Below are 461,373 nucleotides of genomic sequence, written 5' to 3'. Positions count from 1 at the left end.
TTGATTTTCACTGCTTGAATTCTCGCAAGCGGAATGGTCATTTGATGCCTTTCGATGAGTCCTCTTGTGATGATGATGTCTTTCCCTTTTCGTTTTGCGTTAAAATTCGCATATTGAAGGGCTGTTACCCCAACACTAAGAATCCACGCAATCAATACGGCAATAAATATGAGAATCGCATAAATCTCAACACTCGCATGACTTAAAAAAGAAAACCGTTTGAAGAATCCGTCCAAAGGCAGAATTTCATCTATTTGTGTGTAAATGGCGAGACACCCAGAAATAATGACGCCGATTCCGCTTGAAGTGGTCGCAGCCAAAAGCAGCTCTGGTATACCCATTCGGTAGGAAACACTGATTTCTTTTTCTACAGGCTGTTGCGCTGTCAGAGGATCAGGGAGATCTAAATTTTCATCATTCATTTCTTCTTGTTGCAAGCTTTTCTTCCGGTTGAAAATCGATTGCTTTAATTGCTCAGCTTCTGCTTTTGTAATGGCCGTCAGGCTCACTTCAGGTCCATCCGTCCCGCCTGCCGTTTCGATTTGCACCCGAACCAAACCGAAAATCCGCTGGAAGATGCCTTCACTTGTATTCACCGTTTGAATTCGTTCTAACGAGATATACTTTTTCTTTTTGGTGATGACACCTGATTCTACTCGAAATTCATCGTCTTCCATTCGATAGGTGAATCTTCTCCATGCTAAAACGGTTGAAACAGCTTTCCATAAAAGAAGCACACCAAGAATGATAAACGCATAAAAACGAATACTTGAATTCGAGTTCACAAAAATAAGCACGAAAAAAGGGATAATGAAGTTTTTGATCATGGATACGGCATCTGATATAAAATCAATGAACATCGAGATTGGATGTACACGTTTTGGTTCAGACATCATCTTCCGTCACCCTTGCTAATCGAGATATGTAATCGCGAAGCTCATCTGCCTCTTCTAATTCCAGTGCCGGAATATCATGCACTGTCGCAGCAGTAGAAATTTGAACAGATGCCAACCGGTAGCGCCTTAAAAGCGGCCCTTGGGATGTATCCACATGCTGAACACGTACCATTGGCACAATGACACGTGTGACACGTATCAGTCCGTGCTGTATTTCAATTTCGTTCTCAAATACTTCGTAGCGCCAGATGTGATGGCGGATTTTCGGTATGAGCCAGATTCCGAAGATGACCTGTAAAATCCACAAACCGATGAGGATGGCTCCAATCCAATATGGCCATTGAAAATAATAACTAGCTACAAATACCCCAATGATGATGAATAAGAAAATCAATGAGATAATTCCATTTTGAAGACGCCATACTTTTAATCCATTTAAGCTGATTTGACGTTGCGGCTGTTTTCTCACATTCTTCCCCCATTCTCTTACTTTTCTATCAATATATTACGAAAGAAAGCCTAAAAAGTTTCATTAGGCCTGTTAAAAAAAGCGAACCCTGCAAAGGATTCGCTTTTGAATTAGTTGTTATAAGATTTCTTTTGACGACGATCGTTAGAAGAACGATTGCGGTCATTTGAAGAACGCTTTTTATCACCGTAAGATGAACGGCTTTTTCCGCGATAGCCGCCTCCGCCGCCACCGTCTCTACGTTTTGAAGAGCTGCGGTTGTTACGATTGCGTTTTGAAACCATTGGTGCTTCATCTGTCAAACGAACAGGCGTTGCATCTGGCTCTTTTGTCATCATTTTGATGGCAGCCGCAACCACTGTAACAGAATCATGATCTTCTAATAATTCAGCAGCTGCTGTCATGTAGAAGTTTAAGTTGTTTTCACTGATGATTGTGCGCAGACGATCAATGGTTACTTGTTGTTGTCCTTCGATTGCCTCATCTAGTGTTGGTTCTTTCATACGATCCATTTTACGCTTAGTCGTTTGCTCGATCGCACGAAGCATATCTTTTTCACGTGGTGTGATGAATGTCATCGCCATACCTGTACGTCCAGCACGTCCAGTACGACCAATACGGTGTACATAGCTTTCTGGATCTTGTGGCACGTCAAAGTTATACACGTGTGTTACGCCTGAAATATCAAGTCCACGTGCTGCAACGTCTGTTGCTACAAGCACATCGATTGAACCTTCTTTGAATTTACGAAGCGCAACCATACGTTTCGCTTGAGTCAAGTCACCATGAATTCCTTCAGCTGTATAACCTCTAAGGTTCAGTGCTTCAGTCAATTCGTCAACACGGCGCTTTGTACGGCCGAAGACAATTGAAAGCTCAGGTGATTGAATGTCAAGAAGACGAGTCAATGTATCAAACTTTTTACGTTCATGGATATCCAAGTAGAACTGCTGGATGTTAGATACAGTCATTTCTTTCGCTTTTACTTTTACGTGTTCTGGGTTTGTCATGAAACGTTCTGCAATACGCTTAATTGGTGCAGGCATTGTCGCAGAGAATAAAAGTGTTTGGTGTTCACTTGGTACATTTGAAAGGATCGATTCAATGTCTTCGATGAAACCCATGTTTAGCATTTCGTCTGCTTCATCAAGCACGACTGTTTCAACATTTTGAAGACGCATTGTACGACGGTTAATGTGATCGAGTAAACGTCCTGGAGTCCCTACGATGATATGAGGATTTTTCTTGAGCGAACGGATTTGGCGACCGATATCTTGTCCACCGTAAATCGGAAGTACGCGCGCACGCTTGTCTTGGCCAATTTTGTATAGCTCTTCAGATACTTGAATCGCTAATTCTCTTGTTGGCGCAATAATAATCGCTTGGATATTTGGAGACGCTGGGTCGATTTTTTCTACAAGAGGAATACCAAACGCTGCAGTTTTTCCTGTTCCTGTTTGTGCTTGTCCAATGACATCTTTATTCTGAAGACCGAGAGGAATTGTTTCCGCTTGAATCGGTGTTGCTTCTTCAAATCCCATGCGGTTAATAGCTTTCATGAGACTTTCGCTTAATTGAAAATCTTGAAACGTTATAGTCAAATTATTCAAACTCCTTCTAATTGCTGTTTCAGTAATCTCGTGAATGATCATTAAAAACTGCCCTTTGTATGAAAGGACAGGTCCATTATATACAAAGCCCGAATTACCCTACATTATATCTTACCATTACACTATTTGTTTTTCAACAAGACAGAAATGGATATATCTACTGCTCGACAATGACCGATTCACCTTCACTTTGATCTCCGTCCATCCATTTCCACTTTTCAAACAGTTGAATTTTTCCGTTATCCAGCTGCTTAGGAGTGGAATGACATGAACCGCTTCTCATGCTGCCATCCTTACTTACATGGTGATATCTAAAATGAAGTGCTCCGTCTTTATTCACAGTTCCTACAAGCACGCCAGATTGAATACTGCCGCCTTGATATGTGCCCGTTAAAATATTCCCGTCCTGACGATATTGAAATATGGTTCCTTCCGATACTTCCCCATTGCTCGAATTAGACTGCGGGATAAAGGTTTTTCCGTCATATTGAAACAACCGAATCGACCACCTTTTCTTACCTATTGTAACATAGGCCTGTCACTCATTCGACAAAAATGATGCAAATTTTAACAAGTGGGATTCAATTTATATTAGTTTAGCCACATTTTAGCTTTTCTATAGATTAAATTGTTTTTTTTTAGAAATTGTTCGACTTTCTCAAACAATTGCTGTGCACAAGGCTCATGACAAACGTGATGTTTACAATCAGGTAAATAGAACATTTCTTTCTGACGGGACGGGATTTTATGATAAATGAATTCTGCACTAGAAGCGGGGACGATCCCATCACTTTCACCTTGAACGATCAAGACAGGTAGATGAAGCTTTTCAAGAGAACCTTTCGTTTGCTTCACCAATTTCATAAATTCTACAGCAGCTGATAGCGGTGTACTCGTCAGCTTATGACGATATCGATCATACAATGGGTTCGTATCAATCAAACCAGACAAGGATTCCTTCACCATCTGCCTTGTGTCTTGAATCATTTGTTTTGGGTTTACATATTTAGCAGCAGCACTTAACAGAACAAGACGGGCCACTGGATACTTCGCTGCTAAATATGAGGCAATCATCCCGCCCATAGAAAAGCCGATTAAATAAATGGTGTCACATGTTCGGTAAAGGGATAAGAGTTCTAATTCAGCGGTGGCAATCCACTCCTGATAGAGAATGCCTTTGAGCTGAAGTTCCTCCCCATGCCCCGGAAGCGTGACAGATTGCACCGTCCAATCTGTCGTCTGCTTTAAATATTCCGCAAGCGGCTCTACTTCATACGGGGCACCAGTAAAACCGTGTATACATAGACAGCCAATCACCCTGTCACCTTCTTTGCCGATCTGATTTATAGTGCAGTAATAACGTCTTCCAATCTCATGCCACGGGAAGCTTTGACCAGAACGACATCGTCAGGTCCTGCCACATCCGCTAGTTTTTTCTTCAGTTCTTCTTTGTCCATATAAGAAGACACGCGATCGTCTCCAAATGCTTTCTTTGCTCCTTCAGCAATGAATGCGCCAAGACGGCCAAACGTTAAAACATGATCAATAAACTCAGGCTTGATGTACTCCCCTACTTCAAAATGATAGGTCTCTTCTTCACTGCCCATCTCCAGCATATCTCCGAGAACGAGTATGCGGTTAGCAAAGCCATCCATATCTCCTACAAGATCAATCGCTGCTTTCATCGACGTAGGACTCGCATTATACGCATCGTTGATAACCGTGATGCCCTTATCTGTTTTAAACAGTTCTAAACGCATGCCTGTCAATTTCGTTTGCATCAGCCCTTGGGCAATTTGTCTTTCATTCAGACCGAAATGCTGGCCGATTGCAATAGCTGCAAGAGCATTCTTTACATTGTGTTTCCCTAATACAGGAATGAGAAACCCTTGAGCATATCCCTCCACTTGAAATTCAGTGCCTTCAGCGAGTTGGTGAATGTGAATCACCTTGATATCACAGTCCTCTGATTCTCCAAACGTTTTTACGCTGCGTGCCAGGGCATTTGCTCTTTGGCGGAGTAAAGGCTCGTCTCCTAAATAATAAAAAGTCCCATCCTCTTTTAACCCTTTTGTGATCTCACATTTTGCATCTGCAATGGCTTCTCTTGATCCTAAATCCTGCATATGAGATTCTCCAATATTGGTGATGACAGCTGCATCAGGTTCAGCGAGTTTAGATAAAAATTCGATTTCCCCTTTTGCACTCATGCCCATCTCTAGTACAGCAATCTCGGTTCCTTCTGGCATCGCAAGGATGGTCAGTGGAAGTCCAATGTGATTATTAAAGTTGCCATCTGTTTTGTGGACTCTGTATGTCGTTTGTAGGACAGAATGGATCATATCTTTCGTCGTTGTTTTGCCATTACTTCCAGTAATACCGACAACTCGAGGGTTTTCCTCTTTTAAGTATGATTTTGCAAGCTGTTGGAGTGCTGTCAAAGTATCCTCTACAAGTATGACAGGTACACCGAACGGTGGATTCGCTTCTGTTTGATTCCAAAGAACCGCTGCCGCTCCAAGCTCCACTGCTTTTGAAGCAAAAGTGTGACCGTTAAAATGTTCCCCAATAAGCGGGATAAATAGTGCGCCTTTTGATACTTTTCGTGTATCTGTTGTCACTCCGTGTATCTGTTCTTCGCCAAAAGCTTCATTCGATAATGTGCCACCAGCCATTTGAGCGACTTGTTTCACTGTACGTTTGATCATGTTTTTTCGCCTCTCTTTCTCATTTCACGTTTGAAGGAAAAGAGACACTACCTGTAGGATAGTGTCTGCTTGCTTCTTACATTAAAAAGTGGTTTTAATGGTTTGTTTTTCTTGATGGCGTTCAATTGCAAGTGACACCAGCTTCTCAATCAGCTCAGGATACTCTACACCAGTATGTTTCCAAAGCAGCGGGAACATACTAAAAGGTGTGAACCCTGGCATTGTATTCACTTCATTGATCAGCACTTCGCCTTCTTCTGTTAGGAAGAAATCTGCACGTACGAGGCCAGATCCATCAATGGCTTTAAATGCCTTAATCGCCATATCGTGAATCGTCTTGTACTCTTCCTCTGTCACACTCGCAGGAATGATCAAATCTGTATCGCCATCTTCATATTTTGCTTTGTAGTCATAAAAATCTGTTTTAGGTGCAATTTCACCAACAACTGAGCATTTCGGCTCGTCATTTCCTAATACACCAATTTCAATTTCTCGTCCTACAACGCCTTCTTCCACAACAACACGACGATCATATTGGAAAGCCAAATCAAATGCTGTTTGCAGCTCTTCTTTGCTACGGCATTTACTAATTCCGACACTTGATCCCATGTTGGCAGGTTTCACAAAACAAGGATAACCGAGAACTGCTTCTACCTGTTCTAGACTGTCTGATATGGCTTTCTCATAATCCTTTTTATTGAAGGAAAGATGCTTTGCCTGCGCAAGCCCAGCTTGAGCAAACACATCTTTCATCATGACTTTATCCATACCCGCAGCAGACGCGAGAACGCCGTTACCGACATACGGGATATTCAATAGTTCAAGTAACCCTTGCATGGTCCCATCTTCACCATTTGGCCCATGTAGCAATGGAAAGACAACATCAATCTTTTCATCAGCAGATGCAGGTTGTGGAAACATGCTTTCATTTAAAGAAGTTGGTAAAAACGTCTTTGCATTTTGTTCAAATTGAAGCATTTTGACGTTTGATACTGGTTCAGTGAGTTTTTCTCCTCTTAGCCATTCGCCCTCTTCTGTAATATAAATTGGATGTATATCGAACTTCTCAGTATTAAGTGCTTTCGTAACTGCAAGGGCTGTTTGCAGTGATACATTATGTTCGGCTGACTTTCCGCCGTAAACCAATCCTAAACTTATTTTCAATGGATACTCCCCCCACTAAAATTCATCTTTACTATCTTATCACTTTCAAGCAAAAATGCTCTAATTAATTTTTGTTGTTACGGAATTGAAATGATTTGTAAAGGTTGTAAGCGCCCCCCGAGCATTTGTATGTCATTCGCCTTTATTTTATATTAAAATGACATTGAAAAGGAGTTGTGACAAATTGAAAAAAATTACAAGCACTGAACAATTCAACGAAATCATTCAATCAGACAAAGAGGTCATCGTTAAATTTTTTGCGACATGGTGCCCTGATTGCACTAGAATGGACATGTTCATTCCAGACATCTTAGAGGCTTATGCTCAGAATGAATGGTTTGAAATAAACAAAGACGACTTTCCTGAGTTAGCGGAAACGTATCAGGTCATGGGAATTCCTAGTCTGTTAATTTTCAAAAATGGCGAAAAAACAGGTCATTTACACAGTGCCAACGCTAAATCACCTGAAGAAGTAACAGAGTTTCTTCAAGAACACGTTTCATAACTCATTTGAATGGAGACATCAGCCAACTTATGCTGGTGTCTTTTTTTATATCCTTTTAAATCAAATCTCTTCATAAGACGAGATGTGCGGCTAAAATGTTTCAACATCGACAGGAATGTTTGATCTGATTTCATGACAAGGTTTGACAGCGGATTATTTCCTGAGAAAGAATTCATCGTCGATATGGATGGGAATATGTCGGTTACGTGAATTTTCTGAATTGAATCTTTACTTATGACATTCTGCTTTGTATAATGGAGATGCTAATTGAAAATGATTATCAATTTCATCTGTGTGAAATCTTATAGAGTCCATTCTACCAAAGGAGCGTTGAGTTACATGTCTAAGAAGAAAATCAAAACGTATCAGCAATTGATCGAAGAAAACAAGGAAGCAATCATGCAAGACCCTAAAATGATGGAAAGTATATACGAAACCATCGACAAAAAGCACCAGAAGCAGCTTGCCGCTGCTGGACGTGAATCATAAACACAAGAAGAGCAGTCAAACAGATGGCTGCTTTTTTATTTGCCTGAAGAAAAGAAAAAGCCGATAAAATCTATTCTCGGATTTTATCGGCTTTTGTTTTAATGTGATTTCGCTACACGGTCTTGTTTCATTCCTAAATAGATGAGCATATATGTTAGATAACCCATTGTCATCGTTAAACCACCGAAGAAGAATTGTGAAAACACGGGTTCTTCAAATGTCGTAACGGCAGCAAGAACGATCCAGCTCGCATATAAATAGACCATGAACCATTTCATGTTTCTTTTAAGTGTATACAGAAAGAAAAGACCCGCTAATGAAAAGATCCCTAGCGCTAGTCTGAAATAAACAAGATGATCAAACTGGAAGGCAAAAGACACAAACGAAAACGACAACAGCAGCAAAATAGGTAAAGCCGTAATAAAATTTTTCACGATAGTGCCACCTCCATGACTCTGTCTTATTATAAGACAAAACCAGCCGGTTATCGTGAAATACAGACTCGTTTTCACAAAGATGTCACGAATTTTTCTTGTTATTTGACACAATTTTTACACATTTACATCACGCTTCCAAAAAAGGAGCCAAGCAGCACCAACAAAGAAAACGAAATGCGCCCCTACAATGAATAGCGAAAACAGAGGGCTCATGCCCTGAAAGAGCGGCGGACCTTGAAAACTGTATTGTGTGAAGTCCGTATTAGCGAAAAGTAGAATCTTCCCCCACTGATTTTCTAACAGAGACATGATCGACACTAGTGATTTCGCCGCGTATAAGACGAAAAATGAAGTCACAAGTGCAATCAGACTGTTTCTAAACAAACTTGAGCACAGAAAAGCAAAGCTTGCCATCATGACCACTTCCACCCACTGTGATCCAATCACAGCAAATGTGTGCAGAAATAACCGTCCAGTGCTTTCATCAAAATCAGTACCAAAGAAAATAAGGCCAAAAAGAAAAGCGAACACATAATAAAAAACAAACAGGTAAAGGACCATCAGCACAAGAGTGATATATTTTGACAAGAAAATATGAAGCCTTGTCTTCGGCCTGATCAACAAGAACTTGATGGTTCTTTTTTGAAACTCTGTTGAGATCAATGTGGCGCCAATCACGACAGCGAACACTTGTAAAATAAACACAACATTCGTGGAATAAGCAAAATAGTTCGCGACTGTATCTTGCCCGCCAAGCCCGGAAATGACTCGTTTCAATGCTAGAGCCATCGTCAATTGAAAGACAACAATCAGTCCAAGTGCAATGAATGTGATCTTTTGTCTCGTGATTTTTTTATGTTCATTCTTGATGAGTTGAAGCATCTGCCGTCCCGCCTTCCGTCCATTTCATAAAGGCCTCTTCAATTGATTGTTTTTGAGGCGTCATTTCAAGTACATCAAATTCTGCTAAGACAAGCTGTTTATTCAGCTCCGGCACACGGTCTTTATTCAGTTGAACCAGTACATGCTGATCCCTTTGTTCATATGTATATCCTTGCGTATCTAGCCATGAAACTGCCTTTTCTACTGGCTGAATATTCATCAGCACCTGCTCTTTTCCTTCCATGTCGCGAAGGTTTGTATTGGCTTTGATCTGTCCTTTTTGGATGATGATCATGCGGCCACAAAGCTCTTCTACTTCATGCAAAAGATGTGTAGCAAATAACACAGAGACACCTTCTTCTTGTACAAGCATTTGCAAGTGCTCTCGAAACTCCTTCATTCCTGCGGGATCAAGCCCATTTGTTGGTTCATCTAAAATGAGCAGATTGGGCTTATGCAAAATGGCTTGTGCAATCCCGAGCCTTTGTTTCATCCCTAGTGAATACGTTTTGACCTTCTGGTGAATGGCGTGCTCCAGACGAACTCTTTTTACCACTTCAAAAATGCGCTCTTCTGAAACTCCATCATGCATAGACGCATACAGCTCAAGGTTTTCAAAACCTGTTAAATATGAATAAAATTCCGGATTTTCTATGATCGCCCCAACAGATGACATCGCCTTTAGATGATCATCATCTTGAGAATATCCATTAATGATGATCCGGCCGTTGTTTTTTTTCATCAAGCCAACAATCAATCGAATCAAGGTCGTTTTTCCAGACCCATTTGGTCCAAGTAAACCGACAATTTCCCCTTGCCTAATGTCCATCGAAATATGTTGTAAAATTTGATGCCGGCCAATTTGTTTATCGACGTTCTCTATGTGTAGAACAGCAGACTGCAAAGTGGTTCCTCCTTCTGATGTAAAACCTATGGCGGCAGTTACGGCCGCTCATCCTGTAAAAAGTATATCACGCTAGACAAGCCGTTCCACGAAAAAAAGGGCTGATCCAGTCAGCCCTTTTTGTTGTTACAGTGATAAATTAGGTGTTGGTGCTTCCTTCTCATGTTTCTTCTCGGTTTCAGAAACAATCACCGCACATGCTACGTCACCTGTAATATTGACCACGGTTCTTGCCATGTCTAATAAGCGGTCTATGCCAAGGATCAGCGCAATGCCCTCAACAGGAAGATTCACGGAATTTAAAACCATGGCTAGCATGATGAGCCCTACCCCTGGGACACCTGCTGTGCCAATACTTGCTAGTACTGCCGTTAAGACAACTGTCAGCATTTGAACAAGGGTTAATTCAACTCCATACACTTGTGCGATAAAAATAGTCGCAACCCCTTGCATGATCGCTGTACCATCCATATTAATGGTCGCACCTAGCGGCTGCACAAAGCTTGAAATAGGTTCTGGCACCTTCAAACGCTTTTGAGCTGTTTCCATTGATACTGGCAGTACTGCGTTACTGCTTGATGTACTAAATGCCACAACCATCGCTGGAGAAAATCCTTTGAAGAATGCCATTGGATTTCGTTTAGCTAATAGGGCAACGGTTGACCCATAGGTCAGGAAGAAATGCAAGATCAGCGCAATTAAGACGACTGAGAAGTAAAGTCCCATCGCTTTCATGGCATCGAGCCCCTGACTGCCAATTGCCGTTGCGATCAAACCGAATGTCCCGTACGGTGCGAATTTCATCACAACACCGACAAGATACATCATTAATTCATTTCCTTGTTCAAACAGCTTCAGCAAACCTTCTGTTTTTTTACCGAGCAAGGCAATGCCAAGACCTAAAAATACACAGAAGACGATAATTTGAAGCATATTTCCTTCAACTAGAGATTGGACTGGATTGGTTGGAATAATATTGAGTAGTGTATCTGCCATTGATGGGGCTTCCTCAGCGGAATATTCTGCCGCTTTCGTATCAAAATTGCCAAATGCGCCTGGCTTAATAAGTAAGGCCAATGAAATGCCAATAATGATGGCAAAAGTTGTAGTGAGTAGAAAGTAAGTAATGGTTTTTACGCCGATTCTGCCAAGTTTTTTCGGATCTCCAAGGCCTGCTACACCAAGTGTGATCGAAAAGAAGACAATCGGTACAACTAACATTTTAATCAGGTTTAAGAAGATTTGACCTAGAGGTGTAAATAGATAAGGGTCTAACACTTTGAATACATTTGGAGCAAAAATGTTGAGCAGTAGTCCTGTGATTGCACCTACAATTAAAGCAATAATAATTTTCGTCGCAAGCTTCAATAAAATCTCCCCTTCCTCGTCAAAAAGGCCCACGAGAGAGTCTTCTCGTGGGCCTGCGTGTCCATACGTGTACCACTGTCTACTCTCTTCACGCTGATGAGGTTAGCTGACGGGTTAGGACGAAGAGATGTCCTTTTTTCTTAAAATAAGAAAAATTCACCCCAAAAACTTGGGTCCCCCATTCCTTTAGAAGGATTAAGCGTGTGGTAATATGATATTTTCATACTATTTATACCTTATTTTTAGAAAATTGTAAACAGGTTCATATGAACTTTTTAATTACTTTCTTCCTTATTCGTGACCTCCAAGATATCTAAGATAAACACAAAGATTGGGATGCCGATAATCAGTCCCCAAATGCCAATATAGTGTTCAGAAAAGATCAGGACAATAAACGTGAAGAAAATAGGGAGCTCTGTTTTAGCTGACATGAGCTTCGGATTTAAGAAGTAGGCTTCAATGGCATGGATGATCACGATCACCAGCACAATATATAGGACGTACATTCCGCCTCCAAGTGTATACGCAATGATGCTGAGTGGAACGAGGGAGATGACCACACCCGCTACAGGAATTAAACCTAACAAGAAGACCATGACCGCTAATCCAAATAATTGCGGGAAGCCCATAATGCCAAGCGCAATTGTCGTTAGGACACAGTTAACTGTTGCAATGATGAACTGTGCTTCAAGTACCTTACCAAATGTTCTGGAAAACTTACGTCCAAAGAAGGCAATTTCATGATAGAACACGGAGATTTTACTCGTTTTGAACTTATTCATGAATTGAATGAGGCGTTCCTTTTCGAACAGGAAGAACATGCTTAATATTAAGGACATAATGACCTGGATACTGAACGTGCTGAAATCTGTTAAGTATGTATAGAGGAAATTAAACCCTTTCTCGAAGAAAGAAGATATTTTGAAATCTCCGAACACATTGGTGACGACGTCAAAGAAGGGTAAATCTTGTGGATGATCTGCAATCTTTTTCCCTAAATGAAATAACTGTTCCACCTGTTTAGCAATGATGGGCACAAACACAAAGCCGCCAAACGTCAATCCACCAGCCAGAAGGATGTACAAAATGGTGATGACTGATTTCTGTCCTATTTTCAGGAAGCGATTTAAAAAGCCTCTTATGACCTCTTCTAACCGGTTCATTAAAAAAGTGAAAATGAAGGTCAGGAGGATTAAATTCATCATTCCTCTTAATAGATATAATGCTGTGGCTAATACTACAAATACTGAAAACCTCTTGACACCAGGTTTTTCGAACAATTTAAAAAATGCCGCCATACGTTACACACCTGCCAGGACTAAAGTCTATTTTTCGTTGGATCTCATATTCATTATATCGGATCTTTCTGTAAATTATATAACAAAAGGTCAATGAGGTCTTACGATTCGTCCTAAATTAATCAAGCTTTTATGTTTTTTCTTTTTTTACACAAGAAAAAACCGAACCCCATGTAGACATAAGGTTTCGGTTTTTGGTTGTTTTTATACTAAACAGCCTGCTTGATATTTCGCATTTCCTGAAGCGCTGTTTTACTCTTCGCTTCGTCAAATTCCCCTTCACTTTTCGCTACAACAATTGTAGCAATTCCATTTCCAATCAGGTTCGTAATCGCTCTTCCTTCACTCATGAAACGGTCGACCCCTAATAGCAGTGCAAGACCTTCTAGCGGGATAACCTGAAGTGCAGCAAGTGTAGAAGCTAGCACGATAAATCCGCTTCCTGTGACTCCAGCTGCTCCCTTTGATGTGAGCATCAGAACAAGGATAATCGTGATCTGCTGTCCGATGGATAGATCCACCCCAAACACTTGCGCTAAGAAGACCACGGCCATGGACAAGTAGATTGAGGTTCCATCTAAGTTAAAAGAATAGCCTGTCGGAATGACAAGTCCAACAACCGACTTAGAGCACCCGTAGCGTTCCATTTTATCCATCATTCTTGGCAAGACAGATTCTGAAGAACTTGTGCCAAGAACAATTAAAATTTCATCTTTGATAAAACGGAGATAACCGAACAGGCTGAAGCCATACATTTTACAAATGATGTTCAGCACGACGAAAATAAACAGGAACATCGTCATATAAACGGAAAGCATCAGACTAGCCAGTGGTTTAATTGAAGCTAAACCGAAGTGTCCGATTGTATAAGCCATTGCTCCAAATGCCCCTAATGGCGCGGCACGCATGATGTAACCAATGATTTTAAAGAAGACAAGCGACAGTTTATCAAGCCATTCGATGATGCCTTTCCCCTTCTCGCCAAGTGCAGCGAGCGCAACACCGAATAAAATAGAGAAGAATAAGACCTGTAAAATATCTCCCTTTGCAAAGGCATCTACCATGTTAGATGGCACAATGTGTGTGACAAATTCCATCCAGTCGATACCCTGTCCCCCATTTTGGGTATATTGCGAGACATCCCCTTTTTCAAGCTTACTATAGTCAAGACCCGCTCCCGGCTTCATGATATTGACCACAAACAGTCCGATGACAAGCGCAAGCGTCGTCACAACTTCAAAATAGATAAAAGCTTTTCCCCCAACTTTTCCAACCTTTTTCATATCCCCCATCTTGGCAATCCCAAGTACGATGGTTAAGAAAATAATGGGTGCAATGACCATTTTCACTGCATTAATAAATGTGTCACCAAGCGGTTTCATTTCTTTCCCGACGTTTGGCCAAACCATCCCAACAATGATCCCGATAATGACAGCTGCAATGACCTGAAATGTCAGGTTCTTCAATAGCCTCTTCATAAAAAATCAACTCCCTCACCCTTTGATGTAAACGCTTAACTGTTATCTGTAGGTAAATGATAGCGATTTCATCAAAGGCTGTGAAGCTTATGGACATATCGTACATTTTGGTCTTTTTGGTCTCTTAGTCAGAATGTACGATATATTTATTCACAGGGCGTCCGACCCCGCCATATTGCATATCTAATTTCAGCTCGCCTTCTTTTACAAGGAAGTCTAAATAACGGCGTGCCGTGACACGTGCAATCCCAAGTGCATTGGCGACTTCCTCTGCAGACTGCGCTCCTTCTTGCAGACGCATATAGGCTTTAATTTCATTCATCGTATGCACATTCAGCCCCTTAGGAAGCCATGTCTCTTCCTGCTTAACCGCAGGCTTTCGTATGATATCATCGAGCATCTCTTGAGAAAATTCTGCTGCGGTACGAATTTTTGATTTGAACGCTTTATAGCTTTCAAGAGATTCTTTCATCCGTTCAAACTTAAATGGCTTAATGATATAATCTCGGGCACCATTTTGAAGCATGGTGCCGATCGTCTCTTTGTCCTTTGCTGCCGAAATAACAATCACATCCACCTGCATCTTTTGCTTTCTGATGTCTTGCAGTGTTTTGACGCCATCTTTTTTAGGCATATACACATCGAGCACCACAAGATCTGGGCGAATGTCTTTGATCATCTGGATGCCCTGCTCGCCATTTCCTGCTACAGCCGCAACTTGAAAGCCAGGGACACTCTTAATGAACTCTCTATTGACTTCTTGCACCATCGGGTCATCTTCAATTAATAGCACCTTAATCTGAGTCATCTGTCTCTCTCCTCTATTGTCATTGGGAATTCGATTGAGAAGGTGGTACCAATGCCGATGCTTGATGTGACTTCTACATTTCCCATCCCTTTGTCGATAATCGTTTTTACAATATATAGTCCGTAGCCTGTTCCGCCTTCTTTACCGTGAGTAAAGCCTTTGTCGAAAATATGAGGAATCATGTCCTCTTCTATTCCAGATCCATAATCTTCAATTAAGATCGCAAGGACATCCTCTGTTTGATCAATACTAATAGAAATGAGTTTTGTGTCTCTTTCTACAGTATCATACGCGGCAAAGGCGTTCTCGATCAGGTTGCCAAGTAGCTTCGTCATATCATGCTGATCCAGCCGCTCTGGGAAATCGCGCAGACTGCTATTTTCATCTACTTCAACCTTGATTCCAAGCTCCTTGCCCCTTCTTATCTTGCTCATCAATAAACCTGCCACTGCGTCATGCTGTATCACACGGTGGAGAAAGTCCGTCACATGCTCCTGCTCTTCGGTCGTTTGGAACGCTAAATCGAGTGCTTGATCGGCTTTCCCCAGCTGAATTAATCCCGCAATTGTATGGAGCTTATTCATATGTTCATGATTTTGCACCCGCAGACCATCAACGAAGTTCTTCACCCCGGTTAATTCCTCCGCCAATTTGGCCGCCTCTGTCCGGTCCTGAAAAATCGCAACCGCTCCGATGATTTTCTTTTTCATCACAATCGGAATTCGGCTGCTCATGATCCGCTTTCCGCTCATATGAATTTCTTCATTGTAGACGGGTTCTGCGCGGTCAATGATTTCTGGAAGCCTTGTATCTGATAGCACATCCCAAATATTTCGGCCCACTACATCACCTGTCACGCTGAAAATTTGCTTTGCTTTTTCATTAAAAATGGTGATCATGTGCTGGTTATCAATGGCAATGACCCCTTCATTAATGGAGTGAAAGGTAGCGGTGCGCTCCTCTAGCATTCTGACAATCTCATGCGGCTCCAGCTTAAACATTTGCTGTTTAATATGACGGGCGAGCAAAAATGAACCGACAAGCCCGAAGCTGAGCGTCAGCAAAAGGATCATGAGGATATCCTGCTTCATTTCTCCTAATATATCTGCCATACTCGGCAATGTTCTTCCGACTAGTACAACCCCTGTTTGGTTAAATTTTTCATCTTTTACTGGATAAAAGGCTCTAATGGCTGTGCCAAGCTCTCCCTGTGCTTCTGAGAAATAGATATGCTCTGCAAAGGCAGGTTCTTCATCTGTCCCCTCAGAGCGCTGGCCAATCCTTGTTTTCACTGGATGTGTCAATCGCACGTGATCCATATCCATGACAACAATGTAGTCAGCATCTTGGATAATCCGAATCTCTTCAATGGCATGCTGCAACCGAGCACGCTCCTTTGTCTGATCATCCAATGCCTGCTTTACCTCATTCATCTCAGCTACTGTTCTTGCCGTGTTCATGAGCCTTTTTCGAAGTTCTCGTTCCTCTGTTTGCTGAATTCCCCCGACTAGAACAATTCCTCCGATTAAAAGGGCAAAAATGACAACGAAATATGTGAGGATGGTGAGCTTCCATCTAATAGATAATTGTTGTAATTTCAGTCGATTTCTCATCATTTTTTCACCTGTATCTTTACGAATTCTTCCTCTGTCAAGTATCCTTGACATAAGGGGGATCTGACGCATGAAGAATTTACTCGCCTATACGCTATTGCTCATCATCGGTTTTGTAACCGCTTTATACTTTGGCTTTTATCATATGATGCCTAAATCAGCGACGATCTTCGACGATGAACAGACAGGGCTGAAGGATCAGCTTGTGTTCAAATTCAGCCATGTTGTCGCAGATAATACCCCAAAAGGGCTGGCTGTAAAGAAATTTGCTGAACTTGTTCACGAAAAATCCGACGGCAGGATCAGCATTCAAATCTTTTCAAACGGGAGTCTTTATTCTGATATCGAAGAAATTAATGCACTAAAAGAGAATCAAGTTCAATTTATTGCTCCGTCTACGTCAAAGCTCGGCATGCTGTCCCCTGAATGGCTGGCACTTGATCTGCCCTTTGCCTTTTCTAACTACGATGCTGTCCAAGAAGGGTTACATGGTGCGATTGGACAGAGACTGTTCGGCACACTGCAAAAAGACGGTCTAAAGGGAATGGCCTACTGGACAAATGGCTTTAAGCAAATCACTTCGAATAAAGGCCCAATCAAGCAGCCTAGTGATTTAAAAAAGCAATCTCTCCGTATTATGCAAAGTGACATGATTGAAAAGCAATTCAAGCTTCTTGGCGCAAAACCCTATCAGGAATCGTTTAATTCAACATTTCAGCTGTTAGAAACAAAAAAAGTAGACGGTGAAGAAAATACAATTTCAAATATTTATTCAAAAAAATTCTATCATATACAAGACTATATGACGATCAGTAATCACGGGTATTTAGGGTATGTCGTCTTAACAGATCAATCCTTTTTTGATCGTCAAACACCTGAGACGAAGCGAATTTTACTCGAAGCGATGGAAGAAACAACGGCATGGAACGAAAAACATGCCGAACAAATGAACAAGGATCAGCTGGAGGATATTAAACGCGAATCTCCAATTGCCATACACGAATTAACACCAGCAGAGCGGCAAAAATGGATGAAGGCGCTCGATCCTTTGTATGATGAAGCAGAAAGGATCATCGGTTCCACCTTGATTAAACAAATCCGCGAGCTCCGGGCACGCTATGAATATTCTCCGATTCAAGCGTTTGAAGAAGATGCTGAGACCAAATAAAAAATCCCTTTAGAGAGGGATTTTTTTATGCGCCGGAGTCACGCTGTTCTTGCTGAGCGAGCTCCTCTAATCTTGTTAATATTCTGCGCTTTCGATATTGCATAATGCCTGTTTCGGCAATTCCTTTTAACTGTGAGCGGTTGGACGCTGCACCAAACAAAATCCCCGCAATTGGGACAAGTTGAAACAGCTTCTTCCAGCCAAACGAATCACGGTAGTTATATACGACCTCACGCCATCCTTGAATTTGAGAGATCATGTTTTCGTGCTTCCCTTCTGATGCATGATAGCTCTTCAGCTCTTTTAATATTGATTTTTTCCCAACAACGTCAGCAGAATTCAACTGTAAACATTTAATGATAAAGACTCGTTCTTCTTTATTTTTCGGATCATAGCCATAGGTGACGGCAATATCCTGTAATGTTTTTAAAGAGAGACCGAGGACAGCCGGGATATCTGCCGCTAATGTAAACATACCTCCGACACCTGTTGTCGCACCTTGTACAGTGGCGAGGTTTGTTCGGTTTTTCCCCATCTGATCACTAATGGCATCCATGACCTCGATCGGAGCCGCCTCAATATCTTCAATACGCTGAATCGATTCATCGGCACATTTCTTTTGAAATTGATGAATAATGCCTTTCTCTGACGTCAAATAGACACCGCCTGATTGAATGTAGTGCCCCATCTCATCTAATAACACACCGATTTTCTTTTGAATAAAGGCAGGGGTCAGCTTGTCCAGCATTTGAAATGGAAGCCGGCTGAGTTTCTCCCAAAACCATACCTTTTGCTGGTCTTTCTCCCATTTTTCAATCTCTTTTAATTGTGCTTTTAGCCACTCTCTTTCCTCCATGCCATTTGCCTCCTTAGATGCCGTTCAAGTATATGTCTGTTATTATACACAATCCTTGTCCATCATACGTATCGAACATTGAAGCGGTTCCGAAAGGTTTTAATCTCTTTTAAAACGGTTATTGCTTAGTAAACAAACAAAAGAGGAGTGATCAACATGTTAGGATTTCTGATTTCATTAGTTGTGGCGATTGTCATTGGTCTCATTGGGAGTGCACTCGCTGGAGGCAGTGTACCAGGAGGCTGGATCGGTTCAATGATTGCTGGGCTTGCAGGTGCTTGGATTGGTCATGGATTACTTGGAACGTGGGGTCCTAGTCTGGCAGGATTTGCGATCATTCCAGCGATCTTAGGAGCAGCCATTTTTGTCATTATTTTAAGCTTGATCTTCCGCAGCGTTGGATCAAGGGTTTCTTAAAAAACGATACAAAAGAAGAGGAAGCAGAGGATGCACCGCCTAAGATAAGAGGCGGTGTTTTTTATGTGTTGATTGACAAGGTATCTATTTTTTTCACTTACATATGATAAACAAACCTATTAGTTCAGATAGTTGACTTTTCATGAAGATGGGCATATGATGATTAAAAATTGCATCGAGGAAACTTTTTGTGCCAAAGCAAAACTTTGTAGAATCTAGGTGATGACATATGACAAACAAATACATCGAGGCACAGGCCCACATGTCAGTGGCAGCGGAGCGTGCACTTGAAGGAAAGGTGAAGGGATTTAGAAGGCTCCTTCCTTTTCTCGGGCCTGCTTTTATCGCCGCCATTGCCTATATTGATCCAGGAAACTTTGCGACCAACATTGCAGCTGGCTCGAAATATGGCTACCTTCTGTTATGGGTCATTCTCATATCCAATCTCATGGCCTTACTCATCCAGTCTTTGTCTGCAAAGCTTGGAATCGCAACAGGGAAAAATTTACCTGAAATTGCTCGAGAAGAGTTTCCAAAACCAGTCTCGATTGGTTTATGGATTCAGGGCGAACTCGTCATTATCGCCACAGATTTAGCCGAATTTATCGGGGCTGCCCTTGGTTTATACTTACTCTTTCGTATCCCGCTGCTTGAAGCATCGATTATTGCAGCGATCGGTTCTTTTGCCATTTTAGAGCTCCAAAGACGAGGTTATCGAGCGTTAGAAGCAGGAATTACCGGCATGCTGTTTGTTGTCGTGATTGCTTTCGCTGTACAAACCTTTGTGGCTAAACCTGATTTTGCAAGTGTCGCCGGTGGACTGTTCATTCCAAGGTTTGAAGGGACAGACAGCGTACTGCTTGCCGCTGGTATTTTAGGCGCTACGGTGATGCCGCATGCGATCTATCTCCATTCAGCCTTAACGCAAAGAAGAGTCGTCGGCAGAACGGAAAAAGAGAAAAAGCTGATTTTTCGTTTTGAGTTTTTAGACATCCTCATTGCGATGGTAGTTGCTGGCGCCATCAATGCCAGCATGTTGATTGTAGCAGCTGCTTTATTTTTTAAAAATGGTCTTTTTGTTGAGGATTTAGATGTAGCATTTCAGCATTTTGGAACTCTCGCAGGTCCTGTATCAGCGATCTTATTTGGTGTAGGTCTGCTTGTAGCCGGGCTTTCCAGTTCTTCTGTCGGTACACTGTCAGGCGATATTATTATGCAGGGTTTTATTCAGTACCGAATCCCGCTGTATGTCCGCCGGCTGATTACCATCATTCCACCTATTGCGATCATTGCATCTGGAGTCAATCCGACATCTGCGCTTGTGATGAGTCAAGTGGTCTTATCCTTTGGAATTGCGTTTGCTTTAATTCCGCTCATTTTGTTTACAAGTAAAAAACGAATTATGGGCGATTTGACGAATGCTCGCTGGGTGACCGGAATATCTTGGGTGATAGCAGCTCTTGTTGTCGCACTTAATCTGTTTTTAATTGTGGATACGTTTATGTAAAAGACAGTGATCAGGCTGTCTTTTATATCGGGTTGTGGTAGAATTTCCCTTGAGAGGATGTGATCACATGTTTTTTTATCAGGATCAAGATCTATCCATGCGGCTGCTTGAACCAAGAGACGCGAGAAGTCTGTATCTGCTCATCCAACGCTCAAGAGAGCACTTACGTGAATGGATGCTATGGGTCGATTCGACGCAGACAGAAGAAGACAGCATGGCGTTTATTCAAGGTGCCATGCAGCAAGCTTTGCAAAACAATGGTTTTCAGGCTGGAATCTGGTCACATGGTGAACTCGTTGGTATCATTGGCACCCACCAAATTCATTGGATTAATCGGACGGTTTCCATTGGCTATTGGCTCGGGGAAGGCTATCAAGGAAAAGGCATCATGACAAAAGCATGCAAAGCGGTCATTCACTATTTATTTGAAGAGTGCGGTCTGCATCGCATTGAAATAAGGGCCGCTGTTGATAATCAAAAAAGCAGACGCATCGCAGAGCGTTTATCTTTTTCACTTGAAGGCATATTAAGACAATGTGAATGGCTGGGCGACCACTTTGCCGATCACTGTGTGTACGCACTTTTACAGCCTGAATATATGAAACAAAAAACGAATTCGATCAATCAGCCCACTTAATTGTGTCGATTGCATGAACTATTTTACAAAGTGAAGCTTTGTAGTATCCGTTGTGATTGGCATCTGATAAAATAGAAGGAAAAATCGAGGTATGATGTATGTCTCTTATTATTTTATTTTACTTATGGATTGTCCCTTTATTATTTGGCATTTTCTTCTCATTCCTAACAAAGAAAGCCACATACAAACGCCGCTTTGTCCCATCATATAGCATGGCAGGACTCAGCATCGTGTTTCTCATTCTGGCACTCGTCTTTTCAGCCAGTCATTTTCTATTCATTTGCGGTATGTTCCTATTCGCCACTACACTTGTCGGCACAGGCATCCCGTTATTTTTAGCCTTTACCAAAACACCTTCATAAACAAAACCACCTTTTCGCGATGGAAAGGTGGTTTCTTTTTTTACTGCTGAGGCATTCGATAGATCATCGTACCATTTGGGTTTTTTTCAATTACTTTCACAATGTCTTGAAGGATCTCTGATGCTCGATCGCTTGAGTCATACTTGCCGAGCGTCTTGACCCAAGAATCACTGCCTGCGATAAACCCTTCAATCTTTTTACCGGTTACTGTGACTTCATGAACATTGACGAAACTTTGTTCGTTTTGTGTGAAAATCCATAGCATTGGTTGATTCCCCTTTTTTGTGGTGATTGGGTTAGTTTAACATATGATTCCCAATTATGTGTGGGGTGATTTGGTATGAAAGTGAATTTACAGTTTAAAAAACCTTGATTTTATCAGAAAAATCAAGGTGAAATTTTCCATCTATGATAATCGTAATTCCTTCTACGAGTTCACCCATATTTTTATTTTCAAATTTCTCGGATATGATACTTATTTTATTGTCAATCTATGTTTTCACCGTTTCTTTCAAAATTTTATAAAATGATCCTATATATAACATTCCACGTAGAATTCAATCACCAAAGGACTTCTACAATTGCATGAAAATCCCTATGCTCAAGAGAAAGATCATTAGACAAACAATCTTATGTACGAAAAAACGATGGCTTATTTATCCATCGTTTTCTTTAAGTTCTCTACTTATTTAAAATCAATTGTTTTTCATTTTCTAAAAACTCTTCTACAAGTTCTTTCATTGTTTTTTGTGAATCATGGGGATAATAAAATGCGTCTGATACTTCTCTAAAAAAATCATACATATTTTCGGGCGTGTGAAAGACTGAGAAAATATGTTCAATTTCTTCAAAGATGGTATCATCAGTTGAGTGAGTATATGCTTCTTTCATAATACTATATAGCCACTTATGATATTCTCTCGTCATGTCTTCCGAAGAATTATCAGAGATTATGCTTTCAAGTATATCATCTACCTTTACTTCTTCTTGTTCCCACGCTAATTCAAGAATGAGCTCGTTATCATCATGAGGGTTATTTTCTAGATATTCCACTGCATAGTTTGTTACTTCTAAGGCAGGAATTAAATTATACTGTCTACCAACAAACAACGTAGCCCAATTACATTCAAATCCACTTTTCTTGATTATTTCAATTTTATACAATTTTTTATTTCCCCCATTGATTTATTTTTCCTGTAACTTTGCCGTCAGGTATAAAAGTTCTATGGGTTACTTTGTTAGTTGTTGGATCTACAACCCATTCAAACACGCCATTTCTTATCTCTTTCGACTGTATCATTTCAGGTGCATTATTCTTAATTTTTACAAACTTTGTCTCATACTTAACCATTGATCCCTCAATTTGATACAACGAATCCATATGTCCTCTTCTATTCGGCAAATCAAATCTTTTAGAATGAACTGCATAGTTGTCAATAATATCATTAAATCTATGATAAAAATCATCTTTTAATGCACTACCTACTCTTGGATTATCTAAAACCGGATGCTTAAGTTCACTCGTACTCTTAATCCCCATCTTCCCACGAAAACCTTTCGATCCAAACGGTAAAAGCATTGTAAGCGCCGCATTCATACTCGCTTCCTGTTGTTCTTTCGAGACTTTATTCCCAAACATATCTCGACCCGTAATCGCTTCGCTGAAGCCGTTTGTCGCAGTAAGACCGTATAAGCCTTTTTGTGATGTTTTCAACGCATCGAAAGACTTCTGTGATGTCTTGTAAATGTCGACTGCTCTGACTGCGGCTGACGTGGCTTGAGTCGTTTTATAGACGGCTTTTCCGCCTTTGAAAATACGTCCTGCCCAGCCGACGATCGGGATGTATCCTGCTGCTGCCATGCCGCCTGCGGCGACTCGCTGGCCTGCGGTGAGTTCTTCTCCTGTGATCGGATCGACACCTGTTGCGGCACGTTTTGCATCGTTCACGCCTGTCAGCTCATTGACGATATTCCCACCGTAATCAAGGGCTTTTTCATACCACGGACGGTTGGCTAGTGCTTCTTGTTCCTTTGCAATCTTGCGGGCTTCTTCTTGATCTTTTTTGATTTTTAGATATTCAGAAGTTTGCTTCTCAATATCGCTTTTTGCCTTGTAGATTTCGCTATTTTGATACACTTTCTTGTCAAAATTCATAGGCGAAATGGATTTTCCGTCATTTGTGGCATTCATCATTTCTGCGTACAATGCCATTGTAGCCTTCTCCTCAGTCTCTGACAAAGCATATTCATCTTTTAGATTTTGATCAAGTTCTATTAAATCTTTAACCGTTTTCTTCCGTTCATCTTCCGCATCTGCAATCTTTTCGTCAAAGGTTTTACTATCAAATACCTCCAGAGAAATGAGGTCATCAATATCTTGAAAAATCGTTGTGAGCGCCTTTTTTTGATCCTTCACGATGCTTTTGGCATTCTTGATTCCCATATGTACAGCGTTGTCTAAAAAGTGTTCTTCTACAAAGGTGTCGCCGCCAAAGTTTGTATCATCAAGTGTCCCAGAAACACCTTCATGAAAGGCTTTTTGTTTATCAATGAAGCTAATAAACATGTCCACATTTCCGGCGAGTTCTTTGTAGAAGCTTTTAATGTTATCGGCACCTTTTCCAGTGAAGTCGTCACCGAGGTTGGCAACACCTTGTAATGCCTTTTTTAAATCTATCATTTGTTCGCGGAGTTCCTGATAGTGTTTTGCCCTTGTATCCATGGAACTGGTTAGTGCTTTTGCATCAAGTATCTTGCCCAGATTAAGCCACTCCCTCCATTATTGATCGTAAAGTCTATTTTACCTTTCTCACCGAATTGGAAAAATAGGCTTTAAGTTGCAAAAAATCCAGTCTGTATATTTTTATACAGAAGAAAACAAGTGACAATTGAAATGATTTTACCTATTCAACAAAAAAAGTCAGTCTTCTAATTAGAAGACCGACTACCTGCTGTTTAGAAAAAGCGTTTAAGGCTTTTCTTGAGTGGAGGGATATCCAGCTCACCTTTTTCAAAGAATTTTTTCAATAAATATTTACTAAAGCCCGCTGCTTGTGTGTAAGTGATTTTACCAGGTAACGGTGGTTCATTGGTCACCGCAACATCAATGATCACAGGTTTCTCAGCTTGAAGTGCTTGATCAAAGGCTGGTGCCAGTTCTTCATGTGATGACACCGAGATTCCTTTACCACCGCATGCTTCTGCAAATTTTGCAAAATCAATATCTTCCAGCTCTATACCATAGTTGATGTTGCCTTTTACCTGTTGTTCATATTCAATCATACCAAGGTTGTTGTTGTTTAAGATCACAACGACAATTGGCAGTTTATATTTTACCGCCGTCACAAAATCTTGCATCACCATTGTGAAGCCTCCGTCACCACAGACAGCAATGGCTTGGCGGTTTGGTTCGTTTAATTTAGCTGATATTGCGCCAGGTAAACCACAGCCCATTGTGGCAAGCCAGCTGGAAATAATGAAATCCTGCTGTTTCATTTCGAAATGACGTGCCATCCATACCGTCACATTACCGACATCAACTGAAAGAATGGCATCATCATCTACCGCTTCTTCTAATCTAGCGATGACTTGCTGCGGTTTAAGCGGTGATGTGGCAATAGATTTTTCCTTATCCATTTCTTCTCGCCACTTCATCATATGCTCTGTACAAGCTTCAAGGAAACCGCGCTGCTCTTTATATTCAATATAAGAGGTTAGTTCATGAAGACCATTTTTACTGTCACTTACAATCCCCATTTCTACTGGATACCTTTTACCGATCTGATCCGATTTGATATCCAATTGAATGGCAGGTGTGTCTTCCGGTAAGTAATCCCTATATGGGAAGGAGGTTCCAAGCATGATTAATAAATCGCACTCTTCCATCGCTTCATATGCAGGCTTCGTCCCGATCTGACCTAGGTTCCCTAAAAAGTATGGATGCCTGTCTGGAACAACACCTTTTGCAGGAAGTGTAATGACGATCGGTGCAGCTGCCTTTTCTGCAAACGAAAGAAGCTCTTCTTTTGCATTTCTTAATCCTTTTCCTGCTAAGATGACTGGCTTCTTCGCATTGTTAATGAGTTGAGCAGCCTTTAGCAGTTGATCTTTCTTGGGCCGCACGTCTCCCTCTACGTAAAGAGGAGATGTATAAACGGGACTCCGCTTAATTTTTTGAGAAAATAAATCATCTGAGACAGTGAGAACCGCCACCCCTTTATGGGTATAAGCAGCTTTGATGGCTTGATTCAATAAGTCAGGCAGAGCTTCTGCTGTTTGTACTTGCTGATTAAAGACAGCAACATCGTCAAACATCCGCTCTAATTTGATTTCTTGAAATGCATCTCTGCCTACTTCAGTTGAGGCAACCTGCCCTGCTATCGCTAATACAGGTGCACCGTCCGCTTTTGCATCGTATAGTCCATTTAATAAGTGGACAGCACCTGGCCCTGCAATTGATAAACAAACACCGAGTTTACCTGTTAGTTTCGCATCAGCTGCAGCTGAAAGTGCTGCCACTTCTTCATGTCTTGTTTGTATAAATTGAATTTTGCTTGATTCATGCCTTAGTTCTTCGATCAATTCGTTAATACTGTCGCCGGGCATTCCATAAATATGTTTCACGCCCCACTCTTCCAGTAGCGCTGTTACTTCTTTTCCTGCGGTTCTTTGCGGCATGTGAGAAAACTCCTTTTTTCTTACTCCATACCACCGCACCCTTTTGATCAAACGTTTCAACTTGCTCTTGTTACTTTTTAAAGTGATATGGAAGAGTGGCGACAACAATATCCCGTTTCCATAATAAACGGAATCTTAATAAGAAAGCAGATTGATTATGCAAAATGGTGTGCCATCTTTTTTTCGGAATAAATTGAGGGACGAGCACCATCACTCTATATTGATGTGCATTTGCTTTCGCTTCAATCGTTTCAAGAAATTTATCAAGCGGGTGAATGAGACTTCGATAAGACGAATGTAAAATCACAAGACGCACATCACTATTCAGCTTTTCCCAATCAGCTTCAATTTTCTTGTCTTTCTCTTTATCAAACGATACATGAACCGCTATGACCTGGTCTGATAAGGATTTTGCATATTGCACAGATTGTTCGACGACACGTGTGACACCTGCTATTGGGACGATGACCACATTTCCTTTGATTTCGACAGGCTCGGTTTCATTCAATAAACGTAATTGTTCTCCAACAGACAGATAATGTTTCTTAATAGAATAAAAAATAAATAGAACAATTGGCATGAAAACAAATACCGGCCATACAAGATGGAACTTGGTCAAAATGAGAATCATGAAAACCGTAAATGAAATAAGTGCTCCTACGATATTGATAGGCATTTTCACTTTCCATCCCTGTGGTTTTTCACGAATCCACTTTACACACATACCTGTCTGAGACAAGGTAAATGGAATAAACACACCGACAGCATAAAGTGGAATGAGATGTTCCGTTTTCCCATCAAATAACCAAATAAGCAGCATAGAAGCTACACCTAAAAAGATAATACCATTGGAATAACCGAGCCGATCTCCTCTCACTGTAAACATGCGCGGCATATATTTATCCTTTGCTAAGTTGACAGCCAATAATGGAAAAGCTGAAAAACCTGTGTTTGCCGCTAATATTAAAATTAAAGCTGTGACAGCTTGAATGACATAGTAGAAAAATGTCCGTCCAAATGTGTCTGATGCAATCTGTGACACAACCGTTTCTTCTGGCTTTGGCGAGATGCCAAAACCAAACGCAAGCAATGTCACTCCTACAAATAGAACGGCCAGTAATCCCCCCATCATCAATAAAGTTCTCGCTGCATTTTGTGCAGCTGGTTTTTTAAAGGATGGAATTGTATTAGAAATCGCTTCAACACCCGTTAAAGCAGAACAGCCAGACGAAAATGCCTTTAATAAAAGAAATAACGTGATGCCTGATACATGTGTGCCAAATGCTGTATGTTCAGGTGCTGGCGGCACTTGCCCTGTTAATAGTTTAAAACAGCCCACCCCAATTAAAATGAGCAATGAAAAGACAAATAGGTACACAGGATAAGCCAAAATAGATGCCGACTCTGTCAGTCCACGAAGGTTTAACACCATAATCACTAGGACTAATACGATTGAGATCATGACATGATATGGATATAGAGCTGGAAAAGCCGATGTGATTGCATCGGTCCCAGCAGAAATACTCACTGCTACGGTTAAAATGTAATCGACGAGTAATGATCCACCAGCAACCAGCCCTGGTTTTTCACCTAAGTTTCTGCTGGAGACGACATACGCCCCGCCGCCTTCTGGATAAGCATAAATAATCTGGCGGTAAGATAGAATTAACGCCATTAAAAGAATTAATACACAACCTGCAATCGGGAGTGAGTACCAAAACGCTGCCGCACTGACAACTGATAGAACAATTAAGATTTGTTCTGTACCGTATGCGACTGACGACAATGCGTCTGATGACAATAATGCCAAAGCTTTGATTTTTGATAGTTTTTGTTCTCCTGCTGCCTGTGATTTTAATGGTTTACCAATTAAAATACGCTTCATCAAACTGTACATGTGATGCCCGCTCCTTTAGTGTCAAACGATTTGAGTTACAAAATTTGGATCGCCAAAAAGACACAGAGGCAATAGAATGCCCCTGTGCCTATTGTTTAGATCACAGGTTGGTCTTTGCTCTCTTTAACGCTTACGAGGTTAGCTGACGGATTCGGGCGCATGAGATTTTGCCCTACCTTAAAAGGATTCACCCCACGTGGTGTTTTATACCACCACAATTGGTTCCCCCGCTCATCGAAATGATTCAGCGATTGGTCTTTTATAAAAGAGATCATACTCCCGTTTGACACCAAAGTAAAGAGATTTTTTCAAGGTCTTTTGATCGTTTAGAACTCAGTCTTTTTACGGTTTTTTCGTACGAAATAGACAATCATCACAAGCACAAAAAGGATGAGTGCAGCGATACACACAAAGTAAATCCAAGACTCGCTACTGCTTTGTTTTTCACTTGTTTTCAGACTGCTCGATGTGCTACTGACGGATTGATGATTAGTAAACACGCCTTTGTTTTTACTCTCTATTGCAACTGTTGCTTTTTCTGTATTTGTTTGAAGAAATTGCATTACTTCATTTGACACGTTAGCTTCAGCTGCAGTCATTCCTGAAAAGACTGTCATTGTCTGTTCTTTATTCCAAACAGATGGCTGCGTCCATACAATTCGAGCCGTTGTTTCGTTGATCATGCCGAAAGAAGATACATCATACTGATCCTTTTTCACCGGAACAACGAGATCGGCTGCTTTTTCTTTCAGAAGAGAGAATGTTTGAATGCCTCCGATGAAAATGAGAGGGTGATTTTTCAATTGTTCATTTGTCACTTGAGAAGCTTTTATTAAATGATATTGAGCTACTTCTGGCTGACTAAAAGATTCCGTCAACATGGCCATTTGATTGATTGTTTCACGTTTGATTTGATCTGGTATGATGATCAATGTATTTTTCGAAGTGAACGGGAGCGGCCATGCGGCTAAATCTGTCTTTTCACTCGTTGTTCCTTCTGGTATTTGTAAAGAGCTATTTTTGTCAATGAATATCCAGCCTTCTTCATCCGTATGTCTGCAGGATTCCATGTTTTTAAAACCACTTGTGACAAATTGCAAATCAATATATTCATTTTTTTGAAGTATCTTTGAATCGACTGGAATCGAGACATGATAGAATCCATTCGCATCTTTACTGCCTAGTTTTGTTAATGGTACGTCGTGCGGTTCGTCATTGATCATAACAGTTAAACGTTCTGTTTTGCTTGCCGCTGTATCAGATTTTTTGAATGAAAGATTGAGCTTTGCACCTGATTTTTGGTTAGCCAGTAGCGCTTTCGGATAATAGTAGTGGTCGGATGCCGTCTTGTTGGTCCCAACCGTGACATCATCTCCGCCAAAATCTTTCAAACGAATCTTGTGAGATGGTTTAGACGTTTGAGCTACAGCCTTTTGAAGCACTAGGTCTGTTCCAGTCAGTTGATCCGTTAATTCTGACTGAGTTAGAACATTGATTTTTCCAGCGATTGTCACAGGCTTTTCCGCTGTCACAAATAGAATGGGCTGTTCTGTTTTCTTTGCTGTCAAAGTTCTCATCGCTAACGTAAGATGACTGCTTTTCGTTTTAATTCCTGCAGCTTGTTCAATCGTTTTCATCCGTCCATCCCAGCTTCCTTTAGCTCCCACAGCAATCGTTGGGTGCGCCACTTGCTTGATGTCCTTTTCTTGGATAAGTTTGATCTCTTTTTGGCGATCTTTGTTTTTCAACGTACGGTATACTTTGATGGCCGCTTCTAATTCAGCTGCATCCGGTGAATTAGGAATTACAATATCTGTCTGTTCTTTCTGATCACCTGTTTGAATAAAAGGTGATGGAAAGCTATCTAATGTGAAATCTTTTGTCTGGATTCCTTTGAATGTAAGTTCACTTTCAGGATACACTTTTAGCCAATTAGCAGGTGTCTCTTGGTTGATACACACGCCTTCTTTTAAAACACCATAAAATGTGACCTGAATGCGGTGAGTACCTTTTTTCAATTGTGCTTTGTTCAACTTGATTTGAATCGACTTCTTCTGGTTTTTCCCTGATACAGGGATGGTCTTTTCGATCTCTCCATCAATCATAACAGTGAATGAGGAAGGTGAAATCAATAATGGTGAAGCCTCTATATTGAACGTCAATGTGCTTGACTTTGTTTTTTCCTGATCCACTTGATAGGTAAATTCAGTGCGGTCTTCTTGCCCATATAAGGTCACTACGTCTTCTGATAGATGCTGCGTTTTTGTTTTGCTTTCTTTTGAAGATTGAACCCAATCATCTTTGACTTGAACTCGGTTGGATTGCGCCATTGCTTGACCTGCCATGAAAAAAGGCTGGATCGCTAAGGATAATCCTAATATATAAATCAACCATTTTAACGATTTCAATATGTCACCCGCTTTTCTTTTGTTGTTGATTGTAACGCTCGGTTTTGTACCATTTCACTTCTTGTTTCAATAATCGGCTTTTCACCTCTACACATAAGGAGTACACAACAAGCGCAATCCATACTTGGGAATAGGTAAAGTACATGAGAACGACAATGAGAATGTTTTGTTTGGTCAGCTCTGTTTTCTCTATGCTTAACGTAATCATCACTTCTGTTAAAAAGAGGAAGAAGGCTAACCCCCATAGGATGAGTGCCACAGCTCCCACAGATAAGTGAAGATCAACGAATAAGTTTACGATAAAAATGCCGTTGGAGAGCAGTACACCAAAGAAAAATAAGAAATACGTAAAGAAAAAATAAAATAAATCGAAAATCATTCGTTTTCGTTTTAATTTCATAAACTGCCTTAAAAATTTGAGCACAACATATTGGTTGCCTCTAGCCCAGCGTGTTCGTTGCCGCCACCAGACTTTCCATGTTTCAGGCTCTTGTTCCCATGTAATCGCAGCAGGAAAGAACCGAATCACATAGCCCAGATTATACACACGAATTGTTAATTCAGTGTCTTCAGCTAGTGCATGGACATCCCAGCCGCCAAGCTCTTCTAAAATGTGCCGGCGGATCGCAAAGTTGGTGCCTGGTATCGTCGCAATGCCAAACCATTTCCATCTCCCGCCTTGCGCCATCCACTGGAAGCAGATCGTTTCTATGTTAATGAATTTTGTCAGGAGGTTTTTGGCTGCATTGATGACCCTGAATTTCCCGACAACAGCACCTGCTTTAGGATCATTCAATAATCCAAGAACCAAATGGTAGACGGCTTTCTTTTCAGGCATATTATCTGCATCGTATACACAAATAACGTCTCCTGTCGAAGCCTTCAAGCCTTCATTCAGTGCAGTAGATTTCCCCTTCCCTGCAAATGGCGGCTTTGTTTCAATCATATGAACATGATCGTATTGCTCACTAAATGATTGCACAATCTCCCCTGTACGATCAGAGGAATTGTCATTAATCACAATGATTTCAAGAAGGTGTTCGGGATAGGATAACTGGACCATGGCTTTTAGCGTCTGCCGAATGACCACTTCTTCATTATGTGCTGGAATGAGAATGCTGACGGTCGGCAGATCTTTCCCTTGTTTCGTCCATTTAGGCAGCACTTTTTCGTAAGTTAAATAGTGCTGAAAGCCTCCCTGCATCAGAAACATATGATATAGGAGCATGATCCAAATCAGTATTAATGATAGGTAAAATAAGATATCAGCCACCTGATTTTCTCTCCTTAAAGATCCGTTTTTTCATCGTCAGCCTTAAATACAATGTGTAAAAAGCAAATGCCACAATAAAGAGCAACACCACCATTGTGAGTATTCGAAGCATATTTTCCATCCCGCTTCGTTTGTTTGTTTTTGGTTCAGCTATATTGGATTGCTTTATTTGAATCTGTCCATTTCCTGCTGTTTTGATCTGGACATTCTGAGTTTGAACAGTCTGTTTTGTTTTCTTTAAATCTAGCCATTCACTAGAAGGGATCGCATCCATTTGTGTGATTACATCTTGCAGCCCATCTATCCCCGCTTCCACATCATAGGACAGCCCAATGGCGGCGGATTGGATATGCTGCATGGATTGAATTGTCTGCTCAGTCAGTATGTTTGCACCTTCTTGGTCAGATGCTATATCTATAGACTGTTCAGGATATAAAGTCATGCCATGAAGCATGACGGGTGTCGACAAAAATGGTGATGCACTTCTTGTTTTCCATGTACGGTCTGAGAGCTGCACCTGTCCAAATAGACTGGACACATGGCGGGAAATCACTTCATAACCTTGCAGGGAAATGGCGTCATTTGGTACTTCAAATGCAAGCGGATATAACCCCTGCTGCGCGAGCAGTTCAATGCCTTTTGTCAGCTTTTCTTCTGTATAGATGGCTTCTTGATGTTGATTGGATGTGATATACGCATTAAAATCTTTTTCATTCGGAAAAAAGCTTTTGTTCAGCTGCTGATCAGCTTTCTCTGGTTCATTTGACGTAACGGGCTGATCGTACTTTACATCCCAGAATTCAAAGCCTTTACCCGACTCCTCCGTTCGATACGTACGGCTAAACCCGTGAAGAACGACACTAGCTCCATTGCTTTGCAATTGTTTTAACACGTGGACAAGTTTAGGCCGGTCACTGAGCGTCACTTCATCTCCTGTTGCTGGATCAATCCATATAGGGGTCACCGCCAGTAGAAAAGGGATATGGCGAGCTGTTACGTATCGTCCAAGTTTAAGTAACTTCTTCTCATCCGTGACAGGGTTAATCTTCCCAATCTGTAAGTACTTTGTCGTCGTTTGATTAGAAGCCGGCAGGAGACTTTCCAGCACCTCTGCAAGCAGCTTGTCGTGCTGAAGGATATTTAGCATTCCGATATATGCCGCACCTTCTTTTGTTTGAATCACAAATGGCTGTTCAGCTTGATTTTTCTTCAATAAGAATTTACGTTGCAGATCTGCACCTTGAACCGTCTGAGCTGTGATTCCTCTCTCTAGCTGACGGTATTCTTGATCATCAGTATCTTTGATTTGACTGATGTGATCTTGTTTGTGAAGAGTAAGCTTGGAGAATGGACGAAGCTGTTCCGCATTGTATCCTATTGCGATTAAGCGTTTTGATTCGTTTATGAGACGAATGGTTTGTGCTTTCAACGTTCTCTTTTCTTCACCTATATAGATAACTAGCTGAGAGTCATTGAGGTTCTTTTCAGTGATTTGTTCATCAGATAAAATGGTCGTTCGTGTGGAAAAATGCCCCACAAGTACATCAAGCATATGAACAGTTGGCGTTGTCTCACCTGATTGTGTGGAATAGACGATGAGGGTCCTTGACTCTTTCTCAAGTGCACCGGCTGATGTACTGTCTTTGATCGAAAGCATAGAGAAAAGAACGATTAACAAACAACATTTCGTCAAAACATTAAAGTTCATTCATCATCATCTCGTTTTCTAGTTCTTCTAAAAATTGCTCTGGTGTCCGATAGTCCGAGCTGCTTGTTAAATGACAGACATGAAAAGTTAAGGTCACTTCACGACCATTTAGCAGGACATGCGTTTGCAGTTTATCCTTTAGCTTTTCAAGAACGATCGAGACGTTTTCTGCAGGTGTGTGAGTGAGCAGCAGCCCGATTCGTTCCTCGGATAATCGAAATTTCTTATCGGTTTCTCTCACACTTTCGCGAATCTTCATACTGAGTTGCTGGAAAAGATGCTGCATTTCTTTTTCTCCATATAATGTTTTGAATTCCGCTGAGTAGTGCATATGAAGAAGGATAAAGACGAATGGCTGTTTGTATCGTTCTGCTCGTTTCATTTCCTCAGACAATTCGAGCCTCATCCGCTCTGCATTGTCAAAGCCTGTGGTTGAGTCAATCGCTACAAATTGTTTGATGGCCCTCTTTTGTTGGTCAATGGTGTGACGCATCGTTTTTATTCGCTCATGCACATTTCCAGCAGAAATAGCAAAAAAGAGAAGCGCCACGCCCCATATCACGACATCTTGCAACGTTTGATGAGAAAAGAGTGAATTTGTGTGACCAAGCTCTGTAAAGAACATCCCGCTTCCTATAAAGAACAAAATCAACAAAGTAAAAACCAATGCTGGCAAAATACCAAATAAAATGCCGCATCCTATCACGACAAATGTGAGTGTGATGATCATGGCACTCTCCGCATCACGTCCATTCAAGTAGCCCATAAATAAAATGAGTCCCGCAAACGTGAGGAGCACCGTATAATACGTGCGATAGGTGTTACTGAATAACCTTTTCATTTAGAAGCTCCCTTTCTGCAATTAGAGGCAATAAATTATCAAATGAGTGTGTATCTTTTTCGTTCATGTAGCCTCCGTAATAAGGCTTGAGAGGATCTTGGATTTGCAGCTCTTTCATTCGGTGATAGACGTCTTTTGCAAAATCATCTTCTCCTTGTTTGAGTGCATATAAGATCACCAGTGCATAGACTGAAGGTGATTCATACGTCACTGCTGGCTGTAATGTGCTCAGTTTATATCGTCCATACAGTTTTCCTTCCTTTTGGAAGTTGGTTTTCAGCCATTTCATGATGACTGTTGTATCAACCTGTGCACGTTCGGCATAAAGAGCCGTATAAAGCTGGTCGATCAAGTTGATTTCCTGATCAAACGAGTAGACTTTCTTCGCTATGTCATAGGATTTTGGAAAAAATCCTTTTTGTCTCGGTGCATTTTTTAGAATGGCCAATTGGTTGTTCATCATTTGTTCTGTGAATAGGTGGAGGGATACTAGTTCTTTGATTGCTTTTGGGTCAAGATATGAAAGTGTGATTGTATGTGAAGTTTGCTTTGTCGATGCATCATAATAGTCGGTCAACATACCCTTGAACATGTTTTTGTCTTTTAACGCTTTTGCGATTTTTTTGGCTGTGGTTTGATACACTGACTTCTGCCACAATTGATCTGCTTTTTGAAGCGCTGTTACTACACGTAAGTCATCAACTAAAGCATTGACTTTGCTTTTTTGATGAGATTCGATTTGCCAGCTAAGAAGATCATGTTCCAGTAAGAATTGAGTGCGCAGGACATCTACCTGTTGATCAAAAGATGTTTGATCTTTTTTTCTAACAAGATAATCCATCCAAAGTCCGAGCGATTCTGATAAGTAAGTAGGCTGCTCCGCAAGCGAGGTGCGAATCATGCCTTGATCTGTCATTAAGTGGTGAGTCATAAAGTACTCTCCTGACAATACTGGCTTTGCAGGTTCTGGTTGAGCTGAATGTTGCTGCTGTTTCCAGGTACATCCGCCTAGTAGAATGACAATGAGTATAGCGATAGCTGTACGATATATGGGTGTATCCATTCGTGTCCCCTTTCAATCCTTGTTCTCTCTAAGCATCTAACGATTTATTATAGAGCGTTTCTGTTTAAATGAAAATAAATATTTTATACCAAATTACGAGTCTTTTCGCTTACATATTCCCATTTACAGAAAAACAACATGTCAAAATACTCGAACAAACAAAAAACCCATGCGAATTCACATGGGTTTTTACAAGACTATTGATCTAATTTTAGTTTCTTCAATTGTTCTGCAAGTGCGTTATTGATTGGTTCTTCCACTTTCTTTTGTTTCTTCATATATTTAGACACATCGTGCTTACTGGCTCGTTTTTGATTGGATTGTGATTTGCGTTTTTCGAAAACAGACAGTTTCTCTCTATGACCACAAACACAGGCAAATATTTTGCCATCGCCTTCCCCGCGCAGCTCAAGCTTTTTATGACAGTTCGGGCAGCGTGCATTTGTTTTCTTTGCCACATTTTTTCGATGTCCGCATTCTCTATCCTGACAAACAAGCATGGTGCCGTTTTTCCCGTTCACTTTTAACATGAGTTTTCCGCAGTCAGGACAATGTGTGCCTGTCATGTTGTCATGCTTAAAGGTTTGGTTCGTTTGTTTGATTTCAGATACGGCTTGTTTTGCATATGACTTCATTTCACTCATGAATTGAGAAGCTTTCAATTGGCCTTTCGCAATTTTAGACAGCTTTTGTTCCCATTCCGCTGTTAACGCAGGTGACTTTAAATCTTCAGGTACTAAAGAAAGAAGCTGCTTCCCTTTCGATGTGATGAAGATGTCTTTGCCTTTTTTTTCAATTAAGAAGCTGTTAAACAGTTTCTCAATGATATCAGCTCTAGTTGCCACTGTCCCCAATCCACCTGTTTCACCAAGGGTTTTCACTAAGTCTTTTTCCTTGTTCTGCATAAATGCAGACGGGTTCTCCATGGCAGATAAAAGGGTCGCTTCGTTAAAACGAGCAGGAGGTTTCGTTTCGCCTTTTGTCTCTTTTAATTGGCGTACGTCAAGTGACTGCCCCTCTGTTAATGCCGGCAAGTGCTGATCTGCTTCGGCTGATTCCTCGTCTTCATAGGAATCATCGTACACGGCTTTCCAGCCGGCTGATTGCACAATTTTTCCTTTCGCTGTGAATGTCTCACTGCCGATCTTGGCGATCACTGTTGTTTCCTCATATTCAAAAGGGGTCATCAGTACAGCGAGGAATCGCTTGGCAATCAGGTCATATAATTTACGCTCTTTATCGCTTAATGCACCTGGATACAGCTCTTCCTCGGTTGGAATGATCGCATGGTGATCTGACACTTTGGCGTCGTTGACAAAACCTTTATGTGCTTTAATGCCTGATTGTAAAATGCGATTCACATGCTGTGCGTAAGGTCTAACGTTCATTCCTTTGAGTCGATCTTTTAATGTAGGCACGATATCTGCTGAAATGAAACGTGAATCCGTACGCGGGTATGTGACGAGCTTATGCTGCTCATACAGACGCTGAAGTGTAGACAGTGTTTCTTTTGCTGAAAAACCGTAGCGTTTATGGGCATCACGCTGCAATTCTGTCAGGTCATACAACCCTGGAGCAAAGGATTTTTTCGCTGTTTTTTTCAGTGCATCAATCACCGCAGGTTTTCCTTTACAGGCTGCCAAGCGCTCCTTCACTACATCCTCTTGGAATGTACGGTTTTGTTTTGTCTTTGCATCCTGCCAAGTCAGCGTCAGTCCGTCTACTTGTGCAGTCAGCCCAAAGAACGGCTTCGGCTGGAATTGCTGAATGTCTTCCTCTCGCTTGGCGATCATAGCAATCGTTGGCGTTTGCACACGTCCACAGGATAACTGCGCATTGAACTTCGTTGTCAGCGCTCTTGTTGCGTTGATCCCTACAATCCAGTCTGCCTCTGCACGCGCCACCGCAGAGCGGTACAAGTTGTCATACTCTCTGCCGTCTTTTAATCGTTTGAACCCTTCTTGAATGGCTTTGTCTGTAACAGACGAAATCCATAAACGTTTTAGAGGCTTTTTCACATGTGCTTTTTCAAGAATCCACCTTGCCACAAGCTCCCCTTCACGTCCAGCATCTGTTGCGATGACAATGTCTTTTACATCCTTTCTCGCCAGCTGCGCTTTGACCGCTTGGAACTGCTTCCCTGTCTTTTTCATCACGACAAGCTTGAGTGGTTCTGGAATAATTGGTAAATCCTCTAGGCGCCAGGATTGAAATTCTTTCCCGTAGCCTTCTGGATCAGCCAGTGTCACCAAGTGGCCCAGCGCCCACGTGACAATGTATTGATCTCCTTCTAAGAAACCATTTCCTTTTTTATGACACTTCAGCACACGTGCAAGGTCACGTCCTACCGAAGGTTTCTCTGCTAATACAACTGTTTTTGACACGAAATTTCACATCTCTTTCTTCTATTCCATCCTTTTATTATAGCAGACGTGGAGATGCGGTTCTAATGACTGAACATAAATGAGAAATAGAGCTGAAATACTAGTGTAAAGACAACACACTTGAAATAGAGACATATCTACACTGAAACGTATTCAGAAAGTACCACGAAATTAGAGCTTGTAGTGCCGCATAGGCACCAACCCGCCAAATTTTCGTTCATCATATGTTTTCCAGTCATACAAAAAAACCCTCTGTATTCAAAAGGCGTTAGAAAAAAGAATTTAGCATTTATGCCCTAGCTCGTTTCATTGATATCGATTAATCTTTAAAATCCATCACAGCTGCAATTCTCCCATTTTTTAAAAATAACATGAACATATTTTGAATTTTTCGTAGATTATCGCATGTCCAGACGATCTTTCGTTTATATTAGAAGATGAGAAACTAGCTTTTATACAGGAGGATTTGTATATGCATACAAGTATTAGCCGTCTTCGACAGGCGGGTTTTATTGAGGGTATGTCTCTTTTAACCCTTCTTTTAATTGCCATGCCTCTAAAATATTTTGCGGATATTCCGATGGCAGTCACTATTGTAGGCTCTCTTCATGGCGCATTGTTTGTGATCTATATGCTCGTTTTGGCATATGTGACCTTTAAAGTTCGCTGGCATTTGAAATGGTCCATCGCTGGTTTTTTTGCGGCTTTCATTCCTTTCGGTAACTTCGCCTATGATAAGGTGCTTCGCCAGTATGATACAAAAGCTTAATCAAAAGGGCTAAAACGAAATTCGTTTTAGCCCTTTTTCTACATGCTGACGTATTTTTTAAATCGATGCATATTTCACAATGGCTGCTTGACGTGTCATTTCGTGATATGCCACCCATAATTCATCACCTGGCAGTACGCTAGTGATCGGATCGATTGGCTGTTTCACTTCATACATCACGCCATCTCTCTCAATCTGAATGATCGCTAACGGCTGGTTGCCGATGACACCGGAAAATGTGACATGGGTCACTTTTGCACTTCCTTGTTTCTCTTGCATAAGACTGATTTCTTTATCCAGCTCTTCTTGTTTTGTCTGCATCGTGATTTGAGTTCCTGGCGCGACCTCCATATGGTCAGGGATGAATTGACTGACCGTTTTTGTGATGGATTGACCTCCGCTAGAAACCGTCACATCCAGCATAATAGGCTTCTGATCATGAATTGTGACTGGATATTGCTTCACCCGCTGGATCGTTCCTGTTAATGTCACGTCTTTCCCCGCACGATTCCGCACTTCATGCCCATAGGCTGCCATTTTCAACTGACCGCTGATGTCAACGAGATCGGCTTTTTCTCCTGTTCTAAACTCAAAACCAGCGGCTTGAATCATCGGAATGGTATACCTTTTCTGATCTGCTTCAAATGTAAGTGATAAGACGGTGCCTCGTCCTACGGTTCCATATGATTCTATGTTTCTTAAAATAGCGCCTTTGATGAACTTTGGCTCGCTCGGCTGCGAGAAGTCACCCTCTTTTAAGAGCATCGCTTTTTTCTTTTTCGGATTGTAGAGAATGGCGATACGCTGACCCGGCTGCGGTATCTGAGTATAGGATACAACCGTTTTAACCGCCTTCTCGATATTTTCCCCATCATATTGAAATTGAAGCTGCATGTTGACCAGCGGCTGTTCATTGATGTAGGTACCCGTTTCTTTGACAGATACAATATTGGCTTCTAATGTGACACTGTCTTTTATCTTGTTCTTTCTCACCAGTCTCAAAATCGGCGGCAGGAAGATCGCTAGCACAAATAACAGCAGTGGGATAAAGAGCCATATCGCCCAGTTGAGAATGAGTGGTCCGCCCTTCATGACATATTGCATAAAGGTGTCAACAGACGTTTGGTGGGCTGGACTGGCATTTTCGATTGAGATGACCTTTTGCAAAGGGAATTCCTTTAGCTGTTTGCTTTTCGCCTCAAATGCCCCCGTTAATTGGTTGCCAAGTGAATAATAGAGCCAATCGCTCTTCACATTTTTATGAAAAGAGAGATCTTCTTTTTGTAAAGATTCATATGACAACGACTGAAAAAGCTTGCTGGCAGACGTCGCCTTATTTGTGCGATGATTATAAATATAACCAGTCAGCTTGCCTTTTGCTTCGTCCTTTGCTGTAGAGCCTGCAAGAAGAACTTCTTCTTCATTCAGCTGGTAGATAAAGGTTTGGTAAATCGGTTTTGGGGTTGGGACGACTTCCCCAAGCCTTCCCTCTGCATCCACTTTCCTTGGTCTTTTTGGATAGTTGGATTCGACAGCGACAGCAACGTTTTGTGATGATCCGATCGTTTTTTGCAGCTGCTGCACGACTTTATCTTCAATGAGGCTAAACGGTTCAGCACTTTTGGAGACATAGACCCCAAGCTGATGTTTCTCGTTTGAGATTCCGCTGACATACGCCTTCTGGTCATTTTTCAAAGTCAATTCAAACATAGGGAATGGGGTCTGCCCTCTAAAAGAATTCATGACGACATCGATGGAAACAGGTCTTGCTGGCAGCTTCAGCTCGTTGAGATTGTGGACATGAAACTGACCATTCTTTAGCTCACCGAGGACCGCAGCAGCGCCTTCCTTTTCTCCTGTAAACAAGAGTCGTCCATTCCATTGATATGTATTCGTTTTTAAAAACGAGGGTATCTGTAGATTTTGCTTAACGAGCTCTTTCTTTTCCCCGCTCGGCGTTAGTTTCTCGATCAACAGCTGCCCCTCTTTATTTTTTAAAGCAAGTAAGAGGTTGTTCCCTTGAGTGGTTGGCAACATTTCATTAAACGTATCGCTTTCCGTGGTCCATTCACTGATTCTTTTTCCTGATTGGGGATCATACATTGCAAAATGGAGCTGCTGGTTTTTTGATACAGCACTCACCACTCGTTTTCCTTCATCAAATGTAAATATTTGTTTGACGTCATATTGCGTCGCTTTCCCTGCGGACAAATCATCTTGGTAATGGTTCCACACCAAGACACTAAGAATGATTGCTGGAATAAAGAAGACAATATACCTGAGGAAAATCACTGGTATTCTTTTCACTTGATCGCTTCCTTTCATGGAGTTCCTTTTTCTTATACGTCAGTGCAGCGAGAATGTTTCATGCTAGCAGAATACCATTCCAACTTTCTAAATCCATATTTTACATATTTGATTATTTACGATAAAATCCAATCAGATTCAAAAAAAGGATGTTATCTCAATGGATAAGCTATCATCGATCATTCTAGCGGCTTGGCTGCGTGTTCCCCGTTGGTTCAAGCAAGGGGTGCTCGTATCTATTACCATTTTCTTTTTTTATATGTGCTTTGTAAAGGGGCTGACTAGCTGGCACACCTTGCCGCCTGTCACTTTGCTCGCATGCGCCATTTGTTCCTTCTTCATCTGGTTTGTGTGGCTAAACAGTCAAAAAAATAAGTAAAAAGGAGAATTTCATGAAAGAATCCATCTTTTATTTTGCTATCTCTTTTGTTCTTCAATGGGTTTGGTTTGGGGTTGTGCATTCAGATAGAGGCGTGACACTGCTGGACATGTTGATCTTCTCTATTTTGTTTACGGTGATGTTCTTTTTTATTGGCCGGATTTGGAGGTATCAGAAGAAAGGGCGAAGGGAGTGATGATGAAGCATTTCCTCTTTCTGTCGATGAGTGTTCGTTGTTCTATTGTTAGCGGCGAATCTATTTGAAGGGGATGTCATGCGGATGGTGTCCGCTTTTTTTCTTCCTTTTTCCTATTTTATTGTTTAAAACGTAAAAAGGCTGCCAAATAGATGGCAGCCCGTTTCTTACTCTTTTCATGCAAATAAATAATCAATGTTTAATCTCCGTCACGGAGTGTATGAATTAAGATTCGATCATATCAGTGTGTCATATGTGTTCCGAGTGAACCTACGTTTGAAAGTAAACGCCATGGAAGTTCTGGATAACAAGACAACGAAAGCCCTACCTCTCATTCGTCCTTACGGCTCCGAAGCCGTGCCAGTGTGAATTGTAAATCAAAACGTCTTTTTTCCATTCTTCCGCTTTTATAGGGGGCGGTTGCAGAAGGAAAAGAATAAGTTTGTTCGCTTTGACAGCGTCTCGTTCTTATCAAGTAGAAGCTCTATTGCTTCTCATTATGTCATAGAAAAAAGAAAGTTTACTTTCTTTATTTATTTGCTATTTCAACACTTAATATAAAACTATAACACATTCCCCCAACTTACGCAAGTGTTAAAGTGATAATTCTGCTGGTGTCCGGTTTCCTTCGTTCATATAACGAATGGAGGTTGGGTCAATCTTAAGGATCACTAGGTTTGGATCATCTTTTCCTTTAAACCATTTCTCCATCTCATCAGACCAAAGGCGGTCGATCAGTTCTGGATCATCCGTTAATGTGGCTTTACCTGCGATTTCTGCATATGTGTCCCCAAATCCTTCACCTGAATAACCAATGAAAATATGAACATTCGGATTTTTTTCAATCTCATCAGCTTTATGTGTTTCTTTGCTTGTTGGTGTATATAATGTCAGCCCTTCATGAAAAAAAGTCATATAGCGGGTATGCGGCTTATCTTGTTCAACAGTCGCCAATGTTCCCACTTTTTGTTCGTCTAATAAGTTCATTACCTTTTGCTTTAACTCTTCTTGTGACATGTATCTTCACTCCTTCAAAATGTCATCCGTACTCTTAGGTTTCCACGACAATCCATTCATTAAACAAAGAAATGTGTTTTTCATAAAAAGACATCTTCTAGCTGATGCTATAAAAAACGGATACATTGAAAGGGGAAGTTGAATATGCATCATGAAACGATGTTCCATTTGAGTTCACTTGTTATTGCAGCGGTTGTTGTGGGCATTATCATATGGTCTGTCTCATCTGTACAGAAGAATCGGAAGAAATACTAAATACACCGCCCAATTAAATCTGGGCGGCGTACTATTGATCATGTATTCATAAAGGAACCGCCGTTGACGTGAAGTGTCTGTCCTGTCATATAAGACGATTCGTCCGAAGCAAGCAGTACATAGCAGCCTACATGCTCCACAGGCTGTCCTGGTCTTCCCATTGGCGTCTCGGCACCGAAGCTTTCGACACTGTCTTCATCAAATGTAGATGGAATGAGCGGCGTCCAAATTGGACCGGGTGCTACACCGTTTACCCGAATTCCATCTTTCACAAGCGACTGTGCCATAGAACGAGTAAAGCCGTTGATGGCCCCTTTTGTCGCTGTATAATCAATGAGCACTTTGTTGCCTCGATACGGGTTAATAGATGTTGTATTAATAATGGAACTTCCCGGTTTTAAGTAATCGAGTGCCTTCTTCGTAAAATAAAAATAGGAATAGAAATTGGTTCTAAAGGTTTGGTGAAGCTGTTCACTAGAAATATCTTGAATACGTTCTTTCGGATGCTGTTCGGCCGCATTATTGACTAAGATGTCCAGCTGTCCAAAGGCTTCAACTGTCTTTTCTACCGCTTTCTCACAAAAGGCTTCGTCCCCGACATCCCCTGCAATCGTTAAACATTTGACGCCTTCCTGTTCTACACGTTTTTGCGTATCCTCTGCATCCTCATGTTCATTTAAGTATACGATCGCGACATGAGCTCCTTCTTTGGCATACGCGACAGAAACGGCACGTCCAATTCCGCTATCTCCACCTGTAATCAGCGCTACTTTTCCTTTTAGCTTACCAGACCCTTTATACGATTCATCCTCATAGATCGGCGCAGGATTCATTTCTCTTTCACTGCCTGGCTGCTGATCCTGCGTTTGGCGCGGAATGCCATTTGTTAAGTATTCACGTAAATCCATGTGTAAGCTCCTCCTTGATTTGTTGATGTATCCTTTCATTACCACTTCATTTTTTCACTCAAACATCCCTATGCGTCATCGATGCGTTTTGAAAACTGACAGGTTTCAGGATGGGAAAAATCGGTTACATAAACATAAAAAAGGAGCGTTCTCACATGCTGTCAACCATTTCCAAAACCTTTAGCAGACCAAAAGGCTGGCTCGGAAGCATCGCAGGTTTTATTATGGCAAATGAAAATAAGGCACTGAATCAATGGGCGATCCAGCATTTAGATTTATCAGATGGTGAAAACATATTGGAAATAGGCTATGGCCCCGGCTATAGCATCAAACATATGCTCAAGCATTATGACGATCTTCACATTGATGGACTAGATGCTTCTTCAACTATGAAGGAACAGGCGCATTCGCGTATAAAGAAACGATCCAAAGAGAAGCAGGTCCGGCTATATGTCGGGAAAATTGAAAAAACACGCCTGCCGGCAGATCAGTATGACAAAGTACTTTCTGTTAACAATTATACGATTTGGGATGACCCAAAGGCTGGCGCACTCAACCTTTATCACACCTTGAAACCGGGCGGAACACTCGTCATTGTGATGCAACCAAGAGAAAAAGGAGCGGACGCCAATCGAACAAAAGAAATGAGCGAAAGCATCCTCAATGATTTAGAATTTGCTGGATTTGATCAGTTTTCTGTTGAATATGAGGAGATTCGTCCCACCCTCGCTGTCTGTGTCACAGCAAAAAAGCCGAGAAGCGAATAAGCTCTCGGCTTTTTTCTTACCATTTTGCCTCTTTGACAAATTGATAAAAAAGTTGATGTAATTTCTGTTCAATCTCTTCCTTTGTTCCTTGTCCATAAAGTGCCATGCTTTCTTCGCTTTCAATGATGGATGAACTGATCAGGCTAAACATTTCAGACCCTTCTTTGCCAAGCTCTAGCGGCGCCAGCATGAGGAGCATTCTGGACATAAGCTGCTGCCCGCCATCCATGCTTTTGATCTCGTATGCCTCATCAAGATCATAGATATGAAAGACCGGTTTCTTAATGAGATCATGCTTTAAGTGAAAAAGAGCAAACTCGGTTCCTGGAATGCCTAAACCACCTTGCTGCTCACGCTCAAGTAAACCGGCTGTCACTTCGTCTGCACGTTCTAAATAGCCTTGACTTTCAACCTGACGCATCAGCTCTCTCATTGTTGACTCATGCTGCTCCGTCGTCTTCTTTTTTTCGATTGTAAAATGGGACAAGATGCTGCGAATCACTGACATATAATTCGTGATTTGCTCTGCCATCCCTATCATATCAACCGTTTCCTCCACCGATTCTTTTGCAGATTCCTGCGCTCTTTTTTTCTCAATCAGATAAGGAATTTTTCGTTTAATATGAGACTTGACCCGCACCGCGTCATCCTCGTTTAAGAGCGGGCTGACCATAATGTAATCAATATGCTCATAGGGGATCGGCACGGTTGATACAATCATGTCATAGCTTGCAGCGTCGATTTCCTTTAGCTCCATTAAGGAAGATAGATCGAATTTGGCGATCTCAGGCAATTCTTTTTTTAATCGTGATGCGAGCATTTTTGACGAACCGATACCGCTTGAGCAAACGACCAATGCATGAATCTTGGTTTCTTCTTTTTTAATTTCAAGCACCGAACCAAAATGAAGCACGATAAAGGCAATTTCATCCTCTGGAAATTCGATCTCAGGAAAGAAGCGCTCCACACCTTCTTCAATCGCCATGAACAGCAAGAAGTAGTCTTTTTTTATTTGTTGTGTGAGCGGATTATAAATCCGCATCTTTTCTTTTAATCGGTTCATAGCTGGTTCAAGATGAGACACGAGTCCCTCATACAATGAATCGTTTTCATTTAAATGATAGCCTGTTTTATGAGAAATAAAGTCAATGAGTTTCTTCGTTCTCAGCGCGATATCTAACTCAATCTCATCAATGCGGTATTCTGCCGTAAAGCTTCGATTTGCACTGCGCAAATGGATGGTCATGTATCCAACTTCAGCTTCAGGAATCTCTACATTAAACATGCGTTCTAATGCTCGTGCGATTCTGAGTGAAGATTCAAATTCCTTCGTCCGCTTTAATTCAAGCAATTCTTCCTCTTCCATCCGAATGGTTTCACCGATTTGAATGCGTTCAATGGCATAGGTTAAGTGAACGACAAGTGCAATATAGGCACTATCTGACAACGAGAGAGAGAGTCTGTTTTTCAAATGAAAGAGCAGCCTTTCTACCTTGAGCAGCTGTCCTCGACTGACTACCCCAAACACCTTTTCAGTCGCTTTCGTTCGATGTTTAATATTCATCTCAATCGTTTCGAGAAATAATTGAATGTCGAGACGGTCAACAATCAGGTTCCCGACAATTTTTCGTTTGGCTTCCTCCGGTCCTTTTAATTCAATGCCGTACCCACGCTTGCGGATAAGCAGTAAACCGTAAGGAGCGATCCAGTCCGTCAGTTCATCTAAGTCGTAGCTGATGGTCGCATTTGTGACCTGCAAGTCGGCTGCAAGTGTATATAATTTCACCGGTTCTTTTGCTTCAAGCAGGGCACACAGGATTAAGAGCTTCCGTTCATCAGAACTATATTCAATTTGATCTTCATTTGAAATATGAGACAGAAGCCGCTGTTTGTCTTTCTGTTCACCGACCGCCTTCAAGCCCTTCCCCGGCTGTTTATCAAGTGATAGGTTGTAATTCTTTAAAATAGGTTTAATGGATTTAAGTTCTCTATGAATGGTTCTTGTACTTACCTGAACAGAATCGGCGATCTCACGAATGGTGACATAACGATTTTGCTGAATCATATATTTGATCACTTTCTGTTCTCGTGCCGTTATGTACATGAAATGCCTCCTTCTGCTTAAATAGGTCTATTGTCACACTTTAATATAAAACGCTTTCACTGATCGATGCAACCTGAAGTTGATCTAAATTTGGCACACAGGCTGTGACAAAATGAAAGACTCACACGTTTCTCCAAAAGGAAGGTCCATAATCCTTTTGATGAAATTGAATCGTTTGTTCATGAAATGGCAGTGTGCCCCCGACCTTTAATGAATAGGTAGGATTATAGACGGGAGAGCCAAAGCAATACTCCATCGTCCCTTCCTCCGGCCGAAACATGACGGTTCGCATCGTCCCAAACAGCTCTTCATAATTGTGCACAGTCAGACCAGCAGGGTATTCTGTCTGAAATAGTTCCGTAAGAGACTCGCTTGACGGCTGTTCTTCTAAAGCTTGAATTAACATGTCGTACCTGACAACAGAATGATGTTTCGTCAACCCTTTTGCCGTGTGATCAGCGAGCGGATGGTTCGTAGCCGCAATAAATCCACGCTCCGGCCTTCTCACCTTTTTTTGCCCATCAATCATTTCAATCACAGCCGCCTCTCCCTTCCGGTCAGCAAGCATGAGGTGAACATTAGACGCGACAGGCATTTCCTGTACCAAACGGACGGCATCCTCCACCGTTTTACAGGACTCTAGCACAGCACGAATGACATGATATACTTGCAAGCCAGCAACAGCAGGCGGCTTTAAGCCTGGTTCGTTGCCAACAGGCGGACCGCATGCAGAAAATGTCACCGATAGACCATGTTCATTCATCCCATCCGATCGACCAAATAAGATTAATGATGAGCCTGCATGGACTGCTGAGCCCTTCACATGTGTAGATACAAGACGCATATCATCAAACAGCGGAGAAAAATCATAGTTGCGCAGCATCACCGTCTGTTGATTGGCAGCCTCATTCCCTTGCATCACACAATGGGAACAGCCTGGCTGAAGATGCGAAGAATAGAAAAAGGTCAAATCGCTTTCATCTATTTGCATAGCATCACAAAATCCCGAGAGCTCTTCTTCTAACTGAGGAAGAAACGGTCGAACCAGCTGCTTTGTTTCCTTCACAGCCTCTTTTGATAACGGTTCTGATTGAATGTATTGTTTCTTAAGCAAAGGGCGTTCCTTCAGCCAAATAGCCTGCTGCTTTCCTACCTCATAAGCTGTTCCTTTCAATTCATGAAAATACGCACTCATCTCCTGCATGCATCCACCTCTTTTGTCTTAGTTTCTTTTATCATATCGAAACAGCCCTTCATTTAAAAGAATGAAAAAAACTGTAATCCCGCGGGATCACAGTTGCTTAGCGGATTGTTGAAACAGCGCTTCTGCCATTGCTTCATATCCTTTGTGGTTCGGATGAAATTGATCAATCGATAAGTATGCGCTTTGATGACCTTCAAATACACCGTAAATATCCACCACTTCTACATGTGGATTCGTAGCAAGCTGGCGAAGGTGATGGTTGTATTGCTTCAGCCATCTCTCGGCGATCGGAATCTCAGGAAAAGGATTATATAAATTCAATAAATATACGCAGTATGGTTGATGCTGCCCTCTTTTTATCAGAGCGATTTCTTGAACCATTTTGCTAAAATTCGCCTGACAATGCATAGACGCTTGCAGCAGTGTCTTTTCATCTTCACCTTTTTCATACTGCAGAACAGCTTGAACAAGATCATTCCCGCAGCCTGTGATGGTGATGACGTCAGCATGAGCAATCGCCCGTCTTACATCAGACCGCTGAAAAAGCTGCAAGATCTCTTCCGTTGTTAACCCTGATTTCGCAAATACGGACAGTTTCACCGGTATATGTAGCTTCTTTTCAAGCTTCGCCGCATATCGCTCCGTAAAACCGCCGCCAAATAAACGTGCCCCCACCCCAACCGTTAAGGAATCTCCAATCGCAACATAGGATCGTCCCACTCTTATCCCTCACTCTCTCCTACCTTCTCTTATATATACGAAAAAGAAGAGCAAATGCTTGTAGCAGATGGCTTAAAGGCATCCACCTTTTTTTCAAAAACGCAGGATGAGCGCATTTACAAACACTTTACTTGCGATATCGATCCATTTTTTGTTCAATGGAAGTAGGGTTTTTTGCTTAAATCGCGGACTTGAAGCGTTTCAGAAAAATTTACAAACTTTTTATCTTGATTTCAAGACTTTATACCTTGACTTCAAACTATATAGTGATTACAATGAAAATATCAGTTTTTATGTAACTGTGCTTGTTACATCTTTTTCATAGCATTCCAATATGATTAAAGATGCCACATATTCAGTGTATCTTTGGGATACGCTAAAAAAATCATTGAAACAGGAAGGATTGAATGAACATGGCAAAAGTTTTATACATCACTGCACATCCGCATGATGAAACAGTTTCTTACAGTATGGCTACTGCTAAAGCATTTATCGAATCTTATAAGGAAGCAAATCCAAGTGACGAGGTTGTACATATCGATTTGTACAAAGAAAACATTCCTCACATTGATGCAGATGTATTCGCTGGATGGGGCAAGCTTCAATCTGGTGCTGGCTTCGATACACTTTCAGCTGAAGAGCAAGCGAAAGTTGCTCGCCTAAACGAATTAAGCGATCAATTCGTTTCTGCTGACAAATACGTATTTGTTTCACCACTTTGGAACTTCTCATTCCCACCAGTTCTTAAAGCATACATCGACTCTGTTGCTGTAGCTGGTAAAACATTCAAATACACTGAGCAAGGTCCTGTTGGATTACTAACAGACAAAAAAGCGCTACACATCCAAGCACGTGGCGGATACTACACTGAAGGTCCTGCTGCTGAACTTGAAGCAGGTCACCGTTACCTTGGAACAATTGCAAACTTCTTCGGTATCCCTTCTTTCGAAGGTCTTATTGTTGAAGGTCACAATGCTGAGCCTGCAAAAGCAGAACAAATTAAAGCAGATGCGATCGAACGTGCAAAAGCTTTAGGTAAAACTTTCTAATCATGAACACGCAAAAAGCCAATGATCTTAACGGTCATTGGCTTTTTATTTGTTCAGATGCAAAACCTAATTCTTTTGAAATGCCGCTGGCCGCTTTTTTGACCTGCTCAATTAAATAAGGAAGCCGTTCCTTTTGATAGCCAGCTTCAAACCCTGCAATACTAATGCCTGCTGCCACTTCTCCGTGATGATTGAAAATGGGCGCTCCAATAGCCGCAGTATAGTTTTCAAGCTCTGAATAGCTTAACGTATATCCACGCCTGTTTGATTCTTCGATCATGTTTCGCAGGACATCTTTATCGGTAATGGTTCCGATCCCGATTTTCCCGAGCTCTACCGAATCAATATAGGCAAGTCTCTCTTCCTCTGGCAAAAAGGAAAGAATACTTCTCGCACAAGCTCCCGCATATAATGGGGATCTTCTTCCGACAGCGGTATAGAGCCGGACAGGCTGCGTTCCTTCCATTTTCTCCACATAAATGGCTTCATCTCCTTCACGAATAATGAGCTGAACAGCCTCACCTACCTCATCACGCAAGTTTTCCATAAAGGGCCTTGCAATTCTACGGATATCGAGGCGGTCTGCGACAAGCTGACCGTATTCAAGGAACATCAATCCTAATCGGTAAACACCTGAAGGATGCTTTTCTAATAACCCCATATCGGCTAACGAGTTGGCCATTCGGTGTACAGATGTTTTGGGCATGCTCGAGAGCTCAATCATGTCATTTAACGTTAATTGTTCGTGTGTGATAAAAAGCCGTAATATTTCCATTGATTTCACAACAGTTTTATTTGTGTTCTGCATGTTTCTCACCTTTTCTAAAATGAAAATGCTTCGAGTTTTAATCTTGCCGTCAGGTCCTTCATCTCTGCTTCTTGTGTGAATAAGGCTTGCTCTGCTTCTTGGCGGCCAATTTGTTGAAACGTGAGATTCGCTCCAGGCATCGCCTGCGCAATGAGCGGCAAATCGACTGTTGCCACCTCACCAATACGGGGATATCCACCTGTCGTTTGACGATCTGCGAGCAGAATAATCGGCTGGCCGTCAGGAGGAATTTGAATAGAGCCAAAAGCAACCGCTTCTGAAATCAATTCAAGTTTTTGCTTTAAACGAATCGGTTCCCCTTTCAATCTGCATCCCATACGATCAGATTGGGGAGTGACCTGATAAGACCGTTCGAAAAAAGCTTGTTGCGATTCTTCCTGAAAATGAGATAGATGTCTGCCTGCCAGCACCCGAATGACTGGTGATTTCCCGAGAGGCAAAAAATGCGCATGATTGACTGTCCAGTCTGGCGCACGTTCCCCTTTGCTTTTTAACATGTGAACGAGGCTCTCCGCCAGTGGTGACGGTTCTCCCATTGGCAGGACGTCTCCTTTTTCTAGCGGACGCCCTTCTATCCCGCCTATCTTCGCTCTGACATACGTACTTTTACTTTTCATCACCGGCTCAACATCAAATCCACCGGCTACAGCGAGGTAGGAGCGGCATCCCCTCTTACAAGGGCCAAAGGTGATCGTGCTTCCTGCTCGAATGAAGAGTGGTTTCCATAGAGGCGCTTGTTCGCCGTCAATCTCAATCTCCACATCAGCACCGGTCAAGGCAATCAGCTGATCCTTCTGACATGTCAACACTGGGCCGGGCCCCATTAAAGTGATTTCCAGCACCGCTTCGTTTTCTTGATTCCCGGTGAGGATGTTGGCGATTCGGAGCGAGAGCGGGTCCATGCCGCCGCTCGTTAACACACCGTACTTCTGATAACCTATTCTCCCTTTATCTTGAATGGTGGTGAACATTCCTGGCTTGATGACATGCATACTCAACGATCTTCCTCCTTCATGCTGAAAAATTCCTTTTCAGACAGTTGAACAAATCGAACCTCGTCCCCTGCCTTTAGTAGACTAGGTCTCTCAGCATTCGGCCGAAATAAGGACAAAGGGGTTTGTCCAATGAGCTGCCAGCCTCCGGGTGTAGATATCGGATAAACCCCTGTCTGCTTCCCTGCAATACCCACAGATCCTTTTGGAATCGACATTCTTGGTGTTTGTCTGCGCGGAGCTGCAATTTTTTCAGAAAGTCCGCCTAAAAACGGGAACCCAGGAGCAAACCCAATCATATAGACAAGATACGTCCCGGATGTGTGAATGCGTACAACTTCTTCAGGCGTCAAATCATTGATATGGGCGACTTCTTCTAAGTCAGGACCGAGCTCTCCTCCATAACATACAGGAATGTCGACGATCCGGCGCTTTGCCTGATTCCCCTCCTGCCAGTTGTCTTCAAGGAGGTTTTCAATATAGTCTTTGACCCATTCATACGGAGAGATCGCACGTTGCTTAAGCTGAGCAGATTGATACACCTTATAGGGCTCATAAAAGACGGTCACGTTTGTAAAAGCTTGAACAGCTTCCACATATCCTTCAAATGGATGCTGTTCAATACATGAAAACAGCTGCTTCACACGCTCATGAATGTCTTCACTTATGTCAGTCCCGGCTTGGATGACAATGGCTGCGTCTCCTAGCGGGTGGAACGTGATCGTATCTTTTATCGTTGAAAATGCCACTCTTATGACACCTCTCTTTCTACAGGACACCGAGCTTTTGATCTCTTACATCTGTAATAAACATATGACCGGGTGCATGGGTGATCGCAATGTCTGGCTTAGTGTGCATGACGATGGCTTGCGGCGTCACACCACATGCCCAAAACACCGGAACTTCCTCTTCTTTGATCACAGATGGTTCTCCAAAGTCTGGTTGATCTACATGTTCAATGCCAATCACAGCTGGATCACCTATATGGATAGGACCGCCATGTACCGATGGGAATCTAGACGTCACCTGAACACTTCTTGTGACTTGATGCGCTGGGATCGGCCTCATGCTGACAACCATCGGACCATGGAATACACCTGCCCTTTCACATGAAATGTTCGTTTGATACATTGGGACATTATGTCCATTTTCAATATGACGGATAGGAATGTCATTCAGCATGAGTGCATGCTCAAACGTAAAGCTGCATCCGATGAGAAAGCCCACCATATCATCCTCCCAATAGGAAGAAATATCTGTTATCTCTTCTTGAAGAACCCCTTTTTTGTAAACACGGTATTTAGGGAAATCCGTTCGAATATCGGCATCAGGTGCTGAACGCCTTGGCACTGGATCACCTGGGTCGAGCACATCAAGCAAAGGACACGAAGCCGGATTCCGCTGACAAAATAAAAGAAAATCGAAGGCCAGCTCTTTTTTGACGATCATTAAGTTGGCTTGCGCAAATCCCTCAGCAAAGCCAGCCGTTGGTCCTGTGATCTTCTGCTTACGAATCAATTCCCTTATTTGTGACGGCTTATAGGTTTGATATGCTTTCATGTGATCAGCTCCATAGTTTTGGAATTTCATTCATGATGGTATATCCGCCCATGATTGCCATGATGACAACAACAAACGCACCTGTTGCGGTCAAAAAGAATGGATGGCGATAATCACCGACAATTTCTTTTTTATAGGCAGCAATCAGCAATGTTCCGAGTGCAAGCGGCAAGATCAATGCATTGATGGCTCCAACCAAAATCAATATGTTCACAGGTCTTCCAATCGTTATAAAACAAATGGTCGAGAGCGCAATGAATCCAACGATAATGCCTCGTTGATTTTTCTCGATTTTTGGTGAGAAGGTTTTAAAGAAGGAAACGGAGGTGTATGCTGCTCCAATGACTGAGGTAATGGCAGCAGCCCACATAATAATCCCGAACATTTTATATCCAACATTTCCAGATGCTAATTGAAAAACAGACGCAGGCGGGTTCGACGGATCAATCTGTAAGCCTTTTGAGACAACTCCTAGAACGGCTAAAAATAAAGCCACACGCATCACGGATGTGATCAAAATACCGAAAATGGAACTTTTCGTCACTTGCGGCAATGCTTCCTTCCCCTTAATGCCAGCATCCAGCAGACGATGACCACCAGCAAAAACGATATAGCCTCCGACCGTTCCGCCGACAAGTGTGACAATCGATAACATGTCAATTTTCTCTGGCACGAAAGTTCTCATGACCGCTTCTCCAACTGGAGGTGCTGTGGAAATAGCCACATACAGCATCAGACCAATCATGACAAAACCAGCGATTTGTGTGAATCGGTCCATCGCTTTTCCTGCCTCTTTAATGACAAAAATGAGAATGGCAATGACTGCACTGACCCCAGCCCCTATGCGGGGATCGACGCCGAATATGACCTGAAAACCGAGACCCGCACCAGCGATATTTCCAATATTAAAGGCAAGACCCCCAATGACAATCAAACAGGCTAACACATATCCGAGCCCCGGCAGAACCATATTGGCAATGTCCTGTCCTCTTTTTTCCGAGACGGCAATGATACGCCATACATTTGTTTGCGCAAAAATGTCTAGCAAAATGGAAATCAAAATGACAAACCCAAAGCTAGCTGCGAGCTGCTGTGTGAACACCGTTGTTTGTGTTAAAAATCCCGGTCCAATGGCGGACGTTGCCATTAAAAAGGCTGCGCCCATCAGCATAGAACGGTTCCCTTTTGGAGCTTTCATCTGTTTGGCTTTCTCTCTTTTCATGCTGTTTCCCCCTTTGATGACGATTTATCGAAAGGCCTTGAGTTGAATAGTGGCTTCTTTTAGCTTCGCTGTAATGGTTTTTGCAAATTGAAGCGCGTGACTGCCATCCCCGTGGATGCACACCGTATCTGCTTTGAGCTGAACATCTTCCCCTTGCACTGTCCGCACTTTTCCCTCTCTTACCATACGGATGACCTGCTGAACCGCCCTTTCATCCTCTTCAATAAGTGCATGAGGTTCACGGCGGGATGTCAGTGTCCCGTCTGGTTGATACGTGCGATCAGAAAAAACTTCATGTGCCACTTGAAGACCGATTCTTTCCCCTGCTGACGCAAGTTCACTGCCTGACAGCGCAAATAACACAAGGTTAGGATCAATATCATACACAGCCTTCGCAATGGATTCAGATAATTCAGTATTTTTAGCCGCCATGTTGTAAAGGGCGCCATGTGGTTTGACGTGCTGCATCATGCCGCCTTCTGCTTTCAGAAAAGCTGATAGTGCACCAATTTGATAGATCACAAGATCATAGGCTTCCTCTGCTGAGATAGCGATTGGACGTCTGCCAAAACCGACTAAATCTTGCAGACCTGGATGTGCACCAATTTGAACCCCTTTATCCAGTGCCATTTTCACCGTCTTTCTCATCACAGTTGGATCTCCCGCATGAAAACCGCATGCAATATTGGCTGAGGTAACATATTCAAGAATTTGTTCATCTGAACCGATGGTGTATTGACCAAAACTTTCTCCCAAATCACAGTTAATATCCACTTGATACATAGGACCCCTCCTTGTCGTTCCGAATTGCGGAATAGAAAGTCCGAATATTCGAATTTATATTGATTATACCAACTTTGGATAGACTGCACATGAAATTGTCAGAAAATATAACAATAGAACTAGTAGATTGTGTCTCTTGCATACTTTCGATCTCATTCTCAAAAAGGTTATTCTATCAACCTTTTTTGAACATTAAAAAAGAACAAACGTTTGCAAATAAATGCAGACAAAAGCATTCATTTGGGGGAGTATTGGGGGAGTTTTTTAATAATTGACAGACGTAAAAGGAGCGTAAAATGAACATAAACAATATAAGATCATTCTTTTATAAGACATCAAAATACCTGGGTGACGTCAATGCCGTTCAAAAGGGTACTATCGGAAAACGTATCATGCGACGTGCTGCGGGGTAAAACAACCGGCAAGCTAATGAAAAAGATATTCAAATAAAATAGTTCACGGTAGTGATTTCATGAATGATCTTGAGAGGGAGCTATACAGGATCATATATAATATGATCAGGAAAAGACGAACAGTCCATTAGAAAAGCCGTTAGAAACCTTATGTCTAGATATGAACTGGCGTGGGATAAGGAGAAGCAGGAATGGAGATTCAAATAAAAAAAGAAGCCCCGAAAAGGGCTTTTTTAATTAAGCAAAATAACCGATACTTGTTGTATGTCCCCGTTGGGCTTCATTATGGATATCGTTAGATGAAACATAACTAAAAGCACCTAACACACTGACAATAATTAATACGGCTGCTACTGACTTAAATTTCATAAAGACAATCCCCTCTCTTAATTTGGAGTTGGAAATAAAGAATCTTCTCATAAAATTCGTTTGCACGCTCTTTATCTCCTGCCTTATTATAATGCTTCGCCGCATCTTTCGATAAATCTTCAAGATTCGCATAAAGAAATTTTGACTCCAAATAAGCCATTGCTTCTTTTAAACGACTAACATTGTTTTCTAAATACAATGATCTCAATAGAGTGAATGTATTTAAAAATATGTCGTCTTTCAATTTTCCAGCCAATTCTATTCCCTCGTTTAAAGCGTATAACCCTAAATCATTTTGATCAGTTTTAAAGTATGACTTTGTCAACATAACCATCGGATCAAGAATTTTATTTAAATGTTCGTATCCTTGTTCTTTAAATGAATGGATTGATTCGTTAAAGTATTTGATAGCCATTAGTAGTTCATCATTGTGGAAATAACTTAATCCTATATTATAAAGCGCCGATCCTTGTAATCTTTTTGTTGAGTTGTCAGAAGCTTTTTTTAGTGCGTATTCAAAATGAGGCATTGCTTTTTCGGGGCAACCCATATCAATATAATTTAATCCAATAACAAAAGAACACTGTATCTGCCTAACAGTATAAGTGTTTTTTTCTTTGTAACAATCTATTGCTTGGGCTATATGGTGCATAGACATGTGGTTTTGTTTCATGTGGTAATAGATTTCCGCTATCTTGAAATTAAACTCGGCACGTTCAATATCATCACTTACAAGAGATAGCTTTTTTTCTGCTCGTTTGTAGAAGGTAATAGCGTTGAGGTATTCATAGTTTTCAAATTCGTACATGCCGTAGAAAAAGTTAAAATAATAATCTAGCAAGCCTGTTAATTTCTCTTGATCCTTTTTTATTTTCATTGCTAACTCTCTAAAGTTGGCGCGCTCTTTCCCATTTTCCAATGGGTTCAAATAATCCAACATTAATTTATGTCGGAACTCCATGAGTGAGAAATACAATAATAAATCTTGATTTTCTTCCATATCATCGAGCAAAGATTTTATTTCTTCTTTATATGCTTCGGCGTCCGGTACGTTAAATCTTTGAATATGATAATACCATTCATTGATTTTCATACCGACATGAGAAGATAGAACTATCTCCATAAGACCCTACCCCTTCCTTGCTATTCCCTATAATGACATATATTATCATTTTCCGAATAATTCCACACCGAAAACAAACCGCAATTTATGTCTACATATGAATATGAAAAAAAGTGGAATCATGGTTAACTTGAAGGGGAATTGTCTAAATTAAGGGAATTTCAAGGTAACTCACCTTGTTTTGAATTCCTTTTATATGTACATTTGTAATTAAATATAATGGAATTAGATGGTAAACGAGCAGCTCTATGACCACTTTTCGGGCATTTCCTCTAAAAAATTTAGCAGCTTGGGCTCATGAATTTCTGATATTGCAAATTGAATAAAATCTATATCATCAGTGCCGGGGAAATTAAATAACTGGATACTATAATTTGATGTGTTTTCACCAAGTAAACTGGCTATTTTTAAAGCAATATCGACATTTTTATAATCAACTCGGAAAATAATTTTCCCCCCGGAAGTGTGGAAGTCTTGAATTGCATTTTCAGTTTTTTCAGGGTTTACCATTAAGTCTAGAAAAGTCTTCAATTTATTCGCATGTTTAATCATCTTTGTTTATTACCTCCTAGATTTTCTATGAATTATAACTCAAAAATAATTTGTAAGGAAGTGTAAATAGTGGTTAAAAAAATGATTAGCCTTGCTTTAGTTTCTGTTCTAGCTTTAACTGTTTTTTCGAGTTCCGTTTCAGCAAGTGAGTCAGAAGTCGTTTTTGGTGGGAAATATGATTCTGTTATAAAAACATTGCCTAACACCTCAATAAGCGAACTTGCTTTACAAAAGAAAGCCGGGGAAGTTTCCACTAACACAACACAATGGGGACCGGGTGGAACGGCTTCATTAAGTGTAACTGGCGATCGTAGGCATATTTATTGGAGTGTTAAGCCAGCCGCAAAAGGTCCGTGGGTTTTTCATGGAAAATTAAAGTTAAGATATAAAAATGGTTTTAAAAGAGATGTTCCTATTAGAGGCTTTGGCGTTTCCGGGGTTGGTTTTTCAAGTGTTGTAGATATTAATAAAAACAAAGGCGGAAAGGTTTTTCTAACAGGAAGTGCAGAAGATTCCTTTGGGGATAGATTCCCTGTATTACCTGGTTTCTTTGTAAGTTTTTAATAAGGTTTTCTATCACGTAAAAGAAGACAAAGGGCTAAAATCAAGTTCATTTTAGCCCTTTGTCAACAATCTGTTTTTCTACTCGTTTATTTAGACAGCACCCAATGTTGGATGGCTTTTGCTACCCCGTGCTCTGTATTAGGAGCTGTAATCCAATCAGCCGCTTCTTTCACAACTTCTTGTGCATTGCCCATTGCAATGCCTAATCCGGCTTCTTGAATCATCGCCATATCATTCAGACTGTCGCCAAGTGACATGACGTTGTCCATTGTGCAGCCAATGCGTTCTGCTACTTTTGCAAGAGCTGCCGCTTTGTTAATTCCTGCTGCATTGACTTCGATATTGGTTGGACTGGAATTCGTGATTTCTAGCTGTCCATTTGTTTTCAATGTATGGAGGACTTCCTCACGAACAGCATCGTCATGAATATCAAAACCAAATTTCAACCATTCGTGGTCATGAATGCGTTCTGGGAATTCTCCTCTCCACACTTTATCCACAGTAGATGCCCAGTAATCGGTTTCGTATCTGTTTTTTAGATCCCACATCATCTGAACGTGATCGGGATGCAGCAGTTCCCGTTCGATCAACTGGAAGTTTGAATCCCAAATTTCACTTCCGTTCGCTGTGACAAGATAAGAAGAGAGTTTCAGCGGCTCGACCAGCTCTCGGCATGTCATCAGCGTACGTCCTGTGCTAATCACCACATGGACCCCTTTGGCTTCTGCTTCTTTAATGGCTTGTTTATTTTCCTCAGGAATGACGTGCTCACTGTTTAACAGCGTGCCATCCATATCAATGGCAATCAATCGGATGTCTTTCTTATCAGCTTGTGTTGACAAATTGAGTACCCCACTTTGTATCATTTTTTGAATCTATCTTTATTTTAATATAAAGATGAAGATGGCACAAAGGGACGAGTTTGATCCCAAAGAAAAAAGACCTTGTGACAGGTCTTTTTTCTTCTTCTTAACGTTCACACGCAATGCCGTCTTTATCACGGTCAAGGTGTGTATTTTTTAAGTAAAGTGCTTTTGATACATAAGGCTTGTACTTCGTTTTTCCACCTTTGTTTTTCGTATTTTTGCTTTTTGCCACGCCGCCTTTATACACTTTGTTGAGTGCTTTGCAGTTTTTGTACTTGACTGTCTTTGCATCCGCTGTGTGAGTGTCAACTTGTGTAAAGCTAAGTAAAAGACCGAAAGATATGACAGCCACCATGATTTTTTTCAACATGTAAGTTCCCCCCTATTTTTTCTCATTTTACATTTTTATCATATGTCACCACATTTTGTTTTTCAAGACGATTGAGGTAGGAATATTGTTTTTTTTGGAATTAAATGAATCTTATTGCCTATGTGGTAAAATGAGTGGGAAACCTTTCCGGTTTTGACACGTATATGAAGAGAGGAGCTTTCCACATGAAAATGAAATATACCATTCTATATGTAAACGATGTTGAAGCAAGTATTCAGTTCTACCATCATATCCTCGGTTTCCCGATTAAATTGAGAGTTGAATCCTATGTTGAGTTTGATACAGGAGAAGTGACCTTATCGATTAATTCACGCCAAGATGTGAAAGAGACACTTGGTCTGCCTGTTCCAGAGGCAGTTAGCTCGTCACAAACGTTTGAGATTGGCTTTGTTGTGGATGATGTGAATGAAACAATTGCATCCTTGAAGGAAAAAGGAGTACCTGTCATCAAGGAACCTGCCAAGAAGCCGTGGGGACAAACGGTCAGTTATGTGTCTGATCCTGATGGACATTTCATTGAAATATGTGATGCGGTCTCCTAATAGCTGTCTGAAGGAGTGAAGCATAATGAGAAAGAAACATGCTTTTTTTGCTGGTGTTTGCTCCATGCTGTTGATTTGCAGTGCGGCGCTCATATTACAGCACCATGAATGGATTGGATTCGTCAGTGGTGGAATCTCTATTATTGCGTTCGTTGCATCTGGATTTCTTATGGGTGCATGGACCAACGGGGAAGAGGCACGAGCGGCCTATCACTCTGAAACAAAAGAACACCGGATGTTTCGTCTTGATACGGCTTTTCTTTTCATCATCTTTGCCCTTCCGCATATGGGTGCAGCACTGTTATATGTTTTTATGTAAATAGTTGATTTGGTTCAAAGGAGTAATTAACATGGCTGTTTTTGTCTTATTCGTTGTATTTGGTTTCCCTATGATCTCTGTGCTGATTGGTATTTTCGGCACATTGTTTTTAAAGAACATTTGGTTTCCTACCTTGATTGTGCTGGTTGCGAGTGTGATTCTGATGTTCACCTCTATTGGTGGAAATAAAACCTTTCTCATTTGGGTCATCATCTACACAGTCTGTGCATTTCTCGGTGCATTCATTACAAAGCGATTCCAAGCTGTTTCATAAATACTCATCAAAAAAGAACAGTTTGCACTGTTCTTTTTTTGATTAAATATCGGCACACCATAGCTCTATTTCGATTTTCAGCTCTGGCCACCCTAATGCAGTCACATAGGCAACGGTCATTGATGGATACGCCGTTTTGAAGATTGCATCCCACTGTGGATATAGATGATCCCAATCAATTTCTTCTGTTGCCCAAATATTGACTTTGATGACGTGTTCTTCATTCAACCCTTCTGATGCAAGGATTCTCTTTATATTTTCAAACGTATTGCGTATTGGTGACTTGGTCGTTTAAGCTTGATGGGATCTGTCCATCCGCTCCTGTCCCTACTTGACCTGATGTCACAAATAAACCCGCACCCTTTGGTACCCTTGTGATATGACTGTAGTTGCCAACGGGTTTCGGCATACTTTCTGGATTTTTTCTCGTGATTTTCTCCATGTAAATCCCTCACTCACTATGATTTTTCTGCGTGTTTTTCTTCCTGTAGACAGACTTCACCAATTTTTGTCTATCCTAAAAGAAAACAGCAGTGGAGTATCCGTAGCCACAAGGTAAGAACATCAATATTTTCTTTTTCATGGACGAAACACTCCTTTTTGATTGCGTGAGCAAGGTTTAGATTCATTTCATCCTACCTGATAAATGAACCACAGTCAAAAACAAATGATAAACGATAACGTGCAATATCTTGATTCTTATTGCCTATTATCTAAAATCGTTCTTTTCTTGTTCATGATTTGTTCAAATTTCTTCTATATAGTAGATCGTAATAGGAGGTAGGATACATCATGGCAAAAATAAATAAGAAAATGATTAGTCTTTGCACCGCAGCTATCAGCAGCTTATACATCACTGGTTATGCAACTACCCATCATGCGCAAGCCGTTCAGACAGCACAATCAAATACACAAACAGACGCTTCTTCAAATCATACATCTCTCACATCAGATACTACCGCCACTCAAACAGAAGATACCACTTCAGAAACTGAACTCACGGATGGTACTTTCTCTGGTACTGGATCAAATGAGATTGGCTCTATTAGTGTATCTGTTACCATCAAACAAGGAAATATCACTTCTGTCGAGATTACGAGTGATAACACTAGATACGGACAAAGCTCCATTTCCTCATTACCCAATGAAGTGGTCATCAGACAAAGTGCTGATGTAGATACGGTGAGCGGCGCAACATTAAGTACTCAGGATTTTGAAACAGCCGTTGCTCAGGCTTTAGAGCAGGCAAAGGCATAGAGAGGAGACACCATGATGAAATGGTTAGGACAACAAAAACTCATTACTTTTCAAAAATCCATGCTGGCTATGGGAACTGTTATCAATATTCAAGTGGTTGCCTATGAAGAAGATCGACGGGCTGTTTTAGAGGACATCAACCGTGCCTTTTCCATTTTTTACGATATCGAGCATCGTTTTAGCCGTTTCCGCTCTGATTCTGAAGTCATGAAGTTAGCCAATCGTTCAAAGCAAGAGGTATTAGTCAGTGAAATGCTTTTCGATTTAACAGCCTATGCGCTAGAGTTAGCCGAGTTAACAAATGGCAAGTATGATCCAACCATCGGGAAAGTCATGGAACAAAAAGGATTCGATCGTTTATATACGACAGGACAAACTTTTTCATCACATGACGTACCACATACAGCTGTTCATTACCGTGACGTCCAGTTAAACGAGAAGAATCGGACGATTTATTTGAACAAACCGCTGATTTTGGATTTCGGTTCTATTGCAAAGGGATTTGCGTGCGATCTTGCCGCAAAAGAACTTGAAGCATGGGAAGGCTTTATGATGAATGCTGGTGGGGATGTGTTGGTATCTGGATTTAACGAACAACAAGAAGAGTGGACAATTGGGATTCGGCATCCCATCCACAAACAGACCAACATCTCGGTCATTCAAACGACTAATTGTGCGATTTGTACATCTGGAAGCTATGAACGGATCAGTCGTTATGATCCTCATACGCACCATTTGATACACCCTCAAACGAAACAGTCTGAACAAAGTTTGTTAAGCTGTACCGTCATTGCACCACTCGGTATGCTCGCAGATAGTCTCTCTACAGCTGCTTTTTTATTAGGTAGAGAAGGAGGTTATTCTTTTTTAGCCGAACATGAAATACCTGCCGTGATGGTAGATCATACCGCTGATATGATCGTAACACCGGAGATGAAGGAGGTTCACTCATGGAATCACAACCAGCACCTATCACAAACCAAACATTTTTGAAACCATCACCCTCACTAAAAGCCTACATTCGGACACCAAAACGGTATGTCACCACCATTCTTTTGGTCCTTTTAGCCGCCGGGAGTCTGCACGCTGGTTTTCTTAGTGGTCTCGCTACAGTTGCTACCAGCATCGGGACAGCACTAATTCTTGACTCTTTCATCTCAAGAGTGATTTGGAAAAACAATAAACACACATTCCCTGATGGAGCTCTGCTCACAGGGCTGATTATTGGCATTGTTCTAAGTCCAGCCACTTCTTTTGCTGTTTCTGTTTTCACAGCCGCAGCAGCCATTTTATCTAAGCATGTCATCACTTATCAAAAGAAACCGATTTTGAATCCAGCTGCGTTTGGTTTATGGCTCTCAGTCATTTTATTTTCTTCCAATCAAAGCTGGTGGGGCGGTATGTCTCTTCTACCTTGGTAGACCCTATTCCTTGTGGTGGTCGGCGGTTATTTGGTGACCAGCCGCGTACAAAAATTCCCGCAAGTTTTCGCCTTTCTAGCAGCATACGGCCTGATCCACCTCATATTGGGATTAATTGGCTTAACGGATGCTTCATCTGCTTTTATTACGCCCTACTTGAATGCTGTCTTGTTTCTTGCGTTCTTTATGTTGACTGATCCACCTACTTCACCAGCAAAGAATCGTGATCAAATCATCTTTGGTATCCTCTGTGCTGTCGTTTCGTGTGTGGACTTCTATTTATTTAATAGCTTATCTTACTTACTCACAGGGCTTTTATGTGCCAATGCTTGGAAAGCCTATCGAACGTACCAAACAAATCAAAAGCGACGGGCAACACGGACGAAAATCGTCTAAATAAAAAAACGGACATCGACTTCTCGACGTCCGTTTGACCATACCTTATAAACGATAACGTGCAATATCTTGATTCAATCGCATGCTTAGCTCATTGAGCCTTTCTGCTGCCTTCGCCACATTGGAGATGGCGGTGACTTGTTCGTCTGTAGATGCAGTGATTTCTTCAATCGCTGCGGCATTTTCTTGAGAAATATGGGCTGCACCATGCATCGCTTTTGTGATGAGGTCGTTTTGTTCCAGTAATGTATTCAGCTCTTTTGCCATCGCATTTGTTTCAACGATGGTTTGTGAAATCGATGTAGAGATGGAATTGAATTCTTGTTCTGTTGCGTGAACCGCTTCATCAAGCTCGGCAAAACGATCCATTGTTTTGGACATCATGCCAGCTGTAGCCGTCGTTTCTTCTTTAATGCCTTGAATCATCTGCTGGATTTGAACGGCTGATTGCTTTGTCTGTTCAGCTAAATTCCGCACTTCACTCGCCACAACCGAGAATCCTTTGCCATGCTCTCCTGCACGAGCTGCTTCAATGCTCGCATTCAGGGCCAGTAAGTTCGTTTCATTTGAAATGCTTTCAATGGTATCTGTGATTTGAGAAATATCTTGTACTTTTGTACTTAACTGCTCAATCCCTGATCGAATACCTTGAGATGCCTGAATGGATTGCTCATTTGATTGTTTTAATTGCTGGACAATTTGCTGACCCTGCTGGGAAGATTGGTTCGACTGGTCTGAAATTCGTTTGATCTGGTCACTTTGTTCTTTGACGTTTTCAATGGATTGATTGAACTGAGTCATTTGTTGATTGGCTACCTCAAGGTCTGATGCTTGATGAAGGGTCCCTGTTGAGATATCTCCAATCGCTCGGCCAATTTCTTCACTGCTAGCGGATGTTTCTTCAGAGATGGCGGATAGATCTGTCGCAGATTCGACGAGCTGGCTGCTCGTTTCCTGCAAACCGCTCACAAGTGCTCTAAGCTCTCCTGACATATGATTAAAGCCTTTTGCCAACTGCCCAATTTCATCCGAGGTTTCTTTTAAGCTGGTGCGTTCAATATTGCCCGCCGCAATTTCTTTTGAAGCAGCCGTAACTTGCTTGAGCAGTCTCACTTTTCCTCGGGCTGCCAAATAAAAGACACCCATACTTAAAAGAGCGACACCTGCTGTAATGAGAATAATATAGAGCTTCATCTGCTCTAGTTCTTTATAAAATTCATCCTGAAATACGGCGATTCCTATACTCCAATTCCACGGTGTAAACTGGTTCATATAAGCGAGTTTTTGCTTTTCTTCCCCCGTGGCATCATCTTTATCCATATAGGTGATATAGTGTGCATCCTCGCCTTTTGCTGTAGCGCCAGCGACCATTTTTTGACGATTTGTCGTGTTATCTGGGATGACGCCGATGTCGTTAACCGGATGAACCTGTGATGAATAATCGGCTCCATATGCGACAAGGTAGCCTTTATTTTTATAGATGAAATCTGATTTTTGAAATTGGTATCCTTTGCCGTTGTCATTTTTAGGCCCACTCAAGTAAATACGGGCTTGTTCCTGCGCCTGTTCAAGCGTCAGTTCTTTGTTCTCCACACGGTCGTTCAATTGTTCAAGAGTGGCCATCGCTCCATTTACGATGTGTTTTAAATCTGCTTTCCCTGCATCAATTAAGACATTTTTCGCTAAAAAATACCCCGTTGTTCCTACAAGTCCGCCTGTTAAAATTGTAATAACGATAATGGCTGACATCAATTGAAAAAAGACACTTCTTGAAGCAAACGCTTTCTTTTTCATGTTCTAATTCCCCCTTACTACATATATCGTCATGCAGGGGAAAGTATTAAAAAAGTCATAGAAAAAATCCCTTTCACGTTAGAAAGGGATCTCAGATTGTTGACAAAGGGCTAAAATGAACTTGATTTTAGCCCTTTGTCTTCTTTTCATGTTAGAAAGGGATTTTTTGATTATCGCTCGGTTTCTTTGAGGATGGCTTGATAGAGATCGTCTTCAGGTTTGAGTCCACATACCTCTTGAAGCACACCTTCAATGCCTTTTTCTTTCCTTAATGCCTGCAAGCGAACCGCTTCTTCGTCTTCTGCAAAGTCGTAAGCCAAAGCAGCAGCGATCCCTTTGATTAAGTACACTGGCTGCTTGATCTTTTTCGCTGGACCGATTAAACGGTCATCTGCTCCCAGCTTTCTAAGAGGAGAGCGTGCGACACGAGTCACTTCATCGGAAATAAACGCATTTTCAAATCGTTTGATGATTTTTTGAATGTACGCATCATGTTCTTCTTTTCGGAAGCCATACGCGTCAATTAAATAACTGCCCGTTTCATGAAGGGCACCTTCGACAACTTGACGAATGTCTGGTGTATCAACAGCTTCTTTAATGGTTTTTACGCCTTGCTGATACCCGACATAAGCCGCTAGTGCATGTCCTGTATTGACGGTGAAAAGCTTCCGTTCAATATACGGCGTCAAATCTTGGACAAAGGTCGCTCCGTCAATTTGCGGAACATCTCCAATAAAGCCCGTCTCATCAATGACCCACTCGAAAAATGGTTCAACCGACACTTTGAGAATGTCCTCATGGTGCTGAATCGGAACAATGCGGTCAACCGCAGCGTTTGGAAAGCCAACGGTTTGTGATATCGCTGCTTGCTCATCTACTGTTAAATGAGAGAACACCGCTTCTTTTAAATGAGCACTTCCCCCAATCATATTTTCACATGCCACGATGTTGATGATATGGCCAGGCTTTTTTTGTTTTAATCCTTCAGCAATTGATGAGGCAATGATCTTCAATACGGCTGGTCCAACAGCTGTTGTAATCAAATTGGCTGTGGCAACCGCCTCTGTTAATGCTGCTGGATTTTGCGAAGAATTGATCGCTGATACGGGCCCGACTACTTCTTGCTTCTGCCCTGGTGCTGCGAGTTCAACCGTGTATTCTCCTCTTTCATTCAGCTCATTGATGACCGCTTCATTCACATCGGTAAAGACAAGCTCAAAGCCTGATGTCTTTAACAAAGATCCGATAAACCCTCTGCCGATATTCCCTGCTCCAAAATGAAGTGCCTTCATATTAGTTCACCTCGTTAAAGATGGCGATCAGTTCATCCTGATCCTTTGCATGAATGATCCGTTCTACATTTTCTTCTTCTGAACAGACAATCGCAATTTGAGACAGAATATCAAGATGCTCGTTGTTTTTCCCAGCGATCCCAAAGACGACTTTCGCCACATTTCCTTCACCATATTCAACACCATCTGGAATTTGGATAATCGAAATCCCTGAATGAAGGACTGCCGCTTTCGCATCCTCTGTTCCATGAGGGATTGCAATGCCGTTACCCATAAATGTAGAAGAAATCTCTTCTCTTTCAAACATTTTGTCGACATAATCACTTGTGACATAGCCGTTTGCTACGAGGACTTCGCCTGCTTTTTTGATGGCTTCTTCTTTAGAACCTGCTTGTTCGTTTAGAAAAATATTGTCTTTAGAAAGTACTTGTTTCATACATGATCACACACCTTTTTTAGAATAAAAATCAGAAAAACAACCAAAACGGGGAGTTCAATTAGGAAAAATTGGACTCAACCCGTTTCGTCATGTTATTTTTTCAATTTCTCAATCAGCTCATCATATTTCGGGCTGTTTAAGAAATTATCCACTGAGATATGCACAGCGCCTGGCAGCTTTGCCTTGGCTCTGTCTGTTAAATCTTTATGAGTAAAGACCACATCCGCATCGTCTGGGATGTTGCTGATAGAAGTGTTTGTCACATCGATATCAAGCTCTGCCTTTTTCACTTTGTTTTTCAGAATGGACGCACCCATTGCACTTGAACCCATCCCTGCATCGCAGGCAAAGATGATTTTGTTCACGTCATCTGGATTGACATCACTTGGAGATGCTGCTTGCTCGTTTGCTTGAGCGTCTTCTTTTTGTGCCGTAAGAGCAGCGGCTGCTGCACTTTTCTTGCCTTTCATGTCCTGCATCTTTTCTGTTGCTGCTGTTAAATCTTCGTCAACTTCTTTAGATGCTTTCAAAATGACCGATGCGACAAGGAACGATACGATAGCTGCTACGACAACACCTGCTAAAACGGCAAGGTGACCGCCTTTTGGAGACATCAGCATAAGCGCAATAATACTTCCTGGTGACGGCACAGCTTTTAATCCTGCATTTAATAATGTGAACGTCAGGACACCACTTGCTCCCCCTGCAATGACAGCCAAAATAAGTTTTGGTTTCATTAAGATGTACGGGAAGTAAATTTCATGGATTCCTCCTAAGAACTGAATGACAATGGCACCTGGTGCAGACTGTTTCGCATTTCCTTTTCCAAAGAACATATACGCAAGAAGAACCCCTAAGCCTGGCCCTGGGTTTGTTTCAAGCAAGAACAAAACAGATTGCCCTGTCTTCGCTGCTTGCTCGACCCCTAACGGACCTAAAATACCTTGGTTAATCGCGTTATTTAAGAATAATACTTTTGCAGGTTCAATGAAGATACTTGCTAGTGGCAGTAAATGAGCATTGACAATGATATCTACACCTGCCGCAAGGGCTTTATTCAGACCTAGTACCACTGGGCCGATGGCATAGAATGCAATGGCAACAAGAATGGCACCGAGGATACCTGCCGTAAAGTTATTCACAAGCATTTCAAAACCTGATCTGATTCGATCTTTAAACAGCTGGTCGATTTTCTTAATAAGATAACCGCCCAGCGGCCCCATGATCATGGCACCTAAAAACATTGGAATGTCTGAGCCAACAATGACCCCAATCGTAGCCGTAGCACCGAGCACTCCGCCTCGATGGTCATAGACGAGTTTACCGCCTGTGTAACCAATTAAGAGCGGCAGTAAGTAGTTAATCATCGGTCCAACGAGTGTAGCTAATTGCTCATTCGGAAGATAACCACTTGGAATGAACAAGGCTGTAATCAGTCCCCATGCAATAAATGCACCAATATTCGGCATAATCATGCCGCTTAAATAGCTTCCAAAGCGCTGTACTTTCACGCGGAATCCGCTTTTTTCCTGCATCTGTGAAAACCCCTTTCTTCTCTCCCTTTATTTCGGGCTTTATAGGTCAAAAGATATAAGAACAAGAGTCAGTGAAGCCCTTATACCTATCGTAAAACGCTTTCACTTTCCCTTCAATTGAAACTAAATGTCACTTTGTCACTTAGTGTGTGACAAAATTGAAAAATAATGTGACACCTCTCGGCATACCATAGATGATAGCGGGGTAAAAGTTGAATCTACTGTTGTTTTGGCGCAAAATTCATTGGAATTTCACAACTTTCAAATGGTCACTTCTTGTTTCCTCTACTTAAATCGAATAGGCTTATATTGATCAAACATTCAAGAAACGTCTGCGCAGACAAGACATGACACAGAAAAAGTGAACCATCTTGCTATTTGTTTCGTTTACCTTTTAGAGTGGGCGGTACAATAGAAAGAGCGGTTTTTCTGTGACTCACAGTTTACTGCCGCTTTCTTTCTGATACATGAGACATTTTCATAGGTAGAAAGGCGGTTATTCACATTGTTGAAATATAGTAAGTGGCTTTTGCTGCTCATCTTCATGTTCTCCTTCTTCATGCCAAAAGAGGCATTTGCTCATGCATATGTAGTGAGCTCAAATCCAGTGGCAAATGAAGAGCTGGATCAGCAGCCTCCTGCAGTCTCGATCACCTTTAGTGAAGGAATCGAAAGTGGATTTCATGCCATTAAGGTGTTCAATGCAAAAGGGGATCGTGTAGATCGAGGAGATACGGTCATCAAAGAGCAAAAGATCATGGAAGCAGCTTTAAAAAAGAATTTACCTAAAGGAATTTACACCATTCAATGGAATGCGGTATCAGCCGATGGACACTCTGTGTCTGGCATGATTCCGTTTAGTATCGGAAAAGCGGATGGAGGATTTGATCAATTAGATCAAGGACAGTCGAGTGAATCCATCGATATGGCTTCAACCATTGACAAAGCCTTTCTGTATACGTCATTTAGCTTATTTCTTGGAACCATTTTATTTGGGCTTCTATGGTTTAAAGCGGCCATAACCGACGTTTTAGCCCGGCGAATGAAGCGACTCTTAACTGTTTCATTGATCATGATGGGCGGAGCACTCTTGTTCCAGCTGCCGATTCAAACTAAATCAGCGGCAGACGTGTCCTTTTTAGGGGCATTTCAACCATCTCTTTTACAAGAAACCATTGCGTCGACTTCGGGCGGGAGTCTGTGGATGATGCTAATGGCGTCATTTGTTCTACTGACGATCTGGACGATTGTGGCGATGAAAAAAGGAAACTTCACTTCCTTCCGGGTATGGCTGTTTCCACTGCTCATTTTCATCGTACTCCTTTGGCTGAAAGCACAAATCGGTCATCCAGCCGCAACAGATAATAAAATACTGACAACGTCACTTGACTTCATTCATCTCGTTTCTGCATCCATTTGGGTCGGCGGCTTAACAGCCATTGTCCTTCTTTTGATGAAGAAACTGCCGAATGAAGATCAGCCGCTCATACGCAGCACCCTGACAGCTTTTCATCCGTGGGCACTGCTCTCGGTTGGACTGATTGTGTTTTCTGGGTTTGTGAATGCGATTTTTATTCTGCAATCATTTGATGCCCTTTTCCAATCAGCTTATGGACGCACCTTCTTAATCAAACTTGGTTTATTTATCATCATGGGTCTTCTTGGGCTCGTCCATTATTTGATGCTGAGATGGGAAAAGAAGCAGAAACGAAACGTATCTTTACGAGCAGAGTGGATCATTGGGATCGCTATTTTACTATTAACAGCCGTATTCACCAATATCCCAAGTCCTCCACCGCCTGCACCAGAGCCATTCTTTGCAGCCAATCAGGTGGAGCATCGTGACCTTGTGTCTTTGAGCATTACCCCGAATGCTCCTGGTAAAAACACGTTCGAGGTGGCATTTACGAAGAAGGATGGACAAACGATCACAGACATTCAATCTGTGACAGCTAAGATCCACAAAGTCTCCTTGTTCGGTGATGAAACGCCTAACGAATTTCAGCTGAAACGATTAAAGAATGGACACTTCTCGGCTGAAAACCTCTTACTAAATGAAAAAGGCACTTGGAAAATTAACATTCATGCGTTAACTGGTTCTTTTGACAACATCGATACGACATTCATTAGAAGAAACTAAAAGGAGTTTATATGATATGAAAAAATACGTTAAAGCTTTATTACCAATGCTTCTCGCTTCATTTTTACTGGCGATTCCTGTAAGTGCACACGTGACAGTCAAACCTGATACATCTGCAACTAATGCTTGGGAAACCTATACGTTAAAAGTACCTTCTGAAAGCGACAGTCCGACAACAAAGGTTGTCATCACGATGCCTAAAGGCGTAGAATTCCAGCAATACGAGCCAGTGCCTGGCTGGAAAACAGCAACTGAAGAGAAAAACGGAAAAGTCACAAGAGTCACTTGGGAAGCAACTGGCGATGGTGTCCTTGCTGGGCAGTTCCAGCAATTCGTGTTTGTCGCAAAAAACCCTGAAAAAGCCGGCGAAGCGGCATGGGATGCGTATCAATATTATAAGGATGGAACAGTAGTTGAATGGACTGGCGACAAGGACGCTGATAAGCCTCATTCGATCACAAACATTGTTGCGTCTAATACCGTAACGGATTCACATGGTCAAGAAAAACCAAAAGAAGAAAAGGCATCTGAAACAGCCTCTGCTTCTTCTTCACCACTTGTTCTTGGTCTGTCCATTGCAGCCTTAGTTGTGGCATTGATTGCACTTGGGCTTGCTTTTAGAAAGAAATAAACCTTACATGAGCGATCGTTTTTTCAAGCGGTCGCTTTTTATTTTCCCAACCTATCATTTCCAATATAGGATTGAATAGGATACTCGTGCATGCCATAATGAGACACATGACCACCTAGGAGGCTATGAGATGAACCATCTAATCATATTTGCTCATCCCCAGCAAAGCTTAAATCAAACCCTATTAGATCTTGTTGTAAGCACTCTTTTGAACAATGGTCATGATGTGACAGTTCGTGATGTGTATGCCATTGGCTTTCCGCCAGAGCTGACAACAGCAGAAAAGGCTGCCATGAAAAATGGGCATGTGCCGGTACCGGTTCAAAGAGAGCAGAAGCTGATTCAGCAAGCCGATGTCCTCACATTTATCTTTCCAATATGGTGGACAGGCTTGCCAGCGATGCTAAAGGGTTATGTGGAGCGCGTTTTTTCAGAGGGGTTTGCATATGAGATCAATGAAAACGGAGTGGTGAAAAATCTGCTTCGAGACAAAAAAGGGGTCATTATTAATACGCATGATGCACCGAGGACCTTTCTTGATTCAAATATGATCATCACCCCCAGCCATCACATGACGACAGATACAGCCGCCTTCAATCTGATCGGCGTTGAGCCAGTCGAACGGCTCTTGTTCAGCAGCATGGAACAAGCATCTGCAGACGACATCCACGAGATTCTCAAAGAAACAAAAGAAACGGTGGATCAACTTTTCCCACCGGCTGTTTAACATAAAAAAGACTGCCGAGGCTTCTCGGACAGTCACAGATTGTTGACAAAGGGCTAAAATGAACTTGATTTTAGCCCTTTGTCTTCTTTTCAGCGTGATAGAAAACCTTTGCAGTCTAGGAAGGACGAGTACTGGCGCGGAGCGAATTTCACATTCGTGAGCACCAGCACGCAGGACTGACAAAGAATGCGAGGGTTTGTCTACACGCTGAGACTGCCGAGACTTCTCGGACAGTCTTTTTCACATGTTATTCGTCTAAACCAATTGACACATACTTCGTTTCTAAATAAGGTTCGATGCCTTCGATGCCGCCTTCACGGCCAATACCGCTCTCTTTCATACCGCCGAAAGGTGCCTGCACAGCGGATGGTCCCCCGTCATTCCAGCCAATAATCCCGTAATCTAGATTCTCAGATATATAGAGGCCATTGCGGTAATTCTCTGTAAAGAAATAAGCCGCAAGTCCAAAAGGTGTATCGTTCGCTAATTCAATGGCTTCATCTAAAGTGCTAAATGTCGTAATTGGTGCAACTGGACCAAACGTCTCTTCATGCATAATGTTCATTGAAGGGTCGACATGAGTTAGCACCGTCGGCTGAACAAAATAATACGACTTCTCCTCGTCAAAATGGGTATCGCCGCCGACAAGAACTTTCGCCCCTTTATCCACGGCATCTTGAATTTGGTCGACAATTTTATCGAAGCCTCGCTTATTGATAATCGGTCCGATGGACGTGCCTTCTTCAAAACCATTTCCTACTTTCAGCTTTTCCACTTCTTTGCTGAAGCTTTGCGCAAATGCTTCATGAATTTCTTCATGGACGATTAAGCGATTGGCACAAACACACGTCTGGCCTGCATTACGGAATTTAGATGCCACTGCTTGTTTCACAGCCAATTCAAGGTTGGCGTCCTTATCTACGATCAGCGGGGCATGACCGCCAAGTTCCATAGAAACGTGCTTCACTGTGCTCGCACTGTTTTTGATGAGATGTTTTCCAACTGGTGTTGAGCCAGTAAACGTGATCTTGCGGATCAATGGACTATCTGTGAAGATTTCCCCCACTTCTTTTCCATCTCCAATCACCCATTGCAAGGCATCCTCTGGAATTCCGGCTTCATGGCCTAATTTCACAAGCTCAATGGCCGTAAGCGGCGTGTCTTCAGCAGGTTTCACGATAAACGTACAGCCCGCCGCAAGCGCTGGTGCCGCCTTCCTTGTAATCATCGCCGCAGGGAAATTCCATGGTGTAATGGCGGCAACAGGACCGACTGGCTGTTTTGTGACAAATAGGCGTTTGTTTGTCGTATGAGACGGGATCGTTCTGCCGTAAATCCGCTTTGCTTCCTCTGCGTACCATTCAATATATCCAGCGGCATAGACGATTTCCCCTAATGCTTCTTGATACGGCTTCCCGTTTTCTTCTGTGATGATTTTTGCAAGCCTTTCTTTATGCTCAATCATGAGATCAAACCATTTGCGAATGATATTTGCACGTTCATGGGCTGACGTTTTTGCCCATGTTTTGAATGCTTTGTGTGAGCGAGTGATCGCATCTTCAATCTGTTCTTTTGTATGCTGAGCAACTGAGGCAATTTCTTCTCCGGTTGCAGGATTATACACTTTGAGTTCGTTTGTCATGCTCTATCTTCTCCTTCGTTCTTGGATTCATTACATATAGTATATACCCAATGAGTGCCCAACCTAAAAGCAAAATCCATTCAGCTGGCCATGATAAGGAAGCCGGCATCCCTGGAAAATAAAATGAAAGAAAAAGGAGACTGAGTCCAATGGCAAAAACGCCGGTCGTCCGCCAATATTTAATGCGGTATGGACGCTCAAGCTCAGGTTCTGTCTTGCGAAGTCTCATAAAGGCAATGGACACAATCAAATACCCAACGATGATGCCCACACCCCCTGCATTGACAATCCACACGAGGGCAGGTCGGCCTAGTAATGGTGCAAAAAAGGCCAATGCACCTAAGAACAAAATGGCATTTGTCGGAGTTTTATACTTCGGATGAATATACGCAAACCATTTGGAAATCATGCCTCTTTCCGCCATTGCGTAGAGGATACGGCTTGCACCAATGATAAATGCATTCCAGCTCGTCACAATGCCTGCTACACCGCCAATGACAAGCACAGTCCCAAACGCCTGATGACCAAGAAGCTGTACCATGGCATCTGCTGTTGCTAGTGATGAAGCCTCAAGTTGACCTTTTGACAATCCTGCCGCTACTCCAAAGACAATGAGTAGATAAAATACAACCGCACTCACAATGGAGATAATCAAAATTCTCCCGATGATTTTCTTCGGTGCGTTAATCTCCGCCGCTACCTGCGGGATGACATCAAACCCAACGAATAAAAAGGGAATCATCACTAACACAGCCATCAGACCGCCAACCCCGCCTTGAAACATCGGCTCAAGGTTTGCAAAATCTCCATTAAATGTAGCTCCGCCTAATAGAAGAAAACCTGTCAGGATAATGGCCACTGTGAACACCGATTGAAAAATAGCAGCAGGTTTTGCGCCAATGTAGTTCAGAGCTGTTAAAAACAGCGCACCGCCAGATCCAATCAATACCCATGTAAAGTAAACATCCCATCCTCCTATATTCCATAGGAAACCAACATGCTGTGTTGGAATGACATAGTCAATGACTGTCGGAAGTGCGACAGCTTCAAACATAATCACGGACACATAACCGAACAATACGCCCCATGCGGAGACAAACGCTGATTTGATCCCAAATGCCCGCTGGACAAAGACAAGTCCTCCGCCTGTTTCTGGAATCGCAGAGGAAAGCTCTGCATACGTTAGTCCAATAAAGATGACGAGAATGCCCCCTATGACAAAGGCAATCACACTTCCTAAAAATCCAGCTGTTAAAATCCAATCTCCCGAAAGTACAACCCAGCCCCAGCCAAGCATTGCACCAATGGATAAAAACAGTACGTCTGACTGCGACATGGTTTTAGCCATTTGTTGTTTTTGCATACAACCATCCCCCTTTGTTGTTTAGCGTGCTGTGAAGGCGTCTTCGATAATCCCTAGTCCTTCTTGCAGCAGCTCATCTGTGATGACAAGTGGTGTTAAAAAGCGAATAATATTCCCATTGATCCCTGCCGTTAATAAGAGTAGTCCGTGCTTGTTTGCATAGGCTGCAATCGCTGCGGCTGTCTTCTTATCTGGTGTACGCGTTTTTTGATTTTCCACAATTTCAATGGCCGCCATTGCCCCTAATCGCCGGACTTCCCCGATGAATGAATACTGACTTCTCCACTCATTCGCTTTGTCCTCAATGACTTGTCCAATGTGTTCAGATCGTTCATTCAGTTGTTCTGTTTCAATAATATCAAGTACAGCCAAAGCCGCCACACAGCCTAATGGACTGCCAGCATACGTCCCCCCTAGCTCCCCTGGGTCCGCTGCATCAAGTAATTCTTTTCTGCCAACGACCCCGCTCAGCGGCAGGCCAGCTGCAAGTGATTTTGACACAGTGATTAAGTCTGGCACCACATCGTAGTGTTCAATCGCAAAGTATTTCCCTGTTCTTGCGAATCCTGTTTGGATCTCATCTGCCACGAATACGATGCCATGCTGCTGACAGAATGAAGCGACGTGCTGGACAAAACGCTTCGATGGTACAATGAATCCGCCCTCCCCTTGGACTGGCTCCATCACCACACAAGCGACGGTTTCTGGTGCAACGGTTGCGACAAAGAATTGATTGAACTGATCAATGATGTATTCGTCGTAGGCTGCATCGCTTAATCCTTCAGGTTTTTGATAGTAATAAGGATACGGCGCTTGATACACCTCTGACGCAAATGGTCCGAATCCAAATTTATAAGGCTTGACCTTGCTTGTCATGCTCATCGTCATATTCGTTCTTCCGTGGAACCCTCTTGTAAAAGAGACAACCGCTTGTCTTTTTGTATATTTACGGGCAATTTTCACTGCGTTTTCAACTGCTTCTGCACCTGAATTTAAGAAAATGGCTTTTTTGTCGTGGTCGCCTGGTGTGAGGTGGCATAGTTTTTCTGCCAATTCGATATAGGATTCGTACATCATGACATTAAATCCTGGGTGAATCAGGCTGTCTGCCTGTGCTTTGACTGCTTCCACAACCTTTGGATGGGAGTGTCCTACATTTAATGTACCGATGGCGCCTGCAAAATCGATAAAACGATTGCCATCAATATCGAAAAGCTCGGCTCCCTTCCCTTTTGCTGCAAGATGACGGTTGCCATTACTTACGCCTCTTGCGACGTATTGATCTCTTTTCCCCTGCCATTCCTCTGTTGAAAAACGGTTTGTTGTCGTTTGACTCATTGTCATCCATCCCCTTTATGTCTTTTTTATTATTCTGAATATTTTTTGGTATGATAGAAAGTACCAATATCATTTTTTTCATGGTACCAGAGAGGATGGAATGACGAGATGCTGACAATTCAACTAGATCAAACAGGGGAAAACGGGTTTATTTATCATCAAATTTACACGAAAATTAAAGAGGAAATTTTAAACCGCAACCTGCAACCACACGATCAATTACCATCTAAACGAGAGTTAGCAGATACTTTAAACGTCAGCGTCAATTCAGTGAATGGCGCCTATCAGCAGCTGCTTGCCGAGGGATATTTATATTCAGTTGAACGGAAAGGCTTTTTTGTGGAATCACTGGAAACATTTCATGAATCAGGTCAACTGAAACCCTCTTCCCTTCCAGCTGATTTAAAAGAGAATCCGATTGAGCGAGATGACTGGTATTCCTTTTCACATATTTCTGTTGATACAGCCAATTTTCCTTTTAAAAGCTGGCTGAAAAGTGAGCAAAAAGCGATTCATCTCCACCAAGAAGCCTTTGGTGAGCTTCCGCACCCACAAGGCGTCTATGAGCTGAGGGAAACGATTGCCCGGCTGATTGGACTTGCACGAGGGGTCAAATGCTACCCTGAACAGCTCATTTTAAGTGCGGGTACACAGTCACTCATTCATTCATTATCTAGCATCCTTCCAGCTGATCAAATATATGGATTAGAAAACCCCGGCTATCGCAGACTGTATCAAATGCTGAAAAACAATCATCACCGGATTGAAACGATTGGCATTGATCGAAAAGGGGTGCGGATGAGCGATATTCAGAAGAAAGAGCCAAATGTGTTGATCATTACGCCTTCTCATCAGTTCCCAACAGGGGTGATCATGCCGATTTCCCGGCGGATACAGCTGTTAAACTGGGCGGCTGATCAGCCAGACCGCTATATCATTGAGGACGATTATGACAGTGAATTTAAGTATGGCACAGACAGCATACCGGCGCTGCAGAGCCTTGACCGCTATGACAAAGTCATTTATATGGGGACCTTTTCGAAATCATTGCTGCCCGGCTTGAGGATCAGCTACATGGTGCTGCCGCAGCATTTATTAAGACGCTATAAGGAAGAACAGCACTTTTTTATTCAAACGGCCAATCTTTTTACACAATACACCCTTCTTTATTTTATAAAAGATGGCGCCTATCAGCGGCATATTAAAAGAATGAATGGGCTATATGAGGAAAAACGAAAACAGCTTATTGGAGAGCTCGATACTGTCTTTCGTGACAACGTACGGATTATCGGGGAAAATGCAGGGCTGCATTTTATCGCAGAATTCCGCTCAGATCGTACGCAACATGAGATTTTACAACGTGCCAAAGACCGAAAGCTGAAAATGTACGGGATGGACCGTTTTACCCTTGATGAGCATGTGCCTGGTCACAAAGAAGGCTTTGTCCCGCTCGTCCTCGGCTTTTCGCACATGCGGCCAGAGGATATTAAGCCAGCGGTGAAACGCCTGTATGACTCGATTTATGGGAAATAAAACAGCCAGCTGCTTTTCTAGACAGCTGGCTTACCACCGCTCTTTATCTACGGCTAAAATGGATGACACGAGTTCAGGAAAAGCGGTCTCAATGTCTTCTTTTCTTAAAGAATAATAGCGGTGTTTTCCGTCAATTCTCACTTTCACGATGCCTGCCTCCCTCAACACTTTGAAGTGATGTGACAGCGTGGATTTGGCAATATTCATCTCATACGTGCCGCATGTCCTCTCGCCCGCTTCTGCTAAGCAGCGAACAATTTCTAACCGGATGGGATCGGCCAATGCGTGCAACACCGAAATCAGTCTCATGTCTTCTTGGGTTGGATGGATTGGATTATTCATACGATAAATGTACCGTATTTCGTGCCAACATACAATCTCCTTACTCGCCTCACAAAGTAACGATACATCCTTCGGAAACGACTATGACTATATAATAGCTTTCTTGTGAAGGGGAGGATCTCATTTGACACGAAAATTATGGACTTACTTATGTTTAATGTTACTCACCATTTGCTTATGTGGATGCCAATCCGTCCGGTATGCCGAATCTAAACCACCTAGTGCAGAAGAGGTATTAGCTCTCGATGAACAGGCAGATTTATTTCAATGGGAAGAAACGGTCTATGAAGCAAATGTAGATTGGGCCCATCAACTAACCGTCACTAAAGATCAGCAAGTAGGTGTGATTCAGAAAACAGCTGCCGAACATTTTAATCACGGCACAGCTTCCAAGTTGAAAAAAGGGACAGCGATTTACTCTGTAAAGGAGCGAGAAGACCTTTTAATCGCCGAACTTAACGGACAGATCATCATATATGCCGCACATGCGGAAGGATAAAATACCTGTCATCAGATAGGTATTTTTTTAAGTTCATTTTCTTGTCATGTGCCATTGGTTTTGTTATCATAGCAAAAGTGACCACTCGGTTTCCATTGTGACCATATGGTTTTGCCGATTCGGAAAGGACTTATGAAGATGAACGAAAAGCAAGAAGAGATTTTGCGGGTATCGAAGAAATTATTTTCTCAAAAAGGCTATATGAGTGTCTCCATGCAGTCAATTGCTGATGCCTGTAAAATGTCAAAAGCGTCTATTTATAAACTGTTTGATTCAAAGGAAGCTCTTCTATTGGAACTGATTAAATACAATCAGCGCAAAATGAGAGAGATTTCTCAGATCATTCATTCCGAAACGACGCTGTCCAAAAAGGAAAAATTCACAAAAAAGATTAAGCTTGAGCTTGAAGAGTTTAAAGAGAATCATAAATTTTTGAATATGCTGTCCTTTGAAGCTTTTTCACAGCATTCGCCCATCGTCATTAAGCATTTACGTGAGACACGCTCCATTATCATGCAGCGACACAGAGACATCATTTTAAGCACATATGGCGAATCTGTTGCGCCTTATGTGTGGGATCTTGTGATTGTCCTCAACGGATTAATGAGAGAATTCATCTTGATGTTGGCGATTGAGCACAAGAACATCCAATTAGAAAATGCCGCCGAAATGATCATCGGTGTGATGGACCGTGTATCAATAAAGCCTTGCTCCATTGAGCCTGTGTTAACAGATCAGCTGATGGACTCTTATTTGCTTTCCACACAGGAAGAATATGATGAAGAAAAGCTTGTCATCTCGTACTTAACAAAGATGAAACAAGAGCTTCACACACTCTCAAATGGAGAAGAAAAGGACGATCTCCTCTCTGCGTTTGAACTGCTGAGTCAAGAACTGTCAAAGGACCAACCGAGAACCTTTTTAATCAGCTCATTGCTTGATTATTTAGGCAAACACAGCGTTTTATCTCAAAATGTGTCACAGCTGAAAAGCATTATTTTATAGATAAAGAAGGGATAATATGAACCAATCAACAACATCGTATAACCGGTCTGTGATTGTTGGGATTTTCCTCGTTGGGGCGTTCGTTGCGATCTTAAACCAAACGCTTCTCATTCCAGCGATCCCGCATATCATGGAAGAGTTCAATATTGATGTCAGTAAAGGCCAATGGCTGACCACAGCCTTTATGCTGACAAACGGGATTCTCATCCCAATTACGGCCTTTTTAATTGAGAAATTTTCAAGCCGTTCCTTAGTCTTAACGGCTCTTAGCATTTTTACAGCAGGTACCATTCTTGCTTCGTTCGCCACGAATTTCCCGGTGCTACTTGCAGCACGTATCGTCCAGGCAGCTGGCGCAGGGATTTTGATGCCGCTCATGCAAACGATCTTTTTAACCATTTTCCCAAAAGAAAAACGCGGGCAAGCCATGGGTATGGTCGGACTAGTGATTTCATTCGCACCGGCGCTTGGACCAACACTTGGCGGCTGGATTGTCGATTCCTTTAGCTGGAAGTTCTTATTCTATATTGTTCTTCCAATCGGTATTATTGATCTCATTCTTGCTTTCTTCTTAATGAAAAATGTCACACAGCAAAGAGACACTCGTATCGATGTCTTATCGGTGATCCTGTCTTCCTTCGGATTTGGCGGACTGCTGTACGGATTTTCAAGTGTCGGAACGTATGGTTGGACGAGTGCGACCGTTCTGATTTCACTCATTGTCGGTGCTGTGAGCTTGTTCTTCTTTATCCTGCGTCAGTCGAATTTGAAAAGACCGATGCTTGAGTTTGGCGTCTTTAAGTTTGCGATCTTTAGCTTAACGACCTTCCTCGGTATGCTCGTCTTTGCCTTACTGATTGGAACAGAGACGATTCTGCCGCTCTATACGCAGAATGTCAGAGGGTTATCTGCCCTTGATACAGGGCTGATCTTATTGCCAGGGGCTCTCTTTATGGGATTCCTATCACCGATTATCGGACGAATTTTTGACAAAGTAGGCGGTAAAGGGCTGGCTCTAGGCGGGTTTACGATATTAGCTGTCACTTCCCTGCCATTTATGATGCTGAACCTTGATTCATCGATTGCCCTCATTACAGTGGCCTACACACTTCGCTTAATCGGGGTTGGGATGATCATGATGCCGCTGACAACAGCCGGTATTAACTCGTTACCACCGCATTTGATTCCGCACGGGACAGCAATGAATAATACGATGAGACAAATGGGCGGCTCTATCGGGACGGCTGTGCTTGTCTCCATTATGAGCAGCTCTGCTGCCAATGCAGCATTATCCGATCCAATGAAGTCAGCCGTTCATGGTATGAATACGTCATTTATCGTGTCTGGTGCTATTGCGGTCATTGGACTCGTCCTTTCATTCTTCTTAAAAGAAAAACGTAAAAACAAAGTGATGAAGCAGGAGCTATCTTCTTCGTCCTCTTCTTCATAAAGACAAAGAGCTCGGCATATCGCCGGCTCTTTTTTCATCTATTCACACATAACGTCCTCTCCAAAAATACATTTGTTCATTCAGAGAAGAAAAACCTTGATAATTTGAAGAAAAGAGTTGATAATAGAAACTATTCAATTTGTGAGAAAATTTTTACTATAGGAGATGTATGCATTGAAGGTCGTTAAATTTGGTGGCAGTTCTCTTGCTTCTGACAAGCAGCTGCAAAAGGTATTTGACATTGTCACAGCAGATCCAGCTCGAAAAGCAGTCGTTGTTTCCGCACCAGGAAAACGGCATTCAACGGATACGAAGGTCACCGATCTATTAATTAGCTGCGGTGAACAATATTTACGTTTAGGTGAAGCACACGATTTACAAGAAGCTGTCATCGAGCGATATGCCTCGATTGCGGATGAGCTGGGATTAGGTCAAGACATTATTGACACCATCCGGCAAGATGTAAACACGTTATTACAGGCTGATTCTTCTCATCCTGAGCGGTATCTTGATGCGATTAAAGCAAGCGGTGAAGATAATAACGCAAAGCTGATTGCAGCCTACTTTCAGCATCAAGGCGTCGAAGCGCACTATGTGAATCCAAAAGAAGCCGGTCTATTTGTCAGCGACGAGCCTGGTCAAGCGCAAGTCCTTCCAGAATCGTATGATCATTTGTACAAATTAAGAGAACGCTCTGGCATTATTGTGTTTCCTGGCTTTTTCGGTTTTAGTCTAGCGGGTGATATCGTCACTTTTTCCCGTAGTGGATCAGACATTACCGGTTCCATTTTGGCAAATGGACTAAAGGCAGATGTGTATGAAAACTTTACGGATGTGGATGCAGTCTACGCCGTCAATCCAACGATCGTTCATGAGCCAAAGGAAATCACAGAGCTGACGTATCGAGAAATGCGTGAATTGTCCTATGCGGGTTTTTCTGTATTTCATGATGAGGCACTTATTCCAGCCTTTCGGGCAGGCATTCCTGTTCAGATTAAGAACACCAATAATCCAACTGCAAAAGGCACAAAAATTGTAAATCAACGGGATCATACGAATGGCCCTGTTGTGGGAATCGCATCAGACAATGGATTTTGCAGTATTTATATCAGTAAGTATTTGATGAACCGAGAAGTGGGCTTTGGACGTAAGGTGTTGCAAACGTTAGAGGAATATGGACTTACGTATGAACACGTGCCTTCTGGCATTGATGATATGACCATTATTTTAAGGCAGGATCAGCTGGAGGAGCAGCAGATTGAACAAGAGCTTTTAGACCGATTAAAGCTTGTGCTTGATGCAGATGAAGTGGTTTTAGAGCGGAACCTCTCGCTTATTATGGTCGTAGGAGAAGCGATGCGTCATAATGTTGGTACAACAGCAAGAGCGGCAAAAGCACTGTCAAAAGCCAAAGTGAATATTGAAATGATCAACCAAGGCTCTTCAGAGGTGAGCATGATGTTTGGCGTCAAAGCGGCTCAAGAAAAAGAAGCCGTTCAAGCCTTATATGAGGAATTTTTCTCTATGTCCACGGTGCCTGTCACCATTTAATCAGCAGACTGTCAGATCTCCGGATCGGCAGTCTTTTTGATCTCGCACGATTTGCGCATTAAAGTATATCTATTTCTCGTTTGATTTTGTATGATAGAGACAAATCAACTATTGTTCCGGCCATTGATCGGAGCTACAAGGAGTCCTAATCCATGCCTCGTCAACAACTATTAAAACAGTTTCGCAATTTTCATGATGCTTCTACAAGTATTTTAAACATGATGAGTCAATTCATTCATATGAATACACTGTTTATTGCTAAAAATGATCAAAACACCAATCAGATTGTGAAGGTGCTAAATCATGACGAGCAGCTTCTTGAAGAAGGAGAAGAAAATCCTTACGAGAAGACATTTTGCAAGCTGGCGGTCGATCATCGCGATACGCTGTTGATCCCTGATATCCGCTTGGACGAGCGTTCAAAAAACTTAGACGTCACGAAACAGCTGCAAGGCGGCTCATTTATTGGGGTTCCCATCGATTTTACTGATGGTACGAACTATGGAACAATTTGTGGACTTGACCTAAGGCCGCAGCAATTTACAGAAGAGCATGTTCATATGTTTGAAACGATGGCATCTTTGTTGAGTTACGTCTTAGAACTCGACCAGGCCAATCGGCAGATTCAGCAATTATCTGTACCGATCGTACCTGTTGTTGACGGTGTCGCCGTGCTCCCTCTTCTTGGTGATATCGAAGAGACACGTGCGCAGCATATTTTAGAAACCATTTTACAGGAAAGCTACAGGCTGTCGCTCTCTCATTTGGTCATTGATGTTTCAGGGACAAAACGACTCAATGAACAAAGCATTCAATACTTGGTCAGCTATGCGCAAACGTTAAGACTGTTAGGCATTTCAGCTGTTTTAACAGGAATTAAGCAAGACCTTGCGCTGAGTGCGATTCAATCGAATATTTCATTTAAAGACATCACCATTCGTAAGGATTTACCGCAGGCACTTGCCCATATCGGCCTAACGTTCTCCAAAACAGAATAAGTGATGATACACCAAAAAGGGCTAAACCGAGTTTAGTCCTTTTTCTTCTTTTCAGCGTGATAGAAAACCTTTGCAGTCTAGGAAAGACGAGTACCGGCGCGGAGCGAATTTCACATTCGTGAGCACCGGCACGCAGGACTGACACCGAATGCGAGGGTTTGTCTACACGCTGAGGCTAAACAGAGTTTAGCCCTTTTTCTGTGGTAGCGGCAATCGAATGATAAATGTTGTCCCCTTATGTTTTTCGCTTTTTAAATCGATATGTCCGTCGTGCAAGTCCACAAGCTGCTTGACAATCGACAGGCCAAGTCCGTATTCTCCATATGGTGTATTCGTTCTCGAAATATCCGCTTTATAAAAACGTTCCCAAATGTGTTTGACTTCTTCAGGTGCAATGCCGATTCCCGTATCTTCTACTTCAATGATCGTTTCCCCATTCTCTTCTTTCCCTGTCAAAGAAATACGGCCGCCTTCTGTAAATTGAATGGCGTTCTTTGTGATGTTGACGAGGATTTGAATGAGCCGGTCATAATCTGCGTATACCTTTTGTTCAGGGTGAACCTCTACCATGAGCTGATTGTTTTTCTCTTCAGCCATTCGGCTCAGCTGCTCCTTAATCACTTCAAACGTATCAATGAGTGGATAGTGAAATTTTTGAAGGGTAATTTGATTCGACCTGATTTTCTCATAATCCATATTTTCATTGACGAGACGCAACATTCGTTTTGTCTCATCAGTGATGAGCGCATAGCATTTCTCTTTCTCTTCTGTCGGCACATCCGCAGTATTCAGCCATTCGACCAATCCTCGAATGGTCGTCAGCGGTGTTTTCAATTCGTGAGACACATCCGCAATGAATTGGCGTCTCCGTTTTTCAAGCCGGTCAATTTCCTCTCTTGACCGTTGAAGACGGTTGGCCATCATATTAAAATCCTCACCTAGTGTGCCAATTTCATCAAGGTGTTTGTTTTCAAGATGAATGTTGTAGTCACCATGCGCAATTTTCTCAGTTGCCTCTCTCAGTTTTTTGATACGATTCACATGGAACTTCGACAGAAACAGACTGAGAATAAAGGTAATCGTCAATGCCACAAACACGATGATATATAAATACCGGTTCATTTGAGCAATCAGCTCTTCTGCTCCTTGAATAGGAGCTATGAGCACCACCCCGCCCTTCAGCTTTCCGTCTTCCATGACAGGAAGTGCCACAAGTGATGCTTCTTGATCAAGCCGGCGCGAATCACTTCGCTTGACTATGATTTCTTCTCCTTTTGCAAGCTTGGCCCACAAATCTTTTGTGAGTAACGCTTCATGCGGTGGCATCTCTTGCTGCTGAGACAGCACAGTCCCTTTTTCATCAAAGACGAAAAAACGGATTTGTCTTGTCGAAAGAATGTCTTCAAATGGACGCAAACGGAAGTTCATCTCGGCTTTCGACAGTTGTTTAAAATTCTCCAAAATTTCATTCCCATACGAACTCATTTCGTCTACCCTATTTTGATAGGCAATATCTTTTACAAAATGAGACATGAGGGTGCTGATAATAATGATGGCAATGAGCAATAACCCAAGGTGACTAATCAGCAACTGGTAAAAATATTTAATCTTCATCGAACTTATACCCTACGCCCCATACCGTATATAGAAAGGGCTTAGGTCCGTCTCCGATTTTTTGGCGCAACCGTTTAATATGAACATCAACTGTTCGTTCATCACCATAAAATTGGTATCCCCAAATTTGCTCAAGCAATTGTTCTCGTGAAAATACTTGCCGAGGATGCTGTATAAAAAAGCACAGCAGATCGTATTCCTTTGGCGTTAAATTTTCGATCCTTTTCCCCTCTAGAAACACTTCTCTCGTTTTTTTATCTAACTGAAAATGTTCGGTCTCTAGCCGTTCGTCCTCTTTCGCTCCTTCTTGAGTAGATGTTGTTTGAGCAAAACGTCGTTTCACTGCTTTGATTCTTGCCATTAAGGTGAGCGGACTAAAGGGTTTTGTCACATAATCATCTGCCCCAAGATCGAAGCCCAGCACCTGATCAGATTCCGTTTCCTTTGCTGTCAGCATAATAATCGGAACATCACTGATCTGGCGTACTTTTTGACAAATGGTCAGACCATCCATTGAAGGAAGCATGACATCTAAGATGAGCAGATCCCAATCCTCCTCTTGCTTAAATCGATTCAATCCTTCTAATCCATCATGGACGAATTCCGCTTGAAACCCTTCTCGTTGAAAAAACATATCCGTCATTGTACAAACACTCTGGTTATCTTCAATCATTAATATTTTCATCATCAGCCTCCGCTGTTGCCTTTGTTTTTCTTTATGTAGCTTTATTTTACATGTTCCTTCTCAAATCTCAATTGGATTGATACGATTTCATGAACTTATCATGCTTTGGTCATCTTTTATTCATACTTTTTGATGGAGCTGACATTTTGGGGAATCACATTGTTCTTTTTTAATATAGTAGAATGGAAAAATGAAGGAATTGTAGAGGATAGTCTAAGATGAGGACAGTGTCATTTACGTTCTTTGAGAAGAAGAAGTCTCCCATGAAGTAAAAGAATGAAATGACACGCTTCCTGATCGTTATAAATGGTCTATATAAAACAGTTTGGAACTGGACATGCATATCGAGGGCGGGTGTGCCCTAACGAAGCTAATTGTGATTTTCTATAAGGCACCCCATTTCGATGCGAATTTCCTTTTTCTTCATATCTTCATTTGAATAAGAGTTGACATTTAATCCAATCAGTTGAAAGCCATTTTTCAAATAAAACTGGATAGCTGGAAAATTGGATGATTGGGTTTCTAATACAATCATTCTAACTCTCAATTCACGAGCGCGTTTTTTTGCCATTTTAATGAAAGTGCTGCCAATACCTTTTCTTTTAAATTGTTTATCCACATATAAATCATGAATGAGTAATGTATTATTCCATTTCATGTGTTGAATGACTATAATTCCAGTTTCTTCACCATTCATCTCTGACACGTAAACCTCTGAACCCTCTTTATATGGATCGAAAATCTCCTCTTTTAGATTTTTTTTAACTGGCGCTTCAAATTCTTCTTCTGTAAGGGAGATGTTCCAACCATTGTGACTGGTTTCCATATGAATATCATAGTATTTTTCAGATGTATATTGATAATATACTTGTTTTCCTTTAGGATAATTTTTTTGATAGATACGACGAATCGTTAACATTTCATACTCCCTTCGTTTCAATGATTTAAATCTTTAAACGTACTACTAAATTCGTCGATTTGCGATTTAATACCTTTAAAAATACACCTAAAAGATAAAACTCGTTTTGCCTCTGTCATAGAATAGGGTCGTTTTTAAATGTGATTGTTGTAGATCAAGATCAATTGTTACCTGACGAAGAGAATATCTTCTTTGACGTCATAGGTGTATTCACTCATATAAGAATAAGGACATTTAAAAAGCTCATCTCCAAAGATGAGCTTTCAGCGTGTAGACAAAGTCTACACGCTTCAGATTGTAGAGAAACTCATGTTTTTCTACAATCTTTTTTATTTTCATCGTAATGATGATGGATGAGATTGAATGAAAAAGGCCTCCCACACACCTAACCTAGCTTCGCTAGATGTGTGGCAATCTTCTTCATGTTCTGACAGGCAGCTGTGAGAAGAACTTGCTCACTCACATTTTGTTTTCCCCTCAACCGGCAGTAGCGAAGCCCGTGCAGTTGTTTTGAATCTGCAAAGCTTCGCTCTATTTTTTCTTTTCTTTTTTTATATAGCTCTTTTCCAGAGACAGATAGACGATTTTGTCTGATCTTTTCTTTATGTTCTTCCCATATGTGTCTTGAGATGACTTTTTGATGATTTTTCGACCTTGTGCATCTTTCAAGGAAAGAACACGATGCACATTTTTTAGGATCTGATTTGTAGAATCGATAACCCTTTCGATCAGTTGTTGTATATAATAGCTTCTCACCATTTGGGCATATGTAATGATCATGTTCAGAGTCATACTTGAATTTCCACTTCTCAAATAAACCTCTTGTTGGATGAAAGCGTCTATGTGCGATGACACCAAAAATACGGCGATCTGATAAACCTTTACAGATTGGGGTCGTCAAATAACCAGAATCAAGGGCAACAGCTTCTACTTGAAAACCAAATCGTGCGATTTGGTGATCCAACCGATCAAGATACGGAACAGAATCATGGACATTACCGGGCGTGATGTGGGCATCCGTGATGATATTGTACTTCATATCCGTTGTACGGTGGTCTAGGTAGAAAAAGCCTTCCGGTTTGTTTTCACGATAAAGATAGCCACTTTCAGGATCAGTCGTACTTTGACGAATGTCTTTTTCCGTTTTCACCTCCTCTTTTACCTTTAAGGGCTTTTTTCCGTGTGCCACCCGATCTTCTTGGATCGCTTCTTCTAAATCATTTATATAGTTCTGGGTATCTTGTTCAATCGTTTTTCTCATATATTTATGTTTATTGGCATTGGCTTTAAGATGAGTTGAATCAGTAAAAAGAACGCGGCCTCCTACCATATCATGATTGATAGCTTGAAGCACAATCTCGTCGAAAATGTCTTGAAAAATCGTTGTATCTTTGAATCGAGTACGACGATTCCAGCTAATGGTCGAGTGATGAGGAACGGGGTCATTGATGTTCAAACCTAAAAACCATCTATACGCCATGTTATAGTAAATTTCTTTTTCAAGTTGTCTTTCAGAACGGATACCGTACAGGTATCCGATAAACATCATTTTGAACAAAATAAGTGGATCAAGAGAAGGACGACCTTTATTCTCGCTATAATACGGTCTTACTTTATCTACGATAAATGAAAAATCAATGTACTGATCAATTTTACGAAGCAGGTGATCCTCTTCGACCAGTTGATCTAGCAATACAAATTCGGCTTCGTGCTGAGAAGAATTTCTAGTGTGGAACATGAGAAAAACACCTTCCTTTAGTATGCTTTTCTCTATTATAAAATGGGGTAGTGGAAAATTTAAGGGAAAAAATAAAGCTGTCGAGATTTTCTCGACAGCCTGCAGCGTGTAGACAAAGTCTACACGCTTTTTTGTATAATAAGGTCAATAACACATTTCTGTGGGGGATGAACATGTTATCGAAACGTGAAGAAGAAAGAAGAAATCAATTAGAAGTCGTGGCCTTAGATGAATTAGTGCCTGAAGATCATCTTGTACGAAAAATTGATCAAGCGATCGATTTTGATTTTGTTTATGATCTTGTCAAAGATCATTATAGTTCTGATAACGGTAGACCAAGTGTGGATCCCGTTGTTCTTATTAAAATGGTTTTGATCCAATATCTATTTGGCATTCGTTCTATGCGTCAAACCATTAAAGAAATTGAAACCAATGTTGCTTATCGTTGGTTTATTGGGTATGGGTTTTCAGAGAAAATTCCGCACTTTTCTACCTTCGGTAAGAACTACGTGAGACGCTTTCATGATACAGATTTATTCGAACAAATTTTTTATCGAATCTTAAGAGAAGCGATGAAAAAAGGTCTCGTTGATCCATCTATCGCTTTCATTGACTCAACTCATGTAAAAGCGAACGCCAATAAGAAAAAACTTGAAAAGAAAATTGTTCGAGTAGAAACGAGAAGTTATCAAAATCAGCTTCATGAGGAGATCAATGTTGATCGTGAGGAACATGGAAAAAAGCCGTTACCCCTACAGAATAAAGAAGAGAAAAAAGAAATCAAGGTCAGTACAACTGACCCAGAGAGTGGCTACTATGTAAAGGATGAACGTGAAAAGTTATTTGCTTATTCATTTCATACGGCTTGTGATTCAAAAGGATTTATTTTAGGAACACTGGTCACTGGTGGAAATGTTCATGATAGTCGTATGTTAGATTCACTCGTATCAAAGGTGACAAAGAAAGTCGGAAAACCCAATGTAGTCGCAGTGGATGCTGGATATAAAACACCTTATATCGCCAAGTTTTTAATGGATCAAGAGATAAGACCTGTCATGCCTTACACTCGCCCGAAAACAAAAGCTGGTTACTTGAAAAAGAATGAATACGTATATGACGCACATGTTGATTGTTACATTTGCCCAAACGGGCAAATTCTTTCTTATCGTACAACGACTAGAGAGGGATATAAGCAATATGCGTCCGATTCAGAGGTATGTAAATCCTGCTCGTTTCTAGATAACTGTACACAAAGTCAAAATCACACCAAACAGATTCACCGACATATTTGGCAGGACTACCTAGACGAAGCAGACCATCTGAGACTCACTGAAATGAATAAGAACATCTATGCAAAACGGAAAGAAACGATTGAACGCGTTTTTGCGGATGCAAAAGAAAAGCATGGAATGCGATGGACGAAACTTCGAGGATTGAAAAAAGTTTCGATGCAGGCGATGCTTACTTTCGCTGCCATGAATCTTAAGAAATTAGCAAACTGGACATGGAAAGAGCCATGTCCAGCGTAAAGCGACTGATCAATTTTATCAAAATAAGTGAAAACCCCACTTTTACTTGAAGTAAAGGTGGGGTTTGTCTACGGTCTGAAAGCTCATCTCCAAAGATGAGCTTTTTAAATATCACACGAGCAACTTCAGATAGACAGCGTCATTCCCCTCTTCAACCGCCTGTAAAAGCTGCTTTGCCTGTGATGTGCTGGTGACGCTGCTTAACTTTTGTATGATGTCTTCTGTCGATAACGCACAGCCTGGTGCTCCCCGAGGGATATCGACCCGTTTGCTGATGGTGGTGCCGTCAGATAAGGTGAGCTTTACAATCGTAAATCGTCCTTTTGGCACTGCGTCTGGATGGGGTTCTATCGTTTGATCATATACTCTATTTACCCGCTTCATCCATGTCCGCAGCTCTGGTGAAATGGCTTTTTTCGTAAAAGCATCCAGTGATAAAGGTTGTCCAAACACCGCTAGTGCGATGACATACTCGACACTAAATCGTCCCTCTTCTCCCGTCAAAGGTGTCCGCTCCGTGAGTGCGGCATCTCCGCCAGGCGGAAACATGACGTCGACCTGTTCGATCTTCCCCTGTAAGGAAGAGTGTTCTTGTACCAATGACTCGATCGCATCGGCTGCATGATGCGCCGCTGAACAGAACGGATACACTTTAAACCATAGACCCGGCGACACAATACGCCACGCAGTGCCATAGTCCTCTAGCAGACGTGTTTCCGCTAGTTTCTGATCCCCATAGAGAGAAAAGAAGCCCAGCTCTCCATCCAGAAGCGATTCACTCCCGCCAAAACCTGAACAAGCTAAATCCATGGACCATACGGCGGTTTTAGCGGCGAGGCCAGCTTGTAATGGTTTCATATCAGCCCCAAACTGCTTTCGCATTCCAGCTGATTGCGCACCTGCAAAGCCGATCGCTTTCGCCAGCTCTTTCTGTGAAACTTGTTTCAAATAACCAATCGCACAGACTGCTGCAATGGCTCCGAGAGTTCCGGTATTATGCCAGCCCCGCTCATAGTGCGACTTGCCGATGGATTCACCTAGCCTTGCCATTACTTCGACGCCAGTAATGTAGGCTGATAGAAATCGATCACCGTACGCCTCCCCGTTGGTCAGCTGGGAAAGCAAGGCCGGGATGATGACCGCACTTGGGTGTCCTCTCACATCAGAATGCACATCATCATAATCAAGGGCGTGAATCAGATAGCCATTTAGCATGGCTGCGGATTGACGGCTGACCTTCTTCCCTTGTCCAATGACAGGAATTTGAGCCGCGCCGCCTTCTTGTTCCACCAGCGCCATGAGTTTCAGAATCCCTTCATCCTCTTTTGCAGCAAGCGCTGCTGCCGCAGCGTCTAACAGACCGTTTCGAGCCATTTGAACGGCCTGTTGATCTTGCAGCGGATCAGCAGATAGCACTGCCTCTGCGAGCTGTTTCGTTAGTTCCATGATCTTGACTCCAACGCCCGAACCGCAAGCTCGGCAAAGAAGGCAGCGGCAACAGGGAGTGCGTCTTCATTTAACGTAAAGGCAGGGTGATGCCATTCCTCGGTACCGCTTGTCCCCATCCAGACGAAAAAGCCTGGAATGCGTTCTTGGTAAAGGGCAAAGTCTTCTCCGCCTGGTGACTGTTCTGCCTCTACTACTGCGAGATCAAGTGCTCCTGCCGTTTCTTCTACAACCTTTGTCAAACGCTCGTCATTCATCACAGAAGGCAAATACGGATGCCATTTCACTTCTGCCTTTGCGCCAAATCCTTCTGCGATACCGCTCACGATCTGTTTCATGAGATCTGGAATCATCGCTCTCACTTCAGGTTCAAACGTCCGAACGGTCCCTTCCATCTCGACGCGATCAGGTATCACATTCCATGATGTGCCGCCTTGAATACGTGTGATGCTGACAACCGCATGATGTAAAGAACTAATGCGGCGGCTGACAATTTGCTGTAGGGCGCTTGTGATCTGACCGCTGATGGCAATCGGATCAATTGTGTGATTTGGAATTCCAGCATGACCACCCGTTCCTTTAATGTCAATTTCAAAGCGATCGACACTCGCCATTAATGCTTTTTCTCTTATCCCGATGGTGCCAACTGGCAGGTTAGGTTTATTGTGCATACCAAATATCGCATCGACTCCATTTAAGACGCCTGCCTCTATGACGTGTTTCGCTCCTTGCGCCACTTCCTCAGCCGGCTGGAACAAAATGCGGACTGTTCCCTTGAGCTCATGTTTCCGTTCGTTTAATAGGACGGCCGCACCAAAAATCGAAGCGGTATGGAAATCATGGCCGCATGCATGCATTTTTCCCTGTATCTTTGAAGAAAATGGTTCACCAGATGCTTCTTCGATCGGAAGTGCGTCAATATCGGCTCTCAGAGCAATCGTTGGTCCCTCTTGTTCTCCTTTGATTTCACAAACGACCCCTGTTTGAAGATCTGGGAAATCGAGCACTGTGATCCCTTCCTCTTGTAACCAGCCTCGTAGTTTTTTTGTCGTTTCATACTCTTCAAATGCTAGCTCTGGATGCTCATGAAGCGCTCGGCGCATGTTAATTAAACGTTTGTTTAAAGCTTCATTTCCTAATGATTTCACTGATACTCACCCCTCTAAAGAGTAAAAAGCAGCTTATGCTTCTTCAGCCGCTGCTTCTTTTTGGATAAATCGTTTTGTTCGTTCATTCTGCGTTTCGTCAAATAGTTCGGTTGGCGTTCCCTGCTCAATGATATGACCATCTGCCATAAAAATCACATGATCTGCTACTTCTCTTGCAAACGCCATTTCATGTGTCACGATGATCATCGTTGTTTCTTGAATGGCAATGGATTTAATGACTTGAAGCACACCTGAGACAAGTTCTGGATCGAGTGCTGACGTTGGTTCATCCAGCAAAATCGCATGTGGATCAACCGCTAACGCACGGGCAATCCCGATTCGCTGCTGCTGACCGCCGGATAGTGTAACCGGGTAGCTGTCAGCTTTTTGTTCTAGCCCTACTTGTTTCAATAGTTTCATACCGATTTCATTTGCCTGCTGTTTTGTCATTTTTTTCGTCACAAGCAGTGACTCTGTAATGTTTTGCAAGGCTGTTTTGTTTTTGAATAAATTATAGTTTTGAAACACCATGGCCGTTTGCTGACGCAGGTGATGGGCTTCTTTACGTGTATATTTAGACGCATTCAGCTTCGCATCGCCAATTTCAATCGTACCTTCGTCTGGCGTTTCTAATAGATTTAGACAGCGTAGCAATGTTGATTTACCGGAGCCAGAAGGTCCGATAATGGCCACAACCTGCCCTTTTTGCACGTCAAGATTAATTCCGTCTAAGACGACAAGGTCGCCGAATGATTTTTTCAAATTGGTGAGCTTGATCATGTCCACACCTCCTTAATTCCGGTAAGGTTTGCTGATTTTTCGTTCAAATAGGTCTTGTAGGAAACTATAAATGATGGTGAGCACCCAATACACAATGCCAACCGCTAAATACGTTTCAAAGTACTTATAGTTGGCCGATGCAATCATTTTCCCTTGCGCAAACATTTCTGCCACCCCAATGGTAAAGGCAAGCGATGTTTCTTTTAAAAGTCCAATAAAGGTATTCCCCGTCGCTGGAATGGCATTTCTGACGGCCTGCGGGAAAATAATTCTGACGTAAGACTGCCATCTTGTCATGCCGACAGATAAACAGGCCTCAAGCTGCCCTTCATCCACTGAATTAAGAGCCGCTCTAAAAATTTCTGCTAAGTACGCTGAGTTTTTAATACTTAAACCGATAATGACCGCTGTTAAGGCATCCATTGAGGTCATCGCAGGAAATAGCTGCGGAAGACCAAAATAAATGAGAAAGAGCTGAACCAAAGTTGGAACCGCTCTGAAAAAAGAAATATACAGCTTGGCAAATTGGTATAAGACAGGTATCCGGTTTTTCGTTATAAGCGCGAATACCACACCAATGATAATGGCAAATACCATGGAGACAATCGCCATGAAGATCGTTATCGGCAAGTATTGAATCAAGGTTGGAAAAACCGTCACCATATACTGCCAATCAATGTGATTCATGTCTGCTTTTCACCGCCGCTGTTGTTATTTTTTAATTGGAACTGTGACATCATCTTTGAAATATTTCTCAGACAATTTCTTCAGTGTTCCGTCTTCTCTTAATTCTTTGATCGCTTTATTGAATTCTTCTCTTAGCTTGTCGTGCTTTTCATCTTTGGCAAATGGGTAGCCGACTTCTTCATATACGATTGGGTTGCCGACGATTTTGAGTGGAAGTCCTGTTTTTTCAATTTGAGCTAACAAGACACTGCGTCCGTTGACGTAAGCATCTACACGGCCATTTGCGACTTCATTTAAGACACCGTCTTGTGTTTCATATGTTTTGATGTTGATTTTCTTGTCTGGGTCTTTGCTCTCTAGGTTTTTGGCATGGTTTGAGCCAAGAACAGCCGCCACCGTTTTTCCTTTTAAGTCGTCAAGTCCTTTAATGTCCTTGTTGTCCTTCTTGACAATGATTTGTGTTCCTGCGTATGCATACGTATCTGTAAAGTTGAACGTTTGTTTACGCTCATCTGTAATCGCAACTTGGTTTGATACGGTATCCAGCTTACCAGATGTCAGCTGGCCCATCAGTCCGCTGAATTCACTCAGCTGCCAGTCTAGTTTGTAGCCTAGCTTTTTCGCAATGGCTTCTGTGACTTCGACATCAAATCCTACTAGTTTGCCGTTTTCTTTATAAGCAAATGGATAGCTTTGGCCTGTAGCGCCCACTTTAAGCACTTTCTCGTCTTTGCCTTCACTCTGATTGCCTCCGCCGCATGCCGCTAACACCGCAAGCATTGCCGCAAATAAAACAACTAGCCACTTTTTGTTTTTCATGTTCGTACACCCTTCTTTCCTCTTATGGTTGTGTAATATCTGATCGTAATTGTTTTTTAAAATAAATGGTGATATGGCCTTTGCCTAGATCCTTTTCACCTGCTCTGACATAGCCTTTACGCTCATACATGTCCATGAGCCACGGATGCTTATCAGCTGTCCCAAGAGAGACAAACGGTACCTTTAGTGTGTCCCTTAGCACTTCCGTTTCAACCCACTCAAGCAAGGCTGAGCCTGTGCCTTTTTTTGCCGCTGGTTCTGAAGCAAACCACCATATATGCGGAACGCCGAATGGTCCTGGCTGTTCTCCCCACGGCATACGGAGTGATAAGGTGGAGAGAAGCTCTCCGTTTTCTTCCATTACATAGCAAAGGTTCTTTTGTACATTTTTCTGAACGAGGGCGACATCTGCATGTGCTGCTTGGAACTGAATGCCGAGCTCACGAATCGGCTCGTAGGCTCTTGTTGTCAGTTCAAGCAGCGCTTCTATATCATCCTCAGTTGCCAGACGAAACGTATATCCCAACGTTAGTCACCTCACCTTTATGTCGTGTAGCGATTTTTTGGCTGTTTTAATCCGAGATTTTCTCGTAAAGTTTGTCCTGTGTATTCTGTTTTGAACAGGCCTCTTTCCTGAAGGATCGGAACGACGCGGTCTACGAAGGCATCAAGTCCTTCTGGCAATAATGGCGGCATCACGTTAAAACCGTCAGCTGCTTCCTCAACGAGCCATGTCTCCATCACATCTGCTAGCTGCTCTGGTGTTCCAATGAAGATATGGTGCCCACGGGACCCTGCAACAGATTGGTAGAGCTGGCGAATGGTCAGGTTGTCCTTTCTCGCCATATTCATCACAAGGTCAAAGCGGCTTTTCACGGCATTTGACGCGCTTGGATCAATCTCTGGAAGCGGTCCGTCTAGTGGATACTGCGAAAGATCAATACCCCCTAAGTAGTTTTGTAAAATGCTAAGGCCGATTTCTGGAACAATCAGCTCTTGTAATTCTTCATACTTCGCTTTTGCCTCTTCTACTGTATCGGCAATGATTGGGAAGATGCCCGGCATGATGCTGACATCCTCTCTAGCTCGTCCAGCAGCCTCTACTTTTCCCTTCAAGCTTTGGTAAAATTCCTTCGCTTTGTCGAGATCGTTTTGTGCCGTAAAAATAAGCTCAGCCGTTTTAGCCGCAAGCTTTTGACCATCTTCAGAAGACCCTGCTTGAATGATCACTGGCTGTCCTTGAGGGGTGCGTGATACATTAAGCGGACCCCGTACGGAGAAGAATTCACCTTTGTGCTGCAGCTCATGAAGCTTACTAGGCTCAAAGAATTCTCCTGTTTCTTGGTTTCTGATAAGTGCGTCCTCTTCCCAAGAATCCCACAAACCTTTGACGACATCGACGAATTCTTCAGCTCGTTCGTATCGTTTGTGGTGTGCTAAATGCTCTTCTCCGCTAAAATTTTTCGCTGTTTCTTCAATAGAAGATGTGACCACATTCCATGCTGCTCGTCCGCCTGATAAATGATCGAGTGAGGCAAACTGTCTTGCAATATGGAATGGCTCACTGTATGTAGTTGATGCTGTTGCTGCTAAACCAATTGTTGAGGTAGACTCTGCAATCGAAGAAAGCAGGGTGAGCGGTTCAAATCTCGTTAATACATTTGGATGAGATGTATGATTAATTGATAAGCTGTCGGCTAAAAAGAGCAAATCCAGCTTCCCTTCCTCGGCCTTTTTCGCTAATTGTTTAAAGTAATCAAGATTCATGGCTGCGTCTGGTACTGCTTTCGGATGTCTCCAAGAGGCGACATGATGTCCAGTTCCCGCGATGAATACGCCTAGCTTGAGCTTCCGTTTCGGCTGTGACACTTGTTCTTCATCCTTTCTATATCTTCCTTGTATCAAGTTATTATTTTACAAGATACATTTTTCTGATTGAATTAATCGGTTTTATCCATAAAAAAAGGGCAAATGTTGCGAAAAATGAAAAATAATTATTACTATATGCCCTTTTTACATGATTGTCAACCGCCTTCTAAACCTCCAAAAAAAGGGATTTACAGGCGGTTACGGTGGATCAATTTCAATATTTCCGATGAGCCGGTCCGTGGAGTGCGTCATCAATTGACTGCGCTCTAGTACGTTATGGGCAATCACCGAATGAGTGGAAGATGTGGTGCGGACGGCAATCGCTTTTTGAGGAGAGAGATTAATGATGTTATTCCGCAGCACACGTGCTGAGACAACCTCATCAAGAAAAACGGCTGTCGGCTGTCCGATCGAACGATTTAAATAAAAGCGGTTATCTCCAATTTGAGGTGAGCCATTTTTAATGTACATCACCACATATAAGGACGTTTCTTCAAAGGAATTGTCTTTAATCTCTAAAGGAGCGGTCGTATTGCTGTAGACGGCATAGTTTTGATAGTGCTTAAAACGATTCTGCCATATGAAAGCCTTTGCATTTCCTGTCACGCTGATTGTATACGAAGATGCGAGCTGTGAATGTCCTTCTTGAATAAAGTGATTGCCGTTGATCCCCGCTTCTCCCTCCTGCACCCATATCCCTCGGCTGAATTCCTTGAATTGATTATGCTGAATTAAGATATTCGTTCCTCTGACCATCGCCGCATCGATGACAGAGTAGACGGTATTGTTTGAAAAAACAATGCTGTCTGATTGATAAATACGCAGCGATGTACTTCTAAGCCGTGTGTTTGTCCCTGACTCAATATGGTTCCCTTCTATTAAAATACGATTGGCCATATAGACAGACACAGCCGCATCTTCAAAAAGACTGATTTTATTACCTGTGATGTGCACGCTGTCTCCCCTCACATCAATACCCTTTTCAAATCCTTCAATCATATTGCCAATAATGATCACATTGTTTTCCGATTGATCAAGCGGCACACCTAAGCTCGTAATCCCTGCTTTTGTCACGCCCCCTCCCACTGCACGAATCAAATTATTCGCAATGATCATTTCAGTGGCGAAGCCATAGGAGATACTGCTGTCCGTTTGATTGCCTTCAATGATCACACCATAGCCGTTGAAATTATAGATAGAGCTGGCTGCGCCGCCTCTGACTATGTTGTTTCGAATTTGAATATTCAGCGGTTCCTCCAAGTTGGTCGCATTTTCTCCGTATCCTTCAATATCAATGCCCATTTTTGGCTCGACCCCGTTTACCCCTGCCCTTTCAAGCAAACAGTCTTCCACAATGACACCATCACAGCCTGTAATAGAAATATTGTTTCGCCTTGAGTCAGTGATGGTGCAGCCAGAAATATGAATTGACGAAGCAGGCGAGTACGATTCGATATGGGTCAATAAACCGTGCGGACTGACAATGATGCCGTCTCCCGTACAATTGTTGATTTGAACACGATCGATATTCACATGGGAAGCACCTTCAATACACACCCCGAAGCCCCATTCATGTGTTTTTCTTTCTGGCGGGAGTGCCTTGTACACATGCTCATCACGGTCGCCTTCGATCCGCCCGCCCCGAATGGTCACATGCTCTACCTCTCCTATATAAAAGGCTGCATATCCCCACGAATCATTTGGTTTCACTTTGATAACGGCATCTGATGCCATCTCAATACAAATATGACTTGGCACTCGTATGCCGGCATGACGAAAAGGAAAAAATTGATCCCCCCTGTACACCGCATCTATTAGATACGTTCCACTCGGCAGCCAGACGTGGGAGTAGCCCTGTGCTTTTGTCCATTCCAGGCATTCGTTCAGTTTCGCTGTACAGTCCGTTTTCCCGTCAGCAATCACGCCAAAGTCTAATACATTGACAATGGGTTTCTTCAGATCAGATTCATTTACATCCCCCAATGAAAACTCCTCCTTTTTACACATGTCCTCTTGTCATCCTATGCATGTGGGAAAGGTTTGCTTGTACGATATTTCAAATTTTATATAAATTCTTCCGGAATAACTTTCCGATGATTTTCACTTGAGCGAATTTTTCATCTTTTTGAGTCTTTACGCCTATTGAACTAACATTTTCCTGTTTTAGAATAGTTTTATATTGACACAAGAACTATACAAGAATATCATTTTTCTCATATCTCTTTTTTTAAGAAAGGATCTATGCCATGTCTACAATTGACCACGATAAAATTGTTAAAAGTGTTCCTCAAAAAGGGTTTTTTGGACATCCTAAAGGACTTTACACACTGTTTTTTACTGAATTTTGGGAGCGTTTTTCTTATTATGGCATGCGTGCACTACTTATTTATTATATGTACACAGAGGTGACAAAAGGCGGTCTTGGCTTCGACCAGACAACCGCTAATTCGATCATGTCTGTCTATGGTGCGCTTGTCTATATGTCAGGCATTATTGGCGGATGGCTTGCCGACCGGGTATTTGGTTCATCCAGTACAGTCTTTTATGGCGGGGTATTCATTATGCTTGGTCATGTCATTTTGGCACTACCTAGCGGTGCAACAGCGCTCTTTATTAGTATGGGGCTGATTATTATTGGGACAGGTCTCCTAAAGCCGAACGTCTCAAACATAGTCGGTGACCTATATACAAAAACAGACCCTCGAAGGGATTCTGGATTCAGTATTTTCTATATGGGGATCAACATGGGTGGTTTTATCGCCCCATTAATTGTCGGAACACTCGGTCAAAAAGTGAATTTCCACCTTGGTTTCTCACTCGCTGCCGTTGGTATGCTTGTTGGACTTATTACGTTTGTCATCACGAAAAAGCCGAATCTTGGACTTGCCGGCACTTATGTCACAAATCCACTATCAGCTACTGAACGCAAGAACTTCAAAATTTTCGGTACATTGATCGTGATTGTACTTGCTGTTTTTGCTGTCATCGGTATTCAAACAGGAGCGCTCACGATTAATCTATTCACTTGGTTTGTCAGTGTCCTTGGTGTGCTGATTCCAATTGTTTATTTTATTGTGATGTATTTTAGTAAAAAAACGAGTGCAGTGGAGCAGTCGAGGGTACTCGCTTATATTCCATTGTTCCTAGCTGCGGTGATGTTCTGGGCCATTCAAGAACAAGGCTCAAATATTTTAGCCACATATGCAGATCAGCGAACAAACTTGAATTTCCTTGGCATGACATTAGCCTCTTCTTGGTTCCAATCATTGAACCCAATCTTTATTGTGCTCCTGTCACCAGTATTTGCTTGGTTATGGGTCAGACTCGGTAAGAAACAGCCGTCTACCCCGATTAAATTCTCACTTGGCCTTCTGTTCGCAGGATTATCCTTTATCATCATGATCATTCCTGCCTACATGTCTGGACCACATACACTTGTAAGCCCACTATGGCTCGTTCTAAGCTTCTTCCTTGTCGTCATCGGAGAGCTTTGCTTATCACCAGTTGGGCTGTCAGCGACAACAAAACTGGCACCTGCTGCCTTCTCAGCGCAAACGATGAGCCTTTGGTTCCTTTCCAATGCAATGGCACAGGCGATCAATGCGCAAGTGGTCAAGCTGTTTGATAAAGTGCCAGAAACCGTCTATTTCGGGATCATCGGCATGCTCGCCATCATTTTATGTGGTGTCATGCTCCTGCTTACACCGGTGATTAAGAAAGCGATGAAAGGCGTGCATTAAATTGAAAAAGAAGCCTCCCGAATGGGAAGGCTTCTTTTTTTGAATTAAAACCGAATTTCATCATCTCCGTGGATTTGCAACTGGAGCGGTTCACTTTTCACCTGATGTTTTTTCACATAGCGGTGATAGACAACATATCCAATGATCATGAGCGGTACGCCGACATACAGCCCAATCCGCTGCTCCGCATCAAAGGCAAGACTGATTAGCACAATCGAGTTAAGCGTGATCGCAATGATCGGCAGTGCCGGATAAAGAGGGGTTTTAAATTTTAGGTTTTCCAGCTTTCCGCCTGCTTTCAAATATCTTCTGCGGAAAAGCAGCTGTGATAATGTAATCGTAATCCAGCCGGTTTGGGCACTCATGCCCGCAATTGACACGATCCAAGCAAAAACGGTTTTCTCTGCAAAGAATCCTGATAATAACGAAATACCTGTAAACAGGAAAGTGAGCAGTAAGGCATTCATCGGGATGCCCCGCTGATTGACTCGTCTAAACGCCTTCCCTGCCATTCCTTCCTTCGACAAAGAGTACAGCATTCTCGTGGAGGCATATAGGCCAGAGTTCGCCACAGATAATAAAGCAATGATAATGACAAAGTTCATGATATCTGCCGCATAAGGAATGCCCGTTCTCTCAAACACAGTGACAAATGGGCTTTGCAGCACACTCGCTTCTTTCCAAGGCACCATACCCGCTAAGACAAAAATAGATAAAACGAAAAAGACAAGGGTGCGCCAAACCGTCTGATGAATCGAGCGAGGTACGGTTTTCTCCGGATTTTCACTTTCTCCTGCCGCAATCCCGATCAGCTCCGTCCCTTGAAACGAAAAATTCACCGTAATCATCGTGACGACAACGGCCAGCAAGCCATTCGGAAACAGACCGTCACTCACAAAATGATTAAAGTAAGGAGCTGGTTCCCCGCTCGTCGTTTGAATAAAACCAAACATCGCCGCTCCGCCTACACCAATAAATAGTAAGATGGCAACAATCTTAATGGTTGAAAAGAAAAACTCCGACTCCCCGAACGCTTTCGCTGACCTGGCATTTAATAAGAACAAACACAGCCCAAATATGAGACACCAAATCCACACATCCACTTGTGGAAGCCAGCGTCTCATCAGCTGCCCTGCTGATAAAAATTCCAGCGCCACGGTGGCTGCCCAGCCAAGCCAATAAATCCAGCCAACAGCAAATCCTGCTGCAGGACTCACAAATTTCGTCGCATACGTATGAAACGACCCCGACACAGGAAGCGCGACTGACAGCTCTCCAAGACACAGCATGGTTAAATACATAATCAATCCGCCCACTATATAGGAAAGAACAGCTCCAACTGGCCCTGCTTGTCCAATCGTATAGCCTGTTCCAAGGAAAAAGCCTGTCCCAATGACACCGCCAAGAGAAATCATAAATAAATGGCGGGAGGTCATCGCCCTTTTCAATTGTTCGGGCTGATTTTGTCCAACATCCACAATGATGCCCTCCTTCTTCTAAGATGTTCTGTTATCAAAACATGTCTCCATGTGATTATTCCATTTTCAAAACAACCTACTAATTATACATCTTTTATAATAAATATGCTTCCTTCTATCGTCACTGTTACAAAGTCTTTATTTTAGTAATGTTCGCACAACTAAGAGCAAATAGACATTGTAGAGAATGGAGGTTTGAAAGAATTGGGTTCAAGGCATAAAGTTGGTGAGATTCGCTCAAGCTAGTTTCAAATGCTTTACTTTTAGGTTGCTTCTCTGTAAGATCATATGTTGTAAATACCAACAAGAAAAGTGGGGAATAAAATGAAAAAAATGTTCTTTGCCATTATTTTAGGCGCTTGTGTTGCATTGATCACAGCATGTGGATCAGCTGCAAACGACAGCGCAAATAAACAATCTGGGTCTAAGGAATCAGGTGACCTTTGGAAGTCCATTCAGGATAAAGGCGTATTAACCATCGGTACAGAAGGTACATATGCTCCTTTCACCTTCCATGACAAAAAGACAGATAAATTAACTGGCTATGATGTCGAGGTCATCACAGAAGTCGCAAAACGTCTTGACTTAAAACCAGAATTCAAAGAAACACAATGGGACAGCATGTTTGCTGGTCTGAATTCTAAACGTTTTGATGTGGTAGCGAACCAAGTTGGTAAAACTGGACGTGAAAATCAATATGATTTCTCTGATAAATACACAACATCTCAAGCCATTGTTGTGACAAAATCAGATAACAATGACATCAAGAAACTTTCTGATGTGAAAGGCAAAAAAGCAGCACAATCATTAACAAGTAACTACAACAAATTAGCTACAGATGCTGGCGCTAAAATTGAAGGGGTTGAAGGTCTTGCACAATCCATTCAATTGATTCAGCAAGGACGTGCTGATTTGACGTTCAATGACAAATTGGCTGTCTTGAATTACTTGAAAACAAGCGGTAACAAAAACCTAAAAGTTGCATTTGAAACAGGAGATCCACAAGAAACGTATTTTGCCTTCAGAAAAGGCAGCGGCGAAGTCGTTGACAAAGTGAATGGCGCACTAAAAGAAATGAAGAAAGATGGTACACTCGCTAAGATTTCTAAGAAATGGTTTGGTGAAGATGTTACAAAATAATATCCTCGGAGTCGTCATTCCGTGGGATCTTCTTCAGCAATCTTTTTGGCCAATGGTGATGCAGGGAATTTATTATACAATTCCCCTCGCCATCATTGCTTTTATCATTGGTCTTTTTATCGCGCTTGTGACAGCTCTTGCTAGAATGTCTAAAATCAAAGCGCTCAGATGGATTTTTTCTATCTATGTGTCGGCTGTTCGCGGAACGCCGCTTTTTGTGCAATTGTTTATTATTTTCTATTTCTTTCCGACATTTAATATCACACTTGATCCATATCCAAGTGCTATCATCGCTTTTTCTTTAAACGTAGGTGCGTATGCTTCGGAAATTATTCGTGCATCCGTCCTATCTGTTCCAAAAGGACAATGGGAAGCGGGGTATTCGATTGGGATGACCCATCGCAAAACGCTCGTCCGCGTGATTTTACCGCAGGCAGTGCGTGTATCGATTCCGCCGCTGTCTAATTCATTCATTAGTTTGGTGAAAGATACATCGCTTGCCTCCCAAATCCTCGTGGCAGAGATGTTCCGTAAATCACAGGAAATTGCTGCGGCGAACTTGGATCAAATTTTATTTATTTATATGGAAGCAGCCCTGATCTATTGGGTATTCTGCTTCATTCTATCGCTCGTTCAACACCAAATTGAAAAACGACTTGATCGATATGTCGCAAGGTAAGGAGGGAACGACATGCTAACAGTCAAAGGCTTAAACAAATCCTTTGGTGAAAATGAGATTTTAAAGTCGATTGATTTTACGATCAACAAAGGGCAGGTTGTGGCGATTCTTGGTCCATCAGGTTCAGGAAAAACAACGATGCTTCGCTGTTTAAATGCACTTGAAATTCCAAATGCCGGCTCCTTTACCTTCGATGATTTCTCGATTGATTTTTCTAAAAAAAATAAACAAGCTGATTTGCTCAAGCTTCGCCGGAAGTCAGGCATGGTGTTTCAAGATTATCATCTGTTCCCACATCGCACTGTTCTTGAGAATGTGATGGAAGGTCCAGTCCAAGTCCAGCGCCGTCCGAAAGAAGCGGTGCGAAAAGAAGCGATTCAGCTCCTGCAAAAGGTAGGACTTGAGGATAAAAAAGATTTGTATCCCTTCCAGCTGTCAGGCGGTCAAAAGCAGCGTGTCGGCATTGCCCGTGCACTTGCCATTCAGCCAGAGCTTATGCTTTTTGATGAACCAACCTCTGCGCTTGATCCTGAGCTTGTCGGAGAAGTCTTAAAGGTCATGAAAGATTTAGCGAAAGAAGGCTGGACGATGGCGGTTGTCACACATGAAATCAAGTTTGCCCAAGAAGTGGCGGACGAAGTGATTTTTATTGATGGCGGCGTCATCGTCGAACAAGGTCCTCCTGAAGAAATCTTCAAACGACCAAAGGAAGAACGAACAAAACAATTCTTAAATCGGATTTTGAATCCAGTATGATGAAAAAAGGCTGTTCTCATCATGTGAGAACAGCCTTTTTTTATATCTCTTTTTGCAGCCGCAGCGCTAGTAAATCTTGCAGGAGCAGTCTCGCTCCCTCTGGGCTGACAACTACACCGCCTGACAGCGCCTTATTGGAACAGGTGACTTGCCCTGTAACGATACAAGGTTTATCCCGCCAATAAGGCTTTATCACAATGTGACTTTCTTCTTGATAGATTTCTACAAAATCTTGCGATCGAATTTTCAATCGTTTTCGAACATCTGTCGGGAGAACAACTCTCCCGAATTTATCTATAAACCTTACATAGTCTTCATTTAACAAAATGACCCCCTCCTGCATCTATAGATACTATATGAACGATCACCTCCTTATCAGGCGATCTGCTCGATCGGCGTGAAAGTGAAGGAGGAGCCGCAGGCTGGATCAGTGACTACACACGCTTCCCATATATAATATATCTGTTTGGCGCAGGACCAATGAAAGAAAAAGGATAACATGTGGTGAGGACAAGTTCTTCCTTTTCCTGTTGTAGTGTAATAATACTTTGATCATCTTTTTTCACAATCTTTGTTTTCTCAATTTCATAGGTGAATCGTCCGTATGAAAGCTCTATGACAAGTTGATCCCCTTTCACAAGTTCTCCTGTTCGTCTAAACACAGTATCACGATGCCCAGATAAAACGATTTGTCCCTGTTCGTTAGGAAAATAGCTCTCGTGATAATGACCCACTCCCTTTGCCAAATCCTCCGCCGCTGTTCCTTCTACAATTGGTAACTCAGCGTTTAACTTTGGAATGTGCAAGAGCCCAATGGTTTCACCAGCCTCCGGCACAAAAGAGGAATCCATTTTCCCCTTTTGCTGGATGGCTGCTTGCGCAGACTGGAATGATTGATCTACTTGTCTTTGTCCATCAACGATTTTCATATATCCTACAATCACAAGACAAATACCTGCTGTAATCAATAGAGCTGAGATGATTTTTTGAAACATGGACGATTATCCGTTTCTTTTTCTTCTTTTCCATACAATAAGGGATGCACCTATTAGTACAAGTGCAAATCCTGCTAGTAAAAGGTTGTACATCTCTGTTGCAGTGTTCGGAAGATGATGACCAGGTGTATCCGGTTCTGAATGAGAAGGCTGCTCTGGATTTGCTGGCACCTCTGGCACATGCGGCAGTACTACCGTTGTTGAGTTTTCAGGTTTGTCTGGTTCGTCCACATTATCACCCTTCACAACTGCGATATTTTGAATGGTTTTACCTTCAGATCCTTTTGCGACCTTCGCTTCAAAAGTCACCGTATGCCAGTCCGTGTCTTTGATATCACCAAATTGTCCGGTGACTGTGCCTTTTGTGTAGTCTCCGTTGTCGTCATCTTTTGCATCTGTGACAGCTTGTCCATCTACTTTTAATGATCCTTCGACGTATTCAAGACCTTTTGGCAGTTGATCTGTGATGACTAGATCTTTGATGATACTGTCTTCTACACTATTTTTTGTTTTGATGGTGTAAAGAAGGGTGTCGCCTACTTGTACTTCTTTTTCATTTGTATTGCCTTCTGCTTTTTGAGAGATCTCAGATGTTTTTTCTGATTCAAGCTTTGGATCTCTTGGATCAATGTTTGTTTCGGTTGTCGGCTCATCTGGCGGCGTGTTTTCGCCTGTTACTTTTGCTGTATTTTGAATGGTTTTACCTGCTTGTCCTTTGGCTACTTTCGCCTCAAACGTCACTGTATGCCAGTCCGTGTCTTTGATATCGCCAAATTGACCGGTCACTGTGCCTTTTGTGTAGTCTCCGTTGTCGTCATCTTTAGCATCTGTGACGGCTTGGTCATCTACTTTTAATGACCCTTCGACATATTCAAGACCTTCTGGCAGTTGATCTGAAATCACGAGATTTTCGACGATGCTGTCCTCTTCAAGGTTCTTTGTTTTGATCGTATACAGAAGGGTATCGCCTACCTGTGGTGTTTTTTCATCTGTGTTCCCTTCTGCTTTTTTCTGAATGCTCGCTGTCTTTTCTGATGCTAGTTTTGGTTCACGAGGATAAATTTCTGTTTTCGTTGTTGGATCATCTGGCGGTGTGTTTTCACCTGTTACTTCGGCAGTGTTTTGAATGTCTTGACCAGCCTGTCCCTTTTCAACTGTCACTTCAAACGTCACGGTATGCCAGTCTGTGTCCTTCACATTACCAAAATAACCGGTGACCTTTCCATCTGTGTAGTCTCCGCTATCGTCGTCTTTCACATCTGTGACAGATTCTCCATCAATTTCAAGAGACCCAGCGACATACGTCAGCCCTTTTGGTAATTGATCTGAGATCACTAGATTTTCCACAAGGCTGTCTTCTATCGTGTTCTTTGTTTTAATTGTATAAAGCAGGGTATCTCCTACTTCTGGATGCTTCTCATCTTTATTACCTTCTGCTTTTTTCTGTAAAACAGCTGTTTTTTCTGAATCGAGCTTAGGATCACGAGGATAGATTTCTGTTTTTGTTGTCGGATCGTCTGGTGGTGTGTTTTCACCTGTGACACTCGCTGTATTTTGAATGTCTTTGCCAGATTGTCCTTTTTCAACCGTCACTTCAAATGTCACAGTATGCCAATCTGTATCTTGAATGTCACCAAATTGTCCTGATATGGTACCATCTGTGAAGTCTCCGTTATCGTCATCCTTTGCGTCAGTGACTGCCTCTCCATCCACTTCAAGTGAATCCGGCACATACGCTAATCCTTCCGGCAGTTCGTCTGAGATCACTAAATTTTCAACGAGACTGTCTTCTATCGTATTCTTTGTTTTAATCGTATAAAGAAGTGTATCACCGACCTCTGGATGCTTCTCATCTGTATTGCCATCTGCTTTTTTCTGCAAGACCGCTGATTTTTCTGATTCCAGCTTTGGGTCACGAGGATAGATCTCTACATTCGTTGTCGGCTCGTCTGGCGGTGTGTTGCCGGTTGTGACATTCGCTGTATTTTGAATATCTTTGCCTGCCTGGCCTTTTCCAACTGTGACTTCAAACGTCACGGTATGCCATTTCGTATCTTTCACTTCACCGAACGTTCCAGTGACAGTTCCGTCTGTCATATCACCGTTGTCGTCATCTTTTACATCTGTGACTGGATTTCCATCTACCTGAAGTGAATTTGGTACATAAGATAATCCTTGAGGTAACTTGTCAGAAATCACAAGGTCTTCTATTACACTATCTTCAACAGCGTTACGGGCTTGAATGGTATACAGCAATGTGTCCCCTACTTCTGGGTGCTTCTCATCTGTATTCCCATCTGCTTTTTTCTGTAAGGCCGCTGATTTTTCTGATTCCAGCTTCGGATCACGAGGATAAATTTCTATGTTTGTTGTTGGATTGTCTGGCGGTGTGTTTTCCCCTTTGACATTCGCTGTATTTTGAATATCTTTACCCGCTTGCCCTTTTGCTACTTTTGCTTCAAATGTCACGGTGTGCCAATCGGTGTCTTTCACATCACCTATTTGACCTGTCACAGTGCCGTTTGTATAGTCACCTTTGTCTTGGTCTTTGGCATCTGTCATGCTTGCGCCATCCACCTTAAGAGAGCCTGAAACATAGGTTAAGCTGCTCGGAAGGTTATCTGATATAGTCAGATTTTTGACAATACCATATTGTACGGTGTTTCTTGCTTTAATTGTATAAAGCAGCGTGTCGCCTACCTCTGGATGTTTCTCATCTGTGTTACCCTCTGCTTTTTTCTGTAAGACAACAGATTTTTCTGATTCAAGCTCTGGAGGATATGGGTCAAATTCTGGCTTTACCCGCGAAGCTAAATCGTAAGATAATGAATCACCAGCCGTGCCCATATAAGTCGTACTTAATGTTTTTGCATCAAGTGTATAAAGAGTAGAATGGCCAATAGATGCATTTAATCCTGACTGCAACAGCATTTGCCCATTTGGCAAAAAGCTGATTCCCCGAACGCCTCCATCAATGCTTTTACCATCCGCATTTTTAATTGGAATAACACGAATGACTTCAGCCGTATCTGGATTCATTTGGGCAATGGCTCCACTCCCATTTGATGCGAACCAAAGATAGCCGTCTTTATCAACAACAAGGTCCCCACCAACGCCAGACCCGATGTCATATCCGACAATTTTTTTAGACGATTTTTGACCCGTAGCTAAATCGTATGTTCCAAGGAAGTATTCTCCATTCGAAGCGTAAGAATGTATATATTTGCCATTATGGACAACAGCATTAGACGCACCTCCAGCTAAAACGCCTACACGCTCAGCTTGTCCTGTCGTCGCATTTATTTTATAAAGAACAGGCTCTCCACTTGCTGTCGTCGTTGCATACACAACGTTTTCTTGATCATTGACAGCAACACCATTCACTGAAGTCGAATTCATTCCTTTCACTTGAACACTAGCCTTTACCCTAGTTGGGTTATTCCCATCAAGCTGATAAAGAATTAATGGGCTACTGCCAATCATATAGGAATCTGTGTTGTTCACTTCCACCGTTCCTGCGGCCTTAGTGATAGATGGAGAGACCGTTAATAGATTTCCAACGATCAGCACCAATATAAGAAATAATTGACTCGTTCTTTTTAATAAATTCATTCTTTGACCTCCCTTTTTTCTTGCTTCATTTAACAAAGGTATGTACCAGTTCACCTCCCACACTTTGGTAAAGAATATCAGTAACATTTCAGAACCCTCAACATGACTAAAAGACTATTTTCGACAAAAATAGCCCTTTTGTCATATACAGCTTTCGACATCTGATCCATCTATGTTTTTTCCAATAAAACAAGTTTTTTTATCGTGTATTAAATATTTTATCTATCAATAAAAACAGGCCTAACGGCGCAATTTACATACAATCTATTCTAATTTATCTTGAATATTCTTTAATTGGATAAAGGTTGTTTTTTTGTCATTTTATATTGAATTTTTTTCTTGTTTTCATAAAAATTGTTAATTATTGGTTCACTTTGTTAAAAAAAACAAGGCAAAAGTCTTGCTCCAAAATTTGATGTTTTCTGCTCTTTTTATGGAAAAAATTCTTTTTATCGAGTAAGCGATTACAATTGAGCAAAGCCATTTAAAGGGGCGTGCGAGTATGTTACGATTGAAATCGAGTGTTTAAGAAAGAAGGGAAAGCTTTTGAAGCGGGAACATCTTTTACGTTGGTTTTTTTATTTTGTTGGATTGATTGTACTTGCTTTTGGACTATCGCTGACAGTGAAAGGAAAGATCCTTGGCATTGGTCCGTGGGACGCTTTTCATTATGGACTGTTTCAGCATTTTGGTTTAACCATTGGACAATGGTCGATCATTATTGGTGCACTCATTGTGACACTGACATCTGTTTTCACGAAATCTTTTCCAAAGATCGGCGCCCTGCTCAATATGGTGCTGATTGGCGTGTTTATTGATTTCTTTAATGCAGTATTACCTGCACCACATGGGTATTTACCTGCTTTATATGTATTTATTACGGGCGTGATTGTGTCTGGGTATGGCGTTGGCATTTATGTCTCAGCTAATCTTGGCGCTGGGCCAAGAGATTCATTAATGCTGCTCATCTCAGCAAAAACAGGGCTGAACGTACAGTGGGTTCGAAATGGTATTGAGTTAACCGTGCTTCTATTTGCATGGATGCTCGGCGGCCCGATTGGCATTGGAACGATTCTGACGGCCATCTTTACTGGACTCGTCCTTCGCTTTTCATTGCCACAATCGACACGGCTCTTGCAGCTGCTCATTACAAAAACAGCGGAGAAACCTGTCCAAACCCTTATCCGATAAGAACAAGCCATTCTACTAAAAGAATGGCTTGTTTTGTGCTAAACTAAATAGACGCAATATTCTTAAAACAGGAGATGATCCTCTGATGCAGCTTTTCCATTATCATTACTGGACACCATTTGTTGAGGAGACGGAGCAGGCGTACACTTCATTAGGCTTTGAAGTAAAGGGTCGTTTCGCAAAGGAAGGTTCCTTTCCCCCTCCGCAGACATGGGATGATTTTAGAGAGAAGAAGCCCTCTTTCCGAATCATTGAGATGAGAAAGGGACAGATCAATATCACATTTGGCTATAGTAAGAAAGTCCTTTTTGATCACATCGGCTTTCTAGTGACTGATGATGAATATGATCAGCTTCTGGTACAAGCGCAAAAGAGAAACTGGGCAATCCAGACCGGGGAGCGAAGAACGTTTCTTTCTACACCAATGCGCTTAAGGCTTGAATTGCAGCGGCGGACAGATGTGATTGAAACTGGTGAAGAAGCAATTGCCGAGATGACGATCGCAGTACCTGATTTGACTCATACACCTGCGGTCGATCAGTTGCTGGACGGTTTGACACAACCTATTCATTGGAAAAAGGGAGAACGTCTCTCTTTACTTGAAGTGAAGATGATGGATTCTCATGGGATGAATACGACCGATCCAAACGGTGTTCACGTCCTCAAACAAGGATAAAAAGCAGCGAGATACGCTGCCTTTTTTATGATTGTTTACGGATTGGAATCCAAATCAATGTCACATGATCTGGAGAATCATCCTTTCCCACTAAATCGAGAACCGCCCGCACCTTCCTGTCATTTTGTGCTTTCATTAAACAGGATGTCTGTTTCTCTTTTGCATGGGTTCATCCAATGGTACAATAAATGTAAAAAATTGAGGTCCGTTATGAAGATTTTCGCTATTCAATTACAACCTTTAGATGATAGAAATGCACGAAAACAAATAGAACAGCTGAAGCCTTTTGTATCACTTGAAAAACGCGCCGCCGCTGAGCGCTTTCGTTTTTTGATCGATGCAAGAAGAACGCTTTTAGGTGAGGTACTGATTCGTCACATCATTCATGAGATGTACGCACTGCCTATGGAACAGATCATTTTTGAAACAGAAGGGAATGGAAAGCCTGTTGTCCGGCAAATTCCTTCTTTTCATTTTAATCTTTCTCACTCTGGTGATTGGGTCGTGGGCGCAGTACATGATGCGCCTGTTGGCATTGATATTGAAGAGATTAAACCGATTGATTTCGCCATTGCCAAACGATTTTTTTCAGCTGACGAATATCAAGATTTACTCTCACAGCCGGCAGAACGGCAGGAAGCCTATTTCTTTCATTTATGGTCCATGAAGGAGGCTTTTATCAAGCTGACAGGGAAGGGAATATCCTATGGTCTTTCATCCTTTACCGCTCGCTTGTCAGAGGATGGACAGGCTACTTTGAGATTACCTGATCACGAAGCCCCTTGCGTTGTCCAAACATATTCGCTTGATCCTGCCTACCAAATGGCCGTTTGTACAAGAAAACCCGCTGCGGCTGAGCACGTCGAGATACTCACTTGTGAGAACATGCTATCTCGCCTTAATAACGTGTGATTTGTTGAAGTGATGACTTTAGCAAATCGACGCCTCGTGCGATTTCCTCTTCTTTTACATGCCAAATGTTCAGTTGAAGTATAGGCTCCTTTTGATAAGTAGAAATGAAATGGCGGTCGATCGGCTGAACCATCACAGAAGCCTTTTTTAGCTGCTGAATGAGCTGATTCATCGGAAGGGACCGGTCGACACGAACGTGGGTATGGGTAGCTGGCTCCTCTTCTCCCAACTCATAAGCGCCTTGATCATTTTTCAAACAGGCCACAAGTTGTTTGGATCGAGCTCTATAGGTCGCCTGCATCCTTTCTCTATGACGCTCAAACATCCCGCTTTTCAAATAAATTTCTAAAGCAGCCTGCGAGAGCATCGAGCTGTCGATATCAATAAGCCGTTTATGTTCACTAAAGGGGCCAATCAGCTCGTTTGGTAAGACGACAGCACCTGTTCTAAGCCCCGGAAAAATGATTTTTGAGAAGCTTTTTAAATAAATGACCTTCCCCGCCTGATCATATGAATAGATCGGGTCTCTTTTTGTATCGAATTCTAAATCAGCCAAATAATCGTCTTCAACGATGTAGACATCATATGCTTCGGCAAGGGCTGCAATCGCTATTTTTTCTTGTTTCGACAGACTCGTTCCAAGCGGGTTTTGAAACCTTGGCATCGTATAGAAAAAGCGAATATCCTCCTCTCGGAAGATACGCTCCAATTCCTGAAGATCGAGTCCTTTTTCCGTCCGCTGAATCCCCCGGACAGGCAGCTGGTTTTTCTCTAAGTATTGGAGGAATAGGTGATAGCCTGGCTGTTCGACCAATATGGTCTGTTTTCCATTTGGAAACGGGATGGTGCTTAAAATCGATAAAGCCAGCTGAATACCAGAAGTCATGACGATCTGTTCTGGAGAGGCAAACACTTGATAATCCGTTAAACGCTTTGAAATGATTGGCAGTAAAGATGGTAATCCATTGGTGGTGCCATAGATAAATAAATCATTTTGATACAGATCAATCGCTTGATTGATGCAGTGCTGAAAATCGACATATGGAAATACAATGGGATCAGGCGCAGAGGAAGCAAAATCAATCCATGTGCTGCCCTTCTTAACGGATGACTGATTGGTTTTCACGACAAAATAGCCACTTCTTTCTACAGAGTACAGCAAGTGTTCACGCTCTAATGTGTCTAGTGCTTTTATGACAGTGCTTTTGCTCACAGCATATTGAGCCGCTAAGTGACGAATGGATGGAATTTTCATTCCAGCATTGTATTCACCGCTCTCGATTTTGTTTTTTATATTCAACACAAGCTGATCATATTTCCTCACAGTACTACCCTCCTTGTACCGGTACAGATATCAATAACTCTTATTGTACACTTTACTTGATCCGTTTACGATAAAAAGACAGAACCGGTCAATTCAACTGAAGCATGCATGCTCGTGTAAGGAGAATTATGATGGATATGTCAAAACAAAAAGCGTATGCTGCTTCGATCGCATACGCTTGTATTATTGGTTTTTCATTCTTGTTTGTCAAAGTAGCCTTAGCATCAGCGAATCCAATTGATGTATTGGCACACCGATTTACCGTTTCTTTCGCAGCCGCTCTTTTGTTATTTCCATTTTTACGAAAAAAGTACCGTTTTTCCATTCAATGGCGTGATCTCATTTACATTGTGCCATTTTCCTTGCTTTATCCTGTGTTGTTTTTTGCATTTCAAGTGTGGGGGTTGATGTTCACCTCTTCATCAGAGGCCGGCATTATTCAGGCGACCATCCCTATTTTGACAATGGTGCTTGCAGCATGGTGTTTAAAGGAACGTCCTACCTCGATTCAGGTGCTGTTTACCATTCTTTCTGTGTCCGGGGTGATGCTCCTCTTTGTGGTGAAGGGAATTGATGTGAAACATTCTCATCTCATTGGTTATGTGCTGATCTTACTTTCAGCCTTATCATCCAGTGCCTATAGCGTATTTGCCAGAGTGATGACACGGCGATTCCATGTCATTGAACTGACTTTCGTGATGACATTCTTTGGATTTGTCTTCTTTAATGCTGCTGCTCTCATTCGGCACTCGGTAAATGCTACACTACCGCAGTTTTTTAGTCCGTTTACGCAGCCATCCTTTGTATGGTCTATGCTCTTTTTAGGCATTCTCTCTTCACTGCTCACAGCGTATTTATCAAACTATGCTCTTTCCCACCTTGAAGCAGCAAAAGTGAGTATCTTTAACAATCTTTCTGCTTTCATTACCATTGCCGCTGGCGTGCTTATTTTACATGAAACGATTGATATGGTTCACCTCATCGGGGCTGTGCTCGTTATTGGCGGAGTGATTGGCGGGAATGTGGTGAGGAAGGGGAATTCAACACAGAAGAACTAGACAAAACTAACAACAAAACCATTTATTGTCTTGTATTTTTTTGTATAATAAGGAGAGAGAACCTTTCCTTATTATACAAACTAAAATGGACGTGTTATGAGTGCATATATTTATAGTATATACAAAGATATTGATCCTCAACGAGTTAAGAGGCTATCAACGTAACAGACCTTATTTATATGTGTTATTTGTGATGAACTACATACTAGCACCACTCTTCCTAGGTGGACTGCTTGCGTTTTTTGTCAAAAACGTATCAATCATCTACATCTCATTTTTCATTTTTTTAACAACGATTCACCTTGATAAAAGTCTTATGCGCATCTTATTTTCTTCAGATAAAAAACAGATGGCCATCCTGAAATTGAATATGGATCAATATATTTTTGGGAAAGATATGAGTAAATTTTTCGGTGTCATGATTGGTTTTATATGCTTTTTTTTAGGTTCTTTCTGCATGATTTTAAACAAACATGCTTTGTATCATTCTTTTATTCTTGGAGCCTTAGGCATTAGCTCGTTATTATTCGGATATTTACTTAGATTGAACTTATTATTACTTCTTACTAGACCTAGATTCTTTTCAATCACACCCATGATTCAATACATCACCACTGGGATCATTGCTTCTTGGATGTTTTTTGTTTTTAAATTCGAATTATTTTCTATTCCTTTTTCTAACCAATTGGTGCTTACGCTTGCTGCTTTGATCTTTCTTACTAGTCTTATTTTGTTAATCAATTGGAAAAAGAACCTTAGATATACGTCTATCTTCCATTCAGATGAGAAGGATAGACATCATCAAAACACAACATCAAGATCTTTCGATCATATTTTATTTTTTGAAATCACCCTTCTTTTGAGAAACCCTCCAATACAATGGTCGGTTTCACTATTTATATTAACAATATCTGGTGGTCTATTTACTCTCATTCTGTATGGTGTTCATACAAACCAAATCGAAACACTGAATATAGAAAATGATTTTTTGTTTATCTTTAGTGTGATATTCCCTATGATTTTTATTTCTAACGCCCTTCAATCTTATGTCTCTTTTGATGTTGATGGTCCCATTATTCCTTTAAAACACAGGTTACCTCACTTTATAAAGAACAAAATAAACTCTAAGTTGATATTATCCGTTTTATTACATATGTTTTTTTGTATTGTATATGCTATCTTTTCTACTTTTACAATAAATGTAGATCACCCCTTTTATGTGATATTTACTTTGTTAGTTAGTAGCGTTTTAATAGGCGTATGCACAGTTGGTTCTACTGTTCTATTTCCTTATTTTAAATGGGAGTATGTGTATCAAGTTCCTAGCACACTGAGCAAATTAACATTAAACCTTTGCTTCAGTTTCATTTTAGGCTTATCCGTTATGTCCTCATATAACCTAGCCTCTTTTATTGCGGCAAATACGATCATGATTGCTTGTACAGTGATCATCATCGTCATCATGTTTTTATTTTGGGATAAAACGATTAACAAAAACTGCAAATCAGTTAAAACATTATTCGAGTGAGGGATTGTATGCTTTCAATTCATGATCTAATCAAGGAATATACAGAGTCCAACTTCAAAATATCAATTCATGAATTACATTTTCATAAAGGCTCAATTGTTGGATTATTAGGCAAAAATGGTGCTGGAAAAACAACCATTCTTGAAATAATCGCGGGGTTGATCACACCAGATAAAGGTGAATTGATCATACCAAAAGATATAGCAAATGGTTTTTCAACTGTCGGTTACATGGAAGATGATCCAACACTTTTTGAAAACTTAACATGCTTCGAATTGATTAAATATCAATCCATGTTAGTTGAACAACCGTTAAATAAAAAACAGATTCAACATTTATTAGAAAAATATGGGCTTGAAAAACAAGCCCATATTCGCTCTTCTTCTCTATCCCGAGGGATGAGGCAGAGAATTTCTTTTATATTAACCACCTTACACAATCCATCTATTATCTTATTAGATGAACCATTTACCGGTCTAGACCCAGCAAATATGACACTTATGAAAAGACAGCTAAGAGAATTTAAGGCTCAAAATAAAACGATCATTCTTTCTACACACATCCTGCAATTTGCCGCTAACTTATGTGACGAGATCCTTTTTATAAATGAAGGACAAATCGTTCATTCAGAAAAAAAACCTTCCGAAGAAATATTTGATGAAGGTCAGCTTGAAAAAAGATTCTTTGAAACGTTATCCTAAATAGCAGTTTCTCTGCGTTTAAAATGATATTCAGCTATAGAAAACAACGGCCCTCGTTTGACGGGGCCGTTGTTTTCTTTTATTGGCTGATGAATTGCCTTTTTGTTGTCTGCTCAATGACATGCCTCATATGTTCTGCGAACTGCTCGAGGTGTGTGTTGATATACATGTGGCCTCCTTCGAAATCAGTGCGTTCGATGGCGTTTGCCCATGTTAGCCAGCCGTCTGCGTCTTCCATACATTTCTTATCTTGCTTTCCGTTCAATAAATAAACGGGTGATTCAATGATTGTTTTGTCTGTATGCTGGAAGGATTCTAATGCTTGATAGTCGGCACGTAAGGATGGTGTAAAGTAATCCATCATTGGCTTGTTCTCTAACAATTCCTTTGGAATCCCGCCCATTTCAGCGATATGCTGAACAAATGCTTCATTCGATAAATGGGTCAATATTTGTCTTTTTGTTTGCGGCGGCTGAATGGCAGAAATGACAACTGCTGCCGGATCGATGCCTTCCTTTTCTAGCAGCTGAGTCAGCCTGTACACCACAAGTCCGCCCATGGAATGTCCGAACAAAATAAATGGACGGTTTAATTTGCCTGTCAGTCCTTCTTTATACAATTCAGCCAGCCGATCAATGCTTGTTTCAAGCGGCATGAGGTTCGTTCCATGACCCGGAGGTTCTGCTGCTGTCACTTCGGCCGTGTCCTTCAGCTGTTCAAAGAGCGGACGGTAAGAGGCGGAATATCCGCCTGCAAAAGGAAAACAAATAAGCTGAATGAGATCTGATTTTTTTTCAAAGGTTTTAAATAATTGGTTCATACGTCCTTACCCCTTTACGATCGTTTCAAGAATCTGCGCAAGTTGATCTGCCTGCGGTCTTTTCATCATGGTCACATGGTCGCCTTTTATTTGATAATACGAGCACGTTTCTCTCGTGTAAGCTTCCCAATCGGCAAATTTCTTCTGGAAATCTGTGGCGTGTTCGCTGCTTTGTATAATATAAAACGGCACAGAGAATGGGTCTTTTTCTAATTCAATGGCTTGTGACATGATGGTATTATGAGTCTGCATTTGCAAGTATTTATCTAAATAGTGATCATTCATAAATTGATGAACGACTTCATCCTTTTCTGCTTCTTTGAGGATTTTCTGCTTCACTTCTTGGAAGCTGAGCCCTTGTAATGCTTCTGGTTTGATGCCGACGAGGTTCCCCATACCTAGGACGAGGGCGAGCATTTTCACTTCTTCTTCGTTCATATCGGCATGAAGCGCTTGATCTGCCTCATCTCTTAATACCGGAACCGTATCTAAAATGATCAATCCTTTTGGCGCTTTTCCTGCATGACAGAGTCTCTGATTCATTCCGTAAGCAAGATGTCCGCCCATGGAATGCCCTGCCAAATAATCAATGCCTGGTCGATAGAATGTCTCAATGGCTTCAATAAAAATGGTGACAAGCTCTGTATAATGAAGGAATTGTGGTTCTTCATCCTCATACAAGCCTGGAGACTGCAAGGCGTAAACAGCTCCTTCATGTGTCATGAGCTTGGCCACATCGATATACCCCATCACCGTTCCACCAGCAGGCGGTGCAAAGAAAATTCTCGGTTCAGCCGGATCCCCTTTTTTCAACTCGATCACATAGTCTTTCGGCGCTCTTTCGACATGCTCGCCTGTTTCTGGCACTGTGTCCAAATATGCCGCTAACTGCGCTGGCGCTGGGTGCATGAAAATCCACTTCGGATCAACACGGACACCTTTTTCTTTTAATTTGGCAACGGCTTGAATACTCATAATGGAATCTCCACCTAAATCAAAGAATGAATCATGAATTCCTACTCGTTTGACACCAAGCACTTCACTGAAAGCTGTCACAATTAGCTGCTGTGTTTCTGTTGCCGGTTGATCGTCTTCATGTGAGGAAGAGACTGCGTCTGTCGGCTCCGGCAATGCTTTTTGATCAACCTTCCCATTTGTTGTGACAGGAATTGCGTCAAGTACGATAAAGTAACTTGGAATCATATAGCCTGGCAGGCTTTCCTGTAAAAATGCTTTCCATCCGGGAACAGGCTCTCCCCCATCTGTGACAAGGTAGGCTGCCAGCCGTTTTGAGCTGCCGTACGTTTTAGCAATGACGGTACATTCTTTTACTTGTGGGTGTTTGAGCAGGGCTGTCTCAATTTCTCCACATTCAATTCGGTAGCCTCTAATTTTGACCAAGTTGTCTTTTCGGCCAAGGTATTCAATACTGCCATCAGACCGCCATTTCCCTAGGTCACCGGAACGATAAAGTTTGTCCCCTTTTAATGCCGGGAATGGATTGTCAATAAACCGCTCCTGCGTGCGCTCTGGGTCATGCAGATATCCTTTTGCCACCCCTGTTCCGCCGATATAGATTTCTCCTTTGACGCCTGTAGGTACTGGATTGAGATGATCATCTAGTATGACAACCGTTGAGTTGGCGACTGGCACACCGATTGGCACTGATCTTGCATCCTCGGGTACGTGTGTGACTTGATAAGTGGTCGCTAATGTTGTGTTTTCTGTTGGACCGTAAGCATTGATCAGCACACCCTTCATATGCGGCAATGCCTTTCGTGCATGCTCACTAGACATGGCTTCTCCGCCAACAAGTAATGTACGGTATCCAGCTACACTTTTTGGATCATGCTCAATCAGCCGGTTGAATAATGCAGTTGGCAAACAGTTGGCTGTGACTTGATGCATTTTGATTAAACGAGTTAATTCGTCCATATTCAGAGCAGCATATTTCGGGATCAGAACCAGCTGACCGCCATTGAGCAGCATTCCCCATAATTCAAAGGTAAAGGCATCAAATGCATAGTTAGACAGCTGAAGCATTTTATCTTCTGAACCAAGCTCAATATAGTTTGTTTCTTTCACTAAGCGGACCACTCCTGCATGAGGAAGCATCACGCCTTTTGGTGTGCCTGTTGAGCCTGAAGTGTAGTTAACATAGGCAAGCTGGTCTTCTCCTACAATCGATTTTTCCCTTTGATACACTGCGCCTGTTTCTGGTAACGGCTTGTCCATTTCAATCTTTGTGCCGCTCAGATCGTCTAAACGATTGATCAGATGCGACTGGGTTAAGATGATATCGCTTTGTGTATCGCGAACGATCAGACCGATGCGGGCATCTGGATACTCAGGTGACATCGGTACATAAGCAGCACCCGACTTGACGATCCCTAGAACTGAGACCATCATGTCAAACGAACGATCAAACAGCATCGGGACAAGTGAACCTGGTCCAACGCCCTTTGACTGTAAATAGGCAGCCAGTTTTGTCGCCTTCTCGTCTAAATCTTGATACGTCATATGCTCTTCCATATAAGATACAGCAATCCGGTGCGGGTCACGCTGCACTTGTTCTTCAAATAATTCTTGCAGCGTACGCTTTGGATAAGGCGTGTCAGTTTGATTTTTCCCTATGATCATGGCATCCTGTTCTGTTTTGTCCATGACGCAAAAGTCAGCAAATGTCCGTTCAGGCTGAGCCGTCATGCCATCTAACAGATTGAGATAATAATTCATCATACGGTGGATCGTTTCTTGCTCAAATAAATCCGTATTATATTCCACATGGATAGACAGCTTGTCCTCCTGCTCAAATACATGCAAGGTGAGATCAAATTTAGAGACGGTATGATGGACCATCACTTGTTCCGATGTCAGTCCTTTTAGGTTGATATCCAGCGAATCAGTGACATACCCCATGGCGACTTGGAAGATTGGTGAACGACTTAGGTCTCTATCCATTGAAAGGTCATCCACAAGCTTGTCGAATGGATAATGCTGATGCTCAAAGGCTTTTAACGTCATTTCTTTCACCTTTGCCAGTAAATCGGCAAAGGTATCGGCTTTTGAAACGTCCTGTCTCAGCGCCAACGTATTGACAAACATGCCGACGAGCTTCTCTGATTGTTCGACATCACGGCCAGCGATCGGCGATCCAACAATGACATCTGTTTGTCCAGACAACTTGTGAAGCAGGACATAATAGGCTGACAACATCGTCATAAATAGTGTTGTCCCCTGCTGCCTCGACAAGTCATGTAAACGCCGAACAAGCGGTTCATCTATCACGATTTTCTCTGTAGCTCCATTAAATGTTTGAATCGGCGGACGAGGACGGTCAAACGGGAGCTCTAATACCGGCAACTCTCCTTGTAACGTTTCTAGCCAATAGCTCTGAGCCTCATGGTGGTTCTTTAATTGCTCATTCTCCCAATGAACATAATCGGTCCATTCAATCTCAAGTGCTGGTAGCTCAGGCGTTTTCTCTAATAATAGCGCACCATACACGACTTCTAATTCTTGAATAAGCAGGCTGAGCGACCATGCATCGGAAATGATATGATGCTGCGCACAAAGCAAGTAATATTCCTCTTTCCCCATATCAACAATTGTCCATTGTGCAAGCGGTCCCCGTTCTAAGTCATAGATGCGGTTCGCCTCTTGCTGGATCAGCTGTTCCAATCTTCTCGCTCTTGTTTTTTCATTAAATAATGAGAAGTTCGCAACGGTTACTGATGGCGGAAGATCTTCACGGATGACTTGAACCGGCTTGCCGCCAATGGTTTGAAATGTTGCGCGCAGTGCTTCATGACGTTTTGTTAAGAGACCGATCGCCTTTGTTAACGTTTGGATGTGTAATTGGCCCATCAGCTTCCAAGCACCTAATATATTGTAATGATGGCTCTTTTCTAATGTAGATAAGAACCAAATTCGCTTTTGAGCGTGTGACAGTTCATAGCTTGTTCGTTTTTCCAGCTTTGGAATGCTGGCTTCCTGAATAGCTGGTGCTCCATTGATGTCATCGACCATTTGTGCCAAGTGTGCCAGATTCTTGCTTTCAAATAATATTTTTAGCGGTGCCTTTATTGAAAACTCATGATTAATACGAGAAATCGTTTGAGTGGCCTTTAATGAATGTCCACCAAGGTCAAAGAACTGATCCTCTTTGTACACACGATCGACTTCTAAAATATCCTCCCAGATGGCCGCAAGCACCTGCTCTGTCTTCGTTTCTGGCAATTGCTTTTCAAACGGCTGTGCGTGTTTGTGATGGAACTGTTTGAGGGCTTCGTGATCAATAGAGCCATCTTGTTTTTTCGGTATATCTTCCACTTGCCTGATGTCCCATTTCCCCTCTATGATGTCTGTGATCTTGTCAGCATCCACTTCTTTGCCTGATTGCACCGTATAGTACAGTTTCTTTTCAAAATGTGGTATTGGTGCTGGTTGAAGATGTTCAGCGATTTCTTGATTCGCCCCATCTAGGCCAATAAATAGATGCGCTTCATTCAGCCGAACACCTAGACATAATGAATGGATTCCTTGTTTTTTTCCAATCAATTGAAAGCCCTTGCGAACGGTTAGCGCGGCCCCAGTATGTCCCTTAGACAAACCAAGATTATCCCACATGCTGAAATTCAGCGAAATCGCTCTTCTTCCCTCATGATAGGTAAGGGCATGTGCGAGTCCATCTAAAAAGCTGTTCGCCGCAGAATATGCGCCAAATGTGGTGCCGCCAAAAAAGCCATTTACTGATCCAAAAAAGACGAGTGGAACTGACGGGTCATGCTTGAAAGCTTCCTGCAGCACCCAAGCACCATCTGCCTTCCCTGAAAGTTCTTTGACGAAATCTTCTTCTGTTGTATGAGCTAGTGTGTACGTATCCACATGCTGAAAGTGCTCAGATACATTGCCAGCACCGGCTAAATGAAGCGCTCCTCGGATCGACTGTCCGAAATGCTTTTCTGCTTCATAAATCGCCCGCTCGACGTCACATAAATTCGTCACATCGGCTTGTACATAAAGAACGTCTCCCTGATCTTTAAGTTGTGAGAATGACGCCTCTTTTTCTCTGTCTTCTTCAAGAGATGTCCGTCCAATTAACACGAGCTTCAAGCCAAATTGGAGCATTTGCTTAGACAGTTCAAATCCAATACCGCCAAGCCCGCCAGTCAGCAAGTACAAGCCTTCATATTCTAAAAACCCTTCTGTCTGAGGTGCCGTCATCATATTCACTTTTTCCAACTTTGGTACGAGGCGCTGGCCATGCCGGTAAGACACTTCTGCTTTCAAATGAATCGCACCTAGTTCGTCCGCAATATGTTTGGCATCCTGTTCCACATTCTCCGCTTCAATATCAAGGTGAGACACTTCTGCCCCTTCCCATTCTTGCGGGATGGTTTTTAATAATCCGGCAAGAGACGTTTTCTCCACATGAAGCTCATCTTGCGGTTTTACCAATTGACCACCTTTTGTGACAACAACGAGACGCATCGGCTCTTTATTTTCTTGTCTCAATGCTTGATACAAATACAAAATGGATTGGCTAGTGCTTGCATTCAGTTCTTTGAACTGCGCAGGGCTCGCAATCATCTCCGTGTCTGATACATTCCACAAGTGGAGCATACGGTCAATTTTTAATTCATCGGCTTCAAGCGCCGCCACAAGCCTGACGTAATCCCCCTTGATTCGAGGGTTCATCTGATACATCCCTTTTGACAGGCGTAAAAATTCATAACCCTTTTTTACAGAAACATAAGGCAGGTTCATTTGTTCAAATTGTGTATAAAGCGATTGATAAAGCCCTTTTTCATCCTCAAATACGAGTACATGATCAGTGGATACTGGCTGAGATGGACCGATATTCTCTTTTACCCAAATACGTTTAAAGAACCAATCTGGGAGGGTTTGTTCATTTTCTGAAGCAAGATCAAGTGCACGTTCAATGTCATGAAATACCCCATCTTTCAGTGCCGCACCTAGTTGGGCACGTTGGATTTTTCCGCTTTCTGTTTTCGGAAATTGGTCTTTTTTCACCGGAATGATATGGTCAGGTTCGATTCCCATTTTGCGAATGATGCTCTCTCTAATCTGCTGAATCATTGTGATTTGATCCTCTATCGAATCCTTCTGTGTGACAAAAAAGACGGCGAGTGTGTCATTACTTGATTCGGGATTGTAAATACCGTACGCAGCGGCAAAGGTGACTTCAACCCCCTCAACTTCTTCCACAACGGCTTCAATTTCGTAATTCAAATAGTTCGCTCCGTTGATGACGATGATATCCTTTTCCCGTCCTGTGAGGACTAGGCGCCCTTCATGAATAAATCCTAAATCTCCTGTATGAAACCAGCCGTTTTCCGCAAATACTTCTTCATTGGCTTCCTCATTTTGATAGTAGCCCATCATAATCGTTGGACTCTTCACCTGCAAGCGGCCGACTTGATCTTCTGGCAACACTTGGTGATGCTCGTCTACAATCCGAATCCATACAGAAGGGATTGGTGCACCGACTTCTGTAAAAGTCATCTTGTGCGGATGATCGTGCGTCACATATTGAATCTCACTTGTTAATGTGGTCTGATCAATGGTCAGTTGTCCACCCTGATCATCATGACGCATGAATTCTTTTGACTGGACAATGGCTGATGATGTTTCTGACATGCCATAAGCCGGCACCATCGCATGGCGGCTTAATCCGTGCTCACCCATGATGTGCATGAAACGCTGCGTCACTTTAGGAACAACTGCTTCGGCGGCGTTCATGATATAGGTCAAGGTGGAGAGATCCCATCTCCCTTTGCGAATGTCGTCTTCATATTCATTCATCATCGCAAAGGCAAAGTTTGGCGCCCACGTCCTTGTGACACCGTATCTTTCTACCCAATCCAGCCACACCATCGGCCGTTCGATAAATTGATCAATGGATGGACTAATTTGCTGGCAGCCGAGGTAGACATCATGGACATGAAACATGACAATGCCCCCTACATGATCAAGCGGCATCCAGTTCATTGATACATCCTCATGCGTGAAACCATTTGCCTGCTCAAAGGAAATGATTCTAGATAAAATGCTTTGATGGTTGTGCCGGATACACTTTGGCACACCCGTACTGCCTGAGGACAGCAGCTGAAGCACAGGCTCATCTGGCTCTGGCTCATAATGCTGTTCATCTGGGTCACAGGCAAGTAATGTTTCAATTGTTAAAATCGGAATCGCTTTTGATTCAAACGTTTTACGTAGCCCTGCAATGTCCTCAGCACTCGCTTCGTTTGTAATAATGAATGGCTCATTTTGAAGCTGAAATACGCCCTTGAGCTTGTTCACACCTTGATTCATTTCATCATACACAGGTGGTACAGAGACTGGGGTTGGAATGATTCCACCGAGAATACAGCCCCAGAATACTGTGATAAAATCTTGATGGTCTTTCAATTGAAGCAGCACTTGATCGCCGTTTGAAAGTCCGGCTGCCCTTAATCCAGATAGGACACGTTCCGCTCCTGTGAGTAATTCCGGGTAAGTCCGGATCACCTCATGACCGCCTTCTTTGAGATACGTGACTCCGCGATTTGGTGACATAAAGGCGGCTCGGATCAATACCTCTGTCAATGTGACTGGTGTACCTGGTTTTCTGATCACATCACCTCCATAAACAAGAGCTGGTGGTTTTTCTTGTACGGAGGATTGTATGGTTTGGCTGACTTCATCTTTTGAAAACGATTCGTTTCCATTTGTACGCTGTCTATCTGGGAAGAGGTCATCTAAATGATAGGGTGTTTGTTTTTCTGTCTGACTCTCTATCAAAACGGCTGCTTCCTCTACTCCATCTATGGCTTTCGTGCGTTCTTCTATCTTTCTTCGTTCCTCTTCATCTAGTACATCAATGGCAAGCAGCGCCTCGGTATCGACCGCTCCACTTTCTTTTCGCGGCAAGGAAGGGACGAGGACGAGTGCGGCTGGCACTTCATCAGGATGAAGCGGGCCTTTCATCATATCCTCTCTTGTCAACGAAGGGTCCTTCGCCTGTGCAAACAGCACAAGCGATAGGCCTCCTTCTTGATTTTTCTTCGGGATGAGCGCACATTCCTTTAGTGGAAAGTGAAGCATGAAGACTTTCTCTAATGCTTTGAGATCGATTCGTTTTCCATTGATCCTGACAATATGATTTGCTGCATTTCCTTTTCGTCTACTAACTAGCATTCTTCTTCTCCTCCTACATCCAATCCAAAATCTGAATCTTGCTTTCTTCCGTCCAAACGCCGACATCCCCTGTCGGATAAAGATATTCGCCTGTTTGATGTTTGAATGGATGCGGAATTTTATGCGCCTCCATCCAATCGGCTAGCTCTCCAAAAAGTGCTTTGATCTCTTTGGCGCCGATAAAAATATCTCCAGGAAATCCAATCGGCATGAGCTGATGTTCTTCATTCAAGACATATATTTCCGTTTCATAGGCAGGATCATGTACGCCTGCATAAACTTCTTCTTGGTCTGGGTATAGCACGCTGACATGTGCGTTTTTCGCCCAATCACTGATCATCCGCTCTTTTTCCTCATTTGTCACAATGGTGAAGGAAGATAGCGGCGTATCCACTTGTTCTGTCATGGCTTCAAGGGTGTGAATCAGCTGCTGCATCAGCGTTTGTATTTGCTTTTCTGTATATTGATTTAAGTTGTATGTGATCCGAAGCTCCAGCGTATCTCCCGGCACTGCGACAAGGGTTAAGTCATAATTTGTTTCTTCATGACTGGCGATGTCTAAAATGCGTACGCCATACGGCTCAATGGACTCAATCGGATAGTTTTCAAACACGACAATGCTGTGAAACAATGCCTCTCCATTTGGAATTTCCGTCATCTGCTGAATATCTGGCAGTACGGTATACTCGTATTCTCTCATCTGAAAAACGGTTTCCTGTGTATGGGCAAGCAATCGCGCAATCGTCCAGTCCGAATGGATCGGTAGACGAAGCGGCAATGTGTTAATAAAGAGCCCTGTCATGCTTTCCACTTCTGGTAAGTCGGCTGGCCGGCCAGATACGGTCACCCCAAATATGACATCCTCTGCGCCCGAATGAAGGTGCAAGAGCAATCCCCACGCTGATTGAATCAGTGTGCTCATCGTGACCTTCTGCTTGCCAGTCAACTTCTCCAGCTTCTGCTGCGTCTCTGGCGTCAGTTTGACGCTGGACTGCGCCATGCTTGCTTCTTGGTCTGAAGCATGTTCTTCGCCGTCTCCTGGAAGCGGTGTTGCTTCCTCTACGCCTGACATATAACGCTGCCAGAATTCTTGCGCCTTCTCTTGATCCTGCTTTTGCAGCCATTCGATAAAATCTTTATATGGACGGACTGTAGAAAGACTGATCTCTCGTTCGTCCACAAGAGAGCGATACAGCGCAAAAGATTCCTGAATAAAACTGAACAAACTCCAGCCATCGATTAAAATGTGATGAAAACTAAAGACAAACGTGCATCTTTCCTCATCACAACGGAATAAAGCAATCCGAATCAGCGGTTCATCTATATGGTCTAAATTGAAATCCTTTGAACGATCAGATACTAAAAATTGTTCGATTGTCTCTTCTTGCTCCGCATCACTCAGGTGGCGCACATCGTGCTGAGTGAGGTGGATGCTTCCTTCTGATTGAATGAACTGAACAGGCTCCTTCAGCCCTTCCCAAGCGAATTTTGTTCTCAAAATCGAATGACGTTCTACAAGAAGGTTCCAAGCTTGTTCATAGGCATCACCGTTTGTTAAGCCTTGGAGCGTCATATGCACCTGACCAAAATAAGCTTGTGTGGCTTGATCTAGCAGTGCATGAAACAGCATTCCTTGCTGCATTGGAGACAGCGGATACACATCGACTACATTGTCTGGAAGTTCATCTATTTGCTTTTGCGTGAGCTGAACCATTGGAAAATCAGATGGTGTAAAGCCGCCGCTCGTTTCAACACAATGCGTCAAGATGATCTCCATTTTTTCTTTAAAACGTTCAGGTAACAACCGCACCTCTTGATCTTGCAGCAGTTCCCGATTGATTATAAAGTTCATCTGCAACTGACCATCTGTCACATATCCATACACATCGATCAAATGCTGTCTTTCTGCTTTCGGATCGTGAACATGTCCATTTCGTTCGTCTGCGATATAAAGCTTGGCTTCGCCATCTGCCTGATCTAACTGACCGAGGTAATTGAAACTCATCTGCGGCGTTACCGTTTTGAGTAAACGAGATTCTGTCATGTATTGAAGCAAACCATAGCCGATTCCCTTTTGCGGCACAGCTCGTAAGGTTTCTTTGACGTCTTTGATTTGTCTTGCAACATCGGTTTGTATAAAAGGAATAAAAATAGGATAAGAGCTTGTAAACCAGCCGACTGTCCGTGACAAATCCATCTGTTCAAATAAATCCTCGCGTCCATGCCCTTCTAACGTGATGAGCATTGGCTTTCCAATGGCTTGCGTGAGTCCTGATAACAGTAAATCGTTAATCTCTGTTCGGTATGCTTGTGAGGCCTGTCTAAGTAACATATCTGTTTGTTCCTTTGTGAGCTGAACCGACAGGATCTCTGCATGTTCTTCTATATTAGAAAGCGCAGGCAGTTGGAAAGGAGAACCTTCTTCCTCTTGATCCTTGATTTTTTGCCAAAAAGAGGCCTGCGCTTGTAATTGATCTGTTTGTGCATATTCATATAAGGCATCTGCCCACTGCTTATAGGAGGCGGTTTTTTTCGCAAATATGATGTCCTGCCCCGTAGCAAGCTGTTTCAATCCATTTAGTATATCTTCTTGTATCATGCGCCATGATATGCCATCCATGACGAGATGGTGTGCGGCAATAAAGAGCTCAGACGTGTCTTCACCTGTATGAAAAAGAATGGCTTTGATCACTTCTCCGCGTTCTAATGACAATGTTCCTTGACAGGCACTTGTCTCCAAGCGGATTTGTTCCCGTGCTTCCTCCTGAGATACATCCGTCACATCAAAGAATGTGACACATGGTGTGACACCAGGCTCACGAATGGTTTGAATCCATGTGCCATCTGCCTCTTTTGTATAGATAGCTCTCAGCATATCGTGATGATCGACCAGTTTTGAAAGAACCTGTGTTAACTGTTCATGTGGAACAGATCGCTTCATTTCAATATGCGCCGATAGATTCCAATAATCTTGATTGGTCATCGATTGCTCAAAGAACCAAGATTGAATCGGGAGAAGACGAACCTCTCCTGTCACAGGTGATTGATCATAGACAGTAGAGACCTCTGCCTTTCTCATCGCTTGTGCGAGTTGTGAGATGGTCTGTTTTTCAAATACATCTCTCGGCTGGATGACGTAGCCTTCCTGTGCTAAGCGTGCCACCATTTGTATGACAATAATGGAATCTCCGCCAAGCTCAAAGTAGTTATCATGGACGCCAATAGAAGGAACGCCTAGCAGCTGAGACCACACTTTTTCTAACACACGTTCTTCCTCAGTAGCTGCTTTGTCAATGGCTGTTTCTACTTCTTCTTGTCTCCACTCTGGCGGCGGAAGACGCTTTTGGTCTACCTTGCCATTTGGCGTGAGCGGTAATTCATTCAGCTCTATTAATAGGCTTGGCACCATATAATCTGGCAGAATGTCTTTTAAGTTATGGCGAATGTCTTGCGTGGTCATGCCGCCTTTTTGGACAAAATAACCGATCAATCGCTTATGACCACTCTCATGCTGATGCGGGATAACAGCACATTCTGTGATGTCATCAAATGTCAGCATAGCGGCTTCAATTTCTCCGCATTCCACGCGGTGTCCACGAATTTTCACTTGATGATCGATTCTTCCAAGACAGTCAATGATGCCATTTGACAGCCAACGGCCCATATCGCCAGTTTTATATAAACGCGCTCCTTCTTGGAAAGGATGCGGGATAAATGATGATGCTGTTTTTTCTTCATCTCCAAGGTAACCAAGTGCTAGCCCTGTGCCGCCAACATAAATTTCGCCGATGACGCCTTGCGGAACTGGCTGCATTTGGTCATCTAATACATAAGCTTGTGAATAAGCAATAGGCTGTCCAATCGGGACCGTCGCCTGATCTTCTTCCAGTGCCCGAATATGATGCACACAGGAGAATGTTGTATTCTCTGTTGGTCCATAACCATTTAAAAGCCCTTCAGGCAAATACGGTAGTGCTTTTCGGATATGAGCGGCTGATAAGGCATCTCCGCCGACCAATAATGCATGAAGTCCAGATAAAGCTTCTGGATGTTCTTCTGTTAAACGGTTGAACAGCGGCACAGTCAAGAACCCTGTTGTAATCTGATGAGTTTTTAGTGCTTCCGCTAATGTATCCATTGATAAAATGGTATTTCGATCCGTCAGTATGAGCCTTCCCCCGTTTAAAAGGGCACCCCATATTTCATACGTAAAAGCATCAAAAGAGAAGCTGGCGATTTGTAAAATGCGCGTTTGTTCATTAAGGGTGACATAGTCTGTTTCACACACAAGCCGGACGACCGCTTGATGCGGGATCAGTACTCCTTTTGGATGTCCAGTTGACCCCGATGTGTAATTGATATAAGCAAGTCCATCAGGTCTTAGTGCAGCGGGCATGACCTCTGCTTCTGGTAAAAATTCTTCATACCCTTGATCAAGACAAATGAGTTCGGTTTGATGGATGGATACTTTTTTCAGCCATTCATTTTTTGTCAGTAAAAGCTGAATCCCTGTATCTCTCAGCATATAATCAATGCGGGCATCTGGATATTCAGGATCAATTGGCACATAAGCCCCGCCTGCTTTCACAATGGCCAGCACCCCAAGAATCATTTCAGGCGATCTGTCGATGAGCAGTCCAACTGGTTCATGCGGCGTCACGCCTCGCTGCTGCAAATAGGCTGCTAGTCGATCGACTTTTTCATGTAACTCTTGGTACGTCCACTCATCTCCTTGGAATTCGAGCGCCACTGCATGAGGTGTCTTTTTCACTTGCGCTTCAAATCGTTCCGTCATAAGCAGCGGACCTTTTGGTTGATCAGTCTTGCCGCTCCATTCATAGAGCAATTGATGCTTTTCTTTCTCTGGCAGGAAATTCACTTGTCTGATCGGCTGCGCTGGATTTTCACAAATGCTTTCAAGCAGGTGCTCGTAGTATGCGAGGAATCGCTCCATCGTGTCATCAGAAAATAAATCCGCATGATACTCAAGTTTTAACTGAAGGCCTTCAGCTCCTTCAAACACAAACAGGGAGAGATCAAATTTCGCTGTATCATTATCTTCAATGGCTAAAACCGACGTCGCCTCTCCCATTGGAGAAGCTTCAAGCGGTAGGTTTTGCAGAACAAACATGACCTGAAACAGCGGCTGCTTACTGGCATCACGCACAATATTCAATTCATCGACCACCATCTCAAACGGCACATCCTGATGTGCATAAGCACCGACGGTTGTCTCCTTCACTCGCTCTAATAATTCCGTAAAGGCTGGATTCCCGCTATGGTCGATCCGAAGCGCCAATGTATTCACGAAAAATCCGATTAAATGCTCCATTTCCGTTCGATTTCTCCCAGCAATGACCGAGCCAATGACAAACTCATCCTGTGAAGACAATCGATGTAAAAGCGTAGAGAAAGCCGACAGCAAGGTCATATACAGTGTGCTGTCTGTTTTCTTGGATAGCGCCGCAATCTTTTTAGACAGTGACTTCGACAGCTGATATGTTTTCGTCTTCCCTTTGTAGGATTGAACGGCCGGCCGCGGATGATCATACGGCAATACCAAATCTTCAACAGGTGCCGCAAATTGCTCCTTCCAATAGGCAAGCTGCTTACGCAATGGCTCTCCTGTCAAATACTCCTTCTGCCACAGTGCGTAATCCGCATATTGAATAGGCAATGCCGGCAAGTGAGGCTCCCGCCCTTCGATCGCCGCTGTATACCACTCAGATAATTCTCTTGCAACAATGCCAATCGACCAGCCATCTGACACGATGTGGTGAATGGACATAAGCAAGATATGCTCTGCGGGTGAAAGTCGAATCAGCTTCACTCGAAAGAGCGCTTCGTGTTCTAATTGAAAAGGTGTGGATGCCTCTTCTTTCGCCCATTCAGCCGCTTTTTGTTCTTTCTCTTCCTGTGACGCTATGCCTGAAAGGTCCATCACCTCAAGCTCTGGCAGGGCCATCTGTTCATGAATGACCTGTACCGGTTCATCCCCGCTCATCGTAAAGGACGTTCTGAGCGATTCATGCCTTTCCACCATATGATGCAGACTTTCCTGAAGCACCTTGATATCTAAAGGCCCATTCATCCGAAACGAAATCGTATTATTGTAAAATGGCAGATCCGGCTCTAATTGATAGAGGAACCACTGTCTTTGCTGGGCATAAGACATCGGAATGTCCTGACCCTTCTCCATTTTTCTCATCGGAATCACTTCATCTGCTTTGGCATTTGAATCGATCCAGTCTGCTAATTCTCCGAGTCTCGTATGTTCAAACAACACAGCAAGCGGCACGTCAAACCCTGTTTTTTGCCTAACCGCAGACAGCATTTGCGTCGCCTTCAGCGAATGACCTCCTAGTAAAAAGAAATGATCGCCGCAGTTGACATCTGAGACACCGAGCAGCTCTGACCAAATGTGTGCGAGCAGTTTCTCCGTTTCTGTGTGAGGTGCTCTGTTGTCTGCATCCATTCCGCTTTCCTCTATTAATTCATGAAAATATGCCTCGTCTGGCGATCCATCTTCTGTTTCTTTCCAATATTCCTCAGGAAACAAATGTACGGCATATTCACCAGATAGACAGGACTGTAAACATGTATGAATCGATTGATAAAGCCGCTCTTCCACCGCCTTTGTTTGATCCGTTTTGAAAAAGACGTAAAAGGTCTGCTCTGTTTGCATCTCCGCATCCGCATGGATCATCTCGTGAATCTCTTTCTTCGATCGATCCAATCCCGCATAAATGAGCGGAGCATCTGTCATCAGACATGCGAGCATCGTTTGGAAGCCTGCCTGCTTTGAAATTGGAAGATAACCTCTTTCTTTTAAAATGCCTTTTATCATGGAGCCTTCACTCATGCCAATCTCGTCCCACATGCTGAAACTAAAGCAATATGGCTTCACTGTAGATGTCAGCTTCTGATAATGAGCAAATTGTTCCACGAACTCATTGGCAGCGCAATAGGCGCCGACAGTCATACCGCCCTTTAGCGTTCGGGCTGACGAGCTGGAAAGAAATAAAACATTCCTGCGTTTGGAGGCAGCTTCATGAAGCGCAATCGTTCCATATACCTTCGCTTCGTACATGTCATTCAGAGACACAGATGTCATATCAGCAAGTAGTTCTTCTTGAATGATACCTGCGAAATGAATGATGCCATCCAGCCTTTGATTTCCAGCGACCTCATGTCTAGAGATGATCGCTTCCACCTCTTTTTCAGCCGTGATGTCTGCTTTCTCATACAGAACCTTGCCGCCATGCACTTTTGCCTTTTTTTCTAGCAAAGACAATGTCTCTTGCTGGTCACTAGAAAGTGCCTTTCTCTCTTTCCTTCCAAGCAACACGAGATGTGCTTGATAAGATGTCAGTAGGTGTTCACTGACTAAACGTCCAATTCCGCCTAGCCCGCCTGTTATGACATAAAGCCCAGATGATTCAAATGGCGGCTCTTTCCTTTTCTGTTCCTTTTCCAAATGAAGAGGTGCTAAAAAGGGAATATAACGAACACCTTGACGATAAGCAGCGACATGACGGTCTTGGTCATGTGTGAGTTCTGCCATAATCTCCATTGCATGGGAATGACTAGATACCGATTCTGCTAGTGAAAAATCAAGACATTGCACCTTGATAAACGGCCATTCATGCTGAATTGCTGTCATCAGTCCTAAAGTCGTTGCTTTTTCTACATCGTGGATTTGATCCTCCGGCACATTCATCGCATGGGTTGAGACAAAAGTGATGGCCACCTGCTCCTCATAGACGGAAATGGCTTTTGTTAAAAATAATGCACTCATGCTGCCCGTTTTCTGCGCTTGTTTCGCCTTGGCCACATAAAGCTTGTCTTCTTGGTTTGTATAGTTCCAAAGGTGAATGATGTGTTTCACCGAAACGCCATACGAACGGAGCGTCTCAAAGAGTTGTTCGTAGTCAGACGGCCGATTCGGGTGGATGATGAAGTGAGTGTGTGTGAGTTGTTTGAACGCTTGACCCGGTTCAACCGTAATGTATGTTTGTTCACTGTTTGCAAAAGATTTCAATTGATCTGCCAGTCCTAATGGATCTGCGAAGATCACAACGTCCCCTACGATCTGCTTGTCAGCTGCATCAAGTGGAGCAGGTATCCACTTCTTTTGATAACTCGAATCAGGCAAGGTATGTTCATTTTCAAGTCTCATATCCATTTCCATGATCATTTCATCAAATTCGCCTTCTTGCCATCTTGTCTTGAGCTGTGCCCTTTCTATTTTTCCAGAGCTTGTTTTGGGAAATGCATGCTTCTGGACAGGAATGATGCGAGATGCAGACAAGCCCATTTTTGTTGCAATATGGGATTTAATGTGCTGACTTGCCCTCATAATATAAGTCGGCTCATACAGCTTCGGTGTAAAAAAGAGAATCAGTTCATCGGATGCAGAAGCCTCCATTCGGACGGAACAAGCAGCCACAAAGCTCGTTTCTACTCCCGGTACTTCCTCTGCTATGGCTTCAATTTCATAGTTGTGATAGTTTTTCCCGTTGATGATAATCATGTCTTTTTCTCTACCGGTTAGTGTCAGCCTTCCTTCGTGCAGGAAACCTAAATCACCTGTGTGAAACCAGCCATCCGCTTGAAATACTTCTTGATTCGCTTCGTCATTCCGGTAATAGCCCTTCATGGTGGTTGGGCCTTTTATTTGTACACGGCCAATATGATCTTCTGGAAGAAGCTCATGCTGATGATTGACGATGCGTATCGTGATACCTGGAATCGGTTTGCCCAACTCAGTAAAGCTGACAGTTCCTGTCTCACGTGCTTCTGCTGGTCTTAGCTGCTCTGTCAGCGATGTTTCTTCAAAGGTCAGAACCCCGCTGTTTTCATCTCCACGCTCAATCGCAAAGGAAAACACAACCGCTGATGAGATTTCAGACATGCCGAAAGCCGGTCTAATCACATCTCCCTTTAAGCCGTGCGGAGCAAGCAGGTGTAGAAATCGGTGGATGGTTTTTGGAACGACCGCCTCTGCCCCATTGATCATGCAGGTCATCGCCGACAGATCCCAAGACCCTGATGAAATCTCTTTCTCATAATCATTGATCATCGCAAATGCAAAGTTAGGTGCCCATGTCTTCGTTGCACGGTAGCGGTCCATCCAGTCAAGCCACCGCAGCGGCTGAGCGATAAAGTCATCTGTTCTTGCCCGAATCTGCTCGCAGCCTGTGTACACATTGACAAGGTGGAACATCACGATGCCACCAATATGATCTAAAGGCATCCAGTCTAACGAGACATCCTCTTGTGTAAATTGATTCGCTGCCACTGTTCCTTTGACGTTCGCCAGCACACTTCTATGGGAATGCTCTACACACTTTGGCATCCCTGTACTTCCAGACGTTAAGATAAAGAAGACGGAATCATCCGGCGCGGCAGGGTGAGCGGCTGTATCCCTTTCTAATGTCAGCATCGGCTCAACTGCTACGACACGTAATTGGTCTGTATGCCACAGTAAGGCTAACCCTTGCACCTCCTCGATCAGTGAGTCATCTGTTAGGATGAGCGGATGCTCGAGCAGCTTCCAAGCATGATGAAGCTTCTTCACTGCAGCATTCATCTCCCGATAGGTTGGGGCAGCCGACACAAGCGTTGGAACAAATCCGCCTAATACACATGCCCAAAAGGCAGTGACCATGGCATGATTCGATGAGAATTGAAAGAAAACAGGATCGCCTGCCTTCAGCCCCAGTGCCCTTAAACCAGTCAGAACCCTCTCGGCGTCTCCTTGTAACTGTGCATAAGATTGTGTGAGTTCGTTCTTGCTATTCACGATATACGTAAGCCCATTTGTCGTTTTTGCAGCCTCTGTTAAGACTTCCTGTAAGGTCTGTGCGCCTTGTGTGACGTCGAGATCCCCTCCATAGGAAAGAGCGGGCGGCATGTCGGCCAAAGCAGGTACAGCCGTTTGCGTCTGTATCGCTTCCGCTGCGGCCTCCTGCTCAATGTGCTTGTCGAGAAATAAATGAGAGAGGTGATACGGCCGCGGTCGAATGGTTTTTTCACGTGAAAAAACAGCGAAGCGTTCGATTTCGTTGGTTTGTAAAATGGTTGTCTTTACATCTTGTAAAATCGCATCCATTGATTCATGTCTACTCGTTTGGTTAATGGTTGATGGTTTCATATGAGTTCCTTTCCTTTTTTGTTAGGCAGGACTGCAAGGCTGCATCCTGCCTAATCTAAAGTTTACAAGACTCGTTCTCTATTTGTTTGATTGACAATATGTTTGATCAGCTTTGCATTTTGAGCTGCATATTCTTTATGTTTGAACATATCAGCATGCCGGCCATAGCCTTGGTATTGGGTAAAAGATCCGGCCGTTGCCTGTGTCCACTCTTCCATCCAGTCCGGGATCGCTATTTGTTCTTCAGATTGGATGAACGTAATATCTGCCTGTATTTTGCCTTGATTCACCCCCTTAACAAACGTTTCATAGTAGGCGCGCGTCTTTTGGGCAAGCGCTTCTTGAACGATCTCCCCTTGAGCAAGTTCGCTTTGTTTCGTTTGATGAACAATCGCTTCAATATCGTCATCAATGGATCGCCCTTCTAAATCACTTTCTCCAATTTTCTTATAGGAATCGATCATGATGACCTTCTCGACTGTCCGTCCTCCTTGTTCAAGCGCTTGAACAAGCTCAAAGGCGAGGTAACATCCGCCTGAGTACCCCATCAACGTCAGCGGCCCTTTTGGCTGAAGGTGCTGAATATGCTGAACGTACTGCGCCATTCGGTTATTCGTTTCAATAAAATCAAAGGCGATCAACCGGACATCATCAAGCGTTTTTGCTGCTTCCTGATAGATAAAGCCGTAGCCTGGTAATGGCGGAAGAGCAAAGACTGTTGATGTTTGAGATTCATTGAATACAAGATAGCCAGCGGTTTCCCCGTCCTGATGCTGAATATAATGACTAAGCGCTTCAATCGTCGGGGTCTCAAACAACAAATGGATCGGCACCTGAACCTCAAACTCTTTTGATACTTTGGACAAAAGAGACATCGCTTTTAAAGAATGTCCGCCAAGCTCAAAGAAATGGTCATCTGTGCTAATATCCTCTCGTTCAAGTACTTCCCGCCACATCACCAACAGCTTTTGTTCCACTTCATTTGCGGGCAGTTTCACACGGCGGTTTCCTTGCGGTGCCTCTGGTTTTGGTAGCTGGCGTTTATCAACCTTCCCGTTTGGCGTAAGTGGGAGGTTCTCCAGTTCAATCAGCTCATGAGGCAGCATATAAGCTGGAAGACGCTCTTTCAGCCTTGATTTGATGTCATCGAGTTTGCCTTTCCATGCATCATCACACGTGATGTAGGCAAGCAGCCTTGTATGATTGGTTTCATCATGATCCGCTAGGAGTACAGCTTGTTTTACACCTGGGTGCATGAGTAGATTGGCTTCAATTTCTGTCAGTTCAATTCGGTGTCCTCGAATTTTTACCTGATCATCAACTCTGCCTGCATACTCAATCAGACCGTCTTCTCGAAAGTAAGCTAAATCCCCTGTGCGATACAGACGCTCACCCGAAGCGAAAGGATGAGGAATAAACACTTGTTTTGTCAGATCAGGACGATTCAAATATCCTTTTGCCAGTCCTTTGCCGCTCAGACAAAGCTCTCCAACCATTCCAATCGGCTGAAGCTGCCTGTGCTCACTTAATATATAAGCGCCCGTCTGGTTGAGCGGCTTCCCAATTGGAATAGAATGTGCCTCTAAAGGAATCGCTTCATCTATCGGATAATATGTGGCAAAAACCGTTGATTCGGTTGGTCCGTATACATTCAACAATCTGCCTTTTCCCATCACATCAAAGGCTTTTCTCACATGCTGAACCGATGCCCTCTCTCCCCCAAACAGTACCTTACGCACACCGCGCATCCAGTCTGTTCCTTCATCAACGAGAAGATGGAATAAAGCGGTTGGAACAAACATGACAGAAATATGCTCTCCTTTTATCAGCTCAGTGAGCTTCCCCATATCTAAAATGGTTTCTTTTTGCGGCAGGACAAGCTTTGCTCCGTTTAAAAGCGCACCATATACATCAAATGTAAAGCCATCAAATACGCTATTTGATAACGACAGCAATGTATCTGTTTCTAAAATGGTTAAATAATTCGTATTTTTGACCACCCGGGCAATATTGGAATGGGTCGTCATGATGCCTTTTGGCTGTCCGGTTGTTCCTGATGTATACATGATGTATGCCGTATCATCTAAACCTGCTTCAAGTGGCAGATTCTCTGAGCTCATCAGTAAAATTTCTTGATCATCTGCAAAAAGATACGTGCCATCAAATGCGAGTGACCTCGTCTGACTGATAAAGGATGAATGAGTCAGAAGATGCGTCGCTCCGCTGTCTTTCAGCATATATTGGATACGGCTTTCTGGATAATCTGGATCAATCGACACATAGGTGGCACCTGCTTTTAAGACAGCGAGTAAGCTGACAATGAGTTCAGGTGTCCGCTCTGCTAAAATGGCGGTCACCGTTTGATGATTGACCCCATTTTTTTGCAAATGCCTTGCCAGTCGATTGGCTTGTTCGTTCAGCTCCGCATATGTCATCGTGTGATCACCTGCTGATAATGCCACTGCATTCGGCTGTTTTCGAACATTATGTTCAAACCACTTTGTCAAATAAAGCTGATCATGCTCCAGCTCAGGTGCATTCCATTCCTCTAACATTCGCTGCTTTTCCTGCTTAGTCACAAGTGTCAGTGTATGAACTGACTGATCTGGATGTTTGATGGTCCCTCTGATCAAAAGGGTCAGCTGATCCTTTAATTTATGGACAAATGCAGGATCAAATGCACGCTGATTAAAGGCCAGCTTCAGCTGCAATTGTTCCCCAGGTGATGCAAGTAAATTGAGATCATAGTTCGATTTTTCATAGACATTCATGTCTTCTACTGTAAAGCCAAGCAGTGACTCCTGCTCGTCTTTCTTTGCAGCAGGGACATTCTCAAACACCACAATATGATCAATGAGCTGCTGCTGACCTGCTTTAGCCTGAATATCATAAATCGGGATATATTGGTGCGGTTCAGCCGCTAAAGACTGCTGCTGCGTCTCTGATAATAGAGAACGGAACGTCATTTGGTCTGTCAGCTGAATTCGTCTTGGAATGACATTGATGAACAATCCCACCATTCGGTCCACACCAGCCAAATCTGCCGGACGTCCTGACACAACCGTTCCAAACAACACATCGTTTGAGCGCTGATACCTGCTTAGTAAGATAGACCAAACCGATTGAAGCGCACTGCTTAACGTGGCATTCTGCTGCAAGGCTAACTCTGATAAAGCAGCTGTTTCTTCTTTACTCATAGCCCATTCGATTTCGCCTAATTCATGCTCATTTGTTTGCTTTCGCTGTTCTTTAAAAGTCGATTGCCCCTCAAAGCCCGCCAAAGATTGCGTCCAATATTCAAGTGAGGCTTGTTTATCTTGTTTTTCCAGCCATTGAATATATTTTTTATATGGCTTGACTGGCTCCAGCCTGTAAGGGATGTCATGCAAAAGTGCATGATAAATCGCAAACAATTCCTTTACAACTAGGCCAAAACACCAGCCATCTAGAAGGATATGGTGATAGCTCCATATCCAGCGATAGCTTGAAGGACCCGTTTGAAAAACAGAGGCCCGCATGAGCAGATCCTTCGAGAGATCAAATCCTCTTAGCTGATCCTTTTGTTTAAAACGATCGATACGTTCAATCTGTTCACTTTCAGAAAGATCTTGTATGTCCACAATATCAAGCTGGAAAGGTCGATTCTTTAATACAACTTGGACAGGACGCTTCACTTTTTCGTGGAGGAACACGGTACGAAAAATATCGTACCGTTCCACGATGATATTCATGCTTTTCTCAAGCAGATCAGACCGAAGTGTCCCCTTCACGTTCATATCCATTTGTTCTACATAAAAGCCTTTTTCTTGATGATGGAGGGTATGAAACAGCATTCCTTCTTGCATCGGTGACAGATAGTACATATCTTGAACTTGATCCCTTTTAAATTGACTCATCTATTTCATTCCTCCTTTCCTTCTTCATGACTGATCTAGTGGTGTTAGGTCAATTTCTCCTCTAGCATGTCAAAGATATCGTCCATTTCATCCATTTCAAGGTCTGTAGCCGAGAAGTCACTTGGCGTAAATTCTCGCTCTTGATGCGCTAAGCAATGAGTGATGATGGATCTGATTTTCTCCTTCAACAATGCGATGAACTGCTGTATCGTTTGTTCTTCATATTCACTTGCACAATATGAGCACGACAGAATGAATTGATTGTGCTGAACAAGACCGCTGAGGTTCAGCTTATAAACAGCTTCTGATTCAGGGCTTGCTTGACGGCCCATATCATAGGTTGAGGGCCCAAAGAGTTCTGTCGTCACTTCCTGATCAATCTGCCCGAGATAGTTCAAGCTGATTTCAGGCTGCACGTGTTTGACTGACGGTTCGGATGGTGTCATGTATCTTAAAATACCGTAACCAATCCCTTTATTCGGTACACGTCGCAGCATCTCTTTCGTTCCTTTGATAGCGTCTGCAATGGTCTGATTCGGCTTCGCTTCAAGAACGACTGGATACATGCTCGTAAACCAGCCAACTGTGCGGGATATATCTAATCCTGATAAAATGTCCTCTCTTCCATGACCTTCAAGCTGTACATGTACATGAGATTGACCTGTCCATTCCTGAACGGCCAGCCCGAGCGCACATAGAAGAATATCATTCATTTCTGTTGTGTACGGAAGATGGATATTCGTTAACAGATGCTCGGTTTCTGCTTCTGTCAACTGCATTTTGACCGCTTTCGTATCCGCGACTTTTCTTTCTTTTACTTCATGGTCAACAGGTAAAGTCGTAAACGGTCTATTTTCAATCGCTGCCCAATACTCCTTCTGGTTTTTTAGCAGCTGTGACTGCGCGTATCGTTCAACCGCTTCTGCCCATTCTTTGAAAGAGTGCGTTTTTGGCGGCAGAACCATCGTTTCTCCTTTTTCTGCCTGATGATAAAGAGACATAAAGTCTTCTAGTAAAATCCGGCAAGAAACGCCGTCAATCACAAGATGATGGGTGATGATGAGTAAGTGATCACCGTTTTCTGTATGGAAACAAATCACTTTCATCAATGGACCTTTTTCAAGATTCAGTTGACGCTGATACTCATTGGCGTATGTGGAAATCGCCTGTTTCACATCTTGCGCTTTTGAAACATCACAAGAAATAATTGAAAATGGTTCTGTCAGCTCCCGCTGGTTGTATTGCAGAATGTCACGCTCCTGTCTGAACACCATGCGCAGTGCATCATGATGTGAGAGCAGTCTTTGCAGAACTTGTTCTGTGACAGCCAAGTCAAACCCTTTTGGCGCATGAAGCATCATTGAGAGATTCCAGTGGTGCTGGTGATCAAAGTTACGCTCAAAGAACCAGCGCTGTATCGGTGTTAAAATGACCTCTCCTTCCACAGGTGATTGATCAGCTGTGAGAAGGTCCGCTTCTTCGATATATGGGCGAAGCTCCGCAATCGTTGGATATTGGAAAAGCAGTTTCATATCGAGCTTCCAGCCCTCTTGCGTGAGTCTGCTTGCCATTTGGATGCCTTTAATCGAATCTCCGCCAAGGAAGAAGAAGTGGTCGTGAATACCAACTTGGCTGACGCCAAGCACATCTTCCCAAATGCCGCAAAGCAGTGCTTCCACCTCATCTCTTGGGGCTTCGTATGCTGTTTGATTCGCTTCCATATCAGGTGCTGGCAGTGCTTTGAGATCCACTTTGCCATTTGCCGTCATCGGCAGTTGGTCTAGCTTGATGATCCATGATGGCACCATATATTCAGGCAAGGTGCGCTTTAAGCCTTCTTTCAAAGTGGCCGCTTCTTTATCTGTGATGACGTAAGCGACAAGAGCGTCTTGATCACTTGCGTCTTTGACCGTTGTCACGACGGCTTCTTTCACTTCATTTAGCGCAAGGAGCTGCGCTTCAATTTCTGATAGCTCAATCCGGAATCCGCGGATGTTCACTTGATGGTCTTTTCTACCGAGGTAGATCAGCTCGCCATCCTCTGTCCATTTCACCAAGTCGCCTGTACGGTACATACGCTCTCCAGGATAAAACGGATCCGGGACAAACCGTTTGTCCGTTTCCTCTGGGAGATTCCAGTAGCCTCTTGCCAGTCCTTTCCCCGCAATCACGAGCTCACCCGGTACGCCTTGCGGCGAGAGGTCATATAACGAACCCATAATGTAAAAACGAGTATTGGCAATCGCTGTTCCGATAGGAAGCGTGCCTTGATCTGGATCAATGATCCCGCTTGTCGCCACGACCGTATTTTCTGTTGGGCCGTAGTTATTGACGAGTTTGTATGGAACGGGCTTCACCTGTTTCAGCTTGTCCCCGCCTGTCAGTAAGTAACGGAGAGAATGATTGTCCATCGACATAAACTGCTCACATAGCTGTGTTGGCAGGAACGCAATGGTAATGCCTTCGTCATTGAAATACGTATTGAGCTTGATCATATCGAGGCGAATCGCTTCGTCGATGATATGGAGCTCTGCGCCGGCGATCCACGTCGGGAACATCTCCCAAATGGAGGCATCAAAGCCAAAGCCGGCATATTTGGCGGTTCGGTCTTGTTTCGTCACCTGGAAAGCATCATTGTGCCAAAAAGCAAGATTGACAAGAGACTGATGCTCGACCATGACACCCTTCGGCTGTCCAGTCGTTCCAGATGTGTAAATCATATAAGCGAGATCCGTTGGTTTGATAGGAACATGAATCTCGTGTGCTTCTCCTTCTACTGCCTCTTCTATGAAGAGGGTATGACCTGTGAAAGAAGGTGGTGGAGTGAGCTCTTTCTGAATCAGAAGGACCTTTGCCCCGCCATCTTCCAGCATGTAGGCAATGCGCTGCGCTGGATAATCGGCATCAATAGGCACAAATGCCGCACCTGCCTTGAGAACTCCGAGAACAGCGGCTGTCATCTCAAGCGATGGACGCGTGAGAATGCCGATGCGGTCTCCCGGTTTTGTGCCGCTGGAAATGAGTCTTGCGGCGACTGTATTCGCCCGGTTGTTCAGTTCTTCATACGTCCAGCTTGTGCCGCAGAAAGTTGCGGCTTTTTGATGAGGTACTTCCTGTGACTTCGCCTCAATCAATGCATGAACCGTTTGATCTGTCGGGACATTTAGGACAGGTCCTGACCAATCATCAAGCAGATGTCGCTCTTCTTCTTTTGTTAAGATGGAGATGGTCGAGATCGACTGATTCAATTTCGCAAGCATTTCGTCTATGATTCGCTCAAAATATTGACTCCATCGCTGAATGGTACTCTTTTTAAATAATGCCGCTGCATATTCAAAGCGCAAGCCCACTTGATCTTGTTCCTCAAAGACACCGAGCGTTAAATCAAATTTTGCCTGAACGGCTTCTTGCTGTTTGTGCGAAAGCGTAAGTCCATTCAATTCCGGTAACGTCAGATCACGCTCATCCGTTGTCATCATGACACTAAACAACGGGTTGCGGCTCGTGTCTTTCGGAAGGTCTAACTGCGCGACCAAATCCTCAAATGGGAATCCTTGATGTTCATAAGCTGATAGATTGTGATCTCTTATTTTTTCTAGCAGATGCTCTGCAGTTTCTTCTAACTGAATGTCATGTCGAAGGGCCAGTGTATTCACAAACATGCCCGGAATCCGTTCGATTGACGCATGTGTACGTCCAGCCGTTACAGCCCCTATGACGATGTCATGCTGCCCAGTCAATTTATGAAGGAGAATGGCAAAGGCCGTTTGCATCACCATGTTCAAGCTCACATTTTTTTCAGCCATGAGCGCTTTGATATGCTGCGCCTTTTCAGCAGACAGCCATCTATCAACCCGGTCTCCTGCAAATGACTGCACGCTAGGCCGCGGGAAATCAAGCGGAAGTGCCAAGTCTTCTGGCGGCTGTGCATATTGCTCCAGCCAATACTGCCACTGTTTTTCAAGTGCTGCTTGCTGCTCTTCCTCTTGCTGCCATACCGCATAATCCTTGTAGTGCAACTGAACTGGCGGTAACGTCTTATGCTCATACAACTCCGCTAATTCTTGAATAAGTAGCCTGCGTGTCACTCCGTCTGCGATGATATGGTGCATATCCATCATGAACACATATTTGTCATCAGACAGCTTTGCCACTTTCGCCCTCATTAGAGGTGCTTGATGTAATGAGAATGGTGTCATGAAGTTGTCTACGACGGATTGTACCTGATCGCTTTCTACTTCAACCATCTGTAACGTAAACGGCACACGGCGATAGATTTTTTGGACGGGACTGCCATCAATTTCAACAAAGGCTGTCCGCAATGACTCATGTCTATCAATTAAAGCTTGAATCGCTCCTTCTAGCTGCTTCAGATCAAGGTTTCCTTCCATCATGAAAACGGCTGGCATATGGTAGGTGACGGATTCTGGATGCAACTGCTGTAATACGTACATTCGCTTTTGTGCGGAAGAGACTGGATAGAAATCTTGCTTTTCCGCTGGCTGAATGGATGTGACGAGCGAAGCATCAGCTTCTTCCAAATAGGCAGCTATCGCCCGTATCGTTGGCTTTTCAAAAAGAACCTTGAGTGGAACATGCTGATTCAGTTTGGCTTGCATTTTCGAAATGAGCACCATGCCTTTCAGAGAATGCCCGCCTAATTCAAAGAAATGGTCATCAATGCCGACTTTTTCAATTTCAAGAACATCTGACCACATATCACAAAGCGTCTGCTCAAGCGCCGTTTCTGGTGCTGCATGTGCCGTGCGGTTCATATGTGCCTCATGAGGAAGCGGCAGAGATTTTGCATCTACTTTTCCGTTTTGTGTCAGCGGCATATGATCCACTTTGACAAAATAAGTAGGAATCATGTAATCCGGTAGTGTCTCTGAAAGCTTTTCTCTAAATGTCAGCGTTCCAATGTGATCAGGTGCTGTATAATATAACGCCAGCTCCGGTAAACGAGTTGTAGTGATCACTTTGACATATACTTTTTGAATGGAAGAAAGGGCACGTGCGGCATGCTCAATTTCTTGTTTCTCAATTCGATAGCCGCGAATTTTCACTTGATCGTCTACTCTTCCAAGGAATTCAATCTCCCCATTTACATGCTGTCTGACCAAATCTCCCGTTCGATACATCCGCTCTTGAGGGAAATAAGGATTTTCAAGAAAACGCTCCGCTGTTAATTCAGGCTGATTCAAATAACCTTTTGAAACACCATCACCTGAAATGTAGAGCTCACCCGGTGCACCATAAGGAACAAGGCGCTGCTCGCGATTGCATACGAGCGCTCTTGTATGAGCAATAGGCTTTCCGATGATAGAACGCTCCTTTAAAGCGTCCAGTTCATGCGGTGTCATTAGCTTGCTCACTGTACCAATCGTTGTTTCTGTCGGACCGTAATGGTTCATCACTGCCACGCATGGATGCTGCTTCATAAATGTCTCAACATCTTCAGAGACAATCGGTTCTCCTCCCAATACCACAAGCCGTAAAGCGTCAAATGTATGACCCTTCGAATCTGCCATCATATGAAATAAGGATGGTGTCATTTTGATATAAGTCAGCTCTTGTTCATCAATAAAACGCATGAGACGTACAGGGTCTGTATACACGTCTTCACGAGGAATATAGAGTGTCCCGCCTGCTTTTAGAACCGGGAAAATGCTTGTGTAACCAAGGTCGTATGCATAAGAAGACAGGAGTGCCGTTCGATCGCATTCTTGTAAAGTCACTTCATGTGTCAACCAATTGACGTAGTGTGATAGATTACGATGCGTGAGCTGTACACCCTTTGGCTTCCCTGTTGTTCCAGATGTGTAAATCACATAAGCCAGTTGATCAACCGATACGTCTGGCAGGTCTAGAGAATCGTTTCGTTGGACGGCTTTCTCCACATGTACGACCTGAATCGACTTGAGATGCTGATACGAATCGCCAAGAGACTCATTTGCCACGATGACTTTTGCCCCTGAATCTTTTAATGTGTAACGAATACGTTCCGCAGGAAAAGCTGGATCAATTGGTACAAATGCACCGCCTGCTTTCATTACACCTAGCATGGAGACAATGACATAGACAGAGCGATCAAGAATAAGTGCGACTGTGCTTTCTTTCTCTACGCCTTGCATCTTCAGCTCACTGCAAAGAGCATTGGACATGTGATCTAGTTCACGGTAGGTCAGCTTCCTTTCACCATCCATCACCGCAATGGCATCAGGCGTTTCCATGGCTTGACGTGAAAATTGCACATGGTACGGCTCATGTTGACCTGTTTGTTCTCCATCCCTTTTCTCCAGCCGCTCCATTTGCTCATGCTGATCCAAGAGGTTGAAGAAGCCAATTTGTTCATTCGGATGCTGGACCGCCTCACGAATAATCGCAAGAAGATGTGTTCCGAATCGGCGGATGGTTTCCTCTTTAAATAATGCCGTTGCATAGTCTAGGCTTAGTTTTATTTCTCCCTCACGTTCAAATGCTTCTAGAGACAGATCAAATTTGACGGATCGGTGCTGCATTGCATAAGGCGAAATGGTCAGATCGCCGAGCTTTAGTGCAGGAACATCCATGTTCTGCATATTAAACGAAACACTAAAGAGCGGGCTTCGGGTTGTATCACGATCAAGCGGTAGACGCGCGATTAACTCTTCGAGCGGATAGCTTTGATGTGCAAAAGCATCTACACTCGTTTCTTTTATTTCTTCAAGCAGCTGTAAAAATGACTTTGTTTGTTCCGGTTTCCCGCGCATCGCAATGGTATTGATGAACATCCCTGGCATGTCCTGAATACCTGGATGTGTTCGCCCCGCAACAGGAGATCCGACAATGATATCTTCCTGTCCGCTGTAGGATGCGAGCAGCACTTGAAATGCAGATAACAAGAACATGTACAGTGTCGTATCTGTTTTCTTGAGCAGTTCATGAATACGCTGAGTTGTCGCTTGATCACAGCCAAACATCACCCGTTCTCCAGAAAAATCACGTTCCACTGGACGCGGAAAGTCTGTCGGCAAATCTAAAACCGGTACATCTCCTTCGTATTGCTTCAGCCAATACGCTTCATGTGCACGCTGTTTCTCTGTTTCTTCTTCACTTAACTGCCAGACAGCGTAATCTTTATAATGAATGGCTCTTTCTGCAAGTGCCTCTCCATTATAGGCTTTCGCCAAATCCTGAATGAACGTCTTCATGGAACTGCCATCTGTAATCAGGTGATGTGCTTCCAGAACTAATAGATGACGATCATGACTCACTTTGAGCAGCTGTGCCCGTAGGAGGGGAGCGGCTGTCAAATCAAACGGCGCCTGACGTTCAGCAAGAAATGCCTCGGCCTCTTCTTCCTTTACATTATGGACAGGGAGGTCAAATGCCGCTCGTTCATGTACCCTTTGGACGATGTTCTCGCCTTTCATATGAAAACTCGTTCTTAAAATTTCATGCGTTTGAATCAACTCATCAAATGCTGAGGTGAGCCGCTGATGATCGAGCGTACCTTCAAGCGTTAAGACGATCGGAATATGATAGTTCGTACTCTTAGGTTCAAGTGTTTGTAAAATGTATAAGCGCCGCTGAGCTGGTGACACTGGATAGTTCTCCGCCTTCGCTGCGGGTAAGATCGGATGTCCTTGTTCTTCTTGACCGTCCTGGTCAATGTATGACGCAAGCGATCGAACCGTTGGCTTTTCGAATATCACTTGAATCGGAACTTCCTTTTGGAACACTTCTTGGATTTTGGCTGACATCATCATTGCTTTGAGTGAATGTCCGCCAGTCATGAAGAAATGCTCATCTATTCCCACCGCTTTCCCAAGCAGTTCCTCCCAAATTTGAGCAAGCGCCTTTTCCGTCTCGGTTTCAGGTGGAATGATCCTGATTTCTTCACGATCAGCTTCGTCAGGCGTTGGTAAAGCTTTCCGATCGACCTTTCCGTTTGCGGTAAGCGGAAAAGCATCTAGCTTCATGACGTGATGGGGTACCATATATGCTGGCAGTGCTTGATTGAATAGAGCCCGCACCTCTTCTTCTCTGATCGTTCCCGTATAGTAAGCGGTCATTTCTTTTTCTTCTGAAGGAGACTCATGGATGAGCACAACCGCATCATCGATCCCCGTCTCTTGTTGAAGAATCGTTTCAATTTCACCGAGCTCAATACGGAAACCACGGATTTTCACTTGATCATCTGTCCGTCCGAGGAATTCGATTTGACCATTTGAACCGTACCTAGCCAAATCTCCTGTTCGATACAAACGCCCTTCTGCCTTGAAAGGATCAGCGATAAATGCTTGCTTTGTTAATTCTGGACGATGGAGATATCCTCTTGAGACACCGTCTCCGCCAACATACAGCTCTCCTGGCGCGCCAATTGGCTGAAGTCTTTGATTGTCATCTAAAATGTAAGCGGACGAATGATTGATCGGCTGACCAATTGGAATCGTGCCCGTTTCATCCCCTCTCACCTCATAAATGGTCGAGATGGTGGTGTTTTCTGTTGGGCCGTACGCATTCAGTAAAACAAGTGATGGATGATTTTTCTTCACAAGCTCTGCACTTTTCACATTGATCACATCACCGCCTGTGATCAATTTGGACAATCCTTTAAACATATGCGGTCGCTGCTGAGCAAGTTGATTAAACAAACCTGTCGTTAAAAAGAGCGCCGAGATTTGATTCGTTTGGATAAAGCGTTCAAACCGGTTGATGTCCAATAACGTGTCACGGTCAACAGGATAAAGCGTTGCACCGTTCAGCAGTGTGGTGAAAATTTCAAAAGTAATGGCATCAAAGCTGACTGCTCCTGTATGTGCCATACGATCCGACTTGTTCAAGCCCAGTGTCTCCTGAGAACATGCCAATCTGACAATATGCTGATGCTCAATTTGAACCCCTTTTGGCTGGCCGGTTGACCCCGACGTGTACATGATATACGCCAATTGCGAAGGAGAGGTCTCGACTTCAAATGGTCCGTTTGACTGATTGGATATGTCCGACACACGAACGGCTTGGATACTTTCATGAACTGGCGGCTGGCTGTCCGCATAGAGCAAAACGGATGCGCCGCTGTCTTCAAGCATAAAGCGGATTCTCTCCTCTGGCTGGGCTGGATCAATTGGTACATAAGCAGCCCCTGCTTGAAGAATCGCTAAAATGGCGATCACTGCTTCAGCAGATCGATTCATATACACTGCGACGGCATCTTCTTGTTTCACTCCGCTATCAATCAAATATCCCGCAACACGATGGATTTCTTGGCCGAGTTCTTCATAGGTGAATGCCCGCTCTCCTTCGACTAGCGCCAGATGGTCTGGCTGCGTTTGAATGCGTTCTTTAAGAAGCTCAGGAATAGACAGATGCTTTGGATAATCTCGTTCTGTCTTGTTCCATGCTTCAATCTGCTGTTTTTCTTCTTCGGTGATACACGTCACGTCATGAAGGCGAACTTCCGGATTCTCGATGATCTGCTTCATGAGATTAGTGAGGTGTTTCGATATTTTTTCAATGACCTCTTCTTCAAAAGCCACCGCATTGTATTTGATTTTCAATGTCCATGTTTCACCTGGATATACGAGGACATTTAGATCGAAATTCGTTTGTTCAAATCCGTCTTTTACATCAATGGAAAACCCTAGACGTTCCGACATGGTGTCACCAGATAGCTCTTGATCTAAAGGATAGTTCTCAAACCCGACCAAGTGATCGAAGAGTTGTCCTCCTGCAGCTGTCTGTTGCTGAATATCATAAAGCGGCATAAAATCATAGTTTTCCGCTTCCAGCGCATGCTGCTGAACTTTTTGAAACAGCTGTTTGAAGGTGTCTTCCTGATCCATTTCTACCCTGACCGGTATTGTATTGATAAAAAGCCCTGCCATCTGTTCTATCCCAGCCACACTTGGTGGCCTGCCAGATACGACTGTTCCGAAAGTGACATCATGTGCCGCATGGTAAGTGCCTAAAAGAACCGACCAAACAGCCTGGAATAGATTTGGTGCTGTCACTTGGCAATTCCTTGCGATCTCTTGAATGGTGCTGACCATTTCAGCATCCCATGTGAACGTCCATTCCTGATGGTCATATTGTCCGTTCGTTTCTTTTTGTTGCAAAAGCCCTTGATGCTGAACCGCACCGTCTAAGCGATCCTTCCAATAGCCTTCCGCTGCTTGTTGATTTTGCTTGCCAAGCCACTGAATATAATCTGCATAAGGTTTTCCTTGTGAGCGATCCGGCGTTTTGCCGTTCCGATAAGATTCGTAGTAATGAAACAATTTTTTCATCAAAACTCCCATGGACCAACCATCCATGATGATGTGATGGTTGCTCCAAATGAGATGCCAGTTTGTTTCATTCAGTTGAAAAACAGCGACCTTCAATAACAAATCATTCGTTAAATGGAAGCCTTGCTTTCTCACTTGCTTTTTATATTGATCTAGTACCTTTTGCTGTTCCTGATGGTTCAGGTGAGATAGATTCTCTCTATACACATCTAGATTGCGCTCTGCCAGTACAACCTGTCGCGGCTTCTGTAATTGCTGATAGACAAAGGCTGTACGGAGAATGTCATATGTGCCGATGAGCTCATTGAGACTTTTTTCAAAAAGATCGAGATCAAACTCCCCTCTTATTCCAAGCTCCAGCTGTGTGAAATAAGAGGACGAATTAGGGTCTAGCATGGCATGATATAACATGCCTTCTTGCATTGGTGTTAAAGGATATACCTTTTGAATCTTCTGTTTGCTCATAGTCCACCTCTTCGTTTGCTTAAAATATATCCATTAGCTTTTCAAGTTCATCCATGGTCAGGTCATCGTCTCCTACATCACTAGGCGTAATTTGCGCTTCATCTTGTGATACACAATGTGAGATGAGTGCCTTCACGTTCTTTTCTAAAAGGTCCTTGAACTGTTCCATCGTCTGCTCTTCAAATTCAAGCTGGTGATAGGACATCGTCATATGGAACATGCCCTGTTCTACGAAACCAACAATATCTAATGCATGAGGTTTCTCTGATTCTGGACTTAATGATTGACCTGCCTGCCAAGTGGATCGACTTAGTTCACCCCCGCCAATCTGTTCATCAAACTGACCAAGATAGTTAAAGCTGATATCTGGCGTGACATCAAATGCGAGACCGTCCTTCATTTTGTCAGGCGTTAAGTATTTTAAAACGCCATAGCCGATTCCCTTGTTCGGAATGTGTCTGAGCTCTTCTTTCAAAAGCTTGATTTGATACGAAAGATCCTCCGCATGCGACAAATCAAGCAGCACAGGATACATGCTCGTAAACCAGCCGATGGTCCGCGACACATTGACCGCCGGAAGGATGTCTTCCCTTCCATGTCCTTCAAGGTGAATAAAGTGTCTGTCTTCTCCTGTCCACTCTTTCAGGGTCAATCCTAAAGCGGTTAGCAAAATGTCGTTGATTTCCGTGTGGTACGCCTCATGTACTTCTGTCAGTAGGCTGCGTGTTTCTTCCTCAGACAGCGTAAAGCGAATGGTTTTTGTATGCAGCATTCTTTGATCCTCTGTGACACGATCCTTTTGCAGAGGTGCAGTTAAATGCCCAAGTACCTTTTTCCAATAGTCCCTTTCTGCCAGCAGCTCATCTGACACTGCGTATTCCGTCAACTTCTGGGCATATGCTTGGAATGAATGTGTTTTTTCAGGAAGTGTCAGCTCCTCCCCGCGCTTCGCCTGCTCATAAAGAGCCATGAAGTCTTCAAGGAAAATACGCCATGACACACCATCAATGACAAGGTGATGTACAACGAGCAATAAGTGATCTCCATGATCCGTACGGAAAATCGCAGGTTTGACTAATGGTCCCTCTGTTAAAGAAATACTCACCTGCACTTCATTTGCCAGCTTTTCTACCTGCTCGATTTGCTGTGATCGTTCTCCTTGAACTTCTACCACGTCTACCGCTACATCGTTTTCGTCTACTCCACGATGACGCTGGATGATGCGTCCTTCTTCTATCGGATAAACCAATCGCAAAGCATCATGATGGGTCATCATCTGCTCGAGCACTTGTTTGACAAGCACTTCATCCAAACCATTTGCCGCATGGAGCATAACAGACTGATTCCAATGATGTTGGCTGCTGAAGTTCCGTTCAAAGAACCAGCGCTGAATTGGTGTTAAAATGACCTCTCCTTCGACAGCTGACTGATCGGCTGTGAGAAGGTCCGCTTCTTCGATATATGGGCGAAGCTCCGCAATCGTTGGATATTGGAAAAGCAGTTTCATATCGAGCTTCCAGCCCTCTTGCGTGAGTCTGCTTGCCATTTGGATGCCTTTAATCGAATCTCCGCCAAGGAAGAAGAAGTGGTCGTGAATACCAACTTGGCTGACGCCAAGCACATCTTCCCAAATGCCGCAAAGCAGTGCTTCCACTTCATCTCTTGGGGCTTCGTATGCTGTTTGATTCGCTTCCATATCAGGTGCTGGCAGTGCTTTGAGATCCACTTTGCCATTTGCCGTCATCGGCAGTTGGTCTAGCTTGATGATCCATGATGGCACCATATATTCAGGCAAGGTGCGCTTTAAGCTATCTTTCAACGTATCCGTTTCTTTATCTGTGATGGCGTAAGCGACAAGAGCGTCTTGATCACTTGCGTCTTTGACCGTTGTCACGACGGCTTCTTGGACTGAATCCAGCGCAAGGAGCTGCACTTCAATTTCTGACAGCTCAATACGGAATCCGCGGATGTTCACTTGATGGTCTTTTCTACCGAGGTAGATCAGCTCGCCATCCTCTGTCCATTTCACCAAGTCGCCTGTACGGTACATACGCTCTCCAGGATAAAACGGATCCGGGACAAACCGTTTGTCCGTTTCCTCTGGGAGATTCCAGTAGCCTCTTGCCAGTCCTTTCCCCGCAATCACGAGCTCACCCGGTACGCCTTGCGGCGAGAGGTCATATAACGAACCCATAATGTAAAAACGAGTATTGGCAATCGCTGTTCCGATAGGAAGCGTGCCTTGATCTGGATCAATGATCCCGCTTGTCGCCACGACCGTATTTTCTGTTGGGCCGTAGTTATTGACGAGTTTGTATGGAACGGGCTTCACCTGTTTCAGCTTGTCCCCGCCTGTCAGTAAGTAACGGAGAGAATGATTGTCCATCGACATAAACTGCTCACATAGCTGTGTTGGCAGGAACGCAATGGTAATGCCTTCGTCATTGAAATACGTATTGAGCTTGATCATATCGAGGCGAATCGCTTCGTCGATGATATGGAGCTCTGCGCCGGCGATCCACGTCGGGAACATCTCCCAAATGGAGGCATCAAAGCCAAAGCCGGCATATTTGGCGGTTCGGTCTTGTTTCGTCACCTGGAAAGCATCATTGTGCCAAAAAGCAAGATTGACAAGAGACTGATGCTCGACCATGACACCCTTCGGCTGTCCAGTCGTTCCAGATGTGTAAATCATATAAGCGAGATCCGTTGGTTTGATAGGAACATGAATCTCGTGTGCTTCTCCTTCTACCGCCTCTTCTATGAAGAGGGTATGACCTGTGAAAGAAGGTGGTGCAGTGAGCCCTTTCTGAATCAGAAGGACCTCTGCCCCGCAATCTTCCAACATGTAGGCAATGCGCTGCGCTGGATAATCGGCATCAATTGGCACGAATGCCGCACCTGCTTTGAGAACTCCGAGAACAGCGGCTGTCATCTCGAGCGATGGACGCGTGAGAATGCCGATGCGGTCTCCCGGTTTTGTGCCGCTGGAAATAAGTCTTGCGGCGACTGTATTCGCCCGGTTGTTCAGTTCTTCATACGTCCAGCTTGTGCCGCAGAAAGTTGCGGCTTTTTGATGAGGTACTTCTTGTGACTTCACCTCAATCAATGCATGAACCGTTTGATCTGTCGGGACATCTAGGATAGGTCCTGACCATTCATTAAGCAGTTTTTGCTGCTGCGCTGGTGATAATAATTGCATCTGATCTAATAGTTGATCTGGTGCTGACACCATTTGTTCGATCAAGTAAAGGAAATACTCCTTCCACTTCTCAATCGACGAACGTTCAAAGATAGAAGAATTAAAATCAAACACAAGCTCGATTTGATCGTCAGATTCGTTTCCAGTTAAGGTCAAGTCAAATTTTGCTATGTTCTCATTGAACGGCTGTGGAATAATATCAAGTCCATCCATCGACAGGTTACGAATATCTGCATTTTCCATCGAGAACACCACATCAAAGATTGGATGACGGCTTGTGTCGCGAACCGTTTGTACTTGGTCCACCAATTCTTCAAATGGGTAAAGTTGATGTTCATTTGCCTCTAACACAAGCTCATGAACTGTTGACGCAAATTGAGAAAATGTCTGATGTCCTTCTGGTTTTGTTCTGAGTGCCAGCGTATTCACAAACATGCCGATGACTGATTGAATATCAGGATGGGTTCTGCCCACCACTGGAGAACCGATCATGATGTCTTCTTGTCTCGAAAGCTTGCTTAAAAGCGTACTGTAGCAAGCAAGCAGCACTGTATACGTTGTACTGTTGAGTGATCTAACCAACTCATCCAATTGCGCTTTAAGCGCACCGTCTATAGAGAATTCGACGCAGCCCCCTTCAAACGTCTGAACCTTTGGTCTCGGAAGATCCTCAGGCAGCGCCAAAACAGGCAGTTCTCCTTGTAATTGTTCCAACCAAAACGCCGCTTCTTCCGCTTTTTTCACAAGAGATTCTTCACTGTTTGACCAAACCGCATAGTCCTTATATTGAATAGGCAATTCATCAAGTTCGTCTCCTCGATACAAGATCGAAAGCTCATCAATTAAAATACCGACAGACGCACCATCTGAAATGATGTGGTGCATATCAATCAACAGATAATGAACACTCTCCGATTCAGACACAAGCCCCACTCTGAGCAGCGGCGCTCTTCCTAAATCAAATGGACGGATAAAATCATTCATTAATTGCTGAATGTCTCGGCCATCCCCTTCGATGTTTTCAATGTTCACAGAAACATTCGTTTCAATTCGCTGAACAGGTTCACCCTGAACGAAGTCAAAGCTCGTACGGAATGCTTCATGACGATAAACAAGCTGGTCAATGGCTTTTTTAAATCGTTTTTCATCAAATACACCTTCAAGCTTTAAAGCAGCTGGCATATGATAGCTCTGCTCGGCATCTGTCATTTTTTGCAGAACAAACAATCTTTTCTGAGCAGATGTCACTGGATAAAAAGCCGCTTCTTCCGCTTTCTCCACTCGCCTGATTTCAGTTCGATCTGTTTGATCCACCGCAAGGGCAAACGCCTCTAAAGTGGGTGATTCAAATAATGTTTTCAACGTACATTCCACATGCATCTCTTCATAAAGCCTGTTCAGCATTTTCATGCCGCGCAGTGAATGACCTCCGCATTCAAAGAAATGATCATGTCTGCCGATTTTCGGCACTTCAAGAACTTCCTGCCAAATGTTTGCCAATATACGCTCTGTATCTGATTGAGGAGGGACGTATTCATTTGCCGCCTGTTCACTTACATCAGGTACCGGTAATGCCCGTCTGTCTACCTTGCCATTCCCCGTTAGTGGCAGCTCGTCTAATTGCATGAAGAAAGCTGGCATCATATAAACAGGGAGTTCTCGTCCTGCTTGCTCACGTAAATCCGACAGCGGAACAGCACCTTCTGCTGTGAAATATGCACACAATGTATCATTTGATATCGCAATGACAACGGCTTCCTTCACCTGCGGATGCTGCAATAGCTGGTGTTCAATTTCGCCAAGCTCGATACGCTGACCTCGAATCTTGACTTGGTGATCTATTCGTCCAATAAATTCAATATCTCCATTTGACAGCCATCGTGCGAGATCGCCCGTTTTGTACATGACTTCACCAGATCGGAAAGGATTTTCAACAAACTTTTCGCTCGTTAACTCTGGTTGGTGATAATACCCCATGACCAGTCCATCACCTGCAACACAAAGCTCTCCAGCAACTCCCGGCGGCTGCACTTGTCCAAACTCATCGACAATATAAACAGCCGTTTGACTCACCGGCTTTCCGATCGGAATCGATAGTGCTTGTTCTTCAATGTGATTCACCGGATAATACGTTGTGAAAATCGTGCTTTCAGAAGGTCCATACATATGAATAAGTTTGTCTTCTCCAACCGTTTCAAGCGCTGCCACAACATGCGGCACAGAAGCACGTTCCCCGCCAAACAGCACTTTTCTGACGTTTTTCAGGCTGCCTTTTTTCATATCAATCAGTAAGTGAAATAGAGCGGTCGTGATCATTAAAATACTGACTTTTTCCTTCTCAATCGCGCCAGAAAGCTCATTCATATTTAAGATGTTATCCTTTGGCATAACAATGAGTTTCGCTCCGTTCAATAAAGCGCCAAACACATCAAACATAAATGCATCAAATACATAGTTTGAAAGGCTCATCACCGTGTCATCATGATGAATGGTGAGATAATTCGACTGCTTCACTGTTCTCAAAATGTTCCGGTGCGTCACCATGTTCCCTTTAGGTTTGCCTGTCGTACCAGATGTGTAGGTCAAATTCGCCAAGTCCAAAGGCGAAACACATACAACTGGATTGCTCTCTGACTGCTGATCAACGGCTTGATCTTCTGTTTCTATGATTTTCCCTTCAAACGCAGTAAGCACAGAACGATGACGCAGCACCTGATGGGTCAGGACAAACTGTGCACCACTATCTGTCAAAAAGTGCTTGATACGTTCATCAGGGAAGTCAGGATCAATTGGCACATAGACACCGCCAGCCTTTAGCACAGCTAAAACCGACAACACCATCTCATTGGAACGTTCAAAGAATAAAGCCGCTTTCATCCCTTTTTCAAAACCATGTTCGTGTAAATAATGAGCCAGCTGGTTCACTCTGCGATTCAGCTCTTGATAAGAAAGAACCTCATCTTTACATTGCAAAGCAGGCTGATGACCATGCTGATGTACTTGTGATTCAAATTGGGTCACAATGGTTTCTTCCGCAGGATATGGCGTAGGTAACGGGTTCCACATCTTCAATTGAGCCGCTGCCTCTTGTTCAGACAGTAAGCGGTATGATTGAATCGCTTGCTCCGGCACTTCGACCATCTGCTCCAGAAGATAAACATAATGCTTGAGCATCTGCTCGGCTGTACTTCGTTTAAATAACGCCGTACTATAATCGAGAACAAAGGAAAGACCATGACTTGACTCCATCGCTTGAAGTGTGAGATCAAACTTTGCAATATGGAAATTGGTTTCCTCGACTTCGACTTTCATCTCTCCAATATGCTGGGTTGTTGAATGATCTGGCGTCAGAGTAAAGACCGTATCAAACAATGGATGGCGGCTAAAATCTCTTTGCACATTTAGCTTTTCAAGCAGCCGCTCAAATGGATATTGCTGATGCTCAAACGCCCTCATCGTCTTTTCCTTTACTTGCTCAATCAACTGTGTCATTGAACCGTTCGGATCTACCTCTGAACGTAAAGCAAGTGTTTGGACAAACATGCCGATCATGTCATTCAAATCTGCATGCACCCGGCCTGCTGTTGGCGTCCCCACCACAAACTCCTTTTGACCTGTGTATTTCGCAAGCAATGTATAGTAAGCAGAAAGCAACACGGTATACAGCGTCGTATGATGATTCGCTGCAAGCTCCTGCAAACGGCCTGTTAACGTCTCATCGATGTTCCTGAGAACGCGATCCCCAGCGAAAGACTGGACAGCCGGACGCTGATAATCCGTTAGCAGCTGCAAAGCAGGGATATCTCCTGAAAATTCTTTCAGCCAGAATGCTTCATCTATTTGACCGCCTTGCTCTGCCTGTTGTTCTTGCCAAACAGCATAATCTTGATATTGAAGCTTCAATGGCGCTTTCACTGATCCCTCATAAGCGTTAGACAGCTCACGCAGCATCAAATCAATTGAAAGACCATCTGAAATCAGATGATGCATATCGAAATAGAGAAGATGCTCCTGATCATGTAAAGACTGTAGCCCAACACGCAAAAGCGGAGCCTGCTCAAGATAAAAAGGTCGGACAAATTGACGCATGTTCTCTTCCATCGTGCTGCCTGTCACCTGTTCTATTTGAAATGGAACGGATGAAGCTACCCGCTGACGAGGGACTCCTTTGACTGTATGAAAAGAAGTGCGTAGCATATCATGACGTGCGATCAGTTTTTCAAAAGCTCCCTCCAATTTCTCTCGTTGCAGCGTTCCTCTTAATTTCACAACGGCAGGCATATGATAGGCGATGCTCTGCTCCAACTGAGTCACCATATAAACACGCTGCTGCGCTGGTGACAGTGGATAATCGGCGGCAGTCGGTGCTTTCGGTATGACCACTTGTGAAGACTTTTCCGCTTGTTCAATATAACCAGCAAGTGCTGCAATCGTTTGCTGTTCAAATAAAACAGATAAAGGGACCTCCACTTGAAAAGCCCGCTGAACGAGTGTAAGAACTTTCATCGCTTTGAGTGAATGCCCGCCTAGGTCAAAGAATGAGTCGTACACACCTATGTTCTCTTGATGAAGAACGTCTTCCCACAAACGAACAAGCTTCGTTTCTACATCGTTTCTAGGCGCTACATAAACAGCACTGACGGCCTTGTCTCCTTTTAATGCAGCAAGCGCACGCCGGTCGACTTTCCCGCTAACTGTCAGTGGAAATGCCTCAAGCTGCTTGAAATAAAGCGGCATCATATAAGCTGGCAGCTGATGTTTGATAGCGGCTTGCAGGGTGTCCACAGAAAGAAATTCTTGTCGTGCTTGATAGTAAGCACTTAAAGCCTTTCCACCGTCCGGTTCATCCACGACAAGCACGACAGCCTGATCGACTCCGTCTACCTGCTCCATGACTGCCTCAATTTCACCTGTTTCGATGCGGTAACCTCTTATTTTTACTTGGTCATCTATTCTTCCAAGGTAATCAATAGTGCCATCTGGAAGCCATCTCACTACATCACCTGTGCGATACATCCGGTCTTCAGGAAAAAATGGATCTGGTCTGAATGCCTTCTCCGTCAATTCAGGCTGATTCACATAGCCCCGTCCAACTCCTATTCCCGCAATGCATAGTTCTCCCACAGCTCCCTGCACCTGTAGTTGTTCATGTTCATTTAAAATATAAATCCGATGATGGCCCAATGGCTTTCCAATTGACACATAGCGCTGTTCTGGTGACTTCTGCATCTCACTGAGATCTAGACGGTGAACCGCCGCATCCACACACGTTTCCGTCGGACCATACACATTCCACAAGGCAAAATCGGGCTGGCTGACACGCACAGCTTCAATCAGCGCCTGCGCTGCTTTCGCAGGGAGTGCTTCTCCCCCAATCAGCATGTGAGTCAGTGCAAGCCCATCCAAATCCGCTGCAAGTAAAAGCTGCACATGTGCTGGCGTTCCATCTGTTGCTTCAATTTGTTGTTCTTTGTAATAAGCCGCTAGCTGTACACCGTTTCGTGTCGTTTCTCTTGGCACAATATGAAGCGTATGTCCAAATAAAAGAGCAGCAAAGATTTGTTTAACAGATGCATCGAAATGGAATGGTGCAAGAAGCGCCACTTGAAGCTGATTTGCCCCCTCATACACTTCGTGATGCAGGGCATGAACCAAATGATGCAGCTGAAGATGCTCGATCATCACTCCCTTCGGCTTTCCAGTCGTACCCGATGTATAAATGAGATAAGCCAAATCCTGTGATATCGTCTGATCGATCAGCTCAGGCAGCGGACGATCTTCTAATTCCATATGCTGCTGGACAACCATTTTTTCGGCAATGGATGAATATCGCTGAACAAACGATTCTTCTGTTAAAACGATAGAAGCACCAGAATCTTCTACAATAAATTGAATGCGTTCCTCAGGTAATGCCGGATCGATCGGTACATATGCACCGCCAGCTTTTAATATCCCCAAAATGGCAACCATCGCATCTGCCGTCCGTTCCATTAAAACGGCAACTGGTACATCACACGAGACACCTTTCATCTGTAAAAACCGTGCCAGTTTGTCCGCTTTTTGATACAGCTCTCCATAAGTGAACGTTCCATTTTCCGCTACCACAGCTGCTCGATCTGAATACTTTTTAGCTACCTCATCAAATAAGTGGTGAACTGGTTTCGCTCCTGGTAAATCAAATGCTTCTCCCTTAGATAATTGAAGCAGCTGCTTTTGTTCATCTGCTGGCAGTAAAGAGAGAGCCCCAATCAGCTGATCTGGCTGAGAGACTGCCGCCTCCAGCAAAATCATCAATCGATCAAACAGCTTACTCATATCGTCTTCACTAAATAGATCTGTACGGTAATCCAAATCAATGGTCAATGTATCTGTATCCCAGCGGTCTTTCACATGAATCGATATATCATTCATTCCGCTTCCACTAAAAATCGGCTCCGTAATGAACGAAAGATTCTCTTTTTTCTGCCACTGCATGACCTGATACTCTAAAGAAATATCAAACAGGCGTCCTGTAAATCCATCTCTTTCCCTTAAATCATTCATGAGCACATTGTAAGGATATTTTTGATGACGCAAGATCTTCATCTGATCCGCCATGACCTGCTTCACGAAATCAAGAAACGTGAGGGATCCTTGCACAGATGCGCGCATCGGAATGGTCGACACAAACATCCCAATCATCTTTTTTTCCTTTGCATTTGTCCGATTGCCCATAAAAGTGCCAAGGACCACATCCTCCATGCCGCTAAATCGGTGCAAGTAAATATAGACAGCGGACATAAACATAGAAAGCATACTGACTTTCTCTTCTTCACAAAAAACGCGAAGCTTCTCCTTTAAAGCATCTGGAATATCCCCTGAAAATCTCTCCGCATGTAAACTCATCTCGTAACCTTTATGCGGTGTTAAAGAAGCGAAATCTGGAATATTGGCAAATTGCTCGTTCCAAAAAGCTTGGTCTTTCTGAAAACGTTTAGAAGATTCATACGTTTGCTCACTCATGATGTGATCAACGAAGGAAATGTCTTCAATTGGGGAGATGTCTGTCCCCTCAAGCATGTCATGATATAGATCAATGATTCGGTTTCCCATCAAGATAATTGAAATACCATCAGCCACAATATGATGCGCTTTACAGAACAGCCAGCACTCTTGATCACTGATTTGAAAGACCGTAAATTCGATTAAGGAACGGTCAATCAGTTCCATCGGCTCACGAATCTCCTCGTTCGCCCACGCCCTGATTTCCTTTTCACTCCATCCTTTCACCAAACGAATCGGCTGTTTTTCATATGGCTTGATATATTGAACGGGCTCCTCCTGCTCATGTTGATACACCAGCCTTAAACGAAGAGAATCAGTTTCACGAATGTACGCTTGAAGCACATCAACGATCAAAGAAGGATTTAGACCTGATACCGATCTTAACTTGGCAAACCCACCCAAATTAGAAATACTTGTGCCTGGATAAAATCTTTCCGTGTAGAATACTCGCTTTTGCGCATGTGTTAAGGGGTAATAAACTGTACTCATTCTTATCCTCCGCTCTTCTATGTTTTCTCCACCAAATGTGATACCCTGCACCCTCTATATCAAAAGAACCAAGTCTATTTCATTAAAATAGACGGAATAACAGAAAAGGAGCCCACCCCGAATAAAACGGAGGGACTCCCATTTTGATTCGGTAACCTGCCGACCATAGTAAAAAAAGAAACTTTTACCTTAGGACATGGCTTTGCGTCTCTATGTTTCCATAGATTTGCCTTTTTCTTCTTTTCTTTTAGATATTTTCTATTTACGTCCACTTTATATGAAATTATTGTTTTTTTCACCGAAAAATGGGTGTAAAGATTCATGCGTTATGCCGAAGGGATCACATCATAATTTACGATATTTACCGAAAATAACTAATAATAGTTGCGTTCCACCGAAAATAAATGACCAATTACCGCAAAAATTTCATGTTTTTCCTTAAATTTTGCAAATATGACCGAAAATGTAGGAGAGAGGTCTCCTATCACGCCTCGCATTTTCTTAAATCTTAAGAACTATATTCCCTAAAACTTTGAATATTTTTACCATAAAAAACAATACAAAAAGAGCTGTCATTTCAAATGACAGCTCCTTGTTTCTTCATTATATTTACATCACCTTAGACAGACCAATCGTTTTCTCAATAATGAGCAACGCAATGATAGAAATGATAATAAATATGACAGATATCGCATTGACACTCGGATCAAAAGTTTGCTCAATGTAATTAAACGTCCTCACGGGAATCGTAATGGTTTGAGGTGAAGAAACGAACAAACTAATCGAGATTTCACCAAATGATGTCACTGCAGAAAACACGCCACCTGCGATAATGCCCGGCTTGATCAAGGGCAGTGTCACACGAAAGAAAGTACGTATGGGCCCTGCACCAAGATTCATGGAAGCTAGCTCAAGACGTGGATCAAGATTTGAAACACTGACACCCACGGTTCGTACCACATAAGGAAAACCAATGATGACATGCCCAATGACTAATGCCCACAAAGACCCTGTAAAACCCATAGCCGTAAACAAATACAGCATCGCAATCCCTAATACCACCTGAGGAATCATAAGAGGTGACAAAATAAAGGCTTGAACAGCTTCCTTTCCCTTAAAAGAAAGCCTTGCTAAAGCATAAGAAGCCATCGTTCCTAAAAGAACAGTAAGCGGCGTCACAATCAATAACAGAATCACGCTGATACGCAAAGATTCCATCCATTCTGGATTCGACACGACCTCATGAAACCAACGAACGGAAAATGAAGTCGGCGGGAATTCAGGAAAGGCATTCGGGCTAAAAGCAGAAAGAACAATGACAAGAACAGGTACGGTTAAAAAGAGATAAACGAGTGAGCCTGCGGTCCATATCAGAACCGAAAGCAAACGGTCACTTATTGATTTTTTACGCATGCATCCTCGCCTCCCAACGCTTCAATAGATAGCTTAATAGACTGACAACCGCTAGCACACAAATCAATAAAGTAAAAGACATCGCAGCGGCAAGAGGCAAATTATACACCTGCATGACCTGCTGATAAATGGACAGTGGCAAGAGCGGCTGCATCCGTCCGCCGACTAGCAGAGGAGTAATATAACTTCCTGCTGCAAGTGAGAAGACAATAATTGCTCCGGTGATCATGCCTGGAATCGTAAGCGGCAAGGTCACATGAAAAAATGTCCGTATACGCCCAGCACCAAGACTCATAGAAGCCGGTCTTAAGTGACGGTCCATATCAGTTAAGCTCGTTGCAATAGGCAGCACTGCAAAAGGCAGCATCACTTGAACATAAGCAATAATGACCGCATTCATATTCCACAGCATCGATAGCGGTTTCTCAATCAGTTGTAAATCGATCAGCATGCCATTGATCAAGCCATTTTGCGAAAGAAGAACGATCCATGCAAATGTCCGAATGACGACACTCGTCAAAAGCGGCGATACAAGTAAGATATAGAAAAAAGCCCGCAATCTTGGATGAGGTGCTTTCACTAGCACATAAGCTGCAGGATATGCCATCAATAAACAAATCACCGTTGTCTGTAAGGCCACCCACACAGTACTTCCAATTGCTTTCACATATGCATCTGTCGTAAATACATGTAAATATTGAGACAAACTATAGGATTGTAACGTATTCATCATCGAATCCACATCACGAAAACTGAGGACAAACATCATCACAAGCGGAGCAAGAAGGAATACAACTAGAAACAAACAAGCTGGCAGCAGCATAAACCAATGAAAGCGCTGATTCTTTTTTTTGATTCGCATCACGCATGCACCTTCGAATCTAAGAAAACAATATCTTCAGGCTGCCAATGAATATGCACAGTTTCTCCAACTCGAGGCAGCTCGGGAAATGCTGCGTCTGATGCATGGACAATGATTTCACCTTGATCAAGCCCAACGACCAAACGTAAAGAGTGCCCAATATAACTGACATCTGCCAACATTCCTGTGACATGATTTGGCTGAACTTCCTCCCCGCCAGAAGATAACTTGATTCTCTCAGGACGCAGCATGAGTAAATGCTTCTCGCTCTTCTCTTTAAATGCGGCAGCTTTTAGCTGAACTTGCTTCCCATTTGATTGAGTGAAATGTGGAACAGTGTATGTGGAAGTAACTTCATCATACTCCGCTTCAAATAGATTGACCTGTCCGATAAATTCAGCAACAAAACGATTATTTGGCTGACGATATACTTCTAAAGGTGTCCCAATCTGCTGAATTTTCCCCTCACCTAATATCCCAATTCGGTCGGAAAGGCTTAAGGCTTCCTCCTGATCATGCGTCACAAGAATAGTCGTAATTCCGACATTCCGTTGAATATTTCGCAGCTCCGTCTGCATATTTTTTCTTAGCTTTGCATCTAGGTTACTGAGTGGTTCATCCAGAAGGAGAACAGCCGGCTGGATAGCAAGTGCCCGTGCAATTGCGACCCGTTGCTGCTGACCACCACTTAATTGGTGCGGCATACGTTTGGCAAATGACTCTAATTGAACAAGAGACAAGCTCTCCATCACCTTTTGCTTGATTTCCGCCTTCTTTTTCTTTTGAACCTTCAACCCATATGCAACATTATCAAATACGGTGAGATGTGGGAAAAGTGCATAGCTTTGAAAGACCATCCCCGTTTTCCTTTGATAAGGAGGTAAAGTCGTCACATCCTGATCACCAATATAGACGACTCCTTTTGTCGGTTCTAAAAAACCGCCAATGATATTGAGTAAAGTTGATTTTCCGCAGCCACTAGGGCCAAGAAGGGAGAAAAACTCTCCCTCTTTTACCGTAAGACTGACATCATCAAGAGCAATCTGCTCGCCAAAATGCTGGCTGATATGTTCTAAATTGATTCCACTCATGCGATCACCTATTTTCCTCCGCCTAATACTTCATTCCATCGATTCGTCCATTGACCGAGCTCTGAAGTCGCTGTTTCGTAATCTACCCAAGTCAGCTTGCTATAATAATTTTCGCCAACTTTCACTTTCCCTTTAATTTTGTCTCCGTATTTCACATCAGAATTTGACATGCCATAGTAAGATTTTTCTGAGAAGGCTTCTTGAGCTTCTTTCCCACTAAGGTAGTTTAATAGCTTATAAGCCGCTTCCTCATGCTGACTTCCCTTTGTTAACGCCCAGCTCGCAACTGCCGCCACAGCGCCTTCTTTCGGATATGAGAATCCAATATCCATCCCTTCTTCTTCAAGTGCAAATGCTCGGCCATCCCAATATGGAACTGCCGTCACGTCACCACGTTCTAACAGCGTTTGAATAGACCCTGGGTTATCAGGAAAAGCAGCTACACGCCCTTTTAATTGTGCGAGGCTTTTAAATGCTTTATCAATATCCTTAGGATTTGATTCTGTCCCTCCTTGAGCATGGACAAGTGCAGAGAAAAATTGTAAGCCCGCTGAATAAGTTGGGGAAGAAATCGCCACTTTCCCTTTCAGCTGATCGCTCCATAAATCTGTCCAGCTGTTTGGCTCCTGTTTGACAAGATCTTTTCTATAAGCAATTCCAAGCTGTCCCATACTAAAGCCTGCTGCATATTGTTTTCCATCAACAGTAAGTTTCTTTTGAACAGAACGATAAAGCTTTTTCACATTTGGCGCTTGATCTTCATCAATAGGCGCAAGAACGTTTGCCGCAATACCTCTTTGAATCGTATCAGGCTGTAAAATAAGCAAATCATACGGTGGATTTTTACCATTAGATGCTTTTAATTTTGTAAACCATTCAGAATCTGCCCCAGAGACCGTTTGTACTTTAATGCCTGTATCCTTTTCAAACTTTTCGAGGATTGGCTTAATATTCTTTTCCCAATCCCCTCCGTAGACACCAACGATCACAGTCTGCTGCTGTTTACTTTGGTCCTGCCCATTTCCACCGCATGCAGACAGCAGTAACATGACGGATAGGACACCTGCAAACATGGCGATTACTCTTCTTTTCATGATTCATTTCCCCCTTTTTGTTGATTCAAGTGATGAAGTGCTTGAATAATATCCATCTTTCTTAACGGTTCCTGTCTATGACCAAAATGAGAATGAACCGCATGTTTATAGTGCGTACGCTCATTTGCTGGGTATGAACGAAGCTGCACAGCAAGCTCACTGCTGGCTTCGTCCGTCCACACTTTCTCATAAGCTACTCTTTGCTCTCCAAAATCCCAAGCGACAGCATCAGCATCATTCATCTTTTCACGAAGCCTGCTCGTCTGTTCGTCATCAATTTTCCATTCATTATGGTCTCGATAGACTTTGACGCCATATTGCTGAAGTGCTCTTTCTTCACTTAATAGCCCTGCTTCCACTTCATGAAGGACTTTTTCTTTCGTTCTAGCAAATGGATTCCCCCATCCTCCTCCACTTGGTGAAATCAATTGAACAATATCGCCTTTTTCAAGACGCATAACATCAATTTTCGGCTGGTTTTGTGTCTCCCCATTTGGTTTGGTCAATTTCACCTCACCAATTGCTCCTGCTCGGCCGCCCATTAACCCCCAAGGTTGAAACTTCATTCGTTCCATTCCTCGTGCCGTCACCATCGATTCTGGCTTGATCATTTCAAATTCCAAGCCAATCGCATGTCCCCCTCTATGTTCCCCTGCTCCACCTGTGTTCGGCAGCAGTTCATATCGGTGTACATGAATATCAATATGCTGTTCCAAGCTCTCAATGGGTGTATTTTTTAAAAATCCTGACGAATGATCAATTCCATCTACTCCATCAGTCCCTTTTTGAGCACCGCCGCCTCCGCCTAACGGTTCAACCACAGACATTTTTCTGCCTCCTGTTTGATCATCAGGAACAGAGAGAACGACGATAGCGGATTGACCTGCACCTGCCGCCGGCACTGCTTCAGGCAACAGCTTACCAATAGCACCTAGCACGACATTATACAGTCTCATTGTAATGGAATGCCGAATACCGACAGAAGCCGGATATTCTGGATGGACAAGCGTTCCTTTAGGTGAAATCACGTCTATCGGATACGTAATCCCACCATTAATCGGAATAAAAGGATCTTTACTAATGATGTAATTAATCAATCCTTGATATAAGAAGGAGTGCTTTTGACCATTGGTGACAAGATTAAAAGCTGTCTTAACTTGCGGATCACACTCAGAGAAGTCCAGTGTCAGCTGTTTCCCTTTGACCGTCAGCTTGACCTTTAATCGGATCGGCACGTCCGAAATCATATCATCATCCAAGTAATCAGCGAATTCACTCGTTCCATCAGGAATGGCTTCAATTACTTTTCCTGCGCGATCCTCTGCTTGCTTCAGCAGATCAATCATTCCTTGCTTCACTTCGTTTTTTCCAAATTTCTCGATCATTTCTTTTAGTCTGATTTCTGCTGTATTAACAGCGGCAATCATCGCATTAATATCGCCATCATTTAAATGACTCGCCCGGCTATTAGCTCTTAAAAAGGTACGAACAACCTGATTCTCTTTTCCACCTTCATAGATTTTCACTGGCGGAATTCTTAATCCCTCCTGATGAACATCTGTTGCAGTTGGAGAAATGCTTGAAGGGACAAGACCTCCCACATCACTTACATGAACAAAAGACCAGGCATAGCTGACAATTTCATCTTCTATAAAAATGGGTTTGATGATATGGACATCTGGCAAATGAGTCGCTAAACCGTCTGTCGTATAAGGATCATTTGTGATGATAATGTCACCCGGCTGCATCGGTCCGCTTTCTTCAATCGCTTTTCTGAGACTCAGCCCTAAAAAGATCGTGACACCGACTGTTTTTGGGTAAACAAAGAAATCTCCAGAAGGCGTGGCTAATGCTGTGGCAAAATCCGCCGATTCTTTTACGAATGTTGTAAAGGATGTCCGCTCAATGACATGTCCCATACCTGATGCAATCGCATTAAAATAACTCCTCATCATCTCAAGCTTTGCTGGATCAGTTCCCATGTAAAGACGCCTCCCTTGAAATCACCAAGTTTCCTGAATGGTCTATGCTGCCTGCCCAGTTTGGCAAAATCAATGTTGTCGTATCATCTTGCTCAATGATGGCAGGTCCATTCACAACAGCACCTAACGACAAAGTACTCCGATTGTAAACAGATGCTTCGTACTCTTTTTCTTCTATAAAGATTCGTCTGTATGATTGTGGTATTAAAGGCTGTCCGCTGCTCTCATCAACAGGAGAGAAAGGCAGTGGAGGCGTTTCACCTATAACCCGAACTCGCAAATGAGTAAATTCAATGTTCGCCTGATCATCTCTATGGCCATATTGACGCTCATGCAGGCTGTGGAAAGCTTCAATCAGATGATAGACGTCTTGTTCCTGCTTTAGCCAATCCACCGATAATGGCAATTCAATCTCAAATGCCTGTCCTTGATAGCGGGCATCTGCTAATAACAAAATGGACGTTTGTTTGATATGTTGAATGTTTTGCTGGCTGAACCAATCCGTTGCTTTGCGAGAAAGCATTTCATAATCTTGTTTTAATTCGTCCATCGTATAGTCTTGTAAGCAGATTTTCTTAGACAACACAGCATCATGGATAAAATCGGCTGTAAGTGCACCTAGCGCACATAATGTCCCTGGACTTGGAGGGACGACCACATTTTTCGCATGAATTTCTCTCGCAAGGAAATTCGCGACAACAGGCCCTGCCCCGCCAAATGCTAGCAAACTAAAATCTCTAGGATCAAACCCTTGCTGCTCCATGACATTGCTTAGTTCTGTGTACATATTGGCAACAGCCACTTGAATCAACTGGTCAGCCGCCTGTTCGACCGTTTTATGAAGCTGATCAGCAATTGGCTGAAAGGCTATTTCCGCTGCAGACCGCTGCAATTGTAAATGTCCTCCGGCAAACCGATCTTGATTGAGGTAACCGCATATGAGAAATGCATCGGTTAAAGCAGCTTTTTTCCCCTTTCCATACGAAGCAGGTCCAGGCTGCGAGCCAACTGATTCCGGTCCTGCTTTAAGGAGCCCGCCTTGATCAAGCCATGCGACAGAACCTCCGCCAGCCCCTATCGAATACATTGCAACAGATGGAAGAATGATCGGAAATCCTGAAAGCTGATTCGATTGAGCCATTGTAGGCTGCCCATTTTGAATGATCGAGATATCTGCACTTGTGCCACCAACATCAAACGTAATTAAATTGGGTTCATTTGCAGATGTTGCAATTCTTGCCGCACCAATTACTCCAGCTGCCGGGCCAGAAAAAAGTGTTTTAACGGGTGAAGTGGCTGCGCTTTCTGCATCCATTAAACCACCATTTGATTGGGTAATGTATGGAGAAATTGGTACACCTTCTTCTTTCAAGCGGTTTTTCAACGTTTGTAAATATTGTTTCACCTTTGGTTGAATGTACAAATTGACAACAGACATCACTGTCCGCTCATATTCTCTCATTTGTGGCCATAATTCTGATGATGTCAGGACTTCTAACTGTGGGTAATGATGATGAATATAGGCTTTTGCCTGTAATTCATGAACTGGATTTTGATAGCTATGTAAAAAAGAAATGACAATGCCTGCTAGTTTTTTAGAGATGACCTGCTGGACAGCATCATCTAATTGCTGCAGTTGGAGAGGTTTTTTGATCGAACCATCGTGTATGAGCCTTTCAGAGATTGGATATACATGTTTTCGTGGTATCAATGGTTCTGGCAATTGAGAATTGAAGTCATAAGGGATGGGTAGACGTAAACGCTGTAATGACAAAATGTCTTGAAAACCTTCCGTTACAAAAAGGGCTAAATCTGCTCCCTTTCTCTGCAATAATGTATTAAGACCGATTGTCATGCCGTGTACGAGATATTGGATTTTGGATAAATCGACACCTCTTTCTTTTAGAAGTTTTAGCCCATTGATAATTCCTTGAGCTGGGTCATCTGTCACTGTAGGTGTCTTGAGTTCAGTCAGCTCCCCTGTTGCTTCATTCATCAGCGATAAATCAGTAAATGTTCCACCTATGTCTATTCCGAGCCGATAAGAGACATCCGCCATTTGTACTTCCCTCCTGTCATGTAAATGGAATCATATTTTGATAAATTACGACATTTTTTGATATTTGACTCCATATTATTAAAGCATATCGGTCTAGTCAATTTTATTTTTTTGAAATTTCTGTGTGTTAAAATCTTGAAATTAGCCTAAAAACCTGTGATAAAGCCATTTTACATAAGCAGAATTGTAATATGAGCAGCAAAATTAAAATTTTTGTGATTTTTGTTCAAATAGGAAAAGAGCATAAACAGGTAAAAAACGTTTTTCGAACTTTAAAAGACGTTTTTTCAAAACGAGGAGAAATTGGTAAGTAATTCTGCTATACTTCTGTTTACAAAATACGCTAAAGAGAAAGAGAGCTAGCATCTATGAAACTTCTTAAAACCATTCTCTTGCTTTTATTGATTGTCATTGGTATAGCGACAGGCTATGTCCAACTAGGGCAACATAAACAAGAGACGACAAACTCTTCTTATGACAAAACCATTCACTTTCCATCAGATCGTTATCCAGAAACTGCGAAGCACATAGAAGAAGCTATTGACGAAGGTCATTCTTCCATTTGCACCATTGATCGAAAAAATAGTGATGAGCAAAGAGACAAATCACTTCATGGCATTCCAACAAAGCGTGGTTATGATCGTGATGAATGGCCAATGGCGATGTGTAAAGAAGGTGGAGCAGGAGCTTCTGTCAAATATGTACGTCCTTCGGATAATAGGGGGGCAGGCTCTTGGGTAAGTCATCAATTATCAGATGATCCTGATGGCACAAGAATCCAATTTATTATCGAGTAGCACGATCTTTCCTTTTTTCACAACAAAAATTTCTGTGTAAGTGCACTCACGTATATCAAACATTTTTTTCATGCCGATAATCCTTAAGGAGGGATACCCTACCTTATACCTAAAGGAGTAAAAAGCATGAAGAAAAAAGGAAAACTGAGGCTTGGCGCCAAAATAATGCTGATCTTTTTAAGTGTCCTCATCGTATTTTCAGCAGTGGTTGGTTATGTAGTGAACCGCGAAATGACAGAGAACATTAAGCAAATGGCCACCGAAAAAGCAAAAGGCGATCTAAAGCTAGGATACGCTTACCTAACTGAAAAGGTTGCTGGCTCGTGGCAGATAAAAGATGGCAAGCTTTACAAAGGAAAGACTCAAATCAATAACCATGACACATTGGTTGATCAATTAGCCGAATATACTGGTGATACAATCACGATTTTCCAAGGAAATACCCGTGTTGCCACAAATGTCATGTTAAACGGGAAACGAGCTGTAGGAACCGAAGTCTCACCTGAAGTAAAGGCCGCTGTTTTGGATAAAGGCGAGAATTATTACGGAACAGCCAATGTTGCCGGGAAAGACTACCAAACGGCTTATATGCCCATCAAAAATGATACAGGGGAAACGATTGGTATTTTCTATACCGGTGCAAATCAAAGCATGATTTCACAAATGCTTCAGTCTTTCTTTATTCAATTTGTCACGGTTCTACTGCTAAGTTTAATTGTTTCTGTTATCATTATTTCTATTTTCACAAAGCGGATTCAGACACGTCTCAAACATATGGCATCTGCTATTAAGAGTGCAGGCGAAGGAAATTTAACCATCAACGTGACAGATCACACAGGCGATGAACTTTCTGAGCTGGCAGGTCACTTTAATAAGATGCGTGAGAAATTAAATCACACCATTTTAAATGTGATCAAAACATCTGAATTAGTAGCCACCTCTTCTGAGGAGCTGTCAGCTAGCGCAGAAGAAACGAGTGCAGCATCAGAAAAAATTACCCATACCATTCAAGAAGTCGCTCAATCGTCTGAACAGCAATCGTCCCAAATGACAGCTAGTGAGCACACGATGAGACAAGTATCTAACGAGCTGGTAAACATCACTGAAAATGCGGGACAAATGGCAACAAGAAGCCAGTCCGCACAAGAAATGGCCCAAAAAGGTGTACAAAATATCGGTGAAGTCAATTCACAAATGACATCTATTGCAAAATCAATTGAAGAGAACGGCACAGCAATTCAAGCGCTAGAAACACGTTCAGCCGAGATTGATCAAATTTCCAAAGTGATTACAGATATCGCTAACCAAACAAATCTACTTGCTCTTAATGCGGCCATTGAGGCAGCACGCGCAGGTGAACATGGAAAAGGTTTTGCCGTTGTGGCAGACGAAGTGAGGAAGCTCGCAGAAGAATCGCAAACATCATCCAACATGATTTCACATCTCATTTCCGAAATACAAAAAGAGATGAATCATTCGACGAGTGCCATTAAACGAGTACGAGAGGAAGCGGCTCAAGGGGCTGTTCTTATTTCTCATACAGAGGATTCATTTATTGACATTCAGCAGTCAATGAAGGAAATGGCAGAAGGCATTAAACATTTATCAGATGCATCCCAAAAAATCGCAGCTTATACAAATGATGCGAAGCAAACCTTTGCCTCTATCACAGAAGGCGTTAAACTGACGAGTGAACATTCACAACAAGTAGCAGGTTTAACAGAAGAACAATTTGCAGCAATGGAAGAAGTAACAGCTTCATCAGAGGCTCTCGCCCATTTAGCAGGAGACCTAAAAGAAATGGTTTCGCAATTTCACATCTAGATCCCTCATACAGTAGCGCAAGACGGCGACAATCGTCTTGCTGCCTAACATTCTCTTCAATTATCTTACTTTCAAACATTCACTTTTCAACATGATTCCAAGCTGGACAAATTTTATGAATAAAGGAGTTATCTATTATGAATGATTTAAATCAAACGTATCCCCTATCTATCTCCTATCACCAAATCACCGTATACACTGGAAGCACAACGCCACCTGTGATTGATTGGACAGATGACGATATTCTTCAAGGATTCGCAACCGGGGATCGAGGTATTTCTTTTGAAGGCATCAATAACGGAAAGGCTTCTATTATCGTGACATTAAACAGCCATGAGCCTCCATCATCCGTTGATAGAGTCATCACAGTGCCATTTACTCATTCAAGTGATCATGTTTATCTGACAAGCGTCATGGCACAGGTACTGTCTTTCTCCATTCAAAAAGGAGACTATCAGCTCACCTGCTATATATCTGAGCACCCTGATCAAGATCTCTATTATTTTGATTTTCAGACTGCTTAGATCACGCCTGGTCGTACTGCTTAAGCCATTTTTCCGCAAAATCGACCGATTCTCTCATCGGCAATAAATACGAATTGGCTAGCCCGATTTGACTGTGGTTATAACTACATCCTGATTGTAAAAAGTCACGACCAATCTGTTCAAATAGTTCTTCTCTTGTGATGATATCTTGATACTCTTTCCACACCCTCCAACCATTCTCTAAAATGGGGGCCCCTCGTGTCATGAGGTCTTGCTGTGAGATTCGATATTCAGCTAAGTGAAAAGCTGTCACACTCTCGAATGACGTGCCAATTAGCAGCACTTTTGCATCAAGATCGTACATACGTCCAAGAGGTGAATTTTCTCCTAAACCATAAGGAAGCGCATGGTGTTTCAACACTTCATCTTTCCTTTTCCCCCAGGCGGTGAATGAGAAATGAGGATGATTGCTTCTTTCTACGCCTGGGTATTTCCAAAAGGTCTCCGCTACCTTTCCCATTGCTGTTGGAGCTGTGTAAGCCGGATCAAATGCAGGCATCGTGTCTTTGATCGGTTTCCACCAAGAATAAGGAACAGGCGGATTGATCCAATCAGCAGGATCCGACAGCTCTAATGTTTGTGCCGGCATAATCAGTGTTCCTTCATCTGTTAAAATATCCATCATAGCTTGTATAACTGCTATAGCTCCTCCATTCACCCAGCCAATAGATGACAAGGATGAGTGAACACATAAGATCATGCCCTTCCTTACACCAAGTTGAACCAAATCCGCTTTGATTCTTTCCTTTGTGATCGGTTCAGCCTGATGTTCAATTAATCTTTTCATCGGTTATTTCCTCCTGCGTCTCATCTATTCTTGATGAGTGAGACGTTTCACAGCGATAGACAATTTATAATTTGCATGCTTTGTTAGCTCCGTTAAAAATTGATCAAGCTCATCATGACTGGAGAAATGTCCTTCAGCCATATAACAGCCCTCTCCACTTATTTTAAACAGGTTTTTGATTTCTTCCTTATGATGGAGAAACGATAAAAGCGGTTCATGATCATGACTTCGGGTAAAGAGCTGTAAAAATGTTTGGATGTTCTGCTGTGTCCGCCAGTTAATTGAAATGGTATAGGCTTCAATAACCCCCTCTTCTTCAAGCTTTAAAACTCTATTTTTAGCAGCTTGACCAGTTAAATGGACTTTTTCACCAAGTGTTTTCATCGTCAATCGGCTATTCTTTGAGAGTTCTTTTAATATATCCATATCTGTTTTGTCTAGCATTGGCTCACCTCTTTCAAAAATCAAGTCGTTCCGCTGAAAGACTTTCATGATCCTCTGTCACATGAAGCTCTTTTAATATACTGTAAACTTAATGAGAAAAAAAGGAGGCCTTCTAATGAAAATAACACTCATTCGCAATGCTACTTTATACCTTCAATATGGTCCGTCAACATTTTTAATCGATCCCTTTTTAGCAGCAAAAGGAACCTATCCACCGTTCCCGCATACTGCCAATCAACATGTAAACAATCCAATTGTGGATCTGCCTGCAAACATTGATTTGGACAAGATATTACAGCCGGATGCTGTCCTGCTCACTCATTTACATGTAGATCACTTTGACGACGAGGCAAAAAAGAGATTAGCTCAAACTTTGCCGATCTATACTCAATCAGAGAAAGATCGCATGGAAGTAAAAGAAGCTGGATTTCAGCATGTCACATGCATTGAAGATGAAATGAATGTTTGCGGTGTTCATATCAAACGAACTGGCGGGCAGCACGGGACAGGAGAAACCGCTAAACGGATGGGACAAGTGAGCGGTTTTGTTTTCTCTCATCCTGATGAGCCTACTCTTTATATTGCAGGAGATACCATTTGGTGTGATGAGCCGAAAGAGGTTGTGAATACATGCCAGCCAGATATTATTGTGGTCAATAGTGGGGCTGCCCAATTTTTAGAGGGAGACCCAATTACGATGACAAAGGAAGAGATTGTAGACATTCACCATACTCAACCACAAGCTCAAATCATCGCCTGTCACCTTGAAGCCGTGAATCATTGTTTATTAACAAGAGCCGCATTAACATCTTACATTCAAGAGAATCATGCAGATCAGGCCATTTTTGTCCCTCAAGATGGTGAGACGCTGACCTTTTAACACATAAACAATAAAAACCGGCCCCTTGCTGCCGGTTTTCTTAAACTTATGGTCGATGGTGCTGTGGTTTTTTTAGTAATGGAACAAACCCGTTATTTTTTAAGTGATTGTAATGTTCATCCATTCGTTTTGTGATGTGCGTGCCTTGTTCCTTCGTTAACACACCATACTGAACGTATTTTTCGATCACTTCTTTTCGTTTAGACAAAATTTGCTGTTCAAGTACTTCAATTTGTTTTTGTTGCTCTGTCGTTAATTTTACTTGATGCGTGACGGGGCGCTTTTCCATTTGGGGTGTTTCTCCATGAGCCGTATTCACCTGAAAACCAAATAATAGCACCATCGTTAGTAAGATCAAACCACTTGTTTTTTTCATCTCTGTCGTTCCCTCCTTTATTCGATTTTAATTTGCACACTCTTTCCTTTTTTATACATTATTCACAGCATCAAATTGCACATAATATTCTTACTTTTTCGCTTTTCATCTGAAAACGTTGTCCTAACTGAAAAAGCGTGCTATGTTTTGTTTTGTATAAAAAATAGAGGAGGATTCTTAAATGAGTCGTTTTTATCATAGAAAACCTATATGGGTTCTGCTTGTTGTGTCTGCTCTCATGCTTGTCATGTCTGCTTGCAATCAATCAGGCTCATCTCAGTCTGGAGAATCAAAGTGGGATCAGATTCAAAAGAAAGGGAAAATCGTGGTCGCTACTTCAGGCACCTTGTATCCTACGTCTTACCATGATACATCGAACGGCAAGGATCAATTGACTGGCTATGAAGTGGAAGTCGTCAAAGAAGCATTTAAGCGCCTTGACGTAAAAGTAGAATTTAAAGAAATGGGTTATGACGGTATGCTCAGTGCCATTAATTCAGGTCAGGTGGATGCCGCTGCAAACGATATCGACATCACAGATGACAGGAAAGATAAGTTCGCCTTTTCAACACCTTATAAATACTCCTATGGAACCGCTATCGTCAGAAAAGATGATCTGTCAGGTATTAAAACGCTAAAGGATTTAAAAGGAAAGAAAGCAGCAGGTGCTGCAACGACCATTTATATGGATGTTGCCCGTAAGTATGGTGCAAAAGAAGTCATTTATGATAATGCCACAAACGAGCAATATTTAAAGGATGTCGCAAATGGCCGTACAGATGTCATTTTAAATGACTACTACTTACAAACACTGGCGCTTGCTGCATTCCCTAAGCTAAATATTACGATCCATCCAGACTTAAAATACATGCCGAATGAACAAGGGTTTGTGATGAAAAAAGACAATACAGAGCTTCAAAAAGAATTAAATCGTGTATTAAAAGAGATGAAAAAAGACGGAACCATGAAAAAGATTTCAGAGAAATTCTTTAATCATGCTGACGTCTCAAAGAAAATTGATGTTGATGTCGAAGATGTCGACATTTCTAAATAAGGAGCCGCAGACGTGGGAGATATTCATTTAGAATATATCTTTAATCCTGCACTGGCAAAAGCGTCATTTCCATTTGTCATGAAAGGCATCTGGCTGACGCTGCTCATTTCTTTTGTGAGCATGTTTTTTGGTACGATTCTAGGCTTTTTTATTGCCCTTGCTAGAATGGCAAATACGTGGTTCCTTCGGCTGCCTGCACGGCTGTATATTTCATTCATGCGAGGGGTTCCCATTCTGGTCATTTTGTTTATCCTTTATTTCGGATTCCCTTACATCGGCATTGAATTTACAGCTGTCACTGCTGCTATTATTGGATTCAGCTTCAATAGTGCTGCATACATTGCCGAAATTAACCGGGCGGCTCTCTCCTCTGTTCCAAGTGGTCAAGTGGAAGCCGCCAAATCACTTGGTCTCAGCTATTGGCAAACGATGCGTGGAGTCATTTTGCCTCAATCCGTGCGCATTGCACTGCCGCCCCTGACCAACGTCATGCTTGATTTAATCAAAGCTTCCTCACTAGCGGCAATGATTACTGTGCCCGAACTCTTCCAGCAAGCAAAAATTGTGGGTGGACGAGAATTCGATTATATGACCATGTATATATTGGTTGCCTTGATTTACTGGGGCATATGCAGTGTGGTCTCATTGCTCCAAGACTTTTTGGAAAAACGCTATGCAAAATATCTATAACAACAAAAAGCAGATCCGTTGGATCTGCTCAGATTGTAGAGAAACTCATGTTTTTCTACAATCTTTTTTATTTTCATCGTAATAATGATGGATGAGATTGAATGAAAAAGGCCTCCCACACACCTAACCTAGCTTCGCTAGATGTGTGGCAATCTTCTTCATGTTCTGACAGGCAGCTGTGAGAAGAACTTGCTCACTCACATTTTGTTTTCCCCTCAACCGGCAGTAGCGAAGCCCGTGCAGTTGTTTTGAATCTGCAAAGCTTCGCTCTATTTTTTCTTTTCTTTTTTTATATAGCTCTTTTCCAGAGACAGATAGACGATTTTGTCTGATCTTTTCTTTATGTTCTTCCCATATGTGTCTTGAGATGACTTTTTGATGATTTTTCGACCTTGTGCATCTTTCAAGGAAAGAACACGATGCACATTTTTTAGGATCTGATTTGTAGAATCGATAACCCTTTCGATCAGTTGTTGTATATAATAGCTTCTCACCATTTGGGCATATGTAATGATCATGTTCAGAATCATACTTGAATTTCCACTTCTCAAATAAACCTCTTGTTGGATGAAAGCGTCTATGTGCGATGACACCAAAAATACGGCGATCTGATAAACCTTTACAGATTGGGGTCGTCAAATAACCAGAATCAAGGGCAACAGCTTCTACTTGAAAACCAAATCGTGCGATTTGGTGATCCAACCGATCAAGATACGGAACAGAATCATGGACATTACCGGGCGTGATGTGGGCATCCGTGATGATATTGTACTTCATATCTGTTGTACGATGGTCCAGGTAGAAAAAGCCTTCCGGTTTGTTTTCACGATAAAGATAGCCACTTTCAGGGTCTGTCATACTTTGCCGAATGTCTTTTTCCGTTTTCACCTCCTCTTTTACCTTTAAGGGCTTTTTTCCGTGTGCCACCCGATCTTCTTGGATCGCTTCTTCTAAATCATTTATATAGTTCTGGGTATCTTGTTCAATCGTTTTTCTCGTATATTTATGTTTATTGGCATTGGCTTTAAGATGAGTTGAATCAGTAAAAAGAACGCGGCCTCCTACCATATCATGATTGATAGCTTGAAGCACAATCTCGTCGAAAATGTCTTGAAAAATCGTTGTATCTTTGAATCGAGTACGACGATTCCAGCTAATGGTCGAGTGATGAGGAACGGGGTCATTGATGTTCAAACCTAAAAACCATCTATACGCCATGTTATAGTAAATTTCTTTTTCAAGTTGTCTTTCAGAACGGATACCGTACAGGTATCCGATAAACATCATTTTGAACAAAATCAGTGGATCAAGAGAAGGACGACCTTTATTCTCGCTATAATACGGTCTTACTTTATCTACGATAAATGAAAAATCAATGTACTGATCAATTTTACGAAGCAGGTGATCCTCTTCGACCAGTTGATCTAGCAATACAAATTCAGCTTCGTGCTGAGAAGAATTTCTAGTGTGGAACATGAGAAAAACACCTTCCTTTAGTGGGCTTTTCTCTATTATAAAATGAGGAGATGTAAATTTTAAGGAAAAAAATAAAGCTGTCGAGATTTTCTCGACAGCCTGAGCAGATCCGTTGGATCTGCTTTTTGTTGACAAAGGGCTAAAATGAACTTGATTTTAGCCCTTTGTCTTCTTTTCAGCGTGATAGAAAACCTTTGCAGTCTAGGAAAGACGAGTACTGGCGCGGAGCGAATTTGATATTCGTGAGCACCAGCACGCAGGACTGACAAAGAATGCGAAGGTTTGCCTACGCGCTAAGATCCATTGGATCTGCTTTTTAATGTATCAACCATAACCACACATACAACCCCAATAACGTGATGATCAGCGTCGGTATGGTTAGAATGATTCCAGCTTTCATGTATGCTCCCCAAGAAATATGCACACCTTTTTTCTTCAAGACATGAAGCCACAGCAGTGTCGCCAATGAACCGATTGGGGTCATTTTTGGACCAAGGTTTGAGCCGATGACGTTGGCATAAATCAGTGCATCTCTCATCACACCTGCTGTATCTGTGTGACCGATGGCAATCGCATCAATTAAAACGGTTGGGAGGTTGTTCATGACAGAAGATAGCACTGCTGCCAGAACCCCCATAAACATCGTTCCCGCAAGTAAACCGTGTGACGCCCCCTGTTCAATCCACGCCGCTAAAATTTCTGTCAGGCCGACATTTTTCAGCCCATACACCACGACATACATGCCGATAGAGAAAAACACAATCGACCACGGTGCTTCTTTGACGACTCGTTTTGTCGCTACTTGTGGACTCCGTTTCGCCAGCCATAAGAAAGCAATGGCAATGCCTCCTACAATGATTGACACCGGAATGCCTGCCAATTCCCCAGCAAAATATCCAACAAGCAAGCACCCTAACACATACCAAGATAACCGGAACATGCGCAGATCACGAATGGCCGAAGCTGGTTCCTTCGCCTGCGAAACATCGTACGTTTTCGGGATGAGTTTCCGATAAAACACATACAGCACAAGCATACTAGCGCCAAGCGATACAAGGTTTGGGACGAACATGTTTGCAGTATATTCAAGAAAGCCAATATGAAAATAATCGGCTGATACGATATTGACCAAGTTACTAATGACAAATGGCAAAGACGTCGTATCTGCAATAAAGCCGCTTGCCATGACAAATGGCAGGATCATACGTTCATCCAACTTCAGCGCTCTGACCACAGATAAAACGATCGGGGTTAAGATAAGTGCTGCTCCATCGTTGGCAAAAAAAGCTGCTACCACAGCGCCGAGCAATGTTAAATAAATAAACATGCGGACCCCGTTCCCTCTTGCGGCTTTTGCCATATGAAGTGCCGCCCATTCAAAAAAACCAATCTCATCTAAAATCAATGAAATGATGATAATTCCAATAAATGCAAAGGTGGCGTTCCAGACAATTTGGGTAACTTCCCATACATCGCCCAAATGAACGACCCCAAAAGCAAGAGCAAGAATCGCTCCCCCGCACGCTGACCATCCAATGGTTAAACGTCCTGGCTGCCAAATGACAAGGACGAGGGTCATGATGAAAATTAAAATGGCCAAGGTGACTGATCCCAAAGGTGGCCCTCCTTTCACTTTCCTCATAAAATCTTTATCTATCATACAACGAAATAAGGCAATTGTATGCCATTTTATGATCTCGCATAAAAATCCGCAGGTCATCCTTTGCACCTGCGGAGTCCACGTCTATTGATCTTTTTTCATCAGCATCAATTCAATAAATAACTCACATCGCTGGCTAAAATGACTTAAATCTATAGACGTCATTTCAAAAATTTGTTTCATTCGATAGTTTAGTGTATTTTGATGAATAAATAACTGCTCTGCAGCTGGTTTTAGCTTGCAATTATTCAATAAGTAGACCTCTAAGGTTTTTAAAAATGAAGTTTGGCTGTCACGGTCTTTTTCCTTTAGGCGCAACAAATCTGGATTAAAGTCGTTTTTCTTTTTTTGGTGACTGTAAATCGAGTCTAAGAACCGGAAGACCCCCAAATGCTCGTAATCGTATGGAATCAATTCCTGTCCGCCGACAATCTTCACTGCTTTCACAACTTCTATCGCTTCAAATCGACTTGTGCTCATTTTCATGACATCTCGATATTCTCTTCCCATCCCAATATATAAAGGAGATGGGTGTGTATGCGTTTTCGATTGAAGATGGGCGACGACATCCGCAGCGGTCGCTTTTGGTGAGTGGCGATCTGACAAACTGCCTAATATCACGACGATGTCTGCTTGCACAGAGTAGACATGATTGACCTTGTCTTCTAGCTGTAAATAGGTTCTAATCACATCCTTCACATCTTCTGCCGTCTCACTTTTGTTATCGGCGGCATGAACAACCATCACAGTAAAGACAACTGGCAGTGGAATGCTTAAATTCTCAGCTTCCCATTTCAGCTCTTCTTCTGTATAAAAATGATCATCCATGACCTTTTTGAAGAACTCTTCAATCTTGCCTTCCTTTTTCTCCAACTGTTTCTTATTTTTATAAATAACTTTTCCAACTTGAAACGATGCCTCGTGTAAAAATTGCAGCTCCTCTTGAGAGAGAGAATCTTCAATGTCCTGCACCCAAATAAAGCCGACAACCTCTTGTTTGTGTTTGGCGCTCACAGCCACTCGTCGATTAAACCCGAGCTCCTCATGACCATTCACATAAAAAGGATTTGAATCTGTATATAGCTGCTCAATGACCCCTGTTTTTTTTAACCAATCCACCACAGCTCCCGGACATTCCTTTGAGAAAATGGTTTGCTGATTGACTGGGTCGAACTGCTGGATGCTGTAAGAATTATAAGCAAGCAGCTGACATTCAGTACTTTCTAAAATGACTGGTTTTTTTAAATACCCACTAATAAATGCAATTAATTTATCAACATCAAAAAATGTATGAAGCTTTTCTAATATCTCTTCCATCCCGATTGCTCCCTGAATAAGTGATACATTTATCATACTTCTTTCCAGTCATATTTGTATAGAAACAAGTCGTAGACAGGTAAAAAAAGCATGAACTCGCCTGCACGAGTTCATGCTTTTCCATATTAAAACATTTCGCTAATCGTTTTGGCCTGCATGTGCAGAGCAAGATAATCTGGTCCGCCTGCTTTTGAATCAGTTCCTGACATTTTAAAGCCGCCAAATGGGTGGTATCCCACAATCGCTCCCGTACAGTTACGGTTAAAGTAAAGGTTCCCGACATGGAACTCCTGCTTCGCACGGTTGATGTGATCACGATTATTTGTAATGACCGCACCGGTTAACCCGTATTCTGTGTTGTTGGCTACTTCAAGCGCCTCATCAAAGCTTGAGACTTTTGAGAAAGCTAGGACAGGTCCAAAGATTTCTTCTTGCATTAAACGAGATGTTGGCTCTAGATCTGCAAACACGGTTGGATGAATGAAGTACCCTTCTGAATCATCACTTGTTCCGCCAGTGACTAGACGACCTTCTTGCTTGCCAATCTCGATATATTCCGTGATCTTGTCAAAGGAAGCTTGATCAATGACAGGTCCCATGTACACATCAGCTGATAACGGATTCGCTGTTGTTTTCGTTTCTGTGATTTCCTTCACTCGCTCAACGACTTGGTCATACAGCTTCTCGTGGACGACAGCACGAGATCCAGCTGAACATTTTTGACCTGAGAACCCGAAGGCTGATGTGAAAATGGCGTTAGCGGCTAATTCAACATCTGCATCCTCATCTACAACGACTGTATCCTTACCGCCCATTTCAGCAATGACACGCTTTAAATGCTGTTGTCCTGGCTGTACTTTTGCCGCACGTTCAAAAATACGTGTGCCCACTTCTCTTGATCCAGTGAATGTAATAAGGCTTGTTTTCGGATGATCTACTAAGTAATCTCCAACTTCTGCTCCGCTACCTGGTACGAAGTTGACAACACCTTTCGGAAGACCTGCTTGCTCCAGTTCTTCTACAAAGCGGGCAGCAATGACAGGCGTCGCACTTGCTGGCTTTAATACAACTGTATTCCCTGTGACGATTGGTGCAACGGTTGTTCCTGCCATGATCGCAAACAAGAAGTTCCATGGTGGAATGACAAGCGTCACGCCAGTTGGTGTGTACACATATTGATTGCGTTCCCCTTCGCGACTGTTCACCGGTTTGCCTTTCGCAAGCTCTAGCATTTGACGGGCATAATACTCTAGGAAATCAATGGCTTCTGCTGTATCTGCATCTGCTTCATTCCAAGGCTTCCCTGCTTCTTTTACGAGAAGGGCTGAATACTCATGCTTTTTACGGCGAATGCTTGCCGCAGCGCGGAATAAGACGCCGGCTCTTTCTTCTGGAGATGTGTAGCGCCATGTTTCAAACGCTTTTGCCGCAGCTTGAATCGCTTGCTCTGCCTCTTCTTTCCCAGCTTTTGATACGGTACCCACGACTTCTTCCTTCTTCGCCGGATTGATCGAGACAATCTTGTCTGTTGTTTCGATTCTTTCTCCATTAATCACAAGCGGATAGGTTTGCCCAAGTGATTCTGTTACTTTGGCTAATGCTTGTTCAAACGCTTGGCGATTTTCTTCCTGGCTAAAATCCGTGAATGGTTCATGCTTGTAAGGTGTTGTCATCTTTGTCACGCTCCCGTTTCAAATTATTTTCTCGTCATCCCTTTTAAAGCAAATGCAATGTTTGCTGGTCGTTCTGCAAGACGTCTCATGTAGTAGCCATACCACTCTCGTCCATACGGGGTGTAGACCCTCATTTGATAGCCTTCCTTCACGAGTGCTTGCTGCGTTTCTGATCTCATGCCATACAGCATTTGAAATTCGAACTGACTTGTCTGTATATTGTGTTTTTTCACAATATATTTCGTAAATTCGATCATTTGATCGTCATGTGTCGCAATGGCTGTATAGTTCCCTGAGAGTAATTGCTTTTCGATCAGCTTCTTGTAATTCTGATCGACGTCTTTTTTGTTTGGATACGCCACTTCGGCGGATTCCTTATAGGCACCCTTTACAAGTCTTAAAAATGGTTGCAACTCATTTAGGTCATCAAGATCTTGTTCTGTTCTGTACAAATACGCCTGCAAAACCGTACTGACATACTCATATTGAGATTTCATTTCTTTAAAAATGTCCAGCGTTTTTTGACAGCGCTGTTCATCCTCCATATCAATTGTCACCATAATACGGTGTTTCTCTGCCGTATCTAAAATGCTTTTCATATTGCGATACACGAGATCATCGTCAATATCTAAGCCAAGCGATGTCATTTTAAGTGACACGTGGGAATTGAGTCCCGCCTCTGCAATTCGCTGAATGGTTTGAATACACTCATTCGTCCGCTCATTTGCAATCTCTGCCTTTGTGACAAACTCACCGAGGTGATCAACCGTTACGGCCATACCTTGATCGTTTAACCGTTTGATGACAGGGATAGCGCTCTCAAAATCCTTCCCACCGATGATTTTCTTTGATGCAACAGCACTTCCCCAATTACGAGCAATATGGTTCAAGAGACTGCTCTTTGACAAAAACAAGAAGAAATTTCTTGTGACCGACTCCATAAAGGGCACCTCCCACTCTTTGTAAGCTATGTCTTTATTGTAAGGCTCATGAGCTGTCCGCTACAATATTTGAAGATGACAAAAATTCTGACTTTTTTTGTGGTTTTATCACAATAGGAGATAAAAAAAGAGTCTGCCGCTATCCGGCTGACTCTCCCCTCCTACGCCCACACCTCATCAAGGGTAGACTGCAAAAGCTCATTTAATTCTTGCATCAGATTGTCTTTCGGCTGATTGTAGCTTTTCACCAATTCATAAAAACGCGCCAGCTCTTGATCAATAAATGGATGGACATGAGCGAGACGGTTCTCTACATCCATTTCTTCTCCGTCCATTTTACGTTTGAGCAGTTCGTGAATTTCTGCTAACAGCGGGCCTTCCTCCACTAGCTCCTTGAGTAATTCATGAAAGTCCATTGGTGGAACTGTTCGGTAACGTTCAATCCACTGGCAGGCAAGCAGCGGACGAAGTACATAGAAATACTTCTTGATTCGCACCTGCTCTCCTCGTAAATGCCGGCTTTCATTCCGCTTCGCCATATTGAGGTAATGATACATCAAAGCCGCAGGGTAAAACGCTCGATCCTTTAATTCTCTTAGCTCCTTTGCCAAAGAGAAAGATTCAGCATAGATGATATCAGAAGACAGCCATTCCATAATGGACGGATTTGATTTATTGAATAGGCGCAGTGCCTTTCTAAGCTCCCAGCCGCTGATATCAAGCATGTCATCAATCGGTCGTTCTATGACATCACGATGCTCTTCCATCGCCCAATACCATTCTTTCCGGGGAACATATAAAAAGCGAACATCATAATCACTATCGGTCGAGGGAAAACCCCATGCCCTGCTGCCCGATTCAACGGCAAGACAAATCTTGACGTCATGCGTTTCTTCGATGATTTTCAGCTCTTTCTTAATTCTCTCTCTCAAGTGTCCATCAACTCTTTCTATAGAATTCTGCATGACTTCTTCACCTTTTGGGAAAATACGAATAAGACATATATGAAAAAGGAGTTGGATCTGATGTCTATATCTCGCATTATGAAATGGATCACTGGGATTTTTGAAGCTTGCCTTGCTATCCCTGTGATCGGAGGTCTATTCGTTATCAGCAATGGCTATTCACCGCTCATGGTCATGCTTATTCTGCATATTATCACACTCGTCTTATCGAAGCGAGACCAGGGACCAATGATTGGAAGTATCATTGGAATTGTCACATCCTGCCTTGCATGGATTCCGATTCTCGGATTCATCCTTCACATCATCACAGCCCTTGCCCTGATCGTTACAGCATTAGTGCCTGATGAAAAAACAAGACAGAACACCAGTTATTAAGCTGATCGCTCCAATAGCTGAAAAAGACAAAGAGCTAAAATGAATGTCATTTTAGCTCTTTGTCATGCTCTTATGTTGATAGAAGCAAATGCTTTTGTAAAAAGGACAGCTTCTCTGTTTGAAAAGCAGGAATAAACTCGTGCCCAAAATATCGGTACACTTTCAGCTCTTTATCTGTTTCTAAATGATTGTATGCCGCAAACACGGTGGATGGCGGTGTCACTTGATCAATCAGACCGATCGCCATCAATGTTGGCTGTTTCACCCAGCCGGCTAAATTGATTAAATCAAAGTAACTTAATGTCTCAAATACCTTTTCTTCAGCTTCTGGATCACTGTTTCTGCGAAAGTAAGAATTGATTTCTAAATAAGGCTGCTCCAAGGCAACATCAACTGCACGCTCAAAATTTGATAAGTAAGGATAGTCTGCCACAACGACTTTTGGAATGTCTGAAAGGGCTGCGGCCGCAATCGCTAACGCCCCCCCCTGACTTCCACCGATCACGCCGATACGATGTTCATCTACTTCGGGGAAAGACTGAATGACTTCAAGTGCACGAACAGCATCTAGATAAACGCCTCGATAATAGTACGTATCCTTCGATAAAATGCCTTTTGTCATCCATCCTAATGCATGCCCGCCTGGCGTCACTGATGTGTCTTCACTGCCACCTTGACCGCGGACGAGCATACCAAATGTTGCATAGCCGTGCAGCGCCCAGTTGACGATGTCATGAATGCCGTCGTCATAGCTGGCATTATAGCCATGAAAACGAACGAGCGCTGGATGCGGACCAGTTTGATCAGGCACAGCATAAAAGCCTTCAATTTTAGAATGTCCAAAGCTTTGATACGTCAGGCGGTACACCTTGACGCCTTTCACTGGATAGTCATAAGATTCAAGTGTTGGCTCTGCCTCCACTTGGCGCAGTTCTTCGAGCGATTTCTTCCAAAAGTCTGAGAAATCAGGACGTGCTGTTTTCTTTGGTTTATATTTTTTTAGCTCTTCTAGTGATAAATCGAACAATTGCATATCATACTATTCCCCTTTGTTTTGTTAGTTATGAGTATCATACCACTCATTTCTTGATTGAGAAAGTCATTTAACAAAACCTTCTGACATTTCTATTGGCAAAGATGGCGGAAAGCTTTATGATAAAGAAACTGGCTTAAAGACTAGATGCTTCAGGCAATATCACCCGAACCATTCATTGCATGAAACGAATAAAGGAGGCAGACCGACATGAACATCGCCCTGATTCAAATGGACGTACAAATAGGAGAACCTGATGTAAACTTTCAGAAAGCAGAAGCGTTTTTAGAAGAAGCCATCCGCCAACAGCCTGATTTGATTATTCTACCTGAAATGTGGAATACCGGATATGCGTTAGAGCAAGCGGATGAGCTTGCCGATGCAGATGGCGAGCGAACAAAACAACTCTTCTCTTCCTTTGCCCGCAAGCACCAAGTGTATCTCATCGCAGGCAGTGTTTTAAATAAGAGGACAGAAGATGAAAACATCACCAATACAATGTATGTCTTTAACCGCCAAGGTGAGCTTTTGTTAGATTATGATAAAATTCATTTATTCCGCTTAATGGATGAGCATAACTATTTAACCGCTGGTGATCAGCTTGGTTTATTTGACTATGGTGAAGATGTCAAGATTGGTGCGATGATCTGCTATGACCTCCGCTTCCCTCAGCTTTCTAGGACGCTCGTGAACAAAGGGGCGAAGGTGCTTGTTAATACCGCTCAATGGCCGTCAGCAAGAGTGGACCATTGGCGCAGTCTGCTCATCGCAAGAGCCATTGAGAATCAGTCATTTGTGATTGCGGTGAACCGGACGGGCACAAGCAGAGACACTGAATTCCCTGGTCACTCCATGGTGATTGACCCGCTCGGACGCATTCTACTTGAGACAAATGATGAAGAAGACATTTATTATGCAAACATTGATCTTCAGCTCGTAGATGAAGTGAGACAACAAATCCCCGTCATGACAGATCAGCGGCTGGATTTATATTAGAAAGCAGGGGCCCCCTGCTTTCAGCGTGTAGACAAACCCTCGCATTCGGTGTCAGTCCTGCGTGCCGGTGCTCACGAATGTCAAATTCGCTCCGCGCCGGTACTCGTCCTTCCTAGGGCTGCAAAGGTTTTCTATCACGCTGAAAAAAGGTAATAGCAGGGGACTCCCCTGCTTTTTACGTTTAATTAAACGTTTGTTTAAGCTTTTCCTTGATTCTGTTGAAGGTCCATGAAGGCTTGAGCGGCTTTCGTTAAATATCTTTCTTCCACATATGCAAACACAAGAGTACGGGTTGGGCATGAATCAATGTGTAAATAAGTGACTGCTTTCCTTTCCTCTTGTGCCACCATTTTCGGCACCACCGTCACACCTAGCTCATTTTCAACCAATGCCTGAGCTGTTTGAATATGACTTGTTTCAAATGCAATCCTCGGCCGAAAGCCATGATGACGGCACAGTTCCGTGACCACTTGCCGAAAGCCATATCCCTCTTTCAGCATAATAAATGGGGCATCTTCCAGAAGATGAAACGGGACAGACCCTTCTTGTTCCGCTTGATTGATGATTTCATTCAGTTCATCCGTCAACCACGGTTGAGCCGTTTGCGGAATGGCGAGGAGAAGCGGCTCTGTCAGCATTTGTTTTGTTTTCAATGATTCATGCTCGACAGGCAGAGAAAGAATCGCCAGATCCAGTTTCCCAGCGAGTAAACGTCTTTCTAGCTCACGAGGCGATTCTTCTATCAAATGAACGTGAACGTGCGGATACGTTTGACAATAGGTTTTTAATAAACTTGGCAGGACATATCCCCCTGTGACTGCTGGCGCACCAATCATCAGTTCTTTCCCTACCTCATAAGCAGCTTCCCCCATCTCACGCAATAAATCATCTCGTTCCTTCAAAATGATCTCTGCTCTTTTGATCAATCGGTTTCCTTGAGGTGTAGGAGTGACTTGTCCATACTTCCGAATAAACAGAGGAGTATCTAATTCCTCCTCAAGTTTTTTAATTTGCTGACTTAACGAGGGCTGTGCAATGTGAAGTTTTTCCGCTGCTTTTGTAAAGCTTTGCTGCCGGTACACTTCCATGACATATTCCATCATTCGTATATCCACTTCTCTCACCTCATAGGTTTTAACTATTCATATCATATCTTTTATGTCTTAGACAAATCACGGGAAGAACCCTACGATAAAGAAACAACAAAAAGGGGGTAAAGGAATGAATCCATATTCAAAAGCCGAGAAACAATTCTCACAAAATGCAGAGAACTACCGAGATTCACCCATCTTTGCAGCTGGAAAAGAACTTGAATGGATGAAAACGGCGGCGAAGGCAAAGGGCGATGAGCATCTACTTGATATCGGCTGCGCGGCAGGTCATACCGTTTTTTCCTTTTCAGACGTCATCTCTAAAGGAATCGGGATTGATGTCACACCCAAAATGATCGAGGTTGCTACAGCACTTGCGGAAGAGCGACAGCTGAACCACATTACGTTTGAGCAGGCATCCGCAGACGCATTGCCCTTTTCTGATGCATCATTTGATCTGGTCACATGCCGATTTGCTGCCCATCACTTCCCACATCTCCCGGCAGCCATGTCTGAAATCAGCCGAGTCTTAAAGAAAGGCGGCAAATTTCTACTTGTCGATCATTATGCACCTGAAAACCAAGCACAGGATGACTTTATTAATCATTTAAATAGACTGAGAGATCCCTCCCATGTGCGAGAAAGCTCGTTATCAGAATGGAAAGAGCTTTTCGCTGACAACCATCTGACGAAAGAAGATATCCGTTACTGGGATCTGCATATTGATTATCAGGACTGGATCATACGAGGACGTACACCAGAAAATGTTCAAAAGGAAATCGTTGCCCACTTTCATGCTGCAGACGATGAAACGAAACAGCTGTTTCAACTGCAATTCGACGAACATCGTCAGCCAACATCCTTTTGCCTAAAAGCTGCACTGCTTCAAGGGATCAAACATTAAACTGATCGAAAAAGTCTACCCTAGCCGGTAGACTTTTATATTATGAATATACATTTCCACTATCTGATAGATATTACTTTTCATGTTCGTGACAAGGAGTGCTGCATGATGTTTCTATTATAAGATAATTGAACTGAGGTAGGTTAGGCTTTTTCAAAAGTGTACGTAAATCCTCTGAATAAAAAAAGAACCTACCCTCTTTAGAATAAGTTCTTCACTGCATGCATCACTTACGGTGCAATATCCTCTAATACTTTCTCTCTCGTTTCGATCATTTTAAAAGCAAGAATTGCTCCCACTACAGTCACACTTGCAAAAAGAATAAAAATAGTTGAAACACCGCTCACCTCTAAAATAAAACCTATCATAATAGGAGCAATCGCTGAGGCCAGCCTAAGCCACGCTGTAGCAAATGCCGTACCAATTACCCTCATACGGGTTGGATAGATTTCAGGTGTATATAAATAGAGAAGAACTGTAATTGTCCCCATCATTCCGTAGGCAGCGGACCCTAAATAAATAACGCTTTCTGGAGAATTTGCTCCGCTGATCCATAAAGCCGTTAATAAAGCACCTGTTACGATAAATGCAATGGTTGCCCAACGCTTCCGTCCTACTTTATCGATTAAAAATGCACAAGCGAATACCCCTATGGTCTGTAAAATATTTGTGAGAGAGGCTGCCCTTAATGAATCTCCAACTGGCAAATTGTAAACCGTATTATAAAGACTCGGTAACCAGTTATTTAATCCATTCGATACAAAGTAGGCAGAAAACCATAGTCCCCATACGATCAATGTTCTTTTACGATAAAAAGTAGAAAAGAGCTCTTTCCAGTCGCCTTTTTCAGTGCTGCTGGACACTTGCTTTGCAACAGGCATTCGTTTGTCTGTACTAGCTTCAATCTCTTCAATGATTCTTTCGGCTTCATCTAACCTGCCTTTTGAAATAAGCCATCTTGGAGACTCGCGTAACATGAAAAAGAAGACAAAGACGATTAAACCGCCAATTCCACCAATCAAGAACATCCATTTCCACCCAAAGCTAGGTACAACAAATGCACCAATTTGAGCTGAGATCATTAATCCTAATGGAAAAATCATCTCATAAAGCATAAAAAATCTCCCTCTCCCTTGGGCCCGGGACAACTCATTGATATATGAGGCCGCTACCGGCACTTCTCCTCCTACTCCAATCCCCTGTATAAACCGAAAAATAAAAAGGGCCATAAAGTTACCTGAAAATACACATGCGATACTCATAATAGACATGAGAAATACAGTCCACTTTGCACTAAATACACGGCCACGTCTTTCTGCTAACCATCCAAAGAAAATAGCACCAATCGCTTGTCCGATATAACCAGACCCAATAAGAAGACCAATTTGAGCAGGTGATAAATTCCACATGCCGATGAGAACTGGGAGAACAAACGCTAAAGATAGTGCATCAAAAGCATCAAAAAAGGTAGCAGATCCCATAATGATACGAGGTTTTAAATGCCATCTCGAAAAAGGTACACTTTCCATCCTAGTCAATAGTTGTGAAGCTCTATCAACAACTTGCTCATCATGAGAATTTGAATTTCCGCTGAGTTCTAACGTCATGATATCTCCTCCTTAATAGAGGAAATGATGCAAAAGTACATGCTGATGAGCACAAAAGAAATCGCTTACATTTTAAATGAAGAGACATTCTAAAGCGATCATATGAGTTTTCAGCATCTATCATTTCTTTTTTGGCGTTCCCGTGGTGCCACGATCTACATAGTACATCGGGAAGATGTGTTCCATCTTCTCTAACTGTTCTCCTTCTACTAACTGCGTTAGTAAAGAAACCGCTTTTCTTCCCATTCCAACTAAATCAACATGAACAGAAGATAAAGAAGGGGTTAGAAAACTTGCAATGGGCACATCATCAGCACCAACGACAGACAAATCATGAGGTATTGACACATTTGCGATATCTGCCGCTTTCATGACCCCTATCGCCAAAAAATCTGAAGAGCAAACAACTCCAGTCATGTGCTGGTTTCCTTGGAGAAATTGAGAAACCACTTCTACTACTTTTCCCCCATCAAATTCATCTAACTCAAACACAAGCTCTTTGTTCTTTGTTAATCCTAAACTTTTCAGTGTACGCTCATACCCCTTGTAATACCTCACACTATGCATCGAACTCATTGGACCATTGACCAGTCCAATGGTTCGATGACCTTTATCAAATAAGGCCGTGACAGATTGACACACACCTTCCTCATCATCTGGCCTGACACATGGAAATGGAGAATCCTCTAAGTAACTTCCGACAACGATAATGGGAATAGCTAAACTTTTTAACCAATCCATGCTCAATTCTTCATTTCTTGGAGAAAATAAAATGGCACCATCTACAGCCTGCGTTTCAAGTAATCGCTGCTGCTGTACAGATGTAAATGACATCAACATATTGAATTCAGTCTCATCTAATTCCTTCGCTATCCCATCTAAAATCGTCGAAAAAAATGGATTATTCAAAATATATGAACCACGAGGAACCACGACAGCAATATTGCCAGTCTTTCTTTTAACGAGCCCTCTAGCTCCTAAATTAGGACGATAGCCTAATTCATCAATCACTTGTTTAATTCTTTCAGCCGTTTGAGCACCTACTCCTGGTTTGCCACTTAATACTCGGGAAACAGAAGCGATAGACACTCCAGCTTTCAATGCGACATCTTTAATACTTACTGACACATTTCATACCTCCGGGAGTCTGTTGTTTTATACTCTATTATAACCTGACTCACTTTCATCATGAAATCAATGGTCTGTTATTTACTAACGTTTTCCTTAAGTAAACCAACACTTTGAAGGCCCTGACGAATCTCTTCTTTTTCCTTTTGAGTTAAAGGTAATACTGGCTTCCTCGCAAGCGAACTGCTGATCAAACCTCGCTGGAACATCGCTTCCTTCATTCGCAGATGAGAGGTAGATGAAGGTTCATCCATTTTATACACAGCATGCTTTAATTCAAAGATTCTATCGTACACTTTATTAGCCGCTACAAGGTCTTGTTCTTCCACACATTTCACAAGCTCAGCAATCAAATCTGGGACAAAACAGCCGAAACCTACAAGCGCCCCATCAATTCCTTGAACTAATGTTGGCAATAAATATTCATCGTGACATGTGAGCAATGATACATCTGGTGCATGCTTTTTCAGTGCGCGCACATCGACTTCATATTGCGCCATGTCTCTTTGACCGATTTTAAATGAGACAACGTTTGGAATCTCCGACATTTCTAATAATTGACTGGTTGTATAAGAGGTTTTTGTCCATGTTGGATATTGATGGACGATGATTGAAATTTCAATTGCTTCTGCAACATCTTGAAAGAATTGGACAGGTGACTCAGGCTGCATACCGAATCTCAGCCATGAATGTGGCGGCATAAGAAGAATACCTTCTCCACCAGCTTCCTCCACTGCTTTTGCATGCTGGATCGCTTCAATTGTCCCTTCAGCAGAAACCCCAGAAATGACAGGAATTTCTCCCTTTAATTCGTCGGCTGCAATACGCACAGCTTCAGCTCGTTCATGTGGCAGCAAAGTCATAATCTCGCCAGTATGTCCATTGACAACGATCCCATTAATCCCTTCGTGCTCCGCCACCCAGCGAACAAGCTTACGAAAAGCAGGTTCATCAATTGAATAGTCATCTTTAAAAGGAATTAAGACTGCCGGGAATACACCGCTCCATTTTTCTTTATTTTTCATCAACAAATTCCTCCCCATCCGTTATAGTAAACGTTTACGGTAAGCGTTTACGTTAATAATCATAGAATGATCTAACCGAAGGTGTCAACAATATTTTTAAAAATTATAATAATTCAAAAAATGATTATTAGAATTTAGATACTATTTTATTTTTTCAAAAAAAGAAAATGAGAGATATATTTCGTTTCCCACATCAATCAAAAAAACCTCATCATCTTGAACTCGTTGTAGTCTAATCACCACTTTTTTCAAACGGCTAGACACACCACATAAAGGATGCATACATTTTGATATAATGACGAAGGAAAAAACATCTTTTCTTCTTTTTTCATCCATCATCCAACTTAGACTGTGATTTCTTTGACTACTCCTGATCTAATAGAAAAAGTCTACCCCCTTAGGATAGACTTTTTTATTTCGAATATAGATCCCAGCCAAGCTTGAGTGTATCGACAATATAATTGGCGACTTCTTCAGCTTCTAGATGATCTGTTTCCACTCTTGAGTTATGAAGGGAATAAATTTCCCGGCGCTCTTCAAACAGCTCTTTCATCTCGTCAAGCGTGCGGTTATGAAGAACAGGACGGTTTTCAATTAAAATATCCAGCCGCTGTTTCCAATTCTCCCAAGATAGGTCAAGGAAAAGAACCGTACAATGCTTTAAGCAAGATCGTTTGATTTCTTCCTGTTTAAACGCACCGCCTCCAAGAGACACGATCTTTAGCTGAGTATGTTCACATAAATCGACGATATAGTCCTTTTCAGCCTGCCTGAAGAATGCTTCTCCTTTTTGCTGAAACATTTCTGGAATCGTCATGTTGTACTTTTTCTCAATCTCCTGATCAACATCAATAAAATCTCTATATAACTTTTTGGCAACCAGCTGCCCAATGGTTGTTTTCCCAACGCCCATAAAGCCAATGAGGACAATATTTCGCTGTCTCACAGGAATCTCTCTATTGTTTTTCATGTTCGTGACACGTCCTCCTTACGACAAGGAATGCTACATAATGTTTCTATTATATGATAAATGGACTGAGAAAAGATAGGCATTCTTAAAAATTGTGTTTGACGACGTAACCGAGCTGTTCGGAGAGCTTCTCGGCATGCTCTTTCACTTTTTGCTGCAATTGAGGGATGACATCTTCAGTAAATCGTTGGGTCGGTCCAGATATGGATAAACATGCCTGCACCTCCCCATGAATGTTAAAGATTGGTGCCGCCACTGCCGCCGATCCGACTTCCCGTTCATCAATACTGCAAGCGGTATGCGTTTCAAGAATATGACGACATTCTTTTTGCCATTCCTCCATCGTCATGTGATCAGCCTCAGACGCGAAAACTTGCTGTTGAAACTCTTCGCTTTGGAAAGCAAGCAACACCTTTCCACCAGCACCAGCGTATAACGGCAGCTTCTCACCGATTTTCACAAGATGCCGAATCGATTGCAGCCCTTCGGCTTGTTCAATACATACCCTGCTTTTGTGATCGAGCACATACAGGTTGACAGTTTCCTTTGTTTCATCACGAAGTGTGTACATGAGCGGTTTTGCCAGTTCCCTCAATTTGATGGACTTCCCAGCAATATAACCGAGAAGATAAAGTCTTTGACCGAGCCGGTACTTCATTGTCTCTTGGTTCTTTTCCACAAAATGATTCATTTCAAGTGCCTTGAGCAGTCTCGTTGTGGTAGACATTGCTAAGTTCATCTCTTTTGATATGTCCGTTAGCGTCAACTCTTGACGTTCTTCGCTAAAGCAAGAAAGAATATCCAAAGCGCGCTGAACGGTACGCAATCCTGATTCTTCTTTTGACTTTTTATCAGCCATGTTCACTTTCTCCTTTTCCCCTTTGATTTCTTATCGACATGATTAACCAATTTTGCTATAATCCATTTTAAATGTTCCATTAAAAGAAAACAAATTCCACTGTACGGAATAAAACCGATAGATGTTTTGATGGAGGAGATATCATGATCTACCTGCTCATTTTCACACTTCTTATTAGCTTATACATCGTTCATCAACTATTCCCTGCTCCCATTCTCTCCTATTTGGTTGGTCTGCTGGCGGCTGCTTCGCTCACCATTTCCTTTAAGAAGGCCAATGGGCTTTATTTGAAAACGGGTGCTATGTTTCTCTTGATTGGATTGGTGTTATTTTTCTGGTCAGAACAGCCTTTGCATACGCTTTTTCTTCATTTTCATTCCATGCTAGGCTTACTCTCTTTATTTTTCATGTTGCCATTTATTCATTCTCTCATACATGTTGGACATTTCGATACTCAATTAAATAAACTGCTTACCTTACATACAACAAGTACAAATCAGCTTTATCGCAAGAGTTCATTTGTCACTCATGTTCTTGGCATGTTTTTAAATATCGCAACGATTCCCTTATTATATACATCCTTGAAACCGTCGCTGAACGCCCTTCAGGAACAAGTCAAACAGCACCTTTATACGCGCAATCTTTTAAGGTCATATGCGCTATGTCTTAGCTGGAGTCCTGTCGAAGTACTGGTGAGTGTTACCATTGATGCAACCAAATTGAAATATTATCAGATTGCACCCGTTACCTTTTGTTTAATGGTGCTTGTGCTGTTGACGGATTGGTTGCTGTTTTCTCGTCAAAGCAAACGATTGCCGCATATCATCCAGCCGGCAGAAGCTCACTCCAACCCTCATCGCATCAAGAGAAAAACCCTTCAGCTTGCTTTCATGCTGCTCAGTTTTATGACAGTCGTTTCGCTTGTTGACGCCTGGATTGGGAAAGGTTATCTGTTCGCTGTTGTGCTGACGATTATTCCTTTCGCTCTATTATTCTCGTCTATCATCAAAAAACGAAAACAATATGTAGCCGTCTCTATTCCCCATTGGAAAGAACGGACCCGCCAGCTCTCCAATTATATGTGTCTATTTTTAAGCGCGGGCTTCTTTGTCGATATGCTGCTTGTCACAAACAGCCTGCAGCCGATTCAAGCATTTATCGTCAGTATATCAGATCATGCCATTTGGGTTTATGGGGTCATCGGGCTGTATTTTCTCATCACCGCTCTTTGCGGTTTTCACCCGCTCGTTTCGCTTGCTCTCTTAGTGAGCTTGATGGCACCTGTCATTCATGAACTGCCTGCCCTTCCCATCGCAATCATGCTCATTATCGCTGGAACCTCAACGGTCATGTTTAGCCCATATAATGTATCTGTCTCCCTATTAGCCGATTTGATGAAGGTCAACCCTTACCGAATCACTCGATGGAATATCTGGTTTGCTGGTTTTTATATCAGCATGGGTATCGCATGTGCAACGATCATCACCGTCATCTTTTATTCATAGAAAAAGAGAACCCAATGAGTTCTCAGATTGTAGAGAAACTCATGTTTTTCTACAATCTTTTTTATTTTCATCGTAATGATGATGGATGAGATTGAATGAAAAAGGCCTCCCACACACCTAACCTAGCTTCGCTAGATGTGTGGCAATCTTCTTCATGTTCTGACAGGCAGCTGTGAGAAGAACTTGCTCACTCACATTTTGTTTTCCCCTCAACCGGCAGTAGCGAAGCCCGTGCAGTTGTTTTGAATCTGCAAAGCTTCGCTCTATTTTTTCTTTTCTTTTTTTATATAGCTCTTTTCCAGAGACAGATAGACGATTTTGTCTGATCTTTTCTTTATGTTCTTCCCATATGTGTCTTGAGATGACTTTTTGATGATTTTTCGACCTTGTGCATCTTTCAAGGAAAGAACACGATGCACATTTTTTAGGATCTGATTTGTAGAATCGATAACCCTTTCGATCAGTTGTTGTATATAATAGCTTCTCACCATTTGGGCATATGTAATGATCATGTTCAGAGTCATACTTGAATTTCCACTTCTCAAATAAACCTCTTGTTGGATGAAAGCGTCTATGTGCGATGACACCAAAAATACGGCGATCTGATAAACCTTTACAGATTGGGGTCGTCAAATAACCAGAATCAAGGGCAACAGCTTCTACTTGAAAACCAAATCGTGCGATTTGGTGATCCAACCGATCAAGATACGGAACAGAATCATGGACATTACCGGGCGTGATGTGGGCATCCGTGATGATATTGTACTTCATATCCGTTGTACGGTGGTCTAGGTAGAAAAAGCCTTCCGGTTTGTTTTCACGATAAAGATAGCCACTTTCAGGATCAGTCGTACTTTGACGAATGTCTTTTTCCGTTTTCACCTCCTCTTTTACCTTTAAGGGCTTTTTTCCGTGTGCCACCCGATCTTCTTGGATCGCTTCTTCTAAATCATTTATATAGTTCTGGGTATCTTGTTCAATCGTTTTTCTCATATATTTATGTTTATTGGCATTGGCTTTAAGATGAGTTGAAACAGTAAAAAGAACGCGGCCTCCTACCATATCATGATTGATAGCTTGAAGCACAATCTCGTCGAAAATGTCTTGAAAAATCGTTGTATCTTTGAATCGAGTACGACGATTCCAGCTAATGGTCGAGTGATGAGGAACGGGGTCATTGATGTTCAAACCTAAAAACCATCTATACGCCATGTTATAGTAAATTTCTTTTTCAAGTTGTCTTTCAGAACGGATACCGTACAGGTATCCGATAAACATCATTTTGAACAAAATAAGTGGATCAAGAGAAGGACGACCTTTATTCTCGCTATAATACGGTCTTACTTTATCTACGATAAATGAAAAATCAATGTACTGATCAATTTTACGAAGCAGGTGATCCTCTTCGACCAGTTGATCTAGTAATACAAATTCGGCTTCGTGCTGAGAAGAATTTCTAGTGTGGAACATGAGAAAAACACCTTCCTTTAGTATGCTTTTCTCTATTATAAAATGGGGTAGTGGAAAATTTAAGGGAAAAAATAAAGCTGTCGAGATTTTCTCGACAGCCTGAGAACCCAATGAGTTCTCTTTTTCTGCTCTCTATTATTTTAATTGAATCCGTTCAATCTTACCCACAATAAAGATATACGACAACGCTCCGCCTAATGCCACTAGGCTGACGAATAAAATACCGCCGTTGTAAGAGCCTGTCGCCGATACAATGAATCCGATAATCAGCGGGGTGATGATGCCGGATAAGTTAGCAAAAAAGTTGAATACGCCGCCAGCCAGCCCTACCATTTCTCTTGGTGCCACCTCAGACAGCATGGTCCAGGAGATATTAGACAGCCCTTGTGCAAAGGACGCAATGGATAAAATAGTCAGCACAAGCGGGATATTCGTTGTAAAATTCGCTAAAACAATGGTACTTGTCAGAAGCAGACCGACCACAACCGGTAGCTTTCTCGCTACATTGACCGATACACCCTTTTTAAGCAACCAGTCAGACACATAGCCTCCAAACAGCACTCCAAAGAATGCAGCGATGTATGGCAGGGATGCCGCAAAACCCACTTTGAGAAAGGCCATATTTTTCGCCTCTGCTAAATAGGTCGGAAACCATGTTAAAAAGAAAAAGAGGGTAGACGCAACAGAAAATTGACCAATATAGAGTCCAATCAATTTACGATATTTTAAAAGTGCGGCAAAGTCTGCCCATTTCAGTTTCTCCTGTGATGCCACAGTCAGTCCTTCGCCTTGACGGATCAATTCTAATTCATCTTCATTGATCTTCGGATGCTCTTTCGGCTCGTGATAATACTTGTACCAAAAGAAAGCAAATATAATACCGAGCGCACCAGCAGTGATAAAGACGGTTCTCCAATCGAAAGTTGTCATGATCCAAAAAAGAAGAGGTGTCGCAAATGCAAGCCCCACGTACTCTCCAGCGGTATAAACCCCTGTTGCAAATGCGCGTTCCCGCCTTGGAAACCATGTGGTCACAATGCGATTATTCGCAGGAAATGCGGGAGATTCTGTAATTCCGATAAACAAACGGCAGCCAAATAAGAAGGCAAAGCTGTTCGCAAACGCCTGTAAACCGGTGAAAATAGACCAAGTAATGAGTGATATTCCATACGTTACCTTTGATCCAAACTTATCAAGAATAAAGCCGCCAGGGATCTGCATGGCTGTATAGGTCCAGCTAAATGCTGAAAAGATGAGGCCTAATAAGGCAGGGTTCAATTGCAATGAAGACTGAATCGCAGGTGCAACAATGGATACACTGGCTCGATCAATATAGTTAATAGCGGTAATAAAAAACAACAGAATCAAGATGCCGAAACGAGCTTTTGTTGGTTTCGCATAAGCAGGTCGCAAGTCGTTCCCCTTCAGTTCTGAATGCACTTTCATAACCATCCTCCTTTGTTTCCGCAGCGTGCGGATCGGTTGAGTGTCTTAAATGACCCCTTTTTCTTCTAACTGTTTACACTCTTCTTCTGTGAAGCCAAGCATTTTCGTTAAAATGTCATAATTATGTTCACCTAAATCAGGCGCAATATGGCGAATACGACCGGGGGTTTTTTCAAACTTCGGAATGATTCCAGGCACCTTCACTTTTCCAAGACGCGGATGATGCACCTCGACAATATTTTCTCGTGCTTTAAATTGCGGATGCTCAAAGATATCCCGAATGCTTAGAATCGGACTCACAGGCACACCATGTGTATCTAGAATGTCTAAGACGTCATCTCTTGTTTTGGACGCAATCCACTGCGAGACGATCGCATCCATTTCATCGTTATGCTTCAGCCTGGCTGCATTCACAGAGAATTTCTCGTTCTCTAGTAAATCTAAGCGATTCATCGCCTCTGCCAATCGATTAAAGGTCGAATCTGTACTCGTCACAAGAACCAAATAATGCCCATCCTTTGTCTCATAGGTGCCGGCAGGGCTTGAATGACCGCTTAACCCTGGTGAACGCTCACGCACCTTCCCTAGCTTGTCATATTCAGCAACCAAAAATTCTAACATGCGGAACACAGATTCATAGAGAGCCAAATCCACCATTTGCCCTGTTCCTTCTGGATGTGTGTCACGGTAATACATCGCTGTCACAGTGGCAAACGCCACATAGATTCCTGCGATATAATCCGTAAGGGAAAAGGACGGGCTGACTGGATGCCGATCTGGAAACCCTTGAATATATGTAAAGCCGCTAAATGCCGTCGCAGGTGTACCAAATCCCGCCTTGTCCTTAAATGGACCGGTTTGCCCATAACCCGAAACACGAATCATAATTAAACGAGGGTTGATTTCTTTTAATACATCGTACCCAACGTCCCATTTTTCAAGTGTGCCCGGACGAAAATTTTCAATGATCACATCAACCTGCGCTGCAAGCTTTTTAAAAATGTCTTTTGCTTCTTCTTTGTGTAAATCGAGTGTAAGAGATTTCTTATTCCTTGAAAGCCCTGACCATCTCAAAGGTTCACCATCTGCAAAAGGGCCAACATGCCGCAGTGTATCCCCTTTTCCAGGAATCTCGACTTTAATGACCTCTGCACCGAAATCTCCTAGAAGCACCGCGCCGTATGGTGCAGCAATCATCGTAGAAACATCTAATATTTTGATTCCTTCAAGTGGTGTATTCTTATTCATTGCTTGACTCCCTTTCGTTCAATTGATAAAGGGCTAAAATGCTTTCTATTTTAGCCCCTTTTCTTCTTTCTCTCGTGCAAGGTTTCTTTAGTCCTTCGGAAGCTGCCCTTGCGGTGTATAGAGCCAAATCAGCCATAAAGGTTCGTCCCCTGTGTTCACATGCTGATGCGGGACACCGTCTGGAATAAACATAAAGTCATTTTGTTTAAATGATTGTCTTTCTCCATCGCAAATGACTTCGCCAGACCCTTTAATCACATAATCAAATTCCTCTGAACCCGGGTGATTGTGTACTGAGCTTGCTTCTCCCGGCTCAAAAATAGTGAGACCTGCCATCATATGCTCTGATCCAACGGTATCTGGTGTGATCGTTTGAAACACCTTCCGAATCATGTTGTCTTCTGGATGATCTAAACCTAACCATAATGGATGACCGTCTTGAAATGGATTTAATACTTTAATTTTCATTGTTGATTCCTCCCTAGTCATGTTTAGTTCACACTGACATGTGAACGTTTTGTATTTGGTGAATAAATATCATTAATGTTCCAATGTCCATCAGTAGGCACAGGATCATTTTTCATCGCTACATCAATGACACATGGTTCCTGAGAAGCGATCGCTTCAGCCAAAGCTTCTTTGAATTCAGAAGCCGCCGTAATTTTGATCCCCTTCATCCCATAACCTCTTGCAATGGCTGCAAAATCAGGCGAATAGCTTTCTCCATCTTTTCTAAAAACAGTACCGTAAGTCGTTTCATAGTGTGCCATTTGCAAGCCGGCGATCGTCCCAAACGCACTGTTGTTCATCACAATCCACACGACAGGAATGTTTTCTTCCATAGCTGTTGCGAGAACAGATGGATTTTGACCGAATCCGCCGTCCCCGACAAGTGATACAACGACACGGTCAGGCTGGGCAATCTTTGCTCCAAGTGCAGCAGGAGCGCCAAATCCCATCGTCGCAAAACCACCTGGGGTTAAAATAGTGCCTGGGGTGAATACAGGAAATTGCTGTCCGACCCCATTTTTATTCCAGCCAACATCGGTTGTAATGAAGGCATCAGGCGGCAATACTTCCCGCACTTCCTGCAAAATACGTTGTGGTTTCATTGGGAAAGACTCGTCTTGAATATTCGTCAAATTGCTCTTCTGAAATTCCTCACGATATACCGCAATGTCCTTTTTCAATTGAGGGCGATCCAGACCTTCTGGCAGCCTTTCTTTCGCCACACGATTGAGTACGGTCAGTGCCTGTTTGAGATCTGCTACCGCTCCAATTTCCACAGGATAATTTCGGCCAATTTCATTCGGATCAATGTCAATATGAATGAGCTTGGTTGATTGGAAATTGAACGTATACTCCGATTCCCACGAACTCGCATCTGCTTCAGCAAAACGGGTGCCTAAAGCCAATATATAGTCCGCTGCTTTACACTGATCATTGATAAATTTCGTCCCCCAAAACCCTGTCATCCCAAGGGTCATTGGATGATCATCTGGCATCGCCCCTTTCCCCATCAAAGAATGGGCAACAGGGATACTCAAATGGTCAGAAAATGCCTTTAACTCTTCTGCTGCATCGGCTAGTAAAATGCCTCCCCCTACATATAAGAGCGGTTTGTCTGCCTGCAGCAATCGATCTAATATCCGATTCGCTGTTTGATCATCAATAGATGGTTTTTCAACGGTGTGTGTATGATGAGCGATTTGTTCAAATAACGACACATCTAAGTCTTTTGAGAACACATCCATCGGAACTGAAATCAGGACTGGCCCAGGGCGGCCGCTTTCAGCTAACTGAAACGCTTTTGATAGAATTTCTGGAAATAATTCTGGAATGTCGACTCGCCATGCTCTTTTCACAAACGGGCGATAAATTTCGTATTGAGAAGCATCGGAATGAAGATTGATTTCTTGGTGTGGGTGCTTTCCGTAGTAATGACTTGGAACATCTCCTGCAATAACAACCATTGGAATGGAATCGAGTGCAGCATTCGCTACGCCTGTTGCCGCATTGGTGAGTCCAGGACCTAAGTGACTGAGCACAACAGCCGTCTGTTTTTTCGCTCGTGCATAACCGTCTGCTGCATGCGCAGCTATCTGTTCATGTCTGACATTCACAAATTGAATACGGCTTTTTTCTAGCGCTGATAAAAAAGCAATATTCGTATGACCGCACAGACCGAAGATATGCTCAACTCCTCGATTTTCTAAATACTGAATGACCTGTGTAGATATATTCTTCTTCATGTTTCTCTCCTCTCACGGTGCAGCTATGAATCTGCTACTCACTGATTCTTTGAAAACACAATCGATAGAACGGTATTCAAATCCTGTATCGCAACTTGTCCAGGTGCTGAGCTTTCTTTCCCTACAGCAAAGGTCATGATAGACCCAAAGAGTCCACCTACCATTCTTGTGAAGGCGCCATATTCCCCCATCGCCATCGAAATAACGGGGATGGACAGATGCTTGTTCGCCTTGCCCGTCGCAGAGAGCAGTGTCAGTGCATCCTCATAGGAATGCGGCATGACGGCGATCTTTGCGATATCGGCGCCAACCGATTCTGCATTGGTGAATAGCTCCACAAGCCGATCTGCCTCCGGGGTACGATGGAAATCGTGGTACGACACAATCAAGATGACCCCGTTTCTCTTAGCCGCCTGACTGACTTGCTGGATATGCGAGACATCATGCATTAATTCAAAATCAACGGCAGCCACAAGCTGAGTGGCACAAAGCTCAACAAGCAGGGAAACCTTTTCACCCTCTGAGAGTGAGATGCGTTCGCCGCCCTCTTTTTCAGAACGAATGGTGAATAAAAATGGGATGTTATCTGCCTTTTCGATTATCCCTTTTAGGGTGTCGATGACTTGTTCCTTGTCATTGAGGTGATTGAAAAAATCCGCTCGCCACTCTATCACATCAGGCTTCTTCTCAGCTAACACCTCAACTTCAAGAAACAATTCTTCCTTTGTTTGTCCAATGAGCGGCGTACAAATCATCGGCTGACCGCCTGTCTGCGCACTCTTTACCTTTTGCTGAAAGACATTCACATCCATCTGCCCCCTTTATAGCCCATTTGGCAGCACAACCATTTTGGTTTCGGTCATCTCCTCGATGGCGAAACGTGGGCCTTCCCTTCCAATACCGCTTCGTTTAATCCCGCCATATGGCCAGTGATCTAGTCTGAAATTCGATGTCCCATTGATGACTACGCCGCCAGTTTCAAGCTCTTTTGCTGCGTGTAACGCAACATCCAGCTGATTCGTAAAGACACCTGCCTGCAGACCATATCGACTATCGTTTGCTTCTTGAATGGCCTCATTCAGCTCCTCATAAGGGAGAATGCTGACAACTGGGCCGAACACTTCTTCACAGACGACCTTGGCTTGTTTTGGCGGGTTTAGCAAAATAGCCGGTGTGATGCTTGCGCCATTTCGTTGTCCTCCAGATAGAAGCTCGGCACCCATTTTCTCTGCCTCTTGTATCCATGCTTCCACACGTTTTGCTGCCTGTTCATCAACCATACAGCCGATATCACTTTCACTAGACAGCGGATCTCCAACGACAAGCTGCTCTACTTTTTGTTTAAGTGTCTCAGTAAATGTCGACAAAATTTGCTTGTGAACATAAATTCTTTGAACAGAAATACAGCTTTGACCAGAGTTGCTAAAGCCCGTTTTGGCACAAAGAGATGCGGCTTGCTCGATATCTGCATCATGATGAACCATCGTCGCTCCATTTCCTCCGAGTTCCAGTAGTACCTTTTTTAATCCAGCAGAGTTTGAAATATGTTCTCCGCCCACCGCACCGCCAGTAAAAGAAACAAGATTGGTTCTTTCATCAGTGACTAACTGTCTGCCGGCGTCTACTCCTCCAATCACAAGCTGCAGGCTCTTTTCAGGAAACCCTGCTTCAAGCAGGAGCTTAACAAACGCTGTGGCAACAGCTGATGTTTGCGGTGCTGGTTTTAAAATAATGGCATTCCCTGCCGCAAAAGCTGGACCGATTTTGTGACAAATTAAGTTGAGAGGCGCATTAAAAGGCGTAATCGCCAGCACAACCCCAACCGGTACTTTAAATGTCATCGCCATTGCTCTCTGTCCACGGGAAGATACATTGCCAGGAATGGTCTCACCGATTAGTCGATTGGCTTCTTCGGCTGACTGCGCCAGCGTTTCAATTGATCGTGAGACTTCATCTCTTGTATTTTTAAGCGGTTTGCCTAATTCTAAAGAAATGAGTTTTGCAAAATGCTCTTTTTGTTCTTCCAATAAGGCAGCTGCCTTTGTTAGAAGCGTTGAGCGTTCTAATGCTGATATTGCCGCTAATTGCTTTTTAGCTTGCTGCGCAATAGAAAGCGCCTGTTCTATATCTTCTGAGGATGCAAGATAGGATGTACCGATCATTTCCCCAGAGTATGGATTGATAATGTCTTCTTTGACATGGTTTGCATCCAGCCATTCGCCGTTTATATATGACAACGCTTTCAATTCACTCAAATTCTCTCACCCTCCTTCAAGTGACGCGTCCCGACCCCCGCATAACGAACAAGTCTTTCTTCATTCGGGCAAGGACCTTTCACTAGGGCACCTTTTGTCAGCTCTTCATATGCATGCGCCACGATGCCCATTCCTCTGGATAAGGAAAAGATGCCTTTTGCCGCTTCAGCTGGAATGTTTAATTCACATTGGATCGCAGCAGATACACCATCTATGTTCATCGTGATTTTTTTCCCTTTTAATTGTTCAAGTTCATGTCTAATCGCCTCAGCTAACCGTAAGTACGTTCCGCTGATATCACCTTGCTGCACATATGTTTGACTCAGCTCATACAGCCGTCTCACTCTCGGATCATCATCATGCAGCTGATGACCGATTCCCGGAATTTTTTCCTTGCGAGCTAACCATGTCTGACATACTTGCTTTGCAGCAGACTTCATATCTTTTTGTACATCATAAACCGCTTTGGCTTCGTACAACATACGCATCGCCTTTTCTCCGGCTCCGCCATGAATATCACCTAATAGATTCACTCCTGTTGCAACAGAAGAATTAAACGAAATGCCGCACGTAACCGCCATTCTTGCCGCTGCAATAGACGGTGCTCTTGGCCCATGATCCGCACCTGCGACAAGAACACTTTCAAAAAGAGCTGCCTTCGAATCATCTAGTAATTCACCAACAAGCAGTAGATAAAGCATCTGCGGATACGATAATTGACCAATAAGCTCTTCAATTGGATAGCCCCGAAGTTCAATTGAATTTTTTTGAATATGACTAATCTCAGTCTCCCACCAAGCGCCTCCTTCTTTGTATATTTCCAGTGCACTTCGATTTTTCATTGTGTGAATCATTCCTTTAGCCACTTATTTGGAGATGAACGACTCCTTTTATTCCGTCTAGTGGAATTCAATTTCACTTTTTGGAATGTGTTTTCATTGTAAGCGCATTCGTTTTTATCGTCAATCATTTTTTCTGAAAATACTGTCTTTTGATGAGAAATTAAGTGAATCGAACTAATTATTTCACCAATTATTCTTCTATTTACCCTTTATTTAGTCAAACAGACTTATGTAGATCGTTCTACTAATTAATGAACCATTTTCGATTCATTCTGTCAAATTCAGCTGAAATTTGATATAAAAAAACCTCTCCATCTTCTGGAGAGGTCACTTATTTTATTTCCACCAGTCATCGAACATGGAAGCGGGTACTTGGCGTTTATGCTCTGATTGAACATAGCGCTTTTCAATCGCTTCTGCTGCTTGATCTGAAACTGGTTTTCCTTCTAAGTAATCATCAATTTCATTGTACGTAATACCAAGTTCTGTTTCATCCGTTTGCTGAGGTTTATCATCAAGCAGATCGGCTGTTGGTTTCTTTAAGTATAGACGCTCTGGTGCTTGCAGCGCTTCTAGTAGCGTCCGTCCTTGGCGTTTCGTAAGACCTGTGAGCGGAAGAACATCTGCACCGCCATCACCATACTTCGTGAAGAACCCAGTCACAGCTTCAGCTGCATGATCCGTTCCAATGACAAGTAAGCCTTCCTGTCCACCGACGGCATACTGTGCGATCATTCTCATACGTGCTTTGACGTTCCCTTTATTAAAATCAGACAGCGCACCGCCTGTTTCCTTTTGATATTGTTCACTGAATGCCGTCACGACAGGTGCGATGTCATATTTCCAAGACTTGTCCGGCTGAATAAATGATAGAGCCAGCTGCGCATCGTCTTCATCTTGCTGCGTGCCATGCGGAAGGCGGACTGCAATAAAGACAGCATCCTCTTTTCCTTCTTGACGAAGCTCACTTACAGCGAGCTGAGCGAGACGGCCGGCAAGCGTTGAATCCTGTCCGCCGCTAATACCGAGAACGAATCCTTTTGCACCGGTCTTTTTCAAGTAAGCCTTTAGAAATCCAACCCGTTTTTCGATCTCCTGCTTTGGGTCAATTGAGGGCTGCACATGCAACTCTTGGCTGATTTTTTTCTGCAAACTCATACACTTTTCCTCCTAAGCATCCTCTACATGAAGAGAACAGGTTTTACTTCCATTTCAATTGATTTACCTACGATTTTAGCCACTTTATTATATCATGTTTTGAAAAAAGATATTTTTTAGACGTTCCCCTTTTTCATAAATGATCAAACATTCACAAACGAAATAGACCAAGCCTCTTTGACTGGTCTTTCCTTTTCAATCAATCTCCACCCGGATGGATGTACAGCTTGAGCCATTGCATTTTCCAATGTCGGCAGGACATGCAGACACCGCGACGATAAGGTCCATTTCTGCACGCAGACGAATGTAATCACCAGGGAGCGATTTTGGCAGCTCGACAGACAGCTTTCCTTTTTCATCAATGACTGTATTCATAAACGCATTAAAAGGATAATACATATCCTCCTTCGGAATACCGAATGGCTCAAAGGCTGTTCTGAGATTATCGTAGCATGTATGCATGACCTCTAGGTGCGTCCTGCCATATAAGAGCTGATACATTTCTTGCCGGCACGCAGGCATATATAAATCATGACATTCGACTGTATCTTCAATGACCGTAAACATTGGCTTATATAAATTAGAATAAAGCTGATCTCCCTTTTTCACCTTGGAAGAGAACAGGCTGTCCATTGTAGCGCCTTGATCAAATTTTTCATAAAAATCCTTTTCATGATAGGCCATCACATCTGCTACTTGCTGCCCTTCGACATCAACCACTCGCATACATTGTCCTTTTCCTAACCGAAAGCCAAATCCATCCTTTGGTAAAATCACGTATTCTCCGTTCATCACATGCACTCCTTTCCATGTTGACAGTATGCCCAAAACGTCCTCTTGATCATGTATAAAAAAAAGAGGCGGTCACAAGCTAATGCTATTGAATCGGAAAGGTGTTGCACATGCATTGAAAGAAGAACAATCTTTATCTTGGTGGCAGCTTTCTCTTATCGGAGTCGGCTGTACAATCGGCACTGGTTTCTTCCTTGGTTCCAGCATCGCTATTACAAAATCCGGTTATTCCGTCTGCATTTCATTTTTGCTTGCGGCAGTCGGCACATATCTCGTCTTTAAACACCTGGCTGCGATGACAGCCGAGAACCCAGATAAGGGATCATTTTGTTCCTATGCCCGAAAAGCCTATGGGCGCTGGGCGGGTTTTAGTAATGGCTGGGTGTATTGGTTTTCAGAAATGCTGATCACAGGGAGTCAGCTGACGGCGATTTCTCTTTTTACTCGTCACTGGTTTCCATCCATTCCACTATGGGTGTTTTCAGCGATTTATTCCGCTCTTGCCCTGCTTGTGATTATCATTGGGCTTTCTTCTTTTCAAAAGACGGAAAATGTCCTTGCCGTGCTGAAAACCGGGGCGATCCTATTGTTTGTCGTCCTTGCCGTTCTTGTTTTATGCGGCATTCTCACAGAGCATAGGCCCACCCTCCACCTGCCAAATAAAGACCATGAATGGATGCCGCTCGGCCCGCTCGGTCTATGGAATGGGCTGATTTATGCGTTTTATGCTTTCGGGGGAATTGAAGTCATGGGGCTGATGGCGGTTCATTTAAAAGACCCGAAAGACGCCGCAAAATCTGGACGTGTGATGCTGATCATTCTTGCTGTCATTTATATCGTCTCCATCGGACTTGCGCTTTTGCTTGTTCCAGTGACAGCCTTTAACGAGAATAGCAGTCCATTTATTACATCACTGGAACCATTTCATTTATCCATTTTCCTTCATATCTTTAATGGCATTTTCATTATTGCCGGGTTTTCTACATTGGTTGCCTCGCTCTATGCGGTCACGACGCTGCTTGGCACGATGTCGGAGCATCAGGATGCACCTGCTTGTTTTAAACAAAAAGAACCATCTCATGTTAGATGGTCTTCAATTCTTTTAACTGCTGCAGGGTTGATTGTCTCCATTTTGCTAGCACTCTTTTTGTCCAAACACATTTACGAGCATCTCACTACAGCAGCCGGTTTAACCCTTTTGTACACATGGGTGTTTATTCTGCTTTCGAGCAAAAAGCTGTCAAAGCCATCCACTCGCCAAACGTGCGAAATGATTCTTGCCCTGCTCTTAATTGGTGCAGCTGTTTCAGGCACTTTGACAGAGGCAAGCGGACGACCCGGCTTTTTTATAAGCCTTGGGATCATCGCCGTCATTGCCATCATGGTACTCTTTATGAGGAAGAAATGGAAACAGGATCAGGCCGCATCATAATTTCATCATGTTTTTTAAAGCAGTAAATGGACATTTGGCGGAGGCTGGTTTCTCCGCCTCATCATCTGAGAGAAAATATTGTTTCCATTCATGATTTGTTGGATCACCGTACCATTTTAATGATGGATGGACGTCAACTTGATCATATGCTTTGAGCCGCTTGCGAACGAGCTGGCTCATTTTTTGTCCAAACTTGGTCGATCCATTCAATTTTTCGAACACCCATCTAGGCTGAAATGCCATCATGGCATATGGAAAGTGGCGGCTCTTTCTGAGCTTATGAGCTGGTGTCGAACACAGAATAAAATAAGCCTCGCCATGAAAACAGTACTCCCATTCATGGTGATGAGGGTCCAGTGGAACCTCTTCAGGCCATGGCACTGCATCTTTTTGATGTAACCGTTGAAGCAATGACCAGAACTGCTGCTCAAATTCTTCAATTGAGCTTTCCTTTAAATCCTGCGGAGTTTCAAAAAAGCAGATAAATGAAGCGTATTGACCAGTTTGTTTAGCGCAGCCTTGATATTCTTTTAGCAGCTCTGCTAACTCATTCACTGCCCCGTCTCCCCGCAGATCACCGACAAATCCATAGCGTAAATGATCGAGAAAAAATCCTTGTCTGCCTGGTACACACGGAAATGTATCTGCCTCATCCCCTACCATCTCTCCAAACTGTGTGAAGGCATCCTGCTTCCATTCTTCGAGTGATCGTAGATTTTGATCAAGGCAACTTTTTGCATACAGCTGGGCCATTTTTTTCCACCTCGTTTTAGCGTCTTCTCCATAGCCTATGAGGAGGAAAAAGCTGTGGTGACTGTCCTTCAACGACTTTCACTGGACATTCACAAGGTGGTTGATTTGCCGGATGAAGCAGGAATTCACTTCCATTTATCTAATCATGTATGAGTATGCTTCTGCATATCATCATTTAGCCGCCTCTATCTAATAGAGTTGGTCATTATAAAAGAAATGGGTGAATGACATGCGTCTTCTTTTTCTCCATCCGATGTATCTGATCTTATTTACACTACCAGTGATGGCTTTCCTTTGGGGATTTGTTGGTTATCTGCTATTTAAACGGATATGGCCTGTCCTCATATTAACGTCCGTGATTTCGATGATTTTCATCTTCGCTTATACTGGATTTGACCTTAGCAATCTATATTGGGTCCTTCTGATGACGGCTCTTGCTTTTGTATCAAGCGGACTCTCGAAGGTCATACACGTTCATGTTCAAGAGAAAAAACGGGAAAAGCCTTTATGATTGTTTCTTCTTTAAAAAGACGGAATCAAGCAGCCAATAAATAAAGGCCGCGCAAAAGCTAAATAGATAAACTTTGTAGCTAATAAAGACGACAACACCATAATCAATCCATAATGCGAGCGCCGTACAAACCACCCACGCCCCGATAAAATAAACCAATAAATCACGGCGTCGAAACTTCTCAGGATGACGGTGTAAAACCATTTGGATAGGTGCAGCAAATAGGACATAAGCGATCAAAATGAAAAGACTGGTGACCTCCACATAACTGAATCTCGTATCAGGTGGGGCAAACAACATGGTATAAACAAATGTCGCTGTGATCACAGACAAAATCAGCATACACACATAGTTGAATGCTGGCAGGAACATACGCATGGCAAAAACTCCTTCAATTTTATGTATCTTCCATCATTATTGAAGAGTGTCCTATTTCTGTCAAATATGAAAAAGGGCTAAAATGATTTAGATTTTAGCCCTTTTTCTTATCAACCATTCTATCCAATGAGCGCCATGATTCCTTGATATCCAAAATAGGCACCGAAGCCAAGTAAAGAGAGACCTGCCAGAACGGATAAGCCGTGCAAAATTCGTTCATTTAAATACCGTCTAAACGTACTGGCGAGCAGCGCCATACAGAAATCCCATAAGAGCATGCCGATAAAAATAGCCACGCTGTACATCAGCATTTGAGATGCTCCATACTTTTCGATCGTATTGGCCAAAATACTGCCATAGATCCCAAGCCAAAATAAAATACTAAGCGGGTTGGAAAGAGAAATAAAAAATCCCGTCATGAACGAATGCCCGATCGACGTGTTTCCTCCGTCCTTCTTTGGACTTTCCTGCAAGTTGATTTTACGAAGGCTTTCAATACCGGTATAGGTCAGAACGAAAAAGCCGAACAGCCACAAAAAGGTTTTCACAAGAGGTGCAGTCAAAAGCTGGGCGACACCAAAATAGATGAGGAGCATATAGACAATATCCGCAGCCATAGCCCCCACACCAAAAATCCAAGCGTGCCAAAATCCACTTTTAATCCCTCTGTCGATTTGGGCTGCATTGACTGGCCCAACAGGCGCTGAAAGTGACAACCCTAAAAAGATATAACCAAAAAACACCGCCACATAGACGTCCTCCTTTTGATGCTGACTTGTACATGTTATTCACGCTTTCGTTGTTTTAGTACAAGTCCTTCGTCACCTTTTCTGAAGATAAGCTATACAAAAGGAGGAGCCACCAGATCAGCTGCTTATCGATCGGCTTTCATCGCCGGCGGCTGTGTGGGTATGGTTTCTTTTTTCCGAGATCGATTCATTTGAATGGCAGCCGCAAAAAGGAGAACAGCTAAAAAGGCGAAAACAAAGACGGCGCTTGCCGCACCTGCCCACTCAAGGCTAAACCCAATCAAAAAGGACAAACAAGCTCCACCTAAACTAGCGGCGGCAATAAAATAACTCGTGGCCTCGTCGATGGCATTTTCAATCATTAATGCAGAAGCCGTCAAGGCAATGGGGAACATGCCAGCTGCGCACAGACCGATGAAAAAGATAAGAATTAGCTGCGCGGCGATGTGGGTGGCTAGAGCAAATACGGCGAGTAGCACAATCATCAGCGCTGCGCTTAACTTTAAAAAACGAAGCGGATGCAGCTGATCGGCTTTTCTCGCAATGACAGTTCTGCCAATGACGATCGCTGTCCAAAAAGTAGAGACCGCAAAAAGACCCCAGTTGTCTCCCCCTTTTTCTAGCATGATCGACGGTAAAAAGTTCGCAAAGTTCGTTTCAATTCCTGCGTAGAAAAACGCAAAACAGATCATCAGCACCACAATCATTCGATTCCCTCGATCAAACAGCAAGGATGATTTCTTCATGTCTTGAGAAGGAGCCGCCATCTGCCCACGAGGGAGCTTATTCATAAAAGTAAGCCACAGCATAAGGAAAAAAGTCAGTGCACCGACTTGAAATAAAAACACATAATGCCACGTTTCCTCTGTCACAGTCAGCAGAATCAATAGAGGAAATAATAATGCACCTAATCCAAAAAAGACTTCCATGATGCTGATTCGCTTTGCACTGTTTGCCATTGAAATGACATACGCCCCGGCCGTTGTCTCAAGACTGCCAGCACCGCTCCCAAGGAAAAAACCTGCCACCACAAGAATCGTCCAACCTGGCACCAAAAGGCCAAGAAGAAGCGCTCCGATCATCAGCAGCAACCCCATTGTCAGGACAGCCCCATAACCTTTTTTCCTCACAAGAATGGGCGACAAAAGAACGCCTGTCAAAAAGCCAATAAACTGAAAGAAGATTAAAGAAGATAATTCCCCAGGACCCTTATCATAACTAGACAGCAAATAAGGCGTTAAACTGCCAAAAAACACATGAATGGTCCCAATAAAAAAATAAAAGATACAGCCAAAATAAAACACCTTTTTCATCTTTTCACTTCCTCTAAAAAGGAGCGGAGTCATGATATCCTCCGCTCCACCTCTTCATTAATATGCGCGGGCAGAGACGACAGCCTCTTCCCTCTCGAAGCACGTATTCAGCGCAGCCTGCGCGCGATAACCATCTTCAAAATCAGCTACCTTCATATGAGATGGATATGAGTTTGTATTTACCCAATGCATCAGCTGATCACGGAATGTATCAGACCATCCATAAAATTCATTTGGTGGATCTGTCAGCAATGTTTGCGGCATTTGATGACGCTCTACACACAAGCCATCACTGATCTCATATTCGTTTTTCATGTTTGTATGGTATTTAAAAACCTTGTCATGCCCCACCACTTCTACACTAAATCCACATTCCTCCGGCTGCGTACTTTTGGACGTCACCAAATGAAAGAACACTTGATTCTCCATTTGCCCAAAAATTTCGGTATGGTCATCGACCTGTACCTTTTTCTCTTCCTTTTCCTTTACATGAGTCAGCATCTTCGTATTAAGGGATTCTTTTTTCATTTCACTGCCAAATAAGTACCACAGCATATCAATCAAATGAATCCCTAAATCTCCTAATGCACCGCTTGTACGCAGACTTTCGCCGCTGTCTCTCCACGAAAATGTCTTTCTTCTAAGGGCACTATTTTTCTTAAAATGTGTCCGTACTGTCAAAACGCGTCCTAATTCACCATTGGCGATCAAGTTCTTCAAAATATTCACAAAGGATAAATAGCGATAGTTAAAGCCCATACTGGCTTGAACCTGGAACTGTTTGGCTGTCTCCACCATTTCCTTCGCTTCTTTTAACGATACAGCCATCGGTTTTTCACATAAAATCGGCTGTCCTGCTCTAAGCGCCTGAAGGGCATGGTCCTTGTGACAGAAGTTAGGGGAAGCAATGATCAATCCATCTGATGCATCCGCTAGTGTTTCGATACTGGCATACACCCGTCCGCCGTACTGTTTAATAAATCCTTGTGCGACGGATTCGTGCAAGTCATAGACCCCAGATAATTCTGCACCTTTGATCGTTGATAATGCTCTAGCATGTGCTTTTGCAATATTCCCTGCTCCAACAATTCCAATTTTCTTCATGAATGTGCCTCCTCATGTTTATACATCACTGTTTTCAATGTTTCAAAGATTCCTTTTGCATACCCATGATGACAAATTTGATGATGGTGCCGTTTGGCTTCAGCTGTTGCATTTTGAACAAGAAAGCCGTGCGTGACGGATTGAAGCATCCGCAGATCATTCCCACTATCACCAAAAGCAAAACCCTTATCTTTTGACAGGTTATATTGATTCAGCATAAACCGAACGATTTCATCCTTCCCTGTTCCCACTGGTAAAAAATCAACGTCATAGCAATCCGCAGGGTCACCCGCAAGTGGGTTGCATTTGTTGATGTTCACCGCCACACCCCGCTCCTTCGCAAGTGTTTGGATGAACGATAGATGATGGAAATCTGTTCGTTCATCCTGCTCCTGATAATAGAAATTCTTTTTATACCCAGAGCTGCCTAGCTGCGTTTGCGGCCTAAGGGTGATCCCCTTTTCACGTACGGCTTGCAGAATATCTTCAATTTTTTCGTCTGAAAAGCCCTGTGCATCAAGCCGTTTCATCCATTCTGCATCCGGCTGTCCAAATTTCCCATCTGATGTATACACGATTTCAGTTCCTAAATTCGACGCAATGAAATGCGGGAATTGATAGAAACCGCCTTTCTCCATTTTGCTCGTAACAGAATCGAGGCTGCTTCCCGTCACCCAGCCTAGCATGAGCTGTCCGGCTTCGCTCTTTTCTGCCACAAAAGCTTCCAGCCGTTTTACATCCTCTCTCTGCTCCTCGGTCATTCCGTGAGAATAATAGGTCTCATCGAAATCACAGAAGACGATCCACTGCGGATGTTGCGGTTGATGCACAAGCTTTTTATTGAATGGAAGATTTGATAACATGATGGACCCCCTCGATGACTTTCTCCTGATCTTGCAGCGGCATACCTGGGTAAAGCGGCAAATGGAGTAATTGCTGTACGGCTTTTTCCGTATGTGGAAGTGCCGTTTGTTTATACTTTTGAGAAACAAGATTCGTTTGATGCTGATGCGATAAAATCGGGTAATAGACATCTGTTTCTATGCCCATTTCCAGTAATTTCTCTGCCAGCTCATCTCGGCTTCCCTTCACCACTCTGATCGGGAATAGATGCCATACATGATCCTCTGTCAGCTTCGGAAGCTTTATATAGCCCTCGTCCTCCAGCGTTTGCAGCTGATCTATGTATCTCTTTGCCAAGTAAAAGCGTTTAAAGTTTTGTAAACCTAAATATTTCATTCGTTCTAGCCCGATTGCGGCCTGTAAGTTATCAATCTTAGAATTAAAGCCATAGTCACTGCGCTTCACGTTTTTCTTTCCTGGTTCAAAACCGTGATAGCTGATTTCCATGCATTTTTCTGCTAGGGCTTCATCATTTGTTGCGATGGCTCCTGCCTTCCCGCAAACTCCAAGGTTTTTGTAAGGATTAAAGCTGAGAACAAGTCCATCTCCAAATGCCCCAAGCCCGCTGCTGCCAATCGCCTGACAGCCATCCTCAATGATCGATAGACCATGCCGTTTCGCAATCGTCGAAATGGCCTTCATATCCGCTTGCTTTCCATACAAATGAACCGGGAGAATACATACTGTCTTATCTGTGATATGCTTTTCTATTTCATTCGGCGCTAGGCAGTAGGTGTCTGGATCAATATCGGCATAGACTGGAACCGCACCAATCGCAAGCACTGCATTTTCTGTTGCAGCAAAGCTGTTGGCAGGTAGGATGACCTCATCTCCAGGATGGACGCCTGCTGATATTAAACTGATCATCAAGGCATCTGTTCCACTTGATGTGGCAATCACATATTTTTTCCCTAAGTACGCTGCGAGCGTCTTTTCAAACTTTGGAATATAAGGGCCTGATGTAAAACGGCCTGAACTTAATACTTCTTTCAGCACCTGCATAATATCATCGATCTCATCCTCTGAAATCAGTTTATCGACCGGCAGGAACGGTATCTTTTTTTCCTTATTTTGTTTATAATGGAAGAGAATTTTTTCCAAACCTGTACGCGCAATATCTTGCTCAAGGAACGCAGCAAGCTTATCATTCGCTAGATTCTTTTCAACTGAATCAGCCTTTACTTGAACACCTTGATTGATCATATCCAGCAACGGTAGATAATCCTTGCTTTTACCTGATATCTTCGTCAATATTTGCATTCCATTCCCTCCAATTAATCAATTCCATTTGTTAATATTTAACTTGTTTCACATTGTAAATGATGTTATCGATTTCAGAACAATAACTTTGTGTAAAGGATTTGTTAATATGTGTACAATTTATGAAATTGCCAAACGCTGCGGGGTTTCAACGACCACTGTTTCTCGGGTGCTGAACAACCATCCATATGTATCCGAAGAAAAGCGCCAGCACATTTTACAGGTGATGAAGGAAATGGAGTATACACCAAGCTCAGCAGCCCGCACCCTTCGGTCACATCAGACCAAAACCATTGCTGTGTCTGTTCCAGCTGTGGACCATCCTTTTTTTGCACAATTGATTAAAGGCATTTCAAAGGAAGCACTGGATCAAGGGTATAAAGCCATCGTGCTCCAGACGTTTTATCAAGAATCAGTAGAACTTGAAGGGCTTCAATTATTAAAAAGAAAAGAAGTAGATGGTGTCATATTGGGGGCGTTAGAAAATAAGTGGGCAACAATCGAGCCATTTTTAGCAAACGGCCCGATCGTCATGGCAAATGAATTTCATCAAACAGCAGACATTCCGATTATCGGATATGATGAGCGGGAAGCTGCTTATAAAGCGGTTGACTACTTGATTCAATCAGGGCGTACATCCATTGGATTTTGCTTTGATACAGAAAGCAGTGAAGCGCAAAAACAAAGAAAGCAAGGCTATCTTGATGCGCTTTCTGATCACGGTTTGCCGCTTAAAGAAGATTGGCTGTTCGGCGAGGCTTTTACCATTGAAGACGGCTTTCGTTTAATGGACTTAATCCACCGGATGCCGGATGCGCCGGATGCGATTTTCACCGGCAATGATCAAGTGGCAGCAGGCCTCATTAAACAAGCCATTTCATATGGATATCACATTCCTAAGGATTTAGCGGTGATCGGTTATGACAATCAAGACATTTGCGAGGTGACAGCTCCAACGATCACGACCATCGACATCCCCATCGTCGAGCTTGGCCAGCAGTCTGTAAAACAAATGATTCAGCTGCTCCAAGATCAAAAACCATTACAACGTGAACATATTCAGCTACCTACTCGGCTTGTCACACGAGAATCCACATAAAAAAAGACTGAGAAATCTCTCAGTCTTCCATTTTTCAATCAATCGATCAACCTATACAAATTGAGCAAGAATAAATGTCCATACACATACGATGCCGAGCAAAATGAAGCTGTACTTCACTGTTTTTTGGAAGAGCTCAGATTCTTTACCTGTTTCTCCAACAGCTGCTGTTGCAATGGCAATGGATTGTGGAGAAATTAATTTCGCCATCACACCACCGGTCGTATTTGCCCCGATTAACAAACCTGCCTGAGAGCCGATTTGAGAAGCGGTGACTGCTTGAAGGTTACCGAATAAGGCATTGTTACTCACAACAGATCCCGTAATAAACACGCCGATCCAGCCAAGCACTGGGCTGACAAGCGGGAATAAATCGCCTGTTTTAGCAAGCGCTAGTCCGATAGCAGAACTTAGACCTGCAAAATTCGCCAAATTGGCAAAGCCCATAACAAAACAAATTGTAAGAACAGGGACCCAAAGCTCTTTGACCGCTGCATTTAAGCAGGTAGCCCCTTCTTTTAATGTAATATGTCTGCTGAACAATCCTGTCAGCATCACTGCAATTAGAATGGCGGTACCTGTTGCACTAATAACATCAATTTTAAAGATCGCATCAATCGGTGTTTCTGTTTGGGCAATAGGTGGTAATTTCACAATTTGCTGATGCAGAAACGGCATTTTCACTAAAATGGTTGTCCAGTTAAGCGGTCCTCCTTCAGCAAATAATGCTTTAAAAGCTGGTAGGCTCCATACAGTAATGACGGCAGTTAAAATATAAAACGGAGACCATGCTTTCAGCACCTCAACCCCGCTATACGTTTGTTTCTTCTCAATGGCTGGTGCCCCTTCTTCACGATAAATATGTTTCGGCTGCCATTTTCGAAGAAATAAAGCCAAAATTCCCATACTCGCTAAAGCTGAAATAATATTGGCAAGCTCAGGGCCCATCGTGACCATTGTAACAGCCTGCAGAATCGCATAGCTTCCACTTACAACAAGCAAGGCTGGAAGGGTTTCTTTGATCCCTTTAAAGCCGTCTACAATGAGAATAAGCAGAAACGGAATACAGAAAGAAATAAACGGAATGGTGTACACAAGGGTTTGAGACAGCTCAAGCGGCGTCATATTTCCCATTTGCGCCCCTGTAATAACCGGAATACCTACTGCACCAAAAGCGCCAGACGCAGCATTTGCAATCAAGCAGAGCATGGCGGCTTTCAGTGGTTTAAACCCAAGCTCTGTTAAAAGAGCGGCACTAATCGCAATCGGTACACCGAATCCAGCGGCTCCCTCTAAAAATGCGTTAAAACTAAAACCAATTAATAAGAGCTGTAACCGTTGATCTTGAGAGATTCCTGCAATACTAGAGCGAATGACATCGAACTTTCCAGATTTCACAGCAATTTTATAGAGCCATACGGCCATGATGACGATATATCCAATCGGCCACAGCCCATTAGATACACCGAGCACCACAGCAGATAATGCTTTTTCAATTGGCATATGAAAGAAGAAAACAGCTGTTACAAAACTGACGATCAAGGTAAAACAAGCGGCTAATACCCCTTTTAACTTAAATACAGTTAATGCTAGTAGGAAAAACAAGATTGGAAGCATGGCCACCAATGCACTGACGAACTCATTACCAAACGGATCATATATTTGCTGCCACATAGTGATTCATCCTTTTCTGCTCAGATAGGTTGCCTTTGATTGATTAAAAATGAGGAGCTAAAATTTCTTTTAACACATTCACACTGTGTGCGAATTTTTCTTTTTCTGTGTCATTTAGTGCGAGCTCCATCACTTCTGTTGCACCATTTCGGTTCACGAGGGCAGGTACACCAATGTAGACATCTTCTGCTCCGTATTCTCCATCTAAATAAGTGCTGACAGTCAAAATGCTGTTTTCATTGTGTAAAATAGCTCTAGTAATACGGGCTAAACTCATCGCTACGCCGTAATAAGTCGCGCCTTTTTTCTCAATGATTTGGTAAGCGGCATGACGGACATTTTCCATGATATCGTCTAAATCTTCTTGTTTGTATTGGTCATTTCTCTTCATTAATTCTGTGATCGGTACACTTCCGATATTCGCATGGCTCCAAACAGCAAGCTCTGTATCCCCATGCTCTCCAATGATGTACGCATGCACATTGTGCGCCGCTGCTTCAAAGTACTCACTAAGCATGTATCTGAATCTTGCCGTATCAAGCGTTGTTCCACTACCAATCACTCGTTCTTTTGGCAGTCCGCTGAATTTCCAAGTCGCATATGTCAAAATATCAACTGGGTTCGTAGCAACTAAGAAAATACCATCGAATCCACTTTTCATCACATTGTCTACAATGCCTTTAAATATATTTAAATTTTTCTCAACAAGATCAAGTCTCGTTTCACCTGGCTTTTGGTTTGCACCAGCGCAGATACATACAATGTCAGCATCCTGACAATCCTCATAATCTCCATACCAAGTATTCACAGGATGCGGGGCGAATGCTTTCCCGTGGTTTAAATCCATGACATCACCCATTGCTTTGTCTTGATTCAAATCGATGACTACCAATTCATCTGTGATCGCTTGATTTATTAATGTAAAGGCATAACTGCTGCCGACAAAACCTGCTCCAATAAGTGCTACTTTGTTTACTTTTTCGTTTGTCATTTATCTCATCCTCCTGATTAAAACTAGGTTGTTTTTCTTATGTGAAGTATTTCACATTCTTATTGTGCAATACTTCACAAACTTTTGCAAGGGGATTGCTCAAAAAAATAATGTAGCCATTTTGTGAACACTCTTATTGTGGTTTTAAACCGCTGTCCCCATACATTTTCTCATAAGAAAAAAGCCGCCAAACACTCTTTGGCAGCTTCTCTCTTATTTAATAAGGTCCCCAATTGATCATGACACCGATACAAATAAAGACAAGGCCGATGACGAACCAAATGAGCGCAAGCGGTACCATAAAACGCAGCCATTTCACATAAGGAATCCCACTTGCAGCCAAGACAGCCATCAACACACCTGAAGTCGGATTCACGCAGTTGACCACCCCTTCACCGAGCATCACTGCTTCTACCGCTACTTGTCTTGTGATACCCATTAAATCAGCAAGCGGCGCAAGAATCGGTATAAAGACAACCGCTTCTCCTGATCCTGATGAAATCAAAAAGTGAAGGAGCGCACTGGCGATATACATGCCGATCGCACCAGCGATTGGACTAAACCCTGTCAGCATACTCGCAAGCCCATTCACCACAGTATCAAGCAGCTTGCCGTTTTCCAAAATGACTGAAATGCAGCGTGCCATGCCGACAATGAGTGCGCCGTATACAAGGCTTTGACAGCCGACAATAAACGTTTTTGCAATATCATTGGCAGCTAATCCCCCAAGCAGGCCAGCAGCAATTGCCATGAAAATGAACACACCAGCCATTTCCTTATCGGTCCAGCCAAGCTGAAGCGCACCATATAAGAACCCCCCAAGCGACAAACCGCACACCGCTAAAATCAGCTTATGTCTACCGGTGAATTCAGGCTTGTCCACAGATTCCGCATCAGCTCCTCCTAGCCCTTTAGCTGGAAACCACTCGTCACCAAGCAGGCTTCCCTTTTCTTTATTTTTCAAGCGTTTTGTATATAAATAGATGTACACAATACTAGATAGGAGAAAACAAAGATAAATGATGACACGCAGCCCAATACCAGAAAAAATCGGCAGTTCTGCAATCGTTTGTGATAAACCTAATGGAGATGGAGACAAAATAGTTGCGTTAAAACCTGCATAACAGCCGATGTAAATAACCGCCGCTCCAGCCACTGCATCCCACTTTAAAGAACGTGCCACAATGATCCCAATAGGAATAAAGCCAATGACCGAGTTCACCACAATTCCGGTCGTCCCAAGTACAGAAAACAATCCGCCAACAATACAAATAAACAATAGCTGTTTCGTTTGGAACCGGCTGATGACATTGTGAATCATCCCGTTAATGGCACCTGTCTTTTCCAAAATTGCAATGGTTCCGCCAGTAAAAAGAATCAGAAAAATAATAGAGGATGAACCAACCATCCCTTCTTGAATCGCTGTAAAAAAACCAACCGGACTAACTGGTGATTGATCAATACGGTGATAACTGCCAGGAACAGCTGTTGTGATCTCTCCTGACGTTTTCCGATCAAATTCACCGGCTGGTACAAAATACGTTGCGATCGTACAAATTAAAGCAATCATAAATAAGAGTACATACGCATCCGGCATCTGAAGTTTTCTTTTTTGTTTCTCAGGTGCTGATACTGTTGCTGTTTTCATCTGTCAAAACCCCTTTGTCCCGATCGGAATTTCACTTAATTTTCTGAATAATCAAATGATGTGTTATATTATAAACACTGATGATATTTAAGATCAATATTATTTCACTAAAAGAATGTTTTGGCAGATTATCTGTCAGCAAGGAGGCTTCTCATGACAACTTTGACAAACGAGATGAAACAAACCGTGACAGACATCTTTGAACATCTGCACGCCCATCCAGAAATCAGCTGGGAAGAGACAAATACGACAGCTTATATTGAAGCTCTATTAAAGAAATTAGGCTGTAAAACGAGAACATTTGAAGACTGTACAGGGGTAATCGGTGAAATTGGGGAAGGCGCACCAGTGGTTGCTGTGAGAGCCGATATTGACGCATTGTGGCAGGAAGTAGATGGCGTATTTCAAGCCAACCATTCATGCGGACACGATGCACATATGACGATGGCACTTGGGACATTCATGGCATTGAAAGAAAAAGAACTTCCAAGTGGCACGATCCGATTCATTTTTCAACCTGCCGAAGAAAGAGGAGGCGGCGCTTTAAAGATGATCGAAAAAGGTGTGTTAGCTGACGTCGATTATTTATACGGGGTGCATGTGCGCCCAATTCAAGAAACCTTAAACGGACGCTGCGCTCCTGCCATTTTGCACGGATCAAGTAATCATTACGTCGGAACCATTCTAGGGGAGGAAGCACACGGTGCACGCCCGCACCTTGGGGTCAACGTCATCGAAGTTGCATCTACGCTTGTGCAGAGACTGGCGCATATCCATGTCGATCCACGAGTCGCCCATTCTGTGAAAATGACCAATTTAAATGCAGGCGGCGGCAGCTCCAACATCATACCTGGCAAGGCCTCTTTTACACTCGACGTTCGGGCACAGACAAACGAAGTGATGGATGAATTAGAAAAGGAAATTGAAAGAGCATGCCATTCTGTAGCGGATGCTTTTGGCGCCTCTATCACACTTTCAACTGATCATCGTCTTCCAGCTGCGACATTAAATGAAGAAGCTGTGGAGATCATGTCACATGCTATAGAGCAAGTGCTAGGCAAAGAACAGCTCGATCCACCGATCGTGACGACAGGCGGAGAGGACTTTCATTTTTATGCAGCAAAGCTTCCTCATATTAAATCGACGATGCTCGGTTTAGGCTGTGATTTAAAACCTGGGCTTCATCACCCTTATATGACATTCGATCGCTCTGCGATTTTGACCGGCATTGAGATTTTGACGGAAGCTGTATACGAAACACTTCAGCAGCATTCATCGTAAAATAAAAAAACCACCCGTCTTTTCTTTAAGCGGGTGGTCTCCTTTATTTTACGCATTCACATCTGTCATTGCCGGTACATTGATTTCTTTCACACAGGACACCCTGGATAGATGAATGACACATCTCGCCAGCTCGACAATATCTTGTACAGGTATTCTCGTTTCATCATACAGAGCAATGGCTTTGTCGGCGCCATCTTCGTACGGAACTTCTGCCGCCAACTCTCCTGGATTGATACAGGTAACGGATATTTTATCTTTCCTTACGTGCTCTCTTAGTGCGTTCACAATACCACGAAGCCCAAATTTAGAAGCAACAAAAGAAACCTGAGACAAATTCGTATGGTCAAGTCCCGCAGTAGAACCAATGACGATGATCTTTCCATTCTCAGATGTCCTGACGTGCGGAAGCAGAGCTTGGATGTAGGTAATCGTTGAGGTAACGTTCACATTGATTAAATGAGCGATATCCTCCGGTTGATCAAGATCGAAAGAATAATCATCTTCAAAGCCGCGTTTCTCCCATAAACCGACGTTATAAATGAGTACATCAATTGTCTGATCCTTCAATGCTTCGAGCATAAAAGGGATATGAGTTTGGCTTGATAAATCGATCTTCAGCCAAATTCTACGCACTCCATCGTCTATGTTCAAACTGCTTGGTTCACTTCGTGACACAATCCATACTGTATCTCCACTTGAAGGAAGACCTTTTACAAAGGCATCCCCTAATCCTTGACTCGCACCAAATATGATATAGTTTTTACTCATGCTTCCTCCTTCATGGCTCACTTACAAGCTTCCATCCATATACCCATTCATCTGTAAGCGTTTTATACCTATATCATACAATGTCTTATACATGCCTGCCCCTTTTATGCTCATCTTCACTTTCTAAATGGCCTAGCTTCCTTATTTCCTTTAATTCCGCTGGTAACGCACGCTCTTCTATAAAGCTTTTGATCATGTCGACAAAAAGTTCTTTCTTTTCAAAAGTAAACGTATGTCCAATGTCAGGAACGATGAACCCGGCTGCATTCGGGTGTGCATTCGTGATTTTTTCTGCTGACCTAGTCATAATGCTCTTTTCCTTTTCTCCCACTGTCACAAGAATCCGTGCCTTCGCTTGTTGAAACGTCTCAGGGAGCTTGTAATGAAGATTTTCTTGAAACATCGTAAGCAACGTCTTCTTCTGCAATTGTTTGGAATCCGCTGCATAATGATCCAGTACATCGTTTGGAAGTCCCATCTTTTCTGCTTGCAGCTGGATGAACCAATCTTTCTTTAATAACGGATATGTAAGAGGTAAAATGGGCCTTACCATCAAATAGAGCCATGGTAATGGCAACACAAGGGCGCTATTGATAATGGCGATGTCTGCGATGTCTGGCTCTCTCGATAACACATCAACGGCTACCTGTGCACCTAGAGAGAAGCCAATTAGAATGACTGTACGACCATGTGCATGCTCCTTTATCCATGAAATGATTTCAAAAGCACTTTCTCGCATGGAAAACGACGTTTCATTTGCTCTTGTCCCGTGACCAATAAAATCAGGGGTATAGCATTCATACGTTTCCTTGAATATTTCCATATGCTCCTGCCACATCCAGCTGCTTACGCCTCCACCGTGCAGGAAAATCATCATTGGTTTTTCCACCATCGACAACTCATCCACCATCCTTATATATAAGAAAAAGCAGTCGCTTTTTGAGCAGACTGCTTTTTCCATATGCTCCCTTCTATTATAAGGGAACTGTTATACAATTGGCTATTTTTTCAAATCTTCGATCGAGTTGACGTTTTTCATATAAGTCGGAACAACGAGACCCATGCGAAGACCCTTCATACTTGTACCGAGGTCATCATATTTTCCTTTAAACTTCGCTGCATACGTTTTATGCGTATTTGGAAGCCATGCAGATAATGATGCATCAGCACTTCCGGTTGCAATTGCTGTCCACATTGGGCCTGCTTCAACCTGAGTCAAGGTCACTTTAAAACCAAGCTCACGCAATACCTCTGCGGCCACATTGGTACTTGCAATCTCACTATCCCACGCAACGTAGGCAAGATTGATTTTGTCACCGTTTGACTTTTTCACGCCTTTTGTCCATTTCGCTACTTGATCTTTATGCTTTTTCACATATTTAACAGCAGCATCCGTTGGTTTGACGCCATCTTGAATATCAAGCATCACTTCGCCCATATCATCTTGAGACCATTTAAATTGACTGAGCATTTTGGCTGCTTCCGGTTGATCCTTCGCAAATCCTTTACGTGAAATGGTGTGAATTTCTTCTTCTTCACCATATGATTTTTTCGGATCATCTAAATATTTTAAATCGTAGCGGGAAAACATCCAGTGAGGATTCCAGCCAGTGATGATAATCGGTTTTTTACGGTCATACGATTTCTTCAATGTCGCTGTCATCGCTGCACTTGAGGCAGACACAACCGTCCAATCCTCTAAACCGTAGTCCTTTTTCGCTTGATCCGTCAGCGCCATAATACCTGAACCCGGATCAATACCGATAATGGTTTTATTCACTTGCTGTGCTGCACTCGCATTTGAGTCCGACTTTGCACCACAAGCAGCTAGTAAAAAGACAAGCAGGGCGGTCATCCCAATGTAGAGAGACTTTTTCCACATTAAGCATTCCCCCTGGTTTTTTTCGTTTTAATGTTTTGTGTAATACGATCCAGTGTAATCGCCACGATAACAATGGCAATACCTGCTTCAAAACCAATCCCTGTTTTCAGCTGTGTTACCGCACTATATACTTCCGAACCAAGTCCTGGTGCACCAACCATTGCCGCAATGACGACCATGGATAGAGCAAGCATAATACTTTGGTTAATCCCAGCTAAGATGGTTTTTGTAGCAAGTGGAAGCTGAACTTTGAACAAACGCTGGAATGTCGTTGAACCAAAAGCTTCTGTTGCTTCAATTAAATCAGATGGTACTTGTTTAATACCGAGAATGGTCATACGAATCGTTGGCGGCATAGAGAAAATAACCGATGCCACAACGCCAGGTACTACTCCGATGTTAAAGAAGAAGATTGCTGGTAAAAGATAAACGAATGCAGGCATTGTCTGCATTAAGTCTAAAATAGGTGTGACAATTTTACGCACCGTTTCCTTCTGTGATGCCCAAATACCGATCGGAACCCCGATCACGATAGAAATGACCACAGCTGTCAGAACGAGCGCAAGTGTTTGCAGCATTGGCTGCCAGTAGCCTAAATAGTCAATCAGTAAGAATCCAATAAGTGTGAAAAGAGCAACTCCTCTTGTACTGATCCACCAAGCAATTCCGGCAAAGATAAGCGTTAAGATAATGGATGGAATGACGCCAAGTGCAGCCACAATTCCATTTACTGTTCCAGCTAATCCATTTGTGATGCCATCAAAGAAACCACCAAAGGTTAATGTTAACCAGTCAACAAATTGATCGATATAATCCGCGAACGGAATTCTAGGTAAATCACTCATACTAAACATCTTATTCTACCTCCTGTGCAGAAGGCTCTTGTGCTTTAATTTCCTCTAGCTTGTTAGAAGACATGTTGATATATTCATCATTTCCTGATAATGCACCAATCAATGCACCTCTGACCACAATACCCTTCATTCTGTTTTTCTCATCTACAACGGCAATTGGAATATTTGCCGCATCAGATACTGCATCAAAGATCTCTGTTAAATACGTTGATTCCAATACTGTCGTAAATTCTTTATCAAGAACAGTTTCTAGCGACGCACCCGTTTCTGCCGCTTTTTTCGCTGCTTGTGCAGAAATAACACCTAATAAATGCTTTTTCTTATCTACTGCATAGATAGACGAAATACCAAGGTTCTTCATGAGCGTGAGCGCAACACGTGCCCCTTTATCAATCTGAACTGTTTCTGCACGTTTCATAATATGACCAGCGGTTAATACTTTAGAAAGGTCTACATCTTCAACGAAACGTTCAACATACTCGTTCGATGGGTTCATCAGAATTTCTTCTGGTGTTCCGATTTGAACGATATTCCCGTCTTTCATGAGGACAATGCGGTCGCCAATACGAAGCGCTTCATCTAAATCATGCGTGATGAAAATAATTGTTTTTCCTACAGACGTATGAAGCTCAAGCAATTCATCCTGCATGTCTTTACGAATTAATGGATCTAGTGCGCTGAATGCTTCATCCATTAACAAAATATCAGGGTCATTAGCTAGTGCACGTGCCAATCCAACACGCTGCTGCATACCGCCACTTAATTGATTTGGGTACTGCTCTTCAAAACCTTCAAGTCCAACAAGCTTTAAAGATTCAAGCGCTTTAGAGCGGCGCTGTTCTTTCTCTACACCTTGCAATTCAAGCCCGTATTCTGTATTCTCCAGAATGGTACGATGCGGGAACAATGCGAAGTTTTGGAAGACCATGCTGATCTTTTTCCGTCTGACTTCACGCAATTGATCCTTTGACATATTTGTTATCATATCCCCATCAATATAAATTTCGCCGGAGGTTGGTTCGATTAACCTATTCAGCAGCCGCACAAGTGTGGACTTTCCGCTCCCTGATAGCCCCATGATGACAAATATCTCACCGTCATACACATCAAAATTTGCTCGATTGACACCAACTGTTGCGCCGGTCTCTTTTAGGATTTCTCTCTTTGTCTTCCCTTTTTCAAGCATTTGAGATGCTTTTTTAGCATTTTTACCGAAAATTTTAGATACATTATTTATCTTGATTTTGATCTTTCTCTCTTCAGAATTCATTTTTTCCCTCCAAATTAGCATCTTTATAACCGTAACATAAGCGTTATGATGCGAACAATCTTTAGAATTCGCTTATTTCCGTACAATATGTATGAATTCCATATAGAGGTCTGGTGATTACAGTTTATACGCCGTATTACTCGTAAATCCTATAGAATGCTTCATAAACTACATATTTTACGGGGTATTTTCTCTCGCCAGACAATATTTTACTGGAAATTCCTTATTGTGCTAAAAAATAAGTCGAATCCTTGTGGTAACGGGCTTTTTCTTTCATGGGTGAACCATGCCCCTGAACAGGATTTACCCGAAAAAGGTCACATAAAAACCTTTTTTCTCAAATTTTAATCAAATTCATGAAAAAACTGCCTGCAACTTTCGTTACAGACAGCCTGTTTTTTTAGGACTCTAGGGCAGCTCTCTTAATATTATCTTGAAGTTCAAGCATACGTTTTGTTCCGTCCTCACGTAATCGTTTGTTTTCTTCTTCAATCTGCTTCGTCTCTTTCATCCCTTGTACAATCGTATTAAAGGATGATTCGATCGTTTCAATGTCGATGCTTGGACGACCTGATAATTTAGCAATCTCAACACTTTGACTTGAGATATTTTCAGCATTTCGTTTCAGCATTTCATTCGTTCTTCTATCCAGCTCACTCATGGAATCAGCCACAAGCTTTTGTCTCTTCGCTGTTACCGCTTGAATGATTCCATTTTTGAAAATTGGAATCGTAATGATGAAGGCAGAGTTAATTTTCCCGATTAATTTCGTATTACCACGCTGCAGCAAACGGATTTGTGGTGCCGTTTGAAGTGCCACCATCCGTGCCATATCAAGATCATATACACGCTCTTCAAGCGCTTGAATCCCATTACGAAGCGTATCTAGCTCCATTTGTGCCAGCTGGTTTCCCCCCGCCGCTTTTTCTTCATAAGAAGGAACCAATTGTTTTAATTCTTCGATCTTCATTTGCCCTGCGACGACATACTTTTCAAGCTCCATATAGTATTGAATGTTATGCTCATACATTTCTTCAAGCGTAACCGTCGATTTGGTCATTTCATCTTTGTATTTACTGATTTCCACATTGATTTTTTCAATTTCTGCACCGAGCGTTTGATATTTGCTGAAAATCTTCTCGATCATGCTGCCACCGCGTTTAAAGATTTTTGATAACAAACCGCCCTTAGGCTCGTCAAAATCATTTTTATCAAAACGATCCATAATCTTTCCAAGCTGTGTAAGCATCGTTCCTGAGTCTGTGACACTTGTTGAACGCATCATAGAGAGGATACGGTCAGAAAACTTAGAGATTTCGACAGCCGGCTGTTTTCCGTATTCAAGCAGTTCAAGCTGATTTTTGGCATCAATCTGTCTCGCAATGTTTTGGACTTCTGGTTCATTGCGCAGCTGAACGCGAATATCGTCTGCCTTTTCAATCGTGATTTCCTCTTTATCAATTGAAATGATGTCATTTCCGTTTGTATTTGTCATAAGCTTTGATCTCCTTATCGGTTTTTAATGGATTGAAATAACTTTCTCACAATGGACGGCTCTTTAAACTCTTGGTTCATGACCATTTCATCAAGCCAATGTGTATCAAATAATTGATCGTCTATATACCGCTCTATACACTGATAGCCGGCGGGATGATAGACGAAGAGATCCACACCCATTTCATTTAGGAAAATCAGGGCAGCCGCATCAGAACGAGTCAGCTCACCATTATATTCCGTATGGTATAAAATCACTTTCGGTACAGTCTGGGCATAATCAAAGGTTTGAATGAGTTCAATTACATCTTGGTTCATATGCAAAAGCTGCTTGAATAAATAAATACGCACATCTAATTCGGTCTCATGACCTTCTTTTAACAGCTTCGGATGCTGACAAATTCGAGAAATGGCCTCTGCGATCGCACGCTGCGTGCCCTCATACAAATGCGAGAACTGCCACACATTGCTTTTCATTAACAAATCAGGGTCAACCTCTCCTGCTTTAGAAAGTGCATGCTGATAATGAAATTGATAATTCGAAGACACTTCTTGTGTGAAAGGGAAATGACGGATCGTTTTCGTTTCTTTCCCCTCCATTAGCGTGTGGATACGGTCCCAATATTCTCGCTTGTCTCTCGTCACCCCCATCATCTTCGCAAAAAGATTCGGAATCTGTATGGTGTCACGGTCTGCTTTGAAATTCGGGCGGATAAACGACCGTTCCTTTGCAATTAAAAACAGCTCATCATACGTTGTCTTTAGCGTAATAGAATGAGGGGTATGATCTCTGAATTGCCATGGCTTATACAGCATGGAATCTTCTGTGTGAAGTACCTCTTCAAGCTCTCTTGTCGAACGGTACGCCACTGTTGATTTCCTCTCAGGCTTTTCAGTAGGGAACGGTTCAAGCTTTGACGTCCCTGGATACTGATCAATAAAAGTCAGCTTTTCTTCTGGATCTAATTCACGAAATTGATCCTTGCCTTCTGGATGAAACAGCACCACATCACAGCCAATCAGCATGACATAGTAAAGAAAATAAAGCTGACTTTTATTCGCCTCTCCATACCAAATGACAGCTGGCATTTTTTCTTCCATATTGCCTTCCTTCAGCCATGGTCCTAGATGATTATTTGAAAACTTCACCACATCTAGCAACACACGGCGAAAATCAGGATGCTGGAATCCCCCTTCATGCAACTGCTTGAAATGTTCAAACACCTGGATTAACGAAAGGCGAATATGCCGGTTCATCACTGGGTTTGGATGACGGACAATGAGCTGTTCACCGTCTAAGAAAGCCACAAATCGATTCACGGACAATCCCTTTTCTTCCTGATTGATCATATGAATCCGCTGGAGCGCTTGAAAGTGCTCCGGCTCAATATGCCGGTTGAGGGTTTCACTTAAAATATGCATGCCGTCAGTTTCGTATAATTCATGTAAATAAATAAAATAATCGGTTGCATCATGCGGAGTTCCAAGGACACGGGCGGCGAGACGCGGCAAGGATAAGGTGTGCTCGTCCTTGACGTAGCCGTCTCGTTCAGGGAGCGGCTTTTTCAGCAGGTTTTTCCAGGCTTCCTGTTTCGCCCGTGTCTGGGTTACGTTGATTTCTTTATAGCTCACGCCGCTCCTTCCTTTCTCCTATATTTTCTCGAAAGCTACTACTATCATATCATTCAGCCTTCTACTTCTGCTATCGAATCGAAGGCTTTTTTGCTGTGTTCATCCTCTTTGCGACAGAAGCGGCGATTTCGTCTGCCGCCGCCATGCCAGAGGCTGTCGTCGGTTCAAGCGATAGATCAACATCTAAGACTTCCCCATGACTCGGAGCGAAGCCTTTATCCGCTTGACGTATGAGATCAGCATCTAACAAGGAGTCGCCCGCACCATATACATATTCAAGGTGTAGCCTTTCTTTTAGAAAAGCAACAGCAGCCCACTTATTGAGCGGCTTTGGAATAAAATACAGCTTTCGGCCCTGAAGAGAAACCTGCCAGCCTCTCTCCTCACCCCACATCCTTAATTCAGCGAGCGGAATATGAGAAAGAAACTCGTCTTTCATAATTAAATAAAGAAATCTTCCCTCAGCTGTTCGAGTACGTTTCACCCAAGCGGCAACCGGAAGTTCAGAGATCGCCCGCAGCATATCTCTCACCGGCATACACTCTTGCAGTCTCTCATCTACAATCGCCTGCCACTCCTCAAGCGGCTTACCGTGATGAAGGATACAGCCGCCGTTTGTCGTGACGGCATACTCTGGTTTGATCTCTTGCTGAAAGAGAGTGATTCGTTCAAATTGTGCTGTCGTTCTTGTCGTCACTGGGATAAACCAGCCTGCTTGATGAATTGCCTGTAAGGATGCTTTCGTTTCAATCGACATGTAGGAAAGCGGCCGGTCGTCCAGCACCTCAATTAATTCGTATGCTCCCTTGTATGCATACTGCTCAAGCATTCGATGTGAGTATATCAGTGTCCGGTCTAAATCACTGGCAAATGCGATATTCTTCATGACGATTGCTCCAACGGGCGGATGAGCCCGCAGCATGTGTAGGACATGTTGGCATATTCAATGACGGGCACGCCTCTGTCCTCTGCGAGTAGTAAAATGTGCTTGAGCTTCTCCCGAGATCCAGGCTGAATGAGTATTTTCCAAGGGACTCTTCTGAGCAGCACACGGGTCGTCTCACCGACGCCCGGCTTAATCAAATGTGTATTGTCTATTTTGAACTCCTGACCAATTGCTTCAATGGATGTCATCCCCCGCCAGTCAGGAGGCGTTCCTTGTGCGAGCAGGGTCTCTGCTTTCTCTTGTACATTTGCATTAAGTTCAGAAAATGCTTCTTCAATTGTATTCACGTACAGATTAGAGACATCCTCATCAATGAGCTCTTCATAATACTTGGCCCCATGGAAATCATCGGCATGGATCCAGCGGTTGTTTAGCACCGTTCGACTAACTAGACCAGAGACCGTTGAATTCAAGCAGGCACTTGGAATGAGGAAATCCTCTCTCGTTCCGTAAACACTCGTACAATAACCAGGATCAGCAAGCACAGCTAGCTCACTCGAAAGACGAATTCCATATTTCTGTTCAAAATCAAGCACCGCTTTTTGAAGCTCTTTGGAAATAGCACCCTTTCCGGTCCAGCCGTCAATAAAGGCAATCTCAAAACCTGGATGTTCTTTGAGGATATAATGTAGCGCATTTTCATCTATTCCACGGTCACGAATAATAGAGATGCTATAATGCGTCAAATCGAGACCATACGTCTTTCTGATATACCGTTTAATGAGTACCCCGATTGGTGTCCCAGCCCGTGCCAAGCTGCACAGAACGGTTTGAAAGCCTCGCTTTTTCACAATTTGTTCTGCGACAACCGCTACGGCTTCCGCTACCTTTTGCTTACTTTCTTCAAGAGATTGATAGAATAAGTCCATATAAGATGCCGTCGGCTTATATTCAATTGGCAGCATTTCTGAGTAATGGGCACCACTTTGAATAGAGCGCTCCCGCTCTTCTGTACTTTTCTCCATCTCAATCGACGATAAATCCTTGAGTAAGAAGGTTACGTCCTGCTCTGGATAGCTTCCCATCTTTGTATACACGTTAGCCATTCACCTTCACCTCATCTGATAAAGTCACAATATGCACATGCTTCACATGCCGCTCAGCAAATAAGTGGATCAGCGGCATCAAAGCTTCTTGAGACACCTTTTTCTCAAAAAACAAAAAGACATCATCGTACTGATCTTTAGGGATATTGTACACGTAGTGCTGAATGCGGGCATCCTCTGGACTCAAAAATGCGAATCCGTTTTGAACAGCGTACCCTTCCTTTTCAACCGGATGAATCGGACTTCTTGTCGTCGAATGAAAAAGGACACCTTCGCCCATATGAGCTGCAAGTCTCATCGGCACATACATCAATTCTCCTGTTCCTAAGCAGAGTGTCTGTTTTCCTTTTCGTTCTCGCTGAAGCTTCAGCCCAGCCTCAGCAGTTGCTTGATCAATGGCGTCCGTGTCCGCTGCGTTTAAACCGAAACGACCTGTTTCATGGATATACGGCGAATGCCCCGCCGGATTGACTGCATGGGAAAGTGAATATGGCACTTGCTTAAAGAAGGATTGAAGAGAATGAAAAGAGAGTTCAGGTCTTTTCTCTTGCGTAGCAATTTCATACGAATAAGCAGGCTCATCCAGCGTTGTCCCCCGAAACATCATCTGCCCTTTTAATAAAGATAATGATGTGATATTTACACCTAGCTCCTCTTGAAGCTGAAGCATCGCTTCCTCGTGCTCCTCTGTTCTCCAATCTAAAATGGATAGAATCGTATAAGAGGATCTAGGGTGCTTTGCGTGCAGATCCCGAATGATGTTCATATTTGTCCGGCCTGTCGTGACCTCATCATCTACTAGCACAATCGGGCGATCCGTCCGAAGTAAGGCGTCGTCTGCGTAGCAAAGCTGATCTGTCGCATGAGAATGTTCCTCTTCAAATACGAGTGAAGGATCAAGATCCAACAACTGTTCACGTGTCGTATGAATATAAGATGCTCCTTCTATGACGTCATACACACCATGACCAAGCGCAGTTGCCGTTTCAGCAAAGCCGATCACAATCGGCTCGTTTACCGCCGAAAGCTTCTCTTTTTTGAGCGCAGCATAGGCTTCGGTTAACTTAACATGATCATTCGTTTTTAGTGCTTCTACTATATCGTCTTGATGCGGGGGCGTCTTGCCTGTTTGTTCTTTTGCATAAGCCATTGCCAAAAGACCTGAGACGAGGAGTGGTTTCAACGGGTGAACAGGCATATGTTTCCCGAGCACCTTACTAACAAATAAAAAGGCTCTCTTTTTGTTCACCCGTGCCGCCATGTCAAAAAGATGTTCTTTTTCAAGCTGAAGCGTACCCCCTTTGAGGTTAAGCTCCACCTCCATATGTTCCAAGATGTTCAGCGTATGCGGCTTCTGATTCTGTGAGTATGTCGATATAGCTTCTATTTTCATGAAACACCCCGTAAATGTCTGACTTCATTAAAATGTTTTCCGCCCAGCGATAGTGCGGCTTCGTTTCGTTCATTTTATTAGAGTAGGTACTCTTCATCACGCCGACTGTACCATCTGCATGCTCTAAAATACTTAATGCATCCATGTACTCTTCCTTTGTGACAACGTACATGCTTTGAACTGGCTTGAGATGCGTTGGATGGATGACTGTCTTGCCATGAATACCGTTTACCACATCCAGCCTTGTCTCTTTGAGCAGACCTTGCATATGATCGAGTTCAGATGAGGAAGACTCACCGCTCTTAGAAATTGCACGGATGAATGGATTTTGTTCTTTTCGTGCCGGTCCAAAATGCTCCCATACAGCTCCTGATATCACAAAAGAACGACCAAAATAATTGATGATATCTGTGATCAACTCAGCAATGACTCTGATCTCATAAATAGTGGTCTCACGATCACGGCGAATGCCGTATAATCCACACAGATCCGTTGCCCCAATGCGAATATTCAAAATATATTCCTCATCATTCAGCATGATCTGCTTTAATTCAGACAACACCTGATATCTCGTTTCTTTTTCTAATAAATCTGGTGTTTCTAAAATGGGCATTCCGTATAGTGTTTTCTGAGTTTGTGCTGAAGCCTGTTTCAAACTGTCCACATATTCCTTTGCATTGTGAACGGAGCACTTTGGAAACACAAAACCAGTCAGTAAATGAAGAGAGGGACCGAGCAAATCTGCCATTTTGAGCAGCTGTTTGGGCGAACGAACCCGAATAAATAAAAGCGGCAAATGCTCAGCCATTTCTGGAGAGTGATGAATTGTCTCAGAAAGGCAGGTCAATTGTGCCACTATATTCTGTTCAGCCATGTCCACTTCCTGATCACCAATGGCGTCCTCCAAGCAAAACACAACAGAGCAAAGCGCTTCATATTTCTGCGAAAGCAGCATGTCTGCTACATCCTGTCTTGTCGCAGGCATATACAAAGTAGCACCTAATGCATGCGCAAGTACATGCCTTGGCGTCAATGAATGAACTGCCGCCGGCCGCTTTAAAAAAATATCGTGCTGCCTCGTCTCTGATAAAAAACGAAAATATCGCATGCAGTGCCACCTCCTGTTGTAATGACTTGATGATTCAAAAAAGGATGGAGCCGCTAGTCAACTCCATTCCTTTTTGATCGTCCTATTCTTCTTTTGAAGCCGCAGCTTCGTTTGTTACACCTTGATGCTTCTTCTTATTGATTTTATGAACAATAAACGTTCCGATAAACGCTAGGATAATAATCGCAAAGAATGCAAGATGCGGGATTTCAATATGAGCAGCACTTAAGCCCATTTTGATGGCAATAATTCCAATGAGAATAAATGCCGTATTCTCAAGCTCTGGTATACGGTCGATAAGCACAAGGAATAATTGTGCCACTGTACGCATCATCAGAATTCCAAGCATTCCACCTAAAAGAAGAATCCATACTTCCTCAGATACAGCGAATGCAGCAAGAATACTATCTACCGAGAAGGCAAGGTCCATAATTTCTACAGAAATAACAGTTGCCCAGAAGACGCCAAATACGCGAATCATCCAGCCTTCTTTTTTCAATTCCTTCGCTTCGTCATCTCCGTCACCTAACCAGAAGTGCTTAATGACCAGCCAAGCTAAGTATGCAGCGCCTAGAACCTTGATCCACCAAAACTTAATAAGCAACATCCCTACGCCAATAAATAGAAAACGGAAGAAATAAGCGCCAATTAATCCGTAGGTTAATGCCTTTTTACGCTGCTTTTCAGGTAAATGTTTCACCATAACAGCTAATACAAGTGCGTTATCCGCTGACAACAAACCTTCAAGCACGACAAGGGTCCCGATAAGCCCCCAAGAGACAGGGTCTGTTAATACCTCTGCCCACATATGCCAATCAAAAAACGAGGCATACGTGTCCAACATATGTTTCAAAATGTCCAACTGGTTTTCCTCCTATAAGTGTAGAAGCATCAGCAGGCTTTCGCCTGCTGTTATTCTTGATCGCTGTTTCTTTCTCACTTTGGAAAATACCCTCATATGAGTCATTGGCAGCGCCTCTTGAATGAAGTTGTTTCTTCTCTTTACACTTCTAACCCATAATTTTGACAAAGAGCTGCAAGTCCGCCAGAGAATCCGCTTCCGATTGCGTTAAACTTCCAATCGCTGCCGTGTCTATATAGTTCGCATACGACGACAGCTGTTTCAATTGAGAAGTCCTCCCCTAAATCAAAACGAATCAATTCTTCCCCGCCCTCTTCATTTACAACACGAACAAATGCATTAGAGACTTGTCCAAAATTCTGGCTGCGTGCCTCTGCATCATGAATCGTAACTGTAATTCCGATACGATCAATGTTAGCAGGAATTTTCGAGAAATCAACGAGAATTTGCTCGTCATCTCCATCTCCTTCACCCGTACGGTTATCACCGGTATGAGTAACACTAACGCTTGGATGCTGCAGATTATTATAGAACACGAAGTCTGTGTCTTGCTGACAACGATTGTTTGCATCTACTAAGAAAGCCGAAGCGTCCAAATCAAATTCGGCTCCGCCTGAATATTTATTCGTATCCCAGCCAAGTCCGATCATCACTTTTGTCAGCCCTGGGTTGGTTTTCGTTAAATCGACACGGTGTCCTTTTGAAAGCTGAATCGCCATATTCGTATCTCTCCTATCTTCTGAAAATATGAAAACGGGCGTTACCCGATATCTAAGCCGAAGTCTGTTGCAATGCGGGCAAGTCCGCCTTGATAGCCTGATCCAACAGCTGAAAATTTCCACTCTCCGCCATGACGGTATAATTCACCTACAATAATCGCTGTTTCAATTGAAAAGTCTTCTGCCAAATCATAGCGAATGAGCTCTTCATTTGATGCCGCATTTAAAATACGGACGTAAGCGTTAGACACCTGTCCAAAGTTTTGGCTGCGTGCTTCTGCATCATGGATTGTAATGACGAAGGAGATTTTCTCAATACTTGCTGGTACAGTTGAAAGATCAACATTGACCTGCTCGTCATCTCCGTCTCCTTCACCTGTACGGTTATCGCCTGTATGTACGATGCTTCCGCCACCGCCAGTTGTTTGATTGTAGAAGACAAAGTCAGATGGAGAGTTTGCTTTCCCTGCTGCATCTAAAAGGAATACGCTTGCGTCTAGATCAAAGTCATGTCCGCCATCATACTTGTTTACATCCCAGCCAAGACCTACGACTACTTTTGTTAAACCTGGATTCGTTTTTGTTAAATCAATTTTTTGACCTTTCGCTAAAGAAATTCCCACTAGGAACCTCTCCCTTCTAATTAAATGTAGTTTCTCGTAATATCGGCAAGCTTCGCATCGTTTGTACCATTTCCTACAGCTGCAAACTTCCACTCATTCTCGTGGCGATAAAGCTCTCCAACGATTAATGATGTTTTACCTGCATATTCATCTTTCAAATTATATTTCACTAATTCTTGATTGTTTGAACGGTCAACAATTCGGATGTAAGCATTTTGAATCATACCAAAGTGTTGGTTTCTTCTAAGTGCATCATAAATGTTCACAACGAACACCAATTTATTCACATTGCCTGGTACCTTGCTTAAGTTGACGAGGACTTGTTCATCATCTCCGTCTCCTTCACCTGTCAGGTTGTCACCTGTATGCTCAACACTGCCGCATTTGCTTTTCAAGTTACCAAAGTAAATCAAATCTTTATTTTCAACAAACTTATCATTTTTCAGCATCAGCACTGAAGCGTCACAATCAATATCAGCGCCGCCTCCGCCGCCAAACAGCTTTCCAAGAAAACCGCCGCCTTGTGACACAGGGTCCCAGCCAAGTCCAACTAGAATATTGGTTAGTCCTGCTTTTCCTTTTGTTAAATCAATACGTTGACCTTTTTCTAATGTAATCGCCAAATCAATCACTCCTCCAGCATAATAAAAATCTATTTATTAAGCGATGGACCCTATTAAAATCATCATACATGAAAATTCGACAAAATTCATGAAATGACATTGGAGCCTCTTACTCTTTTTTCTATTTACTAGTATATACGATCTATGTATAAAAGAGGTTTCAATATGATGATATTTTTTTAAAGAAAGATCCATGACAAAAATGATTCATGTCGTAAAAGAAGTGTTTCATGTGAAACATTGTCGAATGTTCCCGTTACACAGCCTCTCGCTTAAAAACAGGGCGCGCATCCACTTCATATGTTGATATAGAAAATTCATGTACATAGCTGTGATAAACCCTTTCATTTCCTTCCGTTCATGACTTTCTTTATACTTATGGATAGAATTCAACGTATTGATGAAAGGGTGTTGATGATGCCATCACTTCATATATTAGATCAAGTCGCCATCCCTAAAGGCCAGTCCGCACAAGAAACATTGGTTCATACGACAGAGCTGGCCAAGCTTGCGGAAACACTGGGGTATGAGCGATATTGGTTTGCTGAACACCACAGCACGAGAGGACTCGCGAGTACAGCGCCTGAAATATTAATGGCACATATTGCTTCACACACATCGACTTTGCGCACAGGCTCTGGGGGTATTTTACTCCCGCAGTACAGCCCTTTTAAAGTAGCAGAAGTCACCCGCCAGCTTGAAGCCCTTTACCCTGGGCGGATTGAGATCGGGGTTGGTAAATCCCCAGGCGGAATTGAAAGGACGAGACTCGCTTTGACAGACGGCGTCAAGAAAGAACTGTCTCAATTTGACCGCCAACTGGAGGACCTTCTTTTTTACTTATCTGACAGCCTGCCTTCTGGTCATCGGCATGCAGGAGTGAAAGCGGCTCCGCTCGTTGATTCTTATCCGCCAGTCTGGTTGCTTGGACTCGGGGAAAACAGTGCCATCCAGGCGGCATCACTTGGAATCAACTATATTTTCGGACATTTTATTCATCCTGCACGAGGCCGGCAAGCTTTTGAAGCGTATCGGTCACACTTTTCTCCATCCGTTTTCTCACGTCAGCCTCAGTCTATGTTTGCTGTCTTTGTGATCTGCGCAGACACAGGCGAGGAAGCAAGCCGCATTGCCACCAGTACAGATTTATGGCTACTTCGGGTTGAAAAAGGGCTGGACAGTCGCGTTCCTTCTATAGAAGAAGCAGAGAACTATCATTACACTGAGCAAGAAAAGAAAAAAGTGTTACAAAACCGCCAGCGAATGATTGTTGGCTCAAAGCAAACAGTGAAAGAACAGCTACAAATCTTAATGGACCGCTATCAAACGGACGAGATCATGATATTAAACAATTCATTTGATCCAATGGAAAAACAGCGTTCCTTTGAACGAATCGCAGAACTATTTTGAAGCCAATCTTTCATTGGCTTCTTTTTTTACATTGTCATAAAAAATGGGAAATGTAACATCGAGATGTCAAAAAGCTTCCTTCTGTCATCTGATCGCAAATGTGTCTTCTAATCGTTAGCGAACTGTAAACGCATGGTAGGTGTACCTTTTATATAGTAGAGGTACATATGAAGTAACGGTTTACAATGCTGAGAAGGAAGGAGATGACTGGCCTTGAATAAGCGACTCGACTGGGTGGATGCGGCTAAAGGAATCGGCATTCTGCTCGTCGTTATGGCACATGTACCCATTCCTGATTCATTCAAGCAATTTATATACTCTTTTCATATGCCACTCTTCTTTTTACTATCAGGTATGATGTTTCGATCATCCTCACAACCTGCTATGTCATTTATACAGAAAAAAGCGAAAAGCTTGCTCTTACCTTATCTCTATTTCTCCATTATTACGTACGTTTTCTGGTTCACGGTGACCCGATTTTTCGCCTTTAAGGGGCAAACAGATATTGATCCCTTCGTTCCTTTTACAGGAATTTTCATTTCAAATGCCGATGAAGCAAGACTGACGCATAACCCAGCCATCTGGTTTTTAACGACGCTCTTTTTAGTGGAAATGTTGTTTTTCTTGATGCATCGTCTGACAAAAGGAAAACCAGCTGTATTGATTTTACTGACCGTCCTTTGCGGCGGAGCCGGATATGCTTCCACGCTATTGTTAAACCAGAGTCTCCCTTGGAATGCCAACGTTGCGTTAACGGCTGTTGTGTTTTATTCAATCGGATTTTTAGCAAAACAATGGTTTGTGGAATTAAAAACAGATCCTACCCTTCTGTTATGTACAGGTCTGCTTGTACTGACTGCATATATGCAAAGCTTTAATTCACGAATTGATATGCGGGTCAATGACTATGGGGATCTATTCATTTTTTATGCTTGTGCACTGCTCGGTTCAGCTGCTGTTATTTATTTAAGCTTCAAATTGAAAACGTCCACGATATTGACGTATCTCGGACGTCATTCCATTGTGATTCTCGTCCTGCAATTTGCCGGTATCGATATCATGAAGGCATTTGTTTATTACGGACTAGGCATCAATATCTCTGATACAGCGCAGCTTTCTTGGACGCTCTTTTATACGATCGGTACATTGCTGCTCATGGTGCCATGTATCTCTTTCTTGAGCAAGTATCCTATGCTGCTCGGCAAACCAGCAAAGTCAGCACACCGCTACAAAGAAAAAACATCCGCCGGTTAATGGGGCGGATGTTTTTCTATTATTCATCATTTAATTGAGAAGGATAAAGCGTCATTCCTCCATCAACAAATAATGTAGTACCTGTAATATAGGCAGCTTCTTTCGATACGAGAAATGCAGCGGCGGACCCAATCTCCTTTGGCTCGCCAAACGTTCTCATTGGAATTTTCTCAAGCTGCTTTTGTTTTTTCTGTTCATCTTGAAGGTCGTCATTTGATTCCGTTGCCATCGTACCTGGTGCAATCGCATTGACCCGAATACCCGCTTCGGCATAATCAAGAGCCAGCGTCTTCGTCATCATATTCATTCCTCCTTTAGAAGTAGAGTAATGAACATTGAACGGACGCGGGATCTCTTGATGGACACTGGATATATTCAAGATTGATCCTTTCACATCATGCTCCATCATATAGGCGATTGCTGCCTTTGCTCCTAAAAATGAGCCTGTGATATTCACATCAATGACCTTTTGCCATTGTTCCAACGTCATTTCATGCGGCATTGCTTCTTCACCATTAAATCCCGAATTATTGACGAACACGTCTAGTGCGTTAAAATTCTCCAGCGCGGCATCCATTAACGCCTGAATCCCTTCCTCTTTGGAGACATCTGCGTGTACTTTCACCGCTTGACCTCCTTGCTGTTGAATGGCTTGTACTGTTTCTTCAGCACCCTCTTCATCACCTTTATAATTCACAACCACGTTCATTTGTTCTTGTCCAAACCTCAAGGCGATGGCTTGTCCAATCCCTTTAGAAGAACCTGTCACAATGGCTGTTTTCCCTTTTAAATCTTGATACATCTTCATTTCCTCCAATCACGTGCTTCATCTTGTTGATACACAATGGTTACCCATTTTGAAAAAAAGAAAAACACAATCCTCTTGAATACAAAGGATTGTGCTGTTCATCAAGCTAAAAGGTGTTATAAACATTCTCGCAAGTTTCAGCTGTGGGCTGGTAAAAGCAATGTGACTTATACCTTGCCACAAACGGCTGATTGTACCAAGTGGATGGACAATTTCCAGGCGGTTTGAAATACCAAAGACTGAATTTCGCAGGCCAAAATCGTTCACCATTAATGTTCCTCCGTGCAAGTGTCTTTTCACTTTCTCGTGCTCGCTGATAAAAATAGCCATGCGTGACTGCCTCAAACGCATGCTCCTGATAAATCATTTGTGGAATCGTACGCAGCCCTTTAAAGTCAGAACAGTTGGCACGCAAACGATTGATGCCTACATTTCCTACAAGCAGCATCCCTTGTTTCCCTTCACCTTCCGCTTCGGCTCTCAGCAGTCTGGCCATTAAATCAATATCAGAGCTTGTCGCTCTTACCACTGCCATACATCCACCTCCCATTCATTTCTCTTTTATTTTATGTAGGGTTTCTGTGTAGATGACTGCCATTTTGAAGGGAAAAGACACATTCCGTGTCGAGAGCCTGTCTAAATACCTCAACATTTCGCTGGACAAGTGTCTCTGTGTCAACAACACACAAACCTAGTGATCATACACATCACAGGAAAAAATATTCATTACTAACGACTCATTTACAAGTCATAAAAATCCTTCTATTTGCTACATCTTCTTCAAAAACAGTCATTTGAACCTATTCAATAATCCGACTCAAAACCTTAAAATATAAAATGTTGAGTTTTTACAGGAGATTTCAAACAATAAAATACACATTTCTCCTCTCAACATAGTGTCATTTTTACTACTTGAAGTGGATGAACCTTTCGAACGCACTGAGGTATTGACAGTACTTTCGCTTCATTCTACAGTAAAAAACATACAGTATTTTCTTTTTGTGCAAAAAGAACGATATGAACTAAAGCTTTCCAATGAAATTCACCATAAAACCCGAGGAGGAAAACATCTCATGTTTAAAAAGAAATTATCCCTGTTTCTTCTGATTTTGTGTGTAACTGTTGTCGCTGCTGCTTGTAGTGGTGGAAAAGACAAAACTGCTGCGAAAGAAAGCGATACAAAAAAATCCCTTGATGCAGCTGAAGTAAAAGTAGAAAGTGCTGAGTACACTTTACCACCTCAATACGATACATCTGTTCAGGATGATCAATATGTCCTAAAAGTGAATGTATCTGTAAAAAACATCAGCAAAGAACCATTGAATGTGGATAAAAGCAACTTTACGCTTTACCAAGATGACGCTCAGGTGTCTACCATCTCTCCTGATGACTACAACGAAGTATTATCTTCAAGCTCTCTAAATGCAGGTAAAGTATCAAAAGGTGGTCTTTTCTTTGTGGTTGATAAAGAAAAAGACTATCAATTGGTTTACACAGAGCCTGGTACTGGATCGAAAAAAGATGACAAAACACTAGAATTCGATATTAAAGGAAAAGACTTGATGAAAAAGGCAGATACACTTCAAGCGTCTGCAAAAGCCCTTTCTTCTTATATTGATGTCATGATCTTTGGTAAGAAAAATGACGATTTCGAAAAACTAACAGGTGATAACAAATCAACTGTCGTAAACGAATTTGATAAATCATTCAAACAAGGCTACATTTCTTCTTCTGGTATTTCATCTAGCTCAGCAAAAGACGAAAACCTTGATAAGCTTCTAAAAGCTGTGAAAGAAACATTAGCTGAAAAATCAAAAGTATCAACGAAAACAAAATCAATCAGCGGTGATAAAGCTGTCGTGACTGTGACACTTACACCAATTGATGCAAGCCCGCTTGTCGATCGTTTAAAAGAAAAAGCAACTGAATTCTACAGCAAAAACCGTACAGCATCTTATGATGATGCACAGAAATATCTACTTTCTATCTATCCAGATGAATTTAAAAAATTAGGACCATCATCTTCTGAAGAAACAGTAGAAGTGAACATGAAGAAAAACGATATCGACCAATGGAAACTTGATTTGAACGACTACAAAACAAGCTCGTTGGTTGAAAAGTTCATCAAGAACTAAAGAAAAACCCCCGGTTCCCGGGGGTTTTTTGTTATAATTTATCATCTGGTTTGGCGAACGTTCCCCCCCTCTATCATAAAAAAACAAGAATATAGTCAAGTTATCTTACCCTTGACAACATTTCTTTCTATAAGATCCATTTCTTTAGCTTGTTCACTATGAGGTATTCAATCCTGATTGTTCTTTTTTGTACTTAAGATTTTTTCTGCTTATCTGTGTTAAAGATGAAATGTAAACTCGAAGGAAAAAAATGTACTCCTCATACTTTATTTCTATTGAACTATATTATAGACCTAGCTTCTTTCCTAACTCATTATAAAAGTAAACCATCATTTTCATTCACCAACTCTTTTTTCTATTTAAGTTATTCTTTAATATAACTCTTCTAAATATAAATAATTCCATTTTTATAAAATATTCAAAAAAAAGGTTCTTTATGCTTATTTTAAGGTAATTTTAAACTTTTTATCATTGATATTATGCTAGAATTAGTAACTACTTCAAAGAGAAAATTTACCATGAAATTAATCCTTTTTTAAGGTAGTTTCAGCTCAATCGTTACTCTTAGTTCTTTATCATCTTTAACTAGTTTTACTAATTCTAAAAAGCTTAATGATCTTGTCTAATAAAATGCCTTAGCTTCTGAAACCTTCGAATGTATAGATACTAATGTGAACTAAATAATATTGTTCATCCAACAATTCAAATTTCGTAGATGAAATATTAAAAGACCTACTATAAGCAAGTTGACAAAAGAGGAAAAAAGTTATGCTATCAAATACTCGATTAACAAAAAGAGTGATTTGATGTTGTCGAAAAGATCTTATTTAGAGAAACATTAGTGATATTTTTCATAAGAATTCAGAAACATACCAAGACTTATTGGGGGGAACGATCGATTATTATTAAAAAAGAATCAAAATCTAAATAAAATAGGGTAGGAGGAAATGATTATTGAAAGAGTGAGAAAATATGACTGATAAAATTCTAAAGTTAAAGAAATGGTTCATTTTATTTGTTTTTATAATGGTGGTTTTATACTTTGGAGTGTTTAGTTTTTTGCTAAAAGGTGATTTAAAAAATGAAAGTACGAGAGAATTAAATGAAAAAATTAAAGTCGCGGTTTTAGATAGTGGAATTAATAAGAATCATAAAGATTTAAAAGGTAAGATTGTAAAAGAATTTAATCCGATAGATTCGTCCATTGAGTCTAAAAATAAATTAAGTCATGGTACATCAATCGCAGGAATAATTACAGCAAACAATACAAACAGTGAAGTTACTGGGGTTACACAAAATGTCGAACTATATTCTGTTAAAGTGATCAAAAATGATGGAAAGATTGAAAGACAGGGTTTTATAGATGGATTTAAGTGGGCTATATCCCAAAATGCGGATATAATTAATTTAAGTTTAGGTTTTCAAAAGGATTTTCCCGAATTAAGGGAGCTAGTGGACGATGCCGTAAATAAAGGGATTATTATTGTTGCTGCTAGCGGTAATACTTATGGTTTAAATAGTCAATTTCCAGCTCGATACGATAATGTTATTTCTGTCGGGGCAATTGATTCAAAGAATAAAGTACCACAATTCTCTGCTATAGGAAAAGTTGATTTTTTTGCACCCGGTGTTAATGTTTTATCGTTAAATAATAAAGGAGGTAATTCTGTTTATACAGGGACTTCTTATTCGGTAGCTTACATAACGGGCGTAATTGCCAATTTTCTTTATAAAGAGAAAATTAATAAAGATGAAAAGAGCTTTTCACAGGTCTATACCTATCTGGAGAGTTCATCTACGGAAATGCTGGATAATAAAAGTAAAATTATTCAGGGTTTCAATAAATAACGGAGGGATTTTATATGTGGTTAAAAGTTAAAAGTAAAATTATAATATTACTGGTGTTTTTATTAGTTGCTAGTCTATTTCCTACCAATCATACCAAGGCAGAAGAAATCGATAATAATATGATTGTTGATGAAGAAGTAGTTTCAGAGATGTTAGAAGATCGTTTATCTGAAGAAAATATTTCTGTTGATAATTTTGAAGTATCAAGTGATGAATTGGTTTTAGATACTTCAATGAACGACGCGGAAGGAAATAAGGTTGAAGCTACTCTCAGTTTAGAACCTGGTGCAGATAGTTTTAATTTAACTACAAGAGAATTCAATGAAGTCGGTGAAGAAATCTCAAAGGAATATGAAATAAAAGTTAATCAATTTAAAGACGATGAGTTTGAAGCGACTTTTGAAGATGTTGAAACAGAGGAAATTTCCACCTATAATTCAGAGGAAGGTACAGCTTCATTCGCCTTTTTAATTCCGGTGGGAATAGCAATAACACCTGCAGTTATGACTGCTTTATTTCATACTGGTGCGGTGATTATTGTTGGAGGAGCTGGTTATGTAATTGCTACAGAAGCCATCAAGCATAGGTCTAAAAGCAAAAAAAAATATAATCATTATGAAGCTGCTATTAAAGGCGGAGTATATGTTGGAAAAGGACTAAGTAAATCGCAAGCAATCGCTAGAATGAAGTCAAAAAAGGATATTTGGTCTATTTCTTCTAGTCAGGCAGAAGTTGTTGCAGCTGGAGCTAATACAAAAGGTAAACCATTTAAAGAAGTAGATAGATACAAAGGTAAGCCGAAGAAAGGTTATTATTATCACTGGCATCCATATAAAAGAACTCCAAAAGCTCATTCATTCTACGGAGGTCCTGTTAAATAATTAATAGAGGTGAATCATGTATAATTACGAAAAGCTATATAAACAGTATTTATATAAAAAAGATCAATTGACTTTTACTAAAGAACAAGTCGTTGAGATGATAACGTCTAAATTTAAAGCTAGAGAATTTTCAAAAACAAAGATTTTAGATTTAGTAAATGATGATCACTTTGAATATACTAAGATATATAAATGTTTTGTCATTGATGATCCGAGTATATTGATTCAATTGTTTTCGAATGAGGAAAAAAAGGATCATCGTGAACAAGTACTTCACAACCGTCTCCATCCTTTGAATCCCAAAAAAGTAAAAGAATGGGAATATAATCACTTATTGCTTGATGAACAAGAAGGTAGAAGAATTGATATTATTTTAGAAAGTAAAGATGGAGTATATGTTTCAGAATTTACCGTAAGAGCTAGTTGCGAAAAGCTTGATAGGTATATAAATGCTTTAATTGTAGGTGCACTTATTGAAAATGAGTTAGAAGAATATCCAGTTGATATTCATGACGAGTATTTTCAATTTTATTTAGAGAACTTGGATCAATTCGGTTTCTTAGACTAAAACATACGGTGATCGGCATTCACCTGAAAACGCCCTCTATCATAGAGGGCGTTTATTTATTTCGCAAGCATCCATTTCTCTTTCATAAACAAACTTCTCACGATGACAAACAAGATCATCACTGTCAACGCCGAGGAGCCGAGCGTCAGGGCAATCGACATCGGGTCAACGATGCCAAACATCAATTGCTTGCATAGTGCGTGAATATTAAGGAATGGGATCGCAAAGTAATACGTATCTAGCTGCGTAGCGCCTGCTCTCATGGTGAAAAACATCGGAATCACACCTAGTGTAATGATCATGGACATGTACGATTGTGCTTCTTTCACTGAGCTTGAAACGACACTGAGCAGCAGTTCAATCATGGATACCATGAATGAGAAAATAATTAATGCCGCAAACATAACACCGATGATGCTCCACACTTGATCTCCGAAGTTCAGCGCTTGTTTCAGTTTTTCTGTAAAGAGCAATGTAGAGAGCAGCAGCATGCCAATCGCCACAATGCCACTTAATATACCAAACATAGAAACAGCTAGCCATTTTCCAATTAAAAGCTGAAGTCTGCTGGCCGGTGTCAGGAATAAAGCTTCAATTGACTTTCTATCCTTTTCACCTGCTACGATATCAAGCGCAGCTGGCAAAGCACCTGAGATCACAGAGGTCACTAAAATCATTGGAAGAAGAATCGACAGCAGCATGGCGGTCATCCCGTTTTCTCCATCCCCGTCCTCTCCTTCTTGCACATCAACCGATTGCACCTCAAACGGATGAATCACTGACGATTTGATCTGATCCTGTGCCAAACGCTTTTCTACGACTTGATTTTGATATTGTTCAAGCAATGATTGCAGCATTTGAACCGCAATCACTGAATCATCATCTGTTGGATACCCATGGACTTTAATGGCAAACGATGTTTGATGCTGAAGCATATCGCCTGCATCTTTTGGCATTTCTAGATAAGCATTTGCCTCACCGTCTTTAACGGCTTGCTGCGGGTCATCAAATGTTTCAAGTTTCAGGTTTTTCACTTCTTTGATCATGTCATTCATATCGGACGGAAGCTTTTCATTGATTGCGACTGTATACGTTTTATCGCCTGGATCAGCGATCATGCTTTCGTAGAAAAACACGAGTCCGAGCATCGTCAAAAGAGGGATCAAAACTGTTAAGAACAACGTTTTCCTGTCTCTGAGCGAATCTGTCATTTCTTTTAAAAAGACGGTTTTCCACATTATGCATTCCCCCTTGCGAGCTTCGACATAAAGATGTAATTCAAGTCTTCACTTTGTTCCTGTGCATATAATTCTGGAAGCGTTCCTTTGTACACGAGCTCCCCTTGATGTATCATCATGACACTGTCACAAAGCAGGCTGACTTCTTCCATGATGTGGCTTGAAAATAGAATCGTTTTATTTTGCTGTTTCAACTGATGAATAAACTCTCTGAAAATATTACTCGATGTGATATCTAAACCTGTTGTCGGTTCGTCAAACAAAATAATGTCAGGGTCATGAATCAATGTTCTGGCAATCGCCACCTTTTGCTTCATCCCTCTTGAAAATCCTTTTACCTTGCGATCCATGTACTGCCTCATCCCGAATCGCTTTGCTAAATCCTCAATTCTTGCTTTGATCTCATGCTGATCCAAGCCATATAATTTCCCAAAGTATTCAAGGTTTTCACGAGCCGTCAAACGGTCATAAAGTCCCGTCTCACCGCCAAACAAGACCCCAATTCGCTTCTTCACTTCAGTTGCTTCTTTGACTGTATCAAAGCCTGCGACAGTGACTGATCCGTGCGTAGGTTCTAATAATGTGGCAACGGCGCGTAATAATGTGGTTTTCCCCGCTCCATTTTCTCCTAAGATGCCGACGACTTCTCCTTCCTTCACGGAGAATGTCATATGTTTCATCGCCTTTACGACTTTTTTCTTATCTGTAAACCAGCAACTACAATCGCTGAGAGTAATCATTTGGTTCGCCCCTTTCGACTATCTACGTCTATGATAGAAAAAATACCGCCTGTCTGACATAAAAATGTCGCGAAACGTCCTTTTTCTGTCTTGAAATGATCCATTTTAAAAAACAAATGGTAAAATAGACAAATAATAAGAAGAGTCATAGGTGATTTTTATGATAAAAGTAGGTCTTGTCGATGATTACCGAGTGGATTTAGAAAAGCTGCATGCCATTGTCGGCAGAATGGATGCCGTTGACATCGTTTTTGTGACGCAGTCAGCGGAGGATGCATATGAGAAGGTCAAACAGGGCGACATTGATCTATTGTTTGCAGATATTGAGATGCCTGGCATGTCAGGCTATGAATTAGCAGACCTTATTCACTCTCACGCACTGAATGTGGATGTTGTATTTGTGACGGGAAACAGTGGGTATGCTGTCCATGCCTTTGATTTGAATGTCCATGATTATATTATGAAGCCTTATCAAGCTGATCGAATCGCCAAATCCTTAGAGCGCTACATGTCCACCAAGCAGGAGAAAAGCATTCACGGACGGCTTCTCATCAAGCAGCAATCAGATATCCATGTACTGCAAAAAAAGGATGTCATCTTTGTTGAACGTACTGGCAGGTCGACGACCATTGTCACAACAACAGGAGATATTCAAACATACCAAACTCTCAACGAGTTAAAAGGTGATTTAGCTGAGAAAGACTTTATCCGCTCCCACCGCTCGTTTATCATCAATATTCATTACATTAAGAACTTTTCGGCGTATGCCAAAAATTCATTTATCGTGTCTTTTGAAGGGACTGATAAAAAAGCCATGATGACGAAGCAGCAATTAGAATACTTTAAGAAATACTACTTTTAAGGAGAACGAACGTGAACGCTTTCTATCTTGGATTTCGCATATATACGCTCATCTGGCTCGGTCTTGTAGTTCAAGCTGCTGCTAAAGCTGTTCTGCCTTTGTCATCAAGCATGGTGTGGCTTCTGACCTTTTGCATCTTGTGCCTTTACACCTTTTTCATTTACAAAAGGTTTTGGCTAGGTATGAATGGTTACATGATATTAGGCGCTTTTGTGCTCATCACCTGTTCAGGCATTTCACTTTTTCTCACGCACGGAAATGGACTAAGCCATCTTTTAACTGTCATCATCATTTTGACAGCCGATCTCCTTTCCTTCAAGGTGATGCAAACGGAGCAACGATTAAATGGACGGCTTCAAGAGCTGATCCATGCTGAGTCGAGAACCAATGACTTGCTGCTTGAGCTGCGAAGTAAACACCATGAAACAGCTAGACATTTAAATGCCTTTTCCGCATCGAATGACGAGCATGAGATTAAAGATTTGATTCAGCAATACGTGAAACATTTCCCTTGGATCAAAGGGGAAAATGCCTATTTGGCTTCCACCCTTCATTCCTTTTTCCAGCGGGCTGAAAAAGAGGAGATTGCCCTTTCACTAGATCTTCAAGCACCCTTTTCTTCTCTTCCTTTTTCTAAAGCGGATCAGGTGAGTTTTACTGGCAACCTGCTTGATAACGCATTAGATGCCGCCATTGAAGCGAAGCAAGCTGGTAACGAGGGAAGCATCTCGATCACGACTTCCATCCGGAGCGGGCTCTTTTTGATTCATTGTGAAAACAGTACTAAGGGCATGGAAAAACACGTATTAGATCATCTGTTCAAGACGTTTGGCCGTTCGACAAAAGGCGGTGATCATCAAGGTATGGGTACTTATATCATTCATCAGCTTGTTGAAAAGGCAGACGGCACGCTTGATTTTACGTATCGTTCTCCAAATCTGCGGCTCGTGATCAAGATTCCTCTCACAATGGCATAAAAAAATAAGGTGCTGCTTGGCACCTTATTTTTTATATTATGAAAAGATCTGATCGATTTCGTTGATTTCTTCTTTTGTTAACTGAACATCGTTTGTTTTCAAGTTTTGTAAGACTTGCTCGGCTCGTTTTGCCCCCGGAATAATGGCATCAATGCCATCCTGCGCCAACAGCCACGCCAGCGCTACATGGGCTGTTTCGGCATGTTTTGATTGCGCAATGGCCTTCAGCTTGTCTACTTTTTCGAGGTTTTGAAGGAAAGCATCGCCTTGGAAAAGCGGGTCCTTTGCTCGAATATCATCAAATGTCGCATCCTTTGTAAACTTCCCAGTCAACAGACCTGACGCCAATGGAAAATAAGGGATAAAGGAAATCCCATGCTCTACGCAGTATGGGAGAAGGTCTTGCTCGGCCTGACGTTTTAGCAGAGAATACTCTGATTGAAGCACGTCTAAGTATCCATCTCGATTAAAGGTTTGAAGCTGTTCAAAATCAAGGTTTGATGCCCCAATTGCCCGGATTTTCCCCTCATCCTTCAATTCCTTTAAAGTACCGGCCACTTCATCCAGCGGCGTGCGGCCGTCTGGGAAATGCATATAGTACAAATCAATATAATCGGTTTGGAGCCTCTTCAGGCTGTCTTCGACCTGCTGTCTTAAGAAATCACGGCTATTGTCCAGTTCGATTTGTCCGTTCACTTCTTTATGAGCCCCTTTTGTCGCAAGAACCAGTTCGTCTCTGCCGCCTCTTTTGGCAATGATCTCACCAATCAATTCTTCTGAACGGCCCAGCCCATAAATAAAAGCAGAATCTAAGAAATTGACACCATGATCAAGAGCAGTTTCTACTAGCTCCCGCCCTGCATCTTCACTCAGATTCGGGAATAAATTATGGCCACCCACTGCATTTGTTCCAAGCCCTATCGGATTCACCTGTAAATCAGTTCGTCCTAGCGTTACTTTTTTCAAAAGCTCATCTCCCTTATCTGCTTAATCATCCTTATTTTCCCATGAATCATTTTCAACATTCAAGTATTCTGCTCTCTGAAAATCAATCTGCAGGTGGACGCTTTGAAATAAAAAGATTCGTATGATGAAGATATACTTAAACGAAAAGTTTTGCGATGTGAATCCTAACACATCTTTTGAAATGAAAACTACCTCCGTTTCAAGATTTTTACACACAAAACATTTAAAACTCATGATAAATAGATAAATTAATTCTTATTAACTAGTATATTCTACTTATTAAATTCCGTTTTTTATAGGTATTTGTGTAAAAATCTATCAAAGATAGGGAATACAACCTATTCCTCATCACGAATGAAATTCGATAGAATGAATAGTGCAAATCGTCATTAGGAGATTTTCCCCTTTAACACCCGAATATACCATTCTATCTGTTTCTTTTTTCTCAGTCAGATAGCGGGAAGAAAATGACGAAAGAAAAGCAAAGGAGCATCAACTGTGAATCTTAAAAAAATAAGTGCACTCCTCATGATTGCATTCGTGATGATCATCTCTGCAGCCTGCCAGAGCTCAGCAAAATCAACAAAGGCTGACCAAAAATCAACAAAAACAGCAGAGGTAAAAGTGAATAGCTACGAATATACGTTACCAGAAGACTCAACAACTACCTTGCGAGACAATGAATTGGTGTTAAAAGTCAACCTGACGATCACCAACAAAGGTGACAAAGCCCTTTCACTATATAACTCTGATTTCACCCTTTATCAGGACGATGCCAAAGTCTCTGATTTAAAATTCTACGGCAGTAAAGACCGCCTTGATCTTGGGTCCTTGAACAAAGGGAAATCACTATCAGGAGCGCTTTATTTCCTAGTAGATAAAGGCAAAAAATATCAGTTCGTGTACCAAGATAGCATCAAGAAAAACAGCGATTCGATCGAAATGGAACTAGATGGCGAAAAGATACTGGATTCAGCGAAAAAGCTAGATAACCCAGCAAAAGCACTATCTGCTTATACAGATCTCATTGTTTTTGACAAAAAGAATGATCAATTCTCAGAATTAACAGGTGACAATCAATCAGATGTCGTTAATAAATATCACGAAATGTTTGTGAAAGACTTTAAGAGAAGTGCAGGCATATATGGAAACGAAGTCAGTGACCGCGATATTTTATCCATGTACAAACGCATGCAAAATACAATGAAGGATAAAGCGAAAGTGGAAACAAGTGTGAAAACCATCTCAGATGACGAAGCGAAGGTTGTCGCTCAAGTAACCGGTATTGATGCTTCTAACTTAAAAGACAAACTAGACAAACAAAGAGATGAGTTTTACAACGGCAAAATCCGTTCGAAAGAAGAATTGTATAAGAAAAGCTTGAATATGTACGCATCTGAGTTTGAAAAGCTTCCTCCAGTCTCAAGCCCTGCTGAGTATGAAGTGAAAATGAAACGTAACGGAGATGGTCAGTGGAAAATTGACCTCAATGATTATAATACAGAGCAATACATGAGTGGTTTTATTAAAACAAGATGATGAAAAAAAGACGCTGGCTCCTTGAAAGGTGCCGCGTCTTTTTTCATGCTATGATACAGTCGTCTCTTGCTCTTCTTTGACCGCTTTTTCAATATCTTTAAATCGGCTCGATACAGTAGACGCACTAATGCCATACTTTTTAGCAACTTGTGCTTGAGAAAGCGGGGCATCGCTTGCAAGTGAATGAATATAATATTCGATTCCAGCAGCAAATGACGCCGCTTTACGGATCACAGGTGCTTTCTGATCACAGTAAGCTTTCCAAACTGTTAAAGCGCCATCTGTCAGGCTTTGGTCACCGTGCTCTTTCATCCCGTCTTCAATCAGCTTGGCTGTTTCCAACTGAACGTCACTAGCCCAGTCCATCCGATCTGCTGATAGTCCTACTGTACTTCCTTCTGTTTGAGCAGGCGCTTCTGTTTCTTCAACTTCTTGCTTCGCAAACATACACTTCAGCACTTCAGGGAAGGCTTCTCTCATAAATGTACTACGTGCTCCTCCGTTTGCCTCATGTGCTTCAACGAGCTGGCGAACCTGAAGAATAAGCGTATCAGTAAACTCTTTCGCGAACATCGTATATTGAATGAAAAACTCTGCTTTTTCTTCAAACTGAACAGGGAAACCTAGAACAAGACTACCTTTCTCTGGCAGCACGGTTTGATCCGGCTTCACATCAACTTCAACCTTCTCAGCTGTCACCATATTCTCAAAGTAAAGAGACTCGTCCGTTTTTTCATTTAATAAAAGCAAAGATGGCTCCATGTCTGTCCAAGATTCAACCACTTGTCTTGTTTTAGGACGGGTAATATCTTCTGCTTTTTTTGTCAGGAATTCTTGGAAGATAGTCTCTTTCTTATCTGTTAATGGGCGGAAGAAAATGCCCCATACACTCAAATGAAAGACTGAGATTTGTTGCGTTTCTTTATCCATATCTGCTAGGAAAGAAAACTCATTAATGAATTGATTGATCGCTCTCTGATGCTTAGAGAACGCATAATTCATTAAATCCTTTTGAACTTGTACAGCTTCCTTAAACACAAGCTCAGACGTTTGTTCTCCGCCTGACTTTTGACCACAGCAATGTTTATATTTTTTTCCGCTTCCGCATGGGCAGAGCGCATTTCGTTTAATTTTTCCCAAAATAAAACCTCCGACATTCTAGTCTAACCTCACTATTTTAACAAACGATTGCACAGGAGAGTTTTATTTTCAAGAAAAAAGAAAAATCAGAATGATCAGATAAATAACAAAGACGTCTAAAAGAGCAAGGCGGCTCATAGTCAAAAGCACTCTGTCTCTGTTTATTTTCTCCAATCATTCCAATAGATTTCCCTCAGCTCATCCCTTCGAATAGCTGCTTTGCTTCAAAATAAAAGATTTGCACGAACTTTTTCGTATTGACTCTGCCTGTTGACCCTGCAGAAGAAGAAGTCTTCTGCATTTCTTTCATCCTTTGGCTGACATCAGTGAAATCAAAAAACTTCGACGCATAGTGCTCAAATTTAGGATTTGAAAAATCTGTGAGCCCAAGTGATGCGAAATGATTTAAGGAATGATGGATGGCTCGTCTAATTCGCTGCTCTGCTGCTTTCACTTCCCGCATCACTTCCACATCCGCCGCACCACGACCAAGCTTTCGTTCCGCCGTTTTGATAAATAGCTGCTTTAATGGCGGAAAATTCACCTCATGAGAATTGGCTGTCTGCGTTTCATGTAAGTAGATCAATATCTCTAGTAAATCCTTAGAGCCACTCTCTCCGACAATTCCTAATTCAGATAGGAGGAATTCCCCTGCCTCTTTCATCGTTCTTCGCTTTGATCCAGTACCTATCTCATGAGAAATCACTGGCTCTAATGGCAGCACATGCCGAAGAGAAGCTTGAATATCGTAAATTGATTTTTCGAGCTTGATCCGCTCCATGACCTTTCGAATGACACTGACAATCTCAATTCGATTGACGGGTTTATGAATATAATATTCAATTCCAAGTTCATAGGCTTCTGCCATCATCTCTTTTGCTTCTACTTGAGATATCATGATGACCTTTCCTTTGAATTCAGGGTGAATATGGCGTATGGTTTGAATGCCGTCTCTAGCTGGCATTAAAAGATCAATCAGAAGGATGTCTACTTTTTTCAGGTTCAATGAATGCGCTTCTAATCCAATGCCGTCATCAGCTTCATCCACGACCTCTCCTAGATCCTCATCCTCAATGATCTGACCTAAAATCGAGCGTATTGCACGATCATCATCTGCAATGAAAAATCGCATACACTCACCCTCTCTGTATTAAATTTTTTATCGGAAGAACAAGCTGAAAAGCTGTTCCTTTCGTTTCTTTCTGCTCAATCTGGATTTGACCGTCCAGCTCTTGAACCAGCTCTCTCACATAGGATAAGCCAATCCCAGTTGACGGTGTTCCATATGCATCAAATTTTGAGGTATATCCAGGATCAAATACAATCTCTCTCAATTTCTCAGGGATACCCGGTCCATCATCCTCGACCCGAATCTCTATTTTATCATGACTCCCTTTTAATACGAGTGAGATGGCTCCATCATCCTTGATTGCTTCAACTGCATTTGCCATTAAATTATTAATCAGCGATAAGAAAATGAACACATGATACTCATGCAAGTGAATGCCTTTTATATCAGATGTAAAGGAAATGTTCTTCCCGAGAGATAGCGCATATTTCTCTTGAATGCGAATCACGATTTGAACAAGATCCTCTGCCCTCATATAATCTTGCATGTTTTCCTTTGAAATCAGCTTTGAAAGCCCAGCGTATATACGCTGATTGTCCTTTTTAACTTCATGTATTTCCCCTGCAAGCTTCAGCAGCTCCTGACTCACTTTCTTTCCTGCCTCATGTTCATTCAGCAGACGATAGAGCCGATAGGATTCTTGCGTTATGTGCTCTGTATGATTTAACGTTTTCTTTAAATGAACTGTTTCCTCATATAAATTTGAAATGACCATCATCATATGCTCATTTTGCTTCATGATTTGTTTCTCTCTTGATTGTGCCTCATACAGCCTCATCATATTAAAAAAGCTGATGACCACGAAGCTGTGAGCAAATGCAATGAGGATCATATCACTCAGCTTTGAGAAAGTCATGGTTGTATCAAACACTAAAAATTGTACAAACAGCTCAGCAAAATCAGCCAGCAGTTCAATCATCAGTCCGATCAGCCCAATAAAAATGGAACGCTGCTTGAAACGGCCTGTACGGACAACAAAGAAAAGAAAAGCATAAGTAAAGTAAAAAAAGAAGCTCGGAAACTGCTGATAAAATGACAGAGCCAGATCAGCTTTTTGCTGAATAAGATCTAAACCTACTCGAAATAGGACAATGGCTGCGCCTGTTAAAAACCCTGGCAGCAATGGTCTTGATTTTCTTAAAAGTAATAAGCAAAAGAAAAACGCAGGTGCCCCAAAACTAATACGAAATGTTTCATTCACAGGATAAAACTTCAGCTCTCCCGCAAGCGGCACAATGACGATCATAAAAATCAAAATAAATGCGTCTTTTTTGACAAGCTGGTTTAAACTCAAATGACTGACATCCCTTCCCCTGTTTACATAGCCACAGTATACAAGGAGACTCTTTGCTTCACAATGAGCAAAAAAATTATTTTCACGGCTACTTCTCTCTTCAAAATCATTTTTTATGACTATTCTCCGAGAAGGCATGGTGACCTTTCAGCTATTCTACGATTTGGAGATTGTCTACAATAATGGGAATTGTTTAGACAATTGCATGCAGACTGATTTTTATTTGTAAGTTTTTCTGTAGATTTTCGTCAGATTGTGTAGTTTCCAAGATAAATTGAATGAACAATTTTAGTGAAACTATATGTAAGCGTTTTCTGAATTTTCACTAAAAACCCTTTTTGTTGTTTCGCCGCCAAAGCCTTCATTTGAACATATATTTAGGTGTAAAGGAGTGGTACAAGCAGCGCATGACAAGTTCTTTGAAGATGTGTAACATGTTTTCGTGCCTATTTGATCGCATTTTTTGTCATCCGCCAATTCAATAGGGTACTTTTTGATTTTTGATTGGAGGAATCGTATGAAAACAGCAATTTCTAATAATACACAACACGCATGCCAGTCTTCTGTTGATCAATGGGCAGAAGAAATACGTCCGTATTACAAAAACGGGCAGAACGCTGGCTACATTCCAGCACTCGGAAAAGTAAATTCCTCTCAACTTGGTATCAGCGTGATAGGCCCAGATGGATCATCTGTACGTTATGGTGATTGGGACGTTCCCTTTACCCTGCAAAGTATCTCAAAAGTCATCAGCTTTATAGCTGCCTGTTTAGGAAGAGGCGTTCCGTACGTCTTGGATCGGGTAGATGTAGAGCCAACTGGTGATGCATTTAATTCCATCTACCGCCTTGAGATGCATAAACCAGGGAAGCCCTTTAATCCAATGATTAATGCTGGAGCTATTACCGTATCCTCCATCCTTCCTGGAAAGACTTCTACAGAAAAGCTAGCATATATTTTCGATTTAATCGAAAACTTAATAGGGAAGCGTCCTTCTGTTAATGAAGAGGTTTATCAATCAGAATGGGCAACTGCACACCGAAACCGGGCACTTGCTTATTATTTAAAAGAAACCAATTACTTAGAATCAGATGTCGAGGACACGTTAGAAGTGTATTTAAAGCAATGTTCCATCGAGGTCACAACAGAGGACATCGCCTTGATTGGACTGATTATTTCAAGTGATGGCTACCATCCCTTTAAACAAGTCCAAGTCATCCCAAAAGATATCGCAAGACTAACAAAGGCATTGATGCTGACATGCGGCATGTACAATGCGTCTGGTAATTTCGCCGCTTTCGTAGGCGTTCCAGCCAAAAGTGGTGTGTCTGGAGGAATCATGGCTTGCGTTCCGCCAAGCGCAAGAAGAGAATTCCCATTTCAGACAGGCTGCGGTATCGGCATTTATGGTCCTGCCATTGACGATTGTGGAAATAGTATTACCGGTGTCATGATGCTGAAGAAACTCGCCAAAGAGTGGGATCTCAGTATTTTTTAAAAAGAACAGTGATGAATTCGAAGAGGTGATGTTATGAACGAAAAAGCTTTGCTATCTTATTTAACAACTACAAATGATTTTATTTGGACTTATCTAATCATTGCTCTGTTACTTGGAGTAGGGGTCTACTTCACATATAGATCACGCTTCCTGCAAGTCAGAATGCTCAAAGAAATGCTGCGTGTTCTAAAAGAAGGAAGAAAAGAAAAAGAGGGGATCTCACCGTTCCAAGCTTTTGCCATCAGTATGGCAGCACGTGTAGGAACAGGGAATATCACAGGGATTGCCATCGCTATTGCGATCGGTGGACCTGGCGCAATCTTCTGGATGTGGATCGTCGCAATTATCGGTTCTGCTTCAAGCTTTGTTGAAAGTACACTAGCTCAGGTGTATAAAGTAAAAGATAAAACAGGATTCCGCGGTGGACCTGCTTATTACATGGAAAAAGGGTTAAATAAGCGCTGGATGGGGATTTTATTTGCCATCCTGATCACGATCTCTTTTGGGATTGTCTTTAACGCAGTGCAATCAAATACAATCACCGTCGCTTTTAAAAACTCTTTTGGCCTAGATCGTTTAACTGTCGGAATCGTTATGGCTGTTATTTTTGCGTTCATTATTTTCAAAGGGATCAAAGCGATTGCAAAAGCATCTGAATATATTGTCGTTTTTCTTGCCGTTGCTTACATCGGGATTGCTTTCTTTGTCATTATCACAAATATCACTGAACTACCAGGTGTCATCAGTACGATTGTGAAGCATGCTTTCGGATTTGAACAGTTTGCCGGCGGTACATTAGGTGGAGCATTGTTACAAGGGATTAAACGCGGTCTCTTCTCAAACGAAGCCGGTATGGGTAGTGCCCCTAACGCAGCAGCAACTGCTGTCACGAGCCACCCAGTCAAACAAGGATTAATCCAAGCATTTGGTGTGTTAACAGATACGTTAATTATTTGTACAAGTACAGCCTTTCTTGTTCTGTTCTCTGATGCGTATAAAACAACCAATCTGGAAGGAATTGAGCTAACTCAGGCTTCATTAAGCCAGCACATTGGGCCTTGGGCTTCTGGATTCCTGGCGATCATGATTTTCTTATTCGCTTTTAGTACGTTAATTGGTAATTATTACTATGGTGAAACGAACATTGAGTTCTTGGGAGCGAATAAAATTTGGCTCAACATCTATCGTGTTGCTGTCATTGGCATGGTTCTTTTCGGAGCTGTTGCCACTGTTCCTCTCGTTTGGGGTCTAGCCGACTTATTCATGGGTCTCATGGTCATCGTCAACCTCATTGCCATTACCATGTTGTCCAAAGTCGCCTTTGCAGCACTGAAGGATTACATGCGACAGAAAAAAGAAGGCAAAGATCCTGTTTTCTATAAAAATGCCGTTCCAAACAATGAAGAGATTGAATGCTGGGACGACGAACCTGTTTCCTTGAAAAAGAATCAAATCGGATAAAACAAATAAGCTCTGGTCATATGATCAGAGCTTTTTCCTTTATGCTAAAAATTCGAGAATGAGCTTGTTCACGACATCTGGTTTTTCATGATTGATCCAATGAGTCGCATCATCGACAAAAATCAGCTGTCCATTTGGGCAAATCTTGATCGTTTCTTTTGCGAGCTTTCTGCTTAGAAACTTGTCCTCCATTCCCCAGATCATGCGGACAGGCACGAGAATTCGTTTGGAAATCGGTTTTTCAAAGCCGCCTTTTTTAATCGCTCGATACCAATTCAACATGGACGTAATGGCTCCCGGCTGCGTCCATGCCAGCTTATAGCTTGAGACATCTTCCTTCGTGAACAGATGAGGTCTAGCAGACAGTCCAATGGCTTCATCCAGTCTTTGAAAGTGATTTTCTTGAAGCGCTGCCTCCGGTACATTTGGAAGCTGAAAGAACGCGATATAAGAGCTCTTCTTCCACTGCGGCGGATAAAACGGAAGGACCTTCATCATCACACGAGGATGCGGCATGTTGACGATGATTAATTTCTCTACATATTGAGAACGGGTTGAAGCAAGGTGCCAAGCAACCGCTCCGCCCCAATCATGTCCGCCGACAATAGCCTTTTGATTTGGGCTCAGCGCCTTAATTAATCCCACGATATCATCTCTTAATTTGTCTAAGACGTATGATTCGACTCCTTCTGGTTTGTCACTCAGATGGTATCCCCTTTGATCAGGAACAACGACACGATACCCCGCCTCAGCCAGGGAGAGGATTTGATTTTTCCAACCATACCAAAACTCAGGAAATCCATGCAGCAGAACCAGCAGTGGGCCATCTTCAGGACCAGCCATTGCCGTATGGAGCTTTATGCCGTTTGTTTGAATATATTGAAACTCAACTTGATCCATTCCTTTTCCACCCTTTCCCCATGTCTTATCATTCTTCCAACATAGCATATTTTCCATTTTTCAGAAAATAAAAACACTCACAAAAAAACCTTCACAAGGGTGAAGGTCTTTATTTATTTCATATAATTCAGCACCCATATCAGACCATTCTTCCGATCTTGTACTTGTCCATGAAGTGCGCCAAAAAACGTATCCTGTAATTCCACAAGGACATCTCCGTCAGCTTCAAGCGCCTCGTATACAGCCTTTAACTCTTCCTCATTGTCAAACTGCATGATCAATCGAAGATTCTCTGGTTTTGGTGTGCGGCCAAATGTATCTGAAAAGTGGAGCAGTGATTCTCCAAGGTGCAGCTCAGCATGCAATACACGATCTTCATGTTCATTTAAGATACGAATATCTCCGCCAAAAATTCCTTGATAATATTGAAGAGATTCTTTGACGTCTTCTACGACAATATAAGGACTAACGCTGATCATTTCCCTCATCCTCCTCTTGTTCCGTTCATTATCTCTTATATAGCTTATCCCAAATCGTATGAAAAAAGGCACAAATCGTCAACGGATTTGCACCTTTTTCTCAAGCAGATTTCGCTAATTCACTGTGTTTGTTAGAATATGCTGCGTACATGACGACACCGATCATCAGCCAAACCCCGAAGTACAGCCATGTCCGGCCTGGTAAATTGAGCATCAGAAACACACAACAGCCCATCGAGATAATTGGCAAAACCGGTACAAACGGAACCCGGAATCCCCTTTCCAGCTGTTTATGTGTCTTTCTCAAAATGAGTACGGATAAACTCACCATCGCAAACGTTAATAATGCACCAATATTGGCTAGGTTGGACAGATCCTTCAAATCAATAAACCCTGAAATAACAGCTGTCATCCCGCCAATCACCCATATACTCGCAACAGGTGTATCACTTTTGTTTGTTTTTGAAAACACTTTAGGCAAGAGCCCGTCCCGCCCCATCGCAAAAGCAATTCGAGTTGCCGCATAATTATTGGCGAAAATCACAGCCATCAATCCAATCACAGCACCGACAGAAATAATACCAGCCACGCTATGTTGATGGACACTTTGCAATACATAAGACATTGCCTCTGTCACATTCAACTTCGTATAGTGCACCATGCCTGTCATGACCAAACAAACGACAATATAAATGATCGTACAAATGAGCAATGAACCAATGATACCAATTGGCAGGTTCCGCTGTGGATTTTTCACCTCTTCTGCAGAAGCTGAAATGGCATCGAATCCTAAAAAGGCAAAAAACACAGCAGCGGCTCCAGCAATAATCCCTTCCGTACCAAACGGCATGAACGGCTGCCAATTGGCTGGCTCTACATAAAAACCACCTACTACAATGAAAAGAACAATAATGCCAAGTTTCACAAACACCATGATATTATTGAATTTTTTACTTTCTTTCGTTCCTCTAGATAGGATCCACGCAATGAGTAAAGCAATGATAATTGCTGGCAAATTCATATATCCGCCTTGTTCTGGACCAGCTAAAAATTGATGTGGAATTGAGATTCCAAACCCCTCCAGCAGGCTGTTAAAATAACTCGACCAGCCACTCGCTACAGCTGAAGCAGTCAGCATATAAACAGATAATAACGTCCATCCCATGAGATGACCTACGAGTTCACCCATTGTGGTATATGAATAAATGTACGCACTGCCGAACACAGGCAGCGCGGAAGCCATTTCTGCATAACAAAGTGCTGCTAGACTGCACACAATCGCTGCGATCGCAAAGGAGAAAATAACAGCCGGTCCTGCATCCTTAGCTGCTGTAATTCCGGTTAACACCATGACCCCCGTCCCAATCACAGCCCCTATGCCAAGGAGTGTGAGATCGAGCCCGCCCAGTGTTTTCTTTACCTTTTGCTGTCTGCTCTGTTCTAACAAATCGTGAATGTGTTTCTTACGAAGTATATGTCGCAAACCCTTTCCCTCCAAAACGTTAGAAAAACAAAAAAATCATTCAAATTTCATTATAGCAGAATAGGTCCTACGCATTCACAACCAATTCACGTAAATCTTTCTTCATGATTTTACCAAGTTTATTTTTTGGTAGATCCTGTGTGAAATGAATGGATGGCACTTTGTAATCTGCTAAACGTTCCTTGCAGTAATTCACCACATCTTCTTCGCAGAAATCGACAGATTCGTCTTTTACGATATACGCACTTGGTACTTCACCATATAAGTCATCTGGTACCCCAATGACAGCAGATTCAATTACACCTGGAATTTGATCAATGACCTCTTCCACTTGGTCAGGATAAATATTATCCCCACCGTATAGAATCACATCTTTGTATCTCCCCGTGATGTAAAGAAAACCGTCTTCATCCAGATAGCCTGCATCCCCCATATGGAACCAGCCATCTTTGAGCACTTTCTCTGTCGCTTCAAGTTGATGATAGTAGCCTAAGAAATAAAATGGGCTTCTCATGACGACCTCGCCAATTTCTCCAGCTGGCAGCGCCTCCTCTGTCTCAGGATGCACGATTTTGACTTCTACATCCGGATCCACTTTACCAGCAGAGCCCATCTTATCCTCGCCCATCGCTGGATGCCACGCACTCACAACCCACGCTTCTGTACTTCCATAGCCATGCATCATCTGAATGCCTACTTCTTTGTAATCTTTAATTAAGCGTACCGGTACCTTCGTACCACCAGAAATCGCAATTTCAAAAGATGAGAGATCGTACGAACCACGCTTCATTTCTTCTAGCATGTACGTATAAGCTGATGGGAAAGCCATCATAAACGTAATTCTTTCTTTCTCAATCGTTTCTAAAATGCGTTTCGGTGTTGCATCATGTAAGAAGACTAACGTATACCCTTCAATTGCAGCTGCAATCAGGTGATTAATTGAACTCATATGATACAGCGGATGACTTGCCAAGTACCGTTTTCCTTTCAGATCAAATCCTCGATTCCCACGTCGTGTTAAAAATTGATAGATTCGTCCATGTCCGACCATACAGCCTTTTGGATTACCTGTTGTACCTGAGGTGAATAAAATCATGGCCAAATCTTCTTCTGATACCTGTTCAGCAAGATCACTTCCATCATTAGACGCCAATATGTCTTCAAACAGCTGTGTTGTTTTCGCATTGACACCAGATTCCACCATGAGACAATCTTCTAAAGACACATTCACTGCCGCAATGATGTCACGGAATTCGCGGTCAAAAAATAAAGCCTTTGGCTCTGCTTTTTTCAAGATACCTTCTAGCTCAAAAGAGGTAAGCTGCCAGCTAAGCGGTACGGCGACTGCACCTGCTTTAATGGCTGCCAGCATAATCGTAGAAAAGTGATGATGGTTTTGACAAATAAAGCACACCCGGTCACCTTTTCGAATTCCTTTACGATGTAAGTAATGCGCTAGCTGATCAATGCGTTTTGCATATTCTTCAAATGTATAAGACACACCTCCGCCAGTTACCGCTTCAATTTGTGAAGAGCGTTCCATTCTGTCGTTTAGTAATGCCTGTAAAGTATTCAATATCTTCATCTCCAAACGTTTGATGTCCAATAGCCAATTTCCAGTGAATTGGATTGGCAGATTTTATCTCATTCACATTCTAAAATAAAAAGAGGTGAAAGTAAAATCATTTCATTTTGGAATTGTTCCTTTTATTAATTGATAATATAGGTAATTTTATAGCCGTCTTCCATTTTGGTTTAAATGATGATGCTTATTATGATAAGATAGACCTAGTAATTGATCGGAAAATGCGAATGCAATAGGAAAAGAGGTATGGAGAATGCAACATTTCGAGCTAGAGGCAAGTTTGTTAGACCATGCACTGACAAAGTATTTAAAGGCGACGAAACGAATAGATGAAGAGAATATCCCGAAAAACGTCACGAATGTAAAAGGGTTTATTTTACGCATCATCTACCGCCATCAATCATGTACTGTGAAAAATATTCTGCAGGAAGTTTCATTATCTCCCTCCGCAACAACAACCGCTCTCAATCACTTAGAAGATGAAGGGCTGATTATCCGCTCTAGAAATAACAATGACCGCCGTACGGTATGGATTACACTCTCTGAATCAGGTGAACAAATCGCCAGACAAATGATCGACAATCGTCAGCTGCTTGTCAATCAACTGTTCAATCACCTATCAGAAGAAGATAAAAAAACATTTTTTGAATTAATCGAAAAAATGATGGACGAGCGCACATTAAAGGCTTAGGAAATATCCTAAGCCTTCTTTTTATGGCTTTAAGATGACTTTTATACAATCATCTTGTTTTTCATTGAATATGTGATACGCATGAGCTGCGTCATCTAGTGGCAGTTGATGTGTGATGATCGCTCTAGGATCAATTTCCCCGGTTGTCACTTTTTGATAAAGCTTTGACATGTACCCTCTCGCCGGTGCCTGTCCCATTTTCAGCGTAACGTTTCTTGCGAAAAAAGCCCCTAATGGGAACATATTGTAAAGACCTCCATACACACCCGTCAGCTGAACAGTCCCGCATTTCCTCACGGCTTTTGTGGCAATTTGAATGGGTCCTATCGTTCCGCCTTGCAGCTTGAGCTTCTGCTCAATCTTTTCAAGCGGTGACTTTTTCCCATCCATCCCCACACAATCAATGACAACATCCGCCCCGCCTTTTGTGAGCTCCTTTAGGGTTTCTCCCATATCAGGATCTTCTGTAAAATCAAATACTTCTACGCCGCTCATTCGTTTTGCATGGCGAAGGCGATAGTCTATGTAATCAACAGCAATTACCCGCTCTGCACCCTTTTGCCAAGCAAATTGCTGTGCCATTAACCCAACAGGTCCACATCCCAGCACAATGACCGTATCCCCCTTTTTTACACCTGCGTGTTCTACACTCCAATAAGCAGTTGGCAAAACATCTGATAAAAACAGCAATTGTTCATCCTCTAACTCACAATCATCCGGTACTTTAAACGGAGTATAGTTTCCAAAGGGCACACGTAAATATTCAGCCTGTCCTCCGGGGTAATTCCCATATTTCTCACTGTATCCAAAAAGTCCACCCGAATCATAATGTGGGTTTGAGTGATCGCATTGACTTTCTAAATGGTGATGGCAATACTGGCATTGACCACACGCCACGGTAAATGGAATGACGACACGATCTCCCTTTTTCACCGCAGTGACATCCGGCCCGACTTCCTCTACCACCCCCATCGGTTCATGCCCAATCACATAGCCGATAGGAAGCGGGAAATTCCCTTGATATAAATGTAAATCTGACCCACAAATAGCTGTAGATGTAATTCGAACGATGACATCTTCACGATCTTGAATAGATGGTGTAGCTACTTCCTTCACCGCAATGCGGCTTTTCCCTTGATAGGTGACAGCTCTCATCTGCATTTCCTCCTTTAGCTAAGGTCATCATGTCTATAGCTTCACCTTGAATGGATGGTTCATACATATGAATAGGGATGCTGTTCCACAAGGGAAAACAAAATAACCCGCCGATTGATTCAGCAGGTTGTTTACTTCAATATGTGTAACGCGTTACACAGCTATTTTTCTTCGACAAACACCAAATCATACTGAGCAGAGGTCTCCCCATCCTCCATCATGTTCCCTTCCTGTATAAAATAAGGGCACATACCTGGACTTTGTGCTTCTTCAAATTGTTCAAACACTTGCTCAATATAGCCAGGCAGCAGCAAAACCAACATTTTATTTGAATGAGATACGAATTCATACGAGTGAACGGTATTCGGAGGAATATAGGCAAAATCCCCCGGCATCAAGCAAATATTTTCTCCGTTTAACTGAAGATTTATTCTGCCTTCAACACAATAAAGTGCTTCTGTATGCATTTCATGATAATGCGAACGTAACCCTTTTCCCTTTGTCCCTTCAATCACAAAATAACTAAATCCGTCTCCTGTTGTTTCCGTTGTCGCAATCAGCTCATGAAGCTGACCTTCGACCATGTATTGCTTTCCTTCACCAGCCTCCAGCACATATGGCTGCACTGCGCGCGGGAGCTGACTATGAAACAAAACAGCTGGCTTGGTTGTATTGGATAGCTCCCTAATGCCGTGCATCAACATGATATCGCTTTCTTTTTCAGCCTGATGAAAGCTGTCTGCATCAAATGGGTGATCAGTCATCGGCCATTCATTCTGCAACAGCCTCTTTCCGATTTGCAGATAGACATCTGTCATTTGCCCGCCCAGTGTATAAGAAATAAACCTTGTTTTGTGACTATGCATTCTATAGCCATGAATTGTTTTGGGCGGAATATGAATATAATCACAGGCCGTCACCATATACTTTTTACCGTCCAGTATCACTTCCAGCTTCCCTTCCAGCACAAAGATGGTTTCAAATAGCGTCTCATGACAATGCAGCGGAAAGTAAGCACCTTTCCCACCTGTGATTAAGACAAGCTCAAACAGTTGATTTGTTTGATTTGCTTCTGCCAGCACATGTACAAGCTGATTTTCCAAACCATACAGCTCCCCCGAACCGGACACGGTATAAAAAGAGGTATCTTCGGATTGCTTGATCGATTGTGGTTGCTCCGACATCCCATCACTCCTCATGACTAATTGACTATCTTTATTATATAGACCAATTGATATAATAGATAGGCAATATGCGAGAGATTTTACTCTTCTCGCATAAATAAGTGTCTAAGGTAACATTTTACGTGCTCTAAAGGTGTCGTTTGCTTTAATGCAGTAGTCATTGATAATCCGCCGATGACCATTGAATGAAGGAGAGATGCCCGCTCATCCGCTTTTGTTTCATCATATCCGCTATTCATCAGCTTTTCTTTGACAAGCTCTTGCCAGCGAATCATTTCTTGTTTACATGCAGCATGAAGTTTTGTATGTTCAGGTTTTGACTCTGCCGCCAGTAAGACAATCGGTATCCCTCTTTCACTTTCTTGCTCCATAAAACCCCGAATGATATTTGTCATAAAATGATCGACGGCGACATATGGGTCATCAGCATAGGCAAAGCTTTCTTCAATTTGATCGATGACCCTTTGACTAATATATTCAACGGCTGCTATGGCTAGCTCTTCTTTTCCATTTGGAAAATAATAATAAAGAGATCCTTTCGGCGTGCCGCTCTCTCTAATGATTTGATTCAACCCTGTCGCATGATATCCCTGTTTACGTAAAAGAAGTGCGGCCGTTTGAATGATTTTGTCCTTCGTACTCACGTGTGACACTCCTTTCCTCCATAGACCAACGTCGATGCCATTGTTATTGATTCAGTAATGGATGCGTTCCTTTCCATAATGAGGATGATTCTATTTCTGACGCCAGTCTGAGCAGCCAGTCCTCTTTTCCTTTCGGTGCTGTCACCTGAACGCCTAAAGGCATGCCTGCTTCTGTGAGATGAACTGGCACACTCATAGATGGCTGGCCGGTTAGGTTAGCCAGCTGTGTAAATGGTGTGTAGGTCAAACTCTTGAGGAACATTTCATAAATTAGATCCTGCTGTGCTTGCATTGAAAGGGATGACACACGTAACAATGCAGACATTTCTTGATCGTTATGCATCAGCTCGCCAACCTTTGGAGCCGAATAGGCAGTAGCTGGGGTCACATATAGATCGTAGGTTTGATGAAATGCGGCCATTTTTGCAGCGGCCATATCCCATGCATCAAGACTTTCTGTATAAGCAGCAGCCGTCACATTTTTTCCTGCTTCCGCCAGTACCCATGCCACAATATCTGTCTCCTCCGGCTTCACCGGACGCCCGAATGAACGAGCCAGAGAGGTAAATAAGGCAGACATTTCACCGCTGTTCATGACATAATATTGCTGCATCAGATGGACACCATCAATACCCGGCTTCGCTTCCTCTATTTGATGCCCTTGTTCACTCAGCCATTTCACAGTGTTCAAAACTGCCTGCTTTGCTTCCGCACTCACCTTCGTGCCTACTGGAGAGTCTACACTGTAAGCAATTCGCATAGAAGAGGTTCGTTTCACCAAATCCTCCTGATAGCTGCCGTCATATAATGGCGTTTGGAACGCAGCCTCTGGCTGAATGACTTGAAGCAAGTCAAGCAGGGCTGCACTGTCTCGAACTGTTTTTGTGAGCGTAAAGTCAATGGAAGCTCCTTGCCACTGCCTTCCTGCACCCGGGCCGACCGGTGTTCTCCCCCTTGTTGGCTTGAGTCCAAATAAACCAGTAAAGGATGCCGGAATCCGAATAGACCCTCCGCCATCACTCGCTCCACCCGCAGGTACGATGCCGCTTGCCACAGCTGCTGCCGTCCCGCCGCTTGAACCGCCCGGAGAATAGTCAGCATTCCAAGGGTTTCTCGTCGGACCATATAAAAAGGGTTCTGTCACATTTCTCAATCCGAATTCAGGTGTATTCGTATGACCGATCATGAGGAGCCCAGCCTGCTTCAATCGACGGACAAAGTGGGAATCTGTTTGTGCCTTTACATCCTTTAACAGCAACGCACCCGCCGTCAAAGGTTCATGCTCCAGCCCCTGCGATATATTTTTCAACACAAACGGAACACCAGCAAACGGCTGATCCGCATCTAGTGACTTCATGTCTTTGAACACTTGATCTCGTCTTGTCTGAATCACCGCATTTAGTACTGGATTCACTTCTTCCAATCTAGTAAATGCAGCTTGTACAAGCTCTTCGGGCGTGACCTGCTTTTTCTGCACAAGTGACGCCAGTCCTGTCGCATCATACGTCATATACTCTTTTACATTCATCGGCATGTCCTTCTTTCTCATATTATGATCTCTCTATTGTCTACTAGAATTCTATGAAATTCAATTTCGGGATACGTGTGAAAAAAACTTTCTTTCTAGACTATGATTCTTCTAACCATCTATCTTATTTCTCCGATATAATAAAGAAAAAAAGACGGAGGTCACCTCATATGCAAGGAGCCATTGCCTTGAAAAAGAAAATCGTCGTGGTCATCGCGTTTCTTCTTGCTTTGACAACTGCTTTGCCCTTCCATTCGCAGGCAGCTGCACCACCAAAAGAAACAGATGTCATCATCGTCTATAAAAATCAAAAAGGAAAACAGACGGCTATTCAAGAAAGTGAAAAAGTGAACGCTCAATACATACATCTTCCAGCTGTAGCAGTGACAGCAGATGAGCAAGCTGTCACCTCACTTAAAAAAGACCCAAACATCGCTTATGTTTCAAAAAACGTTAGGGTCAAACTCGCTGCTGCTACCGTAAAAAAAACGGCTGCTACTACTGGCCAGGATGCTTTGGTACAAAAATCTTATAACTTGCAGAAGCTCAATGTAAAGCAAGCAATCAAAGAAGGCGTGACAGGGAAAAATGTGAAAGTAGCCGTTCTAGATACTGGTATTTTCCCACATGAAGATTTAAAGGTAGCCGGCGGTAAATCATTCGTCGATTACACGTCTTCTTACAAAGATGATGAAGGACATGGAACACATGTCGCCGGTACAATTGGGGCGCTCAATAATGATTACGGTACGGTCGGCGTCGCTTCTGGTGTGAAGCTGTATGCTGTAAAAGTATTAGATAAAAAAGGAGAAGGCGACTTATACAGTCTGCTCCGAGGCATTGATTGGGCGATTAGCAATAAGATGGATATCATCAACCTAAGTCTAGCTTTTGAAGATAACATTCCGATTTTACGTTCAGCAGTTGATGAAGCATACAAAAAAGGACTGCTGGTCGTTGCTGCAAGTGGAAATGATGGAAAGAAGAATGGGATTAGTTATCCTGCCGCATACAATAGCGTCATTGCTGTTTCCGCAACGACTGACAAAGACAAACTCGCCTCCATCTCTAATACGGGGAAAGGAATTGAATTTTCCGCTCCCGGCGAGAACGTCATCAGTACCTATTTGAAAAATGAATATTGGTATGCCACGGGTACATCACAAGCGGCACCACATGTCACAGGAATGCTTGCGCTGTTAAAACAGCTACATCCTAAGAAAACAAATGTTCAGCTCCGTACTTTATTGCGCAGCTATACAGTGGATCTTGGCGCAAAAGGAAAAGATCCACAATTCGGCTATGGCCGCGTGCAATATGTGCCGCAGTCAACCTTTTTAAAGGCTGCAACAAGCGCAGTCAAGACAGCCGAAACATCTAAAAAACAGACAGATGTTGATCAAGCCAAAACGAAAATTGGCAGACTGACTGCTAGTAAACAAAAAACTGCACTCACTGACCGAGTCAAAAAAGTCCAAACAGCCATTGATATTCGTGACGCACGAGCGAAGGTCAAATCAGCTGAAAAAAGTAAAACCCAAGGCTCGATTAAAAGTGCCCAAACGGCCATTAAAAAGCTATCCAAAGGCAAAGAAAAAACAAGCCTACAAAACCGGCTCGACAAAGTCAAAAAACAAGTCGCCTATCAAAAGAAAGTGACAGATGCCAAACAAAAAGTCAAAAAAGCCGAAGCCAAACGAACAAAGAAAACAAAAGCAACCGCTCAAAGTGCGGTCAAACAACTAAAAGCATCTAAAACAAAAACTGATTTACAAAAACGACTAAACCGGATCAAGGTTTGATAAAAAACGATTCCTTTCAGCAAGGAATCGTTTTTTCTATTTCAACATCTTCTGAAACAGAGTGTGATGATATTTCCCTTTCGCATCCAGCCTCACTTGATCGAGGATGTGCGCTAACGAATGGATGACATCACGGAGTGCTCGATGAACCGAGCCCTGCTCAAAGGAAGCTAAACTCTCCGGCAGTTCATCTTCATCTAAAACAAAGAAATCACCATTCGGCAGAACGAGTAGATCAATCAATAAATCTTCAAAAACAACCGCCCGTTCTTCAAACCATGTATGTCTGACGATATTCACATAAGAGCCAAGTTCATTGCCTTGATCATCCCGCCAAAAATAGACATTGTAAGGCCGGTCCGTCCAATAATAAGCGGTCGTATAACTCCCTTTTGGAATCGTGACAGTGCCATCACCAGCAACCATTGTAAATGGTTCTTGAATTTTATGAAACAACACGACTTGCTGCTCCTGTGCGTCTAACAGCTGACACGTATGTTCCACAACCTGATCATCGTATTTGATTTTTCTCTCAATGACGTCATCCCAAGAATTTGCATATAGCGGAAACAATCGGTCACAACCCCTTCTGCATCTACTTCTTATTCTAGTATACACTGCTTTCTTTTGAAGAAATAAAGGTTCACTGCTGCTGCCTATGGAAGACATATGGTGAGGTGAAAACAAATGAACGGAATCACAATCATCGAAACCGTAGCAGAACTCGGACAAATCATCTTGGTTTTTTGTGGCTATGCCCTTTACTGGCGGCTTGTGAAAACGAAAAGAGATCGAAAGCTGACCCCTTATGAACATGTGTTGAAATTCTTTGTCATGTTCGGATTAATCTCATGGTGCTTTTCATATATGGCACTGAACGTATGGGTATCATGAGAAAGAGGAAGAGCCCCGTCCATGCAGGACATGCTCTTCCTCTTCTTATACAGCGTGTTATGAGCCAGCCGGCTGTTCTTTTTTGATCACATACTGATAGCTCTTCACATGCGTCCCATTTTGATTCACAAATTCTTTATCAAGTGCCCGTTCAAAGCCCATTCTTTCATATAAACGAATGGCGGCCTGCATTTTATCCGACGTATGAAGGTACAGGACGTTCTCGCCCCACGATTGCGTCAGTTCTATACTTTTACGCAACAATGACTCTGCAATACCTTTTCCTCTCACATCAGGATCTACCCCTAAAAACCGGACAATCGCTGAAGTAATGCCCATCTCCGGCTTGTCATATGCCTGTTCTGATGATCGGAACATTTGAAGGGTCCCCACGACCTTGCCCTCAAGCTCGGCCACAAGCATCAACTCCATGTTTGGGTTATCTACAGCCGCTCGCAGGGCTGCAGAATAATTTTGCCAGCCTTCCTCTGTAAATTGAGGCTCATACTGTGCGTATGATTTGATCAGCACATGTGTGATCGCCTCATGATCTTCACTCACTGCTTGACGAATGATCAACTCTTGCTGCTCCATGCCAGCACCTCCTGTTTGTCTATGAATGGATATACGTATCATGCAATCACTGCATGCCGATGACCTGATTCTTTTCTCTACTCATTCAATGTAAAGAGTCTTCTTTTAAAGATCAATTATTTTGCACGAAATTTTCTTTGAAAATTTTGATTGAAATGGAAAGCTTGATTCATTATGCTGATTTGAGGACGTATACGAGGAGTGGCATCATATGAATTCTTTATCTTATCCCCAAGAATCGAAAAAAAATCGATTCCTCCTTGCCGCGCTTCTTGGCTCTTTAACAGCCCTTGCACCGCTGGCAATGGATATGTATTTACCTGCTTTACCTAATATCGCCCGTGACTTTGAAGCAAGCACGGCGCTGTCTCAGTTAAGTCTCATGGCTTGTTTGATTGGACTTGCGCTTGGACAGCTGATTGCAGGTCCAATCAGTGATACAGTCGGCAGAAGAAAGCCGCTGATGGTTGGATTAATCATTTTTATTGCGGCCTCTCTTTTATGTACAGTGGTCACATCAATTTGGACATTCATTCTTTTAAGACTGATTCAAGGACTTGCTGGATCAGCAGGCATTGTCATTGCACGAGCCATCGTACGAGATCATTATGAAGGCTCAGAAATGACGAAATTCTTTGCTTTGCTCATGTTAGTCAACGGAGTGGCTCCAGCAGCGGCACCGATCGTGGGCGGACAAATGTTACGGTTCACGACGTGGCAGGGTGTGTTTGTTCTGCTAGGAATCCTCGGGGCACTCATGCTCCTAAGATCGATGTTTTCATTGAAAGAAAGCTTACCTGTGGAACGTAGACAGACTGGAGGCTTCAAACAGATCCTAGGTGCGATGAAAATTCTAGCGAGCGATCGACTCTTTGTCGGATATGCTCTCTCACAAGGACTTGTCTTCGCTGCCATGTTTGCGTATATCTCTGGATCACCGTTTGTATTGCAGGAGATTTTCAACCTTTCTCCGCAGGGCTTCAGCGCTGCCTTTGCGGTGAATAGTCTTGGCATCATCACAGCCGGACAAGTATTTGCCCGCGTTGCTGCGAAAATTGGTGAGGAGAAAGTCCTTCGCATTGGGCTGCTGACAGCTGCTTTAGGGGGCGTCACCTTGTGTGTGATGATCTCTATTGATGCAGGATTATATGGCATCCTCATCCCGCTCTTTTTTGTGGTCTCTAGCGTTGGGATTGTCGGCACGTCTGCTCCTTCTCTTGCGATGCAACATCACGGTGCGCATGCTGGAAGTGCCGCTGCCCTCATCGGCGTGGCACAAATGCTTCTTGGCGCATGCATGACACCCCTTGTCGGCTTAGCTGGAAGCCAGACTGCCTTTCCCATGGGGCTGATTATTATGCTCTGTGACCTTGGCGCACTCTGCTGTTATTTTTTCTTTGTTGCCAGAGCGAAAAAAAGACCCGCATAAGCGGGTCTCAGACCGTAGACAAACCCCACCTTTACTTCAAGTAAAAGTGGGGTTTTCACTTATTTTGATAAAATTGATCAGTCGCTTTACGCTGGACATGGCTCTTTCCATGTCCAGTTTGCTAATTTCTTAAGATTCATGGCAACGAAAGTAAGCATCGCCTGCATCGAAACTTTTTTCAATCCTCGAAGTTTCGTCCATCGCATTCCATGCTTTTCTTTTGCATCCGCAAAAACGCGTTCAATCGTTTCTTTCCGTTTTGCATAGATGTTCTTATTCATTTCAGTGAGTCTCAGATGGTCTGCTTCGTCTAGGTAGTCCTGCCAAATATGTCGGTGAATCTGTTTGGTGTGATTTTGACTTTGTGTACAGTTATCTAGAAACGAGCAGGATTTACATACCTCTGAATCGGACGCATATTGCTTATATCCCTCTCTAGTCGTTGTACGATAAGAAAGAATTTGCCCGTTTGAGCAAATGTAACAATCAAAATGTGCGTCATATACGTATTCATTCTTTTTCAAGTAACCAGCTTTTGTTTTCGGGCGAGTGTAAGGCATGACAGGTCTTATCTCTTGATCCATTAAAAACTTGGCGATATAAGGTGTTTTATATCCAGCATCCACTGCGACTACATTGGGTTTTCCGACTTTCTTTGTCACCTTTGATACGAGTGAATCTAACATACGACTATCATGAACATTTCCACCAGTGACCAGTGTTCCTAAAATAAATCCTTTTGAATCACAAGCCGTATGAAATGAATAAGCAAATAACTTTTCACGTTCATCCTTTACATAGTAGCCACTCTCTGGGTCAGTTGTACTGACCTTGATTTCTTTTTTCTCTTCTTTATTCTCTTCTTTATTCTGTAGGGGTAACGGCTTTTTTCCATGTTCCTCACGATCAACATTGATCTCCTCATGAAGCTGATTTTGATAACTTCTCGTTTCTACTCGAACAATTTTCTTTTCAAGTTTTTTCTTATTGGCGTTCGCTTTTACATGAGTTGAGTCAATGAAAGCGATAGATGGATCAACGAGACCTTTTTTCATCGCTTCTCTTAAGATTCGATAAAAAATTTGTTCGAATAAATCTGTATCATGAAAGCGTCTCACGTAGTTCTTACCGAAGGTAGAAAAGTGCGGAATTTTCTCTGAAAACCCATACCCAATAAACCAACGATAAGCAACATTGGTTTCAATTTCTTTAATGGTTTGACGCATAGAACGAATGCCAAATAGATATTGGATCAAAACCATTTTAATAAGAACAACGGGATCCACACTTGGTCTACCGTTATCAGAACTATAATGATCTTTGACAAGATCATAAACAAAATCAAAATCGATCGCTTGATCAATTTTTCGTACAAGATGATCTTCAGGCACTAATTCATCTAAGGCCACGACTTCTAATTGATTTCTTCTTTCTTCTTCACGTTTCGATAACATGTTCATCCCCCACAGAAATGTGTTATTGCCCTTATTATACAAAAAAGCGTGTAGACTTTGTCTACACGCTGAGACACCCCCACTTTATAGTGGAGGTGTCTTTTTTTACTTTTTATATATTCACAAATCCTTCTCCAAACACATCACGCACATCATGGACAACAACGAATGCGTCTCGATCAATTTTCTTAATGATTTTCTTTAAACGCATCAGCTCCTGTTTTTGAATGACTGCATAGAGAATTTCCTTCGATTCCTTCGAATAATGACCGCGACCGTTTAAAATGGTCACGCCTCGATCCAAGGTATGATTGATTTCTTCGGCAATATCATCTTTGCATGAAGAAATAATCGTGACCGCTTTTTTCGTGTTAAGCCCTTCTATGACGAAGTCCATCACCTTAGTCGCCACATACAGCATCACAATCGTAAACATTAATTTTTCCGCACCAATAATAAAGTAAGAAGCAAAAACAACGATCAGATCAAAGAACAAGATGGCGTAGCTCACGTTCCAGTCTAGATACTTATTCGCAATTCGCCCAAGAATGGCAGATCCCGCTGTTGTACCGCCCGCTCTTAAAACAAGACCAATGCCAATACCAATGATGATCCCTGCGAAAATAGAACCAATGATCAATTCATGGACATTCACCACCCATGTAGTGGTCAAATGTAAAAATAGAGAGTTACTTGCGACAGCTACCACTGTGTAGATCGTGGTCTTCTTGTCCAAGTATTTATACCCCACAAGTAATAAAATCGCATTCAACACAAGGTTTGTCAGCCACGGCGCAATCTCAAACATATAGTAGAAAATGATGGACAGCCCCGTTACGCCGCCTTCACCAAACTCAAGTGGAATGACAAACATGTTCACAGCTGTAGCAAATAAAAAAGAACCAACTAGAATCATTGCAATATCTTTTACACATTTTTTCAATTTCTTCTTTCCTCCTTTTCTAAGCATATAAAAAAACCCTCTTTCTGCACGAAAGAAGACAGTCGTTGGACAAAATAAAAATCAAAAGACGGCGCCTTTTGATGAAGCTTTCTGAAATGAACCTTTCCATAATATATATCTCTTTTTAGAGGCTGTCAATGACTTGGTTTTCTATTATTTCAACTGTATGTTTATGCACTCAAACCCGCATGTTTTCAGGGTTTTTCCGTCATGTGATGCTTATTCCTCTCCTTGACAAAAACACTTTAGTCATTTAAACTACTGCCTCATATCATATCCATTATTTCCGATCGACAAAGGAGGCTGTTTGATTTATATGAATCCTATTCAAAGCCGTTTACAGGCTCACACACCTTTGATTTTAGATGGTGCACTTGCAACGGAGCTTGAACGAAAGGGCTGTGATTTAAACGACAGTTTATGGTCAGCCAAAATCCTCATTGAACAGCCAGAATTGATTCAGCAAGTACACTTGGACTACTTCCAAGCAGGTGCTGACTGTGCAACAACAGCCAGCTACCAAACGACAATTGATGGCTTTGCTGAAAAAGGCTACAAAAAAGAAGATGCCATCGAATTAATGAAACGATCTGTCACGTTAGCAAAAGAAGCATGCGAGCAGTTTTGGCAGGATGAGACACATCGTAGGGAGCGAACAAAACCATTTGTTGCTGGATCTGTGGGGCCTTTCGGCGCTTATTTGTCTGACGGTTCAGAATATAAGGGAAATTACGGACTCACAGAGCAGGCGCTCATTGATTTTCACAGACCAAGAATTCAAGCATTGGTAGAGGCTGGTGCAGATATTCTCGCTTGTGAAACCATCCCTTGTCTCATTGAAGCAATAGCCATCGCTAAACTGCTGGAGGATGAATTCAGCGGTGTGTATGCGTGGATCACGTTTAGCGCAAAGGATGGCAAGCATATTAGTGAAGGGGATCTGCTGAGAGACTGTGTACAAGCACTCGAGCCATATGAGCAGATCGCTGCTGTTGGCGTAAACTGTACACCGCCGCAATATATGTCTTCTCTCATTCAGGAGATGAAAAAAGGGACAAGCAAACCGATTGTCGTGTATCCGAACTCAGGGGAATTATATGATCCTGAAGAAAAGGTTTGGAGCGGCGATACGTCTCACCATACATTTGGTGAATGTGCGCAGCAATGGTATAAAGACGGCGCACAAATCATCGGCGGCTGCTGCCGGACGACACCAGAGGATATTACCGATATCTTAAAACAGGCAACATCGTAGCATCATGACTCAACACACATACTTCTAAGCAAAAGGGCGGGAAGACATGGAACAAGCAAAAGATCAGTCACAACAATATCAACGAAAAATGACAAGCCGTCACCTGTTCATGCTTTCTTTAGGTGGCGTGATTGGCACAGGACTCTTTTTAAGCTCAGGATATACGATCAATCAGGCCGGACCTGCGGGAACGATTTTGGCTTATCTGGTTGGGGCATTAATTGTGTACCTCGTGATGCTCTGTTTAGGTGAACTGTCTGTCGCAATGCCGGTTACAGGCGCTTTTCACACATATGCAACAAAATACATTGGGCCCGGCACTGGCTATACAGTGGCTTGGCTTTATTGGTTGACATGGACCGTGGCACTTGGTTCAGAATTTACAGCGGCAGGTCTTTTAATGCAGCGCTGGTTCCCGGACACATCGGTTTGGATGTGGAGCGGTGTTTTTGCGCTTCTCATCTTTTTACTCAATGCTTTTACAGTTAAGTTTTTTGCAGAATCGGAATTTTGGTTTTCTAGCATTAAAGTCATGGCTATTATTCTCTTTATTATCCTTGGCGGAGCGGCGATGTTTGGATTGATTCCACTAAAAGGCGGTGAGGCCGCTCCGTTCTTCTCTAACTTCACTGGAGATGGGGGTCTCTTCCCAAACGGCTTTTTACCGATATTAATGACCATGCTGGCTGTTAATTTTGCTTTTTCGGGTACTGAGCTGATTGGGATTGCTGCGGGCGAAAGCGTCAATCCAGATGAGACCATTCCCCGGGCGATTCGCACGACTGTGCTGCGCCTTGTCCTGTTTTTCGTCGGAACGATCGTGGTCTTAGCCGGCTTAATTCCAGTAGAAGAAGCCGGGGTGATCAAAAGTCCTTTCGTTGTGGTATTTGACCGCATCGGTATTCCTTATGCGGCAGATTTCATGAATTTTGTCATTCTGACAGCGATTTTATCTGCTGCAAACTCAGGGCTATACGCCTCATCTCGCATGCTATGGTCCCTTTCTGAAGAACGAACATTACCTAAAAAGCTGGCAAAATTGACGTCAAAGGGAATTCCTTTGAATGCACTCATTTTGAGTATGATTGGAGGCATTCTCTCTTTGCTATCGAGTGTCATCGCACCTGAAACGGTGTATCTGGTTCTTGTGTCAATCTCTGGACTCGCCGTTGTTGTTGTATGGATGGGAATTGCAGCTTCACAGTTCATGTTTCGCAAAAAATTCTTACAGGATGGCGGACAGCTTCATGATTTATCTTTCCGAACCCCGCTCTATCCGGTGGTTCCGATTGCTGCCTTCCTCCTATGCCTTGCATCTGTGATCGGCATCGCCTTCGATCCAAATCAGCGTATTGCTCTTATCTGCGGTATCCCTTTTATCGCACTCTGCTATGCTGCCTATTACGTGACAACATGGATTCAGAAAAAGCGAGAAAAACCTGGTGTATAGCACCAGGTTCAGGCTGTCGAGAAAATCTCGACAGCTTTATTTTTTTCCTTAAAATTTACATCTCCTCATTTTATAATAGAGAAAAGCCCACTAAAGGAAGGTGTTTTTCTCATGTTCCACACTAGAAATTCTTCTCAGCACGAAGCTGAATTTGTATTGCTAGATCAACTGGTCGAAGAGGATCACCTGCTTCGTAAAATTGATCAGTACATTGATTTTTCATTTATCGTAGATAAAGTAAGACCGTATTATAGCGAGAATAAAGGTCGTCCTTCTCTTGATCCACTTATTTTGTTCAAAATGATGTTTATCGGATACCTGTACGGTATCCGTTCTGAAAGACAACTTGAAAAAGAAATTTACTATAACATGGCGTATAGATGGTTTTTAGGTTTGAACATCAATGACCCCGTTCCTCATCACTCGACCATTAGCTGGAATCGTCGTACTCGATTCAAAGATACAACGATTTTTCAAGACATTTTCGACGAGATTGTGCTTCAAGCTATCAATCATGATATGGTAGGAGGCCGCGTTCTTTTTACTGATTCAACTCATCTTAAAGCCAATGCCAATAAACATAAATATATGAGAAAAACGATTGAACAAGATACCCAGAACTATATAAATGATTTAGAAGAAGCGATCCAAGAAGATCGGGTGGCACACGGAAAAAAGCCCTTAAAGGTAAAAGAGGAGGTGAAAACGGAAAAAGACATTCGTCAAAGTACGACTGATCCTGAAAGTGGCTATCTTTATCGTGAAAACAAACCGGAAGGCTTTTTCTACCTAGACCACCGTACAACGGATATGAAGTACAATATCATCACGGATGCCCACATCACGCCCGGTAATGTCCATGATTCTGTTCCGTATCTTGATCGGTTGGATCACCAAATCGCACGATTTGGTTTTCAAGTAGAAGCTGTTGCCCTTGATTCTGGTTATTTGACGACCCCAATCTGTAAAGGTTTATCAGATCGCCGTATTTTTGGTGTCATCGCACATAGACGCTTTCATCCAACAAGAGGTTTATTTGAGAAGTGGAAATTCAAGTATGACTCTGAACATGATCATTACATATGCCCAAATGGTGAGAAGCTATTATATACAACAACTGATCGAAAGGGTTATCGATTCTACAAATCAGATCCTAAAAAATGTGCATCGTGTTCTTTCCTTGAAAGATGCACAAGGTCGAAAAATCATCAAAAAGTCATCTCAAGACACATATGGGAAGAACATAAAGAAAAGATCAGACAAAATCGTCTATCTGTCTCTGGAAAAGAGCTATATAAAAAAAGAAAAGAAAAAATAGAGCGAAGCTTTGCAGATTCAAAACAACTGCACGGGCTTCGCTACTGCCGGTTGAGGGGAAAACAAAATGTGAGTGAGCAAGTTCTTCTCACAGCTGCCTGTCAGAACATGAAGAAGATTGCCACACATCTAGCGAAGCTAGGTTAGGTGTGTGGGAGGCCTTTTTCATTCAATCTCATCCATCATCATTACGATGAAAATAAAAAAGATTGTAGAAAAACATGAGTTTCTCTACAATCTGAGGATGTCACTAGCTGACATCCTTTTTTTCTATGAAAACGACAGGGCTTGCGCCAAGTCGCATCTTCTAGCAGATTAGTAACGTGATGTATATGCCAAATGGTACACACTTGTCACATTTGAAGATAGCGTGATGTCGTTTGAAGTGAAAGTCACTGGAACGATATCGTAGTAATGTGTAGACCAGCCTGCATTATTGTATGTACGGTAGCCTGCACCTGCAGGAACTTGAATCGTTAGTGAAAATTGTCCATTCTCGTCTGTTGTACCTGTCGCTGTTTGAGCATATGATTTGATTGCTGCTTCAAAATAAAGCTGAATTGGCTGATTCGCCATGAGTTGACCACTTGTGTCCTTTAATGTTCCTTTAAAAGTAGCTGGATAATATGAACCTACACGATATTTACTGCCAGAACCGTAATTGACCATACCACCGTCTGCTGCTGTGACGCCTGTTACTTGTACGGATGCTGGTACTGCTCCTGTTTCCTCTGCATGTGCAAAGCTTGGGAAAACGAGAAGCAATGATAGAAAGAAAGCAAACATGATTTTTTTCATCGATAAATCCTCCTTTTTTTTCCTACTATATTACTATCGACAGTTATTGTCATTTTTCCAGTAAAAAACAAAAAACTCCCCTTTTTATTCAAAAGGGAAGCTACAAGACTATTTTTTCACAACAACTTTCACTGCTTTACTTTCTCTTTTTCTCACATCTGAAGCCGTCACATACAAGACAGTTTTGGCTTTTTGCGGCTTGATTTTAGCCGTAAATGCGCCTTTGCTATTGGTTTTGACCGTTTGAATGACTTTCTTTGATTTGTTCTTCACCTTGATCGTCAAGCCTGCACCCGCAGTTCCTTTGACCGTTTTACTTTTCACTGTTACTCGATTCACCTTTGGCTTAGCTGGCGCTTTGCCCTTTTTCACGACCGTTTTGAGCGAAGTCGCAGCCTTTCCTTTTGATATCTTGATGTGAAGCACTTTATTTTTGTTTTGATGCTTGATCTTCACACTAAAGGTTCCCTTTTTGCTTGCCGTGCCTTTTCCAAGCAGGGTTTTGCCGCTATACACAGAAATAGCAGCGCCGGCCTTCGCCTTTCCTGTCACCTTTTGATGCTGATCTTCTACTTTGTTAACTGATGCGTTTAATTCAACAGCACTTAACGCGGCAAAAGCATTGAGTCTGCCATGTCCTGTCATCCAATCGATACCCGGAATTTTCGGATCAACAACAGGCTCGTCATTTTCATCATAGAAAACGTCATCTGTTCCATCAACAGCTTTAAATGAAATATCATCCGCTGTATTTTGTAAAATATTTCTCACTTGATTTGGTTTCAGGGTTGGATTTTTAGAAAGCAGTAATCCTGCTGCTGCTGCAACATACGGTGTAGCCATTGATGTCCCGCTCAGGTATGAAACATTCCCATCAGGCATTAAGCTTGGGATATCAGACCCTGGTGCGGACATGCTTAATCCTTTCCCATAGCTTGAGAATTCAGCGGCAATATCCATGCGATTGCTTGCACCAACTGCCATGGCGTACTTGGAAGTCGCAGGATAACCCATTTCTGGAATGCCATCGTTTCCGCTCGCCACTACCACTAATACATTTTTTTGTGCAGCATAGTTCATCGCATATTCAATGACCTTGCTGTAGTAGCCGCCAAGGCTCATGTTTATGACCTTTGCACCTTTGTCCACTGCATGTTTAATGCCAAGAGCAATATGCTCTGTATCTCCATTTCCATACGCATCCAGTACTTTGACTGGGATGATACCTGTATGTTGGTTCAGCCCCGCCATGGAGTAATGATTATCGGCTTTTGCTGCAATGATACCTGCCACATGGGTGCCGTGGCCATTGTCATCAATTGCATCTTTATTTCGGCCGATCAGATTGGCACCTAAGTCTGTACGAACCGTTCCGCTTAAATCGGACAAACGGCTGTCGACACCTGTATCCACAACAGCAATTAACGTTTGCTTCATTTTGCTTGTGCCAATCAATGTATTCATTTGTTCAAACTTCACATCAGCGCCTTTTTTCCCACTGTTCTGCGCACTGTTTTTCAAAGGCCACTGGTAACCATACTGCGCGTCATTGCTGAGCGCACGATACGTTTGTACAGGCTCTGCAAATTCAACATTCGGTATACTAGAAAGCTTTCTCGCCGTGCTTTTGATCACAGCTTTGCCTGCTTTAAGCGTTTTGCCAGCTGATTCTTTCCCTGCCGGTACATCGTAAACATACATTCCTTTAAATAAAGGATTTACTGACTGAGATGTCACACGGTTTTCTTGAATTCCGTAGCCTTTCATCTTCTTTTTTGCGGATTGAAGCGTTTGACCATCCTTTAATTTAAAGATGATTTTGTTTGTGTTGACCTTTTCTTCTGGAACAAGCTTTTGTTTCTCTAATACATAACCGATCGATTTTCCTTCAAGCTGATCGATTCCTAGTTTTTGCCCCACTGCTTCTAATTCCTTTTTTAAATAGGCTGGACTTGCCTCTTTGAGCATATCAAAAAGGGAACGGATCGCCTGTTGCTCTTTCTCTGTGACGATATGACCGCTGAATGCACCATTTTTCTCTACGTCATTCAGCAATGATTTTAATGTCAGCAAATGATTGTACACCGTTTGCTGCTTTTTTTGATTGTTGATGAGTTTAGATTTGAGAAACGGCTTTGTTTTTTGTAGCAGACGTGTCAGCTTCTGACCATCGGCTGTTTCATTGAATCGTTTGTCTTCGATCGTACGAATGGATTGAAGAATTTCACGTCCATGCTTTTTCTCAATAATGATGATCGTTGGCTCTTCTTCTTCAGGGAAAATCGGTTCAGATGGCGGAAGATTCGCACCTTTATACCCGATTGTATATGCTGCATCCTCTTCCTCATCACGGCTGTCTTCCTCTGAACCTAAATACAGCACTTTGACATAGTAAGGACCTGACCATGCATGCGGGAAGTTGATTTCTGTCTCTCCACTTGCTGTATCCACACGATATCTCGAATAAGTGTCATCCTTTATCGCTCTATCCTTACTTGGGTAGACCGATACAGATAACACTTGTTTGCTTTTGACAGAAATTTGCATATGTGTATGTTTTGCCACATCATCTGCAGATGGCGTAATTTGGTACCATGACTCTTCTTTTTCATTCTGTAATGTACCTGAGATGACTTCACCATCTTTCAACCCAATGGCTTCATTGACACTTGTGCCTTTACTAACTGCTGATGCTTCGTACCCAGGTAATGCAGCCATACATAGAATGATGGCCATGAGTACAACTACACAGGATTTGACCTGCTTTTTAAACATGAAAAGACCCCCTTATCTTTTACAATACCTTGGAAGAATATCACAGAATCCCTTTTAGTAGAATCTATTTTTGACATAATTAAACTCGTTTTAAGCTAGGATTTGAGATATTCAGATGGCTAGTCTGATCGCTTCATAAACTTTTTGCCATTTCAAACGGAAAATGATGCTATTTAACCATGTCGAAAAGTACATTACAATCAAATTGTAAGCGCTTAACAAACAAGAGAGAAGGGATCAGCTTGTTCCAAAAAGATCATGTTTTTACACAAGTAAACGGTCGATCAAAGAATGAGATTTTACAATACATTTCCGAGAAAGCTGAAGACCTTCACATTACAAACGATCAGTCAGGGTTATTAACAGATTTGTTGAAACGCGAAGACGAAGTCTCAACAGGACTTCAGCAAGGTTTTGCGATTCCTCATACAAAAAGCTCTGCTGTTCAAACGGCTTCACTTCTCTTTTTAGAACTTGAACAACCCATTGAATGGGGAAGCTTCGACGATTTGCCAACAAGCTATTTATTTACACTGCTCGTTCCACTTGAAGAGGCCAATGTCACACACCTCAAATTACTGTCTGGCATTGCCACAAGTTTAATGGAGCCTGCTTTCATCGAAAAGATTCAACCCGGTCAAACAGCAGACTATTATTACGAAGTCATTGAACAACAATTGAAAGAGGGGATTACACAATGAAAATTGTCGGTGTCACTTCATGCCCAGCAGGGTTAGCTCATACACCAATGGCAGCAAAAGCATTAGAGAATGCGGGTAAACAGCTTGGACACGAGATTAAAATCGAACAACAAGGAATTATGGGACAGGTGAATGGCATTACAGCAGAGGAAGCCAAGCAGGCAGACCTTTGCATTATCGCCTCCAATCAGCATATTAACGACGCTGAACGCTTCTCAGGTATTCCTACTGTTCGTGTCGAAATCGGACGCGCCCTAAAAAATGCCGAGCAAATCATCACAAAAGCCGTTGCGCTGGTTGAAAAGAAAAAATCTGAATCCCAATAAACAAGAGCAATGCCATATAGAAAGGAGCAAAGCAGAATGAAAGCAAAATTAAAAGTCATTGAAGGCCACCTCATGACCGGTATTTCTTATATTCTTCCGGTGATCATCGGAGCTTCACTTATCGTTGGTTTAGCCAAACTAGTCGGGTTAGGTTTTGGTGTGTCAGATTTAAACGCCTATAAAGATGCAGGCGGCATTTTACATGGTGCCTATTTGATGGAACAGGTTGGCTGGACAGGCATTGGCTTAATGAACGTACTGCTCGCTGGCTTTATTGCCTATTCGATTGCGGATAAATCTGGTCTTGCGGCCGGCTTTATCGGCGGAGCTCTTGCCAGCTCAACAAATACTGGTTTTATCGGCGCCGTCATTGCAGGTTTCTTTGCCGGATATGTCGCTCTCTTTGTGAAAAGAAAAATTCAAATTCAAGGCTCTGCAGCTGGACTCGTCCCTCTGCTCATCTTACCGCTCATTACTGTTGGCTTAACCGGACTTCTCATGTCCGTTCTGCTAGGCGGGCCATTAGGGGCTTTGAACACCGCATTAATTGAATGGATCAAAGGCATGGTCGCAGATGGAACGAGCACACTCGCACTTGCTCTCATTCTAGGTGCAATGATTGGCTTTGATCTTGGCGGCCCAGTGAATAAATCAGCTTGGATGGCTGGTAACGCACTCTTCCTATCAGGTGTCTATCTTCCTGCCATTCTCGTCAATATCGCGATTGTCATTCCGCCGCTTGGATACGGGCTTGCGACATTGATTCGAAAACGCAACTTCTCTCCTACCTTCAGAGAAGCCGGACGAGGCGGCCTTGTGATGGGGATTATCGGGATTACAGAAGGAGCCATTCCCTTTACACTCGTCAATCCTTTGAAATTGATTCCGCTGAATGTCGTCGCTTGTGCTGCAGGAAGCGGGGTTGCTGCCTTATTAGGTGTCCATGACATCATGCCGCCAATTGGCGGACTATACGGATTCTTCTCAGTAGGAAACTGGTGGGCGTATTTAATCGGCGCACTAACTGGCGCACTTGTTATTGGAATTGGCGCCAACCTACTTGTGAACTTCTCTGAGAAAAAAGAACCCCAAAAGCCAGAACATGATCAGAAGCAGAAAGAAGAAGATGATTTTGACCTTGTGCTAGAAGGATAATTTGAACAAAGAAAGGTGTCGTTACACAATGACTGTCAATGTACATGTGATTCCACATACTCACTGGGACCGGGAATGGTATTTTACCACCTCCCGCTCCCGTATCTACTTAATGAAAAGCGTAATGGACATATTGGACACCCTCGAAACAGATGAACGGTTCCATTACTTCATGCTCGATGCACAAGCATCCTTGCTAGATGATTACTTGAAATGGCGCCCAGAGGATGAAAATCGAATCAAACAGCTCGTCACAGCAAAACGCCTCATCATCGGTCCGTGGTATACACAAACGGATCAGCTCGTTATTTCTGGGGAATCGATTGTACGGAATCTGCAATATGGGATTGAGCGCTGTCAGCAGTTTGGACATGTCATGAAGGTCGGTTATGTCCCTGATTCCTTCGGTCAATCTGCACAAATGCCTCAAATTTACCAAGGCTTTGGTATTGTCGATACAGCCTTTTGGCGCGGCGTTTCTGATCATATGACGAATCACACAGAATTTAATTGGCGCGGGGCGGATGGCAGTGAAGTGTTTGCAGTGAATCTGCCATTTGGCTACTACTACGGAGGAAATATTCCTGAGAAGGATGAAGACCTGCAAGCCTTTCTTTCTGAAAAAATCGGGGCGCTGCAAGCAAAAGCCACGACAAAGAATGTCTATTTCCCAAATGGCTTTGACCAAGCGCCTATTCGTAAAAACCTGCCTGACTTATTAGAAAAAGCCAATGAAATAGACGAGCATAACTATCAAATCAGCAGTTTAGAAGACTACATTGCAGCAGTGAAAAAAGAGCGGACTTCTTTTGAGACATTAGAAGGAGAACTCATTCATGCCAAGCATATGCGAATTCATAAGTCCATTTTTTCAACAAGAGCAGATTTGAAAATCTTAAACAACCAAATTGAAAACTATCTTGTCAATGTGATGGAGCCGATCCTTACAATCAGCTATTCACTCGGACATGACTATCCGCATGACACGGTACGTGATATTTGGTACCTCATGTTTGAAAATGCAGCGCATGACAGCATTGGCGGCTGTAACAGTGATACGACGAATCAAGATGTCTTCTTCCGCTATAAACAGGCAAAAGAAATTGCCGAGAATCTGGTGGACTTACACATGCGTCTCATCGCCATCCGGCTTCAAACTGAGCAAGAAATCACGTTCACTTTATTTAATACACTGCCTTCAAAGCGCTCTGAAGTCATTGAAGTCGAAACCTTTATCACAGAACGTCCATTTACACTAAAAGACGCTGATGGACGAACTCTTCACTACACAGTCAAAAGCAAAACCGATGTGACAGATTATGTCTTAGCACAGCAGATTTCACTTAACCCAAGCAAAGAAGTGTACATGCCAAAGCAAGTATGGAAAGCTGTTTTACTCATTGAAGCAGTCGACTTGCCATCCGTTGGTTATACACAAGTCAGCATGGTTTTCGATGAATCTAGTGAATCCATTTTGGAAAAAACAGAAGGCCGTGTCATTGAAAATACGTTTTACCGCATTACAGCAAATGACAATGGGTCATTAGAAATTACGGATAAACAGACTGGACGAACGTTCTCTGAGCAAATGATCTTTGAAGACAACGGAGATGATGGGGATTCCTACAACTATTCCCCGCCGCGCGAGGATCTTTATGTATCATCTAAAGATATCTCATCAGCAGACATTACCGTATCTAAAAGCAGTTTACAGGAAGAGCTCACCATCAAGCTTCAATTGACTGTCCCGTATGATTTAGAGGAACGTTCGGAGCAAAAGGGGACGACTTCCCTCCCGATCACAGCGAAGGTGGCTTTAAATAAAGATGAAGCGGTCATCCGTTTTCATGTGAATGTTGACAACCATGCACTAGACCACCGTCTACGGGTACTCTTTGATACTGGTATTGCATCAAACGTATCACTCAGCGATCAACAGTTTGGCACCATCGAACGTCCAACGGAGCTGACGCAAGAGCTTGAATGGTGGAACAATGAACATTGGGAAGAAAAACCGATTACCATTGAACCCATGCAATCATTTGTTGCACTTCGCGATGAAGCATATGGTGTCTCTCTTTTGACGGACTGCGTCAGAGAATACCAAATCACAGGCGCGGGCTACACAACCATTGCTTACACACTCTTCCGCTGTTTCGGAAAAATGGGGAAAGAAAACCTTCTTTACCGTCCCGGCCGGGCTTCTGGAGAAAAAATCGTGGAAACACCTGACGCCCAGCTTCAAGGATCGCTATCTTTCTCCTTTGGCATGCACTATAGCCAAGAAGCGGTAAGTGAAGGACACTTGGCTCAGCTTGCTAAACGTTACACCACCCCGGTTCAGTGCTACGAGCGGGCAGACTTTTTAAACGGTCGTTTAATTTTCTCTTTCCGAGATGAAAAAGAAGACTTACAATCTACTTATAGCCTGCTTGACATTGAGACAGACGGGGCCGTTCTAAGCGCTTTGAAAAAAGAAGAGCATGGGACAGGCATTGTCATTCGTCTCTTCAATCCATATTTAACACGTCAAACAGCCGCTTCAATCAATAGTTCATCTCTACAACATGGAGAAACAGCGAATTTAGGCGAAACACCTGAAGGACATATACTGAAAGCACAACATGGATCATTACACATTGAACCGCTCACACCTTGTCAGGTACAAACCTACATTGTAAAGAAAAAATGAACATGTAGGGGCGGGATCCATTTGGATTCCGCCTCTCTTTAATGGAGGGCATTGATCATGCGAATTGGAGGCATCGAAGCAGGCGGTACAAAATTTGTCTGCGGCTACGGAACAACAGACGGAACGATTGAACATATGACTTCCTTTGCAACAGGGAACCCAGAAGAAACATGCCGGCATGTGATCGAATACTTTACAGAGCATCCAGTTGATGCGATTGGCATAGGCGCATTCGGACCTGTCGATGTAAAAGAACACAGCCCCAGCTATGGAACGATTCTCGAAACACCCAAAACAGCTTGGCGCCAATTTCCATTACTCTCAACCTTAAAACAAGCACTCGGTCTCCCTATGAAGCTTGATACGGATGTGAACTGTGCGGCGCTCGGTGAAGCTCGTTTTTCAATGGAAACAGACAGACCAAATTCCTTGATCTATATCACGGTTGGGACGGGAATCGGTGGCGGTGCCTATATTGAAAACCGCCTCATTCACGGACTGCTTCATCCAGAAATGGGACATATCACCGTTCAGCGCCACCCTCATGACACCTATGGGGGCTGCTGCCCGATCCATCATGATTGTTTAGAGGGACTAGCATCTGGACCTGCCATAGAAGGCCGTTATCATACATTGGCACAAATGCTGCCAGAGGAACACCCTGCCTGGTCACTTCAAGCTTATTATCTCGGGCAAATGACCGCAAATTTATTACTCACCCTGTCACCAGAACGCATTATTTTTGGTGGAGGTGTCATGAAACAGCCGGCCTTGCTGCCGCTCATCCTTGAAGAAACAGACAAGCGCCTTCATGGTTACTTACAATTACCAAAGCCATTAAATGAAATCGTCACAAAGCCTTCCTTTGACGGATTATCTGGTTTAATGGGAGCCATCGCCCTTGGAGCTGATGCCTTAAAGGAACAAGGAGCGGCGCAATGATGATGACGGCAGATACTCGAACCTACCAGCTCATTCAGCGGCTATTTGAAACGAAAGGGTTCGTGAAGCTGGAGGAGCTCACTGCCTCTTTTCGCTTATCTGACCGCTCCATCCGCAATTTAATCAAAGAAGCAAATGAGCTGTTAACGCAAGCTGGAGCCATGATCAAGACCATCCGCGGGAAAGGGTATACGCTCTTAACAAGTGACCAAGACGCTTTCCTGCTTTGGCTCCATCAGCAAAAGCTTCCTGCTCGCTCTCTCGTTCCCGTCATGCCAGAAGAGCGCATACGATTTATGATGAGAAAACTATTGCTTCAATCAGACTACTTAAAAATTGATCAATTAGCAGAAGAATTGTTCATCAGCCGTATGACGGTCAGCAGTGATTTAAAAAAAGGACGGGAGCTGTTAGCCCGTTACGGTATGACCCTTGTCTCAAAGCCTGGATTTGGCTTAAAAGTAGACGGAGACGAATTGCAAAAAAGGACGTGCTACGCAGACTTACTGCTTGAAGAAGAACCCGCCCTATCTCATATAACTGAGCGGGAACAGCTTCATTTCCCTGACATTTCACTTGAAACCATTCGATCCATTGTGCTGACAAATCTATATCAAGAATCACTGCTCATTAAAGATATTGCCCTAAAGAATTTAGTGATTCACTTAGCGATTGCCATTCAACAAACGCAAAAAAAACAGCGGATACCCGCCAGTATCACTCACACACAAAGACCGCCAGTGTTAACAAGAATCGCTCAAAAGATCACTCATCAAATAAGCGACACGTTTCATGTCACCTTATCAGAGGATGAAACAGATTACTTGGTGATGCATCTCTTAGCGAATCAAACGTGGAAAGAAATTGATGAGCACCAAACGACAGAAGAAGTACGTCAGGCGGTGACACGATTTCTCCAGCACATTGAAAAAACAAGCGGTCATCGTTTTGTAGATGACGATATCCTGCGTCAAGATTTGATGCTGCATATGAAGCCATTATTAAATCGAATTCAATACGGCGTGTCTTTACAAAATCCGCTTTTGCATGAGATCAAAACATCTTACCCTTATCCGTTTGATTTGGCCGTCAGCGGACTCAATGCCTTACAGCTGGTGCGGACGCCAAATGAAGATGAAGCGGCATATGTTGCCTTACATATTGCTGCTTCATTTGAAAGAAGTCATCTTGACACCTCGCAAAAAAAGATTACCATTATTGTATGCGGATCTGGACTAGGAACGGCACGGCTACTTGAAATTAAATTGAAGGCGGCCTTTCAACATGAGCTTGAGATTGTTGAGCTTTATTCTTATCAGGATTACGCTTTTAGCACGACTTTGCCATGTGATGTGATTATTACAACCGTACCTCTCGCACCAAAGGGGAAACCAATCATTCAAGTGAATGCTTTTTTTGAACATCATGATGTCCAGCGTGTGAGTGAGGTCATTCACCTGTTAAACGGACACGGTGCCCCTTCGCAGGAACTGATGGCTTTTTTCCAAGAACGATTGACCTTGTTGGATGTGAACCTTTCAAGCAAGGAAGAGGTATTAGATACGCTTTGCAGCCGGTTGGAGGCGCATCAGCTTGTTTCATCTTCTTTTCGTTCCTCCGTGCTGGAGCGGGAGCAAATGTCATCGACCTATCTTGGCTGCATTTAATGTTCCGGTGAAATAGATGTGGTTCGATTGTTTATCCTGATAATTGGATAAATGCAACGGTTCAAGCAGGTCCCCAATCTTCAATTCCGCTTTCGTCCCATGAAAAAACGGCCCAGGATCTAAAACATCTTTCTTGTCATTCATACAGCCACATCCCTTATCGTTTTTGACTTGCGTATAACAGTATACGGGCTGATGCGGGCGGAAAACAGTCTATAAATGAGATGAAATTCGGGGTATAATGATAGTAGAGAGTACGATGTGATTTATAAACTCCAGTAAGTTAAAATAACAGCAAGAATACATACAAAGCAGTCTTCTTGAAAGAGATAAAGAAACTAAAAAATTAATTGCGGCAACGGAGCAGGAGGAAAAGGAAGGAAAAAATTTTGGTGGCAGTTTTGGAAATAGCGTATTGAAGGATATCTGATCAGGATTGAAGAAGATGAGGATAAAGTAGCCAAAGAGACGTTTTGATGCTTTATCTGGTTGGCGTGTTGGTACATAATCAATTAAATTCTTCAGGAAAGGTGTAATGAGATAATGAAAGATAGGGATAAGATTTGTCATATATATGCTCAAAAAAGTTGGCATATGGATTCTTATATTATTGGTAATCGTGAGGGTTTAATAGAATTAAAGAGTGCTATTGACCAAGCATTGAAAAGTAATGTTGGTCAAGCTGAATTATTTCCATCAGATTTAGAGGATTATACAACTTACGTTGCTTTAGTTGATGATAAAGAAGAGTTGGATTCTCTTATTATGCCTTACACTGATGAGGATAATGATGATGAAAACTTGATACATCCAGTTGATATAGTTACAAGTCATGAAGAGAAAAAAACCCCTAAAAATTAGGGGTTTTTTAGTGTAATATTGTTTCTCCTGGACTTGCTTTGTATTTCTTTGGTACTGATGCTCTGAGAGCATGGTGTATTTTATCTTTTGGAGCTACATGGAAATGCCAATACCAAGTTGAGGTTTTTGGTATTAAAGGGATTTTTCCATTGTCTACAGCAAATACTCTTGTTGTTCTTTTCTTTCCTTTGTGTAGGACGACAACTAAACTTCTAAGTTGTCCTTTATCATTTCTTACATCCCATTTAATTTTGTAATTTTTACCAAAACCTTTTATCCGATTTTTTAGATATTTAAGTGCAGTTCTTGCGCCTTTTGATCTGATAGCCATTAAAGCAACTCTTCCTACGGTCATTGCGATTGGTACGAAAAATATTGGTAGTGCTTGTGTTGTGATTTCACTCTGACTACTTTTGGAGTCAAGTTGTTTCATTCGGTTTTCTAAAGCTAAAAATTCTTCATTGTTGAAATATTGATCGATCACTTTATTTTGTTCTGACTCTGTCATGTTTTCAAATTCTTTTTCTGTAAATGGAAGGTTTTCTATGTATTCCCCCATTTTCTTTTCAAGTTCGTCTAATTCTTTGTTAGCTTGTTCATTTTGTAGAACCGTCGGTGTTACTAACGCTTTTAATTCTTGTGAATTGATAGAGTGTGTTTCTGCTGATGCTTCTGATGAAAATGGAGTCCATATTGATATGACAAGAGCTAGGGTAATTAGGGTTAAAAGTGTTTTTTTGAACATTTTGTTTATATTCCTCCTTTTGTAATAAATTCCAAAATCAAGGTTATCAAATCAAAATGAGTGTATCAATGGATTTAAGATAGATTTAAGGAAACTTCTATGATAGACAAATGACACAAGCCGATAAAGTGAACGAACAAAAAAGCCAGCCACCCGCTAATAAGGTGACTGGCTTTTTTCTGTTACTTCCCGATGTTCTCTCCATTTTGCTCGATTAATGTTTCATACCAATAAGAGCTCTTTTTCCGAATTCTCTTCAGGTCTTTCAGGTCAAATTCATCACGGTTGACGTAGATAAAACCGTAGCGTTTTGAGCAGCCTTGGTGTGTACTGATTAAGTCGATGGCTGACCACGGGCAGTACCCGAATACCTCAACACCGTCAGTGATCGCCCATTTGATTTGTTCAATATGTTTTTCTAAATAATCAATTCGGTAATCATCCTGAATCGATCCATCCTCTTCTAACTTGTCAAAAGCGCCCAGCCCGTTTTCCGTAATAATAAGAGGTAGCTGATAGCGGTCGTAAATCTCACGCATCGTTGATCGGAAACCGGTAGGGTCAATCTCCCAGCCAAATGCATTTTTACTTAAGAACGGGTTGTTGCCGCCTTTGTAGACGCCATCTTCACCAGATTTTAAATGCTGATCTCCGCCGCGGGCAAATTCATCATTGCCATCTCCTTTACTCGCTTCAACCGTTTGAGATGTGTAGTAGTTAAAGGCTATGAAGTCTGGTTTTGCACTTTTCAAAATATCCATATCTCCCTCTTCAATCACAGGAAGAATGTCTTTTTCCTTCATGTATGCCCATGCAAGGTTGTTATAACGACCGAATACCGCCATATCAAGATATAGCCAGTTGCGGATCGCATTGTAATTAGCCGCAGCAATGACATCCTCAGGTTTTGGAGATGCCGGGTAAATAAGGGCAATGTTTGGCGCTGGTCCGATTTTTGCCTCAGGCAGCAAACGATGACAAAGCGTCATGGCTTTCGCCTGTGCCACAAGCATATGGTGGTTCTGCTGATATAGTTCTTTTTTCGGATTTTCTAAATTTGGATCCAGTGTACCTAGAGCTGATCCATGTAAGATCATCATGTTTTGTTCATTAATCGTCAGCCAATATTTTACCTTCTCGCCATACTCCTGGAACAAAACCTCCGCATAACGTTCAAACGCATCGACTGTCGAACGATTTGACCAACCGCCTTTCACTTGAAGCGCATGAGGTAAATCAAAGTGATACATCGTCACAATTGGTTCAATGTCATAGCGGCGCAATTCATCAATGAGAGAATGGTAGAAGTCAATTCCCTTTTGATTGATCTCCCCATCTCCATTTGGAATGATCCGTGTCCATGCAATAGAGAAACGATAAGCCTTCAAACCCATTTCTGCAAACATCTTCACATCCTCTTTATATCGATGATAGTGATCGCTGGCTACCTTAAAATCAGTTGTTCCTTCAGGATAGCTTTCTCTCATATCAATGACTGAAGGCCCCTTGCCATCCTCGTTCCATGCACCTTCTACTTGATAGGCGGAAGTCGATCCGCCCCAGAAAAAGTCTTTTGGAAATGGTGCTAGTGTTGAATATCTCATGATTATATCCTCCCTTTCTTAAACTAAGTGTAAAAATGATTGTCCTGGTGTCACTTGTTTTTCTTCTGTCTCAATGATATCGCTAAATTCACCGGAATTGGTAATAATCACAGGTGTTGTGACAGAAAGACCTGCTGCTTGAATGGCCTCAATATCAAACTCCGCAAGCAGTTCACCTTCTGTAATGGTTTGGCCCTGCTCAACCTTCGGCGTAAAATGACGGCCCCCAAGTTGTACAGTATCCAGTCCAATATGAATGAGTACTTCTGCTCCGCTTTCAGAGGTGAGACCGTATGCATGTCCTGTTGGGAATACCGTTGTCACGACTCCAGTTACTGGTGCAAACAACTTGCCTTCTGATGGAATAATGGCTGCGCCCTTACCTAATGCGCCAGATGAGAAGGCTTTATCTTGCACCTCTTCTAGCTTGATGACTTCGCCAGATAAAGGACTTTTCACATGAGCTGCTTTGACACCATGTTCATTTTCAGATGCTGGTGCAGAACTAGCTGCAGGAGCATCTTCTTCATCCACAGGGTCTTTGAATCCAATCAAATAGGTTAAGACGATTGAAAGGACAAATGAAACGGAAATTCCGATTAAGAATCCTGTAAATCCTTGACCATAGAAGATCGGAAGTGTCAGTAAACTCGGAAGACCTGACGCGATCGCAATACTTTGTGAATAACCGATAATGGCACCACCGACACCGGCAGAGATCACCGCTGCAATAAATGGTTTTTTCAAACGAAGTGTGACGCCGTATACAGCAGGTTCTGTAATTCCAAATACAGCAGAAACCGCTGTCGATCCAGCTAATGATTTCAGCTTTTTGTTCTTTGTTTTCAGCATAACACCGATTGAAGCACCGGCTTGTGAAAATACAGCTGGCGCAGTAGCCGGCTTAATATGATCTTTTCCATGAACCGCAATATTATTTAAAATGACTGGCACAAGCCCCCAATGGATACCGAAGATGACAAGAACCTGCCATGCCATCGCAATTAAAGCACCGGCAAGTGTAGGGCTAAAGGAGAATACTTTCAGCAGGACGGCTGCAATTCCGTTCCCTGCATACACACCAAATGGTCCAAATACGATCAGTGTCAGTGGAACGACCGTGACCAGTAAAATCAGTGGTGTAATAAAGTTTTTCACACTTTCATGAATGACTTTGTTAAAGAAACGTTCGATATATCCCATCACAAACACTGCCAAAATAATCGGGATAACCGTTGATGTATAAGACATTAAGACAACCGGAATGCCGAAGAACGACACATCTCCGCCGCCTTTTGTGAGCTCTTGAATAGTCGGGTAGATCAGTGCACCTGCAATCGTCACAGCGACAAATGGATTCGCTTTAAACTTCCTAGCAGAAGTGAATGCGAGCAGCAGCGGCAGGAAGTAGAATAAGCTGTCTGATGCGGCAAATAAAATTTGATACGACGTATCTTCAGGAGATAACCATTTTGCATTGATACAGATGCCTAGAAGTCCTTTTAAAATACCGGCACCCGCCATGACACCTAGAAGCGGTGTGAAAATTCCAGAAACAATGTCGACGAATTTTCCGAAAAGACTTGTACTTTCTTCACTTGATCTTGCAGATGAAGAAGTGGAATCCTCTAATAGATTCGTAAACTCCCCAATCTCTCGATATATCTCTGGTACGGTGTTGCCAATGACCACCTGAAACTGGCCGCCGCTTTCCATGACAGTCACCACACCATTTAATTTTTCAATGGCCGCTTTATCTGCTTTTGATCTGTCATTTAATGTGAAGCGAAGTCTTGTGGCACAGTGAACCAATGAATGAACATTTTTCTCTGTCCCGATATGTTTGATAATGTCTTCTGCTAATTGACGATGACTCATACAAAAACCCCCTTTTTTTCAAAAAAAATACGTTTTTAGGCAAAATAAAAACCTAAACGGGCACCAAAAATAGTCGCAACTTGCTATTGCGCTTTTTCAGTGAACGTTTAGGTTTTGCCTGCCGAACAGTCACAATCCTCTAAGACGATCATTGTGAAACCGTATTCTTTTATGTTTATGAGCAAATAGTACCACTCACTTTTTATGATGTCAACGCTTTCTTTTAAAATTCTATCTTTATTTTTCTCGTTTGATGAGTCGATTCAAATGAATCGATAGATAGAGCATCTCCTCTGATGTTAGATCGCGATGATATGTTTGATACACATATTCCGCGATTTTCTTTGCGCATTCGTACGCCTTCGGATATTTCACTTTAATCAGCTGATATAAATCTTGATCTTCACTGACGAGTAACGTTTCGTTGATGAGACGCTGTACGAAAAAGCGTAAATGTGTGAGAAAACGATAAAAGTTGAGCGAGTCTTCATCAAATTCCATGTTCAGATGGTATTTCACAATGGTCAGTATGGCATTCACTTCTTTTGTGATATTGACCGTTGTATTCATGTCTTCATTGAGCTCTGCATTAATGATATGCATGGCAATAAAGCCCGCTTCATCTTCAGGCAGTTCAATATGAAGACGATCTTCAATCATCTCAAGGCATTCCTTCGCCACGAGAAACTCATCTTTGTATAAACGTTTAATCTCCCAAATCAGCGAATTCTCAATCAAGTGGTTTTTCTTTAATCGTTCGATTGCGTAATGAATATGGTCTGCCAGCGATACATGCAGACTTTCGTTTAATCTTCGGTTCAGCTTTGTATGTGCGTATTGGATCATTTCCTCGGTCACCTTGACGACATCATATGGAACCTCTTGAAGCAACATTTTCATCCGCTCATGTACGGAATGATCTTCTAGGCGGAACACTTTATCAATTAACGCCTCGTCCACCGGGTCGCCGGGACGTCTTTGAAAAGCGATGCCTCTGCCCATGACGACGATTTCTTTTCCTTGTTCATCTATCACACTAATGACATTATTGTTTAGAACCTTTTGAATCTGCATCTCCAAACACCTCCGTCTATAACCAGCCATCTACACTCAAAATATGCTCTCATCTTAACACAACTGTCAAATCACTTGGCGTTTTTATCTGACTTTTGAAATAGATTTAACGATATTTTCACTTCTTTCTTGCTGGTCTGATCCTCCCTCGGCCTGCATACAATACCCCGAGGAGGTGACCTTCGATGAAGGCTTTTTTCTGGTCAGCATCTTTTTTATTCATGTTCATTCTGACTCTCTTTATTCTAGGTATTGTTTTTTGGCTTAGTGGACAAGGCTTAGATCAGCTATGGAGATATGCGCTTATCTGTCTTGTGACAGCCACCGTTCTACACGGCGTTACCACTTGGCTAAAGCAGCATGTCATGCATCATCTATCCAAATAAAAAGGCTGCCCTCCGTATTCAGGCAGCCCTTCCGTTATTCCTTAGATGAGGCGGCTTCTTTCTGAGAAGCACGCAGTTCATCATTAATTTTTTTCGCATCTTCTAAAAACTCTGTTTCAAATCCACTTTTGAGTGCCCACATATAAAATAACAACGCCACAACTGCAATGAGCGCCATATCCCAACCATAATGAATGACGTTATACCCGCCAAATTTATCACTGCCGAGACAAGAAATCGTCATCATCACAAGCAAATACACAACCATCCAAGCACCTGCTTTAAAGTGACGGCCAAAGCCCTTCCACTTCGCTTTTGCTTGATAGTAAAAATAGATTGGCAGACCGATGAGAATAATGAAGAGCACCTGACCCGTCAGCGGCCATCTCGCCCAGTACAGTGTCAATGATGCAAAGACAAAACCGAGCGGGGCAATGATGCTGAGTCCTTTAATTCGCAATGGACGATATAAATCTGTGCCCGTCTTTCTCAGCGTCATCACTGTCACAGGTCCTGTCAAATAGGAAATCAGGGTCGCCACAGAGATAATTTCAGCGAGAACCCCCCATCCTCTAAACAAAAACAGAAAGATAAACGATACGCCTAAGTTAAAAAACATCGCTGGACGAGGCACACCATAAATTGGGTGCAGACGACCAAGTACACTCGGCATGTACTTGTTTTTTTCCATCCCATAAATCATACGAGACGTCGTCGCCGTATACGTAATCCCTGTTCCAGAAGGAGAAACGAACGCATCTGCATATAAAATAAGGACAAGCCAGTTGATCCCTAGCGCAATGGCAAGGTCAGCAAATGGCGAGTTGAAATTCAAATGCCCCCAGCCATTCACTATCATTGATGGATCGACAGCCCCAATAAAAGCGATTTGCAGCAGCACATAAATGACCGTTGCAATCAAAATCGATCCAACAATGGCGATTGGAATCGAACGCCCTGGATTTTTCGCTTCTCCTGCCATATTAATCGGGCTTTGGAAGCCATTAAAAGCAAACACAATCCCTGATGTTGCGACAGCTGTGAGCACACTCGCCCAGCCGTTCGGCGCAATACTTGTTCCAGAAGTAAAATTCTCACTATGAAAACCTAGGAATAAGAGCGCACCAATTGTTAATCCTGGAATGACGATTTTAAAAACCGTAATGAATGTATTCGCCTTTGAAAACAACCCAACTGTCCAATAATTGAGCAGAAAATAAATCACCAGCAGCACACTTGCCACCATGAGCCCCTCGGTCGTCAAAACCCCTTTTGTGACCAAATGGCTTGTCCACTTTGCCCACTCCCAAGGCCATGAGCTCATGTATTGAACGGAGGCCACTGCCTCAACAGGAATCACAGAGACAATCGCAATCCAGTTTGCCCAAGCGGCGATAAATCCAATAAAAGAGCCGTGTGAATATTGCGTATATTTGACCATTCCGCCTGCCTCTGGAAACATCGACCCGAGTTCACTATAAGACAATGCGATAAATAAAATAACAACCATCCCGATCAACCATGACAAAATAGCAGCAGGGCCGGCGATTTGAGCAGCCCGCCACGCACCAAAGAGCCATCCTGAACCAATGATTGAGCCAAGACCTACCATCATTAAAGCGAAAGTTCCCATCCTACGATGCAAATGATTCATGTTCATAACACCTTTCGATTAAAATACAGAGCATGTGTCGAGCAAGCGCCTTTCTTTTATAGCAGCTCACCTTTCATTCCATTGGCAAATACTTTCTGATCTGAACTTTTATCTTTGTTCATTTTTTTGCCTGTTATATTATCTCTCAATTCTCCATTTTCTGAAATAGTCGAACATGCTTATTTCAAAAGAAAGCGCTTTTTCAACTGTTCAATCTATTAGACTGATTAACTACCTTTACCCTTATTTTGAAAAAAACAAAACAAAAAAGAAAGAGGAAATGACTTCCTCTTCCCTCTGAACACGTATCATTCAAAGAAAAAAGGATAAAAGGGAAACCCTCTTATCCTTGTGAGATTGCTTGTTCTTTTTCAATGACAGCTAGTCTTTCTTGAACTTCTTCTTCAGATAAATTGTGCTGTTTCACATAAAGGTTACGTTCGCTTGTGCGGCATTCATGGCTGCAGCTGCGCATATATTTATGCTCGCTTTCTTCTGTTGCAATCATTTTGCGGTTACATGCAGGATTCGCACAGTTCACATAACGCTCGCAAGGTTCGCCAGTGAAGAAATCTTTTCCTACCACGACGTGCTCTGTTTGATTGACCGGAACCGTTAGGCGGTTATCAAACACATAACATTGACCGTCCCATAGCTTTCCTTGAACTTCTGGGTCTTTTCCGTACGTGACAATTCCACCGTCAAGCTGGGATACATCTTCAAAGCCTTCACGCTTTAACCACCCTGAGAATTTCTCACAGCGTACGCCGCCTGTGCAATACGTCAGAATTTTTTTCCCTTCAAGAATCTCTTTGTTGTCACGAATCCACTCAGGTAATTCACGGAATGTCTCAATGTCAGGGCGCACAGCACCTCTGAAGTGACCGACATCAAACTCATAATCATTACGTGCATCAATCACGACCGTATCAGGTGATTGCATTTGCTCGTAAAATTCAACTGGGCTGAGATGTTTCCCCGTTAATTCTAACGGATTCACATCATCTTCAAGACTTAAATTCACCAATTCATTTCGGTGGCGGACGTGCATTTTCTTAAACGCATGACCATCTGCTTCGTCAATTTTAATTGGCATGGACGCAAAGCGTGGATCTTCTTTCAATGCTTGCATGTACTTGTCCGTCTGCTCAATCGTACCAGAAACGGTTCCGTTTATGCCTTCAGATGAAACAAGAATACGACCTAACAAACCAAGTTCCTTACAGAATGCTAGATGCTCTGCTGTAAACGTTTCTGGATCCTCAATGGGGACATATTGATAGTAAAGTAATACACGATATTGTTTTTCCATATATATAAACACCTCTTAAATTTAATCAAAACATACCATTTTATATCATACAGGAAATACATACCTTAAGGCAATGTCAGCAGTTCAATTCCATAAAACGGAAGAGTCTATGGTCTCATATTGTCCGTTTATTTGACAGAACTTTCTGTAAAATGAGATGATTTAAGTACTATATGATTTCGTAAAGGAGCATAAGTCAATGATCCAGCCAGAAGAGATCGTCAGAAGCGGTCCTAACCAGTTTATTTCTCAAAAGGGGATTTATCATGAAATCGAGTCATTTGTTACTCCCTTTCAGTCACCAGCTATAGTGACAGGATATGACTCATATCAAGCCTTTTCACAGTACACAAAGCTTCCATCCGAGTGGCCTGTTGTTCAGCATAAAGGTTACAGTTCACCAAATGCGATCACACGAATTGCGGAAGAACTCAAGAGTTCAGACGTGATCATCGGGATCGGTGGCGGCACGATTTTAGATACAGCGAAGTCTGTTGCCGACGCTCTCCAAATTGAAGTGATCATGGTGCCGACGATTCCTGGGACATGTGCGGCTTCTACACCGCTCAGCGTCATTTATGATGACAAGGGGAATTTCATGAGGGTCGACTATCATAAGCGGTCCAGCTATCTCACGTTAATTGATCATACTTTTTTGCTTTCATCTCCTTTTTCCTATCTCCAAAGCGGAATTGGGGATACGCTCGCAAAATGGTATGAAGCGGAAGCCATTATTCGCAACACAAAAGGCACCTTGCCGCTCATGGTACATGCTGCATTAAAGCAGGCAGTGTACGTTCGTGACATTCTTCTGACTCATAGTGAAGAAGCCGTTAGCAGTTTAAAAACAGGTCAGCTTTCTCAAGCCTTTGCAGATGTAACAGATACGATCATTACGTTAGCCGGAACAGTCGGCGGCTACGGAGGACGTTATGGCAGAATGGCAGGAGCCCATGCCGTTCATAATGGATTAACATTTATTGATGAAACACATCATGTGTTACATGGACAAAAAGTGGCCTATGGCATTCTCGTTCAACTTGCTGCAGAAAACCGTATGACGGAAGTAGAAGAATTACTTGAGCTTTATCAAACACTCGGATTACCTAGAACGATGCGTGAGCTTGGCATCACAGCTCAGCTAGAGGAAGCAGCACATACAGTGGCAAACCATGCTGCACGTAAAGATGAAACCTTTTGTTTGATTGGAGACTATACGAAAGAGCAAATTGTCGACGCCATTCAAATCATTGAGACCTATCAGCCTCAAAAAACGGTCTGAACATACCGGCAAATAAAAAAGCACAGGCATCGGGACGGGACTGACCCCCTAAGATGAGACAAATAAAAAACACCTTCAAGTTTGAAAACAGATCGTTGTGATCCGAAATAAAACATGGAGGTGTTTTTTCTATGGGGACAAGAGTGAGTTATCCGGTTGAAGTCAAACAGAAGGCTGTGGAAATGAGATTGGCAGGCGTACCTATGAAAGAGATCATGCAGGAATTGAATATCAAGAATAAGACGCAGGTTCAGACATGGGTGAGATGGCATAAAGCTGGGGATACACACCGGTTCGAACAACCTGTTGGAAAACAATATTCCTATGGAAAGGGCCCCGAGTACTCTTCCGAATTAGAGAGACTGCGGGCAGAAAATCGCTATTTGAGTCAACAGAATGAAGTTTTAAAAAAGTACAACGAATTGGAAAGGAAGTTGATAAGGAAACGTCAATCAAACTGGTAGAAGAATTGTGCAAAACGATGACGGTACAGGACATCTGTGTCCATTTAGGCATCTTACGTACTTCGTATTATAGATGGAAAAAGGATTTGACTCAGACTCATTCTAAAAGACAACTAGAGAAACAGGTCGGCACGTTGTGCCGAAAGCACAAATATCGATATGGTTATCGGAAAATCACAGCCATACTAAAAATGAGAATGCGTATTAACCATAAAACTGTTCAACGTATCATGCAGAAAAACCAGTGGCAATGCCGGGTTAAAATGAAAAAGCGTAAGAAGAGTGGGCAGCCTTATGCCGTAGCCGGTAATATACTGGATCGGAATTTTCAGTCTGATCGCCCTCTTGAAAAACTAGTCACGGACATCACGTATTTGCCTTATGGACAGAAACAATTGTACCTTTCCAGTATATTGGATTTATATAATGGAGAAGTGATTGCTTTTACGATTGGTGATAAGCAGGACACAGACTTTATCTTAAACACACTTAATCAGCTCCCAGCACTGCCTGAGAATTGCGTGTTACATAGCGATCAAGGTTCTGTGTATACATCTTACGAGTATCAGAAAGCTGTTCATATAAAAGGCATTACCATGAGCATGTCCCGTAAAGGGACACCCGCTGATAATGCCTCCATCGAATCGTTTCATTCCTCACTAAAGTCTGAAACGTTCTATCTTAACAGGATTGATCGCACTACGACCACCATCGTAGAACGCACTGTCAAAGAATACATTTATTATTATAACAACATTCGTATTCAAACGAAACTAAACAACCAATCACCGATAAACTATCGGCAATTGGCTGTATAAAGGTGTTTTGATCCCTGTCTCAAAAACGGGGGTCAGTCCCATCTCGCCCGTGCTTTTCTTATATTAAAAATCGAAGTTATCTGGGTCTGGACCCGTGCGCTCATCTTCATTGAGCTGATCAATGACACTCATTTCATGGGCGGATAACTCGAAATCAAATACGTTTGTGTTTTCGATGATTCGGCTCTTCGTCACAGATTTCGGAATGGTGATAATGCCATGCTGCAAGTCCCAGCGAAGAATGACTTGCGCCACTGACTTCTCATGTTTTTTCGCAATATCTTGAAGCACCGGATGGTTAAGAAGTTTCCCGCTACCTAATGGCGACCATGCTTCTATATGAATGCCTTTTGCCTTGCAGTAGTCACGTAAAGGCTCCTGCGTCAGCTTCGGATGCAGCTCAATTTGATTGACCATTGGTACCACTTCTGCCTCTTCTAATAAATCTTCTAAATGGTGCTGATGGAAGTTACACACGCCAATTGCCTTAACACGCCCATCCTTATACAGCTTCTCTAGCGCTTTCCACGTTTCTTTATATTTGCCTTCAACCGGCCAATGGATTAAATAAAGATCCAATACATCCAAACCAAGTTTGTTCATACTCGTTTCAAAGGCTTCAAGCGTTGACTCATATCCTTGATCACTATTCCACACTTTTGTCGTAATGAACAGATCATCGCGAGAGATGCCTGATTGCTGAATGGCTTTGCCAACACCTTCTTCATTTTGATAGGCCGCTGCTGTATCTATACTGCGATAGCCCGCTTCTAATGCGTCTTTGACTGCATTTACAGCCTCATCCCCATCTTTTACTTGCCATACACCAAAGCCTAGCTTCGGCATTTTTACTCCGTTTGCTAATGTGACTGTATCTGTTAATCCACTCATCAAACAAACCTCCGCTTCATTTTTGCTTACCATGCACTATACCCGAATGTGCGAAAGATCATGCATGAAGATAAACCATTCATAGACAGAATGATCTCAGATAGTTGACAAAGGGCTAAAATGAACTTGATTTTAGCCCTTTGTCTTCTTTTCAGCGTGATAGAAAACCTTTGCAGTCTAGGAAGGACGAGTACCGGCGCGGAGCGAATTTCACATTCGTGAGCACCGACACGCAGGACTGACAAAGAATGCGAGGGTTTGTCTACACGCTGAAACCATTCATAGACTGAATGATCTTATTTGATGTATTGTCCTATATCGACTTGATTTGCATCAACGATTTGGTATTCACTGATTCGATTTTTTGTTTTAGAACCATCATACGTCTCTAAAAAGCTTTGGTCATAAAAAGTCAGACCATACATTTGCTTTTCGTTCTCGTACACTCTGATCCAATAAGATTCTTTTGAGGCTTTTTTAACTTCGTTTATTTTCTTTAATTGAATACCCGAAAATTTCTTCAGCAGCTTTTGAATATCCTCTTTCTTGTCCACCACAACGCGCTCATCATCATGCTCAATTTGAATGGAAGTCACTTTATCTTTATCAATCGAGACCACATCATCAAAAGCATATGTTTTGGCATTGATCATAAAATAAAGACCTATTCCGATGAAAATAACGACTACTAAACCAATGATCCACTTCTTCAACCTAACTCCTCCTTCAATTCACGCCATCCCTATACAAACAGCGAGGTCCAATCATCCTCCTCAGAGAATACTTGAATCCCATGCTGTTTCAGCAAGGCAGACGTCACACCGTCCCCAGCCTTTGTCTTCCCGTTAAACTCTCCCCGATAGATCATCCGGCTTCCGCAAGAAGGGCTGTACTCTTTTAACACGACGGATGTTGCGCCAAGAGTCTGAGCCTGCTTAAGCGTGGCTTGTGCACCATTTACATACATCTCTGTCACATCTGTTCCATGAACATCAACAACAGAAGCCTGCCCCCGTAAGACATCATGACCATCTCCACCAATAATTTCTGCGGGAGGTCTTGGTGTAGAGAAGCCGCCAAGCAGCTCAGGACAAACTGTTACCGCCTTTCCTTCCTGCACAAGCTCCTCGATACGTTGATCTAATCGATGGCTGCCATTATAACGGACCTTTAATCCCGCAAGACAAGCGCTAACAACGATCATGTATGTTCCTCATTTCTATGTATTGAACGTTTTTTGCTGACTTTAAAATAAATCCATAAAGGCAAACAGAGTATCGTGTACATCAAAAAGGGGAGAGCACAATACAAAACAGCCGCCCACATGGACCCTTCAACTCCTGTGATCCCAAAAAAATAAACAAATAATAGCAAGCTGACAAACAATCCGACGAACGGCATGATAAATACATATTTTTTGAAATTTTCCATCATCTCTTCCACCAATACGGTTCCCTCCCTCAATCATCATCACGAATAACGTCAATATATGTTAATTTTACCATAAAAAAACCGAAAGCATCTAGTTTATAGAAAGCTTTCGGCCCGTTATTTATATCTTTTCCTTCCAAGCCTTTAAGAAGCGCTCAATAACCTGTAGTTCGTCTTCATTAAATTCATGGAGGAATTCTAAGTAGGAGGAGACTGCCTGTTCATGAAGCTCATCATGCAGTGCCGCCAGCTGTGTGCCTTCCTCTGTCAGTGAATAATAGACGGATTTCTTGTCACCTTGCCGGTGGCAATAGTCGACCATGCCTTTTTCGATGAGCTTTTTCACAGCCTTTGTAATAGCTGGTTTTGATAGTTTTAGTTGTTGTGAAAGAAATGTATTATTGGATTCATTAGGGTTTGCTTGAATCATAGATAAAATATGAAGCTGTGTAAGTGTCCAATCTTGCTTGAGTGTATCAGTCGTGGTAATCAGTGGATCTGTTGGATCGTTCCGTTTCTTTTCCCTATGCATAATCAAATCTTGAATCGCTTTTAAGACAATCTGCTCGTTTGTTTCCATCTGAACCTCCACTCTTAACTGGTTAATAAAATGGTACTAATAATCAATAAAGGAGTCAAAAGAAATGTGGGGATGAGGAAAAGAATGGGTCATCAGACCTGATAAATAAGAGAACTTTTTTACTAAATTACAAGAGACCGCACAATTTCCTTTTCTTTGCTATTATTTATGATAGGTAACCCTCAATCAAAAAAAGAAGGTGAGAGAATGAAAACAGAGCAGCAAATGGCCATTCGCCAGTTAGAAGAAAAAATAAATTTGTTTTCTTCTGTTGTCAACGGATCGTTCCTATCAACAGAAGATTTCGTTTTATCAAACACGCATATATCAACTGACACGTTCAATTTGTTATTACCCATTTCAGCGCACATACAAGATCAACAAAAAGTGGAAGCTGCCATCGAACAAATGCAGCAACAGCAGCTAGCATTCAGCACATGGATCACTCAAAGCCTGCTCCACCCCGATTGGTCGAATATCATGCAGAAATATGGGCTTCAAGAAGTGGAACGCAATACCATCATGATGCTTGAACATACAAACGACATCGATCAAAGGACCTCTCAATCGCTTACGATCAAGGAAGTGACTGACGATCAAACCTTTCTCGATTATCAACATTTATTTATCGAACTTTTCGAAGGATCACCTGAGGCAATCTCTTTAAACAGCTATTTCCAGCGCTTTTCGATTGAACGATTACACCCGAGTACCCGCATGTTCGTTGGATATGAACACAACAAACCGGTCACAACGGGCTTATTGATTGAAACAGCAGACAGCTACGGTATTTATGATGTCATCACAAAGGCAGAACACCGCGGAAGAGGACTTGGCAGTGACATGTTTCATTACCTTCTGACCCAGACAGATAACAAACAAAAGTGTGTGATGTTACAAGCCTCAAATGACGGCAAACATATCTATCAGCGTGCCGGATTTCACCCAATTGGAGAAATGGTAGTTTTTGAATAGAAGATGACATTTTTCCTGACTTATCAAGGGCAAAGAAAGGCATCCTGTCTCTTCTTTGCTTCCAACATCTCACCACAAAAATGAATGTACATTCATTCACTCCTTTGGTACATTTAAAAAAAGGAGCTGAAAAAACAGATGGTTCGACCAGGCGATCAATTTCAAACAAGCAAAACCTATACGCATGAAGATGTCATTCAATTTGGAAACATGACAGGTGATCTTGGCAAACATCATACCGAGCTAGATGATCAAGGAAGGCTCATGGTACACGGTTTTCTCACAGCAAGTCTAGCCACGAAACTTGGCGGTCAGTTTCATTTTATCGGTCAAGAGATGACATGTACCTTCATACGCCCTGTTTATACAGGTGACACCATTACCTGTCAGATGGCCGTCACCAAGGTAGAACCCCTTGAAAAATACCATCGTGTCCACCTTTTTTCCCGTTATATCAATCAGCATGGAGAAGAAGTCATTACTGGTAAAAGCGAAGGTGTGGTTTTCAAAAAATAAAAAGCTGCCTATGATGAGGCAGCTAACTAACACGAAAACGTTCTTATTCTCTTCTATTCAGCCTGATGCTGACGATCCATATAAAGCGGCGGTCTCTTTAATGAAATCACTGCACAGCTAAAGGCAATCAGCACAAAAATAGCGCCGAATTTAGCCAAGTCAACGGATGAACCAGTCATTGTAAACATGACGCCGCCCACTGCTGATCCAATGGAAATCCCAATTTGCAAAGCGGATGTATTCAAACTCTGCTGAATATCAGACGTCACAGGGTCTGTTTGAATCAAATAGCTCTGCAAAGCAGGTGTCAGTGCCCAGCTAAGAGCACCCCATAGGACAACCATCACCATAAAGAGCATAAACACTCCCGCTGTATAAGGAAGGATAAACATCACAATGGCAAACGCCATGGTCACAAGCAAAATGGCTTTTCCTGATCCTAGTTTGTCACTCAGCCAGCCGCCAAACCCATTCCCGCCAATCGACGCAAGCCCGAAGACCAAATAACAAATACTAATCCAAAACGGAGTCATATGAAGAACTTCCATCAGAAATGGCGTGAAATAAGAATACAGCATATAATGACCAGCAAGCATGAACAAACTAATCAAATGTGCACTGAAAATTTTCGGATGCCCTAAAGAACGAATTTGTTCTTTAAGCGGTGTGACTTTTTCAACAGGCATTTTCTCCAATAGAAAATAAATGAGCACCATCGATATCGCTGACAGAATACTGATTCCTAAAAACATCACTCTCCAGCCAAAGCTCTCTGTAATAAAAATACCGATCGGTACACCGAGAACCAGTGATGAGCTAATCCCAATAAAAATCAGACCTAATGCTTTCGCTCGATGCGCCGGTTCCACCAGCTTGGCGGTAATCGTCAATGATAGCACCACAACAAGCGCTGTACTCATGGCAATCAAGACCCTAGAGATCATGACAAGGGCAAAGGTGGAACTAAAATATGTGAATACATTGCCTAATGTAAAGACCAATAATGCGATTAAATAAAGACGCTTTCGTTCGATTTTGGCTGTGACGGTCAGTAGCACCGGTGCTGAAATAGCATACACAATCGCAAATACCGTGATCAGCTGCCCAGCTGTCGCAAGAGACACATTGAGATCCTCTGCTAAACTTGGCAAAATGCCCCCGACCACAAGCTCAACTAATCCAACCGCAAAAGTAGAAACAGCTAATAAATAAACTCTCCAGTTCATGTCTAACATCCCTTCTCTATATCATGGCTTTCACTTTTGATACAGGGTGCAGACAAACAAAAAAACCCTGATTACAAAAAAGGAAAGCGCGCTTTTGTAATCAGGATTTATCGGATCCTGGTAGAAACCCTCAAACCATATTATTGAGGTTATACAAGTCTATTTTTTTCTTCAAATATATTAGCATAGCCTTCCATAACGTGCAAGCTGCAAAAATAGAAAATGTTTGCCAATGGCTCTTCGACATAAACGACCTCAGAAAGGCATGAAATGAACTTGCGGACCAACTTGCTTTCTCCCCCATTTACAGGTAAACTGATGAAAAATCAACGAACAAGAATCAACGTAGATCTGGAATAGTAGCTTGAATCGATCTTTACCAGAGAGGGAACGGTGCTGAGAAGTTCCTACTGACATCTTCAAGTGAACCTGCCGATTTAGTTCTGTTTCATACAGCGGTTCATACCGTTATCATGATCGAGTGTAAAGCTGTGCTTTAAATTAGGGTGGTACCACCAGGAATGGTCCCTAACTTAAAGTACAGCTTTTTTGTTTTTAAAAAGGAGGAACCTGCAATGTCAAAGAAACAATTTGTTGAGAAAATTACAAGCATGGAAGACGACTTTGCCCAGTGGTATACAGATGTTGTCACAAAGGCGCGTCTCGTCGATTATTCAAGCGTTAGAGGCAGTATGATTATTCAGCCATACGGTTTTAAAATTTGGGAGAATATTCGCGACGAACTTGATCGTCAAATCAAAGAAACGGGTCACGAGAATGTCTATATGCCGCTCTTTATCCCAGAAAGCCTTCTCCAGCAAGAAAAGGATCATATCGAAGGCTTTGCTCCTGAAGTGGCGTGAGTGACACATGGCGGTGATTCGGAATTACAAGAAAGACTCTGCGTCAGACCAACCTCTGAAGTGCTGTTCGCCGAGCATTATAAAAACATCATTCACTCCTATCGTGATTTACCGAAGCTATATAACCAATGGGCCAATGTCGTCCGCTGGGAAAAGACAACACGTCCATTCCTTAGAACCCTTGAATTCCTCTGGCAGGAAGGGCACACTTGTCACGAGACTGAGCAAGAAGCGATTGAAGAAACAGAAAAAATGCTCCATGTCTATGCGTCTATTTGTGAAGAGCTTCTAGCGATCCCTGTCATTAAAGGAAGAAAAACAGAGAAAGAAAAATTCGCTGGCGCTCGCTTCACCTATACGGTTGAAAGCTTGATGCATGACGGAAAAGCCCTGCAAACCGCCACTTCTCACTTCTTTGGCAACGGATTTGCCAAGGCGTTTGGCATTGAATTTTTAAATCGATAAGGAAAATTAGAGCATGTCCAGCAAACATCATGGGGCTTCACCACAAGAATCATTGGCGCTATGATCATGGTGCATGGCGATGACAGAGGGCTTGTCCTGCCGCCAAACATTGCGCCAACCCAAGTACGTGTTGTGCCAATTGCTTCCCATAAAGAAGGTGTCCTCGATCATGCCTATGAATTAAAGGATCGACTCGCCCGCATCGCACGCGCTGACATCGATGCAAGTGATAAACAGCCTGGCTGGAAATTCAACGAATGCGAAATGCAGGGCATCCCATTACGCATAGAAGTAGGACCAAAGGATATGGAAAAAGGCCAAGTGATGCTCGCAAGACGAGACACTGGTGAAAAGCAAGCCGTCACATTAGATGCACTTGAACAAACCATCACGTCCACGCTTGAAGACATTCAGCAGACGATGTACGAAAAAGCAAAAGAACGATTACATGAAAAAACATCAAACGCCCACACAATCGAAGACATCGAGCAGCTTCTTGCCGAAGAAAACAGGTTGATCAAAGCCATGTGGTGCGGTGATGAAGACTGCGAAAACGACATCAAAGAGAGAACAGGAGCAACATCACGCTGTATCCCGTTTGAACAAGAATCCGTTTCTGACACATGTGTCTGCTGCGGGAAACCTGCTTCTGATATGGTGTTCTGGGCAAAAGCCTACTAATCATGCTTCAAATTGTTGACAAGGGCTAAAATGAACTTTATTTTAGCCCTTTGTCTTCTTTTCAGCGTGACGGAAAGCCTTCGGACTCTTGCGAAGCGAAATTAAAAATCATGAGCGCCAGCATGCAGGGCTGACAAAGAATGCGAGGATTTGTCTACACGCTGAAGCATCTTATACGATGCTTCTTTTTTGTTAAAAAGAGCCAAATATCCATTGACCTCCTTCACACAATCCCCTATAATTCATATTAATATAATCGGTTTTTAAGACTTTAACTGGAGTGGTGATCTATGAAGCGCTGGCTCTCAATTTTTAACGAACGTTGTCCAAAATGTAAAACAGCATTAGATGTCTCGAAGTCCAATGCCTTGCAAGGCAAAGTCGTGAAAACATGCCCCAATCTTCATTATCAAAAAGAGTACCACCCTGCACTTGAAACGTATATCGAGCACGATGACATGAAATAAAAAAGACCAACACATGGAAAAGAGCCCTTGCTCTCAATTGTTGGTCTTTTTCTTATAATAAATCCACCCAGATTTTGATCGCTGTGGCTGTAATCATCACGGCAAGCGCCCATTGCAAATAAACGGCATTGATTTTCTGGCCAATTTTCGCCCCAATCGGCGCGGCCATCAAACTGGCCGCCATTAAGACAAGAGCAGGCATGAACATGACTTGACCAGTCAGCACTTTCCCAGCCGATGCGCCGATCGCAGAGAGAAACGTAATCGCCAGAGACGAGGCAATCGTCATCCGCACAGGGATTTTGAGAATCGATAGCATCACCGGCACTAAAATAAAGGCACCGCCTGCACCTAATACACCGGATACACTTCCGATCACAAAGGCAATACCAGCCGCCAGTCCTTTATGAAAGGTCACCTCTCCATCCGCTTCTGCCTGCTGACCTTTTTTCGGAACAAGCATTAAAATGACAGCGACAATGGCAAGCAGGCCATAGACTACATTGATGCCTTTCTCTGGAAGGAAATGTGATAAATAGCTGCCTAATAAACTCCCTGCCAATATACTGCTCCCCATATATAAAATCAATGGTCGATGTAAAAATCCGCTTTTTCGATACGCCAGCACACCGCCGAGTGTCGAAAATAGGACTTGAATGGCACCAATCCCTGAAACCTCGTGTGCCGATAATGCCATCACTCCGACTAGAGGCGGGATATAAAGCAGCATGGGATAGTTGATCACCGATCCTCCTATTCCGACCATTCCTGATAAGAAGGAACCAATAAATCCGATGATAAATAAAGTAATGAAAAATGCAAAATCCACGCTGGTCTCCTCCTTTGCAAAAGGAAAAGGGGCTCCCTCATAGATACCCCTCTCCCCTTTAGGACCCTTTTCTCACCCAGAACTTCAGCACATGCCCTTCATCTGTCTGCGTGATCAATTCATGTCCGCTTGACTTAGCCCATGCAGCCAAATCAGCCCCTTTATCTGTTGCATGTATTTCTAATACTTGGCCTTCTGCCAAGTCGTTCATTTTTTTCTTCGTCCGAATAATCGGCATTGGGCATGCAAGCCCGGTTACGTCTAAAATGTGATCTGATGTCATCTGATCATCCCTCGCTTCTTTATTTTATTGAACATTATCGAATCGCACAACGGTTTGGACCAATTTCCATGTCTCGCTGCGCTTCCTCGTCTGGATGCAGCTTCCCCATATTGGTAGACCGAATGTCTTGATAAGCGTTTGGCTGTGCAGGTAGATGCTGCGTAACCATTTGTCTAAATACGTCTTCATCTTCAATGTTCAGCCCGTGATTTTCTTCAAACAAAGCGCCTAGCTCCTTCCAAACGCTTCCGTCTTCATTCAGCTCATCCACGATCATAAAATGTGCAGGCAGCACAATCAATTCTGCCGAAAGCGCCGTATATCGTGTATAAAGGGTTTCCCTCAAATCACCTACCCAGTCCTCCGCCATACCGGCTAGATCAGGTCGTCCGATCGAATCAATGAACAAAATATCACCTGAAAGGAGGTAACGGCCGTCTACGATAAAAGAGGTTGAACCAATCGTATGGCCCGGTGAATAAAGGGCATGAATCTCAATCTCCGTCGCTCCAATCGTCACACGCTGTCCTTCTTCAAGGTGATTGTAATCAAATGTCACCTCTTCGGCGTCTTTTGGCGGTAGCCAATAGATAGCACCAGTCTGTTCAGACAGCTTTTTCCCGCCAGATATATGGTCCGCATGAAGGTGCGTATCAAACACATGCGTCACCGTGACTTGATGTTTTTTAGCAAATTGCGTATAGACCTCCGTCATTCTAGCCGCATCAATAATCGCAGCTTCCCCATTCGACATGATCATATACGACAAGCACCCCTTGCCCATTCGCACAAATTGGTACAACTCTCCACCGCCAGTTAAATCACCGATCTTCACTGGCTTTAAATGCTCACTCCATGCCTTCATGCCGCCTTGCAAATAATGGACCGTTCTGCCTGCCTCTGACAGCATCTCTGCCACCATAATAGAAGAGCCCTCTTTCGCACAAACGACCAGTACATCTAGGTCATCCGGTATGTTCTCCACCATATCCTCTACGCCATCAAGAAGCTCAAAGTAAGGCACATTTAAATATTCAACGGCTTTCCCTTCAATTTTCCAGTCCTGCACATCTGATTCGTTTCGTACATCCAACAAAAAGATCGGCTCTTTGTTGATAATCTTTTTTGTTAACTGTTCTGTTGTCATTGCTTTTACAGTCATTGGTTCATTCAGCTCCTATTTTTCAATCTCTCCTGTCCAGCTGTTCATGCCTGGCACTACATTGATCAATTGATGAAATCCTTTTTCTTTTAACTTTTGTGCGGCTAATTCACTTCTTCTGCCTGAATGACAGATGAGGTAAATGAGCGTTTCTCGGTTCAATTCATCAGCACGTTGTTCCACCTCGCCAAGAGGGATGTGAACAGCTCCTGGAATATGGCCCGCTTCATATTCATCCGGCTCTCGTACATCTAAAATAAACAATGACTGATCTTCTTTTACCTTCTGTTGAAACATGTTCAACGACATTTCCGAAATCATTGACTGCTCCTCCTGTTTCGCTCCACCTTTACGAATCAAATGATGAAGCACCTGTCCTTCTACTTTTGTTCCTAAAAATTCATGACCGGCGCTTTTTGACCAAGCTGCTAAATCCGCTGTAGACCCTTTATCGGTTGCTTGCACTTCAAGCACATCTCCTGGCAAGAGCTCATTCATTTGTTTTTTCGTTTTGACAATGGGCATTGGGCATGCCAATCCTTTTGCATCTAGAATTGCTGTTGGTTGCTGCATTGTTTTTCCTCCTTTTATAGGGGTGGGGGTATATTTTAAAGCCTATTTATACCTATAATCGCCAAGCATTCATGCCACCCTTGATATTCGTAATGTGGGTAAATCCCTGTTTTTTTAACAATTTAGCCGCCTGCATACTTCTCATCCCGCTCTGGCAGATCACATACACTTCTTTGTCTTTCTCAAGCTCATGCGCTCGTTCCTTTAACTGGAATAAGGGGATATTTTGAAATCCTTTTATATGATTTGTTTGAAACTCTAAAGGTGATCGCACGTCTATCAGCTGTTGATGCCGACTATGCAATTTAGGTTTCAGATGAGCTGCGTCCATTTGTTTCACACCCCGTACGGGAAGAAAACGGCTCACAAGCAAAGCGATCACAATGATGAGCAAAAGCATTTGAATCATGTATGGACACCCCCCTAGATAAATAAGTTCACATTCCCGATTTCTGCCTCTGCTAAATACGCTGCCACACCGGCATATTGAATGTCTGCTAGTAATTCATTCTCCTGCAGCCCTAAAAGATCCATCGTCATCGTACATGCCACGAGATTGATCTCCTGTTCCTTTGCCATATCAATAAGCTGCGGCAGGGTCATGGCATTGTGTTTATTGATCACATGCTTGATCATCTTCGGTCCCATTCCTGCAAAATTCATCTTTGACAGCCCCATTCGATCAGCGCCACGCGGCATCATTTTGCCAAACATTTTTTCTAAAAATCCCTTCTTCAGTGGCACCATCTCTTCCTTACGCAAGGCATTCAGCCCCCAAAAAGTATGAAAAATAGTCACCTCGTGATCATAAGCTGCTGCGCCATTTGCAATAATATAAGCGGCCATCGCTTTATCATAATCTCCACTAAATAAAACAATCGTCGTTCGTTTCTTTTGTTCTTCCATCATGCTCCTCCTTATATCAATTACCCATGGGGGTATACAAAAAGCAAAAAATATATACACATACCGGTAAGGGTATATTATAACAAGTAAAAAAATTCGTCAACCTCCAAAGGCTGAGGAATTTCTTACCGGCTTTTCACCAAGAGCTCAACCGCTTCTTTGACAAGCCCCTCTGTATCCTTGCCCTGCTCAAGACTTTCACGGACACATTGCTCAAGATTTGTACTCACAATCACACCCATGGCACGATCAATGGCATTGCGTGATGCAGATAGCTGTGTTACCACCTCGCGGCAATCCTTTCCCTGCTCCATCATCGCAAGAACCCCTTTAATCTGTCCCTCAATCCGGCGAAGACGATTCTTCATCTGCTGATTATACTCCACGTTTAACACTCCTTTCTCTTTTCCCTATGATCAGATAGTATACCCTGATAGGTATTTAGTCAAACTTGATGAATCAGTATAAAAGAGCTGCTGAGAGCAAATGCCGCAGCAGCACGTTCTCTTTAAGCACTCGCTTCCTCTCGAGAGCGCTTATTTCCTTTGTAAATAAAATAAAGAGCGATCAGCATAAAGAACAATGCCAATATGCGTTTGAGATCAAGTGAAATCACCAGACTATGGAACCAGCCAAAATGATCAATGACCATTCCAATGACAAGCTGCCCAGCAATCCCCGCAATATTCGCAGCAATGACACCGATTTTCGGAACAGCGATCACTGTCAGGATTAAATAAGCCGTTCCAAGAAAAGCCGCACTCAACTGCCACTTTGGTGCATGCAAGAGATTCAACAGATGGCCGCTCCCAAAGAATAAAATCAGAATGATTAAAAACATCGTACCCGTTAAAAAGGTCAAAAAGGTCGTTTCAATCGTACCCGCTCTCCTGCTAAACGTACCGTTTATGGAAGATTGCGCACTTAACGTAATGCCTCCGATTAAAGTAAATATAATTAACAATAATGCCATATCGACTTTCCTCCTAATGAATAAGAATAAGGGCAATGATCATCGAAATGACCGCAAATACCTTCTCTTTGTTTACTCTCGTTCTCTGACTCCCAAGCCAGCCAAAATGCTCAATCACCATACTCATCAACAGCTGACCAATAATGACAGCGACCATCGTTACCCCCACACCAACGAATGGAACACTCACCACAATAGACGTTAAATACACAACCCCCATCGCTCCGCCAAGTAGCGACCATTTTGGTGCCTTCAACGTATAGGAAAGGTCACCTTTGCCAAAAAAGAGCCACAATAGCCCCATAATAATTGAACCGACAAAAAAGTTATAAAAACTCGTTTCTAACTGTCCGATCGACTTCCCAAGCTCCGCATAGATGGCTCCTTCAAAACTAAGTGCCGCACCCGCTAATAGTGCAAGCACATAAAAAATTAAACGCATCATTAAATCTCCTTTGATTCATATATTTATATATCTAGATAAACAGATATATAGAATAGAAAAAAACAGAAATCACACATCCTTTAGATCTCTGTTTTCATATATTGTCCGATCTGTTGGATAAATTCTTCATTTCGTCTATAGTATGTCCATTGTCCATGCCGTACCGATTCAAGCAGACCAGCCTTTTGCATCAAATGTAAGTAGCTAGAGACCGTTGATTGAGAAATTTGCGCCTTTTCTTGAATATCCCCAACACAAACGCCCCCCTTATAACTAACCTCCTTCGGTAAATGAGCGCCTTTCTTAGGAAAATGCTTCTCAGGTTCCTTAAGCCACTTTAAAATATTCAACCTTGTTTCATTCGATAATGCCTTAAACACATCAATAGGTTCCATGGCAGACATTGTATATCTAGAAATACCGATATGTCAAGCCATTGCATATTCACCTCTAAATTGGTAAAAAGGAAATAATCAACGCTATAAGGAATATTTCAAGGAAAGAGGGCAACCCATGACTTTACAGCATTATATTGGATCAAACAAAGAACTGCCACTTGGTACCATTGGTCAAAATCCTACCTATAAACCATTCTCTGAACTCAATATCAGCATGTTTGATAAAAAACAAAAAAAGCCCAAAATCTATCAAAAAGATGATCTTTTGATAGAAGTATTTGAGACAGAAGAGGATTTCGAAGGCCTTCACATTGATTATCTAGATCCCGTCAATGAAGCGGTAAGAAACAAATTCACGCACCCTTTTGTTTATGAATTAGACATCATTCATTCTCTTCGTGCACTTTTTAAATTCATTGAAAAAGAGCTGTCAAAAGGAGAAACCATCGAAATCTATTCTTGTCTAAATGAACTCGAAATGAAAGAAAAGGACGATCAATTGGATGTAGAAATTGACCTAAGCACAAAACGGTTTGGAAAACATATCGATTTTAAAGGGATCGATGAACTGATTGATATGTTTGAATTAGAAAACTTACAATATGTGTTGGTGAAGAAATAGATTTCATAAATCCCCAGAATAGAAGGACATTATAGAAGATAAAATGAAAAAAGCAGGTGACCCATGCCAAACAACCAAACACCCAACCCACTCATCACGGAAAAATCACCCTACCTCCTTCAACACGCCCACAACCCAGTTCACTGGTATCCGTGGGGGCAAGAAGCATTCGACAAAGCGAAACGTGAAAATAAACCGGTGCTTGTCAGCATCGGCTATGCCACTTGTCACTGGTCACATGTTTATTCAGCTACCTTATGATATTATAATATCATTATATCAGTTTAATGTGAGGTTAAAAAATGAGCCTAGACAAAATTCAAAGAGTAGCAATTTATTTAAGGAAATCAAGAAACAAAGATGGTGAAGAGTCTGAAGAAACTCTAGCAAACCACAAAAAGAGATTATTAGATATTGCTCAGAAAAACAACTGGCGATATGAAGTTTTTGCAGAGGTAGGCAATTCAATGGACAAGAATCGTCCAATGTATCAAGAAATGCTTTCAAAACTTCAAGAAAACCTCTTTGACGCTGTTTTATCAATAAATCTAGCTAGGGTGACTAGGGATGATGCTGAAACACCCAGATTTATGAGTTTATTAAGACAAGAAGATATTCTTTTCATCACAGACAGTGAACGGATTTATAATCTTGAAGTCCAAGAAGATTGGCAAGCCTTGAAGTTTACCGGTTTTGTTAATAATTGGGAATATGAAAATATAAAAGCACAACTAAGAAAAGGGAAAATAGATAGTGCCAAACAAGGAAAATGGTCAAATGGAACACCCAACTATGGTTATAATTACAATCGTCTTGATAGAACACTTGAGATTGATGAAGAAAAGGCGAAAGCTGTTAAACTAGCATTTCAACTTGTAATAGACGGGGTTGGTGTTGACGAAATTGCAATCACATTAAATAAACTTGGTTATAGAACAAACAAAAACAATACCTTCTATGGTGCTGCAATAACTAGAATGATAAGGTCATCCATTTATAAAGGAACAATAGAGTCTAATAAAACGAAAGGAAGAAATATTTATCAAGGTAAATTAAGACCAAAGGAAGAATGGATAATTATAAATAATGCTCACCCTTCAATAGTCGATGAGAAAACTTGGTCACTAGCTAATGAAGCATTGGACGAAAGGCAGGCACTATCACCGGTTCTAAAAAAACGAATGCATGGATTGAGTGGGTTACTTAGATGTGCATTTTGCGGACGAACTCACACTATCGCACTAAAAGACGCTGAAAGGAATTATAGAGTCTTTCAACCATGCAGAACAAAAGACCCTTTTGGAGTTAAATGTGTAAACAAAGGTATTAAATATGATACAGTAATGGGTATTCTAATTGAAAGCATTGAACAAAAGAAGAATGAGATAATCAAGGAGTTAAACAATTTAAAAAGCAATACTAGCCCACTTCTAAAAACTAAAGAAATAAAACAAAAAAACCTAGAATCTCAAATAAAAAAATGTAGGAAAGCTTTAGACATTCTACAACTACAGCTTGAAGAAGAATTAATTGATCTGATCTCTTTTAAAGAAAGAAGAAAACAAAGACTGTTAGAACTTGAATCATTCGAAAAAGAATTAAAGTCAATTTCCGTAAAAAAAGAAAAAGATGCAATTAATGAAAAAACTTCATATGCTGCCCTTTTAGATTATTTCCTTAAAAATTGGCAAGACCTCAATGATAGTGATCTTAATATTGCTTTTAGAAAAATAATCACACAATTAACATGGGAACGCCATATTAACAAAAAAGAACCCGGCAAAATTGAAATCATATGGAAAACCTAATTATAAAAGGTGAGGACTTTTTTTAATGAATCCTCACCTTTTATTTAATTTAATTACTCCCTTTCACTTGAACGTTATCAACAATCCATCCACCTTTTTCTTTTTTCAATTCTGTTTGAACAATTAAGGTCTGCTGAGTGGTAACAGCATTCACCGTAAGCGCGATTTTTGCTTCATTAAGGTATAATTCATGCTTTTCATCAACTTTTTTTGAATAGCTTTCTAAAGAAAGTAAATCCCCCTGCATGGTTACACTATGTTTCTTTGGAGCCTTCGAGGGGAACGCATAACTCATTGCTTTATCGGTCGCCAACTTTCGAACAGCCTTCTCACGATCGTCAGCATCTTCATATTGAAAGAACGCTTCAAAAAATTTCTGATTCACTTTAGCAGCTTCTGATTCTTTCAACTGGCTCATTTGATTCTCTACTCTTTGGCGGTCTTTAATAGCTTGATTTTTTTCAGCACTTAACTTGTTGTATGTCATGTAATAACTCGAAATCCCTAAAATCAAGACCACACCACCCAATACCCAAAATACTTTCTTCATGAAATACCCCCTATTTTTTTATACGACCAAATGAAACCAAGTGGTCTCGCCAATATCCCTTTTTAAGATCAGAGTATTGGACGCCACTATCGTTACTATTATACATTCTTCCATCTCCTACATAAATTCCCACATGTGTGATGAATTTACCTTGATACGTCCCAGTGAAAAACACTAAATCCCCCGCAACCGCTTCACTTTCAGCAATCTTTTTTGTGACTCCGTATTGTTCTTGAGCTGTTCTGGGTAAAGAAATACCCGCTTTTCTATAAGCCCACTGCACAAGACCCGAGCAATCAAAACCCGTTTTAGGAGTTGAACCAGCCCATTGATATGGATTCCCTTCGTATTTAAGAGCTTCATTCATAATGACTTCATACCCTTCAATAGCTCCATTCACTGGTTTAACGCTGACACCGCCTTTTAGATAACGAAAGACGTGATCAACATAATTGGGATCACCATAGCTTCGCCAACCTAATTTCAAGGCTTGAAATTTGCTAAATTCTAGCGCAAGAGCTTTTGTATACTTCCCTCCACGTTTTTTCACGAAGTCAATAAATCCTCCTCCGTAGTTATAAGACTGCAATGTTAATCGAACGTCTCCCCCTGCCTTTTCAAAAACAGCCGCAAAGTGTTTTATACCAACTTGTATCGAATATTCTGGATTGGTTATCGTATTAGGCGGCAAACCTATTGATTCACTTGACTGCATGATGTCAAGATAGCGTCCTCCACTCTCCTGCATCGTGAGAGCCATGATGATATTCAATTGATCGTAAACCCCTTCTTTGCGAGCATATTTTTCAAAAATGTGACGAAGCCTTTCGATCTCTGGCGCAATGCCATTTGTAACGTACTCATCATCACCACCGCCAATTTCTTCTTTTTGGTTACTGCCCCCAAATATCAACACAACCACAATCAACATCCCCCCCAAAAATGCGATTGGAAGAACAGTAAAAAAAGCCGTCAATAGCTTTTTCATGATCCATTCCCTCCTCGATCATTTTTGCTTTGACGGCTCTCTATGTGATCTAACTCAATTTTTACATGTTTTGGTTGCTGCTTTTTAGTTTTTGGTTGTGTATTTGACGTTGCATTTGACGTCTTAACTGTTTCAGTATCAATTTTTGGAACAGTAGTTGAAGTTTTTGGTGTACTTCTATTTCTGTCTGGTTGAATTTGTTCACTAGACACTTGATCATTTCTTTCTACACCAACATTAGCAACAGTGTTCAAAGGCTTTTGATTAATCACATTTCCTTCTGCTAACGCTTTTTCATTAAAACCTTGATCGCTTCTTTCAACATCAATTTTAGGAACTGACGTTGAAGCCTTCGAGTTATTGGTCTTTTCTTTGGCAATATGTTCTTTAATTTGATCACTTCTTTCAACATCCATTCTAGGAATAGATGATACTGGTTTTGTGTTTTTCCCTTTGCTTTCTGCTTCTAGATTTTCTTTAGTCAACTGGTCATTCCTGTCTATATCAACTTTCGGTAAATAATTTGATGATGTTGGACTACTTTTTCTTCCTTCGGATTCCAAATCAGCTTTTGTTTGTTCACTTCTATTCACATCAACTTTCGGCAACTTAGAAGCGCTTGTACCTGTTTCCTTTTGATCCGTTCTTTCCACATCTTCTCCGTCTACTGTATACATTGGTGGATTATAATCATCAGCTTTTGTATCTACATTTGAACCATCAAGCTGCCGTCCTCTTTCAACTTCTTTTCTCGGAGAAGCATCACTCTTAAGAGAATTATTCTGTGAAGTTCGATCAAATTTAGATTTAGAATTTCCGTCAGTTGATTGATTTGGCGCACTTCGTTTATTTACTAACTGTTGTTCTTCTTCCGCTTTTTTCTTTTCTTCAGCAGCTTTTTTAGCATCACGCTTCTTTTTCCATTCACTAAAACCATTACCAACCTTCTTCATCCCATCAAATGAGGGCTGTACAACCTGTTTTCTAGTATTTTCAAGTAGATTAGCATCCACCGATTGAACTTTACCAGCCGTAACAAAATTGATGATCTTGTCACGTTTTAAAAATGAAATGATGAGAATAGCCGACATTACAACCACATTTAGAAAATACATCCCTAAATTTGTTGGAGGGATAGTTTTAGTTGTAATGACACATATTACATAAACAAATATAAGCACAAGAGTAAGTAAAGCTTTCATGACAAACAATGCGAACATCCGCCCCAACGAGACAAAACCACTATATGCAAATTGTGGAACGTAAGACAGGATAAAGGCAAAAGGAAGAAAGAAAGCAATCGCAAGTACAATAATTTGAATTAAGAAATTCAGAAAGGCAATTAAAAAGAATGGTATCCCTAGAGAAATGGCAGCCAACATACCTATAAACGAATAACCTAACTGCGCGAAAATATTACCTTCTGCAATACTCTGATTTTTATATTCCTTTATTTCTTTTTTATTAATAAATTCTTTCTTCGCACTTTGACCATCACTGGTCAACCTAAAAGATAGCAAAGTGTCTATACGATTTAAACCACCTTCTCCATCACCTTTTTTCAAAATTGTCTTTTCATTTGGTGTACCATAATTGGTCACCAAGTATGGATTTTTCATCGCTGCATCAAAATAAAAATTTCTTAATACAGCCGTTGTTCCTTCAAGTTCTTTTCCTTTTTTTACGTCCTCCACACTCAAGGAAGAGTCACTTTTATTAGAAAATGTTTTGACTATTTTATTGCCCACTGTAATTAATTTACCTTGACCTTCAATGGATAAAGCATTAAGAGACTCTACCCAATACCCCGCTTTACTGACCCATAGGCCTGCCACAATCATCACCACAAAGAATAAAACGAAACGTCTCATACCTTCCTTAAAACTTCCCCGAACCAAAAACAGATAGACTACAAAGCCTATCATGAACACAAAGATTATTTCCCCGAAACTTTTTTTCAGGACGTTGTACGTTTCTTTCGATACACTCGTAATAGCATCACTAAAATTATCAATTAGCTCGGCGCTCATAAATAAATCCAGAGCCTGGTCAACAATCATCACTATAGCTTGTGTGAAACTTAACATCACGTTTGATAATGCAAGAATATTGCCTTTTATGATTCCTGTTTCCGCTTCATTTTGAGCTTGATAATGCTGCAATGGAAACCGACTTATTTCAAGCTCGACTCCTCCAACTTTTTCAACTTTTGGTTTTACAGTTTTATCACCTTCTTTATCGTCAGCTAAAGCAAATGAAAAAGCAGAAGTTAATAGAATAACCACGATTGAGAAAATCAATAATATTTTCCGTTTTATTTGAATCGCCCCCGATCTGCAAACAAAAAAAGCCATGCTGCTTCACATGACTTCCTACAAGTATTGTTCTTCTGCATACGCAACATCACTTTTATTAATGGTCTCAAAAGCACCCATCCACTCATCAAACAAGCATTCAATGGAGATTTTAGCAGTACGCCCATAAATGTCCTTAAATAAGCATTGACCTTGAAACATAGATTCAAGCATTTTTTTGTTTTCCTCACTCGGTTCAAGATTCATCCATTTCAAGACTTCTTCACGTTCGTTTGGCTCATCGAAAGCAAAAGCGACACCGAAATTCCCTGTGTCATCCTCATGTAAAGCATCCTTTGTTGATTGTGAGATGAAGAACTCAGCATTGTTGTAAGAACGCCCAATACGTCTCATTTGACGCTCTACTTTTTTCCCCTGTGGTGAAGCAGTAAATATCCATGCTTCATCAATAAATTCCGTTGTTTTTTCTTCTGCATTCATTCCAAAAAGCTCACAAAACTTACCAAGCGCAAACATGACCGCACTTGACTTTAATTGTGACTTCGTGAAATTTTCTATACGTTCCCCAAAGTCTGGTAAGTCCATGTTCTCAACTTCTAAAATCGTCATTCTCTCTGTTAATGACAAGGAAGGATTCGAACCGTCATGAATAAGTAACTTCATGATTGAGTCTTTAACAGACTCAAAAAGATTGTCTCCTGCATCCCTCACAATCTCATTTTTATGCTGCTGCATTTCATAAATAATGTGGAGTGATCCAACTTGATCACCACGTTCTTTTCTTTCAAGAACATTTGAGATCGCCCTTAAAAAAGCAGTACTTACAGTATCCTTGTCTTTGAAGTTATAAATTTGTTCAAAGATGACCTCTATTAAATCCTTGGCTTTACTTGCTGGCATAAAAGACACAGGGTCCAATGCACCCCAGTTTTCTTTTTTCTCGTGATCAAGCGTTATAAAGTGATATTTCTCTAAATGCTTAATATACAAAGGGAAATCTTTACGAGTTTGTGGGTTGCTGATAACTTTTCTAATCCATTTCCTCATTTCCTTTTTCGGGTCGATGTACAGCGATTTAATATCCATAAAGGATATATATGTGTACAACAACTTTGCGAGGAAAGACTTACCATTACCTGTATCGCCTGTAATTAAACAATGCGGCGATCTGGTTTTAGAACCTTTGATTTGTTGGTTTGCTAAGAATGGATGAAAAAGAACAAAATCACGACTTGATCGAATAGCGCTTTCTAAGTCAGTGTGTTTGTCAAACCGATCACCCCATCCTAAAAAGAAGCCAATCTTTGAACCAACAAAAGAATCAACGCCTAGCAAACATTCTGCTAATCCATTTTGGGTTGTCTTCTGAATCCAATTTTTATCCATCAAATCCAACTTTTCAGCAGGTAGCATTTTATAAAAAAGTGAAAGTTGATCAGCAATAGGAATCCTGCATTTAATTCCTGCCCCTTTTAGGTGTCTCACGACTAATCGAGCCTTTTCAGCGCATTCTTTTTTCGTGCGTCCGTCAACAATCACAACCGCAAGCCAGTTGATCAAAGACACTTCCTCTTTTTTGATTTTATTTTGAAGGTCTTTGACGAGAAACGCACTTGTCATGGTTGACTGGTCGCTTTCGTCTCCAACACTATACTTTTCATTTTGTTCTTCTCGAAGCTGCTGATGTTTTATATTCAAAGCCGTCTTTGTCATCGACTTACTTTCAACTTTTGCTTTTATCTCGACCTCTACAGGGAACGGTAAAGACTGTACTTCATAAAAAAGGTTACTGTTTGCCATGTTGTCTAAAAATTCGTCAACAACAATCATTGAAACATAACCCTCATCTTGATCACTAACGAGCTTTAACGCCCCTGGAGTCGTTGGATCAATGACTGTATTCGTGATGGATTGAATGTCTCCACTTTCACTTTCTTCCGCAACATCATGATACAGCCCCCTCACAAAATGATAACGATTGATATATTTCAGCTCACTCTCTTTCAATCGCTGACCAAAAACCGAAGTGACTGTACTTGCCAAGTCATCTTCAATTTCTTTATACTGCTTAAAAAATTCGGCTGAAACATCTTGCTCCCACCCAAGCATATTTACAACGGTGTCTGTGACAGTGTTAAACATAGATACAACGTTATCTTTAATATCAGCATCCAAACTAAGTAATGTCTTATTTAGCTTAATTCCAATGATGAAGTCGGGTCTTGTCAATCTTCCCAAGCGCTGCTTCATCACACTCACAGTTTCCCCCATATAGTATGAAGCCACTTCTAAAGCATCCTCATGTATATCCTTTTTCAATACATTCAAACGCCCTTCGAGATCAAAGCGACTCGGATACATCATCAAATGGAAATCTTCATACTCTGTTATTTCCTCGTAAAATGATGTCCAACTGTCTTTATAATTATCTATTTCACTTTGGTTTCTGCTTGGAATCGAGCTACTTTTGATCCGATAGTACGCCCAAACATCACCGGATCTGGTCAAGATCATGTTGTTTAATATGCTCTTCATTGGCGTTCTCAGATTCACCACCATTTTTTCGCACCACCTTTACTAAAGATTTGAATTTTATTTCTTGATCATTCGCAAAGTCTATTACTTTGTCGTTACAATATTTTTTCTTTGGCAATTTGATTAGTACAATGTACTTTATCAAACCTAAAAAATATAGATAGATATTTTTCCCTTCCGGTTTGATCTTTGAGACTAGAATTGTCAGACCAAGAGGAATACCAAAGATCACGATCACAAAAGTATTTTCAAAGGCACTAGGAAATATCTTCCTAACACCTAAGAAAAAACCGAAACTAATTGCGACAAAAATAAAGTAGTTGATCATGGGGATCAACTCTATCGCAAACGGTAAACTATAATTTTCAGTTATTCTTTGAATTTTCTTTGGTTCCCTCATCGCTTTGCGATAGTTAAATACAAACCTCGACACACTATCACCTCTTACATCGTTTTAAGTAATGCACCAACCCAACCTGTGACAGTAGACCAGTTTTGAATGCACCATACACCAGCACTTGTAAACACTATTGCACCCACCATTTTACCGATACTTACTTTCGCAAGATGCTTTGTAATTAAGTACATAGCTATAATTGCTATAATCTGCGCAACAATTTGCTTCCCCCAACTTTGTACACCGCCTATTGTTGGTAAGTCTGCTTTGGCTCCTAAGATCAGATAATCTAAAAACTCCATTTTTTCCACTCCTTATTGATGTTTTAATTGATTTACATAATACTGACCACTGTTTTTGGTTACGAACAAAGTAAATCGTTCTTTTACAGGTATGCTCGTTTCTTTTTCTTTGAAAATGACAACAGAAGATATTTCAAAGCCATCATCATTTTTGAAAATGCTGAAGTTTTCAACATCACCAAATACCAAATGACCGTTTAATGTCTCTGGTTTCTTCATGATATATGACATGTCATCTTTTGATTCTTCCGCATATTTTCGGAAGAATTTATTTAGAAATTCTTTTATACTTGCTGACTGATCCCCGTCATATTCCTCACGTTCCTCTGAAGAACTAGGAATATCAGCTTTAAGATCGTATATTTCTGAAAGATAAGGCGTACCACTCACAGCAAACTCGTCACCTTTATGTTTCACAGGGATATTTAATAATGCTGATTTATCAACCTTGTGTTCTTTCTTTTTGATCTTTACTACATTCGCATAATTCACCTTATATTGAAAAAGTGAATCCCCATCCCCTTTTTTGACATTGTAGAGGACATAATCATTTAACACTCGATCTCCCTGCGCACCAGATGTATCAAACCATGTTTCTTGGTCTGTCTCATCATCAATAACAAGATATTTCATCAAGGTATTTTGACGCTGTTCAGCAGCAGCCCTTTCATTTTTTACGTTGATATATTCAGTTACGAAGCCCGACAAAAAACGTTCCCCTGCCACAATAGAAACTTCCTCTTTCTGCTTACTGTTTTGTTCTTGTTGTCTCGCAAGATCGTTCAAAGCTGACCTATTGCTAATAGACAACAAGACTGCCATGAAAGCGAAAAAGACAAGCGCCCCAATTATTGACCATACTCCGACCGCAATCATTTTTGAACGATCTTTTGGAATAGATTTTGGCTTTTTCTCCGGTTTTTTAACACTTTTCAGCTTCTTCTTAAAAGCTAAAAACAATGGATTTTTTTCAATGGCCACCTTACTGCCATGTGTCTTTTCCTTTTTCATTTTCCCCCTCCTTTTCGTTAATAAATGACCACTTGAGCAAACGGATGCAGCAACAAACCTTCCTTCAAGATTCTTCGTCATCACCATGTCGCATAAGAATGATAGTAATGACAATAGAAATAGAAAGTATCTGCAAAAATTGTGTCAGCATTTTAGATGTAGAAGTCACACCTAGAAAATAAAGCAATAATGCGTTAACTAGAATGCAAGAAGCAGAAGCAATAAAGCAAAAGAAAAACGTCTTTAGCATAGATAAAGCAACCTCACTTTTTAATAAAAAAGAGCAAGCCCCGAAAGACTCGCCCTAGAAAATTACTTCTTAAAAATTCCGAGAAGTTGTGATTTCATTCCGTTTAAAATTTCTGGAATCAAATCTGGAAAGAATCCATTTACTGCTACTCCCATAACTACAATTACTCCTGCTGCAACCATTCCCCAACCAATTTCCGTGATATTTTGACCTGTCATTTTTTCATTCTCCTTTAGTTATCTTTTTTAATACATACCTTCTGTGATGCTTTCAACAAACACTTGAATCCCTGTCATAAAATCAGGGTAATGACTTTTAAAAATATAAACACACATTCCAAAGACCACAGCCCAACAGGATAGCATTCCAATCCTAATGATATGACCGCTCATTTACCTCCCCCCTTACCTAATTAAAGAAAGCGCCCCTCCTTTTACCTCGATCACTTCTTTATGACCACCAAGCTGAAAGTTATACGTTGTGGTAATTTTATAAGTGACCTCGCTACCATATGGCAAAGTCTTGTTTAAAGAGTCGCTGTGAACTTGAAAACTGCCCCCATACGCTTCTTTGTTCTTCTTCTCAATTTCTGATAGAGCATTTGAATTTAACCCCCCATTCCTCTCTATTTGATAGTTAACTTGTTGCTTAAAATCATTAGTCTGATTCAATCGAATACAATATCCTGTCACATCAACAATTAAGGAGATTGACAGAAGAACAATATAGATTTTTAAAAACGTTATTTGAATGCCGTCTAACATTTAACCGCCCCCAAATTGAATAGCTTTTAGACTATCCACTAGAAGAGAAATGAAAAAGACAAGCACGACAGCAACTACAGGCATTGTTATTTTCATTGGAAAATTCAAAAACTTTCCATGTTTGTATTCAATAATGTCATCCACCACTAAGAATAATTGTTCGCTAGTCATCTTCCCAAGCTGATAGATAATCGAATCATCCTTTGAATTTTGATAATGCTCAAAGAGCGTTATCATAAAGAGCTTTGACCTATCGCTGCCACTCGTTCTATTGGCAAAATCTATAAACGGCTTAACATCATCGGGACGTTCATGTAAGTCTATTAGCAAATCCTGCAAAGCATCTTTTAGAACACCATCTTTCTCCCTTTCTTTCATTTTTTGAAATGCAGAATAGATTGTTGTCTTGTTTTCCAATAAATAAATATAAATTTCTTTGGAAAACTCCAAGAATACTAGCTCCTTTTGAAAGCGAGCAGCATTGAATTTTGACTTAACTCGCAAATACTCATAGAAATAAAAAGCAACCGCAAGTCCTAAAAACACTAATGAAATCATGGGTTTCAGAAAGAATATGGGAATACCCATCAGTAAAAACAAACCAGCCTTAAACAAACGTTGCTTTTGAAAACTGTTCACATTAGTTTCATTTAAGTAATCGATCATTTTTTCCAAGTCACTTTCGGCGATCTTCTCCAAAAAAGAAAAGACCGTCATAGATTGACCGTCTAAATCTGTTTTCTTTTTATTTTTCACGACTTAAATCTTCACCTCCGTTACGGTGTCATCGAAGAACTTTTTATTAAAAGAGTGGTACAGCCCAAATATAATAAGCAGGTACAAGGAACTCGTAATCATTCCCACCATAGTATGTGCATAGATGTTGATGAATTTTGGAATGGTGAACGAAAACATCAAAGCCCCAATAAATGCTACTGAATAAAAAATCATCGTATTAAAGTCACGTCTACGAGCTTTTTTCATTTGAATAAATTTTTCCTGCTTCACTAGAATTTGATTGTGAAAATTTTTAGTGTCTCGTAATGAATCAATAGATGTGTGCCCTTCGATTAACATAATCGCCAGTTGTTCCATGAACTGATCAAATTGCACATCACTTTTATAAAAATCTCTCAACACACGAAACGCTTCAATTACTTCTTTTTCAGTTCCATCAACCAAGACAGCTCTTAAATCAATGAGTTTTTCTTTCAATTCCCCTTCTGCATAACCAGTACAGGTAGAGAAGGTTTCCAATAAAGTCATATTCTCATTGGTCAGCATCTGCGTCATATTGTTCAAGAACCTGTGTCTTTCTTCAAGGGCTGCTCTTTCATAGTCGTTCTTGACCTGTCTTTGCATTAGAAAGAACCACCCGTATAAGCTCCCTATAAATCCACCAACCAAAGCTATCCACCAGTAATGAAAAAGGAGATATGAAAACCCACCAAAGCAAAGAAAAGGGACTACAGCGAATTTAACATATGCCTTCTTTTTTAATGGTTGCCCAAATGCTTGAGCCATCGCATGAATTTCATTTAACCTATAGAGTTTCCTCTTACGTATTAACTTCATGCATAGTCAACCTTTCAGCAAGTTTTTCTTGCAACTCAATCGGAACTAATTTTTCCATCATTCTTTTGACAAAGTTGCTGCTTATCTTTCCACCATCATGATATCTGAAACCATCATTTGTTAGATCACACCTAAAAACCGTCAAGACTTCACCACCTGGCAAAAACTCCACGATCTCTTTGAGATACCTAATTACTTTTCCATCTTTCCCAGTAATCTTTTCAAGATGCACTCCGAAATCTAAATATCGGTGAAGGTCTTCTTTCATTGATTCCTCATCAATTGCATCCCCCATCTTCATCATATTAATAAGTCTCGATACGATAGCTCGTGCACTTTCTGAATGAAGTCCAGCAATTAATCTATGACCAGTCAAGGCAGCCTGTATCATTTCACTGGCTTCTTTACCTCTAACTTCCGCAGGAATCATCCAAACTGGATTATTTCTTAGTCCAGCTTTCACCAAATCTCCAATGCTTGTAGAAGCATTTGTTACCCATGATTTGATATCCTTATCGGGAAATAAAGTTTTTACATGGCTCTCTGGTGTATCCTCGATCATGATAATATGATCTTTGTAGTCAATCATGGAAATCAATAGTTTTTGTAATTCTGTTTTGCCAGTGCCAGTTTCTCCACTGATAATGACATTTGATTTTGACGCTATAATTGCTTCAAAAATTGCATAGACATATTCTGGCGCAAAAGCAGCAAAATTGTCTTTAGTAAGCGCCAATCTCGGTCGTACAATTCGCAATGCCATTGTAGTTCCATATTGAGCTATATTTTTGTGAACAGCATTTAAGCGCAAATTTCCATAGGTTGCATCTATAATTGGAGAATTGGGTGTAAACTCTTTTTTGCATGCATTTCCAAATTTTTTAATGATCTTCACAATATACTCTTCGTCAATTTTCCCATATCGTATTTTCCCTGTGTTTGTTACAACATCAAGGTGTGTACCATTGAAGGAAATATCAGTAACGTCTTTATATTGCTCCATGATTTCTTCAATTACTCCGAACCCTACAATCTCCCTCATGGAATATTCCAATTCATCATCACTCAAATGGGGAAAATCTTTTTTGAGTGTTTCTTTCATCTTCTGTCTCTCTTGTGAATCAACGTAAGCATTCAACAAGTCAGAAGGATAGTGTCGTTTCAAATGCGCCCGAACCTTCTCTATCAATTGCTTTCGTTCATCAACCGCAATATTCGCAGCATTATTCATTTACGTTCCCCTTTCGGCTTATCGACGACTAATGTCGTCCGATAGGTTTTCTTTTTTTCGTCAGTCAAAGCAATTTTGACAGCTTTCATTTTCCCATCTGTGTCTTTTAAATAATGATATTTGAAAGATGCTTTCCCAAGATTTACGTTGGATTTTTCCTTAAAAGAGCTTTCGAAATTCAATTCAAAAGCCCTTTCGGATAATTCAACCTTTCCTTCTTCTGTGCGGATGCTGTTGTCCACGTTTCTCATACTGGCTATACGAGCCGATTCATTCATAGTGTTGATAATGCTATGTTGCTTGTAATCAGTCGTATAGTAATAGACAAGTATACTGACAACCAATATCGCAAACGCCAGTAAGATCATTTTTAAGGGTAATTCTTTCAAATCCCCTCCCTCCTTTCAAAAATAGTTAATTATAGAGCCAGTATCTGTCTCATTCTCTTTTTTCTAAGGTCAAATGATCAAATAACCATGATCGCCAAAGATGATCTCCTTTTCCTTCATTTCTCACAAAAGTCACCGCCAGCCTATGGCGAACTCCTTCGATTTTGACAAATTCCACAACGATGGCTTTTTCATCTACTGGAAAATAATCAAGTTCCATCATTATGTTGTGAAAGACCCCTAAACATCCGACTCTTTCTAACTCATTTATCAAGTCATTTTGATTCTTTAAGTCGTAACTCAATTTCCAATACCTCCTTATTCACCTTTAATTTTCATTCGTTTTTTTCCAGCCACAAACAATCAAAGCGACACACAGGTAAAGCAGCTATAGGCGTTTCAGCATTTTCATTCGAGCCATCAATTGTAAAGAAGACTCGCAAAATATAAGAGTCTTCTCCTTCCTCCAAATTGCCCTCAACCTCAAACGACTCTGCCCCACTTGCAACATTCTTCCTTAAAGCTCTCAGAAAAGAGCCGCTAGGAGATTGAGAACCAACCCTTTGCAGCTCTTTTTGGAAAGTAGATATGTTTTCAAAAACAAATGACATTATTTACAACCTCCTTTCGTTAATTTTGCAGTTCAAACCCCTGATAAAAAACATCAACATATGTTTCTCCGTCTCTCTCTTCTGGAAACTGGGCTTCAAAATCCACTTTCAAAATAGATTCCTTTCCATCCATTTCAATTTTCTTGCGAACGGTAATCGTTCCAAGAAATTCTTCAATAGTCCTAGCAGACCCAATTTGATCTGTCGCTTCTAACCAGATACTTTCCCATGCAATTCTAGCCTTTTTTTCAATCTCTCTTAGCTCACTAGCAAATTGCAAACCGTTAGCAAAATTTAAAATCATTGTTTTTTTCCTCCTATATTTTAGAAAAGATTTCATTTTAAAAATATGCTGTACCCCATATAGCACAATTCTATTAATTCCGAATGATTTTCTGGTGGGATCACCCTAAACTCTAATCGTATTAATTTTCCTTCTAGAAATTCATCGTCTATTATCTCTTCTCTACACACATAAACTTCTGTCCTATCTATTTCTCCAAATGAATTAAGAGATTCTTCAAGGGCTTCCGAGTATATTGATTCTTCATCATCTAATAGACCATTATCCTCTAAATCAAGAATATATTGATCTCTGTTAGTAAGATAAAAAGCTTTAGTTTTTACAGTTTTTTGATCCTCACACATGGCATTACATTCACCTCCTTTTGAGACAAAAAAAGGACAGTCTTTTGACTATCCTTTAATAATCTTTTTTTACATATCTCTCTTTATTTCAAACATTAAAAGTAAAATTGGTGTTATTCCGCCAAAGATGCACAGCAGCATTTCCAAAAACACCACCCCCTCAACATTAAGAACTCATCCCCCTATTCCCCCACTCATGGGGGACTCCCTCGCCGGTAGGCAGCTCAAAAGGTGTGGTGACCTTTTGAGACATTAAAAGGGTTTGGGGGCGCTGATTGTTTCAACTCCTTAATGCTCCCTGCGGTGCGCTTACCGTTGACACAAGCCGCATTCGCATCACCTGTGTTTATTAGTGGTCAGAGTTTAACGAGACATAACCCAATCTAAATCTTTTTTCGTCCAACCGTCTGGTAGACCATTCGGAAATGGATTGTCCGCATACACAGGTTTCAGCAGCACTTCATCTTGATCTATCGTCTTTGAATCCATATGAGCATACATAGAAGCGTAAAGTTCTAATTGTTCGGTGACTTCTGCTTTTATTAAATTGACACCCATTGGCTTTGACTTGATTTTCGTTTCATAATTCCCCAATTCTGTCCAAATAGGAGAATAGAATTTACGTCCACCATCTACAAGATCATACGAAATTCTTTTGTCTTTATCATTCACCTGTTGATCGCTGAATAGGTTGCCTGTGTGTCGCTCAACGTTTATATGCGGAAGCTCATACACAAGGTCATAGACTGACGTTTCGCCCTGTTTTTTGTTAGTCGCTTTCGTTTGTTCCATGATGATCAATGAGCGATCACCGTTTTTTTTGTACGTCAAATAACTATCGACTAAACGTGTGGGAACTTCAAAGTCAAATGATGGCTTAATGCTGCCGCCAATTTCATTTTCATAGTGAAGATCAATTTCCCTCATGAATCCATAGCCTGTTTTCTTTTTTGGAATTTCCATCAATGGAAAGGCCAGTCTTTCATAAAAGACTTTTTCTGTTGTGGGTGTTTTTTCAGTCATCACAACGCCTTTGTATGAAAATTCCTTTTGCTTTTCAGAAGTTGCTTTGATAGTTTTTTCGCTTGCTGCATATCCATCCGTACTTAATTCGGATGCAGCAGCATCAATTTTGAAATCACTTTTGTCGAAGCCTGTGAATTTCACAGTGTAAAGAGCCTTGTCATTAACCTTCAAATACTTCGCAGGGATTTTCATATCAATCTTCTTAGGTAACTCTTTTGCTGTATACGTTTTTGATGTGACCTTTGTTGAGCCACGATATAGCCCTACTGTGATTTTTTTGTCAGCCATATCTTTCAAGCTAGACTTGTAATTCAATTCCTTTGATAAATACACTTTGACAGGAAGACCCTTTTCCCATTGCGCTGTATATATTTGCAGTTTTTCAAAGCCTAATTTTGCAAGTGGCTTATCATAATAATAATTAATCCTGATGTTTTTTGCCCCCACTGTTCCGCTTTCTTTGTCTCCGTCAGTCCTTACATAACGATAGGTGTATTCTCCACTTTTGATAGAAGGGTGCTTTTCTGCATACTTTTCTCCACGCACCTTTTTGTAATTCTTTGTTTCCTTGATCTTATCGCCTGTACGGTTGTCATAATAATTAACCGTCACAGATCGCTCCAAATTGTAATAAAACTTAATGGTCACATCTTTGTTGCCTAATGTGCCTGTTTTCTTTTTCAGATCAAAAGGGATAAATTTTTCTTTTCCTTTAGTGATAGACGCTTTAGGCGCAAATGAATACGAGGAACCTATGTTTCTTGTGTAGCTTTCTTCCTCAAGAAGCTTACCCGAATACTTATCAATGTGCTGCACATTGATTTTCTTCTGGCGCACTTCAAATTTTGCGGTAAAAGACGTCTTATCATCTGGGTCTCTATATACGTCCATCATTCCCAAAACTTGTGTATTTCCACCCACAGGCTTTGTAATCAAAGGCTGATACCTTTCTCTCTTACTTCCATAAAGGTCACCAGTAGAATAATTCAATCCGACCCCCATACCAGCTTCTAATCGTATCCGTTCATTTCCATGAACAATCATTTTTCCACCAGTAATCTTTTTCCCTGTACTTTCATTAATAATTGTCACATTGTTAGGAACTTTTATGTTTACACTATTTGATTTATGCGATTTAAACGTTGTGGATTCTGTAACTTGCTTGTTTCCTTTTACAGAAACAGCAAGTTTTCTTTTGGAGAAAGTCGTTCTATTATCAGGCACTTCGCCATTAATCACTTTATCCCACAGCTCATCATACTTCTTTAAATTCTTACCACTGCCGCCATTTGAATAAATTCGATCTAAGACTAACGAGGTAACAACTATACCCAAATCTTCCTCACTGCTTTTAAAGATGTTTTCTTGACCACCCCAACCATAATAAAGCGCCCTTTGCACCTTTTCATTATTATATGGAACAGATTCATCATATTTTGCCCCAGTACCAGGGGTAGGTTTAGAGTGCTGAAAACAAAAAGCAATCTTACCATCAACCTTAAATTTCCCAACAACCGAACCACCATAATTTATCTTTCCTAAATAAGTTATTTTCGGTGGTGCTGCATCTGCCTTTTTTAATGAAATAAAATAAAAGGCCAATGAAAGCAATCCTTTCTTCTTTTTCTCAATCTCATTTTTTGTTAGAAGAGTTTGACCAATATCACCATCATTTAATAATTTATCGAATTTTGCTTTTTCATAATCGCCACTAACTTTCATATAAAGCGATTGACCACCCACGACTAGAAAACCATCTTCATTTATAGAGAATCCTAGCGTTTGGTCGCTTTCTATTGGTCTGTCATCCCTTTGAATAGTAAAGAGTAGAAAGAAAAGAGTAAGTGATAAAAATATCAACAGAGCCTTTTTCAATAACACTAACAACTCCTTCTTTTCAAAAAGAAAAGGATATTCCGAAGAATACCCTTAACTTTTATTTATTCAATTCATCCCAAGGAACATCCAAATCTTTTTCACTGTAAGTGTGTTTGTCATATGAATAAGTACTTTCTCCACTTCCAGCATGATTTTCAATCTTTCCTTGTCCTGTTTTCTTTCCGTTACTTGTAGAATTATTTGCAGGCGTTTTTTTAGGTACAGCAGTTGATTTTTTTGGCTGAACATTTTTTGAAGGACTGGAAGAACCAGCAGTATTTCTATATACTTGCGTTTGTTGTTTTTTCACAGGAGCTTCACTAACACTATTATTGTTGTTCTTTTTCGGTTCATTGGAAGCAACGATTCTTTCTTTTTGTTTAGGCTGCTCACTAATAACCTGCTTTTGTTTCTTTTCTACTTTCTTTACTTTCTTAGGTTTAGATTTCTTAACTTCTTTTACTTCCTTCTTCTTTACTTTTTTCGCTTCCTTTGTTTCTTTTACAACAGCAGCCGTTTTGGTTTCCTGTTTATCTTGTGTTTCCTGCTTCGCTTCATTTTTAGCATTAGCAGATAACCCCCAAATAGAAACACCGATCAATGCGCCCGCCAACCCTAGACTAATTACAACTTTTTTCGCTTTCATAGTCTCCCCAACCTTTCTCTTTTGCTTTTATTCTTAATACAATTATACCATTTTTTGTTCTTTTTTTACATCAAAATTTTGTGTTTTTTCCAAATAATTGATGTAATTTACTACCTTGCTATATACTTGCCGAACACTGCTTTTATCAAGAAATATCTTGGTACTGGTCATTCGTCCGTCATCCATAAATTTCGTTTTATAAAATGAATAACGATATTCTGAATAGCCTTTTATTCGCTCTCCCTCAACCACTAAAAACCATTCTCTACTTATCTGCCTTACATAAACCTTAGAAGGAACACCTATCATAAAACCCAAATTAAATAGTCTATGATCTAACCCTTTCCATTGGCTCATGATGACTCACCTATTCCACCAATCAACAACAAAAGCAATTCCATTATGCAGGAGTAAAAAAACTAATAGAAACATGCCAACGATATAGAAGAAAGACATGTCTAAATCGCACATTTTCCTAATTAATCTTTTAAGCAAACTATCTTTTTTCACATAATGATATATATGCGTAAAGATCACACATAAAGGACCAAACACAAAAATAGTTATTCCTAATGCATTCATCAAATCACTTTGTTGAACATAAAGAAAAGACGCTAAAACAGCCATTAAAAGATAAAAATTCAACAACAAAGAAAGTATCGGAACTAATACTGAAAAGCAAATAAAAGCGAATTTTTGATAACCTTCATACTTCATACGGCTTCATCCTTATCAACAGAAAGATCAATGTCCTTCGTTAATACTAAAACTGCTTCGGCAATGTTTTTATAGTTAGGCTCATTGGACTCAACAACAAGGATTTTTGTGTTTAATTTATTCGCCAAAGTCATCCCCCCATATTTACACAGCTTCATCCAGTCGAAGCCTTTTAAAATTCAAAACAACATAGTCATCTTGCTGCTGATAATCCGTAATGAAGCTAATTCTTCCTAATACGCACCTCCCTGTATAACTCCCATCTTTATACTCACGTAACTGGATCAAATCCCCTACTTTAAAATCTCTATCATTTTTTCGTATTTCAAAGCATTTGTGACCTGTTTTACAAGCCCAAAAGTATTGAGGTAGTATTTTTAATTCATGAAATCCTTCCTTCAAGAAAACCTCCCCTTTCTTATCCAAAGAAAAAAGGACAGTCATTTGACTATCCTTTTAAATCTTTATTCAAATACCTCTCTTCGATTGGAACAACAAAAGTAAAATTGCTGTAATTCCGCCAAGCATGAACAGCAGCACTTCCAAAAACAGCACCCCCTCAACATTAAAAACTCACCCCCCTATTCCCCCAATCATGGGGGACTCCCTCGCCGGTAGGCAGCTCAAAAGGTGTGGTGACCTTTTGAGACATTAAAAGGGTATTGGGGGCGCTGATTGTTTCAACTCCTTAATGCTCCCTGCGGTGCGCTTACCGTTGACACAAGCCATATACGCATCACCTGTGTTTAATAGCATTAGCAATATGTTTTAAACCACCATGTCAGCAATATTAGCCAAATAAACATCAAGCATAGTTTCATGCTTTTTATCCATTTCAGCATTAATAACCATATCTGAAAGATCGTTTGACCCCGTAGCTTTATCAACCTCTAACACCATTCGCATAGTTGGCGCACAGCTATTCTTTAGCCAATTTCTAGACTTCTCATAAAAGTCAGTTTGAGGTTTCGTATAAAGTTGCAACTTCTCAACATCACCTATAAATTTCTCCCAAAATTTACTTGTTTTCCAACTTTCTCGATCAACCATTTCATCTGGATTAACAAAACGGACATAATTTGAAATTACAGCTAACGCTATATAAGTCATGTTTCTATCTTTAATCAAAGCATTAACAGCACTTTTTGCCCTTTCGTTCTTTAATCGAATTTCATACCTGTTCCAATTCTCAACTTCATCATCTGGAATATTATATTTAGCCGCTTGCTCAAATCCTTTCTGATAAAAACACATATAAGCATCGGACTTTTTAGAACCAAAATAGATTGTAGTACCACGATCACTACCATCACTCAAAGCAAAAGAGCCATTATAATCTGAATTTCTGAATCTCGAAACACAATAACCTCTTCGAGCCCTTCCTAAAAGACGAGGAATAGAAAAATATGTTTTTCTATCATCTAATGCAATATCTAGTCTCGTGAAATTACCATTTCGTTCAAGGCATTCTTGAAAGAAGTCAAACCATGTCTTTTTTCGACATTCCAAGAAGGACTCGAACTGTCTACATCCTTTACCAGACAGTTCTATTAAAGTCCCTCTATCATCACCTTCGGCGCTGTAAAAGACTTTAATCATATCCATTTCCCAAGTACCAACGTAACCATAGAAGCCGGTTTGTTTCTCCGTCATAAAATCCCTGTTAATGTGCAGGATATTCTCGATTATGTCATCAACATCATGTGTTTTAAAACTAACCCTTACGTAGTCAACCATTGACACTAAAGGATTTTCAACGTTGTTTGTTTTCATTTTAGTCGATTACTCCCCCCCTGTTAGCGTGGGGGGGTTTTACTTGCCCCTCGGTCATTCGCTTCGCTCACTCCTCCTCAGTCGTCACTTGGGCGCTTTCGCTGCCGCTTGCGGCTGTCGCCGCCTGCGCGCCCTGCGTTCCTTCCTTAGCAAGTCGGATTTCCTCTATGAAATCATATCCATTCGGTATCAAAGGGCTATAAAATTCCATTATGTTTCCTGTACCTGCATAGGCGTACCCTCTACCTTTAATATCTTTATTTACAAATGCTTTATCGGTATCTCCAAAAAGCATTCCGTATCCTGTTTCACTCATTTGACCCAATGAGACCCTAAAATTAAACTGATCTCGTATTCCATCTGCAAAATATTTTGCGTCTGGTCTTTGAGCACCAGCAACGAGAAAAAAGCCTGCCTGTCTTCCAAGCATGACTATTTGCTTAATATCTTGAATCGCTTTATCACGTTCCTTGAAATCTAGCATATCCATAAACGCTACGTACTCATCAAATATGATAAAAACAGGTTTATATCCCAAATAGGCATAGTTCTCCCCTGTCCTATAATTTGGATGATTCTTCATTTCATCCATCCTACTCATCATATCTTCCACCGATTTACGCAGCGTCATCATGATGCCATTTTTTCGTGAAAATACTTTCCCCTTCAATACTCCTTCCAAGTCTGCCAAATCTGCATTTTTAGGGTCTAATATACGCACATCTGCCCCAGATGCAACAAGGGACTTTACCAGAGTCAGTATAAAATATGTTTTTCCTCCACCTGTACCACCAGAGATCAGCATGTGGGGTAACTTATCAAATGTCCAATCAATATGCTTCATTAGCTTCATAGAGCCTTTATTTACAACAGCGTCATCAATAGATATACGATTTTTCCCTGCATCATATAGTAGCTTATAGGTAAAAAAGCCATCTTCCATATCTGTAGACACTAAATCACAAAAGAACCCATTTTCGAATTCCTTCCCTAATTCCAGAAATCGAGACTGGAACCTGCTCATATCCATAGCAACCTTAATAATGATATGACCATCCTTAACCCTATAATAAAATCTAGGGAAATATGTGATTTTTTGAACCATTCTATCGGTTATACGGCTCTTCACGCTTTTACTATCATAAAATTTGTTCGACAAAATCATTCGTGCAATTTTTTGACGATGATAAATTTTCTTTAATTTTGAATACTTACGGAATATGTAGCGCCAACCAAATAAAATAGCTGCTGGAACTACAATTGACACAGTTAAACTTGTAACAATTAACGGAACATTAAAAGTTAAGTTTTGAAATATATGTTCTATACCTTTTTCATATAGACTCCATAGATGATCTTTCCAGAAAAGGATCATAAGCAATAAAAAAACAGGTGCAAAGATAAGTGCACCTGCTAATTTCACATTGTCTTTCATATATAGGCGAATTCGCTTTCCTTTATACTTTGAAATCATTGATTTAAATTCAGAACACCCCTAACGTTTGTTTTTCTTATTCTCACGCCACAAGCTGATTATATCCATGATTAAAAATTGACCACCAAACATAACAAATATACAGATTGACACAAAAACAGTGATGAAAATATCAAAAGGTAACAATCCTATTGGCTTACGATACCAAGCGAAAAATGAAAAGAATACAACCCATACAACAACACAGATAATTACTGAGCGTATCTTTTTCGTTTTAAATATTTCTAACCACTTTTTAATCTTAAAAACCTCTCTTAATTTACTTTAAATGATTATATTATTTCTACATTTACCACCAATCCATAAAATGATAAAATATGCATAATTAGTATCTAGGAAGGGAATTATATGTTTGATAAAATCATAGGCATTTATTTTAAATTTTCAATTTACCTAACTTATCTTCTTTTATTTAGCATTATTTTAGCATCATTTCACCCCCATGTTTTCAATCATTTTTTTAATGCAATCGGAAAATTAATTCCAACATCATTAGTTAACTATTTTACTGAAAAGAAAATAAGCCAAACTGATTTATTTTACATCTTCACCTTTATTTCAGCTATTTCAGGTATAGGGATAATTTAGGGCTTGATTTTCCCCAGAAATCTCCGCAAAAGGATGAGAGAAATTGGCATAGCTAAAGAAGATTATCCTTCATTTCATATGATTTCAATTCGTAATAATAGTTCTGAGTTAACTACCCTATTTCTACTCAGTATTATATTGTTTATAGAGACAAATGTTACTTCACTTTCACCACTTAAAAGCTTAGTATTAAATCTTTTACAGAATGCCCCTGTTGTTTTTCTTTTTTCTTGCATTGGTATAGCAGGAGCTATATTAGACTGCGTAGGTTTAATTATGTCAGGTTTTAGCACTACTATAGAGAAGAAAGATAATTCTTAAAAAGAGCGTGCCCATACTACAAGCACGCTCTTCTCAATTATCGCTCCAACCAATTGCCGTAGGTTTCATACAATAACTGCCTATTAAATCAATATCATTAATCTCTAGGACGAATCTTTGCCGCTTACTTCCATAAGAAATGGACATACACTTCCTAACACTACTTTTTCTCATTTGTTGCCGGTGCTGCTGGCGTTACTTTTGAAGCATTAACATTTGAACCTTTAAGAATAATATCATCCGCAACAACAGTCCACGATACATTAGCAAAGTTTCCATTAGCACGTGCTTGCGCTTGAATAATTGGATTTACTAATTCAACGTCACTCATGAAATCAAACTCTTTAAGTTCGACTGCTGCGGGCAAGGTAACTTCAATTTGACCGCCTTGACAGCTAGAACCTAAGTTATATGTTCTTGATTCCAATTGATCCGTTCTTTTATTAGCAACTCGATCAAAAACGAATCGATCACGATTTAAGCCCATAAATTTAATTTCGCCAAAAGTTTCTGCAATATTAGGTACAATAAATTTTAATTCCATTATATAAGTCTCCTCATTTTACGTGTTCATCACGATATTTTATTTTTTAAAAAAAGAATCGCTCCGACACTGTCATCATGGCGCTTATCAGTCGCTCACAGCATAGCCAGTCATGGCAACCTAGTAGACCATTTATGATCATCAAGCTGCTTACAGCTATTTCGCACGCTTCTTCTAGCCTGCTTCGGCATTATTAAACATGATTGCCGCCAATCGTCAAATACTCACGCATGACATTTCATTCAAGAAGCCTTATAATAAAATTGTCTAGGTTTTATCTAAGGCGTTCTTGATGAATATCAAGGCGCTTTTTTTGTCTATATGTATTTTTCAAAGATCGTCATTCCCTTCTAGCAGTCCCCAACAATATAAGGACCATTCAACAACAGAACTCTAGGCTTCGCCCCATAAATTAAAGGCGATTCATCAACCATTGGCATTCTAAAATAGAACAATGGATTTCCTTTTACATCGTAATAATTTTTTCTAAACCACTCGTGAAATTCCTCAAATTCTTCGTTCAATCCGTCATCAATTTTCTTTTGAATGACAACGGCTAAAGAAAGTGTAATAGGTTCTTTTTCATCTTCAAATCTCTTTAGAGATTGATCGAAAAGTTCCAAAAGACTCATTCCACTTCACTACCTTTCATTTCTCTACCTCTCATATAGTGGTGTAAACTCACACTATTCATTTTGCGAGAAGAGAAGAAATTTCATCCATGCCAACTTTATAATGCTTTTTAATCCTACGGAATGACATCCCTTTTAATAGAAGTTTTTCAACAATTTCTCGTGTCATTGGCTGCGATAAATAATGATCTATGTACACATTATTTAGTGCCATCTTCATTCTTGCAGACCAGTCACCTTCAAGATGTTTGGCTAAAGATACAGCCTTTTTCATTATGTCTTTTGTTTCAGATAGGCTCATCAATATTCTCCACCTCCTTTGTTGCATAGTAACAACTTTCAAAATAACTCTTGTTTACTTTCCCTTTCATTACTTTGAATCCGTTGTCTTTTAATTGAGAATTTAATTCTCTAATCATCTTGTATGCTTTGTTTTGTGAAACATCCATTATCTTCATAATGTCAGTCACATCTAAAAATTCTTTCATTTTAGCCTCCTTTGTTTATTTTTACTCCTTTTTGTTGTTAATTATATTTTATTACTCCTTTTAGGAGAAGTCAATGTTTTTTTATCGAAAAGAGGTTAAAATTCAAATATGTACAACTTTTCGTTGTAAACTTTATTTTACAGAGGAATGATATTATGTCATTAGCAGAAAGGTTAAAGAAGGCGAGAATAAATGCAGGTTTTAAAACTCAAAAAGATGCTGCACAAAAACTAAACATTAGACAACAGGTCTTATCTAATTACGAAAACGGAAGAAATAGCCCCGACACTGAAATGCTGAGGGAATTAGCCGATCTATATAATGTGTCAACAGATTATTTATTAGAATCTAAACGAAAGCCTTCAAAAGTAGAAGAAACAATAAATGATGCATTAGCAGAATTAGAAAAAGAAGATACATTGTTATTAATGAAAAACGCAGACATTGATGAAGAAACAGCCAAATTAATCAAACAAGCTCTTATTAACGGCATTCGTTATGTTGATGAAATGACCAAAAAAAAGAAAGAGTGAAAAGGGTTGTATACAGATAAAAGAATTAAACATATTGCACAACATGTTATTAATGATCATCAATCAAACGATCCACAAGTTCTATCAAAAAAGTTAGACATAATAATTCTCCCTTCTAATTTAGGAAGTAAAATTAATGGTTTTTTACAATATCATGAGGGTGCAAATAAGTATCTCATTCACCTCAACAACAACTTAGATTTTCATGATCAACAAGCGACACTTGCCCACGAACTAGGACATTTCTTCTTACACAAGGAATTTAATACTTTCAAGATAAAGAAAACTTCAATTGTCCTTGAAAGTAAATTGGAATCCCAAGCAAATACTTTCGCAGCAGAACTATTGCTTCCAGATAGTTTATTAAAAGGGTCAAACCTTTGTATAAGAAATTTATCTGCTGAAACAATTGCAACACGTTATAATGTTCCATTAGCAATAGCCAAGATCAAATATAAACAAAATAAAAAACTCTCTATTTACAACAGAAGAGAAAACTTCCATGAAAACCACGTTGTAATAATTTAAAAAAATCTCGTGTTATTGTTCAATAGAAGAACTAACACGAGATTTTTTTATTAAGCTACTATTCTTTCTGCAACATCATGTTTAGCTTGTTGTACATCACTCACATAAGCAAATGTTAAAAAACTAATGAACAGTGTAGACATAATCAATAACATCTTTTTCTTTTTCATTATTTTTTCTCACTTCCTTCCTAATATGGTATCTTGACTCGATATTCATTTTATAATAAAAAGTAGATAATTCAAAATCACCCTTCTTTTCATAATATTGACCTACATCATTTGAAAGGTATTCAATATCAGCGTATAACCTCTTCTTCGTTAAATACTCAAAGCACTCTTCAATCAGATTTTCATCGCCTTCAAAGTATAAAACAGTCAGCACCTTAAATTTTTGTTGATATTCTTCATCATTCATAATTTCGGAATATTTGGTTCCCTTAAAATAAAAATATTTTGCTTGTTCTTTATTTCCAACTTTACAATGAATCCTTGTCAGCATAAATAGAATTTTCGTCAAATATATACGTTTATGATTCTCTAATATATCTAAAGCTTTATCTAAATGAAAAGTAGCATTCTCATAATCCTCTAGCTCATCATAACACACACCAATATTTATATGAGCCATCCCTTTTATAAGAAAATCGTTTTTCTTCTCAGCAGTTTCCAATACACTAAGAAATATCTCTAAAGCTTCATCATACCTCAAATCATCAATTAAGTTACCACCAACAATGAAACGGCACCTAAGAGAATGTTCAAGGTATTCTTCATTCTTATTATAAATTTTAAGAGCTCTTTCAGCATAATTTAAACTAAAATAAGTTTGTTTTTTGGCATAATAAACGTGCGCCATTTTGTAATAAAAATCTGCTTTTTCTATTATGTCATCAACTGCATCAAGTTTGCTTTCAGCCTTCCTATAAGCACTAATAGCTGTACTCAATTCATTTCTACGGAACTCATACATCCCCATGAAGAAATAAAAATAAAATTCCAACATTCCTGTTAGGTTTTCTTGTCTCTCGACTTTCCTCAGAGACAAGTAATCATCATCTAGCATTTTGATATCATGAACATTAATTTCATTAATCATCATGTAGTGTCTAAATTCAAGCAATTGATAATATAGAAACACGTCTGGATTTTCTTCCATATTGTCTAGCTCTTCAACGACTTCTTCCTTTATAGATTCAGCCTGTTCTATTCGGTTATTTTTTATTGCTGTATACCAGTAATTGAGTTTTGTTGCAACTAAATCATAAGGTATTACGTTTTCCATTCCCATCCCTCCTTACAAAATATGTTCTTTGCAATATTTATAACATTATTTCAAAATCACCTATCCACCGAAAGGTTATTTAGGCATAATAAAATTGCTAATCACTCACAAAAATGTAACTATATAACCATAATATAACAAGTATATTTTCCTATTTAAAACTTTTCAATAGTTTAATTAATTCAGCTCCTTTTTTTGAACAAAACATTTTTGTGTTAAACTAAGTTAAAAATTATAAAGGCAGGTGATCCCATGAAGAAAAAATCAATACCCAACCGATTAATCGCTGAAAAATCACCATACCTTATCCAACATGCCTATAATCCTGTCAATTGGTACACATGGTCAGATGAAGCATTTGAGAAAGCGAAACGTGAAAACAAACCCGTTTTCGTATCGATTGGGTATGGGTAGCTAAACGAACATGTCACTGGTGCCACGTCATGGCACACGAAAGCTTTGAAGATCAACAAGTCGCTGACATCCTAAACGAGCATTTCATTTCAATCAAAGTCGATCGTGAGGAGCGTCCAGATATTGACTCGATGTATATGTCCGTTTGTCAGATGATGACGGGGCAAGGCGGCTGGCCGCTCAACGTGTTTGTCACGCCTGATCAAAAGCCGTTTTATGCGGGGACTTATTTTCCAAAAAGAAGTGCTTACGGCCGTCCTGGCTTCATTGAAGCACTGACGCAATTGCTGGATGCGTATCACAACGACCGAGATCATATTGAATCATTGGCAGAAAAGGCAACAAATAATTTGCGGATCAAGGCAGCAGGGCAGACAGAAAATACGCTCACTCAGGAGTCGATTCACAAAGCCTATTATCAGCTCATGAGCAGCTTTGATACGCTGTATGGCGGCTTCGGTTCTGCGCCTAAATTTCCTGCGCCTCATATGCTCACGTTTCTCATGCGCTATTTTGAATGGACAGGGCAAGAAAATGCGTTATATGCTGTCACAAAAACGTTAAACGGTATGGCAAACGGCGGTATTTATGATCATATTGGTTCTGGATTTACTCGATATTCAACAGATGAAAAATGGCTTGTGCCGCATTTTGAAAAGATGCTGTATGATAACGCCTTGCTGATAGATGCCTACACCGAAGCCTATCAAATCACTCAACACCCTGAGTACGAAAAGCTTGTCCAGGACCTCATTCAATTTATCAAACGAGACATGATGAATCGTGACGGCTCTTTTTATTCGGCAATCGATGCAGATTCTGAAGGAAAGGAAGGTCAATATTACGTTTGGACAAAAAAGGAGATCATGACCCATTTAGGCGATGACCTCGGCACTTTATTTTGTGCGGTCTACCACATCACAGAGGAAGGAAATTTTGAAGGACAGAACATCCCTCATACCATTTCCACCTCATTTGATGACATCAAGGCAGCATATTCAATCGACGACAAAACCCTTCATTCCAAACTGCAATCCGCTCGACACATCTTACTCACTGTAAGACAGCAGCGACCTGCACCGCTAATCGATGACAAGGTACTCACCTCGTGGAATGCGCTGATGATTTCCGCACTTGCCAAAGCAGGGAGTGTCTTTCATGAAGAAGAAGCCATACGCATGGCAAAACAGGCAATGTCTTTTCTCGAAACACACCTCATCCAACAGGGACGCCTCATGGTCCGCTTCAGAGAAGGGGACGTGAAGCATCTAGGCTTTATCGAAGATTATGCTCACATGCTCACAGCGTATATGTCTTTATACGAAGCGACCTTTGACCTAGATTGGCTGACAAAAGCCAGAGCCGTTGCTGAAAATATGTTTGAACTGTTCTGGGATGAGCAAATCGGGGGCTTTTTCTTCTCAGGCTCAGATGCAGAAGCGCTTATTGTTCGTGAAAAAGAAGTATACGACGGGGCCATGCCGTCTGGTAACAGTACTGCACTCCACCAGCTTCTGAAACTAAGCAGAATGATCGGACGTCAAGACTGGATCGAAACACTAGAGAAGATGTTCAGCGCCTTTTACGTCGATGTCTCTTCCTATCCAAGCGGACATACCGCCTTTTTACAAGGACTATTAAGCCAATATGCCGTAAAACGAGAAATCATTATTCTCGGGAAAAAGGGCGATCCGCAAAAAGAACAGCTTCTACAAGCATTGCAAAAACGATTCATGCCATTTGATCTCATTTTAACTGCCGAAACAGGGCAAGAATTAGCAAGGCTCGCACCTTTTACAAAAGATTACAAAACGATCAACGACAGCACGACGGTCTATATTTGTGAAAACTACAGCTGCCGCCAGCCGATCACCAATCTCGACGAAGCGATGGAACAATCATTCCAAACTTGAGCTGTCATATGATGACTATGAGAAGACAAAATGAGGACAAACAGATAAAAAACATGTCAATCCGCTAACAATTCGTCTATACGGTTTTATTTTTCCTCTAAAACGGTTAGAATGCGCACTAGATGTTCTCATACCGAAGGGAGAGAAAATAATTGAAAAAAGTATCATATACACTCATTGCTTGTCTGTTATCAGTGGGGCTTGCAGCCTGCTCATCAAACGATGCGAAACAGGATAAGCAAAACGATTCAGCCAAAAGCAAGGAAACAACACAGGCTGACCAAAAAGAGCAGCAAAAGCAAATGGAAGAGATGCAAAAGAAATTAGACGCACAAAAAATTGATGATCAAAAGGTCGTTGCGACCGTCAACAAAGATAAAATCACAGGAAGTGAATACAATAGCGCCTTATCGACCATTCAAGGTCAACTTCAGCAGTCAGGACAAGACCCAACATCTAAAGAAGGCGCAAAAGCTGTCAAGAAGCAAACCATTGATGCGCTAGTAGGTCAAGAACTCATCCTGCAAGATGCTGAGAAGAAGGGCTATAAAGCCTCTGACAAGCAAGTCGATAAGCAGCTAAAAGAAGAAAAGAAACAATTTAAAGACAATGCTCAATTTGAAGAAGCACTCAAAAAGAGCGGACTGACAATGGATCAGCTAAAAAGTGATATTGCCGACAGCATCAAATACAGCCAATATGTCGACAAAGAAATTAAATCAGCCTCTGTGTCTGAAAAAGACGTCAAAGCGTACTATGACCAATACGCCGAACAAATGAAAAAACAAAAACAAAAAGCACCTGATTTCAAAGACGTCAAATCACAAATCAAGAAGCAGTTAGAATCTCAAGAAAAACAAAAAGAAGTACAAAAAGAAATTGATCAACTAAAGAAATCTGCAAAAATTGATGTATCAATTTAACCACTATTAAAAATCCGCCATTGTGCGGATTTTTTTCATCACTTCATGAACTGTTTTTCCAAAATAATGACAAAAGCCTCATCATAAACATCTTCTCCATCCGATATGATGGGAGTACAAAAGAAAGCGTTATCAATTCTTTTGTCTCTGAAAAAGTACAAGATCAAAGACAGACCTCGTACTTTTGTTTCAGTCATATCTACAAGAGGAGGATGTTTATGTTCAAATGGTTTAAACCGGCTCCACATATCGACAGGCTCGATGATGCCAAAACAGACGAAACCTATAAACGGCTGCGGCTGCAAGTCTTTTTGGGGATCTTTATCGGATATGCGGGCTACTATTTGTTGCGCAAAAATTTCGCATTTGCCATCCCTTATTTACAGGAAGAGGGGTTCACAAAAAGTGAATTAGGCTTTGTACTGGCGGCTGTTTCAATCGCTTATGGATTTAGTAAATTCATTATGGGGATGATCTCAGACCGGTGTAACCCAAGATACTTTTTAGCCGCTGGACTCTTTCTATCAGCTCTTATCAATATTCTATTTGTCTCATTTCCATGGGTGACATCCAGTGTATGGATCATGTTTTTATTCATGTTCTTAAACGGCTGGTTTCAAGGAATGGGGTGGCCGCCATGCGGACGAACGATGGCGCATTGGTTTTCGGTGAGTGAACGTGGTACGAAAATGTCCATTTGGAACGTCGCTCACAATATCGGCGGGGGGATTCTTGCACCGCTTATTACATTAGGAATTGTTTTGTTTGCGACGTGGAAAAGTATCTTTTTCTTCCCTGCCATCATCGCCATTATCGTCTCCTTCGTCATCATTCTTCTCGTACGGGACACCCCGCAATCCGCTGGTCTTCCGCCAATTGAAGAATACCGAAATGACTATCCGGCACAACAATATGAAGATCAAGAAAAAGAATTAACCGTAAAAGAGATTTTGTTTAAATATGTACTCAACAATAAATTCCTTTGGTATATCGCCATTGCCAACGTCTTTGTGTACTTTGTCCGTTACGGGGTCGTAGACTGGGCACCTACCTATTTAACAGAAGCAAAAGGATTCTCACCAGAGCATTCACGCTGGTCTTATTTCCTTTATGAATATGCAGGCATCCCTGGTACATTATTGTGCGGGTGGATTAGTGACCGCTTCTTTAGAAGCCGCCGCGCACCTGCTGGCGTCCTCTTTATGATCGGCGTATTAATTGCGGTTCTTGTGTACTGGTTAAACCCTGCTGGCAATCCAATGGTTGATAACATTGCCCTCATCAGCATCGGGTTTTTAATTTACGGACCCGTCATGCTCATTGGACTGCAAGCCATTGATCTCGCTCCGAAAAAAGCCGCTGGCACTGCTGCCGGGTTGACAGGATTCTTTGGATATATTGGTGGCTCTGCTTTTGCTAATGCCATGATGGGCGTCGTCGTCGATCACTATGACTGGACAGGAGGTTTCATTTTACTAGTTGGTTCTTGTATCCTTGCGATTGTGTTCCTCGCCATGACATGGAATACAGGAAAGCGCGTAGAGCAAGTTTAATGAAAATCACATAAAAGATTCATCTCCGCCCAACATGCCCTTTACATCTATTTCTTATGATGGAGGCAGTTACCGTAAAAGGAGGATAAAATATGAAGAAAAGTAGATTACTTGCTTTCGTGTTACTCTCTTTTGCTTTACTGTCTTTTGGTTGGGTGCCGACCACCATATCGGCACATGAACATCTTTTATCTCCAGATCGCATTTTAACCGTTGCACACCGCGGAGCATCAGGGTATGCCCCAGAGCATACCCTAGCTTCCTACAAGCTCGCCACAAAGATGAATGCAGATTACCTCGAACTCGACCTTCAAATGACAAAGGATGGACACCTCATCGTCATGCACGATGAAACGGTTGACCGGACGACAAACGGAACAGGCTGGGTCAAAGACCTCACACTTGCCGAAATCAAACAGCTCGATGCCGGTGCATGGTTTAACGAAGCCAACCCCGACAAACAAAATACCCACTATATTGGACAGCAAGTCCTCACATTAGATGAGGTATTACGCTACTTCGGTAAACGAGAAAATTATTATATTGAAACCAAAAAACCAGACATCTATCCACAAATGGAAGAAAAGCTATTGGCCGTCTTAAAGAAACATCACCTTCTTGGAAAACATACGAGAAAAGGGCAGGTCATCATCCAATCTTTCAGCCAAGAAAGTCTATTAAAATTGCAGAAACTCGCCCCTCGGCTTCCAAAAGTACAGCTTTTAGACAGGGCGCAAATGACGTCTATTACAGATGATCAGCTCGATTTCATCAAAACGTATGCAGTGGGGGTCGGACCGAATTTTAGAGCATTGACACTTGAAAATGTACAGCAGGTCAGAAGCCATGGACTCCTCCTTCACCCATATACAGTCAATAGCGAGGCAGATATGACACGGCTTTTGCAGTACGGCGTCACCGGTCTTTTCACCAACTTTCCAGATGTCTTTCAGCGTGTCAAAGCTTCTCTGTAAACGACAAAAGCCTTGCGGGTCCACTCCGCAAGGCTTTTGATTATTTCACCGTTTGATCAGAAGAAGCTGTTTCAATCGGTTTTCGTTTACCAATTCCAAATACAAAAAAGCTAAGCGCCACTAAAATCAAGAACCCAATTGCTACAATAAGAGAAATTCGTGTATCCTGATTAATCAGCATAAACACAAGCACCATCAGCAAGAATCCGATTGTCAAATAGTTAGAAAATGGCGCAAGCGGCAGCTTAAACGGATGCTGATCAAGCGCTGCCCCCTTCGCTTTTCTGAAGCCAATGTGACTAATTAAAATCACAAACCAAGGCACCATACCAGGAAGGACACTCGCACTATACACATAAACGAAAATGTTTGGCGGAGAAACGTAATTTAAGACCACCCCAACCGCTAAACCAATCAGCACAGCAAATGTCCCAAAATACGGTACACCATTCTTCGAAATTTTTGTGAAGAAAGCAGGTGCCTGTCCATTCACACCTAATGTATAAAGCATACGTCCCGCACTGAAGATTCCACTATTACAGCCGGACATCGCTGCTGTAATGACAACAAAGTTAATAATACCTGCTGCTGCCGTAATTCCAATTTTCGCAAACGTCGCCACAAAAGGACTACCGAGCGTATTCAGCTGATCCCAAGGATACACAGTCACGATGACAAAGATCGCACCGATATAGAAAAGCAAAATACGCCAGATGATACTTTTGATGGCATTGGTCAGCGTCTTTTGCGGATTTTGCGCCTCACCTGCAGTAATTCCTATGAGCTCTACCCCTTGATAAGCAGCAATCACTAGAGACAATGCAAACAAGAAACCGGTAAATCCACCTGTAAAGAATCCGCCATGCGCCCAAAGGTTAGACAAACCAATCGCTGTTCCACCATTGCCAAACCCAAAGAAAATAATGCCTAAACCTGCAATGATCATTAAAATAATCGTCACAATCTTGATCATCGCAAACCAGAATTCAAACTCACCGAATGACTTAACCGAAATTAAGTTGGCCGCACCTAAAATGATCATGGCGATTAATCCGGGAATCCACGCCGGTAACTCCGGGAACCAATATTTCATATAAGCACCTACGGCGATAATCTCAGACATTCCAACAATGACCCACTGGAACCAGTTACTCCAAGCTGTCATATACCCCGCAAGCGGATGAATATATTGATGCCCAAATGTAGCAAACGATCCCGTACTCGGTTCAAGATACAACATTTCTCCCATCGCACGCATAATAAAAAAGATAAAAATACCACACACTGCGTACGCGAGAAGAACCGATGGACCTGTCCATTGAATGGCTTTAGCTGACCCCATAAATAAGCCAACACCAATTGTGCCGCCAAGCGCAATCATTTGAATATGACGAGCACTTAACCCTCTCTTTAATTCCTTTTGAGCCACTTCTATTCCCCCTCATCAACAAACAACATAAAAAATAAAAAATCAGAATTTTCATTCTGATTCAAAATCTTCAATCTTTCGATGTATATTATCATAATAAATCTACCCTTAAAAAACAATTGTTTTTTTGAGGAAAACAATATTAGCAAAATATTCTGACATAAGAAGATATTCAAATTATTTTATATTGATATATTGAATCAGAGGATCAACATCGCTTCAATGACCATCACTTAATAGAAAAGAACCTCCCCTTATATCGACCTCAAAGCTTTTCCCTCCATTTTTATAAACCATTCTCTCCTGATCATCAACACAAGGAAAGTCATTGTGAAAAGTTCCTGATCTTTTCTTCACATAACAAATAAATCCATCATTTTCCGGAATTGCCACTTTGACAGATGATCCAGTTGACGTCGATTTGAGCGAATGCAGCATGGCCTTTGAATGTATCTGTACCCTTCTGCCTATTAAATTCAGATCAATATCTGAAAAAGCACCTACCATCTCCACTTTTGACGAAGTAGTACGCAGGCTCAATGTCTGCGTGTTGAGCTGTTGACTAGAGATAAGTCCACCCACTGTCTGCAAGCGCAGATGCTTGATTTCTCCCGTGAACATGGACTTTCCAGAAATCAATTGGCAGTTAGCCTCCTTCACCTTCAATCCATCCAAGAATAGATTTGCTCCTTTACAATGAATAGACAAGGACTGTAACTGTGCCTGAGGGAGGTAAATCTCCAAATTCGTTTGATGAAGATGAAGCCCCAAGCTGATCGCTCGTTTTCTTTTATCTTGAATGACTAGCCTGCCTTCCTGCACTTGATGATGCAGTAAATACCGATGGGGGAATACGTGATTGGTGGTCTGCTTCATCAATAAATAAGGATGATCATGGTGATAAAGGCGAACATCTCCCACCAGCCAGTTTAACGAAAGTTCCGTTATTGCTTCTTCAATTTGAACCGTATGCTTCACATGTCTCCATCCTTTTCCCATCATGAATTACCTCGTTTGCAGCCGGCCGATGCGGCTCCACAATTCCAAGATCACAATGAGGACTGCTGCAATCATCACTCCTGACAGGATGAGATTCATTTGATCATTGCCATAAATGGCGAGCGATACATTTCCTAAAACAGCACATAAAACAATGGCAGTCAGGACGGTCATCAAAACAGATTTCTTGCTCAACCCTATTCTCATCGCCATCATGCCAATCGCTTGAACACAAACAATCAACATAAAGAATGTTTTCATCAATTGAAACAGAGAACCTGCCGTCAGCGTATCGTGAACAATAGGGAAAAACAATTCAGTCACACTAAACACAACAAACGAAGGAATGATACTGCACATCATCGCAAACGTTGAAAGGCACACCATCCATATCATATGAGAAAGGAATCTCACTGAATTGGATGTGCGTTCCTGATAAACAGTCTTGCCTACACGCCAATACAGCATAGCTGTGATGATAGAAAAAAAGATCATCCATACTGTACTCGTTAACAAATAAATATTCGTATATTGCTGAAAACCCGGTTCGCGTTCAATTTTTGCAGCAAACGCAATAAAATAGATGAATACTAGCAGCACAATACTCGCGATGAAACTAGCTTGAATATACTGCTTCATGTGACCTTTTCTTAGCTCAACCTTCATAAAATGAATCATACGTCATCCTCCTATCAGTTGGCATTCTTTATCTTTCGGGCAGATCATACCCGCCAATTTCAGCATAGTGCGCTGTCACCTTTTGAATAAATAGATCACTCACAATATCCACGCCAAGCCCCTTCATCATCTGCTTTAAAAAACACAAACGCTGGACCGTTTCTTCATGATTGCGGACAAACAATGTGGGATTCAACCATATATTCACAAGAAGCAAAAATACTTCTGCCACTTCACCAGGAAACGCAGTTTCCATCGAACCATCCTCAATCCCTTCAATGATTAACTGTTTGATTCTCACAGCGTCCTGATTGACACCTGTCTTCATGCCTTCAATCACAAATTGCGGATTTTTCATCTGATCAACCAAGATCCCATCAATCGAATGAGACTGCGGGTCTGCCACAAGCTGCTCCAGGATAAGCTGCAGCTTCTCTTTCGCATGAGCTGCCTCCGTATGCTCAATTAACTCCTCAAGCTTCTCGGTTGCATAACGAAACTGCCGATTCATCACGCCGCGTAATATATCATCCTTCGATTTAAAATGATGATATATAGCCCCTTTAGACATATTCAATTCATGGATAATATCTTGCAAACTTGTCTTTTCAAATCCCTTTTCCTGAAACAACTTTGTCGACACGTCCAAAATTTGCTGCATCGTCTTTTCTGGATACTTATTTCGCGCCAGTTCAAACGCCTCCTTTTACATACCGACCGTCGGTATGTTTAATTATATTTTTCATTATAAACGGTTCATGCAGATTTGTATACAACAAAAAAAAGACCGCTCACACGGTCTTCTCAAGCTCAAAATGCAAATTCATCGGCACATCTGGCAGAGCCGAAGCCTCCACCATATTCGTTGTAGGTGTTTTCTCATCCACTTCCTCAAATCGAAAACCGTCAGCCCAGATTGTTCCATGACCGCTGAGTAGCACTCCAAAATGAATGGATTCACTGCGCATAGGAACATCTAATACGATCGCATATTGATTCCATTCCGTAGAATCTGTCACAGGTCGATTCTGCATATTATCAAACTGCACCGTATCACCCTTTCCGTCATCTACCCGCATCCAAATTCCTGCTGAAGATACATTCTCTGTTTTCAAGAAAGCAGAGAGCTTCAATCGCTTGCCTACATACTCTTTTGCTTGAAACCCCTGCATCATCGTCGCAAACTGTCCTTCTTGTACGCCTTCTTTAGATGATAAAACACCTGATTGCTTTCCCGTATGAAACTCTGCTGTATCAACACCCATCTCATACATATGCGGATGTGAACCACTCAAACCCCAGCCAGGTACTGCTTCATGTAATGTCATCGAATCTTCCTCCTTTTTCATTTGCATATCTCTCATCATGGACCTGTACATTCCGGGAGGTAAAGAATAAAGATGCTTAAAAGCACGCGTAAAGGCTTCCTGCGATTGGAATTGTAACGAAAAAGCGATGTCTAAAATCCCCTGATCCGTATACAAAAGAAGCTGTGCAGCCGTAGCTAATCTTCGTTTCCGCACATATTCCCCCATCGACAGCCCGGTTTCTCGTTTAAACACACGCAGCAAATGAAAATGTGAATATCCTACTTTCTCATGCACCTGTCTCAGCGACAGCTCATCCATCAAATGCGACTCCAAATAAGAAATCACCTCTTGCGTCACCCGACTATACATCATCTCCCTCACCTCTTCTTGATCATAAAACAAATCAGTTCACTCGTTTTGATCAAAATTGCGATGTTTCATCTGTCCAGCTGAGGAGGAAAAACGCTAACGTGAGCGCTCGTTGTTCGATAGAAACTTCCTCACATCATCTGCGATTTCTTTTGATTTCGTATGATGCAAATAATGGCCGCCTTTGAAAGTAACGACTTTTCCGTGGTCTACATTTTTCAGCAGCTCTTCATGCATTGGTTTCCAGTTTGGTGTTTCTTTCTCCGTTTGATCCGCTAGATAGAAAGCCACAGGGAGCTTCTTAGGGAAATGTAGGCGTTGAGCGTTTTTAAAATTGTTTCTAAAGTTTTCTGCCTCACTAGCTTGGCTTTCATCCAAGAAATTTCGGAAAGTCAGCATTTTAATCTGAGCTTTCGTTTGATCATCTACTTTAGGCATCACTAGTTGATCTGGATTCATTTTCACTATCAATCTGTAAAATCCGGATTGATGAAGCAGCTGTAAGCTGGAGACTGGTAATTCATCTGCATCCTCCTGCTTAGGAAAACTACTATCAATTCCAACAAAGGCTTGGACTTCTTTTTCGTATTGATTCACATATTCTAATCCATAAATGCCAGAAATCGAATGACCCATTAGCGTATATTTTTTAATGTTGAGTTTCTGCAAACATTCATGAATCTCATCCACAATGTTTTGACTTGTCCTTACTTTATCTGTGTCGTCACTTAAACCATAACCAAACGGTTCAATCACTACGACTCTATGATCTTGCGATAACTCCTTGACTAACGGTTCAAAATCCAGCACGGGTGAAGCAGTTCCATAGCCTGGTAGAAGGACAATCGTTTCTTTCCCATCGCCTTGAATGAGCACATTCATCTGCTTCCCATCCACCAAGACCTTTTGCCCATAAGCTTCTATTTTCCCTTTCTCCCGTTCATTACTAATGAGGTTTACAAAATAAACAGTAGCTAGAAAAACAACCATGACCGTGATAATGGTGCCTATGGAGATCAACATGATTCTCAATATTTTTTTCATTGGTTTTCTCTTCCCTTCATGATGAAGAACTCTAGCTTACATCCATCGATGAAAATTAATATTTTCTTTCACAATAGATGATGCCGATTGTATTTGCGCAAACACTTGATACATACATAAACGTAATTGCTATATAAAACCACTCTGTTGGAGATGAGAATTGATGGACCAAAGATTGAACGACAGCAACCAATATATAGGCTAAAGCCACACCTATAATGGAAAAACTTCCGGCTTTCGCTAAAATAAATTGACCTCGTTCATCATGTTTATATTCACGGCTTTTCTTAAATTGAAAGGCCGTGCTTAAAATAGAAAGGGTAATGAGAGAATAAAGTATGATCGTCGTTATCATTGTTGTTCCTCCTTGTCGACCTCTTGAAAAACGTCATATAAATCAACTTCAAATGTTCTCGCAATTTGAAATGCTAATTTTAAAGACAAAGAATATTTACCATTTTCAATCGCTGCCACAGTTTGACGAGTCACACCTAACTTCTCTGCCAAATCCTTTTGTGTCCAGTCTCTTTCTGCCCGTAATACCTTAATTCTATTTTTAATCTCCATTTCAAATTCCTTTCTTAAAGGATGATTTATTTAACAATATGTTAAAAATAATTAACATTATGTTAATTAACAATAACCTCTTTTCTTCTGTATGTCAATTTCACCGGATGCAAAAAAGAATCATCCATTTTGAAAGGCCTACCTCAAAATGAATGGTTCTCTATAAATGATGTGATCATCTGATTTAAAACACTTTCCTCTGGTAAATCGCAGTAGAAAGTCCCCAAGACAGCAAGTAGATGAGCATAATCAGTACAGTTGACCCCGTATATACAATAGGGATCGATAAATTCATGATAAAATCAGTGATCCCACTGAATTGCTCTGCTAAATAGAAAACAACAGGCGGTCCCATAGCAGATAATACGATAAAGCCAATGATCACTGCCGTTGTGATATAACCAGGCTTTAAGATATAAAACAATGGAAACGTACATGCTGCGAACAATAAAAACAACCCGCTGCCAATCGCAATATCTGACAGCGAAAACAGCTTCCCAAACACAAATAATGCAGCACTTGTCAGCACGATCGCAATACTCATATAGAAAATGGCGCCAAGATAACGTGATGCGATAATTTCTTTACGTGTATAGGGCAAGGAATTTAATAGAATATTCGTTTCTGCCTTCTCATCATAAGCATATGTGTTAAATGGAATAAAGACACTAGCGACTAGAAACGTTAAAACTGGGTGGACATCCATGAAAATGAAAAATAAGATAAACGGAATAAAAATAAGTAACTGCTTCTTTTGCAAAATCACATCACGCTTAATTAAATGAAACATGCGCAACCCCGCCTTTCAAATAAAACATGATATCCTCAAGCGACGCCGGTTCAATCACAACAGCATCCCCAAAAATAAGTTTCACCTCATCAATCCGATCTGTTAATGCTTCAAATCCGGCTGCCGTACGCTGAATATGGATAAACGCCTTTTCTGTGTCTCGATCCAGCAAATCCAGGCTCCCCTTCACCAGCGCATAATTCTCCGCCACCTCATGAATCGACTGTTGAAAGACCAATCTTCCATTTTGTATAAACGCAATATAATCCGCGATGCGATCTAAATCAGTCGTCATATGCGTTGAGAAAAAAATCGTTCGATTTCCATCAATCATCAATTCTTGTAACGTGCCGAGCAGCTCTCTTCTAAAGACCGGATCTAAACCAGCAGTTGGTTCATCCATGATAATCAGCTCTGCATGGTGCGACAGCGCAATCGCAAGCGATGCCTTCATCTGCATCCCTTTTGAAAATGTTTTAATCGCTTTATTCAGCGGCAGACCAAACTGTTCAATATATTGATAAAATAGTCTATCATCCCAGCGTTTATAGGCAGGTGCCACAATTCGTTTGATGTCTTTTAAATTCAATCCTGGGAAAAAAACGTTAGCATCGTAAACAAAGCCAATTCGTTCCTTAATCTCTTTTTCATGGGTGCGATAATCTAATCCAAAAATTTTAACCTCACCAGAATCTGGTTTTAACAAATTCATGATCATTTTAATCGTGGTCGACTTACCAGCTCCATTTTCTCCAATAAACCCAGTAACAAAGCCCTTTTTGACCTGTAAATCGAGATTCTGCACAGAAAAGTCTTTGAACCGTTTTGATACTCCTTTGAATTCAATCACGTGCTCCACTCATCTCACTCCTCATACAAGAACTTTAATAACTGCTGCAATTCATCAAAAGATAAGCCTAATTCCTTGCCGTTTGTAACAACCGCTCCAAGCTGTTCCTCAATCACCTTCAATTTTTTCTCTCTCATGACCTCTAGGTTTTGCTCGGCAACAAATGATCCCTTACCGACAATCGAATAAATAAATCCTGCCTTCTCTAACTCTTCATATGCACGTTTTGTTGTGATGACGCTGATTTGTAAATCCTTCGCCAGCTTTCGGATAGACGGCAGTCCCGCACCTTCTGCAAGCTCACCCGTTAAGATCAACGATTTGATTTGCGTCGTGATTTGCTCATAGATAGGCTCCTTAGAATGGTTAGAAATCGTAATTTGCATATAAAAAACCTCTTTTTTCTGTACTGGTATTCGCAATGAAATATTGTATATACACTATATATACATTATATACACACTAAAAAAATATTCAACTCCTTTTATGAACTTTTTTGAATGCGATCCAACTAAAAAACCGCACAGCTCTTCAGCCATGCGGTTCCTCAACAAATCAATTTATCTCCAATATACCCATTTTCCCATAAGCCATTCCACAGGCCCTCTTCTCCACTTTTTCAAATAGAGATAGCTGATGAACAGCTGAGCTGTGTAAAGTCCAACAGCAAGTACCAGTCCAAACATTGAGCCCATTTGTCCGAATAACCCAAGTCCGTAAGAATAGAAAATCGTTGTACAAATAATAGATTGAGCCAAATAGTTTGATAAAGACAATCGGCCCAGTCCTGCAAGCAAACGTTTCAACCCTTGTGCAGCATTTGAATAGTAGAAGACAATAAAAGCTTGAATATAACCGATCGTCAGGACATAGGCTCCTAACGTCAACACCATTTCGCTCCAAGGAGCATCACTGAACGTCGCACATTTTAAAGCGAGCCCGATGATAATCATCCAAACCCAGCCTTTACGATAAGCCATGCCTCGATCTTCTTCTGTCAAATGACCTTTTTTCCCGATCGCCATGCCAAGCAGTGCAAATGGCCCCACCATGATCGTACCGAATAGAAAACCCAAGATCGGCATCATCGTAATGGTCACGATCGCCATAATAATGGTCACAATCATCATATCGTCTTCAATCGTCACCCGGCTCAATAAAATATCACCGTATGCACCCTTCGCATACACATCAGTTAATAAATCATCATTTCCATAAACAAAGGTCATCAGAAATGGTAAAACCACTAATGACAAAGCACCTAACACACCTGACCAAATCAGCATTGTTTTGATCCGGCTGCTTAAAAACATCATCAAGAAAAACGTACATGCTCCATAATATAAGAGAATATCACCATTCCAAATGAATATGTAATGCAACATCCCAAGCACAATAAGACCAAAGCCGCGGCGGACGACAATGGCATTCGTATTCAGCCCCTTTGCCTTTGTGGATTCAATCAACTTGATAAAAGAATACCCAAACAAAAAGGAGAAAATCGGATAAAATGATCCCTGGAACAAGATCTCCGTCACATATACCCCAAACTCCTGTCCCCATATGCTCGGATCAAACATCTTCTCAAAATCATAATCATATTGAAAATTAAGCATATTCACAATCAAAATACCTAATAAACTAAAACCACGTAAACTATCAATAAACTCAACCCTAGATCCCTTCAACACGACAGCTCCTTAAACAATATATAACAAATTTAAGATATACCTGTATATTTTACCAAATATTTTTCGAAATAGTATATATATTTCTAATAAAAAAGTGATCTTTCATCCTATCAGTGAATCCAGCCTATCTTATGATTCAATTTCCCCCTATTTTCATCTCCTCTTGATCATCAAAACGCTCATTCAAGGAAAAAGCCGAGGGTCCCATACATTTTATCTCTAAATAGGACAATATATCTTCATATTATTTCAATTATTATATAAATTTTACATTTCATTGTTAATATGACCTTCATTGACAATGAATATTTCTTCATATACACTTTGGGTGGATTTAGGAATAACATTCCTAATCTATCAAATTCTAGAGGGGGAATATCATCATGAATGATCAAAATTTATGTGATATCATGAGACACCACGCCACTCACACGCCGCATCATCCAGCTTTAGCGTGCAACCATCAGAACATCACATATGCTGAACTTGAGAAACAAAGTAACCAGTTCGCCAATTACCTTATCAAAATGGGCGTAACGAAAGCTTCTCATATTGGCCTAGCCTTAGAAAGATCACCACAATTGATTGTCTCTATTCTCGCTATCATCAAAATAGGAGCCGTTTATGTGCCTATAGATATAAATTACCCTAGTGAACGTATTCAATTTATGATTGAAGATGCCGAACTATCGTTTTTACTCACAACATCCCATGTCACTCAAAGCCTAACCTCCTTGCCTATTCCTACTATCTACTTAGATAAAGAAAAACATCTCATCCTTACACAATCAACGTCAAACCCGTCTTTTGATGTCAAACCTTCTGATGCCGCTTATATCATGTATACCTCTGGCACAACAGGAAAACCAAAAGGTGTTGTCATTACACATAGATGTATCATGCACCTAACGCATAACCCTTCCTTTCTGCCCGTTAATTCTTCTGATACCTTAGCATTATTATCTACCATCTCTTTTGATTCCTCTACATTTGAAATATGGTCCGCTTTATTAAATGGAGCGATACTCGCTATTCCTCCTTCTGGAAAACTGACTCCTGAACTCGTCAGTCAAACCATTAAAGACTATGATGTATCGATTCTTTTTTTAACTACTGGATTGTTCAACTTGATGATGGAGTCACACCTGAACGATATCAAATCAGTTAAATACATCGTCTCTGGCGGAGATGTCATGTCTCCTCAAGTCGTTCATCAAGCATTAAAGGAGCTCCCACATACGACCATCATTAATGGCTATGGCCCGACAGAAAATACAATCTTCACAACAACTTTTCAACTGCCAGACACCTGGGATGATCTCGTCAGTATACCAATTGGCAGACCTGTAGCAGGAACCATCATTGACATCACAAATGAACAAGGTGAATCTGTCTCTCAAGGACAAATAGGGGAACTCATCACTTCAGGAGATGGACTAGCATTAGGCTACTGGCGAAGAGCAAACCTAACAAAGGAACGTTTCATCGAACGGGATGGAAGAACCTATTACAAAACAGGGGATCTTGTTCGACAACAACCTGATGGGCTGATTGAATATATTGGTAGAAAGGATGACCAAGTCAAAATTAGAGGCTTTCGTATTGAGCTTAGCGAGATTGAGCATGTATTGATCCAGCACCCAAGTGTTAAATCCTGTTTGGTGACAGCCACAGAAGTGATACCTGGGGATAAACGCATCATTGCATACATCATTCCGTCCAACAAAAAGACATGGGATCTATATACCATTCAAACTTATGCAAAGAAAACATTCCCTGATTTCATGCGCCCTGCACATTATGTTCTATTGACAAACTTCCCTACGACCACAAATGGAAAAGTCGATCGAAAAGCACTACCAAGACATCATTTCGACAGACCCAAACTGCAAACTGAATATGTCGCACCAACTAATCAAACCGAAGAAGCACTCTGTGAAATATGGACAGACCTATTAAAGGTAGAGCCCATTGGCACAAACGATCACTTCTTCGACTTAGGAGGAAACTCCATCCTTGCCGCCAAAACCTTAATGCGTATGCAGGAAACATTACACGTTGAACTACCTGCCAGCACCCTTTATGAACATCCTACGATTCAACAAGTTCATCTTATGCTACAAAATCAAACACCTGAGCCGAAACAACAGCTCACATCAGAGGGATTTTTAGATGAAAAGATTCAGCCAAAGCACCTATTCGATTCTAAATCCTTTAAGCAGAATGCCGTGTTATTAACAGGAGCAACCGGCTTTCTAGGCGCTTATCTCATTAAAGAGCTTGTTCGAATGAATCCCTCCATCCAAATCTATTGTGTCATCAGAGCAAGGGACAAACAGCACGCAAGACAGAGAATACAAGTAAATATGGAGAAATATCACCTATGGGACGAACATTATCTGAAACAACTAAAACCGATTGTAGGTTACTTGGACAAGCCTCAACTAGGACTCTCAACAGAGGAATTTCAACAACTCGCCCAAACCATTGATGCCATCTATCATAATGGAGCAAAAGTCAATTACGTTCAGCCCTATCACATGCACAAGGATACAAATGTCACCGGCACAGAAAATATCATCAAACTCGCCTGCACAGAACAGGTAAAGCCTGTTCATTTCTTATCGACCATTGCCATATTCGGACCTGCCGGGTATCTAGATGGCACGACCGTTCTTTTTGAAGATACATCCATCGATGCTTATCTTCCTATTGTAGAAAAGGACATTGGGTACTCTCAAAGTAAATGGGTGGCAGAAAAAATCATGTGGGAAGCAAAAAAACGTGGCGTGCCGATCACAGTCCTTCGCCCCGGCTTCATCATGGGCGACAGTCAAACAGGCGTTCATAATACAGAGGATTACATGGCGAGACTAATCAAAGGATGCATCCAATTAAAGGCTTACGGTGAGCTACCGAATCAACGAAAAGAATTCGTACCCGTCGACTTTGTTTCAAAAGCCATTACAACCATATGCAAGGATCCAGCCAACTTCGGCAAAGCCTATCACCTCGTTCCACCTCAAGAAGAAAGCATGGAATTAGGTGAATTTTTTCAAAAAATCACAGAAGAAATAGGCTATCCATTAGAAAAGAAAGCATATAACGATTGGGTAGAAGCTCTCATTCAAGCAAGCGACCAACACGCAGACAACGCCCTTACGCCATTTCTTCCAATGCTCACTGAAAAGGTAGAACGAGACAAAACAGTCTGGGAACTATACGAAAACATGGCGCACTTTGACTCAACAAATACTCAAACGGTTCTCCAAGCACATGGAATGACCTATCCCCCTATGGATGATCATTTAATCAAACGCTATTTCAAATACATGGAGGACATTGGATTTTTAAAATTTGATTCAAACACTGCCCTGAGAATATAAAAGCATTCCCTTGTTTTTAAACTCAATACAGGAAGTAATAAAAGGTTGGATTCAACATCCAACCTTTTATTACTTACCTTTCATCAACTGTACCTTTCAAAATCACCTCGGTAGAAAACTTATGCCTTATGATCGTTTTCTTCTTTAAAAAGCACACGCTTCACATAAAACAAAATCCCCAATCCAAACAAAATCAACGGCAACTCCCAGTCTGCAGAAACCGGCAGCCATTTCAACATCATGAGAATCAGCAAAACAGCTCCCACACCTGCATAAAAGACCACCGTTTTTTTCAATTCTTGGTTTGATTGAAACAAAAAACCACCTCTTTATTAACACTTTTTATACCATTTTTAGCATATTTAACTGATATAAACAATCATTTCATCAATCCATATCCCGACAAGCCCATGCATCCACCTCGACCTTTAAAGCAGGTGAAGCCAAAGCCACCACATAAATCATCGTCATACAAGGCAGGTGATCCCCTAAAAACTGACCCATGATTCGTTTTCTACTCTCAGCATCAAACTCACCTACCAAATAAAACACAAGCTTCGTTATATCTTCTACTCTCATATCTGCCGCTTCTACATTGCGTTTTACATTCTCTAACGCTAGCTCGAGCTGTTCTATCGGGCTCGCCGGGATGGTCCCATCGACTTCCATCCCCACTTGTCCTGATAAGGTTAACCAACGCTGCGGCCCTGTTGTCTCTATTTGATGGATGTACGGTGCAACTGGCGCGTGAATGGTCTCAGGATTACGTGATGTTTTCATTGATCAAACCCCTTTTCTGAAAATACAATCAATTTACACCTATCATACCAAACTTTCTTCCCATCCTATCTGCGTATGCTCCGAACGAAGCCAAAAAAAAGACCTTTCTTCAAAAGAAAGACCTCCCTAAAATGATGCTCCGCTCCGATGCTCAATTTGATGAATCCAATTCAAATCCGCCTCTAAATGAAGCAGCGTGCCAGAAATCAATAAGTACCGACTCTCATCACCTTGCACAAGACATTCCGTTTTCAGCTTCGTGAGTTCCATCACATCTTTCATGATGACGGCTTTCTGCTGCTGAAGCATTTCTTTTTCTTGATGAAATCTGATTTTCCGTGCACAGCCCCATTTAAAGTGAAAATCATCCTTTGCAGCATGATACGGAACAGGCGCCAACAGCCATGATTCCAGCTCTTGTCTGCCTTCTTCCGTCACGTCGTACAGCTTTCGATCTTGGTCATCTATTCCCACTGCTGTCACCAATTTATCACGAATTAACCGATCAAGCGTCGTATAGATTTGACCCGGGTTGATTTTTCCTTTTATTCCGAGCAATGACTCCAGCTCTAGCTTTAATTCATATCCATGATGTTGCTGCTGACAGAGCGATGTTAAAATTCCGTATTTCACTGACATATGATTTAACCTTCTTTGAGAGATGATATCATCTCTATTTTACTCGCTGTCGCACTAGAAATCCACGAAGCCGCTAAACTGAGTGCAATTCCGGCGATCACTGCCAGCAGTAGATGCAAAAATGGCAGCTGAAATGAAACAAATCCACCGAGCCAATCCGATTGGCTTGAGACATATAGAAGAATCACACCAAATAAAATGCCGCCAATCACACCTGATAACCCAATGAGCACACCTTCTCCGACGATCATTTTTCTCACCTGTTGCTTTGTCAGCCCAAGCGCCCGCATGGTGCCAATCTCAGATGTACGTTCAAGCGTATTCATCAGCAGTGTATTGGCTGTTCCAATGCTCGCGAGCCCAATAATGAAAATGAGCATCATAGAAATTAACTCGTTCATACCAGTTAAAGCCGATGTCGTTGATTCAATCTCATCCTCTACTGTTTTCACCTTTGAAAGCCGCTGCCCAAAGTCTTCCCATAGCTGATCTCGTAAAGACTCACCGGCACCTTTGTCTTTTAACGTAAGGAGGATATCAAGGGGCTGCGTCCAGCCTAAATTCTCTTGTAAAAATGTCTGATCGACAAATGCCACATAACCCGAATGATGAGAAGTCTTGACCACATCAATGACTTGTAACTGCTGCCGGCCAGAAGGTGCATTGAGATACACACTCTCTCCAATACGCCCACCCCATTCATCAAACGCACGCTCTCCTAACACGATAGAGGGCTTTTCTGCTAAATGTTGATACAAATCGCCTTTATTGTCATCTTCTATAAAAGACGGTCCCTTTTCCTCTACGCCGATCAGAGAAAATTGTCTTTTCTCTCCATCAGCCGTTTCCCATGTCAAAGGAGCCGCTTCCATCATCGGTTCCACCCGCTCAACAGCCTCATAGGATGACAGCTTTTCTTGATCCGCTTTCGTCCATGGGGCTTCAGAAGTAACCCTGAGATCGCCTCCATACGTTTGACGAATCTCTTTTTCGTAGCCATCTGGAGCCGATTCAATGACTGCACTTAAAAGCAAGATCACAGCAATCCCAACAGCTAGAATCGCCGCCGTATTAGCATTTCGATTCAGTTGCTGCGTGACATGCTGCGCTGATAGATGACCTGGATAGCCAAAAACAAGCTTCAAAAGAGGCGCCAACAACCGGTTCAAAAAGAGCAGGAAAAATGGGAATAACAGAACCATGCTGGCTAAAATGGCAAGATAAGCAGCCGGATGATCCACCCATACAAATGAAAGCAAGCCTATCCCTATCGCCGCTCTAATGACCGATTGTTTCTTCGGTGCAGAAGTTTGGGTGGTGGATTTTAAAGTCAGCAGCACAGACGTTTTCCCTGCATGATAAATCGGAAATAACGAAAACAGCACAGGGAACACAATACCAATGATCACTGCTATTACAACAGGCACTTGCCAATCTAACGAATACACCATATCAAAAGCAAACACACCAAGCAGTGTTTGCATGAACACATCCCCAAGCCAAACGCCAATCGGTACCCCAATGACGGTTCCAATACAAGCCAAGATCAAAACCTCAATCAACATCAGCTTAGAAACAGAACCCTGTGTATAACCGAAGCTCTTCATAATCGCAAATTCTTTTTTTCGTTCCATCACACTCGTATAGATCATATTAAACACGATAAAGCCGCTCATAAACATCGACAGCCCTGCGATGAGATAAAAGAACGTGTACAACCCGCCAATGTCATTACTTTGCCGGTCATCCGCCACCACAGGCTGGACAAAAACATCGGCATCCTTGAACTCTTTCTGTAAAGATTGAAAGAGCTGTTCCCCGCCTTCATTTGTCTGAAATCTCATATAAGAAAGCTGATGATCGAGTCCCGTCCAGTCTCTCAATAAATCAAGCGGCGCCATCACACGAAAGCTCGATGATTCTGCACCCTCCCAGTCACTTGGACTTGAAAGCAGCTGTGTATATTCCACAATGGCAGATACCTTCGCTTCGCCCAAATCAGAAAAACGAATGGTATCTCCCACTTTTTTATTCAGCAGCTTCGCCACAACATCTGGTATGACCAACCCCTGATTATCCAAACGCCCTTCAATCACAGGCAGCTTCAGTAAAGAGCTCGTTTGATCTTGTACTCCGGTAATGCGCACCGCCCGTTGGTTAAGAGAGTGATCACCTTCTACCTCAAAAAACGTCTGTTTATCCAGCGCTAATAATGATCCTGTCACATCAGGATGCTTTAAAATGGAGGAGATCTGTTCCTCATCATACGTATGATCATCACTCAACACCCAATAATCTGCATCAGCGACATACATTTGCTCATAGTAATGAAACACATCATTTGTCGTTCGATCGGCAATGAGCATCGACGTGACAAAAGCGATCCCCACCATGATGCCTAAGACAGAAATGGCGAACCGCTTTTTATGCTGAAGCATGTTACGCCATGAAATTCGCCACATACTGAGCATAATCATCATCCTTTCTAGAAATCACTTGATCAATAACACCGTCTTTAAAAAGGATGATTCGATCCGCAAACCCCGCTGCGAAAATATCATGCGTCACCATAATAATCGTCTGCTTGCTTTCTCGATTGAACTTGCACATTAACGCCAAAATATCCTCCGCTCTATGTCGGTCCAAGTTCCCCGTCGGCTCATCTGCTAACAGCACTGATGGCTGATTGACTAGAGCTCTTGCAATCGCTACACGCTGCTGCTGCCCGCCGCTCAGCAAACTAGCCCGTTTCCGTCCAAGTCCATTCAAGCCAACAGCCTCTAACAGCTCTACAACCGTCTGTTGATTCTCCTTTGTTAAACGTCCATCTGCATGCAGCGGAAACGCCACATTTTCTTCGACAGTTAATGTAGGCAGCAGCTGATAATTTTGAAACACAAACCCAATCTGTTTTCTGCGAAAAATCGTTCTCTCTTTCTCATTCATCTCACTTAACTGATGCTCATCTATCAAAATCTCTCCATCAGTAGGCAGATCAAGCCCGCCTAACAGCTGAAGTAATGTACTTTTTCCAGAACCACTCGGTCCCATCACCGCTACAAACTCCCCTTCTTCTACCGTCAAATCAACGCCCCTCAGCACCTCAGTCCGCTCCTGGCCTTGACAGAATTCCTTCTTCACATTCTTGATCTGAATCATCTGCAAACTCCTCCCATCCCTTTACGGAGTAATTATATACTAAGTATATATTATTTCAACATTTAAATCATGATAATATGTATTTACATCTTATTTATTACTTACTAAATATATAAAAAACCCTTTAGATTTTCATATCCAAAGGGTACATCATGCTATAATTCTTGTTTTCTAAAAAGAAACCATCCGATGAGAAAAAAGAAACCAATCAATGCCGATACACCTAGAAAGCTTGTAAGTGCCTGATCCGAATAAGTCCCTCTATGAATCATCTCCTCAGCCGCACTTGTGACACCTTTAGGTGCAAACTTCCCTAATGTATCCTCATAAAACGAAGGAACGGTAAACAGGATGAGGTTGATCAAAAGGGAAACGCCGCCCGCAGTCACTGAACGCTTAAAGAACGCCGATGCACAAATGGTCGACACCACAATGAGCAGTAGGTTTGGATAATACAAAAGCGTTCCTTTTAACACATCGCCCCAAGCCACATGCCCAAATTGAATGTCCACATAATATACGGAAGCAAGCACCGACACTATCAAACTAAACAAAGTTAAACAGGCATAGGCACATATTTTTGAGGCATAATAACTCATTCGACTGATCGGTTTCACCATAATCATCGCCGTCACCCCAGAGGCACGCTCTCCAGCAATCGTCCCCATCACGATCATAATCAGGATAAACACGCCGAGCGAGTCAAATTTACTCAATGCACTGGCTAAAGCTTCTCCAGCACTAGGCTCTGGTATATAAAATGTAGACCCTTCAGGTAAATTCGCTGATTTCGACAAAAGATCTGGCAGCATTTTGAGCGTAATAGGCTGCGTAATCATTAAAATCGTGAAAATGACCGGCACAAATAAGATTTTATAACTAGTGAATAACTCCCTAAATTCCTTTTTCAACATCATCATGCCGTCACAACCTTCATGAAAATATCTTCAAGCGTTAGCTTAGATAGTCGATATTGGAGAAGAACACCGCCAGCTTCAGTGATGAGACCCGGCAGCTCCTTCAATGCCGTTTGTTGATTGTTGACTCGCACCTGATAAGCGTCTCCTGTCTCCATGCAATCCTCCACCCAATCCCGTTCTTTTAACAAAGCCACTAGTCTCGGATTCTGTTGTTCTAATTGAAACTCAATCACCGGCTGGATATAGTCTTCTTTGATCTGTTCCATCGAAGAGGACATCTCAATTTCGCCGCTGTTGATCATGATAATATGATCCGCCACTCGTTCAATGTCATCTAAAATATGGGTCGACATAAAGATCAGCATCTCATGCTTTAGACGCTCAATCAAAGTCAGGACGTCTTTTCTCCCCATAGGATCAAGTGCCGACACTGGTTCATCTAGTATGAGGACCTTCGGGCTGTTGATGAGTGCCTGCGCAATAGCAAGTCTCTGCTTCATCCCTCCGCTGTAGCTGCCAATGGCACGATCCTTCGCCTCATACACCCGGCAAAGCTTCAACAGCTCCTCTGTTTTGGAACGAATGGTGTGTTTCTCTAAATGAAATAACCCGCCAACCCAATGCATCCATTCCTGCCCCGTCATATCCTGATAAAATGCAGGATGCTGCGGACAGTACCCAATCACCTGACTGATTTGATCCATGTCCTTTGTGACATCAAAACCTGCCACCTTCACAACGCCAGACGTAGGACGAGCAAGCCCCGTCAAAATCCGGATCGCCGTTGTCTTCCCCGCTCCATTGGCTCCTAAAAAGCCAACACATCCAACCTCCCCTACAGAAAACGAAACATCTTTTAACACTTCATGCCGTCCATACGATTTCGTCAGGCCGTGACACTCCAACATATTCAAGCGAATCCCCCCTACTAAGATTGTTTACGACCAAAAATGAAATACGCACTAGGACCGGCACTCGCCACAAACACAATCACCAAAGCCCAAACCCACTTCACTTCCCCTCTAATCCTCGATGGCTCTCTTTTCAACAAATCAAACAAACCAATCACCATTAAAATGGCTTGCAGCAAAATAAGAGGTAAAATCAGCTTCATATCCATCCACGCCACTCCTTTTTCAAACGTCAATTTGTTTTGCTATTACTTCTTTTGACGACATGGAGAGGAGGTTCGTTCAAATGGATTTTATTTTTATTGGTCGAATAATCTATAAATATAAAAAAGCCCAGTGAAGGTTATTCACTGGGCTTGCTTGTGATGTTAATGTTTGATTAAACAAATGAGCATCGATTTTCAATTTCTTCTAAACTGAATTCAAACTCTACGAGATCAGACTCTCAACACCTTCTCTCCTAGGCAATAATGACCCCTAATTTTTGAATGGCTATAATTATATCTAATAATTCTTGGCTTGTATTATTGATTGTGAAGTGTATCATGAAATTTAATGTCACACTCTTTTCACTAATTCTCTTTTGTTCATCTTTATCAATAATTATAACTTATATCCTTACCCACGCCCCCCGTTAAAGCCATATCTAAACCTATTCGCAATCCTTTTTTAGCTAGTTTAAATTTATCCACGCTTTTATATAAAATTGCTAAGCTTTTCTCTGCCTTATCAGTTAAAGTCTGATTATCTTGAATAGTATCCAATATACTTCCCATTAATGCTGTTTTTGCATCTTCATATCCTTCAAATAGCCATCCATTGAAAATTAAGCATGCAGTACCTTTACGTTGCTCAGCCCTTTTCATACTCATCCTAATCAAACTGGACTTTCCACTGCCCCAATCTCCATATACTCCAATACTTGAGGGAAGTAATGATTCATCTTTAATCAACTCGTCAAGTATTCCTATTAAATAATCAAAATCTAAAAAATCTAGGTCTGTTTCACTATCTTTCCACATTTTCCAAACCCTCTTTATAATTATTATTTTTCCAATTCTATTCCTATTATTTAATCCTTTAAATAAAAAATCCGTTAGCTTATTTTAATTATAAGCTAACGGATTTTAAACATCCATATTTAAACAGATTTATTATTCGATTACAGTATAAAAAATTTTAATTTAAACCTACTCCACCGTCACACTCTTCGCAAGGTTACGTGGTTTATCCACATCACACCCGCGGTGAAGTGCTGCGTAGTAAGCGATTAGCTGTAATGGCACAACAGATGCAAGTGGTGCAAGTGCTGGGTGTACAGCTGGAAGGACGAAACGGTCGCCTTCGTCTTCTAGGCCTTTTAGTGAGATGACACATGGGTTTGCACCACGTGCAACGACTTCTTTGACGTTACCGCGAATGCTGAGGTTCACGTGCTCTTGCGTGGCAAGGGCAATGACTGGTGTGCCTTCTTCAATTAAAGCAATCGTGCCGTGTTTGAGTTCTCCGCCAGCAAATCCTTCTGCTTGGATGTAAGAGATCTCTTTTAGTTTGAGTGAACCTTCAAGGCACACATAGTAGTCAAGTCCTCTTCCGATAAAGAATGCGTTACGTGTCACTGTGAAGAAGTCACGAGCGATTTGTTCCATTTCATCCTTTTGATCGACTAGGGCTTCCATTGCGTTTGCTACAATCCCAAGCTCTTTCACAAGGTCAAAGTCAAGAGATTGACCATTTAATTCAGCTGCAACAGATGCAAGGATCGCAAGAACAGCGATTTGTGCTGTGTAGGCTTTTGTTGAAGCCACTGCGATTTCTGGTCCTGCATGAAGAAGCAATGTGAAGTCTGCTTCACGAGAAAGCGTAGATCCTGGTACGTTTGTGATTGTTAATGCTTTATGACCAAGCTCTTTGACTTGAACCAGTACAGCACGGCTGTCCGCAGTCTCTCCAGATTGAGAAAGGAAGATGAACAACGGTTTTTTCGATAGAAGCGGCATGTTGTAAGAGAATTCACTTGCTACATGGACTTCTACAGGTACTTTTGCCCAGTCTTCAATGTATTGTTTACCAACAAGTCCAGCATGGTAGCTCGTTCCGCAAGCCACAATGTAAATGCGGTCTGCTTCTGCTACTGCGCTTGCGATATCGCCAGCGACTGACAACTTGCCGTTTTCGTCTTGATATTCTTGGATGATTTTGCGCATAACAAGCGGCTGCTCATCCGTTTCTTTTAACATGTAGTGAGGATATGTGCCTTTCTCAATGTCGCTTGCATCCAGCTCAGCGATATAAGAAGGACGTGTCATGATATCACCGTCAAGGTTTTTGATGATAACCTCGTCTTTTGTGACAATGACCATTTCTTTATCCATTAATTCCGCATATTCGTTTGTTACTTGAAGCATCGCCATTGCGTCAGAAGCCACAACGTTGAAATCTTCGCCGAAACCAACCAATAATGGGCTTTTGTTTTTCGCCACATAGATTGTTTCTTTGTTTTCGTTATCGAAAAGGGCAATTGCGTAAGAGCCTTTTAGTTGAAGAAGCGTTTGACGGAAAGCTTCCTCTGTATCAAGACCTCTATTCACAAATTGTTCGATGACTTGAACAACAACCTCTGTATCTGTGTCGCTTTTTAGTGTGACGTCTTGTAAATATTCGCGTGTCAATTGTACATAGTTCTCGATGACACCGTTATGAACAAGCGTAAAACGGCCAGAAGCACTTTGATGCGGATGCGCATTTAGATGGCTTGGTACACCGTGTGTTGCCCAGCGTGTATGTCCAATTCCTGCTGAAGATGCCACGTTTGCATCAACGACTTCACGAAGCTCAGCGATACGTCCTTTTTCTTTGAACACATGCACGCCATCTTCGTTTGCCACAGCGATACCTGCTGAGTCATACCCACGGTACTCAAGCTTCTCTAAACCTTTTAATAAGATTTCCTTCGCATCATTCTGACCAATATAACCTACGATTCCACACATAAATATTCTTCCTCCCGATCATGTGAAAGGGACAAAGAAAGCCTACTAAAATAGAAGGGACATTTCTTCGTCCCTCTCTACATGTTTAATTTGGGAGATCATGTGTATTCCCTTTGTACAAAGAGTCACCTCTTTGCTTTAAAGAAACACTTACGGCTGTGATCTCTATATTTGATCAGCCGGGAGGCATCCGCCGAAAAATTCGATAACCTCCATCCTCGTCAACTAAGCATCTGTCGTTCGATCGCTTAGTTCGGGCGCTATAATTATAAGAGTGGCTGAACATCTACCCTGCCTTTCCTGCTAGAATAAAAATCCAGTAACACAAGGATGATTGTACTATAAGGTCTGACCTCCGTCAATCACAATTTAGCGGGTGATCCCTTTCATGTTAGAAAGTAAGACCTCCCTACACTATATGCGATGAGGCTTGTCACGTTCTACCTTTGATGTGCTCTCTTATGTATGAAAGCAAGCAGCAAATTGCCCTCGCTTATATCATTCGTATAGAACTTTCCTCTTATGACGTTTATTCGAAAAAAAGCAAACCGCTGCTTAGCGATTTGCTTTACATCAATTACTCAATACCCATTTCTTCTTTGACAACAGCCGTAATGCGAGCCACGTATTCATCACACAGCTCTTTTGTTTTCGCCTCTGCCATGACACGTACAAGCGGCTCTGTTCCTGATGGACGCACAAGGATACGTCCGTCACCGTTCATCTCTTTTTCAACCTCTTGGATCACAGCTTTTACTTTTTCATTTTCTTCCACTTTATACTTATCGGATACCTTCACATTCACTAGAAGTTGCGGGAATTTCTCCATTTCAGCTGCAAGCTCTGATAATGTTTTTCCTGTTGCTTTTAGTGTATTCACCAGCATGATCGCTGAAAGCATGCCGTCACCTGTCGTATTATAATCAAGGAAGATCAAGTGGCCTGACTGCTCGCCTCCGACATTATAGCCATCCTTTTTCATCGCTTCGACCACATAGCGGTCACCAACAGCGGTTTGAATGCTCTTAATGCCTTGCTTCTCAAGCGCTTTATAGAAACCAAGGTTACTCATGACCGTTGACACGACCGTGTCATCCTTCAATCGGCCTTCACCCTTTAGATAACGTGCACATATGTACATAATTTGATCGCCGTCTACAATATCACCTTTTTCATCGACTGCAATTAAGCGGTCGCCGTCGCCATCAAACGCAAGACCAATATCCGCTCCTTTTTCTTTCACAAAAGCAGAAAGTGCCTCTGGATGAGTAGAACCTACGCCATCGTTGATATTCAATCCGTTTGGTGATGTTCCCATTGTTGACACATCTGCATCTAAATCTGCAAATAAATGTGTTGCAAGAGAAGATGTTGCACCATGTGCACAGTCAAGCGCTACGTGAATACCTGTGAAATCCTCGTCTGCTGTCTGCTTCAAGAATTGCAAGTATTTCTGACCGCCTTCAAAGTAGTCATTTACTGTTCCAAGATCCGCGCCAACTGGGCGTGGCAATTGATCGACCGGCTGATCCATCAGCTGCTCGATTTCATTCTCCTGTTCATCTGACAGTTTAAAACCGTCACCGCCGAAAAATTTAATTCCGTTGTCTTGAACTGGGTTATGCGAAGCTGAAATCATGACACCTGCTTCTGCATCCATTGCCTTCGTTAAATAAGACACACCAGGTGTTGAGATCACACCTAAACGCATGACTTCAGCCCCAATTGAAAGTAAGCCTGCTACGAGTGCTCCTTCTAACATATGACCAGATACACGCGTGTCTCGTCCAACGAGTACCTTTGGACGTTCTTTATCCTTCGTGAGCACATAGCCGCCAAATCTCCCAATTTTAAATGCGAGCTCTGGCGTTAATTCGCTATTAGCCACACCCCTTACACCATCAGTTCCAAAGTACTTGCCCATGTTTCAATCGCTCCTTTTTTACCATTCAAGAGGACGCTGCGTCCTCTTTATTATCTTCTTTGACCCGCTGTCTTTGACTCGATTCTTTTTTTGCTTTATCTTGTGTTGATTCCTTTTGACTCTTCTCTTCCTGTTCATCATCGGATGATTGATCTTTCCGATCATTCGTAGAAGCCGGCTGATCTTCTGTATCAGTAGAAGTCAGTTTCACTTTGACCTTCGATCTAGATAATGTCCACGTCACATTTTGAGGGCCATTCACTTGTACTTTGACCTCATGTGTTCCTTCGTTTAAGTCCCCGACATTGATATAGGCTTCAATATCTGAAGCCTTTAGTTTATCAATTGCACTCTTTGAACCTTTTGCTGTTAGTGTGAGACGCCCAGAAGACGGACTCACAAATGCAGAGCTAAGATCCTTGCTCAGACCAACGACAGAAATTGGAACATTATCGATCTTTTTTTCTTCAGCTGTTGCAACCTTCACTTTGATCTTAATGGTTTCAGGCGATACCTTTTTCACACCATCTGGCAGTGGAATGTCGGCATCAATCTCTGTATCATCTTTAATCTTGCTTAGGTCGAGCTTAACGCCGTCAATAAAATCAAGTGCATCCAGCACCTTTTGAGAACCGTAGACTGTAACCTCACTTGGGCTTGTCTCGATGCTTGAGATACTGATCCCATCTGGCAAGCTGCCCGTCCGCTCAATCTTAAACGGAACTTTCTTGCTTGGACTCGTAATCGGGACCGTAATATCTACCACAGACGGACTCACTTCGACTGGTAGCTCATTCCCACTGCTATCATACACAGTGAGCTTCGCTTCTTTCTCAATTTGCTGATCAACATCCTCTAAGTTCACAAATGCTTTAATGACAGAAATTTTGTCGATCACGTCTTTTGAGCCAGTAACCGTGACATTTTTCGGATTCACAATAGGCTGCTCTGGTGAATAGCCGTCTTTGATTTTATTTTGATTATAAAATTCAGTTTCAACAGGGAATTCAGCTGTCGTTTTTTCTTGTATCGTCACAGTCGTCACAGACGGATTAATCGTTAATGTGATTCCTTTCGATACATCTCTTGCCTTCAATTCGACTTTATGTGTACCTGTCGTCAGGTTTTGCATATCTGCGTAAATTTCAAAATTTTTCGTTTGTCTTGCTGTTTTCACAGCACTAGTTGATCCTTTAATCGTGACATTGACTGTCTGCGGCACACCAGTGACTACATACTTTTCGTCGTCATAATATGCTTTAACAGGAATGTCCGTTAAGGTTGCTTCGTCTGTTGTCGATGTTGGGAAAAAGGATTCACCGATTTTTTTCGGCGTGGGCGCTTGCGCTGAATTGACTGCACCATACAGCAATAAAGCGAAGACCAATGCAAGAAACTTAACGGCCCAGCGATTATTCAAAATCTTATCCATTTTTCTTGCCCCTCCAATACCATTTGGTCGAGGAAGCATCTTTGCTGTTCTTACTAAACTCAGCAATCAGCATTTCTTCAAGCGCTTCTTCTGTCAATTCTCGATGGAGATCACCATTTCTTGCGACACTAATGCCGCCTGTCTCCTCGGAGACAATGACGGTTAAACTGTCCGTTACTTCACTAATACCAACTGCCGCGCGGTGACGTGTACCGAGCTCCTTAGAGATAAAAGGACTTTCAGACAGCGGTAAATAACACGCCGCAGCTGCAATCTCATCACGCTTCATAATCACAGCGCCGTCATGAAGCGGTGTATTCGGAATGAAGATATTAATCAGCAGCTCAGAACTGACCTTTGCATTTAAAGGAATTCCGGTCTCTATGTAATCATTCATTCCAGTATCGCGCTCAATCGTTAACAGCGCGCCTATTCTTCTTTTTGCCATATAGTTAATTGCTTTTGTAATTGCCTCGATCGTTTTCTGCTGCTGTTCCTCTACAGGTGTTCCGCTTCTAGAGAAGAAACGGCCGCGCCCAAGCTGCTCAAGCGCTCTCCTTAGCTCTGGCTGAAAAATAATAATGATCGCAAGGAACCCCCACGTAATCGCTTGATCCATCAGCCATTGAAGTGTGTTAAGACCGAGATACGCACTTCCCATCCTGACGAGAACAATGACGACAATTCCCTTTAAAAGCTGAACCGCTTTTGTTCCGCGGATGACCATCATTAATTTATATATCACATACCAAACAACGAGAATATCAACAGCATTACCGAGGTACTGCAAAAAAGGAATATCCCCTAAAGCCATTTCCTCGTCCTCCAGAATTTTCAGTTATTCTTCGTTCGATTTATTTTTTATAAAAAAAGAGCCTATGTGTAAGTACATAGCGTGGCTATTATACCACATTTTGTTTCAGCAAGGAAAATAGTTGCCATATCTGGCTGGCATTCAAGTCTGTCAATCAATAGAAAAAGAGCAGTCCCTTAGAGACTGCTCTCAGGCTGTCGAGAAAATCTCGACAGCTTTATTTTTCCCCTTAAATTTTCCACTACCCCATTTTATAATAGAGAAAAGCCCACTAAAGGAAGGTGTTTTTCTCATGTTCCACACTAGAAATTCTTCTCAGCACGAAGCTGAATTTGTATTGCTAGATCAACTGGTCGAAGAGGATCACCTGCTTCGTAAAATTGATCAGTACATTGATTTTTCATTTATCGTAGATAAAGTAAGACCGTATTATAGCGAGAATAAAGGTCGTCCTTCTCTTGATCCACTTATTTTGTTCAAAATGATGTTTATCGGATACCTGTACGGTATCCGTTCTGAAAGACAACTTGAAAAAGAAATTTACTATAACATGGCGTATAGATGGTTTTTAGGTTTGAACATCAATGACCCCGTTCCTCATCACTCGACCATTAGCTGGAATCGTCGTACTCGATTCAAAGATACAACGATTTTTCAAGACATTTTCGACGAGATTGTGCTTCAAGCTATCAATCATGATATGGTAGGAGGCCGCGTTCTTTTTACTGATTCAACTCATCTTAAAGCCAATGCCAATAAACATAAATATATGAGAAAAACGATTGAACAAGATACCCAGAACTATATAAATGATTTAGAAGAAGCGATCCAAGAAGATCGGGTGGCACACGGAAAAAAGCCCTTAAAGGTAAAAGAGGAGGTGAAAACGGAAAAAGACATTCGTCAAAGTACGACTGATCCTGAAAGTGGCTATCTTTATCGTGAAAACAAACCGGAAGGCTTTTTCTACCTAGACCACCGTACAACGGATATGAAGTACAATATCATCACGGATGCCCACATCACGCCCGGTAATGTCCATGATTCTGTTCCGTATCTTGATCGGTTGGATCACCAAATCGCACGATTTGGTTTTCAAGTAGAAGCTGTTGCCCTTGATTCTGGTTATTTGACGACCCCAATCTGTAAAGGTTTATCAGATCGCCGTATTTTTGGTGTCATCGCACATAGACGCTTTCATCCAACAAGAGGTTTATTTGAGAAGTGGAAATTCAAGTATGACTCTGAACATGATCATTACATATGCCCAAATGGTGAGAAGCTATTATATACAACAACTGATCGAAAGGGTTATCGATTCTACAAATCAGATCCTAAAAAATGTGCATCGTGTTCTTTCCTTGAAAGATGCACAAGGTCGAAAAATCATCAAAAAGTCATCTCAAGACACATATGGGAAGAACATAAAGAAAAGATCAGACAAAATCGTCTATCTGTCTCTGGAAAAGAGCTATATAAAAAAAGAAAAGAAAAAATAGAGCGAAGCTTTGCAGATTCAAAACAACTGCACGGGCTTCGCTACTGCCGGTTGAGGGGAAAACAAAATGTGAGTGAGCAAGTTCTTCTCACAGCTGCCTGTCAGAACATGAAGAAGATTGCCACACATCTAGCGAAGCTAGGTTAGGTGTGTGGGAGGCCTTTTTCATTCAATCTCATCCATCATCATTACGATGAAAATAAAAAAGATTGTAGAAAAACATGAGTTTCTCTACAATCTGAGAGCAGTCCCTTAGAGACTGCTCTCAAACTGTTTGATTTACTTTTGCTCCTCTGGTCCAATGACCCGCATCACGTCTTGTGCTGTAGACTTCATTTTGTACCAAACCCAATCAAACACTTCATTAATTTCATTGATTTGACCAGTGACTTGTCCGGCAGAAGCAGTCAGCTGTTCTCCATTGACGACTGTTACGTTTCCATCAACCTTGCCTTCTACAATCAGCTTGCCATTTTTCACAGTGACGTCACCTTTGACGGTTTCCCCTTTAGGTACCGTCACTGTATCATTTTCAACCACGAGATTCGGCTGCTTTGACACACTGAAATTATGATCCGTATTCCAGCTAGTAAACAGACTGCCTCCCATCAATATGACAAAGAGGGCAGCGGCGACCATTAGCGGATGAGCTTTGATCCATCTTTGAATCGACACACGCTTTTTCTCCTTTGGAAGACCTGCCATCACCTTTGCAGTGAAATCAGATGGTGCTTCTATATGAGATGTACTCTGCACGAGCGCGATGGATTTCTCAATTTGTTGAAAATGAGTACGGCATTCCTCACACGATTGCAGATGGCTCTTTAATTCTTTTTCATCTTCGGGCTCTATGTCCCCGTCTAAATACTGATGCATAAGCAGGACGATTTTTTCCTGACAGCTCATCAAAATCACCTCACTCAAAGGTCTCTCAACTGTTTCCGGAGAGCCTCTCTACCCCTGTGTATTCTCGTTTTCACCGTACCAACTGGTATATTCAGAATCTCACTAATTTCTTTTAACGAGAGTTCATCAATATACTTTAATACGATGACCGAGCGATATTTATCGGGTAATCTTAAAATTTTTTGCTGAATGGTGCTCGATAATTCAAGCGACACCACCTCGTCCTCTGGCAAAATGCCGTCAGCCGCAATTTGAGAATACATATTCAGTCCTTCTGTCCCTGCCACCTCTGCATCTAAATAATAATCCGGCTTTTTTTTACGAATACGGTCGATGGTCAGGTTGGTTGCAATGCGGTACAGCCACGTGGAAAACTTACGATTCACATCAAAGCTCTCAATATTCACATAGGCACGAATAAACGCCTCCTGCGCAATATCTTCTGCTTCATGTGCATTCCCAAGCATACGATAGCACAGCTGATAAATTTTGTCTTTATACAGGTCTACGATGTCTGCAAATGCGTTCTGGTCGCCTTTTTTCACTTGCTTAATTCTCTTTTTAATCATTGTTTCCATAGTATATTCAACCTCTGCCTTCACCGGTCTTTATGTATACGAACCTCGTTCCAAAAGGTTTCATTCTCCTCTAAAAAATAGTGTAACAAATTTTTGACAGCATGTTACGCTTATCAGCCGGTAAAAACCTTAACATATCCTTAAATTTCCCCAAAATTTAAAAAAAGCGGGAACAAGTCCCGCTCTATAATAGCTTTTCACCCATTAAAGAACCAATTAATGCAACTGCCGCTTCTGCTGTTTTATTTTTCTCATCTAATACCGGATTCACCTCAACAAACTCAGCAGATGTCAAAATCCCTGCTTCCTCTAAAAGCTCCATTGCAAGATGACTCTCTCTATAACTGATGCCGCCAGCAACCGGCGTTCCCACGCCAGGGCACTCTGCAGGATCTAGCCCATCTAAATCAAGCGACAAATGAACACCATCTGTTCTTTCTTTTAAATACGCAATGGCTTCCTCCATTACTCTCGTCATCCCTAATCGATCGATTTCATGCATCGTATACACTTTAATGCCTTTTTCTCTAATCAATGCCCGCTCTCCTTCATCTAAAGAACGAGCACCAATCAAGATCACATTCTCAGGCTTTACTTTAGGTGTATAACCGCCAATATTGATTAAATCAGCATGCCCAAAGCCGAGACTGACAGCGAGCGGCATCCCATGAATATTTCCAGAAGGAGAAGTTTCCTCTGTATTTAAATCACCGTGCGCATCATACCAAATGACACCCAAACTTTTATAATGCTTAGCTACACCGGCTAGTGTACCAATTGCAATGCTATGATCCCCGCCTAAAATCAGCGGAAACGAACCTGACTGCACAATACTGCTAACCTTTTCAGCAAGAAGCTGGTTTGCGCCAGCATTCTCCGTTAAGTTTTTCAGTTTTTCACTTGTATAGAGACCTTTCTCATCATCCCTTTGCTCAACGGGAATATCCCCTAGATCTTCGACATCAAATGAAAGCGATTCCAATTTTTCTTTTACACCAGCACAGCGAATGGCACTCGGCCCCATATCGACGCCCCTTCTCATTTGACCGAGATCCATCGGCACCCCAACAATTGTGACCTTCTTTTGATCTCCCATATGTACATCCCCTTTCCGTTCATGCTTATATTTTACTTTCTCGGTGCCTTCTGACTCAACTCAACAATATTTTGAATAGTTATACATTCCAATCGTCAAAATAAAAAAAAGACACCTTTTTAAAAAAGGTGTCTTAACTGGGCTAGCTGGATTCGAACCAACGCATGACGGAGTCAAAGTCCGTTGCCTTACCGCTTGGCTATAGCCCAAAAATGGTGGAGGGGGGCGGATTCGAACCGCCGAACCCGGAGGGAGCGGATTTACAGTCCGCCGCGTTTAGCCACTTCGCTACCCCTCCACATATGGAATTGATAAAAGAAAAACAGTGCCGGCAAGAGGACTTGAACCCCCAACCTACTGATTACAAGTCAGTTGCTCTACCAGTTGAGCTACACCGGCATATGGTGGAGGATGACGGGCTCGAACCGCCGACCCTCTGCTTGTAAGGCAGATGCTCTCCCAGCTGAGCTAATCCTCCACATGATGGTGACCCGTACGGGATTCGAACCCGTGTTACCGCCGTGAAAGGGCGGTGTCTTAACCGCTTGACCAACGGGCCAGTTTGTCAAGTTTACTGTTTCCGTGAAGCTGACAAAAGTTATTATATACAGGTTGTCCCCCTTTTGTAAAGGGGATTTTTATTTTTTTTATTTTCTAACTATTAAACCCTCATCAGCACAACATTTCGACTGAAATATAATTTCAGTATTTAAATATAATATTGAAATTTCATGTCATACTCAATATACTGAAAATGAAGAAATAAGGAGGTATGTCACATGCAGCCATCTCAACTGCGTTCTTTGACAACAGAATCAAGAAACCCTAACACCATGAGAATTTCACAAGCAAGCCCGCTAGAAATACTCCAAATGATAAATGCGGAAGATATGAAGGTCGCTGAAGCCGTCAACCGTGTCCTTCCAGACGTAAAGACAGCAAGTGACTTTGCCTTTGAATCCATCTCGAATGGGGGCAGACTCATTTATCTAGGCGCTGGAACAAGCGGCAGAATTGGGGTAATGGATGCGGTCGAATGTCCACCTACCTATAGCATTTCACCTGATGTCATCGTAGGCATCATGGCCGGTGGCGACTCTGCCTTTTCACATGCAGCAGAAGATGTGGAAGACAGTGAAGAAGCTGGTCAAAAAGATTTAGAACACATCCACCTGACATCAAAAGATACAGTTGTCGGCATCGCGGCGAGCGGTAGAACACCCTATATCATTGGCGCTTTAAACTATGCTAGAACCATTGGAGCAAAAACAGTAGCCCTCAGCTGCAATGAACAAGCAGAGATTAGCGAACTAGCAGACTGCGCCATTGAAGTCGTCGTAGGAGCAGAAGCCATCACTGGGTCAACACGAATGAAAGCCGCATCCGCTCATAAAATGATTTTAAATATGCTTTCCACCTCTGTCATGATCAGACAAGGCAAAGTATATGAAAACCTGATGGTAGATGTAAAAGTAAGCAATCATAAACTGAAAGAACGCGCCATCACCATCATTCAGCATGTGACCAATGCTTCCTACGAACAAGCCGTAAAAGCCCTTGAAGCAGCCGATTTAGAAGTTAAAACAGCCATCGTCATGCTCCAAACCAAAACAGATAAAAAGACAGCCAAAGACCTGCTCAACAAAGCAGATGGTCACATCGACAAAGCCATCTTACGTCATCAATCTTAAAGGAGGAAACTCATGTCAGCAGGCGGACTCACCCTACTACACACAATGAAATCAAAGCTTCCCCAATCTGAAAAAATCATTGCAGACTATATCCTTGCCCATCCTGACAAAGTCATTAAAAGCACAGTGCATGAAATCAGTCAGGCTGCCGGCGCAAGCAGCTCTGCCGTCATCCGCCTCTGTAAGTCTCTCGGGCTGGATGGCTATCACGATTTGAAAATGCGGATCGCTGGAGACTTAATGCACACTGATAAACAAGGCTACCGGGATATCGAACAAGATGAACCACTTCAATCCATTATTCAAAAGACAGCAGGAAACACCATTCAATCGATCAAAGATACAGCCTCTATTTTAAATGTAGAAGCTTTAGAAAAAGCTGTTCAACTGCTACTGAATGCAAACCAAATCCATTTTATCGGTGTGGGTGCATCTGGCATCGTCGCAGCTGATGCCCAGCAGAAATTTCTCAGAATCAATTATGCAGCTACAGCCTTTACTGACATGCACATCGCATCTACGGTCATCGCAAATGCTGGAAAGAATGACATTGTGTTCGGTATATCCTTTTCTGGAGAAACGTTAGACATCATCCAAGCCCTTCAGCTCGCCAAAGAAAATGAAGTGAAAACCATTGCTTTAACGCATCCAGGGCATACAAGCGTTTCTGCATTGTGTGATGTTCATCTATCAACGTCCGGTTCCAATGAAGCACCTTTTCGCAGTGCTGCCACTTCCTCTAGAATGGCACAGCTCTATTTAATCGATGTCTTGTTCCTCAGTTTAGCCTCTCGTCAATATGAACAGACAGCACAATATATTGACAAAACAAGGCATGCCATCCGCTCCATGAAACGAAAAACAAAGGGGGATTCAACATGAGTCATCAAAAAAAATATCAGCAGTTGGCGAAAGACATCCTTTCACTCTGTGGTGGTTCTGAAAACATCTCTTCCCACACACATTGTATGACACGTCTCCGAATTACACCCATTGATCGTGAAAAAGTGCAAACCACCGCGATCAAAGAACTCGATGGCGTCATTGGTGTCGTCGAAGCGGAAACACTGCAAATCATTTTAGGCACAGGTGTTGTCAACCAAGTATCAAGTGCGTTTGAACAGCTGCTCAATGCCTCAGGTTCATATGACTTAAACAACGAAGCACAGAAAAACAAACAAGCCATTTCACAAAAGAACCGCACACCATTCAAGCTGTTCTTACGGCGGATCGCCAGCATTTTCATTCCCATTATTCCAGCACTCGTTGCATCGGGTCTTATAACGGGTATTACAAAAGCGGTCGTGCAAGCAGGCTGGCTCGATGAAAAATCTCAAGCTGCGATTATTCTAACCGTTATAGGCTCAGGCTTGTTTGCTTATCTCGGTATATTAGTAGGAACAAACGCCGCAAAAGAATTTGGTGGCTCTCCTGCATTAGGCGCATTAGCAGGTATTCTCATCATTAACCCAGCTGCCGCTGATATTATGTTATTTGGCACTAATATTCTACCAGGTAGAGGCGGACTTATCGGTGTTCTTCTTGCAGCTATTTTTATGGCACTTGTTGAGACCCGGATCAGACGCTTCGTCCCGCAATCACTCGATATCATCGTCACACCAACCATCACACTACTCATTACAGGCATTTTCACGTACGTTATCTTCATGCCAGTCGGCGGATTTATATCTGATGCCATCACCTCTGGACTTACTTATCTATTAAACATTGGCGGTATTTTTGCCGGATTTGTTCTTGGTGCGACCTTCCTTCCTCTTGTTGTAACTGGACTTCACCAAGGCCTAACACCTATTCATATGGAACTGATTAATTCAATTGGAGCTGACCCGCTTCTGCCAATCCTCGCTATGGGAGGCGCAGGACAGGTCGGTGCTGCTTTTGCCATTTATATGAAAACAAAAAAGAAAAAGCTGAAAAGAGCCATTGCAGGCGGACTTCCTTCAGGAATGCTTGGAATTGGAGAACCGCTCATTTTCGGTGTCACACTCCCGCTCGGAAGACCCTTCCTCACTGCTTGTCTCGGCGCTGGAATCGGCGGAGCATTTCAAGCCTATTTCCAAATCGCCACTAAAGCAATCGGGGTATCAGGTCTCCCATTAACCTTTATCGTTCACACACATCAAATGCTGCTTTACTTAATAGGTCTCTTCATTGCATATGTCGCTGGATTTATCTTCACATACTTATTCGGATTTCATGATGATATGGCTGTTGAATTCGAGGAAAATAAGCAATAGGAGGTCTAGCTCTTGAAGAAATATTTTCTCATCATCACAAGTTTGTTCATGCTCCTAGGGTTACCAGTACAAACATTTGCAACTAGCTCCCATCCTGTATCGTCTTTGTCTAAAACAGCACCTGAAGAATATCCCGTCTTAAAAAAAGCAAAACGACCGGAACAAGTAGGTTTTTCTTCTAGGCAGCTTAGGAAGGTTGATCACATGATTCAAAACGATATCAAAGCAGGGTTTCCAGGGGCAGCACTCATCATTATCAAGGATGGTCAGATCGTCCATCAAAAAGCCTATGGCTACAGACAAAAATATAAAGGGACAACAGAACTCAAATTCTATAAGAAAATGAAAAAGAACACACTGTTCGATTTGGCATCCAATACAAAAATGTATGCCACCAACTATGCCCTGCAAAAGCTAGTATATGAACAAAAACTAGATGTAAATGAAAAAATACAAACCATCCTGCCTGACTTTCAAGATGAACCAGATGCAAAGGTAACCGGCAAAGATCAGCTTCGAGTCAAGGATCTTCTCACCCATTCTGCCGGACTGCCTTCCAGTGTTTTATTTTATAGCAAAGAGCAAGCGGGCTCTTTTTTCTCTCAAGATAGACAAACAACCATGAAATGGCTACCAAAGGTGCCTCTGCAATACAAGCCAGGCACTCAGCATATTTATAGTGATATTGATTACATGCTGTTAGGCATGATCATTGAGAAAAAAACCGGTATGCCACTTGATCAATATGTAGAGTCGACGATTTATCGACCGCTTGGTCTAAAACATACCATGTTCAATCCGCTGAAAAAGGGATTCAAGCCAAAGCATTTTGCAGCAACCGAGCGTCTAGGCAATACACGCGATGGTGTCATTGATTTTGAAAACATTCGCAGGTACTCCCTGCTAGGTGAAGTCCACGATGAGAAAGCCTATTACTCAATGGCAGGTGTCTCCGGACATGCTGGACTTTTCTCTAATACATCAGATATGGCCGTACTGCTTCAGCTGATGCTCAATAAAGGAGGCTATGGGAAAACAACCATCTTTGACCAAGCTTCTATCGATCTCTTTACGGAATCATCAGACACGAACCCAACTTACGGGCTAGGCTGGCGGAAAAACGGCAATACTGACATGGAATGGATGTTTGGGAAGTACGCAAGTAAAGAAGCGTATGGACACACAGGCTGGACCGGAACGATGACTTTGATTGATCCAAAACACAATCTAGGCGTCGTCTTGCTGACAAATAAAAAGCATTCACCCGTCGTTTCACCTGAAGTCAACCCAAATCAATTTGAAGGTGACCTTTTCCCAACTGGTACTTATGGAAGCATCATGACTGCAATCTACGAATCTTTTAAGTAAAAGGAGGAATTCGATGTTAAAAGCTCTGTTCCCCGCTGCACTCGTTTTGGGCCTGCTCACCTCTTCCATTCCAACGGAAAAGGTGAGCTCCGCCTCTCTCCCAACTGCCAAACAAATGGTTCAGGACATGTCCTTGGATGAAAAAATTGGCCAAATGCTCATGCCAGACTTTCGCAATTGGCAAGCAGAAGGTGAATCCGCTCCTACAGGCTTCACAAAAATGAATAAAGAAGTTTCTCACCTTGTAGAGAAATATCATTTAGGCGGTGTCATCTTATTTGCAGAAAATGTCGTTGATACGAAACAAACCGTCAAACTCACACATGAATTTCAACAAGCATCACCTAACATTCCTTTACTCATTTCCATTGATCAAGAAGGCGGAATCGTCACAAGACTACAAAAGGGAACACATTTCCCAGGAAATATGTCGATTGGTGCCTCTCGAAGTAAGAAAAATGCTTATGACACTGGAAAAATCATCGGCAAAGAATTAAACGCTCTAGGTATCAATACAAATTTCTCTCCTGTTCTTGATGTAAATAATAACCCGAATAACCCTGTCATCGGTGTCCGTTCCTTTAGCTCTGACCCTGAACTTGTCACGAGACTTGGTCTGCAAACCATGAAAGGCCTTCAAAAGGAAAAGACCATTTCCACATTAAAGCATTTCCCGGGACATGGTGATACAGCTGTTGATAGTCACTACGGTCTTCCGCTTGTCGAACATGATCTAGATCGTCTTAAAAAGGTGGAGCTGTATCCATTTCAACAAGCAATCAACGCAGGGGCAGATATGGTCATGACCGCTCATGTTCAATTCCCAGCCATTGATGACACAACGTATAAAAGCAAAAAAGATGGCGAGGACATTATGGTTCCAGCAACCTTATCAAAAAAAGTCATCACAAACTTATTAAAAGAAGACATGGGCTTTCAAGGAGTGGTTGTAACAGACGCCCTCAATATGAAAGCGATTGCAGATAACTTCGGACAGGAAGAAGCTGTGGTAATGGCTATTAAAGCAGGCGTCGACATTGCCCTCATGCCAGCACCTGTCACGTCCTTAAAGACAGAAAAAAAACTAGAGAATGTGTTCAATGCTTTAAAAAGAGCAGTTCTCACAAACGAAATTCCGATATCTCAGATCAATCAATCTGTCGAAAAAATCCTTCAATTAAAGATCAAACGCGGCATCATTTCTGCCAATAAATCAGTAAGCCTTGAGAAGAAAATCAAAAAAGCCACACAGCTCGTTGGTCAAAAGTCGCACCGAAAAGCAGAACAAAAAATGGCACGTGAAGGAATCACTCTCCTTAAAAACAACGACAAAACCTTGCCTTTTAAGCCTAAAAAGAATGACAAAATCGTACTCATGGCACCATACGAAGATCAAACAAAAGCAATGTCCGTCACAATTGAATCTCTGATCAAACAGAAAAAGATTAAACCTGTGCAAATCCAATCATACGCATTTGCAGATAAGAGCTTCTCCAAAGAAACAGCCAAACTCATTCAAGATGCTGACTATGTCATTACCGGCTCTTACGTTGTCCAAAATGACCCGGCTGTGAATGATGGCGTCATTGATGACGGTGTACAGGATCCGAAAAAATGGGCAACGGCCTTCCCTCGTGCTGTCATGAAAGAAGCAGCAGCACAAAACAAAAAATTGGTCATCATGAGTCTTAGAAACCCTTATGATGCGGCAAATTTTGAAGAAGCCGATGCCTTACTAGCTGTGTACGGTTTTAAAGGGTACTCAAACGGACAATTCAATCAACCGAATATTCCTGCGGGACTAGAAGTGATTTTTGGAGCGGCCTCACCTAAAGGGAAATTACCCGTCGCTATCCCATCAGTCACTCATCCTAATCAAACCCTTTACCCATTTGGCTATGGACTCAATTTAAAAGGAAAACAGATCAAATAGGAGGGATTCTCTTGAAAAAGACAGCAAGCTTGATACTCGCTAGCATTCTCATGATCAGCACATTGACCGCCGCCTCCCCCGCAGATTCAGAACGAACAGATACAAAAGGAAAAAAAGCAACAGTCAAAACAGGTATCGAAACATTACTCTCAAGTAACCTCTCTTGGCTTAAAGGGAAAAAAGTAGGGCTTATTACGAATCCTACAGGCATTGATGCAAACATGAAAAGCAGTGTCGATCTGCTATTTGAACACCCCGATATTAAACTGACTGCCTTGTATGGGCCTGAACATGGCGTGCGCGGTGATGCACAAGCAGGAGAAGGCGTCGAATCGTATACTGACGAAAAAACAGGCCTGCCTGTTTACTCTCTTTATGGAAAAACAAGAAAGCCAACTCCTGAAATGCTCAAAAATGTAGATGTCCTGCTATTTGATATTCAAGACGTTGGTACTCGTTATTACACCTATATTTACACGATGGCGTATGCAATGGAAGCAGCTAAGGAAAACAACATTCCATTTGTTGTCTTAGATCGTCCAAACCCAATAGGTGGGGTAAAAGTAGAAGGACCCGTATTAGAGCCAGAACACGCCTCTTTTGTAGGTCTCTATCCCATCCCATTAAGACATGGGATGACAACTGGAGAACTTGCATACATGTTTAACAAAGAGTTTCATATCAACGCTGATGTAAAAGTGATCAAAATGAAACATTGGAAACGATCCATGACGTTCGATGACACGAAGCTACCGTTCGTCCTCCCTTCACCTAATATGCCGACCGTTGATAGTACCTTTGTTTACCCAGCAACAGGATTAATCGAAGGCACAAACGTTTCTGAAGGCAGAGGAACGACAAAACCGTTCGAACTCATTGGCGCTCCATATATCAATAGCAACGAGCTAGCAGATCATTTAAATGGGTTAAAACTAAAAGGCGTTCAATTTAGACCTGTTTCATTTACCCCTACCTTTTCAAAACATGCCGGGACTTTGTCTCACGGGGTACAGCTTTATGTCACAGACCGAAAATCATTCGAAGCAGTCAAAACAGGTCTATCCATCATCAAAGCAATACATGACTTGTATCCTAATGACTTTCAATTCCTACAAACAGGTAGCTTTGATAAACTCATCGGGAATAGCTGGATCAAAGAAGAAATCAATAAAGGCACTTCCATCAAACACATCATGAAACAATACCACCATGACCTAAAGACATTCGAAAAGAAACGGAAGAAATACCTCATCTATTAATCGCAAAAAAGCCTCCACCTTAAAGGATGGAGGTTTTTTCATGATAAAGACTTAGTCACAGCAGGTACTTTCAGCTCGAAACGATGAAGTAAAAAGCCAAACAAGGCTGCAAGCACTTGCTGAAACAGCATGCCAATCACTACAGGAACAGCAACAGCAGGCGGGAAAAAGCTAATGGCAAGCACAGCACCCGCGCTAATGTTCCGCATACCGCCCGTATACACAATCGCCACAATTTCTCCTTGGGTACATTTCATCGCCTTTCCAATCAACCACGCAAACGCATACCCACTCATCGCAATGAAAAAGACAGTCGCTGCTTTGCTAAAAAATGCAACATCCAGTTCACGCAAATATGGGGCGACAACAGAACTGTTAATCGATACGACAACAAACAAGCCTAATTTTGAAAAAGGAGCCAAGGTCTGACTCATTGCTTTTGTCACCGATGGCTTTGCATACTGCCGAACGAGCATCCCTAATATAGATGGAAGCACCACCATACCAAACAGCCCCTTCATGATCGCCGCCAGGTCCATATGGACCTGTGTACCAACGAAGATTGACAAGCTTACTGGCACAATCAATGGCGAAAGCAATGTATCAATTAATATGATAGATAACGTTAACCCCACATTCCCTTTATACATTGCCGCCCATATTAAACTAGACACACCTGTCGGAATCACCATCGCAAGCGTCAAACCGGTGATCGTCATAGAATCGCCCGCAAATATCAAATGCCCCGCCGACCATGCATAAAGGGGCATCAGCACATGCAAAATCATAAACGATAAAATCAAAGGCAATGGATGCATCACCGTATGCTTTAAAGCTGAAAAAGTAGATGACAAGCTCCCTGAAAATGTCATCACAGCAAACACCCAAGGCACCAAAAAGGTGAAATCTTTTAAATACGCCGCCAATAATACACCAAGTAGCACGCTGACAGGCGTAATGAGCGGCATCATCCGGCCGAGCACCTGATTCAAACGGACAAGCATGCCGGCCACCTCCATCCTTCACTTTCTTCCTTGTTCTATTGTAACAAACAGAAAAGTCTCTTTAAGATCCGATCACTTGTTTCATAAGTTTTTGACTAGACGTATCCATTCCAACTACGTCCACCTCTACACCAGCTGTACGATATTTTTCCTTCACACGTTCAATCGCGGCCACACCTGATTCGTCCCATATACGCGCTTCAGACAAATCAATCACAACCGTTTTCAGGTCGTTTCCATAATGGAAGGCTTGAATCAATTCAGTCACGGAAGCAAAGAAAATTTGTCCCTTAATTCGATAAATCCATGTACCAGCTTGGCTTTCTGTAGAGGTGATATGAAGTTTTGATATTTTAGCCACAAAGAATACGGCACTAAGCAGCACTCCTGCAAAAACACCCTTGGATAAATCATGAGTGAACACCACCGTCACGACCGTGACAAGCATCACAAGAGAATCTGTTTTTGGGTTCTTTTTTAGCTGCTGGAATGAACTCCAATCAAAAGTACCAATAGAAACCATGATCATGACGGCCACAAGAGCAGCCATTGGAATTTGAACGACTACATCACCGAGCACAAAAATCAATACCATTAAAAATGCACCAGCCACAAAGGTAGAAAGCCTGCCTCGTCCCCCTGCCTTTGTATTAATCACAGATTGACCAATCATCGCACAGCCAGCCATACCGCCAAAAAATCCTGCCACCACATTGGCAATTCCTTGGCCTCTCGCTTCCTTATTTTTACGACTAGACGTTTCCGTCATATCATCTACAATCTGCGCTGTTAATAAAGATTCAAGTAAACCAACCATCGCAAGTGCTAAGGAATAAGGAAAAATGATAGCAAGTGTTTCCCAGCTAAACGGTACATTGGGAATAAGAAAAGTTGGTAAAGAGCTAGGAAGCTCTCCCATGTCCCCAACCGTTCTGACATCAATATGCCCAAATACAGCAATCATCGTCATCACAATAATTGCAACAAGTGGAGAGGGAATAACTTTTGTGACCATCGGCAATACATAAATGATCAACAATGCTCCACCTGTCATGACATACATAGCCATGGATTCCCCAACGAAATGCGGCAGCTGTGCCATGAAGATCATAATTGCCAATGCATTAACAAAACCAACCATCACAGACCTCGGAATAAATTTCATCAGACGAGAAACACGGCACAATCCAAACACAATTTGAATCAAGCCTGTTAAAATCGTAGCTGCGAACAAATACTGCAATCCATGATCTGCAATCAAATTGACCATGACCAGCGCCATAGCACCAGTAGCGGCAGAGATCATACCTGGCCGTCCACCAACAAACGAAATCACAATCGCGATACAAAACGAAGCATACAAACCGACCTTAGGATCAATGCCCGCAATAATCGAAAACGCAATCGCCTCAGGAATCAAAGCCAAGGCCACTAAAATACCCGCCAGCACATCCTGACGCACATGTCCAAACCATTCTTGCTTTACAAATAAATCTTTCAAACCATCTACTCCTTTTTATATACATACCGTACAAGGAAAAAGAAGGCGAATAAAACCCGGAGATACAGAAAGGGAAAAACAATAACCATTCAATTTCGGGGAAAAAGAGGAACGTACAGAGTCTTTTGTAAGAGAGGTAGTCATCACTTTAGTAAGGATAAAAGAAATACGCCGAAGAATCAAGAACAAATAGAAGGAGTATATAGAAAGCTAAGGCAAAGCTTCCATCAAAATCGCTCGAGTCATTTTCTATTTTCATGAGCCTAACTAAGATCAATAAACGTCAACTTATTTTAAAACAAACAAAAAAAGCCTTCTCATCAACGAGAAACCTTAACATTTACCATTATCATATAGAGGAAAGCTTCCAAGCGGGCTCGAACCGCTGACCTCTTCCTTACCATGGAAGTGCTCTACCTACTGAGCTATGGAAGCATGGCTCCGCAGGTAGGACTCGAACCTACGACCGATCGGTTAACAGCCGATAGCTCTACCACTGAGCTACTGCGGAATGGATAAAGTAACTTCTTCCATTGGAAGGATATAAACAAAAAGCTTGGCGGCGTCCTACTCTCACAGGGGGAAACCCCCAACTACCATCGGCGCTGAAGAGCTTAACTTCCGTGTTCGGTATGGGAACGGGTGTGACCTCTTCGCTATCGCCACCAAACCTGATGGAGAGAATGTTCTCTCAAAACTAGATAACAATGTTCATTTTTCACATTAGAATATAGGTTAAGTCCTCGATCTATTAGTATCTGTCAGCTCCACGTGTCACCACGCTTCCACCTCAGACCTATCAACCTGATCATCTTTCAGGGATCTTACTTCCTTGCGGAATGGGAAATCTCATCTTGAGGGGGGCTTCATGCTTAGATGCTTTCAGCACTTATCCCGTCCGCACATAGCTACCCAGCGATGCCCTTGGCAGAACAACTGGTACACCAGCGGTGCGTCCATCCCGGTCCTCTCGTACTAAGGACAGCTCCTCTCAAATTTCCTGCGCCCGCGACGGATAGGGACCGAACTGTCTCACGACGTTCTGAACCCAGCTCGCGTACCGCTTTAATGGGCGAACAGCCCAACCCTTGGGACCGACTACAGCCCCAGGATGCGATGAGCCGACATCGAGGTGCCAAACCTCCCCGTCGATGTGGACTCTTGGGGGAGATAAGCCTGTTATCCCCGGGGTAGCTTTTATCCGTTGAGCGATGGCCCTTCCATGCGGAACCACCGGATCACTAAGCCCGACTTTCGTCCCTGCTCGACTTGTAGGTCTCGCAGTCAAGCTCCCTTGTGCCTTTACACTCTGCGAATGATTTCCAACCATTCTGAGGGAACCTTTGGGCGCCTCCGTTACATTTTAGGAGGCGACCGCCCCAGTCAAACTGCCCACCTGACACTGTCTCCCTGCCCGATAAGGGCAGCGGGTTAGAAGGTCAATACAGCCAGGGTAGTATCCCACCGATGCCTCCACCGAAGCTAGCGCTCCGGTTTCCAAGGCTCCTACCTATCCTGTACAAGCTGTACCAACATTCAATATCAGGCTGCAGTAAAGCTCCACGGGGTCTTTCCGTCCTGTCGCGGGTAACCTGCATCTTCACAGGTACTATAATTTCACCGAGTCTCTCGTTGAGACAGTGCCCAGATCGTTGCGCCTTTCGTGCGGGTCGGAACTTACCCGACAAGGAATTTCGCTACCTTAGGACCGTTATAGTTACGGCCGCCGTTTACTGGGGCTTCAATTCGCACCTTCGCTTACGCTAAGCGCTCCTCTTAACCTTCCAGCACCGGGCAGGCGTCAGCCCCTATACTTCGCCTTACGGCTTCGCAGAGACCTGTGTTTTTGCTAAACAGTCGCCTGGGCCTATTCACTGCGGCTTCTCGGGGCTTTAACACCCTAAGAAGCACCCCTTCTCCCGAAGTTACGGGGTCATTTTGCCGAGTTCCTTAACGAGAGTTCTCTCGATCACCTTAGGATTCTCTCCTCGCCTACCTGTGTCGGTTTGCGGTACGGGCACCTCTCACCTCGCTAGAGGCTTTTCTTGGCAGTGTGGAATCAGGAACTTCGCTACTAAATTTCGCTCGCCATCACAGCTCAGCCTTCACGGGAAACGGATTTGCCTATTTCCCAGCCTAACTGCTTGGACGCGGATATCCAATACCGCGCTTACCCTATCCTCCTGCGTCCCCCCATTGCTCAAATGGTGAGGAGGTGGTACAGGAATATCAACCTGTTGTCCATCGCCTACGCCTTTCGGCCTCGGCTTAGGTCCCGACTAACCCTGAGCGGACGAGCCTTCCTCAGGAAACCTTAGGCATTCGGTGGACGGGATTCTCACCCGTCTTTCGCTACTCATACCGGCATTCTCACTTCTAAGCGCTCCACCAGTCCTTCCGGTCTGACTTCACTGCACTTAGAACGCTCTCCTACCACTGTTCGTAAGAACAGTCCGCAGCTTCGGTGATACGTTTAGCCCCGGTACATTTTCGGCGCAGAGTCACTCGACCAGTGAGCTATTACGCACTCTTTAAATGGTGGCTGCTTCTAAGCCAACATCCTGGTTGTCTAAGCAACTCCACATCCTTTTCCACTTAACGTATACTTTGGGACCTTAGCTGGCGGTCTGGGCTGTTTCCCTTTCGACTACGGATCTTATCACTCGCAGTCTGACTCCCAAGGATAAGTCATCGGCATTCGGAGTTTGACTGAATTCGGTAACCCGGTAGGGGCCCCTAGTCCAATCAGTGCTCTACCTCCGAGACTCTTACCTTGAGGCTAGCCCTAAAGCTATTTCGGAGAGAACCAGCTATCTCCAGGTTCGATTGGCATTTCACCCCTACCCACACCTCATCCCCGCACTTTTCAACGTGCGTGGGTTCGGGCCTCCATTCAGTGTTACCTGAACTTCACCCTGGACATGGGTAGATCACCTGGTTTCGGGTCTACGACCACGTACTCATGCGCCCTATTCAGACTCGCTTTCGCTGCGGCTCCGCATCTTCTGCTTAACCTTGCACGGGATCGTAACTCGCCGGTTCATTCTACAAAAGGCACGCCATCACCCGTTAACGGGCTCTGACTACTTGTAGGCACACGGTTTCAGGATCTATTTCACTCCCCTTCCGGGGTGCTTTTCACCTTTCCCTCACGGTACTGGTTCACTATCGGTCACTAGGGAGTATTTAGCCTTGGGAGATGGTCCTCCCGGATTCCGACGGAATTTCACGTGTTCCGCCGTACTCAGGATCCACTCTGGAGAGAACAACATTTCAGTTACAGGGCTGTTACCTTCTTTGGCGGGCCTTTCCAGACCTCTTCGCTTATATCGTTCCTTTGTAACTCCGTATAGAGTGTCCTACAACCCCAAGAGGCAAGCCTCTTGGTTTGGGCTGTTCCCGTTTCGCTCGCCGCTACTCAGGGAATCGCATTTGCTTTCTCTTCCTCCGGGTACTTAGATGTTTCAGTTCCCCGGGTATGCCTTCTCATACTCTATGTATTCAAGTATGGATACTACTCCATTACGAGCAGTGGGTTTCCCCATTCGGAAATCTCCGGATCAAAGCTTGCTTACAGCTCCCCGAAGCATATCGGTGTTCGTCCCGTCCTTCATCGGCTCCTAGTGCCAAGGCATCCACCGTGCGCCCTTTCTAACTTAACCATTTCTTACTTTAGAAAGAATCACTATGTGTGATGAACTTTGCATTGCATTCAATGTGAATGTATTACTTATTGTTATCTAGTTTTCAAAGAACAATCCTGTCTCGCTAGAGACATGTTTGAAGGAATGATCCTTCAAAACTAAACAAGACGAAAAACGTACGCTGCTCCATATATCCTTAGAAAGGAGGTGATCCAGCCGCACCTTCCGATACGGCTACCTTGTTACGACTTCACCCCAATCATCTGCCCCACCTTCGGCGGCTGGCTCCATAAAGGTTACCTCACCGACTTCGGGTGTTGCAAACTCTCGTGGTGTGACGGGCGGTGTGTACAAGGCCCGGGAACGTATTCACCGCGGCATGCTGATCCGCGATTACTAGCGATTCCAGCTTCACGCAGTCGAGTTGCAGACTGCGATCCGAACTGAGAACAGATTTGTGGGATTGGCTAAACCTTGCGGTCTCGCAGCCCTTTGTTCTGTCCATTGTAGCACGTGTGTAGCCCAGGTCATAAGGGGCATGATGATTTGACGTCATCCCCACCTTCCTCCGGTTTGTCACCGGCAGTCACCTTAGAGTGCCCAACTGAATGCTGGCAACTAAGATCAAGGGTTGCGCTCGTTGCGGGACTTAACCCAACATCTCACGACACGAGCTGACGACAACCATGCACCACCTGTCACTCTGTCCCCGAAGGGAAAGCCCTATCTCTAGGGTTGTCAGAGGATGTCAAGACCTGGTAAGGTTCTTCGCGTTGCTTCGAATTAAACCACATGCTCCACCGCTTGTGCGGGCCCCCGTCAATTCCTTTGAGTTTCAGTCTTGCGACCGTACTCCCCAGGCGGAGTGCTTAATGCGTTAGCTGCAGCACTAAGGGGCGGAAACCCCCTAACACTTAGCACTCATCGTTTACGGCGTGGACTACCAGGGTATCTAATCCTGTTCGCTCCCCACGCTTTCGCTCCTCAGCGTCAGTTACAGACCAGAGAGTCGCCTTCGCCACTGGTGTTCCTCCACATCTCTACGCATTTCACCGCTACACGTGGAATTCCACTCTCCTCTTCTGCACTCAAGTTTCCCAGTTTCCAATGACCCTCCCCGGTTGAGCCGGGGGCTTTCACATCAGACTTAAGAAACCGCCTGCGAGCCCTTTACGCCCAATAATTCCGGACAACGCTTGCCACCTACGTATTACCGCGGCTGCTGGCACGTAGTTAGCCGTGGCTTTCTGGTTAGGTACCGTCAAGGTGCAAGCAGTTACTCTTGCACTTGTTCTTCCCTAACAACAGAGCTTTACGATCCGAAAACCTTCATCACTCACGCGGCGTTGCTCCGTCAGACTTTCGTCCATTGCGGAAGATTCCCTACTGCTGCCTCCCGTAGGAGTCTGGGCCGTGTCTCAGTCCCAGTGTGGCCGATCACCCTCTCAGGTCGGCTACGCATCGTCGCCTTGGTGAGCCGTTACCTCACCAACTAGCTAATGCGCCGCGGGTCCATCTGTAAGTGACAGCCGAAACCGTCTTTCATCCTTGAACCATGCGGTTCAAGGAACTATCCGGTATTAGCTCCGGTTTCCCGGAGTTATCCCAGTCTTACAGGCAGGTTACCCACGTGTTACTCACCCGTCCGCCGCTAACATCCGGGAGCAAGCTCCCTTCTGTCCGCTCGACTTGCATGTATTAGGCACGCCGCCAGCGTTCGTCCTGAGCCAGGATCAAACTCTCCGAAAAAGTACAAAACCGAAGTTTTGCTTTTCGCCAGTTTGACTGACTACCTATGATGTATCATAGGATTTTTTATAAAAACTCGAATTAACAGGTACGTTTTGTCTTGTTTAGTTTTCAAAGATCATCTTCGCCGTTCTTAGCGGCTTTAATAATATAACATTTCGCTTCATCTTATGTCAATAACTTTTTTCAAGTTTATTTCCCGAAGCGTTTGTGTTTGTCACTGTGTGTCAGCGACGATTAATAATATATCACGAAAACATTCTGTTGGTCAACGCCTTTTCAGAACTTTTTTTAAAATAGTTTTATCGTGCATGTTAAACCCTTGTCCTGCATACAATCAAGTAACAATCTTGGACAAGGCAGGAGTGTTTGAATTGAGTCGATTATATGTGTTGCCTATTAAACGGCTGAAGCAAGTAGTCATTATTCTTGTAGCAGCCCTTGCAGCTGCAACCTTTTTTTATGTACAAAAGGCACCGCCGCTGTCGGTATTTAAAACAGAACAAGGACCCCGAGCGATTTATAAAGGAGAGACCTCATCAAAACATGCATCCCTTACGTTTAATATTGGCTGGGGAGACGAGAAGGCTGTTCCTATTTTAAATGTCCTCCGAGAGTACGATATAAAGAACGCCACTTTCTTTCTGTCTGCTTCTTGGGCTGAGCGTCACCCGGATATTGTGAAAAGGATTAAAGAGGACGGCCATCAAATCGGCAGCCTTGGCTATGCATATAAAAATTATAGCCAGCTTGAAGAAAACGAAATTAAGCGAGATCTTGTCCGTGCACAAAATACATTCCAAAAGCTTGGACTGGAAGACATTCAATTATTAAGACCGCCAACTGGGCAATTTAATGAAACGGTATTGAAAATTGCAACACAGTATGGCTATACCGTTGTCCATTACAGCATCAATTCTCAAGATTGGCTGAACCCGGGCGTCGACCAGATTGTTCATAATGTAAATGATCGAATGAAAAGCGGAGACATCATTCTCCTTCACGCCTCAGATTCAGCCACCCAAACCGCTCAAGCCTTACCAGCCATTTTAAAACACTTAAAAGACAAGAATTTAAGAAACGTCACGGTTGGCGAGCTTATCTCTAATACAAAAACAAAGTCAACTGAGGTTAAGTAGCTTTTGCTTTTGAAAACCGCGGCATAGCTAATAACTGAAACGCATTACAACCTAATAGCGGGAATAGCATTAAATATAGCCAGTCCTCTTCATTGACTCTAAGCGCCGGAAACCATTCTAACGACGTGATGACGACCATGAGAAACATTGCAGAAATAAATGTTTTCTTAGAGGACTGCTGCTGTTTAAAATAAGACACGATCAATGCAAACACACCGATAAAAACAGGCAGCCACAAGTATGGAAGAAATGATTCATTCTCCCCGAAAAACAAAAACCGCAAATAAGCTAAATCAAACAGCACGAAAATCACAAGGAATAACTGAATGGTATTCCATAAAGAATGCGACCTGAAAATCTCCAGCGCAAACCGGTGCACTGTCAAAAAGACAACAAACCCCATCTGACTGATTACACTAAAGATCATCCCCACACCAATAAACCAAAATAACACAGACGCAATCTCTAAAATCTCAAACGATACAAACAGCTTCTGATATTTCCCCCACTCCAGCGCAAAACCTACCACGCTTGTAATGACCGCTCCAACAGCCAGCACAGAGAAGAAAAAACGAACTAAATTCCGACTTTTCATTGAAATGACCCAACCCCTATTTTTGTTATGTATAAATTCACGTGAAACATTCATATTAAAAGTAAGACATGTAACGAAAGGAGCCACAGTATGTCAAAAGGCATCTTGCGTATAATGAGCTGTTTTCTTCTTTTATCTCTAACAGCTTGTGCTCCCAAAACCCAATCCTCATCTAATATGGACTATGACGAAACGAAAAAAATGGTCGTCGATATTTTGAAAACAGATGACGGTAAAAAGGCCATTCAACAGTTATTAAATGACGAGGCAATGAATGAAGCTTTGGTAATGGATGAACAAACTGTGAAAAAAACAATAGAGAAAACACTGACTTCTGATAAAGGCAAAGAGTTCTGGAAGAAGGTCTTTGAGGATTCTAAATTTGCCGAGACTTTCGCAAAATCCATGCAGCAACAGCATGAAAAGATGTTAAAACAATTGATGAAGGACCCTGACTATCAACAAATGATGATGGATATTCTCAAGGATCCTGAAATGGAAAAGAAATACGGTGAACTGGTCAAAAGCAAAGAGTTCAGAAAGCACTTAGAGAAAGTCATCACAGAAACATTGAGCAGCCCTCTCTATAAGAAGAAGTTCGAAGATGAGCTAAAAAAAGCAGTCTCTGAAAGCAGCAATGATTCCGGTTCACAAGGAAGCGGCAGTTAAACATCACCCGAGTGGCACAAGGTCCACTCGGGCTTTCATTATGCTTTGACTGTTAATTGTTCAATGACTTTATTGGCAATGTGTAGATACACTTCCCCTGTCGGATGACTCGCATCATAGACAGAAGGTGCAAAATCGTCCTCATTCCAATCAGGCTGTCTTAAAGGGATTTGACCAAGAACTGATACACGCAGCTCCTCCGCCAGCTTGTCCCCGCCGCCCTTTCCAAAGACATATTCCTTCTCACCTGTTTTTTTGCTTTCATAGTAACTCATATTCTCAACGACCCCTAGCACCTCGTGATCTGTTTGCAGTGCCATTGCGCCTGCTCTAGCAGCAACGAAAGCCGCTGTTGGATGCGGTGTCGTCACAATGATTTCTTTACAGCTCGGAAGCATCGTATGAATATCAAGTGCCACATCACCTGTTCCAGGCGGAAGGTCTAATAGTAAGTAATCTAATTCTCCCCACTCTACTTCGTGGAAGAAGTTATTTAGCATTTTACCAAGCATCGGTCCTCTCCAAATGACCGGTGCGTTTTCTTCAACAAAAAAGCCCATTGAAATCACTTTGACGCCAAAGCGTTCCACAGGAATAATCTTTTCCCCTTTAACTGTCGGTCTGACGGTGATTCCCATCATATCCGGTACGCTAAAGCCGTAAATATCAGCATCGATCAGTCCCACTTTTTTCCCTAGACGAGCCAGTGCCACAGCCAGGTTAACGGAAACGGTTGATTTCCCAACTCCGCCTTTTCCACTTGCAATCGCTAAAAACACAGGTGGATTTTTAGAGTTGAGCAAATTTTCTTCCTCATCCTGTGACGGCATAAACTTTTCAAGCGTTTCTTGAGGCAGTTCTTCAAAACGAAGTCCTACAGTGTTCGCGCCCGCTGCTTTTAAAGCTTGTACGATGTTTTGCTGCAGCTTCATCTGCTCAGCAGTGCCTGTTTTGGCAATCGCCACTTTTAAGCTCACATGCTCTTTTTCAGGCTTTAGGCTGATTTCCTTGATGGCATCCAGCTCACCAAGCGGTATATGAAGGAAAGGTTCGTCCATCTTCCCAACTAGTTTTCTCACATCATCTTGTCCGATCATAGCAGAACCTCACCCTTTATTGAATTCGTTTACAATTCAAGTATATCATACATATCCTTACAATGTCTGTCCTCTTTGCCTGCGATAAACAGGAAAAAGCCCCTTATTCAGGCGGCTCTTTTTGCTCTGTTAAATATCTTAAAATGCCTTTATAAATCGAAGCAGCAATTTGATCCTGATATTTAGGAGTCGCCAGCTGACCAGCCTCTTTTGGATTCGATAGAAATCCGATTTCGACAAGCGCTCCTGGCTTCGTGACATTTTGCATTAAATAAATCCCGTTGATTCGCTTCGCCTTGCGATCTGTGTTTTCAAGGTTGTTGCGCAATTCATCTTGAATGAACTTCGCTGCTTTTTCATTCTCTTCATACTTTCCGTAAAAGAATGTCTGTGCCCCGCTCCATTTGTTCGATGGGATCGCATTTAAATGAATGCTTAAATAGAGATCCGCTTCAGATTCATTGATGACTTTCACACGGTTTCTCAAATCCTCCGCTTTCTTTCGGGCATAACCCTTTGTATTCTTTGATGATAAATCAGAGTCATCTTCCCGGGTCATGAGAACAAGTGCTCCCTGCTCCTGCAAATAGTCTCTTATCTTCATGGACACATCCAGTGCAATCTCTTTTTCGAGCAACTCGCCGCCAACAGCTCCGCCATCTGGACCGCCGTGACCCGGATCTAAATAGATGATCTTGCCGCTCAAAGGCAAGTTCCACGATTTCCACGAATCATCATTTAGAAACTGAAATCTGAATAAGAATAAGAGGACAATAAACCCGATTAAAAACCCTGTCCATTTCAGCTTTCTTTTCATCCCTGTCCCTCCCATACACCATTATTTTATAGATATGGGACAAGGGCTGGAAATATGCTTAGTGCAGTCGAAGCTTATGCCTTTTTTCTGATTCCCGAAAGCCTTCCTGCCACCACTTACTTAAGAATTCCTTCGCAAATGGATACAGACACGACATCTTACGCTCCATTCGGAACATATTCCCCCACGATTGCAAACACCCTGCTAGCTCCTCAACCAGCTCATCTTCTTCATGAACTGACCGCTTTTTTATATCATCGAAGGATTCACCATACTTACTCGACTCACCGTATCTCCCACCTGCTAAAAAAGCCTCAATGGCGAAATCGATACAGCCATCACTCATAATCCCAGCTGGATCATCTGCAAATGGGAACAGCTTCCTCGTGAATTTCTCGGAAGCGACCGTCACCTGTTGAAGAGACAATGTACGCAACAGCTTCTTTTCAAGCGTGACATCTCGTTTTGTTTTTAATTGATAAAATGAAAGAACTTCTGCCATGGACTGAACTCCTTTTTTTCTTTGTATTGTTCGTTGGTTTGAACAAAACATGCAGTTCAGTAAATGGAAATGATGAAATAAGTGGTGGAAATGGGCTCTTGTGATAAAATGGTTTTTTATATAGAAAGAATGATAAAGGGGCAAAATAAATGAAAAAGTGGATGTATATCCTACTACTAATAACAGTCATTCTATCCGCTTGCAGTAGTCAAGCCAGCGAGAAAGAGAGTGACATCAAAGGAATAGAAGACATTTCCTTAAAACAGCTTTCTAAGCACAAAAATTCTTATATTGGAGACAATGGAGCAGTCGGCGCTATTTTATCAGATCTTCCAGGTAACGTGATTCGCGAGTATGAAATCGTAGATGAAAAAGCGCTAAAAGTGACATACGGCGTGAAAGAAAATACCAATGATACAGAAGAACAGTTTGATACATTTTGGTTTGATAAGAAGGATACCATTGAAAAAAACTACTTATATAATGGATTGGCACTTTTTATTCTTATCGATAACTTGGAGCAAGTGACGCTAAAGATGAACGCTAAAGACGAGCCATCTGTCACGTTTAAAAGAAAACAGCTAGAAAAAAAGCTGCCTCACTCTTTTAAAGTGTACAAACACGATACAGCGCTTTGGCAAAAGGAACTGGTTGATGGAGTTGTGAAGTCAAAAGATAAACGTCAAGATGTATACAAAGCGTTTCCCATCAAGAAATAATAAAAACAGAGGGGCGTCACCCTCTGTTTTTTGATAATTATGTAGTAAAAGCTTGAATCAATCGTTGTCGAAAGTTTTGATCTGCTACTACGGTAAGTATAAATTCATCGAACACTTCCCCCATCCAGTGAGAATTCTCCGCTTTCAGGTCATTGATAAATAGAGAAATCGATATAGTTGATGTATCCGTTTTTCGATATAAAGCAGCAGTGACAACAAACAACGTCGATCCCCCTTTATACCAAATATATTGATCTGTTTCCGTCTTCAATATTTCTCCCAGCACAATTTGGCTAAAAAGACGCTTTTCTTCTGTTGTTAACAGCTCATCCTGTAGACGTTTCATAAAATGTGCATATTGATTCGTTGTAGACCTTGTCATCTTTTTCGTCAGTAATGATTGAATACGCAAGCTTAACAAGTTCTTTTTCATCAATTTTTCTTCTAACGCCTTTTTATGCTCCGTGCCATTTTTCATGATATGAAAAATCTCAATCATCAGAGATTTGTATTGTTCATCAGTTACATCGCTTATTTTCTTTAATGCATCCTGCTCATGATCAGATACATAGGCTGGCCACAACACCATAGGTGTCAGCGGCATGAGTTCATCATGTTCTGTAAGACTGCTTGTTTCATCTGATTATTGATCTTCTCTAAGCCCAGCAGGTCAATCAAATAATCAGTACAAGCATTCGAACTGAATTGCATCATCCCTTTGGCCACATCTAATAAAGTTGCATGCTCAGAAAAATCATTGACCTCCAGCCAGTATGTGTGAGCACCGCCATCGGTTCTATCAATATAAAACCGCTCTATATCAGACAATGTCACTTTTTCATCTAGCTTGATGTCATCGCTGGATACAGCTTTAACAAAATGAAACAAAAGCATTAATTTCATCGTACTTGCAAGTGGTGTTTTTGATCACCATTCCAATCTAATACCACATCTTCATTTTCAATAATTGTTACTGATACGTCCTTTTTGTTTTTCGTGACAAATGCCAAAAGATCCTCTTTTGTTTTCTTCAAATGTTTCTCCTTTCCAAATCACTATAGATTCTCGTCTTCAATATAATAAATATTTGAAATAAAGACACAAAAAAACAAAGGGCTGTGAATACCTTTGCTTCTTGGTGTGTTTATTTACGAAAAAGATGCAGTTTCATCCCATCATGTGTAGCTTCAAATCCCAACTTTTCGTAAAGACGGCGTGCTTCTGGCCTCTGTTTGTCTGTTGTCAGCTGAATCATATGACACCCGCGGTCACTTGCTCGTTGAATAGCCCGTTTGATCAACAATGTGCCAATTCCTCTTCCTCTATGAGTCGAGGCTGTACGAACTCCTTCTATTGAAGCTCTCTATCCTCCTTCATACGTTAGAAATGGGGTCATTGTTAATTGGAGAAAACCGACTACCTCGTCCCGATCACAAGCGACGATTAGTTCAATATTGGGATCCGCTTCGATCGAATGAAAGGCATTGAGGTAGCTTTCTAATAATGGACGAGAGTAGCGTTCTCTCTTTTGGCCTAATTTGTCATCTGAAAGCATCAAAACGATGTTGTCGAGGTCTCCTTGGACGGCTTCTCTAAATGTCAATTGATTCAGATTCAATGAACACACCTCCTATCACGGAATGGAAACCTTTATTCATTTGCCAAAATACCAATTGATAGCGTTCTCATATAAAATTTTATCCGCCGCTTCCTCATCAAACATCTGTTGAATCAATTCAATATCACCGTATTCAAATGGCCGTTTCGCCCTTGTAGATGGAAGATCTGTACCAAACATCAGTGCATCAGGATTCGTTTGATAAATAGACGTCAATGCATGTTCGACCTTTAAATCAACACGCCCAAAGCCAGTCGCTTTCACACGAACACCTTTTTCAACCAGCTTGAGCAAATGCGGCAAGCCTTCTTCAGATAAGCCTAGATGATCAATGGAAACGGCCGGCAGCTGTTCAAGCGTTGATGAGATGTCAGGGAGATGCTTAGCGTCTATGTAAATCTCACTATGCCACCCAGCCAGCTCATACACCCTTCTCGCAAAATAGTCGAGCTTTGAAATATCCTCCGAACCGCCCCGCTTCACATTAAAACGTAAAGCCTTTACCCCTTGTTGATTCAATTGAACAATCTCATCATCATTTGCTGTAAAAGGTAATTGAGTCACACCGCAAAAAGCCGGTCCCATTTCATCGAGGGCTTTCAACAAATAACCTTGATCAAAACCCTGAAATGACCCTGACACAATCGCTCCACCTACAATCCCCAAATCAGCCGTCTCTCTCCTATAATCATTCACCACATAACTCGGCGGTGTATATCCTTGGTTTTCTTGAATAGGAAAATCAAAATCAATGATATGAAAATGTGCATCAAAGATCCTCATGCCCGCGCCCCTCTTCTACTTATTTGACCTGATTATATCAATAGAGAAAGCCAAGGGATATTTGGAATGACGAATTACTTCATATCATGAAAACTTATCAAGTTTTCCATTCCTCTCGTAAGATGGCATAATAAAACTCATCCCACCACTCATTTCCTTGTGGTATACATTTTTTAAAATATCCCTCTCTTCTCATCCCCATTTTCTCCATCACTCTCCATGACGGCACATTTTCAGGCTGACAAGTGGCAATGATTCGATGTAAATTCATTGTGTGAAAACCATGATGCAGGACAGCAAAAGCAGCTTCTGATGCATAGCCTTTGTTTTGATATGCAGAATTGAAGACCCAGCCAATTTCATATGTGTGCTCACCAAAGTAAGGATGAAACACGATATGCCCGATGCATGTATGATCTTCTTTTAATAGAACAGCAAAATTCTTGCCCGTCTCAAGACGATTATTTTTGACAAATTGCTGCGCCTCTTCTCTAGAAAAAACACCTTCTGGCATATACCTCATCACCACCGGATCAGATGTATATGCATAGACATCCTGCCAATCATCCTCATTAAACGGTCGAATGAGACATCTTTCTGTTGTTAGATTCATAAATGCCATCCCCCTTTAACATCATTTTTTAAACAGAAACCTGACTATGATCCTATTTTATATGTTTCCAGACAGAAAAAAACACAAATAAAAAAGCACCAGCAGGATGCTGATGCTTTTCATATAGGGTTTGTCTGTACAAACCTTTGTAAAACGTCCATACAATATAATATTGATTAACGTTTTGAGAACTGAGGAGCTCTACGTGCGCCTTTAAGACCGTATTTCTTACGCTCTTTCATACGAGAGTCACGAGTAAGAAGTCCAGCACGTTTAAGTGGTGTACGGTACTCAGGATCTACTTCTAGAAGAGCACGAGAGATACCGTGACGAATTGCTCCAGCTTGACCAGAGAATCCACCACCGTGAACATTTACAAGAACATCGTAGCTGTTAGCTGTTTCTGTGATGTTCAAAGGCTGTTTCACGTCTTCGATTAAAGCAGCGAATGGAATGTATTCAGTAATTTCACGATTATTAACGACGATACGGCCTTCACCTGGAACTAAGCGAACGCGCGCTACAGAACTTTTACGACGACCTGTACCGTAATATTGAACCTGTGCCAAATTGTTAACCTCCCTTATAATTAACCGCGAAGTTCGTAAACTTCAGGTTGTTGTGCTTGATGTGGATGCTCAGAACCACGGTACACATTTAATTTTTTGAACATTTGACGACCTAGTGGACCCTTTGGAAGCATACCTTTGATAGCAAGCTCCAACATTTTTTCAGGGTAGTTTGTACGCATCTCAAGAGCAGTTCTTTGTTTCAAACCACCTGGGTGCATCGTATGACGGTAGTAAATTTTGTCCGTCAATTTCTTACCAGTTAATTCGATTTTCTCAGCATTGATGATGATCACGTGATCACCTGTATCAACGTGTGGTGTATAAGTTGGTTTGTGCTTACCGCGCAAAAGTGATGCTACTTCAGTAGAAAGACGACCTAGAGTCTTGCCTGCCGCATCAACCACTAGCCATTTGCGCTCAATTGTGCTTGCGTTCGCCATTGGTGTTGTACGCATGAGTTTCCCTCCTAAATAAATCAATGAATTTTCCTGAATCAAATGCTACGTTCTATTTCAAAACACAGATAAGTCTTCCGGGGCTTATTTGTGGGGTTGAAATACATACCATATGATATCTTATAACTTTCTGCTTCCTGTGTCAAGAACATGTTACACCTGGTTTAGTTGTCATAGAAAACTTCCCATAAATACAGTCCGTGACTGGGCGCAGTCTTGCCTGCCGCTTCGCGATTTCGGGCGGCAAGCATGGCTTTTATCTCCTCAGGGTGAAATTTACCAGAACCAATTTCAAGTAACGTGCCGGCTATAATTCGCACCATGTTATATAAAAAACCATTCCCTCTCACACGCATTTCAAGCCCGTCTGAGACGTTTTTCCACTCAAGGGTGTAAATCTCCCTCACCTTGTCTTGAACCTCTGCATTGGCCGCACAAAAGCTTGTGAAATCGTGTATGCCAATGAGGTGTCCAGCAGCTTCTCTCATTTTGTCTGCATCCAGCCGGTAAGGAAAGTGGCAGGCATACTGTCTCGTGAACACATTTTGGTGCGTTTCCGTTGAGACCTTATAACGGTACTCCTTCGAAACGACACTAAAACGTGCATGAAACGATTCATCCACTTCCTCAGCCTTTAGAACCCTGATGTCATCAGGCAGGAGACTATTGAGGGCAAAAGGCCATCTTTCCATCGGGATGGCAAGCGGGGTGTCAAAATGGATGACCTGCCCCTTTGCGTGAACGCCACTGTCTGTCCGGCCAGAAGCCACAATCGGAATCAGTTCATCTTGTTTATGCATTCTAGCAAGAGCAGATTCAATCTCCGTTTGTACAGTACGCTGTCCTGGTTGCACTTGATACCCTTTAAAATGTGTCCCATCGTATGATACGGTACATTTTACTTTCATCTAGACATCACCTAATTTCTAAGCAGCACAAGGAGTGCTGTTAACAGGATGAATAGAAGCAGCGTGAACGTGTCTTTCATTCCCCAGACAAGCTGACGGTATTTCGTACGCCCTTCTCCCCCCCGGTAGCCTCTCGCTTCCATAGCGGTCGCCAATTCCTCCGCACGCTTAAACGCACTGACGAAAAGCGGGACAAGCAATGGAACAATCGCTTTTAAACGATCTTTCACGGGTCCGCTTGTAAAATCAACACCTCTTGCCATTTGCGCTTTCATGATTTTGTCTGTTTCTTCGAGTAAAGTCGGAATAAATCGAAGAGAGATAGACATCATAAGAGCAAGCTCATGAACAGGTAGCTTGATTTTACGGAAAGGATGCAGCAGCTTCTCCATACCGTCTGTCACTTCAATAGGCGTTGTGGTCAATGTCAGAAGTGTTGTCATCATGATGAGATAGACAAAACGGAGTGAAATGAAAATCCCCTGTTTTAGACCTTCTTCATAAATATTCAGAAAACCAAAGTGAAAGAGCAAAGCGCCATCCTTTGTCATGAAGATATGCAGAATAAAGGTAAACAGAACAATCCAAAGGATGGGTTTCATTCCTTTGAGAATAAAGTACAGCGGCACCTGAGACACCATCACCACAAGGATCGTAAAGACCCCTAAAAGCCCGTAAGTGATGTAGTTATTCGCAAAAAAGACAATAAAGACAAAAAAGAAAATTGATAACAGCTTTGTCCTTGGATCAAGACGATGGACAAAGGATGTACCTGGCACATATTTGCCGATAATCATACTATCCATCATGATGTCGTGTCCTCCTGATATAAAGCTGTTAAGGCTTCTGCCATTTCATCCATGGTCAGAAGCGGTCTTGGAAACGTCATCCCCAGCTTTTCTTCGACAGCCTGCTGGAATTTGATCGTTTCCGGGAGGTCCAGTCCGAAAGAAGACATGTCGGTACGATTGGCAAATAGCTCCCTCGGCGTACCTGTCGCCTTTACTGTTCCTTTGTGCATCACAATCATTTGATCCGCATAATGAGCGGCATCTTCCATACTGTGTGTCACAAGGATCGTCGTCAGGTTGGCTTTTTGATGAAGCTCATAGAACATGTCCATGATTTCTTTACGTCCGCGTGGATCTAATCCCGCAGTCGGCTCATCAAGCACAAGCACTTCTGGCTCCATCGCTAGAACACCTGCAATCGCCACACGTCTCATTTGACCACCGCTTAATTCAAAGGGTGATCGAGATAACAAGGATTCAGGAAGGCCTACAAGCTTCAGCATCTCTTTAGCCTTGGCTTCTGCCTTTTCTTTTGGAACACCGAAATTCATCGGACCAAAGCAGATATCCTTTAGAATCGTCTCCTCAAAGAGCTGATGTTCAGGAAACTGAAACACGATGCCGACCTTTTTTCGAAGGGGTTTCATATCCTTCTGCTTTTTATTGGCTTGTAAGACCGTATCTCCAAGCGCAATGCTCCCCTTTGTTGGTTTGAGCAGTCCATTTAAATGTTGCAGCAATGTCGACTTGCCAGAACCCGTATGACCGATGACAGCCACATAGCTGCCTTCTTTGATGGAAGCATTGACATCATACAAAGCGAGACGCTCAAACGGCGTTTTCATTTGATAACGATGCTCTAATTCTTTGATCGTAATGTCCATAGCTCTTTCACCAATCCTTCTTGTGTCAAATGGGCATTTGCAAGCGGCACACCTTGCTGCTTCAATTGCTTACTCAACCGGTAGGAAAATGGCAGATCAAGTCCAATCTGAACCAGCTGTTCATCTAGTTCAAATACTTCCTCTGGTGTTCCCTCGGCAAATTTCTTCCCGCCATTCATCACAATAACGCGGTCTGCCTTCGCAGCCTCGTCTAAATCATGTGTGATGGAAATGACCGTGACCGTTCCTTGTTCCTTCAGCAGTCTGACGGTTTCTAGCACTTCTTCACGGCCAATCGGATCAAGCATTGATGTTGCTTCATCCAAGATCATGATGTCAGGGCTTGCGGCAAGTACACCTGCGATTGCTACTCTCTGCTTTTGCCCGCCTGATAGATGGTGCGGCTCTTGATCAAGAAACTCCTGCATATTGACCTGTTTGACAGCCCAATCTACACGCTCTATCATCAATTCCCGCTCAACCCCGTTATTTTCTAAACCAAAAGCCACATCATCACGAACCGTTGAGCCAACGAATTGGTTGTCTGGGTTTTGAAAGACCATGCCGACCTTTTTGCGAATATCCCAAACACTTTCTTCTTTCAGCTCAATCTCACCAACCTTGACCGTTCCTGCATCCGGTAAAATGAGCCCATTCAGTACACGGGCAAGTGTGGATTTACCTGAACCGTTGTGGCCAACAATGGCAAGCCATTCATTTTGATTCACATGCAATGACACTTGGTCTAAAGCGGGCTTGTCCGCATCTTTGTGATAACGAAATACAATGTCTTTTACGTCAATTAATGTCTTCTCCATCTCTACCGGACCTCCTCTCAGCTCAACCTCTACTTTGCCTGTTGCTAAAAAGCCGTAGTATCTAAAAAAGGGCATAGATCCAGTTATGAACTGTCCCGCCCTTTCTTAGATACACGATATGTGATTAAACTAATTCAATGACAGCCATTGGTGCGCCATCGCCGCGACGAGGTCCAAGCTTCATGATACGAGTGTATCCACCTTGGCGATCTTCGTAGCGAGTTGCAACGTCAGCGAATAATTTTTGAAGTGCATCTTGGTTTGTTTCAGCGTTAGCTACTTCGTTACGAATGTAAGCTGCAGCTTGACGGCGAGCATGAAGATCTCCGCGTTTGCCAAGAGTGATCATTTTTTCAACTACAGAGCGAAGTTCTTTCGCACGTGTTTCAGTTGTTTCGATGCGTTCGTTGATGATCAAATCAGTCGTTAGGTCACGAAGCATTGCTTTACGTTGTGCACTAGTGCGTCCTAGCTTTCTGTATGCCATGTGATGTCCCCTCCTTAATTAGAGATGCTGTATGAATAAAAAACACACGAAAATCCTAGTTCACAATGAAACTAGTCAATCGTCTTTACGAAGACCCAGTCCAAGTTCTTCTAGTTTCGCTTTCACTTCTTCAAGAGATTTACGTCCAAGGTTACGAACTTTCATCATATCCTCTTCTGTCTTGTTAGCAAGCTCTTGAACAGTGTTAATACCCGCACGCTTCAAACAGTTGTAAGAACGAACAGAAAGATCAAGCTCTTCAATTGTCATTTCAAGCACTTTTTCTTTTTGGTCTTCTTCTTTTTCAACCATGATTTCTGCATGCTGAGCTTCGTCAGTTAACCCAACGAAAATATTTAGGTGTTCAGTTAAAATCTTAGAACCTAGAGCGATCGCTTCTTTCGGTCCTGTGCTTCCATCAGTCCATACATCTAGTGTTAATTTATCATAGTTTGTGATTTGCCCAACACGGGTGTTCTCCACTTGATAAGTTACACGAGATACAGGTGTATAGATTGAGTCGATCGGAATCACGCCGATAGGCTGATCGTCTCTTTTGTTTGCATCAGCAGGATTATACCCGCGACCTCTTTGTGCAGTTAAACGAACACGGAAGCTCGCATTTTTGCCAAGAGTTGCGATGTGGAGATCTGGATTTAAGATTTCAATATCGCTGTCGTGTGTAATATCAGCAGCTGTTACAGTTCCTTCATCTTGTACATCAATTTCAAGCGTCTTCTCTTCTTCAGAGTAGATTTTGAGTGCAAGCTTTTTAATGTTTAAGATAATCGTTGTAACATCTTCAACCACGCCTTCGATCGTTGAGAATTCGTGTAAGACACCATCTATCTGGATCGATGTTACAGCTGCACCAGGAAGTGAGGATAAAAGGATACGACGAAGGGAGTTCCCTAAAGTGGTACCATATCCACGCTCAAGTGGCTCTACGACAAACTTGCCATACTTGGCATCGTCGCTGATTTCAACCGTTTCGATTTTTGGTTTTTCAATTTCGATCATCTAATAAAACCCTCCTTCAAAACGTCGAAACCTCGAATAGAATCATATGAGATTCCATCCGAAATTCCTCATTGTTTAGTCCCGTATGTGCTCAGGCAACGAGTCGTGTATTCGTCTCATAAATAACTGTATCATAACCCATTATTGACAGGGACACAAAATCTATACAAACAAATTACACGCGGCGACGTTTTGGTGGACGGCATCCGTTATGAGGAACTGGAGTTACGTCTCTGATTGCAGTAACTTCAAGACCTGCAGCTTGAAGCGCACGAATTGCAGCTTCACGACCAGAACCAGGACCTTTAACAGTTACTTCAAGTGTTTTAAGACCATGTTCGATAGAACCTTTAGCAGCAGTTTCAGCAGCCATTTGTGCAGCGAAAGGAGTAGATTTACGAGAACCTCTGAATCCTAATGCACCAGCACTTGACCAAGAAATTGCGTTTCCATGAACATCAGTAATCGTTACAATCGTGTTGTTGAAAGTGGAACGGATATGAGCGATTCCAGCTTCAATATTCTTTTTCACGCGACGTTTACGCGTATTTTGTTTACGAGCAGCAGCCATTCTTTAACTACCTCCTTTACTTATTTTTTCTTGTTAGCTACAGTACGACGCGGACCTTTACGAGTACGCGCGTTGTTTTTTGTGTTTTGTCCACGAACAGGAAGTCCTCTACGATGACGGATTCCGCGGTAGCTTCCGATTTCAATTAGACGCTTAATGTTAAGTGAAACTTCACGACGAAGGTCACCTTCTACTTTAAGTTTGTCAATGATATCACGGATTTTACCTAGTTCGTCTTCAGTTAGATCGCGAACGCGAGTGTCTTCAGAAACACCTGCTTCTTTAAGGACTTGTTGAGCCGTCGTACGACCAATTCCAAAAACATATGTTAAAGAAATGACAACACGCTTATCACGTGGAATATCTACACCAGCAATACGAGCCATGATTTGGGCACCTCCTTGTTATTAGCCTTGTTTTTGTTTATGTTTTGGGTTTTCACAGATCACCATTACTTTTCCTTTTCTGCGAATCACTTTACATTTTTCACAGATAGGTTTAACAGATGGTCTCACTTTCATGTGTTTCCAACCTCCTTCTTCCGGAGTTGCTTTATTTGTAACGGTACGTAATTCTACCACGAGTTAAGTCATATGGAGATAATTCTACCGTAACTTTGTCTCCAGGTAAAATGCGAATGAAGTGCATACGGATTTTTCCTGATACATGAGCCAAAACTGTATGACCATTCTCTAGTTCAACTTTGAACATTGCATTTGGCAAAGTTTCTGCTACAGTACCTTCCACTTCAATTACATCGTCTTTCGCCATTCAAGTGTTCTCCCTTCTTCAAATCAGTAACTTGCTCTCTGATAAATGTCCAAATGAGATGTTCTCAATTGTCCATCTATCACCCGACCTGCTTTGAATATACTGTTCTGAACTTCCGGAGATACGCAATCATAAAAGGTTAAATGATTGATATTTTTTCTTAGGAGAATGAATTTACGCTTTTCTCCGTCTGCGATTAGTACATGGCAGCCATCGAACACGCCGATGACAACTGTATACTGATCTTGTTCTTTCCTTGGACTATACAGACAACCTGCCCGATTTGGGCCTGAAAGGCTTCAGTGAAGACCTAAATCTTAGTCAGTATATCAAAACCTGTATCTGTAATCGCAATCGTATGCTCAAAGTGAGCACACTTTTTCCCATCAACCGTTACAACCGTCCAGTTATCAGCCAGTGTTTTCACATATCGGCTGCCAGCGTTCACCATCGGTTCGATGGCCAACACCATTCCAGGTTTGAGCCGTGGGCCTTTGTTCGGCGGACCATAATGAGGAATTTGAGGGTCCTCATGAAGATCCTGTCCGACCCCATGTCCAACATATTCTCTAACAACTGAGAAATTCTCATCTTCAACATACGTTTGTATGGCATGGGAAATGTTTGACAGACGTTCACCTGGCTTTGCTTCCTGTAAGCCCTTATATAGAGATTCCTCTGTGACTTCCAGTAGTTTGCGGTCCTCATCACTGATTACCCCAACTGGATAAGTCCAAGCAGAGTCACCATGATAGCCATTTAACTTTGCGCCGATATCGATACTAATGATGTCTCCATCACGTAAAACCCGTTTACCAGGAATACCGTGAACGAGTTCTTCATTCACCGAAACGCAAATGCTCCCGCGAAAACCATTATACCCTTTAAAAGATGGGATTGCACCCCGCTTTGTAATAAAACGTTCGGCAATTTGATCCAATTCTTTTGTCGAAATACCTGGTTTTATATGTTTCTTCAGCTCTTCATGAGTCAGTGCGACAATGCGTCCAGCTTCTCTCATAATCTCAAGCTCGCGAGGAGTTTTACAGATAATCATTTATTTAATCCCCCAAGCAGGTCCTTGATATCAGCGTAAACATCGTTAATGTGCTTCGCACCATCAATGTTTGCAAGATATCCTTTTTCTGAATAGAAGTTCAGTAAAGGTTCAGTCTGCTTTAAGTTCACTTCAAGTCTTGTCGAAACGGTTTCTGCATTATCATCTGCACGTTGATAAAGCTCGCCTCCACACTTGTCACAAACATTTTCTTTCGCAGGTGGATTGAATACTAAATGATATGTTGCTCCGCAATCTTTGCAAATTCTTCGGCCAGTCAGACGCTCCATCAAAGCATCTTTATCGACTTTAATATTAATGACATAATCAATCGTTCTGCCAAGGTCCTTTAGAATGTCTTCTAAAGCTTCAGCCTGAGCGACTGTTCGCGGAAATCCGTCCAGAAGAAAACCTTGTTCACAATCATTCTTGCCAAGTCTTTCTCTAACAATACCGATTGTGACCTCATCAGGAACAAGCTCTCCTTTATCGATAAAGGATTTTGCTTCGAGTCCAAGTTGTGTCTCCTCTTTCATAGCAGCACGGAACATATCTCCTGTTGAGATATGAGGGATCCCATAATCATCAACAATTCGTTCTGCCTGAGTGCCTTTACCAGCACCCGGAAGCCCCATTAAGACTAAGTTCATTTCGGATTTCCCCTTCCTTACTTAGAGAGGTTGGGCAGGAGCCCAGCCCTCTGTTTTATTTCATAAATCCACGGTAGTTTCGTTTCACTAATTGGCTTTCAAGCTGTTTCATTGTTTCAAGTGCAACACCTACAACAATGAGAAGACTTGTGCCGCCAATTTGTGCAGCGGAAGGTAATCCAGCGAATTGAATGAAAAAGATAGGAAGTATTGAAATCACGGCTAAGAAAATGGCGCCCACAAACGTGAGTCGGTACAAAATGCTCGTAATTCTATCTTGAGTCATTTTCCCTGGACGAACTCCCGGGATATAGCCACCCTGCTTTTGCAGATTTTCAGCCATTTGTTCAGGGTTTACTTGGACAAAGGCATAAAAATATGTGAAAGCAACAATCAGTGCTACATAAATCGTCATACCGATTGGCTTAGTATAGTCAAAGTTGTTAGTTATCCAGGTTGTCACATTATTTGTTCCGAAGAACGATGCGATCGTCTGCGGAGTAATAATGAACGAAACGGCAAAGATGACTGGAATCACCCCTGCTGGATTCACTTTCAATGGAAGGTGCGTTGCTTGACTAGCAGACATTTGTGCACGGCCAGTTCCCTTTGAATACTGAATCGCAATCTTTCTCACTGCCATTTGAATGTAAATAACACCGATAACAATGACAAGAATAGCAATCACAATAAGGGCAATTTTCAGGATTTGCATGAACAGCTGTCCATCTCCACCTACAAATTGCTGAGCGTACACTTGCTTTAATGTTTGAGGGATACCTGCGATGATACCGGCAAAGATAATAATCGAAATACCGTTACCAACACCGTGAGCAGTAATCTGCTCTCCCAGCCACATTAAAAATGCTGTCCCCGCAGTGAGTACGACCGCAATTAAGAGATACGTTGAAACACCTGGGTTTTCAATCAGCATGCCTCCTGCCATATTGTTAAATCCATATGACATTCCTAACGCCTGGATAAATCCTAGAACAATTGTAAAATACCTTGTGAATTGTGCTAATTTTCGGCGGCCAACCTCTCCTTGCTTTGACCACTCAGTAAACTTCGGTACAACATCCATCTGCAAGAGCTGGATGATGATCGAAGCAGTGATATACGGCATAATCCCCATTGCAAGAATGGAGAATTGGAAAAGTGCCCCGCCCCCAAACGTGTTGAGGATTCCGAAAACACTCATTTGATCCTGTGCCTGGAGAACTTCAGCGTTCACATTAGGCACAGGGATGAAAGCACCTATACGAAAGACGACTAACATTAAAAGTGTAAATATAATCTTATTCCGTATATCTTTCACGCGCATAAAATTGGAGATTGTCTTAAACAAGTTAGATCACCTCGGCTGTACCGCCAGCAGCTTCAATCGCTTCTTTAGCAGAAGCAGAGAATTTATTGGCTTTTACAGTTAATTTTTTTTCTAATTTACCGTTGCCAAGAATTTTTACTCCTGCTTTTAACTTGCTTATTGCACCAGTCTCTAGAAGAAGTTCAGGAGTGACTTCCGTTCCTTCGTCAAAACTGTTTAATCTGTCTAAGTTGATTACCGCGTAATCTTTACGGTTGATGTTTGTAAAACCACGTTTTGGAAGGCGTTGGAATAAAGGCATTTGACCACCTTCGAATCCAGGGCGTACACCGCCGCCAGAACGAGCGTTTTGACCTTTATGACCTTTACCAGAAGTTTTACCGTTACCTGATCCAATACCACGACCAACACGGTTGCGTACTTTACGTGAACCTTCTGAAGGCTTCAATTCATGAAGTTTCATTTGGGCACCTCCTTATCGATTAAAAATGTTTTATTGTTCTTTAACAGAAACTAAATGAGACACCTTGTTAATCATGCCGCGGATCGCTGCATTGTCTTCAAGTACGACTGTTTGGTTTGTTTTCTTTAGACCAAGAGTACGAACAGTGACACGCTGATCTTCCGGACGACCGATTACACTGCGTTTGAGGGTAATTTCTAATTTATTTGCCATTATTGTTCCCTCCTTATCCTAACAGGTCTTCTACAGATTTTCCACGAAGCTTCGCTACATCTTCAGCACGTTTAAGTTCACTTAAACCTTGAAGTGTTGCGCGGATCATGTTGATCGGTGTATTAGAACCTAGAGATTTAGAAAGGATATCAGCTAGACCAGCAAGCTCAAGTACCGCACGCACTGGGCCTCCAGCGATAACTCCTGTACCTTCTGAAGCAGGCTTCAATAGAACGTTTCCTGCACCGAATCGACCGATGATTTCATGTGGAATTGTAGTTCCAACCATTGGTACTTCAATTAAATTCTTTTTCGCGTCTTCAACAGCTTTGCGGATCGCTTCTGGTACTTCTTGTGCTTTACCAGTACCGAATCCTACATGACCGTTTTTGTCACCGACAACAACTAAAGCTGCAAAACGGAAACGACGTCCACCTTTAACAACTTTCGCTACCCGGTTAACCGTAACTAAGCGTTCTTCTAACTCTAATTTGCTTGGGTCAATACGACTCATTCGGATGTGTCCCTCCTTCTTTTATTAAAATTTAAGTCCAGCCTCACGAGCAGCTTCAGCTAGAGCTTTTACACGTCCATGATATAAGTATCCTCCGCGGTCAAATACCACGTTAGAGATGCCTTTTTCAACAGCACGTTTTGCAACAAGTTCGCCAACTTTAGTAGCAGCTGCAGCGTCAGAACTATTCTCGATCTTTAACTCTTTATCAAGAGTAGAAGCACTTACAAGTGTTACACCGTTAACATCATCAATTACTTGAGCGTAGATGTTCTTGTTAGAACGGAAAACGTTAAGGCGAGGTCTTTCAGCAGTACCTGAAAGTTTCGCACGAACACGAGCGTGTCTTTTAAGACGAGTAGCGTTTTTGCTAGTTTTCGTAATCATCCGAGTCACTCCTTTCTTCACATTAAGCGATCTTACTTACCAGTTTTTCCTTCTTTACGGCGAACGAATTCACCTTCGTAACGAATTCCTTTACCTTTGTAAGGCTCTGGAGCACGGACAGCGCGGATGTTAGAAGCTAGAGCTCCTACACGCTCTTTATCGATACCTTTAACGATTACTTTCGTTTGAGATGGAACTTCTACTTCTACTCCAGCCTCAGGAACGATTTCAACTGGGTGAGAGTATCCAACGTTAAGAACAAGTTTGTTTCCAGATTTAGCTGCACGGTAACCGACACCGATTAGTTCTAAACCTCTTTCGAAACCTTTAGATACACCTTCAACCATGTTTGCAATTAAGCTACGTGTTGTACCATGTAATGCACGGTGTTCTTTATTTTCAGACGGACGGCTTACAGTTAAGACGTTGTCCTCAATTTTAATTTCCATATCAGGGTGAAATGCACGAGTTAGTTCACCTTTTGGTCCCTTTACTGTCACTGTGTTATCGTTGTTTGTCACAGTTACTCCTGAAGGGATCTCGATTAGCTTTTTACCTATACGAGACATACCAAGCACCTCCATTCATCTTAAACTTTTTTTACCATACGTAAGCAAGTACTTCTCCACCAGCTTGTTTAGCACGGGCTTCTTTGTCCGATAAAACACCTTGTGATGTAGAAATAATTGCGATTCCAAGTCCGTTAAGTACACGTGGTACTTCATTTGATTTCGCATATACGCGTAAACCAGGTTTACTGATTCTTTTAAGACCAGTGATAACACGTTCGTTGTTTTGGCCGTATTTAAGGAACAAACGGATAATTCCTTGTTTGCTGTCTTCGACGTACTCAACGTCACGGATAAAACCTTCACGCTTTAAAATTTCAGCAATTTCTCTTTTGATTTTTGAAGCCGGTACTTCTAGCTTCTCATGACGTACCATGTTCGCATTGCGAATACGAGTCAGCAAATCTGCAATCGGATCTGTCATAACCATTATTTAATAACCTCCTTCCCATTTATGGGGATTACCAGCTGGCTTTTTTAACGCCAGGAATTTGTCCTTTATATGCAAGTTCGCGGAAACAAATACGGCAAAGTTTAAACTTGCGAATTACTGAATGTGGACGTCCACAACGTTCGCAGCGCGTATACTCTTGAACTTTAAATTTTTGTTTGCGTTGTTGTTTCGCAATCATAGACTTTTTAGCCACGATTTCGCCTCCCTTTCATTGATTATTTCTGGAACGGCATACCTACTTGAGTTAATAACTCACGTGCTTCTTCATCCGTGTTGGCAGTCGTAACGATAACGATATCCATACCGCGGACTTTTGTTACTTTATCGTAATCAATTTCTGGGAAGATTAACTGTTCTTTAATACCAAGCGTGTAGTTTCCACGACCGTCGAAAGATTTCTTAGAAATCCCGCGGAAGTCACGTACACGTGGTAAAGATACAGAAATAAGTTTATCAAGGAAATCGTACATGCGCTCTCCGCGAAGTGTTACTTTCGCACCGATTGGCATTCCTTCACGTAGACGGAATCCAGCAATAGACTTCTTCGCACGAGTAACGACAGGTTTTTGACCAGCGATAAACGTTAATTCTTCAACAGCAGTATCGATTGCTTTAGCGTTTTGAACGGCGTCACCAACACCCATGTTGATCACGATTTTTTCGATTTTTGGCACTTGCATTACTGATTTGTATTCAAACTTAGAAACTAATGCAGGTGTAATTTCTTTTACATACTTTTCTTTAAGGCGGTTCATGAGAAAGACCTCCCTTCCTTATTTACTATTTATCTAGAACTTGCCCAGATTTTTTCGCTACACGGACTTTCTTTCCGTCCTCAACTTTATATCCAATACGTGTCACTTCACCCGTTTTAGGATCAAGCGGCATTACGTTTGATACGTGGATCGGCGCTTCTTGTTCAGAAATTCCACCTTGAGGGTTAGCTTGGGTTGGTTTAGAGTGTTTTTTCACAAGGTTAATACCTTCTACTAAAACACGGTCCTTTTTAGGGAAAGCAGCAAGGATGACACCTTGTTTACCTTTATCTTTACCAGAGATAACCACTACTTTATCGCCCTTTTTAACATGCATTTAATCGCACCTCCTTGAGTCGCGGATTGTATTCATTAAAGTACTTCTGGTGCTAAAGAAACAATTTTCATATAGTTGTTTTCACGAAGTTCACGTGCTACTGGTCCGAAGATACGAGTTCCACGTGGGCTCTTGTCGTCACGGATGATGACACATGCATTTTCATCAAAACTGATGTAAGATCCATCGTTTCTGCGAGCTCCGCTCTTAGTACGAACGATAACTGCTTTCACAACTTCACCTTTTTTGACAACGCCTCCTGGTGTTGCTTGTTTAACCGTACAAACAATGACATCACCGATGTTAGCCGTCTTACGTCCAGAGCCACCAAGAACTTTAATCGTTAGTACTTCGCGTGCGCCAGAGTTGTCAGCTACTTTTAAACGAGTCTCCTGTTGAATCATTAATGTTACCTCCCTTCGGAAAAAGAAATCCGAACTTTATTAGATAATAACAGCTTCTTCGACAACTTCAACTAGACGAAAGCGTTTAGTCGCAGATAATGGACGAGTTTCCATGACCTTTACGATGTCTCCGATTTTTGCTTGGTTGTTTTCATCATGTGCTTTGAACTTTTTAGAGTATCTTACACGTTTGCCATAAAGTGAATGCTTTTTGTATGTTTCAACTACAACAGTGATGGTTTTATCCATTTTGTCAGAAACAACACGACCTTGATACACTTTACGTTGGTTACGTTCGCTCATGTTTGCGGGGCCTCCCCTCTAATTATTATTTATTAGCAGCGATTTCTCTTTGACGAATCACAGTTTTCATGCGTGCGATTGATTTACGCACTTCACGAATGCGAGCAGTGTTTTCAAGCTGCCCAGTCGCTAATTGGAAACGAAGATTGAAAAGTTCTTCTTTAAGAGACTTTACTTTTTGTTCAATTTCAGCAGTGGTAAGGTCACGAATTTCATTAGCTTTCATTTGATTCACCACCAATTTCTTCACGTTTTACGAACTTCGTTTTAATTGGCAATTTGTGAGATGCAAGACGAAGAGCTTCACGAGCAACTTCTTCAGACACACCAGAAATTTCAAATAAAACTTTGCCCGGTTTTACTACAGCTACCCAGCCTTCTGGAGCACCTTTACCGGAACCCATGCGGACCTCTAGAGGTTTAGCTGTGTATGGCTTAGAAGGGAAAATTTTGATCCAAACTTTACCGCCACGTTTCATGTAACGAGTCATAGCAATACGAGCAGCTTCGATTTGACGGTTAGTGATCCAAGAAGCTTCAAGAGCTTGGATACCGAACTCACCGAAATGTACTTCAGTGCCGCCTTTTGCACGACCACGCATTTTTCCACGATGTTCTCTGCGATACTTCACGCGTTTTGGCAATAACATATTATTTTCCTCCTTCCGCAGTATTCTTCTTAGTTGGAAGGACTTCTCCACGATAGATCCATACTTTTACGCCAAGCTTACCATAAGTAGTATCAGCTTCAGCAGTAGCATAGTCGATGTCAGCACGAAGTGTGTGCAATGGAACAGTACCTTCACTGTAATATTCAGAACGAGCAATATCTGCACCGCCAAGACGACCAGAAACCATTGTTTTGATTCCTTGTGCTCCAGCACGCATTGTGCGTTGGATTGTTTGTTTTTGTGCACGACGGAATGAAATACGATTTTCAAGTTGACGAGCGATGTTTTCAGCAACTAGCTGAGCATCAAGATCTGCTCTCTTGATTTCAAGAATGTTGATGTGTACACGTTTGCCAGTTAGGCTGTTAAGAGCTTTACGAAGTGCTTCAACTTCAGATCCGCCTTTACCAATTACCATACCTGGTTTAGCCGTGTGGATTGTGATATTTACGCGGTTTGCAGCACGTTCGATTTCTACTTTAGAAACAGACGCGTCAGACAAACGCTTGCTGATGAATTCACGGATTTTCAAGTCTTCATGTAAGAAGTCAGCGTAATCTTTTCCTGCGAACCATTTAGATTCCCAATCACGAATGACGCCAATACGAAGACCTACTGGATTTACCTTTTGACCCACGGATTATCCCTCCTTCTTTTCTGATACAACGATTGTAATGTGGCTAGTACGTTTGTTAATTGCGCTCGCACGACCCATAGCACGTGGACGGAATCTCTTAAGTGTTGGACCTTCGTCAACGAATGCTTGAGTAATCACTAGGCTGTTAGCGTCCAACTCGTAGTTGTGCTCAGCATTTGCGATAGCAGATTTTAATACTTTTTCAATAATTGGTGAAGCAGCCTTAGGTGTAAGGTTTAAGATAGAAACTGCTTCTCCTACTTGCTTACCTCGGATCAGGTCCATTACTAGACGTGCTTTACGAGGAGCAATACGGACTGTTCTTGCGACAGCTTTAGCTTGCATTTAAAAGCCTCCTCTCATTAGCGTCTTGTTTTTTTATCGTCACTAGCATGACCTTTGTAAGTACGGCTTGGTGCGAATTCGCCCAATTTGTGACCTACCATATCTTCAGAAATGAAAACAGGTACATGTTTGCGTCCGTCATAGACAGCGATTGTGTGACCGATGAATTGCGGGAAAATTGTAGAACGACGAGACCAAGTTTTTACGACTTGCTTTTTGTCAGTTTCATTCAATTTCTCGACTTTAGCCATCAAATGATCATCAACAAATGGTCCTTTTTTTAAGCTGCGAGCCATTGTGGAACCTCCCTTCGTGATTGAACTACGGTCCTAAATGAACCGTAGACAACCCCGTTACTTGTTTTTACGACGACGTACAATGAATTTATCAGACTTGTTGGTTTTCTTACGAGTCTTGAATCCAAGAGTCGGTTTACCCCATGGAGACATTGGTGATTTACGTCCGATTGGAGCGCGTCCTTCACCACCGCCGTGTGGGTGATCGTTAGGGTTCATTACAGAACCACGAACTGTTGGGCGTACGCCTTTCCAGCGAGAACGTCCAGCTTTACCGATGTTGATTAGTTCGTGTTGTTCGTTTCCAACTTGACCGATAGTCGCACGGCAAGCAGAAAGGATCATGCGTACTTCACCAGAGTTCAAACGTACAAGAACGTATTTACCTTCTTTACCTAGAACTTGAGCAGAAGTACCAGCAGAACGAACTAATTGTCCACCTTTACCTGGTTTTAATTCAATGTTATGCACAACTGTACCAACTGGGATGTTGATAAGTGGAAGAGCATTACCTGGTTTGATGTCAGCTTCTGGTCCAGAAGTAACTTCAGTACCAACTTGGATTCCTTTCGGAGCAAGAATGTAACGTTTCTCACCATCTGCATAGTTTACAAGAGCGATGTTCGCTGAACGGTTTGGATCATACTCGATTGTAGCAACGCGTCCAGGTATACCGTCTTTATCACGCTTAAAGTCGATGATACGGTATTGACGTTTGTGACCGCCACCTTGATGACGAACAGTCAATCTACCTTGGTTGTTACGTCCGCCTTTTCTGTGAAGCGGTGCAAGCAACGATTTTTCTGGTTTGTCAGTCGTGATTTCAGCAAAATCTGAAGTAGTCATGCCACGACGACCATTACTGGTTGGTTTATACTTTTTAATCGCCATTTTGAATTTCCCTCCTTCTTTTTAAGATTTACGCTTCAAAAATTTCGATTTCTTTGCTGTCAGCAGTTAATTTCACGATCGCTTTTCTGCGACGGCTAGTCATACCAGTGTAGCGTCCAACGCGTTTTGATTTACCTTTGTAGTTTTGAACGTTGACTTTCTCAACTTTCACTCCAAAGATTTCTTCAACAGCGTCTTTCACTTCTGTCTTGTTAGCTCTGACATCAACTTCGAACGTGTACTTCTTCTCTGTCATTAGATCAGCAGAACGTTCAGTAATGATAGGGCGCTTTAGAACATCACGAGGATCTTTCATTATGCAAGTCCCTCCTCTACTTTTTCAACCGCTGCTTTAGTGATCAGAAGTTTGTCGTGGTTGACAACGTCAAGAACGTTGATACCGTTAGCTTCAACAACTGTTACTCCAGGGATGTTACGAGCAGATAAAGCAACTGTTTCGTTTGCATCCGCAGTGACGATCAACGCTTTCTTCTCAACAGATAACCCTTTAAGGATGCCTGCGAATTCTTTCGTTTTCACTGCATCAAGAGTAAGATCCTCAAGAACGATGATGTTGTTGTCGATTACTTTAGAAGACAATACTGACTTGATAGCCAAGCGGCGAACTTTTTTAGGTAATTTATAAGAATAGCTGCGTGGTGTTGGACCGAAAACGATACCGCCTCCGCGCCATTGTGGTGAACGGATAGAACCTTGACGAGCACGACCTGTACCCTTCTGTCTCCAAGGTTTACGACCTCCGCCACGTACTTCAGAACGAGTTTTTACTTTGTGAGTTCCTTGACGTAAGGAAGCTCTTTGCATAAGAATAGCATCGAATACTACGCTTTCGTTTGGCTCAATTCCAAACACAGAAGCGTTTAATTCGATTTCACCGTTAGTAGAACCGTTTTGGTTAAATAATGCTACTTTTGGCATGACTTGTTTCCTCCTTTCCTAAGAGAGTTATTTAGTTTTAACTGCACTCTTTACAGTTACTAGAGATTTTTTAGCTCCTGGTACGTTTCCTTTGATCAATAGAAGATTGCGTTCTGCATCAACTTTAACGATCTCAAGGTTTTGGACAGTGATTTGCTCTCCGCCCATACGTCCTGGAAGAAGTTTACCTTTGAATACTCGGTTTGGATCAACAGGTCCCATTGAACCAGGACGACGGTGGTAACGTGAACCGTGAGTCATTGGTCCGCGTGATTGTCCGTGGCGCTTGATAGCCCCTTGGAATCCTTTACCTTTTGATGTTCCTGTTACATCTACGATATCTCCATTTGCGAAAATATCAACTTTGACTTCCTGACCAACTTCATACGCATCTAACTCCACACCGCGTAATTCTTTTACGAAGCGCTTAGGAGCAGTTTCCGCTTTAGCAACGTGGCCTTTCTCTGGTTTGTTAGAAAGCTTCTCACGTTTGTCGTCAAAACCGATTTGGATTGCTTCATAGCCATCCGTGTCAGTAGTCTTCTTCTGAAGAACAACGTTAGCAGCAGCCTCAACAACAGTTACAGGGATAAGATCACCGTTTTCTGCGAATACTTGCGTCATACCAATTTTTCTACCTAAGATTCCTTTGGTCATTCGTCACACCTCCTATAATATGTGTTTTCTATTTGAATTAAAGTTTGATTTCGATATCTACACCGGATGGTAAATCTAAACGCATAAGTGCATCAACTGTTTGTGGAGTTGGATTCACGATGTCGATTAGACGTTTGTGAGTACGCATCTCAAATTGCTCACGAGAATCTTTGTACTTATGCACCGCACGAAGGATTGTGTAAACTGATTTTTCAGTTGGAAGCGGAATTGGACCAGATACACTAGCACCAGAACGCTTAGCCGTTTCAACAATCTTCTCAGCAGATTGATCAAGAATTCTATGATCATATGCTTTTAAACGAATACGAATTTTTTGTTTTGCCATTATTTTCCCTCCTTTTCGCCTACTTACGTTAGACAGTTCTCCGTGAGAAAAACCTGATCACCTTGCCATGGCAAAGCGGCCGGGTGTGTCAGCAACCTCTCACTTCATCGCAGTCAAAGACCAACATGCACTATTATACCAAATTGGCCTGCGTGTTGCAATAATAAATCGGATAAATTTATGATTTGCACACTTTTCATATTATACAGGGGTTCAGCCTATAAATCAAGCTTTCCCTGAAGATGATGTGTAGCTGTCTTCCTGACGATACGAATAAATTCTTCTGGCTCTTCAATATGCGGAGAATGCGCAGATTCTTTAAAAGTAAACCACTCTTTTATTGGTGCTGTAAGTTGATCAACATATGGTTTTGATACAGCAGCTGGTGTAATCATGTCATGTTCCCCGATGATAAAGTAGCAGGGTATTAATATAGAAGAAACTCGGTATTGAATGCTTTCGTTCATCAGCTCGTCCCACAGCAAATCCTGGCTATACTTCTGTCCCATAAGGAATTTCCACTTATCTTTTAGCTGATAATGCTTACTAACAAGAAATGCATACAGCATTTGAAAAAGTGGCTTCCACCTATGCGTGAGCCCTACTTTTGCGAACTCTTTGTATAGAGAGAACAAAGCATGAGCAGAGGTGCGTTTCCAAGGGGGTGGTGTCAGCAATCTTAGACATCTAGTGAAGAAATGCTTGCCTTGATATTTTTTTAGAAGAAGTTCGTACGATACAATATCCTCTTTTAATACATCAACCACCTGACTAATTCCATAATAGGCATGATACAAATCTGGTCGTTTATGTACAGCTTGTATCGCAATTAATGATCCCCATGAATAACCCGCAATGTATATTTTCGTTTGATCATTATAAGAAAGCAGTTTTTCTGTAAGCTCAATCGTATCCTCTACGAATTGCCCAATGGTCATAGAAGACTCAGGAATGTTTTTTTGATAAGACAGTCCTGCACCGCGCTGGTCCCAATGAACAACAGTGAAGTCTTGATCAAGTTCCTTATGAAAGGAATCGATATAACTCATTTGAGCTGAGCCTGGGCCACCGTGTAAAAATAATAAAACAGGTTTTGTTTTTTCTGCTTGATCTTCTTTTATCATAATCCATTGATCAAGCCCGCCAATCGGCCACTTTTTCAACATTGTCTTCGCCATTCCAGTGATCCTCTCGGTTCCATTTAGATTCTATAGCTTATAGTAGCCGTTATGCACTGGAAAAGCAAAAAAAAGAGACCCTTTTGCAAGGAGTCTCTTTTAACTGTTATTACTTAATGATAGTAGAAACGACGCCAGAACCTACAGTACGTCCACCCTCACGGATAGAGAAACGAGTTCCTTCTTCGATAGCGATAGTAGAGATAAGTTCAACTTCCATCTCAGTGTTATCGCCAGGCATTACCATTTCAGTACCTTCTGGAAGATGTACGATACCAGTTACGTCAGTTGTACGGAAGTAGAACTGCGGACGGTAGTTAGTGAAGAATGGAGTGTGACGTCCACCCTCTTCTTTAGAAAGTACATAAACTTCAGCTTTGAAACGGCTATGTGGAGTGATTGTACCTGGTTTAGCAAGTACTTGACCACGTTGGATATCTTCACGAGATACACCACGAAGTAGTGCACCGATGTTGTCACCAGCTTCAGCATAGTCAAGAAGTTTACGGAACATTTCAACACCTGTAACAGTTGTTTTACCGTTTTCTTCTTGAAGACCGATGATTTCAACTTCGTCACCGACTTTAACTTGTCCACGCTCAACACGACCAGTAGCAACTGTTCCACGACCAGTGATTGAGAATACGTCCTCAACTGGCATCATGAATGGCTTCTCAGTGTCACGCTCTGGAGTTGGGATGTACTCATCAACCGCATCCATAAGTTCGAAGATTTTTGCTTCGTAATCAGCATCACCTTCAAGAGCTTTAAGAGCAGAACCTTTGATAACTGGTACATCGTCACCAGGGAAGTCATAGTCAGAAAGAAGGTCACGAACTTCCATTTCAACAAGTTCAAGTAACTCTTCATCGTCAACCATGTCACATTTGTTAAGGAATACTACGATGTAAGGAACACCTACGTTACGAGAAAGTAGGATGTGCTCACGTGTTTGTGGCATTGGACCATCAGCAGCAGATACTACTAAGATCGCGCCGTCCATTTGAGCAGCACCAGTGATCATGTTTTTAACATAGTCAGCGTGTCCTGGGCAGTCTACGTGTGCATAGTGACGAGTTTCAGTTTCATACTCAACGTGTGCAGTTGAGATTGTGATTCCACGCTCGCGCTCTTCTGGAGCACCATCGATTTGGTCATAAGCCATAGCTGTACCTTTACCAGATTTCTTATGAAGAACTGTTGAGATAGCAGCAGTTAGAGTTGTTTTACCATGGTCAACGTGTCCAATTGTACCAATGTTAGCATGCGATTTGGAACGGTCGAATTTTTCTTTAGCCATTCTAAAAATCCTCCTTAAAGGTTCATTGTATTTGGTATGAGTGATAGAAAGTGAAGAGTTACCTCCCACTTTCTGATCTTCAATAGTAGTTATACTTTAGTTTAAAGGCAAAATCAATTATTCACCTTTATTTTTTTTGATGATTTCTTCACTGATGCTCTTAGGCACTTCTTCGTAGTGATCCATGTGCATAGTGAAAGTACCGCGTCCTTGTGTGTTAGAACGGAGTGCAGTTGCATATCCGAACATTTCAGAAAGTGGAACCATAGCGCGAACAACTTGAGCGTTACCGCGAGCTTCCATACCTTCTACACGTCCACGACGAGATGTGATATCACCCATGATGTCTCCCATGTATTCTTCTGGGATAACGACTTCTACTTTCATCATTGGCTCAAGTAGAACTGGGTTACATTTGCTGACAGCATTTTTCAATGCCATAGATGCAGCAATTTTAAACGCCATTTCGTTAGAGTCAACATCGTGGTAAGATCCATCGAATAATTTTGCTTTGATGTCGATTAATGGGAATCCAGCTAATACACCATTTTCTAGTGAATCTTCAAGACCTGCTTGAATTGCTGGAATGTATTCACGTGGAACAACCCCACCGACGATTGCATTTGTGAATTCGAAGCCTGCACCTTCTTCGTTTGGTTCGAATTCGATCCAAACGTGTCCGAACTGACCGCGTCCACCAGACTGACGTACGAATTTACCTTCAACTTTTGCACTAGAACGGAATGTTTCACGGTACGCAACTTGAGGAGCTCCTACGTTAGCTTCAACCTTGAACTCACGCTTCATACGGTCAACAATGATATCAAGGTGAAGCTCACCCATACCAGAGATGATCGTTTGACCAGTTTCAGTGTTTGTTTGTGTACGGAATGTTGGATCCTCTTCAGCTAGTTTAGCTAAAGCGATACCCATTTTATCTTGGTCAGCCTTAGATTTTGGCTCGATAGCTACATCGATAACTGGCTCTGGGAATTCCATAGACTCAAGGATAACAAGATTTTTCTCGTCACAAAGAGTATCACCAGTAGATGTATCTTTAAGACCAACAGCTGCTGCGATATCCCCTGCATATACAGTAGAGATTTCCTCACGGCTGTTTGCGTGCATTTGAAGGATACGTCCAACACGTTCACGCTTGTTCTTAGAAGAGTTCTTCACGTAAGAACCAGAATCAAGTGTTCCAGAGTATACGCGGAAGAAAGTTAGTTTCCCAACATAAGGGTCAGTCATAACTTTAAATGCAAGAGCTGCGAATGGTGCGTCATCAGTAGACTCACGTACAACCTCTTCATTTGTATCTGGCAATGTACCTTTGATTGCAGCAACATCAGTTGGTGCAGGAAGGTAGTCAAGCACAGCGTCAAGTACAAGCTGAACACCTTTGTTTTTGAAAGCAGAACCAACAAGAACTGGGTAGAATTCAACATTCAAAGTTCCTTTACGGATTGCAGCTTTCAATTCAGGAATTGTGATTTCTTCACCCTCAAGGTATTTTTCCATAAGCTCTTCATCAAGCTCAGCGACAGCTTCAATTAAGCTACTGCGAAGCTCTTCAGCTTTGTCTTTATACTCAGCAGGGATTTCTTGTGCATCAGAGCGAGTTCCAAGGTCATCTTCGTAGAAGTATGCTACGTTTTCTACAAGGTCGATGATTCCTTCGAATTGATCTTCAGCGCCGATCGGCAATTGAATTGCATGAGCGTTCGCTTGAAGACGATCTCTTAATGTGCTTACAGAGTAAAGGAAGTCCGCACCGGTTTTATCCATTTTGTTAACGAATACGATACGAGGTACTCCGTAAGTTGTTGCTTGGCGCCAAACTGTTTCAGTTTGAGGCTCTACACCTGATTGTGCATCAAGAACAGCAACCGCACCATCAAGTACACGCAAAGAACGTTCAACTTCAACAGTGAAGTCTACGTGTCCTGGTGTATCAATGATGTTTACACGGTAACCTTTCCATTGTGCTGTAGTAGCAGCAGAAGTGATTGTAATACCACGTTCTTGCTCCTGCTCCATCCAGTCCATTTGTGAAGCCCCTTCGTGAGTTTCACCAATTTTATGGATACGACCAGTGTAGTACAAGATACGCTCAGTCGTTGTCGTTTTACCGGCATCGATGTGAGCCATGATACCAATATTACGAGTTTTGTCTAAGGAGAACTCTCTTGCCATTGGGTAATTTCTCCTTCCTTATTAGGGAATAGTTTTTTTAGTTTGGTATAAATCCTACCAGCGGTAGTGAGCGAATGCTTTGTTCGCTTCTGCCATTTTGTGTGTATCTTCACGTTTCTTAACAGCAGCACCAGTGTTGTTAGCTGCGTCAAGGATTTCGTTAGCAAGACGCTCTTCCATCGTTTTTTCTCCACGAAGACGAGCATAGTTTACTAACCAGCGAAGACCTAAAGTCGTACGACGGTCTGGGCGAACTTCTACAGGAACTTGGTAGTTAGCTCCACCTACACGACGTGCTTTAACTTCAAGAACTGGCATGATGTTTTTCAAGGCTTGTTCGAAAACCTCCATCGCTTCATTACCAGTACGTTCTTTGATGATATCAAATGACTTGTAGAGAATAGTTTGTGACTTTCCTCTTTTACCGTCGATCATCATTTTGTTGATCAAACGAGATACAAGTTTAGAATTGTAAATTGGATCTGGCAAAACGTCTCTTTTTGCTACAGGACCTTTACGTGGCATCTGAATAGCCTCCCTTCTCTTTTAAAAGGATTTCTATCTGTCTTTCATCTCAATTTCATTGTCAGCTGCCTGACTCCACTGATCTGAACTCAACTTCTAAAAACCCTTATGTTTGTTTATATTATTTGCTTTGTTTAGGGCGTTTTGTTCCGTATTTAGATCGTCCTTGCATACGACCGTCAACTCCGGCAGTATCAAGCGCACCACGAACGATGTGGTAACGTACACCCGGTAAGTCTTTTACACGTCCGCCACGGATAAGTACTACACTGTGCTCTTGTAGGTTATGTCCGATACCAGGAATGTAAGCTGTTACCTCAATCAGGTTAGACAAACGTACACGAGCATATTTACGTAGTGCTGAGTTTGGTTTTTTCGGTGTCATTGTACCGACACGAGTACAAACCCCGCGCTTCTGTGGAGATGTTACGTTAGTGTGCTCTTTTTTGAAACTGTTGTATCCTTTGTTAAGTGCAGGAGACTTTGAGTTTTCAACTTTACTCACGCGTCCTTTGCGTATTAGCTGATTAATTGTAGGCATGTTGTTATTCCTCCCTTCATTACTTTTTTTATAACCCACATACCCAGGTGGTTCATCAAAAGGCAAAAAACAATGCTTTTGCATTTTAAGCATGCAAAAACAAAACAAGTACGCTATAACATAATGGCAACAGCTGCTGCCCCAACTTCAATTCCGCAGGCCTTGCCGAGCTTTTTCATGGAATCTACCACTAAAATGTCTACACCCTTCTCTTGCGCTAGTTTCATTACACTAGCGGTTAAAGCAGGATCAGCATCTTTCGCTACGACGATTTCCTTCACTGAATCTCGTTTCAGAGCTTTTACTGTTTGCTTCGTACCAATAATAATGGATTGAGCCTGTGATACTTTATCATAAGACATCGAATATCCTCCAAAGTAACAGGTTTTATTTTGAGCACCTTGGTTATATTATCATCATGGCAGAAGGATGTCAATATCGTTTGACAGATTATCTTGACATCCTTCACTATTTTTTGATGATTTTTATAGAAATCTTAAGAGAAAGATTACTCTACAGGAACCATATCGTCAGACGGCTGCACTTGTGAAACCGGCTTAACTTTACGGTAGTTTGGCATTCCAGTTCCAGCAGGAACAAGTTTACCGATGATGACATTCTCTTTCAAGCCAAGCAGTTCATCACGTTTTCCTTTGATCGCCGCATCTGTTAGGACACGAGTCGTTTCTTGGAAGGATGCTGCAGACAAGAATGAGTCTGTTTCAAGCGATGCTTTTGTAATACCAAGAAGAACTGGACGGCCTGTTGCAGGACGTTTGCCTTCGAATAGTACTTTTTTGTTCGCTTCTGTGAATTGGTGTACATCAAGAAGTGTGCCTGGTAATACATCTGTATCCCCCGCATCAGCGACACGCACTTTACGAAGCATTTGGCGAACCATTACTTCTACGTGCTTATCTCCGATTTCTACCCCTTGCATACGGTATACTTTTTGTACTTCATGAAGCAGATATTCTTGAACAGCTGTCATGTCAGTCACTTTAAGAAGTTCTTTCGGATCGATTGAACCTTCTGTCAGTACTTGACCACGAGTGACTTTGTCACCTTCAACAACTTTCAGACGTGCATTGTAAGGAGCTGTGTAAGAGCGAGTTTCAACTTCGCCTTGAACCACAATTTCCTGCTGCTTGTCACGAACATCGTTAATTTCAGCAACGACACCATCAATTTCAGAAATGGTTGCCTGCCCTTTCGGATTGCGCGCTTCAAATAACTCTTGGATACGAGGTAAACCTTGAGTGATATCGTCTCCTGCTACCCCACCGGTGTGGAACGTACGCATTGTAAGCTGTGTTCCTGGCTCACCGATCGATTGTGCAGCGATGATTCCAACTGCTTCACCGACTTCAACGTCAGTACCAGTTGCAAGGTTACGGCCGTAGCATCGTTTACATACACCATGAGGCGTGTTACATGTAAATGCAGAACGGATCCATACTTCCTCGATTCCTGCTTCAACCACTTCAAGTGCTTTATCTTCATCAATTAGTTCGTTTTCGCCAACAATGACTTCGCCCGTTTCAGGATGAATAATTGGTTTTCTTGCAAAACGTCCGATAAGACGTTCTTCAAGTTTCTCAATAATTTCATTTCCTTCTTTAATGGACTTCGCCAAGATTCCACGGTCTGTACCGCAATCTGTTTCACGGATGATAACATCCTGTGCAACGTCAACGAGACGACGCGTGAGGTAACCTGAGTCAGCTGTTTTAAGAGCTGTATCGGCAAGACCTTTACGCGCTCCGTGAGTGGAAATAAAGTATTCCAATACGGTTAAACCTTCACGGAAACTAGATTTAATCGGAAGTTCAATGATACGTCCAGCCGGGTTGGCCATCAGACCACGCATACCAGCCAGCTGAGTGAAGTTAGATGCGTTACCACGCGCTCCAGAGTCACTCATCATGTAGATAGGGTTGACTTCATCAAGGGACTTCATCAGTTTACCTTGGATGACATCTTTAGAAGAACTCCAGATCGAAATGACTCTCTCGTAACGCTCTTCTTCAGTAATCAAACCACGTCTGAATTGCTTCATGACGTTATCTACTTTTGCTTGCGCTTCTTCGAGGATCTTCTGTTTATCATCTAATACGACGATATCAGACACCCCAACCGTAATACCCGCTTTAGTAGAGTATTTGAAACCAAGATTTTTCATGCGGTCAAGCATTTTAGATGTCTCAGTGATATGGAATCTCTTAAAGATTTCCGCAATGATTTTACCTAAAATACCTTTTTTGAACGGCGCATTGATTTCTTGTTTCTCGATCGCAGCTTTGACATCTTCTCCTTTTTCAAGGAAGAAGCGGTCAGGCGTTTTTTCTTCAATATTGCTCTTTGTCGGCTCATTCATGTAAGGGAATGATTCCGGTAAGATTTCGTTAAAGATTAGTTTTCCAACTGTTGTAATCAACAATTTAGAACGCTGTTCATCAGTGAATGTCACATTCTTCAACGAGTTAGCTGCAACAGCTACACGTGTATGAAGATGCACATACCCATTTTGATAAGCTAGAAGGGCTTCGTTCGTATCTTTGAAGACCATACCTTCTCCGATAGCACCTTTACGCTCAAGTGTAAGGTAGTAGTTACCTAGCACCATATCCTGAGATGGCGTAACAACAGGTTTTCCATCTTTCGGGTTCAAAATGTTTTGAGCAGCAAGCATTAAGATACGAGCTTCAGCTTGAGCTTCAGCAGATAATGGTACGTGAACCGCCATTTGGTCACCATCAAAGTCAGCGTTGTAGGCAGTACATACAAGTGGATGCAGACGAATTGCACGTCCTTCCACAAGTGTAGGTTCAAACGCTTGAATACCAAGTCTGTGAAGAGTTGGTGCACGGTTTAGTAAAACTGGATGCTCACGAATTACTGATTCTAAAACATCCCAAACTTCCGGCTGCACGCGCTCAATCTTACGTTTCGCGCTCTTAATGTTGTGAGCTAATCCTTTTTCAACAAGCTCCTTCATCACGAATGGTTTGAATAGTTCAAGAGCCATTTCTTTCGGAAGTCCACACTGATACATTTTCAAATGTGGTCCAACGACGATAACGGAACGTCCAGAATAGTCAACACGTTTACCAAGCAAGTTTTGACGGAAACGTCCTTGTTTCCCTTTCAGCATGTGAGAAAGAGATTTCAATGGTCTATTTCCTGGTCCTGTTACTGGTCGGCCTCTACGTCCATTATCAATCAAGGCATCGACAGCTTCTTGAAGCATACGCTTCTCGTTCTGAACGATGATGCTTGGCGCGCCAAGATCTAATAAACGTTTCAGACGATTGTTACGGTTGATGACACGACGATAAAGGTCGTTCAAGTCAGAAGTAGCAAAACGTCCGCCATCAAGCTGAACCATTGGACGTAATTCTGGTGGAATAACCGGAAGTACATCAAGGATCATCCAAGACGGTTTGTTTCCTGAGTTACGGAAAGCTTCCAACACTTCAAGGCGTTTGATCGCACGTGTACGACGCTGTCCTTGAGCTGTTTTTAGCTCTTCTTTGAGTGTATCTACTTCTTTCACAAGGTCGATATCTTGAAGAAGTTTGTTAATTGCTTCTGCACCCATAGCTGCTTGGAAGGTGTTACCGTATTTATCTAAATAAGCACGGAATTCTTTCTCAGAAAGAAGTTGTTTCTTCTCAAGCGGTGTGTTGCCCGGATCAGTCACGACGTAAGAAGCGAAGTAAATCACTTCTTCTAACGCACGTGGTGACATATCTAGAACAAGACCCATACGGCTTGGGATACCTTTGAAATACCAAATGTGGGAAACTGGGGCAGCCAGTTCGATATGCCCCATTCTCTCACGACGGACTTTTGCCCGTGTTACTTCTACACCACAACGGTCACATACAACACCCTTATAACGAACGCGTTTATACTTTCCACAATGACATTCCCAGTCTTTTTGCGGTCCGAAGATACGTTCACAAAAGAGACCATCTTTTTCCGGTTTCAGTGTACGATAGTTAATCGTTTCAGGCTTTTTCACTTCACCAAAAGACCAAGAACGGATTTTATCAGGTGATGCGAGACCGATGTTCATATACTCAAAATTGTTCACATCTAGCAAGGGGCCTACCTCCCTTTTAATCTTCGGGTTATACCCTAGTCACTTGCTCTAATCGTTTCTGCTATTCTTTTGTGACTGCGTCACGTTCAAGATCGACAGGTGCGAGGTCTGCAGCATCTTCGTCATTAGATAACGCTAATCCGTCTGCTTTCTTCGTTTCCTCATCGTCTTCTAAATCTCTCATTTCTATCTCTTCTTCATCGCCAGATAGGATTTTCACATCCATACCTAAACTTTGAAGTTCTTTAATTAATACTTTGAATGATTCAGGGACACCTGGTTCAGGTACGTTATCCCCTTTGACGATCGCTTCGTATGTTTTCACACGACCCACAACGTCATCCGATTTTACAGTTAAGATTTCTTGAAGTGTATATGCTGCACCGTAAGCTTCAAGTGCCCATACTTCCATCTCTCCGAAACGCTGTCCACCAAACTGTGCTTTACCGCCCAGTGGCTGCTGCGTAACAAGTGAGTATGGTCCAGTTGAACGAGCGTGAAGTTTATCGTCAACCATGTGAGCCAGTTTGATCATGTACATGATTCCGACTGATACACGGTTATCGAATGGTTCACCAGTTCGACCGTCATAAAGGACTGTTTTCGCATCACGGGACATACCTGCTTCTTCAAGCGTTTCCCAAACATCTTCCTCACGCGCACCATCAAATACTGGTGACGCAATGTGGATGCCTAGGTAACGTGCAGCCATACCCATATGAAGCTCAAGTACCTGACCGATATTCATACGAGATGGTACCCCTAGAGGGTTTAACATGATATCAATCGGTGTTCCATCTGGAAGATATGGCATATCTTCTTCTGGAAGGATTTTGGAGATAACCCCTTTGTTACCATGTCGTCCGGCCATTTTGTCACCTTCAGAAATTTTACGCTTCTGAACGATGTATACACGGACTAACTGGTTAACACCTGGTGGTAATTCATCTCCATCTTCACGGTTAAAGACTTTGACATCGTGGATGATTCCGCCGCCGCCGTGTGGTACACGTAGAGACGTATCACGTACTTCGCGAGCCTTTTCACCGAAGATTGCATGTAATAGACGTTCTTCAGCTGTTAGTTCTGTTACACCTTTAGGCGTTACTTTCCCGACAAGAAGATCTCCGTCTTTTACTTCTGCACCAATACGGATGATTCCACGCTCGTCAAGGTTGCGTAAAGCATCTTCCCCAACGTTTGGAATATCACGCGTAATTTCTTCTGGTCCAAGCTTTGTATCACGAGCTTCTGATTCATATTCTTCAATATGAATAGAAGTGTAGACGTCATCTTTTACAAGGCGCTCACTCATAATGATCGCATCCTCATAGTTGTAACCGTCCCAAGTCATGAAGCCGACCATGACGTTACGTCCTAGAGCCAATTCACCTTTTTCCATAGAAGGACCGTCTGCAAGGATTTCTCCTTTGACGACTTCATCTCCAACACTTACAATTGGGCGCTGGTTGTAGCAAGTCCCTTGGTTAGAGCGGACAAATTTCAGCAAGCTGTATTTGTCTAGGTTTCCTTTGACTTGTTGTCCGTCAACGTCTTCATAACGGCGAACCCAAATATTCTTCGCTTCAACACGTTCTACAACACCTGGGTAACGACAGATCACAGCAGCACCAGAGTCTTTACCTGATACATACTCCATACCTGTACCAACAATCGGTGATTCCGGCTGCATCAAAGGCACAGCCTGACGTTGCATGTTTGCTCCCATTAGAGCACGGTTAGAGTCATCGTTTTCTAAGAATGGGATACATGCTGTCGCCGCAGAAACAACCTGCTTTGGCGAAACATCCATGTAGTCAACGCGGTTTCGAGGAACAACGGTGTTTTCCCCTCTAAAACGAGCAATGATATTATCATCGATAAACGAACCATCTTCACCTAATATAGCGTTCGCTTGTGCTACAACGTAGTTATCCTCTTCATCAGCCGTTAAGTAATCGATTCTCGGCGTCACTTTACCTGTTTCAGGGTCAACCCGGCGGTAAGGTGTTTCAATAAAGCCGAAGCGATTCACTTTTGCAAATGAAGATAGAGAGTTGATCAAACCAATGTTTGGACCCTCTGGTGTTTCAATCGGACACATACGCCCATAGTGAGAGTAGTGAACGTCACGAACTTCCATTCCTGCACGCTCACGTGTCAAACCACCCGGTCCAAGCGCTGACAGACGACGTTTGTGCGTCAATTCAGCAAGCGGGTTTGTTTGATCCATGAACTGAGAAAGCTGAGAGCTACCAAAGAACTCTTTGATAGAAGCGATCACAGGACGGATGTTGATCAGCTGCTGAGGTGTGATCGTGTTCGTGTCTTGAATCGACATTCTTTCACGAACAACACGCTCCATTCTGCTTAAACCAATACGGAATTGGTTTTGCAGAAGTTCACCTACAGAACGCAGACGACGGTTACCAAGGTGATCGATATCATCTGTGTCACCTACTCCATGAAGCAGGTTAAAGAAGTAACTGATTGAAGCAATGATGTCAGAAGGCGTGATGTTCTTCACAGCTTCCTCTACATATGCATTACCAATCACGTTGATCACTTGCTCGCCTTCTTGATCAGTTGGTGCATAAATCTTGATAGATTGAAGTTCTACTTCATCTTCTACTACGCCACCGTTTGGATAAAGCTTTCTAAATCCGATGCCGTTTTCTAAGTATGGAAGAACTTTATCAAGCACTCTTCTATCTAAAATTTGACCTTTTTCTGCTAGGATTTCACCTGTTTCAGGATCAACTAGCGTTTCAGCCAATTTTTGATTGAATAGTCTATTTTTAATATGAAGCTTCTTATTAATCTTGTAGCGTCCAACATTTGCTAAGTCATATCTCTTCGGATCAAAGAAGCGAGAGTCTAGCAAGCTTTTCGCATTTTCAACAGTTGGCGGCTCTCCAGGACGAAGACGCTCGTAGATTTCGAGAAGTGCTTTATCGGCATTCTCTGTATTGTCTTTTTCCAACGTGTTGCGTAAGTATTCATTCTCGCCAATGAGGTCAAGAATCTCTTGATCAGAGCTGAAGCCGAGAGCACGCAAAAGAACCGTAACCGGCAACTTACGTGTGCGATCGATGCGTACATAGACTACATCCTTCGCATCAGTTTCGTATTCTAACCATGCGCCACGGTTTGGAATGACAGTCGCAGTAAAACCTTTTTTACCGTTTTTGTCTACTTTACCACTGAAATATACACTTGGAGAACGTACTAACTGAGAAACGATTACACGTTCCGCACCATTAATGATAAAAGTACCTGTGTCTGTCATGATTGGGAAATCACCCATAAACACGTCTTGGTCTTTTACTTCTCCAGTTTCTTTGTTAATTAAACGAACTTTTACTCTTAGTGGAGCAGAGTAAGTTACATCACGTTCTTTTGATTCTGCTACAGGATACTTAGGATCCCCTAGGCTGTAATCAATGAATTCAAGAGAAAGGTTACCAGTAAAATCCTCAATTGGGGATATATCTTGAAACATCTCTCTAAGACCCTCATCAAGAAACCACTGATAAGAAGAGGTTTGAATTTCAATGAGATTTGGTAATTCTAACACTTCGCTTATGCGTGCGTAGCTTCTGCGCTGGCGGTGTCGTCCATACTGAACTAGTTGACCTGTCAACTGATTCACCCCTCAAATCATGCGTATTATATGTGTAAAAAGTATTTCTGTCTTTCAAATGTCAGTAAAGAAATACTTTTACAAGACAAAAGAAAAAAGGGTTTCTAAAATAAGAAAACCACATCCAAAAACAAATACCGATTTTATTAGTTTTCCCAAGTATGCATAATTTATACAAAATAGTTGTTTTTTAAGCCTATCAAGCAAAATATACACATTGGCATTTTATAATGTTAACACAGCTAGGAAACTGCGTCAAACTTTTTTAGCTTTGATAATATAGTAGCCCTTTTTTTTCATAACGACCGTCACTTCTCCAAAAAGCTGCTCTAATTTCTCAATCGCAGATGGTCCACCTTGTTTTTTCTGAATAACCACCCACAACTCACCTTCCGGCAATAAATGATCAGCACTTTTTTCAAAGATCGCATGTACTACTTTCTTCCCTGCCCGTATTGGGGGATTGGTCAGTATAGAGGCAAAAGCAGCTGATGAATGAACATTCGAGAACAAATCACTTTGATAGATGCGGACATTATCAATGCGATTATGCTTAGCGTTTTCCTTTGAAAGTTCGACTGCTCTTTCGTTCACATCAATCATATGAATGGTGCGGCCTGTCATTTCGTTTGCTAACGATAAGCCGATCGGTCCATAACCGCAACCGACATCTAAGACGTCGCCATCCAAGTCAGGTTCTTCAAAAGCTTCAATTAAAAGCCTCGAACCATAGTCGACTTCTTTCTTAGAAAACACTCCACTGTCACTTGTAAAAGTAAAGCTACGGTTTCTCAAGGTGAAGTCCCATGTCTGTTTATTGCTTTTCACTGATGGCTTTTCCGTATAATAGTGGTCACTCATGGTGAATGGACCTCCTCTGGATTCAATCGTTTCAGGAGATAAGAAAAGAAAAAGCCCGCCAGTAAAAGCGAGCTTTCCCAAAAGATTAGGCGAAGATTACTTAACTTCTACAGAAGCGCCAACTTCTTCAAGCTTAGCTTTAAGTTCTTCAGCTTCTTCTTTAGCAATACCTTCTTTAAGTGGTTTTGGAGTGTTGTCAACAAGTTCTTTAGCTTCTTTCAAGCCAAGACCAGTGATTTCACGAACCACTTTGATAACTTTGATTTTTTGGTCTCCAGCACCAGCAAGTACTAGATCAAAATCAGTTTTTTCTTCAGCAGCAGCACCGCCACCAGCAGCTACAGCTACAGGAGCAGCAGCAGTTACGCCAAATTCTTCTTCGATTGCTTTTACTAAGTCGTTTAACTCAAGTACAGTTGCTTCTTTAACTGAAGCAATGATTTCTTCGATATTTAAAGCCATTTGTAATTCCTCCATTTTAAGTTTTTTACGTCAAGTACGCATTAAGCGCCTTGTTCTTCTTTTTGATCTGCAACTGCTTTAGTAGCAAGAGCAAGGTTACGAACTGGAGCTTGAAGAACGCTAAGCAACATAGAAAGTAAGCCTTCGCGAGACGGAAGTTCCGCAAGAGCCTTCACTTCTTCTACAGTCGCTACGTTTCCTTCGATAACACCAGCTTTGATTTCTAAAGCTTCGTGGCTTTTCGCAAATTCGTTGATGATTTTCGCAGGTGCGATAACATCTTCGTTACTGAATGCGATAGCGTTTGGACCTGTTAAGAAATCGTTTAAACCCGTTAGTTCAACTTGTTCAACTGCACGGCGAGTCAAAGTATTTTTGTAAACTTTGAATTCTACGCCAGCATCACGAAGCTGTTTACGAAGTTCAGTCACTTCAGAAACTGAAAGACCGCGGTAATCTACGATTACAGTAGACATACTGTCTTTAAACTTAGAAGTAATTTCATCAACGACAACTTTTTTAGTATCGATTGCATTGCTCATGGTTACACCTCCTGTACATTCTTTGTGTAACACTTATACCGATCAGGCCATCACGTTCCTAACGAACGGTTCTCCATATAAAAAGCCTCCATTAAGACATGGAGGCTGTATATACAAGCATACGTTAACGTAAGACTGTGACATATACACCTCGGCGGGTTAATTAAGCCATAAGGCCCCTGCTGTCTACGGTATAAATGATTATTCTATTTTACAACATTTTGATATTATCAAAACGGTTGTGACAAGTCAAGAATTATTTTGCAGAGAAAGAAGATGGGTCCACTTTCACGCCAGGGCCCATAGTAGATGTAACAGAAACGTTTTTCACGTATACACCTTTAGCCGCTGCAGGTTTTGCTTTAAGGATTGTGTCATAGATTGTTGCAAAGTTCTCAACAAGCTTTTCGTCCTCGAAAGAAACCTTTCCGATTGGCGCGTGGATGTTACCAGCTTTATCAACGCGGTATTCTACTTTACCAGCTTTGATTTCATTGATTGCTTTTTCAACTTCGAAAGTTACAGTTCCTGTTTTAGGGTTTGGCATAAGACCTTTTGGTCCAAGTACACGACCGATCTTACCAACTTCACCCATCATGTCAGGTGTCGCAACGATTACATCGAATTCGAACCAGCCTTGTTGGATTTTAGTGATGTAATCAGAATCTCCAACGTAGTCTGCTCCAGCAGCTTCTGCTTCTTTTGCTTTTTCGCCTTTAGCGAACACAAGAACGCGTTGAGTTTTACCAGTTCCGTTAGGAAGTACAACTGCACCGCGGATTTGTTGATCGTTTTTACGAGGGTCTACGCCCAAACGAAAAGCAACTTCTACAGTCGCATCAAATTTCGCTGTATTTGCTTTTTTTGTAAGAGAAACAGCTTCAGCAACATCATACGCTTTTGTACGATCGATCAGCTTAGCAGCTTCTACATACTTTTTACCTTTTTTAGCCATTATAAAAATCCTCCTTATGTGGTTTTAGCGGAATAACCTCCCACGAATAAGGGTTGCGAACTTGTCAAAACCAAACTCGCAACCCAACAAGACAAAAAATTAATCTTCGATGACAATACCCATACTGCGTGCAGTACCTTCAACCATGCGCATAGCTGATTCAACGCTAGCAGCGTTTAAGTCAGGCATTTTTGTTTCCGCGATTTCGCGTACTTTATCACGCTTAACAGTTGCCACTTTATTACGGTTAGGTTCACCAGAACCAGACTCAATACCAGCTGCTTTTTTAAGTAATACTGCAGCAGGTGGAGTTTTAGTAATAAATGTAAATGAACGGTCTTCAAAAACCGAAATTTCAACAGGAATGATAAGACCAGCTTGGTCAGCTGTACGAGCGTTAAACTCCTTACAGAATCCCATGATATTAACACCGGCTTGACCTAGTGCAGGTCCAACTGGTGGAGCTGGGTTAGCTTTTCCAGCAGGAATTTGCAATTTAACAACTTTTACTACTTTTTTAGCCACGAGACACACCTCCTTAAAGTCCGTGATGTGGTAATAGGGGAATCCCCCTCCCACTCAACAACTTCATTCTTTATATGAATGACGAAATAACTAGCTAGCGATCTTGAGCGAACTCAAGACGTACCTTTGCTATATTACCACTTCTATACACTCATTTCAAGCTCTTTTAAATTACAATTTATCGATCTGTGTGAACTCAAGTTCCACAGGAGTTTCTCTACCAAACATATTAACGAATACTTTGACTTTGCTTTTATCATAATCAATCTCTTCGATAGAGCCTGTGAAGTTAGCAAATGGTCCATCGATGACCTTGACTGTTTCTTTTAGTTCAAAGTCGATTTCTGTCTTGCGCTCTTCAAGTCCCATTCTCTTCAGAATGGTTTCCGCTTCGCCAGGTAATAACGCTGTCGGCTTAGAGCCTGATCCAGCTGATCCAACGAATCCTGTCACACCTGGTGTATTACGAACGACATACCAAGAATCGTCAGTCATGACGATTTCTACTAGCACATATCCAGGGAATACTTTCTTTTTCACTACTTTTTTCTTACCGTTTTTAATGTCCGTTTCTTCTTCTTCTGGTACAACAACGCGGAAAATTTTATCCTGCATGCCCATTGATTCAACACGCTTTTCCAAGTTCGCTTTCACTTTGTTCTCATAGCCAGAGTACGTATGCACAACATACCAATTCTTTTCCATTTTCGTTCAGGACTATTTAGTCCTTCCCTCCCCACATTTCGTAATGTCTATTTGACGAATCTCGAGTACCGGTAAATATTTTCAAGCAATTGAAAAAACCCGTAAAACGGGTTTTTTGGCAAGTCATATTATGATCTATTATAGCACGTTCAGCAGACCATTATTCAAGTATTAATGAATTAATTCGATTAATTGTGAGATTCCTATATCAAGAAAAGAGAAAAAGATGGCAAAAAATACGACTGTTAAAATAACAGTGATCGTGTAGCGGACCATTTCGTTTTTCTTTGGCCAGCTGACCTTTTTCATTTCTTTCCCGACACTTTTTAAGAAACTGATAATACGCATGTAAAAGACCTCCACAGATTAAAGAACGCAAATCCTACTTCGTTTCTAAATGTGTTTTATGTGAATTACAAGTCTTGCAATATTTCTTAACTTCTAATCTTTCAGCTGCTGAAGCAACACTTTTCATTGTCGTATAATTGCGGCTTCCGCAGTCTTTACAGGCTAGAGTAATCTTTTTCCTCATATTTACACCTATTTTCTCGACATCATTTCCTTAGTACCTTATCACAGTGTCGAAAAAGCTGTCAATATAGGTTTGATTAGAGACTGATCTCGCGCAGCTCTAAATATTTCTCTAATTTTCTCTTTACTCTTTGGAGTGCGTTATCAATTGATTTCACATGACGGTTTAAATCTTCAGAAATCTCCTGATAGGACCTACCATCAAGATAAAGCACAAGTACCTTTCTTTCCAGCTCGCTTAGTAATTCACCCATTTTCATTTCAATATCATCAAATTCTTCTTTGCTAATGATTAAATCTTCTGGGTTAAGCGCTTTAGCACCGGAAATGACGTCCAATAATGTTCTGTCCGATTCTTCATCGTATATCGGCTTGTCTAATGATACATAGGAATTTAACGGGATATGTTTTTGGCGAGTAGCTGTTTTAATTGCGGTGATAATTTGGCGGGTAATACATAATTCTGCAAAAGCCTTAAATGAAGTAAGCTTGTCCTCTCTGAAATCGCGGATAGACTTATAAAGTCCGATCATCCCCTCTTGGACAATGTCCTCTCGATCCGCTCCAATCAAGAAATAAGATCTTGCTTTCGCACGTACAAAATTGCGGTATTTCGTTATTAAATAATCTAGCGCATCACTATCTCCGACATGAACCCTTTCAATGACTTGTTCATCTTCCAACTGGCAAAATTGCTCTCTGATGGACTTACCCTTGCTGTTGTTTAGATTCACTTCGATCCCCCCGACCGCACCTAGATAGAAATATTATACAATAATGGTTGAAATATCGTCAAGCTATTCCAAGTTTCCCCGCCGCCATTTTTCAAACGTTTTCAATACATCTTCTGACAATTCAATTTTGGATGCTGGTTTATCAGAAGTAATCTTTTTGACACGTGTTTCAATCTTTCGTTCAATCACTTCTATCTCTCTTAAGAGCTCTCGTGCTGACTTACGAAGTGCACCCTGCCCAAAAATCGCCCATTGTTCTGTATAATCAGAGGTCGCCACATGAATTTGCGTCCGAATGTTATTCAAGTCTTGTGCCAGTTTTTCAATCCGCTCATCAGCCGTTTCATTTTCTCTTGTAAAGATGACCTCTACTCGGTGGTTTGTCCGCTTCTTTTCGATTCCTTTGACCATATGGGCATCGAATACGACAATGACTCGATACCCTGTATATGCTTGATATTCTGCTAAATGTTGAATCAGCACGTCTCTGGCTTCTTCAAAGCTGTTTTCTTTTAAGTGCTGCAAACGAGGCCATGCACCTATCATGTTGTATCCATCGACTAAGAGGATGTCCATCTCTATTCTCCTAACGGATAACGTTTTCGATACACTTCATACATCAATAGACTAGCGGCAACTGATGCATTTAATGAAGTGACCTTCCCGGCCATTGGCAATTTAATCAAGAAATCACATTTTTCCTTAATCAATCGGCCAATTCCTTTTCCTTCACTGCCAATGACAAGAGCGAGAGGCATCGTGCCATCAAATTGTCTGTAGTCCTGCTTCGCAGATGCATCTGTTCCTGCGACCCAGATTCCTCTTTCTTTCATTTCATCAAGAGCTCTGGAAAGATTGGTTACTTTTGCGACCGGGATATGTTCAATGGCTCCAGTAGATGCTTTCGCAACAGTTGTCGTCAAGCCTACCGCTCGTCGTTTTGGAATGACGATTCCATGTGCACCAACAGCATCGGCCGTACGCATGATCGACCCTAAATTGTGCGGATCTTCAATTTCATCTAAGATGATGAAAAATGGTTGTTCATTCCGCTTTTCAGCAATTTGATACAGATCGTCCAATTCTGCATATTCATATGCTGCTACTTGTGCAACGATTCCCTGGTGCTGACCTGTTACCATCTGATCAAGCTTTTTCCTCGGAACATACTGAATGGTGATATTTTGCTTTTTCGCGAGTTCAATGACCTGCTGGGCTTGTCCTTTTACAGTGTTTTCTGCCATCCAGAGCTTGTATAACTCCCGATCTGACTTCAGTGTTTCAATCACTGCATTTTTCCCAATCACATAATCATGTTGCTGACTCATTTGTCTTCCTCCCTGACGTTCCGATTTCAATCGCCTGACTAATCAACTCTTCTAAGCGTTCGTCCTGCTTCTCAATAAATAAATAACCCATGAGCGCTTCAAACGCTGTACTATAACGATACGTTTGAACGTCTGTGTTTTTAGGCACTGTGCCTGATTTTGCATTTCTTCCTCTTTTCAGCACCGCTTCTTCCGCTTCTGTGAAAAAGCCCTTCTGCTGAAGTTCAAATAAAATAGCGGCCTGAGATTTAGCTGAAACGATCTTACTTGCACGTTTATGAAGCTCATTTGGTTTGGTCGCCCCCGTTTGGAGGAGGTGATGCCTCACGTATACTTCAAAAATGGCATCACCCATATAAGCAAGTGCAAGTCCGTTCAACTGTTTTCCGTCTTTCAGCTTTTCAAAATTCAACATGACCTATTCTCCTCTTTTCCAGCGCGTACCTTGAGGAGTGTCCTCCAATACAATATTCATGCTCTTTAACTGGTCACGAATTTGATCAGACAATGCGAAGTCACGATTCCTTCTAGCTTCATTCCGCTTCTCAATTAATGCTTCTACCTCTTCGTCAAGCGTGTGCTTTTCTTCTAGTGAGAAGCCGAGGACGGATGTGATTTCTTGGAACAAACCAATAAATGCCTTGATCACTTCCTCAGAAGTATGATCATTTTCCATATAGTAATTCGCTTGTTTCGCTAGTTCAAATAAAACAGAGATGGCATTTGCCGTATTGAAGTCATCATTCATTTCAGAAATAAATGTCGCACGCTGCTCTTCAATCTTTGTCAACCATTCAGTGTTATCCTCTGTTAAATTGGTACTGCTCTCAAGGCGATGATGTAGATTTGAATAAGATGTTTTGAGTCTGTTAAATGCACTCTTTGTACTTTCCAATAAGTCAATGGAGTAATTGATTGGATGACGATAGTGAACCGACAGCATAAAGAAACGAAGCACATCTGGATCTTGTTCTTTAATAATGTCATGTACGAGCACAAAGTTCCCAAGTGATTTTGACATTTTTTCATTCTCAATATTAATATACCCGTTATGCATCCAATACTTCGCAAAAGGTTTTCCTGTCAAAGCCTCAGATTGAGCGATCTCATTCTCGTGATGAGGGAACGTTAAATCCTGTCCGCCAGCATGAATGTCAATCGTATCGCCTAAATACTTTTTGACCATCGCAGAGCACTCGATGTGCCAGCCTGGACGCCCTTCACCCCACGGACTGTCCCAAGAAATCTCCTGATCCTTTGCGGCCTTCCATAATGCAAAGTCGAGTGCATCCCTTTTCTTTTCACCTACACGAATACGGGCACCTGTCTTTAATTCATCAATCGATTGGTGAGACAGTTTTCCGTAGCCTTCAAATGAGCGTGTGCTGTAATACACGTCACCATCTGCTTCATAGGCGTAGCCTTTTTCAATCAATGTGGCGATAAACGCAATGATATCATCCATATTTTCTGTCACTCGCGGGTGAAGGTCTGCTTTTTTGCAGCCTAATGCACTGACGTCCTCAAAGTATGCTTGGATAAACCGATCAGCAATCGTTGGGACATCCTCGCCTAATTCATTTGCTGCTTTGATGAGTTTATCATCCACATCAGTAAAGTTGGATACGAAATTCACATCATAGCCGCTATATTCTAAATACTTACGTACCGTGTCATATACAATGGCCGGTCTTGCATTCCCGATATGAATGTAGTTATACACGGTTGGTCCGCATACATACATTTTCACCTTTCCTGGTTCAAGTGGGACAAACTCTTCTTTTTTACGTGTCAATGTATTATAAATATTGATTGTCATGATTGTTCTTCCTTTCTGCTCAATGAAGCCAGCTCACGTTTTAGCTTTTCCATTTCTCGCTCCAATTCTTTGAAACGATCAGAAACTGGATCTGGCAAATCTTGATGATTGAGATCACGATTGATTTTCTTTCCATTTTGAACGACCACTCGCCCAGGTATACCTACAACAGTGGAATGGTCTGGTACGTCTTTTAACACAACAGACCCCGCACCAATCTTGGACCCTTTTCCTACGGTAATGGAACCGAGCACCTTAGCACCAGTCGCAATCAAGGCATCGTCCAAAATAGTTGGATGCCGCTTTCCCTTTTCTTTCCCTGTTCCCCCTAATGTCACGCCTTGGAAAACAGTGACGTTATCGCCAATTTCACATGTTTCCCCAATCACGACGCCCATGCCGTGATCAATAAAGAACCGCCGGCCGATGGTTGCTGCTGGGTGAATCTCAACCCCTGTGAAAAACCGGCTGACCTGAGAAATGATCCGCGCAAGAAAATACAGCTTACGCTTGTAAAATGCATGCGCAACACGATGAGCCCAAATCGCATGAAGCCCTGAATAGGTTAGCACTACTTCAAGATAGCTTCTAGCAGCAGGATCTTGATCAAACACAGTATCAATATCTTCTTTCAGCATTTTGAAAAACACATGCTCCCCCCGTTCTTCCCCATCAATCTCTCTTAGGACTTGCTCTCTTTTTTGGACAAATAAAAAACGCCTCTGCCATATGACAGAGACGTTTTGAAAACGCGGTTCCACTCTGTTTAGAAAGCCCTCATTTCGCAGCCTTCTCAACTTCATCCCATAACGGAGGGTACCGCCCTTGCATACTAACATACGTGTTCCTCAAGGGTCTTGAGGGTGCATTTCCAACGTCTGCCCATAAGTCTCTTTCAGCCGGTGAAGACTCTTTCTGTGATGGACGATAACATTGTACTTCTCCCTCGCAACGATTTTCCTTATATTTGTTTAATGCGGTTTAATACCGTCTCTTTACCTAGTAGTTCAATACTTTGCGGAAGTTCTGGGCCATGCGTTTGTCCAGTGACAGCCACACGAATTGGCATGAATAGTTTCTTACCTTTATGCCCTGTTTCTTTTTGTACCGCTTTAATGGCAGCTTTGATTTCATCTGGTGTGAAAGACTCAAGACGTTCAAGCTGACCTGCAAACGAAGCCATCACTTCTGGTACTTGCTCTTCTGCAAGAACTTCCTTTGCCTCTTGATTATACTCAATTTGTTCCTTAAAGAACAACTCTGTTAACTCAACAATTTCTGCTCCGTAGCTCAATTGCTCGTGGTATAGAGAAATGAGTTTGCGCACCCACGTGTTTTCTTCTTCTGTCAGCTGCTCACTTACCTTGCCTGCCTTTTGAAGATGTGGAAGTGTAAGTGCCACAACTTGATCAAGATCAAGTGCTTTTACGTATTGGTTATTCACCCATTTTAGTTTATGCATATCGAAGAGAGCTGGTGACTTAGAAAGTCGATTGACATCGAAAATATCAATGAACTGCTCTTTTGTAAATAGTTCCTCTTCACCAACTGGAGACCATCCGAGCAGTGCAATGAAGTTAAACAAAGCTTCTGGTAAATAGCCCAAGTTCTTATACTGTTCGATGAACTGGATAATTGATTCATCACGCTTGCTTAATTTCTTGCGGTTCTCGTTTACAATCAGCGTCATATGTCCGAACAGCGGAACATCCCAGCCAAATGCATTGAAGACCATAATTTGTTTAGGTGTATTCGAGATGTGATCCTCACCGCGAAGAATGTGAGTCATTTTCATCAAATGATCATCCACCGCTACAGCGAAGTTATACGTTGGCGTACCATCTTTCTTCACAATAACAAAGTCACCGATGCCGTCTGTTTCAAATGAAATCTCGCCTTTGACCATATCGTCAAATTTAATGATTTCTCCTTTAGGCACTCGGAAGCGGATGCTTGGCTCTCTTCCTTCAGCAATCAGCTTGTCCTCTTCTTCTTTTGATAAATGACTGCATTTACCAGAATATCGAGGCATTTCACTGCGGGCAATTTGTGCTTCTCGCTCTTCTTCTAGTTCTTCAGCCGTACAATAGCACTTATACGCCAAATCTTTCTCTAGCAGCTCGTCATAATATTTTTTGTAAATATCATTACGCTCTGATTGTCTGTAAGGACCGTAGCCGCCATCTTTATCAATGCTCTCGTCCCAATCAATCCCGAGCCATTGCAGGTGGCGAAGCTGGCTTTCTTCTCCGCCTTCTACATTACGCTTTTGATCCGTATCCTCGATTCGAATAATAAATTTGCCGCCTTGACTGCGTGCGAACAAATAGTTGAAAAGAGCCGTTCTAGCATTCCCAATATGTAAATGACCAGTTGGACTCGGTGCATAACGAACACGCACTTCATTTCCCATGAGTTTAACTTCCTTTCATCTGCATCATGTTGTCTGACACCAATTTTTTATAAACGTATTTTATCATCAAAACCCATTCTCATCAAAACGGATTTTACTTTTTCTGAAGAAGTACGGTTGCTTGAGAGGCAATTCCTTCGCCTCTTCCTGTAAATCCAAGTTTCTCTGTTGTTGTTGCTTTGACATTCACCTGTGTGACATCTGCCTCAAGGGCTTCTGCGATTTTCTCACACATTGGCTGAATGTATGGTGCCATCTTTGGTTTTTGCGCCATGATCGTGCAATCGATATTCACCAGTGTATAGCCTTTTTCTTTTACAAGTGCCCACACGTGTTGAAGTAATTTAAAAGAGTCTGCATCTTTAAACTCCGGATCCGTGTCTGGGAAATGTCTGCCGATATCTCCTTCTGCAATCGCACCTAGGCAGGCATCCGCCACAGTATGAAGCAGTACATCCGCATCTGAATGCCCAAGTAGACCCTTTTCATAAGGGATCGTCACACCGCCAATAATAAGAGGTCTTCCCTCTGTTAATTGATGCACATCAAAACCTTGTCCTATTCTAAACATGTTCTAGTACCCTCTTTCCGCATCCATAATTGCCTTGGCAACCAATAAATCATCCGGTGTTGTCAGTTTAATATTGGTATAGTCTCCTTGGACAATATACACACTCTCACCGTGTAATTGTTCCACAAGACTGGCGTCATCTGTTCCAAGAAAGCCTGTCCGCTCCGCATGTTCATGCGCTTCTTTTAAAATAGAATGACGAAAAGCTTGTGGGGTCTGGACTGCCCACAAGCTCTGACGTTCAATGGTTTGTTCCACTTTGCCTTCTTGAACGCGTTTGATTGTGTCTTTCACTGGTACCGCTACGACTGCGGAGCCTTTTTCAATCGCTGCTTTAACGAGCAAGTCAATCTGTGTATGCTTAATAAAAGGCCTTGCGCCATCATGAACAAGCACGATGTCCGCATCTTGCACAGCCTTCAATCCTTCGTATACACTTTGCTGCCGTTCTTCACCGCCAGTGACAAGTGAAACAGGCGTTTGAAAAGCGTGTACCTTCAGTAGCCTTTCAAAGTCACGACGCTCTTCTTCATTGATCGCTAAGATCATGCGTCTGCATTGCGAATGAGCGTCAAACACCTTCAGTGTGTGGATGATGACCGGCATTCTTTTCAATTCAATAAAAAGTTTATTGCGGCCGGCCTTCATTCGCTTCCCCTGCCCCGCAGCCGGAATAACTACTTCATAATACATGTTCGTTCTCCCTTTAGAGCGCCTTCTCCAGAAGTTTTGGCTTCGCAAAAATCATTCTTCCAGCAGCAGTTTGCAGCACACTCGTGACGAGCACATCAATGTCTTTTCCAATATAATTGCGTCCTTCTTCGACCACAATCATCGTACCGTCATCTAAGTAAGCAACACCTTGGTTATGCTCTTTCCCATCTTTAATGACCTGTACCTTCATTTCTTCCCCAGGCAGCACAACCGGTTTGACTGCATTGGCTAGATCATTGATGTTTAACACTGCTACTTTTTGAAGTTCGCATACTTTATTTAAATTAAAATCATTTGTCACAACAACACCTGAAGTTAACTTAGCGAGTTTCACAAGCTTGCTGTCAACCTCTTGAATATCTTCAAAGTCACCTTCGTAAATTTCAACTTTAATATCCAGTTCTTTTTGGATACGATTTAAAATATCAAGACCTCTTCGGCCTCTATTTCTCTTTAATACATCAGAAGAGTCTGCAATATGCTGTAATTCCTCGAGTACAAATTGAGGAATGACCATCACACCTTCTAGGAATCCAGTTTGACAAATATCTGCAATTCTTCCATCAATGATAACACTTGTGTCTAAAATTTTCAGCTTTTTATCTTCTATTTCAGGTTCATCATCAGCTGCTCCTTTTTTCTTTGTGACCTTTGCAGATCGGGAGAACAGCCCCATCATTTCATCCTTCTTCTTAAACCCTACCTGAAATCCAAGGTATCCTAAAAAGAAAGCCAGGAAAATCGGAATAATGGTACCAAAAATATGATATGGGATATTGTTTAGCGGGATCACGTTTACAATAAGATATGCTAGAATAAGTCCAAATACTAAACCGAAACTTCCAGATATAAGATCAGGAAGAGGCGCCTTCAATAGAGAATCCTCGATCCATTTCACCCAATTAACCACATAGCCTGTGCACCATTTACCAATGATAAAGAACACAGCGGCTCCTATTAGTGCTGAAGAGTAAGCATTTGTTATGAAAGGTATGTCCTTCAAATTTAACAGCAGAAATAACTCTGGAATGATAAAAATCCCTACAACTGCACCGAAAATGATAAAAAACGCCTGAACGATTCTTTTTAACATACCTTCACCTCCTTTATTTTTCATCTGTCAATCCACCTTCATCTGACATTGATATATGCTTAAGTTTCCTATCATCATGAACAGAAAACAAAACCATCATTAATATACCCATATTCATCCATTTTTAACCGTATTTAAGAAAAATTTCTCTTTTTATAGCTGACGGTCGATATAATGTTTTTCTTGCAGTCTTTTTAATCCTTTTTTTATCTTTTTCGCTCTTACTTCTCCAATTCCTTCTACTTCATCCAAATCTTGTACATCTGCTTCCATAATTCGATCTAGCACACCAAATGCTTCGACCACGTTTTCAACGATTGGCATAGGCAGTCTAGGGATTTTATGAAGTAATCTGTATCCTCTAGTGTACACATATTCGTCAATATTTGTAGATGCTGGATAGCCAAGTAACTTGTACAAAATGGAGTCATCTAAAAGTTCAAAGCTCGACATATCTTGGAGCTGTTTCAGCAGCACATATGGATCTTTGATCTTTTCTTTCACGTAATCTTTAATAAATAACGCCGCTTCCTGCTCCATATCTGTAATCAGCTCATTGACTTGCAGACGGATCAAGTGTCCTTCTGTCCCAAGCTCTTTGATATACATATTGATTTCATTTTTGATTCTAAGTACCATTTCATAACGATGTAGCACGGATAATACATCACCAAAGGTCACAAGCTCTTCAAATTCTAAGGCGCTTAACGCAGAAATGGCGTGATCTAAAATGGTTTTATATTTCTCAAGTGTTTGTATCGCTTGGTTGGCCTTCGTCAAAATAAAACCAATATCTTTCAGCGTATATCGTCGATTCCCTTGGTATAAGGTAATGACGTTCCGACGTTCAGAAATAGCAATGATTAAGCAACCTGTCTGCTTTGCTACACGTTCAGCCGTTCGGTGTCTCATGCCTGTTTCTGATGAATGAATGGTTGCATCCGGCATGAGCTGTGTATTCGCATACAAGATTTTTTGACCAGAGTCACTTAAAATAATCGCCCCATCCATTTTCGCCAATTCATATAAATGTGCTGGGGAGAAAGCAGAATTAATATGAAATCCTCCATCTACCACACTTTTCACTTTATCGTTATAACCAACAACAATGAGCCCTCCAGTATTGGCTCTTAGGACGTTTTCAATCCCTGCCCGCAGGGGTGTCCCTGGTGCCACAAACTGGACAATATCTAAGAGATCGACTTCTCTCGCTCCTTTTTTCTCTTTTTCCATTTCTATGATCCCCCTAGTGAAATACGAAGTGCCTCTGCTACATTTTCTACACCGACTAACTCAATCCCTCTCGGTTTTTTCCATCCATCTATATTCGCCTGAGGAATAAACATTCGCTTAAATCCTAGTTTAGCAGCTTCCTGCACACGCTGTTCAATTCTTGATACTCTTCTGACTTCTCCCGTCAGACCCACTTCTCCTATAAAGCAATCTGCTTGATGCGGCGCTGCATCTTTAAAGCTTGATGCAATACTGACGGCAATAGCCAAGTCAATCGCTGGTTCATCAAGTTTCACACCACCTGCGACCTTTAAGTAGGCATCTTGGTTTTGCAGTAGCAGCCCTACCCGTTTTTCTAAAACGGCCATAAGCAATGACACTCGGTTATGATCAAGGCCAGTAGCCATTCTCCGTGGATTCCCAAAGCTCGTCGGTGAAATAAGTGCTTGTATCTCCACTAGAACAGGTCTTGTTCCTTCCATTGAGGCAACAACACACGATCCAGATACACCTGCTGACCGCTCTTCTAAGAAGATTTCTGATGGGTTTAATACCTCTGTGAGCCCTTCCTCTCTCATTTCAAAAATTCCTAATTCATTCGTTGAACCAAAACGGTTTTTCACTGCCCTTAAAATACGAAACGTATGGTGACGCTCCCCTTCAAAATAAAGAACTGTATCTACCATATGCTCTAAAAGGCGCGGCCCAGCAATCGAGCCTTCCTTCGTCACGTGACCAACGATAAAAATAGGAATACCATTCGTCTTGGCAATTTTCATCAGCTGGGCAGTGCATTCCCTCACCTGAGAAACAGATCCAGGAGCTGACGTTATATCGCTTTGATAAACGGTTTGAATTGAATCGACCACAACAAAAGCGGGTTTCATCTCTTGTATAGCAGACGTTATATACTCCATATCGGTTTCAGCCAAAACATGTAAAGAGGCACTTTCAATACCGAGACGGTCCGCCCTAAGCTTCGTTTGTTTGATTGATTCCTCACCAGATATATATAACACATTCTGATTTTGATCTGATAGCTGTGCTGAAACTTGTAATAATAGTGTGGACTTCCCAATCCCAGGATCACCGCCAATAAGAACGAGTGAACCTTTGACAATTCCACTTCCTAATACTCGGTTAAATTCTTCTAAATTCGTTTTAATTCGGGGTTCTTCGGATGTTTCAATTGCAGATATAGGTGAAGGTTTTTGAATGGTTTGAACAGAATGATTAAACGCACTTCGACGATTTGCCGGCTCTTTACGAACGACCTCTTCTGTCATACTGTTCCAAGTGCCGCAGCCGGGACATTTCCCCATCCATTTGGCTGACTCATAACCGCACGATTGGCATATAAATTTTGATTTTGACTTAGCCATAGATTGAAGAATACAACTCCTTATACTGGTCAGAAAATAAGTAAAGGGAGGCATCCAACTTACTGGTATGCCTCACACTTTTTTCTTACTATATTAGTTCGTAGCAGCCGTTGCTTTTACGACAATTTCTCCATCTTCAACATCTAATACGATATGTTGGCCCTTTTCAATATTGCCTTTCAGCAATTCCTCAGAAAGTCGATCCTCGACGTGCTTTTGAATCGCCCTTCTTAACGGACGAGCACCATACTCAAGATCTACGCCTTCGTCGGCAATCTTGGCTTTTGCTGCTTCCGTCAATTCAATTGAAAGGTCCTGCTCTTTTAGTCGTTTTGTCAATTGATCAGACATGAGAGACACAATCTCTTTTAGATGTTTCTTTTCGAGTGAGTGGAAGACAATAATTTCATCAATACGGTTGATGAACTCCGGTCTAAACGCACGTTTCAGCTCACCCATTACTTTGCCTTTCATATCTTTGTAATTTTGACTTTCATCCTGCACGTTAAAGCCAACATATTTATTGCGCTTCAGCTCACTAGCTCCAACGTTTGAAGTCATAATCAAAATCGTATTTCTAAAGTCAACAGTACGACCTTTAGAATCAGTGAGACGACCATCTTCTAACACTTGAAGTAAGATGTTAAACACATCAGGGTGCGCCTTTTCAATCTCATCTAGAAGCACGACAGAATACGGCTTTCTTCTCACTTTTTCAGTCAGCTGACCGCCCTCATCATAGCCCACATAGCCTGGAGGTGATCCAACAAGTCTTGAAGTCGAGTGTTTTTCCATGTACTCAGACATATCAATACGAATCATCGCTTCTTCATCACCGAAGATAGACTCAGCGAGTGCTCTTGCAAGCTCAGTCTTACCAACACCTGTTGGCCCTAGGAAAATAAAGGAGCCTATCGGACGTTTCGGATCTTTTAGTCCAGCACGGGCACGTCTTACAGCTTTTGCAACAGCAACAACTGCTTCATCCTGTCCAATGACGCGAGAGTGGAGCAATTGTTCCATGTTTAGAAGCTTATCTGTTTCTGTTTGAGCAATTTTTGAAACAGGTACTCCCGTCCAGCTAGAAACAACCATTGCGATATCATCCACAGAAACCTCTGAATTCTCTTGTCCCTGCTTTTCTTTCCAAGATTTCTTCGTCACTTCTACCTTTTCACGCAAACGTTGCTCCGTATCACGAAGAGAAGCGGCTTTTTCAAATTCTTGACTTTGAACAGCTGCATCCTTTTCCTTGCGTACTTCATCCAGCTTTTGCTCAAGTTCCTTTAGATTAGGCGGTGTTGTGAAAGAACGTAAGCGAACTTTTGAACCCGCCTCATCAATTAAGTCGATCGCCTTATCTGGAAGGAAACGATCGGAGATATAACGATCAGAAAGCTTTACCGCCGCCTCAATGGCTTCATCTGTAATAGACACACGGTGATGTGCTTCATAACGGTCTCTAAGCCCTCTTAAAATTTGAATACTTTCATCGACAGATGGCTGGTCCACTTGAATTGGCTGGAATCGACGTTCAAGTGCAGCATCTTTTTCAATATATTTACGGTACTCATCTAACGTTGTTGCCCCGATACATTGAAGCTCACCACGTGCTAAAGATGGTTTTAGAATATTAGAGGCATCAATCGCACCCTCTGCTCCACCTGCACCAATCAGTGTATGAAGTTCATCAATGAAGAGAATGATATTTCCAGCCTGACGGATTTCGTCCATGACTTTTTTCAAACGATCCTCGAATTCACCACGATATTTCGTTCCCGCTACAACGGTTCCCATATCAAGTGTCATGACTCGTTTATCACGCAGAATTTCAGGCACTTCGTTGTGAATAATTTGCTGTGCGAGGCCTTCTGCGATCGCTGTTTTACCAACACCAGGCTCCCCAATCAAGACAGGGTTATTCTTTGTTCTTCTACTTAGGACCTCAATGACACGCTGAATTTCTTTGCTGCGGCCAATCACAGGGTCCAAGCTGTCCTCTTTCGCAATAGCCGTTAAGTCTCTTGCCAAGCTATCTAAAGTTGGTGTATTGGCATTGCTATTAGATCCTGCCGCAGATGCACCCGTTTCATTGCTGCCTAGAAGCTGCAATACTTGCTGGCGTGCTTTATTTAAGCTCACTCCGAGGTTATTTAAGACACGGGCAGCTACACCCTCTCCCTCACGAATAAGACCTAAAAGAATATGTTCTGTCCCTACATAGGAATGACCAAGCTTTCTCGCTTCATCCATAGAAAGCTCCGTAACCTTCTTCGCTCTAGGTGTGTAATGAGGAATAGCTTGAGACACCTCTTGCCCTCTTCCAATCAAGCTCTCGACTTCTTTTTGGATTTTATCTGAAACAAGGCCCAGTGCTTCTAATGCTTTTGCGGCGATGCCCTCACCTTCACGTACAAGACCAAGTAAAATATGCTCTGTACCGATGTTCTTATGGCCTAGGCGAATGGCTTCTTCTTGTGCAAGTGCTAATACCTTTTGAGCTCTTTCAGTGAATCTTCCAAACATCATATCGTTTCATCCTCCTGTCCATTCCTATGCATTTCTAAGCGCAGCCTTTCTCTGATAATTGCTGCTCGTTTTATATCTCTTTCATTTGGTTCCAAGGCTCCTCCTGAATATTGCTGAAGGAAGCCAGGCTGTGTCAAAATCATGAGTTCATTCAGTATATTACTTGAAAGCCCCTTAATGATACCTAAATCAATTCCAAGTCGCACATCTGACAAACACTTAGCCGTTTCCTTAGATTCAATCATGCGACAATTAGCCAAAATCCCCAAGGAACGGTACACTCTGTCTTCAAGTTCAATTTTAGACGTCTGATATAATGCCTTACGTGCAGATCGCTCTTGTTCAATGAGCTGCGCCGTCACACTATTCAAGTCATCTACAATATCTTCTTCTGATTGACCCAGTGTCATTTGATTTGAAATTTGAAAGATGTTTCCTATTGCTTCGCTACCCTCACCATAAATTCCTCTGACCACAAGACCTAATTGATTAATTGCAGGAATAATGCGATTCATTTGTCTTGTCAGGGCTAATGCTGGTAAGTGCATCATGACTGAAGCCCTAATACCTGTACCTACATTGGTCGGACAGCTCGTTAAGTATCCTCGCTTTTCTGAAAACGCATAATCCACTTGCTCTTCAATCCAGTCATCTATTTGGTTAGCTGCTTTTAGTGCATTAGCCAGCTGAAATCCTGGGAACAAGCATTGAATACGAATATGGTCTTCCTCATTCAGCATGACACTGATTTCTTCATTTTCTGAAAGCAAACAGCCGCCAAATCTTGATTCTGCTAAATTGGGGCTAATCAAATGCTTTTCAACAAGTACCCTTTTAGCCAAAGGCTGCGTGTCATTCATTCGAATCAGAACAAAGTTTCCAATGTCCTTCACTTCCTGGCTCGCAAACTTTTGCTCGAATTGCTGAAGAACAGCTTCAGCCTCCTCTTGAGAAAACTGAGTTGGGAAACGAACATGCTCTAGATTGCGTGCCAGCCGAATACGACTGCTTAGAACAATGTCACTTTCTGGTCCTTTCTGTTTCATCCATTGACTTAATGCGTCTTGAATAAAATGCTGGAGCGACATGTCGTTAATCTCCCTCCCTCTGCTGAGATTGCTCATGCTCTAACGCACGAATTTGATCTCGAACTTCCGCTGCTTTTTCAAACTCTTCCTGTTCAATCAGCTGCTTCAGTTCTTGCTGCATTAACTCAAGTTTCCGGCGAACATGCAGACTGCCGGCAATCCGTTTAGGGACTTTTCCATTATGGACTGTATTTCCACTATGGACTTTCCTTAAAACAGGATTTAAATACTGATCAAAGGTCCGATAACATTCTGCACAGCCAAAACGGCCTGTTTTCCTGAATTGCTGAAAAGTTAAGCCACACTTAGGACATTGATCCACTTCTCTTGCCTCTTGAAAAATAGATGATCCTTTATTCGCACTTGTGGTAAAGCTAGGATCAATATTCAATAAGCCTGATAATAAGTTGTGAATCGAGAAACCTTGGTTTCCACTCATAGCATATGAATCACTGTTTTCTTTTGCACATTGTTCACATATGTGCATTTCTTGTTTTTCTCCATTTATTACTTTCGTAAAGTGAAAAGTGGCTGGTCTCTCATTGCATTCTTGACAAATCAATCTTTTCACCCGCTTTACTTTAATTTCAAAGCATTTAACATCGCTTTCATCATCCGAGCCCGCAGTTCATCTCGTTCAGGTAAATCAATGTGTAAAACAGAACGGTCCATGACACTAATCATCATCTTTGCTTCTCTTTCGGATAAAATGTTGTTCTCAACAAGACGCATGATGATATGATCAGATGCAGCCTGTGATAAACGATGATATATTTGGGAAATAATGTTGTTCAATAAATCGACTTCATCATTCATTTTGACTTTAATGATACGGATATAGCCACCGCCGCCACGCTTACTTTCGACGATATAACCTCTTTCGCTCGTAAAGCGTGTATTGATAACATAGTTAATTTGTGAAGGTACGCATTGAAACTTATCTGCAATTTCATTGCGTTTAATTTCTAATATTTCTCGACCATTCTGATCCAAGACTTCCTTCAAATACTGCTCGATGATATCAGAAATATTTTGTGCCACTCCGCCTCCTCCTCCATTGACTTTGACTATATTTGACTTTAATCTTACTATAAATTTTTTCGATCGATTTTTCAAGATAATCGCTCAACTAACAATATTATTTCCACATTTATCTGGTGCCAAACGTCCCA

412 protein-coding genes, 7 tRNA genes, 3 rRNA genes, 8 pseudogenes, 4 riboswitches and 2 other annotated features (1 of these 436 only partly in view) are annotated in these 461,373 nt (G+C 42.1%); of the genes and pseudogenes, 105 read left to right on the top strand and 325 right to left on the bottom strand.

The window, feature by feature from the left end; translation table 11 throughout:
* The 7 genes from M2353_RS02160 to M2353_RS02130 all read right to left on the bottom strand — a co-directional run.
* Nucleotides 1–896, bottom strand: the 5' portion of a protein-coding gene (locus tag M2353_RS02160) for a PH domain-containing protein (RefSeq protein ID WP_144668450.1). It extends 601 nt beyond the left edge of the window; only the first 896 of its 1,497 coding nucleotides appear in the window; its start codon is at nt 894–896; its stop codon lies beyond the left edge, outside the window.
* Entirely contained in the window at nt 886–1,365 is a 480-nt protein-coding gene (locus M2353_RS02155; RefSeq protein ID WP_008346922.1) for a PH domain-containing protein, read from the bottom strand. Before M2353_RS02155 ends, M2353_RS02160 begins: the two co-directional genes overlap by 11 nt.
* A gap of 110 nt (nt 1,366–1,475) precedes the next feature.
* Complete coding sequence (gene cshA, locus M2353_RS02150; protein WP_041507152.1) at nt 1,476–2,966, bottom strand: degradosome RNA helicase CshA; 1,491 nt, start codon at nt 2,964–2,966, stop codon at nt 1,476–1,478.
* A 166-nt stretch (nt 2,967–3,132) separates the two neighbouring features.
* Complete coding sequence (locus M2353_RS02145) at nt 3,133–3,471, bottom strand: avidin-fold protein (RefSeq protein WP_017358401.1); 339 nt, start codon at nt 3,469–3,471, stop codon at nt 3,133–3,135.
* A gap of 95 nt (nt 3,472–3,566) precedes the next feature.
* Entirely contained in the window at nt 3,567–4,292 is a 726-nt protein-coding gene (locus tag M2353_RS02140) for an alpha/beta hydrolase (RefSeq protein ID WP_284724854.1), read from the bottom strand.
* A 26-nt stretch (nt 4,293–4,318) separates the two neighbouring features.
* Nucleotides 4,319–5,683 (bottom strand): UDP-N-acetylmuramoyl-tripeptide--D-alanyl-D-alanine ligase, encoded by a 1,365-nt coding sequence (locus tag M2353_RS02135; protein WP_024720484.1) that lies wholly within the window; start codon nt 5,681–5,683, stop codon nt 4,319–4,321.
* A gap of 81 nt (nt 5,684–5,764) precedes the next feature.
* A complete protein-coding gene (locus M2353_RS02130; protein ID WP_024720483.1) occupies nt 5,765–6,847 on the bottom strand; it encodes a D-alanine--D-alanine ligase in 1,083 nt (360 codons plus the stop codon).
* Nucleotides 6,848–7,031: 184 nt separating this feature from the next.
* Here M2353_RS02130 and M2353_RS02125 point away from each other — a divergent pair, with 184 nt between their 5' ends.
* Nucleotides 7,032–7,352, top strand: a complete 321-nt coding sequence (locus M2353_RS02125) for a thioredoxin family protein (RefSeq protein WP_008346934.1) — start codon at nt 7,032–7,034, stop codon at nt 7,350–7,352.
* Nucleotides 7,353–7,691: 339 nt separating this feature from the next.
* The gene (gene fbpB / locus M2353_RS02120) at nt 7,692–7,841 is read left to right on the top strand and encodes a Fur-regulated basic protein FbpB (protein WP_065461547.1); all 150 of its coding nucleotides are present in this window, start codon (nt 7,692–7,694) and stop codon (nt 7,839–7,841) included.
* Between the two features lie 98 nt (nt 7,842–7,939).
* Here fbpB and M2353_RS02115 read toward each other — a convergent pair whose 3' ends face one another.
* The 8 genes from M2353_RS02115 to M2353_RS02080 form a co-directional block, all read right to left on the bottom strand.
* Nucleotides 7,940–8,275 carry a hypothetical protein gene (locus tag M2353_RS02115; protein WP_017366657.1) on the bottom strand — a complete coding sequence of 112 codons (336 nt, stop codon included), beginning with the start codon at nt 8,273–8,275 and terminating at the stop codon, nt 7,940–7,942.
* A gap of 117 nt (nt 8,276–8,392) precedes the next feature.
* On the bottom strand, nt 8,393–9,160 hold the full coding sequence (locus M2353_RS02110; protein ID WP_024720482.1) for an ABC transporter permease: 768 nt from the start codon (nt 9,158–9,160) through the stop codon (nt 8,393–8,395).
* A complete protein-coding gene (locus M2353_RS02105) occupies nt 9,138–10,064 on the bottom strand; it encodes an ABC transporter ATP-binding protein (RefSeq protein WP_284724853.1) in 927 nt (308 codons plus the stop codon). Before M2353_RS02105 ends, M2353_RS02110 begins: the two co-directional genes overlap by 23 nt.
* 126 nt (nt 10,065–10,190) lie before the next feature.
* Complete coding sequence (locus tag M2353_RS02100; RefSeq protein ID WP_284725980.1) at nt 10,191–11,432, bottom strand: dicarboxylate/amino acid:cation symporter; 1,242 nt, start codon at nt 11,430–11,432, stop codon at nt 10,191–10,193.
* A gap of 77 nt (nt 11,433–11,509) precedes the next feature.
* A riboswitch (cyclic di-AMP (ydaO/yuaA leader) is annotated at nt 11,510–11,644 on the bottom strand.
* Nucleotides 11,645–11,707: 63 nt separating this feature from the next.
* Entirely contained in the window at nt 11,708–12,730 is a 1,023-nt protein-coding gene (locus tag M2353_RS02095) for an AI-2E family transporter (RefSeq protein WP_007496515.1), read from the bottom strand.
* Between the two features lie 209 nt (nt 12,731–12,939).
* The gene (gene dctP, locus M2353_RS02090) at nt 12,940–14,208 is read right to left on the bottom strand and encodes a C4-dicarboxylate transporter DctP (protein WP_007496516.1); all 1,269 of its coding nucleotides are present in this window, start codon (nt 14,206–14,208) and stop codon (nt 12,940–12,942) included.
* Nucleotides 14,209–14,332: 124 nt separating this feature from the next.
* On the bottom strand, nt 14,333–15,016 hold the full coding sequence (locus M2353_RS02085; RefSeq protein WP_284724852.1) for a response regulator: 684 nt from the start codon (nt 15,014–15,016) through the stop codon (nt 14,333–14,335).
* Nucleotides 15,013–16,632: an ATP-binding protein gene (locus M2353_RS02080; protein ID WP_026050048.1), complete on the bottom strand. Its 1,620-nt coding sequence runs from the start codon at nt 16,630–16,632 to the stop codon at nt 15,013–15,015. Before M2353_RS02080 ends, M2353_RS02085 begins: the two co-directional genes overlap by 4 nt.
* A 67-nt stretch (nt 16,633–16,699) precedes the next feature.
* Here M2353_RS02080 and M2353_RS02075 point away from each other — a divergent pair, with 67 nt between their 5' ends.
* Nucleotides 16,700–17,797, top strand: coding sequence for a TRAP transporter substrate-binding protein (locus M2353_RS02075; protein WP_284724851.1), 1,098 nt, complete (start codon nt 16,700–16,702; stop codon nt 17,795–17,797).
* 25 nt (nt 17,798–17,822) lie between these two features.
* On the opposite strand, the gene M2353_RS02070 is transcribed toward M2353_RS02075, so the two are convergent.
* Complete coding sequence (locus tag M2353_RS02070; protein ID WP_024720476.1) at nt 17,823–18,653, bottom strand: EcsC family protein; 831 nt, start codon at nt 18,651–18,653, stop codon at nt 17,823–17,825.
* Nucleotides 18,654–18,809: 156 nt separating this feature from the next.
* On the opposite strand from M2353_RS02070, the gene M2353_RS02065 reads away from it, so the two are divergent.
* The 4 genes from M2353_RS02065 (at nt 18,810) to M2353_RS02050 (ending at nt 21,576) form a co-directional block, all read left to right on the top strand.
* Entirely contained in the window at nt 18,810–19,070 is a 261-nt protein-coding gene (locus M2353_RS02065) for a GlsB/YeaQ/YmgE family stress response membrane protein (protein ID WP_003214275.1), read from the top strand.
* A gap of 229 nt (nt 19,071–19,299) precedes the next feature.
* Nucleotides 19,300–20,577: an Nramp family divalent metal transporter gene (locus tag M2353_RS02060; RefSeq protein ID WP_284724850.1), complete on the top strand. Its 1,278-nt coding sequence runs from the start codon at nt 19,300–19,302 to the stop codon at nt 20,575–20,577.
* A 67-nt stretch (nt 20,578–20,644) separates the two neighbouring features.
* Nucleotides 20,645–21,214, top strand: a complete 570-nt coding sequence (locus tag M2353_RS02055) for a GNAT family N-acetyltransferase (RefSeq protein WP_008346964.1) — start codon at nt 20,645–20,647, stop codon at nt 21,212–21,214.
* A gap of 98 nt (nt 21,215–21,312) precedes the next feature.
* Nucleotides 21,313–21,576 (top strand): hypothetical protein, encoded by a 264-nt coding sequence (locus M2353_RS02050; protein WP_008346966.1) that lies wholly within the window; start codon nt 21,313–21,315, stop codon nt 21,574–21,576.
* A gap of 40 nt (nt 21,577–21,616) precedes the next feature.
* On the opposite strand, the gene M2353_RS02045 is transcribed toward M2353_RS02050, so the two are convergent.
* The 11 genes from M2353_RS02045 to topB form a co-directional block, all read right to left on the bottom strand.
* Entirely contained in the window at nt 21,617–21,841 is a 225-nt protein-coding gene (locus M2353_RS02045) for a hypothetical protein (protein WP_284724849.1), read from the bottom strand.
* Between the two features lie 416 nt (nt 21,842–22,257).
* Nucleotides 22,258–22,740: a DUF2247 family protein gene (locus M2353_RS02040; protein ID WP_024720474.1), complete on the bottom strand. Its 483-nt coding sequence runs from the start codon at nt 22,738–22,740 to the stop codon at nt 22,258–22,260.
* Nucleotides 22,741–22,744: 4 nt separating this feature from the next.
* Nucleotides 22,745–24,337, bottom strand: a complete 1,593-nt coding sequence (locus tag M2353_RS02035; RefSeq protein ID WP_284725979.1) for a ribonuclease YeeF family protein — start codon at nt 24,335–24,337, stop codon at nt 22,745–22,747.
* A 194-nt stretch (nt 24,338–24,531) separates the two neighbouring features.
* Nucleotides 24,532–26,253, bottom strand: coding sequence for a pyruvate oxidase (locus M2353_RS02030; protein ID WP_284724848.1), 1,722 nt, complete (start codon nt 26,251–26,253; stop codon nt 24,532–24,534).
* A 70-nt stretch (nt 26,254–26,323) separates the two neighbouring features.
* Nucleotides 26,324–28,150 carry an APC family permease gene (locus tag M2353_RS02025; RefSeq protein ID WP_284724847.1) on the bottom strand — a complete coding sequence of 609 codons (1,827 nt, stop codon included), beginning with the start codon at nt 28,148–28,150 and terminating at the stop codon, nt 26,324–26,326.
* Between the two features lie 112 nt (nt 28,151–28,262).
* A riboswitch (cyclic di-AMP (ydaO/yuaA leader) is annotated at nt 28,263–28,410 on the bottom strand.
* 66 nt (nt 28,411–28,476) lie between these two features.
* Nucleotides 28,477–30,558 carry a cellulose biosynthesis cyclic di-GMP-binding regulatory protein BcsB gene (locus M2353_RS02020; RefSeq protein ID WP_284724846.1) on the bottom strand — a complete coding sequence of 694 codons (2,082 nt, stop codon included), beginning with the start codon at nt 30,556–30,558 and terminating at the stop codon, nt 28,477–28,479.
* A 4-nt stretch (nt 30,559–30,562) separates the two neighbouring features.
* Nucleotides 30,563–31,786 (bottom strand): glycosyltransferase family 2 protein, encoded by a 1,224-nt coding sequence (locus M2353_RS02015; RefSeq protein ID WP_425332881.1) that lies wholly within the window; start codon nt 31,784–31,786, stop codon nt 30,563–30,565.
* Nucleotides 31,787–31,823: 37 nt separating this feature from the next.
* Nucleotides 31,824–33,539 carry a DUF2334 domain-containing protein gene (locus M2353_RS02010; protein WP_284724844.1) on the bottom strand — a complete coding sequence of 572 codons (1,716 nt, stop codon included), beginning with the start codon at nt 33,537–33,539 and terminating at the stop codon, nt 31,824–31,826.
* Nucleotides 33,529–34,380: a GGDEF domain-containing protein gene (locus M2353_RS02005; protein ID WP_284724843.1), complete on the bottom strand. Its 852-nt coding sequence runs from the start codon at nt 34,378–34,380 to the stop codon at nt 33,529–33,531. The genes M2353_RS02010 and M2353_RS02005 overlap by 11 nt, the downstream gene beginning before the upstream one ends.
* The gene (locus tag M2353_RS02000) at nt 34,361–35,443 is read right to left on the bottom strand and encodes a glycosyl hydrolase family 8 (protein ID WP_173407773.1); all 1,083 of its coding nucleotides are present in this window, start codon (nt 35,441–35,443) and stop codon (nt 34,361–34,363) included. Before M2353_RS02000 ends, M2353_RS02005 begins: the two co-directional genes overlap by 20 nt.
* Nucleotides 35,444–35,640: 197 nt before the next feature.
* Nucleotides 35,641–37,827, bottom strand: a complete 2,187-nt coding sequence (topB, locus tag M2353_RS01995) for a DNA topoisomerase III (RefSeq protein ID WP_050826972.1) — start codon at nt 37,825–37,827, stop codon at nt 35,641–35,643.
* A gap of 472 nt (nt 37,828–38,299) precedes the next feature.
* Between topB and M2353_RS01990 the strand changes: the two genes are divergently transcribed.
* Complete coding sequence (locus tag M2353_RS01990) at nt 38,300–38,596, top strand: DUF3817 domain-containing protein (protein ID WP_034664017.1); 297 nt, start codon at nt 38,300–38,302, stop codon at nt 38,594–38,596.
* A gap of 57 nt (nt 38,597–38,653) precedes the next feature.
* On the opposite strand, the gene M2353_RS01985 is transcribed toward M2353_RS01990, so the two are convergent.
* The gene (locus M2353_RS01985) at nt 38,654–40,903 is read right to left on the bottom strand and encodes a hypothetical protein (RefSeq protein ID WP_284724842.1); all 2,250 of its coding nucleotides are present in this window, start codon (nt 40,901–40,903) and stop codon (nt 38,654–38,656) included.
* Between the two features lie 160 nt (nt 40,904–41,063).
* On the opposite strand from M2353_RS01985, the gene M2353_RS01980 reads away from it, so the two are divergent.
* Nucleotides 41,064–41,282, top strand: a complete 219-nt coding sequence (locus M2353_RS01980; RefSeq protein ID WP_284724841.1) for a hypothetical protein — start codon at nt 41,064–41,066, stop codon at nt 41,280–41,282.
* A gap of 13 nt (nt 41,283–41,295) precedes the next feature.
* Nucleotides 41,296–41,478 carry a hypothetical protein gene (locus M2353_RS01975; protein ID WP_284724840.1) on the top strand — a complete coding sequence of 61 codons (183 nt, stop codon included), beginning with the start codon at nt 41,296–41,298 and terminating at the stop codon, nt 41,476–41,478.
* A gap of 594 nt (nt 41,479–42,072) precedes the next feature.
* On the opposite strand, the gene M2353_RS01970 is transcribed toward M2353_RS01975, so the two are convergent.
* Both M2353_RS01970 and M2353_RS01965 read right to left on the bottom strand, forming a co-directional pair.
* Nucleotides 42,073–42,495, bottom strand: a complete 423-nt coding sequence (locus tag M2353_RS01970) for a pyridoxamine 5'-phosphate oxidase family protein (RefSeq protein WP_284724839.1) — start codon at nt 42,493–42,495, stop codon at nt 42,073–42,075.
* Between the two features lie 293 nt (nt 42,496–42,788).
* Nucleotides 42,789–43,658: an SDR family oxidoreductase gene (locus M2353_RS01965; protein ID WP_024720227.1), complete on the bottom strand. Its 870-nt coding sequence runs from the start codon at nt 43,656–43,658 to the stop codon at nt 42,789–42,791.
* A 155-nt stretch (nt 43,659–43,813) separates the two neighbouring features.
* On the opposite strand from M2353_RS01965, the gene M2353_RS01960 reads away from it, so the two are divergent.
* Complete coding sequence (locus tag M2353_RS01960) at nt 43,814–44,425, top strand: class I SAM-dependent methyltransferase (protein ID WP_138825095.1); 612 nt, start codon at nt 43,814–43,816, stop codon at nt 44,423–44,425.
* A gap of 16 nt (nt 44,426–44,441) precedes the next feature.
* Here the strand turns inward: M2353_RS01960 and M2353_RS01955 are convergent, their stop codons facing one another.
* The 3 genes from M2353_RS01955 to M2353_RS01945 all read right to left on the bottom strand — a co-directional run bounded on the left by M2353_RS01955 (nt 44,442) and on the right by M2353_RS01945 (nt 48,453).
* Complete coding sequence (locus tag M2353_RS01955) at nt 44,442–46,529, bottom strand: BglG family transcription antiterminator (RefSeq protein ID WP_284724838.1); 2,088 nt, start codon at nt 46,527–46,529, stop codon at nt 44,442–44,444.
* Between the two features lie 121 nt (nt 46,530–46,650).
* A complete protein-coding gene (locus M2353_RS01950; protein ID WP_284724837.1) occupies nt 46,651–47,733 on the bottom strand; it encodes a C45 family autoproteolytic acyltransferase/hydrolase in 1,083 nt (360 codons plus the stop codon).
* An 87-nt stretch (nt 47,734–47,820) separates the two neighbouring features.
* A complete protein-coding gene (locus M2353_RS01945; RefSeq protein WP_284724836.1) occupies nt 47,821–48,453 on the bottom strand; it encodes a GDSL-type esterase/lipase family protein in 633 nt (210 codons plus the stop codon).
* A 413-nt stretch (nt 48,454–48,866) separates the two neighbouring features.
* Between M2353_RS01945 and M2353_RS01940 the strand changes: the two genes are divergently transcribed.
* On the top strand, nt 48,867–49,502 hold the full coding sequence (locus tag M2353_RS01940; RefSeq protein ID WP_024720223.1) for an FMN-dependent NADH-azoreductase: 636 nt from the start codon (nt 48,867–48,869) through the stop codon (nt 49,500–49,502).
* A 34-nt stretch (nt 49,503–49,536) separates the two neighbouring features.
* Here M2353_RS01940 and M2353_RS01935 read toward each other — a convergent pair whose 3' ends face one another.
* The 9 genes from M2353_RS01935 to M2353_RS01895 all read right to left on the bottom strand — a co-directional run bounded on the left by M2353_RS01935 (nt 49,537) and on the right by M2353_RS01895 (nt 57,345).
* The gene (locus M2353_RS01935) at nt 49,537–50,310 is read right to left on the bottom strand and encodes an IclR family transcriptional regulator (RefSeq protein ID WP_007498093.1); all 774 of its coding nucleotides are present in this window, start codon (nt 50,308–50,310) and stop codon (nt 49,537–49,539) included.
* Nucleotides 50,311–50,324: 14 nt separating this feature from the next.
* Nucleotides 50,325–51,329 (bottom strand): 5-oxoprolinase subunit C family protein, encoded by a 1,005-nt coding sequence (locus M2353_RS01930; protein WP_284724835.1) that lies wholly within the window; start codon nt 51,327–51,329, stop codon nt 50,325–50,327.
* Nucleotides 51,326–52,072, bottom strand: coding sequence for a 5-oxoprolinase subunit PxpB (gene pxpB / locus M2353_RS01925; protein WP_284724834.1), 747 nt, complete (start codon nt 52,070–52,072; stop codon nt 51,326–51,328). Before pxpB ends, M2353_RS01930 begins: the two co-directional genes overlap by 4 nt.
* A gap of 19 nt (nt 52,073–52,091) precedes the next feature.
* Nucleotides 52,092–52,883, bottom strand: coding sequence for a putative hydro-lyase (locus M2353_RS01920; protein WP_284724833.1), 792 nt, complete (start codon nt 52,881–52,883; stop codon nt 52,092–52,094).
* 4 nt (nt 52,884–52,887) lie between these two features.
* On the bottom strand, nt 52,888–54,105 hold the full coding sequence (locus tag M2353_RS01915; protein ID WP_007498097.1) for an NRAMP family divalent metal transporter: 1,218 nt from the start codon (nt 54,103–54,105) through the stop codon (nt 52,888–52,890).
* A gap of 24 nt (nt 54,106–54,129) precedes the next feature.
* Complete coding sequence (locus M2353_RS01910) at nt 54,130–54,888, bottom strand: LamB/YcsF family protein (protein ID WP_007498099.1); 759 nt, start codon at nt 54,886–54,888, stop codon at nt 54,130–54,132.
* A 650-nt stretch (nt 54,889–55,538) separates the two neighbouring features.
* Entirely contained in the window at nt 55,539–55,670 is a 132-nt protein-coding gene (locus M2353_RS01905) for a hypothetical protein (RefSeq protein ID WP_255816864.1), read from the bottom strand.
* On the bottom strand, nt 55,660–56,793 hold the full coding sequence (locus tag M2353_RS01900; protein ID WP_039166178.1) for a response regulator aspartate phosphatase: 1,134 nt from the start codon (nt 56,791–56,793) through the stop codon (nt 55,660–55,662). Before M2353_RS01900 ends, M2353_RS01905 begins: the two co-directional genes overlap by 11 nt.
* 246 nt (nt 56,794–57,039) lie before the next feature.
* Complete coding sequence (locus M2353_RS01895; protein WP_024720216.1) at nt 57,040–57,345, bottom strand: hypothetical protein; 306 nt, start codon at nt 57,343–57,345, stop codon at nt 57,040–57,042.
* 69 nt (nt 57,346–57,414) lie between these two features.
* Between M2353_RS01895 and M2353_RS01890 the strand changes: the two genes are divergently transcribed.
* A complete protein-coding gene (locus tag M2353_RS01890; RefSeq protein WP_284724832.1) occupies nt 57,415–57,909 on the top strand; it encodes a hypothetical protein in 495 nt (164 codons plus the stop codon).
* Between the two features lie 86 nt (nt 57,910–57,995).
* Here the strand turns inward: M2353_RS01890 and M2353_RS01885 are convergent, their stop codons facing one another.
* Both M2353_RS01885 and M2353_RS01880 read right to left on the bottom strand, forming a co-directional pair.
* Nucleotides 57,996–58,775, bottom strand: coding sequence for a Cof-type HAD-IIB family hydrolase (locus M2353_RS01885; protein WP_370539173.1), 780 nt, complete (start codon nt 58,773–58,775; stop codon nt 57,996–57,998).
* A 103-nt stretch (nt 58,776–58,878) separates the two neighbouring features.
* Nucleotides 58,879–59,142 carry an excalibur calcium-binding domain-containing protein gene (locus M2353_RS01880; protein WP_024720214.1) on the bottom strand — a complete coding sequence of 88 codons (264 nt, stop codon included), beginning with the start codon at nt 59,140–59,142 and terminating at the stop codon, nt 58,879–58,881.
* Between the two features lie 188 nt (nt 59,143–59,330).
* Between M2353_RS01880 and M2353_RS01875 the strand changes: the two genes are divergently transcribed.
* From M2353_RS01875 to M2353_RS01865, 3 genes are read left to right on the top strand one after another with little or no spacing between them, the layout of a single operon-like run.
* A complete protein-coding gene (locus tag M2353_RS01875; protein WP_284724831.1) occupies nt 59,331–59,708 on the top strand; it encodes a VOC family protein in 378 nt (125 codons plus the stop codon).
* Between the two features lie 25 nt (nt 59,709–59,733).
* Nucleotides 59,734–60,027, top strand: coding sequence for a DUF5316 family protein (locus M2353_RS01870; protein WP_017358499.1), 294 nt, complete (start codon nt 59,734–59,736; stop codon nt 60,025–60,027).
* A gap of 31 nt (nt 60,028–60,058) precedes the next feature.
* Entirely contained in the window at nt 60,059–60,301 is a 243-nt protein-coding gene (locus M2353_RS01865) for a DUF2651 family protein (RefSeq protein WP_284724830.1), read from the top strand.
* A gap of 42 nt (nt 60,302–60,343) precedes the next feature.
* On the opposite strand, the pseudogene M2353_RS01860 reads toward M2353_RS01865, so the two are convergent.
* Nucleotides 60,344–60,743: pseudogene (locus M2353_RS01860) on the bottom strand (RidA family protein).
* Between the two features lie 350 nt (nt 60,744–61,093).
* On the opposite strand from M2353_RS01860, the gene M2353_RS01855 reads away from it, so the two are divergent.
* From M2353_RS01855 to M2353_RS01845, 3 genes and pseudogenes are all read left to right on the top strand, one after another.
* Complete coding sequence (locus tag M2353_RS01855; protein ID WP_073414912.1) at nt 61,094–61,558, top strand: FMN-binding protein; 465 nt, start codon at nt 61,094–61,096, stop codon at nt 61,556–61,558.
* 15 nt (nt 61,559–61,573) lie between these two features.
* On the top strand, nt 61,574–62,551 hold the full coding sequence (locus M2353_RS01850) for an FAD:protein FMN transferase (RefSeq protein WP_284724829.1): 978 nt from the start codon (nt 61,574–61,576) through the stop codon (nt 62,549–62,551).
* Nucleotides 62,509–63,375 (top strand): annotated as a pseudogene (locus tag M2353_RS01845) (RnfABCDGE type electron transport complex subunit D). Before M2353_RS01850 ends, M2353_RS01845 begins: the two are co-directional and overlap by 43 nt.
* Before the next feature lie 45 nt (nt 63,376–63,420).
* Here the strand turns inward: M2353_RS01845 and M2353_RS01840 are convergent.
* From M2353_RS01840 to M2353_RS01825, 4 genes are all read right to left on the bottom strand, one after another.
* Entirely contained in the window at nt 63,421–65,169 is a 1,749-nt protein-coding gene (locus tag M2353_RS01840; protein ID WP_017366624.1) for a methyl-accepting chemotaxis protein, read from the bottom strand.
* A 170-nt stretch (nt 65,170–65,339) separates the two neighbouring features.
* Nucleotides 65,340–66,461, bottom strand: coding sequence for a mannitol-1-phosphate 5-dehydrogenase (locus tag M2353_RS01835; protein WP_284724828.1), 1,122 nt, complete (start codon nt 66,459–66,461; stop codon nt 65,340–65,342).
* A gap of 1 nt (nt 66,462) precedes the next feature.
* Nucleotides 66,463–66,897, bottom strand: coding sequence for a PTS mannitol transporter subunit IIA (locus M2353_RS01830; protein ID WP_019743148.1), 435 nt, complete (start codon nt 66,895–66,897; stop codon nt 66,463–66,465).
* A gap of 95 nt (nt 66,898–66,992) precedes the next feature.
* A complete protein-coding gene (locus tag M2353_RS01825; protein ID WP_146271720.1) occupies nt 66,993–68,435 on the bottom strand; it encodes a PTS mannitol transporter subunit IIBC in 1,443 nt (480 codons plus the stop codon).
* A 505-nt stretch (nt 68,436–68,940) separates the two neighbouring features.
* On the opposite strand from M2353_RS01825, the gene M2353_RS01820 reads away from it, so the two are divergent.
* The 3 genes from M2353_RS01820 to M2353_RS01810 all read left to right on the top strand — a co-directional run bounded on the left by M2353_RS01820 (nt 68,941) and on the right by M2353_RS01810 (nt 71,933).
* Nucleotides 68,941–70,575 carry a copper resistance CopC/CopD family protein gene (locus tag M2353_RS01820; protein WP_100325541.1) on the top strand — a complete coding sequence of 545 codons (1,635 nt, stop codon included), beginning with the start codon at nt 68,941–68,943 and terminating at the stop codon, nt 70,573–70,575.
* Between the two features lie 16 nt (nt 70,576–70,591).
* Nucleotides 70,592–71,206 carry a YcnI family copper-binding membrane protein gene (locus M2353_RS01815; protein WP_284724827.1) on the top strand — a complete coding sequence of 205 codons (615 nt, stop codon included), beginning with the start codon at nt 70,592–70,594 and terminating at the stop codon, nt 71,204–71,206.
* A 130-nt stretch (nt 71,207–71,336) separates the two neighbouring features.
* Nucleotides 71,337–71,933 (top strand): NAD(P)H-dependent oxidoreductase, encoded by a 597-nt coding sequence (locus M2353_RS01810; protein WP_284724826.1) that lies wholly within the window; start codon nt 71,337–71,339, stop codon nt 71,931–71,933.
* A gap of 247 nt (nt 71,934–72,180) precedes the next feature.
* Here the strand turns inward: M2353_RS01810 and M2353_RS01805 are convergent, their stop codons facing one another.
* Genes M2353_RS01805 through gabT form a run of 3 tightly spaced genes read right to left on the bottom strand, consistent with a single transcriptional unit; the run spans nt 72,181 to nt 76,276 of the window.
* Nucleotides 72,181–73,575 carry an NAD-dependent succinate-semialdehyde dehydrogenase gene (locus tag M2353_RS01805; protein ID WP_045035017.1) on the bottom strand — a complete coding sequence of 465 codons (1,395 nt, stop codon included), beginning with the start codon at nt 73,573–73,575 and terminating at the stop codon, nt 72,181–72,183.
* Nucleotides 73,550–74,938 (bottom strand): APC family permease, encoded by a 1,389-nt coding sequence (locus tag M2353_RS01800; RefSeq protein ID WP_284724825.1) that lies wholly within the window; start codon nt 74,936–74,938, stop codon nt 73,550–73,552. The genes M2353_RS01805 and M2353_RS01800 overlap by 26 nt, the downstream gene beginning before the upstream one ends.
* 21 nt (nt 74,939–74,959) lie before the next feature.
* Nucleotides 74,960–76,276 carry a 4-aminobutyrate--2-oxoglutarate transaminase gene (gabT, locus tag M2353_RS01795; RefSeq protein ID WP_284724824.1) on the bottom strand — a complete coding sequence of 439 codons (1,317 nt, stop codon included), beginning with the start codon at nt 76,274–76,276 and terminating at the stop codon, nt 74,960–74,962.
* 108 nt (nt 76,277–76,384) lie between these two features.
* Between gabT and gabR the strand changes: the two genes are divergently transcribed.
* Complete coding sequence (gene gabR, locus M2353_RS01790) at nt 76,385–77,809, top strand: MocR-like transcriptional regulator GabR (protein WP_017366616.1); 1,425 nt, start codon at nt 76,385–76,387, stop codon at nt 77,807–77,809.
* A 30-nt stretch (nt 77,810–77,839) separates the two neighbouring features.
* On the opposite strand, the gene M2353_RS01785 is transcribed toward gabR, so the two are convergent.
* A complete protein-coding gene (locus tag M2353_RS01785; protein WP_041091115.1) occupies nt 77,840–78,151 on the bottom strand; it encodes an ArsR/SmtB family transcription factor in 312 nt (103 codons plus the stop codon).
* A gap of 124 nt (nt 78,152–78,275) precedes the next feature.
* On the opposite strand from M2353_RS01785, the gene M2353_RS01780 reads away from it, so the two are divergent.
* From M2353_RS01780 to M2353_RS01760, 5 genes are all read left to right on the top strand, one after another.
* Nucleotides 78,276–78,650: a hypothetical protein gene (locus tag M2353_RS01780; protein ID WP_041091113.1), complete on the top strand. Its 375-nt coding sequence runs from the start codon at nt 78,276–78,278 to the stop codon at nt 78,648–78,650.
* Nucleotides 78,651–78,788: 138 nt separating this feature from the next.
* Complete coding sequence (locus tag M2353_RS01775) at nt 78,789–79,655, top strand: TetR/AcrR family transcriptional regulator (RefSeq protein WP_284724823.1); 867 nt, start codon at nt 78,789–78,791, stop codon at nt 79,653–79,655.
* 16 nt (nt 79,656–79,671) lie between these two features.
* Nucleotides 79,672–81,105 (top strand): MDR family MFS transporter, encoded by a 1,434-nt coding sequence (locus tag M2353_RS01770; protein ID WP_017358520.1) that lies wholly within the window; start codon nt 79,672–79,674, stop codon nt 81,103–81,105.
* Between the two features lie 174 nt (nt 81,106–81,279).
* Nucleotides 81,280–82,656, top strand: coding sequence for an aspartate kinase (locus tag M2353_RS01765; RefSeq protein WP_284724822.1), 1,377 nt, complete (start codon nt 81,280–81,282; stop codon nt 82,654–82,656).
* A gap of 152 nt (nt 82,657–82,808) precedes the next feature.
* The gene (locus tag M2353_RS01760) at nt 82,809–83,654 is read left to right on the top strand and encodes a GAF domain-containing protein (RefSeq protein ID WP_024720194.1); all 846 of its coding nucleotides are present in this window, start codon (nt 82,809–82,811) and stop codon (nt 83,652–83,654) included.
* Nucleotides 83,655–83,840: 186 nt separating this feature from the next.
* Here M2353_RS01760 and M2353_RS01755 read toward each other — a convergent pair whose 3' ends face one another.
* The 4 genes from M2353_RS01755 to M2353_RS01740 all read right to left on the bottom strand — a co-directional run bounded on the left by M2353_RS01755 (nt 83,841) and on the right by M2353_RS01740 (nt 88,610).
* Nucleotides 83,841–85,268, bottom strand: coding sequence for an ATP-binding protein (locus tag M2353_RS01755; protein ID WP_284724821.1), 1,428 nt, complete (start codon nt 85,266–85,268; stop codon nt 83,841–83,843).
* The gene (locus M2353_RS01750) at nt 85,258–85,953 is read right to left on the bottom strand and encodes a response regulator transcription factor (protein ID WP_024720193.1); all 696 of its coding nucleotides are present in this window, start codon (nt 85,951–85,953) and stop codon (nt 85,258–85,260) included. Before M2353_RS01750 ends, M2353_RS01755 begins: the two co-directional genes overlap by 11 nt.
* Before the next feature lie 370 nt (nt 85,954–86,323).
* Complete coding sequence (locus M2353_RS01745; RefSeq protein WP_284724820.1) at nt 86,324–86,872, bottom strand: GNAT family N-acetyltransferase; 549 nt, start codon at nt 86,870–86,872, stop codon at nt 86,324–86,326.
* Nucleotides 86,873–87,257: 385 nt separating this feature from the next.
* Nucleotides 87,258–88,610: an IS1182 family transposase gene (locus M2353_RS01740; protein WP_096880954.1), complete on the bottom strand. Its 1,353-nt coding sequence runs from the start codon at nt 88,608–88,610 to the stop codon at nt 87,258–87,260.
* Between the two features lie 173 nt (nt 88,611–88,783).
* On the opposite strand from M2353_RS01740, the gene M2353_RS01735 reads away from it, so the two are divergent.
* Complete coding sequence (locus M2353_RS01735; protein ID WP_047947312.1) at nt 88,784–90,139, top strand: IS1182 family transposase; 1,356 nt, start codon at nt 88,784–88,786, stop codon at nt 90,137–90,139.
* Between the two features lie 111 nt (nt 90,140–90,250).
* Here M2353_RS01735 and M2353_RS01730 read toward each other — a convergent pair whose 3' ends face one another.
* From M2353_RS01730 to M2353_RS01695, 8 genes are all read right to left on the bottom strand, one after another.
* Nucleotides 90,251–91,585, bottom strand: a complete 1,335-nt coding sequence (locus M2353_RS01730) for an MmgE/PrpD family protein (protein ID WP_284724819.1) — start codon at nt 91,583–91,585, stop codon at nt 90,251–90,253.
* Nucleotides 91,576–92,733 carry an amidohydrolase gene (locus M2353_RS01725; RefSeq protein ID WP_284724818.1) on the bottom strand — a complete coding sequence of 386 codons (1,158 nt, stop codon included), beginning with the start codon at nt 92,731–92,733 and terminating at the stop codon, nt 91,576–91,578. The genes M2353_RS01730 and M2353_RS01725 overlap by 10 nt, the downstream gene beginning before the upstream one ends.
* Nucleotides 92,734–92,766: 33 nt before the next feature.
* Nucleotides 92,767–93,513 carry an amino acid ABC transporter ATP-binding protein gene (locus tag M2353_RS01720; RefSeq protein WP_024720189.1) on the bottom strand — a complete coding sequence of 249 codons (747 nt, stop codon included), beginning with the start codon at nt 93,511–93,513 and terminating at the stop codon, nt 92,767–92,769.
* Nucleotides 93,514–93,525: 12 nt separating this feature from the next.
* Nucleotides 93,526–94,200, bottom strand: coding sequence for an amino acid ABC transporter permease (locus tag M2353_RS01715; RefSeq protein ID WP_007498163.1), 675 nt, complete (start codon nt 94,198–94,200; stop codon nt 93,526–93,528).
* Between the two features lie 24 nt (nt 94,201–94,224).
* Complete coding sequence (locus M2353_RS01710; RefSeq protein ID WP_008347268.1) at nt 94,225–95,019, bottom strand: amino acid ABC transporter substrate-binding protein; 795 nt, start codon at nt 95,017–95,019, stop codon at nt 94,225–94,227.
* Between the two features lie 22 nt (nt 95,020–95,041).
* Nucleotides 95,042–95,545 (bottom strand): GNAT family N-acetyltransferase, encoded by a 504-nt coding sequence (locus tag M2353_RS01705; protein WP_024720188.1) that lies wholly within the window; start codon nt 95,543–95,545, stop codon nt 95,042–95,044.
* 17 nt (nt 95,546–95,562) lie between these two features.
* The gene (locus M2353_RS01700) at nt 95,563–96,888 is read right to left on the bottom strand and encodes an LLM class flavin-dependent oxidoreductase (RefSeq protein WP_041091099.1); all 1,326 of its coding nucleotides are present in this window, start codon (nt 96,886–96,888) and stop codon (nt 95,563–95,565) included.
* A 198-nt stretch (nt 96,889–97,086) separates the two neighbouring features.
* Nucleotides 97,087–98,871, bottom strand: a complete 1,785-nt coding sequence (locus M2353_RS01695; RefSeq protein WP_053215843.1) for a right-handed parallel beta-helix repeat-containing protein — start codon at nt 98,869–98,871, stop codon at nt 97,087–97,089.
* A gap of 263 nt (nt 98,872–99,134) precedes the next feature.
* Between M2353_RS01695 and M2353_RS01690 the strand changes: the two genes are divergently transcribed.
* The gene (locus M2353_RS01690; RefSeq protein WP_017358530.1) at nt 99,135–100,628 is read left to right on the top strand and encodes a peptide MFS transporter; all 1,494 of its coding nucleotides are present in this window, start codon (nt 99,135–99,137) and stop codon (nt 100,626–100,628) included.
* Between the two features lie 44 nt (nt 100,629–100,672).
* Here the strand turns inward: M2353_RS01690 and M2353_RS01685 are convergent, their stop codons facing one another.
* A complete protein-coding gene (locus M2353_RS01685) occupies nt 100,673–102,106 on the bottom strand; it encodes an amino acid permease (RefSeq protein ID WP_425332863.1) in 1,434 nt (477 codons plus the stop codon).
* A 324-nt stretch (nt 102,107–102,430) separates the two neighbouring features.
* On the opposite strand from M2353_RS01685, the gene tcyA reads away from it, so the two are divergent.
* Genes tcyA through M2353_RS01670 form a run of 3 tightly spaced genes read left to right on the top strand, consistent with a single transcriptional unit; the run spans nt 102,431 to nt 104,681 of the window.
* Complete coding sequence (gene tcyA / locus M2353_RS01680) at nt 102,431–103,246, top strand: cystine ABC transporter substrate-binding lipoprotein TcyA (protein WP_007498178.1); 816 nt, start codon at nt 102,431–102,433, stop codon at nt 103,244–103,246.
* Complete coding sequence (locus M2353_RS01675) at nt 103,233–103,925, top strand: amino acid ABC transporter permease (RefSeq protein WP_008347286.1); 693 nt, start codon at nt 103,233–103,235, stop codon at nt 103,923–103,925. The genes tcyA and M2353_RS01675 overlap by 14 nt, the downstream gene beginning before the upstream one ends.
* A 12-nt stretch (nt 103,926–103,937) precedes the next feature.
* Nucleotides 103,938–104,681, top strand: a complete 744-nt coding sequence (locus M2353_RS01670; protein ID WP_007498183.1) for an amino acid ABC transporter ATP-binding protein — start codon at nt 103,938–103,940, stop codon at nt 104,679–104,681.
* Nucleotides 104,682–104,721: 40 nt separating this feature from the next.
* On the opposite strand, the gene M2353_RS01665 is transcribed toward M2353_RS01670, so the two are convergent.
* From M2353_RS01665 to M2353_RS01655, 3 genes are all read right to left on the bottom strand, one after another.
* Nucleotides 104,722–105,006 (bottom strand): AbrB/MazE/SpoVT family DNA-binding domain-containing protein, encoded by a 285-nt coding sequence (locus tag M2353_RS01665; RefSeq protein WP_053215845.1) that lies wholly within the window; start codon nt 105,004–105,006, stop codon nt 104,722–104,724.
* Nucleotides 105,007–105,115: 109 nt separating this feature from the next.
* Entirely contained in the window at nt 105,116–105,676 is a 561-nt protein-coding gene (locus tag M2353_RS01660; RefSeq protein ID WP_039166256.1) for a class D sortase, read from the bottom strand.
* A 6-nt stretch (nt 105,677–105,682) separates the two neighbouring features.
* Complete coding sequence (locus M2353_RS01655; protein ID WP_284724817.1) at nt 105,683–109,288, bottom strand: isopeptide-forming domain-containing fimbrial protein; 3,606 nt, start codon at nt 109,286–109,288, stop codon at nt 105,683–105,685.
* Nucleotides 109,289–109,834: 546 nt separating this feature from the next.
* On the opposite strand from M2353_RS01655, the gene M2353_RS01650 reads away from it, so the two are divergent.
* The 3 genes from M2353_RS01650 (at nt 109,835) to M2353_RS01640 (ending at nt 112,067) form a co-directional block, all read left to right on the top strand.
* Nucleotides 109,835–110,479, top strand: a complete 645-nt coding sequence (locus M2353_RS01650; RefSeq protein WP_058336822.1) for a YczE/YyaS/YitT family protein — start codon at nt 109,835–109,837, stop codon at nt 110,477–110,479.
* Between the two features lie 85 nt (nt 110,480–110,564).
* A complete protein-coding gene (locus M2353_RS01645; RefSeq protein ID WP_041508242.1) occupies nt 110,565–111,155 on the top strand; it encodes a hypothetical protein in 591 nt (196 codons plus the stop codon).
* Between the two features lie 210 nt (nt 111,156–111,365).
* On the top strand, nt 111,366–112,067 hold the full coding sequence (locus M2353_RS01640; protein ID WP_284724816.1) for a 4'-phosphopantetheinyl transferase family protein: 702 nt from the start codon (nt 111,366–111,368) through the stop codon (nt 112,065–112,067).
* Here the strand turns inward: M2353_RS01640 and M2353_RS01635 are convergent.
* Nucleotides 112,054–113,391: an aminotransferase-like domain-containing protein gene (locus M2353_RS01635; protein WP_284724815.1), complete on the bottom strand. Its 1,338-nt coding sequence runs from the start codon at nt 113,389–113,391 to the stop codon at nt 112,054–112,056. The two genes, M2353_RS01640 and M2353_RS01635, sit on opposite strands and share 14 nt — an antisense overlap.
* 128 nt (nt 113,392–113,519) lie before the next feature.
* Between M2353_RS01635 and M2353_RS01630 the strand changes: the two genes are divergently transcribed.
* The 3 genes from M2353_RS01630 (at nt 113,520) to M2353_RS01620 (ending at nt 116,678) form a co-directional block, all read left to right on the top strand.
* Nucleotides 113,520–114,449 (top strand): DMT family transporter, encoded by a 930-nt coding sequence (locus M2353_RS01630; protein WP_425332862.1) that lies wholly within the window; start codon nt 113,520–113,522, stop codon nt 114,447–114,449.
* 193 nt (nt 114,450–114,642) lie between these two features.
* The gene (locus M2353_RS01625) at nt 114,643–115,977 is read left to right on the top strand and encodes a hypothetical protein (RefSeq protein ID WP_284724814.1); all 1,335 of its coding nucleotides are present in this window, start codon (nt 114,643–114,645) and stop codon (nt 115,975–115,977) included.
* 8 nt (nt 115,978–115,985) lie between these two features.
* Entirely contained in the window at nt 115,986–116,678 is a 693-nt protein-coding gene (locus M2353_RS01620; protein WP_284724813.1) for an ABC transporter ATP-binding protein, read from the top strand.
* 79 nt (nt 116,679–116,757) lie between these two features.
* Here M2353_RS01620 and M2353_RS01615 read toward each other — a convergent pair whose 3' ends face one another.
* From M2353_RS01615 to M2353_RS01560, 12 genes are all read right to left on the bottom strand, one after another.
* The gene (locus M2353_RS01615; protein ID WP_024720177.1) at nt 116,758–117,498 is read right to left on the bottom strand and encodes a thioesterase II family protein; all 741 of its coding nucleotides are present in this window, start codon (nt 117,496–117,498) and stop codon (nt 116,758–116,760) included.
* A gap of 6 nt (nt 117,499–117,504) precedes the next feature.
* Complete coding sequence (locus tag M2353_RS01610) at nt 117,505–125,703, bottom strand: non-ribosomal peptide synthetase (RefSeq protein WP_284724812.1); 8,199 nt, start codon at nt 125,701–125,703, stop codon at nt 117,505–117,507.
* Between the two features lie 13 nt (nt 125,704–125,716).
* A complete protein-coding gene (locus tag M2353_RS01605) occupies nt 125,717–135,859 on the bottom strand; it encodes a non-ribosomal peptide synthetase (RefSeq protein ID WP_284724811.1) in 10,143 nt (3,380 codons plus the stop codon).
* A 62-nt stretch (nt 135,860–135,921) separates the two neighbouring features.
* Nucleotides 135,922–139,755, bottom strand: coding sequence for a non-ribosomal peptide synthetase (locus M2353_RS01600; RefSeq protein WP_284724810.1), 3,834 nt, complete (start codon nt 139,753–139,755; stop codon nt 135,922–135,924).
* Nucleotides 139,756–139,799: 44 nt separating this feature from the next.
* On the bottom strand, nt 139,800–150,491 hold the full coding sequence (locus M2353_RS01595) for a non-ribosomal peptide synthetase (protein WP_284724809.1): 10,692 nt from the start codon (nt 150,489–150,491) through the stop codon (nt 139,800–139,802).
* 19 nt (nt 150,492–150,510) lie between these two features.
* Nucleotides 150,511–161,226, bottom strand: coding sequence for a non-ribosomal peptide synthetase (locus M2353_RS01590; RefSeq protein WP_284724808.1), 10,716 nt, complete (start codon nt 161,224–161,226; stop codon nt 150,511–150,513).
* Between the two features lie 147 nt (nt 161,227–161,373).
* Nucleotides 161,374–161,467, bottom strand: a riboswitch (cyclic di-GMP riboswitch).
* Nucleotides 161,468–161,835: 368 nt separating this feature from the next.
* Nucleotides 161,836–162,639, bottom strand: coding sequence for an ABC transporter permease (locus M2353_RS01585; RefSeq protein ID WP_008347828.1), 804 nt, complete (start codon nt 162,637–162,639; stop codon nt 161,836–161,838).
* Nucleotides 162,632–163,501 (bottom strand): ABC transporter permease, encoded by an 870-nt coding sequence (locus tag M2353_RS01580; protein WP_284724807.1) that lies wholly within the window; start codon nt 163,499–163,501, stop codon nt 162,632–162,634. Before M2353_RS01580 ends, M2353_RS01585 begins: the two co-directional genes overlap by 8 nt.
* Nucleotides 163,501–164,592 (bottom strand): ABC transporter ATP-binding protein, encoded by a 1,092-nt coding sequence (locus M2353_RS01575; RefSeq protein WP_041091065.1) that lies wholly within the window; start codon nt 164,590–164,592, stop codon nt 163,501–163,503. The genes M2353_RS01580 and M2353_RS01575 overlap by 1 nt, the downstream gene beginning before the upstream one ends.
* Nucleotides 164,593–164,600: 8 nt before the next feature.
* Nucleotides 164,601–165,686 (bottom strand): ABC transporter substrate-binding protein, encoded by a 1,086-nt coding sequence (locus M2353_RS01570; RefSeq protein WP_284724806.1) that lies wholly within the window; start codon nt 165,684–165,686, stop codon nt 164,601–164,603.
* Nucleotides 165,683–167,668, bottom strand: a complete 1,986-nt coding sequence (locus M2353_RS01565; RefSeq protein WP_284724805.1) for a hydantoinase B/oxoprolinase family protein — start codon at nt 167,666–167,668, stop codon at nt 165,683–165,685. Before M2353_RS01565 ends, M2353_RS01570 begins: the two co-directional genes overlap by 4 nt.
* On the bottom strand, nt 167,658–169,727 hold the full coding sequence (locus M2353_RS01560) for a hydantoinase/oxoprolinase family protein (RefSeq protein ID WP_284724804.1): 2,070 nt from the start codon (nt 169,725–169,727) through the stop codon (nt 167,658–167,660). Before M2353_RS01560 ends, M2353_RS01565 begins: the two co-directional genes overlap by 11 nt.
* Nucleotides 169,728–170,095: 368 nt before the next feature.
* Here M2353_RS01560 and M2353_RS01555 point away from each other — a divergent pair, with 368 nt between their 5' ends.
* From M2353_RS01555 to comJ, 3 genes are all read left to right on the top strand, one after another.
* On the top strand, nt 170,096–170,524 hold the full coding sequence (locus M2353_RS01555; RefSeq protein WP_007498233.1) for a NucA/NucB deoxyribonuclease domain-containing protein: 429 nt from the start codon (nt 170,096–170,098) through the stop codon (nt 170,522–170,524).
* A gap of 126 nt (nt 170,525–170,650) precedes the next feature.
* Nucleotides 170,651–172,348: a methyl-accepting chemotaxis protein gene (locus M2353_RS01550; RefSeq protein ID WP_284724803.1), complete on the top strand. Its 1,698-nt coding sequence runs from the start codon at nt 170,651–170,653 to the stop codon at nt 172,346–172,348.
* 137 nt (nt 172,349–172,485) lie between these two features.
* Nucleotides 172,486–172,872 carry a competence protein ComJ gene (comJ, locus tag M2353_RS01545; protein WP_284724802.1) on the top strand — a complete coding sequence of 129 codons (387 nt, stop codon included), beginning with the start codon at nt 172,486–172,488 and terminating at the stop codon, nt 172,870–172,872.
* Nucleotide 172,873: 1 nt separating this feature from the next.
* Here comJ and M2353_RS01540 read toward each other — a convergent pair whose 3' ends face one another.
* Together M2353_RS01540 and M2353_RS01535 are read right to left on the bottom strand one after the other, a co-directional pair.
* Nucleotides 172,874–173,680 (bottom strand): AAC(3) family N-acetyltransferase, encoded by an 807-nt coding sequence (locus tag M2353_RS01540; protein WP_284724801.1) that lies wholly within the window; start codon nt 173,678–173,680, stop codon nt 172,874–172,876.
* 24 nt (nt 173,681–173,704) lie between these two features.
* On the bottom strand, nt 173,705–174,124 hold the full coding sequence (locus M2353_RS01535) for an Lrp/AsnC family transcriptional regulator (protein WP_284724800.1): 420 nt from the start codon (nt 174,122–174,124) through the stop codon (nt 173,705–173,707).
* A 115-nt stretch (nt 174,125–174,239) separates the two neighbouring features.
* Between M2353_RS01535 and M2353_RS01530 the strand changes: the two genes are divergently transcribed.
* A complete protein-coding gene (locus M2353_RS01530; protein WP_284724799.1) occupies nt 174,240–175,004 on the top strand; it encodes an MBL fold metallo-hydrolase in 765 nt (254 codons plus the stop codon).
* A gap of 46 nt (nt 175,005–175,050) precedes the next feature.
* Here M2353_RS01530 and M2353_RS01525 read toward each other — a convergent pair whose 3' ends face one another.
* Entirely contained in the window at nt 175,051–175,380 is a 330-nt protein-coding gene (locus tag M2353_RS01525) for a YckD family protein (protein WP_024718960.1), read from the bottom strand.
* A 238-nt stretch (nt 175,381–175,618) separates the two neighbouring features.
* Between M2353_RS01525 and M2353_RS01520 the strand changes: the two genes are divergently transcribed.
* Together M2353_RS01520 and M2353_RS01515 are read left to right on the top strand one after the other, a co-directional pair.
* The gene (locus M2353_RS01520) at nt 175,619–176,434 is read left to right on the top strand and encodes a transporter substrate-binding domain-containing protein (protein ID WP_370529221.1); all 816 of its coding nucleotides are present in this window, start codon (nt 175,619–175,621) and stop codon (nt 176,432–176,434) included.
* Between the two features lie 12 nt (nt 176,435–176,446).
* Entirely contained in the window at nt 176,447–177,124 is a 678-nt protein-coding gene (locus M2353_RS01515; protein ID WP_008347854.1) for an amino acid ABC transporter permease, read from the top strand.
* A 123-nt stretch (nt 177,125–177,247) separates the two neighbouring features.
* Here the strand turns inward: M2353_RS01515 and M2353_RS01510 are convergent, their stop codons facing one another.
* The 6 genes from M2353_RS01510 to M2353_RS01485 form a co-directional block, all read right to left on the bottom strand.
* Nucleotides 177,248–178,600 (bottom strand): IS1182 family transposase, encoded by a 1,353-nt coding sequence (locus M2353_RS01510; protein ID WP_061418081.1) that lies wholly within the window; start codon nt 178,598–178,600, stop codon nt 177,248–177,250.
* A gap of 316 nt (nt 178,601–178,916) precedes the next feature.
* Nucleotides 178,917–180,215, bottom strand: a complete 1,299-nt coding sequence (locus M2353_RS01505; RefSeq protein WP_008342056.1) for an arsenic transporter — start codon at nt 180,213–180,215, stop codon at nt 178,917–178,919.
* A gap of 129 nt (nt 180,216–180,344) precedes the next feature.
* Entirely contained in the window at nt 180,345–181,577 is a 1,233-nt protein-coding gene (locus M2353_RS01500; protein ID WP_284724798.1) for a PucR family transcriptional regulator, read from the bottom strand.
* 125 nt (nt 181,578–181,702) lie between these two features.
* A complete protein-coding gene (pruA, locus tag M2353_RS01495; protein ID WP_007498254.1) occupies nt 181,703–183,250 on the bottom strand; it encodes an L-glutamate gamma-semialdehyde dehydrogenase in 1,548 nt (515 codons plus the stop codon).
* Nucleotides 183,251–183,273: 23 nt separating this feature from the next.
* Nucleotides 183,274–184,191 carry a proline dehydrogenase family protein gene (locus M2353_RS01490; protein ID WP_256688987.1) on the bottom strand — a complete coding sequence of 306 codons (918 nt, stop codon included), beginning with the start codon at nt 184,189–184,191 and terminating at the stop codon, nt 183,274–183,276.
* Between the two features lie 161 nt (nt 184,192–184,352).
* The gene (locus M2353_RS01485) at nt 184,353–185,156 is read right to left on the bottom strand and encodes a nucleotidyltransferase domain-containing protein (protein WP_284724797.1); all 804 of its coding nucleotides are present in this window, start codon (nt 185,154–185,156) and stop codon (nt 184,353–184,355) included.
* A gap of 60 nt (nt 185,157–185,216) precedes the next feature.
* Between M2353_RS01485 and M2353_RS01480 the strand changes: the two genes are divergently transcribed.
* Nucleotides 185,217–185,531: a hypothetical protein gene (locus M2353_RS01480; RefSeq protein WP_008342068.1), complete on the top strand. Its 315-nt coding sequence runs from the start codon at nt 185,217–185,219 to the stop codon at nt 185,529–185,531.
* Nucleotides 185,532–185,601: 70 nt separating this feature from the next.
* Here M2353_RS01480 and M2353_RS01475 read toward each other — a convergent pair whose 3' ends face one another.
* On the bottom strand, nt 185,602–186,564 hold the full coding sequence (locus M2353_RS01475; protein WP_098680996.1) for an acetylxylan esterase: 963 nt from the start codon (nt 186,562–186,564) through the stop codon (nt 185,602–185,604).
* Nucleotides 186,565–186,774: 210 nt separating this feature from the next.
* Between M2353_RS01475 and M2353_RS01470 the strand changes: the two genes are divergently transcribed.
* Nucleotides 186,775–187,560: a carbon-nitrogen family hydrolase gene (locus tag M2353_RS01470; protein ID WP_144679667.1), complete on the top strand. Its 786-nt coding sequence runs from the start codon at nt 186,775–186,777 to the stop codon at nt 187,558–187,560.
* Nucleotides 187,561–187,757: 197 nt separating this feature from the next.
* Here the strand turns inward: M2353_RS01470 and M2353_RS01465 are convergent, their stop codons facing one another.
* The gene (locus tag M2353_RS01465; RefSeq protein WP_282747381.1) at nt 187,758–188,663 is read right to left on the bottom strand and encodes a LysR family transcriptional regulator; all 906 of its coding nucleotides are present in this window, start codon (nt 188,661–188,663) and stop codon (nt 187,758–187,760) included.
* A 118-nt stretch (nt 188,664–188,781) separates the two neighbouring features.
* Here M2353_RS01465 and M2353_RS01460 point away from each other — a divergent pair, with 118 nt between their 5' ends.
* Nucleotides 188,782–189,555 (top strand): class I SAM-dependent methyltransferase, encoded by a 774-nt coding sequence (locus tag M2353_RS01460; RefSeq protein ID WP_284724796.1) that lies wholly within the window; start codon nt 188,782–188,784, stop codon nt 189,553–189,555.
* Between the two features lie 230 nt (nt 189,556–189,785).
* Here the strand turns inward: M2353_RS01460 and M2353_RS01455 are convergent, their stop codons facing one another.
* The 5 genes from M2353_RS01455 to M2353_RS01435 all read right to left on the bottom strand — a co-directional run bounded on the left by M2353_RS01455 (nt 189,786) and on the right by M2353_RS01435 (nt 195,144).
* Nucleotides 189,786–191,162 carry an MFS transporter gene (locus tag M2353_RS01455; RefSeq protein ID WP_024718969.1) on the bottom strand — a complete coding sequence of 459 codons (1,377 nt, stop codon included), beginning with the start codon at nt 191,160–191,162 and terminating at the stop codon, nt 189,786–189,788.
* 120 nt (nt 191,163–191,282) lie between these two features.
* On the bottom strand, nt 191,283–192,290 hold the full coding sequence (locus M2353_RS01450; protein WP_284724795.1) for a LacI family DNA-binding transcriptional regulator: 1,008 nt from the start codon (nt 192,288–192,290) through the stop codon (nt 191,283–191,285).
* Nucleotides 192,291–192,367: 77 nt separating this feature from the next.
* Nucleotides 192,368–193,315, bottom strand: coding sequence for a dihydrodipicolinate synthase family protein (locus M2353_RS01445; protein ID WP_284724794.1), 948 nt, complete (start codon nt 193,313–193,315; stop codon nt 192,368–192,370).
* A gap of 412 nt (nt 193,316–193,727) precedes the next feature.
* Nucleotides 193,728–194,285 (bottom strand): shikimate kinase, encoded by a 558-nt coding sequence (locus M2353_RS01440; RefSeq protein WP_007498270.1) that lies wholly within the window; start codon nt 194,283–194,285, stop codon nt 193,728–193,730.
* 85 nt (nt 194,286–194,370) lie between these two features.
* Entirely contained in the window at nt 194,371–195,144 is a 774-nt protein-coding gene (locus tag M2353_RS01435; RefSeq protein ID WP_017366579.1) for an IclR family transcriptional regulator, read from the bottom strand.
* 143 nt (nt 195,145–195,287) lie between these two features.
* On the opposite strand from M2353_RS01435, the gene M2353_RS01430 reads away from it, so the two are divergent.
* Nucleotides 195,288–196,649: a hypothetical protein gene (locus M2353_RS01430; RefSeq protein WP_017358565.1), complete on the top strand. Its 1,362-nt coding sequence runs from the start codon at nt 195,288–195,290 to the stop codon at nt 196,647–196,649.
* Between the two features lie 117 nt (nt 196,650–196,766).
* Here M2353_RS01430 and M2353_RS01425 read toward each other — a convergent pair whose 3' ends face one another.
* From M2353_RS01425 to M2353_RS01380, 10 genes are all read right to left on the bottom strand, one after another.
* Nucleotides 196,767–198,119 (bottom strand): IS1182 family transposase, encoded by a 1,353-nt coding sequence (locus tag M2353_RS01425; protein ID WP_284724793.1) that lies wholly within the window; start codon nt 198,117–198,119, stop codon nt 196,767–196,769.
* 135 nt (nt 198,120–198,254) lie between these two features.
* Nucleotides 198,255–199,565 carry an MFS transporter gene (locus M2353_RS01420; protein ID WP_008342087.1) on the bottom strand — a complete coding sequence of 437 codons (1,311 nt, stop codon included), beginning with the start codon at nt 199,563–199,565 and terminating at the stop codon, nt 198,255–198,257.
* A 45-nt stretch (nt 199,566–199,610) separates the two neighbouring features.
* Entirely contained in the window at nt 199,611–200,813 is a 1,203-nt protein-coding gene (locus M2353_RS01415) for a CaiB/BaiF CoA transferase family protein (protein WP_017366576.1), read from the bottom strand.
* Nucleotides 200,814–200,900: 87 nt separating this feature from the next.
* A complete protein-coding gene (locus M2353_RS01410) occupies nt 200,901–201,281 on the bottom strand; it encodes a cupin domain-containing protein (RefSeq protein ID WP_284724792.1) in 381 nt (126 codons plus the stop codon).
* A 23-nt stretch (nt 201,282–201,304) separates the two neighbouring features.
* The gene (locus M2353_RS01405; protein ID WP_047945860.1) at nt 201,305–203,065 is read right to left on the bottom strand and encodes a thiamine pyrophosphate-binding protein; all 1,761 of its coding nucleotides are present in this window, start codon (nt 203,063–203,065) and stop codon (nt 201,305–201,307) included.
* 38 nt (nt 203,066–203,103) lie between these two features.
* A complete protein-coding gene (gene aroD, locus M2353_RS01400; RefSeq protein WP_284724791.1) occupies nt 203,104–203,877 on the bottom strand; it encodes a type I 3-dehydroquinate dehydratase in 774 nt (257 codons plus the stop codon).
* Nucleotides 203,878–203,886: 9 nt separating this feature from the next.
* Nucleotides 203,887–205,320, bottom strand: coding sequence for an aldehyde dehydrogenase family protein (locus M2353_RS01395; protein WP_284724790.1), 1,434 nt, complete (start codon nt 205,318–205,320; stop codon nt 203,887–203,889).
* Nucleotides 205,317–206,174: a citryl-CoA lyase gene (locus M2353_RS01390; RefSeq protein ID WP_082626996.1), complete on the bottom strand. Its 858-nt coding sequence runs from the start codon at nt 206,172–206,174 to the stop codon at nt 205,317–205,319. Before M2353_RS01390 ends, M2353_RS01395 begins: the two co-directional genes overlap by 4 nt.
* A gap of 324 nt (nt 206,175–206,498) precedes the next feature.
* Nucleotides 206,499–207,320 (bottom strand): ammonia-dependent NAD(+) synthetase, encoded by an 822-nt coding sequence (gene nadE, locus M2353_RS01385; protein ID WP_284724789.1) that lies wholly within the window; start codon nt 207,318–207,320, stop codon nt 206,499–206,501.
* A 195-nt stretch (nt 207,321–207,515) separates the two neighbouring features.
* The gene (locus tag M2353_RS01380) at nt 207,516–208,112 is read right to left on the bottom strand and encodes a DUF1989 domain-containing protein (RefSeq protein ID WP_024718981.1); all 597 of its coding nucleotides are present in this window, start codon (nt 208,110–208,112) and stop codon (nt 207,516–207,518) included.
* Between the two features lie 82 nt (nt 208,113–208,194).
* Between M2353_RS01380 and M2353_RS01375 the strand changes: the two genes are divergently transcribed.
* Nucleotides 208,195–209,544, top strand: a complete 1,350-nt coding sequence (locus tag M2353_RS01375; protein WP_282746523.1) for an amino acid permease — start codon at nt 208,195–208,197, stop codon at nt 209,542–209,544.
* On the opposite strand, the gene M2353_RS01370 is transcribed toward M2353_RS01375, so the two are convergent.
* From M2353_RS01370 to M2353_RS01335, 7 genes are all read right to left on the bottom strand, one after another.
* Nucleotides 209,539–210,297, bottom strand: a complete 759-nt coding sequence (locus M2353_RS01370) for a YqcI/YcgG family protein (protein ID WP_284724788.1) — start codon at nt 210,295–210,297, stop codon at nt 209,539–209,541. The two genes, M2353_RS01375 and M2353_RS01370, sit on opposite strands and share 6 nt — an antisense overlap.
* Before the next feature lie 505 nt (nt 210,298–210,802).
* The gene (locus M2353_RS01360) at nt 210,803–211,186 is read right to left on the bottom strand and encodes a UPF0715 family protein (protein ID WP_041508211.1); all 384 of its coding nucleotides are present in this window, start codon (nt 211,184–211,186) and stop codon (nt 210,803–210,805) included.
* A gap of 119 nt (nt 211,187–211,305) precedes the next feature.
* Entirely contained in the window at nt 211,306–211,935 is a 630-nt protein-coding gene (locus M2353_RS01355) for a LysE family translocator (RefSeq protein WP_284724787.1), read from the bottom strand.
* A gap of 125 nt (nt 211,936–212,060) precedes the next feature.
* On the bottom strand, nt 212,061–213,248 hold the full coding sequence (locus M2353_RS01350) for an MFS transporter (RefSeq protein ID WP_284724786.1): 1,188 nt from the start codon (nt 213,246–213,248) through the stop codon (nt 212,061–212,063).
* A gap of 57 nt (nt 213,249–213,305) precedes the next feature.
* Complete coding sequence (locus M2353_RS01345) at nt 213,306–214,352, bottom strand: Gfo/Idh/MocA family protein (RefSeq protein ID WP_007498302.1); 1,047 nt, start codon at nt 214,350–214,352, stop codon at nt 213,306–213,308.
* Complete coding sequence (locus tag M2353_RS01340; protein ID WP_284724785.1) at nt 214,349–215,215, bottom strand: HAD-IIB family hydrolase; 867 nt, start codon at nt 215,213–215,215, stop codon at nt 214,349–214,351. The genes M2353_RS01345 and M2353_RS01340 overlap by 4 nt, the downstream gene beginning before the upstream one ends.
* Nucleotides 215,190–216,515 carry a DegT/DnrJ/EryC1/StrS family aminotransferase gene (locus M2353_RS01335; RefSeq protein ID WP_284724784.1) on the bottom strand — a complete coding sequence of 442 codons (1,326 nt, stop codon included), beginning with the start codon at nt 216,513–216,515 and terminating at the stop codon, nt 215,190–215,192. The genes M2353_RS01340 and M2353_RS01335 overlap by 26 nt, the downstream gene beginning before the upstream one ends.
* 109 nt (nt 216,516–216,624) lie before the next feature.
* On the opposite strand from M2353_RS01335, the gene M2353_RS01330 reads away from it, so the two are divergent.
* Nucleotides 216,625–217,614 (top strand): LacI family DNA-binding transcriptional regulator, encoded by a 990-nt coding sequence (locus M2353_RS01330; protein ID WP_057078594.1) that lies wholly within the window; start codon nt 216,625–216,627, stop codon nt 217,612–217,614.
* Nucleotides 217,615–217,665: 51 nt separating this feature from the next.
* Here the strand turns inward: M2353_RS01330 and M2353_RS01325 are convergent, their stop codons facing one another.
* The 3 genes from M2353_RS01325 to M2353_RS01315 all read right to left on the bottom strand — a co-directional run bounded on the left by M2353_RS01325 (nt 217,666) and on the right by M2353_RS01315 (nt 221,927).
* Complete coding sequence (locus M2353_RS01325) at nt 217,666–219,288, bottom strand: L-lactate permease (RefSeq protein ID WP_284724783.1); 1,623 nt, start codon at nt 219,286–219,288, stop codon at nt 217,666–217,668.
* A gap of 43 nt (nt 219,289–219,331) precedes the next feature.
* Nucleotides 219,332–220,279, bottom strand: coding sequence for an L-lactate dehydrogenase (locus M2353_RS01320; RefSeq protein ID WP_007498309.1), 948 nt, complete (start codon nt 220,277–220,279; stop codon nt 219,332–219,334).
* Nucleotides 220,280–220,496: 217 nt separating this feature from the next.
* On the bottom strand, nt 220,497–221,927 hold the full coding sequence (locus M2353_RS01315; protein WP_007498311.1) for a YfcC family protein: 1,431 nt from the start codon (nt 221,925–221,927) through the stop codon (nt 220,497–220,499).
* Between the two features lie 153 nt (nt 221,928–222,080).
* Between M2353_RS01315 and M2353_RS01310 the strand changes: the two genes are divergently transcribed.
* Nucleotides 222,081–223,208, top strand: coding sequence for a M20 peptidase aminoacylase family protein (locus M2353_RS01310; RefSeq protein WP_135010187.1), 1,128 nt, complete (start codon nt 222,081–222,083; stop codon nt 223,206–223,208).
* A gap of 48 nt (nt 223,209–223,256) precedes the next feature.
* Here M2353_RS01310 and M2353_RS01305 read toward each other — a convergent pair whose 3' ends face one another.
* The 15 genes from M2353_RS01305 to M2353_RS01235 all read right to left on the bottom strand — a co-directional run bounded on the left by M2353_RS01305 (nt 223,257) and on the right by M2353_RS01235 (nt 238,431).
* Nucleotides 223,257–223,979, bottom strand: coding sequence for an SDR family NAD(P)-dependent oxidoreductase (locus tag M2353_RS01305; RefSeq protein WP_193804037.1), 723 nt, complete (start codon nt 223,977–223,979; stop codon nt 223,257–223,259).
* Nucleotides 223,980–224,064: 85 nt separating this feature from the next.
* Nucleotides 224,065–224,940, bottom strand: a complete 876-nt coding sequence (locus M2353_RS01300; protein ID WP_024718997.1) for an alpha/beta fold hydrolase — start codon at nt 224,938–224,940, stop codon at nt 224,065–224,067.
* Nucleotides 224,941–224,979: 39 nt separating this feature from the next.
* Nucleotides 224,980–225,861, bottom strand: a complete 882-nt coding sequence (locus M2353_RS01295) for a glycine betaine ABC transporter substrate-binding protein (RefSeq protein ID WP_024718998.1) — start codon at nt 225,859–225,861, stop codon at nt 224,980–224,982.
* Complete coding sequence (gene opuAB / locus M2353_RS01290; protein WP_024718999.1) at nt 225,861–226,706, bottom strand: glycine/proline betaine ABC transporter permease subunit OpuAB; 846 nt, start codon at nt 226,704–226,706, stop codon at nt 225,861–225,863. The genes M2353_RS01295 and opuAB overlap by 1 nt, the downstream gene beginning before the upstream one ends.
* A 10-nt stretch (nt 226,707–226,716) precedes the next feature.
* On the bottom strand, nt 226,717–227,985 hold the full coding sequence (gene opuAA, locus M2353_RS01285) for a glycine/proline betaine ABC transporter ATP-binding protein OpuAA (RefSeq protein WP_045034621.1): 1,269 nt from the start codon (nt 227,983–227,985) through the stop codon (nt 226,717–226,719).
* Between the two features lie 400 nt (nt 227,986–228,385).
* The gene (locus tag M2353_RS01280; protein ID WP_024719000.1) at nt 228,386–229,480 is read right to left on the bottom strand and encodes a toxic anion resistance protein; all 1,095 of its coding nucleotides are present in this window, start codon (nt 229,478–229,480) and stop codon (nt 228,386–228,388) included.
* Nucleotides 229,481–229,494: 14 nt separating this feature from the next.
* Nucleotides 229,495–231,111, bottom strand: coding sequence for a YceG family protein (locus M2353_RS01275; protein ID WP_096880960.1), 1,617 nt, complete (start codon nt 231,109–231,111; stop codon nt 229,495–229,497).
* Between the two features lie 70 nt (nt 231,112–231,181).
* Nucleotides 231,182–231,997: an HAD family hydrolase gene (locus M2353_RS01270; RefSeq protein WP_284724782.1), complete on the bottom strand. Its 816-nt coding sequence runs from the start codon at nt 231,995–231,997 to the stop codon at nt 231,182–231,184.
* Nucleotides 231,994–233,103, bottom strand: coding sequence for a cysteine protease StiP family protein (locus M2353_RS01265; RefSeq protein WP_284724781.1), 1,110 nt, complete (start codon nt 233,101–233,103; stop codon nt 231,994–231,996). Before M2353_RS01265 ends, M2353_RS01270 begins: the two co-directional genes overlap by 4 nt.
* Entirely contained in the window at nt 233,096–234,427 is a 1,332-nt protein-coding gene (locus M2353_RS01260) for a phosphoribosyltransferase family protein (protein ID WP_284725977.1), read from the bottom strand. Before M2353_RS01260 ends, M2353_RS01265 begins: the two co-directional genes overlap by 8 nt.
* On the bottom strand, nt 234,411–235,604 hold the full coding sequence (locus M2353_RS01255) for an HpcH/HpaI aldolase/citrate lyase family protein (RefSeq protein WP_284724780.1): 1,194 nt from the start codon (nt 235,602–235,604) through the stop codon (nt 234,411–234,413). The genes M2353_RS01260 and M2353_RS01255 overlap by 17 nt, the downstream gene beginning before the upstream one ends.
* Before the next feature lie 82 nt (nt 235,605–235,686).
* Nucleotides 235,687–236,466 (bottom strand): TerC family protein, encoded by a 780-nt coding sequence (locus M2353_RS01250; RefSeq protein WP_008342130.1) that lies wholly within the window; start codon nt 236,464–236,466, stop codon nt 235,687–235,689.
* Between the two features lie 140 nt (nt 236,467–236,606).
* Nucleotides 236,607–237,185, bottom strand: a complete 579-nt coding sequence (locus tag M2353_RS01245; protein ID WP_284724779.1) for a TerD family protein — start codon at nt 237,183–237,185, stop codon at nt 236,607–236,609.
* 41 nt (nt 237,186–237,226) lie between these two features.
* Nucleotides 237,227–237,808, bottom strand: a complete 582-nt coding sequence (locus tag M2353_RS01240) for a TerD family protein (protein WP_008342133.1) — start codon at nt 237,806–237,808, stop codon at nt 237,227–237,229.
* A 20-nt stretch (nt 237,809–237,828) separates the two neighbouring features.
* On the bottom strand, nt 237,829–238,431 hold the full coding sequence (locus M2353_RS01235) for a TerD family protein (protein WP_017358594.1): 603 nt from the start codon (nt 238,429–238,431) through the stop codon (nt 237,829–237,831).
* Between the two features lie 417 nt (nt 238,432–238,848).
* On the opposite strand from M2353_RS01235, the gene M2353_RS01230 reads away from it, so the two are divergent.
* Nucleotides 238,849–239,841, top strand: coding sequence for an LLM class flavin-dependent oxidoreductase (locus tag M2353_RS01230; RefSeq protein ID WP_284724778.1), 993 nt, complete (start codon nt 238,849–238,851; stop codon nt 239,839–239,841).
* Between the two features lie 213 nt (nt 239,842–240,054).
* A complete protein-coding gene (locus M2353_RS01225; RefSeq protein ID WP_017358596.1) occupies nt 240,055–241,095 on the top strand; it encodes an acyltransferase family protein in 1,041 nt (346 codons plus the stop codon).
* A gap of 19 nt (nt 241,096–241,114) precedes the next feature.
* On the opposite strand, the gene M2353_RS01220 is transcribed toward M2353_RS01225, so the two are convergent.
* Together M2353_RS01220 and M2353_RS01215 are read right to left on the bottom strand one after the other, a co-directional pair.
* Complete coding sequence (locus M2353_RS01220; protein ID WP_178896798.1) at nt 241,115–241,897, bottom strand: glucose 1-dehydrogenase; 783 nt, start codon at nt 241,895–241,897, stop codon at nt 241,115–241,117.
* Nucleotides 241,898–242,009: 112 nt separating this feature from the next.
* Nucleotides 242,010–242,438, bottom strand: coding sequence for a cell wall hydrolase (locus M2353_RS01215; protein WP_008342138.1), 429 nt, complete (start codon nt 242,436–242,438; stop codon nt 242,010–242,012).
* A gap of 538 nt (nt 242,439–242,976) precedes the next feature.
* Here M2353_RS01215 and M2353_RS01210 point away from each other — a divergent pair.
* The 4 genes from M2353_RS01210 to M2353_RS01195 all read left to right on the top strand — a co-directional run bounded on the left by M2353_RS01210 (nt 242,977) and on the right by M2353_RS01195 (nt 247,335).
* A complete protein-coding gene (locus M2353_RS01210) occupies nt 242,977–244,038 on the top strand; it encodes a DUF4352 domain-containing protein (protein WP_024719008.1) in 1,062 nt (353 codons plus the stop codon).
* Nucleotides 244,039–245,010: 972 nt separating this feature from the next.
* Entirely contained in the window at nt 245,011–245,886 is an 876-nt protein-coding gene (locus M2353_RS01205) for a S8 family peptidase (protein ID WP_284724777.1), read from the top strand.
* Between the two features lie 14 nt (nt 245,887–245,900).
* Nucleotides 245,901–246,767, top strand: coding sequence for an SAR2788 family putative toxin (locus tag M2353_RS01200; RefSeq protein WP_284724776.1), 867 nt, complete (start codon nt 245,901–245,903; stop codon nt 246,765–246,767).
* Nucleotides 246,768–246,783: 16 nt separating this feature from the next.
* Nucleotides 246,784–247,335 (top strand): hypothetical protein, encoded by a 552-nt coding sequence (locus M2353_RS01195; RefSeq protein ID WP_071168150.1) that lies wholly within the window; start codon nt 246,784–246,786, stop codon nt 247,333–247,335.
* A gap of 56 nt (nt 247,336–247,391) precedes the next feature.
* On the opposite strand, the gene M2353_RS01190 is transcribed toward M2353_RS01195, so the two are convergent.
* Both M2353_RS01190 and M2353_RS01185 read right to left on the bottom strand, forming a co-directional pair.
* Complete coding sequence (locus tag M2353_RS01190; protein ID WP_284724775.1) at nt 247,392–248,573, bottom strand: ABC transporter permease; 1,182 nt, start codon at nt 248,571–248,573, stop codon at nt 247,392–247,394.
* Nucleotides 248,573–249,313, bottom strand: a complete 741-nt coding sequence (locus tag M2353_RS01185; RefSeq protein WP_041508193.1) for an ATP-binding cassette domain-containing protein — start codon at nt 249,311–249,313, stop codon at nt 248,573–248,575. Before M2353_RS01185 ends, M2353_RS01190 begins: the two co-directional genes overlap by 1 nt.
* A gap of 160 nt (nt 249,314–249,473) precedes the next feature.
* Here M2353_RS01185 and M2353_RS01180 point away from each other — a divergent pair, with 160 nt between their 5' ends.
* On the top strand, nt 249,474–250,175 hold the full coding sequence (locus M2353_RS01180) for a LytR/AlgR family response regulator transcription factor (RefSeq protein ID WP_007498366.1): 702 nt from the start codon (nt 249,474–249,476) through the stop codon (nt 250,173–250,175).
* Between the two features lie 11 nt (nt 250,176–250,186).
* Complete coding sequence (locus M2353_RS01175; RefSeq protein WP_284724774.1) at nt 250,187–251,152, top strand: sensor histidine kinase; 966 nt, start codon at nt 250,187–250,189, stop codon at nt 251,150–251,152.
* Nucleotides 251,153–251,188: 36 nt separating this feature from the next.
* Here the strand turns inward: M2353_RS01175 and M2353_RS01170 are convergent, their stop codons facing one another.
* Nucleotides 251,189–252,118 (bottom strand): aldo/keto reductase, encoded by a 930-nt coding sequence (locus M2353_RS01170; protein ID WP_007498377.1) that lies wholly within the window; start codon nt 252,116–252,118, stop codon nt 251,189–251,191.
* A 498-nt stretch (nt 252,119–252,616) separates the two neighbouring features.
* On the opposite strand from M2353_RS01170, the gene M2353_RS01165 reads away from it, so the two are divergent.
* Entirely contained in the window at nt 252,617–253,657 is a 1,041-nt protein-coding gene (locus M2353_RS01165; protein ID WP_284724773.1) for a DUF4352 domain-containing protein, read from the top strand.
* Between the two features lie 48 nt (nt 253,658–253,705).
* Here the strand turns inward: M2353_RS01165 and M2353_RS01160 are convergent, their stop codons facing one another.
* The 3 genes from M2353_RS01160 to M2353_RS01150 all read right to left on the bottom strand — a co-directional run bounded on the left by M2353_RS01160 (nt 253,706) and on the right by M2353_RS01150 (nt 257,220).
* Nucleotides 253,706–254,797: an SEC-C metal-binding domain-containing protein gene (locus M2353_RS01160; RefSeq protein WP_216895576.1), complete on the bottom strand. Its 1,092-nt coding sequence runs from the start codon at nt 254,795–254,797 to the stop codon at nt 253,706–253,708.
* A gap of 193 nt (nt 254,798–254,990) precedes the next feature.
* On the bottom strand, nt 254,991–255,929 hold the full coding sequence (locus tag M2353_RS01155; RefSeq protein ID WP_072367535.1) for a response regulator: 939 nt from the start codon (nt 255,927–255,929) through the stop codon (nt 254,991–254,993).
* A 4-nt stretch (nt 255,930–255,933) separates the two neighbouring features.
* Nucleotides 255,934–257,220, bottom strand: coding sequence for an ATP-binding protein (locus M2353_RS01150; protein ID WP_284724772.1), 1,287 nt, complete (start codon nt 257,218–257,220; stop codon nt 255,934–255,936).
* Between the two features lie 517 nt (nt 257,221–257,737).
* On the opposite strand from M2353_RS01150, the gene M2353_RS01145 reads away from it, so the two are divergent.
* Both M2353_RS01145 and M2353_RS01140 read left to right on the top strand, forming a co-directional pair.
* Nucleotides 257,738–258,718 (top strand): glutaminase, encoded by a 981-nt coding sequence (locus M2353_RS01145; RefSeq protein WP_008342152.1) that lies wholly within the window; start codon nt 257,738–257,740, stop codon nt 258,716–258,718.
* Nucleotides 258,719–258,751: 33 nt separating this feature from the next.
* Nucleotides 258,752–260,179: an alanine/glycine:cation symporter family protein gene (locus M2353_RS01140; protein WP_017358609.1), complete on the top strand. Its 1,428-nt coding sequence runs from the start codon at nt 258,752–258,754 to the stop codon at nt 260,177–260,179.
* Nucleotides 260,180–260,218: 39 nt separating this feature from the next.
* On the opposite strand, the gene M2353_RS01135 is transcribed toward M2353_RS01140, so the two are convergent.
* The 4 genes from M2353_RS01135 to M2353_RS01120 all read right to left on the bottom strand — a co-directional run bounded on the left by M2353_RS01135 (nt 260,219) and on the right by M2353_RS01120 (nt 264,617).
* Nucleotides 260,219–261,079: an alpha/beta fold hydrolase gene (locus M2353_RS01135; protein ID WP_284724771.1), complete on the bottom strand. Its 861-nt coding sequence runs from the start codon at nt 261,077–261,079 to the stop codon at nt 260,219–260,221.
* 113 nt (nt 261,080–261,192) lie between these two features.
* Nucleotides 261,193–261,558 (bottom strand): VOC family protein, encoded by a 366-nt coding sequence (locus M2353_RS01130; RefSeq protein WP_041508186.1) that lies wholly within the window; start codon nt 261,556–261,558, stop codon nt 261,193–261,195.
* A 100-nt stretch (nt 261,559–261,658) separates the two neighbouring features.
* On the bottom strand, nt 261,659–263,041 hold the full coding sequence (locus M2353_RS01125; RefSeq protein ID WP_017358611.1) for an amino acid permease: 1,383 nt from the start codon (nt 263,039–263,041) through the stop codon (nt 261,659–261,661).
* Nucleotides 263,042–263,108: 67 nt separating this feature from the next.
* On the bottom strand, nt 263,109–264,617 hold the full coding sequence (locus M2353_RS01120) for a class I adenylate-forming enzyme family protein (protein WP_284724770.1): 1,509 nt from the start codon (nt 264,615–264,617) through the stop codon (nt 263,109–263,111).
* 262 nt (nt 264,618–264,879) lie between these two features.
* Between M2353_RS01120 and M2353_RS01115 the strand changes: the two genes are divergently transcribed.
* A complete protein-coding gene (locus M2353_RS01115; protein ID WP_007498406.1) occupies nt 264,880–265,317 on the top strand; it encodes a MarR family winged helix-turn-helix transcriptional regulator in 438 nt (145 codons plus the stop codon).
* Nucleotides 265,318–265,338: 21 nt separating this feature from the next.
* On the opposite strand, the gene M2353_RS01110 is transcribed toward M2353_RS01115, so the two are convergent.
* The 4 genes from M2353_RS01110 to M2353_RS01095 all read right to left on the bottom strand — a co-directional run bounded on the left by M2353_RS01110 (nt 265,339) and on the right by M2353_RS01095 (nt 269,828).
* Nucleotides 265,339–266,472 (bottom strand): zinc-dependent alcohol dehydrogenase, encoded by a 1,134-nt coding sequence (locus M2353_RS01110; protein ID WP_284724769.1) that lies wholly within the window; start codon nt 266,470–266,472, stop codon nt 265,339–265,341.
* 161 nt (nt 266,473–266,633) lie between these two features.
* Entirely contained in the window at nt 266,634–267,656 is a 1,023-nt protein-coding gene (locus M2353_RS01105; RefSeq protein WP_284724768.1) for a quercetin 2,3-dioxygenase, read from the bottom strand.
* A gap of 80 nt (nt 267,657–267,736) precedes the next feature.
* On the bottom strand, nt 267,737–268,300 hold the full coding sequence (locus M2353_RS01100; protein ID WP_284724767.1) for a TetR/AcrR family transcriptional regulator: 564 nt from the start codon (nt 268,298–268,300) through the stop codon (nt 267,737–267,739).
* Between the two features lie 43 nt (nt 268,301–268,343).
* Entirely contained in the window at nt 268,344–269,828 is a 1,485-nt protein-coding gene (locus tag M2353_RS01095; RefSeq protein ID WP_284724766.1) for an amidase, read from the bottom strand.
* A gap of 188 nt (nt 269,829–270,016) precedes the next feature.
* Here M2353_RS01095 and M2353_RS01090 point away from each other — a divergent pair, with 188 nt between their 5' ends.
* Nucleotides 270,017–271,630, top strand: coding sequence for a S8 family peptidase (locus tag M2353_RS01090; RefSeq protein ID WP_284724765.1), 1,614 nt, complete (start codon nt 270,017–270,019; stop codon nt 271,628–271,630).
* A gap of 36 nt (nt 271,631–271,666) precedes the next feature.
* On the opposite strand, the gene M2353_RS01085 is transcribed toward M2353_RS01090, so the two are convergent.
* The gene (locus M2353_RS01085; protein WP_212357372.1) at nt 271,667–272,203 is read right to left on the bottom strand and encodes a ribonuclease FAU-1 family protein; all 537 of its coding nucleotides are present in this window, start codon (nt 272,201–272,203) and stop codon (nt 271,667–271,669) included.
* A 114-nt stretch (nt 272,204–272,317) separates the two neighbouring features.
* Here M2353_RS01085 and M2353_RS01080 point away from each other — a divergent pair, with 114 nt between their 5' ends.
* Nucleotides 272,318–272,524, top strand: a complete 207-nt coding sequence (locus M2353_RS01080; RefSeq protein WP_008342164.1) for a hypothetical protein — start codon at nt 272,318–272,320, stop codon at nt 272,522–272,524.
* Between the two features lie 57 nt (nt 272,525–272,581).
* Here M2353_RS01080 and M2353_RS01075 read toward each other — a convergent pair whose 3' ends face one another.
* Nucleotides 272,582–273,118, bottom strand: coding sequence for a GNAT family N-acetyltransferase (locus M2353_RS01075; protein WP_008342165.1), 537 nt, complete (start codon nt 273,116–273,118; stop codon nt 272,582–272,584).
* Nucleotides 273,119–273,329: 211 nt separating this feature from the next.
* On the opposite strand from M2353_RS01075, the gene M2353_RS01070 reads away from it, so the two are divergent.
* Nucleotides 273,330–274,547: a multidrug effflux MFS transporter gene (locus tag M2353_RS01070; protein ID WP_024719029.1), complete on the top strand. Its 1,218-nt coding sequence runs from the start codon at nt 273,330–273,332 to the stop codon at nt 274,545–274,547.
* An 86-nt stretch (nt 274,548–274,633) separates the two neighbouring features.
* Here the strand turns inward: M2353_RS01070 and M2353_RS01065 are convergent, their stop codons facing one another.
* Nucleotides 274,634–276,001: an IS1182 family transposase gene (locus M2353_RS01065; protein WP_284724764.1), complete on the bottom strand. Its 1,368-nt coding sequence runs from the start codon at nt 275,999–276,001 to the stop codon at nt 274,634–274,636.
* Between the two features lie 112 nt (nt 276,002–276,113).
* Entirely contained in the window at nt 276,114–276,944 is an 831-nt protein-coding gene (locus M2353_RS01060) for a YitT family protein (RefSeq protein ID WP_284724763.1), read from the bottom strand.
* Nucleotides 276,945–277,281: 337 nt separating this feature from the next.
* Between M2353_RS01060 and mmuM the strand changes: the two genes are divergently transcribed.
* From mmuM to M2353_RS01045, 3 genes are all read left to right on the top strand, one after another.
* Entirely contained in the window at nt 277,282–278,220 is a 939-nt protein-coding gene (mmuM, locus tag M2353_RS01055) for a homocysteine S-methyltransferase (protein ID WP_284724762.1), read from the top strand.
* A 46-nt stretch (nt 278,221–278,266) separates the two neighbouring features.
* On the top strand, nt 278,267–279,670 hold the full coding sequence (mmuP, locus tag M2353_RS01050; protein ID WP_024719033.1) for an S-methylmethionine permease: 1,404 nt from the start codon (nt 278,267–278,269) through the stop codon (nt 279,668–279,670).
* A 111-nt stretch (nt 279,671–279,781) separates the two neighbouring features.
* Nucleotides 279,782–281,134, top strand: coding sequence for an IS1182 family transposase (locus M2353_RS01045; protein WP_096880954.1), 1,353 nt, complete (start codon nt 279,782–279,784; stop codon nt 281,132–281,134).
* A gap of 168 nt (nt 281,135–281,302) precedes the next feature.
* Here the strand turns inward: M2353_RS01045 and M2353_RS01040 are convergent, their stop codons facing one another.
* Together M2353_RS01040 and M2353_RS01035 are read right to left on the bottom strand one after the other, a co-directional pair.
* Nucleotides 281,303–281,785 carry a DUF2059 domain-containing protein gene (locus tag M2353_RS01040; RefSeq protein ID WP_007498435.1) on the bottom strand — a complete coding sequence of 161 codons (483 nt, stop codon included), beginning with the start codon at nt 281,783–281,785 and terminating at the stop codon, nt 281,303–281,305.
* A 108-nt stretch (nt 281,786–281,893) separates the two neighbouring features.
* Nucleotides 281,894–284,560 (bottom strand): S8 family peptidase, encoded by a 2,667-nt coding sequence (locus tag M2353_RS01035; RefSeq protein ID WP_284724761.1) that lies wholly within the window; start codon nt 284,558–284,560, stop codon nt 281,894–281,896.
* A 242-nt stretch (nt 284,561–284,802) separates the two neighbouring features.
* Between M2353_RS01035 and M2353_RS01030 the strand changes: the two genes are divergently transcribed.
* From M2353_RS01030 to M2353_RS01005, 6 genes are read left to right on the top strand one after another with little or no spacing between them, the layout of a single operon-like run.
* The gene (locus tag M2353_RS01030; protein WP_024719036.1) at nt 284,803–285,261 is read left to right on the top strand and encodes a PTS sugar transporter subunit IIA; all 459 of its coding nucleotides are present in this window, start codon (nt 284,803–284,805) and stop codon (nt 285,259–285,261) included.
* Nucleotides 285,258–285,587, top strand: coding sequence for a PTS fructose transporter subunit IIB (locus M2353_RS01025; RefSeq protein ID WP_007498438.1), 330 nt, complete (start codon nt 285,258–285,260; stop codon nt 285,585–285,587). The genes M2353_RS01030 and M2353_RS01025 overlap by 4 nt, the downstream gene beginning before the upstream one ends.
* Before the next feature lie 36 nt (nt 285,588–285,623).
* The gene (locus M2353_RS01020; protein WP_284724760.1) at nt 285,624–286,742 is read left to right on the top strand and encodes a PTS fructose transporter subunit IIC; all 1,119 of its coding nucleotides are present in this window, start codon (nt 285,624–285,626) and stop codon (nt 286,740–286,742) included.
* 28 nt (nt 286,743–286,770) lie between these two features.
* On the top strand, nt 286,771–289,434 hold the full coding sequence (gene mngB, locus M2353_RS01015; protein WP_284724759.1) for a mannosylglycerate hydrolase: 2,664 nt from the start codon (nt 286,771–286,773) through the stop codon (nt 289,432–289,434).
* A 57-nt stretch (nt 289,435–289,491) separates the two neighbouring features.
* Nucleotides 289,492–290,376 carry an ROK family protein gene (locus M2353_RS01010; protein WP_284724758.1) on the top strand — a complete coding sequence of 295 codons (885 nt, stop codon included), beginning with the start codon at nt 289,492–289,494 and terminating at the stop codon, nt 290,374–290,376.
* Nucleotides 290,373–292,043, top strand: a complete 1,671-nt coding sequence (locus tag M2353_RS01005; protein WP_342394130.1) for a BglG family transcription antiterminator — start codon at nt 290,373–290,375, stop codon at nt 292,041–292,043. Before M2353_RS01010 ends, M2353_RS01005 begins: the two co-directional genes overlap by 4 nt.
* Here the strand turns inward: M2353_RS01005 and M2353_RS01000 are convergent.
* A pseudogene (locus M2353_RS01000) lies at nt 292,023–292,187 on the bottom strand (NAD(+)--rifampin ADP-ribosyltransferase); the annotation flags it as partial. The gene M2353_RS01005 and the pseudogene M2353_RS01000 sit on opposite strands and share 21 nt — an antisense overlap.
* A 399-nt stretch (nt 292,188–292,586) precedes the next feature.
* Here M2353_RS01000 and M2353_RS00995 point away from each other — a divergent pair.
* A complete protein-coding gene (locus tag M2353_RS00995; protein WP_035390595.1) occupies nt 292,587–292,904 on the top strand; it encodes a hypothetical protein in 318 nt (105 codons plus the stop codon).
* 7 nt (nt 292,905–292,911) lie between these two features.
* Here the strand turns inward: M2353_RS00995 and M2353_RS00990 are convergent, their stop codons facing one another.
* The 4 genes from M2353_RS00990 to licT all read right to left on the bottom strand — a co-directional run bounded on the left by M2353_RS00990 (nt 292,912) and on the right by licT (nt 298,205).
* The gene (locus tag M2353_RS00990; protein ID WP_284724756.1) at nt 292,912–293,649 is read right to left on the bottom strand and encodes a hypothetical protein; all 738 of its coding nucleotides are present in this window, start codon (nt 293,647–293,649) and stop codon (nt 292,912–292,914) included.
* Between the two features lie 182 nt (nt 293,650–293,831).
* Nucleotides 293,832–295,253 (bottom strand): glycoside hydrolase family 1 protein, encoded by a 1,422-nt coding sequence (locus tag M2353_RS00985; protein WP_284724755.1) that lies wholly within the window; start codon nt 295,251–295,253, stop codon nt 293,832–293,834.
* A gap of 18 nt (nt 295,254–295,271) precedes the next feature.
* Nucleotides 295,272–297,131, bottom strand: coding sequence for a beta-glucoside-specific PTS transporter subunit IIABC (locus M2353_RS00980; protein ID WP_284724754.1), 1,860 nt, complete (start codon nt 297,129–297,131; stop codon nt 295,272–295,274).
* 237 nt (nt 297,132–297,368) lie between these two features.
* Entirely contained in the window at nt 297,369–298,205 is an 837-nt protein-coding gene (gene licT / locus M2353_RS00975; RefSeq protein ID WP_008343858.1) for a BglG family transcription antiterminator LicT, read from the bottom strand.
* Nucleotides 298,206–298,390: 185 nt separating this feature from the next.
* Here licT and M2353_RS00970 point away from each other — a divergent pair, with 185 nt between their 5' ends.
* Nucleotides 298,391–298,591, top strand: a complete 201-nt coding sequence (locus M2353_RS00970) for a hypothetical protein (protein WP_035390601.1) — start codon at nt 298,391–298,393, stop codon at nt 298,589–298,591.
* A 34-nt stretch (nt 298,592–298,625) separates the two neighbouring features.
* Here the strand turns inward: M2353_RS00970 and M2353_RS00965 are convergent, their stop codons facing one another.
* Together M2353_RS00965 and trhO are read right to left on the bottom strand one after the other, a co-directional pair.
* Nucleotides 298,626–300,245 carry a glutamate/serine transporter AimA gene (locus M2353_RS00965; RefSeq protein ID WP_284724753.1) on the bottom strand — a complete coding sequence of 540 codons (1,620 nt, stop codon included), beginning with the start codon at nt 300,243–300,245 and terminating at the stop codon, nt 298,626–298,628.
* 343 nt (nt 300,246–300,588) lie between these two features.
* Nucleotides 300,589–301,557: an oxygen-dependent tRNA uridine(34) hydroxylase TrhO gene (gene trhO / locus M2353_RS00960; RefSeq protein ID WP_007498459.1), complete on the bottom strand. Its 969-nt coding sequence runs from the start codon at nt 301,555–301,557 to the stop codon at nt 300,589–300,591.
* Nucleotides 301,558–301,756: 199 nt separating this feature from the next.
* Here trhO and M2353_RS00955 point away from each other — a divergent pair, with 199 nt between their 5' ends.
* On the top strand, nt 301,757–302,839 hold the full coding sequence (locus M2353_RS00955; protein WP_284724752.1) for an iron-containing alcohol dehydrogenase family protein: 1,083 nt from the start codon (nt 301,757–301,759) through the stop codon (nt 302,837–302,839).
* Nucleotides 302,840–302,970: 131 nt separating this feature from the next.
* Nucleotides 302,971–304,121, top strand: a protein-coding gene (locus M2353_RS00950) for an IS3 family transposase (protein ID WP_178896435.1) whose coding sequence is annotated in 2 segments (ribosomal slippage) — nt 302,971–303,244 and nt 303,244–304,121 — 1,152 coding nt in all. Because the reading frame shifts where the segments join, the coding sequence is not laid out codon by codon here.
* A gap of 63 nt (nt 304,122–304,184) precedes the next feature.
* Here M2353_RS00950 and M2353_RS00945 read toward each other — a convergent pair.
* The 4 genes from M2353_RS00945 to M2353_RS00930 all read right to left on the bottom strand — a co-directional run bounded on the left by M2353_RS00945 (nt 304,185) and on the right by M2353_RS00930 (nt 307,023).
* Nucleotides 304,185–305,012 (bottom strand): aldo/keto reductase, encoded by an 828-nt coding sequence (locus M2353_RS00945; protein WP_125590871.1) that lies wholly within the window; start codon nt 305,010–305,012, stop codon nt 304,185–304,187.
* Between the two features lie 296 nt (nt 305,013–305,308).
* Nucleotides 305,309–305,725, bottom strand: coding sequence for a hypothetical protein (locus M2353_RS00940; protein ID WP_284724751.1), 417 nt, complete (start codon nt 305,723–305,725; stop codon nt 305,309–305,311).
* 29 nt (nt 305,726–305,754) lie between these two features.
* Nucleotides 305,755–306,216 carry a 2-thiouracil desulfurase family protein gene (locus tag M2353_RS00935; RefSeq protein ID WP_160758225.1) on the bottom strand — a complete coding sequence of 154 codons (462 nt, stop codon included), beginning with the start codon at nt 306,214–306,216 and terminating at the stop codon, nt 305,755–305,757.
* A gap of 348 nt (nt 306,217–306,564) precedes the next feature.
* Entirely contained in the window at nt 306,565–307,023 is a 459-nt protein-coding gene (locus M2353_RS00930) for a MarR family transcriptional regulator (RefSeq protein WP_024719151.1), read from the bottom strand.
* Nucleotides 307,024–307,230: 207 nt separating this feature from the next.
* Between M2353_RS00930 and M2353_RS00925 the strand changes: the two genes are divergently transcribed.
* Nucleotides 307,231–307,998 (top strand): GNAT family N-acetyltransferase, encoded by a 768-nt coding sequence (locus M2353_RS00925; RefSeq protein WP_284724750.1) that lies wholly within the window; start codon nt 307,231–307,233, stop codon nt 307,996–307,998.
* Between the two features lie 138 nt (nt 307,999–308,136).
* A complete protein-coding gene (locus tag M2353_RS00920) occupies nt 308,137–308,514 on the top strand; it encodes a hotdog domain-containing protein (protein ID WP_045034653.1) in 378 nt (125 codons plus the stop codon).
* Nucleotides 308,515–308,567: 53 nt separating this feature from the next.
* On the opposite strand, the gene M2353_RS00915 is transcribed toward M2353_RS00920, so the two are convergent.
* Nucleotides 308,568–309,740, bottom strand: a complete 1,173-nt coding sequence (locus M2353_RS00915; protein WP_024719149.1) for an MFS transporter — start codon at nt 309,738–309,740, stop codon at nt 308,568–308,570.
* A 77-nt stretch (nt 309,741–309,817) separates the two neighbouring features.
* Nucleotides 309,818–309,917, bottom strand: a riboswitch (purine riboswitch).
* Between the two features lie 398 nt (nt 309,918–310,315).
* On the opposite strand from M2353_RS00915, the pseudogene proS reads away from it, so the two are divergent.
* Nucleotides 310,316–311,749, top strand: a pseudogene (gene proS / locus M2353_RS00910) (proline--tRNA ligase).
* Nucleotides 311,750–312,039: 290 nt separating this feature from the next.
* Complete coding sequence (locus M2353_RS00905; protein WP_017358723.1) at nt 312,040–312,216, top strand: hypothetical protein; 177 nt, start codon at nt 312,040–312,042, stop codon at nt 312,214–312,216.
* Nucleotides 312,217–312,268: 52 nt separating this feature from the next.
* Here M2353_RS00905 and M2353_RS00900 read toward each other — a convergent pair whose 3' ends face one another.
* The 10 genes from M2353_RS00900 to M2353_RS00855 all read right to left on the bottom strand — a co-directional run bounded on the left by M2353_RS00900 (nt 312,269) and on the right by M2353_RS00855 (nt 317,782).
* Complete coding sequence (locus M2353_RS00900) at nt 312,269–313,045, bottom strand: sulfite exporter TauE/SafE family protein (RefSeq protein ID WP_039169322.1); 777 nt, start codon at nt 313,043–313,045, stop codon at nt 312,269–312,271.
* A gap of 58 nt (nt 313,046–313,103) precedes the next feature.
* Nucleotides 313,104–313,328, bottom strand: a complete 225-nt coding sequence (locus M2353_RS00895; protein ID WP_284724749.1) for a sulfurtransferase TusA family protein — start codon at nt 313,326–313,328, stop codon at nt 313,104–313,106.
* 34 nt (nt 313,329–313,362) lie between these two features.
* Nucleotides 313,363–314,490 (bottom strand): MBL fold metallo-hydrolase, encoded by a 1,128-nt coding sequence (locus tag M2353_RS00890; RefSeq protein ID WP_284724748.1) that lies wholly within the window; start codon nt 314,488–314,490, stop codon nt 313,363–313,365.
* A 15-nt stretch (nt 314,491–314,505) separates the two neighbouring features.
* The gene (locus tag M2353_RS00885) at nt 314,506–315,063 is read right to left on the bottom strand and encodes a sulfurtransferase TusA family protein (RefSeq protein WP_284724747.1); all 558 of its coding nucleotides are present in this window, start codon (nt 315,061–315,063) and stop codon (nt 314,506–314,508) included.
* Between the two features lie 52 nt (nt 315,064–315,115).
* Entirely contained in the window at nt 315,116–315,472 is a 357-nt protein-coding gene (locus M2353_RS00880) for a rhodanese-like domain-containing protein (RefSeq protein ID WP_041508159.1), read from the bottom strand.
* Between the two features lie 14 nt (nt 315,473–315,486).
* On the bottom strand, nt 315,487–315,969 hold the full coding sequence (locus tag M2353_RS00875; protein WP_008343885.1) for a DsrE/DsrF/DrsH-like family protein: 483 nt from the start codon (nt 315,967–315,969) through the stop codon (nt 315,487–315,489).
* Between the two features lie 125 nt (nt 315,970–316,094).
* Complete coding sequence (locus tag M2353_RS00870) at nt 316,095–316,355, bottom strand: metal-sensitive transcriptional regulator (protein ID WP_003217059.1); 261 nt, start codon at nt 316,353–316,355, stop codon at nt 316,095–316,097.
* 122 nt (nt 316,356–316,477) lie between these two features.
* Nucleotides 316,478–316,942: a DMT family transporter gene (locus tag M2353_RS00865; protein WP_039169334.1), complete on the bottom strand. Its 465-nt coding sequence runs from the start codon at nt 316,940–316,942 to the stop codon at nt 316,478–316,480.
* Nucleotides 316,943–316,955: 13 nt separating this feature from the next.
* Nucleotides 316,956–317,384: a DMT family transporter gene (locus tag M2353_RS00860; RefSeq protein ID WP_008343887.1), complete on the bottom strand. Its 429-nt coding sequence runs from the start codon at nt 317,382–317,384 to the stop codon at nt 316,956–316,958.
* An 83-nt stretch (nt 317,385–317,467) separates the two neighbouring features.
* Nucleotides 317,468–317,782, bottom strand: coding sequence for an ArsR/SmtB family transcription factor (locus tag M2353_RS00855; RefSeq protein WP_284724746.1), 315 nt, complete (start codon nt 317,780–317,782; stop codon nt 317,468–317,470).
* A 118-nt stretch (nt 317,783–317,900) separates the two neighbouring features.
* Between M2353_RS00855 and M2353_RS00850 the strand changes: the two genes are divergently transcribed.
* From M2353_RS00850 to M2353_RS00840, 3 genes and pseudogenes are all read left to right on the top strand, one after another.
* The gene (locus M2353_RS00850; protein WP_284724745.1) at nt 317,901–318,407 is read left to right on the top strand and encodes a hypothetical protein; all 507 of its coding nucleotides are present in this window, start codon (nt 317,901–317,903) and stop codon (nt 318,405–318,407) included.
* 63 nt (nt 318,408–318,470) lie between these two features.
* Nucleotides 318,471–318,650: pseudogene (locus M2353_RS00845) on the top strand (DUF255 domain-containing protein); the annotation flags it as partial.
* A 59-nt stretch (nt 318,651–318,709) separates the two neighbouring features.
* Nucleotides 318,710–320,215 carry a recombinase family protein gene (locus M2353_RS00840; RefSeq protein ID WP_284724744.1) on the top strand — a complete coding sequence of 502 codons (1,506 nt, stop codon included), beginning with the start codon at nt 318,710–318,712 and terminating at the stop codon, nt 320,213–320,215.
* Between the two features lie 49 nt (nt 320,216–320,264).
* Here M2353_RS00840 and M2353_RS00835 read toward each other — a convergent pair whose 3' ends face one another.
* The 29 genes and pseudogenes from M2353_RS00835 to M2353_RS00695 form a co-directional block, all read right to left on the bottom strand.
* Nucleotides 320,265–320,765 carry a hypothetical protein gene (locus M2353_RS00835; protein WP_284724743.1) on the bottom strand — a complete coding sequence of 167 codons (501 nt, stop codon included), beginning with the start codon at nt 320,763–320,765 and terminating at the stop codon, nt 320,265–320,267.
* Between the two features lie 10 nt (nt 320,766–320,775).
* Nucleotides 320,776–321,753 (bottom strand): bifunctional lytic transglycosylase/C40 family peptidase, encoded by a 978-nt coding sequence (locus M2353_RS00830; protein WP_425332861.1) that lies wholly within the window; start codon nt 321,751–321,753, stop codon nt 320,776–320,778.
* Entirely contained in the window at nt 321,750–324,107 is a 2,358-nt protein-coding gene (locus M2353_RS00825) for a CD3337/EF1877 family mobilome membrane protein (RefSeq protein ID WP_284724742.1), read from the bottom strand. The genes M2353_RS00830 and M2353_RS00825 overlap by 4 nt, the downstream gene beginning before the upstream one ends.
* Nucleotides 324,108–324,125: 18 nt before the next feature.
* Entirely contained in the window at nt 324,126–326,627 is a 2,502-nt protein-coding gene (locus tag M2353_RS00820) for an ATP-binding protein (protein ID WP_284724741.1), read from the bottom strand.
* Complete coding sequence (locus tag M2353_RS00815; RefSeq protein ID WP_284724740.1) at nt 326,560–327,036, bottom strand: conjugal transfer protein; 477 nt, start codon at nt 327,034–327,036, stop codon at nt 326,560–326,562. The genes M2353_RS00820 and M2353_RS00815 overlap by 68 nt, the downstream gene beginning before the upstream one ends.
* Before the next feature lie 11 nt (nt 327,037–327,047).
* The gene (locus tag M2353_RS00810) at nt 327,048–327,302 is read right to left on the bottom strand and encodes a hypothetical protein (protein ID WP_144482204.1); all 255 of its coding nucleotides are present in this window, start codon (nt 327,300–327,302) and stop codon (nt 327,048–327,050) included.
* 12 nt (nt 327,303–327,314) lie between these two features.
* The gene (locus tag M2353_RS00805; protein WP_284724739.1) at nt 327,315–328,313 is read right to left on the bottom strand and encodes a conjugal transfer protein; all 999 of its coding nucleotides are present in this window, start codon (nt 328,311–328,313) and stop codon (nt 327,315–327,317) included.
* Nucleotides 328,314–328,625: 312 nt separating this feature from the next.
* Nucleotides 328,626–328,781: a hypothetical protein gene (locus M2353_RS00800; RefSeq protein WP_161792792.1), complete on the bottom strand. Its 156-nt coding sequence runs from the start codon at nt 328,779–328,781 to the stop codon at nt 328,626–328,628.
* Between the two features lie 186 nt (nt 328,782–328,967).
* On the bottom strand, nt 328,968–329,327 hold the full coding sequence (locus M2353_RS00795) for a hypothetical protein (protein WP_284724738.1): 360 nt from the start codon (nt 329,325–329,327) through the stop codon (nt 328,968–328,970).
* Nucleotides 329,328–330,083, bottom strand: a complete 756-nt coding sequence (locus tag M2353_RS00790) for a hypothetical protein (RefSeq protein WP_284724737.1) — start codon at nt 330,081–330,083, stop codon at nt 329,328–329,330.
* Between the two features lie 3 nt (nt 330,084–330,086).
* Nucleotides 330,087–330,902, bottom strand: coding sequence for a hypothetical protein (locus M2353_RS00785; protein WP_270126275.1), 816 nt, complete (start codon nt 330,900–330,902; stop codon nt 330,087–330,089).
* Nucleotides 330,886–332,133, bottom strand: coding sequence for an ATPase, T2SS/T4P/T4SS family (locus M2353_RS00780; RefSeq protein WP_284724736.1), 1,248 nt, complete (start codon nt 332,131–332,133; stop codon nt 330,886–330,888). Before M2353_RS00780 ends, M2353_RS00785 begins: the two co-directional genes overlap by 17 nt.
* Entirely contained in the window at nt 332,130–332,522 is a 393-nt protein-coding gene (locus tag M2353_RS00775; RefSeq protein WP_284724735.1) for a hypothetical protein, read from the bottom strand. The genes M2353_RS00780 and M2353_RS00775 overlap by 4 nt, the downstream gene beginning before the upstream one ends.
* A gap of 49 nt (nt 332,523–332,571) precedes the next feature.
* Nucleotides 332,572–332,826 carry a hypothetical protein gene (locus M2353_RS00770; RefSeq protein ID WP_284724734.1) on the bottom strand — a complete coding sequence of 85 codons (255 nt, stop codon included), beginning with the start codon at nt 332,824–332,826 and terminating at the stop codon, nt 332,572–332,574.
* A 31-nt stretch (nt 332,827–332,857) separates the two neighbouring features.
* Complete coding sequence (locus M2353_RS00765; RefSeq protein ID WP_284724733.1) at nt 332,858–333,133, bottom strand: hypothetical protein; 276 nt, start codon at nt 333,131–333,133, stop codon at nt 332,858–332,860.
* A gap of 19 nt (nt 333,134–333,152) precedes the next feature.
* Nucleotides 333,153–333,437 (bottom strand): hypothetical protein, encoded by a 285-nt coding sequence (locus M2353_RS00760; protein WP_284724732.1) that lies wholly within the window; start codon nt 333,435–333,437, stop codon nt 333,153–333,155.
* A gap of 32 nt (nt 333,438–333,469) precedes the next feature.
* Nucleotides 333,470–333,781: a hypothetical protein gene (locus M2353_RS00755; protein WP_165378759.1), complete on the bottom strand. Its 312-nt coding sequence runs from the start codon at nt 333,779–333,781 to the stop codon at nt 333,470–333,472.
* A gap of 363 nt (nt 333,782–334,144) precedes the next feature.
* Nucleotides 334,145–336,688, bottom strand: coding sequence for a thioester domain-containing protein (locus M2353_RS00750; protein WP_284724731.1), 2,544 nt, complete (start codon nt 336,686–336,688; stop codon nt 334,145–334,147).
* A 55-nt stretch (nt 336,689–336,743) separates the two neighbouring features.
* Nucleotides 336,744–337,331: a hypothetical protein gene (locus tag M2353_RS00745; RefSeq protein WP_284724730.1), complete on the bottom strand. Its 588-nt coding sequence runs from the start codon at nt 337,329–337,331 to the stop codon at nt 336,744–336,746.
* 42 nt (nt 337,332–337,373) lie between these two features.
* Nucleotides 337,374–337,688 carry a hypothetical protein gene (locus M2353_RS00740; RefSeq protein ID WP_041115308.1) on the bottom strand — a complete coding sequence of 105 codons (315 nt, stop codon included), beginning with the start codon at nt 337,686–337,688 and terminating at the stop codon, nt 337,374–337,376.
* A 6-nt stretch (nt 337,689–337,694) separates the two neighbouring features.
* The gene (locus M2353_RS00735) at nt 337,695–338,048 is read right to left on the bottom strand and encodes a hypothetical protein (protein WP_144487126.1); all 354 of its coding nucleotides are present in this window, start codon (nt 338,046–338,048) and stop codon (nt 337,695–337,697) included.
* Nucleotides 338,045–338,176: a hypothetical protein gene (locus M2353_RS00730; RefSeq protein WP_256688939.1), complete on the bottom strand. Its 132-nt coding sequence runs from the start codon at nt 338,174–338,176 to the stop codon at nt 338,045–338,047. Before M2353_RS00730 ends, M2353_RS00735 begins: the two co-directional genes overlap by 4 nt.
* A gap of 16 nt (nt 338,177–338,192) precedes the next feature.
* Complete coding sequence (locus M2353_RS00725) at nt 338,193–338,450, bottom strand: DUF3850 domain-containing protein (protein WP_256688938.1); 258 nt, start codon at nt 338,448–338,450, stop codon at nt 338,193–338,195.
* Between the two features lie 366 nt (nt 338,451–338,816).
* A pseudogene (locus M2353_RS00720) lies at nt 338,817–339,879 on the bottom strand (replication initiation factor domain-containing protein).
* 9 nt (nt 339,880–339,888) lie between these two features.
* Nucleotides 339,889–341,295: an FtsK/SpoIIIE domain-containing protein gene (locus M2353_RS00715; RefSeq protein ID WP_284724728.1), complete on the bottom strand. Its 1,407-nt coding sequence runs from the start codon at nt 341,293–341,295 to the stop codon at nt 339,889–339,891.
* A 1,090-nt stretch (nt 341,296–342,385) separates the two neighbouring features.
* Nucleotides 342,386–342,769 (bottom strand): YdcP family protein, encoded by a 384-nt coding sequence (locus M2353_RS00710; protein ID WP_284724727.1) that lies wholly within the window; start codon nt 342,767–342,769, stop codon nt 342,386–342,388.
* A gap of 350 nt (nt 342,770–343,119) precedes the next feature.
* Complete coding sequence (locus M2353_RS00705) at nt 343,120–343,401, bottom strand: hypothetical protein (RefSeq protein ID WP_284724726.1); 282 nt, start codon at nt 343,399–343,401, stop codon at nt 343,120–343,122.
* 58 nt (nt 343,402–343,459) lie between these two features.
* Nucleotides 343,460–343,702, bottom strand: a complete 243-nt coding sequence (locus tag M2353_RS00700) for a hypothetical protein (protein ID WP_284724725.1) — start codon at nt 343,700–343,702, stop codon at nt 343,460–343,462.
* Nucleotides 343,689–343,889: an ICEBs1 excisionase gene (locus M2353_RS00695; protein WP_284724724.1), complete on the bottom strand. Its 201-nt coding sequence runs from the start codon at nt 343,887–343,889 to the stop codon at nt 343,689–343,691. Before M2353_RS00695 ends, M2353_RS00700 begins: the two co-directional genes overlap by 14 nt.
* Nucleotides 343,890–344,044: 155 nt before the next feature.
* Between M2353_RS00695 and M2353_RS00690 the strand changes: the two genes are divergently transcribed.
* Complete coding sequence (locus tag M2353_RS00690) at nt 344,045–344,422, top strand: helix-turn-helix domain-containing protein (RefSeq protein ID WP_041115327.1); 378 nt, start codon at nt 344,045–344,047, stop codon at nt 344,420–344,422.
* Between the two features lie 6 nt (nt 344,423–344,428).
* On the top strand, nt 344,429–344,950 hold the full coding sequence (locus M2353_RS00685; RefSeq protein WP_144667753.1) for an ImmA/IrrE family metallo-endopeptidase: 522 nt from the start codon (nt 344,429–344,431) through the stop codon (nt 344,948–344,950).
* A 123-nt stretch (nt 344,951–345,073) separates the two neighbouring features.
* On the opposite strand, the gene M2353_RS00680 is transcribed toward M2353_RS00685, so the two are convergent.
* On the bottom strand, nt 345,074–346,234 hold the full coding sequence (locus M2353_RS00680) for a response regulator aspartate phosphatase (protein ID WP_284724723.1): 1,161 nt from the start codon (nt 346,232–346,234) through the stop codon (nt 345,074–345,076).
* A 252-nt stretch (nt 346,235–346,486) separates the two neighbouring features.
* Here M2353_RS00680 and M2353_RS00675 point away from each other — a divergent pair.
* The 5 genes and pseudogenes from M2353_RS00675 to M2353_RS00655 form a co-directional block, all read left to right on the top strand.
* A pseudogene (locus tag M2353_RS00675) lies at nt 346,487–346,642 on the top strand (DUF255 domain-containing protein); the annotation flags it as partial.
* A 35-nt stretch (nt 346,643–346,677) separates the two neighbouring features.
* Nucleotides 346,678–348,561 (top strand): thioredoxin domain-containing protein, encoded by a 1,884-nt coding sequence (locus M2353_RS00670; protein ID WP_284724722.1) that lies wholly within the window; start codon nt 346,678–346,680, stop codon nt 348,559–348,561.
* 152 nt (nt 348,562–348,713) lie between these two features.
* Nucleotides 348,714–349,484, top strand: a complete 771-nt coding sequence (locus tag M2353_RS00665; RefSeq protein ID WP_008359353.1) for a SurA N-terminal domain-containing protein — start codon at nt 348,714–348,716, stop codon at nt 349,482–349,484.
* Nucleotides 349,485–349,702: 218 nt separating this feature from the next.
* Nucleotides 349,703–351,037, top strand: coding sequence for a glycerol-3-phosphate transporter (gene glpT, locus M2353_RS00660; RefSeq protein ID WP_284724721.1), 1,335 nt, complete (start codon nt 349,703–349,705; stop codon nt 351,035–351,037).
* Nucleotides 351,038–351,129: 92 nt separating this feature from the next.
* Nucleotides 351,130–352,011 carry a glycerophosphodiester phosphodiesterase gene (locus M2353_RS00655; RefSeq protein WP_284724720.1) on the top strand — a complete coding sequence of 294 codons (882 nt, stop codon included), beginning with the start codon at nt 351,130–351,132 and terminating at the stop codon, nt 352,009–352,011.
* A gap of 40 nt (nt 352,012–352,051) precedes the next feature.
* Here M2353_RS00655 and M2353_RS00650 read toward each other — a convergent pair whose 3' ends face one another.
* From M2353_RS00650 to M2353_RS00595, 12 genes are all read right to left on the bottom strand, one after another.
* Nucleotides 352,052–353,440 (bottom strand): amino acid permease, encoded by a 1,389-nt coding sequence (locus M2353_RS00650; RefSeq protein WP_284724719.1) that lies wholly within the window; start codon nt 353,438–353,440, stop codon nt 352,052–352,054.
* Between the two features lie 219 nt (nt 353,441–353,659).
* On the bottom strand, nt 353,660–354,439 hold the full coding sequence (locus tag M2353_RS00645; protein WP_284724718.1) for a DUF4097 family beta strand repeat-containing protein: 780 nt from the start codon (nt 354,437–354,439) through the stop codon (nt 353,660–353,662).
* 6 nt (nt 354,440–354,445) lie between these two features.
* Nucleotides 354,446–355,117 carry a hypothetical protein gene (locus tag M2353_RS00640; protein WP_045034667.1) on the bottom strand — a complete coding sequence of 224 codons (672 nt, stop codon included), beginning with the start codon at nt 355,115–355,117 and terminating at the stop codon, nt 354,446–354,448.
* Nucleotides 355,118–355,145: 28 nt separating this feature from the next.
* A complete protein-coding gene (locus tag M2353_RS00635) occupies nt 355,146–355,778 on the bottom strand; it encodes a TetR/AcrR family transcriptional regulator (protein WP_284724717.1) in 633 nt (210 codons plus the stop codon).
* Nucleotides 355,779–355,908: 130 nt separating this feature from the next.
* Nucleotides 355,909–356,799 (bottom strand): helix-turn-helix domain-containing protein, encoded by an 891-nt coding sequence (locus tag M2353_RS00630; protein WP_284724716.1) that lies wholly within the window; start codon nt 356,797–356,799, stop codon nt 355,909–355,911.
* A 93-nt stretch (nt 356,800–356,892) separates the two neighbouring features.
* Nucleotides 356,893–357,840 carry an alpha/beta fold hydrolase gene (locus M2353_RS00625; RefSeq protein ID WP_284724715.1) on the bottom strand — a complete coding sequence of 316 codons (948 nt, stop codon included), beginning with the start codon at nt 357,838–357,840 and terminating at the stop codon, nt 356,893–356,895.
* Between the two features lie 55 nt (nt 357,841–357,895).
* Nucleotides 357,896–358,195: a hypothetical protein gene (locus tag M2353_RS00620; protein ID WP_284724714.1), complete on the bottom strand. Its 300-nt coding sequence runs from the start codon at nt 358,193–358,195 to the stop codon at nt 357,896–357,898.
* Nucleotides 358,192–358,407 (bottom strand): helix-turn-helix transcriptional regulator, encoded by a 216-nt coding sequence (locus M2353_RS00615; RefSeq protein WP_012008754.1) that lies wholly within the window; start codon nt 358,405–358,407, stop codon nt 358,192–358,194. Before M2353_RS00615 ends, M2353_RS00620 begins: the two co-directional genes overlap by 4 nt.
* A 184-nt stretch (nt 358,408–358,591) precedes the next feature.
* The gene (locus tag M2353_RS00610) at nt 358,592–359,197 is read right to left on the bottom strand and encodes an ABC-2 transporter permease (RefSeq protein ID WP_035390634.1); all 606 of its coding nucleotides are present in this window, start codon (nt 359,195–359,197) and stop codon (nt 358,592–358,594) included.
* On the bottom strand, nt 359,181–360,056 hold the full coding sequence (locus tag M2353_RS00605; protein WP_024719131.1) for an ABC transporter ATP-binding protein: 876 nt from the start codon (nt 360,054–360,056) through the stop codon (nt 359,181–359,183). The genes M2353_RS00610 and M2353_RS00605 overlap by 17 nt, the downstream gene beginning before the upstream one ends.
* Nucleotides 360,057–360,061: 5 nt before the next feature.
* Complete coding sequence (locus tag M2353_RS00600; RefSeq protein ID WP_008343911.1) at nt 360,062–360,433, bottom strand: GntR family transcriptional regulator; 372 nt, start codon at nt 360,431–360,433, stop codon at nt 360,062–360,064.
* Nucleotides 360,434–360,607: 174 nt separating this feature from the next.
* Complete coding sequence (locus M2353_RS00595; protein ID WP_342394129.1) at nt 360,608–361,735, bottom strand: DUF418 domain-containing protein; 1,128 nt, start codon at nt 361,733–361,735, stop codon at nt 360,608–360,610.
* Between the two features lie 386 nt (nt 361,736–362,121).
* On the opposite strand from M2353_RS00595, the gene M2353_RS00590 reads away from it, so the two are divergent.
* On the top strand, nt 362,122–365,124 hold the full coding sequence (locus tag M2353_RS00590; RefSeq protein WP_284724712.1) for a non-ribosomal peptide synthetase family protein: 3,003 nt from the start codon (nt 362,122–362,124) through the stop codon (nt 365,122–365,124).
* Nucleotides 365,125–365,243: 119 nt separating this feature from the next.
* Here M2353_RS00590 and M2353_RS00585 read toward each other — a convergent pair whose 3' ends face one another.
* The 13 genes from M2353_RS00585 to cdaA form a co-directional block, all read right to left on the bottom strand.
* Entirely contained in the window at nt 365,244–365,441 is a 198-nt protein-coding gene (locus M2353_RS00585) for a hypothetical protein (protein ID WP_178896773.1), read from the bottom strand.
* Nucleotides 365,442–365,511: 70 nt separating this feature from the next.
* Nucleotides 365,512–365,904, bottom strand: a complete 393-nt coding sequence (locus M2353_RS00580; protein WP_284724711.1) for a RidA family protein — start codon at nt 365,902–365,904, stop codon at nt 365,512–365,514.
* Nucleotides 365,905–366,030: 126 nt separating this feature from the next.
* Nucleotides 366,031–366,543 (bottom strand): PadR family transcriptional regulator, encoded by a 513-nt coding sequence (locus M2353_RS00575; protein WP_284724710.1) that lies wholly within the window; start codon nt 366,541–366,543, stop codon nt 366,031–366,033.
* Nucleotides 366,544–366,548: 5 nt separating this feature from the next.
* On the bottom strand, nt 366,549–369,014 hold the full coding sequence (locus M2353_RS00570) for an FtsX-like permease family protein (RefSeq protein WP_284724709.1): 2,466 nt from the start codon (nt 369,012–369,014) through the stop codon (nt 366,549–366,551).
* Nucleotides 368,983–369,702 (bottom strand): ABC transporter ATP-binding protein, encoded by a 720-nt coding sequence (locus M2353_RS00565; RefSeq protein WP_284724708.1) that lies wholly within the window; start codon nt 369,700–369,702, stop codon nt 368,983–368,985. The genes M2353_RS00570 and M2353_RS00565 overlap by 32 nt, the downstream gene beginning before the upstream one ends.
* Before the next feature lie 155 nt (nt 369,703–369,857).
* Nucleotides 369,858–370,622 carry an ABC transporter permease gene (locus tag M2353_RS00560; protein ID WP_284724707.1) on the bottom strand — a complete coding sequence of 255 codons (765 nt, stop codon included), beginning with the start codon at nt 370,620–370,622 and terminating at the stop codon, nt 369,858–369,860.
* Nucleotides 370,619–371,536: an ABC transporter ATP-binding protein gene (locus M2353_RS00555; protein ID WP_342394128.1), complete on the bottom strand. Its 918-nt coding sequence runs from the start codon at nt 371,534–371,536 to the stop codon at nt 370,619–370,621. Before M2353_RS00555 ends, M2353_RS00560 begins: the two co-directional genes overlap by 4 nt.
* Before the next feature lie 14 nt (nt 371,537–371,550).
* Complete coding sequence (locus M2353_RS00550) at nt 371,551–371,742, bottom strand: PLD nuclease N-terminal domain-containing protein (protein WP_284724706.1); 192 nt, start codon at nt 371,740–371,742, stop codon at nt 371,551–371,553.
* Nucleotides 371,743–372,129: 387 nt separating this feature from the next.
* Nucleotides 372,130–372,555, bottom strand: a complete 426-nt coding sequence (locus M2353_RS00545; RefSeq protein ID WP_284724705.1) for a P-loop NTPase fold protein — start codon at nt 372,553–372,555, stop codon at nt 372,130–372,132.
* A 168-nt stretch (nt 372,556–372,723) separates the two neighbouring features.
* On the bottom strand, nt 372,724–374,526 hold the full coding sequence (glmS, locus tag M2353_RS00540; RefSeq protein WP_007498541.1) for a glutamine--fructose-6-phosphate transaminase (isomerizing): 1,803 nt from the start codon (nt 374,524–374,526) through the stop codon (nt 372,724–372,726).
* 577 nt (nt 374,527–375,103) lie between these two features.
* A complete protein-coding gene (glmM, locus tag M2353_RS00535; RefSeq protein ID WP_008360584.1) occupies nt 375,104–376,450 on the bottom strand; it encodes a phosphoglucosamine mutase in 1,347 nt (448 codons plus the stop codon).
* 25 nt (nt 376,451–376,475) lie between these two features.
* A complete protein-coding gene (locus M2353_RS00530; RefSeq protein ID WP_045034678.1) occupies nt 376,476–377,882 on the bottom strand; it encodes a CdaR family protein in 1,407 nt (468 codons plus the stop codon).
* On the bottom strand, nt 377,875–378,696 hold the full coding sequence (gene cdaA, locus M2353_RS00525; protein WP_008344027.1) for a diadenylate cyclase CdaA: 822 nt from the start codon (nt 378,694–378,696) through the stop codon (nt 377,875–377,877). The genes M2353_RS00530 and cdaA overlap by 8 nt, the downstream gene beginning before the upstream one ends.
* Before the next feature lie 292 nt (nt 378,697–378,988).
* On the opposite strand from cdaA, the gene M2353_RS00520 reads away from it, so the two are divergent.
* Entirely contained in the window at nt 378,989–380,341 is a 1,353-nt protein-coding gene (locus M2353_RS00520; RefSeq protein ID WP_096880954.1) for an IS1182 family transposase, read from the top strand.
* A 132-nt stretch (nt 380,342–380,473) separates the two neighbouring features.
* Here M2353_RS00520 and rsiW read toward each other — a convergent pair whose 3' ends face one another.
* The 8 genes from rsiW to M2353_RS00480 all read right to left on the bottom strand — a co-directional run bounded on the left by rsiW (nt 380,474) and on the right by M2353_RS00480 (nt 383,333).
* Complete coding sequence (rsiW, locus tag M2353_RS00515; RefSeq protein ID WP_008344028.1) at nt 380,474–381,100, bottom strand: anti-sigma-W factor RsiW; 627 nt, start codon at nt 381,098–381,100, stop codon at nt 380,474–380,476.
* Nucleotides 381,101–381,114: 14 nt separating this feature from the next.
* The gene (sigW, locus tag M2353_RS00510; RefSeq protein WP_007498553.1) at nt 381,115–381,678 is read right to left on the bottom strand and encodes an RNA polymerase sigma factor SigW; all 564 of its coding nucleotides are present in this window, start codon (nt 381,676–381,678) and stop codon (nt 381,115–381,117) included.
* Between the two features lie 184 nt (nt 381,679–381,862).
* Nucleotides 381,863–382,774: an arginase gene (gene rocF, locus M2353_RS00505; protein ID WP_072367588.1), complete on the bottom strand. Its 912-nt coding sequence runs from the start codon at nt 382,772–382,774 to the stop codon at nt 381,863–381,865.
* A gap of 137 nt (nt 382,775–382,911) precedes the next feature.
* Nucleotides 382,912–382,983, bottom strand: a tRNA-Gln gene (locus M2353_RS00500).
* A 4-nt stretch (nt 382,984–382,987) separates the two neighbouring features.
* Nucleotides 382,988–383,072: transfer RNA gene (locus M2353_RS00495), tRNA-Tyr, on the bottom strand.
* Between the two features lie 28 nt (nt 383,073–383,100).
* Nucleotides 383,101–383,173: transfer RNA gene (locus M2353_RS00490), tRNA-Thr, on the bottom strand.
* 3 nt (nt 383,174–383,176) lie between these two features.
* Nucleotides 383,177–383,252, bottom strand: a tRNA-Val gene (locus M2353_RS00485).
* A gap of 6 nt (nt 383,253–383,258) precedes the next feature.
* Nucleotides 383,259–383,333, bottom strand: a tRNA-Glu gene (locus M2353_RS00480).
* 220 nt (nt 383,334–383,553) lie between these two features.
* Between M2353_RS00480 and murQ the strand changes: the two genes are divergently transcribed.
* From murQ to M2353_RS00450, 6 genes are read left to right on the top strand one after another with little or no spacing between them, the layout of a single operon-like run.
* Nucleotides 383,554–384,465: an N-acetylmuramic acid 6-phosphate etherase gene (gene murQ, locus M2353_RS00475; RefSeq protein WP_047946090.1), complete on the top strand. Its 912-nt coding sequence runs from the start codon at nt 383,554–383,556 to the stop codon at nt 384,463–384,465.
* Between the two features lie 12 nt (nt 384,466–384,477).
* Nucleotides 384,478–385,347, top strand: coding sequence for a MurR/RpiR family transcriptional regulator (locus tag M2353_RS00470; protein ID WP_007498558.1), 870 nt, complete (start codon nt 384,478–384,480; stop codon nt 385,345–385,347).
* The gene (locus M2353_RS00465) at nt 385,344–386,723 is read left to right on the top strand and encodes a PTS transporter subunit EIIC (protein ID WP_284724704.1); all 1,380 of its coding nucleotides are present in this window, start codon (nt 385,344–385,346) and stop codon (nt 386,721–386,723) included. The genes M2353_RS00470 and M2353_RS00465 overlap by 4 nt, the downstream gene beginning before the upstream one ends.
* A 12-nt stretch (nt 386,724–386,735) precedes the next feature.
* Nucleotides 386,736–388,091 carry a penicillin binding protein PBP4B gene (gene pbp4b, locus M2353_RS00460; RefSeq protein ID WP_284724703.1) on the top strand — a complete coding sequence of 452 codons (1,356 nt, stop codon included), beginning with the start codon at nt 386,736–386,738 and terminating at the stop codon, nt 388,089–388,091.
* 13 nt (nt 388,092–388,104) lie between these two features.
* Entirely contained in the window at nt 388,105–390,024 is a 1,920-nt protein-coding gene (locus M2353_RS00455; RefSeq protein WP_284724702.1) for a glycoside hydrolase family 3 protein, read from the top strand.
* A gap of 50 nt (nt 390,025–390,074) precedes the next feature.
* Nucleotides 390,075–391,283, top strand: coding sequence for an exo-beta-N-acetylmuramidase NamZ family protein (locus M2353_RS00450; RefSeq protein ID WP_407707998.1), 1,209 nt, complete (start codon nt 390,075–390,077; stop codon nt 391,281–391,283).
* 38 nt (nt 391,284–391,321) lie between these two features.
* Here the strand turns inward: M2353_RS00450 and M2353_RS00445 are convergent, their stop codons facing one another.
* The 7 genes from M2353_RS00445 to M2353_RS00415 form a co-directional block, all read right to left on the bottom strand.
* The gene (locus M2353_RS00445) at nt 391,322–392,287 is read right to left on the bottom strand and encodes a bile acid:sodium symporter family protein (protein WP_284724701.1); all 966 of its coding nucleotides are present in this window, start codon (nt 392,285–392,287) and stop codon (nt 391,322–391,324) included.
* Nucleotides 392,288–392,348: 61 nt separating this feature from the next.
* Complete coding sequence (locus M2353_RS00440) at nt 392,349–393,788, bottom strand: SulP family inorganic anion transporter (protein WP_284724700.1); 1,440 nt, start codon at nt 393,786–393,788, stop codon at nt 392,349–392,351.
* A gap of 362 nt (nt 393,789–394,150) precedes the next feature.
* Nucleotides 394,151–394,223: transfer RNA gene (locus tag M2353_RS00435), tRNA-Thr, on the bottom strand.
* A gap of 1 nt (nt 394,224) precedes the next feature.
* Nucleotides 394,225–394,299: transfer RNA gene (locus M2353_RS00430), tRNA-Asn, on the bottom strand.
* A gap of 43 nt (nt 394,300–394,342) precedes the next feature.
* Nucleotides 394,343–394,458, bottom strand: a 5S ribosomal RNA gene (gene rrf / locus M2353_RS00425).
* A 61-nt stretch (nt 394,459–394,519) separates the two neighbouring features.
* A 23S ribosomal RNA gene (locus tag M2353_RS00420) occupies nt 394,520–397,450 on the bottom strand.
* Between the two features lie 182 nt (nt 397,451–397,632).
* Nucleotides 397,633–399,181, bottom strand: a 16S ribosomal RNA gene (locus tag M2353_RS00415).
* The 16S, 23S and 5S rRNA genes sit together here with 2 tRNA genes alongside, the layout of an rRNA operon.
* A 374-nt stretch (nt 399,182–399,555) precedes the next feature.
* Here M2353_RS00415 and pdaB point away from each other — a divergent pair.
* On the top strand, nt 399,556–400,320 hold the full coding sequence (gene pdaB, locus M2353_RS00410) for a polysaccharide deacetylase family sporulation protein PdaB (RefSeq protein WP_017366469.1): 765 nt from the start codon (nt 399,556–399,558) through the stop codon (nt 400,318–400,320).
* On the opposite strand, the gene M2353_RS00405 is transcribed toward pdaB, so the two are convergent.
* Nucleotides 400,313–400,915, bottom strand: a complete 603-nt coding sequence (locus M2353_RS00405) for a KinB-signaling pathway activation protein (RefSeq protein ID WP_284724699.1) — start codon at nt 400,913–400,915, stop codon at nt 400,313–400,315. The genes pdaB and M2353_RS00405 overlap by 8 nt on opposite strands.
* Before the next feature lie 90 nt (nt 400,916–401,005).
* On the opposite strand from M2353_RS00405, the gene gerD reads away from it, so the two are divergent.
* Nucleotides 401,006–401,584: a spore germination lipoprotein GerD gene (gene gerD, locus M2353_RS00400; RefSeq protein WP_007496366.1), complete on the top strand. Its 579-nt coding sequence runs from the start codon at nt 401,006–401,008 to the stop codon at nt 401,582–401,584.
* Between the two features lie 38 nt (nt 401,585–401,622).
* Here gerD and M2353_RS00395 read toward each other — a convergent pair whose 3' ends face one another.
* The 3 genes from M2353_RS00395 to M2353_RS00385 form a co-directional block, all read right to left on the bottom strand.
* Complete coding sequence (locus M2353_RS00395; protein WP_284724698.1) at nt 401,623–402,681, bottom strand: Mrp/NBP35 family ATP-binding protein; 1,059 nt, start codon at nt 402,679–402,681, stop codon at nt 401,623–401,625.
* A gap of 103 nt (nt 402,682–402,784) precedes the next feature.
* Nucleotides 402,785–403,498, bottom strand: coding sequence for an N-acetylmuramoyl-L-alanine amidase CwlD (gene cwlD, locus M2353_RS00390; RefSeq protein ID WP_017359175.1), 714 nt, complete (start codon nt 403,496–403,498; stop codon nt 402,785–402,787).
* Nucleotides 403,499–403,556: 58 nt separating this feature from the next.
* The gene (locus M2353_RS00385) at nt 403,557–404,000 is read right to left on the bottom strand and encodes a YbaK family protein (protein WP_035389125.1); all 444 of its coding nucleotides are present in this window, start codon (nt 403,998–404,000) and stop codon (nt 403,557–403,559) included.
* Between the two features lie 149 nt (nt 404,001–404,149).
* On the opposite strand from M2353_RS00385, the gene M2353_RS00380 reads away from it, so the two are divergent.
* On the top strand, nt 404,150–404,719 hold the full coding sequence (locus M2353_RS00380) for a DUF4825 domain-containing protein (RefSeq protein WP_284724697.1): 570 nt from the start codon (nt 404,150–404,152) through the stop codon (nt 404,717–404,719).
* Between the two features lie 37 nt (nt 404,720–404,756).
* On the opposite strand, the gene M2353_RS00375 is transcribed toward M2353_RS00380, so the two are convergent.
* The 74 genes and pseudogenes from M2353_RS00375 to M2353_RS00005 form a co-directional block, all read right to left on the bottom strand.
* On the bottom strand, nt 404,757–405,323 hold the full coding sequence (locus M2353_RS00375) for a hypothetical protein (RefSeq protein WP_284724696.1): 567 nt from the start codon (nt 405,321–405,323) through the stop codon (nt 404,757–404,759).
* Nucleotides 405,314–405,622 (bottom strand): serine hydrolase, encoded by a 309-nt coding sequence (locus M2353_RS00370; RefSeq protein ID WP_284724695.1) that lies wholly within the window; start codon nt 405,620–405,622, stop codon nt 405,314–405,316. The genes M2353_RS00375 and M2353_RS00370 overlap by 10 nt, the downstream gene beginning before the upstream one ends.
* On the bottom strand, nt 405,619–405,753 hold the full coding sequence (locus M2353_RS00365; protein ID WP_284724694.1) for a hypothetical protein: 135 nt from the start codon (nt 405,751–405,753) through the stop codon (nt 405,619–405,621). Before M2353_RS00365 ends, M2353_RS00370 begins: the two co-directional genes overlap by 4 nt.
* A gap of 110 nt (nt 405,754–405,863) precedes the next feature.
* Nucleotides 405,864–406,337 (bottom strand): annotated as a pseudogene (locus tag M2353_RS00360) (GNAT family N-acetyltransferase).
* Nucleotides 406,338–406,373: 36 nt separating this feature from the next.
* Nucleotides 406,374–407,120 carry an amidohydrolase family protein gene (locus M2353_RS00355; RefSeq protein ID WP_284724693.1) on the bottom strand — a complete coding sequence of 249 codons (747 nt, stop codon included), beginning with the start codon at nt 407,118–407,120 and terminating at the stop codon, nt 406,374–406,376.
* Nucleotides 407,121–407,217: 97 nt separating this feature from the next.
* Nucleotides 407,218–407,733 (bottom strand): GNAT family N-acetyltransferase, encoded by a 516-nt coding sequence (locus M2353_RS00350; RefSeq protein ID WP_212361969.1) that lies wholly within the window; start codon nt 407,731–407,733, stop codon nt 407,218–407,220.
* A gap of 176 nt (nt 407,734–407,909) precedes the next feature.
* Complete coding sequence (gene rpsI, locus M2353_RS00345) at nt 407,910–408,302, bottom strand: 30S ribosomal protein S9 (RefSeq protein WP_007496354.1); 393 nt, start codon at nt 408,300–408,302, stop codon at nt 407,910–407,912.
* Nucleotides 408,303–408,322: 20 nt separating this feature from the next.
* The gene (rplM, locus tag M2353_RS00340; protein WP_003217042.1) at nt 408,323–408,760 is read right to left on the bottom strand and encodes a 50S ribosomal protein L13; all 438 of its coding nucleotides are present in this window, start codon (nt 408,758–408,760) and stop codon (nt 408,323–408,325) included.
* A gap of 164 nt (nt 408,761–408,924) precedes the next feature.
* Nucleotides 408,925–409,668, bottom strand: coding sequence for a tRNA pseudouridine(38-40) synthase TruA (gene truA / locus M2353_RS00335; protein WP_284724692.1), 744 nt, complete (start codon nt 409,666–409,668; stop codon nt 408,925–408,927).
* A gap of 11 nt (nt 409,669–409,679) precedes the next feature.
* Entirely contained in the window at nt 409,680–410,477 is a 798-nt protein-coding gene (locus M2353_RS00330; RefSeq protein WP_008345215.1) for an energy-coupling factor transporter transmembrane component T family protein, read from the bottom strand.
* Complete coding sequence (locus tag M2353_RS00325; RefSeq protein WP_024718300.1) at nt 410,474–411,343, bottom strand: energy-coupling factor ABC transporter ATP-binding protein; 870 nt, start codon at nt 411,341–411,343, stop codon at nt 410,474–410,476. The genes M2353_RS00330 and M2353_RS00325 overlap by 4 nt, the downstream gene beginning before the upstream one ends.
* Nucleotides 411,319–412,161: an energy-coupling factor ABC transporter ATP-binding protein gene (locus tag M2353_RS00320; protein ID WP_008345218.1), complete on the bottom strand. Its 843-nt coding sequence runs from the start codon at nt 412,159–412,161 to the stop codon at nt 411,319–411,321. The genes M2353_RS00325 and M2353_RS00320 overlap by 25 nt, the downstream gene beginning before the upstream one ends.
* Before the next feature lie 124 nt (nt 412,162–412,285).
* Nucleotides 412,286–412,648, bottom strand: coding sequence for a 50S ribosomal protein L17 (gene rplQ / locus M2353_RS00315; RefSeq protein ID WP_003216944.1), 363 nt, complete (start codon nt 412,646–412,648; stop codon nt 412,286–412,288).
* Nucleotides 412,649–412,723: 75 nt separating this feature from the next.
* On the bottom strand, nt 412,724–413,668 hold the full coding sequence (locus M2353_RS00310) for a DNA-directed RNA polymerase subunit alpha (protein WP_003217009.1): 945 nt from the start codon (nt 413,666–413,668) through the stop codon (nt 412,724–412,726).
* A 175-nt stretch (nt 413,669–413,843) separates the two neighbouring features.
* On the bottom strand, nt 413,844–414,239 hold the full coding sequence (gene rpsK, locus M2353_RS00305; RefSeq protein ID WP_003217231.1) for a 30S ribosomal protein S11: 396 nt from the start codon (nt 414,237–414,239) through the stop codon (nt 413,844–413,846).
* Nucleotides 414,240–414,259: 20 nt separating this feature from the next.
* Nucleotides 414,260–414,625, bottom strand: a complete 366-nt coding sequence (gene rpsM / locus M2353_RS00300; protein WP_003217023.1) for a 30S ribosomal protein S13 — start codon at nt 414,623–414,625, stop codon at nt 414,260–414,262.
* A 21-nt stretch (nt 414,626–414,646) separates the two neighbouring features.
* Nucleotides 414,647–414,760, bottom strand: coding sequence for a 50S ribosomal protein L36 (gene rpmJ / locus M2353_RS00295; protein WP_003156543.1), 114 nt, complete (start codon nt 414,758–414,760; stop codon nt 414,647–414,649).
* Nucleotides 414,761–414,791: 31 nt separating this feature from the next.
* Complete coding sequence (infA, locus tag M2353_RS00290) at nt 414,792–415,010, bottom strand: translation initiation factor IF-1 (protein ID WP_003217190.1); 219 nt, start codon at nt 415,008–415,010, stop codon at nt 414,792–414,794.
* Nucleotides 415,011–415,320: 310 nt separating this feature from the next.
* Entirely contained in the window at nt 415,321–416,067 is a 747-nt protein-coding gene (map, locus tag M2353_RS00280) for a type I methionyl aminopeptidase (RefSeq protein WP_284724691.1), read from the bottom strand.
* Nucleotides 416,064–416,717 carry an adenylate kinase gene (locus tag M2353_RS00275; protein ID WP_007496336.1) on the bottom strand — a complete coding sequence of 218 codons (654 nt, stop codon included), beginning with the start codon at nt 416,715–416,717 and terminating at the stop codon, nt 416,064–416,066. The genes map and M2353_RS00275 overlap by 4 nt, the downstream gene beginning before the upstream one ends.
* A gap of 55 nt (nt 416,718–416,772) precedes the next feature.
* Nucleotides 416,773–418,065: a preprotein translocase subunit SecY gene (gene secY, locus M2353_RS00270; RefSeq protein WP_007496334.1), complete on the bottom strand. Its 1,293-nt coding sequence runs from the start codon at nt 418,063–418,065 to the stop codon at nt 416,773–416,775.
* Nucleotide 418,066: 1 nt separating this feature from the next.
* Nucleotides 418,067–418,507, bottom strand: coding sequence for a 50S ribosomal protein L15 (gene rplO / locus M2353_RS00265; RefSeq protein ID WP_003216888.1), 441 nt, complete (start codon nt 418,505–418,507; stop codon nt 418,067–418,069).
* A 30-nt stretch (nt 418,508–418,537) separates the two neighbouring features.
* Nucleotides 418,538–418,720 carry a 50S ribosomal protein L30 gene (rpmD, locus tag M2353_RS00260; protein ID WP_284724690.1) on the bottom strand — a complete coding sequence of 61 codons (183 nt, stop codon included), beginning with the start codon at nt 418,718–418,720 and terminating at the stop codon, nt 418,538–418,540.
* A 13-nt stretch (nt 418,721–418,733) separates the two neighbouring features.
* Nucleotides 418,734–419,234 (bottom strand): 30S ribosomal protein S5, encoded by a 501-nt coding sequence (gene rpsE / locus M2353_RS00255; RefSeq protein ID WP_007496332.1) that lies wholly within the window; start codon nt 419,232–419,234, stop codon nt 418,734–418,736.
* A gap of 24 nt (nt 419,235–419,258) precedes the next feature.
* Nucleotides 419,259–419,621 carry a 50S ribosomal protein L18 gene (gene rplR, locus M2353_RS00250; protein ID WP_003216951.1) on the bottom strand — a complete coding sequence of 121 codons (363 nt, stop codon included), beginning with the start codon at nt 419,619–419,621 and terminating at the stop codon, nt 419,259–419,261.
* A 32-nt stretch (nt 419,622–419,653) separates the two neighbouring features.
* Nucleotides 419,654–420,190 carry a 50S ribosomal protein L6 gene (gene rplF, locus M2353_RS00245; RefSeq protein WP_008345395.1) on the bottom strand — a complete coding sequence of 179 codons (537 nt, stop codon included), beginning with the start codon at nt 420,188–420,190 and terminating at the stop codon, nt 419,654–419,656.
* Nucleotides 420,191–420,221: 31 nt separating this feature from the next.
* Nucleotides 420,222–420,620 (bottom strand): 30S ribosomal protein S8, encoded by a 399-nt coding sequence (rpsH, locus tag M2353_RS00240; RefSeq protein ID WP_007496327.1) that lies wholly within the window; start codon nt 420,618–420,620, stop codon nt 420,222–420,224.
* Nucleotides 420,621–420,651: 31 nt separating this feature from the next.
* A complete protein-coding gene (rpsN, locus tag M2353_RS00235) occupies nt 420,652–420,837 on the bottom strand; it encodes a 30S ribosomal protein S14 (RefSeq protein ID WP_008356542.1) in 186 nt (61 codons plus the stop codon).
* A gap of 22 nt (nt 420,838–420,859) precedes the next feature.
* Nucleotides 420,860–421,399 carry a 50S ribosomal protein L5 gene (gene rplE / locus M2353_RS00230; RefSeq protein WP_003217159.1) on the bottom strand — a complete coding sequence of 180 codons (540 nt, stop codon included), beginning with the start codon at nt 421,397–421,399 and terminating at the stop codon, nt 420,860–420,862.
* 25 nt (nt 421,400–421,424) lie between these two features.
* The gene (rplX, locus tag M2353_RS00225; RefSeq protein ID WP_007496325.1) at nt 421,425–421,736 is read right to left on the bottom strand and encodes a 50S ribosomal protein L24; all 312 of its coding nucleotides are present in this window, start codon (nt 421,734–421,736) and stop codon (nt 421,425–421,427) included.
* A 35-nt stretch (nt 421,737–421,771) separates the two neighbouring features.
* Entirely contained in the window at nt 421,772–422,140 is a 369-nt protein-coding gene (gene rplN, locus M2353_RS00220; RefSeq protein WP_003216882.1) for a 50S ribosomal protein L14, read from the bottom strand.
* Between the two features lie 39 nt (nt 422,141–422,179).
* A complete protein-coding gene (rpsQ, locus tag M2353_RS00215; RefSeq protein ID WP_003216906.1) occupies nt 422,180–422,443 on the bottom strand; it encodes a 30S ribosomal protein S17 in 264 nt (87 codons plus the stop codon).
* Nucleotides 422,444–422,468: 25 nt separating this feature from the next.
* The gene (gene rpmC / locus M2353_RS00210; RefSeq protein ID WP_003217155.1) at nt 422,469–422,669 is read right to left on the bottom strand and encodes a 50S ribosomal protein L29; all 201 of its coding nucleotides are present in this window, start codon (nt 422,667–422,669) and stop codon (nt 422,469–422,471) included.
* On the bottom strand, nt 422,659–423,093 hold the full coding sequence (gene rplP / locus M2353_RS00205) for a 50S ribosomal protein L16 (protein WP_003225801.1): 435 nt from the start codon (nt 423,091–423,093) through the stop codon (nt 422,659–422,661). Before rplP ends, rpmC begins: the two co-directional genes overlap by 11 nt.
* Nucleotide 423,094: 1 nt before the next feature.
* A complete protein-coding gene (gene rpsC, locus M2353_RS00200) occupies nt 423,095–423,751 on the bottom strand; it encodes a 30S ribosomal protein S3 (RefSeq protein ID WP_003217241.1) in 657 nt (218 codons plus the stop codon).
* A gap of 3 nt (nt 423,752–423,754) precedes the next feature.
* Nucleotides 423,755–424,096 carry a 50S ribosomal protein L22 gene (rplV, locus tag M2353_RS00195; RefSeq protein ID WP_007496316.1) on the bottom strand — a complete coding sequence of 114 codons (342 nt, stop codon included), beginning with the start codon at nt 424,094–424,096 and terminating at the stop codon, nt 423,755–423,757.
* Nucleotides 424,097–424,113: 17 nt separating this feature from the next.
* Nucleotides 424,114–424,392 carry a 30S ribosomal protein S19 gene (gene rpsS, locus M2353_RS00190; protein ID WP_003216920.1) on the bottom strand — a complete coding sequence of 93 codons (279 nt, stop codon included), beginning with the start codon at nt 424,390–424,392 and terminating at the stop codon, nt 424,114–424,116.
* A 57-nt stretch (nt 424,393–424,449) separates the two neighbouring features.
* Entirely contained in the window at nt 424,450–425,283 is an 834-nt protein-coding gene (gene rplB, locus M2353_RS00185; protein ID WP_007496314.1) for a 50S ribosomal protein L2, read from the bottom strand.
* 28 nt (nt 425,284–425,311) lie between these two features.
* Nucleotides 425,312–425,599 (bottom strand): 50S ribosomal protein L23, encoded by a 288-nt coding sequence (rplW, locus tag M2353_RS00180; RefSeq protein WP_003217016.1) that lies wholly within the window; start codon nt 425,597–425,599, stop codon nt 425,312–425,314.
* On the bottom strand, nt 425,599–426,222 hold the full coding sequence (rplD, locus tag M2353_RS00175) for a 50S ribosomal protein L4 (protein ID WP_007496312.1): 624 nt from the start codon (nt 426,220–426,222) through the stop codon (nt 425,599–425,601). Before rplD ends, rplW begins: the two co-directional genes overlap by 1 nt.
* A gap of 27 nt (nt 426,223–426,249) precedes the next feature.
* Nucleotides 426,250–426,879, bottom strand: a complete 630-nt coding sequence (rplC, locus tag M2353_RS00170; RefSeq protein ID WP_007496311.1) for a 50S ribosomal protein L3 — start codon at nt 426,877–426,879, stop codon at nt 426,250–426,252.
* A 37-nt stretch (nt 426,880–426,916) separates the two neighbouring features.
* On the bottom strand, nt 426,917–427,225 hold the full coding sequence (rpsJ, locus tag M2353_RS00165; protein WP_003156464.1) for a 30S ribosomal protein S10: 309 nt from the start codon (nt 427,223–427,225) through the stop codon (nt 426,917–426,919).
* A gap of 218 nt (nt 427,226–427,443) precedes the next feature.
* Nucleotides 427,444–428,403, bottom strand: coding sequence for an alpha/beta fold hydrolase (locus tag M2353_RS00160; protein ID WP_072368411.1), 960 nt, complete (start codon nt 428,401–428,403; stop codon nt 427,444–427,446).
* A 109-nt stretch (nt 428,404–428,512) separates the two neighbouring features.
* Entirely contained in the window at nt 428,513–429,703 is a 1,191-nt protein-coding gene (tuf, locus tag M2353_RS00155; RefSeq protein ID WP_007496302.1) for an elongation factor Tu, read from the bottom strand.
* A 117-nt stretch (nt 429,704–429,820) separates the two neighbouring features.
* Complete coding sequence (gene fusA, locus M2353_RS00150) at nt 429,821–431,899, bottom strand: elongation factor G (RefSeq protein WP_007496301.1); 2,079 nt, start codon at nt 431,897–431,899, stop codon at nt 429,821–429,823.
* Between the two features lie 54 nt (nt 431,900–431,953).
* Nucleotides 431,954–432,424 (bottom strand): 30S ribosomal protein S7, encoded by a 471-nt coding sequence (gene rpsG / locus M2353_RS00145; RefSeq protein WP_003216884.1) that lies wholly within the window; start codon nt 432,422–432,424, stop codon nt 431,954–431,956.
* A 121-nt stretch (nt 432,425–432,545) separates the two neighbouring features.
* Nucleotides 432,546–432,965 carry a 30S ribosomal protein S12 gene (gene rpsL / locus M2353_RS00140; RefSeq protein WP_003216962.1) on the bottom strand — a complete coding sequence of 140 codons (420 nt, stop codon included), beginning with the start codon at nt 432,963–432,965 and terminating at the stop codon, nt 432,546–432,548.
* Between the two features lie 113 nt (nt 432,966–433,078).
* On the bottom strand, nt 433,079–433,327 hold the full coding sequence (locus M2353_RS00135; RefSeq protein ID WP_008345416.1) for a 50S ribosomal protein L7ae-like protein: 249 nt from the start codon (nt 433,325–433,327) through the stop codon (nt 433,079–433,081).
* A gap of 146 nt (nt 433,328–433,473) precedes the next feature.
* On the bottom strand, nt 433,474–437,073 hold the full coding sequence (rpoC, locus tag M2353_RS00130; protein WP_035703898.1) for a DNA-directed RNA polymerase subunit beta': 3,600 nt from the start codon (nt 437,071–437,073) through the stop codon (nt 433,474–433,476).
* A gap of 61 nt (nt 437,074–437,134) precedes the next feature.
* Nucleotides 437,135–440,716, bottom strand: coding sequence for a DNA-directed RNA polymerase subunit beta (rpoB, locus tag M2353_RS00125; protein ID WP_007496297.1), 3,582 nt, complete (start codon nt 440,714–440,716; stop codon nt 437,135–437,137).
* A 255-nt stretch (nt 440,717–440,971) separates the two neighbouring features.
* Entirely contained in the window at nt 440,972–441,577 is a 606-nt protein-coding gene (locus M2353_RS00120; protein WP_007496296.1) for a class I SAM-dependent methyltransferase, read from the bottom strand.
* A 96-nt stretch (nt 441,578–441,673) separates the two neighbouring features.
* Nucleotides 441,674–442,039 carry a 50S ribosomal protein L7/L12 gene (gene rplL, locus M2353_RS00115; RefSeq protein ID WP_008345418.1) on the bottom strand — a complete coding sequence of 122 codons (366 nt, stop codon included), beginning with the start codon at nt 442,037–442,039 and terminating at the stop codon, nt 441,674–441,676.
* Between the two features lie 41 nt (nt 442,040–442,080).
* Complete coding sequence (rplJ, locus tag M2353_RS00110) at nt 442,081–442,581, bottom strand: 50S ribosomal protein L10 (RefSeq protein WP_003217048.1); 501 nt, start codon at nt 442,579–442,581, stop codon at nt 442,081–442,083.
* 69 nt (nt 442,582–442,650) lie between these two features.
* Nucleotides 442,651–442,791 (bottom strand) — a sequence feature (ribosomal protein L10 leader region).
* A 46-nt stretch (nt 442,792–442,837) separates the two neighbouring features.
* A complete protein-coding gene (gene rplA, locus M2353_RS00105; RefSeq protein WP_017359164.1) occupies nt 442,838–443,536 on the bottom strand; it encodes a 50S ribosomal protein L1 in 699 nt (232 codons plus the stop codon).
* Nucleotides 443,537–443,635: 99 nt separating this feature from the next.
* The gene (rplK, locus tag M2353_RS00100; RefSeq protein WP_003216956.1) at nt 443,636–444,061 is read right to left on the bottom strand and encodes a 50S ribosomal protein L11; all 426 of its coding nucleotides are present in this window, start codon (nt 444,059–444,061) and stop codon (nt 443,636–443,638) included.
* 171 nt (nt 444,062–444,232) lie between these two features.
* On the bottom strand, nt 444,233–444,766 hold the full coding sequence (gene nusG / locus M2353_RS00095; RefSeq protein ID WP_003217197.1) for a transcription termination/antitermination protein NusG: 534 nt from the start codon (nt 444,764–444,766) through the stop codon (nt 444,233–444,235).
* A 171-nt stretch (nt 444,767–444,937) separates the two neighbouring features.
* Entirely contained in the window at nt 444,938–445,114 is a 177-nt protein-coding gene (gene secE, locus M2353_RS00090) for a preprotein translocase subunit SecE (protein ID WP_008345422.1), read from the bottom strand.
* 34 nt (nt 445,115–445,148) lie between these two features.
* A complete protein-coding gene (gene rpmG, locus M2353_RS00085; protein ID WP_008356502.1) occupies nt 445,149–445,298 on the bottom strand; it encodes a 50S ribosomal protein L33 in 150 nt (49 codons plus the stop codon).
* A gap of 76 nt (nt 445,299–445,374) precedes the next feature.
* On the bottom strand, nt 445,375–446,031 hold the full coding sequence (sigH, locus tag M2353_RS00080; RefSeq protein WP_008345424.1) for an RNA polymerase sporulation sigma factor SigH: 657 nt from the start codon (nt 446,029–446,031) through the stop codon (nt 445,375–445,377).
* A gap of 63 nt (nt 446,032–446,094) precedes the next feature.
* On the bottom strand, nt 446,095–446,607 hold the full coding sequence (gene rae1 / locus M2353_RS00075; protein ID WP_007496285.1) for a ribosome-dependent mRNA decay endonuclease Rae1/YacP: 513 nt from the start codon (nt 446,605–446,607) through the stop codon (nt 446,095–446,097).
* A 2-nt stretch (nt 446,608–446,609) separates the two neighbouring features.
* Nucleotides 446,610–447,359, bottom strand: coding sequence for a 23S rRNA (guanosine(2251)-2'-O)-methyltransferase RlmB (rlmB, locus tag M2353_RS00070; protein ID WP_017359163.1), 750 nt, complete (start codon nt 447,357–447,359; stop codon nt 446,610–446,612).
* Complete coding sequence (locus tag M2353_RS00065; RefSeq protein ID WP_008345428.1) at nt 447,343–447,774, bottom strand: Mini-ribonuclease 3; 432 nt, start codon at nt 447,772–447,774, stop codon at nt 447,343–447,345. The genes rlmB and M2353_RS00065 overlap by 17 nt, the downstream gene beginning before the upstream one ends.
* Nucleotides 447,775–447,777: 3 nt before the next feature.
* A complete protein-coding gene (gene cysS / locus M2353_RS00060; RefSeq protein WP_008345429.1) occupies nt 447,778–449,178 on the bottom strand; it encodes a cysteine--tRNA ligase in 1,401 nt (466 codons plus the stop codon).
* Nucleotides 449,175–449,828: a serine O-acetyltransferase gene (gene cysE, locus M2353_RS00055; RefSeq protein WP_017366453.1), complete on the bottom strand. Its 654-nt coding sequence runs from the start codon at nt 449,826–449,828 to the stop codon at nt 449,175–449,177. The genes cysS and cysE overlap by 4 nt, the downstream gene beginning before the upstream one ends.
* An 81-nt stretch (nt 449,829–449,909) precedes the next feature.
* Nucleotides 449,910–450,139: a binding site (T-box leader), on the bottom strand.
* The gene (gene gltX / locus M2353_RS00050; RefSeq protein ID WP_007496275.1) at nt 450,140–451,591 is read right to left on the bottom strand and encodes a glutamate--tRNA ligase; all 1,452 of its coding nucleotides are present in this window, start codon (nt 451,589–451,591) and stop codon (nt 450,140–450,142) included.
* Nucleotides 451,592–451,685: 94 nt separating this feature from the next.
* Entirely contained in the window at nt 451,686–452,162 is a 477-nt protein-coding gene (ispF, locus tag M2353_RS00045) for a 2-C-methyl-D-erythritol 2,4-cyclodiphosphate synthase (RefSeq protein ID WP_007496273.1), read from the bottom strand.
* Between the two features lie 3 nt (nt 452,163–452,165).
* A complete protein-coding gene (gene ispD, locus M2353_RS00040; protein WP_008345432.1) occupies nt 452,166–452,855 on the bottom strand; it encodes a 2-C-methyl-D-erythritol 4-phosphate cytidylyltransferase in 690 nt (229 codons plus the stop codon).
* A gap of 13 nt (nt 452,856–452,868) precedes the next feature.
* A complete protein-coding gene (locus M2353_RS00035; RefSeq protein WP_047946821.1) occupies nt 452,869–453,969 on the bottom strand; it encodes a PIN/TRAM domain-containing protein in 1,101 nt (366 codons plus the stop codon).
* A 153-nt stretch (nt 453,970–454,122) separates the two neighbouring features.
* Complete coding sequence (disA, locus tag M2353_RS00030) at nt 454,123–455,202, bottom strand: DNA integrity scanning diadenylate cyclase DisA (protein ID WP_007496267.1); 1,080 nt, start codon at nt 455,200–455,202, stop codon at nt 454,123–454,125.
* 2 nt (nt 455,203–455,204) lie between these two features.
* Nucleotides 455,205–456,584 (bottom strand): DNA repair protein RadA, encoded by a 1,380-nt coding sequence (gene radA, locus M2353_RS00025; protein WP_017359160.1) that lies wholly within the window; start codon nt 456,582–456,584, stop codon nt 455,205–455,207.
* 93 nt (nt 456,585–456,677) lie between these two features.
* Complete coding sequence (clpC, locus tag M2353_RS00020) at nt 456,678–459,113, bottom strand: ATP-dependent protease ATP-binding subunit ClpC (RefSeq protein ID WP_007496263.1); 2,436 nt, start codon at nt 459,111–459,113, stop codon at nt 456,678–456,680.
* Nucleotides 459,110–460,201, bottom strand: a complete 1,092-nt coding sequence (gene mcsB / locus M2353_RS00015) for a protein-arginine kinase McsB (RefSeq protein WP_008345444.1) — start codon at nt 460,199–460,201, stop codon at nt 459,110–459,112. Before mcsB ends, clpC begins: the two co-directional genes overlap by 4 nt.
* 4 nt (nt 460,202–460,205) lie before the next feature.
* Nucleotides 460,206–460,763 (bottom strand): protein-arginine kinase activator protein McsA, encoded by a 558-nt coding sequence (gene mcsA, locus M2353_RS00010; RefSeq protein WP_007496258.1) that lies wholly within the window; start codon nt 460,761–460,763, stop codon nt 460,206–460,208.
* 14 nt (nt 460,764–460,777) lie between these two features.
* Nucleotides 460,778–461,242, bottom strand: coding sequence for a CtsR family transcriptional regulator (locus M2353_RS00005; protein WP_003217184.1), 465 nt, complete (start codon nt 461,240–461,242; stop codon nt 460,778–460,780).
* Nucleotides 461,243–461,373 lie beyond the last annotated feature (131 nt).

This window comes from Bacillus aerius (genome assembly GCF_029894105.1).
GTDB lineage: Bacteria > Bacillota > Bacilli > Bacillales > Bacillaceae > Bacillus > Bacillus altitudinis.
The sequence above is the reverse complement of the archived record's forward strand: the minus strand, read 5'-3'. Positions and strand labels throughout refer to the sequence as shown.

Excerpts from the sequence above, each read along its gene's own strand:
- M2353_RS02135 (WP_024720484.1), bottom strand. The coding sequence starts at position 5,683 with ATGATCAAACGTACAGTGAAACAAGTCGCTCAAATGGCTGGTGGCACA.
- fbpB (WP_065461547.1), top strand. The coding sequence starts at position 7,692 with ATGTCTAAGAAGAAAATCAAAACGTATCAGCAATTGATCGAAGAAAAC.
- M2353_RS02110 (WP_024720482.1), bottom strand. The coding sequence starts at position 9,160 with ATGCTTCAACTCATCAAGAATGAACATAAAAAAATCACGAGACAAAAG.
- M2353_RS02095 (WP_007496515.1), bottom strand. The coding sequence starts at position 12,730 with ATGGCGGCATTTTTTAAATTGTTCGAAAAACCTGGTGTCAAGAGGTTT.
- dctP (WP_007496516.1), bottom strand. The coding sequence starts at position 14,208 with ATGAAGAGGCTATTGAAGAACCTGACATTTCAGGTCATTGCAGCTGTC.
- M2353_RS02085 (WP_284724852.1), bottom strand. The coding sequence starts at position 15,016 with ATGACTCAGATTAAGGTGCTATTAATTGAAGATGACCCGATGGTGCAA.
- M2353_RS02080 (WP_026050048.1), bottom strand. The coding sequence starts at position 16,632 with ATGATGAGAAATCGACTGAAATTACAACAATTATCTATTAGATGGAAG.
- M2353_RS02075 (WP_284724851.1), top strand. The coding sequence starts at position 16,700 with ATGAAGAATTTACTCGCCTATACGCTATTGCTCATCATCGGTTTTGTA.
- M2353_RS02070 (WP_024720476.1), bottom strand. The coding sequence starts at position 18,653 with ATGGAGGAAAGAGAGTGGCTAAAAGCACAATTAAAAGAGATTGAAAAA.
- M2353_RS02065 (WP_003214275.1), top strand. The coding sequence starts at position 18,810 with ATGTTAGGATTTCTGATTTCATTAGTTGTGGCGATTGTCATTGGTCTC.
- M2353_RS02060 (WP_284724850.1), top strand. The coding sequence starts at position 19,300 with ATGACAAACAAATACATCGAGGCACAGGCCCACATGTCAGTGGCAGCG.
- M2353_RS02055 (WP_008346964.1), top strand. The coding sequence starts at position 20,645 with ATGTTTTTTTATCAGGATCAAGATCTATCCATGCGGCTGCTTGAACCA.
- M2353_RS02050 (WP_008346966.1), top strand. The coding sequence starts at position 21,313 with ATGTCTCTTATTATTTTATTTTACTTATGGATTGTCCCTTTATTATTT.
- M2353_RS02045 (WP_284724849.1), bottom strand. The coding sequence starts at position 21,841 with ATGCTATGGATTTTCACACAAAACGAACAAAGTTTCGTCAATGTTCAT.
- M2353_RS02030 (WP_284724848.1), bottom strand. The coding sequence starts at position 26,253 with ATGCCGCAAAGAACCGCAGGAAAAGAAGTAACAGCGCTACTGGAAGAG.
- M2353_RS02025 (WP_284724847.1), bottom strand. The coding sequence starts at position 28,150 with ATGTACAGTTTGATGAAGCGTATTTTAATTGGTAAACCATTAAAATCA.
- M2353_RS02015 (WP_425332881.1), bottom strand. The coding sequence starts at position 31,786 with ATGCTCCTATATCATATGTTTCTGATGCAGGGAGGCTTTCAGCACTAT.
- M2353_RS02010 (WP_284724844.1), bottom strand. The coding sequence starts at position 33,539 with ATGAACTTTAATGTTTTGACGAAATGTTGTTTGTTAATCGTTCTTTTC.
- M2353_RS02005 (WP_284724843.1), bottom strand. The coding sequence starts at position 34,380 with ATGAAAAGGTTATTCAGTAACACCTATCGCACGTATTATACGGTGCTC.
- M2353_RS02000 (WP_173407773.1), bottom strand. The coding sequence starts at position 35,443 with ATGGATACACCCATATATCGTACAGCTATCGCTATACTCATTGTCATT.
- M2353_RS01990 (WP_034664017.1), top strand. The coding sequence starts at position 38,300 with ATGCATACAAGTATTAGCCGTCTTCGACAGGCGGGTTTTATTGAGGGT.
- M2353_RS01980 (WP_284724841.1), top strand. The coding sequence starts at position 41,064 with ATGGATAAGCTATCATCGATCATTCTAGCGGCTTGGCTGCGTGTTCCC.
- M2353_RS01975 (WP_284724840.1), top strand. The coding sequence starts at position 41,296 with ATGAAAGAATCCATCTTTTATTTTGCTATCTCTTTTGTTCTTCAATGG.
- M2353_RS01970 (WP_284724839.1), bottom strand. The coding sequence starts at position 42,495 with ATGTCACAAGAAGAGTTAAAGCAAAAGGTAATGAACTTATTAGACGAA.
- M2353_RS01965 (WP_024720227.1), bottom strand. The coding sequence starts at position 43,658 with ATGGATTTACGTGAATACTTAACAAATGGCATTCCGCGCCAAACGCAG.
- M2353_RS01960 (WP_138825095.1), top strand. The coding sequence starts at position 43,814 with ATGCTGTCAACCATTTCCAAAACCTTTAGCAGACCAAAAGGCTGGCTC.
- M2353_RS01955 (WP_284724838.1), bottom strand. The coding sequence starts at position 46,529 with ATGTACATAACGGCACGAGAACAGAAAGTGATCAAATATATGATTCAG.
- M2353_RS01950 (WP_284724837.1), bottom strand. The coding sequence starts at position 47,733 with ATGCAGGAGATGAGTGCGTATTTTCATGAATTGAAAGGAACAGCTTAT.
- M2353_RS01940 (WP_024720223.1), top strand. The coding sequence starts at position 48,867 with ATGGCAAAAGTTTTATACATCACTGCACATCCGCATGATGAAACAGTT.
- M2353_RS01935 (WP_007498093.1), bottom strand. The coding sequence starts at position 50,310 with ATGCAGAACACAAATAAAACTGTTGTGAAATCAATGGAAATATTACGG.
- M2353_RS01920 (WP_284724833.1), bottom strand. The coding sequence starts at position 52,883 with ATGAAAGCATATCAAACCTATAAGCCGTCACAAATAAGGGAATTGATT.
- M2353_RS01915 (WP_007498097.1), bottom strand. The coding sequence starts at position 54,105 with ATGAAAAGAGAGAAAGCCAAACAGATGAAAGCTCCAAAAGGGAACCGT.
- M2353_RS01910 (WP_007498099.1), bottom strand. The coding sequence starts at position 54,888 with ATGTATCAAGTGGATATTAACTGTGATTTGGGAGAAAGTTTTGGTCAA.
- M2353_RS01905 (WP_255816864.1), bottom strand. The coding sequence starts at position 55,670 with ATGAAATTTAAGTCAGTAGCAGCCGTATTAATTATTGTCAGTGTGTTA.
- M2353_RS01900 (WP_039166178.1), bottom strand. The coding sequence starts at position 56,793 with ATGGAGATAGTTCTATCTTCTCATGTCGGTATGAAAATCAATGAATGG.
- M2353_RS01895 (WP_024720216.1), bottom strand. The coding sequence starts at position 57,345 with ATGATTAAACATGCGAATAAATTGAAGACTTTTCTAGACTTAATGGTA.
- M2353_RS01885 (WP_370539173.1), bottom strand. The coding sequence starts at position 58,775 with ATGATACAAAGTGGGGTACTCAATTTGTCAACACAAGCTGATAAGAAA.
- M2353_RS01875 (WP_284724831.1), top strand. The coding sequence starts at position 59,331 with ATGAAAATGAAATATACCATTCTATATGTAAACGATGTTGAAGCAAGT.
- M2353_RS01870 (WP_017358499.1), top strand. The coding sequence starts at position 59,734 with ATGAGAAAGAAACATGCTTTTTTTGCTGGTGTTTGCTCCATGCTGTTG.
- M2353_RS01865 (WP_284724830.1), top strand. The coding sequence starts at position 60,059 with ATGGCTGTTTTTGTCTTATTCGTTGTATTTGGTTTCCCTATGATCTCT.
- M2353_RS01855 (WP_073414912.1), top strand. The coding sequence starts at position 61,094 with ATGGCAAAAATAAATAAGAAAATGATTAGTCTTTGCACCGCAGCTATC.
- M2353_RS01850 (WP_284724829.1), top strand. The coding sequence starts at position 61,574 with ATGAAATGGTTAGGACAACAAAAACTCATTACTTTTCAAAAATCCATG.
- M2353_RS01840 (WP_017366624.1), bottom strand. The coding sequence starts at position 65,169 with ATGAAAAAGAAAGCGTTTGCTTCAAGAAGTGTCTTTTTTCAATTGATG.
- M2353_RS01835 (WP_284724828.1), bottom strand. The coding sequence starts at position 66,461 with ATGAAGGCACTTCATTTTGGAGCAGGGAATATCGGCAGAGGGTTTATC.
- M2353_RS01830 (WP_019743148.1), bottom strand. The coding sequence starts at position 66,897 with ATGAAACAAGTACTTTCTAAAGACAATATTTTTCTAAACGAACAAGCA.
- M2353_RS01825 (WP_146271720.1), bottom strand. The coding sequence starts at position 68,435 with ATGCAGGAAAAAAGCGGATTCCGCGTGAAAGTACAGCGCTTTGGAAGC.
- M2353_RS01815 (WP_284724827.1), top strand. The coding sequence starts at position 70,592 with ATGAAAAAATACGTTAAAGCTTTATTACCAATGCTTCTCGCTTCATTT.
- M2353_RS01810 (WP_284724826.1), top strand. The coding sequence starts at position 71,337 with ATGAACCATCTAATCATATTTGCTCATCCCCAGCAAAGCTTAAATCAA.
- M2353_RS01805 (WP_045035017.1), bottom strand. The coding sequence starts at position 73,575 with ATGACAAACGAACTCAAAGTGTATAATCCTGCAACCGGAGAAGAAATT.
- M2353_RS01800 (WP_284724825.1), bottom strand. The coding sequence starts at position 74,938 with ATGCAAAAACAACAAATGGCTAAAACCATGTCGCAGTCAGACGTACTG.
- gabT (WP_284724824.1), bottom strand. The coding sequence starts at position 76,276 with ATGAGTCAAACGACAACAAACCGTTTTTCAACAGAGGAATGGCAGGGG.
- gabR (WP_017366616.1), top strand. The coding sequence starts at position 76,385 with ATGCTGACAATTCAACTAGATCAAACAGGGGAAAACGGGTTTATTTAT.
- M2353_RS01785 (WP_041091115.1), bottom strand. The coding sequence starts at position 78,151 with ATGAATAATCCAATCCATCCAACCCAAGAAGACATGAGACTGATTTCG.
- M2353_RS01775 (WP_284724823.1), top strand. The coding sequence starts at position 78,789 with ATGAACGAAAAGCAAGAAGAGATTTTGCGGGTATCGAAGAAATTATTT.
- M2353_RS01770 (WP_017358520.1), top strand. The coding sequence starts at position 79,672 with ATGAACCAATCAACAACATCGTATAACCGGTCTGTGATTGTTGGGATT.
- M2353_RS01760 (WP_024720194.1), top strand. The coding sequence starts at position 82,809 with ATGCCTCGTCAACAACTATTAAAACAGTTTCGCAATTTTCATGATGCT.
- M2353_RS01755 (WP_284724821.1), bottom strand. The coding sequence starts at position 85,268 with ATGAAGATTAAATATTTTTACCAGTTGCTGATTAGTCACCTTGGGTTA.
- M2353_RS01750 (WP_024720193.1), bottom strand. The coding sequence starts at position 85,953 with ATGAAAATATTAATGATTGAAGATAACCAGAGTGTTTGTACAATGACG.
- M2353_RS01745 (WP_284724820.1), bottom strand. The coding sequence starts at position 86,872 with ATGTTAACGATTCGTCGTATCTATCAAAAAAATTATCCTAAAGGAAAA.
- M2353_RS01740 (WP_096880954.1), bottom strand. The coding sequence starts at position 88,610 with ATGTTCCACACTAGAAATTCTTCTCAGCACGAAGCCGAATTTGTATTG.
- M2353_RS01735 (WP_047947312.1), top strand. The coding sequence starts at position 88,784 with ATGTTATCGAAACGTGAAGAAGAAAGAAGAAATCAATTAGAAGTCGTG.
- M2353_RS01730 (WP_284724819.1), bottom strand. The coding sequence starts at position 91,585 with ATGGAACTAACGAAACAGCTCGCAGAGGCAGTGCTATCTGCTGATCCG.
- M2353_RS01720 (WP_024720189.1), bottom strand. The coding sequence starts at position 93,513 with ATGATCAAGCTCACCAATTTGAAAAAATCATTCGGCGACCTTGTCGTC.
- M2353_RS01715 (WP_007498163.1), bottom strand. The coding sequence starts at position 94,200 with ATGAATCACATTGATTGGCAGTATATGGTGACGGTTTTTCCAACCTTG.
- M2353_RS01710 (WP_008347268.1), bottom strand. The coding sequence starts at position 95,019 with ATGAAAAACAAAAAGTGGCTAGTTGTTTTATTTGCGGCAATGCTTGCG.
- M2353_RS01690 (WP_017358530.1), top strand. The coding sequence starts at position 99,135 with ATGTCTACAATTGACCACGATAAAATTGTTAAAAGTGTTCCTCAAAAA.
- tcyA (WP_007498178.1), top strand. The coding sequence starts at position 102,431 with ATGAAAAAAATGTTCTTTGCCATTATTTTAGGCGCTTGTGTTGCATTG.
- M2353_RS01675 (WP_008347286.1), top strand. The coding sequence starts at position 103,233 with ATGTTACAAAATAATATCCTCGGAGTCGTCATTCCGTGGGATCTTCTT.
- M2353_RS01670 (WP_007498183.1), top strand. The coding sequence starts at position 103,938 with ATGCTAACAGTCAAAGGCTTAAACAAATCCTTTGGTGAAAATGAGATT.
- M2353_RS01660 (WP_039166256.1), bottom strand. The coding sequence starts at position 105,676 with ATGTTTCAAAAAATCATCTCAGCTCTATTGATTACAGCAGGTATTTGT.
- M2353_RS01655 (WP_284724817.1), bottom strand. The coding sequence starts at position 109,288 with ATGAATTTATTAAAAAGAACGAGTCAATTATTTCTTATATTGGTGCTG.
- M2353_RS01645 (WP_041508242.1), top strand. The coding sequence starts at position 110,565 with ATGCAGCTTTTCCATTATCATTACTGGACACCATTTGTTGAGGAGACG.
- M2353_RS01640 (WP_284724816.1), top strand. The coding sequence starts at position 111,366 with ATGAAGATTTTCGCTATTCAATTACAACCTTTAGATGATAGAAATGCA.
- M2353_RS01630 (WP_425332862.1), top strand. The coding sequence starts at position 113,520 with ATGATGGATATGTCAAAACAAAAAGCGTATGCTGCTTCGATCGCATAC.
- M2353_RS01625 (WP_284724814.1), top strand. The coding sequence starts at position 114,643 with ATGAACTACATACTAGCACCACTCTTCCTAGGTGGACTGCTTGCGTTT.
- M2353_RS01620 (WP_284724813.1), top strand. The coding sequence starts at position 115,986 with ATGCTTTCAATTCATGATCTAATCAAGGAATATACAGAGTCCAACTTC.
- M2353_RS01615 (WP_024720177.1), bottom strand. The coding sequence starts at position 117,498 with ATGAACCAATTATTTAAAACCTTTGAAAAAAAATCAGATCTCATTCAG.
- M2353_RS01610 (WP_284724812.1), bottom strand. The coding sequence starts at position 125,703 with ATGCTAGTTAGTAGACGAAAAGGAAATGCAGCAAATCATATTGTCAGG.
- M2353_RS01605 (WP_284724811.1), bottom strand. The coding sequence starts at position 135,859 with ATGAAACCATCAACCATTAACCAAACGAGTAGACATGAATCAATGGAT.
- M2353_RS01600 (WP_284724810.1), bottom strand. The coding sequence starts at position 139,755 with ATGAGTCAATTTAAAAGGGATCAAGTTCAAGATATGTACTATCTGTCA.
- M2353_RS01595 (WP_284724809.1), bottom strand. The coding sequence starts at position 150,491 with ATGAGCAAACAGAAGATTCAAAAGGTATATCCTTTAACACCAATGCAA.
- M2353_RS01590 (WP_284724808.1), bottom strand. The coding sequence starts at position 161,226 with ATGAGTACAGTTTATTACCCCTTAACACATGCGCAAAAGCGAGTATTC.
- M2353_RS01585 (WP_008347828.1), bottom strand. The coding sequence starts at position 162,639 with ATGCGTAAAAAATCAATAAGTGACCGTTTGCTTTCGGTTCTGATATGG.
- M2353_RS01580 (WP_284724807.1), bottom strand. The coding sequence starts at position 163,501 with ATGCGAATCAAAAAAAAGAATCAGCGCTTTCATTGGTTTATGCTGCTG.
- M2353_RS01575 (WP_041091065.1), bottom strand. The coding sequence starts at position 164,592 with ATGAGTGGAATCAATTTAGAACATATCAGCCAGCATTTTGGCGAGCAG.
- M2353_RS01570 (WP_284724806.1), bottom strand. The coding sequence starts at position 165,686 with ATGAAAAGAAGAGTAATCGCCATGTTTGCAGGTGTCCTATCCGTCATG.
- M2353_RS01565 (WP_284724805.1), bottom strand. The coding sequence starts at position 167,668 with ATGGGAACTGATCCAGCAAAGCTTGAGATGATGAGGAGTTATTTTAAT.
- M2353_RS01560 (WP_284724804.1), bottom strand. The coding sequence starts at position 169,727 with ATGGCGGATGTCTCTTATCGGCTCGGAATAGACATAGGTGGAACATTT.
- M2353_RS01555 (WP_007498233.1), top strand. The coding sequence starts at position 170,096 with ATGAAACTTCTTAAAACCATTCTCTTGCTTTTATTGATTGTCATTGGT.
- M2353_RS01550 (WP_284724803.1), top strand. The coding sequence starts at position 170,651 with ATGAAGAAAAAAGGAAAACTGAGGCTTGGCGCCAAAATAATGCTGATC.
- comJ (WP_284724802.1), top strand. The coding sequence starts at position 172,486 with ATGAATGATTTAAATCAAACGTATCCCCTATCTATCTCCTATCACCAA.
- M2353_RS01540 (WP_284724801.1), bottom strand. The coding sequence starts at position 173,680 with ATGAAAAGATTAATTGAACATCAGGCTGAACCGATCACAAAGGAAAGA.
- M2353_RS01535 (WP_284724800.1), bottom strand. The coding sequence starts at position 174,124 with ATGCTAGACAAAACAGATATGGATATATTAAAAGAACTCTCAAAGAAT.
- M2353_RS01530 (WP_284724799.1), top strand. The coding sequence starts at position 174,240 with ATGAAAATAACACTCATTCGCAATGCTACTTTATACCTTCAATATGGT.
- M2353_RS01525 (WP_024718960.1), bottom strand. The coding sequence starts at position 175,380 with ATGAAAAAAACAAGTGGTTTGATCTTACTAACGATGGTGCTATTATTT.
- M2353_RS01520 (WP_370529221.1), top strand. The coding sequence starts at position 175,619 with ATGCTTGTCATGTCTGCTTGCAATCAATCAGGCTCATCTCAGTCTGGA.
- M2353_RS01510 (WP_061418081.1), bottom strand. The coding sequence starts at position 178,600 with ATGTTCCACACTAGAAATTCTTCTCAGCACGAAGCTGAATTTGTATTG.
- M2353_RS01500 (WP_284724798.1), bottom strand. The coding sequence starts at position 181,577 with ATGGAAGAGATATTAGAAAAGCTTCATACATTTTTTGATGTTGATAAA.
- pruA (WP_007498254.1), bottom strand. The coding sequence starts at position 183,250 with ATGACAACACCTTACAAGCATGAACCATTCACGGATTTTAGCCAGGAA.
- M2353_RS01490 (WP_256688987.1), bottom strand. The coding sequence starts at position 184,191 with ATGGAGTCGGTCACAAGAAATTTCTTCTTGTTTTTGTCAAAGAGCAGT.
- M2353_RS01485 (WP_284724797.1), bottom strand. The coding sequence starts at position 185,156 with ATGCAGAATTCTATAGAAAGAGTTGATGGACACTTGAGAGAGAGAATT.
- M2353_RS01480 (WP_008342068.1), top strand. The coding sequence starts at position 185,217 with ATGTCTATATCTCGCATTATGAAATGGATCACTGGGATTTTTGAAGCT.
- M2353_RS01475 (WP_098680996.1), bottom strand. The coding sequence starts at position 186,564 with ATGCAATTGTTCGATTTATCACTAGAAGAGCTAAAAAAATATAAACCA.
- M2353_RS01470 (WP_144679667.1), top strand. The coding sequence starts at position 186,775 with ATGAACATCGCCCTGATTCAAATGGACGTACAAATAGGAGAACCTGAT.
- M2353_RS01465 (WP_282747381.1), bottom strand. The coding sequence starts at position 188,663 with ATGATGGAATATGTCATGGAAGTGTACCGGCAGCAAAGCTTTACAAAA.
- M2353_RS01460 (WP_284724796.1), top strand. The coding sequence starts at position 188,782 with ATGAATCCATATTCAAAAGCCGAGAAACAATTCTCACAAAATGCAGAG.
- M2353_RS01455 (WP_024718969.1), bottom strand. The coding sequence starts at position 191,162 with ATGACGTTAGAACTCAGCGGAAATTCAAATTCTCATGATGAGCAAGTT.
- M2353_RS01445 (WP_284724794.1), bottom strand. The coding sequence starts at position 193,315 with ATGAAAAATAAAGAAAAATGGAGCGGTGTATTCCCGGCAGTCTTAATT.
- M2353_RS01440 (WP_007498270.1), bottom strand. The coding sequence starts at position 194,285 with ATGAAAAACAATAGAGAGATTCCTGTGAGACAGCGAAATATTGTCCTC.
- M2353_RS01435 (WP_017366579.1), bottom strand. The coding sequence starts at position 195,144 with ATGGCTGATAAAAAGTCAAAAGAAGAATCAGGATTGCGTACCGTTCAG.
- M2353_RS01430 (WP_017358565.1), top strand. The coding sequence starts at position 195,288 with ATGATCTACCTGCTCATTTTCACACTTCTTATTAGCTTATACATCGTT.
- M2353_RS01425 (WP_284724793.1), bottom strand. The coding sequence starts at position 198,119 with ATGTTCCACACTAGAAATTCTTCTCAGCACGAAGCCGAATTTGTATTA.
- M2353_RS01420 (WP_008342087.1), bottom strand. The coding sequence starts at position 199,565 with ATGAAAGTGCATTCAGAACTGAAGGGGAACGACTTGCGACCTGCTTAT.
- M2353_RS01415 (WP_017366576.1), bottom strand. The coding sequence starts at position 200,813 with ATGAATAAGAATACACCACTTGAAGGAATCAAAATATTAGATGTTTCT.
- M2353_RS01410 (WP_284724792.1), bottom strand. The coding sequence starts at position 201,281 with ATGAAAATTAAAGTATTAAATCCATTTCAAGACGGTCATCCATTATGG.
- M2353_RS01405 (WP_047945860.1), bottom strand. The coding sequence starts at position 203,065 with ATGAAGAAGAATATATCTACACAGGTCATTCAGTATTTAGAAAATCGA.
- aroD (WP_284724791.1), bottom strand. The coding sequence starts at position 203,877 with ATGGATGTGAATGTCTTTCAGCAAAAGGTAAAGAGTGCGCAGACAGGC.
- M2353_RS01390 (WP_082626996.1), bottom strand. The coding sequence starts at position 206,174 with ATGATTCACACAATGAAAAATCGAAGTGCACTGGAAATATACAAAGAA.
- nadE (WP_284724789.1), bottom strand. The coding sequence starts at position 207,320 with ATGAGTTTGCAGAAAAAAATCAGCCAAGAGTTGCATGTGCAGCCCTCA.
- M2353_RS01380 (WP_024718981.1), bottom strand. The coding sequence starts at position 208,112 with ATGAACGGAGAATACGTGATTTTACCAAAGGATGGATTTGGCTTTCGG.
- M2353_RS01375 (WP_282746523.1), top strand. The coding sequence starts at position 208,195 with ATGCTATTGAATCGGAAAGGTGTTGCACATGCATTGAAAGAAGAACAA.
- M2353_RS01370 (WP_284724788.1), bottom strand. The coding sequence starts at position 210,297 with ATGGCCCAGCTGTATGCAAAAAGTTGCCTTGATCAAAATCTACGATCA.
- M2353_RS01360 (WP_041508211.1), bottom strand. The coding sequence starts at position 211,186 with ATGCGTATGTTCCTGCCAGCATTCAACTATGTGTGTATGCTGATTTTG.
- M2353_RS01350 (WP_284724786.1), bottom strand. The coding sequence starts at position 213,248 with ATGAAAAAGGTGTTTTATTTTGGCTGTATCTTTTATTTTTTTATTGGG.
- M2353_RS01345 (WP_007498302.1), bottom strand. The coding sequence starts at position 214,352 with ATGAAGAAAATTGGAATTGTTGGAGCAGGGAATATTGCAAAAGCACAT.
- M2353_RS01340 (WP_284724785.1), bottom strand. The coding sequence starts at position 215,215 with ATGTTATCAAATCTTCCATTCAATAAAAAGCTTGTGCATCAACCGCAA.
- M2353_RS01335 (WP_284724784.1), bottom strand. The coding sequence starts at position 216,515 with ATGCAAATATTGACGAAGATATCAGGTAAAAGCAAGGATTATCTACCG.
- M2353_RS01330 (WP_057078594.1), top strand. The coding sequence starts at position 216,625 with ATGTGTACAATTTATGAAATTGCCAAACGCTGCGGGGTTTCAACGACC.
- M2353_RS01325 (WP_284724783.1), bottom strand. The coding sequence starts at position 219,288 with ATGTGGCAGCAAATATATGATCCGTTTGGTAATGAGTTCGTCAGTGCA.
- M2353_RS01320 (WP_007498309.1), bottom strand. The coding sequence starts at position 220,279 with ATGACAAACGAAAAAGTAAACAAAGTAGCACTTATTGGAGCAGGTTTT.
- M2353_RS01315 (WP_007498311.1), bottom strand. The coding sequence starts at position 221,927 with ATGAAAACAGCAACAGTATCAGCACCTGAGAAACAAAAAAGAAAACTT.
- M2353_RS01310 (WP_135010187.1), top strand. The coding sequence starts at position 222,081 with ATGACAACTTTGACAAACGAGATGAAACAAACCGTGACAGACATCTTT.
- M2353_RS01305 (WP_193804037.1), bottom strand. The coding sequence starts at position 223,979 with ATGAGTAAAAACTATATCATATTTGGTGCGAGTCAAGGATTAGGGGAT.
- M2353_RS01300 (WP_024718997.1), bottom strand. The coding sequence starts at position 224,940 with ATGGAAAAAGCAGTCTGCTCAAAAAGCGACTGCTTTTTCTTATATATA.
- M2353_RS01295 (WP_024718998.1), bottom strand. The coding sequence starts at position 225,861 with ATGTGGAAAAAGTCTCTCTACATTGGGATGACCGCCCTGCTTGTCTTT.
- opuAB (WP_024718999.1), bottom strand. The coding sequence starts at position 226,706 with ATGAGTGATTTACCTAGAATTCCGTTCGCGGATTATATCGATCAATTT.
- opuAA (WP_045034621.1), bottom strand. The coding sequence starts at position 227,985 with ATGAATTCTGAAGAGAGAAAGATCAAAATCAAGATAAATAATGTATCT.
- M2353_RS01280 (WP_024719000.1), bottom strand. The coding sequence starts at position 229,480 with ATGACAAATACAAACGGAAATGACATCATTTCAATTGATAAAGAGGAA.
- M2353_RS01270 (WP_284724782.1), bottom strand. The coding sequence starts at position 231,997 with ATGAAGAATATCGCATTTGCCAGTGATTTAGACCGGACACTGATATAC.
- M2353_RS01265 (WP_284724781.1), bottom strand. The coding sequence starts at position 233,103 with ATGGCTAACGTGTATACAAAGATGGGAAGCTATCCAGAGCAGGACGTA.
- M2353_RS01260 (WP_284725977.1), bottom strand. The coding sequence starts at position 234,427 with ATGGAGGTGGAGCTTAACCTCAAAGGGGGTACGCTTCAGCTTGAAAAA.
- M2353_RS01255 (WP_284724780.1), bottom strand. The coding sequence starts at position 235,604 with ATGCGATATTTTCGTTTTTTATCAGAGACGAGGCAGCACGATATTTTT.
- M2353_RS01245 (WP_284724779.1), bottom strand. The coding sequence starts at position 237,185 with ATGGCGATTCAGCTTTCAAAAGGACACCGTGTCGATTTAACGAAAACC.
- M2353_RS01230 (WP_284724778.1), top strand. The coding sequence starts at position 238,849 with ATGCCATCACTTCATATATTAGATCAAGTCGCCATCCCTAAAGGCCAG.
- M2353_RS01220 (WP_178896798.1), bottom strand. The coding sequence starts at position 241,897 with ATGTATCAAGATTTAAAAGGGAAAACAGCCATTGTGACAGGTTCTTCT.
- M2353_RS01215 (WP_008342138.1), bottom strand. The coding sequence starts at position 242,438 with ATGGCAGTGGTAAGAGCGACAAGCTCTGATATTGATTTAATGGCCAGA.
- M2353_RS01210 (WP_024719008.1), top strand. The coding sequence starts at position 242,977 with ATGTTTAAAAAGAAATTATCCCTGTTTCTTCTGATTTTGTGTGTAACT.
- M2353_RS01205 (WP_284724777.1), top strand. The coding sequence starts at position 245,011 with ATGACTGATAAAATTCTAAAGTTAAAGAAATGGTTCATTTTATTTGTT.
- M2353_RS01200 (WP_284724776.1), top strand. The coding sequence starts at position 245,901 with ATGTGGTTAAAAGTTAAAAGTAAAATTATAATATTACTGGTGTTTTTA.
- M2353_RS01195 (WP_071168150.1), top strand. The coding sequence starts at position 246,784 with ATGTATAATTACGAAAAGCTATATAAACAGTATTTATATAAAAAAGAT.
- M2353_RS01190 (WP_284724775.1), bottom strand. The coding sequence starts at position 248,573 with ATGTGGAAAACCGTCTTTTTAAAAGAAATGACAGATTCGCTCAGAGAC.
- M2353_RS01185 (WP_041508193.1), bottom strand. The coding sequence starts at position 249,313 with ATGATTACTCTCAGCGATTGTAGTTGCTGGTTTACAGATAAGAAAAAA.
- M2353_RS01180 (WP_007498366.1), top strand. The coding sequence starts at position 249,474 with ATGATAAAAGTAGGTCTTGTCGATGATTACCGAGTGGATTTAGAAAAG.
- M2353_RS01155 (WP_072367535.1), bottom strand. The coding sequence starts at position 255,929 with ATGCGATTTTTCATTGCAGATGATGATCGTGCAATACGCTCGATTTTA.
- M2353_RS01145 (WP_008342152.1), top strand. The coding sequence starts at position 257,738 with ATGAAAACAGCAATTTCTAATAATACACAACACGCATGCCAGTCTTCT.
- M2353_RS01140 (WP_017358609.1), top strand. The coding sequence starts at position 258,752 with ATGAACGAAAAAGCTTTGCTATCTTATTTAACAACTACAAATGATTTT.
- M2353_RS01135 (WP_284724771.1), bottom strand. The coding sequence starts at position 261,079 with ATGGATCAAGTTGAGTTTCAATATATTCAAACAAACGGCATAAAGCTC.
- M2353_RS01130 (WP_041508186.1), bottom strand. The coding sequence starts at position 261,558 with ATGATCAGCGTTAGTCCTTATATTGTCGTAGAAGACGTCAAAGAATCT.
- M2353_RS01115 (WP_007498406.1), top strand. The coding sequence starts at position 264,880 with ATGCAACATTTCGAGCTAGAGGCAAGTTTGTTAGACCATGCACTGACA.
- M2353_RS01110 (WP_284724769.1), bottom strand. The coding sequence starts at position 266,472 with ATGAGAGCTGTCACCTATCAAGGGAAAAGCCGCATTGCGGTGAAGGAA.
- M2353_RS01105 (WP_284724768.1), bottom strand. The coding sequence starts at position 267,656 with ATGTCGGAGCAACCACAATCGATCAAGCAATCCGAAGATACCTCTTTT.
- M2353_RS01095 (WP_284724766.1), bottom strand. The coding sequence starts at position 269,828 with ATGAATGTAAAAGAGTATATGACGTATGATGCGACAGGACTGGCGTCA.
- M2353_RS01080 (WP_008342164.1), top strand. The coding sequence starts at position 272,318 with ATGAACGGAATCACAATCATCGAAACCGTAGCAGAACTCGGACAAATC.
- M2353_RS01075 (WP_008342165.1), bottom strand. The coding sequence starts at position 273,118 with ATGGAGCAGCAAGAGTTGATCATTCGTCAAGCAGTGAGTGAAGATCAT.
- M2353_RS01070 (WP_024719029.1), top strand. The coding sequence starts at position 273,330 with ATGAATTCTTTATCTTATCCCCAAGAATCGAAAAAAAATCGATTCCTC.
- M2353_RS01065 (WP_284724764.1), bottom strand. The coding sequence starts at position 276,001 with ATGTTATCGAAACGTGAAGAAGAAAGAAGAAATCAATTAGAAGTCGTG.
- mmuM (WP_284724762.1), top strand. The coding sequence starts at position 277,282 with ATGAATCCTATTCAAAGCCGTTTACAGGCTCACACACCTTTGATTTTA.
- mmuP (WP_024719033.1), top strand. The coding sequence starts at position 278,267 with ATGGAACAAGCAAAAGATCAGTCACAACAATATCAACGAAAAATGACA.
- M2353_RS01045 (WP_096880954.1), top strand. The coding sequence starts at position 279,782 with ATGTTCCACACTAGAAATTCTTCTCAGCACGAAGCTGAATTTGTATTG.
- M2353_RS01040 (WP_007498435.1), bottom strand. The coding sequence starts at position 281,785 with ATGAAAAAAATCATGTTTGCTTTCTTTCTATCATTGCTTCTCGTTTTC.
- M2353_RS01035 (WP_284724761.1), bottom strand. The coding sequence starts at position 284,560 with ATGTTTAAAAAGCAGGTCAAATCCTGTGTAGTTGTACTCATGGCCATC.
- M2353_RS01025 (WP_007498438.1), top strand. The coding sequence starts at position 285,258 with ATGAAAATTGTCGGTGTCACTTCATGCCCAGCAGGGTTAGCTCATACA.
- M2353_RS01020 (WP_284724760.1), top strand. The coding sequence starts at position 285,624 with ATGAAAGCAAAATTAAAAGTCATTGAAGGCCACCTCATGACCGGTATT.
- mngB (WP_284724759.1), top strand. The coding sequence starts at position 286,771 with ATGACTGTCAATGTACATGTGATTCCACATACTCACTGGGACCGGGAA.
- M2353_RS01010 (WP_284724758.1), top strand. The coding sequence starts at position 289,492 with ATGCGAATTGGAGGCATCGAAGCAGGCGGTACAAAATTTGTCTGCGGC.
- M2353_RS01005 (WP_342394130.1), top strand. The coding sequence starts at position 290,373 with ATGATGATGACGGCAGATACTCGAACCTACCAGCTCATTCAGCGGCTA.
- M2353_RS00995 (WP_035390595.1), top strand. The coding sequence starts at position 292,587 with ATGAAAGATAGGGATAAGATTTGTCATATATATGCTCAAAAAAGTTGG.
- M2353_RS00990 (WP_284724756.1), bottom strand. The coding sequence starts at position 293,649 with ATGTTCAAAAAAACACTTTTAACCCTAATTACCCTAGCTCTTGTCATA.
- M2353_RS00985 (WP_284724755.1), bottom strand. The coding sequence starts at position 295,253 with ATGAGATATTCAACACTAGCACCATTTCCAAAAGACTTTTTCTGGGGC.
- M2353_RS00980 (WP_284724754.1), bottom strand. The coding sequence starts at position 297,131 with ATGAGTCATCGTCAATTAGCAGAAGACATTATCAAACATATCGGGACA.
- licT (WP_008343858.1), bottom strand. The coding sequence starts at position 298,205 with ATGCAGATTCAAAAGGTTCTAAACAATAATGTCATTAGTGTGATAGAT.
- M2353_RS00970 (WP_035390601.1), top strand. The coding sequence starts at position 298,391 with ATGAAGGCTTTTTTCTGGTCAGCATCTTTTTTATTCATGTTCATTCTG.
- M2353_RS00965 (WP_284724753.1), bottom strand. The coding sequence starts at position 300,245 with ATGAATCATTTGCATCGTAGGATGGGAACTTTCGCTTTAATGATGGTA.
- trhO (WP_007498459.1), bottom strand. The coding sequence starts at position 301,557 with ATGGAAAAACAATATCGTGTATTACTTTACTATCAATATGTCCCCATT.
- M2353_RS00955 (WP_284724752.1), top strand. The coding sequence starts at position 301,757 with ATGATCCAGCCAGAAGAGATCGTCAGAAGCGGTCCTAACCAGTTTATT.
- M2353_RS00945 (WP_125590871.1), bottom strand. The coding sequence starts at position 305,012 with ATGAGTGGATTAACAGATACAGTCACATTAGCAAACGGAGTAAAAATG.
- M2353_RS00935 (WP_160758225.1), bottom strand. The coding sequence starts at position 306,216 with ATGATCGTTGTTAGCGCTTGTCTTGCGGGATTAAAGGTCCGTTATAAT.
- M2353_RS00930 (WP_024719151.1), bottom strand. The coding sequence starts at position 307,023 with ATGGAAACAAACGAGCAGATTGTCTTAAAAGCGATTCAAGATTTGATT.
- M2353_RS00925 (WP_284724750.1), top strand. The coding sequence starts at position 307,231 with ATGAAAACAGAGCAGCAAATGGCCATTCGCCAGTTAGAAGAAAAAATA.
- M2353_RS00920 (WP_045034653.1), top strand. The coding sequence starts at position 308,137 with ATGGTTCGACCAGGCGATCAATTTCAAACAAGCAAAACCTATACGCAT.
- M2353_RS00915 (WP_024719149.1), bottom strand. The coding sequence starts at position 309,740 with ATGAACTGGAGAGTTTATTTATTAGCTGTTTCTACTTTTGCGGTTGGA.
- M2353_RS00905 (WP_017358723.1), top strand. The coding sequence starts at position 312,040 with ATGAAGCGCTGGCTCTCAATTTTTAACGAACGTTGTCCAAAATGTAAA.
- M2353_RS00895 (WP_284724749.1), bottom strand. The coding sequence starts at position 313,328 with ATGACATCAGATCACATTTTAGACGTAACCGGGCTTGCATGCCCAATG.
- M2353_RS00890 (WP_284724748.1), bottom strand. The coding sequence starts at position 314,490 with ATGACTGTAAAAGCAATGACAACAGAACAGTTAACAAAAAAGATTATC.
- M2353_RS00885 (WP_284724747.1), bottom strand. The coding sequence starts at position 315,063 with ATGCAGCAACCAACAGCAATTCTAGATGCAAAAGGATTGGCATGCCCA.
- M2353_RS00880 (WP_041508159.1), bottom strand. The coding sequence starts at position 315,472 with ATGATTCAAATGCTTTTGCTCATCATTGTGATCGCTTTGCTTGTGAGC.
- M2353_RS00875 (WP_008343885.1), bottom strand. The coding sequence starts at position 315,969 with ATGGAAGAACAAAAGAAACGAACGACGATTGTTTTATTTAGTGGAGAT.
- M2353_RS00865 (WP_039169334.1), bottom strand. The coding sequence starts at position 316,942 with ATGGCATTATTGTTAATTATATTTACTTTAATCGGAGGCATTACGTTA.
- M2353_RS00860 (WP_008343887.1), bottom strand. The coding sequence starts at position 317,384 with ATGCGTTTAATTTTTTATGTGCTTGCACTATTAGCGGGTGCGGCACTT.
- M2353_RS00855 (WP_284724746.1), bottom strand. The coding sequence starts at position 317,782 with ATGGAACCTATTGATGTGTTTAAGGCATTATCGAATGAAACAAGGTTG.
- M2353_RS00850 (WP_284724745.1), top strand. The coding sequence starts at position 317,901 with ATGACTTTACAGCATTATATTGGATCAAACAAAGAACTGCCACTTGGT.
- M2353_RS00840 (WP_284724744.1), top strand. The coding sequence starts at position 318,710 with ATGAGCCTAGACAAAATTCAAAGAGTAGCAATTTATTTAAGGAAATCA.
- M2353_RS00835 (WP_284724743.1), bottom strand. The coding sequence starts at position 320,765 with ATGAAGAAAGTATTTTGGGTATTGGGTGGTGTGGTCTTGATTTTAGGG.
- M2353_RS00830 (WP_425332861.1), bottom strand. The coding sequence starts at position 321,753 with ATGAAAAAGCTATTGACGGCTTTTTTTACTGTTCTTCCAATCGCATTT.
- M2353_RS00825 (WP_284724742.1), bottom strand. The coding sequence starts at position 324,107 with ATGGCTTTTTTTGTTTGCAGATCGGGGGCGATTCAAATAAAACGGAAA.
- M2353_RS00820 (WP_284724741.1), bottom strand. The coding sequence starts at position 326,627 with ATGGTGGTGAATCTGAGAACGCCAATGAAGAGCATATTAAACAACATG.
- M2353_RS00810 (WP_144482204.1), bottom strand. The coding sequence starts at position 327,302 with ATGGAGTTTTTAGATTATCTGATCTTAGGAGCCAAAGCAGACTTACCA.
- M2353_RS00805 (WP_284724739.1), bottom strand. The coding sequence starts at position 328,313 with ATGAAAAAGGAAAAGACACATGGCAGTAAGGTGGCCATTGAAAAAAAT.
- M2353_RS00800 (WP_161792792.1), bottom strand. The coding sequence starts at position 328,781 with ATGACAGGTCAAAATATCACGGAAATTGGTTGGGGAATGGTTGCAGCA.
- M2353_RS00795 (WP_284724738.1), bottom strand. The coding sequence starts at position 329,327 with ATGTTAGACGGCATTCAAATAACGTTTTTAAAAATCTATATTGTTCTT.
- M2353_RS00785 (WP_270126275.1), bottom strand. The coding sequence starts at position 330,902 with ATGAAGTTAATACGTAAGAGGAAACTCTATAGGTTAAATGAAATTCAT.
- M2353_RS00780 (WP_284724736.1), bottom strand. The coding sequence starts at position 332,133 with ATGAATAATGCTGCGAATATTGCGGTTGATGAACGAAAGCAATTGATA.
- M2353_RS00765 (WP_284724733.1), bottom strand. The coding sequence starts at position 333,133 with ATGTCATTTGTTTTTGAAAACATATCTACTTTCCAAAAAGAGCTGCAA.
- M2353_RS00760 (WP_284724732.1), bottom strand. The coding sequence starts at position 333,437 with ATGATTTTAAATTTTGCTAACGGTTTGCAATTTGCTAGTGAGCTAAGA.
- M2353_RS00755 (WP_165378759.1), bottom strand. The coding sequence starts at position 333,781 with ATGTGTGAGGATCAAAAAACTGTAAAAACTAAAGCTTTTTATCTTACT.
- M2353_RS00745 (WP_284724730.1), bottom strand. The coding sequence starts at position 337,331 with ATGAAAGCGAAAAAAGTTGTAATTAGTCTAGGGTTGGCGGGCGCATTG.
- M2353_RS00740 (WP_041115308.1), bottom strand. The coding sequence starts at position 337,688 with ATGAGCCAATGGAAAGGGTTAGATCATAGACTATTTAATTTGGGTTTT.
- M2353_RS00735 (WP_144487126.1), bottom strand. The coding sequence starts at position 338,048 with ATGAAGTATGAAGGTTATCAAAAATTCGCTTTTATTTGCTTTTCAGTA.
- M2353_RS00715 (WP_284724728.1), bottom strand. The coding sequence starts at position 341,295 with ATGATTTCAAAGTATAAAGGAAAGCGAATTCGCCTATATATGAAAGAC.
- M2353_RS00710 (WP_284724727.1), bottom strand. The coding sequence starts at position 342,769 with ATGGAATTAAAATTTATTGTACCTAATATTGCAGAAACTTTTGGCGAA.
- M2353_RS00705 (WP_284724726.1), bottom strand. The coding sequence starts at position 343,401 with ATGAGTCTTTTGGAACTTTTCGATCAATCTCTAAAGAGATTTGAAGAT.
- M2353_RS00700 (WP_284724725.1), bottom strand. The coding sequence starts at position 343,702 with ATGAGCCTATCTGAAACAAAAGACATAATGAAAAAGGCTGTATCTTTA.
- M2353_RS00695 (WP_284724724.1), bottom strand. The coding sequence starts at position 343,889 with ATGAAAGAATTTTTAGATGTGACTGACATTATGAAGATAATGGATGTT.
- M2353_RS00690 (WP_041115327.1), top strand. The coding sequence starts at position 344,045 with ATGTCATTAGCAGAAAGGTTAAAGAAGGCGAGAATAAATGCAGGTTTT.
- M2353_RS00680 (WP_284724723.1), bottom strand. The coding sequence starts at position 346,234 with ATGGAAAACGTAATACCTTATGATTTAGTTGCAACAAAACTCAATTAC.
- M2353_RS00670 (WP_284724722.1), top strand. The coding sequence starts at position 346,678 with ATGGCACACGAAAGCTTTGAAGATCAACAAGTCGCTGACATCCTAAAC.
- glpT (WP_284724721.1), top strand. The coding sequence starts at position 349,703 with ATGTTCAAATGGTTTAAACCGGCTCCACATATCGACAGGCTCGATGAT.
- M2353_RS00655 (WP_284724720.1), top strand. The coding sequence starts at position 351,130 with ATGAAGAAAAGTAGATTACTTGCTTTCGTGTTACTCTCTTTTGCTTTA.
- M2353_RS00645 (WP_284724718.1), bottom strand. The coding sequence starts at position 354,439 with ATGGGAAAAGGATGGAGACATGTGAAGCATACGGTTCAAATTGAAGAA.
- M2353_RS00640 (WP_045034667.1), bottom strand. The coding sequence starts at position 355,117 with ATGATTCATTTTATGAAGGTTGAGCTAAGAAAAGGTCACATGAAGCAG.
- M2353_RS00635 (WP_284724717.1), bottom strand. The coding sequence starts at position 355,778 with ATGCAGCAAATTTTGGACGTGTCGACAAAGTTGTTTCAGGAAAAGGGA.
- M2353_RS00630 (WP_284724716.1), bottom strand. The coding sequence starts at position 356,799 with ATGATGTATAGTCGGGTGACGCAAGAGGTGATTTCTTATTTGGAGTCG.
- M2353_RS00625 (WP_284724715.1), bottom strand. The coding sequence starts at position 357,840 with ATGAAAAAAATATTGAGAATCATGTTGATCTCCATAGGCACCATTATC.
- M2353_RS00620 (WP_284724714.1), bottom strand. The coding sequence starts at position 358,195 with ATGATAACGACGATCATACTTTATTCTCTCATTACCCTTTCTATTTTA.
- M2353_RS00615 (WP_012008754.1), bottom strand. The coding sequence starts at position 358,407 with ATGGAGATTAAAAATAGAATTAAGGTATTACGGGCAGAAAGAGACTGG.
- M2353_RS00610 (WP_035390634.1), bottom strand. The coding sequence starts at position 359,197 with ATGTTTCATTTAATTAAGCGTGATGTGATTTTGCAAAAGAAGCAGTTA.
- M2353_RS00600 (WP_008343911.1), bottom strand. The coding sequence starts at position 360,433 with ATGCAAATTACGATTTCTAACCATTCTAAGGAGCCTATCTATGAGCAA.
- M2353_RS00590 (WP_284724712.1), top strand. The coding sequence starts at position 362,122 with ATGAATGATCAAAATTTATGTGATATCATGAGACACCACGCCACTCAC.
- M2353_RS00580 (WP_284724711.1), bottom strand. The coding sequence starts at position 365,904 with ATGAAAACATCACGTAATCCTGAGACCATTCACGCGCCAGTTGCACCG.
- M2353_RS00575 (WP_284724710.1), bottom strand. The coding sequence starts at position 366,543 with ATGTCAGTGAAATACGGAATTTTAACATCGCTCTGTCAGCAGCAACAT.
- M2353_RS00570 (WP_284724709.1), bottom strand. The coding sequence starts at position 369,014 with ATGCTCAGTATGTGGCGAATTTCATGGCGTAACATGCTTCAGCATAAA.
- M2353_RS00565 (WP_284724708.1), bottom strand. The coding sequence starts at position 369,702 with ATGATTCAGATCAAGAATGTGAAGAAGGAATTCTGTCAAGGCCAGGAG.
- M2353_RS00560 (WP_284724707.1), bottom strand. The coding sequence starts at position 370,622 with ATGATGATGTTGAAAAAGGAATTTAGGGAGTTATTCACTAGTTATAAA.
- M2353_RS00550 (WP_284724706.1), bottom strand. The coding sequence starts at position 371,742 with ATGGATATGAAGCTGATTTTACCTCTTATTTTGCTGCAAGCCATTTTA.
- M2353_RS00545 (WP_284724705.1), bottom strand. The coding sequence starts at position 372,555 with ATGTGGAAAGATAGTGAAACAGACCTAGATTTTTTAGATTTTGATTAT.
- glmS (WP_007498541.1), bottom strand. The coding sequence starts at position 374,526 with ATGTGTGGAATCGTAGGTTATATTGGTCAGAATGATGCGAAGGAAATC.
- glmM (WP_008360584.1), bottom strand. The coding sequence starts at position 376,450 with ATGGGCAAGTACTTTGGAACTGATGGTGTAAGGGGTGTGGCTAATAGC.
- M2353_RS00530 (WP_045034678.1), bottom strand. The coding sequence starts at position 377,882 with ATGGATAAGATTTTGAATAATCGCTGGGCCGTTAAGTTTCTTGCATTG.
- cdaA (WP_008344027.1), bottom strand. The coding sequence starts at position 378,696 with ATGGCTTTAGGGGATATTCCTTTTTTGCAGTACCTCGGTAATGCTGTT.
- M2353_RS00520 (WP_096880954.1), top strand. The coding sequence starts at position 378,989 with ATGTTCCACACTAGAAATTCTTCTCAGCACGAAGCTGAATTTGTATTG.
- rsiW (WP_008344028.1), bottom strand. The coding sequence starts at position 381,100 with ATGAGCTGTCAGGAAAAAATCGTCCTGCTTATGCATCAGTATTTAGAC.
- sigW (WP_007498553.1), bottom strand. The coding sequence starts at position 381,678 with ATGGAAACAATGATTAAAAAGAGAATTAAGCAAGTGAAAAAAGGCGAC.
- rocF (WP_072367588.1), bottom strand. The coding sequence starts at position 382,774 with ATGGGAGATCAAAAGAAGGTCACAATTGTTGGGGTGCCGATGGATCTC.
- murQ (WP_047946090.1), top strand. The coding sequence starts at position 383,554 with ATGCAGCCATCTCAACTGCGTTCTTTGACAACAGAATCAAGAAACCCT.
- M2353_RS00470 (WP_007498558.1), top strand. The coding sequence starts at position 384,478 with ATGTCAGCAGGCGGACTCACCCTACTACACACAATGAAATCAAAGCTT.
- M2353_RS00465 (WP_284724704.1), top strand. The coding sequence starts at position 385,344 with ATGAGTCATCAAAAAAAATATCAGCAGTTGGCGAAAGACATCCTTTCA.
- M2353_RS00455 (WP_284724702.1), top strand. The coding sequence starts at position 388,105 with ATGTTAAAAGCTCTGTTCCCCGCTGCACTCGTTTTGGGCCTGCTCACC.
- M2353_RS00450 (WP_407707998.1), top strand. The coding sequence starts at position 390,075 with ATGATCAGCACATTGACCGCCGCCTCCCCCGCAGATTCAGAACGAACA.
- M2353_RS00445 (WP_284724701.1), bottom strand. The coding sequence starts at position 392,287 with ATGCTTGTCCGTTTGAATCAGGTGCTCGGCCGGATGATGCCGCTCATT.
- M2353_RS00405 (WP_284724699.1), bottom strand. The coding sequence starts at position 400,915 with ATGAAAAGTCGGAATTTAGTTCGTTTTTTCTTCTCTGTGCTGGCTGTT.
- gerD (WP_007496366.1), top strand. The coding sequence starts at position 401,006 with ATGTCAAAAGGCATCTTGCGTATAATGAGCTGTTTTCTTCTTTTATCT.
- M2353_RS00395 (WP_284724698.1), bottom strand. The coding sequence starts at position 402,681 with ATGATCGGACAAGATGATGTGAGAAAACTAGTTGGGAAGATGGACGAA.
- cwlD (WP_017359175.1), bottom strand. The coding sequence starts at position 403,498 with ATGAAAAGAAAGCTGAAATGGACAGGGTTTTTAATCGGGTTTATTGTC.
- M2353_RS00385 (WP_035389125.1), bottom strand. The coding sequence starts at position 404,000 with ATGGCAGAAGTTCTTTCATTTTATCAATTAAAAACAAAACGAGATGTC.
- M2353_RS00380 (WP_284724697.1), top strand. The coding sequence starts at position 404,150 with ATGAAAAAGTGGATGTATATCCTACTACTAATAACAGTCATTCTATCC.
- M2353_RS00375 (WP_284724696.1), bottom strand. The coding sequence starts at position 405,323 with ATGCCGCTGACACCTATGGTGTTGTGGCCAGCCTATGTATCTGATCAT.
- M2353_RS00370 (WP_284724695.1), bottom strand. The coding sequence starts at position 405,622 with ATGAAATTAATGCTTTTGTTTCATTTTGTTAAAGCTGTATCCAGCGAT.
- M2353_RS00355 (WP_284724693.1), bottom strand. The coding sequence starts at position 407,120 with ATGAGGATCTTTGATGCACATTTTCATATCATTGATTTTGATTTTCCT.
- M2353_RS00350 (WP_212361969.1), bottom strand. The coding sequence starts at position 407,733 with ATGAATCTAACAACAGAAAGATGTCTCATTCGACCGTTTAATGAGGAT.
- rplM (WP_003217042.1), bottom strand. The coding sequence starts at position 408,760 with ATGCGTACAACACCAATGGCGAACGCAAGCACAATTGAGCGCAAATGG.
- truA (WP_284724692.1), bottom strand. The coding sequence starts at position 409,668 with ATGAAAGTAAAATGTACCGTATCATACGATGGGACACATTTTAAAGGG.
- M2353_RS00330 (WP_008345215.1), bottom strand. The coding sequence starts at position 410,477 with ATGATGGATAGTATGATTATCGGCAAATATGTGCCAGGTACATCCTTT.
- M2353_RS00325 (WP_024718300.1), bottom strand. The coding sequence starts at position 411,343 with ATGGACATTACGATCAAAGAATTAGAGCATCGTTATCAAATGAAAACG.
- M2353_RS00320 (WP_008345218.1), bottom strand. The coding sequence starts at position 412,161 with ATGGAGAAGACATTAATTGACGTAAAAGACATTGTATTTCGTTATCAC.
- rplQ (WP_003216944.1), bottom strand. The coding sequence starts at position 412,648 with ATGGCATACAGAAAGCTAGGACGCACTAGTGCACAACGTAAAGCAATG.
- M2353_RS00310 (WP_003217009.1), bottom strand. The coding sequence starts at position 413,668 with ATGATCGAAATTGAAAAACCAAAAATCGAAACGGTTGAAATCAGCGAC.
- rpsK (WP_003217231.1), bottom strand. The coding sequence starts at position 414,239 with ATGGCTGCTGCTCGTAAACAAAATACGCGTAAACGTCGCGTGAAAAAG.
- rpsM (WP_003217023.1), bottom strand. The coding sequence starts at position 414,625 with ATGGCTCGTATTGCTGGTGTAGATATTCCACGTGATAAGCGTGTTGTC.
- rpmJ (WP_003156543.1), bottom strand. The coding sequence starts at position 414,760 with ATGAAAGTGAGACCATCTGTTAAACCTATCTGTGAAAAATGTAAAGTG.
- infA (WP_003217190.1), bottom strand. The coding sequence starts at position 415,010 with ATGGCGAAAGACGATGTAATTGAAGTGGAAGGTACTGTAGCAGAAACT.
- map (WP_284724691.1), bottom strand. The coding sequence starts at position 416,067 with ATGATTATCTGTAAAACTCCTCGCGAGCTTGAGATTATGAGAGAAGCT.
- M2353_RS00275 (WP_007496336.1), bottom strand. The coding sequence starts at position 416,717 with ATGAACTTAGTCTTAATGGGGCTTCCGGGTGCTGGTAAAGGCACTCAG.
- rplO (WP_003216888.1), bottom strand. The coding sequence starts at position 418,507 with ATGAAACTTCATGAATTGAAGCCTTCAGAAGGTTCACGTAAAGTACGC.
- rpmD (WP_284724690.1), bottom strand. The coding sequence starts at position 418,720 with ATGGCAAATAAATTAGAAATTACCCTCAAACGCAGTGTAATCGGTCGT.
- rpsE (WP_007496332.1), bottom strand. The coding sequence starts at position 419,234 with ATGAGTCGTATTGACCCAAGCAAATTAGAGTTAGAAGAACGCTTAGTT.
- rplR (WP_003216951.1), bottom strand. The coding sequence starts at position 419,621 with ATGATTACGAAAACTAGCAAAAACGCTACTCGTCTTAAAAGACACGCT.
- rplF (WP_008345395.1), bottom strand. The coding sequence starts at position 420,190 with ATGTCTCGTATAGGTAAAAAGCTAATCGAGATCCCTTCAGGAGTAACT.
- rpsH (WP_007496327.1), bottom strand. The coding sequence starts at position 420,620 with ATGGTTATGACAGATCCGATTGCAGATTTGCTGACTCGTATTCGCAAT.
- rplE (WP_003217159.1), bottom strand. The coding sequence starts at position 421,399 with ATGAACCGCCTTAAAGAAAAGTATGTAAAAGAAATTACACCTGCATTA.
- rplX (WP_007496325.1), bottom strand. The coding sequence starts at position 421,736 with ATGCATGTTAAAAAGGGCGATAAAGTAGTGGTTATCTCTGGTAAAGAT.
- rplN (WP_003216882.1), bottom strand. The coding sequence starts at position 422,140 with ATGATTCAACAGGAGACTCGTTTAAAAGTAGCTGACAACTCTGGCGCA.
- rpsQ (WP_003216906.1), bottom strand. The coding sequence starts at position 422,443 with ATGAGCGAACGTAACCAACGTAAAGTGTATCAAGGTCGTGTTGTTTCT.
- rpmC (WP_003217155.1), bottom strand. The coding sequence starts at position 422,669 with ATGAAAGCTAATGAAATTCGTGACCTTACCACTGCTGAAATTGAACAA.
- rplP (WP_003225801.1), bottom strand. The coding sequence starts at position 423,093 with ATGTTATTGCCAAAACGCGTGAAGTATCGCAGAGAACATCGTGGAAAA.
- rplV (WP_007496316.1), bottom strand. The coding sequence starts at position 424,096 with ATGCAAGCTAAAGCTGTCGCAAGAACAGTCCGTATTGCTCCTCGTAAA.
- rpsS (WP_003216920.1), bottom strand. The coding sequence starts at position 424,392 with ATGGCTCGCAGCTTAAAAAAAGGACCATTTGTTGATGATCATTTGATG.
- rplB (WP_007496314.1), bottom strand. The coding sequence starts at position 425,283 with ATGGCGATTAAAAAGTATAAACCAACCAGTAATGGTCGTCGTGGCATG.
- rplW (WP_003217016.1), bottom strand. The coding sequence starts at position 425,599 with ATGAAAGATCCTCGTGATGTTCTAAAGCGCCCTATCATTACTGAACGT.
- rplD (WP_007496312.1), bottom strand. The coding sequence starts at position 426,222 with ATGCCAAAAGTAGCATTATTTAACCAAAACGGTTCTACTAACGGTGAA.
- rplC (WP_007496311.1), bottom strand. The coding sequence starts at position 426,879 with ATGACCAAAGGAATCTTAGGTAGAAAAATTGGTATGACGCAAGTATTC.
- rpsJ (WP_003156464.1), bottom strand. The coding sequence starts at position 427,225 with ATGGCAAAACAAAAAATTCGTATTCGTTTAAAAGCATATGATCATAGA.
- M2353_RS00160 (WP_072368411.1), bottom strand. The coding sequence starts at position 428,403 with ATGGCGAAGACAATGTTGAAAAAGTGGCCGATTGGCGGGCTTGATCAA.
- tuf (WP_007496302.1), bottom strand. The coding sequence starts at position 429,703 with ATGGCTAAAGAAAAATTCGACCGTTCCAAATCGCATGCTAACATTGGT.
- fusA (WP_007496301.1), bottom strand. The coding sequence starts at position 431,899 with ATGGCAAGAGAGTTCTCCTTAGACAAAACTCGTAATATTGGTATCATG.
- rpsG (WP_003216884.1), bottom strand. The coding sequence starts at position 432,424 with ATGCCACGTAAAGGTCCTGTAGCAAAAAGAGACGTTTTGCCAGATCCA.
- rpsL (WP_003216962.1), bottom strand. The coding sequence starts at position 432,965 with ATGCCTACAATTAATCAGCTAATACGCAAAGGACGCGTGAGTAAAGTT.
- M2353_RS00135 (WP_008345416.1), bottom strand. The coding sequence starts at position 433,327 with ATGTCTTATGATAAAGTATCACAGGCTCAATCCATTATTATTGGTACG.
- M2353_RS00120 (WP_007496296.1), bottom strand. The coding sequence starts at position 441,577 with ATGAGTGACCACTATTATACGGAAAAGCCATCAGTGAAAAGCAATAAA.
- rplL (WP_008345418.1), bottom strand. The coding sequence starts at position 442,039 with ATGGCTTTAAATATCGAAGAAATCATTGCTTCAGTTAAAGAAGCAACT.
- rplJ (WP_003217048.1), bottom strand. The coding sequence starts at position 442,581 with ATGAGCAATGCAATCGATACTAAAAAAGTTGTCGTTGATGAAATTACT.
- rplA (WP_017359164.1), bottom strand. The coding sequence starts at position 443,536 with ATGGCTAAAAAAGGTAAAAAGTATGTAGAAGCTGCTAAGCTGATCGAT.
- nusG (WP_003217197.1), bottom strand. The coding sequence starts at position 444,766 with ATGGAAAAGAATTGGTATGTTGTGCATACGTACTCTGGCTATGAGAAC.
- secE (WP_008345422.1), bottom strand. The coding sequence starts at position 445,114 with ATGCGTATTATCAGTTTCTTAAAAAGTGTCGGGAAAGAAATGAAAAAG.
- rpmG (WP_008356502.1), bottom strand. The coding sequence starts at position 445,298 with ATGAGGAAAAAGATTACTCTAGCCTGTAAAGACTGCGGAAGCCGCAAT.
- rae1 (WP_007496285.1), bottom strand. The coding sequence starts at position 446,607 with ATGGACATCCTCTTAGTCGATGGATACAACATGATAGGTGCATGGCCT.
- rlmB (WP_017359163.1), bottom strand. The coding sequence starts at position 447,359 with ATGAGTCAGCAACATGATTATGTGATTGGGAAAAATGCAGTGATTGAA.
- M2353_RS00065 (WP_008345428.1), bottom strand. The coding sequence starts at position 447,774 with ATGTTGAATTTTGAAAAGCTGAAAGACGGAAAACAGTTGAACGGACTT.
- cysS (WP_008345429.1), bottom strand. The coding sequence starts at position 449,178 with ATGACAATCAATATTTATAATACATTGACACGTAAAAAAGAAGAGTTT.
- gltX (WP_007496275.1), bottom strand. The coding sequence starts at position 451,591 with ATGGGAAATGAAGTGCGTGTTCGTTATGCACCGAGTCCAACTGGTCAT.
- ispF (WP_007496273.1), bottom strand. The coding sequence starts at position 452,162 with ATGTTTAGAATAGGACAAGGTTTTGATGTGCATCAATTAACAGAGGGA.
- ispD (WP_008345432.1), bottom strand. The coding sequence starts at position 452,855 with ATGTATTATGAAGTAGTTATTCCGGCTGCGGGGCAGGGGAAGCGAATG.
- M2353_RS00035 (WP_047946821.1), bottom strand. The coding sequence starts at position 453,969 with ATGTTAAAAAGAATCGTTCAGGCGTTTTTTATCATTTTCGGTGCAGTT.
- disA (WP_007496267.1), bottom strand. The coding sequence starts at position 455,202 with ATGGAAAAAGAGAAAAAAGGAGCGAGAGAAGTCGATCTCTTAGATATT.
- radA (WP_017359160.1), bottom strand. The coding sequence starts at position 456,584 with ATGGCTAAGTCAAAATCAAAATTTATATGCCAATCGTGCGGTTATGAG.
- clpC (WP_007496263.1), bottom strand. The coding sequence starts at position 459,113 with ATGATGTTTGGAAGATTCACTGAAAGAGCTCAAAAGGTATTAGCACTT.
- mcsB (WP_008345444.1), bottom strand. The coding sequence starts at position 460,201 with ATGTCGCTCCAGCATTTTATTCAAGACGCATTAAGTCAATGGATGAAA.